This window comes from Bacilliculturomica massiliensis (genome assembly GCF_900605495.1).
Lineage (GTDB): Bacteria > Bacillota > Clostridia > Peptostreptococcales > Anaerovoracaceae > Bacilliculturomica > Bacilliculturomica massiliensis.
Map to the genome: position 1 here is coordinate 959366 of NZ_LR027603.1, position 461373 is coordinate 1420738.

Consider the following 461373-nt stretch of genomic DNA (forward strand, 5'->3'; position numbering starts at 1 on the left):
GAGGTCAGTATGAGTTCATCGTCACCGACAATGGGATCGGAATGTCCGCTGATTTTGTTCCCCACATTTTTGAGCCGTTCTCCCGGGCGGAGGACTCCAAGACCAATCAGGTGCAGGGCACGGGACTGGGCATGACGATTACGCAGAATATCGTCAATATGATGAACGGCACCATCGAGGTCAAGAGCGCTCCAGGTCAGGGAAGCAGGTTCATCGTCGCCGTCTCCTTCGAACTGTGCGGGGGAGCGGAGGAGAACGACGGGGAACTTTCCGGACTGCCGGTGCTGGTGGTGGACGACGATCAGATCATCTGCGAAAGCGCGGCTGAAATCCTGGATGAACTGGGCATGCGGAGCAGCTGGGCGTTGTCGGGAAGGGAAGCAGTGGGCCGCGTTGTGGCCGCCCATGAGGCGAAGGACGATTTTTTCTCGGTGATCCTGGATTGGAAGATGCCGGAAATGGACGGGCTGGAAACGCTGAAGGTGATCCGAAAAAAATTGGGAATGGACGTGCCGATCATCATCATTTCTGCCTACGACTATTCCGAGATCGAGGAAAAATTCCGGATGGCCGGGGCGGACGCCTTTATCACAAAACCGCTGTTCAAGTCCAAAATGGCCCATACGTTCCACCAGCTCTGCCGGAGCGGGCGTTCGTCAGACGCCGTGTCCTTTCCTGTTCAAGAGATATCTTCCAGTCTGGAGGGCAGACGGATCCTGCTGGTGGAGGATAACCAGCTCAACAGGGAGATCGCGGCCGAATTGCTGCAGATGCATGGCTTTGTCGTGGACGAGTCGGCCAACGGCCGGCTTGCAGTGGAAAAATTTTCGGTCTCCGCATTGGGAGAATACGACTGTATTCTGATGGACATCCAGATGCCGGTGATGGACGGCTATCAGGCGGCAGAGGCCATACGGGCGCTGGACCGGGCCGACGCGCAGACCGTTCCCATCCTCGCCCTGACAGCCAACGCTTTTGCGACGGACATTGGAAAAGCTCACAGCGCCGGTATGAATGACCATGTGGCAAAACCCATCGACGTGGACAGGCTCATGGAGACGCTGCAAAGATGGATCAGATAACGGAATCACCAGAAGGAGAAGTACGGGCTGCCGGCGGGAGCCTCAGGCTTCGGGATCGTGAGGAGATAAACGTGAAAAGACTGATGAAAGGGCTCAGCCCGGAAGGGGAGGCCCTCCTGAATCTTATCCCCGGCGGGGTCATGCAATGCAGAAATGACGGCGATTTCACCATCATTGAGGTCAGCGAAGGCTTTCTTGCCATGTTCGGATTTGCCAGAGAAGAGTTGGACGCGCAGTTTCAGGGCCGGTTCCTCGACCTGATCCATCCGTCGGACCGGCAGAATTTCCTCATCGAAGTCGACCGGCAGCTGAGCAAAGGGGACCGGATTTCCCTCAGCTACCGGGTACTATGCAAGGATGGCGGCTATAAATGGACCGCCAGCAGCGCTCAATTGTTCGGCGATGAACAGGAAGAACGATTTTTCTGTATTTTTCTGGATCTCACTGAGGTGAGGGACGCGCAGGAAAAGCTGCGTCTGTCTCTGGAACATCTGGAGATCATCATGAATCAGTCCTCCGATATCATTTTCGAATGGGATTTCGACGCGGACGCCATATCCTTTTCTCCAAATTGGCTGGAGAAGTTCGGATATGCGCCCCACTATGACGGCAGCCTGCAGAAGAAAGATATCTTTCGCCATTTCCATCCCGACGACGTGGAGCCCATGGCTGAATTAATGAAAGAAGCCAGAATCGGAATACAGAATTCGGTCGTGGACGTCCGCATATGCAATTCAAAGGAGCAGTACATCTGGTGCCGGATCAGGACAGCCACCCAATACAGCGCGGAGCATAAGCCGCTTCGAGCGGTGGGAACGATCTCGGATATCGACGAAGAGAAGCGGTTGATGGAGGATCTGCGCCGGCGGGCAGAGCTGGACGCTCTGACCGGGCTCTACAATCACGCCGAAATGGAGCGGAGGTCGGAACTGTATCTGGAAGGCATGCCGGAGACGATCTGCGCCATGTTTATCATCGACGTGGACAATTTCAAGCGAGTCAACGACGGGCAGGGACATCTGTTTGGGGACGCAGTGCTGGCCGAGCTGGCTGCGGGAATGAAAAAGCTGACGCGAAAGTCAGACGTGATCGGCCGGATCGGCGGCGACGAGTTCGCCATATTTCTGAAGGACATCCCCTCCTCGCAGATGGCCGAGGAGAAAGCGCGTAAGCTGCTGGATATCTTCCGGCACCTGTTTCAGGGGGAGAAGCAGTCCGTGGGGGTGACCTGCAGTATCGGCCTTGCCATCTATCCGTGGGACGGTCTGGATTACCAGAGCCTGTACCACTGCGCAGACCTGGCGCTGTATCAGGCCAAAAGCCAGGGAAAAAACCGGTACGCCCGGTTTGATGCAAAGAGTATGGAGACGGTGGACCGGATCGGGTATTCTTCTCTGGGCGCGGCTATCGATTCCGATCAGAATACCAGCGGCAGCGGAGGAAATCTGGTCAACTATGTATTCCAGATCCTGTATGACGCCGACGATATCGACGCCGCTGTGGAAGCGATCCTGGAGATCGTGGGCCGGCGATTCGACGTGAGCCGGGCCTATGTATTTGAAAACAGTGCAGGCGGGCAATACGCCAATAATACCTACGAGTGGTGCAATGAGGGAATCACGGCTCAGAAAGAGTTTTTGCAGCAGTTTCCCTATGAAAATGTGAAGGGCTATCAGGAACTGTTCGACAATAACGCCGTTTTTTACTGCCGTGATATTCACGCGCTCACCCCCGCTCAGACCGCGCTTTTTGAGAGTCAGGGCATCTGTTCCACGCTCCAGTGCGCGCTTTATGACGGGAAAGAATTCCGTGGTTTCATCGGGTTCGACGAATGCACCGGCCTGCGCATGTGGAATAAAGATGAGATCGGGATGCTGTCCCTGGTGGCTCAGCTTCTGACCACGTTTCTCCTGAAAAAGCGCGAGGTGGACCGCAATCAGCAGATGATGGTCCAGCTCAACACGATCCTGAATATGCAGGACGCTTACATCTACGCCATCGGGACGGACAATTATGAGCTGCTGTATCTGAATCAGAAAACGTTTGAACTGGATCCTTCCGCCAGAGTCGGCATGACCTGTCATCAGGCATTTTTCAGGCGCAGCACTCCCTGCGAGACCTGTCCGCTGTCCGGGGCCTCGGAGGTCTTTAATCCTCAATACGGCGTCTGGACCAGAGTCCGATACTCCACGATGAAGTGGGGGGACAGGGACGCATATCTGATCAACTGCACCGACATAACGGAATATAAGCGGCTGCAGAGCCCGGCGGCAACATACGGCATGGAAGAAGAAAAACAAACGAAGCGATAGATGGGGCCGGAAGAGTCCGGGCCTGCATAGAAGAGTGAAAGCCCTGTGGATCTTCCACAGGGCTTTTGTCGCGTCAGCTTATGCTTTGGTCAGGAATGAGAATGTTTTCCGCGTCGGAGATACCCAGCTGCGACAGGGTATTCAAGGTGCTGCGAAGTTCGGCGATGATCAGCTCCTCCAGTTTGGCAGAAAACTGTGGAAGATCCGCTTTCCTCAGCGAGTCGATCAGGACGTCGAAATAAGGATCGTACATGGCGTTGATGGTCTTCTGGCTTCCTTTTGTGCCGCGGAGCGCATAAGCCCAGAAAAACTGCCGCAGAAGCTCGGAGTAAACGGTACGCAGCGCCTGATACGGAGCGTGTACTGTGATCTGATCCAGCAGGAAATAGGATAAGACCTCGCCTCGCCGCCGTTGTCTGTTCGTCTCCAGTTCATCGCACAGCTGCCCGATCGTATGGGTATCGAGAGAAGAAAGCGTCGTCAGGGATACTTCCCGGCAGGACAGGGCCAGTATCTGAAGGCTTCTTGCCATATCCAAAAGCCGCCGTCGGAGGACTGGTCTGGAAAAATCGCTGTTCTCTGTGGTTTTTTCAAAGGGAAGAACCTTAGTGCCCGCATATTTGGCGGATTTTATAGCGCCTACGCTGTCCAGAAGCTCAAGGGTCCTGCGGACAGTGCTGACGGATACGCCCCTTTGAGCAGCCAGCTCCTTCTGAGAGGGGAGCTGGCTTCCGACAGGATGAACTCCGCGGCTGATGGAGATGAGAAGCTCCATGGCAAAGGAATAGCAGAGCTGCCTGCTTTTTTCATAGGAACTCCAGAAAAAAGTAATTTCGTTTTCAGGGGATAGAAGGGTGATCCTGGACGCATAGAACCGGTTAAGGGCCAAAGACATCCTGGCGATAGACCGGTCCACTGCGATCCGCAGAGCGGCCCAGTCTTTTTTCCGGCAAAGGGTCAGAATATCCGGCAGATAATCTGTGGATCGTTCAAAGTACTGCAGATTCTCTTCCAGACTGAAAAAGGGATCGTGCAGAAACATGAAAGTCTGCCAGACCAGGCGCATGAGAAGGGGGTTATTGAGAGCGCTGTATTTCTGGTTTAGGTGCTCCAGCATGGCGTAAGGGGCCGCCGCGCGATCTTCCCCCAAAAGGGATTCCATGGCCTGCAGCGTGTCCTGCCCGGCGTTTTTCAGTCCGATCCACTGAGCGTTGCCAAACAGAGGCCCCATGGAATTTCCCAGGTCGATCATTGCGTTTTTGCGCATTGCAAAAAATGCCTGGATCAGCTGCTCCGTTTCCCGGCTGTCATAGTTTGTTTTTACTGTGGCCCCAATATTTTTTGACAGAGAGATATATCCATTTTCTTTGAGCTTCAGATACGCAATGCGGACAGTGTCAACGGATACGCAAAGCCGCGCGGCGGTCTCCTCCATGGTGGGGAGCCTTTCCCCACAACGGTAGGCGCCGAATTGTATCTGAGTAAGCAAAACATTGTAGACAACTTTGCGTAATTCTGTACTGGTTTCCAAAACAGGGTCCTCCATTTTCTACAAGAATCGAACTTACAGGATCAGTATATCATTTTTGAAACGTGGTTTCTATAAACTTATACCTTTCAGGCCTTTCGACAGAAGGTTGCTATTTTCGCTTCTGTTTGCTATACTTTAAATAAATATGTATATGAACAATTGTAATTTACTGCTGGCGGGATAAATGAGGTGTAAAAGCACAATGGCTGCAAAAAGGAACATTCTGGTAGTGGAAGACAACGAGATCAACCGCAGTCTTCTGTGTGAGATACTGAAGCCTGAGTACGATACTGTAGAGGCGGAAAACGGCCGGGAGGCGCTTTCTCTTTTAGGGCAGTACGCGGGCGATTTTTCCCTTATCCTGCTGGATATTGTCATGCCTGTTATGAACGGGTATGAATTTCTTACCGCGGTGAAGGAAGATCCGAAATTTTGCTCCATTCCAGTCATCGTCACCACGCAGAACGATGGAGAATCAGAGGAGGTGGCGGCGCTGTCCTGCGGCGCCGCCGATTTTGTGGCCAAACCGTATAAGCCGCAGATCATCCTGCACAGAGTGGCCAATATCATTCATCTAAGGGAGACTGCCGCTCTTGTAAACGAGTTCCAGTACGATAAGCTTACCGGCCTTTACAGCAAGGCCTTTTTTTGCCTGAAAGCGAAAGAGTTTCTCCTGCAGAATCCAGACAAAGAATACGATATCATCTGTTCCGACGTGGTCAATTTCAAGCTGGTGAACGATGTCTTGGGCATATCCGCGGGAGACCGGCTTTTGAAGATGATCGCGCAGAACTACACGGAGGATACCCGGGGAAAAGGGATCAGCAGTCGCTTCCACGCGGACCAGTTCGCCTGCATCATTGAACATAAGTGGGAATATGATGAAAATATGTTTCAGGAGGCCTGCGCCCGGATCAACGCTCTTTGTCAGAAGCAGAATATCGTTATGAAATGGGGGATCTATCACGTGGAGGACCGGGACGTTCCGGTGGAGCAGATGTGCGACCGCGCGCTTCTGGCCGCCCGGGGCATCAAGGGGCAGTATAAGAAGTATTTCGCGTATTATGACGATGTGCTCCGCAGCAAGCTTCTGCAGGAACAGGAGATCGTGAACAGCATGGAGCCCGCTCTGGCGGACGGACAGTTTGAGATCTATCTGCAGCCGAAATACAGGATCGAGGGCAGAAGGCTGGTCGGCGCTGAAGCGCTGGTCCGCTGGAATCATCCGGAATGGGGGCTGCAGTCTCCCGCAGCATTTATCCCGCTGTTTGAGCGGAACGGTTTTATAACCAGACTGGACCAGTATGTCTGGGACAAAGTCTGCGGCGTTTTGCATGACTGGAGTGAAAGAGGTCTGCCGCCGCTGCCCATCTCGGTGAACGTGTCCCGGGCGGATATCTATAATGCGGACCTGGCCGGTATTCTGGAAGATCTTCTGCAAAGGTACGGCCTGCCGCCGTCCTGCCTTCATCTGGAGATCACGGAAAGCGCCTATACCGAAAATCCTCAGCAGATCATCGACACGGTAAGCCGTCTGCGGGAGCTGGGTTTTGTCATTGAGATGGACGACTTCGGCAGCGGTTATTCATCGCTGCACATGCTCCACAAAATGCCGGTGGACGTCTTAAAGCTGGACATGAAATTCATCCAGAGCGAGCCGGCGACACCGATCAATCAGGAGATCATGCGTTTTATCATCAACCTTGCACACCTGATGTCTCTCAGTGTGGTGGCGGAGGGCGTGGAGACGGCGCAGCAGCTGGAGCGTCTGCGCGAGATCGGCTGTGAATGTGTGCAGGGATACTATTTCGCCAGACCGATGCCGGTGGAAGAGTTTGAACAGCTTGTGAATGAAAATAACGAAGGGATCGCCTGCTTTGCGGGCAATTGAAAGAGGACGGGGAATCATGGAAGAAAACAGGCTTTCTCTGGAACAGCTGACCGCCGTACTGGACAATGTGCCCGCCGCGGTTTTCGTGAGCGCGGTGAATGACCGGCGGCTGCTCTATGTCAATCGGCTGGCGAGGGAATTGTTTCCGAAGGCGGATATGGCCGGGGCCGCCTGCCACACAGTGGCCGGCTTTGACAGGGTCTGTCCGTTCTGCCGCACCGGGAAAATGAGCCGGTCAGAGCTTCTGGTCCGGGAATACAGGCATCCCGTCGATCACCGCGTCTACCAGCTCAGCGGGAAACTCATCGACTGGGCGGGAGAAGAAGCACACATTGAATATATTCTGGATATCACCGACAGGAAGCTGGAGGAGGAACGGCTGAAAAAATCAGAGCAGGAGATGGCTGCCACCTTCGACAATATCGCCTGTGGGCTCTGTATTTACCAGATCGAGGGAAACAGCGTGATCCCGCGTTTCCACAATCAGGCTTTCTTTGAGATCATGGGCATATCTGAAGAGTATATCCGGAGGGTGGAACGGGAAAACAAGTATCTCAACGTTCATCCGGAGGATCTGGATCTTCTGAAGCAAAAAATGGACGCCGTGTTTCAAAAGGGCGGCACGATGCGGTATACCTGCCGCCTGTGGAATGATAAACGGAAAGATTACCGATGGATCCATCTGGAGGGAACGATTCGGACCCATGAGGACGGCAGAAAGCTCTTTTATGTGATCTACAGCGACGTGAGCGAGCAGGAGCGGCTGAAAAAAGAGTTGACCAGCGCCAATGAGAAGATGGAAGACATCGTCAACGCCATCCCGGGAGGGGTGGCGATCTACAGAGTCTCAGATATTTTTGAGACGGTCTACTTCTCGGACGGGGTGGCGGAGCTTTCCGGGTATACCGCGGAAGAGTACCGCGGGCTCATCAAAGGAGACGCTGTGAAGCTGACGTACCCTGAGGACAGCGTCATGGTGGCGGAAAAACTTCGGAAGGCCATCAGGGACCATTCGGCGGCGGACTTTAAATTCCGTAAACAGCACCGGGACGGGCATGTGGTCTGGGTTCACATACAGGCGCGGCAGATCGGGGAGGAGAACGGGCTTCCCCTGCTTCAGTGCGTCTTCCACAATATCTCCGCGCTGGAGGAGACCAGGCGTGAACTGGATCACCTGATCAACTCCATCCCGGGCGGAATCGTCAGTTATCGGGTGGAGAACGGGCAGTTTATCCCCACTTTTTTCACCGACAGCACGGCAGAGCTTTCCGGATTTACGCGGGAGGAGTATGAGAAAATGCTCCCAAGCGACGCGCTGCAGTTCGTATACGAACAGGACCAGCCGCGGGTAAGGGCGGCGGCCCTGGCCGCGGTGGAAAGCGGGGAGGTCCTGGACATCTCTTACCGGACGCGTCACAGGAACGGCAATCTGGTCTGGATCCATCTCAACGGCAGACGTATGGGCCCGCGGTCGGAGCCCTCCCGGTTCTATGCGGTCCTGACCAATATGCTTGCGGACGTGAGCACGCTTGCCGGCGAGAAGGCGGACAGCGTCTTCGTCATCGACAAAGACACCTTTGAGCTGCTGTATGTCAATGAATCCAAGCAGCTTAACGTATATGAAGAGATCTGTGCGGGAAAGACCTGCTATGGGGCGATCCACGGACTTGAGGCCGCCTGCAGCTTCTGCCCGCTGAAAACCTTCGGACCGGATGAGCAGGAACATGAGATCACAGTGGAAAAAACGGGTCTTGTCTATACCACGCGAGTCAAAGAGAGCGTCTGGAACGGCATCCCGGCTTATATCATGTATCTCCGGGATGTGACGGCAGAGGTGCGCGCCCGCCGGGAAAAGGAGCGTCTGGAACTGTATTTTCAGACGCTGATAAAAAACCTGCCCGGGGGGATCGCAGTGATCCGCTGTACGACCCAGGGCGGTATGACGCCTGAATATATTTCAGAGGGACTCGCCGCAATGCTTGGCATGACAGTGGAAGAGACAGAGGAACGATACAGGGGAGATGTCTTTGCAGGACTCCATCCGGAGGACGCGGAAGCGAACCGGATCCAGTTTGAGGATTTTATACGCAGCGGGGAGGAGCACTGCGAGATGACCGCACGGTTCAGGCGGGGCGACGGGAGCTATGTGTGGATCAGGGATCACATCTCTCTGCTGAAGGGAGCCGATGGGACGCGCCGGCTCTACTGCGTCTACACGGACGTCGGCCAGCTGGTAGCTGAAAAGGAACAGATGGGCAGGCAGTATGAGGAAATGATCCTCCAGCATTACCGGACGCCTGGACCGGATACGCTGATACTGGGACACTGCAACATCACGCGGAATCAGATCCTGGATGTCCGGGATTTTGTTGATTCCGGTCTTTCGCGTGTGTGCAGAGGGGACCGGGAAGAGTTTTTTACCGGTCTCGCCGGCCTGATCACGGACGAAGAGGAGAGACGGACCTTTCTGGAAACTTATCTGAACGCGCCGTCTATGGAGTCCTTTGAACGGGGAAACACGGAGCAGATACAGACCTGCTTTATCCGGCTGCCCGGGGAAGACCGGGGCCGCTATGTGACGATCCAGATCAATATGGTACAGGCGCCGGATACCGGCGATATCACGGGGATCCTGTCGGTGAGCGATGTGACCGATCAGGTCATTTCCGAGCAGATTCTCCGGCGGCTGTCGGTCACCAGCCACGACTATGTGGTCGATCTTGATCTGGGTCAGGATTCTTATACCCTCCTGACCCGCAGAGACAATGCCAGCCAGGTACCGCCGTCCAGAGGACGTTATTCCGAGAGGGTGGCGTTCATGGTAGAATCAGTGGTGGTGCCCAGGGACAGAGAGGCGTACGCCAGAGCGCTGGCGCCTGAGGAAATGGAACGGCGTCTGCGGAAAAACGGTCTTTATACCTTTGGATATTCCATAGAGGATGAAAGAGGGGAGATTCGGGCGAAAAATATAACTGTGTCGGCCATCGACCTGCGGATCGGACGGGCCTCTTTGGTGTGTACCGATATCACCGGGTCCGTGCGGGAGCAGCAAAACCTCCTCAGTATGCTGGCTTATACCTTTGAACTGGCGGGTATCATCGATATCCGCAGCGGCAGATTTGTCATGTATACCCGTCAGATGATCCTGGAAAATCTGCCGCCGTACATCAGCTACGACTATCAGGAGACGCAGAAGCGTTTTGCAGAGTCTTACGTCCAGGAGAGCCGGAAAGAAGCGCGCATACAGTTCTGCCTGGAAACCATGATCCACAGGCTGGGCGAGACGCCCGCCGGTTATGAATTTGTTTTGCCGTTTCAGGGTGAAGGCGAGGACGGACTGCGGTATAAGCAGATCAATGTGCTGTGGGGAGACCGGAGCCGTGAGACGATCTGTATGGTGCGGGCGGATGTGACGGAAGTTCTGGCTGCGGAGCGGCAGGCAAAGAGCGCGCTGGAGAAGGCCCTGGCCTCCGCCAGGGAGGCGAACCGTGCGAAAAGCGATTTTCTATCCGCCATGAGCCACGATATCCGCACGCCCATGAACGCCATTATGGGCATGACGACGCTGGCGCCGGCTCATCTGGACGACCGGGTCTGGATGGAAGACTGTCTCCGGAAAATTTCGATCTCCTCAAAACATCTGCTCAGCCTGGTCAACGATGTACTGGATATGAGCCGGATCGAGCGGGGACAGCTAACGCTGAACCCGGTACCGCTTTCGATCACTGAACTGACCGCTCATCTGTCCGTCATGATGGAGCCCCAGGTGAAAGCGGCCGAGATCACATTCGCCGTCCGCACTGAGGGCGTATGCCATCAGTGGTTTTACGGAGATTCTCTCCGCATAGATCAGACCCTTATCAACCTCTTGGGCAATGCGGTCAAGTTTACGCCCGAGGGCGGCCGGGTGGACTTTATCGTGGAGGAGCTTCCGCCGGCCGATGGCCCGGACCGGGTCCGCTATCGCTTCACGGTCAGCGATACGGGGATCGGAATGTCGGAAGAATTTCTCAAGATGGCCTTCGAGCCATTTGCCCGGGACGACGGCACAGCGCGGATCGAGGGAACCGGACTTGGCCTCAGCATCGTTCGCGGGCTGGTGGAGTTGATGGGCGGCCTGCTCTCTGTGGAAAGCCGCCGGGGCAGCGGCTCCGTTTTCAGGGTGGAACTGGAATTTCCGGCGGCGCCGGAAAAAAACGCGCCTTCTGCGGACGCTCTCCGCACGCTGAAGACGGGCGGCGGCGAGCCCTTTTCCGGTCTGCGGTTTCTGGTGGCGGAGGACAACGATCTCAACGCGGAGATCCTGTGTGAGATCCTTCAGAGACTCGGGGCCCGGATCGTGGTGAAGCCGGACGGCGTACAGGCCGTGCGGGCCTTTCAGGAGGCGGATCCGGGGACCTACGCAGCCGTCCTCATGGATATACAGATGCCGAATATGAACGGATATCAGGCCTCCCGTGCGATCCGCTCCATGGAGCGGCCCGACGCCGGGGAGATCCCCATTGTAGCCCTGACTGCAGACGCCTTTGCCGAGGACGTCCGGGCCGCCGCAGAGGCGGGTATGACCGCCCACGTGTCAAAGCCTGTGGACGTGGCTGTGCTGCAGGCGACCCTCAGCAGGATCCTGGGACGATAGGCCCGGTAAGAAAATAAATGGCAGGGCGGCAGATTTCCGGATGCGGGAAGTATGCGTCCGGAAACAAGGAGTTAAGATCAATGCGGAAAACTGTGGAACCAAAAGAGAGGTCTGTGGTCCGAAGCCAGCGGATGAGCACCGTCAGTACGGTGATCCTCATCCTGCTGATGCTTTGCTACCTGGTCATGAACATCAACAACTCCGCCAGACTGGCCGCTCAGACGGAGATCATCTCAAGCCACCCCTTCGAGGTGGTGATCTCCGCTGGGGACGTAAAGCTCTATGTGTCGGAGATGAGCCTGCGGACCGGGCGGCTGGAGCGGCATTTCAGCACGGAGGACGTAGAGTATGCCAGGGCCAGCCTGGATGATCTTGACGATTCGCTGGAGAAACCGATAGCCCGGATCGAGGAGCTGTATCTGGGCGATCCGGAGGATGTGCAGGCGCTGAAGGATACTCTGATGCTTCTGCGTACAGAACGGAGGGGATATCTGGAGTTCTGCGCCCGGGCCGATACCACGGCGGCGCAGATCGAAGCGTATTCCCAGGAACATCTCCAGCCCCTCTACGACCAGGCGTTTTGGCAGACAGAAGAGATCGTTTCTACGGCTCAGGCGAAAAAAGTGGGATACGGCCAGACCGCGGAGATCCTGCGTCGGACCGATCTGATCGCTTCTGTCATACTCATGGGACTGATGGTAGTGGTGCTTCTGGTCTCCCAGTACGTCCTTCACCGTCAGAGGAAAGAGCTGGTCTACCGAAGCAGGCTGTTTGACAACCTTTCGCTGAGCATCGACGACGCGTTCATCATCCGTGACGCCAATACCGGAGTCATCAGCTACCGCGGGCTCAACCTGGAACGGATATTGGGGATCCACATGGAGGAAGTGGAAAACCTTTATCAGGGGCTGAGCAAAGAAGACGCCCAGGCTCTGCGGGACGGGATAAGCGATCCCCGGTTTCCATCGCCCTTTGAAAAGCAGGTGGAATATACCAAGCCAAATAAGGAAAAACGATGGATGCTGATCCGCATCTACCGGGTAGAAGACCTGAATACTCCTCAGCTCATCACCGTGTTTTCCGACCGCACTGATGAAGTCAGGTCTCGTCAAGTGCTGCAGGAAGCCATGATGACCGCGGAGCGAGCCAACAGGGCCAAGAGCGAGTTTCTCTCCCGGATGAGCCATGAGATCCGCACCCCCTTAAACGCCATCATCGGCATGACCACCATAGCGGCGGCTTCCGTGGAAGATCCGGCCAGGGTGGAGGACTGTCTCTCAAAGATCACTTTCTCATCTAAGCATCTGCTGATGCTGATCAACGACGTGCTGGACATGTCCAAGATCGAGAGCAGCAAAATGGCGCTGCAGAACGAGCCTTTTGACATTTTCGAGATCATCAACGGATTTGTATCCACCGTTTACGCTCAGGCAAAGGGAAAGGGGATCCAGTTCAGCGAGACCATGGAGGGCTTTGGGGAAGACACCGTATTTATCGGCGATTCCCTGCGGCTCAACCAGATCCTTCTGAACCTCAGTTCCAACGCGGTGAAGTTCACCGCGCCGGGCGGTTCCATCCGTCTGGATGTTTCCAGGCATAAGATCGGAAATACCACCGACGTCCTTCGCTTTATTCTCTCAGACACCGGGATCGGCATGACGAAGGAGGCTGTGGAGCGTATCTTCCAGCCCTTTGAACAGGCCGACGCCTCCATCGCAAAACGATTTGGGGGTACGGGACTGGGCATGTCGATCACGAAAAATCTGATCGCCCTGATGGGCGGCCAGATCCAGGTGGAGAGCGAACCAGGCGTGGGGACCACCTGCATTGTGGATCTGCCCTTTGAAAAAGGGCAGGAGACAGGCATAGCGGAGCCGGATTTTGAACAGCAGGGGCTGCGGGCGCTGATCGTAGACGACGAGCGACAGGTATGCGAGCAGACCGCCGTCCTTTTGGGAAAGATCAAGATCGGCGCGGAATGGCGCCTGTCCGGCGCCGAGGGCGTGGAGCGGGTGAAGGAAGCACATCGGGAGGGGCGGGATATCGATCTGTGTCTCATTGACTGGAAGATGCCGGATATGGACGGCGTCGAGGTGACGCGGCGCATCCGCCGGGAGGTTGGATACGACGTTCCCATCGTTATGATCTCAGCCTATGATGTCTCAGAAGTGGAAGAAGAAGCGCGGGCTGCAGGCGTCAACGGCTTTCTTCCCAAGCCCCTCTACCGTTCCTCTGTCTACGCTGTCATCAAGGCGGCGCTGGAACACAAGGGGCAGTTCTTCAATACAGGGGCGCCAAAACCGGCAGGCAGGCCGCTGGATGGTCTTCGTCTGCTGATGGCGGAGGATAACGCCCTCAATCAGGAGATCGCGGCGACGCTGCTGCGCATGAGCGGAGCTGTGGTAGACTGTGCAGAGGACGGCAGGCAGGCGCTGCAGGCCTTTCTGGCGTCAAAGCCCGGTGACTACGACGCCATTCTGATGGATATACAGATGCCGGTCATGGATGGGCATGAGGCCGCGAGGAATATCCGGGCTTCCGGTCATCCGCAGGCGCTGACGATCCCCATCATCGCCACGACGGCCAACGCATTCAGCGACGATATCTCCGCCGCCCTTGCGGCCGGAATGGACGCTCATGTCAGCAAGCCGCTGGATATGGCGCAGCTCTGCAAGACCCTTGCGGATTGTATGAGCAGGGCGGATGGGTGAAAGACAGACGGAGAATAATGGGAGCCGCATCTTGACATGGGATGGCAGCTTCTGTTAAAATATAGGCAACATTTTGAATAAGAGAAAGCGATTTACGTTCCGCCTGTTTCCGATTAGGAGAAGGGCGGCTAAGAGGGAATCCGGTGAGAGGCCGGAACGGACCCGCCACTGTAAGTGAGCGGCTTCTCTTCATAGCGCGCGGCGTCAGCCGCGGGCAGTCACTGGACCGCAGGGTCCGGGAAGGCGAAGAAAAGCGGAGCGCCACGAGTCAGGAGACCTGCGCAGATCGAAGGAAAGGCTGTCACGGGAAATTGACGATTGCTTTTTATATTTTAGCATTCATTGCGATGCCAGTATGTCATTGGCATTTGTTAAATATCAACGTGGCGATACGATTGTCTTTCACTTAACAGCAGAAGCAGAAAAAACGGACTGCGGCGCACGCCGCAGTCCTTGTATTTTTTGCGTAGAGAGAACCACTGATTTATGGAAGAAATTCACCTGTCTATCGGCTGGCTGAACAGGTGAAGAAGAAAAAATCTAACCATGGCAGCCGGCCCGCAAACGATACGGAGAAGCTGATTTTTTCATTCATAGGTGAAGCTGTCTGCGGGGACACTAACAGTAAATTATTTCTGGAGGTGTGTAAGATGATGTACGGCTACATCAGAGTTTCATCAAAAGATCAGAACGAAGATCGTCAGGTAATCGCCATGAAGGATTTTGGCATTACGGAGGACCTTCTTTTTGTTGACAAACAAAGCGGAAAGGATTTTAACAGGCCGGAATACCGGAGGATGCTGGGCACCCTGAGGAAAGAAGACGTTGTGGTGATAAAATCTATAGACCGTCTGGGACGCAACTATGACGAGATCTTAGAGCAGTGGAGACAGATCACCAGGGAGATCGGCGCGGATATCGTTGTTCTGGACATGGCTCTTCTGGACACGAGAAACGGAAGAGACCTGATCGGGACACTGATCTCCGATATCGTGCTGCAGCTGTTGTCCTACGTGGCACAGACGGAGAGAGAAAACATCCGGCAGCGGCAAAAGGAAGGGATCGAGGCGGCGAAGGCGCGGGGCGTTCATCTGGGCCGGTTTCCAAAAGAGACGCCGGTTCCATTTGAGGTAGTGGCTCTGCGCTGGAAACGGGGTGAAATTCCCATACGGGAAGCGCTGCGGCTGCTGGAGATCAGCGAGAGCTGTTTTTACAAGAGACTAAAAAAAGTCTCCCTAACAGAGGAAGACTCCTATGCATTACTGTACGAAAGTACACCTTAATACATATTCATCATACTTATCTTTTTTGTTGTCGTCAAGGTAAAATTTTTATCTTATGTTGTCTTTCTCATACTTTTTTTCAATATGCCGGCTATGAGCAGGGGCTGTACAAAGGTGTACCTTGGTACAGTAGAAAAATGTAAAAAAAGATCGCAGCCAGTTTTTCTGTTCAGGCAGGAGTTGATAACTTGTCCCCAAAAGAAACAGAACGGAAAGAGCGGGTCCTGGAGCTGTATTATTTAGATCCGGGAGAATTGGATATGGCAGTCCGCGCCGCTAAGGCGGCGGCTGCGGTCAGGATCTACAAACAGGATCCTGATGAGAAGCTTCTCAGACGTGTATGCGACCTGACAAATGCGTTGGGGCGGATTCCAAAGGTGTGTGAGATGGCGGGGTCGCCTTACATCAAGAGCCGCTTGGGCGGCTGGAATCGGGTGCTGGAAAAGGCCGGACTGAAAACCGTGTCTCCAAAGCGCGCGGCCTGCCCGAGCAAAAAGAAATGAACACTCAGATAGAAAAATAAATACATGATGCGCAGAGAGAGAAATTGGAAGTCCGTGAGAATCGGGCACTGTCTCAGCAACCGTGATGTCTACGAACGTACCACGCAGCAGCGATGCCACTGGGGGAATGGTTCCTTTGGGAAGGCGGTACCAGTAGGTTTGATGACTAAGTCGGTAGACGATCTTTCGCGCGGGTTTGACTTCCTCTGAGCAAGGAACGGACAGGCTAGTCGTTTTAGCGTTGTTTTTGTATGGACTTAAAACAGCGCGTTCGGGACGATTTATTCAGCAACCGTCTTCTCTGAGGGAGGACGGTTTTTTTCGTGCAGGCGATGCCTGACAGCCCTTTCTTCAGGCTGTGTGTGGTTTCTGTATCGTATAGAATTCGCCGGAAAGGAGGGTTTCAGCTCTGCGCAAGCAGAGAGTGAAAAAACGTATTGTTACATATGAAAAAGGAGGAAGAACGAATGTTGAAAAAGCACATCAAAAAAGCTTTGGCAGCAGTACTGTCACTGTCCATGGTGCTCAGTATGAGCGGAGCGGCCTTTGCCGCCGCCGACTGGCCCACGTACCAGGGAAATGAGATTCACAATGGGATCGTGACAGACGCTGTGCCGACAACTGCACTCATCGACGAGGTGAAGCTGACGCTTCCCAACAACGGGTCCGGCTGGGACGGAGTGGATTCCGCGCCGGTGATGGAGACCAGAAACGGCGTTACATACGCCTATGTGCTGTACGATGGTTATACGGTCAGCAACGACGCCGGCGGCGGTCGGCTGGCTAAGGTAAACTGCAATACCGGCGGGCTGGAATGGAGCAAGCAGATCAGTCAGACCAGCGGATTCCAGTTGTCTTCGCCGTATCTGGACACGGCCGCCAGAGCTATTTATGTGGGAACCACCGGGTTCAATCAGAAAACGGGCAACGACAGCCTTACCGTGTCGGGCGGCGTCATCACTGACTGGACATTCAGCGGCGGAACGGCCGGCGCTGAAAGCGGAATCGTGGTTTCCGGGGACAGCACAGTGACGTTGAATCAGAGTGAAGTGACTCTGACATCCGGAAAGACACATCGCTCCGCCACCGGCATCAGACTGAACAGCGCTGCAGCGGCGCCTAATGTGACCATCACCGCGATTCTCAATGGCACGGTCGTAGGCCAGAAATATCTGACGTCTGCCGACGTCATCAACAACGAAGCCAGCGGAAATGTACCGCATTACTATCTGAATCAGAACTTCGGAGAATACTCCTCCACAGCGGAGAATGCAGTGCAGGGAGACGGGACAACTCCGGCAGACGCGCTGACCTTCACCTATGAGTTCAGCGGCAACACGGCGGGGGCCGTCATCGAATACGGGCGCATTTACGAGCAAGCCAGCTCCATCACGAAGGTGAAGGGAATCGACGGCACGCCGACCAACGAGTGGTCCTACAGTTTGCCCAACAACAACCAGATCAATACGCCCATCGTAAAGAGCGGTGATTATCTGTTCTTTGGGACATGGTCCGGAAATACGGGCACATATTATCAGGCGCATCTTAACGCCAGAACGGGAAAGATCGACGGTTTGAAGGATTACAACCCGGGCAACGGGGGATTCTACTGGGCCGGAGCTGTGGTGGACGGCGGATACGTCTACTTTGGGGGGGACAAGGGATATCTGTACGCGCAGCCGGTAGGTAGCAGCTTCGGTTCAGGAACCACTGCACCGATCAATCTAAGCACAGTAGATGGAAGTATCAGTGCTGGAAACGTCCGCAGCACCATTGCGCTGGTGGACGGAGCGTTGTACTTTACCAGTCAGGGCGGCTATCTGTGGTGCTTCAATCCCAATGGCGGCAATCCGACATTTGGCTGGAAGGCACAATTGGCAGGCACGTCGACCTCCACACCCACAGTCACCGCAACAGATCTTTATGTAGGCTACTACAGCGGGTTTAACGCGGGAGGCATTCAGAAGGTCAGCAGAGCCGATGGCCACACGGTGAGCACTGTGGCCACGCCGGGACCGGTGCAGGGATCCGTATTGGTATACCAGACCGGCGGCACGGACTATCTGTATGTGAACACGAATTCGGCCAGCGGGGCGGGCTATTGCTATGACGCGTCGGGAAATCTGAAGTGGAAAACCACTTCCGGTACCTACGCGCTGCAGGGCATGGCAACCAGCAATGGCTATATTGTGTTCGGAAACGACTATGATCAGTTCTATGTAATCAGTGCACAATAATATTGGTCTGAACGTTTGAAAATCAGGGGGCATTTCAGCGGCGAAGGCGGCTGGAATGCCCTTTTAAAAGAGGAGATGTGTACATGGGAAAGATGAAAAAGAGTAAAATTGCTCTGAGTCTGATCCTTTCTTTGGCCCTGCTTGTGGGGCAGGCTGCGTCGATCACGGCTTTCAGCTATGCGCAGGATACGGTTTCTGAACAGGAAAATGACGGAGGGGGACTGGGAGCGGGAAGCGACGATCCGAGCGTAGACTCAAACAATGGGGCGAGCAGACCGGAGGAAAACGGCGAACAGTTGGAGGAGGAAGAGACGGAGGGCGATGGGAATAACCAGCCGGAGGGAAATACGGAAGGAACAGAACAGGGGGAAGAAGAAAAAGACGAAATAGTGAATGACAACGAAAAAGATGAGGCGCCCGGCACAACGGAACAGCCGTCCGTCTCAGGCAATGGGAACGAAGAAGAAACCGCCGGAGGCGAAGCGCCGGAGCCGCCGGAAAATCTGCTTCCACCAATATTGGAAGATATGATGGAACTGGAGCCTTATCAGGAGCTGATCGAGCTGCTGCGGACGGCGAATGACGGCACGCCGGTGGACATTAAGTTCTACGAGGAATACACTTCATCTCCCGCGTTTTACGTGGAAGATGCGGAGGGTTTGAAAAAAGTAGCCGCCTTAGTAAACGAGGGCAGGGAAAATTTTGATGGGAAAACAATCACGATCAGCGGATCGGGAATAGATTTGAGCACGGAGAAAAACTGGATTCCAATCGGGAGCGGAAGTGACTTCCCTCAATTTTGTGGAATATTTGATGGAAATGGAAAGACAATTAGAAATTTAACAATTGAATGTACAGAAGACACAGCGAATATTTACGAGTATGGGGCTGGTCTTTTTGGAGATATCAGCAACGCTGAGATCAGGAATTTAGAGTTGAAAGATGTCGATATCATATTTGGACAGAATGCACTAGAGGCGGAATACAGAGCAAAGGGTGCACTTGTTTCGTATGCCTATAATACATGTGTGATAGAAAATGTAATAGTTTCGGGGAGGATAAAGGACGATCGAGCTGCATCTCTTGAAAATGATTCATCGGCACCCGGTGAGGATATGGTTACGGGAGGGATCGTTGGAGGGGCTGCAGTCGATAGCAAGCTTACCATAGCCAACTGTGAGAGCAATGTAAAAATTTACTCTGCGACTAATTATACGGGGGGTATACTGGGAGCATTTTTAGGAAGCGACCTTGAGATTGAAAACTGTGCCAATAAAGGGAATGTCGGGGATCCTCTCTTTAAAGATGGGGGGGACGCGACCGGACATTATATGGCATCAGCATATGGCGGAATTCTCGGTTATAGTTCTGGAAGAACAAAAATAAGTAAATGTGAAAATAGTGGAGCGGTTTCAACAGGATTTGGTTACGGCGGCGGTATATTAGGTCAATTTAATAACGATATAGAAATTTCGTACTGCTATAATCAGGGGGACGTTTATGCTTATCAGTATGCGGGCGGCGTCACGGGGGGGAAAGATTCGAGTGGCTCTGGCTGCAGTGTAAACATATCATTCAGCCAAAATACAGGCGGCGTCACTGTGGATGACAGTGGTAATCTTGTAGGAGGAGCCGGGGGCATAGCGGGGCTGCTTTATGATTGCCGGGGGAGTTTAAATAACTGTTTTTCAACGGGAACTATTGTTGGTACTGAATTTGGAAGCTCTCCCCCAAGGATTTCTGGGATAGGAAACCTTCCGTATGTGGATAAAAACTTTGACGTTCAAAATTGTTTTAACGGCGGAAGCTTGCAGAGTGAGTCCGATGGAAGTTTGTCTGCAATTGCTTACGGAGTATCATGCGTTAGTTGTTATTATGTTGATACCATAACAGGACCGCTTACTGACAATTTATCTGCTGTTGCAAAAAGCACAGAGACCTTCGCAAGCGGCGAGGTGGCCTGGCTGCTCAACAGTGCAGGCGGTACGGCAGTCAACTCCGGAAACTGGGGTCAGGATGGAGCCGCTCCTGTTTTTGCGGACGGAGCGCACCCCGCCGTGTGTCGTGTCAGCTTGGAGAAGGACGGTGAAGGCACGCTCAAATTCAACGGTTCTGAGGATTCATTTCATTATATAACCGAGTCGGAAGGAAAGGATTTGACGGTGACCGCCGATCCGGGAGAGGGTTTCATCCTTAAATTACTCACATTAAAAGAGCTTGTTTCAGGAGCTGAGATCGAGTCGGAGAGGTCCGGGAACAGCTTTTCGTTTCGACATCAACGCAAGGATATAGTGGCTTCGGCTGCTTTCGAGCGCAGGCCTGATGACGCGGGAGAACTGAATATCATCTGGGACCTCGGCGGAGGGACGCTCTCCGATTCCGCGGTCACTCCTGCGACTGTTCCGTATGGCAAGACGCTGGCGGAGCCGGAGATCACCAAAGAGGGGTTTGTGCTGCGGGGATGGTATGCGGTGACGGAAAACGAAGACGGAACGGAAACGGAAGCTCGATACAACTTTAAAGCCGCGGTGACAACGGACATTATGCTGCGGGCAAAGTGGGTAAAGGACAGTCTCACTGTGACCTTCGACTTTGACGACGCGCAGGGCGACGTTCCCGCGCGCCAGACAACTACCACCTTTGCCATCGGAGGCAGCTTTGCCGCACCCCAGGCCACGCGCAGCGCAGTGGACTGTATGGAATATCAGTTCAAGGGCTGGTTTACAGAGAAAAACGGCGGCGGAACACAGTGGGAAGACGGCAGAAAAATAGGAGAAGCCGACAGGGGTGAAATCGTACTGTACGCCGATTGGGATTCATTCGATCTCTTTGACAGCGGAACGCTTGGCAATCCCCCTTTCGTCATTGAGGATGCCGATACGCTGGCCCTGCTGGCGCAGAGAGTAAACACAGGCGGCGGAAAAAATCAGAATGGATATAAGGCTTGTCGTTTTAAGCTGGGCAGAGATATCGACCTTTCCGAATACGAAAGCTGGACGCCCATCGGAACAGCGGCACATCCCTTCCGGGGAGGGCTGGACGGCGATTATCACACGATCTCCAATTTGAAGATCAATGCGCCGGAGTCGGATTATCAGGGGCTGTTCGGTTATGTTACGGCCGCCAACGGCAATGCGGTAAACAATATCTATTTGGAAAAGGTGGATATAACCGGAAGGAAGTACGTGGGTGCAGTGATGGGGTATGGTGAGAATTTGGGCCAAAGCATCGGCGCCAATCAACGACTGGGCGTTCTTTCCGGAAGCGTAAAGGGAACGGAATGTGTGGGCGGCGTAGCGGGAGCAATCGCAACAACCTCCGACTATAGTGGCCTATCATACACATACGCATTCTGGCTGAACGGTGCGGCTGTGACAGCCATAGAGGGAACGGCCGGCGGCGGCGCGGGGAGTTTAGCCGCGTCTTCGCGCTTGACGGACAGCTGTAATACAGGCACGGTCGCCGGCGCGGCCGGTTCGGGGGCGATCGCGGGAAGCGGAACGGTCAGCGGCTGCTGGTATCTGGAAAACAGCGTGACAGATCCCGCAGATGCAAAGGGTCTGACTGCTCTCAACCAGGTGGACGTTGCTTCCAACCGGGCGGCCTGGCTGATGGACCAGGGCGACAAGCAGAGCAGAAGCGCCAACTGGAGCGCAAAAAACGGAAGGATACTCTTTGCCGGAGGAGACCGGGGCGCGGTCTATCGGATGAATCTTGCAGCCGCGGATCACGGTTCGGTCCGGCTCATTGACGATGAAGAGGGGCAGTCTCTGTTTCGCGCCGCGGGAAGCAAGGTGGCGGTCGAAGCGACGCCTGAGCAGGGATATTTGTTGAAGACCCTGGGCGTCACCGCCCTGCGGAGCGGCGGAACCGTGGCCGTAGACGGTATGCAGAGCAGCGGCGGCGCTATGAGCTTTATCATGCCGAAGGACGACGTACTGGTAAGTCCGCAGTTTACAGCGGAAGGCGCCGGTCAGATCGAGGTCGTTTACAAACTTGACGGGGGAAGGTGGCCTTCTGGATTTGATGCGCCTGCCAATCATGCGAATTTCGGCGAGGTACTGTCGCGGCCGGAGCAGGATCCGGAGCGGACCGGCTATGTGTTTGCAGGCTGGTACAGCGAAAGCGGGGAAGTCTACACCTTCTCTGAGGCGGTTACAGAAGCGCTGACTCTCACCGCAAAGTGGAAGCGGGAAGGAAACTATCTGGTTACCTTTAATCTGAATCTGGACGCCGCATCGCGGGATATTCTGATGGGGCAGATGTCAGCAGAAGAAAAACTGGCGCTGGAACAGGAGGTGGTCTCCGCCGGAGCTGTGACTATGCCTGTCAGGCCGGCAGCGGGTCAGTGGGTCCAGGGGGAGGAAACGGCATACAGCTTCCTGTACTGGTCTACGGAACCTGTGGGCGGAAGTCAGTGGAACACCCGCACAGAGTTGACTCAGGATACGGTATTGTACGCTCAGTGGAAGGAGATCGACGCCATGTCCGCGGGGACTCGGGAACAGCCCTATGAGATCGCATCGCTGGACATCCTGAAGCTCCTGGCTTCGAAGGTCAATGAGGGAAGCGCCTACAGCGGGTGCTGGTTCCGGCTGGCTGTCTCTCTGGAACTTGGGGGAGAGAACTGGACGCCCATCGGAACTGCCGGAAGCCCATTCAGCGGGACCTTCCTCGGAAATGACGAGACGATCTCGGGCCTGACCATCGATACGGGCGAAAACTATGTCGGTCTGTTTGGGTGCACCAGCAATGCCGTCGTTCAGGATCTGAAGCTGACAGGAATCAGCGTGAACGGCGGTCAATATACCGGAGGCCTGACCGGAAAAGCGACAGCGACGACGATCGAGAATGTTTCGATATCCGGGACCGTCGAGGGTGCAGATTACACAGGCGGTCTGGTTGGCTGTGCTGATGGCAGCAATGTCGGCGCAAGCAGCAGAACCAGCAGTATCAGAAACAGTTCGATGTCCGGCAGCGTTTCAGGCGGAACCAATACAGGCGGCCTGATCGGAAGTCTGCAGGGCGGAAGTCTGACTGACTGTGTGAATGATGCGGAGGTTAGTGGCGAGCGCTCCAACACAGGCGGTATCGCTGGGGCGGTCAGGTACCACGAGTATAAGGATACATCCGGGAACCTATGCGCCGCGAAATTTACCTTAAGCAGGTGCACGAACAACGGAAACGTAACAGGGTCAGGAGACTGCGCCGGCGGGATCGCGGGAGAGATCTGCCATGGAACTACGATCGACAAGTGTGTGAACACAGCGAATATCCAGAGCGGCAATTATGTGGGAGGCCTGTTCGGGCGGGTCAGCACAAAAGAGGATGACAGTAACAAATTTCAACAAACGGCTCTCACCATTCGTTCCGGCTATAACACAGGTTCGGTATCGGGAACCGACTACGTAGGCGGGCTGGTGGGAGCTCAGGAGAGCAGGAAAGGCAGCGGACAGAATTCGGCGGCGGATGGAACGACCATTGAAAACTGCTTCAGCAGCGGTACGGCCAGCGGCAATGGGCCCAGGGTGGGAGCTCTTTCCGGCCATGGATTCGGGAAAGACACAACGACAAAAGAATGCTGCGCGCGAAATGATGGAACGGTCTATGTGGATGCAGACAGCGCAGCGCTGCTGCTGGCGGAGGACTTTCGAAGCGGAAGAGCGGCGTATCTGCTGGACGGCGGCAGCGGAAGCCGCAAAGCCCTCTGGGCGCAGGGAGTGTCCGGTCCGGTCTTTGCCGACGGTGACAACCGGCCGGTCTATGAGATTCAGTTGGCGCAGTCGGGAGCGGGAACCGTTTCCGGAGCCGGCATACAAACCGGATATAATTATCTGAGCCTGACGACAAATACGGGCATCGAAGCCGTTCCGGAGGAAGGGTCCGTGGTCAGTCTCTTTGAGGTGGCCGACGCCGCGGGGACCGTAGTGAATACACAGACCGGAAATCGGATCGAGTATACCATCGAACCGGAGAAATCACTGTACATCCGCGTGAACTTTGCGGAGACGCAGACGGGGAACTGTACTGTCCGTTTTCACACCAACGGCGGAACCATCGCTATGGGCGGTACAGATTATCCGGAGCTATATTCGACCACTGCGGCCTTTGGCACAAAGGGGACAGCCGTCCTGCCTGCAGACCCGCAGAAAGCCGGCTCTACCTTTAAGGGCTGGTATGAGGACAAAGAACTGACCGTGGCCTTCAATGCAAAGGCGCTCATCACAGCCGATCTGGATCTGTATGCCAGATATTCGGGGAATGTGGCAGTTCAGTTTGATCTGAACGGTGCCCCGGCAGAGCTGGCGACGAACGCGGCCATCGCTGCGATGCGACCTTCTGTTTCCGTTTCGCCGACCCCAGGTACGATCCCGGATCCCGGTACGCCGGTGTGGCCGGATGAAACATCAAGCGGAAGAAAAGTGGTACATACATTTTTGGGATGGTACAGCGGAAATAGCAAATGGGATTTTTCGACGAAACTTTCCGCCGGCTACGAGGGGCAGACATTAGTGCTGACAGCAAAGTGGCGAACTGAAATCGTACTGAATGAGGAGGATTTTGAAAATATTACGGATCAGAGCGTGCTGGAAATACTGGCGAAAAACATGGAAGAGGGCGTTTCTTATATAGGAAAGACTCTGACGCTGGCTGAGTCTTTTGAGGTCACAGACTGGTCGAAACCGATCGGAGGAAAGACCCCCTTTGAAGGAACGCTGGACGGTCAGGGAAAGACGATAACAATGGGAAGCGGCTGCACTGCCCCGCTGTTTGCCAGGATCGATGGAACACTGAAAAATGTCAGCCTTTCGGGGACCATTCAGGCCGCCGGCGCCGCCGAATATTTTGGCGGTCTGGCCCAGGAGGTAAACGGTCAGCTGATCGAGTGTTCCCTTAAAGGAATGGAGATCATCGGCGGAAACGCGGGCAGCGTAGGCGGTCTGGCAGGCTATGTGACAGGCAGACTGAAAGGATGCAGTACGGACAGCGCCTCCAGCGTATCCGGAAGCAGCGCGGCGGGCGGAATCGCAGGAACAGTGAGCCTTCTCACTGCGCAGATTTCTGACTGTGAAAATAACGCGGAGGTATGCGGAGGGACATACGCCGGGGGGATCGCGGGCCAGAGCGCCGGAAGCGTAAGCTCAGGCTCCTGGCAGACGATTTCCGGCTGCGCCAACAGCGGCGCTATTATGGCAGAAAATGGAGCGGCGGGAGGGCTGTTCGGCAGTATCGGCTGGAGAGTCGTCCTTGAAGACGGAGCCAATGAGGGCGCAATAACCGGTCAAACCGCCGGTGGGGTCATAGGGGTCTGGAGCTTCACTTTTGCTTCCGGAAGTGCGCGGATGGAGAATTGCATCAACAGCGGAATGGTGACGGGAAGAGAGAACGCCGGCGGTCTGGCGGGTCACGGGGTCTCTGGCGGAACGGTTATTGAGAAATGCGGCAACACCGCGGATGTGACGGTGAACGGCGGCGCGGGTCGTTATGCCGGAGGCCTGGTTGGAAGTACGAGAGCGCCCAGCTGCAGCTTTATCCATTCCTATAATGCAGGAAAGATATCCGGGCCCAACACCAGTGGAATGACCACGGGTTTAAACTCAGACGCAAACATCAGCGTGGAAAGCTGCTATACGTACCATACGGAGAATCCTGGTATGACGATGGCTTCTTCTTATGGAACCTGTACGGTAGAAAAGAGCTACTATCTCAAGCCTGATCCGACTGCGCTCAGTCGTATGGCTTCCTTCTTCGGCCTTGACAGCGGGGGAGAAGAAAGCACGGAGGTCACCACACCGGAGCAGCCGGCGGAGGCTTTTGCCAGCGGCAGAGTGGCTTATCTGCTGGACGGCGGGGACGATGAGCACGAAAGGGTGTGGACACAGGGACGCGATCATCCGGAGCTGTTGGCAGATCATTCGGTCTATCGGATCTCCACAGACAGTCATACCAGGGTCGCCGGAGAAGATATCGCATACAGAGTGATCGGGACCAATGTGGACGTCAGCGTAAGCGTGCCGTCTTCGGATAAGGACGGAGTGAAAATGGTTCTGAAAAGTCTTGTGGTGAAACATAAGACCAAAGGTGAGGAGGACATTACCGAAACGAGAAGTTTTACGGTAAGGGAGTCTAACGCCAGTGTGAAAGCGACCTTCGGAGAGGAGGAAGAGGAACCGCCGGCAGAGAAGCCAAACGACCCTGACAAGGACCATGGCGGCTCCGGAAGCGGCGGTGGAAACGGCAATGGCAGCGGAACCGGCGTCGGAGACGGCAACGGGGCCGGCAGCGACGATCACGGCGATGCAGGCCAAGGCGGCGGCACAGGCACAGGAACGGGAACAGGAGCCGGAGGCGGCGAAAATCAGGGCTCCGCTGGCGCTGACGATCAGACGACGGTGACAGATCCCACTTATACATCCACACAATCCACGGGCGATCCCGCGGAAAATCTGCTGGCGGCAGAACAGGCGGAAGAAAATCAGACGGAAAGCGACGACGAGGCGGCTATGGAAGCATCCGGAGGAGCCACGGAAGGCGGCTCCGGTTCGGGAGAAGAGGAACAGAAGGAGGAACAGAAGCTCAGCGTTTTCGCCATCGTCAAGCAGACGGTGGTGGAAAATCCTCTGATCAGCCTTGTGCTGGCTTTGGTCGTGATCGGACTGCTCCTCGCAGCCGGTCTGCGCAGATATCGGAGAAATAAGGGCGGCAACTAAGAAAAAGAAGGAGAGATGAAAAGGCATGAAGAAGGAGAGAAGAAGAGGGATCAGGAGAATGGCGGCGTTTCTTGCCGCCGCGCTCCTCACAGGACTGACGCCGGTTTCGGCGTTGGACGCAGACAGCGCAGGCAGCACCGCTATGGGAGGGCTGAAGGGGCTGAAATATCTGACTGCGGAAGGTTCCGGAGCAGCTTACGGTGTTTTTACCTCAGATACGGGGCCGGATGGAAACGTGTCCGCCGCGTTTTTGGACGAGAGCACAGGAGAACTGGAGCTGTTCATGGGCGGCAGCGGCGGTGTCAACCGTCTGGGCGCAGGCGGAACAGGCGGCAGGGAAATGGGACGTATGGAGGGACTCGTCGGAAATGTGTTTGCTCTGGGCGGAGAGGATGCGGAGCATCTGGCAGCGCTGGTAAAGACAACGATCGCATCTTCTGACGGAGTATCGTCACAGAATAACTATTTCGTTTATCTCTTCGACGGGGCCGCCGGGAGCTGGAAGCGGGCGGAGAATTCGGAGCTGGGTACGCCCACAAGTACAGATCCCAACGGAAATACGAGCTATGACAGCCGTCTCCTCTTCGGTCTGGTGATGGCGCAGGACGACATCTGGGCGTCGGCGAAGCACTGGGACGGAAAGGAATGGAAGGAGAACGCGCTGACCTTCAACAGCTTTTACAAGCTGGATCAGGACACGGCCTATGGGGCGGCGGAGGACGGAAACCTATACCGTTACAGCGTTTCTTCCGGAAAGTGGAACCGTGTGCCGCTTGGAGATATAGGTAAACTGGTCTCCATCACAGGCGGCTGTTCCGACCAACTGGTCCTCTGCGAGAGATCGCCGATTTCCATCTTTCAGACATCAGGTCCGAAAACCTACCGGCTGGTCAACACGGAGACAGGAGCCGTCAGCAGGCTCCCGGAGCTGCCGGATACCACAGGCACAGTCTACAATGTGGGCCTGGCAGCGGACGGCAGCGTGTACGCGCTGCTGGAAGGACAGCACTATATAAAGGAAGGCAGCGCGGGATACATCGGAACAGACGTGTACCAGCTGCAGTCCGGTCAATGGACGAAGCTGACGATTCCAGTTTTTCAGGACCCGGCGGAGGACGACGATCCGGACACCAAAATCCGCCCCGACGGTGTGCGGCGGATAGAGGTTCCCGCGGCGGGCGTCACCATGTTTCTGGGGCAGGCCGGAGCGAATTATGTTTTATATTCCGGCGCTGCAGAGGCGTCCAGCCTTGGGCTGAGCAGCACAGATCCTCTCTATGAGGATAAATCCAAAGCGATAGCTACTCTGAAGACAGCCTGCTCCAAGTATGAACAGACCGACTACTCTGCGGAAAACTGGACCGCTCTCACCGCGGAGCGCGACAAGGGCCTGCAGGCCATCCGTGAGGCCACAGCGTCACGCTCGGTATACGACAGACTGAACGCGGCCATCGACGCCATGGGAGCGGTCACCGCCCAGCGTGCAGGAACTGTGACGATAGCGGTTTCTATGGACAGAAATACCCTTGGTCAGGGCTTTCTCATCGAGCCCGAGCTGGTGGAGGTGACGAAGGGGACGAAGGCGTCCACGGTGATCACGGAACTGTTGTCGGACAAATACAGCGGCGTTTCCGGCGCTCCTGCACAGCCCTGGAAGATGACGGGAAGTGTGGACGACAGTTTCTATCTGGCTTCTGTGTACGATCCCAACCACGGGGAGCCGAGCTTTCCGCAGTTTATCCTCACGGCCGTGGGCGGAATGGAAAAGATCGGCGAGGGGACGGCGGACTGGTTGGGTGAGTTTGATTATTACCAGCAGAGCGGCTGGATGTATTCGGTGGGAGAGAAGGATAACTCGGGAAATCAGTTTCCCGGCATGGGGGCCTCCGGGTGGCGTCTCTCCGACGGAGAGGTCATGCGGTGGCAGTTCACCGTGTACGGATACGGCGCGGATCTGAATCAGGACAACACCGCCTGGGGACAGGGAAGCATCGTATCACTGGGCAACAAGGACGCGCTGACCTGGGCCGTGGCGGTTCTGAACAGCATGTACAAAAAAGAAAAACTGACGGGGGAAGCGGCCTACGCCGAAGCCGTGAGTATTCTGACCAATCCGGAAGCGCCGCAGACGGCCATCGACGCGGCGATGCAGAAGCTGAAAGCGGCTTATCCCGGCGTGCAGCTTGACGGAAACGGCGTGCCTCAAACCTCGCTGTCCGCCAGAAGCGGTTTTCCGGACGTGAAGGCCGGCGACTGGTTTTACGAATGCGTCACAGGGCTGGCAAAGGATGGCCTGATCAAGGGGAACGCGGCGGGGAGCTTCCTGCCGCAGTCGCCGATCAGCCGGGCGGAGTTCGTGCAGCTGCTGTACAATCTCAGCAAAGCCGGCGGTGTGCAAACAGGCAATGCGGACGGGCAAACGGCAGACGCCGGCCCGTCCTCGTCCTCGTCCTCGTCCTCATCCACATCCTTCCGGGACGTGGCGGCGGGGAGCTGGTACGGAGACGCGGTGACATGGGCAGCCGGCTCCGGCGTCGCCGCGGGAGAAAAAGCGGCGGACGGGACGCTGCTCTTCCGACCCGACGATCCAATCTCCAGACAGGATATGGCGGTCATGATAGCGGCTTATCTGGACAAGGCAGGAGTCCATGGTTCTTCCGCCGGACAAAGCCAGGCAGCGGCGGACGCATTTGCGGACGCCGCAGCAGCAGCGGACTACGCTGCGGCCGCCGTGGACAAAATGCAGGCCGCAGGCATCATCAGCGGTCAGAAGGGGGAAGGCGGACAGTCTTACTTCCTCCCACAGGCCCAGGCCGCCAGAGCCGAGGCGGCTTCCATGCTGTGGAAGCTGTATCAGAAATAGAATATTGGCAAGTAAATACGCACATTTTGCTCAAAAGGTAGATGTGCGTATTGTTTCATTTCCGAAGAAACGGCGAAACGCCGGGAGAAAAACATGAAAAAATCAAAGCCCATGGCGACCATACGGGACACGAACGGATTGCAGTACAGCTCGTCCAGAGCGGCGGAAGCTTCCCCCGCTTTCGGGGGTAATTCGGAAGTGGAGAAGGACAGACGGTACCGCGGCAACAAGGATTTGAAGCGGGGAGAAGGCTATCTGCGGAAAGTGGTTCTGGACGTGGCCAAGCAGCTGGACAACGGTGCCACCAATGAGAACCTGGAGGAGAAAAAGTACCTTACTTACGACGCGGTGACAGGTACTGCTACGGTCAAGTTGTTGGAAAAAACAATTAAATACAGCATTGCCAACGGCAACGCCCGGATTGAGAACAGCAGGATGATCGTGGATAAGACGGCGGTCTATCGGGATCTGTATATAGGCCAGCACGGAATCTATTCCCCTGTGGTGCCCGCAGCGAAGGAAGTGGGAGCCAGCGCCAGACTGGCCAGCGCGAGAACGAATTATTTGTATAATGAAGCGAATATCAGTATTCCGAAGGATGGAAGCAGCGAAAAAGACTTTGAAGGCTATATAAATGGACAGAGTGCGAAGGGCGCAGCGGTTTATCATATGCGTTACGGAAGTCGGGAGATGTATTATAATGGATGTATGTAAATTTTCGGTATAACGGTATATATATGCAGGCGCGCTATGGAAATCTTACCAGTATTCCCGATCTTCAGGCTGGCAGGCAGATCACCCGGGGCGACATTATAGGAATGATGGGGAAAGACACTGAACCGGAGAGTTCCGGAAACGGCGGCGTTGTGGCTCTGGCGATCGGAAGATCCACGGACGGACGTCTCTGTTCCATCGATGGAAGCAACGTGGAATTTACTGACCCGTATGGATATCTGGAACGTCCGGTACAGGAGGAAGATCACACTGATTACCTGACGAAACCCATGGCCACGATTCGAGATACCACAGGGCTGGATCTCCAGAAGACGGAGGAAAACGCAGATTACTGATATAAGATCAAAGGGAGCGGTCGGCTGTGGAAAGGAAACAGCGGTCCTTCTGGCGGTACTTCTGGCCGCCCTGCAGGTCTCCGTCGCGGGGGCCGCGAAGCAAGAGCCCCGGGTGCTCAGGGCGTTCTCCGAGATCCGGCCGGGCGCGTTCCAGGTAATTCTCATGGACATTCAGATGCCTGAGATGAATGGACTGGAAGCCGTCCGCGCCATCCGGGCTCTGGAGCGCCCGGACGCCGCCATGGATGCAGGCATGAGCGGCTTTGTCTCCAAGCCGCTGGACGTGGACTATCTTTACCATATGCTGCGAGATCTGCTTGACGGCTTTTCTCAATAGCGTACGCTGAGACTAGGCCATTTGGCTGACCGCTACATAGACGTTGGAGATCTCATACCAGGTGGCAAAATCCACCGTTCCCGACTGGGGCAGGTAAAAGATTTTCTGAAATTCTTTGACGGCCTGCAGCGTGGTATCGCCGTATACGCCGTCCACACGCTGTTTTGGTATGGCCGGATAGTTGTCGGAGATCTTGTTGAGCTGCTGCTGGATCGTCCGGACGTCTTCCCCGCGGCTGCCGGGCTGCAGCACGACGCCGCTGTAAGAGCGGGGAACGCCTTCTACTTTTTCAGCCTGGGCCAGATAGATATCCGAACCGTAATAGGTGCGCAGTATGCTCACAGCGTCCATGCCCTGTTCTCCGAGAGCCTGAGAGCCCCATTGGGAAAGTCCGCCGCACTGGACGCGACGGCCGTCGCAGTATTGAGTGAACAGCGGCTGACGTATGGTTTCTCTGGTGATGTAGGTGGTGAACAGCTCGTCTGTTACCGTGGAGATCTCTTCAAAAATATTTCTTCCATGGCTGTAGGCCTGGTCGTATGCGGTTGAATTGGTGATAGTAAAATTCTTTCCTTTTCCCCGGTACCACTCCGTATAGACGCGGTTCAGCGTGAAGGAGAGGATCGCAAGGACATTTGCTTTGATGGTCTCCACAGGCCAGGTGGAATAGATCTCACAGCTGGCTACATTTTTTATGTAATCCTTGAACGGCACCCAGACGTCGCTGGCCGAATCGTCCTGGGGAGTGCCCAGGTGGACGATCATATATTCCGGTACGACCGGTTCAGGCAGCACGATAAAGCCGCCGGGGCCGGGCAGCGGTTTGACCTCATCCTCAGGGATCTTCGGCGGATAATCGCTCCACAAAACATGAGGATCGATGAGGATGTTGCGGACGTTAAAGCCGTCGGGTACCGCAGGCCGCACAGCGGCGTTCTGTATGGCCAGGCAGTCAGGCAGAATTTGTACGCCTGCAAAGTTCAGTGTTTCCCACTGACCGGCGCTGACCGTCACGTTATAAGACGCATAGGGTCTTGCGGCGTTTCTGCCACGGGAAAGATCCGGCGGCGGAGCGGGCAGTTCTATCTCGGCCGTCTGGCCGGAATCATCGGTCTGAAGCACCTCCAACACAGATCCGTCGGCCGGATCTGTGATCCGGACCGTGGCGCCGGCTACCGGCATACTGTTTCTTTCACTGCAGACGGACACCTGCAGCCGGCCTTTCTCGTTATCATTCATATTCATAATCTCCCCCTTTACTCATACTATTTATAATGGAAATCCAGCTCGATATGATAGATTTTTGGAGGAGAGCGATGGAGTATATTGTAAAGTATCACGGAGACATCCGATTTATGAGCGTTCAGATCGAGATCCTGAGCAGCAGTTACGCCATTGCGGAATTGAGCGCCGGCGAGGCTGAGGAGCTGCTGTCTTTCAGGGAGATCGAGTATCTGGAACCGGCGAAAAAACTGCTGCTGTCTGAGGATCGGGGGATGGACGTTTCCTGTATCACGCCGGTCCATCAGGAAAACGGATACCACCTCACCGGCGCCGGCGTGGCTGTTGGGATCATCGACTCCGGGATCGATCTGTCTCACCCCGAATTTCGAAATCCGGACGGGAGCACAAGAATACTATCCCTGTGGGATATGACGGCTGACGGAACGCCGCCCCCGGGATTTTATAAAGGCGCGGAGTTTCAGGGAAGCGACATTGACGCCGGCGCTGCGGAAAGCCGGGACAGCGTGGGCCACGGCACAGCGGTGGCGGGGGTCGCGGTGGGAAGGAGCGGCGCTGCGCCTCAGGCTTCCATCGTGGCGGTCAAGCTGGGCGATGCGGATTCCCGGACCACCGATATGATGCGGGGGATCAAATATGTTATCCACAGGGCGCAGCAGCTGGGCATGCCCTGCGTCATCAATCTGAGTTATGGATCCAACAACGGTTCTCACCGGGGCCAGTCTCTGTTTGAGACGTTTATAGACGAAATGTCGCGCTGCTGGAAGACAGTGATCGTGTGCGCGGCGGGCAATGAAGGATTCGGTGGCCACCATTTCAGCGGCAGACTCACCTCTGGCGGTACGGTGAATGCGGAGTTTACGGTAGCTTATCACAGAAACGATCTGTATCTGACCTTGTGGAAAAATTTCGCGGATATTACCGCCTATGAGCTGTTTCTGCCCGGCGGTCAGTCCACCGGCAGGATAATACCGGCAAACCGGCGGGCTGAGATCTCGCTAGGCGGAGTGAACATTACGGTGGAATACGACGAACCCAGCCACTACACCACGGCGCAGGAGATCTACATCACTTTGGAAGAGGCGGGGGGACATATGGAGGGACTGTGGACGCTATCCTGCTACGGCGATCAGGTGGTAGACGGGCGTTTTGATATCTGGCTGCCAACCATAGAAGAAGTGACGGAGCGGACGTCGTTTCTACTCCCGTGCATCGATATGACCATGACGCTGCCCGCGTCCGCAGTCACGCCCATATCGGTGGGCGGTTACCGCCCCGATACGGACGCCGTATGCCCCTTTTCCGGAAGAGGAGGATCCGTCTTTGAGAGCGGCGTGCCGCAGCTGGATCTGACGGCGCCCGCAGAGAACATCTATTCGGCCAGATCCGGCGGCGGTTACGATGTGTTTACCGGCACCAGCATGGCGGCGCCCTTTGTCACCGGCGCGGCGGCGCTTCTGATGGAGTGGGGCGTGGTCAGGGGGAACGATCCGTTTCTTTACGGTCAGCGGATCAAGGCTTTCTTGTGCAAAAACGCGGGACGGAACTCCTATCTGGCCTATCCCAACCCACTTTGGGGATATGGCAAGCTCAACTTGTGCGCCGCGCTGGACGATCTGATGAATTACAGGAGGAGCTGATATGACGCCTTCAGAAGAGATCCGGTCCTTTATACAGTCCCCGGATACCATCGACTTTATTGCCAGGGATCCTGACTACCTCGAAGATTTTGTCAAAGAATATCCGAATATTCTTTTCACCCAGACACTCTCAGGGAGATACGCGGTGGGCTATATCGACAAAGCTCATTACAGTCAGATGACAGCGTCGCTGGGCACGGGATTCATCAGCAACGCTCCTGTTCTTCTTGGGATCCTGGACCGGCCGCCGCTGGACGCCGCCGGCATTATTCCGGTCCACAACCAGCCCTATCTGGATCTGAAGGGGGGAGGCGTGCTCCTGGGTTTTGTGGACACGGGGATCGATTATACTCAGGAAGTCTTTCGCTACGAGGATGGCAGCAGCAAGATCTGCTCGATCTATGATCAGACTGCGGAGGGAGATCCGCCGGAAGATTTTTATTTTGGACGGGAATACACCAATGAGCAGATCAATGAAGCGCTGGGAAAAGAGGATCCCTACACCATCGTACCGCAGCGCGATCAGGCGGGACACGGCACATTTTTGGCCTCCGTTGCGGCTGGGCGGGAGAACGGAGATTTTGTCGGGGCCGCGCCGGATGCGGAGATCATAGCTGTCAAACTGAAAAAGGCCGGGCCCTTTTATCGGGAAAAATATTGCGTTCCGCCGGAACAGGAAAACGTATTTGAATCCAGCGCGGTGATGATCGGAATCGAGTACATTCTGAGAAAGGCCCGGGAGCTGGGGCGGCCGGTGGTCATCTGCATTGGTCTGGGAACCAATTTCGGCAGTCACGACGGATTCAGTATATTTGAAGAATATCTGAGCGGCATATCCAATCGAAAGGGAGTATGCGTGTGTGTAGCCGCAGGGAATGAAAGCCAGGAGCGCCATCACACGGAGGGAAAGATCACGACGGAAGGCGGGGCGCGGAATATCGACCTGAGAGTGGGGGAGCGCGCGGGAAATATCTGCGTTTCTCTGTGGAATACGGTAGCCGACCGGTTGTCCGTGTCCATCCGTTCCCCTTCGGGAGAGCTGGTGGGACGCGTTCCAGCCAAGACAGGCCCCGGCACCGAGGTAAAGCTGATCCTGGAGAATACCCGGGTGAACGTGGAGTATCACTTCCCTTTGGAGGGAAGCGGCGGTCAGCTGACAGTGATCCGCATATTGGATGCGACTCCAGGCATCTGGACCATCACCGTACACGGCGATATTCTGCTGAACGGCCAGTATCACGCCTGGCTGCCCATGTTCGGTTTCGTATCGCCCGATGTGGAATTCCTGTCCGCGTCGCCTTACTGTACCGTGACCATCCCGTCCACGGCTGCAGGCGTCATCAGCTGCGGCGCGTATAACAGCCTCAATCAGAGCCTGTATATCCAATCCTCCTGGGGGCCTTCCCGGGAGAACGCCATGCTGCCTGATCTGGTGGCGCCGGGGATGAACATCGGCGGATATTTTCCTTACGGTTTTGGAGCCATGAGCGGAACCAGCGGCGCCGCCGCCATTGCGGCCGGCGCATGCGCGCTTCTGATGCAGTGGGGCGTGGTAGATGGAAACGATATGGCGCTGAGCACCTATCAGATCCGCGCCTATCTGATCAGAGGCTGTGTAAAGAGCGCGGCCATGAATTATCCCAACGAGAAATGGGGCTACGGCGCATTGAATCTGATGCAGACCTTTCACCTGATGCGGGAATTGTAAGAGAAAGAATGTTGGGCATCATCACTTACGGCGGCCCGCAGAAAGATTCTGTGGAAAAGATGATCAGGGAATCGGAGGAGAGCGTGCGGGAAGAAGAACAGTGGCTTGAAAACGCAAAGAAAAAGATAGAAGCCGGATACGCAAAGATCAGCATGGAGGAACGGCAAATCATAAATGCATAAAAGCAAAAGCTGGCGAAAGATGATCCGCCAGCTTTTGTTTTGAAGCCAAGCGGCGCTCTTGTGAAAGGAATAATAGTTATTTGAAAAATCAGGGGACTGAGTTATAATAAATAGGGCGGCAGTCGCCTGTCTTCTGAAGTAAATGCCGCTGTTAAGGAGTATGATCCATGTCTGATGAAAACCTGGTCAATTTGCTGGACGCGCTGAGTGAGATCAGCATATATGTTATCGAGGAAGAAACTCACCGTCTTCTTTATATGAATGAGCGCTGCCGCAGTACGGGACGGGGGAACGCCGTAATCGGGGCCATATGTCATGAGGTCTGGCCTGAGGTGTGCGCCAACTGCCCGCTCTGCGCTATGGGGGACAAGGGCTCCGGTCACATTGTCTGCTATGATCCGCTGCTGAAGACCACGGTGGACGTCACCGCTGACCGGATCCTGTGGGACGGCTGCGTTAAGGCCGTTGTGGTGACGGCGTCTCCCCATCGGCTGAGCTTTGAGGAAGAGCAGGGACTGCAAAAGATCCAACGAATGTACGCCCAGAGTCTAGTGACGGTATTCGATGAATGTATCATCGCCAATCTGACCGCTGATTATTATGTCAATTGTCAGAAGGACGCGCTGTGGTCCGATATACCGGAGCGTGGAAATTTTGGAGCCGAAAACCGGAAATACGCGGAGCGGGCTGTGCACCCGGACGATCTGGAGCTCTTCAACGCGACCTTTTCCCGGGAGGCCATGCTTCAGCAGTTCCATGAGGGGAAAAAACAGATCTCCAGACGTCTGCGACGGCTGCGCGGCGACGGCGCTTATCACATGGTGGAGTTTACCGCAGCCCGCGTCCAGCTGTCGGGAGAGAAAGATTGCTGGTGCGTTTTGGTATACCGTGATATGCAGGAGGAATACGCGCTGGAGCAGGAGCGCAATGTGGAGATCAGCCAGCTGGCCACGGCGGCCCGGATCGCGTATCAGATGCTCATCGCGGTCAATCTGACGCAGAACACCTACCGCATGCTTGAATACGAGCGCTATCCCGTTAAAAAGCCCCCGGAGTCGGGCTGTTTTGAAGAACTGCTGGAATTTGAGTGCGCCGCCGTCCACCCGGACTACAGGCAGGAATTTATGCGGAAATTTTCCCGGAGATCCCTGATGGATCTCTATTCCAATGGAGGGTGCATCGTTTCCATGGAGGTGCCCCACGTGGGAGAGGACGGGGTCTATCATTGGAATTTCACCCAGGTAGTGCGGGTCGAAAGCCCTTACACGGACGATATGATCGAGCTCACCCTTTCGCGCAATATTGATGAAGAACGCCGGATGCAGGCGGAGGCGCTGGAAAAGGAGCGTCAGGCCAAGCAGCTCCTTGAAGAAGCCCTGCAGAAGGCGGAGAAGGCCAGCAGCGCCAAGAGCGACTTTCTCTCAAAGATGAGCCACGACATCCGCACGCCCATGAACGCTATCATTGGAATGACGGAGCTGGCGCAGCTTCATATCGGCGAAGAGGAAAAGCTGGGAGATTATCTGAAAAAAATCAAGGCCTCTGGTTCGCATCTTCTGGGATTGATCAATGAAGTGCTGGACGTCAGCAAGATCGAAAGCGGCACGGCTCAGCTGGCGGAGATGGAATTCAGCCTTCTCGATCTGGTCCGCGATACGGTGGAGATCGTCCGGATCTCGATGGAAAACAGGAGGCAGGAGCTGACTGTGCGGATCGATGAAGGACTTCACGCTCAGGTACATGGCGACGCGGGGAGGCTGCAGCAGGTCCTGGTCAATATACTGGAAAACGCATCGAAATATACGGAAGAGGAGGGAAGGATCACCTTCACTCTGGAGGAGCTCAAAAAAGAAGAAGAGGCGCGCGTGGGCACTTATCGCTTTGCCGTTGAGGACACGGGGATCGGCATGGAGCCCGCATATCTGGGGCACATCTTCGAGCCCTTCAGCAGGGCGGACGACAGCCGGATCAGCAAGGTGGCGGGAACGGGGCTGGGAATGACCATCGTAAAAAATCTCGTGACGATGATGGGCGGTGATATTCAGGTGGAGAGTGAGTACGGAAAAGGGTCCAGGTTTGTCGTCACCCTCTGTCTGAACAAATGCGACGCTCACCCATCCGCGGGGCAGGATGCGGATGCGGGGCCGGGGCCCTCCCTGGTCGGTCTTCGCGTTCTTCTGGTGGAGGATAACGAGCTCAACCGCCAGATCGCGGTGGAAATGCTTCAGATCCTGGGGGCGGAGATCGAGATCGCCGAGGACGGGCGGCAGGCTGTGGACGCTGTCCGCGCCCATCCGCCGCTTTACTATGATATCGTGTTCATGGATGTTCAGATGCCGATTCTGAACGGTTACGAAGCCACCAGAGAAATCCGCGGCTCCGGCATGGAGCGGATCGACGAACTGCCTATCATAGCCATGACGGCGGACGCGTTCACAGAGGACGCCAAACGGGCCCGTCTGGCGGGGATGAACGGACATCTGGCAAAACCGATCTCTATCAGTCAGTTGAGGGACGCTTTGTCAAAGTGCGGCGCCTGGAAAGAAAGAAATAAAACATATCCTCCGGAGTGATTCCTCACAATAGCTGGACTTCCGATCTCGGCGCGGCAGGATCCCGCTTTGACAGTTTAAATGGGACGTCCGGCGTGAAGAGCTCACTGGTTCTGCAGCATAAAAGATGAAGCGCCACTGACCGATATGGTACGGCGGAATACATAGTTAGGAGAAATAGAAACAATGGAAATCTATCTGATGCGTCACGGGGAAACGGATTGGAACAAGGCGGGGAAGATCCAGGGCAGCGCGGACATACCGCTGAATGAATACGGAAGGCAGCTGGCGAAAATGACGGCGGAAGGTCTCAGCGATACCTATTTCGATCTTGCCTATACAAGCCCGCTGATCCGCGCTGCGGAGACTGCGCAGATCGTGGCGGGGAGCAGGGGAATACCGGTCATCGCGGACCGCCGTCTGCAGGAAATGGATTTCGGAAGCAGCGAGGGCTCGGAGATCTCCCGCTGCGCCGCTGATGAGAACTCCGTTCTCTATACCTTTTTAAAGAAGCCGGAGCTGTATGTGCCTGCGGACGGCGAAGCTTTCTCCGACGTGGAGGCGAGGAGCAGAAGTTTTATCCGTCAGGTGCTGGTGCCCAATGAAGAAAAATGGACACGGATCCTTATCACTGCTCACGGAGCGTTCATCCGCTGCTTCCTGAATTGCATCGAACATCGTCCTCTGGCGGAGTTCTGGGAGGGGATACCCCAGAGAAACTGTGCCGTCAATATACTGGAATGCCAGCAGGGAAAGCTGAGCATTCTGGAAGAAGGTAAATTGTATTATCAGGTCTGATCAACTTTCTGTTTTCGAAGCCAATCGGTCTGCGCGTTCTGCCAAAAGGCTGCCGTAGTCTGGCAGCTCTCTGACATACTCCTCCTTCAGCAGGGGGGAGGTGAGCAGAAAGTTGGCCGTGGACTGGTTGTTGGCCGCCGGAATATCGTAGACTACAGCGATCCGCAGCAGCGCTTTTACATCGGGGTCGTGGGGCTGGGCTTCCAGGGGGTCCCAGAAGAAGATGAGCATGTCGATGCCGCCTTCCGCGATCCTGGCTCCTATCTGCTGATCGCCGCCCAGAGGACCGCTTTTGTATGCGGTCACCGGAAGGCCCGTGGCTCTGGCGATCAGTGCGGCGGTGGTCCCGGTGCCGCAGAGCTGGTGTTCCTCCAGAACAGTCCTGTTTTTCTGGCACCATTCGATGAGTTCGTCCTTGCGGTGGTCGTGGGCCACCAGGGCGATCCTTTTTTTTGCGGGTACGGTGTTTTTTACTTTGTCGGATTCCATCATATGTCTCTCCTTTTCCTATTCATTTTCTGACTCTTTCGCGATACAAATATTATACACAAAAAAAACCGTTGTCTATTCTTTTTTGCTTTTGTCAATATGGGAAAAAACCGCTCCGGCGATGTGATATAATAACCGCAGAGCAGTTATTATGTAGGTTCTGTGCGCGGCAGACGCCATGCGCGGAGTATACCATGAAGTTGTTATATGGATCCTGTGGGCGGCGGCCCCATGGGCGGATCCCATCGTGACCGGCCGCCGGCCGGTCACGGCAGAAAGCGCCGTTTTTTATTAGACGAGATGAAGGGGGAATAAAAAATGAGACGGATCTGTTGCATTCTTTTGGTTATGGTGCTTGTCCTGCAGGCGGTTCCGGCCGTGGGATCTGCAGCGCAGCCCCAGGCAGGGGCGGAGTCTCCTTCGGACTGGGCTTCAGCCTATATCGCTCAGGCCAGAGAAGCGGGACTGGTCCCACAGGCCCTTGAGGGGAAATGGAGCTCGCCGATCACGAGAGAAGAATTCTGTACGCTGGCCGTGAGGCTGCTTGCCATAAGAAATCAGGATTTTACAGGCTGGGAGACAGTCCGATTTGCGGACACGGACAGCGAAGCGGTGAAAAAGGCGGCGGTGACCGGGGTGGTCCACGGTACGCGGCAGGATCAGAGCGGAACGTATTTCAGCCCGGACAGATCCATCTCCAGGCAGGAAGCCGCCGTCATGCTGTATCAGATGACCAATACGGAAGCGATCCCCGCGGCCAAACGTCTGCAGCTGACGCCCAGAGTGTGGGCGGACAGAAACCAGACAGCAGGCTATACGTCGGACGGAACGGAGCGATCCTATTTTTATCCCTGGGCCAGGGATGCGGTGGCTTTCTGCTACAATGCAGATATCATGAACGGCGTGTCGTCGGACCGGTTCGGGCCTAACGAGACGTACACGGTGGAGCAGTCAGTGGTGACGATGCTGAAGCTGAAGAAATGGTCGGAGGGCAATGGGCAGGAAAATAAAGCGGCGGGAAAAACAGTGCTGACAGTGGACACGGCGAAGGACGTCTATCGTTACGAAAGTCTGGATGGGGCCAGACAATTGCCCATTGAATTTCCCTGTGAAGGCGAGGCAAATCCCCAGACCGGCGAGAACATGTATCGGTGGATCGACGATATGCAGATGCTTGGCGGACATGCGGTGGTGAAAAGCTGGGGAACCGTAAAGCCTGCTTATGCGATGGAAAATCAGGTGACAGAGACTTATTTCGAGAATTACTCGCTGATCAGCGAAGACGGAACGCAGATCGCCAGAGATAACAGGTGGGATGGAACGTTTGCCATGCTGAGCGTTTTATCTGACAAGCTGGCCTGGGTGGGCGGGGATGGAGCGGATGGGCTGATCTCTCTGCCGGAGGGAAAGGTGTTGCTGGAATCCGTACAGGTGGAATGGACGGACGAAAAACATCCGGAAGCCTGGGTGTTTACAGACGAGACCACGGGCTTGTGCGGTCTCTTTGATGAGAATGGCAGCGTTACGGTAAGCCCGCAGTATGAGTATCTGGGCCGGCCTGCGGAAGGAGTCCTCTGCGCGTGGAGGAAGGGCGAGGATACGCCGGTGCTGATCGACACTCAGGGCAGGATCCTCAGTGAAAACTGCGGGATCGACTGGGAGGCGGTGAAGGGGATGACGGCCGAGGTCGGCCTGGACAAAGGCGCCGCCTTCGGAAAATATGTGGTGACAGGCTCCTATAACGGCGGAGCGCTCTATACTTTCGAGGGACAGGAGATCATTCCGTTCACAGGCTTTAGCGGAACGCCCGTTCAGATCGCCCGCATGCAGGACGGAACGTTCATGGCAAATAAGGACGGGCTGCGTTATCTTTACAATGGTCAGGGCGTATGTATGACGCCAAAAGGATTTGATCCAAACAATTATTCGGAGATCCTTTTCGGCAGATATGTCCTCTGCATGAACAAAACCACAGCGGACGGCGGTATGTGGAGCGATTTTACCGATCCGTTGGTATGCGGACTCTTTGACGCCGGCGGCAGGAAGCTCAGCAGCGACGATATGGCCTTGGGGACCGGCGCCTGCGGAGACGGCGGAAATACGCTGGCCTTCAGCAGTTATATCAGGCCGCAGAAAAGCTCGTCCGGCGCGGGCGGCGACAGCGGGCTGGCTGCAGATGAGGACATGTGGGCTATCGTTATGGACGACCGGGGGACAGAGCTGTGCCGCATACCCGACGCGCCGTACGTCTGTTTTGCCGACGGTATGGTCTGTGTGCGTCACGCCGACAGGTCGCTGAGCTATTATACCACCACAGGGCATCCGCTGATGCTTTGATCTGATCCGGCGCCTGATGCGTGGATTTGAGATTTTCGAAATTTCGCCCATATTGACAACCCCACGCGCCTGTTGTAGAATAAATATGTCTGTTCAAGGGACGGAATTTAAGGAAAAGGAGCAAGTCGACATGAAGAGAATTCAGACTCTGAATACCCGTGATCTGGCCGGCAGCGTCAGAAACGGCGGCTGCGGCGAATGCCAGACTTCCTGCCAGTCTGCCTGCAAGACCTCCTGCGGTGTTGCAAATCAGCAGTGCGAGAAGCGCAGCAAGAACTAGAACAACCGGAAACGGGAAGACAGCCGCCTGGCCGCGTATCGCGGTTAAGCGGCGTTTTTCTGTCCGCGGTACGACGGGGAGATACGGCGGCGCGTCTTGGCGGCGCGGACGCAGAAGAGATTGGAAAACGCCGGAAGGCGGTGCATAGATAACGGAGGAAAACAATGATTCACGCGTATCAGCTGAACGGATACAATATTATTTTAGATGTGAACAGCGGTTCTGTCCACGTGGTGGACGAGGTGGCCTACGATCTGATCCGAATGTATGAAAATACTCCGGCTTCTCAGGTGATCGAAAAGCTTTTGGAAAAATACGGCGACAGACCCGATGTGACGCGTCAGGAGCTGGAGGAATGTCTGGAGGACGCGGAGGAGCTGAAACGGTGTGGAAAGTTATACGCAGAAGATGATTACATGCCCCGGGCCGAAGAGTTTAAACGGCAGAATACAGTGGTGAAAGCGCTGTGCCTGCACGTGGCCCACACCTGCAATCTCAGCTGCGATTACTGTTTCGCCAGTCAGGGAAAATATCACGGGGACCGGGCTCTCATGAGCTTCGAGGTGGGAAAGCAGGCGTTGGATTTCCTGATCTCCCACTCGGGAAGCCGGGTCAATCTGGAAGTGGATTTCTTCGGTGGAGAGCCACTGATGAACTGGGACGTGGTGAAGCGGCTGGTTGCTTACGCCCGCTCCCGGGAGGAATCCTGCAACAAGAAGTTCCGCTTTACGCTGACCACCAACGGCGTGCTGGTGGACGATGAGGTGATCGATTTCTGCAACAGGGAGATGCACAACGTGGTGCTGAGCCTGGACGGCCGCAGAGAGGTCCACGACCGGCTGCGGCGCACGGTGAACGGCGGCGGAAGCTACGATCTGATCGTGCCTAAATTTCAGGAATTCGTCCGCCGCAGGGGGGACAGGGATTACTACGTGAGAGGGACCTTCACCCGCGGCAACACGGATTTTACAGAGGACATTTTCCACATGGCGGATCTGGGCTTTACGGAGCTCTCCATGGAGCCGGTGGTCTGCGCGCCGGAGGACCCGTATGCGCTGAGACCGGAGGACCTCCCCGTACTGTTTGACCAGTATGAGATCCTGGCGAAGGAGATGCTGCGCAGGGAGGAGGAGGGAAAGGGCTTTACCTTCTATCACTATATGATCGATCTGGAAGGGGGCCCGTGTATCTACAAGAGGATGTCCGGCTGCGGCTCCGGCACGGAATATCTGGCTGTGACGCCCTGGGGCGAGCTGTACCCCTGTCATCAGTTTGTGGGCGATCCCAAATACAGCATGGGAAATGTGTGGGACGGCGTCACCGATCAGAAACTGGTGGAAGAATTCCAGTCCTGCAGCGTCGACGCCCGGCCAGACTGTAAAGATTGCTGGGCCAGGCTTTACTGCAGCGGGGGCTGCGCTGCCAACGCGTACCACGCCACAGGCTCTGTCCGGGGCACGTACGAGTACGGCTGCCAGCTTTTCCGCAAGAGAATGGAATGCGCGATCATGATCAAAGCGGCTCAGGCCGGAAGGCGTGAGAGCTGAGTTGTCCCGGGGACGAAAATGAGGCCCCTGAGGTCCTCTGTTAAAAATGTCTGAAAAGCAGCTGCAACAGCTGCTTTTTTTTGTGCGAAAGTAATAATGTGAATGTTCGGATAATTTGATATCCTGACAGTGTCGACAAAAGGTGTCTCTGCCGGCGGAGGCGCGGATGTGCACGGAGCTGGAATCTAAGACGGGATCACAATCAGGAGGTTTGTCATGAAAAAGGTCACATTTCGTTATTTATCGCAGGAAGAGGTCATTAAGACCCACGTGCCTTATGAGAGAGTCATCGAGCTGATCGAATCGGCTATGGCGTCCAAGGGCAGAGACATGGTGGAATGTCCGCCCAAGCCCGGCGTCCACACGAGAAAGAATACCTTTCTGCACGCCATGCCGGCCTATATCGTTGATAAAGATGTCTGCGGCATGAAATGGGTGAGCGGTTATCCGGAGAACTATAAACACGATCTGCCGCAGATCGCAGGTCTGATCATCTACAACAGTGAGGAGACGGGGATGCCCCTGGCGGTGATGGACTGCCGGTGGATCACAGGCGTCAGAACGGCAGCCGTCAGCGCGGTGACGGCGAAGTACTGCAAGCCGGAGAAGGCGGAGACCCTGTCTATCATCGGAACGGGGATCCAGGGCAGGATGCACGCTCTCATGCTGAAGATCGTGGCGCCGGAGATCAGGCGCATCAATATCTGCGACGTGAGAGAGGAAGCGGTGCAAAGCTTCATCGCAGACATGAAGGATAAGATCGACGCGGAGATCGTGATCGCGGAGGACGCGGAGACGGCGGTGCGTCAGGCAGATATTCTGGTGACGGCGACCCAGCGTCTGGATAAGCCCATCGTCATGAGAGAATGGCTGAAAAAAGGAATGCTGGGCATCGGCCTGGAGGCCAGCCGGGCCTGGGACGGAAAGGCGATCCTGAACACGGACCGTTACATCACGGATGACTGGGAGCTGACCAAGTCTTATCAGGCCCAGGGGGCGTTCCCGGACGGTCTGCCTGAGGCGCACAGCACGCTGGGCAAGATCGTCATCGGCCAGGAGCCCGGAAGGGAGAGGGCGGAGGATATCATTCTGGCCATCAACGAGGGAATGGCCATATCGGACGTCATCCTGGCGAAAGAAGTATTTGAGAGAGCGGAAAAGCAGGGGATCGGAACGATCCTGCCCCTGATGGAATCAGAAAATATATTGCTGTAATGCGGTTCCCGCACCGTCCGGCGGGCGCCGGGAGAAGGAGATCACATATGGAAAGAAGAAAACCCACATACGGAGAGTCCATCGCCTCCCTGCTGGTCATGGTCCTCTTCATCTTCGTCGGATTCATGCTCTTTAAACTGAGGGTCGAACTGCTGATGATTGCCTCTGCTGCCGCTGCAGGTTTTCTGGCCTGGAGACTGGGCTATACCTGGGAGGATATGGAGACGGCGATCTGTCACAGAATTATGCGGGCGACGCCCGCCATCCTGATCATCTGGGTGATCGGCATCGTTATATCTACGCTGATGTTCTCCGGATCTATTCCCATGCTCATATACTACGGGATCAAGATCGTGGATCCCCAGTACGTCATCATCGCCGCATTTTTTACTTGTATGGTGTTTTCCACAGTGACGGGGACTTCGTGGGGCTCCGCCGGCACAGCCGGCGTGGCGTTCATGGGCGTGGCGGCGGGGCTGGACGTGCCGCTGTCCGTCACGGCTGCGGCGCCACCTTCGGCGACAAGCTGTCTCCCCTTTCGGAGACCACCAATCTGGCGCCTGCCTGCGTGGGGATCAATCTGTACGATCACATCAAAGCGATGATGTGGACCACGCTCCCGGCCACGGCCGTGGCCTTCGTCGTCTTTTTCCTGGCTGGAAACAGCCTGACGATCACGGCCACGGAGCTGCCCCCGGAAGCGCTGGAACTCACGGATACACTGGAGCAGATGTTTCGCTGGAGTCCGCTGCTGCTGGTACCCTTCCTGTTTATTCTGGGCGGAGCGATCATGAAGAAACCTCCGGTTCCCACCATGCTGCTGGGCAGCCTGGCCGCCATCATCATCGGCATGGCGTATCAGGGATTTTCCGTACAGAACGGAGTGCTGGCGGCTCTCAACGGATTCGACATTTCCATGGTCACTGCAGACGGCTTCGATCCGGCGGCGGCGCCGGCTTCCATCGCCACCCTCATGAACCGCGGCGGCATGAAGTCCATGGTGGGCGTGGTCATCATCATCTACTGCGGGTACGCTTACGCCGCGATCATCAGCAAGGCCGGTTTTCTGGAGACGGCCATCCGGCCGCTGGCGGAGAGGGTCAAAAGCAGGGGAGCCGTTATGGCGGCGACGCTGTTTACGGAGCTGCTTCTGCTGGTGTTTTCGGGCAACTCCTACACCGGCGCGATCATGGTGCCGGAAATGTTCAAGCGCTCTTTTCTTGAAAGCGGCATGGGCCTGAAAGCGCTGTCCCGCACCATCGAGGACATCGGTACCATCGTGGCGCCGCTGGTGCCCTGGGGGAGCTCCGGAGCATTTTACGCGGGCGCTCTGGGGGTGTCCATCTTCGGCTCCGGCGGTTACGCGCCCTGGTGCGTGACCTGTTACGTGACGCCGGTCATCGCACTGCTCCTGGCAGTGACAGGCGTCGGCGTCTACCGGATGAACGCCGAGGAAAAAGATTCCGCTCTGAAAAAATACGAGTTGGAACAGGCGGCCCTGTGATGCGGGCTTTGAAAACGATAAACTGACAATGCTGTGACAAGCTTCCCGATATCTGCTAGAATGGTCGTAAGACCTGGGCGGACGGGAAGCTTTTCGCGCGCGGTAAAATAAAACCGCCTGAGTAATGGCCGGCGGCGTTGGCCGCAGCCTCCAACGGCGGCGTGAAAGGAGAGTGTCGGATCATGCTGAAGCAAATTGCACAGGAGCTGGCCGAGTCGGTGAGCAGGGCGATCGACTGTGAGGTGGCGATCTTCGACCGGGATTCCATAATCGTGGGAGCCAGCGACCTGTCGCGGCTGGGACGTTTCAATCAGGGTTCGGTGGAGGTGATCCGTACGGGAAAGCCGCTGCTTCACAAGCCAGGATATATTGAGCATATGGAAAACACCAAGCCCGGCCACTGCTTTCCGCTGCTTCTCAGCGGCGAGGTGATCGGCGCCGTGGGGATCGTGGGAGTGAAAGACGAGGTGAAGCGATACGCCCAGCTGGTCCAGAGCCTTTCGGAGATCGTTATGAAGGAAGCGATGAACCAGATGACGCGGATCTCCGCCGATTACGCTCACCAGGAACTGGTACGCAATATCGTAAACCTGGAGCCCACGTCCATGAATCAGGAGATCCTGCTGAGAAAAGGCTTTGAGATCGGAGTGGATCTGAGGTATGCCCACATACCCGTGGCGGTGGACCTGCTCAATCTTCCCCAGACTTCGGAAGTACGGGAGAACGGAGAGGAGAGCGCGGATCTGGTCCGCCGGCTGAAGAACGGAAATCTGCTGCGCAGGATAGATCAGATCTTTTCCGATGTGAACGATCTGTGCGCGTCCACTGCGGGGGACAAGATCCTGATCCTATATGCCTTTGGCAGCAGCGCGGAAGAGGAAAACGCGCTGGCCAGGGTAAAGGAGAAATGCCTGCGGCTGAGGGAGCTCTTTCTGGAGGACGGCATAGAGATCATGTGCGGCGTGGGCGCCGTCGCCGGGCGGCTGGCGGAACTGCGGGACAGCTGCCGCAGCGCCTGGCTGGTGGGACAGCTGCCGCAGCGCCTGGCTGGTGCTGTCCACGGCGGCGCGGCTGAAAAAGGCCGACAGCAAAATGCTGCAGGATCAGTGGATATTCTGCATGCAGGACTTTTTTATCGAGACGGTGATGGCAGACAGCCGGGACAACTGCATGGACTGGTATCAGAAACGCCATCTGTGCCGGATCTTTCGCCAGCCCGACGCGGCGGAGCTGATCCGCACCATCCGCTGCTGGTGTGAGAGCGGCTTCAAATATACAAAGGCCTCCGAGATGCTTTTCATCCACAGAAATACACTGATGTACCGGCTGAAAAAGATCGAAAACATCTGCCGTGTCTCATCGGAGGAGCCCAGGGAGATGATCGCGCTGCATCTGGCGATCCTCCGCGCGATCCTGGCGGCTCCCCCGGGAAGGGATCCACAAAACAGGGAAAAACCTGCTGAAAATGGGTGAACACGAAAATAAAATATGATATAATAACCGCAGGGCGGTTATTATATAGATTCTGTGCGCGGCGGACGCCATGCACGGATTCTATCATGATGGCCTGCAGCCAGTCATGATAGAATAACCGCAGAGCGGTTATTCTATGGATTCTGTGCGCGGATGACGTCCTATTATTTGAGACGGAGAGGTACAAAAGAAAATGGAGCCGAAATATAAACGAGTTTTGTTAAAGATCAGCGGGGAAGCGCTGGCAGGAGAGAAAAAGGTAGGCCTTGACGACGATATGCTGAATCAGGTGGCGCTGCAGGTAAAGAGCCTGACAGAGCTGGGGGTCCAGGTGGCTGTCGTCGTGGGCGGCGGAAACTTCTGGCGGGGCAGGACCAGCAAGAGCATGGACCGGGCCACGGCAGATTATATGGGCATGCTGGCCACCGTCATCAATTCTCTGGCGCTGCAGTCCGCCTTCGAGACCGTGGGCGTACCCACCAGAGTGCAGACGGCCATCGAGATGCGGGAGGTGGCTGAGCCGTATATCAGAAGAAGAGCCATGCGCCATCTGGAGAAAAACATCGTGGTGATCTTCGGGGCGGGCACGGGAAATCCCTTCTTCTCCACAGACACGACGGCGGCGCTGCGGGCGGCGGAGATCGAGGCGGACGTCATCCTTCTGGCCAAAAAGGTGGACGCGGTCTACGATTCCGATCCGGAGAAAAATCCCCGGGCCAAACGGTTCGACCGGCTGACTCACAAGGATCTGCTGGAAAAAGAACTGGGCGTCATGGATTCCACGGCGGCGTCCCTGTGCATGGACAATCACATTCCCATCCACGTATTCGGACTTTCGTCGCCTGACAATGTGTTAAAAGCCGTATATGGGGAAAAAATAGGTACGATCATCGAGTAGACGAGTGTCCGCTGCCGGAAGCTGGCGTGGGAAAACTTGGAATTTTATTACATCATCATGCAGGAGGTTATGAAAATGAGTACTACCCAAGAAGTCCTGAAAGACAAAATGAGCAAAACCATTTCTATCCTTAAAGAAGAGCTGAATACCGTCCGTGCTGGGAGAGCCAACGCGGCGCTGCTGGATCAGATCGTGGTGGATTATTACGGTTCGCCCACACCGCTGAAAAATCTGGCCAATATTTCCGTGCCGGATCCCAGAACACTGCTGATCGCGCCCTTTGATCCCAAGGTGGTGCACGACGTGGAAAAGGCCATCAATATGTCGAACATCGGGATCAATCCCAGCAACGACGGAAAGAATATCCGTCTGGTGATCCCCCAGGTGACGGAGGAGAGAAGAAAAGAGCTGACCAAAGTCATCAAAAAAATGGGCGAGGACGCCAAAGTGGCGGTGAGAAACCAGCGCCGCGACGCCAACGATCATCTGAAGAAGGCGGAAAAAGCCGGAGAGATCACGGAGGACGATCTGAAGGATGAGCTGGATCAGGTCCAGAAGCTCACGGACAAGTGCATGAAGGATATCGACGTTATCGTGACTGAAAAAGAGAAAGAATTGCTGGAAATATAGGAGAGCGTATTTGAGAGAGTTTCCCGATGTGCTGGGAATGGATCTTTCCGATGCCATTGCCCGGATGAAAGAGAAGGGACAGAATGTCTCCGTTCGGATCACAAAGCCGGACCGGGGAGATCCCGTGGAAGGTTACGATCGAGTGATCAGGCAGGAAGAGGAAGCCGAAGGCTGGATTCTGACGGTATGCAGAGTACCGGACGCTTATCGGTAGACAGGCAGGCCGGGCGCAGCCCGGCCTGCTTTTGATGAGAAGAGGACGCGGCGCAATGCGCCTGCGATAGGATAAATTTTATGATCAAAGATACAATATTGGATAAAGAAAGCATTCCCGCGCATGTGGCCATCGTCATGGACGGGAACGGCAGGTGGGCAAAAAAGCGCGGACTGCCCAGAGTGGCGGGACATAACGCCGGCATGATGGCGCTGAAGGAGATCGTAAAGCGCTCGTCGGTCCTGGGAGTGAAATACCTCACGGTCTACGCCTTTTCTACAGAGAACTGGAAAAGGCCGGAGGACGAGGTGAAAGGGATCTTCAAGCTGCTGATCATTTATATGCAGAAGGAGCTGGAAGAACTGCACGCCAACAACGTCAAGGTACATATTCTGGGCGATTACCGGAAATTGCCGAAAGACGCGGTGGACAGTCTGGAATATTCTCTGGAAAAAACAAAAAACAATACGGGGCTCCACTTCAATATCGCTCTGAATTACGGCGGCAGGGATGAGATCCTGCGCAGCGTGAGGAAGATCGCCGGCGAAGTGGCGGCCGGCGCCATGGCTCCCGAGGATATTACCGGGGAAATACTTGGGAAATATCTCTATACGGCGGGTATGCCGGATCCGGATGTGATCATCCGCACCAGCGGCGAAGAGCGTCTGAGCAACTATCTGCTCTGGCAGAGCGCTTACAGTGAACTGGTGTTCACCGATGTGCTCTGGCCGGACTTCACGCCGGAGGAATATGAGAGGACTCTGGCGGTATATCAGGGCCGGAAACGGCGCTACGGAGGAGTATAATGAAGACACGCATTATTTCCGGACTCATCATGCTGCCGCTGCTGGCGGTGGTGTATTTCGGAGGTTATCTGCTGACGGCTGCCTGCTTTCTGGTGGGACTGCTGGGGATCGGAGAATTTTACAGGGGGTTTGAGAGCCTGAAGGTGCATCCCAGCCACACGGCGGGATACGCCATGCTGGCCGCGCTGTACGCGCTGCACCTGCTGTCAGGCTACGGCGGCGTATTTTACGGCAGCAGGGAGACGCTGACCATGCTCTGGTTTTTCCTGAGCGTGCTGTTCAGTCTGCTCTATCTGTTCCGGATCGAGGAACGCAGTCTGGAGGACGGCCTGGCCACGGTGACGGGAATTTTTTACGTGATCTTTTTCTCTTATCACGTGGTGCTGATCGACGAATTACGCACGGGTCAGAACGACTATCACCTGCTGGTGTGGCTGGTGTTTCTCACCGCTTTCGGCACTGACATCATGGCGTATTTCTCCGGTTACTTTTTCGGAAAGCATAAGCTCTGTCCGAAGATCAGTCCCAAGAAGACCGTCGAGGGCTCTGTGGGGGGCGTGCTGGGCAGCGTGATCCTCTGCGGTGTGTTCGGATGGTTTGTGGTCCCGCAGCTCCTGATCCACTGCATGGTCATCGGCGTGCTGGGCGGCGTGGTCTCTCAGTTCGGAGATCTGACCGCCTCTATCTTCAAAAGAAAGATGGGCATCAAGGATTACGGAAATCTGATACCGGGTCACGGAGGGATCCTGGACCGGTTTGACAGCGTGCTGTTCACGGCGCCCCTGGTATATTATTATATCGCGCTGGTGCTGATGCGGTAGCGAAAAGAGGTAATTTAAAATGAAGAACATAGCAGTTCTCGGCTCCACGGGATCCATCGGCACGCAGGCGCTGGATGTGGCGGAGCAAAACAGAGAACGGTTTCGGATCACGGCGCTTACCTGCGGGCGGAACATTGAATTGTTCCGGCGGCAGCTGGCGCGTTTTTCTCCCAGGCTGGCGGTGACGGCGCGCAGGGAGGATGCGGAACGGCTGTCCGCGGAATTTCCCGGCGTGGAATTCTCCTGGGGAATGGAAGGGCTCATTCAGGCCGCCGCGGAGAGCGACAGCGAGCTGGTGCTCAACGCGCTGATGGGCATGATGGGGCTTACACCCACATATCATGCTATAAAGGCGGGGAAGGATATCGCCCTGGCCAACAAGGAGACTCTGGTGGCGGGGGGGCAGGTGATCCTCTCCGCGGTGAGGAAAGCCGGCGTCAGACTGCTTCCCGTGGACAGCGAGCACAGCGCCATATTCCAGTGCGTACAGGGAAATGAACAAAATCCGGTGGAACGAATTCTGCTCACCGCCTCCGGCGGACCTTTTCGGGGCTGGACCCGGAGTCAGCTGGAGAACGTGACGCTCAGCCAGGCGCTGAAGCATCCCAACTGGGTTATGGGCCGCAAGATCACCATCGATTCCGCTACGCTGATGAACAAAGGTCTGGAGGTCATCGAGGCCAAGTGGCTCTTCGACATTGACGCGAAAAATATTCAGGTCCACGTTCACCCGCAGAGCATCGTTCATTCCATGGTGGAATTCGCGGACCATTCCGTGATGGCGCAGCTGGGAGCGCCGGATATGAGGATCCCTATCGCCTACGCTTTTTCGTATCCGGAGAGGCTGACAAACGATATACCGGGCGTCGACTTTTTCCAGGTAGGGGCGCTGACCTTCGAGCCGGCGGACATGAAGACGTTTCGCTGTCTGGCTATGGCTTACGAGGCCGTTCTAGCGGGTGGAAGCTGTCCGGTGGTGCTGAACGCGGCCAACGAGGTGCTGGTAGACGATTTTTTAAAGGGGAAGATCTCGTTTTTGGATATCCAGGAAGGAGTGGAGCGGGCGCTGCAGGCGCACAAGCCTGTGGGGGAACTGACTCTGGAGGGCATTCTGGAAATAGACGAAGAAACAAGACGCGCTGTCTCAGGGGGATCTGCGCGCTGATTGCAGGGAAAGCGCAGTCTGACAGGCTGCGTAAATAACAGAGAAATCGAGGGAAGAGAGTATGGGATTAACAACAATTATTTTTGCAGTCATCATCTTTTGTCTGCTGATACTGGTCCACGAATTAGGCCATTTTGCAGTGGCCAAGTCGGTGGGGGTCCGGGTCAACGAATTTTCGCTGGGCATGGGACCGCTGCTGTTTCAATTTACCAGAGGGGACACGGAATACTCGCTGCGGGCGCTGCCCATCGGCGGCTTCTGCCGCATGGAAGGTGAAGACGAGGACTCGGCGGACCCCCGCGCGTTCAATAACCGCCCCATCTGGGCCAGAGCGCTGGTGGTAGTAGCCGGATCCTTCATGAATCTGGTGACGGCCATTCTGATCATCACCTGTATCGCCATGGCTATCGGCGTGGCCACAAACGGCGTCGCTGCTGTGGAGGGCGGTTCTCCCGCCGCGGAAGCAGGCGTTCTGCCGGGAGACAAGATCCTCTCCGTGGACGGGGAGAAGGTCAGCAGCTTCAGCGACGTTATCAGTGCGGTGGGAGGCAGCGAGGGGGCCACGGTTTCACTGGAGATCCTGCGCAGCGGTCAGAAGATGACTATTGAGAGCGGCGTGACGGTGAACGATTCCGGCCGGCGTGTCATCGGTGTGACGTCGGAGATCAGGAAGTCGCCGGGAGTGGCGCTGACCACAGGCGTTTCCAGCACCTTTGCCATGGGCGGTCAGATGTTGGATTATCTGGGGCAGCTCTTTACGGGAAGGGGATCTATGGACGATCTGGTCGGACCCGTGGGCATCGTGTCCATGATCGGTGATCAGGCCAAGCTGGGATTGATCAATCTGGCAAACTTAACGGCATTATTAAGCCTTAATTTAGCGATCGTGAACATGCTTCCGTTTCCGGCTCTGGACGGAGGACGGCTGTTATTTCTCATCATCCGGCTGTTTACGGGCAAGGCGGTCAGCGATGAGACCGAGGGCAAGATCCATTTCGCGGGCATGATGATCCTGTTTGCGTTTATGGCCTATATTCTGGTCAAGGATGTGGACCGGTTTATCTTCTGATGAGATCCTTTGGGAGCGGCAGCAGAACGGCAGCGGAACGGCGGCGGGACCGCCGGACAGCGCCGCGATAACAGCGCCTGAACACGGTGAGGGCAATGGCGGCGGACAGGGTCGCCCCAGTATGGCCGTGAGAACCGCCGCTGTGCGGCAAAACAGCCTGGGGGCAGAGAGGGAAACAGCATGATAAAGCGCAGAGCATCGAGACAGACCATGGTGGGAGGAGTGGCCGTAGGCGGCGGAGCTCCGGTCTCCATCCAGTCTATGACAAATACGGATACGCGGGATATCAGGGCAACGGTCGCGCAGATCGGCCGTCTGGCAGACGCGGGCTGTCAGATCATCCGGCTGGCCGTGCCCGATATGGAGGCGGCGGAGGCTTTTGGACAGATCAAAAAACAGGTGAAGCTGCCCATGGTGGCGGATATTCATTTCGACTACCGGCTGGCCATAGCCGCTATTGAAAACGGAGCGGACAAGGTGCGCATCAATCCCGGCAACATCGGCTCCCGGGACCGAGTGGAGGCAGTTCTGAAAAAAGCTGCGGAGCGCGGCATCCCCATTCGCGTAGGAGTCAATTCCGGATCGCTGGAAAAGGGGCTGCTGGAGAAATACGGCGGCGTCACGGCGGAGGCTCTTTGCGAGAGCGCCCTGAACACGGTCCGCTTCGTGGAAGACATGGGCTTTGACAACATCGTGGTATCGCTGAAGGCTTCAGATGTGGCTTTGAACGACGGGGCCCACAAGCTCATTGCAGATCGGATGGATCATCCGCTGCATATCGGCATTACGGAGTCCGGCACCGTGGAGAGCGGAAAGGTGAAGTCGGCCGTGGGGATCGGTTCCCTTCTGCTGTCGGGCATCGGCGATACGCTGCGTGTTTCGCTCACTGGAGACCCGGTGGAGGAGGTGCTCTTTGCCAAACAGATCCTGAAAGCCGTGGGGCTGAGGCGGACGGGGGTGAACCTGATCTCCTGTCCCACCTGCGGGAGGACCAGAGTGGATCTGCCGTCCATCGCGGCCCGGATCGAACAGGCGCTTCCCATTCTGGAAGCGGAGATGGAGGCCCGGGAGCTTCCGGGGATCACGGTGGCCGTCATGGGCTGCGAGGTAAACGGACCCGGAGAGGCCTCAGGGGCTGATTTCGGCGTAGCCTGCGGCAAAGGCCGCGGCGCTCTGTTCTGCAGGGGCCAGGTGATCAAGACCGTAGACGAAGAAGAGATCTGCAGTGAATTGATCGGATATATCAGAGAGCGGGTCCTCCGGCATACGGAGACCAGATAAACGATTGCGGTGCGCGGTTCCATTTTTCCCAACGGTCAGAGATCAATGGATCGTGGGAAAGATTTTTTTGTCTCGGGGGAAATTTTCAGCCATGGGCCCGCTTCGCAGACCGGCGGTCCGATCAGAAGCAGGCGTGGAGGGAGAAAGAAGGGCGCCGGCCCAGGAGCCGAACCGGAATCCAAAGGAAGCATGAGCCGGGACGTCCAATGCCGCCTGGAAGGCGGCTGCAAAGCATGGAGGGAGAAAGAAGATGAGCAGGAAAAAAATCGATATGATCGTAAAGGCGCCGCACTTTTATACGATGGAGGGAGACGGCGTAGGCCATCGCCAGGGCGTCTCCATGGCGGTGGACGGCGGCGGTATCCTGGAGATCCAGGAGTCGGCGGTGATCGAAGAGAAGTATCAGGCTGAGGAGAGGGTGGAGCTTTCTCATCACGCGGTCTTCCCGGGCTTCATCGACGCTCACATGCATACATCCTACAATATTTTGCGGGGGCTGGCTCAGGATACGGGCAATTGGATGATGTATGGTCTCCAGCCCTTCGACAACGCGGCTACCGATGAGGCGCGGGACGCGGGCAGCTGCGTGGCGATCATAGAAGCTCTGCGGGCCGGCACCACCACGCTGGGAGACTTCGATACTCATATGGAGAACGTTTGCCGGTTTATCGAAAAAGTGGGAGCCAGAGGGAATATTACGCAGACTGTGCGGGCGGCCAAATTCAGGGTCTACGATCCCGGAGAACTGTATGAATTCGACGACGTTCAGGGAGAGGAGAGTCTGGCCCGCAATATTGCGCTGTACGACAGATGGCACGGCAGGGCAGGCGGGCGGATCAGGATCCTCTTTGGCCCTCAGGGCGTGGATTTTCTCAGCATACAGATGCTGCAGAAGGTCCGTAAGATCGCAAAAGAACGCGGTACGAAAATACATATGCACGTCCAGCAGGGGGATCGGGAGACCTACCAGATCGTGAAACGTTACGGCAAGCGGCCAGTGGAGCTGCTTGACGATCTGGATTTTCTGGACGGGGATCTGATCGCCGTTCACCTGACGGACTGCACCGACGAGGAAGCGGCTCTGGTGGCGCGCCGGGGCGCGTCCATGATCGTAAATCCGGGTTCTATCGCCATCATCGACGGGATCGTGTGTCCCAGCGTGGCTTTTCAGAATGCGGGAGGAAACGTAGCTCTGGGGTCCGATCAGGCGCCGGGCAACAACTGCCACAACATCATCAACGAGATGAAAAACGTGGCGCTGTTCAATAAGATCAAGTTTGGAGATCCGGAGATCATGCCTGCCTGGAGGGCGCTGCGCATGGCCACCATCGAGGGCGCCAGAGCCGTGGGACTGGGGGATCTGGTGGGATCCCTGGAGCAGGGAAAGCGCGCAGATTTTATAGCGGTGGATCTCTCAGCGCCTTCTATGCTCCCCGTTTACACTTATCCCATGCGCAATATCGTTCCCAATCTGGTCTACAGCGCCAGAGGGCCGGAAGTGGTCCTCTCCGCGGTGGAGGGAAAGATCATCATGCGGGACGGAAAAATACTGGCCATCGATGAGCGGGACTATCTGGAGGCGGCTGCAAAATACCCGGAGGAACTGGGACGGCGCGCCGCGGATGAATTTTTTGCAATCGACGGGACCAACGCTCATTTCATGAGAGAGGGAAAGCTGTAGGCCTTATCCGGATTGTGCCCGGGAAGGGGACCTGATATAATGACGGTAAGACCTGCGCCGTGCGGCCCCCGGCGGAGACTGTTTTTACCACATTGTGAGTGCGGAGAGCTGCGGTCCGGCAGCCATACAGAGGGATGACAGGAGGTAATATCTCATGGCGGAACAAATCAAGTATTACAAGGCGAAGCAGATCGTCGTGTGGGATAAGGGAGAGCACCGGATCCTTGAAAACGGCTATCTCGGCGTTAAGGGAACACAAATTGAAGGATTTCACCGGTCGATCCCGGAGGGCGCGCCCTGCGAGGATCTGGGGAACGCGGCGATCACGCCGGGATTCATCAACCTGCACAGTCACCCTTCAGAAGTTTACACCATCAAAAGCTATCTTGAGGACACCGGAAACGTGTGCTTCTATGAGTCCGGGCTTTACGATACGCTGGGTGCGGTGGGACTGGGTGAGAACGCGCCGTATCTCCAGACAAAGATCAATCTGGCCGAGATGCTGAAAAGCGGCTGTACGACGATCACGATCTTCGGCGGTCCTTATTCCAGGCTGGAGGCTCAAACGGCGGGCGATATGGGGATCCGCGCTTATGTGGGCGCCGGCATCCGGGCGGGGGACGCCATGGAGGAAAAAAATATCTGGTATTCGCCCGACGGTCATTCTCTGGTCTACGATCTGGATGAAAAGGAAGGCATGGAGAGGATACGGGAAGCGGAAGATTTTGTGCGGGACTTTGAAGGTTCCTACGAGGGGCGGATCCGCACGCTGCTTGGCCCTACGCAGTCCATGACCTGTACGCCGGCCATGCTCACGCGGACCAGAGAGACGGCAGACCGTCTGGGAGTGGGCGTCAGCATCCACATCGCGGAAGCGGCCATGGAATTTGAGAGCTGCATGCGCATGTACGGCAAAACGCCGGTTCAGATGGTGGCGGACACCGGCCTTCTGGGAGAAGATGTGATCATCGCTCACTGTGTATACGTCACCGGCCACAGCAAGATCAACATGCACGGGGACGGCGACCTTAAGATCCTGGGCGGCAAAAAGGTCACGGTGGCTCACAGCCCCACTCCTTTTATCCGCAAGGGCGAGGTATTTGAGTCCTTTGAGAAATATGGAAACTACGGTGTCAATGTGGGGATCGGTACCGACGCCTTCCCCTCGGATATCATTCAGGAGATGCGTCTGGCAGCCATTGTGGGGAAGACCGCGGAGCAGACCACATTCACCGCTACGGCCAAGGATATGTTCAACGCGGTGACGGTCAACGGGGCGAAAGCCTTTGGAAGAACAGATATAGGGCGTCTGGCTCCGGGAGCGAAAGCGGACTTTGTGGTCTTTGATCTGGAAAATATTGAGATGACACCCATACGGGATCTGATCAAAAATATCGTATACAGCTCAACCAGACATTCCGTAGACCGGGTCTATGTGGATGGAAGGTGTCTGGTGAAGGGCGGCCAGGTAGAAGGCTTCGACGAGAAGGCGCTCTGCAGGGAACTGCAGGAGAGCGCGGAGCGCGCCTGGGCGGAGGCCAGCGAATTCGGGGATGTGGAAGCGAATTTCCCCAGATCTTTTTCACTGCTGGAAGAATAGGACCTGTCCGTTCAAAGGGACAGCAATAAAAGAAACCAGCCGTCAGAGGTATGATATCCCAGTATCATATCACTTTGACGGCTGGCTTTTTTATGGTGACTTACTTTTGTCGATCGCTGTTAGAGGTCGTTCTGGCTTCCGTTGTCGGAAGCGGAGTCGGAACCGGCGCTCTCTTTGTTGTCGGAAGCGGAGTCAGAACCGGCGCTTTCCTTGTTGTCGGAAGCGGAGTCGGAACCGGCGCTCTCTTTGTTGTCGGAAGCGGAGTCAGAACCGGCGCTTTCCTTGTTGTCGGAAGCGGAGTCGGAACCAGTGCTTTCCTTGTTGTCGGAAGCGGAGTCGGAACCGGCGCTTTCCTTGTTGTCGGAAGCGGAGTCGGAACCGGTGCTTTCCTTGTTGTCGGAAGCGGAGTCGGAATCTGCGCTTTCTTTGTTGTCGGAAGCGGAGTCGGAATCTGCGCTTTCCTTGTTGTCGGAAGCGGAGTCGGAACCGGGCTGACCCTGGTCCGTATCCGTATCGCCGATGCCGGTATCTGTGTTTTTGTCTGCCTGATCATCTGCTTCGTCGTCTGCTTCATCGTCCCCGTCCGGAAGGACGGGAACCACAGCTGCAGGGTCTTCCTCTCCGTCGTCTTCTTTGATAGCCGGTTCTTCGGTGATCTCGGGCAGCGGCGCAGGTGCCGCTTCTTCATTGATCAGAGGAAGTTCTTCGATCAGATCCATCAGATTGATGTTGAAGAACTCTTCGGGCGAGAAGGCGCCGGTCTCAAAACTTGCGATGTCCATGATCAGGTAATCTTTTTCGTCTACGATCTCGGATGTTACAAAGAGCCATCCGCTTTCAAAGGCCACGGGGTTTTCGCTGTTCCAGCGAACCACGGAAGACAGTACATTCAGGACTGGATCAGAGGTCTCGGTGGAGAAGTAGATCGTCCATTCGTCATTGTTTCTGTCGATGCACCAGGTCATCTCGGTGTCCTCGTCCAGCCAGAAGTAATCCGTCAGTTCCTTTGTGATAGGAACTCCAAAGTTTTTGCCGTTGGAGTTGAGCGCCGCGACTTTCCGGTTGGAGAAGTATGAAGCGGCTTTGCCGTTGTCTGCGGTTGCCCGCTCGTAGAGGAACCGGATCGCGTTCTTTGCGTTAAAATCAGTGTGAATGCCGAAGCTGCCGGAGTCGATGATCAGATATCTGCTGCCTTCCTTAGTCTCGGATACGGCATAGGCGCGTCCTTCCTCAAACGTGTCGGAACCGCTGTCCCAGCGGGTGACGGACTGCAGGGCGCTTCCCTCGTTCGGGTCCTCCGCCGCGAAGAAGATCGTCCAGCTGTCTCCGCTGCGGTCGATGCGCCAGATCATTTCCTCGTCGTCTGCCAGACCAAAATGTTCGATCAATTCTTCCGTCACATATTCGCCGAAGTTTTTGCCATTGGAGTTCAGGCTGTCATTGTCTCTTGTGGAGAAGTAAACGGCGGCTTTGCCATCATCCTCTGCGGTCGCCCGCTGGTAGAGGAAACGGATGGCGGATTCCACGCTGAATTTCGGGTAAAGGGGCTTCGGAACGCCCAGCGGCCACCATGTGTCGGTATCCGCCACGGCTGCAGCGATCTCTTCCACGGTTTTTGCCTGATTGTACAGGGCGGCCAGTGCAGCGCTCTGCTGTACGCCGCCGGCGTTTGTGATCTGATATTCGTACCATACTCCGTCGATATAGCGCAGACGGGAGGCCCAGTCTTTTTCGCGGGCCGAATCCGTAGCGTATAAGAGGGGAGTCACATGATCGTTGATATTTTTAAAATAAAGGTGGATGTACAGCGTTTTGCCTTTTACCAGCGGTCCCTGGTCGACGATCTCCTGTTCCAGCGTGAACAGTCCGTTGTTCAGATCGAAGTCGGGGAACAGTTCGAACGCAGCGCCGGGGATCAGATGGAGAAAGTTGTCGTTGCTCATGTTATTGTTGGTAATGCCCAGAAATGCCTTGCGCTCCTCAGGAGTGGTCAGCTCATTGAAGCGATCGGCGATGAGAGTGGCCACAGCCATGGCCCGTTCCGTATTGTTGTTGTAGATCACTTCAGGATCGGAGGGATCAGACGGATCGGACGGATCTGCGGGATCGGACGGATCTGCAGGGGGCTGGGGATCCCCCGGCTGTCCGGGGTCTCCCGATCCCGGAGCATTGCCGGAACCGCCGCCGTTGCCGCCGCTGGGTCTGCTCTCGTTTCCGGGAGCGGAGGGCCGCACAGGGGAAGAAGGGAGAGTCTCGCCGTCTTCGCCGGGCATGGCGCCTCCGGGCAGAAGCTCGTCGTCGATAATGAATTCCTCCGCTTCAGTCTCATCGGTAGCGGCCGGAGCCGTGCTGCCGGTGAGGACCGGCTCTGCGGTGCGCTGCGCGCCGGTATATCCCGTGCGGGAGACCACTGCCGCTGTCGTGGGAACAGAGGTGTAGTCCGCCGCCTGCTGAGGATCGTCCGCGGTCTTCGATTCTGCTCCGCTTTGCGCCTGTTCGGAACGCTGGCCGACGGAAGCGCCGTCCCGTCCGGATACGGTCTGGGTCCCGGTAGGACGCATTCCAAAGTAAGCGCCGAAAAGCAAGAGGAGCAGCAGCACCGCGATGATGCTGTTTCTTTTTTTATTGTCTGATTGAGCTGTCGTATCTTTCTTCATCATATCCATTACCTGCCTCACCATTTAATTGCTCTTTATGTATTCAATTTATCATCCGTCAGTTAGAAACCGGTCACAGATAAGAGAAAACAAAATAATATTTTGTGACTTTTGTTACCGAACGGCGGTCCATTCTGTTACCGGGCGGGGTGGATGCGCCGCGTTGACAGAACCGCCCCAAAGCCGAGCCGCGGAAAAACGCGGCCAAAAAATCGTACCTCTGAGTCCTGCCATATGCTATAATAGAACCGTCGGTTGGGGGAGACTTACGGAGTATGTCTCCCCCAACCGACGGTATTGTTATGGGAGGGACTTGATTGAAGACATTATTGGAGAGTTGTATCAGCTGGAGCAGGATCGGCAAACACTCAAAGGAAAGCTATCGCTGTGAGATCTGCGGCGCTGTACTGAAGAAGGAGACTATGACCTTCGAGGTGGAAATACGGGTGAACTTTGTCGTTCCTTACTCCGATGTCATAAAAATGGAACAGGTTATGCGAAAAGAATTCCCGGAGATCGCAGGGATCGCCTTTCGCTTTCTCTACGAAGATGTGATCCTCAGCGAGGATGAGATCGTCGGCCATTACATAGAACACATGATCGCAGAGATCAACGGCGAGTACGCCCATCTCACGAAAACGATCTTTCCGGAGCAGTTTACCTTTAAAGAGGGCGTGCTGACCATAAAAGCGCTGGGAGCGGCGGCGGTCCGGCAGCTCAACGAGAAAACGGCGCGGCTGTTTTCCAGGCTGCTGGAACGGGATTTTGGCATTCACGCTCAGGTGGTATTTGAGAACAATGTGGATACGTATCAGGAAAAAGCCAGAGAAAAGGCGCAGCTGGACGCTATCGAACTGGAAGCGGTGAAAAACGCCATCCAATCGGCGGGAAGTCAGGCGGCGTCCCGTCCCGCAGCAGCGTCACAGCAGGGGGGAGCAGGCGCAAAAGGCGGAGGCAGTACCTGGGGCGGTGGAAACGGCGGGGGATGGAAGAACGGCGGCAGCCGTCAGCCCAAGTACACGCCGGTGGCAGGAAACCGCATTATGGGAAAGCCCATCAGCGGCGAAGTGACAAAGATCAGGGATCTGGAGCGGGAAAGCGGCACCGTGGTGCTTGAGGGCACGGTATTCCGGCTGGAGGAACGGGAACTGCGCAACAGCAAGATCCTGGTGAGTCTTCTCATGACCGACAGGACCAGCTCGATCTGCGTCAAGATCTTTGCTGTGGCGGAAAAGGCGGCGGATATCAAGGAACACATCAAAGCGGGGACCGATGTGCGCGTTCGCGGCAATATTGAGTACGATACCTATGAAAATATGATCGTGCTCATGGGACGCGATCTGGAGAAGATACACAGAGAACCGAAAAAGGATACGGCGGAAGAAAAGCGTGTGGAACTGCACTGCCATACAAAGATAAGCGCCATGGACGGCCTCATGGAGATCGAGGACGTGGTGAAGACGGCGGGGGCCTGGGGGCACCGGGCGCTGGCGATCACCGACCACGGCGTGGTCCAGGGCTTCCCCGAGGCGGCAAAAGCTCTGAAGAAGCATAAGCTGGATATGAAACTTATCTTCGGCGTCGAGGGTTATCTGATGGACGACAGCGACGCCAACGCCAATATGCCTGCGGGCCTTTTCACCGACGGGGAATACGTGGTCTTTGATCTTGAGACCACGGGCCTGTCTCCGACCAAATGCGAGATCATCGAGATCGGCGCGGTGAAGGTGAAAAACAAAGAGGTAGTGGATGAGTACGCTACCTTCGTGAGACCGCTGGACGGACCGATCCCTGAAAAGATCACGGAGCTCACGGGGATCGACAATTCCATGGTGGCCGGCGCGCCTGCCATGGACGACATCTTCGAGGATTTTATGGACTTTATCGGAGATCTTCCGCTGGTAGCCCACAACGCGGATTTCGATACGGGCTTCATCCGGGTAGCCTGCGGTAAGAGGGGACGAAAGCTGGAAAATCCCAAGGTAGATACGCTCTACATGGCGAGAACGCTGCTGCCGGAACTGAAGCGCCACAAGCTGAATATCGTGGCGGACGCTCTGGGCGTTTCACTGGAGAACCATCACCGGGCCGTGGACGACGCCCGATGCGCCGCGGACATCATGGTAAAGCTTTTTGAAAAGATGGAAGAAGCGGGGGTCACGGAACTTTCCAAAATCGAAAAAGTGAACGGAAAGGACGCCGGTTCCATCGATTATAAAAGCAAGGAAACAAATCATATTATCCTGCTGGCACAGAATCAGGTGGGCATGAAAAATCTGTACCGGCTGGTCACCATGTCGCATCTGGACTATTTCTATAAAAAGCCGAGGATCCCCAAGTCTGTTCTGGAGGAATACAGGGAAGGCATCATCATCGGATCCGCCTGCGAGGCGGGGCAGGTATACCGGGCGCTTCTGGATAAGAAGACGCCGGGCGAACTGGAAGAGATCCTGAAGCTGTACGATTATCTGGAGATCCAGCCTCTGTGCAATAACCGCTTTCTCATCGACAAAGGCAAGGTGTCCGACGAGGAAGAACTGAAGCAGCTGAATCGGGAGATCATCGCGCTGGGAGAAAAATACGGCAAGCCGGTGGTGGCCACCTGCGACGCTCACTATCTGGATCAGGAAGACGCCCTGTACAGGAAGATCCTCATGGCGGGAATGGGCTTCAAGGACGCCGAGGACAGCGGAGACGGGCTTTATTTCCGCACCACTGACGAGATGTTGGCCGAATTCGCCTATCTGGGTGAAGAGACGGCGCGGAGAGTAGTGGTCGAGGCTCCGAATTTTATCGCAGACTGTATCGAGGACGTGTTCCCCGTGCCGGGAGGCAAGTTTCCGCCTAAGATCGACGGTGCGGAGGACCGGCTGAGAAACCGCTGTATGGAGACCGCCGCCGCCATCTACGGCACGCCGCTGCCTGAGATCGTCTCTGAACGTCTGGAAAAGGAACTGAATTCCATCATCGGAAACGGATACGCGGTCATGTACGTATCGGCGGAACTTCTGGTGCAAAAATCGTTGTCCGACGGTTATCTGGTAGGTTCCCGGGGATCGGTAGGATCTTCCTTTGCCGCTACCATGGGAGGGATAACGGAGGTAAATCCTCTGCCGCCCCACTATATATGTAAGAATCCGGACTGCAAATACCATGAGTTCATGGACGAGAGGGACGGAAGATACGACTGCGGCGTGGACATGCCGGATAAGATCTGTCCCAACTGCGGGCAGCCGCTGAAGAAGGACGGCTATCTGATCCCCTTTGAGACATTTCTGGGGTTTGAGGGCGACAAAGAGCCTGATATCGACCTCAACTTCGCCGGGGAGTACCAGCCGAGAGCGCACAAGTTCGTAGAAGAGATATTCGGCGCTGAAAACGTGTACCGGGCAGGGACCATCGGCACGGTGGCCACCAAGACGGCCTATGGATTCGTGCTGAAATATTACGAGGAAAGAGGCCAGAACGTCAACAAATGGGAAAAGGAGAGGCTGGCGGAGGGCTGCACCGGGGTGCGACGCACCACAGGCCAGCATCCCGGCGGCATCATCATCGTGCCCAGAGGCCACACCATTTACGAGTTCTGTCCGGTACAGCACCCGGCCAACGACATGACCACGGATATCGTGACTACTCATTACGATTATCACAGCATCGACCAGAACCTGCTGAAACTGGACATACTGGGCCACGACGTTCCGTCCATGATCCGTCAGATCCAGGATATTACGGGAAAAGACCCCATGGAAGTGCCTCTGGATGACCAGAAGACCATGGGTATCTTCAACGGGATAGACGGACTGGACATTAAAATACCTGATTACAAATTTGTGCACGGCACTTATGGCATCCCTGAGTTTGGAACGAAATTCACGAGACAGATGCTGGACGACATCGGGCCGAAGCGTTTCGCCGATCTGGTTCGCATCTCCGGCTTTTCCCATGGAACGGACGTGTGGATCAATAACGCCCAGGAGTTCATCCGTGAGAAAAAGGCCACGATCAAGGAAGCCATCTCCACCCGGGACGACATCATGAACTACCTGATCCAGAAGGGGGTTCCCAAGAAGACCTCGTTCAAGATCATGGAGTGCGTCCGTAAGGGAAAGGGACTGACGGAAGATCAGGAGCAGGTAATGAAGGAAAACGACGTGCCGGAATGGTATATCGAATCCTGTAAGCGGATCAAGTACATGTTCCCCCGGGCCCATGCGGTGGCCTACGTCATGATGTCCTTCCGTATCGCATATTACAAAGTGTATTATCCCACGGCATTTTACGCGGTGTTCTTTACGACCAAGATCGCCGATTTCAACGCCGACGTGATCCTGGCCGGCATACCGGCCATCCTGGCCCGCATGCAGGAGATCGAAGATAAGGGACGAGAAGCTACCAAAAAGGAAGAAGACGAAGTGGTGGTCCTGGAAGTGGCCTACGAGATGTACGCCAGAGGCTACGAGTTTTTGCCGGCTCGTCTTGGCATATCCGACGCCGTTAAGTTCGACGTGAAGGACGGCAAGGTGCTGCTTCCTTATCTGGCGCTGGAGGGCGTGGGAGAAAGCGCGGCCAGAAAGCTTGCGGAGGAAGAACGGAAGGGAGAATTTTTCTCCATCGACGACGCGAAAAACCGGGCAAAGCTGAACAAGACCGCGGTGGAAGCCCTGAGGAATCACGGTGTATTCCAGGGACTGCCGGAATCGGATCAGCTGAGCTTCTTCTAAAAGCCGGACTTCCTCATCCTGTCTCCATTTATCCTCAGTATTTTACCGATGAGTTGTTTCGGAGCCCCGTCATCCCTGCCGCATGATGAGAAAAAGAGCGGAAATGGCAAAAAACAGAGGTTTCAGCCAATTTATTTTTAAAATTTCTTGCTATCAGAAGGAAATCTGTGGTATACTATACGCGTACGTAACGCAGTAGATATTTCTTAGTAAAAGAGTGGGCAATCCCACTCTTTCGTTTTGTATGGATTTGCAGGGAGTGGATACGTGAATGGCAAAGAAAAAGATCGCGGAAATCGTTTCGGAGGTGCTGTCGCCGTTTCTTAATGAGAACGGTTACGAGCTTTTCAATGTGGAGTTTCTCAAGGAAGGCAGAGACTGGTTTCTGAGAGTGTACATCGAAAAGACGGAGAATGGTGAATACGTCTCTGTGGGCACGGACGACTGCGAGGCCGTGAGTCGATTTCTCAGCGCTGAGCTGGATCGGTTGGACCCGATCGAACAGAACTACTATCTCGAAGTATCTTCGCCGGGAATGGACCGGCCGCTGCTCAGAGAAAAGGATTTTATCCGCTTTGGCGGCGAGATCGTGGATGTCAGCCTTTACAAGGCGCTCGACGGCAGAAAAACGCTTTCCGGGACCCTGGTCGGCCGCGCCGGCGGGTGCATTATCATAAAAGATGAAAAAGGAAACGAAGTAAAAATACCCGAAGAGCAGGTTTCCAAGACGAGACTTGCGGTGGTTTTCTAAGCGATATTCGAAGGAGGAGAGAATCAAAGATGAACAGGGAATTTATCAAGGCGGTAGAAGATCTGGAAAAGGAAAAATCCATTTCCAAAGATCTTCTGATCGACGCCATTGAATCTGCGCTGGTGTCCGCATATAAGAAGAATTACGGAACGTCGCAGAATGTTCGCGTCAATATCGACAGAGATACAGGCGATATCGACGTGTTTATGCGCAAGGATGTGGTGGATGAGGTCTACGATCCCTTTGTGGAAGTGGATATAGAAGAAGCCAAAGAGATCGACCCGGCCTACGAGGTGGGGGATATTCTTGAGTATCAGGTGACTCCCCGGGATTTCGGGCGGATCGCGGCGCAGACTGCCAAGCAGGTAGTCGTACAGCGGATCCGCGAAGCGGAACGGGGCATGATCTACGATGATTACATCAACCGCCAGGGAGAGATCATTACAGGTGTGATCTCCAGGATCAGCAACGACACGATCTTCATCAATATGGGCCGGGCGGAGGGAATTCTGGCCGCCACGGAACAGGTGAGGGGCGAAGTGTACGAGATGAACGAGCGGCTGAAAGTCTACATCATGGATGTAAAAAAGACCACAAAGGGTCCTCAGGTATATCTCTCAAGATCTCATCCCGGGCTGGTAAAACGCCTGTTTGAACTGGAGGTCCCGGAGATCCAGGAAGGCGTGGTAGAGATCAAGAGCATTTCCAGAGAAGCGGGCTCAAGGACGAAGATGGCGGTCTACACAGCTGACGAAAATGTGGATCCCGTAGGCGCCTGCGTGGGCAACCGGGGATCCCGGGTCCAGGCGGTGGTGGATGAACTGTTCGGAGAGAAGATCGACATCATCAATTGGAGCGAGGACCCCGCCAAGCTGATCAACAGCGCGCTGTCCCCGGCCAAGGTGGAGCAGGTCATCATCGGAGGAGAGGAAAAATCCGCTACGGTAGTGGTGCCTGACTACCAGCTGTCGCTGGCCATCGGAAAAGAAGGGCAGAATGTCCGTCTTGCGGCTAAGCTCTGCGGTTGGAAGATCGATATCAAGAGCCATACTCAGTATGTCCCCACGGCGGAGGACGATGCCGGACTTACCGGGGACGTTTTCGAGGAAGAAGCTGTCGCAGATCATGAAAGCCCGGCGGATACTTTCGCTGACACAGAGACGGAGGAGAACGCTTTCGCGCAGGACGGGGAAGAAGATCTCGGCTTTACCGTAGTGGAAGAGGAAGACGGCTCCGGGGAAGCGTAAGTAAGGAGGCGCCGTCATGAAAGTCAGAAAAGTGCCCATGCGGCGGTGCGTCGGCTGCATGGAGTCCAAGCCGAAAAAGGAATTGATCCGCCTGGTGGCGGACGAGGGGGGCTCGCTCCACGTGGATCCTACGGGAAAAGCCAATGGACGAGGCGTGTATCTGTGTCCCAGCAGCAGTTGTTTTGCGCTGGCAAGAAAGCGAAAAGCCATCGGAAGAAGCCTGGAGATGTCATTCAGCGAAGAAGAGCTTGACCGGGTCTTCGGGGAGTTGGTCCAATATGAAAAACAAGATTCATAGCTATCTGGGATTTGCGAAGAAATCCCGGAATCTGGTAACAGGGTACAATACCTGCATATACGGATTGCAGAAACGCCGGATCCGGCTGCTGATCGTGGCGGAGGATACGGCTGATAATACAAAGAAGAAGTTTCAGAATCTAACAGAGGCTGCAGGAGTACCTTTCCGGATCTACGGAGTGAAGGAGGAACTGTCGGCATCCACCGGAGAACAGGATAAGGGAGTCTACGGCGTGACCGACGCCCAGTTCGCAGCTGTTATACAAAAGGAGATAGACGCTATGGAATAAGAAGGAGAGGTGTTCTTATATGTCAATGAAAGTAAAAGATTTAGCCAGAGAACTCAAGGTATCCGACAACGATCTGCTGGACCGGATCAAAGGAATGGGGATCAGTGCGGAGAGCGGAGCAAGCGTACTGGAGGATATAGACGTCGTCGCGGTCAGAAATACAGTTCTGAACAGCAAAAAACGTTCGGAGACGAAGATCGTGAAAGTGGCGGCGAAGAAAACGGAAAAAAAAGAAGAAGGCGAAGTGAAAGTGACCATCAAACCGGCAGCCAGGTCGGTGATCGAGGCCCAGGAAAAGGCGCACGCGCCGAAATCGCAGTCGCAGCACGCGGCGGCCAGAGACGCGGACCGTCCTTACCGCACGCCGCCTCAGGGCAAGCCCATGCCGAAGACGGTGATGGCTCCTAACGGCAAGATCCTGCCTCAGGGCCGGCCTATGCCAAAGAACGCCGTGCCGCAGACGAAACCCGTTCAGGACGAGGAAACTTCTGCTATAAATGAGACGGCCGCACACACGGCCGCCCCTCAGGCGCCGGAGCAGGAAAACGCCAGACCGCAGGCGGCGCCCGCGGAACTGAAGGAGACGGCGGCAGCGGCGGCTGTGAGAACGGCAGAGACGCCGGCTGCAGAGAAAGCGGCTCCCGCGGCGGCACAGGCCGCGGAGCGGCCGGAAAAGCCGGAGAGCGAGGCGACGGTGAAAAGAGAAACAGAGACAGCAAATGGGGACGGCAAGACGCCTGCTGGTCAGACGGCACAGGCAGTCCAGAGCAATGCAGGAGTGCAGAGAAACGATCAGACGCCGCGCAGAGACAGCGGCTACGCGCCGCAGGGCCAGAATCAGAGCAGTGCACCGAGAAGAGACGGGGCCCAGAGCGGCGGTCCGAGAAGAGACGGAGCCCAAAGCGGCGGCCCGAGGAGAGACGGAGCCCAGAGCAGCGGCCCGAGAAGAGACGGAGCCCAGAGCGGCGGCCCGAGGAGAGACGGAGCCCAGAACGGCGGTCCGAGAAGAGACGGAGCCCAGAGCAGCGGCCCGAGAAGAGACGGAGCCCAGAGCAGCGGTCCGAGAAGAGACGGAGCCCAGAACGGCGGTCCGAGAAGAGACGGAGCCCAGAACGGCGGTCCGAGAAGAGACGGAGCCCAGAGCAGCGGCCCGAGAAGAGACGGGGCCCAGAGCGGCGGTCCGAGAAGGGACGGCGGTCAGTACAGCGGCCCGAGAAAGGACGGAGCGCAGAAGAAAGACTTCTCCAAACCGGCGCCGGTGGTCGATGGGATCAGCAAACCGACCAGTCATAAAAAACAGAATGAGAAGAAGGATCGGGATAAGCGGGATAAACAGTATTCCAGACCCATGGATCTGTCCAAGGCCGCTCCGAAGAAACACAGAAAGAATAGAGAAAAGGTAGACCAAGTGCAGGAAAATAATATTGAGCTGGAAGCGCTGCCCTCAGGGACGAAAATTATCACTGTTCCGATCACTGTGAAGGGCTTGTCCGAACAAATTGAGAAGACGACCTCTCAGATCATCATGGCGCTCATGCGTCTGGGGATCATGGCCAATATCAACCAGAATCTGGACGAAGAGACGGCGGTGCTTCTTGGCGAGGAGCTGGGCGTCAATATAGTCGTGGATAAAGTGGAAGAAGAGATCGTGGAGGAAGGACTGGAGCTCTTTGAAGACAAGGAATCCGACCTGAAGCCCAGACCGCCGATCATAACGGTAATGGGACACGTCGACCACGGCAAGACGTCCCTTTTGGACGCTATCCGCAAGACCAACGTGACGGACAGAGAAGCCGGCGGGATCACCCAGCATATCGGCGCGTCTGAAGTCGTTCTCAACGGACAGAAGATCGTTTTCCTGGATACGCCGGGACACGAAGCGTTTACCGCTATGCGTGCCAGAGGCGCTCACGCCACGGACATCGCCGTACTGGTAGTTGCCGCTGACGACAGCGTGAAGCCGCAGACGGTGGAATCCATCAGTCACGCCAAGGCTGCAGGCGTTCCCATCATCGTGGCTATCAATAAAATGGATAAACCGGGAGCAAACCCCGATCGCGTCAAGCAGGACCTCACAGAACACGGCATCGTCGTGGAAGATTGGGGCGGAGATACCATCGCTGTTCCGGTTTCCGCAAAGAGCGGCGAAGGCATCGTAAATCTCCTTGAGATGATCCTTCTGCAGGCTGAGGTGCTGGAGCTGAAAGCGAACCCCAATCGTCTGGCTATAGGAACTGTCATCGAAGCCAGGCTGGATAAGGCAAAGGGACCTGTGGCCACCCTTCTGGTGCTCAACGGCACCCTTCAGGCAGGCATGTCCGTAGTCGCCGGAACGAGCAGCGGCAGGATCCGTGCCATGACCAACTATAAGGGGGATGCCATCCGCAAGGCCGGACCGGCCACGGCGGTGGAGATCCTGGGTCTCACGGAGGTTCCGGAAGCCGGCGACCAGTTCAACGCTGTGCGCGAGGACAAAGTGGCCAGAGAGATCGCAGAAAACAGGAAAACAAAGCTGAGAGAAGAAGTGATGAAGAAGAATTCCAGCGTTACGCTGGAACAGCTCTTCAGCCAGATCGAAGAGGGCGAGGTAAAAGAGCTGAACCTGATCATCAAGGCCGACGTTCAGGGCTCCGTAGGCGCGCTGACCACTTCTCTGGAGAAGTTGAAAAATGAAAATGTAAAGGTGAGAGTGATCCACTCCGGTGTAGGCGCCATCACAGAATCCGACGTCATGCTGGCCAACACATCCAACGCCATCATCATCGCTTTCAACGTGCGGCCCAGCACGGCCGTCACGACCATGGCAGACAGAGAAGGTGTGGAGATCAGGACCTACCGCATCATCTACGAGGCCATCGAGGATATCGAGGCAGCCATGAAGGGTATGCTCGACCCCGTATTTAAAGAAGTCGTCATGGGCAAACTGGAGATCAGGACCACATTTAAGGTCCCCGGCGTGGGAACCGTGGGCGGAGCTTATGTACTGGAAGGCAAGGTACAGAGAAACGCGCAGGTCCGTCTGGTCCGCGACGGTATTGTAATACACGAAGGAAAGATCTCTTCGCTGAAGCGTTTCAAAGACGACGCGAAAGAAGTCAATTCCGGATACGAGTGCGGAATCGGCATTGAGAACTACAACGACGTCAAGGAAGGCGATATCGTCGAAGCCTTCAAGATGGAGGAGATCGAACGGAAATAACGGAGGCGTAAATGGGAAAAGGATACAGACCGGGCAGACTGGGCGAAGAGATCCGCAGGATCGTCAGCGACATGCTGCTTCGGGAGCTGAAAGATCCCCGTTTTAAGGGAATGGTGAGCATTTCCGCCGTCGAGGTCACAGATGACAGCAGCTATGCTACGCTGTATGTGACCGCGCTGGGACTGACTCCCGGCGGAGAGCTCACGCAGGAAGAAAAGGATGGAATTCTGGCGGCTTTCAAGAGCGCCAAAGGGGTGATCCGCAGCGAGATCGGCAGGCAGGTGAAGCTGCGCCATGTGCCGGACCTGTTATTCAAGATGGATACTTCCATGGAATACGGCAGGCATATGGAAGACGTGCTCAGCAAGCTGGACATCAAAAGTGAACAAGACAAAACTGCTGCAGAAGATGAATCAGAGGATACAAAAGAGTAAACAGGAGCAAATTATGAAAAATAACACCCTGGCGGAGATCGCCGCCCGGCTCCTCTCGGCGGAACGGATCCTGTTGTTTCCCCACGTGCGGGCCGACGGCGACGCCCTCGGCTCCGCTGTGTCGCTCTGTGCGGCGCTGCGGGAGAAAAGACGACAGGCTTATGTGCTGTTGGAGGATGAGATCGCGGAGAATCTGCGCTTTCTCATGGGAGATTACTGCACGACGGACTGTTCGGCGGTAGGTAAGCCGGATGTCTGTGTGTCGGTAGACTGCAGCGATGTAGACCGTTTCGAAAAACGGAGGGATGTGTTTTTCTCGGCAGACTGCAAGATCTGCATCGATCATCACGTTACGACCGGCTCCTTCGGAGATATGAATTACATCGATCCGGAGGCGGCGGCCACCGGAGAGCTGATCTATGAACTGCTCGTCCAAATGTCCGCGGAGATCACACCCTTTATGGCGGACGCGCTCTACGCCGCCATAGAGACGGATACCGGGGGATTCCGGTATTCCAATACCACCAGACGCAGTCATCTGATCACAGCGGCTTTATTTGACAGCGGGCTGGACAGCTGCCGCGTGTGCAATGAGATCTATGACAGCATGAGGGGAGAACAGCTGACGCTTCACGCGGAAGCCCTGTCGGGCATGCGTACCTTTGCCGGCGGCCAGGCCAACCTGGCCTGCGTCACCCGGGAAATGCTGCAAAACACAGGCGCGGATATGTCGGAGTCGGAAGGTATCGTTGAGAAACTCAGAAGCATAAGGGGAATCGAGATCTCCGTTCTTCTCAAAGAGGAGGATGAAAATGTGATCAAAGTCAGCATGCGGGCCAAAAGCCGCGGGGATGTGGCGGTGATCTCTCAGAAGTTTGGGGGAGGCGGCCATAAAAAAGCGGCGGGCTGTACCATACGGCTGCCCATGGAAGAGGCGTGCAGGCAGATCATAGATGCGGTGGAAGAGGAACTGGAGAAGGAGTGTAGCCAGTGCGCGAAGGAATGATCAATGTGCTCAAGCCGGCGGGAATGACCTCCCACAATGCGGTGTCTTTTCTGCGGCGGCTCACAGGCGTTAAGCGCATCGGACATACGGGCACGCTGGATCCCATGGCCGCAGGGGTCCTCACATTAGGTATCGGCACCGCTGCGCGGGCGGCCGAATATCTGGATCTGGATGAGAAAAAGTATCGCTGCGAATTGATGCTGGGGATCAGTACGGACACGCTGGATATCTGGGGCGCCGTCACTGTGGACAGACGAGATCGGCTGAAGGGCATCTCGGAGCGGGATGTACTCTCATCTTTTGAGCCGCTGCGCGGAAATATCATGCAGCTTCCGCCCCAGTATTCGGCGCTGAAGGTAAACGGAAAACGATTATACGAGTATGCCCGCAAAGGTCAGACCGTAGAGATCAGCCGGCGGCCCGTTGCCATCACTGATCTGGAGATCGTCGATATGGATCTGACGACAGGACGGGTCTGTTTTGACGTATCCTGTTCAAAGGGAACGTATGTGAGAAGTCTGTGCCAGGAGGTGGGTGAGTACCTGGGCTGCGGCGCGGCTATGAGTTTTCTGCTGCGCACGGCCAGCGGCGCGGCCGCATTAGAAAATTCGGTCACACTGGAAGAGCTTGCGGATAAGGGCGACCAAATATGGGATTATGTAAAGGACATTGATTTCTATTTGCCTTCGCTGGGAAGGCTGGTGCTTCGAAGAGGCCGTGAAGCCTGGTTTTCCAACGGCGGTTATCTGACTGCAGCCGACGCTGCGGTGGACAAGCTTCCGTTTTCAGAAGAATTGAAACGGGACGAACACGGCTTTCAGAAGAGAGCGTCGCATATTGGCGGTATGGGCAAGCTGGCGGACTGTTATCTTGTATACGGGGCCGATCTCAATTTCATGGGAACGGCTGTCTGGAATGAGGAGCAGAAAAAATATAACTGCGATAAGGTGTTTAACAGATGAAAGTATTCAGAAGTCTCTCGGAAATCGAAAATATAGATCCCACTTCGGTGGCTCTGGGAAATTTTGACGGCATTCACCGCGGTCATCAGGAACTGATCCGGCATGCGGGCAGCTGCGCCAGGGAGAAAGGGCTCAAAAGCGCCGTTTTTACCTTTACGAATCATCCGAAAAACGTATTGTCAGGCAAGTCGCTGATCAAAAATATTTTATACCCCGACGAGAAAGCGGCGATCCTGGAGCTGCTGGGTGTGGACTATCTCTTTTCGCTGGACTTTACAGAGGAGATCATGACCCTGCCCCCCATAGATTTTCTGGAGAAGCTGCTGATCGGCCGGTTCCGCATGAAAGAAGCATTCTGCGGTTTCAATTTTCACTTCGGCTATAAGGCGGAGGGAAATCCGGAATTTCTGCGCGCCAACGCCAGGCGGCTGGGATACGGACTGACTGTGCTGGCGCCCTTCACCATCGACGGCAACGTGGTCAGCAGCACGCTGATCCGCAATCTCATCGCGGTGGGCGAAGTGGAAGCCTGTCCTAAATACCTGGGCCGGTACTATTCCATCGGCGGGCGGGTGGTGGTGGGGAACAAGATCGGCAGGACCATCGGTTTTCCCACGCTGAACTGCACGATCGATGAGACGATGGTATCGCCGTCCAACGGCGTATACATCACGTACTGCATGTACGACGGCATCCGGTATGAGAGCGTGACCAACGTGGGCAATAAGCCCACCATCGGCAAGTATAAAAAAAACATAGAGACGCACATCTTTGATTTTGACGAGGAAATATACGGCGAGGAGATCCGCGTGGAATTTGTGAAGAAGATCCGGGACGAGTATAAGTTCGACAGCGTGGACGCGCTGTCGGTCCAGATCGGCAAAGACTGCAATACCGCCAGAGAGTTTCATCAGCAGAGAAGAGAGAATATAAAAAAGGCTTTACAAAATTGTATGGAATATGGTAATATAAATCGTTAGCATTGCTGGCAAGAGTACCTGCGGCTCTGTTCTGCGACTCTCCGACGCGTTACATGGCTGAAGGTGAATGAAGAAAAGGAGATAAAAATGATCACGAAAGAAGCAAAAGCTCAAATCATTGAAGAGTACAAGACTCACGAGGGAGATACCGGTTCGCCGGAAGTACAGGTCGCTGTTCTGACCTACAGGATCAACGATCTGAACGAGCATCTGAAGGTGCACAAGAAGGACCACCATTCCAGAAGAGGCCTTCTGAAGATGGTAGGTCAGAGAAGAAACCTTCTCAACTACTTAAAGGCAAAAGATCTGGAACGTTACAGAGCTGTGATCGCTCGTCTTGGTCTGAGAAAATAGGTTAAGAAAAAAGGCGGGGACATCCTCGCCTTATTTTTTCATAGGAAATATTAATTATTTCCCGCTTAAATAACATCAATCGGGTGCGGGTCAGGCTTGAGAACTTAACTTATCGCCATTGCAAGTATGGTGGGTAGGTTAACTTGTCAAGCCGGACCTGATTACGAAAGGTAAGGTTAAACATGAGATTTGAAGACTACAGAACATTTAAGTACGCGCTGGGGGGCAGACTCCTTCAGCTGGAGATCGGAAAGGTCTGCGAGATGGCCAGCGGACAGGTGATGATGCGCTACGGCGACACCGTGGTCAACGTGACGGCCTGCTGCTCTGCACAGCCCAGACAGGACATCGACTTTTTCCCGCTGTCCTGCGAATACGAAGAAAGAATGTACGCCGCCGGCAAGATCCCCGGCGGATTCATCAAGAGAGAGGGCCGTCCCTCCGAGAAGGCGATCTTAAACTGCAGACTGATGGACAGACCCATGCGTCCGCTGTTTCCCAAGGGATTCTACAATGACGTGCAGGTGGTAGCAACCGTAATGTGCGTGGATTCGGACTGCCCGCCTGAGATCGTAGCCATGATCGGTTCCTCTGTGGCGCTGTCCATTTCGGACATTCCCTGGGACGGGCCCACAGCTTCTCTGCTGATCGGGAGAGTGGACGGCAAGTTCGTCATCAATCCCACGCAGGCGGAGAGAGAGGTCAGCGATCTGCATCTGGTGGTTTCCGGTACGAAAGAAGCGGTCATGATGGTGGAAGCCGGAGCGCAGGAGGTTCCGGAGGACGTCATTTTGGAAGCGATCATGTTCGGACACGAGGAGATCAAGAAGCTGGTAGCCTTTATTGAGGAGATCGTCGCCGAGGTAGGCAAACCCAAGCGTGAAGTGGAGATCCACACTGCGCCCGCCGATATCGACCAGGCGGTGAGAGAATACGCGGAAGCGAAAATGAGAGTGGCGATCCAGACCTACGACAAGCAGGAGCGTCTGGACAAAATGGACGCGGTGGAGACGGAAACGAAGGAGCATTTCGCGGAGATCTATCCGGAGAATCCTAAAGATGTGGACGCCGTGCTCTACAATATAACCAAAGAACAGGTGAGACGGATGATCCTGGACGAGGGTGTTCGTCCCGACAACAGAAAGCTCGACGAGATCCGTCCGATCTGGTGTGAGACGGGTCTTCTGCCCAGAACTCACGGTTCTGCGCTGTTCAAGAGAGGGCAGACTCAGGCCATGTCCGTCTGCACCCTGGGACCCATGGGCGATGCGCAGACCATCGACGGCATCGGAGATGAAGTACAGAAGCGTTACATGCATCACTACAACTTCCCGCCGTACAGCGTGGGCGAAGCCCGTCCCATGAGAAGCCCCGGCCGCCGCGAGATCGGTCACGGAGCCCTGGCAGAGCGCGCGCTGCTGCCTGTGCTGCCCACTGAGGAAGAATTCCCTTATGCCATCCGCGTGGTGTCGGATATCCTGTCCTCCAACGGCAGTACGTCCCAGGCTTCCGTCTGCGGAAGCTGCATGGCTCTCATGGACGCCGGCGTACCCATCAAGGCTCCCGTGGCCGGTATTGCCATGGGTCTGATCGAGAGAGTGGAGGAGGACGGCAGCAGCAAGATGGCCATCCTTTCCGATATTCAGGGCATGGAAGATTTTCTGGGAGACATGGACTTTAAGGTAGCCGGCACCGCAAAGGGCGTTACCGCTATTCAGATGGATATCAAAGTACACGGCCTGTCCAGACAGGTTCTGCAGGATGCGCTGAAGCAGGCGAAGGAAGGCAGAATGCACATCATGAATCAGATGCTGGAAGAGATTCCGGAGCCCAGAAAAGAGCTGTCGCCCTACGCTCCGAGGATCATCTCCATGCAGATCGATCCGGACAAGATCAGAACAGTCATCGGACCGGGAGGCAAGACCATCAATCGCATCATCGCAGATACCGGCGTAAAGATCGACATCAACGATGAAGGTCTCATCTACATTGCCGCTCCCGATATGGAAGCAGCCGACGCAGCGGTAAAAGAAGTGGAACTGCTGGTCAAGGATGTGGAGATCGGCGAGACCTACGAAGGAAAAGTAATGAGGATCATGAATTTCGGAGCCTTTATCGAGGTCCTTCCCGGCAAGGAAGGATTGCTGCACATTTCCAAAATGGAAAAGCACAGAGTGGAGAAGGTTGAGGACGTCATGAATATCGGAGACAAGGTCACGGTCAAGGTCTCCGAGATCGATAACCAGAACCGCATCAACCTGACGAGAAAAGGACTGGAAGACATTCCTGTGGTAAAGGCGGAGTAATCTGCCGGATCCCCTGTCAGAGAATTTATAAGAATAGGAAGACGCCCCGGGCCATATGATGTTCCGAGGCGTCTTTTGTTGTGGAGAATACCGCCTGTATCAGCTCCTCGTAAAGGGTGAATAAATTAGGAAGGAAGCTTTTTATGATCAGGAAAAAGAAAAAGGCCGGAAGAGTTCTCCTTCTGCTGCTTCTCATAGCTGCGGCAGGACTAACCGGCTTTGAAGTGATCTCAGTGCTCTGGGAGTTCTTCCACATTCCGGCGTGGATCGGATCCTGAGGATCAGCGGAACTGGATAAATAAGGATCAAATTGCACAAAAGAGTAAAACAAGGTACTTGACAAAACAGATAAGCTGGAATAAAATGAAGCTAGCCAAGAAAGCAGTTATGTCCATCATAACACAAAACCCCATGTACTTGCGATACATGGGGTTTTTATTTGGCTAGCTGTCTTTATTCTTCCGGTCCAGCCATTTGCAGATGCAGCAGCCTGCCACATTTGCCGCGGCCGAAAATTAAGTGGGAAATAACTGAGGTTTTATGCTATACTGTTATTTGTGCGGCACAGGCTGCCTTGCCTGCGGCGTACAGGTGACCGATAAAACAAAGGAAGAAAGTGGTATGTCAAATGCTGATCAATAAAAGATTGAACTGCGGTATCCGCATGGTAATGGAAGAGATCCCATATGTACAGTCCGCTGCAGTCGGCGTCTGGGTGCGGGCCGGTTCCGTGGATGAGACGGAACGTATTTCAGGTATTTCTCATTTCATCGAACATATGCTGTTTAAAGGGACCGACCTGCGCAGCGCCCGGCAGATCGCGGAAGATGTGGACAAGATCGGAGGCAATATCAACGCCTTCACGGGAAAAGAAGCTACCTGTTACTATATTAAAACGCTGGGCAGCAACCTGGAAAAGGCCTGCGATATTCTGGCGGACATGTTTTTGAATTCCCGTTTTGACCCGGAAGAGATGCAGAAAGAAAAAAGCGTCATTCTGGAGGAGATGAAGATGATAGAAGATACGCCTGACGAATTCGCACAGGACCTTCTGTCGGAGAACGTATATCGGGGGACGCCGCTGGAACGTCCGATCATCGGTACGAGAGAGTCGCTTCTGGGGATCAGCCGCAGCGACATTCTGGATTACAGGAATAGGGAGTACACCAGGGACAACATCGTGGTATCTCTGGCGGGAAGTTTTGATCCGGAACGCATGTGTGAGTATTTTGAAGGAAAGCTGGCGGGTCTTGCTCCGGACAAGGAGGAAAAACAGGAGACGGAACATTCTTTCGCACCTTCACGGCTGGTGAGGATCAAAGACGTGGAGCAGGCGCATATCTGTCTTGGCGTGCGGGGAGTTCCCATGGATCATGAGCTGTACTATGCGCTGGCGCTTCTGAACAATATTATGGGAGGCAGCATGAGTTCCAGGCTCTTCCAGAATATCCGCGAGCAGAAGGGACTTGCCTATTCGGTGTATTCTTCTTCGTCCTCTTACGTGAAGCACGGTATGTACAGCATCTACGCAGGCGTTGCCAGCAACAAGACGGAGGACGCGGTCCGCGGGATCGCGGAGGAGCTGCGCCGGCTTGCGGCGGATGGTGTCACCGATGAAGAATTGGACATGGCCAAGGAGCAGATCAAGAGCAACTATATCTTCGGACAGGAGAACGTGAACAGCCGGATGTTTTCTAACGGAAAGAACATTTTGCTGCTGGGCCGGGTAAAACCGCCGGAAGAGGTCATCGCTAATGTGGATCGGGTGACGATGGACGAGATCGGCCGCGCCGCGGAGCTCATCACGGACATCACAAAATACTGCGGCGTAGTCGTGGCGCGCGATGGACTTGAACTGGACAGCATTCTGAAAAACTGCTGATTGGGAGGGATCGTATGAAGATTAAAATCAGAACAATGAGCGGCGATCTGCCGGCCTATGAGACTGCCGGATCCGCGGGAATGGATCTGCGCGCCGTGTTGGACGGAGAGGCGGTTCTGAAGCCCGGAGAGCGGATGCTGGTGCCTACCGGTCTTTTTATCCAGCTTCCTCAGGGGTTTGAGGCACAGGTGCGCGCCAGAAGCGGACTGGCGATCAAATACGGGATCGGTCTGGTAAACGGAGTGGGTACCATCGACAGCGATTACCGCGGCGAGATCAAGGTACCGCTGATCAACTGGGGCGGAGAACCCTTTGTGATCCAAAATGGAGACCGCATCGCCCAGATGGTGATCGCATCATATGAGAGAGTCCACTGGGAGGCTGCGGAAGAGTTGGAGGAGACCGATCGCGGGACCGGCGGCTTCGGTCACACCGGAAAGTAAGATCCATCGAGAGAAAAAGAAAATGAAATGGGACAGTGAATTTTTCGCTGTCCTTTTTTTTCGGCTCAATACGCGAAGGGGTTCCGCCAATCCCGAAATCATGCCCTCCCGCATATACTGAAAGTACCCGCGGTCTTCGTCCGAGACGCGACAGCAGACCGCGGGCATCGAAAGCGGGGGTAAAAGAAATATGATTGAAGCATTGAAAGAGCGAAGACTGTTAAAAAAACTGGCAGCAATAAACGGAGAAACCGTCACCCGGCGCTTTGCTTTTGCAAAGGGCGCGGGCGCCCGCGGAACTTTTCAGCCGTACATGTCTCTGAGAGACTGGACTTCTGCGGATTTTCTCTCTGACCCGGAAAAAGAGACTCCTGTCTTTGTGCGTTTTTCCAAAGCGTTGGAACAGGGGGGCGAAACGGGCAGGGATGTGAGAGGGTTTGCAGTTCGATTTTATACAGAAGAGGGAAATTACGATCTCCTGTCCCTGAATCTGCCGGTGTTCTGCATCGGAGAACCTGCAAAGCTGCCGAAGCTGGCCGAGGCGGTGAAGCGTGATCGGGAGAGCAATCTCAGATGCCCGGAGAGGTTTTGGGCTTTCGCCGCCTCAAATCCGGAAAGCATTCTCATGCTGCTGCACCTCTTCGGAGACGGCGGGACCATTAAAAGCTACCGTCACATGCCCGGATACGGCGTCAATACATATCGCTGGAAGGGAAGGGACGGAAAGCGCCGTCTGGTTCGCTGCAGCTGGCGTCCCATGGCGGGTGAGCGGACGGTCACACGTCAGGAAGCAGAATTCCTGGCCGGATTCGACAGTGACGCCGCGTCCAGAGATCTCTATGAAACGCTGAAAGAGGGAACGCCGGCGGAATACGAGCTTTTTGTTCAGATGGTTCCGGAGGAGAGCGCTTGTGACTTGCCATTCTGCCTGACCGACGCGTCAAAGATCTGGCCGGCCCAACTGATCCCGCCTGTCCGTATTGGAAAAATGAGCTTAACAGATCCTGTAAATGATTATTTAAACGAAGTGGAGAAGGCGGCCTTCAATCCGGGAAATCTGGTGAAGGGTATTGAATTTTCAGGGGATCCGCTGCTTGCTGTCATGGCTCTCGCCATGGAGGACGGGCAGCGGCACAGGCTTGGACCGGATTATGAATCGCTTCCGGTCAACAGGAGCCGCAGCGTTCCGGCGCAGTGGGACGAAGACGACGAGACTGATGACGGGACCGGCAGGGACGCCGGGGTGAAAAAGAGGTCTGCGGGCAAAAACACAGGCGAGACACACTATCTTCAGGCCGGGGCCTATTACAGAGGCCTGGGCGAGGAAGCCCGGCGCCGTCTGGAGGATAACGTGATCGACAGTATGATGTTTCTGCGGGACGATCTGCAGAGAGAATTGATACGGCATTTTCTTCAAGCGGATCAGGAACTTGGAAAACAAATTGCAAAAGGTCTGGCCATTTGATAAAATGAATCATCAGGAGGACGGAAAGATGATTCTGAGAACACAGCTAGAAGAACGGGAATTTCAGATCTTATCACCTTACGCCGCCAAAGCGGCACAGTCAAGGGGACGTGTGATTCCGGAGCCGCAGTGCGATCTGCGTACCGATTTTCAGCGGGACCGGGACAGGATCGTTCACTCCAAGTCTCTTCGGAGACTGATGCACAAAACGCAGGTTTTTCTGGCGCCGGAGGGAGATCACTTCCGGACCCGTCTGACGCATACCCTGGAGGTTTCCCAGATCGCCAGGACCATCGCCAGAGGATTGGCGCTGAACGAGGATCTGACGGAAGCCATCGCCATGGGCCACGATCTGGGGCATACGCCCTTCGGTCACAACGGTGAAAACTTTCTCAGCGAGAGGCACCCGGGCGGTTTCCGGCACAATGAACAGAGTCTGAGAGTGGTGGACTGCCTGGAGAAAAACAGCAGAGGACGCAGTATGAATCTCACTCGGGAAGTGCGGGACGGTATTCTCAATCACACCGGTCCCGCGATCCCTTTCACGCTGGAAGGCCAGGTAGTGAAAACCAGCGACCGTATCGCTTATATCAATCACGATATCGACGATGCCATCCGCGGCGGCATCATATCGGAAAAGGAGCTGCCGCGGGACTGCATCGAGTATCTGGGCGCCACCCATGGGGAGCGGATCAATAAGCTGGTCATGGATATGATCGAACAGAGCGACGGAAGAGATCGGATCGCTATGAGCAGCGACGCGCTGGAGGCCATGGAACGGCTGCGCGGGTTTATGTTTGAACGCGTTTATTACAGCAAAGTGGTGAAGAAAGATGAGGAGTTGGATAAGATACGGAATATGATCTTTTTCCTCTACGACTACTTCCGCGCCAATCCCGACCGGCTGCCGGAAGAACGCCGGGTGATGATCGGCGAATGCGGGCTGGACGAAGTGGTAAAGGACCACATCGCGGGGATGACCGACCGATATGCAGTCAGCATGTTCAGTGAAATTTTTGTTCCCAAAGGGTGGAGATAGGGCGCGCGCAATGTTTTCGCCGGCCTTAAGCAGAAAGAAGGAATTTTTTTCGTAAAAAAAAAGGAACTGCCCATGTTTTGTCGAATAAAGAAGCGTACCTTCTCTTAACAAGAGCGCATACCGCTCTCCGGGACAGCGGTTCGCTCCCGGAGGGTCCGCTTGTCAGGGGAAGGGAATCTAGGGGGTATGCAGAACGTGGGAGTCGGGAAAAACGAATCCATAGTAGAAGAAATCAAAAGTAGGTGTAACATTGTCGATGTAATTGGCCGAAACGTTGTACTGAAGAAAGCCGGAAGCAATTACAAAGGAGTCTGTCCCTTTCACAATGAAAAGACACCTTCTTTTGTTGTCTCTGAAACGAAGCAGATATTCACGTGCTTCGGATGCGGAGCCACCGGCGACGTCATCGAGTTTATAAAGCGCTACTACAGCCTTGACTTTCAGGAAGCGATCGAAAAGCTGGCGGGAGAGTACGGCATTGAAGTCAAAAGATCCACACGGCCGGGGGACGGCAAGAGAGACTTGTATTATGAGATCAACCGCCAGGCGGCAAACTTCTTTTACAGGGCTTTTACCACCCAGGCAAATCCAGGCTACGCATATATGAAGCGCAGAGGGATGGATCCGGCCACGCTGCAGAAATTCGGCATCGGCTACGCCGATGGGGGCTGGGATACGCTCTATCGCTATTTTATGAAACTGGGCGTGGATGTAAAGCTTCTGCTGGAGCTGGGGCTGGTGTCCGAGTCAAAGGGAAAATACTTCGATAAATTCAGAAACAGGGTCATGTTCCCCATCGTCAATACCCGTGGAAAGGTCATCGGATTCGGCGGCCGGGCCATCGGCGACGGAACGCCCAAATACCTGAATTCACCGGAATCAGAGGTTTTTTTGAAGAAAAATAACCTCTATGGATTAAATCTGACAAGACAGGATATAAATAAAGAGAACTGTGCAATTCTGGTAGAAGGTTACATGGATGTGATCTCTCTCTACAAGAGCGGGGTCAAAAATGTGTCCGCCTCTCTGGGAACGGCCCTGACGGAAAATCAGGCCGCCTTGCTGAAGCGCTATACAGAAAATATCGTGTTGTCCTACGACGCCGATGCGGCGGGTCAGGCTGCGGCACTTCGCGGCCTGGATATTCTCAGAGCTGCGGGCTGCCGGGTAAAGGTGCTGCACGTCACCGACGGCAAAGACCCGGACGAGTTCGTAAAGAAAAACGGAAAAGAGGCTTTTTTGGCGCTGACGAAGCAGGCCAAGCCCTTTGCCGATTATAAGATAGATATTCTCCGCAGAAAGTTCGATCTGGAGAGCACCGAGGGAAGGATCGCCTTTCTTCAGGAAGCGGCCAGAGTGCTGCGGGAGCTGAGCCCGGTGGAAGCGGATGTGTACGTCGGGCAGATCGCCAGGGAGACGGGGATCTCCGAGGGAGCGATCCGGCGGGAGGTCGGAGGTTTCCGGGAAGAGCCCGAAAAAAAGAGAGAGGTTCCTGCGCGGGCCGGCGAGCCGGAGGAACCCAAACAGAAGCACGACAGACGGGTATTGAATCTGGAGATGAACCTGATCCGTCTGATGCTGTTCAAAAGTTCTTATATTCCGCGGATCAGATCCATCGAAAACGCCTTCAGCGACGAGAGCTGCAGACGGATCTACGACGGGATCCTGGGGCTGTACGACGAGGATTCCGAGATCGATCTGGACAGACTGCGGGACGGGCTGGAGGACGAAGAGAACAGTATGCTGGCCTACATCATGGAAAACATACAGCTGGCGGATGTGGACGAGGCGGTCTTTGCGGATTGCGCGGCGCGTATCCGCGACCGCGCGAGGAAGAAACGGGAAAAAGAAATACTGCAGATACTTTCTCTGGCCGATGAAAATGTGGAATCGGAAGTGATCGAGGCATTGACGAGAGAATTGATGGATATACAACGCGAAATGAAAAGGTAGGGAGTGACATCAAATGGGATTTGAAGAAAACAACGATGATAAAAAGTTCGAGTACGTCAACAACGTGATCGAGAAGGCGAAGAGGAAGGGTTCCATCACGTTCCAGGAGATCTCCGATCAGCTGGGAGATGTGGAACTGGACAAAAATCAGATGGACGATCTATACGATTCGCTGGCCTCCATGGGGATCGAGATCGTATCCGAGACAGAGCCGGATGATTTTGACATCATCGCGCTGGAACAGGAAGAAGACCCGGAGCTGGAGCTGGTAGCGGAAAACGGAGAAGTTGACATTGAATCCTCGCTGCCCAAAGGGGTGGCCGTTGATGATCCCGTGCGTATGTATCTGAAGGAGATCGGAAAGGTCCCGCTGCTCAGCGCGGAGGAAGAAATCGAACTTGCCAGAAAAATGGAGCAGGGCGACGAGGAAGCGAAGAAACGGCTGTGCGAGGCCAATCTTCGTCTGGTAGTCAGCATCGCCAAACGATACGTGGGCAGAGGAATGTTGTTTCTCGACCTCATTCAGGAGGGCAATCTGGGTCTGATCAAGGCCGTGGACAAGTTTGACTGGAGGAAGGGCTATAAATTCAGTACCTATGCCACCTGGTGGATCAGGCAGGCGATCACCCGCTCCATCGCAGATCAGGCGAGAACGATCCGTATTCCCGTGCACATGGTGGAGACCATAAACAAGCTGATCCGTATCTCCAGACAGCTGCTCCAGGAATACGGGAGAGAACCGTCTCCGGAGGAGATCGCCAAAGAGATGGATATTTCCGAGGAAAAGGTGAGGGAGATCCTGAAGATCGCCCAGGAGCCGGTATCTCTTGAAACTCCTATCGGCGAGGAGGAAGACAGCCATCTGGGCGATTTTATTCCCGACGACGACGTTCCCGCTCCTGCGGAAGCGGCGGCGTTTTCCATGCTGAAAGAACAGCTTGTGGAGGTTTTGGACACGCTTACGGAACGGGAGCAGAATGTTCTGAAGCTGCGTTTTGGGCTGGATGACGGCCGCGCCAGGACGCTGGAAGAGGTAGGGCGGAAATTCGATGTCACCAGAGAGCGGATCCGTCAGATCGAAGCCAAGGCGCTGAGGAAACTGCGCCATCCCAGCAGAAGCAAGAAACTGAAGGATTATCTGGAGTAAACAGCGGAAATGGTGAAACTATCTGACCGGCTGCAGAGACTGGCAGACGAGGTACAAGCAGGTGAAACAGTCGCAGATATAGGCACAGATCACGGTCTGCTGCCTATTTTTCTGTATGAAAATCATATAGCTGCAAAGGTGATCCTCTGTGATATCAATGAAGGACCGCTGCTGAAGGCGAAACAGAATATCGAGGCGTACGGGGCCTTCGGTCTCACCGATCTTCGGCTGGGGGACGGTCTGGGTCCCCTTGAACCGGCGGAAGTGGATACGGTGATCATCGCCGGGATGGGCGGATTGCTCATGGCGGAGATCCTGGGGGCGGATCTGCCTAAATCGAAGAGTTTTGCAAAGCTGGTGCTTCAGCCCCGGAACGCGCCGGAACGGCTGCGGCGGTGGCTTTGCGGCAACGGATGGCAGATCCGAAACGAATCTCTGGTGAGGGAAGGACGTTATATCTGTGAGATCATCACGGCGGCGCCGGGTGCAGAAGAACAAAGGGAAGCAGGACAGGAAGCAGCCGGCGGTCTGGATTATGAGATCAGCCCGCTGCTTTTCAGGAAGAGGGATACGCTGTTGATTCCTTTTATTGAAAAGAAGATCAAAACAGAGCATGAGATCATAAAAAACATTGAAGCAGGATCAGGCAAGGCGGATCATGGGAGGATCAGGCTGGCGGAAGAACGGCTGGAAGCTTTAAACGGACTGCTGAAGAAAGCGAGGGAGACAGTATGAGCATCGAAACGAAAGAACTGATAAGAATTCTGGACGAAATAGCGCCTCTTTCCGATCAGGAAGAGTGGGACAATTCCGGAATTCAGATCGACATGGGCCGGATGGAAGTGAACCGGATCCTGGTCTGCCTGGAGATCACCAAGGAGGTGGTTGAAGAAGCGATCTCTGAGGATGTAGATTTTATCGTGACGCATCATCCGCTCATCTTTCACGGACTGCGGAAGATCGACAAGAACGATGTGACCGGAAGCAATCTGCTGGACCTGATTTTTACTGGAATATCCGTTTATTCCTCCCACACTTGCTTTGATTCCACGCGGGGAGGAAACAACGACGACCTGGCCACCAGACTTCAGCTTCACCGCATTTCCCGTCTGGCGATCCCCGGCCAGGTCTACAAGGCCCAGAGCATGGCCACCCAGGGGTATCTTGATACGCCCATGCGTCTGGCCGATTTTGCCATCTATCTGGACGATGTGCTGGAACATCCGGGAGGGATCAAGGTGTCCGGAGATCCTGACAGAGTGATCAAAAAGGTGGGGCTGTGCACCGGCGCCGGAGGAGAGTTTGCCTATGCCGCCGCGGCTGCCGGCTGTGACGTGTTTATCAGCGGCGATGTAAAACACCACGAGGCCCAGGCAGCAAAAGAACAGGGAATGTGCATGATCGACGCCGGTCATTTCGGCACAGAGTTTATTTTCACCGAGAACATGGCGAAGAAACTGAGAAATCGTTCAGGGGGAGCGGTGGAGATCCTGCAGTCCCAGGTGAACGTCAATCCCTATGATTTCGTGCTGTAAATAACGGAAATGAGTATTATGTTATCCGCGATCCGGACGTGATCAGCTTCTGTCGATGAAATAGTGAAAAGCGCGCGGCATCGCGGTATGCAGTTGGTTATGAGTTGAAAGGTACAAGCAAGAGTTGGAACAATGACAGAAAAAGTGAGAAGCAAGATGAAGGGATCCTATCAAAGACCATTGGTGATCTTATGCGCCGCTGCGCTTTGTTTTGCGTCGGCAGCGCCTGTTTTTGCGGAGGGGGACGAGCCGCAGATCGTATCGTCCCAAATAGAAGAAGACCTGTTGTCTGACGAAAAAACTGCTGGAGAAGAGAAAGGACCTTTTCCCAGAGACCTGCAGTTTCACTGGGCGGGGACTGCGGTCAATTCTCTGATGGAAGCTGGCATCATCGAAAATGAGGATGGGCGTTTTAAGCCGGACCGGCCCGCCACCCGCGGCGAGGCGGCGGATCTGCTTGCCGCTTTTCTCAGATACAGCCGTCCGCAGCAGCTCTCCCAGGGAGCGGTAAGCGTAACGTTTACAGATGTGACTTTGGGATCAAAGAGCGCAGGGAGCATTGGAACGCTGGCTGAGAACCATATTTTCTCTGGCTATCCGGATGGGACGTTCCATCCGGAGGAAACACTGTCCAGGGAGGCTTTCGCCTCTATGATCTACCAGACCCAGTTTTTCCTGGAGCAGACGGCGGGAGAGTCCGTGCCGTCCACGGAGGCAGGGATCACAGGATCGGAAATGCCCGATGGAAAATCCGCGGATCCGGCGGCCGGGGCTGCGGTCACAGGACCGGCGGTGACGGGATCGGGGATCGCCGGCACAGGGCCAGCGGCCACGGGTTCAGCGATCACAGGCTCAGCAGTCACGGGTTCAGCGGTCACGGGGCCGGGTATGACAGGGCCGACGGCTTCAAACGGCGGGACCGGACAGCCTGATACCACCGGCGGCTCAACGGAAGAGGCCGTTTTCCCCGATATCAGGGCAAGTTATGCGGCCGAGGCCATCCGCTCTTTGGCGGAACAGAATATTTTCCACGGTTACCCGGACGGAACCTTTCGTCCTCAGGACAGCGTGACCCGTGGGGAAGCCTCCGCGGTACTGTTTGCCCTCTCTGGACTTGCGTCCGTTCCGCCGAAGGTCGACCTGCCGGATGTAAATGTGATCGAAGTGCCTTATATCAGTCAGATCGAGCCGTATGAGGCCTGGGTGGGCTGCGAGGCCACATCGCTGCTCATGGGCCTGAAAGGCAAGGGGTACGCCGCCGCCACGACGCTTCCTGAATTTCTGGATGGAATGCCGAAGACAGAAAGCGACCCGGCGAAGGGATTCGTGGGATCGCCATACAAGCCCGACAAGGAGAAGAAAACGCGCACCACGATCTATCCGCCGGTGCTGGCGGAATATGCGTCGCGGTTTGGGAAGGTTTCCGATTTTTCCGGAAGTTCTGTGGAGGAGCTGCAGGCGGAATTGCTGGCAGGAAACCCCGTGGTCGCCTATGTGACACTGTTTTGGGAGAAACCCAATTACCGGATCTATGATATCGAGGGAGCGCAGCAGCGCCTGCTCAGCAACAATCACGCGGTGCTGGTCTGCGGCTATGATCGGTCGACCATGCGGTACTATATCTCCGACCCCTACAATGTGGAAGATAGGAAAAGTGAGTACAAATACTGGATACCCGCATCCATTTTCGATCCTCTCTACAATGAAAGAAAACACGCGCTTGTGGTAGAATAAAGATTTTTCAGATGACAAGCTGTGGATGATTGTGATATAATCAATATTCGGATATAAGTAAGCCAGGCAGCCGCGTGGGCGGAAGGGATTCCGCATCATGAGGAAAGTCCGGGCTCCGCAGGGCAAGGGTGCCGGATAACGTCCGGTGAAGGTGACTTTAAGGAAAGTGCAACAGAAAACAACCGCCGCGTTTACGCGGTAAGGGTGAAAAGGCGAGGTAAGAGCTCACCGGCGGGCTGGTAACAGTCCTGCGTCAATGTAAACCCCACCCGGAGCAAGACCAAGCAGGGAGGTAATTGCAGGTTCGCCTGCACAATGCCTGAAAGGCGGCTGCCCGTCGCTTCCCGGAAGGTAGGTCGCTGGAGCCTGTCAGCAATGGCAGGTCGAGATAGATGGTTGCCAAATACAGAACCCGGCTTACAGACTTGCTTATATCCATCTTTGATATTAAAAGATCCGGCGAATGTTGTTCTTTCGCCGGATTTTTTATGATATGACATGGGAGATCCTCGATTTTTTCTTTTTGCCGGCAGAATTGGTTCAAAAACGAAAAGAAAATGGGTATAAATTATTATTTATAAAAAATATGGAAAATATTTTTTCTTATCTTTACGAAATTTCTCTCAAAAAGAAAAAAGCGTCATAGTTCGACAAGAAAAACGATAGAAGTTCCTATTGTGTACTCTGTTTTTTTCTGTTTTGGGTGTTTATAGAAGACAAAAAGAAAAAAACAGATCTTCTCATGTTTTCGATGAACTGCTGAGCTGCACTGCGAAAGGAAATGGGGCCCGGCGATGCTGGTGAAAACTTTTTTTCGCCGCGTTCCGTTTAAAACCGGCGTGCAGCGGATATATAAGTTCTCAGAGAATGACTGTGGATATGGATCCGGGCGTTCCCCGGAATGGAGGTATAGGCGGATGAAGTTAATAACGTGGAATGTAAACGGGCTGCGGGCCTGTCTTGGAAAGGGGTTTCTCGATTTCGTGCAGGCCGAGGATCCAGATATGATCTGCATTCAGGAAACGAAGATGCAGGAGGGTCAGGCGGAGATCCCTCTGGAAGAATACTATCAGTACTGGAACAGCGCGGAAAAGAAGGGCTATTCGGGAACCGCCATTTTCACCAAATACGAACCTCTCTCCGTGAACCGAGACATTGAGACGGAGGGACACGACAGAGAGGGGCGCTCCATCACGCTGGAGTATGATAATTTTTATCTGGTGACGGAATACACCCCCAACGCCCAGGACAAGCTGGCGAGAATCGATTACCGCATGGAGTGGGAGGACGCCAGAAGGTCGTATCTTACCAGGCTGGCGGAAAAAAAACCGGTGATCCTGTGCGGGGACCTGAACGTGGCGCATCAGGAGATCGATCTGAAAAATCCCAGGAGCAACCGGGGCAACGCGGGATTCTCCGATCAGGAGCGGGGGAAATTCGGAGAACTGTTGGAGGCCGGCTTCGTGGACTCTTACCGTTATCTCTATCCGGATGTGGAGGGGACCTATACCTGGTGGTCCTACCGCTTTAACGCCAGGGCCAACAACGCCGGATGGCGCATCGATTATTTTCTCGTATCGGAGTCCGTCAGGGACAGGATCAGAGAGGTGACGCTCCGCGACGACGTGTTCGGCAGCGACCATTGTCCCGTGGTGCTGGATATCGACCTTTAGCGCGGGGGATGAACGGCGGATTGGGAGACCGGGTCCATATAGACGGGGGCAGCCCCACAGAAAGACAGATCGCCGGCAGTGTGAAACATGATTTTGTTTCCCTGCCGGTTTTTTTATGGTATACTGTTCCAGGTTACAGGAAGCGGACGGCTGTTCCCAGGGGCGTGAACGACCCGGCGCAAAAGGGGATAAGGTCTGATTTGAAGAAAAAATACCGGGTATCAGTTACCTGGAAAGGGGCGGTATACATATGCTGGAGCTGAAAAACATATCGTTCGGCGTGACGGAAGACGCCGATGAGAAGGAGATACTGAAGGACATCAGCCTCGTTCTCGAAGACAACAGATTTATTGCGATCACAGGGCCTAACGGGGGCGGGAAGTCTACGCTGGCCAAAGTGATCGCCGGAATTAAAAGACCCACGGAAGGCCGCATTCTGTGGGACGGGCAGGATATTACCGACCTGTCCATCACGGAGCGGGCGAAACTGGGGATCAGTTATGCGTTTCAGCAGCCGGTGCGGTTTAAGGGAGTCACAGTGTCCGATCTGATCCGGCTGGCCACGGGAAACAGCATTACCACGGCGGACGCCTGCGAATATCTTTCCGAGGTCGGGCTGTGCGCCAGAGATTATATCAACAGAGAGGTGAACGCCAGCCTGTCGGGAGGCGAATTGAAGCGTATCGAGATCGCGACCATCATCGCCAGAAAGACGAAGCTGTCGGTTTTCGACGAGCCGGAGGCGGGAATCGACCTCTGGAGCTTCAGCAATCTCATCAGCGTCTTTGAGAAAATGCACAGTCAGATCAAGGGATCCATCCTGATCATTTCCCATCAGGAGCGGATCTTGAATATTGCGGACGAGATCATTCTCATCGCGGATGGAAGGGTCGTGAAACACGGCGCAAAAGAAGATATTCTGCCGGCTCTGCTGGGGACCCCGGATATGATGCAGTGCAGATTTGGATGTCAGGAGGAGTGTTAAATGGATTCGATACAGTGGGACCTGCTGCGCGAGATCGCCGGATTTCACGAGATACCGGAGGGAGCTTACAACATCAGGGCGAACGGAACGAGCGTGGAGCGAAATACCACGGAGGAAGTGGACATCGTTTCCAAGAAGGATGGCAGCGGTATTGATATCATCGTAAAGCCCGGAACAAAAAACAGGAGTGTACATATCCCGGTAGTGCTCAGCCAGGCCGGACTCTCCGAAGTGGTCTACAATGATTTCTTTATCGGGGAGGACTGCGACGTGACCATCATCGCGGGATGCGGCATTCACAACAGCGGAGATCAGGACAGCCGGCACGACGGCATCCACCGCTTCTTCATCGGGAAGAACGCGAGAGTGAAATACGTGGAGAAGCACTACGGCAGCGGGGAGGGGACCGGCGAGCGGATCATGAACCCCAAAACCGTTGTGGAGATCGCGGAAAACGGATATATGGAAATGGACACGGTTCAGATCAAAGGCGTGGATTCCACGGATCGCCTGACGGAGGCGAAGTTGGCGGAAGGCGCGTCTCTGGTGGTCATGGAGCGTCTGATGACCCATGGAGATCAGGACGCCAGAAGTGAATTTGCAGTGGAACTGGACGGGGAAGGCTCTTCCGCGAATATCGTTTCGCGCTCTGTGGCCAGAGACCGTTCGCGGCAGCTGTTCGTGTCGAAGATCAACGGAAACGCAGCCTGTTCGGGCCACTCCGAATGCGACGCCATCATCATGGACGACGCGAAGATCAGCGCGGTGCCGGAGATTTCCGCTAACGACCCGAACGCAGCCCTCATCCACGAGGCCGCTATCGGAAAGATCGCAGGAGAACAGATCATCAAGCTGATGACCCTTGGATTGACAGAGCAGGAGGCCGAAGAGCAGATCGTCAACGGATTCCTCAAGTAGTAAAAACAGACGGCAAGGGATAGAAAGAGAAAGCAAAGAAGGAGACGGAAGGCAGAAAGAAAGCGCCGGCGGTTCATACGCACAGAACCGCCGGCGCTTTTTAATGCTGTTCTACACAGCCGGGCTTATGATCGGGAATCCTCCAGAGGCTGGATCTCCTTGCGGTAGATGTTTCTGCAGAAGATGATACTGGCGATCAGGGCGAAGATCTCTGCCAGCGGGAAAGCGTACCATACGGATTCCACCCCGCCCACGCGGGACAGCACATAAGCCATGGGCAGGATCAGGATCAGCTGGCGCAGCAGAGATACCAGCAGACTGAGCATGCCGTGTCCCACCGCCTGAAAGAGGGTGGAGCAGATGATACCCACAGCCGCAGGAAGGAAGCATAGACTGATCAGACGCAGGGCTCTCACTCCGATGGACATCATCTCCTGAGAGGCGTTGAACATCATCATGAACTGAGTGGGGAAGATCTGGAATAGCGCCATGCCCAGCCCCATGATGACCAGAGCTGTGATGAGAGCCAGCCAGAACGCCCGCATGAGCCGCTCTTTGTTGCGGGCGCCGTAATTGTAGCCCATGATGGGCATGGTGCCCTGATTCAGGCCGAATACCGGCATGAAGACGAAGGACTGCAGCTTATAGTAGATGCCCAGTACCGCCACGGCGGCTTCGGAGAAGGCGATGAGAATACTGTTGAGCCCCACCAGCATCACAGACCCGATGGCCTGCATGATAATGGAGGGAAGGCCCACCGAGTAGATGTTCTTCACGGTGGAAGCGTTGAAGCGGAATTTGCTCAGGCTGATGTGCACGTGGTGCTTGAAAGCCAGCAGGAAAAAGAGATTCAGCGCCATGCCGAAGACCTGTCCGATCACGGTGGCGACGGCGGCTCCGGCCACTTCCATCCGGGGCAGCCCGAAAAGCCCGAAAATCAGGATCGGGTCCAATACGATGTTGGTGATGGCTCCCGTGAGGTTGGCGATCATGGGAAGCATCATATTTCCCGTGCCCTGCATGATCTTTTCGCCTGCCACGGAGAGGAACAGGAAGACGGAAAAGACGGTGACGATGAAGCAGTAGGAAGTTCCGTAATCCGCCACCACGGGATTGGCTGTAAACGCGTTCATAAAGGCTCTGGAAAAGAACAGGCCGAATACGGTGAAGACCATGGCGGAGATCACGAAAAGGATCAGGCCGTGGTCCGCCGCGCTGTCCGCTTCCGCCTGCTTCTTTTCCCCCAAACGGCGGGAGATCAGTGAACTGAGACCCACTCCCGTACCCACCGCCACAGAGATCATCAGCATCTGCACGGGAAATACCAGTGAGACGGCGGTCAGAGCCGGCTCTCCGATCATGCCCACAAAGACGCTGTCTACAATATTATAGAGAGCGTTGATCAGCATGGAAAACATGGCGGGCACAGACATGGAGAACAACAGCTTGCCCACCGGCATCGTCCCCATTTTATTCAGTTCGGCGGGGATCTGTCCGCCATTTTCTTTTAATAATTCTGTTTCTTTCATCTTTCGTTTCTTCCTCACTTCCCCGTTCTTCTTCAACGGTTTTTTCTTTTATATTTTCAATCATGCTATCTTACCATGATTAAAATTTATTTGCAAGACAGGATATTATAAAAAAAGCAGGCGGCTTCCCCCCTGTGAAAAAGCGTTCTGTCTCTGATCATTTCAGAAAATTTTTCATTATTTCCGGAACTTTTATCTGAAGAATCCGTCTAATCAATAAGTGTTGATTCAGAGAAAAAAGGAGTGTGTTAAAAGATGAAGCGTTTCATATGCACGGCATTGTCGCTGGTTATGGTTCTTGCAGCGGTGTTTCCGGTCTTTGGAGAAAGCGGCGGCCAGGATCTGGAAAAGGCGATCCGCATCGTAAAAAACGCCGCGGCCATACCGGCTGATTTTTCCGAGTTCAATTATTCCACATATGAGGAGAACGGCGCCGAGGGAAAAAAGGTGACGGTCTGGAATCTGGAGTGGAGCAGGGAGGACGGAAGCGGAGGGATCAGCGCTTCCGTGGACAGTCAGGGAAATCTGAACAGCTATTATAAGTACGTTGACAGAGAGGAGAGCGGGCTGGCGAAGGTGGAGCGGGAAGCCGGAAGAAAGCAGGCCGATGCGTTCCTGAAGGGAGCTATGCCGTCTCTGGCCGGACAGATGAGGGCGGTCAGGGAGAAAGAAAACGCCTCCTCCACCGGCGATCTGTGCTACACGTATCAGCTGTATGTCAACGATGTGCCGGTCTCCTTTATTCTGGCCGAGGTATATGTAGACAAGTACAGCGGCGGGGTGCGGCAGTTCAGCGGACTTTCCGCAGGACAGAGCGTGCCGGAGTTCCCGGCGGCAAAACCCGCTTTCCCGGCGGGAGAAGCCGTCCAGCGCTATGCGGAGACAGCCGGCGCGGAGCTGAATTATTACACGTACTATGACAGTCGGGAAAAAAAGCTGACCGTCTTTCTGGGGTACAATATGGATCAGAGCAGCGGCAAAGCTCTGAACGCGGAGACGGGGGAGATGGTGAGCGTCTACAATGATTATCACTGGAGGTACGGAAGCACTGCCAACGCCAAAGACATGGGCGCCGGCGGCGCTTCGGAAGAAGCCGCGCTGACGCCGGAAGAACAGTCGGCCGTTGAAAATGTGGCGGGTCTGATCAGCCGGGAAAAAGCGGAAAGTCTGCTGCGGGCGGCGGCCGGTCTCAAGAGCGGTGCGAAACTGCAGAGCACTTATCTGGGCAAAGAGTACACCCAGCCTGATGAGTACCGCTACCGGCTCAGCTTTGACGGAGCCTACGGCGTCGTGGACGCCAAGACCGGGGAGGTCCTTTCCTTCAGTATCTATGACAGCGGCGACAAAAAGGGGAGCGCAACGCTGAACGAGGAGCAGGCCGGAGCAAAGGCCGAAGCTTTCGCAAAGAAAATGGCGCCGGAGAAATTCGCGCAGACCGTGCTTAAGGAAAGCGCTCCGGATGTGTCCGTTTACAAGAACAGCGGGCCGGAGGAAAAAGAAGCTTACACGTTCTTCTTTCGCAGATCGGAAAACGGCATCGGCGTGGCCGGCAGCGGGCTGACTGTGACTGTGGATGCCAGGGACGGAGCGGTCACTTCTTACGAGAATGCCTGGCCCAAGGTCTCATTCCCGGACGCTTCCGGCGCGATCACCAGCGCCGCAGCCTTCGAAAAGTTTAATGAGAAAGGAAATCTGCAGCTGACCTATGTGAAGACCGCGGCGGATCAGGTATCTCTGGTCTACACTTTTGAGAACAGCGTCACATCCTACCTCATCGATCCCTTCAAGGGAACGCAGATCGATCGGAGAGGAAAGGCCTATCAGGACGGACTGATGCCCGAGTACGGAGATATCGCAGGCCATTGGGCGGAGTCCACCATCCGGGCGCTGCTGAACAACGGCTATTATTTGAGCGGGGACCGGTTCCTGCCGGAGACCGCCATCACGCAGGAGGATTTTCTCCGTTACCTGTACGCTCCCGGCTGGGCCGGTGCGGATCAGGATGAGCTGTATCAGATGCTGGAACGGAGAAAGATCGTTCTCACAGGGGAAAAAGCGCCGGAACGCGCCGTGACGCGGCAGGAAGCAGCCAAATTCATGGTCCGTTATCTGGGCTTCGATAAGCTGGCTCAGAAGAACAGCATCTTCAAAGACCTGTTCGCGGATAAAGTGGAGGACAGCTACAGGGGATATGCCGCCGTGTGCTATGGGCTGGGCGTTATGACAGGGGACGAAAAGGGACGCTTTAACGGCGGCGCGCAGATGACCAGAGCGGAAGCCGCGTCGGCGCTGTATCAGCTTTTAAACGTGGAATAACGGCATACAACAAAAGTCAGAAGGACGGCTCTAAACAGAGGACCGATTCAAAAGGGGTCTGAAAATACAAAAAGACCGCGGCCTTGCTCCGGAAAACGGGAGCGGGGCCGCGGATTTTTTTGTTCAGCGTCCGGGCGGACTTCTGCGCGCTAAAAATATGGATAGACCACGTCTGCGTCCCCATCCTCCCGGAACGAGGAATCGTAGACCACCAGGTCGAAGATCAGCGGATCGCGGATCAGATGAGTCCATACGGTGTAAGTAGCCTTTATAAAGGAAGGAGTCAGCTCCATCCGGTCCCGGATCAGCGGACAGACATAAGGCAGCTCCAGATCGGAACGTATGAGGACCAGTCTGCCATCCGCCGTGAAATGAGGCGCCAGAGGAAAGAAACGGCATTGCAGCGGCCGCATCTCTCTGGGACAATGAGGCGCGCAGCTGCAGCGGACAAAATAGATCTTGCCGTGCCAGGAATCCGGAAAGTCGAAATCCTCTGCGTCTTCCACGGTCCAATGGAGCCAGTTCTCCTTTCTCGTGAACAGTTTTTCTTCTCCGGGAAGCAGATAGATCCCCATCTCCGTTTCCGAGCCGTATTCCCCCGTCAGCTTTTCATCTCCCGTCAGATCCGCCGGTTCTGAACAGCAGGCGGCTCCGCACAGCAGGCCGCAGTCTCCGGGCAGGGGGCTTACCCGATCCAGCAGGCGATAGATCGCCTGATATGTTCTCTTTCTGATTATACTTTTCATAATAAGGGTATTGTATCATAGAATGACCAAAAGCAGAACAGCAGGAGTCTTTTCTTTTTGGAGGGGCTATGATATAATTTTACAGTTAAAGGAGAAGTGCAATATGAAACTGGGAATCGACATCGGCTCAACGACTGTAAAGGTCGTACTGCTCGATGAAAAAAATAATATATTATTCAGCAGATACGAGAGACATATGTCCAACGTGTTTGATAAGGTGAAGGAACTGCTGGAAGTTCTGAACGACCAGATGCCGGGCGTGTCGGCAACCATGTGTATCACCGGCTCCGGGGGACTGTCCCTGTCCTCGCTGGTCCGGGTGCCGTTTGAGCAGGAAGTCATCACCTGCAGCCGGGCTGTAGAAACGTTTATACCGGATACGGACGTGGCCATCGAGCTGGGCGGAGAGGACGCAAAGATCACATTTTACGGTTCCGCCATCGAGCAGAGGATGAATGGGACCTGCGCCGGCGGCACAGGGGCTTTCATCGATCAGATGGCGGTGCTTTTGAATACGGATGCCGGCGGTCTCAACGAGGCGGCCAAACATCACAAGATGATCTATCCCATCGCCGCCCGCTGCGGCGTGTTCGCCAAGACGGATATCCAGCCGCTGATCAACGAGGGAGCCGGCACGGAAGATCTGGCGGCTTCCATTTTTCAGGCGGTGGTGAATCAGACCATCAGCGGTCTGGCCTGCGGCCGGACCATCACAGGCAACGTGGCATTTCTGGGAGGGCCGCTGTCTTTCCTGTCGGAACTGCGCCAGCGGTTTATCGAGACTCTGGAACTGACGCCGGAGCACATCATTTTTCCTGAGGATTCTAAATTCTACGTGGCCATCGGCGCAGCGCTGCTCTCTGAGAAACATCCCTGTCTCTCTGTAGAGGAAATTCTGTACCGTCTGAACAATGCGGAGCCCTCCGCCATGTCGGAGACTAAGCATCTGGACCCGCTGTTCCGGGATTTTCAGGAGTACAGAGAATTCAAAGAACGCCACGACAGGGATAAGATCAAACGGAAAGACATACGGAAAGCCAGGGGAAAAGTCTATCTGGGCATCGACGCCGGGTCTACCACCACCAAGGCCGCCCTCATCGACGAGGATAAATATCTGCTCTATTCTTTTTATAAGAGCAACGAAGGAAAACCGCTGGAGGCCACGCTGACCATGCTGCGTGAGCTGTATGACCTGCTGCCGGAGAACGCGGTCATCGCCAACGCGGCGGTCACCGGCTACGGCGAAGGGCTGATCAAAGCCGCCTTCGGCGTGGATATGGGCGAGATCGAGACCATGGCCCACTATAAGGCGGCGGAGGAATTTCTTCCGGGAGTGGAGTTTATACTCGACATCGGCGGGCAGGATATGAAGTGTATGAAGATCCGCGACAACGCCATCTATAATATCATGCTCAACGAGGCCTGCTCCTCCGGGTGCGGTTCCTTCATCGAGACCTATTCCAAGTCCGTGAACATGGGCGTAGAAGCCTTTGCCAACGAAGCGCTGTTCGCCAAGGCGCCGGTAGATCTGGGAACCAGATGCACCGTGTTCATGAATTCCAAAGTAAAGCAGGCCCAGAAGGAAGGCGCCACCATCGGCGACATTTCCGCCGGACTTTCCTATTCGGTGATCAAGAACGCGCTGTACAAGGTGATCAAGCTGAGGGATCCTGAGGAAGCCGGCAGCCGGATCGTGGTGCAGGGGGGAACGTTCCTGAACAACGCGATCCTGCGGAGCATCGAAAAGATCATGGGAAAAGACGTGATCCGTCCGGACATCGCCGGGATCATGGGCGCTTTTGGCGCGGCTCTCATCGCCAGGGACAATTACATCGAGGGCACCGAGTCCACGCTGATCCGTCTGGAGCAGATGAACTGTTTCACGGTAACGAACAGTCATACCCGCTGCAAGGGCTGTGAGAACAACTGCCTGCTTACGATCAACAAATTCAGCGACGGCAAGAAATTTATCACTGGCAACCGCTGCGAGCGGGGAGCGGGCAGGGAGGCGGAGGACAAGGCGCTGCCCAACCTGTTTGAATACAAGTACAAGAGGCTGTTTTCCTATACGCCGCTGGCGGAGGAATTTGCCAAACGGGGAACGATCGGCATTCCGCGGGTCCTCAACATGCACGAAAACTACCCCTTCTGGTTCACGTTTTTTACTGAACTGGGTTTTCGGGTCGTGCTCTCGCCGGTATCTTCCAAATCCATCTATGAGCTGGGAATGGAGACGATCTCTTCCGATACGGTGTGCTATCCTGCCAAACTGGTCCACGGTCATGTAAAATGGCTGGTGGAGCAGGGGATCAAATGGATCTTCTATCCCAATATCAATTTTGAGCGCGAGGAGGATCCCGCCGCGCCCAATCACTACAACTGTCCCATCGTGGGTACGTATCCGGAAGTGATCGCCCACAATATGGACGATATTTTCGCGGAAAAAGGCGTTGAGTTCTCTCACCCATTCCTGCCCTATGACAACGACGAGCGGCTGGTCCGGCGCCTTTACGCGCTGCTGCGGGACAGAAACATCGGCATGTCGGAGATCAACCGGGCGGTGAAAGAGGGGAGAAAAGAGGATAAGCGTTTTAAGAGCGATATTAAGCGTCAGGGCGCTTATGCGATCAAGTATATCAAGTCCAACAATAAAAAAGGCATCATTCTGGCGGGCAGGCCTTATCATCTGGATCCGGAGATCAACCACGGCATGGATAAGGTGATCACATCCTTCGGTATGGCGGTGCTCACGGAGGATTCTGTGGCTCACTTCACAGATCTGCTGCGTCCCATCCGCATTCTGGATCAGTGGATGTATCACTCCCGGCTGTATAAGGCGGCGGAGGTGGCCGGCAGAAACGACGATATCGAGCTGGTGCAGCTGAATTCCTTCGGCTGCGGTCTGGACGCCGTTACCACGGATCAGGTAGAGGAGCTCTTAAAAGAGAAGAATAAACTGTATACCGTGCTCAAAATAGACGAGGGCTCCAATCTGGGAGCGGCAAAGATCCGCATCCGTTCCCTGAAAGCCGCTATGGAAGAACGGGAGAAGAATCACATCCGCCACAGCATGGAGGATAAACCCTTTGAGCGCAGGGAATTCACCCGGGCCATGAAGAAGGATTTCACGATCCTGGTGCCGCAGATGTCGCCAATTCACTTCCAGTTCCTGGAGGAAGCGCTGGCTCACGGCGGATACAAAGTGGAGCTGCTGCCCTCCGTGGATAAACACGCGGTGGAGGAAGGGCTGAAGTACATCAACAACGACGCCTGTTATCCCACCATCGTTGCGTTGGGGCAGATCATCGGCGCGCTGAAATCAGGCAGGTACGATCTGAACAAGACCGCGGTGATCCTCTCGCAGACAGGCGGACAGTGCCGGGCCAGCAATTACATCGCGCTGCTGAGGAAAGCGCTGGCAGACCTGCGGATGGAGCAGGTCCCTGTCATCTCGGCCAATTATGCGGGGCTGGAGAGCAACCCGGGCTTTAAATTCACGCCGGGCATCATCAAACGCGCGGGAATGGGCATGGTGTATGGAGACGTGCTCATGCGGGTGCTCTACGCCACGCGTCCCTATGAAAAAGAAGCCGGTTCGGCCAACGCGCTCTACGATAAGTGGGTGGCGGCGGCCAGAGAAAATATCTCAAAGGGAAGTTTCTCGAAGTTCAACAAGAATTTGAAGGCCATCGTGGAGGAGTTTGACCGGCTGCCGGTACTGGACGTCAAAAAGCCGAAAGTCGGCGTGGTGGGCGAGATCCTGGTCAAGTATCACCCCACAGCCAACAATGATATCGTGGGCATCATCGAGAGAGAGGGCGGAGAAGCCGTGGTATTGGATCTCATCGACTTCTTCCTCTACGGAATGTACAGCAAGGAATTCAATTTCAAATATCTCTCAGGCACCTATAAGGCCATGCTGACCAACAGCGCGGCGATCCACGTCGTGGAGGGCCTGCGGGCCGGCGCGGTGAAGGCCCTCAATGAGAGCCGCAGGTTCCACGGCCCGATCCCCATACAGGAGATGGCAAAGAAAGCCGAAAAGATCACCTCTCTGGGAAACCAGTGCGGCGAGGGATGGCTTCTGACGGGAGAGATGGTAGAGCTGCTGGACAGCGGGGTGGAGAATATCGTGTGTCTGCAGCCCTTCGCCTGCCTGCCCAACCATGTGACAGGAAAAGGTATGCTGAAGGCCCTGAGAAAATACAATCCCATGGCCAATATAGCGGCCATCGACTACGACCCGGGCGCCAGCGACGTCAATCAGCTGAACCGTATCAAGCTGATGATGGCCACGGCTTTCAGAAACCTCCAGCGCTCGCAAAATGAGGGCGCGGAAGAAGAAACCGTTGAAATCGGACAGCTTTAGTGGTATACTACTAACGCTTAGACAAGAATTAGGAGGAATATTTATGGGTAGACATGGTACAATTGCCGGAAGAAAGGCAGCGCAGGATTCAAAGCGGGCTGCCGTATTCACGAAGTATGCCAGGGCGATCATCGTCGCGGCGAAGGCCGGAGGCGACCCCAACTACAATGCTTCCCTGAGAACCGCCATAGATAAAGCCAAGGGCATCGGCATGCCCAATGACAATATAAACCGCGCCATCAAAAAAGGAACCGGAGAGCTGGGAGGAGAGAGCTATGAGAGCGGCAGCTTCGAGGGTTACGGCGCAGGCGGCGTGGCCGTCATCGTAGACGTGCTGACGGACAATAAAAACCGGACCACGGCGTCGGTGAAGCACGCTTTCGACAAATTTGGGGGAAACCTGGGCGTTCCGGGATGCGTATCCTACATGTTTGACAGAAAGGGCGTGATCGTCATCGAAAAGACGGATTCCGTCGACGAGGACGCCTTGCTGGAAGCGGCTCTGGAAGCGGGCGCAGACGACATGGTCACCTATGAGGACAGCTTCGAGATCCTGACTACGCCCGATGTATTCAACGACGTCTGCGACGGACTCAAAGCCGGGGGCTACGAGTTTGTGGAAGCGGATATCGACTATGTGCCGTCCATGGAATCCACGCCGGCCGAGAGCGATCTGAAAAATCTCAGAAAGATGATCGAGACGCTGGAAGATGACGACGACGTTCAGAAAGTCTACACCAACAGCACCGTCGATCTGTACGAGTAATATTACAAAAAAATCATTTTTCCGTCTACATAAACGACGGGAAATGATGTATAATAAATCTATAATCCTGGAGTGCTCGTTAAGGTTATGTAATTTAACCTACAGAGAGTTCACGGGACCTCGGGTTTCCGTCGCCTATGTCAGGCCGCCTTCGCAGCGGAAGACAGAAGCAGGAACAGAGGACCCACCTATCAAGAGATAGGGTGTGAATTCGTAACCTGACGGCACATTCGGGATTTTTTTTATAACACGGGAAATATCGTCCGCTGACATTTCCGCGTGTTTCAAAAAAGTTACCTTATGAAAGTGAGCCCACAGGGCGGATCGCGTTTCTGAAGGAAGCTTTTTTATTATGCAGGAAATATCGCGAAGCGATATTGACGGAATAACAAAAAAGTTTTCTCTGTGAAAGTGAGCCCGCAGGGCGAATCACGTTTTCAATGGGGACTTTTTTATTTTCCGGAAATTTATATTATTCGGTCTGTGTTCTTGTCAACATGGGGTATTTTAGGATAGAATAAGTATGTCTGTGCGCAGCGGACGACGGATAGGCGCTGAAAGCGCGGGAAACTGCGGCAGAGGGAGAAGAAATCAGACAGAGTGAGAGCGGGAGGAAGGGCGAATGTTACATAAAAGCTGTGAAGAGTGGATTGCCGAACTGGCTTCAGGGGCTCCGACGCCGGGAGGCGGAGGCGCGTCCGCGCTGGTGGGCGCTGTGGGAATCGCCCTCGGAAGTATGGTCGGAAACCTGACGGTAGGGAAGAAAAAATATGCCGACGTGGAAACGGAGATGCAGGAGCTTTTGAAAAAGTCGGACGAGCTGATGAAAAAACTGGAGGATCTGGTGGAACAGGACGCGCTGGCTTTCGCTCCTCTGGCGGCGGCATACAGGCTTCCGGCAGGAACCGCCGAAGAAAAGCGCGCGAAGGAAGACGCGGTCCAGGAAGCGCTGATAGGAGCTACCGCATGCCCCATGAGCATCGCGAAATGCTGCTACGACGCCCTTGAACTGCTGGAAGAGTACGCCCACAAGGGAAGCGTCATGGCCGTCAGCGACGCAGGCGTGGGAGCGGCGTGCTGCCGGGCGGCACTGGAGGGAGCGCGTCTGAACATACTGATCAATCTGAAGCTGATGAAGGATGAGGACAAAAAGCAGTTTTTTAAAGGAAGGCTGATCTTGGTGGTGGACGAGGGGATCGCGCTGGCGGACCGGATCTACCAGTATGTGAGAGAGCAGCTCACCGTATAATAATTGGATTCTCTGAGATGATTTAAGGAGACGGATGAAGTGGCCGATTTACAGGAAAGGGAGCTGATCACGCGGGCGAAAGCCGGCGATGAGCCCAGTTTTGAGCAGCTGATTGTCCGCTGCAAGACGAGGGCTTATAATATCGCACTGCGCTATATGCGCAATGAGGATGACGCTCTCGACGTCCTGCAGGAGAGCTTCATCAAAGTGTTCCGTCATCTGCCCTCGTTTAAAGAGGAGAGCAGTTTCGACACCTGGGTGTACCGGATCGTGGTCAACACCTGCAACGACATGCTGCGAAAGAACAGCGGCGCGAAAAAGATCGACAGCGTGTACGCGGGGGATGGGGAGGACGAGGAGAAGATCGTTCAGATACCCGACCGCTCGCCCACGCCGGAGGAAGCGCTGGAGCGCAGGGAGAAAGCGGAAATGATCTTGAGATCACTGGAACTCCTCAGCCCGGAACAAAAGGAGATCGTCATACTGAGGGATGTTCAGGGATTTTCATATGAGGAGATCAGCAGTATGCTGGATTGTTCCCTGGGCACGGTGAAATCCCGCATCAACAGAGCGAGACTGAAATTGCGTGAGATTCTTCTGGAACAAAATCAAAACTTTTTCGTCTAATTTATGAATGAAGAAAAAATGAAAGGGAAAGGAGGGGGAGCAAATGAGAAACACAGACTGTGAGAAGACAAGAGAACGGCTGTCCGATTATCTGGACGGATCGCTTTTGCCGCAGGATAGAAACGCTGTGGAGGAGCACTTAGGTCAGTGCGGGAGATGCAGAGAAGAAGCGGAACAGCTGAGAGAGATCATGAGTCTGCTTTCTGAAATTCCTGCGGCTCCCGTTCCGGACCGTTTTGATCTGGATCTCAGAAGGGCGCTGCGCCGGGAGATCGAAGCGCAGAAGGAGACAGAGAAGATCTCTGGGGAGAAAGATGCCGCGGTCGTTTTGCCTGCGGAAGATAAAGCAGTTCGAAAAGAGAGGAAAAGACCCCGTTGGAAAATAGCCGGCGCGGCGGCAGCCGTATTTATGGTAGGGATCCTGTCTGTGGCGATGATGCAGGACGGCGTGGGAATTCCGCTCAGGGATCTGGCTATAGACAAAAACAGAACGGCGGAGGAGACGGAATCGGCCGCTGATTCAGGCGGAGGAGCCGGGCAGGATCAGGGCTGTCAATACAGTATCGTTGCAAAGCAGCAGGCGGAGGAAGACGGGGACGAAGTGCTGCGCGGCGCAGCCGGGCCCGCCGGATCTGACGCCGAAGTTGAAGCTGCTTCGCCCGCTCCGCAAAACAGCGGCGGAAATATAGTCATGTATCGCAGCGCTATTACAGAGGACGCCGTCTCCCCGACCGGCAGCGGGTCTGCCGGCGGCGAAGCGGCCGGAGGGGCAGCGCAGGACCAGGACGCGTCCACACCGGCGCTGATGGCCACAGGGGGACTGGAGACGAACACGGTCCTGCCGGGACAGGGAGAGACCTCCGAGATCACGGATTCCGGTCTGTCCAGAGGCGCGGGCTTTTCCAGTCAGGATGAATACAGTCGGGCGTGCGCGGAATGGATGGGCGAATACGTGGAAGCCCTCAATACAAAAGATGCGGCCTTATTTTCAGATACCGTTGCAACAGCCGGCATAAATGGGTATACTACAGATGCAGCCTCGTTCACGATGAAGCTCTACGAGGATTATCTGGGAACGGGCGAGTTGACCTTCCGTCAGCTGCACAGCAGTTCGATCAAGCTGGAGAGCAGCTTCCTGATCGAGGGCAGCCGCAGGCAGGTCCGCATGGACATGACAGGCACTTCTTCCGGGCTTTCCGCCAGCGAGATCTTATTGGATCTGGGTCCATGGCTTTCCGGCCAGATCTCAGAAACTGATTTTACGCTGGAAGGCTACGACGTGAAAAACGGAGGAAGCGAAGTCGTATTCCGTATTGAAACGGCCGTCTCAGCCGATGAGTCCGGTTCCGACGGCGCAGAAGACAAGTACGGGGCGGCCGATGAAAGCGAAGGAAATGAGACGAAACATCAGGTAAAGGAAATCGTATGGAAAAAAACAGAATAGTGATAATTGATGGCAACAGCCTGATCAACCGGGCGTACTATGCCATTCAAAGACCCATGATAACAAAAGAAGGACTGTACACCCACGCGGTGTACGGTTTTCTTAATATGCTGAGCAAAATACGAACGGACTACGAGCCGGAATATTTGATGGTGACTTTTGATAGAAAAGCGCCTACATTCCGCCATGAACAATATGAGGAATACAAGGCCGGCAGAAAAAAGATGCCGCCTGAGCTGGCCATGCAGCTGCCTCTGCTGAAAGAGGTGCTGGGAGCTATGAAGATCCCCATGCTGGAGATCGACGGATTTGAGGCGGACGATATAATCGGCACGGTAGCCAGGCGGGCTGAGGAAGAGGGCCTGTCCCCGCTGATCATCACGGGAGATAAGGACGAGCTGCAGCTGGCCACCGATGTGACCAGGGTGCTGATCACCAAAAAGGGTATATCGGAATTTGAGATGTTCGACCGTCAGGCCATGATCGACAAGTACGGCTTTACACCGGATCAGTTCATTGATTACAAGGGACTGATGGGCGATCAGTCGGACAATATTCCCGGCATCCCGGGAGTGGGTGAGAAGACCGCGCAGAAGCTGATCCTGCAGTTTGGCACGGTGGCCAATCTTCTGGCGCACACGGAGGAGATCAGCAACGCCAAGCTGAGAGAAAAAGTAGAGAATAACGCGGAGCTGGCGGCCATGAGCCGCAGGCTCGCCACCATCTATACGGACGTGCCCATTGAGATCGATCTGGAGGCGGCCAGAATCGACACTCCGGATTACGAGACGCTGATCGCCCTTTACAGGAAGCTGGAATTCAACAGCCTGCTCAAGAAGCTGAGCGCTTCCGGCGAGGTAAAAGAGAGCGGAGGACCGGCTGCGTCTGAAAAAAAATGGAAGAGACCAGAATACAGGATCCAGGTGATCGAGGATGAAGCGTCAGCGGAAACGGCCGCCCGCGCCGTAGCGGAGCAGGACGGAGCGGTGCTCAAGGTCTGGTCCGATGCAAATCACAGGAAAACCCCTGAGATCACCGGGATCAGCGTTCTGTGCGATTCTGTGTGCTATTATTTTAATACGGATGATCAATCTGTGCTTAACGCATTGAGCCGTGTCTGGACGCAGCGTATGCCATCTTTCTGCGGTCACAACCTTCAGTGGGACATCTATGCCCTGGCCGCCGGAGCCGGCATGGACGCCCACAGTTTCCGTCCGGCATTCGACACGGCCATCGCACAGTATCTTCTGGAACCTACCAGAAGCAATTATGAGCTGCCGACCATGGTCCTGGAATATCTGGAAGAGAGTTTTCAGCCGGAGAAGGAATTCCTGGCGGACAACGGCCAGACCGACATGTTCTCCGATCCAGGACAAAAGATGGCTGATTATGGCGCCAGGTGGTGCGCTTATGTTTACGCGCTGAAGGGGATCCTGGAAGAAAAGATGAAGGAGAAGGAGCTGGAGGAGGTTTTCTACCAGGTGGAACTGCCTCTGATCAGAGTGCTTGCGGGCATGGAAGTCCAGGGCTTTGCCGTGGACAGGGAAGAGCTGCTGAGCCTGGGCGAACTGCTGAACAGCCGGATAGCTACTGCGGAGAGCAGGATCTACGAGCTGGCCGGCGAAAGTTTCAACATCAATTCTCCCAAACAGCTGGGCGTGATCCTCTTTGAAAAGCTCAAGCTCCCGGGGGCGAAGAAGACCAAGACCGGCTACGCCACCGGCGCGGAGATCCTGGAACGGCTGCAGGACGAATTTGAGATCGTGGCGCAGATCCTGGAATACCGCATGCTGACCAAGCTTTCCAGCACTTATGTGGAAGGGCTGCTCCCTCTGATCGACGACAATGGAAAGATCCACGCGCATTTTCAGCAGACGGTGACGGCCACAGGGCGCATCAGCTGTACGGAACCCAATCTGCAGAACATTCCCGTGCGCCAGGAATTGGGAAGACAGCTGAGGAAAGCGTTCGTCCCTGAATCCGATGAATATACTCTGGTAGGCGCCGACTATTCGCAGATCGAACTGCGGGTGCTGGCCCATCTCTCTCAGGACCCTCAGCTCATCGAAGCGTTCAACGAGGGGCAGGACATCCACCGCATCACGGCTTCTAAGGTCTTCGGCGTGCCCGAGGATGAGGTGACCAGCCTGCAGCGGAGCAACGCCAAGGCAGTCAATTTCGGCGTCATCTACGGCATGAGCGGATTCGGCCTTTCCAATGAACTGAATATTACCAGAAAAGAGGCGGAGAACTATATCAGCGAGTACTTCAAAAAGTATACGCAGGTCAAGGAATACATGGACCGGCAGGTGGAACACTGCAGGGAGAAGGGGTATGTGACCACGCTGATGAACCGGCGCAGGGACATTCACGAGATAACAGCGGGCAACTATATGGTGCGTCAGGCGGGAGAGCGTCTGGCGATGAACACTCCCATCCAGGGCAGCGCGGCGGATATTATCAAGCTGGCGATGATCAAGGTCAACGATGCGCTGTACAGCCGGTGCGCCAGGTCCCGCCTGCTTCTGCAGGTCCACGACGAGCTTATCATCCAGGCGCACAGAGACGAGCTGGAAACGGTGAAGAAGCTGCTTGAGGAGAACATGGAAAATGCGGTGAAGCTCAGCGTCTTCCTTGCTGTGGATCTAAATACGGGAGAAAGCTGGTACGATCTGAAATGATGGTGATCGGACTGACAGGAGGCATCGGAAGCGGAAAATCCACCGTCTCCGACTACCTCGCGCGGAAAGGCTGCGCCATCGTGGACGCCGATGGGATCGCCAGAGAGATAACGGAGCCGGATTCACCGGTGCTGGAGAAGCTGAGCAGGACTTTCGGAGCGGAGATCATCAATCCGGACGGAAGTCTTGACCGAAAAAAGCTGGGGCGGATGGCCTTTGCGGATGAGGAGAAAAAGAAAAAACTGGATGAGATCACTCACGGTGAGATCCTCAGACGAATCGAAGAGCGGGTGGCTGCGTTTCAGGGGGACGTGATCTTTCTGGACGTTCCGCTGCTCTTTGAGACCGGTCTTGAGCGCCTGACCGATCAGGTCTGGGTGGTGGACGCGGAGGACGAGGAGCGCATCCGCAGGGTCAGACAGCGGGACGGGCTCAGCGAGGAGGAGATCAGAGACCGCATCCGGCGTCAGATGCCCAGAGAAGAAAAGTGCGCCAGAGCGGACCGGATCCTGTGCAATTCCGGCGCTCCGGAAGAACTGTATCTGCAGATCGATCGTTTACTTGGAGAGATAGAATGAAAAAACGTTGTTCCATATTTTTGGCCATTCTCACCGCGGCGTCTCTGCTGCTTTCCGGCTGTGAGAGCGGCGTGGATTTTCTCATGAACAATACGGAGGAAACCGAGACGACCACCACTTCCACGGATATATATATGCCCATCGAAAACGTACGCACCCTGAATCCGGTGGTCAGCAAGGACGAGGACACATACTATATCGACAAATTGATCTACGAGGGCCTGTTCGCTCTGGATGAGACGCTGCAGGCGCAGCCTTTGCTGGCCCAGTCCTATTCCTATGAGGATGACGGATACTCTGTTCTCATCACCCTGAAGCAGGGAGTTTACTGGCACGACGGGGAAGCCTTCCAGGCGGACGACGTCAAGTTCAGCATAGACAGTTATCTCAGCGTGCTGTATTCCAATCTCTCCCTCTACAACAGCTATGTGGACAATATAAAATCCGCCCGGGTCCGGGATGATCATACGATCCAGATCTATTTTAAAAACAACAGTGACGTGGCGGTGGAAAAGCTCACTTTTCCCATTATCCCGAAGCATAAATTTAAAAACGTGAACGCGGTCAAAAACAGTACGGAGAAATTCGTGCCTGTTGGAACGGGACCGTACAAAGCGGAGTCTGTGGATGTGAACAAAGAGATCGTACTCACGGCGAACCAGTCGTATCACGGGGATGTAAAGGCCCAGAACAGGGTCTGTTTCCGCGTGCTTCCCGATCGTCTGGACGCGGTCAACCTTTTCGACATTAACGATCTGACCACCACATTCTCTAAGAATATCGACAGAGACACGCTGGTGAACAATAAAGACGTGCAGTTGGTATCGTTTCCCTCCAACGAAGTGGAAATGATCGGCTTCAACTGTCAGAGAACTGCGCTGGCCGATCCGCTGGTGCGGAAAGCGCTGGCGTGCACCGTGAACGTGGACGAGATCCTGGAGACGGGGTATTACAACAGCGGCGTCAGAAGCGACAATCTGTATTATCCCGGTTATCTGGGCGTTGACAGCACAGAAAAGCTGCTGTCCGTCGATATCGGCGAAGCAAAAAAGCTGCTGGAGCAGGCAGGCTATCTGGATCGGGATGGAAACGGCTTTGTGGAGAGCGCAGCCGGCGATGAAATCTCCATTGAGATACTGGTCAATCAGGAGGACGGGTCGCGAACGGCTGCGGCGCAGATCATCCGCGACGGATTTTCCAAGCTGCCCATCCACGTGACCGTGGAGCAGACAGACTGGGATTCTTACTCCGCGAAGGTGGCCTCGAAAAATTATGACGTTTATATCGGAGGTTACCGCATACAGGACAACTTCGATCTGAGATTTTTGCTCCATTCCGCCGGCGGCAACCCGGCGGGGTATGTGAATCCCGAACTGGACCAGCTGCTGGACACCATGGAATCCGGAGTGACCGCGGCAGAAAAACGCAGCGCTTTTAAAAGCGTAAGAAATATTTTGACGGAAGAGACCCCTTATTACTGTATGTTTTACAAGACATACGGTCTGATATCAGCCAAAGGGCTCACCGGTACCATCAGACCATATTTCGTGGATCCCTACAACGGCTGTGAGGACTGGACCGTTACTTACAAACTCAAAAATCAGATCCTGGACAGTCAGGATCAGGAACAGGAACCGAAGCCCCAGGAATAGAGGAGCCGTCTCATGGCCGGCGCAAAAAGCCGGCGATCTTTCCTCAGAACATTTCCTCAAAACAGTTGAATTTTTTCTTTACAAACGACCCGCGCTATGGTAATATATTATTCGCGGGTCAGTATTCGCGGTCGTGGCGGAATCGGCAGACGCGCACGGTTGAGGGCCGTGTGGGTAACACCGTATGGGTTCAAGTCCCATCGACCGCACCAAAATATGGAAAAATCCCTGGAATGATAGCGTTCCAGGGATTTTTCTTTTTATCCCGTCATTCACGGTTATGAGGGGATTTTGAAGTACTGTGTGAAAGGGCAGATAAAAGAACTGGCCGCCCCATGCCGGACATCGTCCGGTGGAACAGGGAATGGGCCGGTCAATGGCAGTTCCGCTGTGACGCGCGGCGTTTTTTTCCGCATAAATTCCGGTATAGAAGCATAGTCATAAAAAAGATCGTGGAAAATTGCGACAAATGGAGAAAATTGTCGAACTAAATTGTCGAAATATGTATAGACAGGTCGGAAAATTTGGAGTAGAATACACAACTGAGGGATACGGCGCGGCTGTCTGCAGGACCAGACAGCGGGAAGCCGCAGGCAAAAGGAGAACTCATATGAACGGAATACTGTTTGCAGTGCTGGCATGCATTATATTGATGCCATTTTTGTTCAAGCGAGTGGAAGAAAACCTGGAGATATTTCTGTTCACTATGGGCGTGATCGCCACCGGCGCGACGGGAACATTGACATGGCAGCTGGCAAGAGAGATCGCGGCGTATCGGATGCTCTATATGATAACTGCAGCGGTATTTCTGGCGGGTCTGATCTTTAAATTCGGACTGTACTATCTGCGCAAGGCAATACGACGGACGGTGATCTGGGTCCCGCTGCCCATATTCTGCGCCATCATCGTCATGTTTCTGGGGATCATATCCAGCTTTATCACCGCGATCATCGCGGCGCTGATCCTGGTGGAGATCGTTGAATGTCTTCCTGTGGCGAAGGAGGATAAGATCAATCTCTGTGTTCTGGCATGCTTTGCCATCGGCATGGGAGCGGCGCTGACGCCGCTTGGCGAACCGCTGGCCACCATCGTGGTGGGGATATTGGATGAAGATTTTCACTATCTCATCTCTCTGCTGGGAAGATATATCTTTCCGGGGATCTTTGCGCTGAGCTGCATGGCGGGAGTCGCCATGGTCGGAGCCGACCGGCCGCTGAGCGAGAACCCGGAGGAAAGAAGGAATCTGACAAAGAGTATTCACACGAAAAAGGCGGAACATGAGGAGACTTACGCTGATATCGTCTTTCGCGCGGCCAAGATCTTTCTGTTCGTGGTGGCCCTTGAGCTTCTGGGAACGGGCTTCAAGCCGCTGATCGACACTTATGTCATACACCTGGACGGAATGCTTCTCTACTGGATCAATATCATTTCCGCAGTTTTGGACAACGCCACCATCGCGGCGGCGGAAGTGAGTCCTCTGATGTCGCAGCTGCAGCTGAAGGGCGTGCTCATGGGGCTGCTGATCAGCGGGGGTATTCTGATTCCGGGAAATATACCCAACATCATCTGCGCGGGCAAGCTCAGGATCGGAAGCAAGGAATGGGCGCGCAAGGGGCTCCCCATCGGGATCTTCATGCTGTCCGTCTATTCTGTGGTGCTGTTTATTTTATAGTGACCGCTGGACAGAAGGATACAAGGCGCGGATCACGGTTCTGGTGAAAATTTGTAATGAAAAAGGGGATAAGAAAATGATATGCAGCAATTGCGGGGGACAGATCCCCGATGGTTCAAAGGTCTGCAGCTTCTGCGAGACGGAGGTCTGCAAAGAGGCGGGGAACGGGAAAGGCGGCCTGACGGATATGGAAAAACGGATGGCCGAGATCCTCATGGGTTCAGGGGGATGTCCCGGCTGCGCCGGCACCGCTTCCGGGAGCGCGGAAAAGGATCCGGACGTGAAGGAAGCGCACTGGTGGAAAGACGGGGAAGAGTGCGGCAGCTGCGGGGGCGGCATTACCGGCCCTGACAAAGATCTGAAGTACGCCCTCACCATCGTGGGTCTCATCGCCGGCGTTATCGTATTTGCACTGGCCGTAAAGTTCTTATTCGGTTTTTAATCAGGACCGCCGTTCACAGCCGATTTCTGTGAAGGGCGGTCTTTTTTATGCTATAATTGGTTCACTCAATTGAATTGTATTTTGGGAAAAATCGAAATTCATGTCTGAAAGATCCGCGGGGCTGTGTCTAATACAGGAAAGGGGGCGCTCATGGAAAAGAATCAGCTGATAAAAAACCGGGAAGCCATGATAGAAGACCTGTTTTCACAGCATGCGGATCCGCTTTTGCGCATGTGTTTTCTCTATCTGAAAGATATGCAGGCGGCGGAGGACGCGGTGCAGGAAACATTTATAAAGGCCTTTCGGTACTGTCATGAATTCAGGGGCGATTCGTCGCCGAAGACATGGCTGGTCCGGATCGCTGTCAACACCTGCAAAAATATGCTGCGAAGTGAAAAAGAGCTGCTGAGCATGGAGCATGCAGATATGGAGGGGCTTTTGCCGTCCCGGGAGGAAGACCAGGCGGTGCGGCTCACTGTGGCCGGGGAGATCGGGAAGCTCCCGCTGAAATACAGGGAGATCATCCTTCTGTATTATTATCAGGAGCTGGACGCGAAAGGGATCGCGGACATCCTCGGACTGCCGCGGACCACGGTGGAATATCGCCTGCGCCGGGCAAAGGCGCTGCTGAAGCCGGGGTTAAAGGAGATGTATTTCGATGAATAAAATAAGAGAACAGATCGACAGGGAATTGAGAGAGGTAAAGGTTTCGCCCGGAATGCTGGAAGAGGCGCGCCGGGCAGCGTTCGGGGATCAGGAGACGGATCAGGGACGCAGGGGGCATATGACATTTGGAACCGGCAGGGCCTGGAAAAGAAAGGGAAGACGGACGGCTGTAATGGCCGCAGTGCTGGTGCTGGCCTGCATCACAGCCGGAGCGGCGGGGATCTTCGGTAATTTCGGCGCCTATTTCTACGGGGACACAGAGCCGTATCAGGACCGCATTCTTCAGTCCGCCCAGCACGAGGAAAACGACAGATTTGCCATGGCTGTGGACGGAGCCGTCTCCGACGGCCGGCAGTGTATGTTCGTCTTCAGTCTGCAGGCGCTGGACAGCGCAGGGCGAAAAGAGCTGGCGTCATACCTGGGAAAGAAGGGAACGGCGGAATTGAGCGGAGACGTGGCCCTCTACGCCTGCTTTGAGGACGGCGTCAGAGAGCCTGTGGGCGGCTTGTCCGTATTCTCCTGGAGCGACCTTCAGTCCAGGGATTTTCAATCCTACGTGCTGACTGTTTCCGCGGAGAACGTGCCGGGGGGAAGCCTCGATGGGGTGACGCGGATTGACGTTGAATACGACGGAATGGTCCTGACCGTCGATCCGGGACGGTCGGTCCACGGGGTAGAATTGATGCCGGAATATGCCGGATCCTCCCTGTTTTCAGAAAACGATCCGTCGGATCACAGGGGAGTCCAGACGCCGCAATACGGCAATGGGGTGGAAATGCCCGACGCGTCTGCGGAGTCGGGCATGGGCGTGACCATGCCTGGGGTTTCCGGCGGCTCGGAAAAGGATCCGGGGATGGCGGTGTCTGATGAAAAGGCGGCCGGGGGCCTTGTGAAGGATGTTTTTCTGTCTCCCATCGGTTTTTCTTTCCGGGGAACAGGCGAGGACTTCAGCGTCTGGCTGATCCGCAGCGACGGTACGCTGGCAGACGGAGAAAACGATATGGCTTACAGCTATGGGTTCTCCAGAAACACGGAAGACAACGAGGTCACGGTATACGGAGATTTCCGATATGAGATCATCGATCTGGAGGAATACTCGGGACTGTGTATCAACGGCGTAAATTATTATAAGACAGAATAGCTGAGGAAGAAAAACAGCAGCTCCGGAGTCATGCTCCGGAGCTGCTTTCTGTTTAAAAGATAATTTGATGGGATCGTTAAATATTTTCTACGATCAGATCGCCCATCTGGGAACAGGTGACCTGTTTCGTCCCTTCCGTGTAGATGTCGGCGGTGCGGTAGCCCTGATCCAGTACTTTGTTCACGGCGGCTTCCACAGCGTCGCTTTCCGCGTCCATATCGAAGGAGTACTTCATCATCATGGCTGCGGAGAGGATCGTGCCTACGGGGTTGGCCGCGCCGGTGCCGGCGATATCGGGCGCAGATCCGTGGATTGGTTCATACATGCCTCTGGTTCCTTCTCCCAGACTGGAGGAGGGGATCATGCCGATGGAACCGGTGATCATGCTGGCCTCGTCGGAGAGGATGTCGCCGAACATGTTTTCCGTTACTACTACGTCAAACTGGGAGGGACGTTTCACGATCTGCATGGCCGTGTTGTCCACCAGCATGTGGGAAAGCTCTACCTGGGGATATTCGGATGCGATCCGCTCCACGGTCTTTCTCCAGAGTCTGGAGGTATCCAGAACGTTGGCTTTGTCCACAGAGATCAATTTTTTGCCGCGCTTCATGGCGGTGTTGAAGGCCACCCGGGCGATACGCTCGATCTCGTGTTCGCTGTAGCTCATCTCATCGGTAGCTTTCAGCTCTCCGTCCACTTCTTTGGTCTCTCTCTTTCCGAAATAGACTCCGCCGATCAATTCGCGGACAACGAGAAAATCGATCCCTTCGTCCACGATGCTCTGCTTCAGCGGAGATGCGGAGGCCAGCTGGGGAAAGAGCTTTGCGGGACGCAGATTTGCGTAAAGCCCCATTTCCTTGCGGATGGTGAGCAGCGCTTTTTCCGGACGGATGGCCGGATCCACATTGTCCCACTTGGGGCCGCCCACCGCGCCCAGCAGGACGCTGTCGCAGTTCAGACACTTCTCCAGACTCTCCGCCGGGAGGGAGGTGCCGTATTGGTCGATGGCGCAGCCGCCGGCTGCTGCCTCCTGATAGGTGAACGTATGGCCGAATTTTTCCGCCACCCGGTCCATTACTCTCATGGCCTCTTTCACGATCTCAGGACCGATGCCGTCTCCTTTGATTACTGTTATGGTTTTTTTCATGTTTCTGCTCCTGTGCGATGATGGATCTACTTTTGGATAGAATTCAGCAGACCGCCCTTGGTGATGATGTCTTTGATGAAATCGGGGAAGGGCTGCGCCTGATAGGTCTTATTCTTTGTCTCGTTGGTAATGACGCCCGTATCGAAATTGACGGAGACCTGATCGCCGTCGCTGATGTCGCTGCTGGCTTCTTCACACTCCAGAATGGCCAGTCCGATGTTGATGGCGTTGCGGTAGAAGATGCGGGCGAAGGTCTTCGCGATGACGCAGGAGATACCGGATTCCTTGATGGCGATCGGGGCGTGTTCTCTGGATGAACCGCAGCCGAAGTTAAAACCGGCCACCATGATATCTCCCTCTTTGACTTTATCTTTGAAGCCGGCGTCGATATCCTCCATGCAGTGGGAGGCCAGCTCCTTGTGGTCCGCCGTGTTCAGGTGGCGGGCGGGGATGATGACGTCTGTGTCTACATTGTCTCCGTATTTATGTGCAAAGCCCTGTGCGTTCATTACAATACCTCCTTCGGACTGCTGATCTTTCCGGTGACGGCGGACGCCGCCGCCACGGCGGGACCGGCAAGATATACCTCGGACGCGGTGTGGCCCATGCGTCCCACAAAGTTGCGGTTGGTGGTCGCCACGCAGCGCTCTCCCTCGGCCAGAATTCCCATATAGCCGCCCAGACAGGGACCGCAGGTGGGAGTGGAGACGATACAGCCGGCGTCAATGAAAATATCCAGATAGCCCAGTCTCATGGACTCTTTGTACACGGCCTGAGTGGCGGGGATGATGATCGCTCTCACATCCCGGTGTACTTTTTTGCCTTTGAGGATCTCGGCTGCAGCTTTCATATCGGAAAGCCGGCCGTTGGTACAGGAACCGATCACCACCTGATCGATCTTCACATCGCCCACCTGATCGATGGTCCGGGTGTTTTCCGGCAGGTGGGGGAACGAGACGGTGGGGAGGATGGAGGACAGATCGATGTCGATGACCTGATCGTATTCCGCGTCCGCATCTGCCTCATATACAACGTAGGGCCGGTCTACACGTCCTTTCATGTATTCTTCCGTCACCTCGTCCACGGGGAAAATACCGTTCTTTGCTCCGGCTTCGATGGCCATGTTGGCAATGCAGAGACGGTCGTCCATGGTGAGATTTTTCACTCCTTCGCCCCGGAATTCCATGGATCTATAGAGAGCTCCGTCCACGCCGATCTTGCCGATGATGTGCAGGATGACGTCCTTGCCGCTCACATATTCGGAGAGGGTTCCGGTCAGATTGAAGCAGATGGCGGAAGGAACTTTGAACCAGGCCTGACCCGTGGCCATGCCGCAGGCCATATCGGTGCTGCCTACGCCGGTGGAGAAGGCGCCCAGAGCGCCGTAGGTGCAGGTATGGGAGTCGGCGCCGATGATCAGCTCGCCGGCGGCTACCAGTCCCTTTTCCGGGAGCAGGGCATGCTCGATGCCCATTTCTCCCACATCGTAATAGTTTTTGATGTCAAATTTTCTCGCGAAGGTGCGGCACTGTTTGCATTGCTGCGCCGCCTTGATGTCCTTATTGGGGGCGAAGTGATCCATGACCATGGAGATCTTTTCGCGGTCGAAGACCTTTTCAAAGCCGGCCTTCTCGAACTCGTTGATAGCCACGGGGGAGGTGATGTCGTTGCCCAGCACCATATCCAAGTCGGCCCGGATCAGCTGGCCGGCGGTCACGCTTTCCAACCCGGCGTGAGCGGCCAGTATTTTTTGTGTCATTGTCATGCCCATAGTGATCGTATCCTTTCTCACTTTTCTCTCTGCGCCGCATCCCGGATACTGATCGGTCCGCAGCGAAACTTCCTTATTTATATAACGTGGTATCATCCGCGCATGGCGTCCGCCGCGCACAGAATCTGTATAATAACCGCGATGCTCTGCGGTTATTATATCATAGCCTGCTTCGCTTTCAAAGCGCGGTTCACTGCGCTGACGAAGGCGTTGACAGAGGCGGAGATGATGTCCGGATGGATCCCCGTGCCCCAGGTCACGTGACCGTTGTGGTCCTTGATCGCTACGTAGGCGCAGGCTCTGGATGAGGAGCCGTTTTCCAGCGCGTGCTCCGTGTAGGCCGCCACGTCGAAATCCACGCCCAGCTGTTCGTATTTCTTCAGGGCGTTGCTGACGGCGTCCAGACGGCCGTTTCCGTTGGCTGTAAACTCGTAGCTTTCCTTGCCGATGCTCACGTTGATGGTTGCGATGATACCGTCGATCTGCTGGAATTTCACCTTCGTTATGTCGATGGGCTCAAAGAAATTGACGTATTCGGAGGTAAAGACCTTGCAGATCTCATCCGGCGACAGCTCCTGATGGAGGTTGTCGGAAATATCTTTTATGTAATATCCGAATTCTTCCTTCATGGCGGGAGGCAGGATGTATCCGTAGTTTTGTTCCAGAATGTAGCCGATGCCGCCCTTGCCGGACTGGCTGTTGATGCGGATCACGTCCGTCTCGTATTCCCGGCCCACATCCTTGGGGTCGATGGGCAGATAGGGAACGGTCCAGGTGTTCAGATCGTTTTCTTCCCTGTACTTCATGCCCTTGGCGATAGCGTCCTGATGAGATCCGGAGAAGGCGGCGAATACCAGCTTGCCGCCGTAGGGCTGACGCTCGGGAACCCGCATCCTCGTGTTTTTCTCGTAGATCTCCACCACAGAAGGCATGTCGGAGAAGTCCAGCCCGGGATCCACGCCCTGACAGTACATGTTCATGGCCAGCGTTACGATATCCACGTTTCCTGTGCGTTCACCGTTTCCGAAGAGGGTGCCTTCCACGCGGTCCGCTCCGGCCAGCATGCCCATCTCCGCGTCGGCCACGCCGGTTCCCCGGTCGTTGTGGGGATGGATGGAGACGATGACGTTTTCCCTGTCGTGAAGGTTGTCGCTCATGTACTCGATCTGATTGGCGTAGACGTGGGGCATGGACATGGAGACTGTGGCCGGCAGATTGATGATGACCTTTTTCTCCGGCGTGGGTTTCCATATGTCGATGACTTCGTTGCAGATATCCAGAGCGAATTCCATCTCCGTGCCGGTAAAGCTTTCCGGAGAGTATTCAAACCGGAAATCCGTCTCCGGATATTTGGCGGCGTATTCGTTGAACAGCTCCGCTCCGGCCTTGGCGATGGCGATGATCTCTTCCTTGGGCTTGCGGAAGACCTGCTCGCGCTGGGCCACGGAGGTGGAGTTATACAGATGTACGATCGCTTTTTTTATGCCTGCCAGAGACTCGAAGGTCTTCCGGATGATGTGCTCCCTGGATTGGGTCAGCACCTGGATCGTCACGTCATCGGGGATCATATTCTGTTCGATGAGCGTTCTCAGGAGCTCGTATTCTGTCTCTGATGCGGCGGGGAAACCAACTTCGATCTCCTTAAAACCGATCTTTATGAGAAACTGAAAGAATTCCAGTTTCTCTTCCAGGCTCATGGGCACCACCAGCGCCTGATTGCCGTCGCGGAGGTCTACGCTGCACCAGACGGGCGGCTTCTCGATGTGATTTTTTTTGGTCCACGCCATGCGGCAGGAGGGGGGCATAAAATAGCCGATCTTGTACTTGCTGCTGTTTTTCATGTTCTCGTTTCCCTTTCTCTCGATTGATTTCCTTACAGTAAAAAAGCCAACGGCTCAACGCACGTTTCCGTGCGAGAGACGAAGGCTGTCAATTGGCTTCCGTGGTACCACTCTCATTGGTTTAATAAAACCCGCTTTGACGTATCGGCGGAGATCCCGCGAATACTTCTCGTTGATAACGGTGAGAAACCCGGTCGCACCTAAGACGGCGGTCTTTGACCTGATCCGCTGTCTTTCAGCTGACTGCTCAGGGGTGAGTCGATATGTTCCGCGTACTGCCTTACACCGGCCGGCAGCTCTCTGTGACGCAGGAAGATCATATCTTGATCCCCGTCTTGGCATTTGATACTATAAACTTGTTATTTATCTTACTCGAAACCCTAAGGTGTGTCAACCGTTTTTTTATCAAATTTGTTTATATTAACGAAAAAACATAGAATTTATTGTGGAAAATCAAAAAAACACGTTGACAGCATAAAAGGTAAAGGATTACTATCTAACTGATGAATTCTTTCAAGAGAGAAAAGGATGTGAATAAAATGCAAGAGATCAGAGTGGAACTGACTAAAAATCCAAAGGCAAAACCGCAGGATGAGAACAATCTGACGTTCGGAACGACGTTCTCCGATCACATGTTTGTTATGGACTATAAAGAAGGCAGGGGCTGGTACGATCCGCGCATTGTGCCGTATGCTCCCGTGGCGCTGGATCCCGCGGCCGTGTGCCTGCATTACGGTCAGACTACCTTTGAGGGTATGAAGGCCTACCGCGCGGCGGACGGCGCCATCAACCTGTTCCGACCCGACGAAAACTACAAGAGACTGAACGTATCCGATGATCGTCTCTGTATTCCGGAGCTGGATGTGGATTTCTGCATCGAAGCGACGAAAAAGCTGGTGGAGATCGACAGGGATTGGGTGCCCAGCGCTCCCAATACGTCCCTCTATATCCGGCCGTTCGTCTTCGCGACCAATCCCGATCTGGCGACCAACGCGGGAACGGAGTATACATTTATGATCATAACGGGACCTACCGGGCCGTACTATCCGGAAGGCCTGAACCCGGTGAAGATCTACGTGGAGAGCAAATACGTGAGAGCGGTCAAGGGCGGAACCGGGATGGCAAAGACGGGAGGAAACTACGCCGCTTCTATGAAATCCGGTCAGGAGGCCCACGATCAGGGCTACAGCCAGGTGCTGTGGCTGGACGGCGTGGAGAATAAGTATATTGAGGAAGTCGGCGCTATGAACATCATGTTTGTCATCGGCGACGAGGTGGTGACGCCTGAGCTGTCCGGCAGTATTCTTTCCGGCATTACGCGGAAGAGTATTCTGGAGCTTCTGAAGGCGGAGGGCAGAAAGGTCAGCGAGCGCAGGATCAGCATCGAAGAACTGGAGGAAGCCTACGACAAGGGGCTTCTGAGGGAAGCCTTCGGAACGGGAACGGCTGCCGTCATCAGTCCCGTAGGCGTTCTCAAATACAAGGATAAGGTAATGACCATCAACGACGGCCGGATCGGTGAGATCAGTCAGCATCTCTACGATTCACTGACGGATATTCAGTGGGGCAGAGCACAGGGCCCGGATGGCTGGATCGTCAAAGTCTGTTAGACACCGGCCACGTGACGGGGAGAGAGAAAAGCGGCGATGCGCCGCTTTTTTCGTTTTTGCAGGGTCTGCCAAATGAGTACACCTATGTGGTTGCTTTTCAGATCGTTTGGTTATAAAATCATTGTGTATGCGTTTTGAAAAGCAAGTGACTGAATCGTCGTTGAAAGGGGTGTCGTGCTGAAGACTTTTGCAAAATTTATATTTGCAGTGCTGTTAGTCGTTGTCAGCATCGGCCTGATCGTGGAGATGAAATACAGCATTCTTTTGACGGAATATCTGGCATATTCGGTACCCCTGACAAGAGAAGAAAAACAGTATCTGAAGGAAAAAGAAGTTTTAATATACGGCGTCGACGGGGAAGCTGCGCCTTTTTCTTTTGTAAACGAGGAGACCGGTCAGTGCGAAGGACTGATCGTGGATTATATATCCGCGCTTTCCCTTGAGCTTGGCACGGAGATACAGTGCAGGACCGTTTCGCAGTCGGGAATATTGGATGATCTGGCGGAGAGAGAGATCGACCTGACAGACCTTTTTGAAGATTCGGGAGGAGCGCACAAATACGTTTCGACACAGACTCTCTATAAGCTGGAGGGCGTTCTTGTGACGAAGTACGCAGACGGAATCACGAAATACAGAGATCTGCAGGATAAGACCCTGGCCCTCGTGGAAGGGGATTTTTTAGAAGATCAGATCTTGAAGATATTTCCGAAAGGCCAGTCTGTAGGTATCCGATATGTAGAAAGTGTGGAAGAAGGACTGGAACTTTTAATGGACGGCCGGGTGGACGCTCTGGCGGCCAATGAAATGGTCATCGATTATTACGCTAAAGAAATGCAGATCGAAAATGATCTGAAGCAGGTCGAAGGCAAGATATACAAAGAGAACGTCACGCTGGCAGTGAACATCTACGATACAAGACTGTACAATATATTGAACAAAGCAGTGCTGAGACTGAAAAAAAAGAGTATCTTTGGCGAAGCGCAGGAAAAATGGCTCGGCACGTCGGCGCCGATGGTAACCGGCTCCACCAGTGTGAAATGGGCGCAGTGGATCATCCTGTTTTGCGTCGGCACAGTGGTGATCCTCATGGTCTGGGAGAGCGTGCTGAACCGGCGAATAGACCAGAAGACCAGAGAGATAAAAATCGAAAAAAACAATCTGCAGACGATCATTGACAACATCAGCGCGCTGGTGGCGGTGATCAACGGCAGCGATGAGATCACGCAGTGCAATGATTACGGTAAAGTTCTTCTAAACGATACGCAGGGATCTTTTATCGGGTGCGGTATCGGCACGGTTGCGATGTTGAAGGACTTGTACGATATGTACCGGAAGGATCCGGACGAACCGTATTATTGTTATGAGGGACGATATTACAGTATCTCCGTCAGCGCGCTGAGTTCCGTCAAAGCAAACAGACTCCTCATGATGGAAGACTGCACGGAAAAGACCATAGCGGAAAGAAAGCTCCGGCAGGAGAGCAAGATGATCGCCGTAGGACAGCTGTCTGCGGGGCTGGCCCATGAGATACGCAATCCGTTAGGGCTGATCAAAAATTATTCTTATATCCTCAGGGATTATGCCACCGACGACATGGCGGGACATTCTCTGGATGTGATCAAGGACTCCGCAAATCGAATCGACAGTCTGATCGAAAATCTTTTGAGCTTCTCCCGGCTGAGCAACGTCACGCCGGTGGTTTTAAGCGTAGAAAAGCTGCTTCGGAATATCATCGAACTGGAGAAGAAAAAACTGGAAAAACAGCAGGTCGCCATCTCGCTGGCCTGTCCGAAAAACCTGATCCTTTCTCTGAGGGAAGAGACGATCAAGATCGTCTCGTTCAATCTGATCGATAATGCCATTGAGGCATTCAGAGAAGCAGACCGGTTCGATGGAAAACTGAACTTCAGCGCAAAGCTGGAAGAAGGCATGCTTCGGCTGGATGTGGAGGATAATGGTCCGGGAATACCAGAAGAACTGATAGAAAATATATTCAACCCGTTCTTTACCACCAAGGATACGGGTACGGGCCTGGGGCTCTATATCGTAAATTCTGAGCTGGAAAAGGTAAACGGACAGATCTCTGTGAAGAGCAGTCTGGGAATCGGCAGCGTATTTACAGTCAAAATTCCGGTTAAAGCATAGGAGACAAGGGGATGGATAAGAAAAATTACCGAATATTGATCGTTGACGATGAGATCGAGTATCAGAGGGTATTCGCCTATCTGCTGCAGAAAAACGGATACAGTGTGCTGACCTGTTCCGGCGGAAAAGAAGCGTTGGAATTGCTTTTGAAGAATGAGATCGATCTGATCATGACTGATCTGAAGATGCCGGATATGGACGGAATTGAACTGATCAGACAGGTGAAGGCCGCATATGAGGAAATTGATATTATGGTGATCACCGCCTTCGGCAGCATAGAAAGCGCGGTGGATGCCATGAAGTACGGAGCCACAGGCTACTCGATCAAAAACAGTGAACCGGAGGCTCTGCTCCTGGATATTGACAGAATGGCGAAGATCAGAATTCTGGAAAGAGAAAACAGAATTTTACAGCAGCAGACGAATCCTGACGGCGATCAGTTTTTGCAGAGTGAGAATCCAGAATTCAGAGAACTGCTTGAGACGTGTAAACAGGTGGCCGCTTCCGACATCAATATCCTGATCCTGGGAGAGTCCGGGGCGGGCAAGGAAGTCATTGCAAGATATATCCACAAACTGAGCGCGAGAAGCGAAAAACACTTTATTCCCGTGAACTGTCAAGTCTTCGCGGAAGGGACGCTGGAATCCGAGCTCTTCGGCCATGAAAAGGGCGCGTTTACCGGAGCCACGGAAAAGAGGATCGGCCGGTTCGAAGCGGCCAATCAGGGCACGTTGTTTTTAGATGAGATCGGAGATATTCCTCTGAGCCTTCAGGGCAAGCTTCTGCGGGTGCTGGAGGGCAAGGAAATTGAACGGGTAGGCAGCAATAAGCCCATTGAACTGGATATCCGCCTGATATCGGCCACCAATAAGGATCTGGCCAGGGCGATCGGACAGGGAGTCTTCCGGGAAGATCTGCTGTACCGTATCAACACTTTGACCATTACAGTACCCCCGCTGCGTGAACGGAAAGAAGATCTGCCCATGTTTGTGGAATATTTTGTGCGGAGGATCGGAAAAGAACAGAAGAAAAAAATTCGTCAGATAGATCCCGGTACGCTGGAATTTCTATACAATTATGACTATCCCGGAAATGTGAGAGAACTGAAGAATCTTCTGGAGCGCATGGTAGTGCTCAGCGAGGACGGCGTCCTGCGAAGCAGGGGATTCGCTCTTCCTAAGCTGGAACAGCCGGCGTGCAGAGAAGAAAAGCCCTGCGGCACGGTCCTGCCCCTGCGTAAAGCCCGCGGCATTTTTGAAAAGGAACACATTGAAAGAGCGCTGGAAATAACCGAAGGCAATGTGGCCGCGGCTGCAGTCTTGCTGGAGATCACAAAGCGGCAGCTCTGGAACAAGATCGCTGAATACAACATTCAGCGTTAAAAGCGAGAGTGAAAAAAATTTCACTGCTGGCGGTGAAAAATAATTCATCCGGCGAAATATTTTTCGCCGTTTTTTATGTCATTTTCATGGATAGGGGAGACATATGCGCCGTATTTTCGGTGGCACGATTTTTGCTGTTAATGGTCAGTGACGTTTAAGAAAGGAGAGAAGGGTGAACACGAAGACGAAGAAGACGCCCGCTCTATGGTTATCACTGGTTCCGTTTGTGTGTCTGATCCTGATCATGCTTCCAAGTGTGATCATTCTGGGCGCCGATCCGCAGATCCCGCTGGTGATCTGCACGGCAATCACCACTCTGATCGGTATATGCGGACTGGGTTATTCCTGGGACGACATCGAAAAGTCGATGATCGAGACCAACGCGGCCGCCATGCAGGCGAACTTCATCATTATGATCGTAGGCTGTCTGGTGGGAGTATGGATGGCGGGCGGTATTGTGCCCGGACTTATTTATTACGGCCTGCAATTATTTACCCCCAGCGTGTTCCTGGCGGTGCTGCCGGTCATGTGCGCGATCATCGCCGTTTCCACAGGTTCTGCGTGGACTACTGCGGGCACCCTGGGCGTTTCCGCCATGGGCGTGGCGGCGGGACTGGGAATTCCGTTTCCCATTGCCGCCGGTGCGATCATTACAGGCGCCCAGTTCGGAGATAAGCTGTCGCCGCTTTCTGACAGCACGAACCTGGCTGCGGGCATAACCGGGACCAATCTCTTTGCCCACGTGAAGCATATGCTGTGGACGACGATACCCAGCTTTCTTCTGGCTACAGGTATCTTCGCTGTGATCGGTTCCAGATACAGCGCGGAGGACATCGATATCAGCCAGATCCAGATGATCTGCGACACGCTGCAGGCGAATTTCAACATAACGCCGTGGATCCTGCTGGCGCCGGCTTCTGTGGTCCTCATGATGATACTGAAAGTTCCCGCGATCCCCGGAATGGTCATAGGAACTGCCGTAGGAGCGGTTTTCGCCTTCCTGCAGGGAAATGACCTGGGCAGTGTGATCAGTCAGCTGGTCTACGGGTTTGAGGTCGTTTCCGGCAATGATATGGTGGATCAGCTTCTCAACAGGGGCGGTATGCAGTCCATGATGTATACCATTTCTCTGGTCATCTGCGCTCTGGCTTTCGGCGGGGCGGTGAAGAGCATCGGCTGCCTGGATGTCATCATTGAAGCGGTTCTGCTCAGATGCAGGACGAGGGGATCTATCATGACGGCCAATATCTTCACCTGTATCGCAATGAATTACATGGCGGCGGACCAGTATATGTCCATCGTGATCCCCGGCCAAATGTACAAGGGCGTTTACAAAAAGATGAATCTGGCGCCCAAAAACCTTTCCCGCGTGCTGGAAGACGCCGGAACGATGACTTCCGGAATCGTGCCGTGGTCTACCTGCGGAGCGCTCTATTACTCTGTCTTAGACGTCAGCGCATTTGTCTACTTCCCGTTTTGCTTTATGGCGTTTATCAATCCGCTTCTTTCGGCAGTCTATGCATACACCGGCTTCAGTATTGAACCGCTGGATCCGTCGGCTCCGATCAAGAACAGACTGGACGACATAGAGGAACTGTAGCAAATGGATAAAGTTATCATTTTATTAATTTTACCAGGAGGCAATACGAATGGAAGAACAAAAAAGAAGCGTGCCGCGATTACCCAATAAGGTGGAGGCACTGATCCCTATCGTCTTTTTGCTGGCAATTATGATTTCTAACTATGTCTTAGGATGGGGGCAGGATCCGCACATTCCGGTGACCATGGCCTGCGGAGTGGCTATGATCGTCGGAAAGGTATGCGGCTACAGCTATGCGGAAATGCTGGCGGGGGCTCTGAACGCGGTCAGCCAGTCTCTTGAGGCTATTATCATCATCCTCTGCGTGGGATGTCTGATCGGTTCCTTTGAGTGGGCCGGAACGATCCCTTCCGTGGTATATTACGGGCTTCAGTGCATATCGCCGGCCATGTTTCTGCCTCTGGCGTGCATTCTGTGCGCCATTGTGGGCATCGCTCTGGGATCGGCCTGGACCGTAACGGCGACGCTGGGCATTGCATTCATGGCCATCGGCACCACAATGGGATTCCATCCCGGGCTGGTGGCCGGAATGGCGATCTCCGGCGCGTGCTGCGGAGATAAGTTCTCACCGCTGTCCGATTCGACCAATCTCGCGGCGGGATCCGCCCAGACTGGTCTCTTTGACCATGTCAGAGCCATGATCACCACCACGTTCCCCAGTCTGGTCATCGCCGTGGTCATCTATGCTGTTTTATCCATTCGGGCTTCAGGGAATTACGATCCGCAGATCGCCAACGATCTGTCACAGGCTATTACAGACCATTACGCTTATATGAGCCCGGTCTTGCTGATCCCCGTGGTCTTGATCGTGGTGGTAGCCATCCTCAAGATTCCGGCCATTCCCAGCGTGCTGCTGATATCTCTGGTGGGCTGCGTTTTTGCGGTCATCTTTCAGGGAGCAAATTTTTCGGACTGCATCACCATGCTCCATTATGGATACAGCGGCGAGACCGGAAACGCGCTCTGCGATACGCTGATCAATCGCGGAGGCATGGACAGCATGCTCTGGACCAACAATCTGGTGATCGTTGCAGTGGGATTTGGCGGTATTTTACAGAAGATCGGCGCCGTAGAATCCCTGCTGGGCCACATGATCAAAAAAGTGAAGACTCCCTTCCAGCTCATTGTGGTGACGATCCTCACTTCCATGTTCTGCATCACCACAATGTGCGATCAGTATTTAGGTCTGATCATTCCCAGCAGCATGTATAAGGATAAATACGATGAACTGGGTCTGGGCAGAAATATGCTCTCCAGATCCCTTGAGGACGGCGGAACGCTCTGGTCTCCGCTCATTCCCTGGTCCTCCTGCGGCGCTTATCACGCCAGCATTTTAGGAGTGCCTACCCTGACCTACCTCCCGTATTGCTTCATGAACATCATCAATCCAATTTATGCGATCATCACTGCAAGCTGGGGCGGAAATATTCTCTTCGCGGACGGTTCACGCACAAACCTGTTGGGGAAACTGAAGCAGGGGAGCGTTGCAGGAGCGCCGGAAGAAGCCCATCGGAAGGCTCTCGCGGCGCTGGCGGACATCAGAAGGAAGAGTGCGTAAGCCTATGGAAAGATGTATTGGCATGAAATACAAAGGAATTCTTCCCGAACGAAAAACCTGGATCAAAGCCGCGATCTTTATCATTGCCGGTTATATGCTGGCTGTTGAAATACTGGCCGGGCGCTGGGCTTATGTCCCCATTACGATCCTGGTCATGCCGGCATGCTTTTTTAAAAAAGAGCAGATCATCTCAGAAGATGGCGTCGATATTCAGTATATGCTTTTCGGACGGATCATGCACAACTATTGGAGCTGGGATGAGATCACGACCCTCCATGTGGATCATAGAAGAGCCAGACCCAATGTTATGCTGCATATCGGAAAGGGCGTGGTCACGCGCTCCTATATCATGGATCCCGCCGACTGCAGAGCAGTGCTGAAACTTGCGGCGCACATGAATCCGGCCGTCTATATCGAGGATCTCACTGAAGAACAAGTGCTGCATAGGGAAGAAGTGCGAAAAGCACAGAGAGCCGCAAAAAAACAAAAGAAGTAATAGTCGTTCACAAGAGCTGAGGATCGGCGCACTTTTGAAGAATCGTGCGCCGATCTTTTTTGCGAAAATTGACGGAAAGAATTTGTGTTTGTAATTCCCAGGCCTTGCGTTTTACTTCATTTTTTGATATCATATAAAAATTAAGGCCGATTATTTGCAGCCGCCTCTATCCCGTCGCGCAGGAAAAAGGGGTATCTATGATCGTCAGTCAGGTAAAAAAATAAATTTAAAATATAGAGAGGAAAGTGCGATGAAAAAATTTAAGCGTATCCTGGTCGCAAACCGCGGGGAAATCGCGATCAGAGTCTTCCGGGCCTGCAGTGAGCTGGGCATCCGGTCCGTCGCCATTTATTCGGAAGAGGACAAAAATTCTCTGTTCCGGACGAAGGCGGACGAATCCTATCAGGTGGGAAAAGGAAAATCACCCGTTGACGCGTATCTGAGCATCAGCGAGATCATTGAGCTGGCCAAAGCAAAAGGCGTGGACGCCATCCACCCCGGATATGGTTTCCTGTCCGAAAATGTGGATTTTGCCAGAGAGTGCGAGGAAGCAGGCATCGAGTTCATCGGACCGGACTACAAGATGATGGATCGCCTGGGAGATAAGATCAAATCAAAGATCGTCGCTCACGAAGTGGGCGTGCCTACGATACCCGGCGTGGACGAGGCCATCAAGAGTGAGGAAGACGCGGTCAAGTTCGCTGATTTCTGCGGATATCCCGTTATACTGAAGGCGGCGGCGGGCGGCGGCGGCCGCGGCATGCGTATCGTCCGCGACAAGAAAGACCTGATCCCTGAGTTTAATCAGGCTCAGAGCGAAGCCAGGAAAGCCTTTGGAATCGACGACATCTTCATCGAAAAATATCTGGAACGGCCCAAGCACATCGAGGTACAGGTGCTGGGCGACAAGTGCGGAAATATCGTTCATCTCCACGAAAGAGACTGTTCGATCCAGAGACGGCATCAGAAGGTCATCGAGTTTACGCCGGCTCTGTGCATCTCGGAGGAACAGCGTCAGGCCATCTGCAGCGACGCGCTGAAGATCGCCAGGTCCGTCAATTACAGAAGCGCAGGCACGGTGGAATTCCTGCTGGACAGCACCGGCAAGCACTATTTTATCGAGATGAATCCCAGGATCCAGGTGGAGCACACCGTGACGGAAATGGTGACGGGCATCGATATCGTTCAGGCCCAGATCCTGGTGGCGGAGGGATACTCTCTGGATTCCGACCAGATCGGGATCAGAAGTCAGGAAGACGTACGTCCCAGAGGCTATGCGATCCAGTGCCGTGTGACCACGGAGGACCCCAGCAATCATTTCGCACCGGATACGGGCAAGATCGATATCTACCGGACCGGTTCCGGCTTCGGCATCCGTCTGGACGGAGGAAACGGGTTCACCGGTTCTGTCATCTCCCCGTACTACGACAGCCTTCTGGTAAAGATCACATCTCTGGGAAGGACATTCCGGGATGCCATCAACAAATCCAACCGGGCCCTGGACGAACTGAAGATCAAGGGCGTGAAGACCAATATCTCCTTCCTGCAGAATGTGCTGCACAGTGAAGACTTCCAGAACGGCACCTGCGATACCGGGTTTATCGCCGATCATCCGGAGCTTTTGGATATCAAGGCCGGCGCGGACAGAGAACTGAGACTTCTGCGGTTCCTGGGCAATAAATCCGTCAATGAGAGAAAAGGACCGAAACCGCAGTTTGACGTGCCGGTGTTCCCCAAAAATCTGCCGGCGCCCAAAGACGGTACCAAACAGATCCTGGATAAAGAGGGACCGGAGAAGCTCTCCAAGTGGATCCTGGATCAGAAGCGCCTGCTCCTGACCGATACCACCATGCGCGACGCCCATCAGTCGCTGATGGCGACCCGGGTCCGCACCATCGACATGACGAAGATCGCTCCTGCGGTGGCCACCTACGGCGCAGATCTGTTCTCGCTGGAGATGTGGGGCGGAGCTACCTTCGACGTGGCTTATCGGTACCTGAACGAAGATCCCTGGGAGAGACTGGCCACGCTGCGGAAGCTGATCCCCAACGTTCTCTTCCAGATGCTGATCCGCGGCGCCAACGCCGTGGGCTATAAAAATTACCCTGATAACGTGATCAGGAGATTCGTCAAAGAGTCGGCGGCGGCCGGGATCGACGTGTTCCGCGTGTTCGACTCGCTGAACTGGATCCAGGGCATGGAGGTCGCCATGGACGAGGCCGGAAATCAGGGCAAGGTGGTGGAAGCCGCCATCTGCTATACCGGCGATATCCTGGATGAAACGAGAGATAAATACAGCCTGAATTATTATCTGAAGATGGCGAAAGAGCTGGAAAAACGCGGCGCGCACATCCTGGCCATCAAGGATATGTCCGGCCTGCTGAAGCCCATGGCAGCCCATAAGCTGGTCACGGCGCTGAAAAACGAACTGACGATCCCTGTGCATCTGCATACCCACGACACCAGCGGCAACGGCGGAGCCACCAACCTGATGGCAGCCATGGCCGGAGTAGACATCGTGGATGCGGCGATCAACAGCCTGGCAGGGCTGACAAGCCAGCCGGCGCTGAACTCCATCGTGGCTGCCATGGAAAACACCGACCGCGCCACCGGATTGCCGCTGGACGGTCTGCAGGAGATATCATCTTACTGGGCTGCGGTCCGCCCCGTGTACGCGCAGTTTGAATCCGAACTGAAGAGCGGAACGGCGGAGATATACAAATACGAGATGCCCGGAGGCCAGTATTCCAATTTCCGCGCTCAGGTACAGAGTTTCGGACTGGAACACCGCTTCCAGGAGGTCAAGGAAATGTACAAGAGCGTCAACGCCATGCTGGGCGATATCGTGAAGGTCACGCCGTCCTCCAAGATGGTGGGCGACATGGCGATCTTCATGGTGCAGAACGACCTGACGCCGGAGAACATCTGCGAGAAGGCGAAGAGCATGGACTTCCCGGATTCTGTCGTATCCTACTTTGAGGGCATGATGGGACAGCCGGAGGGCGGTTTCCCCAAGGATCTGCAGAAGATCGTCCTGAAGGACAAAAAGCCGATCACCTGCCGTCCGGGCGAGCTGCTGCCCGACGAGGATTTCGACGGCATCCGTGCGCATCTGAACGAAAAGTTCGGAATAGAGGCCACGGAGCGGGACGTTCTGGCCTACGCGCTGTATCCCAAGGTGTTTGAAGATTATCTGACCATGCAGAAAAAGGAAGGCAATTTCCGTCTTATGGGCAGCGATATCTTCTTCCACGGCATCGAGGAGGGGGAGACCTGCGAGGTCAAGATCGAGGAGGGCAAGGAGCTGATCGTCAAACTGCTTGAGATCAAATCTCCAGACGCGGACGGAAACCGCGAAGTAGTCTTCCAGGTCAACGGCTCTACCAGATCCGTGGTCGTGAACGACAAGTCGGCTCACACCAAGGCCAGCAAGCAGTCTATCATCATCGCAGATCCGGACGACGATTATGAGATCGGCGCAAATATTCCCGGAAACATCCTCAAAGTTCTGGTCAAGGAGGGTGAGGACGTGAAGGCCGGCCAGCCGATCGCGGTCATCGAGGCCATGAAGATGGAGACCAACATCATCGCCACCATCGACGGGACGATCGACAAGATCTACGTCAAGGAGACGCAGCAGGTGATCGCAGGCGAGCTGATCGCAAAGCTGAAAAAGGAATAAGAGTACCATAAGGAAAATCGAACAGGACTGAATGAATCCATCAGGCAGAGTCCGGTTCCGGGAAGATCCGGAGCCGCTCTGCCTTTTTTCGTGAAACCGGCAATTTGTCTTGTATCTTTTCGCGGCGGATTGTAAAATTATAGAACAGAAGGAGGGACAGAGATGAAGAATTACCTGAGTGAAATAGAAAAAATCATCAATGCCAACACCGGAGAGTTTGATACCATTGCAGTGGTCAACAAGGACGGCATTATCGAATACACCAAGACTCTGCGCCCTCTGCCGCCGGATATGGATATCGCTCTTTTTTCCAGGAACGTCATTGGGAAACACATTCTTACAGCGTATTCCACGCTGAAAGAAGAAGAGAGCACGGTGATGCGCACCCTGAAGACCGGCAAGATCACCTCTATAGACCGGCAGATCCTGTGTACTGGAGACAAGACCGTCGTCATATCCGCCATCACGTACCCGATCTTTGATGAATTCGGAGAGATACAGGGTGTTGTGGACGCCACCCGGCTGTTGGAATACATCGATGATTCCAGACGGGAAAATGTTGAGGAACGCACGGTTTTGGACAGTATTATCACCTGCAATGCCGAGATGATGAAAATTAAAGAGACCGTGGCGGAGGTGGCAAAAACCGACTCGCCGGTTTTTCTGTACGGTGAGACAGGAACCGGAAAAGAGCTGGTGGCCCGGGCTCTTCACCGTCTCAGCCGCCGGAAGAACCGTCCCTTTATATCCCAGAACTGCGCCGCGATCCCTCCCAATCTGCTGGAAAGCACGTTCTTTGGAACGGAAAAGGGCGGATTTACCGGAGCGGAGTCGAAGCAGGGATTGTTTGAACTGGCCGACGGCGGCACGTTATTTCTCGATGAGATCAATTCCATGGAAGTCATGATGCAGACGAAGCTGCTGAAAGCCCTGGAGGAACAGCAGGTCAGAAAGATCGGCGGGGAGAAAGATGTTTTCTTCGACGTGCGTATCATCTGCGCAGCCAACGAATATCCCGCGGACTTGATCCGGGCAGGCAGGATACGGGAGGATTTTTACTATCGGGTCAGCGTAGTAAAGATCAATCTGCCGCCTCTGCGGTACAGAAGAGACGACATCATGCTTTTGACGGACTTTTTTATCCGATTCTACAATGAAAAGATGTCGAAAAATATCCAGGGCGTCAGTTCTATGGTCGCCGATCTGTTTCTCAGGTGGAAGTGGCCGGGAAATATCCGCGAACTGCGCAGTACCATCGAGAGCGCCTTTAACCGGGAGTCGGGAAGTATCATCACGCTGTATGCCGTCATGGACCTGCTGAGCCGCATGGGAGAGGAAGGGCAGCAGCGGCCTGACTCAGAAAAAATGCCGTCTGCAGGGACTGCGCTGCCGGGAGCCGCAGAGGAGGAAACGCTTTTCATGCCGCTGCAGACCATCCGAGAAAAGCTGCAGGTGGGTAAGATCGACCTGCAGAAGCTGCTGGAGGACTACGAGAGATCTATTATCTCCGAGGCTATGCGGCAGAATCCCCGCCTGACAGCGGTGGCCGAAAAATTGTCCATGTCTCCGCAGAAGCTGAATTACAGGATAAGTAAGCTGCGTTTAAAATAAATTTAAAAGATAAAAAATTTTTTAAGAGAAATAAAAATTTTTTTATAACTGCTTGTATGAAACCCGCCAAACGGCGGGTTTTTTGCGTCTGAGAACCCTGGTATGGATTTTGCAAATATTTAAATATATCTGACACATCAGTTTGAGCCTTGTAAGAGGACGCGGTGTTCTGCCAGTTAAAAACCGGTTAACGTTGCACGCGGAAAAGCATGACATGGAAAGAAGCTGGACCGCGCAGTGGTGAAAGGAGAGTAAAACGTATGAGTACTAAGAAAAGTACGGCTTATGTCAACGGAAAGATCTTTACATCGGACGACAGCAATCTTTACGCGGAAGCGATGATCGTTGAAGGCGGAAGGGTACAGTGGATCGGACAGAAGGCGGATATGCCAGCGGGAGATCATGAAACGGTAGATCTGGCAGGAAAGCGGGTCGTGCCGGGCTTCATTGACGGACACATGCACCCGATCATGCTGGCGGACTTCAGCAAAAAGATCTCCGCACTGCCTCCGGCAGTCAACTCTCTGGAAGACCTGGCAAAAGCCATCCGTGAGGTCAGGGAACGGCAGGAGGCCGGTCAGTGGATCCAGGGCTGGGGATATGACGAAGGGAAACTGGCGGAGAAGCGGTCGCCGAACCGCTACGACCTGGATAAGGGCTGCGATGATTCTCCTGTGATCATTTTCCGGACCTGCGGCCATGTAAACTGTGTAAACAGCAAAGCTCTGGAACTGGCCGGCATCACCAGAGATACGCCGGACCCTCAGGGCGGCGAGATCGACAGGGACGAAAAGGGCGAGCCCACAGGCATTCTCCGCGAAAATGCAAGAACTCTGGTCATGCCGCTGCTTCCCGCGTCCTCAGAAGAAGAAAAGATCGATGAACTGGTAGATCTGAGCGGGCTTTTGGCTTCCCAGGGCGTTACCGGCGCGGCGGATATCGGACAGCTCGGCGCCGGCGATATTTACGGGTATTACACCGCTGCGGCAAAAAAAGGCTTTAAGCAGAGGATTGGTATCTATTATATGTGGGATTATTATTGGAAAGATCCGGACTTTTCCATTCCGAAGGAGCAGAGAGACGGAGACCAGCAGATCCATGTTTCCGGCTTAAAGACCGTAGGCGACGGCAGTTTCTCCGGAAGGACGGCCTGGGTCAGCCAGCCGTATTTCGGCAGCACCGATGAATACGGTATCCCGGTATGCTCCGATGAGCTGATGGAGAGCGCCATCGACTTCTGCAAGAAGAATCACTGCCAGTACTCCATGCACGCTATGGGCGGTCAGGCCATCGACCGGATCATCGACAGGGTAGCGAAGGAAGATAAATGGATGGAAGGGGATACCCCCCATCTGCGTCTCGAACACGTGACGGAGCCGTCGGAGAACGCCATTCAGAAGGCTGCGGAACACGGATTCGCCTTTGCGCTTCAGCCGATCTTCATCTATTCGGAGATCGAGAGTTACCTGAGAAATCTGGGGCCGGAGAGAACAAAACACGCCTATCCGATCCGGACTCTGCTTCAGAGAGGCGTCAACGTCTCTATTTCTACCGACGCGCCGGCAACCTCCTGGGCGACGCCCTCGGATCCGCTGCCGAACATCAAGTGCGCGGTGACCCGCTATGCTTACGACGGCACAGACTGCGGGCAGGAGGAGGCCGTTGACGTAGAGACAGCCATCAAGCTCTACACAAGAGATTCGGCCTTCGCAACGGAGCTGAAAAATGCAGGACAGCTGAAGCCGGGCTTCCACGCGGATTTCGTGGTACTCAGCGACGATATTCTGACGGTCGCTCCGGAGGATATCGACAAGATCAAGATCGATGCGACGTACATAGACGGCGAAAAGGTATTTGAAAGAAAATAAGTGTAAGTCCTTTTTTCATACGGCCCATATGAAAAAAGAGATGCCATATCTGAAGTAAAGTCCCCCGGGCGGAGCGGATCCGTCCGGGGGCAATAGGGAGAGTAATATGATCAACGACAAAAAAACAGTGTTAAAAGACAGTCTTGTCATTGGGTTTGCCATGTTTGCCGTTTTCTTCGGCGCAGGCAATCTGGTGTTTCCGCCGCAGATCGGTCTGGTATCGGGAGCGCAAGTTATACCCGCTATCATTGGATTGGCTCTTTCCGGAATTTTATTTCCGATGCTGGCCGTGGCGGCGGTGGGAAACATGGGAAGCACCCTGCAGGAAATGACCAGACACGTCCATCCGAAGCTCCATGTGGCGTTTATGGCTGTGGGAATTCTGGGAGTCTGTTTCGGAACCATTCCCCGCTGCGGAGGCGTAGCTTACGAGGTGGGGCTGCTGGGGATCTTTCCTGAACTTCCGGCCGTTTCCAAGTGGATCTTCCTGCTGCTCTTCTTCGGCCTGTCCTTTATCCTGGCCAGCAGTAAGTCCACGGTTATGGACAATATCGGTAAATTCATCACCCCGGTCCTGCTGATCTGCCTGCTGGCTATCGTGGTCCTGACCATCGTCAACCCGCTGGGCAAGCCTACAGGAGGAGTGGTGGACAACGCGTTCACCAACGCCTTTACCACGGCGATCAATACAGGAGACGTGGCTACTGGCATCGTCTGCGCCGGTATCTTCATCGCCACGCTCAACGGCAAGGGCTATAAGCCGGGCAGGGCGCAGAAAATGATGCTGGTAAATATCATCGTGGTGGCGTTTGTCATCCTGTTTATCGTCTACGGCGGACTTTGCTGGCTGGGCTCCACGGGAACGGAGCTCTTTGCGCCGGACACGGACAACACCGTGCTTCTGGTGGGTCTGGTCCGCAATCTGGCGGGTTATACGGGCATTGTAGTCCTGTCCCTGGCAATTCTGTTTGCCACTTTCACCACGGCCGCAGGCATGATCGCCACGGCGGCGGACTGGGTGGTACAGCTGTCTCACGGAAAAGTACCTCATAAACTGGCGGCGCTGGTGCTGGCCATCGTGATCATGCTGGTGGCATCCACTGGGGTGAGCTTCGTCATCAGGCTTTCCGGACCGCTCTTTATGCTGCTGTTCGCACTGTGCGTCGTCCTCACCATATTGGGACTGTTCAAGAAGTTTTTGAACGACGGCGTATGGAAGGGCGCCTGTCTGATGGCGATCATCGTGGGCTTTTACCAGGCCTACGCGGTGGCAGTGGCCAACGCGCTGATCCCGCAGGTTCCCTTTATCGATTCCATCTTCAACGCCGTACCTCTGGCGGCCATGGGATTCCCCTGGCTGGTACCCTCGGCAGTGGGCGGTATCGTAGGCGGCATCATCTGGAAGGTCATGAAGAAAGAGAGCATCGCTGATGAGATCGATCAGCTGATCGCCCAGGGGGACGGTCCCCAGAGTGCCGCGTAAGGTCGCGGTTCGATTCAGCCTTCCCTTTTCCCTTTGCGATCTGTTTTTGAATCAGTTCAGATGGAATTAATTCGGGACTGAATCAAAGTTTTCCTGTACCGGTTCCTGCTGCACGTCCTCTGGACGCGGGAACCGGTTTTTCTATTTACGCAGAAATGAGAGTTTCCAGTCTTTGAGACATTTCTTTGCTGTTATCTTCAGATCGGTCTTCCGCTCTCCCCTTTGTTGGCACGTAATTTGCGATAATATCAGGACAGAATAGGCGTAATTCTGTTTTCTGCCGGCATTCCGGACGGGGCTTGCGAAAGCCCGGCGAAAAGGGATGGATAAGCCGGTAGAGAAGAAACGGCGGCGCAGAGCAAAGCGCACAGGAGGGAAAAATGGAATATAAGAATATTAAATTGGAACTGGAAGACGGGATCGCCGTGGTGACCATCGCCAGGCCCAAGGCGCTGAACGCGCTGAATACCCACGTGATCAACGAGCTGATCCATGCGTTTGAGTGGATCGACAAGGCCGCGGAAGCGAAGGCGGCCATTCTCACGGGAGAGGGCCGCGCCTTTGTGGCCGGCGCGGATATCTCACAGATGAAGGATCTGGATATCAGAGACGGCAGAGACATGACGCTGCTGGGCCAGGGGCTCATGGAGCTGATCGAGACCATCGACAAGCCCGTCATCGCCGCAGTGAACGGATTCGCGCTGGGCGGAGGCTGTGAGATCTCCATGGCCTGCGATATCCGTATCTGCTCAGAAAAGGCCAGGTTCGGTCAGCCTGAAGTCAATCTGGGCATTATTCCAGGCTACGGCGGAACTCAGCGTCTGCCCCGGCTGGTGGGAAAGGGCATGGCTAAATATCTGATCATGACAGGGGAGCAGATCGACGCGCAGGAGGCTTACCGGATCGGTCTGGTGCAGAAGGTGGTCCCCGCGGAGGAACTGATGGATCAGGCGAAGGCCATCGCTGAAACGATCATGGCAAAGGCGCCCGTGGCCATCAAGATGGCAAAACACGCGGTGAACAACGGCATGAACGTAGATCTCAGATCCGGCGTGGCCTACGAGGCGGAAGCCTATACTACGACTTTTTCCACGAAAGACCGGACGGAAGGAATGACAGCCTTTGTGGAAAAGCGGACTCCATCCTTCGAGAACAGATAAAGCCGCGGCGCTCTCTCTAACTTCAGTTGAGAAGGCGTGTGTGCTCTTGTCAATTGAAGCTATCATTGATACATACAAGAAAAAGTCCTTCCTATCCCGCTGTTTTGGGGATGGGAAGGACTTTTTCTCTTTTGCGGGCAGAAGATCTTTATATCGCGCCGGGCGGCCGGCGCTGCCGGAAGCGCCGTCGGTCCGGCCTGTCCGCTGGCCTTCATCCGCAGGCCTGTGCGCAGCGGTCTACGATCTCACAGGCGGCGTTCAGGTCTCCAGTGTTGATCAGGGCGGCAGGGCAGGGATAAGTCCCGGTAAGGAGACATTCCGAACGGCAGCCGTTGATGAGCAGAATAAAATCACAGCCCGTATCTTCATTGAATACAGAGAAAGAGATCTCCGGAAAACGTTCACACAGGCGCTGGTAGAGCTGCAGCCTGTCGAATCTGGGATTGCAGCCGCCGCAGAAAAGCACGCCGGCTTTAATACCTGTTTTCATCGCCCTCATCCTCCCCGGTCTTGCAATATTCTTTGTACTTGCGGAAGAGCGTAGGCTGGCTGACTCCCAACAGCGCCGCGGCCTTGTAGGTGGTTTTCACCCGGCGCATCGCCCGGGTGATGAGTATGGTCTCCACTTCGCGGACCGCGTCGTTTAAGGGCATGATCCCGTCCACCGTTATTTTGGCAGGGGAACTGCCTGAGGACTGCGCCGATGACTGATAATTGAGCAGAAAGCTGTCGATGACGTCCTCATCGCTCATGACGAACTGTTTTTCGATAAAGTTGCCCATCTCACGGATGTTTCCCGGCCATTCATAATCCATGAGCTGATTGATGAAGTTGGAAGTGATGATCTTGTTCTCGTTGTATTTCTCATTCAGATCCCGGATAAAATGTTCCGCCAGCCCGGGGATCTCGTCCAGTCGTTCGCGCAGAGGCGGAATGGTGATGGAAAATACATTCAGGCGATAGAATAGGTCGCTGCGGAAGGTCCCCCGGGCGATCATCTCCTCCAGATTGCGATTGGTGGCCGCGATGATCCTCACGTCTACTTTTTTGCTTTTCGTGTCGCCGACTCTCGTCACCTCGCCGTCCTGAAGCACACGCAGCAGGGTGGACTGCAATCCCAGGGGCATTTCGCCGATCTCATCCAGAAACAGGGTGCCCCTGTCCGCCAGTTCAAACAGACCTACCTTGCCCTTGGAGCTGGCGTTGGTAAAGGCCCCCGGGGCGTAGCCGAAGAGTTCTGATTCCAGCAGATTGGCGGGGATCGCCGCGCAGTTGATCTTGATATAGTTATTGTCCTTCCTCAGACTGTTCATGTGTATGTAGCGGGCGATGATCTCTTTGCCCACGCCAGTTTCCCCCAGGATGAGCACGGTGGAGGCCTTGGAAGAGACCTTTTTGGCCAGCTTCAGGACCTCCTTCGTCTGCTTGCTGTCACAGACGATGCGCTCTGAGGAGATATCGCGGAACAGTTCTTCCTGATAGAGACTGGACGCCATTTTGGAGAGCTGCAGTTCCTTTTCCAGCGTCACCAGTTCAGTAATGTCGCGCACATTGGTTATGACCTGCTTCACCTCTCCGTTTTCGTCGAAGATGGGACTGCCCGTAATGATGAGATTTTTCTTGTTGGGAGCCGTCTGGGTGCGGGTCACGGGCTTTTTCTGTTTGACTACCTCGTCGGTCACATAGACGGGGAGGACGCCTTCCCTGACCAGATCCTTCATGTAACGTCCCACGATGGTTTCTTTTGGGATACCCGTTATCCTGTTGTAGGATCTGTTTACCTTGAGCGTCAGGCCCTCCGCATTCGTTATGTAGATCCCGTCGTAGGAGTTTTCGATGATGGCTTCCAGATTCTTTTCACTCTCTCTGATCAGCGCAAGCTCCCGCTGAGTTTTTTCGGAATCGGTCACATCCTGAAATACGCTGATAGCGCCGACGCTTCGCCCGTGTATTTTCAGGATCGTGCGGTTTGCTTCAATGATCTTGTCGTTTAAAGCGCTCTTGTGATTGATCTGGGGATCTCCCTGGAATAGAAAATCGCTGAGGGAACAGGCGGGGATGGCCTCCGGCAGGGGGCGGCCCACCACCTTGGCTGCGTCCACATCACAGATTTCCGCGGCCGTTTTGTTGATGCAGACGATATTCTTCTGTTCATCCATGGCGATGATACCGTTGTGACAGGAATCCAGAATCGAATCGATGATGGTCAGCGTATTGTCCATGGTGTGCTGATGGAGCAGATCATTGGCTTTTCTGTCGATAATGCCCACGCATTCCTGCCCGTCATATAAAAGCAGATATTGGTTGGTCAGATTCTGTTTGCTGAAGGAAGAAAACTGGGCGATGTCGATGGGCCGCACATCGGTCTCCACAAATTCCTCCCAGGTCAATACCGCCAGGCGGTCCGCCTGCATGAGCAGGGACTGGATGCGGATCACACCGGCGACGGCGCCGTGTTCCATCAGGAGCAGATAATCGATGTCGCCGGACGCTGCTTTCATGATCGTTGGAACGACGGGGGAGGTCGCGCATATTTCTAAAACCGGTGAGACCGTTGGCTGAAGCTGTGCGTGAAAAAACGATGAATTGAGCAATTTTATGACCTCCTTTGATTTTGAGGAAGATCGAACCATGTAAAAAAGTCCGTCTACAGGCAATTTGTTTCATTAGAATCAGTGTACAATATGGAACAGAAAAAGACAATTCATTTAATTCAAAATTGGATTTTTTATTTAAAGCTAAATTAAATGAGGAGGAAATTCAAGGGCTGATCCAGGAGAAAAAAGCGCAGAGCCCTTCATTTTATCAGCTTTTATAGAATTTCATGGATCTTATCCCGCTTGGCACGGGGCTTGCTTTAGTATATAGTCATAATACCTTCAGTTGGCAAGAGCGCGTCAGCGGAAGGTAAATGAGATCAATGAAATGAGGACGATGGAGGAAAGGAGGGACATGAGTGCTGCGTCCCCGTCGTGTCTGTTTGATGCATCTATATATTCTTTAAGTTGGAGAAGAGAAATGAAAGAATTTGAAACGGGAAAATCGAAGGCGTTATTTGAAGAGACGAAAAAGTATCTGGTGGACGGAGCCGGGAGTTCTTTCCACAAGGCTGCTGTGGAGGAATATCCTATCTGCATGACTCATGGCAGGGGGAGCAAGCTCTATGATGTGGACGGAAACGAATACATCGATTACGTTGCAGGCTTCGGTCCGATGATCCTGGGGTACAGCCCCGACTGTGTGAACGAGGCGGTAAAGGAGCAGATCGGCAGGGGATCTCAGTTTTCCGCCACGACGCCGCAGCTGTGCCGGCTGTCGAAAAAGCTGACGGAGATCATTCCTTCAGCGGAGATGGTCAGCTTTCAGAGCTCCGGAACAGAGGCGAACATGCATGCCTTTCGCGTTGCGAGAGCTTACACGGGAAGGAACAAGATCGTGAAGTTTGAGGGGCAGTACCACGGATGGTCCGATGAACAAAAAATTACCATCGGCGCCAGTGATGTGGGATGTCTGGGTCCCAGAAATCAGCCGTGGAAGCTGTTGGGATCGGCGGGTCAGCGTGCTGCGGCGGGAGACGATCTGATCATCGCTCCGTGGAACGATCTGGAGATCCTTGAAAACATCTTTATACGGGACGGTCAGGATATCGCGGCGGTCATCACCGAGCCGTACATGTGCGACGAGGGACCGATCATGCCCCGGGAGGGCTATCTGAATGGACTTCGCCAGCTCACAAAGAAGTATAACATTCTGCTGATCTTCGACGAGGTCATTACCGGTTTTCGGATGGCCCTGGGCGGCGCCCAGCAGTATTTCGGCGTTACTCCCGACATGAGCGTATTCGGAAAAGCTATCGCGGCGGGATATTCTCTGTCCATGGTCTGCGGCAGCAGAGAGATCATGAGCTGCGGCGTTCATCCATCCGGAACATTCAACGCCAACCCCATCGCCGTGGCGGCTTCGCTGGCCGCCATCGAAGCGCTCTCAGAGCCGGGCTTTTACCAGCGCCTGGAGCGCCTGGGGCTGATGCTGGCCGAGGGGATCGTGGAGACAGGCAAAAAGCATGGATTAAAAATATATGCTGCAGCTCACGGCGGGATCGTGCAGATGCAGATGGGCATCGACCGCGCCCCTCTCGATTTCCGGGATGTGCTGCAGAATGTAGATTCCAGGACCTACAATCAGGTTTTCCTGAAGACCGCCCGCTACGGCGTCAGGATCACCTCCAGCAGAGGACGCATTTACATCTCCGCCGCACACACAGAGGAGGATATCCAAAAGACCCTCGCCGTGTTCGATCAGGTTTTTTCCGAATTAAACTGAGAGCAGACGTCCAGCTCCGGCGCGGCCCCGCCGGTAAAGCGGGCAACAGCGACTGCCCGACGGCGTGGACGGAGTTGGAGAAAAGAGAGAGAAAAGAGTACGCGCTGCAGAAAGATTCAGAAATGAATAAAATCATACGATTCAATATTGAATCAATAATACAAACCTTGATCAATGCAGTAAGAAAAAATGGACGGAAAACGGTCAAAACGTGGAAATATGGCGATTCTTCCCGTTGGCACGGGTCTTGCTTAATATAATGAGTATCTGATTAAACGAAGCTGGAGGAACGGATGAAATGACTTATGGAAAACGACCGCTGGAAGGGGTCAGAGTTCTGGATTTTACACGGGTGTATTCCGGCCCTTACTGCACGATGATGCTGGCGGACCTGGGCGCCGAAGTGATCAAGGTGGAAAAGAACGGAACCGGGGACGACACCAGGGCATTCATGCCCATGAAAGACGGGGAGAGCGGGTATTACCTATATCTCAACCGAAATAAAAAAAGCATTGCGCTGGATATGAAAAAAAAGGAATCTGTGGAGATCGTCTATCGACTGGCAGAATGGGCCGATGTGGCGGTAGAAAATTTTTCACCGGGAGTAGCGGAACGTCTGGGGATCGGATACGACGACCTGAAAAAGAAGAATCCCGCTATCATTTACGGTTCGATCTCCGGATTCGGACAGAACGGTCCTTACCGGTGCAAGCCCGCCTACGACGTGGTATGTCAGGCCATGGGCGGATTTATGAGTTTGACGGGAGAGGCGGGCGGCAAGCCCTATAAGCTGGGACCCTCCATCGTGGACGCCTCCGCCGGTATTCACATGGCCTTTGCTATCGTCAGCGCGCTGTTCTACAGGGAAAAGACGGGAGTGGGCCAGTTTATTGACATAGGCATGATGGATACCGCTTTCTCCACGCTGGAAAACTTCGTGGTGACGAAGACGTTGACGGGGGTCACGCCAACCAGAAACGGCAATGCGAATCTGGGTTCGGCGCCGTTCAATTCTTACCGCACCAGGGACGGGTACGTTACCATCGCCGTGGCCAACAACAGCCTGTTCGATAAGCTGACCACGGTCATGGACCGCAGAGATCTGCTGCAGGATGAGCGGCTGGATCAGAATTATAAGAGAAAAATGAACGAAGATATCCTGGATGTGATCATTGAGGAGTGGACTCAGAACTATACCACGAAGGAGATCTGCGACATGCTGGACGCGGCCGGAGTGCCGGTGGGACCGATCCTTGGCATCGACGAGCTGATCTCAGATCCCCACCTGAAAGAACGGGAAATGCTGGTGGAGATCGACAGCCCTGTAGTGGGGAAGGTGATCTATCCGGGAAATCCCATCAAGTATTCGGAGACAAAGGTCGACCGCTTTGAATCCGCTCCCGGTCTGGGTGAAAACACGAAGGAGATTCTCGCCGTCTGCGGCTACGAAAACAGGGAGATCGAGGAGCTGATGAGCAAAGGTATTATATAGACAAGGATATGGTTTTGAAGGTATCAGCAGGATTTGTACATAGACAAAGGAGGATCGAAATGGAATTGTTTTCTCTGAAAGGGAAGACCGCCATCGTGGTCGGTGGAAGTAAAGGGCTGGGATACGGCATGGCCGGCGGGCTGGCGTCCGCGGGAGCGGACGTGGTCATCAGCAGCAGGAAGCAGGCGGACCTGGACCGCGCCGCCGCCCAACTCTCGGAACAGACCGGCGGCAGCGTGACAGGCATAGCGGCGGACGTGTCCGTCAAGGCCGGCGTGGACGCGCTGGTGTCCGCGGTGGCTGGGCGGTATGGTCACATCGACGTGCTCATCAACGGAGCCGGTCTCAATATCCGGAAAAACATTCTTGAATGTTCGGAAGAGGACTGGGACGCAGTGCAGGATGTTCAGATCAAATCTGTATTTCTCATGTGCCAGGCGGTGGCGAAGCATATGGTGGAAAAGGGCATCCACGGCAGACTGATCAACATCGCTTCGCTGGCCAGTACGCTGGGACTTCCCAACATGGTCTCCTATTGCAGCGCCAAGGGCGCGGTGGTCCAGCTGACCAAGGCTCTGGCCAACGAGCTGGCGCCGTACGGCATCAACGCCAACGCCATCGGACCGGGATACTATGAGACGGAGATGACGAAGCCCATATTTGAGGACCCGGAGAGACGGGCGGAGCTTTATTCCAGGATCCCCCAAAAATGCTTCGGAAAGCCGGAGGACCTGGCTGGAACAGCGGTATTTCTGGCGTCTGACGCCTCAAAGTATATTACAGGCCAGGTGATCTATGTGGACGGAGGCTTCCTCAGCTGCTAGAAATGCGGTACAGATAGATACGTAGAATAGACCGGCCGGCCGGCGTTTTCCCGCCGCCGGCCGGTCATAAGCCGGAACGCCGCCGACCGGCGGCAGCCCCCAGGGATCCGGAGTCTGGGCGGGCCCTGCTGAAATTTGATATGGAAATTAAATTAAAATATTCAAATATAAGAAAGGAATGTGGACATTATGATGAATGGAAAACAGTACAGGGAAAGTTTGAAGAAGCTGAAACCGATCATTTACTGCAACGGAGAAAAGATCGAGGATGTGACCACTCATCCCATGATCAGGCCCCACGTAAATTCCGCTGCTATGACCTATGAGCTGGCGTCGGATCCGCTGTATCAGAATCTGATGACGGCAAGATCTCACCTGACGGGCAAGACGATCAACCGCTTTACACATATCCACCAGAGCAAAGAAGACCTGGTAAGCAAGGTAAAGATGCTTCGTATGATCGCCAATAAGACCGGTACCTGCTTCCAGCGGTGCGTGGGACTGGACGCCATGAACGCCACCTTCATGACTACCTATGATATCGACAAGAAGTGCGGCACAGAGTACCACAAGCGGTTTGTGAAATGGCTGGAATACGTGCAGGAAAACGATCTGATGATCGCAGGCTCCATGACCGACCCTAAGGGAAACCGCAGCCTGAAGCCCTCCGCGCAGGCTGATCCGGACCTGTTTACCCGGGTAGTGGAAAAGAGAGACGACGGCGTGGTACTCTGCGGAGCGAAGGCTCATCAGACCGGTATGGCCAATTCTCACGAGATGCTGATCCTGCCTACGACCAATCTGCTGCCGGGAGATGAAGCCTGGGCCATCGCCTGCGCCGTTCCCGTGGACGCGGAAGGCGTGACCCACATATTCGGCAGACAGACCAACGACCAGAGAAGGCTGCAGGGTCACATTGATACAGGGAATGCGGAGTATGCCATCGTCGGCGGCGAGACGCTGACGGTCCTCGACCACGTCTTTGTTCCATGGGACAGAGTGTTCATGTGCGGCGAGATCGAGTTCGCTCAGGATTATGTGACGCGTTTCGCTTCCTATCACAGGCAGAACTACGGCGGATGTAAGGTGGGGAATTCCGACGTGCTCATCGGAGCTACCGCTCTGATGGCCGACATGAACGGCACGGCCAGAGCTTCCCACGTGAAGGATAAACTCATCGAGATGACCCATCTGGCTGAGACCATGTACTGCTGTTCGCTTGCATGTTCCTATGAAGGGCACAGGACCGAGGCCGGAAACTACTATGTGGATACGCTTCTGGCCAACGAAGTGAAACTGAACTGCACCAGAAATATTTATGAGATCGCCAGACTGGCCCACGATATCGCTGGGGGCTTTATCGCCACGCTGCCGTATGAGAAGGACCTGATGGCGCCGGAGACCGGCGATCTGATCCGCAAATTCCTGGCCGCCAACGCAGAATTCGATGCTGTCGACAGAATCAAGCTGGCGCGGCTCATCGAGAATATGTCCGGCGGAACAGCGCTGGCTGAGTCCATGCACGGGGCGGGCTCGCCTCAGGCCATGAAGGTCATGATCCTCAGGGAATCCAACATGGACAGGAAGAAGGAGCTGGCCGCAGATCTGGCAGATCTGTTCTGTGAAAAAGAAGCCTAACAGTTGATGAGACCCGGCCGGAGCCGCGGGGAGCGGCCCTGGCCGGCAGTGACGGAGGGAGTTATGAGAGACGTTGTTATTGTAGAAGCGGCGAGAACAGCCACAGGAAAATTCGGCGGGTCCCTTTCCAGGATCCCGGCGCCGGTGCACGGAGCCGAGTGTGTAAAAGCTGTGGTGGAACGCAGCGGGATCGATCCGCAGCAGATCGACGAAGTGATCATCGGAACCCATTTTCAGGCGGGCACGAAAGCAAACCCGGCCAGACAATGCGCCATTTACGCGGGACTGCCGGATACGATCCCGGCTTTTACTCCCAATAAAAACTGCGCCACCGCCATGAAGGCCATGCAGCTGGCTGCGCAGTCCATCCAGGTAGGCGACAACGACGTGGTCATCGCAGGCGGCTGCGAGACCATGAGCGATATTCCCTACATACTGAAAAAAGCCCGCTTCGGCTATCGCATGGGCCCGGGAAAGATCGAGGACAGCATGCTCCACGACGGCCTGGTGGATCCGTTCATGAACTATCACATGGGCATTACAGCCGAGAATGTGGCGAAGAAATGCGGTATCACGAGGGAGATGCAGGATCAGTTTGCAGTGGAAAGCCACCGCAAGGCGGAAAAAGCCTGGGCGGAAGGCAAGTATGACGCAGACATCGTTCCGGTGACCATCAAGAGCAAAAAAGGAGACGTGGTGTTCGACCATGACGAGACATACATCAAGGACGCGCGGTTGGAGAGCTTCGCCAAGCTTCCGGCCATCTTTCAGGAGGGCGGTACCGTTACGGCGGGAAATGCTTCCCCCATCAACGACGGATCTGCGGTGGTGCTCATGATGAGCGCGGAGAAAGCCAAGGAGCTGGGTCTGAAGCCCATCGTCCGATACGTGGCCGCCGTATCCACGGCGCTGCATCCTTCCATCATGGGATACGCGCCGGTGAGCGCTGTAGAAAAACTGGAAAAGAAAACGGGGATCCACCGCAGTGACGTGGGACTGTTCGAGCTGAATGAAGCTTTCGCGGCGCAGGCCGCGGCCTGCGTGCAGGACCTGAATCTGGATCCTTCCATCGTCAACGTGAACGGCGGAGCCGTGGCGCTGGGACACGCGGTGGGCTGTACCGGCTGCCGGATCAGCATTACGCTGATGCGGGAAATGCAGAGAAGACAGGTGAAATACGGCGTCGCTTCTCTCTGCATCGGCGGCGGCCAGGCCATGGCCATGATGTTTGAGCTCTGTGAATAAGCGGATCATCGTACAGAACAGGAGAGATAAGATGGCAGTAAAAGAATTATTCGTAGTGGGCGCGGGCCAGATGGGTTCGGGGATCGCTCAGACCGCGGCGTCAAACGGCATCAAGGTGATCATGCATGACATCAAAGAGGAATTTGCCGCCGCAGGATATCAGAAAATAGAAAAGAATCTGACCAAACTGGCCGCAAAAGGCAAGCTCTCAGAAGAAGAAAAGACAGCTGTTTTAGCAAATCTGTCCACCACCACAGATCTGGAGGACGCGAAGAATGCCGACTTCGTCATCGAAGCGGCATCAGAGAATACGGAGATCAAGCTGGAGGTCTTCCGCAGGCTGGATCAGATCTGCAGACCGGAGGCGGTGCTCGCCTCCAACACTTCATCTATTCCCATCACTGAGATCGGCAGTGTGACCAAAAGACCGGAGAAGGTCATCGGTACACATTTCTTCAATCCCGTTCCGGTAATGAAGCTTCTGGAGATCGTCACCGGATACGTTACCTCGGATGAGACGCTGCAGATCACGCTGGAACTGGGCGAACAGCTGAAAAAGGTTACCATCAAATCTATCGACAAAGGCGGTTTCATCGTAAACCGGTTGGTGGATCCATTTATCAACGAGGCGATCTTCATGGCTGAGGAGGGGATCGGAACGCCGGAGGATATCGACAAGGGCGTCAGAAATGGCCTGAACCATCCCATGGGTCCCCTCGAACTGGCCGACATGATCGGTCTGGACGTCATGCTGGCCGTGATGGAAGTTCTCTACTTTGAATACGGCGACACCAAATACCGTCCCGCACCGCTGCTGCGCCGCATGGTACGAGCCGGGCATCTGGGCCGAAAGACGGGAAAGGGCTTCTACGACTACAGCAAGTAGGACATGGATCGTTTATGTCGAACTCCCGATGCATATTTCAGTAAACGGCCAAAATTTAAAGAAAATAGCAGAAACGCTGCGAATGATGTTATGATAGATGTCATCAGGGGCGTTTCTGCTATTTTGTTAAAGGGAGATGAATTATGACAAATCGAGAGTATTTATTAGAAGTGATCAAGCCGCAGATCATGCAGTATCTGTCGTGTTTGAAGGAGAAACGTGAAAAGGATGCGCCGGTGCGATAAGAGAATAAAAATATGAAAAAACGACAGCCTTTCGTCATCGACGAAGCTGTCGTTTTTTTCTGGTGCCGGCGATCGGGGTCGAACCGATACGGTGTTGCCACCACGGGATTTTGAGTCCCGCACGTCTGCCAATTCCATCACGCCGGCGCAACACTAGTATAATAGCATAGATTTCAGTGGAAATCAAGATGTAGTTTTCGCGAACGTCCTTGAGGGGAGCAGGGCGATATGATATGATTGTTTTAAGAGTTTTGCCGCCCCCAGACCGGCTGCGAAGGGATAAGGGGCGGACATGCGGGGATAATTCTAATGAAGAAATGCGTTCGCCGCGATCAAGAGACGGCGGAGAGCTTTGAAGATACTTCGGAGAGAAAATACATAGGGGAAATCTGCTATGACTGATGTGGAACAAGAAAGAGCCGTCCAAAAAGAAAACCCGCTGGGCCTGCTTCCGGTGGGGGAACTGCTGAGGAAATTCGCGGTCCCCAGCATCATCGCCATGCTGGTGTCCGCGCTGTATAATATCGTGGATCAGTTTTTTATCGGTCACAGCGTGGGAGAGCTGGGCAATGCAGCCACCAACGTGGCGTTTCCGCTGAGCACGTCCTGCGTGTCTCTGGCGCTGCTGTTTGGGATCGGCGGGGCCTCCATGTTCAATCTGACCATGGGACGGGGAGACCGGGAGAAGGCGGTGTATTACCTGGGAAATGCCGCCGTGCTGCTCTTTGGCTGCGGCACGCTTCTCAGCGTGGGCGTTCTGTTGTTTCTCGATCCCCTGCTGACCTTTTTCGGATCCCCCGGCAATGTGCTGGCGTACGCCCGCACTTACACCGGCATCACGGCTTTTGGATTTCCTTTTCTGATCCTGTCAAACGGCGGCGGACATCTGATCCGTGCGGACGGCAGCCCTAACTATGCCATGGTGTGCAATATTTCCGGCGCTCTGATCAACACGATCCTGGACCCGATCCTGATATTCGGGTTTGGGATGGGCATGGCGGGAGCCGCCCTGGCCACCGTGGCGGGACAGGTGTTTGCCGGTTTTCTGGCCTTTCGGTATCTGAGGAACTGCAAAACGGTGAAGCTTCGGAGGGAACATCTGGTCCTGCGCCGGCAGTACGCCGGCCGTATCATGTCCCTGGGAGCGGCGTCCTTTTTTAACCAGATCGCCATGATGGTCGTTCAGATCGTCATGAATAAATCGCTGACTTATTACGGGGCGCTGTCCGTATACGGCGAGGCCATACCTCTTGCATGCGCCGGTATCGTGTCGAAGGTGGGAATGGTCTTTTTCTCGGTAGTCATCGGGATATCCCAGGGGCTGCAGCCCATCGTCAGCTTCAATTACGGGGCGGGAAACTGCGCAAGGGTGAAGCAGGCGTACTCGCTGGCTATCCGGGCGGGACTTTTTATCTCCATCGTGGCCTTTTTGATGTTTCAGATCTTTCCCAGGCAGATCATTTCGCTGTTTGGGTCGGGTTCAGAGGAATACATACAGTTTGCAGTCTCCTATTTCAGAGTGTTTCTGTTCTTCACATTTCTGAACTGCATCCAGCCCATCAGTTCCAATCTCTTCACGTCCATCGGAAAGCCGAAAAAGGGGATCTTCCTCTCTCTGACACGGCAGATCCTCTTTCTGCTGCCGCTGATATTGGTGCTGCCGCTGTTCATCGGGATCGACGGTATTCTTTACGCCGGGCCTGCCGCGGACTTCATATCGGTGGCGGTGACCGTCGCCATGGTCTGGTCGGAGCTTCGGCGGATGGGAGCGGGACAGGAGCCGGCAATGCGCTGACTGCAGATTATCTGCCAAAAGGGGCCGGGAAAAGCGGGAAATCATGAAATAAGCGGCGAAACGCGAAAAAAGGCTTTTCATTTTGGTATTCATAGGGTATAATCTTTGTTGTAGGTAAAAAAGGAGGAAGAGTTATGAGTCCAATGGCAATGCAGCTTATTATGATTGTTGGTTTGTTCGCAATCATGTATTTCCTGCTGATCAGACCGCAGAAGAAACGTGAAAAACAGGTCGCCGATATGAGAAACAGTATCAAGGTCGGCGATGACGTTGTTACCATCGGCGGTATTTACGGCAAGATCGTAAAAGTCAAGGAAGACAGACTGACCATCCAGGTCGGGGCGGACAAGACAAAATTCGATATCGCCAAGTGGTCCATCTCCAAGGTCGAGAATGCGGCTCCTGAGACGAAGAAGAAGGTTGTCGAAGAGGTGGAAGAGGAAGAAAAGCCGAAGAAGGTCTCTCCCAAAAAGCTGAAGAAGCTCGGCGCGGAAGAAAAAGCGGAAGCTGTTCCGGCGGCGGAGTCTGTGGATCCCATTGCGGAAAGCCCCGCGGAAACACCTGTGGAAACTCCTGCGGATGCTGCGGCGGAGCCGGTTTCGCTGGAAAAATAGCTGCTCGTTAGACCGACAAATCCATATGAATAAAAAAACAAGGCTGCGTCCTTGTTTTTTTTATGGACGGGCGGTGGGGCGGGAGATCGCTGTATTTTTTCGCCTTTTCGCGCCGTTTTTTTCGCTGTGAATTCTAAATTTTATTTCTTTCCGTATAATGTAGAAGCGGAACATGGAAACTGATAACAGTACGGAAAGGAAGTTTGGATATGGGTAAAAAATCACAGTTGGAAATCTTGCGGAAAAGCGCCAGGGCTTACGGGATCAGCGCTCTGTTTTTCCTGATCGTCGTGGGGATCATGGGGCTGCTGCTCTGTTTTGGACCGCTGCCCGAAAAGGGCATGCCGTATTATGTGCTGGGAGCTCTGACCGCATCCTGTTTTCTGCTTGGGCTTATGGCCGGCGCTGCGCTGAAAAAGCGGGGATTGATCTACGGCGCGGGCTACGCCGCCGTGTTCGTGCTGGCGGTGATCCTGATTTTGTTCGCGGTTTTGGGAGCGCAGAACCCCATCGCCCTGTTGAACATCCGTTATCTGCTCTGCCTGGTTTTCGGCGGAATCGGCGGTATTTTGGGTGTGAATCAGAAAAATTAGGGAAGACGGCGGAAAAACAGTGATTTTACTTGCTGTAAAGGGCAAAAAGTAGTAAAATATTCTGTAGCATTCCATTTGCTCTCAGCGGAAAGAGACCTGCAGGTCTTCTCAGCAGAGGGTGATGAAGATTCAACAGACCACACCGCAGGGCCCCGCTGCCGGACGGCAGCGGTCGGTGTGGTCTGCTAATGAACCGCCGGAAGGCGAATACGAAAGAGAAAGGGTAAAAGGTAAAATGAAAAAGACAGCAGCAATCGTTCTTGCTATTCTCATTGCCTGCGGCTGGTACGTTTCCCTGTGCGGAGCGGGTCCGATCAAACCGCTCAAGGACCAGATGCATCTGGGGCTTGATATGGTCGGCGGCGTTTCCGTCGTCATGGAAGCCCAGACCGAAGCCACGGGCAGCGAGCTGAAGCAGTTGATGAACCAGACACAGGCGGTCATCGAAAACCGTGTCAACGAGATGGGACTCTCTGAACCGGTGGTGACCATCGAAGGGGAGGACCGCATCCGTGTGGAGCTTCCGGGAGCAGAGGACGCCGACGCGGCCATCGAGGCCATCGGAAAGACGGCGCAGCTCCAGTTCGCTACAGCTGATGGACATGTCATCCTGGACGGAAACAGCGTAAAAGACGCCAAAGGGGAGGCTTACAGAGGAAACGACCCCAGCCTTTTGGGAACGTATGTGGTATCTCTGACTTTTGATTCCGCAGGGGCCACGGCTTTTGAAAACGCCACCAGAAAGATCATGAACGGGGAGATCACCTCAGCCGTTGAGGGGATGAATTCCAACATCATCATGATCATGCTGGACGATCAGATCATCTCCAGTCCCGGAGTTCATGAAGTTATCGCCAGCACTACCTGTCAGATCACAGGAAACTTTACGAGAGAAGAAGCATCCAACACGGCGGCTCTGATCCGCGGTGGAGCCCTTCCCGTCGGTCTGCAGGAGATCGAGACACAGGTGGAAGGACCGACTTTGGGACTGAATGCGGCGAAGACCAGTCTCATCGCGGGAGCCGTAGGCATCGGCCTGATCCTCCTTCTCATGCTGTTTATGTATCATGTTATGGGACTGTGCGCCGATATCGCGCTGCTGCTTTACGTGCTCATCGTGTTTTGGGTGCTGGTGGCGCTGCAGGGCGTGCTCACGCTTCCCGGCATCGCCGGCATGATCCTTTCCGTAGGTATGGCAGTGGACGCAAACGTCATCATCTTCTCCAGAGTCAAGGAAGAAGTGGCTGACGGAAAGAGCATCCGCGTGGCGGTGGATTCGGGCTTCAAGAGAGCCATGTCAACGGTCGTGGACTCTCAGGTCACGACCATTATCGCGGCGGTCATCCTGTATCAGCTGGGCACCGGTCCGGTGAGAGGCTTCGCCATGACTCTGATGATCGGTATTTTTGCAAGTCTTCTGACCGCTGTTGTGGTAACACAGCTGTATCTGACCCTCCTTGCTGACAGCAAACTTGCGACGAAGAAATTCTTCGGGATAAAGGAGGTAAAATAAAATGCTGAATGTGAACACAAATATTCCTTTTATTAAATACAGAAAGTATTTTTACCTGATCTCCATCGCTTTGATCATCATCGGGATCGGAGTGGGATTGATCCGGGGCTTTAATTTCGGTATCGATTTTACAGGCGGCACCAAGATCCAGTTTAATATGGGACAGCAGGTAGAACTGGACGACGTGAAGGCCGTTCTGAAAGACAACGACATACAGGCCGATGTGATCTATGCGGGAGAGAATCACGAAAAGGTGATCATCAAGACGACTGCGGCGCTGGATAACGACGCCAGAAACGCGTTCTACGCTTCCATGGAAAAAAAGTTTGATCCCAAGCTGCCCGAGGGGGATGTCTTTGTGGAATCCTCCAATCTGATCGGACCTTCCGTGGGCGAGATGCTGAAGAGCAACGCCATCAAGGCGGTCCTTCTGGCGGCAGTGGCCATGCTGATCTACATCGCCATCCGTTTCGAATGGAAATTCGGCGTTGCGGCTATTCTGGACCTGCTGCACGACGTGCTTCTGCTGATGGCCTTTTATGGACTTTTCCACGTGCAGATCAACAGTCCCTTTATCGCGGGCATGCTGATCGTTGTGGGATATTCCATCAACGACACGATCGTAGTTTTCGACCGTATCCGTGAAAATCTGAAGTTCATGAAGAAAAACAAGATGGACGAGCTGATCGACAAGAGCATCAATCAGACCATCGGCCGTTCGATCATGACGTCGGTGACCACCATCATAGCCATCGTCCCTCTGTTCGTTCTGGGCGGAGACAGTATCCGCGAGTTTACGCTGCCGCTGCTGGTAGGCGTGACGGCGGGAACCGTTTCTTCCATTACGATGGCAAGTCCGATCTATTATGATTTGTGCAATCTGCTGAATAAGCCGAAATATAAGGGTAAGTAGAGACAAAAAGACTGAAGGAAAAGGTAGTTCTGTTATGATGGAGCAATTTTTAGAATATCTGCTTTCCGTAAACCCCAACTACGATATAGAACTGGTCGAGCGGGCGTATAAGAAAGCGGAACAAATGCATGAGGGACAGCTTCGAAAATCGGGGGAACCGTATCTGATCCATCCGGTGGAGGTAGCGAAGATCCTGGCGGATCTGGGCATGGACGAAAACACCATCGTCGCAGGCCTGCTTCATGATGCCGTTGAAGATACTCCATACACGCAGGAAGACCTGAGAAACGATTTTGGGGAGGAGGTCGCGCTTCTGGTGGACGGCGTGACCAAACTGGGTTCGCTGGTCTACGAGAGCAAGGAGGAGCGTCAGGCGGAAAATCTGCGCAAGATGTTTCTCGCCATGTCCAAGGATATCCGTGTGCTCATCATCAAGCTGTCGGACCGTCTCCACAATCTGCGGACCATCAACTATATGACAGAGTCCAAGATCCGGGAGAAGTGCAACGAAACTCTGGAGATCTACGCGCCTCTGGCAAGCCGTCTCGGAATGTACGCCATGAAGTTCGAGATGGAAGACATCGCTTTGAAAATGCTGGACCCGGACGCGTACTACGAGCTGGTAAAGGCCGTGAAGAGCAAGAAACAGCAGCGTGAAGAGGTCATCAACCGCGTGATCACGGAGATCCGTGAGAATCTGGACCGCCTGGGGATCCCCTACGATATCATGGGACGTTCCAAGCACTTCTACAGCATTTACAGAAAGATGAAGTACCAGCACAAACAGCTGGACGAGATATTTGACCTGACGGCAGTCCGCGTGATCGTGGACTCCGTCAAGGACTGTTACGCGGTGCTGGGCGTGGTACATACCATGTGGAAGCCGCTGCCCGGCCGTTTTAAGGACTATATCGCCATGCCCAAGCCCAACCGGTATCAGTCGCTGCACACTACGGTCATCGGCGACAACGGCGATCCCTTTGAGATCCAGATCCGCACATGGGAAATGCACCGGGTGGCGGAGTTCGGTATCGCGGCTCACTGGAAATACAAAGAAGGGAAGACGGACGGAAAGAATGCCGACGGCGAGGAAGTAAAGCTGGCCTGGCTGCGCCAGACGCTGGAATGGCAGAAAGATTTCAACGATCCCAAAGAGTTCATGGAAACGCTGAAGGTGGATCTGTTTTCCAACCAGGTATTCGTCTTTACGCCTAAGGGCGACGTCATCGAGCTTCCCGCAGGTTCCACGCCGCTGGATTTTGCTTTCAAGATCCATTCCGCGGTGGGCGCCAAGTGCATCGGCGCAAAGGTGAACGGAAAGATGGTCCCCATCGACTACACGCTGCAGAACGGGCAGATCGTGGATATCGTCACCTCGGCCAACAGCAAAGGACCCAGCATCGACTGGCTGAAGATCGCCAAGACCAACACGGCCCGGACCAAGATCCGCGCCTGGCTGAAGCGGGAAAACAAGTCGGAAAACGCCGACAAGGGCAAGGAAATGCTGGAAAAGTATGCCCGGCGCAAAGGATACGATCTGCAGCAGGTCCTGAAAAATCAGTACGTCCTGCGGGCGGCCAAGACGCTGAACTACGCCACGGCGGAAGACCTGTACACCGCCATCAGCTACGGCGGCGTGATCCTCAACAAGGTCATGATCATGCTGGTGGGTTACTTCCACGAAGAAAAGCAGGCGGAGCTCAAACGCAGGGAAAAAGAAGCGGCGAAGCAGGAACACAAGAAGAAAAAACGCAGCGAAAATACCACCGGCGTTACGGTGGAGGGGATGGACAATATGCTGGTCCGATTCTCCAAGTGCTGCAATCCCGTTCCGGGGGACGAGATCGTGGGGTTTATCACCAAAGGCAGAGGGATCTCTGTTCACCGCAAAGACTGTATCAATATCCTGTCTCTGCCGGAATCGGAACGACAGCGTTTTATCGATGTGAATTGGGATCACGAGAAAGAAAATCTATCCTTTGACGCAGATATCATCATTCTGGCCGAGGACAGAAAAGGGCTCTTTTCCGATCTTTCCAGAGTGTGCGAGGACATGGACGTGCACATCAACGGCGTGAACGCCAAGAGCGCCAGAGACAAAGTGGTCAACATCACCATGACGCTGTCCATTTCCAATACAGGGCAGATGGAACGCGTTCTGCGGCAGCTGCGCACCATTCCGGGCGTGGCCGACGTGTACCGGTCGATCATGTAGCCCGTGCAGCCTGCAGCCTGCTGCCGACGGAGGCCGGTGCCCCCGGACTTTACGGCTGCGTTAACTTGTCAGAGAAACAGGGAGGTTTGTTTGAGAGCAGTAGTACAGAGAGTGAACCGGTCCGCAGTGACCGTGGAGGGAAGCGTTACGGGCGCCATCCAGAAGGGGCTCATGGTCCTGCTGGGCGTTTCCGAGGACGACACCGATCAGGACGCCGCTTATATGGCGGATAAGATCACCGGTCTTCGCATCTTTGAAGACGATGAGGAAAAAATGAATCTTTCCGTAATGGACGTAGAAGGAGATATCTTAGCGGTATCTCAGTTTACGCTTTTTGGAGACTGCAGAAAAGGCAAGCGGCCCAGCTTTGTGAAAGCGGCGCGTCCGGAGCCTGCAAACCGGCTTTACAGGGCCTTCGTGGAGGCCTGTAAGGCAAAAGGCGTGCGTGTGGAGGAAGGAGTCTTCCAGACGCACATGATCGTTGAAATCGAAAACGACGGTCCGGTGACCGTTTTGATAGACAGTAAAAAAGAATTTTAGAGAGGTAAGACCCTATGCGCAGTATAAAAGTAGAACTATATCCCAGCGGAAGCCTGCAGGTAAACAGTTATCTGGTTTACGACGAGGAGAGCAGGAAGGCATTTGTAGTAGATCCGGGCGGCGTAAACGCCGGGCTGCTCCAGAAGGTGAAGGAGCGGGAACTCAATGTGGAATATTTTATTCTCACCCACGGGCACGGAGATCATATGGGCGGAATTCCCGGCTACATGGAATCTTTTCCGCAGGCCCGGCTGGTGGCGGCGAAAGCGGAGGAAGAGCTGCTCGCCGATCCTTATATGAACGCCTCCAGGGAGATCGTGGGCAGGGAGATGAAGCTGACTGCGGACGTCTGGGTGGAGGACGGTGAGACCCTTGAGGCGGCCGGCGCCGAGCTGACGTTTTTGATGACGCCGGGCCACACGCCGGGCGGCATGTGTATCCTCATGGGAGACATTCTGTTCAGCGGCGATACGCTGTTCTGCCAGTCCATCGGCCGCACGGACTTTCCGGGCGGTTCCTTTGACGCGCTGAAGACCGCCGTGCACGAAAAGCTGTTCGTGCTGCCCGATGAGACGAGAGTTCTGCCGGGACATATGGGTCCCACCACCATCGGACAGGAAAAGAGGTCAAATCCCTTTGTATAAATTTTATCTGAGAGACGATAAACTTAAATATGAACTGAACGAGCTGATCAAGATGTTTCTGAAGCCATCGGAATACCAGGTGCTGAATCCGGAGGACCCCTTGGAACCTGGGGACTTTTCCGTTTCAGGGGCAGGCGAGGCGGCTGATACCGCAGCTGAGGGGGATGATCTGCCGGACATGGTCTTTCGCATGTCCCCGGATGTGACGGAAAAGAATGAAGCCAAGCGCCGGCTTTACGACTGGCTGGCCCAGAGGACGGGAGAGCGTCCGGACTGGGGAACGCTGACCGGAGTGCGTCCGGCCAAGCTGGCCGGAGATTACCTGAACCGGGGAGCAGATTTTGAGGATCTGCGCCGTATCTTATCGGAGACGTACTACCTGAGTCAGGAGAAGATCGATCTGGTGTCGGAGGTGTGCCGCGTTCAGCGGGAGACCGTGGGTCCGGCGCCGGAACGCTCTGCGGGCGTGTACATCGGAATTCCATTTTGTCCCACCCGCTGTCTTTACTGCTCTTTTACCTCCAATCAGGCGCCGCCGGAAAAGATCGGCGGCTATCTGGAAGCGCTGCACCATGAGATCTCCTACACGGCAGATCTCATGAAGCGGAGAGATATGCGGCCGGAGTCCATATACATCGGAGGAGGCACGCCTACCACTCTGTCTCCGCAGCAGCTTTCCGAACTGCTGGATCACGTAAACCGGGCCTTTGACATGAGCGGAGTCCGGGAATTTACGGTGGAGGCCGGAAGGCCGGATACCATCACCCGGGATAAGCTCCTGGCCATACGGGACAGCGGGGCGCAGCGCATCAGCATCAATCCCCAGACCATGAAGGGCTCCACTCTGGAGCTCATCGGCCGTTCTCACAGCCCGGAGCAGATCGTCGAGGCTTTTTCGCTGGCCAAAGACGTGGGGATCCCTATCATCAACGCGGATCTGATCACCGGACTTCCGGGAGAGGATACGGAGGATTTCCGGCGCACTCTTGACACGATCATCGGGCTTTCGCCGGAGAATATCACAGTCCATACGCTGGCCGTCAAGCGGGCGTCAAAGCTCATCGAGCTGGACGCAGATTACCATTACAATCAGGGACCGGTGGTGCGTGAAATGCTCGCCGTCAGCCGTGAGATGATGGACAGGCACGGCTATCGCCCCTATTACATGTACCGGCAGAAGCACATGGCGGGAAATTTTGAGAATGTAGGCTATGCCAGACCGGGCACGGAGAGCATCTATAATGTGAGGATCATGGACGAGAACCAGAGCATCGTGGCGCTGGGAGCGGGCGGCATCAGCAAAATGTATTTTGGGCGGGAAAACAGGCTGGAGCGGATACCCAACGTATCCAATTATGAAATATACATGGAACGGATCGAAGAAATGCTTGAGAGAAAGGAAAAGGGTTTTATATGATTACGAACATCCCAAGGGGGACGAAAGACGTACTGCCGTCCCAGATCAATAAATGGCGCTATGTGGAAAACACCTTTCGCAGTCTCTGCGCCAGATACGGATTCGGAGAGATCCGCACGCCGGTCTTTGAGCACACGGAACTGTTTGCCAGAGGCGTGGGGGATACCACGGACATCGTGGAAAAGCAGATGTATTCTTTCAAGGATTACGGCCAGCGGGATATTACGCTGAAACCGGAAGGCACGTCTCCGGTGGTCCGCTCCTTTGTGGAAAACAAGCTGTTCGCAGACGTCATGCCTGCAAAGTATTATTATATCACTCCCTGTTTCCGCTACGAAAAGCCCCAGTCGGGCCGGCTGCGGGAATTTCATCAGTGCGGCATCGAGGTCTTCGGATCGAAGGATATGATGGCGGACGCGGAGGTGATCGCGCTGGCTAAGGATTTCCTGGAGCTGCTGGGCATCCGGGATCTGGAGCTTCGGATCAACAGCATCGGCTGTCCGAACTGCCGGGCGAAGTACAGAGAGGCGCTGCAGGACTTTCTGCGTCCCAGCTACGATCAGTTCTGCGATACGTGCAAGGGCCGGTTCGAGAGAAACCCCATGCGCATTCTGGACTGTAAATCGCCGGTCTGTCAGGAGCTTGCCCAGGGGGCGCCGCACATGCTGGACTATCTGTGCGAAGACTGCGCGGCGGCCTTTGAAGATCTGAAAGCGAATCTGACTGCAATGGAACTGGATTTTACTGTGGATCCCGGCATCGTGAGAGGACTGGATTACTACACGAAAACAGCTTTCGAATTCGTCTCCAATACCATCGGAGCCCAGGGCACCGTGTGCGGCGGCGGGCGGTACGACCACCTGATCGAGGAGGTGGGAGGCCCCTCCACGCCGGGAGTGGGATTTGGTCTGGGCATCGAGCGTCTGCTTCTGGTGATGGAGTCAAACGGCATCGAGATCCCGGCCGACGAACCGGCGGACGTGCTGGTGGCCGTGATGGGCGATCGGGCCAGGGCCTTCGGGCAGAAGCTGGTGCACGATCTGAGAAAGGCGGGAAAGAAGGCGGCGCTGGACCTGATGGCCAGAAACCTGAAAGGACAGCTCAAATACGCGGACCGTATCCATGCAAAATATACCATCGTCATCGGCGACAACGAACTGGACGCGGGAAAGGTGGCGCTGAAAACCATGGCGGTCTCCCAGCAGAGAGAAATACCCATTGAAGACATTTTGAAAGAGATAGAAAATTAGGAGGGCGGAGGGCCATGTCTACATTAATGAAAAGAACCCACATGTGCGGTGTGCTGAGAAGTGAAAACATCGGCGGGAAAGTGACGCTCAACGGGTGGATCCAGAAGAGGAGAAACCTGGGAGGGCTGATCTTCTGCGATCTGAGAGATAAGACGGGGATCGTCCAGATCGTTTTCAACAACGAACCCGCCGACCTGTTCGAGCGGGCGGACAGCCTGAGAAGCGAATACGTGGTGGGAGTCAGAGGGACAGTGAGAGAACGGGAATCAAAGAACAGGGATCTCCCCACCGGCGACATCGAGATCATCGCTGAGGAGCTGGTCATTTACTCGGAAGCGGACACGCCTCCCATCTACGTAAAGGACGACGACAACGTGTCGGAGGATCTGCGCCTGAGATACCGTTATCTGGATCTGAGAAAGCTGAAAATGCAGAGAAATCTCACCTTCCGTCACAAGATCGCCCAGTGCGCCAGAGAGTATTTCAGCGCCGAGGGCTTCACGGAGGTAGAGACACCCGTACTGGTCAATCCTACGCCGGAGGGCGCCCGGGATTATCTGGTGCCCAGCCGCGTCAATCCCGGCAAGTTCTTTGCGCTTCCGCAGTCGCCGCAGCAGTTTAAACAGATGCTCATGCTGTCCGGCACCGACCGGTATTTTCAGATCGCCAGGTGTTTCCGGGACGAGGACCTGCGGGCCGACCGTCAGCCGGAATTCACCCAGATCGACCTGGAGATGTCGTTCGTGGATCAGGAGGACGTGATCGACGTCAACGAGCGTTTCCTTCAGAAGGTATTCCGGGACGTCATGGACATTGAGATCCCCGTGCCGTTTCCCCGGGTCCCCTACGATGAAGCCATGGAGCGCTTTGGAAGCGATAAGCCCGATACCCGGTTCGGCTTCGAACTGAAATGCTTAAACGACGTTGTGAAGGACTGCGGCTTCAAGGTATTTACCGACGCGCTGGCCGCCGGCGGCGACGTGCGCGGCATCAATATCAGCGGGTATTCCGACAAGTTCAGCCGCAAGGATGTGGACAAGATGACGGAGTCCATCAAAACCTTCGGAGCGAAGGGACTGGTCTGGATCCGCGTAAACGACAGCGAGATCACATCTTCCGTAAATAAATTCTTCGATCAGGATCAGCTGAAACAGATTACAGAAGTATTTTCCGGTAAACCAAATGATCTGATCCTCATTGTGGCCGACAGGAAGTCCGTGGTATTCGACAGTCTTGGATTCCTGAGAAGAGATCTGGCGGACAAGCTGGGACTGCTCAACGACAGTCAATATAATCTGCTTTGGGTTGTGGATTTCCCGCTTTATGAATACAATGAAGAAGAAGGTCGTTATTACGCCATGCATCACCCGTTCACCGCGCCCAAGCCGGAGGACGTTCCTCTGATGGACACGGATCCCGGAAAGGTGAAGGCCAATGCCTACGATATCGTGCTGAACGGCGTGGAGCTGGGAGGCGGAAGCATCCGGATCCACGACAGCGCGCTGCAGCAGAAGATGTTCGAGGTTCTGGGACTCTCTCCGGAGGAGGTGCAGCAGAAGTTCGGATTTATGCTGGAAGCATTCCGCTATGGAACGCCGCCCCACGGAGGTCTGGCCTACGGCCTGGATCGTCTGGTCATGCTTCTGGCGGGAGAGAAGAGCATCCGGGAGGTCATCGCATTCCCGAAGAATCAGAATGCGGCCTGCATGCTGACAGGGGCCCCCACGGAGGCCGCAGAACAGCAGCTTGAAGAACTTTCTATCCGCATTGCAGAAGAAGAGAAATAGAAGCGGCTTTGGCGCCGGACGCAGCGGACGGGCGATTGGGTAAAATGAAAAAAATCGGTATTATCGGGGGCAGTTTTGACCCCATACATTACGGCCATCTGATCCTGGCGGAGCAGGTGAGGGTGGAATCGGAGCTGTCGCAGGTGGTGTTCATGCCTGCCTACATCTCCCCGTTTAAACAGAATACAAAGGCCGCGGAGGCGGCGGACCGGCTGGAGATGGTCCGCCGCGCCACGGAGGGAAACCCCTATTTTACCGTGTCGGACATGGAGATCGGCAGGCAGTGCGTCTCCTACACGGCGGAGACACTGCGGAAATTCCAGGATAAGGCCGGGGAGGAAGCGGAGATCTACTTTATAACGGGGACCGACGCTTTTATGAGCATAGAAGAGTGGCGGGACGCAGAGTTTCTGCTCTGCTATTTCTCCTTTATCATCGGCCTGCGGCCTGGAGTTTCCGAGGAGAAGCTGGACCGGCTCATCGGCAGACTGCGCAAGCAGTACGGTACACGGGTGATCAAAGTATGGTCGCCGAAAGTAGATATATCGTCCAGCCATATCCGGGAGCTGATATCAGAGGGGAAATCCGCCCGCTATCTGCTGCCGGATCCGGTACTGGAGTATATTGAGACCGAGGGACTGTACCGGCTGGATCTCAGCACGGAGGCGGGAGCGGGACGGGCCGCGGAGATCCGCAGGCGCATTACGGACTATATCCGCGCCGCACTGAAGCCGTCCCGGCTGCTCCACACGGAAGGCGTTGTGAAAACTGCCTCGGCTCTGGCGGTCCGGTACGGAGTGGACCCCGAAAAAGCGGAGCTCTGCGCTCTGTTTCACGATTCATGCCGCAGCGCAGGAAATCTGGAACACGGACGCATTGCCGCGGAAATGATGAAAAAGGACTATAATATCCTGGATGAGGATATGATAAATGCAGTGAAATATCACACGACGGGACGGGAGGGCATGTCTCAGCTGGAGAAGATCCTCTATCTGGCCGATGCCATAGAACCTTCCAGAGCGTACCCCGGCGTGGAGGAGCTGCGCAGGCTGGCGGAAAAAGATCTGAACGGTGCATGTCTGGCAGTTATGGAGCACTCGATCCGATATGTGCGGGAGAGAGGGCTTGCCTTAGACGAGAACACCGTAAGAGCACGAGATTATTTATTAAAAAGGAGAGAGCATGAATAACAGAGAAATGGCACTTTCAGCGGCCGCGGTGCTGGATGAAAAGAAAGCGCTCGATGTGGTGATCATCGACATCGGAGCGAAATCCTCCTTCGCCGATTACTTCGTCATCGCCTCCGGCGCGTCCGAACGGCAGGTGGGAACCCTGGCCGAGGAGGTGGAGGACCGCTTCGCGAAAGAAGGCGTCCATGCAAAAAGCATCGAGGGAAAACAGAATTCCGGCTGGATACTTATGGATTTCGGCGATGTGATCGTCAATCTGTTCTCCGTGTCACAGCGGGAGCATTACAACATTGAAAAAATATGGAGCGACTGTCCCTTCATCGATCCGGAAAGGGAAGCAAATCAGGAGGATTAGAACATGTTACAGCAATACGATTTTAAAGCGATTGAAGAAAAATGGGAAAAATACTGGGCGGATGAAGATATGTTCCGCACAGTGGAAGATGAGAGCAAGGAAAAGTTTTATCTCCTGGAAATGTTTCCCTATCCCTCCGGAAAACTGCACATGGGCCATGTGAGGAATTACTCCATCGGAGACGTTCTGGCCCGCTACCTGAAGATGAACGGGTATAACGTGCTGCATCCCATGGGCTGGGACTCTTTCGGGCTGCCCGCGGAGAACGCCGCAATCAAGCACGGTATCCATCCCGCCGTCTGGACGAAAGACAATATCGGGGAGATGAGAAATCAGCTGAAACGGCTGGGCTTCAGCTACGATTGGGACAGAGAAGTAGCCACCTGCACGCCGGAATATTACAGATGGATGCAGTGGATCTTCATCCAGTTCTTCAATAAAGGACTGGCCTACAAGAAAAAGAACGCCGTCAACTGGTGTCCTTCCTGCCAGACGGTACTTGCAAACGAGCAGGTCGTGGAAGGCTGCTGCGAGCGCTGTGGGACTGCTGTGGGAAAGAAAGAGCTCTCTCAGTGGTACCTGAAGATCACCGATTACGCCGACCGTCTTCTGTCCAATCTGGATAAATTGCCGGGCTGGCCTTCCAAGGTCAAGACCATGCAGAAAAACTGGATCGGAAAGAGCACGGGCGCGGAGGTGGATTTCGCCGTGGAGGGCTTTGACAAGCCCATGACTGTTTTTACCACCCGTGTCGATACGCTGTTTGGCGTTACCTTTATGGTCATGGCTCCCGAACATCCCTTTGTAAAGGAAATGGTGGCGGGAACCGGTCAGGAAAAAGCTGTGGAAGAGTTCCTGGAAAAGCTGCAGCACCTGAGCGATATCGACCGTACCTCCACCACGCTGGAGAAGGAGGGCGTCTTCACAGGAAGATACGCCGTCAACCCCGTGAACGGAAAGAAGATCCCCATCTATCTGGCCAATTACGTTCTCATAAATTATGGAACGGGTATGGTCATGGGTGTTCCCGCTCACGATGAACGAGACTTCGATTTTGCCACGAAGTACGGCTTCGACATTATTCCGGTTGTCGAGCCGCCTGAAGGCTCCGATATAGATGTGAACGATCTGAAAGAGGCCTTTGTGGCCGAGGGAAGGCTGATCAACTCCGGCGAATTTGACGGTATGGACAACATGCCGGCCCAGGAGAAGATCATCGCCATGCTGGAGGAGAAGGGGATCGGAAAGAGATCCGTGAACTTCCGGCTGAGAGACTGGCTGATCTCCAGACAGAGATACTGGGGCACGCCCATTCCCATGGTCTACTGCGAGCACTGCGGATGGGTCCCTGAAAAAGAGGAGAATCTGCCCATCGAGCTGCCCACAGACGTGGTCTTCAGCGGAAAGGGCGAGTCGCCCCTGACCACCAGCAAGACCTTTATGCAGACCACCTGCCCCAAGTGCGGCGCGCCGGCCACCAGAGAGACGGATACCATGGATACCTTCCTGGACTCCTCCTGGTATTTCCTGCGCTACTGCGACGCCAGAAACGACAGGGAGGCCTTTGCGAAAGACAAGGCCAAATACTGGATGGGAGTCGATCAGTACATCGGCGGCGTGGAGCACGCGATCCTGCATCTGATGTACGCCCGGTTCTTCACCATGGTGCTCTACGATCTGGGTTACTCGCCGGTGGAAGAGCCCTTTACCAATCTGCTGACCCAGGGCATGGTGCTGAAGGACGGCAGCAAGATGTCCAAATCTCTGGGCAATGTTGTGAGCCCTGAGGAGATCATCGCGAAATACGGGGCGGATACGGCCAGGCTGTTCATCCTCTTCGCCGCGCCTCCTGAAAAGGAACTGGAGTGGTCCGATACGGGCGTGGAGGGAAGCTACCGTTTCCTGAACCGCGTATATCGTCTGGTCGCTGAGCTGGCTGAGCTGACAGAAGGGATCCCCGCAGTCTATACGCCGGAGGGCAAAGATGACAAGCAGCTGGCTTATGCGCTGAACAGCGCCGTCAAGAAGGTGTCTGAGGACGTTCAGAAGCGATTCAACTTCAATACTGCTATCAGCGCCATTATGGAGCTGGTCAACGAGATGTATCGCTACAAGGAACTGGAAGACATCAACCTGGGTCTGCTGGCGGACTGCGCCGACAAGCTGGTGCTGCTGCTGGCTCCCTTCGTGCCGCATATCTGTGAGGAAATGTGGCAGGGTCTGGGTCATGAAGGTTCCGTCTATGAAGCGGAGTGGCCGAAGTACAATGAGTCCGCCCTGGTAAAAGATTCGGTGGAGATCGTCGTTCAGATCAACGGCAAGGTAAAAGAGCGCGTGGAAACGCCGGCCGGTCTGGACAAAGACGCTTTCGCCCAGATCGTGATGGAAAATGAAAAAGTGAAAGCGTTATTAGATGGGAAAGAAGTGGTTAAAATAATACCGGTACCCGGTAAGCTTCTGAACCTGGTAGTGAAGTAAAAAAGAAAACCTGCGGAACCGGAAAGGCGGGTTATCTGCCGCGCAGCCGGGCGCCGCGCCGGGGAAAGTCTCCATACAGACTGTCCCGGGCGGGGCGGCCCGGCGGCCGCGGCTGAAGAAAGGAATGTTAATTTGAGAACGAACAACAGAAACAGAGGAGGGGGCAGCCTGAGGTTGATTCCTCTGGGCGGTCTGAGCGAGATCGGAAAGAATATGACTGTCCTGGAGTACAAGAACGACCTGATCATCATCGACTGCGGCATGTCCTTCCCGGATGACGAGATGTACGGAATTGATATCGTCATCCCAGATTTCTCTTATCTGGACAAAAACAGAGACAAGATCCGCGGAATGATCCTGACGCATGGTCACGAGGACCACATCGGAGCCATTCCCTATCTGCTGAAAGAGTTTTCTCTGCCGATCTACGGAACGAGATTTACCCTGGGCCTTGTGGAGAACAAACTGAAGGAGCACGGAATCAAGGGTAAACTGAATGTGATCAAGGCGGGGGACACGGTAAAGATGGGCTGCTTCAGCGTAGAGACGCTGCGCACCACCCATTCCATCGCGGACTCGATCTGCCTGGCCATCGACACGCCGGTGGGCAAAGTGTTCCACACGGGAGACTTCAAGATCGACTACACGCCGCTGGACGGAGAACCCATCGACTTCCACCGGCTGGCGGAGATCGGCAACAAAGGAGTGCTGCTGCTTCTGGCGGACAGCACCAACGCAGAAAGAAAGGGCTACACGCCCTCTGAACGGATCATCGGCGTAACGCTGGAGAACATTTTCCGCAAATACAATTCAAGAATACTGGTAGCCACCTTCTCGTCCAACGTAAACCGCGTGCAGAAGATCGTCGACACGGCGGTGCAGTTCAAGAGAAAAGTAGCGATCTCCGGCCGCAGTATGGTCAACGTGGTAAACGTCGCCATGGAGCTGGGGTATCTGAATATTCCTCAGGGCGTTCTGGTAGATATCAATAAGATCCGGCACGTGAAAGATTCGGAGCTGGTCATTATCACCACGGGAAGTCAGGGCGAGCCCATGTCGGCGTTGGCCCGCATGTCTACCAACGACCACAAGGCTGTGCAGATCAAGAAAGGGGACGTGGTGGTCCTCTCGTCCAGCCCTGTGCCCGGAAACGAGAAGAGCATATCCAACGTGATCAATAAACTGTTCGAGAAAGGCGCGGAGGTCATTTACAACGACATCGCCGACATTCACGTGTCAGGCCACGCCTGTTCCGAGGAGCTGAAACTGATCCACACGCTGATCAAGCCCAAATACTTCGTCCCGGTCCACGGCGAATACCGTCATCTGAGACAGCACGCCATGATCGCCGAGAGCCTGGGCATGCCCAAGAAAAACATCAATATCATGGGGAACGGCGAGGTCCTGAGCCTGAGCAAAAACCGCTGTGAAAAGCTGAAGGAGGAGATACCCTGCTCCCCCGTCATGGTAGACGGTCTGGGCGTAGGCGATGTGGGAAACATCGTGCTGCGTGACAGAAAACTGCTCTCCGAGGCAGGACTGATCATCGTGGTGGCCGGCATAGAGAAGGGATCGGGAATGGTCCTTTCCGGTCCGGACATCATTTCCAGAGGATTCGTCTACGTGAGAGAATCCGAAGATCTGATCGATTCCGCCCGCCGGGTGGTGAGGGACCGTCTGCAAAAGTGCCAGGACGAGGGCATCAAGGACTGGTCCGCCATGAAAAACGCGGTCAGAGACGATCTGCGCAACTTCATTTATCAGAAGACGAAGCGCAGTCCCGTGATCCTGCCCGTTTTCATGGAAGTTTAAAGCCCGGATCCCAGGCGGGAACGCGGGGATCCGAAAAAGAGCGTCCGAATCATGAATGGAAAGGAACGTGCGCCCGGCCCTTCCAGAGAGCGGGAGGACCGGGAGCTGTTTCTGCGAGGTAAATTATGAGCGTAAATGTGCACGACAAGGCCCATGAGCTGGCCAGAGCGCTGAAAGAGAGCGCGGAATACAAGCATTACATGGAGATCAAGGCGGAGGTATCGCAGAATCCGGAGCTTTCACAGATGATCAACGATTTTCAGGAAAAGAACATGGCCATGCAGACCCAGCAGATGCTGACCGGACAGCCTCCGGAGGATATGCTTTCACAGGTACAGTCCCTGTATCAGATCCTTATGGCAGACCCTGCGGCAGCCCGTTATCTGCAGGCGGAGATCGCCTTCACACAGATAGTAGCCGACGTCTACGGCATATTAGGGGAAGTGATCCGAGTTGACAAATAATACGGAAAATCGCATCAGCAGGGTCAGGGAACGATTTGCAGGTCTGGGCGTAGACGGTCTGCTCATCACGAAGCAGGAGAATCAGGCTTACGTGACGGGCTTTTCTTCCGACGATCTCTTTGTGATCCTGACGGAGAAAGAGCAGTACATCATGACGGACTCCCGTTACACGGAAACGGTGGCGGATCACTGTCCGGACTTCCGCCTGGTGGAGTCAAAGAAAGATTATGGTCTGTCCGACTTTCTGGCGGAGCTGGCTCTGCCCGTGCTGGGCTATGAACAGGAGGCCATGACCGTAGGAGAGTACAGACGCCTTGCGGATAAGCTGGGGGAGAAGCGTCTTTCAGGCACGTCCGGACTGGTGGAGAGCGTCCGCGTCATCAAAGACGAGCGGGAGATCGAGACCATCGGCAGGGCCGCGGCTCTGGGAGACCGCTGTTTCAGCCACATGCTCTCCTGGTTCAGGGAAGGCGTTACCGAGAGAGAAGCGGCGCTGGAGATCGAAATGTTCTTCAAGAGCAATGGAGCGTCCCGGCTGTCCTTCGACACCATCTGCATTTTCGGGCCGCACACCTCGCTGCCTCACGGAGTGCCGGGGGAAACGCCGTTAAAAAAAGGCGATCTGATCACTATGGATTTCGGCTGTGTGGTGGACGATTACTGTTCCGACATGACCCGCACCATCGCGTTCGGGTCTGCTACGGAGGAACAGAAGGAGGTCTATCAGATCGTACTGGAAGCGCAGCTTGCCGGTGTGAATGGGCTGAAAGCGGGGATGACCTGCCGGGAGGGCGACCGCCTCTGCCGGGACGTCATCGAGGCCGCCGGCTACGGCGCGTATTTTGGTCATGGAACCGGCCACGGCGTAGGCCTTGAGATCCATGAAGCGCCCACTTTGGGACCCCGAAGCGACGAAACGCTCCAGGAAAATATGACAGTCACCATCGAGCCGGGGATCTATCTCCCAAAAAAATTCGGCGTTCGAATTGAAGACTTGGCAATCGTGACTTCTTTTGGTATAATGAACAAGGTCTGTTCTGCAAAAGAACTCATTATTCTCTAGTTTTCGCGGAATAACACGGGAATAAGGCGGGGCGAAGCGGTCCATAAGCACGTTACAGCGATCGATTCCATTCGATTTCAGCATAGCAGCATACTGGAGGGAAATTATGATTTATGCAAGCGATTTCAGAAAAGGCGTAACCTTTGAAATTAACGGCGAACCCCATGTGGTTCTGGATTTCCAGCACGTGAAGCCGGGCAAGGGAGCCGCGTTCGTGAGAACGAAGTACAGAAACATTTTGACAGGAGCCACCAGAGAAGAGGCGTTCAACCCGAACGACAAATTCCCTAAGGCTCACATCGACACGAAGCAGATGCAGTATCTCTATAACGACGGAGAGCTGTATTACTTCATGGATCAGGAGAGCTTCGATCAGGTTCCTCTGACTGCGGATCAGGTGGAGGACGCGATCAAATACCTGAGAGAAAACGACACCGCTACCATCAAGTTCTACAAGGGCAACGCCTTCCTCGTGGAAGCGCCGAACTTCGTAAACCTGAAGATCATTGAGACGGAGCCGGGCGTGAAGGGCGACACCGCCACCAACGTGACCAAGTCCGCCACGGTGGAGACCGGCGCTGTCATCCAGGTGCCTATTTTCATCGAAGAGGGCGAGCTGGTCCAGATCGACACCAGAACTGGCGAATATCTGGGAAGAGCAAAATAGTTTTCCAGAGAAAAAGAGAAGAAAATTTCGCAGGGATCTCTCTGCGAAATTTTTTCTATGCACCGGCGTAGGGCGCCGGCCGTGATTCAGAAAAAGGGTGACATATATGGGAAGAAGACACAGAAAGAAGAAGAAGATACTGCCGATCATCGTGGGAATCGCAGCTGTCTTTGTCATCGCTTTCGCAGGCTTTACGGTGTGGATGAATTCCGCGGCTAAACCCGTGGACGAAGGGAACACGGAGCAGGTCTCCGTCACGATCCCATCCGGTACCGGGACGGGAGGCATTGCGCAGATACTCGAGGAAAAGGGGTTGATCAGCAGCGCCGCCGTCTTTAAATTTCAGTCGCGGTCTAAGGGATACGACGGCAAATACAAGGCCGGGGAATATTCGCTGACCGCCTCCATGTCCATGACGGAGATCATGGACGCGCTGGTGTCGGGAAACGTGAATACCATGCGGTTCACCATTCCTGAGGGTTATACGGTGAAACAGACGCGGGACAAGCTGGCCGCCGAGGGACTGGTCAACGGGGACCTTTTCGATCAGGAAGTGGCATCCGGGCAGTTTGATTATCGGTTTCTGGACGGAGCTCCTTCGGGAGAAAACAGACTGGAGGGCTATCTGTATCCGGAGACCTACGACGTATTTACCACAGCCAACGAACACGACATCATCAACCGAATGCTTGCCCAGTTCGATAAGATCTTTACAGATGAATTTTACAGCCGGGCCAGGGAACGGAATCTTTCGGTCAACGAGGTCCTGACCATCGCGTCTATGATCGAGAGGGAGACGCGGGTAGACAGCGAGCGCGCCAAGGTGGCCAGCGTTATCTACAACCGCCTGGAGCAAGGCAGAAAGCTGCAGATCGACGCCACCGTGCAGTATGCGCTGGGCGAGCAGAAGGAGCGGCTGCTCTACAAGGACCTGGAGATCGACTCTCCTTACAATACATACAAAATAGAAGGACTGCCTCCCGGACCGATCTGTTCTCCCGGAGTTGCGTCCATCAAAGCAGCTCTCTATCCGGAGGACACAGATTATCTGTTTTACGTTTTAAAGCCCGAACTCAACGGAGAACACAATTTCGCCGAAACGGAAAAGCAGTTCCAAAACTACAAAAATCAGTACATCAATGCCATCAAATAGGAGTGTTATGAACATTGTCACAGAACCGGTAACCGAATATCTGGACAGTCTGTACAGGCCCGCAAATGATTTCCTGGCGGAACTTCGCAGGACCTGCGAGGAACAGATGATACCCATCGTCCTCCGGGACGCGGAGAGTCTGATCCTCCAGCTGCTGCGGCTGCAGCGTCCAGAACGGATACTGGAGATCGGCACGGCGGCGGGGTATTCCGCCATCGCCTTTGCCTTGGAATGTCCGGAGGCGAAGATCGTCACGCTGGAGCTCTCGGAGAGATCCGCGGACACGGCCCGGGAAAATATTGAACGGGCGGGCTGCTCCGATTCCATCTGGGTCCTTGGGGGAGACGCCAGAGAAAGTCTGGCCCGGCTGGCCGCCGCATATGAAGCCGAGGGGAAAGAGACGGGCCAGCCGCCGGAGCTTTTCGACTTCGTCTTCATCGACGCGGCCAAGGGACACTATCAGGAGTTCTGGGACGGCGCGGCGCCCCTGATGAAAGAAGGGTGCCTGGTGGTTTCGGACAACGTTCTTTTTAAAGGAATGACGGCATCCGATCAGTTCATACCGGAGCGCCGCCAGAAAACCATAACAAACCGCATGCGGAGTTTCCTGCGATTTCTCACGCAGACGGAGGGCATCCGGACCGCCGTTCTGCCCGTGGGCGACGGCGTGGCCGTGAGCATCGTCGGCAAAGCGCCGTCAGCGCGGTGAATTGATCGAAGTGAAAAATTGAATACAGGCAGGAAAAAGCCGCGCGTCAGCGCGGCTTTTTTTATGATCTGAACAGGGTGTGGAAGAAACATGCCGCAACAGCAAAATTCTATACATGTTCGGATCGTCGGATGAGCGGTAAAATGATAAAAGCATACGAAATGCGACAAGGTAGAGGGGGAATGTCAATATTACACAAAGTAAAGGGGGAAAGATGAGAAATCGCATTCGGGAAATTATGCAGGCTCAGGGAATGACGATACAGACTTTGGCCAATAAATCCGACGTCAGCAGAAGAACCGTACAGAACATTGTAAACGGAATGGAATCCTGCCACATGGAGACCATGGTCAAAATTGCCGAGGCGCTCGGGGTATCTCTGGCGGAAATATTTTTAGAACCTTATGAAACGATTGTGCGCTATGGAGAAAGATCGGAAGAAGCCGACAAGGCGGCGGTTCCCAGCACCATGGAAATAGCAGAAGAACACGGCGCATATTCCGTTCCGGCAGCCGGAGAAAACAGTGAAGGACTCGCAGAAGCTGTCTATCACTGTTTCGCGTATCTGCCGCAGGAGGTTCAGAGGGAATTTTTCCAGCTCTGCTATTGCAACGGGAAACGTAAATAGAAGAAAAAGAACCGGCATCCAGGGAGAGTATCCGCCCGCCTGCCGGTTCTTCTTTTTCGGGGAAACTCCACAGGACCAATGCAGGAAGAATACCGCAGTGCGTTTCGTGCAGTCTCGTGATATGCATACTATATGTGAACAAATGCTCCCGGATCTGGTATACTTAGATAAAGAACAGGAGGACGACGGCGATGGAACAATATAAGATCGTATACGACGCCCTGGATCAGATGGGCGTCGCTTATCAGGTGGCGGAGCATCCGCCGGTCATGACTGCGGAAGAAGCGGACCGCTATATCGAGGGAATGCCCGGCGTGCGCACCAAGACGCTGTTTCTGTGCAACAAAAAAGGTACGGAACATTATCTGGTGGTCCTGGACGACAGCAAACGCGTGGATATGAAACAGCTGGCGGAGCTTTTGGGAGAGAAAGGACTGCGTTTCGCTTCGTCCCAGAGACTCATGGATAAACTGTCCCTCTATCCGGGGGCGGTCTCTCTCTTCGGGCTGATCAACAACAGAGAGAAGGATGTGAAAGTCTGTTTAGATCGGGAAATGCTCTCGGAAGATCAGGTCACCTTTCACCCCAACGACAATACCAGGACGCTGTTTCTTTCCACGGAGGACATGCTGCGGTTTCTGAGGGAAAGCGGTTACGAATACCGGCTCGTCGATCTGTAGAAGGATGAGCTTTCCGGAGGCGGACGGCGTTCCGTCTCCGTCCGTTCTTGTAAAACTCTGCCGGAAATGGTATACTATAAGAGACAGAAAAGGAGATCGAACATAGATGAAGAAAATAGAACTGCTGGCGCCGGCCGGCGATCTGGAGAAACTGAAAATAGCGGTGGATTACGGGGCAGACGCCGTCTATCTGGGAGGCGAGATGTTCGGACTGCGGGCCGGGGCCCGCAATTTTTCGCTGGAGGATATGCGGGCGGGGGTAGAATACGCCCACGGAAAAGGCCGAAAAGTGCACCTTACCGTGAACATTTTTGCTCACAATGAAGATATGAACAGTCTGGATGATTATCTGCGCCAGGTGGGAGAAATTCCTTTTGACGCGTTTATCGTGTCTGATCCGGGCGTCATCTGCGCGCTGAAAGAAGCCGTGCCCGGGGCGGAGATCCATCTCTCCACTCAGGCCAATACGACGAATTACAGGTCCGCCGCCTTCTGGCACAGTCAGGGCGTGAAGCGAGTGGTTCTGGCCAGAGAGCTTTCTCTGGCGGAGATCAGGGAGATCAGGGAGAAGACGCCGGGGTCACTGGAGCTGGAGGCCTTCATCCACGGGGCCATGTGCATTTCCTATTCCGGACGCTGCCTGCTCAGCAATTTTATGACGGAGCGCGACGCCAACCGGGGTCTCTGCGCCCATCCCTGCCGGTACAAATACCAGCTGGTGGAGGAGAAGAGGCCCGGGGAGTATTATCCCATTGAGGAAGACGGACGGGGAAGCTATATTTTCAACTCAAAAGATCTCTGCATGATCGCGCACATTCCCGATCTCATCGGAGCGGGACTGGCTTCCGTCAAGATCGAAGGGCGGATGAAGAGCATTTTTTACGTGGCGGCTGTAGTGGGCGCTTACCGCCGCGCTATCGACGCATGGTATGCCGATCCGGAGCATTACCGGGAGGATCCCGCCTGGTTTGGGGAACTGGCAAAGGTGAGCAACCGAAGGTTCACCACAGGATTCTACTACGGCAGACCGGATCACACGGACCAGAATTATGAGACCAGTTCCTATTACCGGGATTACGATTTCATCGGCCTGATAAAGGACTACGATCCTGCTTCGGGGCTGGCTCTGGTGGAGCAGAGAAACAAGATCTGCCTGGGAGACCAGGTGGAGGTCTTCGGACCGGGAACCGATTTCTTCACTCAGTCCGTGGGCGTCCTTTTAAACCAGGATCGGGAGCCGATCTCTTCAGCGCCTCATCCGCAGCAGATGGTCTATATCAAGATGGAACAGCCTGTTTCGGAAAATTTTATGGTGCGGAGAAGAAAATGATGATATAATAGCCGCAAGCGGCGCAGGCATGCGCTGATTTTATCATGATGGCCGGCGGCCGGGAAGGGGCGCCGGAAAAATGACCGTCAAAAGAAAGTGATATTATACTGGATACGGCGCGGCGGAACAGCGCGCCGCAAACAAGGAGGAATCAAGAATGTCGGACCCTAGTCCCGAACCCGCTATAGCTATGGAGATCGCGCTGACGCTGATCGTACTGCTGACGCTGATCGACGCTTTTTTCTCTTCCGCAGAGACGGCTTTCGCCGCGCTCAACAAGAACCGGCTGAAACAGCTGACGGCGGAGGGAAACAGGAGAGCGGAGCTGCTGCTGGGTGTGGCTGAGGAGCCAAATAAATTTTTATCTGTGAACCGCATGTTTATCACGCTGGCCGGTCTGTTCGCCAGCGCCGTGGCGGCCGCGGGAATGACGGGACCGCTCAGCGGATTTCTGAAAAGCTGCGGCGTGCCCTGGGAACGGGAGATCGCCCTGGTGCTCATAACGCTGGCGCTGGCCTACGTCGTACTGGTGTTTGGGATCATGTTTCCCAAGAGACTGGCGTTCCGCAATGTTGAAAAGACGGCGCTGTTCTGCGTGGGACCAGTGCTGTTTCTCAAAAAGTTGTTCGCGCCGTTTCACGCGCTGCTCTCGGCCACAGTGTCCCTGCTCATGAGACTGACCGGGACCGATCAGTTTTCCCAGCACGAAGAGTATTCTGTGGATGAGATCAAATCCATGCTGGAAGTAGGGCAGGAGGCGGGACATCTGAATCCCACCGGACGGGAGATGATCTACAGCGTTTTTGAGTTCGCGGATAAAGTGGCCTATGAGATCATGACGCCGCGGACGGACGTATATTCCATCGATATCAACGACGATCTCAGCCAATATATCGACGAACTGCTGGAAGAGCGTTATTCCCGTATTCCTGTCTACGACAAAGACGGAGACGATATCATAGGCGTGCTGTACATGAAGGATTTCTTTCTGGAAGCCAGAAAGGTGGGCTTTGAGAAAGTGGATATCCGTCCTCTGCTGCAGAAGCCGTTCTTCGTTCCGGAGAGCAAAAAGATCAACGATCTGTTTTCCACCCTTCAGAAAGAGCGGATGCACATCGCGGTGCTCATCGACGAATACGGCGGTTTTTCCGGCATCGTGACCATGGAGGATATCGTGGAAGAGATCGTGGGCAACATCGACGACGAGTATGACGATGACGAGCCCAAGCTGGAACAGCTGGACGAATCCACCTGGCTGGCGGACGGTCAATACTATCTGGACGATCTCAGCGAAGCGCTGGGCTACCAGTTTGAATCGGAAAACAACGAGACCATCGGCGGTCTGGTCATCGACCTCATCGGAGAGATACCCGACGAGGACGAACCGGAGGACCGCATCGTGGAGTATGAAGGCTGTATCTTCAAAGTGGAATCGGTAAAAGACAGGCGGATCGACAAGGTGAGGATCACCATACCGCCGTCGCCGGAAGAACCTTCCGGAAGCGCGGAGGAGCAGGCAGAACCTGCTGGAAACGCAGCGGCGGCAGAGAGAACAGAAAAATAATAAAAAAGAAACATAACCCCCTTATCCTGTGAATACAATGAGAGTAAACAGGACAAGGGGGTTTTTCTATTCTGTTATACCGTCCCGCAGCCCGGTCCGCAAGACGCGGCGGGACCCATCGGGACGTAAAGAGGGAACAGATGAAAAGGAACGATACGAGAGGGGAAAAGGAGATCGGGGAATGCAAAGGATGGAAGAACTGATCCCGGGCCTTCCGGGAGAGTGGTACGATGAAATGCGGGATCTGCCGCAGGAGGCCGCCGGATCCATTGAAGAGATCCGGGTAAAGACGGGCCGGCCTGTGTACGTGTACTGCGGATCCGGGGAATACATACTGGGATCTACAAGGACACGGCCCGTAGACAAAAAAATGCTGAATAATATATGTAACTCATTATTTAACCATTCGGTCTATGCCTATCAGGAGGAATTGGCCAACGGTTATATCACGCTGGATTCCGGTTTTCGCATCGGTTTTTGCGGACGAGCGGTGGTGGAAGGAGACCGGGTGAAGACGCTGCGTGACATCACCTCGCTGAACATCCGACGTGCCAGGGAGATAAAAGGGATCTCCGAACGCTGTTTTCCGTATACGCTGGACAGCGACGGCCGTTTTTACAACACGCTGATCATCTCGCCTCCCAAATGCGGCAAGACCACGCTGCTGCGGGACTTTATCCGCAGCCTGTCTGACCGGGGATTTCGGGTAGGCGTCTGCGATGAGAGAAACGAGATCGCCGGAGCGGGCCACACGGGCTTCTGCTACGACCTGGGCGACAGGACGGACGTGCTGTCCGGATGCCCCAAGGAAAAGGGCATGATGATGCTGATCCGCTCCATGGCGCCGGATATTCTCGCCACAGACGAGATCGGCAGGGAGGAAGACTGCGGCGCCATCTCGTCGGCGGTCACAGCCGGCATCGGTCTTCTGACCACCATCCACGGGGGCAGTTATGAGGATGTGCTGCGGTCCGGCGTGGGGCCGATGGTGGGGAAAGGGGTGTTTCAGCGCCTGATCTTCCTGACGAACCGGCCGCGGACAGGCACTGTGTCCGAGATATGCAACTGGAAAAATGAAAGGGTGGCGGGGCGGTTATGATAAAAATTCTTCTCTGCCTGGTAGTCGTGATTTTTTCCGGATTGGCGGGCTGGTCGAAGGCTTCCGTCTATACCCGGCGGGTGAGAGCGCTCACCGACCTGACGGCCAACCTGAAATATCTGGAATCGGAGATGGGATACCGCATGGAAGCGCTTCCGGTGCTGTTTGCCCGCATCGGGGAAAACAGGAGGGAATCCGGCGGGGCCTTTTTCACTGAGACCGCCCGCCTTCTGGAGACCAGAGAGGCGGATACGCTTTGGAGCGCCTGGGTCCAGAGCGTGGATCAGGTATACGGAGCCGATGTTCTGCTGCCGGAGGACAGGCGGATCATCGAGGAGCTGGGGTACGAGCTGGGACGAACGGATATGGAAACCCAGCGCCGTCTCTTTTCTCACTGCTACGAGGGGCTGGCGCGGCAGGCGGACGCGGCCAGGGAACAGGCAAGAGTTCGGGGCAGAATGTACCGGACGCTGGGGATCTCAGCGGGGATCCTCACCGCCATACTGTTTATTTAAGAATGCAACACAGGAGGAATGTTATGAATATTGACGTGGATATCATTTTTAAGATCGCCGCCATCGGAATTATCGTGGCCGTGCTCAATCAGGTCCTCATCCGTGCGGGCCGGGAGGATCAGGCGATGATGACCACTCTGGCGGGCATCATCGTGGTGCTGCTTCTCATCGTACAGATGATCAATCAATTTTTCGACACAGTGAAAACGATGTTTCAGCTGTAGGAGATGATCATGGATATTTTTAAGATCGCCGTCATCGGTATCTGCGGCGTGGTGCTGTCCTCGATGGTGAAAGGGTACAAGCCGGAAATGGCCATTTACATCGTCATCAGCACGGTGCTGCTTCTGTTTGGATACATTCTGTACCACCTGACCGCGGTGTTTGACCTGTTTTCCGGCGTATACGGGCAGATCCGCTACGGAAAAGCTTTTTTTCCCGTGGTCGTCAAGGTGCTGGTAGTCGGCTACATCGCGGATTTCACAGCGCAGCTTTGCCGCGACGCCGGAGAGGGCGCCATCGCCGGCAAAGTGGAGCTGGCGGGAAAGGTAATGATCTTTTACCTGGCCGTTCCCATCATGATGTCGCTTCTGGAGATCGTTACCAAACTGCTGCCCTCCTAGAAAGGACGGCCGGGAGACAGAGAAAGGGGGGCTTATGGAGCTTGAAAATATTATAAATGAACAGCTGTCATCCATGGATCTCTCTCAGCTGCAGGAGCTTCTTGGAGCGGTGCAGCAGAACGGAAGCCTCTTTCACGGCATGGGGCTGGGGGATGTGCTGAGTTCGCTGATCAGGGGAGAGACCGTTTTCAGCTGGGATGAGGTATTGTCCGGACTGGCGTCTTTTTTCTTCGCCCAGGTCCAGAGCAGTCTGACGCTGGCAGTGGAAGTGTTCGCCGTATGCATCCTCATCGGCATGCTGGAGAGCGTCTCGTCGTCATTCTCGGACAACGCCTCGTCAAAACTGGGTGTGCTGGTCTGCACGCTGATCATCGTAGTGCTGTGCGTCAGGGATTTTCTCAATATATACAATATGTGCGCCGATTCCGCCGCCTTGATGGTGCGGACCATGCAGGTGCTGCTGCCCATTCTGGTCCCGCTGCTGATTGCCATGGGCGGAGTGACGGCGGGAAGCATTCTGAATCCTGTGATCATGGGGGCTATCACCATACTGTCCACTGTCATTCTCAGCTGTATTATGCCTGCGGTGTTCATCTCCTGTGTGTTTCTTCTGGTGAATTCGCTGTCGGGAAAGGACTATATCAAAAAGCTGGCCAAGTTTCTCAGGGCCGCCGCCATCTTTCTCATGGGGCTGACGGTGACAGTGTTCTCCGCCCTCACGTCCATACAGGGCGTCATCTCCAAATCGGCGGACGGCATGCTCATGAAGACGGCGCAGTTTTCCATCGACAATTTTATCCCCATCATCGGCGGATTTGCAGCCGATTCCGTCGACCTGATCCTGAGCTGCACGCAGATGATCAAAAACGGAGTAGGAGTGGTGGGATTGCTGATCATCGTGTCTCTTATGCTGATCCCCCTGATCAAGCTGCTGGCCTCCGCTCTGATCTACAAAGTCCTGGCTATCGTGCTGGAGCCTATATCAGGAAAACGCATCTCGGACTGCGTGGACGACATCGGAAACTCGGTGATCACGCTCTCCGTGATCCTGATCCTGACGGGAATTCTGTTTTTCATTTTCCTGGCGGTGCTGATCTCAGTGGGAAGGACGGTGTAAACGGTGAGTGCTGTGTGGGAATGGGTGAGAAACCTCACCGTGATCGTGATCCTCTTCTCCTTTGTGGAGATCCTGCTGCCCGGCAGCGGCATGAAGCGATGTATGAAGTTCATTTTTTCTCTGGCCATGCTGGCCATGGTCCTGTCGCCCATCTCCGATCTGATGCAGGAAGATGTGAGCGTGCTGGGAAATGTCCCCGTATCGGAGGAACTGCGGGAACTGGCGGCCAGAGGGGACTCCGGGGAGGGGGATGACAGCGCTATTTCCAGAGTGCAGACCAAACAGATCGAGACAGTGTACGTGGAAAAGCTGAAAGCCCGGCTGGAAGAGGACCTGAAAGAAAAATTTTCTGGTATAACTGTCACGTCGGTTGAAATATATATAAATAATGAAGTGCGCAGCAGCGGGTTCGGCAAGCCGGAAAAGGCTTCAGTGACCATCAGCGACCCGGAGTTTGAAAAAGCCGTCCGGGACTTCACGGCGGACCGGCTGCAGATAGAAAAAAGGAGCGTCACCATAGCGCTTGCGGAGGAATAATATGCTGACACGGGAAAAAAACGAAAAGGAGACCACAGGCAGAAAGAAGGGAAAGGACCTTTGCTTTCAGTTCATCACTGTGGTGGTGCTGGCGGCTCTGGCCCTGCTTCTGCTGAATGTTCTGTCCCTGGATAAAGACGGCAGACGGCAGATCGTGGATAACGACGGGCCGGAAGAATACATCGGCAGCGGCTCGGATCACATACAGACGGCGGAGGAAAAGCGGCTGGCCGGCATCCTGACCCAGATAAAAGGCGTGGGGGCGGCGTCGGTCATGATAACCTGGCACGATGAAGAAAAAACCGCCTCAGTCTTTTCGTCGGATCAGAATACGGAACAAACCAGGGTGAAGGGAGTGATTGTCACAGCGGAGGGCGCGGGAGACGCGGTCACCAAAAACAACATCGTCAAAGCGGTGTCGGCAGTGTTCAACATACCGGCCGCCAACGTCATGGTATTTGAAAGCGAAACAGGGGGGAATTGAAAAGTGAAATACGATAAAAAGAAATTGTTTGTACTGACAGGAATGCTGGCGCTGCTGCTGTGTGTCAGCGTGATCAACAATAGGCTCTCGGTGGACGAGGGGCTTTCCGCCTCCGCAGGGTATGCGGATCACGAGGCCCAGGAAATGCAGGAACACGACGGCGAAGTGCTGGTGGACAGCATCAACGTGACGGAGCTTCCCGGCACCTCGCAGCCCGGAGCGCAAAACGCCAGCGGAAGCGCCGTGGCAGGCGTCTCCGGTTCCGCGCTGGTGACTTCGGACGATGTGGAGGAGCTTGCGAACACCGATACATATTTTGAAGAAGTACGGGCCACCATCAATATGGACAGAAATGAGATCCTCTCCATGCTGACCGACGTGATAAACGAGACGCCGGACGGAGCGGAGAAAAACAACGCCACGGAGCAGAAGCTGAAGATCATCGACTACATGAACAAGGAAAAGGTGATCGAGAATCTCATTGAAAACAAAGGTTTTTCCGACGCACTGGTGCTGATCACGGACAGTTCTGTGAACGTAACGGTGAACAAGCAGGATCTGGCCCAGACCGACATCGCCAAGATCAGCGATATCGTAATGCGTGAGACCGGCAAAAAAGCAGATCAGATCGTCATACAGAGCAAATTTTAAGGAACAGAAAACGTTGTTTCCGGACTCATAATCTGGTATAATAACCGCAGAGCGGCTATTATACAGATTCTGTGCGCGGCAGACGCCATGCGCGGATTATACCATGATGGCCTGCGGCCAGTCATGGTATAATAACCGCAGAGCGGCTATTATACCAGTTTGAGAAATAGTAGAGAATACGGACGCGGGCGGCGTCCGGTCTCTTTTTTCCAGTATAGTCCGGAAGCGGAGAAACCATGGAAATTTCAGATGAAGTCATCGCCGTATGCGCCACCAATGCGGCGCTTAGGACAGCCGGCGTAGCGGATCTCTCAGGAGGGATCCGGGAGAGCCTGTCCAGAAATATACTCCGAAAAGAGCTCATGTCCCGCGGCGTAAAAGTCAGTCAGAGCGAAGAAGGAGTCCAGGCAGATATTTATGTCATCGTCCGTTACGGAGTAAAGATTCCGGAGGTGGCGTGGGATCTGCAGGAAAATGTGAAGAAGGAAGTGGAGCATATGACGGAGCTGCCTGTCAAGGCGGTGAACATCCACGTTCTGGGAGTTGAATGCACAGCGCGGAGATAGACCGCGGGCGGGCTCCGGCGGCAGAACCGCCGGAGGTCTCATAAATACAAAAGATAAAATACACGGAGGATGAGAATGCGCAGAACTGAAGCCAGAGAGCTTTTTATGCAGCTGCTTTTCCAGATGGAGATGCAGAACGATTACGGCCCGTCCCAGAAGGAACGTTTTATGGAAGAACACATGAAGGATAAGGATCAGTCCGATTATTTCAACAAGATGTACGAACTGACCGCCAAACATCTTTCTGAGATCGACGCCCTGCTGGAGGAGTGCTGCGACCGCTGGAAAAAAGAACGGCTGGCCAAGGTAGATCTGGCAGTGCTTCGGCTTTCCATCTGCGAGATCCGCTATATGGACGATATTCCGAATTCTGCTTCCATCAACGAGGCGGTGGACCTGGCCAAACGATTCGGCGGCGAGGAATCCGGAAAATTTGTCAACGGCGTTCTCGGCCGTGTTGTGAGAGGCAAAAATGGAGAACACTAACCTGGTACTCGGTCTGGATACCAGCAACTATACGACCTCCGCTGCCGTCACGGACGCGGAGGGCAATATCATCAGGGACCTGCGAAGACCGTTGCGGGTAAAACAGGGCGAGCGGGGACTGAGACAGTCCGACGCCCTTTTTCAGCATATGGAGAATCTGCCCGAACTGCTGGCGGAGATCCTGGATTCACCCCTCAGGGAAGGGATAAAAGCGGTCTGCGCAAGCGAAAAGCCCCGTCCCGTAGAGGGGTCTTATATGCCGGTGTTTCTCGCCGGGCTGCGATTCGGCACCGTGGTGGCAAAGAGCCTTCAGGCGCCTTTTTTCCTTTTTTCCCATCAGGAGGGCCATCTGGCCGCGGCCGTTCACGGCACGGATCTGACAGGCGTTTCCGAGTATCTGGCCTGGCATCTCTCCGGGGGCACCTGCGAACTGCTCTCCGTGGCGGAGGGAGGACGCAGGATCTCTATCATCGGCGGTTCCAAAGATATATCCTTCGGTCAGCTGATCGACCGGGTGGGAGTCTCCATGGGGATGGCTTTTCCCTGCGGCAGGGCGATGGATGAGGAGGCGATGAGCGGAGAGGGCGGGAACGGAGAGACCTGTGCTCCGCCCGTTGAGCGGACTTCGGTAAAAAACAATCCGCTGAAGCCCATCCCCACAGACGGACTTTACTTCAATGTCTCCGGGATGGAGACTCAGGCCCAGCGCCTGTTTTCCCGGCAGGGAGGCGAAGGTCTCTCCCGTTTCCTTTTCCAGCGGATCGTCCAGTGCCTGGCCGAGGTGACTGTGAAAGCCGCTGAACACGCGAAAAAACAGGGGGAAGAACGGGCGGAGGGACCGCGGCGGGTGCTGTTTACCGGCGGCGTAGCCGCCAGTGCATTTTTGCGGGAGAATCTGCGTCATGCTCTTTCAGGGACCGGGGCGGTCCCTGTCTTCGGCGCTCCCGCCCTCTCATCGGACAACGCGGTGGGGATCTCATTGTTAGGAGGACAGGCATTATGGCGCTGAAACCGGTCAGCGTATCACAGCTGAACAGTTACATCAAACGGATCCTGCAGACCGACCCCATACTGGGAAACGTCTCCGTCATGGGCGAGATCTCCAATTTAAAGTTTCACAGCAGCGGTCACGTCTATTTTTCACTGAAGGATGCTAACAGCAGGATCAATTGCTTCCTGCCGTCGGATCAGCGCAGATATCTGCGGTTCGAGCTGGCCGACGGCATGCAGGTCACAGCTTCCGGCTTTGTCTATCTCTACGAGCGGGGCGGCACCTATTCTCTCAACGTCCGGGAGATCAGCGTGAACGGCAGGGGAAATCTCAGCATAGCCTTTGAAGAACTGAAAAAACGGCTGGATCAGGAAGGTCTCTTTGATGCCAAATACAAAAAAGAGCTGCCGGTCTTTCCGAAAAAGGTAGCGGTGATCACTTCGCCTACCGGAGCCGCCGTGCGCGATATCATTAAGATCATCAAAAGCAGAAACGACTATGCGGATGTTCTGATATTTCCCTGTCTGGTCCAGGGACCGGGCGCGGCGCCTGACATTTCCCGGTGTATCCAGACGGTCAACCGTCTCTATCCAGAGGTGGATGTGATGATCGTGGGACGGGGCGGCGGATCCATGGAGGAACTCTGGGCCTTCAATGAAGAGATCGTGGCCAGAAGTATTTTCCTCTCAGAGATCCCCGTCATATCGGCGGTGGGCCATGAGACGGATTTCACCATAGCGGATTTCGTGGCGGATCTGAGGGCGGAGACGCCCACGGCGGCGGCTCAGGCCGCGGTGCCGGATCTGAGAAAGCTGCGGGAATACTCCCGTCAGCTGCTGGCAGATCTGTCCCGCGCTCAGGGGCAGAAGCTGCAGTACTACGCAATGCGTCTCTCAAAGAACAGCGCGGAACAGATGCTGGCGCTGCTCTTAAGGAAGGCGAAGCTGTCGGAAATGCGGACCAATCAGGCGCTGGAAAACCTGCGCTACCGGATGGACGGCAAAATACGGGATGCGGAGCATCGGCTGGCTCAGGCTCAGCTGCGGCTTGAGGGACTGAACCCTTACGGACCCCTCGAACGGGGCTACGGCATGGTATTTCGCCGGCCCGGCGAACCGCTGTCGTCAGTGGAAAAAGTCAGAGAAGGAGACCGGCTGCGCGTGGCTCTGTCCGACGGCGCGCTGGACTGCGTTGTAGATAAAGTATTTCCCGGATTGCTCCCCGGAGAAGTGGAAGGAGGAACGGCCCATGGCGAAAGCTGAATTGGAAACGGACGAAAAAAAGCTGAGCTTTGAGGATGCGCTCCGCGGGTTGGAGAAGGCCGCGGAGGCGCTGAAAAGCGAGGAGACTACTCTGGAGGACGCCATCCGCCATTACGAGGAAGGCGTGAGATTTTATGAGTGCTGCAGTGAGATCCTGAATGCGGCGAAGCAGAAGATCCAGGTATTTGAAGAGTCGTCGGAGACGCTGGCGGATTTCTGACAATATGCTTCACAACGGAAGGTAAGATCGCAAACTGGAAATTTCCCCGCATTAAAATTCCGGGGAATCGCAGTAAAAGGAGATGAAGAGAATGGAATACAGAGAGTATAACCGCTTGAAGGCTATCATTGACGAGCACATTCTGGACTTCCTCCCGGAGGTTGACCATAAAAGTATTACGTTATACGAGGCGATGAAATACAGTCTCACTGCCGGAGGCAAACGGCTGCGGCCGGTACTGGTGCTGGCGGCCTGCGATTTCTGCGGCAGCGATATGAAAGAGGCGCTGCCCTTTGCCTGCGCTGTGGAGTATATTCACACCTATTCGCTGATCCACGATGATCTGCCGGCCATGGACGACGACGATCTGCGCCGGGGCGTTCCCACCAATCACAAGGTGTACGGCGAAGCCATGGCGCTTCTGGCCGGCGACGGCCTGCTGAATTCCGCTTTTGAGGTCATGCAGAAGGATATGCTCCTGTATTTTGACGATGTGGATAAGCTGAAATGCCGACTGAAGGCCTGTTACGAGGTGGCGCGCTGCGCCGGGATCCGGGGAATGGTGGCCGGACAGGTGGCGGACATGGAGGCGGAAAACAAGCAGTGCTCCAAGGAAATGCTGGACTACATCCACATCAACAAGACGGCTGCGCTGATCACGGCGGCGGTGCTGGCGGGCGCGCATCTGGGCTGCGCCGACGAGCAGAAGCGTCAGCTTCTGGCCAGCTGGGGCGAGGATATGGGCCTGGCGTTTCAGATCGTGGACGATATTCTGGATGTCTGCGGCGACGAGCAGGAGATCGGAAAGAAGACCGGCGTGGATCTCAAACAGAATAAATCCACCTACCCGAGTATTTACGGCCTGGAGGAATCGAAGGCCAGAGTCTTCGAACTTCTGGATGAAGCCGACGAGCTCATGGCGCCTTATTACGACGAAGCTGAGGTGTTCAACGAACTGACAGCGGATCTGAGAGACAAAATCAAATAGAACGGAGAACCAATCATTATGAAACAGTCGCTGTTGGATCACGAGTTTCCGCAGGATCTGAAAAATATGTCGGAGCGGGAGCTTGAACTCCTGTGCTACGAGATCCGGGAGTTTTTGCTGGATCACGTGTCAAAGACAGGGGGACATCTGGCCTCGAATCTGGGCGTGGTAGAGCTGACTATCGCACTGCACACCGTCTTCAGCAGTCCCCAGGATAAAATCATCTGGGATGTGGGACACCAGTCTTACGTCCACAAAATCCTTACCGGGCGGGCCGGTGAATTTTCCACTCTGCGCCAGACTGGAGGTCTCAGCGGCTTTCCCAAACGGTCGGAGAGCGTGCACGATACCTACGATTCCGGTCACAGCAGCACTTCGCTGTCGGCGGCCATGGGCTACGCCATCGCCAGAGATCTGAAAGGCGAGGACTACTCTGTGGTGTCCGTTATCGGCGACGGCGCGCTGACCGGCGGGGTCGCCTACGAGGCGTTAAACTGCGCGGGCAACGCCAGAACACGCATGATCGTGATCTTAAACGACAACGAGATGTCCATCGGAAAGAACGTGGGAGGAATGTCTCAGCACCTGAGAAAGCTGCGCACTTCCCACGCTTACCTGGACTTTAAGAAAAAAGTGAAAAGCGCGCTGAAAGGAATTCCCCGCATCGGCGAGGGAATCTATTCCGGAATGGAATCGCTGCGGGATTCTCTCAAATACGCGCTGGTGCCAGGGGCCATCTTTGAAGAACTGGGATTTAAATACTTCGGACCTGTGGATGGCCACAGCCTTCACGATCTGACTGAGATCCTGACGCTGGCCAGGACCATGGACCGTCCCGTGCTGCTCCACATCGTGACAAAGAAGGGCAAGGGATACCGCAATGCGGAGAACAACCCCGGAAAATTTCACGGAGTGGGTCCCTTCGACCTGAATACGGGAAATCCTCTGGCGGGCAGCGGCAACGTGAGTTATTCCCAGGTGTTCGGAAACAAGATCGCGCAGCTGGCAGCCAGGGATGAAAACATCGTGGCGGTCAGCGCCGCCATGATCGAGGCGACAGGTCTGGCAAAAATGAAGGAGAAATTTCCTTCCCGTACTTTTGACGCGGGAATTGCGGAACAGCACGCGGTGGCCTTCGCCGCCGGGCTGGCGCTGGCGGGCAAGCGTCCTGTGGTGGCCATCTATTCCACCTTCCTGCAGCGGGCGTACGATGAGATCCTCATCGACGTCTGCATGCAGAATCTGCCCGTCATCTTCGCCGTGGACCGGGCGGGCAACGTGGGCAACGATGGAGAGACACATCACGGCGTGTTCGATCTGTCCTATTTGACCGCTATGCCCAATATGACGGTGATGGCCCCCGGCGACGGCCGGGAGCTTTCCGAAATGCTGGAATATGCCATGACGCTGTCCGGACCCTGCGCCATCCGCTATCCACGGGGGGACGCCGCGGATCTGAGTCTGGAAAAAGAGAGACGGACTCCGCTGGACGGACGGATGGAGGTCATCCGCGAAGGCGGGGAAGTCTGTCTGCTGGCCGTGGGCCGGATGACGGCCGCAGGGGCTGAGGTCTGCCGGCTGCTGGAGGCCAGGGGGATCCGGGCAGGACTGGTAAACGTCAGGTTTGTCAAACCTCTGGACAGGGAAGGGATACTGACTCTCACAGAACAGTATCCACATATAGTGACCATGGAAGACAATGTGCTGGCAGGCGGCTTTTACTCTCAGGTCTCCTGTCTGTTTGCGGAGCGCGGGATCTCGGGCGCATCGCTTCACGGGATCGGTTGGCCCGACGAGTTTATCCCTCAGGGGTCTGTGTCCGATCTGATGAAACAGTATGGTTTAGACGCGGAGAGTATTGCGGAAAGGGTGGCTGGATTCGTTGAAGGAAAGGCTTGATATCTTACTGGTAAACAGAGGGTTTTTCCCCTCCAGAGAAAAGGCGAAAGCGGCTGTCATGGCACGCCAGGTGACCGTGGACGGCGTCATGGTGGACAAGGCGGGCACCGGCGTATCGGAGGATTCGGTGCTGGCCGTTAAAGAAAATACCTGTCCCTATGTCAGCAGAGGCGGACTGAAGCTTGCAAAGGCTTTGTCTGCTTTTTCCTTTTCGCTGACGGACGCTGTGTGTATGGATATCGGAGCCTCCACCGGCGGCTTCACGGACTGCATGCTGCAAAACGGCGCGTCGAAAGTCTACGCCGTGGACGTGGGCTACGGACAGCTGGACTGGAAGCTGAGAAACGACAGCCGCGTGGTCAATATGGAGAAGGTGAATATCCGCTATCTGGACCGTGATAAGATCCGGGAGGAGTTGGATTTTATCAGTATCGACGTGTCGTTCATCTCCCTGAAACTGGTGTTTCCCGTGGCAGCGGCGCTGCTTCGCCGGGGCGGAGAACTGATCTGCCTGGTCAAGCCCCAGTTTGAGGCTGGACGGGAACAGGTGGGAAAAAACGGTATCGTGCGGGACAAAAATATACACGGCCAGGTCCTGCTTCACGTGCGGGAATACGCGGAAGAGAACGGGCTGGCCGTGAAAGGGATCACCTGGTCGCCGGTAAAAGGAGCGAAGGGAAACATCGAATATCTGATGTATCTGAAGAAGACCCCCGGCGCGCAGGTGGGGCCGGGGGCGGCGGACGAGACGGAGAACGGAATAGAAACAGAAGAAGCTGAAGCGGCGCGCGGGAAAGAAGCGGTCACAGACCGGGAGCAGATCGACAGCCTGATCGGCCGGGTCGTGGCGGAATCTCACGCTGAGCTGGACAAGTAACACAAATCATAGAAAGAGGACGAAAGAATATGGCATTGACACCGATGATGCGGCAGTATATGGAGATCAAGGAAAGCTACAGGGACTGCATTTTGTTTTTCCGGCTGGGCGATTTCTACGAAATGTTCTTCGACGACGCCATCGTGGCTTCCAAGGCCATGGAGGTGACGCTGACGGGAAAAAGCTGCGGAGAGGCGGAGAGAGCGCCCATGTGCGGCGTACCGTATCATGCGGCGGACACGTATATCGCGCGGCTGGTGGATAAAGGGTTTAAGGTGGCCATCTGCGAGCAGACGGAAGATCCGGCTCAGGCGAAGGGGATCGTAAAACGCGAGGTCATCCAGGTGATCACGCCCGGCACGGTCATCAGTCAGACTATGCTCAACGAGAAGGAGAACAATTATCTGGCTTCCGTCTATCTGACGGAAAACAGCGCCGGCGTGGCCTACTGCGATATTTCCACGGGGGAGATCAGCGCCACGGAGATCGAGGGAACGGATTTCTGGGAACGGCTGCTGAACGAGCTGGTCAAGATCCGTCCCCGGGAGATCATTGGAAACGATGTGCTCGATGCGCCAAAGACCGCGGAAGAGATCAAGGCGGCCACCGACGCTTATATCAGCGTTCTCAATGAAGGATATTTCAACAGAGACACCGGGCGGCAGCGGATCCTCTCTCAGTTTCATATCGGTTCGCTGACGGGGCTGGGGCTCTCCGACAGCCAGAACGCCTTCTACGCGCTGGGGGCGCTGCTGTCCTACCTCTTTGAAACGCAGAAGCAGGGGCTTTCTCACCTGTCCAATCTGAACCTCTACGACACGGGAAAGCACATGTCACTGGACAAGGCGACCATAAAGAATCTGGAGCTGACAGAAACGCTGTTCGAAAAACACGTGCAGGGATCGCTGCTGGGAGTGCTTGACAAGACCCACACGGCCATGGGTTCCCGCAAAATGAAGCAGTGGATCAGAGAACCGCTGAACACGCTGGAGGAGATCTCTGCCAGACTGGATGCGGTGGAAGCGCTGTGCGACGACGTGCTGACGAGAAACAATCTGAAGGAAGGCCTGAAGAAGATCTACGATCTGGAACGTCTGGCCGGGCGCGTGGCCTGCGGAAACGCCAACGGCAGGGATCTGAACGCCCTGAAGACTTCCGTCTTCGTCCTGCCGGAGATCAAAAGCGAGCTCAGCGACTTGAACAGCCGGCTGCTGAATTCGCTCAACGAGGAGATCCATCCGCTGACCGAGATCCAGGAACTCATCGAAAAAGCCATCGTGGACGATCCGCCCTTTACCATAAAAGAAGGGGGACTGATCCGGGAAGGTTATTCTCAGGAGCTGGACGACATGAAGCATTCCATCCGGGACGGACAAGCCTGGATCGCCGGGCTGGAAGGAACAGAGCGGGAGAGGACCGGCATCAAGACCCTGAAAGTGGGTTTCAATAAGGTCTTTGGATATTACATAGAAGTGACCAAGGCCAATATGGAGCTGGTCCCGGAGAATTATATCAGAAAGCAGACGCTGGTCAACTGCGAGCGCTACATCACCCCTGAACTGAAAGAAGTGGAGTCGGTGGTGCTCAACGCGGAGACCAAGATCAATCAGCTGGAATACGAGCTGTTTTCAGAGCTGCGCAAAACTGTGGAGAGCTATATCGGGCTGATCCAGCAGACCTCCGCAGCCGTGGCCGCCCTGGACGTTCTGACCTCTTTCGCGGAAGTGAGCGGCAAGCTGTCCTACGTAAAGCCCCAGGTATACGAGGGCGACGAGATCCGCATCGACAAAGGCCGCCATCCGGTCATCGAATCCATGATCAAAGACGGCATATTCGTCTCCAACGATACGTATCTGGACCGGGACAGGGAGAGCATGCTGCTGATCACCGGCCCCAATATGGCTGGAAAGTCAACCTACATGCGGCAGACAGCTCTGATCGTACTCATGGCTCAGGCGGGCTGCTTCGTGCCCGCGGACTATGCGAAGATCGGCGTGGTGGACCGGATCTACACCCGGATCGGCGCATCGGACAATCTGGCGCAGGGGCAGAGCACGTTTTTCGTGGAGATGAGCGAACTGGCCTACATCCTGAACACTGCTACTCCCCGCAGTCTGGTCATCCTTGACGAGATCGGCCGGGGCACCAGTACGTACGACGGACTGTCCATCGCCTGGGCGGTGGTGGAATACCTCTGTAAGGACAAGAAACAGGTGCGCACGCTCTTTGCCACGCACTATCACGAACTGACCGCGCTGGAGGGACACATCAAAGGCCTGCGCAACCTGAACGTGGATGTGAAGGAGCAGAACGGGAATATCGTTTTCCTGCACAAGATCGTAGAGGGAAGCGCCAGCAGAAGCTACGGGATCCACGTGGCAAAGCTGGCCGGGGTGCCGGACCGTCTGCTTGAGGCGGCGGAGGAAAAGCTTCGGGAGCTGGAGGATACCAGCGCTTCCATCGACCTGGACCGCTATATCAGCGCCTCTTACGGCGATATGGGAGACAGCGCCGGTTCCGCCGGAAGTTCTGAAGTCCTCTGCGAAGGGGGCGGCGAGTCCCACAGCGCCGGCAGGCCCGGGGCTGAGCGGGATGGCGCCGCGGGATCAGAGAAGGCGGATGCCGCGGGAAGCCCCTCCGGCGAAATGCAGCTGTCCTTCTTCCAATTCGCGCCCAACCCCGTAGTGGAGCGGCTGAAGGCGCTGGATCTCATGAACATCACGCCTTCCATGGCGTTTTCCGTATTGGAAGAGTTGAAAGCGGCGGCGGAAAAGAGTTAAGGATGATGGGTGATCGGTTTATTACAGGATTGAAGATCAACTGGGACGGGATCAGCAGGGATTCCTACCTGCGCCGGATCCCGGCCCTGCAGGACCCGGAGGAACTGTGGTTCGACGAAAGCGTCACCTTCTTTGTGGGAGAAAACGGAGCCGGAAAATCCACGCTGCTTGAGGCGGCGGCTGTCGCGTACGGGTTCAACCCTGAAGGGGGAAGCCGGAACTTCAGCTTTTCCACCAGGGACAGCCACTCGGAGCTCTGCCGCAGCATTACGCTGTACAAGGGCTGGAAAATGCCGTCGGATGATTTTTTTCTGCGGGCGGAAAGTTTTTACAATGTAGCGACGAAAGTGGACGAATATGACGACGGTACGGATTTTCTCGCGAAGAATTACGGGGGGAGATCCCTGCACAGTCAATCTCACGGAGAGAGTTTTCTGGCTCTGATCCAAAACCACTTCAGACCCCGTGGGCTGTATCTTCTGGACGAGCCGGAAGCGGCGCTGTCGCCTCAGCGTCAGCTGTCGCTTTTGCTGCGCGTCTTTGAGTTGTCCCGGCAGGGATCGCAGTTTATCATCGCCACCCATTCGCCGATCCTTCTGGGTCTGCCCGGCGCCGCGATCCTGTCCTTTGACGGCGGCCGGATCAGAGAGATCGACTATGAGGAGACGGACAGCTATCGGACCACGGAATTGTTTATCAATCACCGCGGTTCGATGCTGAAGCAGTTATTGGATTATGATCTGGAACAGGAGGAGAGGTAGAGGATGGACAGTGTGATCGGTCCGTATAATTTGACCACGGAACGGCTTTTTCTGAGGCCGGTTAGGGAATCTGACGCCGAAGCGCTCTACGCCTGCTGCCGTGAGCCGGAGGTGGGTCTCAGCGCAGGCTGGAAGCCCCACGAGTCTTTGACTGAGACCCGGGGTCTCATGAAACAGGTTTTTCTGGATCAGGAATCCGTGTGGGCCATCCTGCTGTCGGACAGCGGCACGCTCATCGGCACCGGAGGGCTGATCCCCGACCCGAAGAGAGAAAACAGCAGGGCCAGGATGCTGGGATATTCCCTGGGAAAAGAATACTGGGGCCGCGGCTACATGACGGAAGCTGTGCGGGCCATGCTGCGCTGCGGTTTTGAGGATATGGACCTGGAGTTGATCTCCGCCTACTGTTACCCGGGAAATGAGCGCTCCAGACGCGTGATCTCCAAGTGCGGGTTTCAGTATGAAGGGACTTTGACCCGGGCGGAGGAACGCTTTGACGGAGCAGTGATGGACAATGAATGTTATGTGCTGCTGCGGGAACAGTATGCCGGAAGGGAGGCATAATGGAAATTACACCGAGACGACAGATCCGCGAGCTGCCCAGACAGGTAGCAGATAAGATCGCCGCAGGCGAGGTGGTGGACCGGCCGGTCTCCATCGTCAAGGAACTGGTGGAAAACTCCATCGACGCAGGGGCCACTTCCATCACCGTGGAGATAAAAAACGGAGGAAAGACGTATCTGCGGGTGACGGACAACGGCTGCGGCATCGAGAGCGGTCAGGCAGAGCTGGCTTTTAAGCGGCACGCCACAAGCAAGATCGAGGAAGCGGAGGATCTGAACCGCATCGAAACGCTGGGATTCCGCGGAGAAGCGCTGGCCAGCATCGCCGCCGTATCCAGAGCGGAACTCATCACCAAAACGAGGGAAGCGGACAGCGGCTATAAGCTGCGCATCGAGGGCGGAGAATTTGTGGAGAAGTCCGATACCGGCTGCCCTGACGGCACAACGCTGGTGATCTCCGACCTGTTTTACAATACCCCGGCCAGAATGAAATTTCTCAAACCGGACAATACGGAGAGCACCCTGATCATCGACTTTATGTCGAAGATGGCGCTGGCTTATCCTTCTGTTAAGATACGGCTGATCAACAACTGCTCCGTGCTCTTTTCCACCACGGGAAAAGGAGAGATCTACACCAATATCCTGACCATCTACAGCCGGGAGATCGGAGAAAAGCTGATCCGCGTGGATGCGGAGGAGGAAGGACTGCGCCTGATCGCCTTCGTCTCTCCGCCGTCGCAGAGCAGAACCAACCGCAGGAACCAGATCTTTTTCGTCAACGGCAGATCGGTGGGCAGTAAAGTTCTGGAACGGGCCGTGGCGGACGCCTACACGGAAAAGCTGTTCGAGGGCCGCTATCCTATCGCGTTCCTGTTTCTCTCCGTATCACCGGAGCGGCTGGACGTCAACATCCACCCCAACAAAAAAGAAGTGCGGTTTGACGATGAGAAGGCTGTGCGGGACTTTGTGGGAGCCGCTATCCGCAGAGGGCTTTCCACCAGAGAAGCGGTACCGGAGATCCGTCGGGAAAATGTGTTCAAAAATAACGACTGGCGGGGAAATGGACCGGGAACGGGGAAGGAGGACCAGATCTCCATTCATTCCCGCGCCCGCTCCGCGGAGGCGCCTGGATCCCATGGGATGGGTCAAGATGCCGGATCCAGGATATCTCAGCCGGAGAAGGAAGCGGACATAAAATCGTTTCTGTCAACCAGGCCCAGGCCCGACAATGGGAGAAGCGAGGGCACAGCCTGGAAACAGAAAGAAGAAGAGCGGGGAAATCTCCAGATCTCCGACTGCGGGACGTCTTGCGCTTCCTACCAAGCACCGGCGCCGCAGGGAAACGGAGCGCCTGAGATTCCCGGCGCTGAGGAAGCAAAGGGCGGCCGCGCCCTGGAGCCCTTTCTCGATTCTCTCGGCCAGGAGACCGGGGAGAAGACGCAGGAGCGGCAGCAGCGGTCGGAGCAGAGGGAACAGCGGCGGCAGCAGATGCAGGAGCCGGATCCGCCGAAGATGCCCGTACCGGAACCGCCGGTCAAAAAGCCCTTCGACATCAATACTCTGCGTCCCACAGGCGCCATCTTCAACACGTATATCACAGCCATTGACGACGAGTATTTTTACCTGATCGACCAGCATGCGGCACACGAACGTATCTTTTATGAACAGCTGCTGGCCGCGTACAACAGGGAGGAGCGCCATTCCCAGATGCTGCTGACCTCCTTTGTGGTGGATCTTCCTTTTGCCGTCAAAAACAACGCCGCGGATTTTCTCGTCTATCTGGAACGGATCGGATATCGCATGGAGGAATTCGGCGTCAAGGCCTATATCGTGAAGGAAATTCCGGCCATGATGGAACTGTCGGAGGCGGAAAGTTTCCTGGAGTATTTCCTGGACAATATTTCCGCTGATTTTTCCCTGCAGGATCCGGCTAAAGTAGATAAGATTATAATGAAGGCGTGCAAATCCGCCGTGAAGGCCCATGACCATCTGGCGGCGGAGGAAATACAGGCGCTGATCCGGGATCTGGCGAAGACGAACAATCCCTTCAGCTGTCCCCACGGCAGGCCGACCTTCATCAAGCTCTCCAAATATGAGATCGAAAAATTGTTTAAACGGGTATAGGACCATTCCGGTGACCGGCGCGGCGCGGCGGACCGGAATACCGGGGGATCAGAGATGAACAGGAAGATATTGATCGTTGCAGGCCCCACGGCGGTGGGAAAAACAGAATATGCCATCAAGCTGGCTCAGCGGCTGGGCGGGGAGATCGTCTCCGCAGATTCCATGCAGCTCTATCGCTTTATGGATATCGGGAGCGCCAAGCCCACGACGGAGGAACAGGCCCAGGTGAAACACTATCTGGTGGATGAGATCGATCCCAGAGAACCTTTTTCCGCCGCTCTGTATCAGCGCAGGGCCAAAGCGGCCATCGAGGACATCTTTTCAAAGGGCAGACTGCCGGTGATCTCCGGCGGAACGGGGCTCTATGTGAATTCGATCCTCTACGATATGGATTTTACGGTATCCTCGGGAGACGGAGACAGGCGAAAGCTCCTGGAACAGGAAGCGCAGCAGTTTGGAAATGAGTACGTTCACGAAAAGCTCCGCCTTCTGGATCCGGAAGCCGCCGCCCGCATTCATCCAAACAACCTGAAAAAGGTGATCCGCGCTCTGGAAGCCGCAGAGAGCGGAGTAAAAATTCCTTCCTTCGAGCGTTCCTTTGTAAAAACGGCGGATTACGACAGCATCCTCATCGGTCTCTGCCGGGACAGAGAAGAACTTTACCGCCGCATCGACAGACGGGTGGATCTGCTCATGGAAGCCGGGCTGGTGGAGGAGATCCGCGGCCTGCTGGCCATGGGGCTGACGGAAGAAAACATCTCGATGAAGGGCATCGGCTACAAAGAGATCATCGGATATCTTCGGGGCGAATATCCGCAGGAAGAGGCGGTCCGTCTGGTAAAGCGCAACACCAGACATTACGCAAAGCGCCAGATGACCTGGTTTCGAAGGCTGCCGGGCATGAAATGGTTTACGCTGTCGGAAGAGCAGAGTGCGGAAGAAGCCCTGGACGCCATGACCGCGTACGCCGAAGCCGCTCTCGCCGGCGAGATCTTAGGCGATGAACGATAATTAACATAATATTTTTTCGGTCAATGAATTAGAGGCGAAACGTATGATCGATCGGGAATCCAAGGATAAAAACAAAAAAGAGCTGAGAGTCCACAATAAAAGCGACAAGCCGGACAATATCGTGGAAAAGGAAAGTCACATTGTCGAGCAGTGTGAAGCCATTGAAAAGGAACTGCCGCGGTGGCTCCGGGGATACTTTATGTATCTGAAGGGCCATCTGCTGCCCATGTCCCGTCTTGCTTATCTGCGGGATGTGCGTTTCTTCTGTCAGTATCTGATCGAAAGTACGGATCTGACGGAGGCGGAGACGATCAAAGATTTAAAAGTGGAAGAATTCAACGAGATCCGCGCCGTTGATATAAATATATTTATCGACTACTGCAGACGCTATAAAGTAGAGACGGACAAGGCGATCTACGTCTATGAGAATGATAAAAAATCTCTGGCCAGAAAGAAATCGGCGCTGTCCGTCCTCTTTAAATATCTGTATCGGGACGAGCTGATCAGCCGCAATATAACCGACGGATTCGATCCCATCAAGCTGCCGCGGCCGGGAGAGCGGGAGATCAAGGCGCTGCAGGACAACGAAGTCATGGTGATGCTGGACGCCGTCTCAACGGGAGAGGGACTGACGTCCCACGAAAAGGCCTATTGGGAGAAGACCAAACACAGGGATAAATGCATTTTGATCCTGTTTCTCACTTATGGGCTGCGATTGTCTGAGCTTCAGCAGCTCAATGTGTCCTCCTTCAATTTCAGCCGGGGCGAATTCAAGATCTACCGCAAGAGGGGCAAGGAATCCATGATGCCGCTGAACAGATCGGTGATCAAAGCCCTGGAGGATTACATGAATATGGAGAGACCGGCGGAGGATACGCTGTCCGATGAAAACAAGGACGCGCTGTTTCTCTCGCTGCAGGGTAAACGCATGACGGAACGGCAGATACGCCAGCTGGTGAAGAAGTACACGTCCATCTGCATGGGCACCAGCAGACAGAAGGGCTACAGCCCTCACAAGCTCCGGGCCACGGCGGCCACGTCGCTCATCGGCCGGGGCAATTCCATCTACGACGTACAGGCGCTTCTTGATCACGATAACGTGACCACCACACAGCTTTACGCCGCACATAAAATGAATGTAAAACGCGATCTCATCAAGAGCTTTGAATGGGATGAGGAGTACGAAGAATAGCGTATGAGAATCATAACTGAGGAATAACAGTAGAACATCAATACATAAAAGGAGAATCAGACCAATGCAGAAAAATACCTGGAGCCTGCTGAAAGAATCCATGGGGATTCACGAGGACGTGCTGCGCATCGTTTCCGAAGCAGAAGAAGGAACGAAAGAGATCTTCGAGGAACTGGACGATATCATGGCCTTTAACCAGTACAAAGTGCTGGATGTATTTCAGAAGTGCCGGATCAGCGATATGCATTTTGCCTGGAATACGGGCTACGGTTACGACGACCCGGGCAGAGCGGCCCTGGAAAAGGCTTACGCCATGCTGTTTCGGACGGAAGCCGCGCTGGTACGGCCTATCATCGTAAACGGAACACACGCGCTGACTCTGACGCTGACCGGGATCCTGCGCCCCGGCGACGAGCTGATCTATTGCACAGGCAAACCCTACGATACGCTGGAGGAGGTCATCGGACTGCGGGGAAAAGGCCGCGGATCCCTGGCCGATTTCGGTATTTCCTACAATCAGGTGGAACTGAGACCGGACGGGACCATCGATCTGGAAGCGCTGGGCAGAGCGATCACGCCGAAGACCCGGGTAGTCACCGTTCAGCGGGCCACCGGCTACGGTTGGAGAAAGGCGATCACTATTCCGCAGATCGAGGAATGGGCATCTTTTGTCAAGTCTGTCAATCCGGATATCGTCTGCATGGTAGACAATTGCTACGGCGAATTTCTGGATACCAAAGAGCCCACGGAGGCAGGAGCTGACGTGGCCGCAGGGTCTCTGATCAAAAATCCCGGGGGCGGTCTGGCTCTGACGGGAGGCTATATCGTCGGCCGGGAAGACCTGATCGAAAACATCTCTTACCGCATGACCTCGCCGGGCATCGGCGGTGAATGCGGACTGACCTTCGGTCAGACACGAACTATGTTTCAGGGGCTGTTCATTGCTCCTAAGGTGGTGAACGGTGCGGTGAAAGGCGCCGTGCTCTGCGCCAAGGCCTTTGAAAATCTGGGATACGAGGTCTGTCCCAAGCCAGGAGACAAGCGCAGCGACATTATCGAGGCGGTCAAGCTGGGATCTCCGGAAAAGCTGACTGCTTTCTGCGAGGGGATCCAGGCGGCGGCTCCCATCGATTCCCACGTGAAGCCAATCGCCTGGGATATGCCCGGATACGACGATCAGGTCATCATGGCCGCAGGCGCTTTCGTGCAGGGATCCTCCATTGAACTCTCCGCCGACGCGCCCATGAGGGAACCCTACGCCGTGTATTTTCAGGGCGGCCTGACCTATGAACACTCCAAGTTCGGCGTCATCAAAGCGCTGCAGGCGCTGTATGATAAAGATCTGCTCAAAAAATAGACTGCAGCGCCGCCCAGACCGCCGCCCGGCTGGAAGGTATATCCCATCCGGGCTGAATGTCTTCGATGACGGCAGAGCCGTTTCTCTGCGGGAGTGATCGGAAACCAGGCGGAGAGTACTGGAGGGGCTTGTCCCCACGGGACCCTGAAATAGTGGAAACGGGCCGGGACTGCGGGACGGACTGGAAATGATGGACTGCGGCTTCGCGGCGGTGCGTCGGTCAGGACGCGCACGGAAAGAAGCCCTGCGGCAGTCGGAAAGAAGTCTCTATGAACGAAATGAAGAAACAAAGATGGAAACGTGCGTTCTCTATCCTGAAGCTGCTTGTGTTGATCGGCATTGTCGCCGGCATTCCAGCGCTGCTCTATCAGGCGGACCCGGATTTTATCCGGCAGTTTAAGGATCTGGATGCGGTCAACGCATATCTGGACAAATACGAGACGGCCAGCTGGTTCGTTTACATCGGCCTGCAGATCCTGCAGATCATCGTGTCCGTCATACCGGGCCAGATGATCCAGTTTGCCGCCGGCTATGCCTACGTATTCTGGATCGCTTATCTGCTCTCCATCGCGGGGATCGCCCTTGGGACTATAGCCACTTTTTACCTTGCCAGGCTCTTGGGAAAGGACGCCATGCACGTCATCTTCGGAGAGGAAAAGATCACGTATTTTGTGAACCACCTGAACAGTAAAAAGGCGTATATCACGCTTTTTATTCTGTTTCTGATACCTGGATTTCCCAAGGATCTGATCACGTACGCCGCCGGCGTTTCCGAGATCAAGATCACGCCGTTTCTCATCCTGAATCTGATCGGAAGGTCTCCGGCGCTGCTGGCTACCATTCTGATGGGTTCCATGACGCGGACGGGAAGCTACATCGGAATGGTGATCCTCACCGCCGCCGTCACTGTGGTCTTCATCCTCTGCTTTATCAAACGAAAAAAACTCATCGAAATGTCCGATGTGATCTACGCCAGACTGTTGCGTACGAAATAAGGCGGAAAGAAGAAAAATGACATGAGATGACATGGAAACAGAAACGAGAAACAGCGCGCAGCGTATTGTGAACAGGCCAGAGAATCAGCGTGCAGGGAAAAATATTGACGGAAACAACGGGCGGGAAACATTGTGCAGAAATCGATGCACCGGAAACAAACGCGTGAGAATGATAAATAACGAGAGAGCCTGAAAAAGGGGCGGAAAAAGGGATTAAGGAGAACGAATCTGATGAGAAACGAAAAACACAACAGACGAACGCTGCGGAGAACATTTCTCTGCGTGATCTTAACTATGCTGCTGGCGTTTGCCGGAACAGCCGGCGCCTTCGCGTCCACGTCGGACAGCGTCGGAACCGGTCTGGCCCCGGACAGCCGTATCGCCGGAGCCGTTGAAAAAGCCGTGGCCTCCACAAAGCAGGAAGGGAATCCCATCTTTGTGGAGGTGCCGGTACTCATGTTTCACCACATTGACCCCGGTGAGAAATCGCCACTGACGCCGGACAGCTTCCGGGGCTACATGGAAGACCTGAAAGAAGCCGGATATGAGACTGTCTTTCTGGACGATCTGATCTCTTTTGTGGATGGAAAAGGAACGCTGCCGGAAAAACCTGTGGTGGTGACCTTTGACGACGGATATGAGAGCAACTATATCTACGCGTACCCGGTGCTTAAGGAAATGGGCATGAAGGCGGACATCTCCGTCATCGGGTACACGGTGGGCCGCGATACCATGCCGGGTACCGGACAGCCTATCACGCCGCACTTCACCTGGGCTCAGGCCAAAGAAATGTACGAGGCGGGAGTCGTGCGCATCCATTCCCATACTTACCAGCTTCACCAGCACAAATCCACAGGCGACGTTACCAGAAAAGGCGTTCTGAAGAATCCGGGGGAAGACTTTGCCGCTTATGTGGATCTGCTGCGGGGGGATGCCAACCAGCTGAACCGCATGATCACCGACAATCTGCGATATATCAATAAGGTATACACCTACCCGTACGGTCTCAACGATAAGCTGACTGAATCCCTGCTGGACAATATGGGTTTTCGGATCACCATTACCATCGATCCCGGCGTCAATGTGATCGAAGCGGGAAACAGCGATTCTCTGAAGCTGCTGAAACGGATCTCCTGTGATAAAAACGGTCTCGATATCGTGGAACTGATCCGGGAGCAGAGCCTGCTCTAAACGCAGTACAACGGGCGGGATTCAATGATCGTGTTGTGATCCTCGCAGATCCATTTCGCCAGTACGCCGGCGTTTGTCTGTCTGCGGCCGCGGCACGAAGGAAGTCCGATAGCGTTCGACAGCCATGGCAGGCGGCGAACGGTCAGCGATGGCCGCCGGAGACAAACAGAGGGCAGAAGAGAGCAACAGAGAGCAGTGATAGGTGAGAACTTCGCAAAACAATGATTTTCGCCTATATCCACGTGGAAATCGACGAGAACAGCGATGGCTTTTAAAGAAAATAGGTGAAGAACAGCGATCCATTCGTTTTTCACCTATTTTTTTGTTCCGTTTAGACGAAATGATGAAAGATTAATAAATTTCACCTATTTGATCTGGCGAGGTCTGCGGTCCAGCGCATGCTGATGGTCAGCAGACAGCGGCAGCTGTAAAAGATCGCCCACAAAAAAGAACATATATTCGATTTTGCTTTACAAAGAACATTTGTTCTGGTATTATAATATCAAACAGATGTTCTTTTTTTATATTGCCCGTATGCTCGGTTCAGCATGTTCGGCGCTGAAGCTGACGGATCAAAGCTGTATGTTTCGGGACAGGACCATTAAATACTTGAATCTTGAATACACAAACACGGAGGCGGAAAAAATGAAGACAAAAAAATATCGGATTAAATCAAAATTCAGATTCACGATCTTTATCGCACTTATGGTCGTATTCACCGCATTTGTGACCGGCACGGTCCTCGGACTGGACGATGCATCCAGTTTGTCTGAAGAGCCTTCCTACATGCAGGTCGAGATCCAGGCCGGAGATACCCTCTGGAATATCGCAGGACAATACGGTCCTGCAAATATGGATCGCCGCCAACTCGTATTTGAGATCTGCCGTGTCAATGATATCAATGCAGATACCATACAGCCCGGACAAACGATCCTGGTTCCGGAAAAGATCTGAAGTACGGCACGCAGTCAGGCCGTATACCATATCAAATACCTTCAGCGTTCCATATGATAAATCCATATAAATATAGAACGCTGCGTCAACTGTGATATATGTGGTAATGGTACGTATGTTCCGTTTCTCCAGCCGGGACACCCATACCGGCCGGAGAAACCATGCTGTCATTCCTATTTCGTGCTGATAACGTGATCAAGGACCTGATCGGAAGGTATCATTGATCCAACATCACAGAAAAAGTCGCTTAAATCTAAAAATAGAGCCTCGTCACGTGGAAACGTTGCAATTACAGGGATCCGTCTGTTTTCTCCCCGAAAACTGAGTTTTGAGATACGGATCCGCGTAAAACTGTCAGGACCGGAGAGACGGAAAGACAGTTATACGTGACTGCAATACAGGCAAAGATGAATGGAGAACGATTAACGGAAGATCCTGTGGGATACGCAGAGCATTGCAGAAAAAATTCCGAATGCATCTGGATTGAGAAACGCTGGGAACAGCGGACGCAAAGATGAAGATGTACATATTAAGTAAAAAGCAACTATAAATCAGAGATGAACATAGAATGACCATAAAAATATTATGAAAACATATTGGAATTTGAACGCATGCAGGCGTTACATCAGATGTTATAAGCAGAATAAATGCAGATGGACTGAAATACATGGTGCAAAGTCCAGAAAAGTATTAAGCGGGTTTTTACTTAATTATTATTCCGAAAACATATATTTTAGGAATAGTTATGCCTGCGCCCTTTCCCAATTATTTCAGGATATCCATAGTAACTTAAGTAACTTAACGACCTGATATGCCGCCGCGCCGACGCCTGCAGTCACATGCATCCTCGCGGACGGCGGTTTTTTATTTCTCTCTTATGAATTGCTTTTTATAAACAAGATCGGGCCCGCAGATCGTGTACCCCTTGGTTGTGTGTATGGCCATGGCTCACTGGTTGGCGATAAGTCCCATATTGATCTTCAGCTCCAAAATTCGGAGCACGGATTCATCGATCCGTTCCTGGCTGATCTGTCCGCTGTGGACTGCGGCGATCACCGCCGGGATCTGGACCTCAAAATCCGTACAGCACAGCAGATCATTCCCTGCCAGCACGGCCAGCACGGCGGCCGCCTCATCTCCGGCAAATTCTCTGATGGCGTCCATATAGAGATCATCGGTGATGATGACTCCCGGATAGCCCAGATCAGATCTGAGGATATGGTGGACCTTTTTCGATAAGGACGCGGGAAAATCCGGGTCCATACACTCCACGATGTTGTGGGAGATCAGGATGATATCGGCCCCTGCGTCGATTCCCGCCTGAAATGGGAGAAAATCGGAAGAAATGAATTGTGCGTAGGGCCGGCTGTCGTGGGCGACGCCTGTATGAGTGTCGATGTTGTTTCCGTAGCCCGGAAAATGCTTCAATACCGGAGCCACACCGTTTTCTTTCATGGTCTCAGTCACTGTTGCTGCATAGACGGCCGTCTGTTTTGCGTTTTGCCCGAAGCTTCGCTGGTATATATAATCTTCAGGGTCTTCAGAGACGTCGCATACCGGGGCAAAGTTCACATTGATCCCAAGTTCTTTCAGCAGATCACACTTTTCTTTTGTATCGCTGATGATCAGGGGCCAACCGCCTTCCTGATAAAGTGACTGGGGCGAGTGAAACGGCACAGCGCGGAAAGCTGGAAACAGACTGATCCGGTTCACGCTCCCACCCTCCTCGTCCACGCCTATGAAAAGAGGGATCTCAGCTGAATCCTGATAACTCTGCACTGTGCGGGCCGCTTCGGCTTTACTCTTATCCCTGAAATCCCGGGAAAACAGCAGGTACCCGCCGATGTGCAGAGAAGATATCTTCGATACCGCATCCTCCTTCGGACATCTCACAAGAAACATCTGCCCTACTTTTTCTTCCAGACTCATCTGTTCCAGCAATTGTTCCGCCTGACTTTTTGTTTCTTCATGGGGAAGCGGGCCGCCTGTCAGATTCTCCCCGTTGGCTTCCTGGTCTCCCCTGCTGTCCTGGGTATCGCTCCTATCCCAGATGCGGCCGGTCACGTCGCTGAAGAGCAAAATACCCAAAAAAACAGCGGCGGCCGCCCCAAAACAGACCGCGGCAATTCGTAATTTGTTAATGGACGCCGCCTCCCTTCATGATCGATACATCCCATCGTTTCTTCGCCATTGATCCATCGCCGTTCTTTGCCGCTTACAGGTTCCGTTTTTCGCCGAAGGGTTGTTCCAGCGGGTGTACCTGACTAATTGGCCGGGACTTCTCCAGACCCCAGCCCCCAAGTGCAAGATCAGGCCAAGTGCAAGATCAGGCATCGTCTTCCTGCGCCGCTTCTTTTTCCGCCGCCTTTTTCAGATTGTGATACCGATCCAGAAAGCTCTGGAGAATGATGACGGCCGCCTGTTTATCGATCACATCTTTCCTTTTTTTTCGGCTGACGTCTGCCTGGATCAGCACGTTTTCCGCAATTTTTGTGGTGAAGCGTTCATCCTGCCATTCCAGCGTCAGATCTTTTATGCCGCTGCTGCGGATCTTGTTTTCCAGCATCGTGCGGAAATCGCGGACCTTTTCTGTCTGAATACTGTCGGAGCCGTCCAGATTCCGCGGCAGCCCGATGACGATGGTATCGGCGCCGTGCTCCTTTGCCAGTGCGAGGACCTTATCTGCGTCCTTTCTAATCCCCACCCGCTCGATTGTCATCAGTCCCTGGGCGGTGAGCAGCAGTCCGTCGCTGACTGCCACTCCAATGGTCTTATCACCTACATCCAATGAAATACATTTCATATTTACCTTTACCCTCCATTTACTTTCGCATGCGTTTGCATTTCGTTCCGAAGCCCCCATGACTTTATTCGGCCCAGTTGCTGCCGAGCGGTTTCGGGCCGCCTGGAGTCTATTTTTCGGCCCACTTTCTGCACTGCTCCAGCCGCACCGCCGGGTCAAAGCCCATTTCCACGCCCATATTGGCCTCCATCTGGCAGGGAAAATCGGGACATTCTCCGCAGTGATCCCAGCCTTTTTCTTCACAGCAGGTTTTCACGCCGCAGTCTCCGCCCCAAAAAGGCTTTTCCATGATAGTACATCCCAGGCATTTTACTTTCTCTTTTCTCTCGCAGCTGCCGCAGCAGACTCCGCATCTCGACTCAAACATCCCTTGCCCTCCTCTTCTGGTGTTTTCATATGGGACACTGGTCCGGTGGTTGTCATCGGTGTTAAACAAACTGAACCGGACTTTGAGACTGGAAATATGTAAAAACAGATCCGGCCATCTCCGCAATTCCTAGGATACCGCGGAGATTTCCTGTGAAATTACAAAAACAGCGGACGTGGTAAACGTCCGCTGTGTCCGGTCCTTTATTTTCTCAAGAAAGCTCTCAACAGCTCTTCGACCAAATCGTCTCTCTCTATGTGACGAATCAGGTTTCTGGCGTTATTATGTCCGGTGATGTAAGAAGGATCCCCGGAGAGAATATAGCCGACCATCTGGTCGATGGCGTTATATCCCTTTTCTTCAAGAGCGTTATATACTGTTCTCAAGATTTCTTCCGTTGTCTGCTGGGTCGCTTTATCTGGACTGTTAAACAGTATCGTATTTCTATCCACGCCTTCACCTTCCTTTGCCTTTACTCTCGATAATTCATTATACAAATGATCGGTAGAAGAAACAAGGGCGTTGCCATATTTTTAATATTGTTGTAATATTCCTCCGCGGCCCGGACAGACCGCCAGTGGTTTTCAGCTCTACAGCAGCGAGTAAGCCAGCTCGAAAGCCTCAGGAAGCCTGCTCTTATCCTTGGCTCCGGCCTGAGCCATGTCGGCTTTGCCGCCGCCTCCGCCTCCTGCGGCCGCGGCGATCTGTTTGATCATGCTGCCTGCGTGGTAGCCTTTCTCCAACAGATCGTCAGAGACGGATACCATCAGGGTTACCTTTTCGCCGTTCACCGCTGCGAAGACCATGATCACGCCCTTGTGTTCGGCTTTGATCTCGTCGGAGAGCTTTCTCAGATCGTTGATCGCTGTGTCTTCAAATACTCTGGTGATCAGTTTGACGCCGTTCTTCTCCCTGGCGCTTTCTATCATCTGATCCATCTGGCCGCCCATGGCCTGCATCTTCATTTCTTCCAGTTCCTTTTTGCAGGCTTTCGCCTCCTCGGAAACGGCTTCGATCTTGGAGAGCAGTCCGCTGGGATTGGTCTTCAGAATTTCCGCCGCTCTGCCGACCAGAGACTCGTATTCATTGAGCTTGGCGATCAGCTCTGTGCCGGTCACGGCCTCGATCCTGCGGACGCCTGCGGCAACGCCGCTCTCCGACAAGATCCGGAGGGCGCCGATCTGGCCGGAATTGCTCACATGGGTGCCGCCGCAGAACTCGATGCTGTAGTCTCCGATGGAGACGACCCGCACGAGTTTTCCGTATTTCTCACCGAACAGGGACGTTGCTCCTGTTTTTTCTGCTTCCTCGATGGGCATCTCCACGCTGGTTACAGGGATGAACTGCAGGATTTTTTCGTTGACGATATTCTCGATCTCCGCCAGCGTCTCCTTGGGCACCGCCTCAAAATGGGTAAAGTCAAAGCGCAGTCCGTGCTCTGTCACGCTGGATCCGGCCTGTTCCACGTGATTTCCAAGCACCTCCCGCAGCGTCTTGTGCAGCAGATGGGTCGCTGTGTGATTGCGGGCGATCTGATTTCTTTTGACGGCGATCACGATGGAGCTCACCTTGTCGTCCACGCGCAGTTCACCGGAGCGCACCGTTACGTGGTGCACATAGACGTTGCGGAATTTGGTGGTAGCCGTCACCTCCGCCTGGCAGCCGGAATCCCCGTAGATGAGTCCCACGTCTCCGGCCTGTCCGCCGCCCTCTCCGTAGAAAGGCGTGCGGTCTAAAATGACCTTTGCAGTCTCCCCTTCTGAGACGACGTCCGCTGCGTCTCTTCCTTTGAAGATGCCTTTGACCGTTCCGTCGGCGGTCAGCGTGTCATAACCCAGAAATTCAGTGGCGTCGAAGGCTGCGTAGAGAATGGATTCGTCCGCCCAGCCGGCGTCGGTATCGGACTTCCTGGCGGCCCGGGCCATCTCCTTCTGACGCTGCATGTTGGCGTTGAAGCTGTCCACGTCCACGTCCACGTCCTGTTCGCCGGCGATCTCCTGAGTCAGTTCCAGAGGGAAACCGAACGTGTCGTACAGCTTAAAGGCCTGTTCTCCGGAAATGGTCTTTTCTCCCGACTTTTTCAATGTCTCCAGATATTCCTCCAAAATATTGGTGCCCTGGTCGATGGTCTCGCTGAATTTTTCTTCTTCCACGGACAGGATCCGATGGATATACTCCCGTTTTTCTTCCAGCTCCGGATATGCCACGCCTGAGACCTCGATGACCTTCTCGGAAAGAGACGCCAGGAACGCGCCCTGGATACCCAGAAGCTTCCCATGGCGGGCCGCCCGGCGAAGAAGACGCCGCAGCACGTAGCCCCGTCCCTCGTTGCTGGGCAGAACTCCGTCCCCCACCATAAATGTGATAGAGCGGATGTGGTCCGTGATGATGCGGATGGAGGTATCCGTCTTTTCCGCTCCATCGTGATAAGGCACGCCGGAGATGCGGACCACTTCGTCCAGGATCGTTCGGATGGTGTCCACGTCAAAGATGGAGGTCACGTCCTGCATGATGCAGGCCAGCCGTTCCAGTCCCATGCCGGTGTCGATGTTGGGATGCTCCAGCGGTACGTAGCTTCCGTCCTCCTGCCGGTCAAACTGTGTAAATACGTGATTCCAGAACTCAATGTAACGGTCGCAGTCGCAGCCGGGCTTGCATTCCGGATTGCCGCAGCCGTACTCCGGACCGCGGTCGAAATAGATCTCGGAACAGGGTCCGCAGGGTCCGGTGCCGATCTCCCAGAAATTATCTTCCTTGCCCAGACGCACGATGTGCTCCTCCGGCATGCCGATCACATCCCGCCAGATATTGTAGGCCTCGTCGTCGTCCAGATAGATGGTCGCCCAGATTTTGTCCTCTGGCATCTCCAGCACCTGAGTGATGAATTCCCAGCCCCATTTGATCGACTGCTCTTTGAAATATTCCCCGAAGGAGAAGCTTCCCATCATCTCAAAGAAGGTGCCGTGGCGGTCGGTCTGCCCCACGATGTCGATATCGCCGGTACGGATACATTTCTGACATGTGGTCACGCGCTTGCTGGGCGGCGTTTCAATGCCGGCAAAGAAAGGCTTCATGGGAGCCATGCCGGAATTGATGAGCAGCAGGCTCTTGTCTTTATTGGGTACCAGCGAAAAGCTTTTCATCGGGTAATGGCCTTTTGATTCGTAAAACTTGCGAAACATCGTCCGCAGTTCATTCAGCCCTGTGTTTTTCATACGTCTTCCTCCATTTCTTACTGATCCTTTTGACTTGCAAAAAAAGAAAAAGCCCCGTCCCCGGTTAGGGACGAGACGAACTCGCGGTACCACCCTAATTACCCTGCAGAAACAGGATCTCTTCATTCAAGCTGGAACTCCAAGGCAGCTTCCCTCACCCGCCCACGGAAGGCTCCCACCGTCCCTTCCTCTCTTCGCTGCGCTGCGATAAGGTACTAATCCTCTTCATCATTCCGGTATTCAGTTTGATACGTCTGGGACAAGGCATTCACGATGCGTCCAAACTAAACTTAATTATATAATACAGATCTTTTGGTTGTCAACAGAATCAGCCGATCAGTGAAACTATTTATTTGTTTTACGCAAAAGACGCGCCGAAACGCGTCCTCTGCGGTCTTGCCTGTCCTATCTGTCCGTAAAATCGTGCAGGCTGTCGCCCAGGTCGGAAACCAGATCGTTCAGATCATCAGTGGCCTTGCGGAAGCTGCGCTGGATCTCCCGGCGGTATTTCGGCTTGCTCATGCTGCCGAGGTACATTCCGACCAGAGTTCCGGCCAGTCCCATACCAACAGCCATTCCTAATCCATTGTTTCTCATTCAAACACCCTTCCTTTCCGTTATCCCTGCTGCTTTTGTCTCCCGCCGTTTCGCAGTCTTTGCTGACGGCTGTGAAACGCACGGACGGAAGATGCGGATCACGCAAATTTTCTTCCGCACTATTTAGAATAACCGGAAGAAGTATTTCTATTCCCTGTGGGCGGTGGATGGGTTTTCCTTTTTTGCGGTGATAAATCCGCCCCCCAACAGCCGGTCGCCGTCGTAAAATACCAGGGATTGTCCCGGAGTGGGCGCTCTCTGAGGCTGGGAAAACTCTACGCGCACGCCGTCGCCGCCGTCCCTGTACAGCTCCGCCTCAGAAGGCTGTGCGGCGTAACGGATCTTGGCATAGACTTTTTTCCCTTCCCAGGCGTCCGGCAGCGGTCCTGTCCCGTCCTCATAGCAGTTCAGACGTATGTCTTTTGCAAAAACCGTGGTTTTGAACAGATCCTCATTATCTCCCAGGATCACCTGGTTTTTCAGTGGATCAAGGCCGACTACGAATGTGGGTTTTCCGAATGTGATCCCCAGCCCCTTCCGCTGTCCCACCGTGTAGTGCAGGAGTCCTTGATGGCGGCCTAAGATCTGTCCCTGAAGAGAAGCAAAGTCGCCCGGCGGACTGACGGCGCCCTGCTTTTCAATATAGTCCACATAGCTGCCTTCCCTGATAAAGCAGATCTCCTGGCTGTCCTTTTTGTCAGCGTTGTGGATGCCGTTTTCACGGACCAGCCGGCGGGTGGTTTCTTTTTCCTCCGTATCGCCCAGAGGCAGCAGCAGACGGCTCAGTATGCTCTGGTCCAGACGGTAAAGCATGTAGGACTGATCCTTTTTCAGGCTTGCGCCCCTCCGGATAAACCAGCGATCTTCCTCTCTGCTGTAGCCCACCCTGGCGTAATGGCCGGTGGCGAGATAGTACGCGCCTGTCTCGTCGGCAGCCTCACGCATGACGCGGAATTTGACCGTAGGATTGCAGAGAACGCAGGGATTTGGGGTCTCTCCGCTCAGGTAAGAACGGCAGAAGTATGAGATGACCTGATCGCGGAACTGATCCTTTACATTTCTATAAAGGAAAGGGATCTCCAGTTCCTTTGCCGTCCGTTCCGCAGCTTCCCGCTCCGCCTGCTGATCGCCCAGCACGTCGAAAAAAAGTCCGGTGACTTCAAAGCCTTTTTCTCTTAACAACAAAGCAGCGGCAGTGCTGTCCACACCGCCGCTTAAGCCGAGCAATACCCTGTTGTTTTCCGGTATTGTTCTATCCATCATCTGTTCCTCTCCGGTCCGCATTTCAGCGCGCTTCTTAACGCGTCTGACCGGGCCTTCCTGTTGCTTATTCCTCGTCCTCCCCATGGTCGTCGTGATCGTGGGGATCTTCCTCAGCGTTGGGATCGAAGTCTTTCAATTCCTCGTACTCCAGTCCGTTCTTCTGAGCGTAATCGTAAATGGCCGCCTTGATCGCCTGCTCGGAAAGCACGGAACAGTGGATCTTTGGTCCGGGAAGTCCGCCCAGCTTGTCCAGAACATCCTTGTTGGTCAGGGCCAGAGCCTCTTCGACTGTCTTTCCGATCAGCATGTCCGTGGCCATACTGGAGGACGCGATGGCTGAGCCGCAGCCGAAGGTCTTGAACTTGGCGTCGGTTATCACGTTATCTTCCACCTTGATGGTGATCTTCATCATATCTCCGCAGACCGGACTCCCGTAGGTCCCCACGCCGTCCGCGTTCTCAATTTCCCCCACATTGTGCGGGTTCATGAAATGGTCCATTACCGTATCATTATACATTGCCATAGTATTACCAGCCTTTCTCACCTGAAACAGATGAAATCTCTCTCAATGTTGCTACAACCTTTACCAGACACTCTACTGTGTAATCGATATCCTCTTTGGTGGTAAAATCTCCGATGGAAAACCGGAGCGATCCATGGATCCGTTCCACCGGTATGCCCAGAGCCGCAAGGACGTGGGACGGTACCAGGGATTTGGATGAACAGGCGGAACCCGTAGATACGGAGATCCCGTTCAGATTCAGATACAAAAGCAGAGCTTCCCCCTCGATAAAATCGAAGGTGAGATTGGCATTTCCGGGATGACGGTGCTCCATTCCGCCGTTGATATAGACGTTGGAGATTTTTTCCGTCACTTCTTGAATGAAGTAATCCCGCAGAGATGTAAGCCGTTCTATGTGATCCGTGAGCTGCTCCATGGCCAGCTCCGCGGCCTTGCCGAAGCCTACCATGTTGGGAACGCTCTCCGTTCCGGCCCGTTTGCCGAATTCCTGGGCGCCTCCGTGGATAAAGCCAGGCAGGACCACGCCTTTTCTGATGTACAGCGCGCCGATCCCTTTGGGACCGTATATTTTGTGAGCCGACATGGACATCATGTCGATCCCAAGCTCTTTCACATCGATGGGAACGTTGCCCAGCGCCTGCACCGCGTCCGTATGGAACAGGATGTCCCGTTCCCTGGCGATGGCCGCAGCCTCTCTGATCGGCTGGATCGCGCCCATCTCATTGTTTACGAACATGACGCTGATCAGGATGGTCTTGTCGGTTATGGCCTGTTTCAACTCTTCCGGATCGATGCGGCCGTCAGGCTTTACGCCCAGGTAAGTAACCTCAAAGCCTTCCTTTTCAAGGGCCTTGCAGGTATGCAGGATCGCGTGATGCTCGATCTGTGTAGTGATGATATGGTTGCCTCTGCCTTTTTTCCTCAGGGAATGTGCCGTACCGATCAGCGCCCAGTTGTCCGCCTCGGAACCGCAGGAAGTGAAAATGACTTCTCTGTCGCCGGCGCCGATCAGCCGGGCCACCTGATTTCTGGCCTTATTGATAGCTGCCGCCGCATCCTCCCCATACTGATATAAGCTGGATGGATTCCCAAACTTCTCACAGAAATAGGGAATCATCTCGTCAAGCACTTCTCTTTTTACAGGCGTGGTAGCTGAGTAATCCAGATAAACCTGCCGCATTGCCACCTCTCCTTTCGATTTATATGTTTAAGTTTATATTACCCTCAAACGGCGAAAACACACGTATTTCTGGGTATCATGCAATACTCATATATTATACCAGCTTTTCGCCAAAGATAAACAAAATTTTTAGGAGATTGATCCGCGGAATGAGGCGGAAGACAAGCGGCCAAAGGCGCCTATTGCAGGTCCACAGGTTCAAACTGGCTGAGCTTCCATTGCCCGCCTGTTGATCTGAGAAGAATGAAGTAATCCGAATCGGAGATGTAGTCTCCGGACAGTCCTTTCATATACCAGGTCAGATGTCCCTGAAAGCTGATGTTGTCAAACATGGTCATCTTCTGCTTCAGTCCCTTTACCTCCAGCCGATCGATCAGATCCAGATCAGTGTAGTCCGATGAGCGCAGAAGCGTGATGTCTTCCTTCAGCAGCGGCTGTGTCTCTACTTCGTACAGCTGTTTTTCAGCCTCCGCCGGGGTGATCTCGCCGTAATACGCCCGCTGGAGGATAAAGGCCCGGTCCGTCAGCAGTCCCGTCACAATATCCTGTTTCTCTTGTACCCCAAAACCGGTGAAAATACTCACGGCAATTACAATAATACAGGGCAGCATCAATTTTTTGCAGTTCAATGACAATCTGTCCACCTCTTTCTGGCCGGAGACAAGGCGGCGCGGCAGCTCCGCCTGGACCCGGTCCCTGATTTTTTTTATCGGTTCTCCCTTCTTTGAGCTTTGGGCCCAGCGGCGGAACGGCTTGTCCCGCGCCGGATGCCTGCGCTCTGAGAGTCCTATATCATCATACGAAAAAAGCAGCGGGAAAATTGTTCCTTCCCGCTGCTGAATCCGCAGTGTTTTCTTGCTTTTTAATTCTTAAGTTTTGGTATTTCGACGGCTTTAGCCGGCGGCTGATCTTCTACGAATTCAATGTTGTCGAGCTGTGCCCGAAAACGCTCCCGGAAGTCCGCCAGAAATTCCTGGCGCAGCACTTTCTGCTCTTCCGTTTCCTCAGGGGTGAGTCCTGTGGCTTTCTTCTTTCTCGCCAGCTCATTGATCCTGTCAATTTTGCTCTGCGGCAGCATATCAATTCCTCTTTTCCTCTCAAGTTTGCGAGATGCGCACCATCTCTTTTCGCATCTTCAGCTGAAAGTATCGTACCATAATCCCCGAAAGCCTGCAAGAGGCATGTGGGGGACGGCGCCGCGCTTAGCAGAAAAGAAAACGCCGCCTGATATCCCCTGACCTTAGGCGGCGTCTTAATTTTTCTATTTTAAGTCGAGCGAAGGCCTTTACCGCCTTGGGGACCTGGCTGTCAGCTCACTTTTCTTTCCAGCCGCAGCTTATCGGCGATAATGGCGATGAACTCTGAATTGGTAGGTTTGCCCTTGTCATTATGTACAGTATAGCCAAAGAGACTGTTGAGCGTTTCTAATTTTCCCCTGTTCCACGCGACTTCGATGGCGTGGCGGATCGCTCGCTCTACTCTGCTGGGCGTGGTGTTGTTCATTTTCGCGATGGCCGGATACAGTTCCTTCGTGACGGCGCTGAGCAGATCCATGTCCTCCACCACCATGGTGATCGCATCCCGCAGATATTGATAACCTTTGATGTGAGCCGGCACGCCCACTTCGTGGATCATATTGGTGATATCCATTTCCAGATCGCTCACTCTCGGTTCGTCGGCGCTGATGACAGCTCTGACGGTGTTGGTGCGGTTCCCCTGACTTCCCGCATTCTTTTCCGGATCCATGAGCTGTATGATACGTTTGGCCAGAATGTTCAGATCAAAAGGCTTTACCACATAATATTCGGCGCCCAGGTTGATCGCTTTCTGTGTGATGGATTCCTGACCCACCGCGGAAAGCATGATGACCTTCGGGAACTTTTCAAGCTCCATTCCGTTGAGTCTTTCCAGAACGCCAAGCCCGTCCAGATACGGCATGATCATGTCAAGGATCAGCACGTCCGGCTTGTCCTTCAGAACAGCGTCCACGGTCTGCATCCCGTCGTGGACCGCGAATACGATCTCGATCCCCTGCTGGGCTTCGAAGAAGTCCGTCAAAATCTCGCAGAAATCCTTATTGTCGTCTGCGATACCTACTCTAACCTTTGTCATTAAAATTTCCCCCTTAAAACTACTTTTTCTTTGGCTTTTCTTTTCTGCTGAACATTTTATCCTAATAAATTATAAAAAAGATTCGACAAATTTGCAAGAAGGACGGCGGTATAAGTATGAAACAAAAACGTCACACTTTCGACATTATTCGACATGAATGAGTCAAAAAGGGTCCCCATGGCCGGCGGAAAGGTCTTCCGCCGGCAGGGATCTCACTGTCAGACGCTATAAATGCTTGTTTTCTTCGCTGAGCATCCACTCAATAAAAATTCCGTAACCCTTTTCCGGATCATTGACGAATACGTGCGTCACCGCCCCGATTATTTTATCATTCTGAACGATGGGGCTGCCGCTCATCCCCTGCACGATCCCTCCGCTTTTTTCAAGCAGGCGTTTATCCGTCACGCGGATGACCATGCTTTTGGTGTCCGGTTTTGTCTGATGGTTGATCTTTTCGATGGAGATCGAATACTTCTCCACTGTGTTCCCGTCAAGGGTGGTCAGGATGTAAGCGGGACCTTTTTTTATCTCATTCTGATAGCCGATAGCCAGCGGTTCCGGATAGATGGGATTGCTGATCTCGTCGTAGGCAGAGCCGAAAATACCGTAACTGGAATTTCCTTTCAGCAATCCTAAGGGAGCGTCGGCTTCGTAGAAGATCCCGCGTATCTCCCCGGGATCTCCGGCTTTGCCCTGCTTTACCGATTCTACCTTGGCGTTCAGCAGCTCGCCGTCGGCCACCGGCAGGATAGTGCTGGTGTCGGGGTCCGTTATGGCGTGTCCCAGGGCTCCGAAGGCTTTGTTCAGTGGGTCATAATAGGTGAGCGTCCCAATTCCCGCCGTCCTGTCTCTGACCCAGACTCCCATTTTGTATCTGCCGTCGTCAGCGGAACGGACCGGGGACAGGGTCACGTTCATGATCTTATCTTTGCGCTTGATCTTCAGTTTGACTTCATCCCTGACCTTGTTGATCTTTTCGCTGACCGCGGCGGCGTTATCCACCTTGTCTCCGTCGATGGTCAGGATGCTGTCTCCGATCTGCAGGCCCGCTTCCAGCCCCGGATTTACTCTGGTCCCGTCCTCACCCTCGATCTCCTCGAGGCCGACTACCAGCACGCCTTTAACATCCATACGCACACCCACGGACTGACCGCCGACTACCAGCGTTTTCTGGGGAAGAACGCTGACTGTGATGTCTTTTAAGGGCAGGCTGAGTACTTTCGTCTCATTGGTAAATACTTTGATCTCGCTGGGTATCTGCCAAAGAACTGCGCCTGACACCAGCGCTGTGCAGGCGATCAGCGACAGCAAGAAGAGACACGATTTTTTTACTACTGCTTTATTCATCATTTCCTCCGTCAGCTTTCAAAATCCTGAAGCAGGTCCGACAGCTCGTCCTGTGTTTCTTTTACTATGCCTTTTTGGAACAGCTCCTGATCGCTCTCTGAGAGCAGGGAAAAGGAAATGTCGGTGGTGCGCACCAGCTGCCGGGCGCCTGTCTGATCGACGGAATAGATCTTGATGTAGCCGCCGTCTTCCTTTACGAGATAGCAGGGACCTTCTATTTCAGAGTCCCGCCCGTCTCCCTGACCGCCGCCGTCGTAACTGTCCGCTCCGTAGCGGCCGGAAGCCTGGGAACTATCAGGATCGCCGTATTGACCGTATGCGGGATCCGATTCATATGCTCCGGTTCCCGGTTCTCCCTCTGTCCGGCCCTCTGTGTCATAAGGACTATAACCGCTGCCGCTGTGCCCGGTATACGGATCGGAACTGCTGTCTGCCGGCAGCCGGCTGCCGGCGCCGCTGTTGGTTCCGGGAATATTCTCCCCTGTGCTGACCACCGGACCGTTCTGCTCCCCTTCGCTCTGCCGGTCTGCCGGGTCCTGATTGACCCAGAAACCGAAGGCAAGCAAAAGAGCAAGTATAATTCCATAAAATGATTTACGCTGATAAAAGCGTTTTCTCTGACTAAACATTGCCATCACCTCATGGTTATTGTGGGCAGCAGCGGAAAAGTTTATACATTATGTGACAGAAATGCTTTCTTTCAGCTTTTGAAAGGTTTTATCGCCGATCCCTTTCACATTCTTGAGCTCATCGATCGCCCGGAAGCGGCCGTTTTCCCTGCGATAATCGAGGATGCGCCGGGCGGTGGAGGGACCGACGCCATTCAGCGTCTGCAGTTCAGAGGAATCCGCCGTGTTGATGTTGATTTTTTTTGCATCGGATCCGGCTCTGCAGCCGGTCTCCTTCACGTCGCCGCCGGCGGAGCGCCCTTCTGTCTCTGCGCTCTGCGCGTAATCCCCACGGGAAGGGATATAGAGCTTTTCACCGTCCAGAAGCTCCGCCGCCAGGTTGATCTCCCGGAGGTCGCTTTCTTCAGTCAGGCCGCCGGCCTGGTCCACAGCCTCGTAGACTCTGCTCCCCTGGGGCAGGATGTAGATACCCGGAGAACTGACGGCTCCGGCCACGTCTACCACCATGCGGGGTACGCCGCTGCCGGCTTCTTCATGGGTTCCGCCGCTGGCCTCTCCGTTGATCTGGCCTGAGGAGGCGGAGCGTCCCTCTCCCTGGTCGCCCGACGCGGTTTCTGATCCCGACGTCTCACACTCGCCCGACTCCGTTATGATCTCCTCTTTTTCCTGAAACAACACGCCTCCTTTCAGGATGGTGAGAACGAGAACAACTGCGATAAAGCAACAGCCCGCCATCATCTTCTTCTTTTTCATGGCGGCAAACATCTGACTCTCTCTTGTCATGGCAGCCCTCCCTGCGTCTGTGCCGTGCCTGCCGGAAAATATCCGGAGACACGATTGAAATACAACGACGTTCCCTATATGGGATTATTATACATTTTGTGAGTGCAAATGTCAATTAATTATTATTCAGGATTATTATGGATACCTGTAGACGAATGTCAGTACGGCGGCAGCTGCCCGGTCACTGTGGCCTTCCTGCACAAAAAAACAGGAGGACCTTTCCACAAAGTCCTCCCGTCATATTCACATGGCTGTTCCGCCTGCCGGCGGTCTAATGATTCTGAGGCGTGTATTCCATAACGGACACCAGTCCGTCCCGGCCGTTCTGACCGCCGCAGTACAGCTCCTTTCGCCGGATCGAAGCGGTCTCCGCGGCGTAGGAAAGGCCGCAGAAGCTGCAGAACGCCGACAGAAGCGTCTCTGGATTGAGATTTCGATTGCTGCCCGCGCAGGTCAGCAAGGTTAACGAAATATATTTATCGTTATTTTTGCTGCGCTCCAGCGGTTCGACCTTGAGGATCATAGGGCGAATATCCTGCTCCACCAGCTTTCCCGTTTTTTTCTGCTTTTTTTCAACCAGGATCTGTTCCTGAGCCAGGAATTCCTCCAGCTTTTCCCGCCACGGGATGGGTTCTGAAAGTTCGAAGGACGCTTCATAGACTGCGTACTCCACCAGAGCGGCCAGAGTCCTCTTGGTTGGGGGGAGCTCCCGGCAGCCGATTATACCCACGCCGGCGGGCATAGCCCCGTTCAGGCGGGAGATGATCTCGCGGCAGTCCAGCTGCTCTGTCGTCTCGAAATCCAGGTATTCTTTATCGCTGGCATATCCAAGGGATAAGGGCTGTACAAAGCTCATCCGGGGATGGGGATTGAAGCCCTGGGAATAGATGAGCCGGATCCCTGTGCGCTTGAAGGTCCGTTTGAACAGACGCAGCAGATCAAGGTGGGAAATGTATCTCATGTTTCCATCCTTGTAGAACTGTATCACATATCGGCTCATAATGTGCCCTCCCTCTGACATTTCGTCCTGCTGTTGACGCCGCAGCCCACGCAGCCGTGCCGGCAGTCGTGGGTGGTCTCTTCCTTCTGCGCGCGGTCCCATTCCATCTGGAAGAATTTCTTGCTCACGCTGCAGCTCAGGTGATCCCAGGGCAGCGGCGCCGCGGGGTCTATGGTGCGCAGAGCGTATTCGTCGCTGCTGATCCCGGTCAGGCGGAAGGCCTCCTGCCAGAGCTGATAGTTGAAATACTCAGACCAGCCGTCGAATTTACAGCCCAGCTCCCATGCCTTGAGCAGTACCTGACAGACGCGCCTGTCGCCTCTGGCGAAGACCGCTTCCAGATGACTGGTGTGGGTCCCGTGGTAATGGAAAGATACGCCCTTGATCTTTTTCAGCTTGTCCTTCAGATAAAGATGCTTCTCCTCAAAGCTCTCTTCCGTGTCCTGGGCGCACCACTGAAAGGGCGTGTGAGCCTTGGGAACAAAATTGGAAACGCTTACCGTCACATTGAAGCGTCCCCGTTTTCCGCCGCCCGCCCGGCGGGCGATCTCCATGATGCCCCCTGCGATCTCCACGATGCCGTCCAGATCCTCAAAGGTCTCCGTGGGAAGGCCCACCATAAAATACAGCTTCACGCCTGTCCATCCCAGTTCGATGGCCTGCTCCATGGCGCTGTATATATCTTTTTCCGTGATATTTTTGTTGATCACATCCCGCAGCCGCTGAGACCCGGCTTCCGGAGCGAAGGTCAGCCCCGATTTCTTGTAGCCCTGGATCTCCTGAAGCACCTTGAAGGAAAAGGAATCCAGTCTCAGAGACGGGAGCGACAGCGCTACATTGTTGGATCTGCACATCTCCATCAGTTCCGTGACCAGAGGCTCGATCTCCGAGTGGTCGCTGGTGGACAGGGAAAGGATGGACATTTCGTCGTAACCTGTGGCTTCGATCTGGCTCTTGGCCAGTTCCTTGATCCGCTCCTTTGAACGTTCCCGCACGGGGCGGTAGATCATGCCGGCCTGACAGAAACGGCATCCTCTCGTACAGCCGCGAAAGATCTCCACCACGGCTCTGTCGTGGACCACGTCGATCAGAGGAACGATGTTTTTTTCCGGAAAATCCGCCGCGTTCAGATCTTCAACGATACGCTTCTCCACCGTGTCCGGCGCGGCGTCAAAAAGCTTGTTCATATGTGAAAAGCTGCCCTCTTCGTCGTAGACAGGCTCGTAAAACGCGGGGACATAGATGCCCGGGATCCGGCAGATCGTCTCTAAAAACGCAGTTCTGGGCGCTCCGGAGGCCTTCCACTCCTCATGAGCGGCGCATACCTCCCGCAGAGAATCCTCACCGTCGCCCAGCATGACGAAATCCAGCACAGGAGCCAGCGGCTCCGGGTTGTAGGCGCAGGGTCCGCCGGCGGCCACAAAGGGGTCGCCCTCTTTTCTGTCGCTGCTCAGGATGGGGATCCCCGCCAGATCCAGCATATTGACGATATTCGTAAAAGACAGCTCGTACTGCAGCGTAAAGCCTACGATATCCATTTCAGTGAGAGGCGTCTTTGTCTCCAAGGTGAAAAGCGGCATATTTTCCGCCCGCATCAGAGCCTCCATGTCCTGAGCGGGAGCGAACACCCGCTCGCAGTAGACGCTTTCCATGCCGTTCAGCACGTGATAGATGATCTGCAGCCCCAGATAAGACATCCCGATCTCATAGGTATCCGGAAATGCAAAGCCAAACCGCGTGGCCACGGATCCAGGGTCCTTCTCCACGGAGTAGAGCTCTCCGCCGATATACCGCGCGGGCTTTTCCACTCTGCGCAGTAACTTGTCCAGTTGTTCATTCCATGTCATATTATTCGACCTTCCTGTTTCTGTTTCTTTTCCAATGCAAAAGTCTGTCGAAATCGGCGTAGATCCCGCAGTCGTAGATTCCCGAGAGCACATCTTCCTCCGTCAGCTGTCCTTTGTAGCTCCCTTTATAGTTCACTACGGTGAACAGCCGATTTTCCTGAGGCTTGTAAGACTCCAGGATCTTCAGCGCGGACTCGTCATTTCTGCAGACCCTTATCTTGGGCTCCCTCCCTGCGGACCCCACTTCGATATTCTTTGTCAGCTTGTAAAACAAAAAGCTGTTGTCGTCCCGTTCTGCAATAGCGAGATTGATTCCCAGGGCCGATACCAGCAGATTCGCCAAATTATATTTTACCAAGTAAATCCCCAAAAGGAAAAGGAAAAGTGAAAATAAACGGGAAAAAATTTTGGAGACCTGTTCCGCCCGCCGAAAACCGAAAAAGAAAGCCAGATAGAGATTCATCAGTTTTCCCCCGTCCAGCGGGTAAAAAGGCATGAGATTGAACAGTCCCAGGATCAGATTGGCCATGGTCAGCTCCATGATCCAAGGCTGCGGAAAGAACATGGAAAGACTGTACAGACCCGTGGCGCAGACAATATTGAACAGCGGACCGGCCAGATGGATGATCAGCTGATCCTTTGGTTTGATGACACTTTCTCTCAAATGCAGGACCCCCCCGAACAGTCCGGCAGATATTTTTTCGGGAGTGTAACCGAGCTTCTTTGCGGCGGCGGCGTGGGCCAGCTCGTGAAGGAAAGAAAAGCCGGTGGAAGCGACGGCCAGAATACAGTGGCCAAAAATACAGATCACTGCCACCAGCAGAAAATACGAAAGATGAAACTCGGTTTTTATACCAGAGACGCGGCACGAGATCATATAAGGATCAGAACGCGATGTAATCCGCCGGATTGACCGCGTCTCCGCCCTTCCACATGGAGAACGTCAGGCAGCTCTGATCCCCGGGGGTAACGGAGGCGATCAGCTGACCCTTTCTCACTTTTTCCAGAGGCTTGACATAGACCGCCGTACAGCCGGCATACTGGGTCTCCAGCTCGCCGCCGTGGCTGATGCGGACCCTCTGATTTCCTTCCTCTCCTTCTACCGCGATCACGGTTCCGCCGGAGGAGGCGTAGACCTGCAGTTCCTGTTCAGAGCTGTACTTCATACCCGCGTAGGAGCGTTCGCTCCCGTCGGTGTTTCCCTGTCCGCCGAAGGTCATGATGAGAGCTTCCGCGTTGCAGGGCTCGATGAACGCCAGCTGGCGGCGTCCGTCAGCCATGGCCGTCTCCACGGCTTCCGGAAGGCTGCCGAGATGCGAAAACACAGTTTTGGCTGAATCCACGATGGCCATACCTGAATAATCCTTCTGCATGAAGGTCTGCACAGTGTCCAGCGCCCTGTTTGTCATAGCGTGATCCATTTTTTTTACGGCGATGGCGAACAGAACGATCACGATACATATGATGATCTGACGGACCAGTGTTTTTCCGGCTTTGGCGCCCATTGCACCGCGGGTCCCGGCCGTCCCGCTGCGGCGTCCCATCCTGCTTCCAAACCGTCTTCTTCCCATAAAAAAACCCCCTTTGTCTCTATGTTAAAACATATGACAAAGGGAGCTTATTCAGAACCCAGCAAATCGTCCAGACCGACTCCGATGATCCCTTCGATCCGCTGTTTCAAAGCGCGGATCTCGCGGAATGAGGCGCGGATGTTTTCCTCAGCTCCGGGAAAATCCTTCGCTTTTTCGATGATATAATCCATTCGTTCATCGGGGCCCACATAGCGATTTTCTTTCACCATGCGGTCTGCCATACAGACCAGATCCGTTTCGGTGATCTCTTCTTTTTTACTGTCGATGAGATAGCTCATGTGACTCCGGATGATATCAGCCACATCGGAGTATCCCAGACGTTCCGCCAGATCCGCTCCCCGGTCCCAGTGGTAGTCGTCTGCTCTGGCGATATCGTGCAGCCAGCCTGCAGCTTCCGTCAAGGGAACATTCAGTCTGAAGCCTTTCTCATTCAGGCGCCGGGCCATGGCGCCTGCCGCCGCGGAAACGGCTTTGCAGTGCCCGATCACGCGGTCCGGCGTGCCGTACTCCCGCCATAGCGTCTCGCATTCCGCCAGGCCGGGATATTGATTCTCCTGTGTTTGTCTCTCTGCGGTCATCTTCAGGCTCCTTCCCATGTCTCTACTATTATATTGCTCCGGCCCCTGTTCTGTCAAACAAAAAGCGGAATCCTTATTTAGTAGTTTTTACTGCATGTGAGCAGAATTCTCCCCAATATCTTGTAAATGATTTGACATAGTTCGACGAAAAAGGTATAGTTAAATATAGATTTAACAGCAATATCTTTCGACAAATCGGGCTTGCAAGGAGGCCGCTACCATGAAGTATGCACAGATGCTGGATCGGATGATCTCCGACAGTGAGCTTTCCCTCAGACAGATTTCCAAGAGATGCGCCGATCTGGATCTGAATATCACACCATCCTATATCTCACAGCTGAAAAATGGGAAGCTGCCGCCTCCGTCGGAGGAAGTTTCCCTGGTCCTCGCCAAGGTCTGCGGCGGAAAGGATCAGTCCAGGCTGGTCTTTCAGGGCTATCTGGAAAAAGCGCCCGAGCTGGTCCGCGAATACATGCTGGCTTCCTCCGCGCTGAATAAGATCATGCTTGAGACGCTCTGCCGCTACGACAACAACGGCGAAGTCTCTAAGGAGTTCCGAAAGCAGATCGAGAGTCTGGATGTGCTCTCCACGCTGGAAGTCTCTTCTAAATACGTCAGTTCGGACGACACGACCCGAGCCAAGGATCTGATCCGTGAGATCACGCTGGCCAGCGGCGAGGCGGTCAAAGCCGACGTCCAGGGCGAACTGATCAATTTTTTTCTGGCGGACAGCTCCATGGCCCCATTCATTCCCAGCCACGCATATCTGTACATCATGCCTACGAAAATGGACCTGCTGAAGGACCGCGACATTATCGCTTTTTATCCGGAGGGCCGGCGTATTCCCACCCTGCGGCGCCTGTTCTTCATGAGGGGGGAACGCTATCTCCTGGTGCCCGACGACAAATCCCAGCAGATCTATCTCTACGAGGAGTGGGACCGGATCAACTACATCGGAAAGGTCGTGTCCTTCAAGGTCGATCTGTAAAATGACAGAATAAAAACAGGTGAACAACCGTCTGAGTGAGTTGTTCACCTGTTTTTGTTTTCTATCACTCCTGATGCATCAGGTCTCCTGCTTATTCGTCGAAATACTCCATCTCATAATCGATGATACGGATGATATCGCCGTCCTTCAGGCCCATCTCCTTCAGGCGTTCGATGGCGCCTTTCTTTTCGATGTAGCGGTACAGATATCTGGTGGAACCGGTATCGTTAAAGTTGGTGGAATTGAAGATCTTTTCCAGCTGCCTGCCCTTGAGCACGAAGACAGGACCTTCCTTTGAGACGTAGATCTCTCTGTAATCCTCGTCCTCATCCTCCTTACTGAAATCGAACCACTGGTAGTCTTCCTCTTCTTCCGGCATTTCTCTCAGCTCTTCCAGCTGGCGGAGAACCGCCTGCAGAAGCTCCTTGACGCCGTGATTGATGGGCGCGGAGAGTGGAAAGACCTGATAGCCCTTTCCTTCTACATGGTTCTTGAAGATCTCGTACTGTTCGTCCGTGGCCATGTCGATCTTGTTGGCCGCCACGATCTGAGGTTTCGCCGGCAGCTTCTTTCCGTAGGATGTGAGCTCCCGGTTGATCTTTTCAAAATCCTCCACAGGATCTCTGCCCTCGGAACCGGACACGTCCACCACGTGGATCAGCATCTTCGTCCGCTCGATGTGCTTCAGAAAATCCAGTCCCAGGCCGGCTCCAGTGTGCGCTCCTTCGATGAGTCCGGGTATATCCGCCATGACGAAGCTGGTGTCGTACATCTGCACCACGCCCAGATTCGGCGTGATGGTAGTAAAATGATAATCGGCGATCTTAGGCGACGCGCTGGTGCACACGGAAAGCAAAGTAGATTTTCCTACATTGGGAAATCCAACCAATCCCACGTCGGCGATGAGCTTCAGCACCAGCGTAATGGATCTCTCCTGGGCAAAGCCCCCCGCTTCGGCGAAATTGGGAGCCTGCCGCACCGAATTCATAAAATTAGGATTGCCCTTTCCCCCTTTTCCGCCTCTGGCCGCCACGACGGAATCTCCATCGTGGACCAGATCTTTCATCACCAGCCCTGTGGCCTGATCGATGACCACCGTGCCGGGCGGAACGCTGATGACCAGATCTTCGCCCTTTTTGCCGAACTGCTTTTTCTTTCTGCCGTCCTCGCCGGACTGCGCCTCGTATTTTCTTTTGTAGCGGAAATCCATCAGCGTGCGCAGACTGGCGTTGGCGCGGATAATAACGTCTCCGCCTTTTCCGCCGTCGCCGCCGTCAGGTCCTCCCTGAGGCACAAAGGGTTCTCTGCGAAAAGATACGCAGCCGTTCCCGCCTTTTCCTGATTTAATTGTGATTCTGGCTCTATCTACAAACATGGGCCACCTCTGTTTCTCTCATCTGTTTTCCCGCCGGATGATGCGCGGTGGGAAAGCTGTCATTAGCCGTCATTAGTTTATCCGTTTTTATCTTCCTTCATGTGAACGGCAGCTATTTTCCGAAGGATGTTCAGCGGCTTTTAGCCGTATTTTTCCATGTGGAGAAAGAAAAAATAAGCCCCTATGAAAACATAGGGGCTCCGTCTTAAGCTTCCTTCGGATAAACGCTTACTTTCTTTCTGGTTTTGTCATATCTTTCGAACTTGACAACACCGGACTCTTTCGCAAACAGAGTATCGTCTCCGCCAATGCCTACATTATTTCCGGGATGGAACTTCGTTCCTCTCTGACGAACCAAAATGCTTCCGGCGCTGACGAACTGACCGTCGGCTCTCTTCACTCCTAACCGTTTCGACTCACTGTCTCTACCGTTTTTCGAGCTGCCTACACCCTTCTTACTTGCCATGGATCGTTCACCTCCTCACTGTATAGGAAAAAAATCTGAAATACTATTTCAAAGCTGCTTCGATAGCAGCGATCATATCTGCGTTCTTTGCCTTCTCATCGATCTCGATGTTGTGCTCTTTTGCAAATGCGATCAATTCAGCCTTCTTCATGGACTTCAGGGAAACCTTTTCCGCCTTGGCGTCAACGGCTTCTTCCTTTTCCGTGTTCAGTTCGGCTGCTTTCGGGGCTTCCGGAGCCTTCGTCACTTTTCCGTCAACGGAGAATTCGTCGATCCTGATCATGGTGTAAGGCTGTCTGTGGCCCTGCTTCTTTCTGTAGTCCTTCTTGGATTTGTACTTGAAGATGATGACCTTCTTTCCTTTTCCGTTCTCGACTACGCTTCCGGACACGGTCGCTCCGTCCACCGCAGGGGTGCCTACTTTGAGTTCCGTTCCGTCGTTCACTGCCAGCACCTTATCAAAGGTCACTCTGTCACCCGCTTCTACTTTGAGCTTCTCAACGCTGATGACGTCGCCCTGCTGAACGCGGTACTGCTTTCCGCCGGTTTCAATTACTGCATACATACTTTCTTTACCTCCTCTATCCAGTCTCGCCAGTGTGGGCAAGCGCCGGAGACGCTTTTCCAAAAGCCCAGTTTGAGCGGCTTACAGTCAAATATAATATCACACAGGACAGCCTGTGTCAATGAATTCCACGCAAAAAAACGTTGAAATCGGTGAAATTCGTGCGCTGACGGCCTCGGGCGGCAAAATTCCCTCCGTTCCGCTCAGATGATCGAGGAAAACGCTGTTATTTTCTTCTCGGAGCCGGTCCTCCGGCTTATTCCTCGATGATAACGCCGTCCTCGTCCACAAGGAGACCCGATGCTCCGCCGGCAGCCTGAGCGCCGTTTTTTCCGCCTCTTCCGGCTTTTGTATCAGCCTTGGTCCCATTATCCTTATCTTTGTCCTTGTCTTTGGCGTCGTCTTTATTTTCCGCCTTGATGGACTGCTTGATCTTGGCGTAGAGCTCCTCCAGAATATCCGGATGTTCGGACAGGTAGACTTTGACGTTCTCACGGCCCTGTCCGATGCGGTCTCCGTTGTAACTGTACCAGGCGCCGGCTTTTTCCACCAGCTTATGCTCCACAGCGCAGTCCAGAACGTCGCCCTCCCGGGAGATGCCCCTGCCGTACATGATATCGAATTCAGCCTGCTTGAACGGCGGAGCCACTTTATTTTTGACCAGCTTGACTCTGGTTCTGTTTCCGATCAGCTGATCGCCCATCTTGATGGATTCCACACGCCGGACGTCCATTCGCATGGAGGCGTAAAATTTCAGCGCCCTTCCGCCGGTGGTGACTTCCGGATTGCCGAACATGATGCCCACCTTCTCACGGAGCTGGTTGATGAAAACTACGGCGCAGTTTGATTTGTTGATGGCGCCCGCCAGCTTTCGCAGGGCCTGGGACATGAGTCTGGCCTGCAGGCCCACGTGGGAATCACCCATCTCCCCCTGTATCTCCGCCTTCGGGACCAGGGCCGCCACGGAGTCCACCACGATGATGTCGATGGCGTTGCTTCTGACCAGCATCTCGCAGATCTCCAGCGCCTGCTCTCCCGTATCCGGCTGGGAGACCAGCAGCTCGTCGATATCCACGCCCAGATTGGACGCGTATTCGGGATCCAGGGCGTGCTCCGCGTCGATGAAGGCGGCTTTTCCTCCGGATTTCTGGGCTTCGGCGATGATATGTAGGGTGAGCGTCGTCTTTCCGGAAGACTCCGGTCCGTAGATCTCAATGATCCTGCCCTTGGGAACGCCTCCGATGCCGGTGGCCACGTCCAGGCTCACCGATCCTGTAGAGATCGCGTCGATGCCCATATTGCGGCTGTCGCTGCCCAGCTTCATGATCGAGCCTTTTCCAAACTGCTTTTCAATTTGAAGCATGGCTGCTTCTAATGCTTTTTCTTTTTCGTCCTTGCTAACTGCCACGTTATCCTCCGTTTCTGCCTTGCGGCAATCCCTTTCCCTGTCTCTGTCCGGCTGCGGGCAAAATGTACTGTCCGCCGAAACCCCCGCCGGCGGGAAGTCTGATCGTCCCAAAAAAGAACATTTGTTCTTAGTTCATCTTATACGATTCTTTCTCCTGCGTCAAGGGCTTTTTATGTCGTTATCCATAATATAACATAAATTAAATCAAATGTAAAGTTATTCTTCGATCGCCCGGTTGACAGCGTCCAGCATGAGAAGCAGAGTGTAATTTCGGTTCCAGGCCCGGCCCACGTTTCGCATCTGGTGCCGTTCGCAGCGGACCTTCCCATCAAAAGCCACGCCGATATAGACCAGACCCACGGGTTTTTCAGGAGTGCCGCCATCCGGCCCCGCCACACCGGTGACCGAGACGCAGAGCCTGCTTCCGGTAACGCGGGCAAGCCCCGCGGCCATCTCGCCAGCCGTCTCCTCGCTGACCGCGCCGAAACGCTCCAGCGTTTCTCCCTTCACGCCCAGCTCCTCCATTTTGGCCTGGTTGCTGTAGGTGACGATCCCCCGGTCAAAGACGGCGGAGATCCCCGGAATATCCGTCATAGTCTTCGCGAACAGACCGCCGGTGCAGGATTCGGCGCTGGAAATGGTGATGCCCCGCTCCATCAGCTTTCGGCCCACCACCTGATAGTATTCCTCATCGTTTTCACTGTAAATGAATTCGCCGATCACTTCCCGGACTTTCACCAGCATCTCGTCAACCGCCGCTTTCGCCTCTTCTCTGGTAGCCCGCTTGGACGCGATGCGCAGCGTGCATTCTCCCTCTTTGGCGTAGGTGGCCAGCGTAGGGTCTGTCTGAGCGTTGATCAGATCTAAGAGTTTCGTCTCCATGAGCGATTCGCCCAGGCCGAATGTGCGGATCATACGGTAGTAGATCGTGCTGTCCGTCTGTTTTTCCAGATAAGGCTTTACCTGTTTTTCAAACATCGCCTTCATTTCTCTGGGAGGCCCAGGCATGCAGATGATCGTCTTTCCGTTTTCGGATAAGGCAAATCCCGGAGCCGTCCCCTCGTCGTTGTCGAAGACCACGGCTCTCGAGGGAAACCAGGCCTGCTTCAGGTTGTTTTCCGTCATCTGTCTGTGCATCTGTCCATATCTGGATTTCAGTCGTTCCAGCGAACGGGGATGCAGCACGACTTCGTCGTGGAGGACCTGAGCGGCCGTTTCCTTTGTCAGATCGTCCTGCGTAGGTCCCAGACCTCCCGTAGCCACGATCAGATCGCAGTCAAGAAACGCGTGTTCGATAAGAGCGGCCAGTCTCTGCGGATTGTCTCCCACCGTGTAGTGATACATGACGTCGATCCCCATGAGATTCATCTGCTGGGACAGAAAGACCGTATTTGTATTGACGATCTGTCCGAAAAGAATCTCTGTTCCTACTGATAGTAATGCACATTTCATTGCCGTAAACCTCCTGGCTTTCGTAATATCTGATGATATCTTCCGTTACATGGAGAAGACGCTGCGATTCTGAAGCACGTATTCGATCCCCGAGTACACGGTCATGATGACCGACGCCCAGAGAAAGCCGTATGCCAAATAGAAAAGACCGTGATAAAGCCCTGCGGCGTATGTGGCGGCGATGGGAAGCAGCAGCAGCGCCGGCACCGCGATCATCTGCAGCACCGTCTTGATCTTTCCGCTCATGCCGGCGGCGATGACGATGCCCTCCGAGGCTGCTACGGTCCGCATACCGGCGATGACGAATTCTCTGGCCAGGATGACGATGAGCATCCAGCCCGGCACGGTCCCGTCCTCCACCATGAGGCAGAAGGCGGAATAGACCAGGATCTTGTCCGCCAGAGGGTCCATGATCTTGCCGAAGTTCGTCACGAGATTGTATTTTCGGGCGATCTTTCCGTCCAGCATATCAGTAAAAGAAGCGGCGATAAAAAGGACGAAAGCGGCCGCGTTATATCCCAGAACATAAGCCGCAATGAAAAACGGCACGGAGACCACACGGGCCACCGTCAGTTTGTTGGGCAGATTCATATTTGTTCTCCTTTAATCTATGGATCGATCCGGTTTATATCAGCTCTCCCGCAAGATCGTAATCGAAGGCGTCCGTGACGCGGATGTTAACGAACTCACCGGGCTGCAGTTCTCTGCGGGCGGTAAAGATCACGGAATTATCAATTTCAGGCGCGTCGTAACGGCTGCGGCCGATGTAGCTGTTCTCCCCGTCCCGCTCCTCCACCAGCACTTCGATGGTCTTGCCGATCATCTCTCTGTTCTTCTCCAGCGAGATCCCGCACTGCATGGCCATGATGGTTTCCCTGCGCTTCTGCTTCGTCTGTTCCCGGACCTGCCCCTTCATGGCGGCGGCCGGCGTGCCCTCTTCCCTGGAGTATGCGAAGACCCCCAGTCTCTCAAAGCGCATTTGTTCCACAAAATCGCAGAGGATCTCAAAGTCTTCCGCGGTCTCGCCGGGAAGACCGGCGATCAGCGTGGTCCTTATGTGGATGTCGGGCATGGCTTTCCTGAGCCGGGCCACTGTATCCGTGACAGAAGCCCGGGTAGAGTGGCGGTTCATGGCGGAAAGCACGCGGTCGCTGGCGTGCTGTATCGGTATATCGATATAGTGGCAGATCTTTTCCTGAGAGGCCATGACGCTGATCAGATCATCGGTGATCTTGTCTTCATAGCAGTACATGAGCCGGATCCAGCGGATCTCCTCCACCGCGCACAGATCGCGGAGCAGTTCCGGCAGACAGAGCCTTCCGTAAAGATCCAGTCCGTAGGCAGAGGTATCCTGGGCGATCACTATCAGTTCGCGGCAGCCCTCCGCCGCCAGCTGCTTCGCCTCGGCCACGATATCTTCTCTCCGGCGGCTTCTATAGGGCCCCCGGATGGCCGGGATGACGCAGTAAGAACACACGTTGTCGCAGCCCTCGGCGATCTTGATGGAGGCTGTGTAGTTCTGGCCGCCTGTTCTTCTGCGAAGACCCGTCTCGATGTAGGTCTTGTCGTAAGCGCTCAGGTACTTCTCCCGCTTTCCCATCTGGTGCTTCGCCAGGATCTCCGGAAGCCGGGGATAATCGTTGACTCCCAGAAAAATATCTACTTCAGGCATCTCCTTGAACAGCGCCTCGCCGTACCGCTGGGCAAGACAGCCGGAGACGATCAGCAGCGCATCTTCTTTCTTGCGCTGGACCATATCAAAGATGCGGTCGATGGATTCCTCCTTCGCGTCGTTGATGAAGCCGCAGGTGTTTACCATCACCGCGTCCGCTTCCTCCGGCGCGGATACCAGTTCATGACCGCCGCGGCTGAGGATCCCCGCCGCGCTCTCGGAATCTGCCGTGTTCTTTTCACAGCCCAGGGTCTCGATAAAAATTTTCAATCCGTACTCCCGTCCTTTTCTGCTTATTTGGAACAGCGCCGCCTAATCACTATTTTTTTGCCCCGAAGGCAAAACTATGCGGCGATTTTCCATATTCGTATAGCGGGCCTTTCGTTGGCCCTTACTCTGTTTCTCTGTCTCAGTCTGTTTTTTTCCGGGGATCAGCCGTCCCTTTCCGGACTGTCTTCCCTGTCGATCCGGCCGGATGAGGACTCCGCGGGATCGGCGACGTCCGCTCCTGCGTTCAGAGCTTCCAGTTCCTCCATGCTCATGAGCACTTTCCTGGGCCGGCTTCCGTCGGCCGGGCCGATGATGCCTCTGGCCTCCATCATATCCACCAGACGGGCCGCGCGGTTATATCCGATGCGGAAGCGCCGCTGCAGCATGGAGACGGAGATCTTTTCCGTCTGGACCGCAGTTTCGATGGCCTCGGCCAGCAGTTCGTCCTCATCGTCGTCCACACCGCTGCCGCCGCTGCCCGACTGCGCTTTATCGATGCTGTTGATCACCTCGGAAGAGTATTCTGTCTCCGGTCCGTTGTCTTTCAGGTACTCGATCACTTTATGCACCTCGCTGTCGGAGATAAAGCATCCCTGTACGCGCAGAGGTTTTCCCATGCCCATGGGATGGAACAGCATATCGCCCTTCCCCACCAGTTTTTCCGCCCCCGCCATGTCGAGTATGGTTCGGGAGTCGAACTGTGAGGATACGGCGAAGGCGATCCTCGACGGAATGTTGGCCTTGATCACGCCGGTGATAATATCCACCGAGGGCCGCTGAGTGGCCACGATCAGATGCATGCCGGCCGCACGGGCTTTCTGGGCCAGACGGCAGATCGACTCCTCCACCTGGGAGGGAGCCGACATCATCAGATCCGCCAGCTCGTCGATGATGATGACCACCTGAGGCAGCGTGGGCTCGTCTCCGCCCTTCGCCCGGATCGCGTCGTTGTAGCTGGCCAGATCGCGCACCCGTTCTTCGGCGAATTTGTTGTAACGGTCGTCCATTTCAGCCACCGCCCAGTTCAGGGCCGCCGCGGCTTTGGAGGGATCGGTGACCACCGGGATCAGCAGATGGGGGATCCCATTGTAATTGCTCAGCTCTACCACTTTGGGGTCGATGAGCACCAGCTTGACCTCGTCTGGCCGCGCCTTATATAAAATACTGATGATCAGGCTGTTGATGCACACGCTCTTTCCGGAACCGGTGGAGCCTGCGATCAGCAGATGGGGCATGCCTTTCAGGTCTGCCACGATGGCGTTTCCCGCGATATCTTTTCCCACAGCGAAGGATATCTTCGACTTTGCAGCCTTGAACTCGGCGGAGTCCACGATCTCACGGATGCTGACCATATTCACCCGGTCGTTTTCGACCTCGATGCCCACAGCTGCTTTTCCGGGTATGGGCGCTTCCATGCGGATGCTCTTGGCTTCCAGATTCAGGGCGATGTCGTCGGACAGACGCACGATGCTGCTGACCTTCACTCCGGTGTTGGGCTGGATCTCGTATCTGGTTACGGCCGGCCCTTTCGTCACCTGGATGACTTTGGCGTTGACGCCAAAGTTGTGGAGCGTCTCCTCCAGCTTCATGGCCTTGGCCTGCAGAGCTACCTGCTCTCCTATATCTTTCTCTGACGTTACTTTGTTCAGCAGATCCACCGGCGGCATCTTATAGGCCGCCAGAGGTTTGCCGCTGCTGACGATCTTCAGCTCGGGGATGGGAGCGTCGTCCTTTTTCCCGGAATGCGCCGGGCCGGCAAAAGACTCTCTGCGTTCCCCGCCGCTTTCCGTATCGCCGGCAGGAACCGCGGTCTCCCGCTGACGGGAGGGGAACTGCAGCAGCGTGTGTTCCTCGTTGTTTCTGCCCCAACTGTCGCTCTCCGAACTGCCGCTCCCGGACCCTTCTTCCGCAGGATCCAGCTGGCTGGCTGAGGATCGGAAGCTGCCCGGATCCTCTGGTTTCACCAGACGAAGGCCGGGTTCTTCCGGGAGTTCCACCGGCGCGTTCCAGTTGAATTCGCTTTCGTCGCCGTCCTCCTGGTCGATCAGCTCGGCGATGCGGCTTTCCGGTCCATCCTCCGGTATATCGAAGCGTTCTTCCACCCTGTGTCCGGCGTCCTGATGGGAGGAAGCGGCGTATGCAGCGTCCGCTGCGCCGGCTCCCGGGTCTATCCCGCCTGCGCCTGCAGAACTGGCTGCGGCGTACGGCGGCTCCTCAGGAGGAAGACCGGTTTTTTCGGGAATGACGCCCTCCGGCCTGCTCTCCCACAGTCCCATACCTGGCGTGGATATGACCGGATCTTCCAGACCCAGACCTGTCCCGCGGGTCTCCGCCCCGTCAAACAGACTGTCGTCCTGCATATAATCCAATATTTTTCGCTGACCCGGACTGAGATTCGGGGGCAGATTCCTGCCGGTATCCGACGGCTTCGAGCCGAAGAGCCCCAGACCTCCGAAAAAACTGCCTCCCGTTCCGCCGCTGCGGACGGGGGCTGCAGGAGGCGCCTGCCTCCTGACGGTCTCCGGTTCTTTTGCAGAGGCTGCGGCAGGCCCCCGGCCGGAAATGCCCGATGAAGGCCCGTCCATGCCCAGCGCCTCCGCCGCGGCGTCCTCTTCCTCTCTTCTCGCCAGCGCCGCCAGCCGCTTTTCCTTCCAGCCGTCCAGGAACTGTGAGATCGGAGTGTTGATCACCAGCATACCGCAGACAGCGATGACCAGGAGCGAAAAGATATAGAGACCCATTTTCCCCACGGCTTTTACCAGCAGCAGGCCGACGAACATGCCGAAGACGCCTCCGCTCTCCAGGGTCGTTCCGCTGTCAAAGACTTCTTTAAAGAAACCAAAGGTGATTTTCTCTGTTCCGGCGTCGGTTAAAAAATGCCCGGAATTCACGATGGTGACCATGAGAAATACGAGCAGCAGACACACGGCGGAACGAGTCCCGATATGCGTCATGTGCTTAGTGAACAGTAAAATACCGTACAGGATCAGATAGTACGGCAGTATGTACGCCACGAACCCAAAACACCCCTTCAGCATAAGCTGGATCGCGTGGCCGAACTGACCGGCGGCTTCCGTCTGCAGGGATACCACAAGAAAAGCGCCCAGAGCGATGAGAACGATGGACCAGATCTCGTCTCGGAGCCGTTTTTTTGCCGCGAGCTTTTCCAGTTCCTCCTTGTTCTTTGCGCCGCGGGAGCTTTTTGCTCTGCTGGAGCCCGCGCTTCTGGAACCGCTTCTTGCGGTGCTTTTATTCGATGAACCGGACGACCTGCCCGTTGTCTTCTTTTGTTCTGCCATTCCTTCCTCCAATTATCGTTTTGACGCGCCGCGTCTCATTTACCTTCAGTCCAGTCATTTCACAGCGTCTGCATTCCAAAGGTAACAACACTGCATTATATCATAATTTTGTTTTGAAGAAAAGAAGAGCACTTATTTTGCGCAAAAATATATATATAATAGTATAAAAAATAATTAACATTTTCGGAGAAATGAAGTATAATAGTTTCTAATTATTTGTTAAAACCATTCGCATCCAATGTACTAATTGAATATATATAACAGGAGGATAGGAAAATGAACAGAAAACCAAACGTTGCAGTAGTAGGTGCTACCGGAGTGGTTGGAAGTACCTTCTTGAAGGTGCTCGAAGACAGGGATTTCCCTTTCGAGAACATCTATATGATGGCTTCCGCCAAATCCGCGGGCAGTACCGTGACTTTCAAGGGCAAGGAGTATGTAGTGGAAGAGCTGACAGAGCACTCTTTCGACAAACCCATCGACATCGCCCTGTTTTCTGCAGGCGGTTCCACCAGTGAAAAATACGCGCCCATCGCGGCGGCTCACGGCGTTACCGTAGTTGACAACAGCAGCCAGTGGAGAATGGACCCGGAGGTCCCCCTTGTGGTCCCCGAAGTCAATCCCGCCGATATCCAGTGGAACAAAGGGATCATCGCAAATCCCAACTGTTCTACCATTCAGGCGATGGTAGTGCTGAAGCCCCTCCACGAAAAGTATAAGATCAAGAGAGTCATCTACTCCACCTATCAGGCGGTCTCCGGTTCCGGCGTAAAGGGAATCAACGACCTGAAGGAGGGTCTCAAAGGCAACGATCTGTGTCAGGCTTATCCTCATCCCATCGCGGGCAACTGTCTGCCCCACATCGATTCCTTCCTCGACAATGGATATACAAAGGAAGAAATGAAGATGATCAACGAGACTCACAAGATCCTGGGGGACGACACGATCAAAGTGACAGCCACCACCGTTCGCGTACCGGTGTTCGACTCCCACAGCGAGAGCATCAACATCGAGTTTGAAACGCCCTTTGAATTGGAGGACGTGAGAAAGGCGCTGGCCGATTTCCCGGGCATCGTGGTCGTGGATGATCCAAAGAACAACGTATACCCTCTCGCAAGAGAAGCGGCAGGAAAAGACGAAGTCTTCGTAGGACGGATCCGCAGAGACTTCAGTGTGGAAAACGGAATCAACCTCTGGGTTGTAGCGGATAATATCAGAAAGGGCGCGGCGACCAACGCCGTTCAGATCGCCGAATTATTAATCAAATAAATTCGGAAAGAAGGGATGTCTGAATGACATTTACAGGTGCCGGCGTTGCTCTGGTGACGCCGTTTGCAGACGGAAAAGTGGATTTTCCGGCCCTGGAAGCACTGATCGACTGGCAGATCGAAAACGAGATCGACGCTATCATCAGCTGCGGAACCACGGGAGAGGCATCTACATTAAGCGACAAAGAACATATTGATGTTGTAAAATTTACGATAGATAAGGTGCGTGGCCGGGTCCCCGTCATAGCGGGAGCAGGCAGCAACGATACAAAACACGCCGTCGAGATGAGCAAAGCCCTGATCGACGCCGGTGCAGACGGACTGCTGATGGTCACCCCTTATTACAACAAATGTACTCAAAAAGGACTGATCGAACATTACCTGGCCATCGCAGACGAGATAACCGTTCCCATGATTATCTATTCCGTACAGGGCCGGACTGGTGTGAACATCAGTCCTTTTGCTGTATCCAGACTCTGCCGCCATCCCAACATCTGCGGCATCAAAGAAGCCAGCGGAAACATTTCACAGGTAGTGGATATCGCCAAATACTGCTCCGATCAGTTCGCCCTCTACTCGGGCAACGACGATTCCACAGTGCCCTTCATGGCCCTGGGAGGCAAAGGCGTGATCTCCACGGCGGCAAACATCATTCCCCGTCAGATGCACCGCATGGTACAGGACTACATAGCTGGAGATACGGTGGGCGCGGCCAAGCAGCAGATCGAGCTGAAACCGCTCATCGACGCTCTGTTTGCAGAGGTCAATCCCATTCCCGTCAAAGCCGCGCTGGCCATGATGGGCAAGATCCGTCAGGAATACCGTCTGCCCCTGTGCGCGCCGTCGGAGGAAACGCTGGCGCTGCTGCAGAAGGAATTGAAAAATCATGGGCTTGTTGAGTAATATCTCCGGGAGGACTTATGTTACAGATTATCGTTCACGGCTGCGAAGGGAAAATGGGAAAAATTCTCACACAGACCGCCCAGGACTGCGGATCTGTCCAGGTGGCGGCCGGTATCGACGCCCGCTGTCAGGAGGGCTACAGCCTCTCCAATCCTGTATCCTTTCCCTGTTACAGCGAATTCAGTCACTGCAGGACAGAAGCGGACGTGGTGGTCGATTTTTCAAATCCGGCCTGTCTCGCCCCGCTTCTGGCCTTCTGTACAGAGAGAAAACTGCCGCTGGTCATCGCCACCACCGGCTTTCAGCCGGAAGAACTCTCCGCCATCGAAAAAGCGGCGGAGACCATTCCCATCTTTCGCTCCGCCAATATGTCCCTTGGCATCAACGTCATGGCGAGGATGCTGAGACTGGCCGCCGCAAATCTTGAAAAAGACTTCAACATAGAAATCATTGAAAAACACCATAATAAAAAAGTAGATTCGCCCAGCGGCACGGCCTTCCTGCTGGCGGACGCCGTAAACCAGGGATGTCAGGTCAAAAAGGATCTGGTTTTCGGGCGCCACGGCAGAGCTGACGAGTGCAGGATAACGGATATGGGCATCCATGCAGTCCGCGGCGGCTCCATTCCAGGCGACCACACCGTTCTATTCGCCGGACCGGGAGAGACGATCGAGATCACACACCGCGCCCTGTCAAAGGATATCTTCGCCGCAGGCGCGCTTCAGGCGGCCGCCTGGCTGGCAGACAGGGAGCCCGGTCTTTATTCCATGGAAGATATGCTGAGCTGAAGACGCGCGTCCATGGACATAAGCTAAAATCTGCCGCCGGGCTGGCGCCGGCGGCAGACAAAATTAAAAAGTGACAGAGAGGAATCAAGATGGACACTAACCTTTTTCAGCTGACCGACCCCCATGAGATCGCAAAGGCGATCAAGGCCCTGCCGAAAAAAACACCTGTGAAAGCTTACGTACAGGGCGACCTGTCCCGCGTTCAGTTTTCCAAGGGAAAACAATTCGGCGCCGAGGGCTTTTACGTGTTGTTCGGGGACTGGAAGGACGTATCTGATTTCCTCGATTTTTACTGCGACCGCATCAACGCATATGAGATCGAATGGGACCGCAGAAATTCTGCGATCCCTCTGCTGGATACGAAAGAAACCAGCGCCCGGGTGGAACCCGGCGCAGTCGTGCGCCAGGGCGCCGCGCTGGGTGAAAACTGCATCGTCATGATGGGCGCGGTGGTAAACATCGGCGCCAAGATCGGCGACAGCTCCATGGTGGACATGAACGCCGTCATCGGAGCCCGCGCCGTGGTGGGCAGCCACGTGCACGTGGGCGCCGGCGCTGTGATCGCCGGAGTTCTGGAGCCGCCCAGCTCTGAGCCTGTCAGGATCGGCGACTACGTGATGATCGGCGCCAACGCCGTGATCTTAGAGGGCGTCGCCGTGGGCGACCACGCTGTGGTGGCCGCCGGGTCTGTGGTGACAAAAGACGTGGCTCCAGGCACGGTGGTGGCCGGTATGCCCGCGCGGCTGGTGAAGGAGCGGGATGAAAAGACCGATGAAAAGACACAGTTTCTGGAGGATCTGCGGTAGTGCAAAGCGCTGGTCAAAAGTCAGAGCCCCGGCTCCTCTATTTTCCGGTATCGATCAAGCATGGATAAATACCAGAAATATTCGTCGTTCTCATTCTCGTAGTCATCAGGCTCAATTCCAATTTCAATAAATAGTTCCAATGTGAGCAGCGAACTGTTAGAGACAATCTGATTGGAATTTTTTTCGATCAAGACGACGAGCCGCTCATCTCTTTCCGAAGAATTATCATCTCGGCACATTGGCACAAAATCCTTAAAATAACGTTCACTTTCCGCATTTCTTTCAATTTCAATTACGTGCAATTCCAAAGTGTCGGCGCACAAATTGAATCGTTCACCCTTTTGGCTGTTCACAAAATTTTCAATTTGGATCTTCAAATACAGCGTAGGAATATCGTCCTTTTCTATTTCTCTAATTAAAAACTTCTTTGAAAGAAATTGAATGATCTGGTCGCTGTTTTTATGATGAGGAACAAAAGTCCCTTTATAGTTTTGCTGTAAGTATTGATAATAGTTTTTTTGATCGTCTGTCTTTTTTGTTTCCATTTTACACCCACCTGTCTCAGAACACCTATAAATCCCATCGAATCTTTGCCCGCTTATATAAATCCTGAATTTCATTCTCATACTTATCAATTACAGGCTGCATATATGGGTCCAATGCAGTCTATTTTTACTTTATCATATTTACTGGAATATTTGTGTATTTTTTTGTCTGAAAAACAAGAAAAAGCTGATCCGGTTTATCGGATCAGCTCAACTGATACAATCCTTATTTTGATCTCTGCGGTCCCATTCATCGCTCCGCTCTTCGGTAGCCCTCCGTCAGGTCCACCACACTTTTCAGCGGCTCGCCGCAGAGATGACGACGAAGATTTTCCGCTGCGATCTCCGCCAGGAGATCCAAGGTCTTTGGCAGGTTGAAGTCCCCGGAGACGTGCGGCGTCAAAATGGCGTTGGGCAGGTCCCAGAAGGGATGCTCAGGGGGCAGCGGCTCCGGGTCCGTAACGTCCAGGATCGCTCCGGCCAGATGTCCGTCCTTCATCACCTCGCAGAGGGCGTCGAGATCCACTGCCGACCCGCGGCCATTGTTCAGCAGAAAGGCGTCTTTTTTCATGGAAAGCAGCTGCGGGCGGCCGATCAGGCCGCAGGTGCGCGCCGTGCCGGGCAGCGTCAGCGCCACGATATCCGCTCTGGCCAGTTCATCGTCCAGAGTCTCCATGGTGTGCATTTCATCGGCAAACTCAGAGGGAAGTCCCGGCGTGCGGCGGATCCCCACAACGTAGCTTCCCATGGCTCTCATGCGCCGTGCGAATTCAGAGCCCAGGTTTCCAAAACCGATCACCAGCGTCCTGGTCCCGTAAATGCCGCTTACGGCGCCTTCATCTCTCCACAGATGTTTCTTCTGGTTATCATAGTAGCGGTACAGGTTTTTCTTCATGGCCAGCAGCGCTCCCAGCATATGCTCTGCGATGGCCAGGCCGTAAGCGCCTGTGGCGCAGGTCAGCTCTGCGCCGGCCGGCAGAACGCCGGGCGCAGTGTAAGCGTCCGCCCCGGCGGAATGAAGCTGCAGCAGCTCCAGATGTCCGCAGCCTTTCAAAAGATCCGGATCGATATTTCCTATAATAATATCCGCCTTCGCGGCCATCTCACCCGTCTCCTGACCTTGTGGGCAATAGGTAAAACAGCAGCCGGGAGCCTGACGCTCCAGCAGCGTCTTCTGCTCCGGTGAAAAAGGCGTCAGTACCAATATCTGTTTCATAGTGAATCCCCCTTCTTTTCGCTCTTTTCTGCTATTCGCTCGTTTCTATCATTATACATGTCTCCGGTTGTCACCACAAGAGAAAGAGCGTTGTGGTTCCGGCGCCGGAACGAAAGGAAATGGCTGACCAGAGCAAGTCCCCCCAAAGAGAAGCCGCAGAGAGATACCATCATCCCCAGAGTTTTTCCCGGAGGTCGGTATGTCACAACGATCTCATGGAGACCTTTTTCGATGGGAAATCCCAGAAACGCGCAGTTCACCCGATGGTATTCCCGGGCGTCGCCGTCCACGGTCACGGTAAATCCGCGGTCGTAGGGAATGGATGTGGCAACCCAGCCGTTTTCCGACACGTGGATCCTTCCGGAGATCCGGTTCGCCCCCCATTGTTCCCGCCGGACTTCAAAGGGGTCCGGCTTATCTGTGGCCGCCCAAAGCCGCCGCTCATCCATGACGGCCATCTTCAGGCCGGAAATATCATAGCGTCCTTCTCCAAATTTCACGGTCAGTCCATCCAAAGGTGCGCCGGAGGACAACACGTAGCAGAAATGTGTGTTTCCATTGGGATAGAGGGCGTTTTTTTTGGACAGTTTATTGGTGATCCCGTTGATCGTAATGGAGATGTCCTGATTTTTCGGCGTACCCTTATCTTCTACGTCGAATTCCACCAGCAAGATCGTTTCGCGCAGCGGTTTTTGGAAAGGCGCCGTCACAGTCTCGCCGCAGCGGACCGCGGGAAATCCCTCCGCTCCCAGAAGCTCTTTCTGTTCGGCGGCCGTCATCTGATGAAACCACTCTTCCTCCCCCTGTTCCTCCGGAAGGTTCTCCGCACCGTCCCCAGTTTCTGTTATGATGCGCTGAAACAGAGTCTGGAGCCGTTGGGGAAGTTCCATCTTTTCAATTTCCTCTCTGTCTGCCGTTTCAGCCATGGCCCAGCCCAGAGGCAATACGCGGCGATTCTCGTACAGTGACAGCTCCTCCCGCTCCGCGATCTTCTCATATCCTGCGGGGACGTCTCCTGCGGAGATCAGATAGCGCACGCCCATGAAAGCCTGAAAGAAGAGATTCTCCGTGCTCACATTCATCATGGCGTTGCGGACAGGTACGGCGTTCTGGCAGAGTTCTCCGCAGAACCGGCTGTAATCCTGATTGTACACCGAAGAATAAACGGAGGTGCGCAGGGCCGATCTGCCAAAAGTCTGATTGACCGCAGCCGATCCGCCGGAAAGATCGTCGCATCTGGCCTGCAGATCGTCCGTTCGACTTTCAAGCAGCGACTCCTTCGCCTGCAGCCTGAGCCTGTCCCACCTGTCTGCGCTCACCCAGTCTTCTCCCTGATTTGCCGCGTCGCATTTGACCGGCGGCGGTATCACCACAGTCAGAAAAAGCAGCAGCGCACACGCCTTTTGAGCGGCTGCCCTTCCGACGCCTTCCGTCTTCCCCCTCTTCCGCAGCCAACATGCCGTTCTCTGCAGCAGCTCCGCTGTCATCAAGCAATACAGCGGGAGAAAGGGGATCAGAGCTTTCGGTCTCGTATAAAGGGTCCCGTTCAGCAGCCACACCAGCCCCGGTACTGTCACCAGCAGGATCAGACCGGCCGGAAGCAGTTTTTTTCGTCCCGTCCGAAACCACAGCCCTGCCAGAAGCGCCGGCAGAGCGATCCAGGTGAGCCCCAGCGTATAGGAGCCGCCCAGCAGCCACTGAGGCTCGGGGGCAGGTAAAAATCGTTTTGCCGTCTCCAGGATCGACGAAAGGATATCCCCCGTCTCCATGACAGGTATGTTCCCGCTCCGCCCGGACAACAGCGCCAGCCCCGCGGGGACCCAGAGGATGCCGGCCATCAGCACAGCGATACAGGCGCTGACCAGCAGACCCATACATTTTTTTAGCCGGTTTTTGCAGGGCGTGTTTTCTGTTTCCGACACAGTGTAAAGGGCCAGAGCCGCCAGACATCCCACGCTGAAAAAATAACTGGTCAGGATACAGCCCAGCACCGAAGCGCAGAATACCGCGTGCCAGCCAGCCTTGGGACAGCGGTCTGCAGCGATGAACGCCAGTATCAGAAAGGGCATGTAGCTGACGAACATGATCTGCCGGTGGGCGTGAAAGATCAGCGGTGCGGCGCACAGGAAACAGAGCGACGAGGCGAACGCCGCCCATGGCGCGGCGGACCTGCCCCGCATCCAGAGGAAAAAGAGTCCCGCGCTGATGACCGTTCCCCCTGCGGAGACCGCCTCCAGCCATTGTTCCATGGGGATCTGCGGAAACAGATACGAACACAGAACAAAGGGACTGAACAGCCCGTAATACGCGAAATTATAAATGTTCTGTCCCCCGCCCAGTTCCGCTGCGAAATCGGGGAACAATGAGCCTGTCTGCAGAAATTGCTGCCGGAAATACTCGGGAAACACAGCGTGCTGGCTGAGCCAGTCGGTGGCGGAGCCAAACAGCGTCTGATCCGGACGCACCGACCGCATCAAAAGCAGCGCGGCGGCGCACAGCAGAGCGCAGAGGATCACATCTCCCTGCGCCGGCCCGCCGCCTGCTTCCCGCTCTCCCTGAATTTTTCCTGTCTCTCTTTTACTCATTCTTCTCAGACCTCCCCCCTTTTGACTATTGCAGAATACACGGCAATTCTTAAGAAATGGCTTAAGTCCTTTCTTAAGAATTCTTAAACCGCTGCGCAGACAACGGGCTTTCGTGTATAATAAGGGATAATAAACGGAAAACAGATGGAGGATTTTATGGAACCGGAAACGATCCTGGTGGCGGACGATAACGAAGAGATTCTTGAAATTATACAGGTTTTGCTGGAGAGTGAAGGCTACAGAGTTCTTCTGGCCTCTGACGGCAGAGAAGCGCTGGAGATGCTCACGCAGGAGACGGATCTGGTGATCCTCGATGTTATGATGCCCGAAATGTCCGGTCTGAAGGCCTGTGTGGAAATGAGAAAATCTACCAACGCGCCCATCCTGTTTCTCACCGCCAAGTCTAAGGACAGCGACAAGGCGTTAGGGTTTTCCTCGGGAGGAGACGATTATCTGGCCAAACCATTTTCCGCCAGCGAGCTGCTCTGCCGCGTGAAGGCGCTGCTGCGGCGCTACAGGGTCTACCGGGGAAAGCCATCCCCCTGCGAGACCGGCGTCGCAGAGCCGCGGAGCGGTATTCTTTCCTACCATGAGTGGACGCTGGACCCTCTTACCGGCATCCTGTCCCGGGGAACGTCGGAGGTACCTCTGACCGCCCTTGAGTTTCGCATTTTATTTCTGCTGGCTTCTAACCGCGGAAAGATCTTCACCCCGCAGAACCTCTACGAAAGCGTGTGGGAAGAGCCCTACTTCTATACGGCCAACAACACGCTGATGGTGCACATCCGCAACATCCGCAAAAAAATTGAAGAGGATCCCGGAAATCCGGTCTATCTTGTCACCGTGTGGGGAAAGGGGTATCGCTGTGTTTAAATGCCGTGACCTGAAAGTAAAAATGATCTTCGCCATGATCGTCTCGCTCACGATGGCGCTGGCCGTCTTCTGGGCGGCCAGATACTGCGGCGATCTGGTGATCGAATCCCGCTATAACGACTTTTATGAAGAAGAATCCAAATGGATCCGCGGCACCCTGGTGTCTGAAGAACATAACGGCGAACTGGACCTGAACGATGAAAAAGAGCGGCAGAAATGGCTGGATGAACACAGCGAGAATGTTGGGATCGCCCTCTACGACGAATACGGCTGGTATGTAGCCAGCACATCCCTTGAGCAGATGGAAAAGTTATATTCCGATCTGAACGGGCGTTCCTCGATAGAGAACGTTTACAGCAGCCAGCTGGTCAAAGAGTATCCCCTTCCTACAGACGACGGGATCTGGATCCTCGTGCTGTACGGCTATGTCTCAAAGACGGTGGTCCGCGCCGCCGCGCTTATCGAACTGCTTATCGCCGTAGCAGTCTTTTTCCTGGTTTTTCACCTCTGTACCCGAAAGAAGATGAAGGACTTCTTTCTTCTGGAAAAAGAAATACGCCGCATGCAGAGCGGCGATCTGGAGCACGCCATATCCCTCTCCGGCGACGATCAGCTGAGCAGTCTGGCGGAAAATCTGGACCAACTGAGGCTGGCTCTGTCAGAACAGATCGAAAGCGAGCAGGAAGCCAGGAAAGCGAACAGCGAACTGATCACCGCCATGTCCCACGATCTGAGAACGCCGCTGACCGTTCTCATCGGCTACCTGCAGATCATCAACACGCACAGATATAAAACTCCGGAACAGAGGGAAAAATACCTGTTGCTGGCCGAAAAAAAAGCCTGTCAGATCCGCCAGCTCTCTGATAGACTCTTTGAATATTCCCTTGTCTTTGGAACGGACGAACTCCTGCAGCTGGAAGAGACGGACGGCAGAGCTTATCTGGACCGCGTTTTAGAAGAACGGACGCCGGAACTCTCATCGGGGGGATTTTGCGTGATATACGACCGGGACAGCCTTCCCCCATCCCCCTGGTTTCTGACGCTCAACTCTCAGGCTATGGTCCGGGTGTGGGACAATCTTTTTTCCAATGTCCTGCGGCACGGCGACCCGTCCCGGCCGCTGCATCTGGCTTTTTCCTGCTCGGAGACGCAGCTGCGCATCCGCATCAGCAACGCGGTGAGAAAAGAACATGTCCCGGAGTCCGGCAGCGGTGTGGGACTGAAAAGCTGCCGCCGCCTGCTGGAAAAACAACAGGGGGAATTTTCCACAGAGACTTCAGACGGCGACTTCACCGCCGAATTGGGTCTGCCCTACCGGCGCCCCTGAGTTGACCGGTCCCCGCCCCAAATATGCCGCCCGATACAGAAAAAAAAGAACTGTTCTGAATTCATCAGAACAGTTCTTTGATTTTTTGCGTCTTCTGGTTGTTTACCCGAAATCCGGTTTATGCCTCGGATGCAACGATTTCCTTACCGTCATAGTAATTGCAGTTCGGGCAAACTCTATGTGGAAGCTTAGGCTCGTGGCACTGTGGGCATATGGACAACGCAGGTGCAGACATCCTCATCTTGGCGGTTCTTCTCTTATCTCTTCTCGCCTTGGATGTTTTCCTCTTTGGTACTGCCATTCTCGACACCTCCTTTGCTTGTCAAATGCGCGCGTAGTGTTTCAGAGAATGCTCCCCGAAACTAACTATTAAATTATATCTGCATGACAGATGCTTGTCAATAGATTTCCGGAAGAAAATTGACAGATCCACAGGCTGATCTACTTTAATCCGGCCAGCTCCACGGTGTCTCTGGCGATCATCAGCTCTTCGTTGGTGGGGATCAGCAGGATCTTCACCTTGGAATCGTCTGAACTGATCACGGTCTCTTTGCCTCTCACCTTGTTTCTGATCAGATCCATTTTGATGCCCAGGTTGGACAGATCCTGACAGATGATGTCTCTCATACCGATATCATTTTCTCCCACTCCGGCGGTGAAGACGATGGCGTCAACGCCGTTCATCTCAGCCATGTATGCGCCAATGTAGAAGCGGACCTTGTGGGCGAACACTCTCTGAGCCAGCTGTGCTCTCTCGTTTCCATCCTCAGCAGCCTGCTCGATGTCTCTGAAATCGCTGCTGATGCCGGAGATCCCCAGTACGCCGGATTTCTTGTTCAGGATGTTGTTCATCTCGCCCTGGGGCAGATTTTCCTTCTGTCTGATGTAGGTGACGATGGCGGGGTCGATGTCGCCGCTTCTCGTTCCCATGACCAGACCTTCCAGCGGCGTGAAGCCCATGCTGGTATCGATGCATTTGCCGTACCGAATAGCGGATACGCTGGCGCCGTTGCCCAGATGGCAGGTGATGATCTTCAGATCTTCGATCGGTCTGCCCAGCATGGCGGCTGCTCTCTCGGAAACGTACTTATGGCTGGTTCCGTGGAAGCCGTATCTTCTCACCTTGTATTTTTCATAGTATTCGTAGGGAATCGCGTAAATGTAGGATTCCGCAGGCATGGTCTGATGGAACGCCGTATCGAACACGCCGACCATCGGGGTGTTCGGCATCAGTTCCTGGCAGGCGCGGATACCCAGAATGTTGGGCGGATTGTGCAGCGGCGCCAGATCGGTACACTCTTCCAGAGCATCCATGACGCTCTCCGTGATCTTCACGGAGCTGGCATACTTCTCTCCCGCGTGGACGACACGGTGTCCCACCGCGCTGATCTCGCTCATGTCCTTCGCCACCCCGTGGACCGGATCCACGATGGTGTTGAGCACGTGGCCGATGGCGTCCTTGTGATCGTCCATGGGGACCTGAAGAACGTATTTATCCTCCCCCGCCTTCTCATGCTTCAGAACAGAACCCTCGATCCCGATGCGTTCTACGAGTCCTTTGCACAGCAGACTTTCGTCTTCCATCTCTAAGACCTGATATTTCAGAGATGAACTGCCGCAGTTGATGACCAGTACCTTCATTTTCATACTCTCCTTTAAATTGTTAAATTATTCTCAATCCCCATAACGCACAGAATGCCCTCGCCGAAACGGCGCGGGCATTCATTGCATCCGGGATCCACCTATTAACATCTATCCAGATTATATATCGAACCGCACAAAAAATCCAGTATTTTTTCAGTTTCACCTTCCGCCGGCTGCATGTCCGACTGTCTGCGCCGGCAGGAGACCGATCCCCTTCAGACGCCGGCGCCTACGCCCCGTCACACGCGGCAGGGAGAGAGCACAAGATCCGAAGTTTCATAAATCGTTTTCCCCTGCAGCAGATGATAGAGATCGGCGGCCAGCAGATCGTATTTGAGCATGATCTGTTCCCGCTGATCTGTCCTTGTCTCCCTGCTGAGATTGCTGTAGACCGGCATGCGGGCGCAGCCGCTCTGCCGGATCTGCCTGAGCAGCGCGGCGCCCTTTTGACTGAAGGCCAGCAAGTGGCCATAGCGGATCTCCTCGCTGCACACAGTATCAAAGTCGTCTCTTGTGAGCCCCATCAGGATCTGGACCAGGGCCCGCTGCAGCCTGGTTCGGGCGTAGCGCTTTGTCTTGAGGCCCTCCAGCAGGCTTTCCATGCTGTCCGCGCGGATCACCGATTTTTTCAGCAGGTTCTCCATCCCCTCCGTGACAGCCAGAATACGGGCCAGATCTTCCTCAGAAGCGCTTCGGATGCGCATGGCCGCGGGCAGGAACAGATCCTCCGCCGATACCTGCTCCTCCGGAGAGATCTTCCGCAGTACTTCCAGCGTCGCTTCCGGCACATAATCAGCCGCGGATTCCAGAGAACCGGTCCGCGCAAGTTCCCGCCGGATGGCCGTGGCGCTGGCCTGTGTTTTCGTTCCCTCCGGGAGCTCTGTGCTGTGGTACCCGGCGTCCGCCCGCCGGATCCCGTGGGGCCGCATGGTGCTGCCGGTGAGGATGCACTGCTTTAAATACTCAGCCGCCAGTATATTGTTGGGCTTTGAGAGCAGCTCCCCTGCTCGCTCAAAGCCGCGGGCCGCCAGCGCTTCCGTGCGGGCCGCCGCGTAGGATAGTCCCCGGTCCAGCGCTTCCGCCAGCGCCAGCCGGAACCCTGCGTCTTCGCTTGCCAGAATGCGTGCCGCATCCATAAGCTCATGGGTTTCATCCTCGCATCCGAAGGCCAGGTCTGTGACGCAGCCCAGTCCGTTCAGGATCGATACGCCTCCGCGGGCAAACTGCTCCGCGTTGTTGCAGGCGAAGACAAAGGGCAGCTCCAGGACAAGATCCACGCCGTTTTTTACCGCCATCTCCGCACGGACGCGCTTGTCCCACATGGCCGGTTCGCCGCGCTGGAGAAAGCAGCCGCTCATAACGCAGACGGAGCAGTCTGCACCGCTTCGGGCCATGGCCTGCTCCAAATGATATTTATGTCCGTTGTGAAACGGATTGTACTCCGCGATGATTCCCAAAACTTTCACGACTATTTCCTCTTCTTTTTCGTATTTCCGCCGCCGGGGCCGGCGGTATTCCCGGGGTCCTGACCTTCCTTCCGGCGCGTTTTTCCCTTTTTTCTTCCGGCTCGTTTTCCCTCGGCCCTTTTTCCCTCGGTCTGTCTGCGTTCCTTTTTATTCTCAGCTTCCTGCTGACGGCGCGCCTTCTCGCTTTCCCGCTGACGGCGCCGCAGTTCCTTTTCGCGGACCCGCGTCTGCCGCTGCAGCTCTTTGTCCCGGGCCTGCTCCTGACGCAGATGTTCACGCTGCCTGGCAGCTTCTTCACGGCGGATTTTATTCTCCTCCCGTTTCATCACTCTGCGTCTGTGGCTGCGGATCGTAAGATCCACTGCGTTTTGGACGGCGCATGTGAGAGCGAATAAAATTACGATCATTATAACCATTTTCACGGAAAATAACAAACTGTAAAAACTGCCCAGCGCTTTCACGGTCTGGGGTCCGCCGAAATTTCCTGTGGTCACGGCCTCCCCAAGCAGACGGGGACCCAGCGCCAGCGCCAGGAAAAAGGCGATCATACCGTGAGCGATCTTCACTCTCAGATAATACAGGATGCCCACGTCAAAGCCTGACAGCATCGAGATGGACTGCGCCGTGATGGAAATACCGCCAAAGGAAATGAGCATGGAGCACAGAGCACACTTCATTACCATGGAAATGCCCTGGCTGGCTGCAATGCTGCCCGCTCCCACCGTCATTTCCAGCAGTCCTTTGGCTACGCCCTTCTGCCAGGCTGCGCCAAACACGTTCAGGGCGCCGGAGAACTGCAGAAAATCCGTCAGCAGCGTGAACAGTACAATATATCCGCAGATCACGCCAAGGGTCTGAAAGGAGGAAAGGATACAGCGGGTAAACTCTTCCAGCAGCCCTCGTTCTTCGCTGCTGTTTTTCCCGGGAAATCTCTGTGTACTGATCTGGCCGCCGCTCTGTGGCAGACGCTGGGGTCCGGAGCCCAGAAGGATCCGAAACAGCAGACCGTTGAGCAGAGCCGCCCCGTAGTGAGACAGCGCGATGACCAGTCCGGCAGCGCTTTGTCCCAGCATGCTGGCGCCCACGGTGCCCAGCATGAACAGAGGACCCGAAGTCGTGCAGAAAGCCAGCATCCGCCGGCCGTCCATGACGCTGATCTCCCCCCGCCTGCCCATGTCGCCGATGAGCTTTGCGCCCATGGGATAACCCGAAGTTATGCTGATCACAAAGACGAAGGCGCTGGAGCCCGGCGCGCGGAATACCTTCCGGAACAGCCCTTCAAAGTACCGGCCGATCACTGCGGGCACGCCCAGAGCGATCATAAAATTGGCGCAGATAAAAAAGGGCAGCAGCGAAGGCAGCACCGACCCCAGAAACAGCGACAATCCTCTGTCAGCCGCGGAAAGCGCCAGCTCCGGAAAGACCACCATAAGAATACAGCCGACGCCTGAAAAGACGCCGGCCAAAATATACATCGTTCTGTTTTTCTTTTTGCTTTGCTTTCTTTTCATACCAAAGCATATGCGCGGGAAACAGAGGTTATTCGTTGCTTTCCATCTGCGCCCGATAAATCATATCCTTGATCTCGCCGCGGTTGTCCGCGATGGTGGCGTTCACCTTGTCGAAGGTATTTTGCAGGTTGTTGTACATATCTGTAAAATACACGGCGTTCAGCTCGTCCATCTTGTTTTGGAAATTGAACAGGATGCTGTCGATATAGTCGAAGGTCCCCATCTTCAGCGCGCGGACATTGCTCTCCGCCACTCTCATGATCTCGTCGGCCCTCATCTTTGCCTTGACGGTAATGTCGTCGTTTTCGATCAGCGCCTCCGCCTGAGCTTTTGCATCCTTAAGGATCGATTCGTATTCATTCTTCGCCTCGTCCAGAATACGCTGCCGTTCGTCTTTGATCCACTGAGCCTGCTGGATCTCATCGGGAAGCTCCACGCGTATCTCTTTCACGATCTCCAGTATTTCATCCGCGTCTACCAATATTTTCCCCGTAAGCGGAAAGCCTGAGCTGGTGTCTACGATTTCTTCGATCTCATCTAATAGCTCCAATACTTTCATTATTTAATCCCTCCCGTTTTATTCAGACGCTTCTGTTCCATACAGCGAAGGACCTCGTCCGGCACAAGCCCCTTGATCTCGCCGTTCAGCGAAAATACTTCCTTCATCATGCTGGAACTTATGAAGGAATAATCCGGACTGGTCATGAGAAAAATCGTCTCTACGTCTTTATTATACAACCTGGCGTTCATTTGCGCCATCTGTATTTCGTACTCGAAATCGGCGGAAGCCCGCAGACCCCGGACGACCGCCTGAATATTGTTGTTTTTTACGTAATGAGCCAGCAGACCGTCGAAGCAGTCTACGGTGATATTGTGCAGATGAGACGTCACATTGCGGATCATTTCCATACGTTCCGCCGGCGTAAACGTGGCCACCTTGGATTTATTTTCGATCACGCCGACCACCAGCTGATCGCACAGTCTGGACGCCCTCTCGATGAGGTCCAGATGCCCGTTGGTGATGGGATCGAAGGACCCCGCGTAAAGCATTTTCATCATCTATCAGCCCCTTCGTATACGGAAACGCCGATGCTTCCGTACTTTTTATCCTTGATTTTTCTGAGTCCCGGAAGTTCGTCCGGCATCTGATCCTTCGCGTCGTGCTCCGCCACGATGATGCCTTCCTCCGACAACAGTCCGCGCTGAGCGATAATGTCCATGCAGTTGAGCAGAAGTCCGTCCCCGTAAGGAGGATCCAGGAAAAAAATATCCACCTTTTCCCGGAGCCTGGACAGCATGTGGGTGTATTCGCCGGGAATGACCACAGCCTGATCCTCCGCCCGGCAGTGAGTGATATTCTCTCTGGTCAGAGCGATGCTTTCCCTCGATCTGTCTCCGAAATAAACGGTCCCGGCGCCGCGGCTGATGGCTTCCAGTCCCAGATTTCCCGTACCGGAAAACACGTCGGCGCAGACGGTGTCCTCGCCCATATATTCCGCGATCATGCTGAAGATCGCTTCTTTTACCTTGTCCGACGTAGGTCGGACGCTGCGGTCAGCCGGCGGAGCCAGCCGCCGTCCTTTCAGCTTTCCTGATATGATTCGCAATCCTTCTCCCCTTTTCTATCCCTTCATTCCCGCGCCTTTTTCTCTCCGGCCGGGCCGGATCTCTCACCGGGCGCGGTACAGTCTGGTTTTTTTCTTTATGCACAAAATATCGCCTCAGATCTGGGCGATAAATTTCTTTTTTATTGTATCATAATAATTATGTGATGAAAACAAAAAAATAAATATCCACCAGCGCGAGGCTCGTGGATATTTATCTGTTTCACATGGTTTGGCTTATTTGCCAGCCAGCTGCTGTTCAGCCATCTCGACTAATCTCTTAGTCATGTAGCCGCCAACGTAACCATTCTGTCTCGCTGTCAGGTTTCCCTTGTCCATGTTCTGGTAGTTAGCCAGTCCAAGTTCGGTAGCGATCTCAGTTTTCATGTTGTTTAATGCGGGCTTTGCCTCGCTCATCATGATGTTGTTGCTGTTTGAATTAGACATTTTTATCACCTCCTGTTTACGTACTTATGATGACCTTTTCAGGGGGATTGTATGTCTTGTAATGTTTTCCAACCTCGTCAGTTCAAGATCCCATCTAAAGCATTGGATTTTCAACGTTTTCAAAAGTTTTCTCGATCTTCTGACGAAGCAGTTCATTCTTTTTTTCACTCAAAGTCGGATCTTCTGACAGAATGATTTCCGCTTCCGCTTTCACTTTCTGCAGTATTTTTACGTGTTTCACCAGATCGGCGATGCGAAGTTCAGGCACTCCGTGCTGTCTCATTCCGAAGAATTCTCCCGGCCCCCGCAGTTCCAGATCCTTCTCTGCGATGACAAAGCCGTCGTTGGACTGTTTCATGATCTCCGCCCGCTTTTTCGCCACCTCCGTCTGCCCTTCGGTGATGAGGATGCAGTAAGACTGCTCTTTTCCCCGTCCCACGCGCCCGCGGAGCTGGTGCAGCTGGGCAAGACCAAAGCGCTCGGCGTTCTCGATCAGTATCACGGTGGCGTTGGGCACGTTGATCCCCACCTCGATGACCACCGTGGACACGAGGATCGAGGTCTTTCCCTCGTAAAACTCTTCCATGATCCGGTCTTTATCCTTTTGCTTCATGGCCCCGTGCAGCAGCGCGCTTCGCTGATCGGGGAATTTGGCCGTAAGCTCTTCATAGACGCCCTGCGCTGATCTGGCGGACAGCTCCATGGATTCCTCGATGAGCGGCGCTACGATGTATGCCTGCCGTCCCTCCTGTACCTGACGCAGAATAAACTGATAGGCCGATTCTCTGCCGGAGGCGTTCACTGCCCGCGTGATGATCTGCTGTCTGCCCGGCGGCATCTCATCTATGATGGAAATATCCAGATCGCCGTACAGGGTCATGGCCAGTGTTCTGGGAATGGGCGTTGCGGTCATGACCAGCACGTCCGGATTCTCCCCTTTCTCCGTGAGGATCCCGCGCTGCTTCACGCCGAAGCGATGCTGCTCGTCGGTGATGACCAATCCCAGTCTGGCGAACACCACATCCTCCTGGATGACGGCGTGGGTACCCACCAGTACGTCGATCTCGCCCTTCGCCAGCTGTTCCAGCGTAAGCCGCTTTTCTTTTGCGGGCAGCGATCCGGAGAGAAAGCCTGTGCGCAGTCCAAAGGGCGCGAACTGCTCCGACAGTCCTGTGAAATGCTGGCGGGCAAGTATCTCCGTAGGCGCCATGAGTACGGCCTGATAGCCGGATCTCGCGGCTTTATAGAGCGCGGCGGCGGCCACCGCCGTCTTTCCGGAACCCACATCCCCCTGTACCAGGCGGTTCATGACTTTCGGAGACTCCATATCGGCCCTGATCTCTTCCAGCACACGCTTCTGCGCTCCAGTCAGCGGATAGGGAAAGGAATCGGTGAAATCTTTCATGTCCGCTTTCGCTGAAAAAGAAATACCGTTCTCGCTGCTGTTCACGCGATTTTTCATCATCAGCAGTCCGGTCTGCAGAAGAAACAATTCTTCGAACACAAAGCGAAACCGGGCCTCCTTCACTTTCTGCGGATCGTCGGGATAGTGAATGTTCTGCAGAGCGTAGTGAAGACCGCAGAGCCTGTTCCTGCCCAGCGTTTCTTCCGGAATATATTCGTTGAGCCGTTTTACCTGCAGCAGGACGCGGGCCGTCCATTTTCTCAGATCCTTCTGAGAAAGTCCTTTGACCAGCGGATAGACCGGAAGGATCTTCTCCTGGCTCTCGTCCCCCGTCCACTTTTCAAAATCCGGATGAAGCATTTGCTTTTTTCCGTTTTTGCACTGGGCCTTTCCGAAGAAGGAATAGTATTCTCCCTGCTGAAACGCCCGCTCCAGATAGGCGCTGTGAAAGAAAAGTACCTCCATGGATCCGCTTTCGTCCTGCACCAGCAGCTTCAGGTTCCGTTTTCTACCGAAGCCGCCGCCTTTCGCTATGAGGACGACCTGTGCCCTGACCAGAGCGCATTCTTCGTTCCACAGATTTTCAATTTGTATTACGTTTCGCCTGTCCTCGTAGGTGCGCGGAAACAGATACAGCAGATCGCCGATCTCGCGCACGGAAAGACGGACCAGCGCATGGGCTTTCTTCGGTCCTACCCCGGCCATGGTTTTTATTTCTTCGTACAGTTCCATTCTCGTTTCCCCCTGTGAAAGCCGGCCTGTTTCCGGCTCAGACACAGTTTACCCCTTGATCTCAATATTTCTGCGCGCCAGCTGTCTGGAAAGCGTGCCCGTGACCACGATAGCCACCTCCGCCACCGGGATCTCTCCGTATTCCGTAAGGGAACGGCGTATATCCGCGATCAGCCGGTCGGTGACCATGCGGATGCTGACTCCGAATCGGATCGCCAGGTAAATGCGGACTGTCACTCCTGCCTCTGTCACGTCGATATCCAGTTCGTCCAGCTCGCTTCTGCCGCTGATGCGGTTCATAAAGCCTCCCATAACGCCTTTGGAATTTGTGATCCATACCTTGCCGCGGAACTGGCGGATCTGTTCCTCCACAAGCTGGGCGATCACCATGTGATCCAGCAGGATCTGTCCTTCTTTCGTTTCCTTTTTATAGAGCATATCGCACCCCGTTCCGACAATGATCCGGCAACTTCTGCTATTCCATAAACACTAAGCTCTGCCTTCACCTTCGGTTTGGCAGTCGCTAAGTGTTCTGGGCACCTGTCATACCGCCGCTCTGTCTTCGCCTTTGGCTCGCCAGTCGCGGGGTATGGACATTGTACCATAAACACTAAGCTCTGCCTTCACCTTCGGCTTGGCAATCGCTAAGTGTTCTGGGCACCTGTCATACCGCCGCTCTGTCTTCGCCTTCGGCTCGCCAGTCGCGGGGTATGGACATTGTACCATAAATTCTCTGTGAGTGCCAACTGGCGGATGAAAACAGCAGAGTCTCGAAAATACTATGATTCCTCCCGATGGGACTAAAAAACAGAAATCAGGAAAAAATAATAAAAAAATGTTTGTCAACTGTTACCCGTTGTGCTATAATAGCACTTGTTCAATGTGCAAATGAATGCATATGCATTTGATAAGTGAAATGATACATCCCTCTGGGATTGACAAAGGAGGTGCAGCAGATGTCCAGAAAATGCGAAATTTGTGGTAAGGGACAGGTTTCCGGAAATAACGTATCCCATTCCAACAGACATACGAGAAGAAAATGGAACGCCAACATTCAGACCGTTAAGGTAAATGAGAACGGCACCGTGAGAAGAGCTAACGTATGCACAAGATGCATCCGCTCCAACAAGATCACCAGAGCGATCTAAGAACAAAACCTGCAGCTGAGCGCCGCAGGTTTTATTTTTTTCTGTTCTGCGGCCTGTGCGCCTTCTCTTCCCTGCCCGGCAGCCCGTCCTTTGGGATCCCGCGCCCGCTGTACAAATGTCTTCAAAGAATATACGAGTGACAAAACTCAGCAAAAAAGCGTGCGGAAAGTTGAACCTCCTGCACGCTTTTGATTTTCTTTCTCGTTTGACCCGTCGGGATCATTTATCCTCTTCCGCTGCGGGATCGAAGACCATCTCGGCCTCCACTTCCTCCAGATTTTCAGAAAAGTCATCGCTGTCCTGCTTTTCTTCCGCTTCTGCTTCGTCGAAAGCTCCCGGTTCGCTCTTGTCCAAAGTCTCTTTTTCAGCTTTGGGCTCTCTGTTCTTTTTGATGTAGATCAGCAGCGCTTTGATCCCCAGAATCCCTCCGATGATGCCGATGATCAGCACGGCGAACGTCAACACGATGTTAGCCAGCTGCAGATACGTCAAAAATACGTAAAACGGACTGTATCCTGCCATAATGTTTTCTTCCTTTCGTGTAAATAATCTCTCGTCTTTTTCTGCGTTCTCTGTGATCCTGAAGCGTCCGCAGCGCCCGGATGGGCTTATAAAGTGACTTTTTTATTATAGCCCTTCTCCGTGTGTCTGTCCATTGTGAAACATGAATTTCACAAAATCTTCACCAATTTCAACCAAATTCAGAGCGACCTGCCTTTGCAGGACCGGCGCTCTAACTGGTAAACAGCTTATAGCCGCAGTAGATCATTAAAAGGCCCAGTACGATCAGCCATATTTTCGAGGGCAGCAGAAAGGCGCAGATCGTCACGGAACCAATGATGAGGAGTATCAGTCCGAACAGCTCCGCTTCCCCTCTCTTACAGCCGCAGCACTTTTTTCTGTGTCCCAATGCTCATCTCTCCTTTATCCCATAAAAACGATCAGGGCCAGCGCGGTCAGAAGCCCCAACAGCAATAGATACCATATGAAAAGCGGCGTGGCATGAATGACAAGCGCCGCGCCGGCCGCCGCCATCAGCAGTCCCGGCAATTTTAATCTTTTCTTTTTTCTATTCAAAAAAACCACCTGCAATAGTATATGCAGGCGGTTTCCTTCACGTGTCATATTTTTTCTCCCACCATGTAGACTGCCACTCCGCTGTGAGGCCCCAACACCAGCGTATCTTTCCCCTCAAAGGCGATATGCCCGCAGTTCACCAGATCCAGCGCTCTCCGGACCTCCTTTCCACGGGATGTCAGACGCCGTTCCTCCGCCCCCTGGTTCAGAAACACATAGAGGCTTCCGCCTGCGCCGTCTCTGAAGAAGGAAAAGCAGCCCGTCTCCGAGGGTCCGGGAACATAAGTCATACGGCCAAGTCCGTCGACGCCGCTGCGGAAGCGGAGCAGACGACGGTAAAAGTCCGCGATATCCGTTTTCATTTTATCCTGTTCAAAACAGCAGCGGTTCATCGGGTCTCTTCCACCCTCCATTCCCAGTTCGTCTCCGTAGTAGATACAGGGAATACCGGGCAGAAACGCCCATGCCAGCAGCGCCAGAAACAGCTTTTGCCTGGCTTCCTCATAGGATGGCTCCCTGTTTCGGAAAACCGTCAGGATCCGTTCCGTGTCATGGGTACCGAGAATATTCATCAGCGAGCGGGCGCACATCTGCGGATAATGTTCCAGAAGCGTCGTGATACGATCCTGGAGCAGCGCTCCATCTCCGGCTTCCGGCCCCCCTCCGCCTGCGTCTCCGTTCCCTGATAGAAAAGCGATCAGCCAGTCCTTCAGCGGATAGTTCATCACGCTGTCCAGCTGCGCTCCCTGAAAGTACCGGCGGCGTACGCCGTAGGCGATCTTGTTTGACGCGTCCTCCCAGACTTCGCCGATCAGCGCCCCCCGGGGATTTTCCTCTTTCAGCGTTTGACGCACCTCTTCGATAAACATGTCCGGCAGCTCGTCCGCCACATCCAGACGAAATCCCCAGGATCCCAGCCGCATCCAGTGCCGGATGACAGAATCCTCTCCCCGGATAATATAATCGCGGTAGCTTTCTTCCATCTCATTGACTGCGGGCAGCGTGTCGATCCCCCACCAGGAATCGTATTTGCCGGGATATTCCTGAAAGGTGTACCATGGATAGTAGGGAGATTCCCGGCTCTGACAGGCGCCCTGGGAATCGAAGGAGCCGTCTTTGTTAAAATAGATACTGTGGCTGCCCGTGTGATTGAATACGCCGTCCAGAATGATCCGGATCCCGCGTTCCGCCGCTGCACGGCAGAGAGAAGCGAAATCCTCCTCCGTCCCCAGCATGGGATCGATCTCCATGTAGTTGGCCGTGTCGTACCGGTGGTTGGAAAACGCCCGAAATATGGGGTTCAGATAGATCACCGTCACGCCCAGATCCGACAGATAAGGCAGTTTCTCCTGAATCCCCCGCAGATTGCCGCCAAAAAAATCATTATTCCAAACGACGCCGTTTTCATCCGGCCCGCAGTCGGGAAGTTCCCCCCAGGTCTCGTGCATGCGGTACCGCTTGTTCTGCGCCGGAGGCGTGTACGAATCGCTTTTCGCAAAACGGTCGGGAAAGATCTGATACATCAGGCCTCCGGCCAGCCAGTCCGGCGTCTGAAAATCCGGGCTGTATACGGTGAGCTGGTATTCTGCCGTCTCCGCCGTTTCCACCGTATCATGGATCTGCGCATTTTTCTCCGTCCGGGCTGCTTCCTGCGGGATCTCCGCGCCAAAAGACCCGATGGCAAAGCGGTAAAAGTACAGCCCCGGGGCCGGAGGCCGCCAGGTAAGCCGAAAGGACATGCTTCCGCAGTCCTCACGGCATTTCCCACTCTCCGGGAAGTCTTCCGGTTCCATGTCCAGCCATTGTTCCGCGTTTCCGTCTTCTCTGACTGCAAAACGGACCTGAGACAATCCTGCCGGAAAGGCGTCCCCCTTTCCACTGTCCCATTTCACCGCAGTGCGAAAAGCGATGGCCGTCCCGGCGGCCACCGCTCCAAATGGATCTTTATAATAGATGTCTTTTGAATCAAATACCAGTCTCATTCACTTCTTCTTTCATCCTGTTTCGGCCTATTTCAACGGTTCGATGTGCCAGATGCGGTCCGCATACTCCTGCACTGCCCGGTCTGCAGAAAAGATGCCGGCTTTGGCGATGTTGATCAGAGACATGCGGTTCCAGCGGTCCCTGTCCCGGTAAGCCGCAGCCGCCCTGGCCTGGGCGTCGCGGTAAGCGCCGAAGTCTCCCAGAACGAAATACGGATCCGCGCAGCCGTTGTATCCTGTGGTCAGCGCGTTCAGGATATTTGAAAAGTACTGCCCGTTGACGCCCTGGGACAGGAACTGGACCACCTCGTTCACGTCGCCGTCGGTCTGACAGAGCCGGAAAGGACTGTAGGATCCCTCTCTCCGTATCCGTTCCACATCCTCCACCCGCAGGCCGAAGATAAAGATGTTCTCATCGCCTACGGCCCGGTGGATCTCCACGTTGGCGCCGTCCTCCGTCCCCAGCGTCACGGCGCCGTTGATCATCAGCTTCATGTTTCCTGTTCCTGAGGCTTCTTTTCCCGCAAGGGAGATCTGCTCGGAGATCTCCGCCGCCGGCATGATGAGCTCGGACAGGGATACAGAATAGTTTTCCAGGAATACGATCTTGATGCGGCCGTTCACCTGGCTGTCATTGTTGATCACCTGGGCCAGATGATAGGCCAGCTTGATGATCTGCTTCGCCATATAATAGCCTGCCGCAGCCTTGGCGGCGAAGATGAAAGTACGCGGCTGAATGTCCGCGCCGGGGTCCCTCTTGATCTCCGCGTAGAGATGAATGATGTGCAGCAGGTTCAGAAGCTGCCGCTTATACTCGTGGAGCCGCTTCACCTGTACGTCAAAGATGGAATCCGGATCTACCATAATATTATTATGTTCTTTTATATAATCCGCCAGCCGTTCTTTATTTCGCCGTTTGATCTGTTCCAGCCTTGTGAAAACGCCGCGGTCTTCAGTGAACGCCATCAGCCGCTCAAGCTCCATGGCGTCCTTTTTGAATCCCGGTCCGATGAGACTGACGATCAGCTCCGACAGCTCAGGGTTGGCCTGACACAGCCATCTGCGGTAAGCGATGCCGTTGGTCACGTTGGTGAACTTTTCTGGATGGATGGCGGAAAAACCGGCAAAGAGCTGATCACGGATGATGCCGCTGTGCAGCGAGGAGACGCCGTTTACCGTGTGGGACGCTTCCACGCACAGATTGGCCATACGCAGCTCTCCGTTGTTGATCACCGCCATATCCCGGCGCAGCGCCTCGTTATCCGGATAGGTCTTCATCAGATCCACGGACTGCCTGCGGTTGATCTCTGAAACGATGGAGTGGAGCCGCGGCAGCGTTTCCTTGAACAGGCTCTCCGGCCACTTCTCCAGCGCTTCGGGCATGACTGTGTGATTGGTATAGGAAACGGTCTGCCGGACGATGTCCCACGCCTGGTCCCATTCATAGCCGTATTCATCCATAAAGATCCGCATCAGCTCGGGGATCGCCATGGTGGGATGGGTGTCGTTGATGTGCACCGCAACTTTATCGCTGAAATTATCCAGGGTACCGTATTTCATCATGTGGCGCTTGACCAGAGATTTCATGGAAGCGGCGATGAAGAAATACTGCTGCTTCATGCGAAGCAGTTTTCCCTCTGTGTGCGCGTCCTCCGGATAGAGGATCTTGGAGATCACCTCGGCCATGTGTTTCTCTTCCATGGACTGCAGGTATTTTCCCTCGGCAAAAAGTTTCATGTCGATAGTAATGGGCGATTTTGCCTGCCACAGCCGCAGGGTGTTCACCACGTCGCTGTCGTAGCCGGTGATCAGCATATCCCGGGGGACCGCAAGGACCGTAGTGTAATCCTTGTGGATCAGTCTGAGCCTGCCGTTCGCGTCCCAGATCTCCTCCAGCTTTCCGCCGAAATGAACTTCTTCTGTCTGATCTTCTTTCGTGATCAGCCAGACGTCGCCCATGTTCAGCCATTCGTCGGGAAGTTCGGTCTGTTCCCCGTCTTCGATCTTCTGACGGAAAATACCGTATTCATAGCAGATGGACATGCCGTGTCCGGCCATACCTTTGGCGGCGATGGCGTCCAGATAGCAGGAAGCCAGTCTCCCCAATCCGCCGTTTCCCAGCCCCGCGTCCGGCTCCATGGCCGTGATGCGGGCGAAGTCCTGTCCTATGGAAGCCAGAGCCTGACGAAAAGCATCCTCAAGATGGAGATTGAAGGCGTTATTTTTCAGAGAAGGTCCGGGCAGAAATTCCATGGACAGATAATAGACCTGTTTGTTTCTGTGAGAGTCCGCTATATTGTGATTGACCAGCCAAAGCTCCGACATAATGTCGCGAAGCACATAGCAGACCGCTTTGTAGATCTGTTTTGGCGTGGCGGTCTGGGGATCGGTTCCGAAATTCTCCAGAAGTTTTTCCTCCAGCCACCGGGCGATCTGCGTCGGTTCATATTGTTGCAGCATACATACCTCCAAAATTGATTGTTTTATCTTTTCGCTGACGCGTCGGGCAGGCCGGGCTGCCCAGCCTAAAACGCCAGGCTGTCGTACAGCTCTGCATATCGCTCTGCGGATTCCTTCCACGAAAAATCGGATTTCATGGCGTTGCCCACCAGCTTTTTCCAGTGCGTCTTGTCTCCGTACAGCTCCAGCGCTCTTTCCACGGCGTTTAACATATCGTGGGCGTTGACGCTGGCGAAAGTCACCCCGTTTCCTTTTCCCGTCTTTGGATTGTAGGGATCCACGCTGTCCTTCAGGCCGCCGGTCTCGCGGACCACCGGAATGGTACCGTAGCGCATGGCGATCATCTGCGACAGCCCGCAGGGCTCGCTGATGGAAGGCATGAGAAACAGGTCGGATCCCGCGTAGATCAAATTGGCCAGATCTGTGGAGAACGCGGTGACAGCGGCGGCTCTGTCGCCGTAGTCGTACGCCTTCATATTGAAGAAGTCCTCGTATCTTTTCTCACCGGTCCCCAGAAGTACAAACTGGACCTGATTTCGCATCAGGTCGTCAAAGGTGCGGATCACCAGATCGATGCCTTTGTGTTCCGCCAGCCTGCCCACCATGGCGATGATGGGCGTCTCCTCACAGACGGCCAGCCCCAGCCGTTCCTGGAGCGCCTGTTTATTCTGTTTTTTCTTTGCGATGGTCTTAAACGTATAATTGACCGGGATCAATTTGTCCTTCGCCGGGTTGAACAGCACGGTATCGATGCCGTTTCGTATGCCGCTCAGCTTATAGTCGTTTTCTCTGATGATGTCCTCCAGTCCCCTGCCGTAGAAGGGATATCGGATCTCTTCCGCGTAGGTGGGACTCACCGTGGTCAGCTTATCACAGGCCACCACGGCGCCTTTCATTACATTGACGTCCTTTCTCCAGGTCACCAGTCCGGCGTCCCGCTTATCCAGACCGAAGAGATCGGAGAGGGTCTCCGGACCGAACACCCCCTGATATTCGATGTTATGGATGGTGAAAACGGTCCGCAGCCTGTCGTACCCCGGCGCGCTGCGGTAGAGCGTCTTCAGATAGACAGGCGTCATCGCCGTCTGCCACTCGCTGCAGTGCAGGATATCCGGATCAAAGGAAATGTGTTTCAGCGTTTCCAGGCAGGCCTTGGAAAACCACGCGAAGCGTTCGCCGTCGTCATAATATCCATAGTATCCGTCGCGTTTAAAATAATACTCGTTATCGATGAAATAAAATGTCACGCCGCCGTATTCCATCTGGAACAGGCCGCAGTACTGCCTGCGCCACGACAGAGCCACCTCATAATTGGTCACGTAGGTCATCTGGCTCATGTATTTGTCGTGGATGCTTTTATATAAAGGCAGCATGACCCGCACTTCTGCGCCCTGTCTCATAAGTTCCGCTGGCAGCGCGCCGATCACATCTCCCAGTCCGCCGCTTTTCGCGAAAGGCGCGGCCTCCGTGCTGATAAATAATACGTTCATACTGCCTCCTTTCTCGTCCCGTCAGTCGTTTGATCTACACGATGCTCAGCTTTTCGATCACCACCGGATAGGTGACGTGGCCGGCCAGCTGACGGTTCTCCCGAACGATCACATCTTTATCCAGGATCACGTGATTCAGTGAAACGTTCTGCATGATCTCCGTGTTCTGCATCACGATACTGTTTCGCACCACCGACCCTTTACCCACCCGCACTCCTCTGGAGAGCACTGAATTTTCAACGACTCCCTCGATTCGACAACCGTCGGAGATCAAGGAGTTCTTTACATAACACTCATTTCCGTAATACACCGGTACGCTGTCTTTGATCTTCGTGTAGATGGGCTGGGCGAAGACTCTGTCATACACGCTCTTGTGGAGCAGATTCATGTTCGCCTCCATGTAATTTGTGACGCTGCTGATCTCCAGCACGTAGTCTTCATAGCGGTATCCCCGGATGTAGAGCGTGGGCGCCAGACGCTTGATGATGTCCATTTCAAAATCGTACCGCTGATAAGACATGGCGTCCGCCACCAGCGACTCCAGCAGGGACTTTCTCAGCACAAAGATAAACATGCCCCAGGGCACGTCGTCCTTCAGCCCTTCCTCCGTGTTCACAGTCAGATCGCAGATCCGCTCCTGATCGTCCATGTGATAGATCGGGACCCCCACCGGTACGCTTCTGCATGTCCTGCTGGGTTCCGCGTAGACCGCTGTGATATCGGCGCCCGTGGAGATATGAGTATCCAGCAGCCGTTCAAAATCCATGTTGTACAGCATAGAAGAACCGGACATGATCACGTAGTCTTCCATCGAGCGGCGCAGCGAATGCATGTTGCCGGCCAGCGCCTCGATACTGCCCTGAAAGAAACCGCCGGGGTGATCGCCCGTTCCGGGAGACGCAAAGGGCGTGAGCACCCGCAGGCCGCCCCGCTTCCGCGTCAGATCCCATTCCTTTCCGGAGCCCAGATGGTCTATGAGCGAATGGTAATTGTTCTGCGTAATGATCGACACGTCGGTCACACCGGAATTGACATAGTTGGAGAGAAGCAGGTCGATGATGCGGTACTTTCCGCCGATGGGCAGCGAAGCCAGCGTGCGGATCTTTGTCAGTTCCCGGAGATTTTCCCGTTTTGCATAGGAAAAAATAATACCTAAAACATTCATGTCTACACCTCCCCGTAAACGTCTTCTTCCAGCATGGCTCCCGCTGCGATGATGACGCCGCAGCCGATCTGAAGCCGCTGGCGCAGCACCGTTATAGGCCGGTGACCGCCGCCGGCGCATTCGGTCTTTTCCGTATAGCCGATCCTGGCTCTTTCTCCCACGTTAACCGCAGTGGCCAGGATCGAGTATTCCACCACGGCGTCCGCTCCGATGCGGCATCCCGGCATGATCACCGAGCTGCGCACGACAGCTCCTTTCTCAATGGTAACGCCCGGAAAGACAATGCTGTTTTCCACATAACCGTTGATGATACAGCCCTCTGAAATATTTGAATTGCGGATGGCCGCGTGATTTCCCACATACTGAGGGGGCAGATTTCCGTTTCTGGAATAGATCTTCCAGGGCGGATCGTCCAGATTCAGCGGCACATTGGGATCGAGAATATCCATATTGGCTTCCCAGAGGGACTCCACGGTACCCACGTCCTTCCAGTACCCCTTGAATTCATAGGCGTACATCCGTTCGCCGCAGCGGAGCATTTCCGGGATGACGTCCTTTCCGAAATCATTGGTGGAGTCCGGGTCGGCCTCGTCCTTCACCAGGTATTCTCTCAGTTTGGACCAGTTGAAAATGTAAACGCCCATGGACGCCAGATTGCTCTTGGGCACCGGGGGCTTTTCCTCGAACTCGTTGATGCGCAGGTCCTGATCCGCGTTCATGACGCCGAATCGGGACGCTTCTTCCATGGGGACCCGCAGTACGGCGATGGTGCAGTCCGCGTTTTTTTCCTCGTGGTAATCCAGCATCATCTGATAGTTCATCTTATATATGTGGTCTCCGGAAAGGATCAGCACGTATTCCGGATTGTACATCTCGATGAACTGCATATTCTGATAGATGGCGTTGGCCGTGCCTTTATACCACTCCCCCGCCTTGCCTCTCACGAAGGGCGGCAGAATGCTGACGCCGCCGTAGAGCCGGTCCAGATCCCATGGCTGTCCGTTTCCGATGTAGGCGTTCAGCTCCAGCGGCTGATACTGCGTCAGAACGCCGATGGTATCGATACCGGAGTTTACGCAGTTGGAGAGCGGAAAATCAATGATACGGTATTTTCCGCCATAGGGTACCGCCGGCTTTGCCACGTAGTTGGTCAGTACTCCCAGACGGCTTCCCTGACCGCCGGCCAGCAGCATGGCGATCATCTCTTTCTTTTTTGTGTAGCCCATCTCCTCACCTCCGCAGTGTTTTCGGAACTATTTGACTGTTTTTGCTTTCGCGGTCTTCCGGACGGCCGCTTTCCGTTTCAGTATGATCATAGACAGCGGCGGAAGCTCCACAGACAGAGAATGCGTACATCCCTGGTGCGCTGTTTTGTCCGCTTTTTTCGCTCCCATATGCCGGCCTGTGCCCCCGTATTTTATATCGTTGGAATGGAAGACCGCCTCATACGTCCCCGCGGCCGGCACCCCCACCCGGTAACGGGTATGCTTTGCCGCGGCGAAATTCAGAATGACGATGAGAGGGTCGCCCTTCAAGCCTATGCGCCGGTAACAGTAAATATTCCTGGACGCGTCGTCTGCGTCGTTCCAGAGAAAACCTTCCCAGCTGTCGTCCAGCTCCCACAGCTGCCGGTTTTCCCTGTAGAACAGATTCAGATCTTTTACGTAGTCCCTGAATTTCCTGTGCATGTCGAATTCCAGCAGATTCCAGTCCAGCTGGTCTTCAAAATGCCATTCGTTGAACTGCGCCAGCTCGCCCCCCATAAAAAGAAGTTTCTTTCCGGGATGCGTCATCATATATCCGTAGTAAGTTTTCAGGTTGGAAAATTTATCTTCATATTCGCCCGGCATCTTATTGATGAGGGAGCCTTTCATATGCACCACTTCGTCGTGGGAAAGAGGAAGGATGAAACGCTCTGAAAATGCGTAGGTCATGGCAAAGGTCATGGCGTTGTGCCGCCCCTGGCGAAACAGGGGGTCGGTCTTCATATATTCCAGGGTGTCGTTCATCCAGCCCATATTCCACTTGAAGTTGAATCCCAGTCCGCCCTCCTCCACAGGTCTTGTGACCATGGGCCACGCGGTGGATTCCTCGGCGATCATCATTACGTTGGGATGGTTCCTGGCCACAGTCTGATTGAGCTGATGCAGAAAGTCGATGGCCTCCAGGTTTTCCTTGCCCCCGTACCGGTTGGGCCGCCATTCGCCGCCCTGCCTGTTGTAGTCCAGGTAGAGCATGGACGCCACCGCGTCCACCCGCAGCCCGTCGATGTGATACTGTTCGATCCAGTAGAGCGCGTTGGAGATCAGAAAGCTCCGGACTTCCCCCCGCCCCCAGTCGAAGACCATGGTGCCCCATTCACGGTGTTCCCGTTTGAGCTCGTCCTCATATTCGTAGCAGCTGCCGCCGTCAAAGCAGAAGAGTCCCGCCGCATCTTTGGGAAAATGACCGGGGACCCAGTCCAGGATCACGCCGATCCCGTTTTGATGGCAGGCGTCCACAAAGGACATAAAGCCCTCCGGCGTACCGTAACGGGAGGTGGGCGCGTAGTATCCGATGATCTGATATCCCCAGGACGCGTCGAAGGGATATTCCGCCACCGGCATCAGTTCGATATGGGTGTAGCCCATCTCCTTCACGTATGGGATCAGCTCCTCCGCCAGCTTTTCATAGCTGTAAAAGTTTCCGTCCGGATAGCGCTTCCACGAGCCTGGATGCACCTCGTAGATATTTACCGGAACGCCGCTGAGACCGCGCTCCTTCCACTGCTTATCCTTCCATTTATATTGCGAAATATCATAGGTTTTTGACGCGGTCCCCGGCCTGGTCTCCATATGAAAGCCGTAAGGATCGGCCTTCATCCGGCGCTTGCCGTCCCGTCCGTCCACCGCATATTTGTACGCTTCATAGGTGCCGATCCCGGGAACGAACACTTCCCAGATCCCCTGCTCGTTCAGCTTTTTCATGGGATGGCTGTCCGTCCAGCCGTTGAAGTCGCCCTGCAGAAAAACGGCTTCCGCGTTGGGCGCCCAGACGCGGAAGATATATCCCTCTTCGCTCCGGCTGACGCAGGGATGAGAGCCCAGCAATTCGTACGCTCTCTCCGCCGTTCCCTGGTGAAACAGATAGACGGGCAGTTCCAGATTTTTTTTCATAATTCCCTCCCGAGCGATGTATTGTCACACGGAGATGCCTGGCGTCCGCGCACATGTCAATAGTATGACTGATTTGATTAATTTATTATACCATATAAATCATTTCGAACATACGGGAGCAGTGTAAAAAAAGACAGATTCCACCAATAAGTGAAATCTGCCTTAAAATATTGTTTTATTTTCTGAATTTACTGACAAGTATTTAAAGCGATCTTTGCCTTGAAGAGATCGCCGTCGATGATGATATCGAACCGGCCGCGCTGAATATTCATCAGATCTCTTGCGATGGATAGCCCCAGACCGCTGCCCTCCGTGCTTCTGGCCTCATCGCCGCGCTTGAACCGCTCCATTAGCTCGTCCGCCGGAATGTTCAGCGGATTTCTGGATACGTTTTTCATTTCCAGAACAGCCACCGAACTGTTTTCGGATATGGCTTCTTCCCTGATATCGATATACACTCTGGAATGATCCAGCGCGTATTTGATCACATTTCCGAAGAGGTTTTCCAGGACCCGCCACATGAGCTGCCCGTCCGCCTCAACATAATAACGCTCTTGTTCCGCTTTGACGATGACCTCCAGCCCTCTGTCCGTCAGCCTGTCGTCCATCTCGCCCAGCGTCTGGGACAGCAGGGAGAGCAGCTCCACCCGCTCCAGATTCACGGGGATGTCGCCGCTGGACACCTTGGCTGCCTCAAACAGATCCTCCGTCAGCTTCTTCAGCCGGATGCTCTTCTGATCCAGTACATCCAGATACTTGGGCGCGTCCTCGCAGTCCAGACCTTCCTTTTTCAGGAGATCCACATAAGTGATGATAGAAGTCAGCGGCGTCTTGATATCGTGGGACACATTGGAGATCAGCTCCGTTTTCATGCGCTGGTTCTTCAGCTCCTGCTTCACAGCCAGATCAAATCCCTCTGAGATCGCGTTGATATCGCCTGCCAGCTGCTGCAGCTCGCCGTCCGGTTCTCCCTCGATGGGGATCTTGTAGGCGGGGTTGCCGTTTTTCACCTCGCGCACACCGGTCTTGATCGCCTCGTACTGCTTCACCCATCTGGCCGCGAAGACCAGCGAGATCACCAGCACCACGGGAAAGAAGACCACCGTTGCGGAGCCCAGACTGATCAGCGCCACCATGATGACGACCTTTTTCATAACGCTGCTTCCGTAGTAGATGTCGCGCAGTCCGGTCCACAGCCAGGTGAAGAAGCGCACGATGAGAAAATCTTTGATAAAACGGCCGGCCTTGCTCTTTTTTACCAGAGCCATCATAAACAGCAGTCCCACCGCCGAAGTGACCCACAGCCCCGCCGCCATAATGACCGTCTCCACGCTGTCCGCCGCAGAGCTGCCGTAATAGAGGTCGTAGCTGTCGTAATATCCGTAGACATCGTACTGATAACTGTAGTAAGCCTCCGAGGCTCCCACGCAGACCAGACAGCTCATCACGATGGAGAAGATGACGCCGCCGATGAGAAGTTCGCTGAACCAGCGATCGATGCCTGTGAGCACCGGGGTCCCGTCTTCCTTTTGCTTGCCGCACAGCACGCAGAGCGCGATGAAGAAGATCAGGCTGACGAGAGCGCAGATCAGAGAGATGATCGCTCCGATCTTGACCTCCGCCCGCACGCTCTCATACGCGATTTTGGCGTTGCTCACATAATCCTGAGTGAAAGCCAGATAGACCGTGAGCTCCCCGTCGGTCCCGCTGCCCAGCAGATTTTCCGATCCATAGCTCATGATCTGGTTGACCAGCCGCCGATCTTCGTAGACCGTGCCCTGATTTACCTGCGGAACGCCTGTCAGCCTGCTGCCGGAAAAGATGCGGTACGCTCCTTCGCTCTTGCCCAGCACTTCAAGTTCTCCTGCGGTGAGGATGCCTCCCTCCGCTCCACGCAGGTACTCGGGAAGCGCCTCAGCGGGACCGCGGACCACCTTTCCACCCTCGGTGAGATTCGTGAGGGCCTCTGATCCGTTGGTCACGTAGAAGCGAAATCCTTTTTCCCACATGCTTGCCGCCAGGCCGTCGTCGCCGCTGTCCTCGTTCTCCGGGCTGACGATCCCCCAGTGCAGCATATTCAGCTGATTGACAAAATCCGCCTGAAGTTCATTGCTCTGTTCGTAGGTTTTCGAAGTGATCATCCGAAAAGGATCGCCCACGTCCACCGCCTTGAATAGTTCGGTCAGCCCGATGGCCACCGAAGCGGAAAAACTGGTGACGCAAAGGAAGAACAATACGATCACAGCCACCAGCTTTTTATTTGATTTTTTCAATTTTATATCCAATTCCCCATACCACCTTTAAGTATCTCGGCTCCTTCGGGTTGATCTCGATCTTTTCCCGAATGCGCCGGATGTGCACGGCCACGGTGTTTTCCGGATTGTAGGCCGTCTCGTTCCAGACCGCCTCGTAGATCTGTTCCATGGAAAACACCTTGCCGGCGTTCTGCGTTAAATATTTCAGTATCCCGTACTCGATGGGAGTAACCGGTATCTGTTCTCCGTCCACGGTGACGGACTTTGATTCATCGTCCACCACCAATCCCCCCGATTGATAAGTCCCCGTTTTCTTTTCCATACTCCCCAGATTCACGTACCGCCGCAGCTGCGATCTGACCCGCGCGATCAGCTCCAGCGGATTAAAAGGCTTGCAGATATAATCGTCTGCGCCTACGTTCAGCCCCGTGATCTTGTCGTAATCCTCTGTCTTGGCGGAAAGCATGATGATCGGAATGTTTTTTTCTTCGCGGATTTTCATAGTCGCCCTCATGCCGTCCATCCGCGGCATCATCACGTCCATGAGAATCAGGTGGATATCCTCTCTGTCCAGGATATCCAGCGCTTCGATCCCGTCGTACGCCTTGAATATCTCATATCCCTCGTTCTTCAGGTAAACTTCGATCGCCCCTACGATCTCTCTGTCATCGTCGCAAACCAAAATGTTCATGATTCATTCCTTTCTCAAATAAAACAGGTACCCCCTTTCCATGATGCAGAGCATTCCGCTGTGTGGCGGATCTGCTCTTCATAATTGAGGATACCTTATAATTCTTACTAATCGCTGCACCGATTTCTTAACAAACTATTAAGAACCCCAGTCGGAATTCTTTAGGTCCACAGACGTTCTCCCGGCGCTTCGTTTTTATTTTTTCAGGTATCTGCGGAAATATACGCGCCGGACGCCGGCGCGGAGAGTCCGGACAGCGCTACATCCGTTCATCCCTGAGGTTGGCGTAATATTCGGAGCGGAGCATGGACATGAGCATCAGATCTACATACACTCCGTCCTTGTTTCCCGCGTGGCGCATGCAGCCTTCATACTGGAAACCCAGCTTCTGATAGAGACTGGCCGCCCGCTTGTTTTCCGGCATATGATCCAGCGTGACCCGCTCCATATGCAGGCTGATAAAACAGTATTCCAGCAGCAGCCGCAGCGATTCTTCGCCCAGCCCCCTGCCCCGGAATTCTTTATTGCCGATATAAATACGCGTAATATCCAGCGAGTTGGCGTGAGTGTCGATCCGGCTGATCCAGATGCGTCCGATGGGTTCCTCCGCTTCCTTGCTGACGATGGTCAGCTGCAGCATGGTTTTGTCCAGCGTCCGGACCACGAATTCCTCTGCGATCTCGTTGAAATCCCGTCCCTGATCCATGGTGAAAAACTGTGATACCTCGGGATCCGCTTCCATCCACTGCGCGAAATACCTGCAGTCGTCAAAAACTGTCGGCCGTATGAGCAGGCTGTTCGATTCCATTGTTGTATTCGTCATGATTCACCTCCCGGGTCCAACCCCTGATCTCCTCTTGAATGATCCCCCAAAGCCGATGAGCCGGACTTCGGAGCCCCATGTCTATACTGTATCATATTTTGTTGAAATTTGCACAAAAAAAGAAAAACAAAAGCTGAAATTTATTCCTTTGATTTTATCCGGCGCAGGTGATACAATACTTTCGGTATTCGACACAAAAAGGAGAGTTTTTTTATGGCAGAACAGGAAATGAGAAAAAAAATAATCGTTGCAGATATACAGCTTTTTTTGCTGGCCATCATCTGGGGAGCGGGCTTTGTGGCGGGAAAGATCGCGCTGGAGACCACCACGCCCTTTTATCAGGTCGCCTACCGCTACCTGGGCGCGGCGCTGTTCATGCTGCCTCTGGCCCTGCCTCGTCTGCGGTCCGTCCATAAAAAAACGCTGCTTGCCGGCATGGCTGTCGGCGCGCTCATGTTCGTGGGAAATTGCTTTCAGACCATAGGTCTGCTGTACACCACTCCCGCCAAGCAGAGCTTTATCGTGCCATCCTACACCGTGATCGTCCCCCTGCTTTCCTTCTTATTCTTCAGGGAAAAGCCCGGAAAACGCCTTATTCTCGCGGCGTTCCTGGCCATGGCCGGCATCGGGATCCTGACCCTGAACAGCGATCTTTCCATGGAGTACGGCGATCTTTTGACCCTGATCTTTGCGTTCATTTTCTCACTGCAGGTCATTATCACCGGCAGGCTGGTGAATCATATCGACATTACCGTATATACCCTGGTGACCATGGTCACCGCAGCTGTCCTTGCATTCGCCGGAGCTTTCTTTATGGAAACGCCCCTGCCCCCTTCCCACATCTCGCTGCGCAGCTGGATGGGGATCGCCTATCTGGGCATCCTCAACACAGCGCTGGCCTATCTGCTGCAGAATATGGCCCAGCGCTACGCGCCGGCCAGTCATACAGCGCTGATCATGTCTCTTGAGACGGTGTTCGGAACGCTGTTTGCCGTTCTTTTAGTGGGTGAGACCTTCACTCTGCGCAAGACCATCGGATGCGTGGTCATGTTCTGCGCCATCCTCCTGCCAAAGCTGCCCCTTCCCTTTCACAGGCGGTCCAGACATGGGGACGCTGTGGATGAGCCGGCCGATTCGATCACGACCGAAGATCTGAGCCGCCCGGGCTGCCGCGCCACAGATCGTCCGCCAGTCTGAGAATATCCGCCGGCTCTGACGCCAGATGGCGCGCCCCGGCTCCCAGCAGCTCTTCTCTGTCCCGAAAGCCCCACAGCACCCCCACGGATATCAGGCCGGCGTTCTTCGCCGTCTCCATGTCCACGTCGGAATCCCCCGCATACAGCGCCCGCTCCGGAGGCACGCCCAGCCGGAGCAGCGCCTCAAATACGTTGTCCGGAGCCGGTTTCTTCCGGCTGCCCGGGTGGTCGCCTACGGTCACTTCCACCAGTCCGCCAAAAAATCTTCCGCACAGGGCCTTCACCGCCGCGTCGTACTTGTTGGACACTACGGCCACGCGCACGCCCCGTTCCATCAGGCCGCTGAGCATCTGCGGTATTCCTGCGTAAGGCCGCGTCTTATCCGCCATGTGTTCTTCGTAGTACTCCCGAAACAACCCAAGGCAGGCCGCTGTCTTCTCCGCCGATGTCCCTTCCGGCACCGCCCGGCCCACCATCCTGCCGATCCCGTTTCCCACAAACCGCCGCATTTCCTCCGTGCTTCGCTGAGGAAAGCCCATCTGTTTCATGGCGAAATTGACGCCGTCCCGCAGATCTTCAAGTGAATTCAACAGCGTACCGTCCAGGTCAAAGACCGCTGCAGCAGCCGGGTTCTGATCTCTTTGCATGTTCTTCTTCTCCATTCATGTCCCGCCTTTATCTGTTTATCCCACCGCTGAACGCTTCTGCTCTGCTGATCAGTTTGCGGTAAACAGGTTTCATCTCCCGTTCCCGCACCACCTCTGTCAGGTCTTCCAGCGGAAACCACCGCACCCCCGAATTCTCGTCGGGTTTGACCCGCAGCGGCGCGTTCTCATCCGCTTCCAGCAGGAAAGCCAGATTCAGATGCAGATGGGAGGCCACGTAAACGCCGCGCTTTACGTGGCCCCAGACCGGCAGAATGTCCAGGGACAGTATTTCCGGGGAAATCGGTCTTACTTCCGCTCCCGTTTCTTCCTGCGCTTCGCGCAGGGCTACCGCCAGCAGGTCGGTCTCGCCGTCGGCGTGACCGCCTGTCCAGCTCCAGGAATCATAGAGATTGTGATACACCAGCAGCGTGCGGTCCCTTCTCTCGTTCAGGATAAGGGCTGACGCCGTGAAATGGGCCGTCTCGTTGCTTCTCTCCGGAAGATCGCTGAAACGGTCCATATAGGAGAGCATCGTCTGCCGTTCCCGTTCCTCCTGCGCGCCAAAAGGCCTGTAGTTCTCGATCCTGCGTCTCAGACCTGTCTGATCCATGCTGTTCTGCTCCATACTGCTTTCACTTCTCTCTTTTTTCTATTTTTCCCAGTCCACCTTGTCCGGAGTAATGTCAGACAAAACAGCGCAGCCGGTCATTTTCATGGTATCTGCAAGCTCGCCGATGATCTTGTTCGTATACAGAGCGACGCCTTCTTCGCCGCCGCCGTGAGCCGCGGTCACATAGGGTCTGCCGATGAGCGCGCCGTCGGCTCCCAGCGCCAGCACCTTGAAGACGTCCACTCCAGTGCGGATCGCTCCGTCGATGAGGATCGTCATCTGATCTCCCACCGCTTTCCTGATGGAGGGCAGCACCTCTACCGGCGCTCTTGAGTGATCCAGGACCCGTCCGCCGTGATTGGAAACGATGATGGCGTCAGCTCCTGCTTCCAGCGCTTTTTTCGCTCCCTCCGCCGTCATGATGCCCTTGAGGATAAAGGGTACCTTCACCCCGCGGCGGATCTCCGCCAGCTCTTCCACGCTTTTGGCTGCCCCCGGTCTGCCTGCGAGAGCCAGAATGGGAAGCCCGGCGGAATCGATATCCATCGCCACAGCGAAAGCGCCTGCTTCCTGCGCTTTTTGGACCTTCTCCAGCACCGTGTCCCTGTCCCAGGGCTTGATGGTGGGGATCGCCATGCCCCCAGCCTTCTTCACCACCGACAGAGGACCCTCGAAAAAGTCCGCACTTACGCCGTCCCCCGTAAAGGCCGAGCACCCCGCTTTTCGCGTGCCGCCGACCACGCATTCGTTGTAGGCGGTCTCTGTAAAATATCCGGTGTAATTGCTGGACATGCCGCTGATGGGCGCCGCAAAGACAGGGGCGGCAAAAGTATGGCCGAACAGCCGCGCCGTTGTATCCTGACCTCTGTTTTCGTAGATCGTATCCATATTGATCTTTACTTCGGAAAGTTTCTCGTACGCTCTCACGAAGCTCTCGCCTGTTCCCTTGCCTCCGGAACCGGGCAGCTCTCCGCGGCACGCCGCGCCGTTGCAGACCCTGCACACGCGACATTTCGGCGCCAGGGCCTTTCGGGCGTTTTCCAATAATTCTTTGTAATCCATATACGTTACCTCTTCTCTTGTATCCTTATACAGCCGCTTCCGGCGGCTGTTCCTGAATCATTATAGTATAGATCCGCTGAGACTTCCAGAGCTTCCTTGTCTTTTCCTTACCCGTTCCCCATTTTTTGCAGAGATAAGTTTACAGAAATATATTATTGTGATTCGGTTATTGAGCCTGGTCTTTCCGGTTTCCCGAAAAAATTTTCGCCGTGTGATTCAACCGCGTCCATCCCAGGTATAATAACATCATCGATCAGAAAACAGCCGGGGATCGCCGGAATATAAAAGGAGGTATCGTATGAATATTGTTATCACCGAACCGCTGAAGAAAGAAATGCAGAAAAAGGATGTGGGAGATCTGGTTATTTATCCTGTCGTCCGCAGATGCTGAAGCAGTTCCTATCAGGAGATGACGGTAAGGTTTGCCGCCGAAGCAGAAGCGCAGTCCCTTCTTGAAAAGGACTACACTCGTTATCCCACAGAACTGGGAAATCTCTATATCGCTCCGGGAGCGGTGATCGAGAAGGATACGATCACATTGGGGCTGCAGCGCATGTTCCTGAGTACGCTGATCACACTCTCCGGCGTGGAGAAGATTTCCCGAACACGTCCTTCGCTGTAAAGCCCTTGTAAACAGAAGCCAGCCGATTCCAGAATTCTTTTTCGATCATGCCGTTTTCCGTCATGCCGAAGATACTTTGAAGTTTTCTGACCGCCGACACACTGGGTCCGTCGTGGATCCCGGTGACCCGCACGACGGGCAGATTGGCAAAACGGAGAGACAGGGCCAGAAGCATGGCCTGTATGACAAAAAGATGAACGCTGCCCTCGCCCGGGAGAATGGTAAATTGAGGCCCCGGATAGATGACGGCTGGGTCCGGTTCATCCATATAGCGCCCCACATCGTCGTGAACCAGTCTGATCTTATCCCAGGTCTCATTGTCCACGCGGCCGTTTTCCGGCAGTCCGAACTTTCGCTGAAAGGCGCGGACTGCCGTTTCTGTCTGCTCCCCGAATTGACCGTCCGGGATCACCGGCGGGATATCCTCGTATACCCTTGATATCTTTCTCAGCGCGGTCTGTATGCTCCTGACGGGCTGCCCCACAAAGGGATCAAACCGACTTGAATTATTCATGATCCGACCTCCCTTCCTCTTCCGTGGGATCCGCGGGCTGCGCGGGCGTTTTTCCGGCGCCGTTCTCGTCCGAATCTCCTTTTTTCAATTCTCTGCCCGGATACTGGATCGGCCTGGAAGTCACTGCCGACAACACATCTTTATAGCTGTTGATGATGGCGTTCCATACGGTGCGGTCTACTTCCCCCGTCTCAGGCAGTCCCATCAGACGCTGATACTGTTTCACAGAATTCTCCGTAGATTCATCGAATACTCCGGTGACAGCGACCGGGTCGATGTCGAGGAAAGCGAAGGCCAGCGCGTTGATGTATTCCTGCAGCGCCGTCACATCCTCCCCTGCCGAACCCAGCTTGAGCACCGTTCCCCCATAGGGCCTGACCTGAATGGCAAAGATCTCGTCCTCCGTAAACACGGTGACCGCAATGCCCCTGAAGGCGTCGTACATCACATTCCAGGTCTTGGCGTCCACCACGCCGGTGAGCGGCAGACCGTATTCCCCCTGAAAACCAAGTACGGAACTTTTCGTCTCAGGACCGAACACTCCAGTGATCGCCACCGGCGGCACCGTCAGATAAAATTCAGAAAACAGCGACAGGAAATACTGCAGGATCTCTACCTTCTCCCCGCTGTTTCCCTCCGAGATCGCATCGGGGTATTCCAGAGATGTCTCAAAGAGTTTCACACCTTCCGAGTTCAGCTCTGACAGCCGCGCGATCCCTACGTACAGGTTGACCAGCTTATACCATGTGGCTTTTCCCACGATACCATCCTGAGTCAGATTGAAGATACCCTGAAAGACCTTGACCGCGTTTTCCGTCTCAGGACCGAATATTCCGTCCACACTGCTGATCTTGGGGATCAGCGGATAATTCTGGGAGATGCGGTTCAGCTCCGACTGAATGATCGTCACCGGCTCTCCCCGGCTCCCCAGTCTCTGGGCCGTTCCGGGATAAGACTCCCTGATATTCCGGATCGGCGCGTCTGTCACCAGATCGATATCGTCCCCGTAATAGTACTGGAGGATGGGAAACGCCGTGTAGCCCTGCTGCGCCAATTCTTCGCTGCCCCACTGGGAAAGGCCGTCGCAGGTAGAGGTGGTCCCGTTGCAGAATTTTGCAGCCAACGGCTCCACATTGCCGATCCTGCTGATATAAATGTTGAATATCTCACTCACCAGCCTGTCGATATTGTCGAAGATATTGCGCCCGTTGATAAACTTCTGATCCACGCTGGTGGAATTCGTAATATCGAAATCATAACCCTGGCTGCGGTAAAATTCTGTGTACACCCTGTTCACCGCATAGGAGATCTGGGCATAGATATTAGCTTTCAGCGCTTCTTCATTCCAGGTGGGATAGATCTCGCTGGAAGCCACGTTTTTGATGTAATCCGCAAAGGAAACCGTTACATTCTGAGCGTACTGACCAGGCGTGCCCAGGTGTACGGTGATGTACTGCGGAATATATGGTATTGATGTAATGGCCATTGCCGCCTCCTTCTTCTTCATTTTTCTGCCTCACAGGTCCTGAGGCGTGATCGCATAGATCCTGCTCCAGTCTTCCGGCTCCACGAATTCCGCCGCCGGCACCATTTCCATCTGCTGTATGCTCTCCACCCCGGAAAAGATCTGCACGTGTTCCACCAGAACGCTGTAATATCCCGTGTGTTCCAGCTGGATATTGCAGGTGGAAAATCCTCTCTCAGAGGACGGCTCCAGCGTGGCGTCCACCGGCGGCGTGGGGATCTCCACCGGCTCTGTTTTCCCGTTTCTGTCTGTTTTCCGAAACGCGATCAGTTCCGGATCTTCATCATCGTCCGTCAGTATGCTCACCGACACCCCTTCGATGGGGATCGCCATGCGCGCCGTAAATACCTGGGCGATCAAATATCCCTTTTCTTCCATTGTCAGACTCCCTCCAAGCGAATTGTGATCTGTATCTGAGCCGGGATCGGCCCGGACTCACATTAAGTATATTTTACGCCCTTTCGATTCATGCCGGAAAACGGCGTAGGCGCGGCATTCCTGTTAAAAAAGAAAATGAGGACCTGCTCTCAGGCATAAGATAGTTTTAGACAATATGGGACCGACGCCGCAGGCTGCCGGTCCGACGGCCTGCGGCGGGGCGGAAAGGGAGTGAGACGCCATGGTGATACAGAAGCGGAAAGAAAATCAAAAGCCGGGCCGTCAGGATGACTGCCCGGCTGACACGACCACTCAGACGGCCGGCTCCATTTCGGCGCCGGCCGGTCTGCCGTCTGAGAATTCGGCGGGCATTCCAGCAGGAGCTAACGCCTCCGCTGGTGTAGGGAATCAGCTGGAAAAACAGCTCCGTCTCATTCGTGATTCCCAGAAGTATCTTTTATTTTTCATCGCAGCGCTCTTCCTTTCCTATTACGTGACTGCCGTTCAGGAGGAGCAGCTGCTGTATCTGTTGGCGGAGGCGTCCCAGCCCCCGGGCGCAGCGGCAGATCCCGCTGGAGATGGCGGCGGGGGCAACGCAGAGGGAGCCTGTCCCGGCGAGAAAAAGGCCGGTCCGGCGTGGCCTGATACCTGCCCTCCGCGTATCGCCGCCGCGCTGCTGTCCTTCTGGGCCCTGATCTACTTCTTCGGAGTTTCCGGCGATACGCTGCGCCGGTGCGGCCCGGACCCGGGGGTGCAGCTTCGAAACGGCGTCGGCTTCGCCGCCGCTCTGCTCTCGCTTGCGGCCGGCGGACTGAGACTCTGGGCTGTGATGGACGAATGCGCTTTCTCCGGCATCGACCAAAATGCCGCTGGTGAAACACAAAAAGAACAAGGGGAACAGACGGACTGAAAATAGTTCCGCATCGGCACTTTGACTTCCGCGGTCATATAATGTACTGATCACGCCCATACCAAGATCAGGGCAGTGATCAGAAAGGAATGAAACCAGCATGATTAAGATGCGAAAAATATTGGGAACCGCCCTCTGCGCGCTCCTGCTTATTTCTGCGCCGGCTCCGGCTTTTGCCGCGGCAGTTCCCACCTCAGATGGGGAAAGACCTGCCCTCCGCGGGATCGATGTGAGTCAATGGCAGGGAGACATCGATTTTAATAAAGTGGCGGCAGCAGGCGTGGAAGTCGTATATATTCAATCCGGCGCCGGTTCTGATTACACGGACGCCAATTTCCAGGCAAACGATACGAAGGCCCGTGAGGCCGGACTGAAGATCGGTTTCTATCACTACGTGACCGCTCAGACTGCCGGCGAGGCTGCGGCGCAGGCCGAGTTCTTCTATTCTCTGATCAGGGATAAAACGGCGGATTGCAGACCCGCGGTGGATTTTGAACAATTTGGAGATCTTAGCCGAGAAGAGATCAATCAGATCGCCTCCGTCTTCTCCGCCAGACTGGAGCAGCTTATCGGCTATGCTCCGGCGTTTTACAGCGACGCTTACAATGCAGAGAATATCTGGGATGCCCGTCTGTCCCGCTATCCGCTGTGGATCGCCGACTACAGTGCGACCCGTCCTGAATCTTCCGGCCCGTGGGACACGTGGAGCGGATTTCAGTATTCAGACACAGGAGCTATTCCCGGTATCTCCGGAGACGTGGATCTGGACTATTTCAGAGGATCCATTTTCGTAGACGGCCTCCTTCCTCCCGACGTCTCCGGCGGAAGCGGAAACAACAGCGGAGATGGAAACAGCGGCGGTCAGGGAACGAAGACCTTCCGCTATACCGTGCAGCGCGGCGATACGCTCTGGGACATCGCGGTCAGATACGGCACTACTGTGGCCGAACTGGTCTCTCTCAACCATATCGAAAATCCCAGGCTGATCTATCCCGGTCAGATTCTTCTCGTTCCCACTCGAGGAGATTCCGGCACAGGTCAGTCCGGATCCGGTGCGGGAAATGGAAACGCCGGCGGATCCAACAGCCCGGAGGATCAGACTCCGGCTTTCGTGACCGTCCGCTCCGGAGATACGCTGTGGGCCATCGCCCGCCGGTATGGCACCACTGTCAATGCCCTTGTTTCTCTGAACCACATCAAGACCCCCAGCCTGATCTATCCGGGTCAGGTGCTCCTCCTCCCGAAAGGAACTGCGCCGGGCGGGAACCTTTCCGGCTCAACGCATTATCGCCGCTATCTGATCCGCTCCGGCGACACGCTTTCTGCCATCGCCCGCCGGTTCGGCATAACGGTGAAGACTCTGGCTCAGCTGAATCACATCTCCGATCCGGATCTGATCTACGCCGGACGCACGCTGATCATCCCCGATTGATGGCCGGAGATATTCCTACTCCCCGTCTTGGGACTGGGCCACCGTACAGGCAGGCGCTGGGAGCTGGACAGTCTCACGTTTTGTCATGAAAAAACCGACCCCCGATCCTTCGACCTTTCGTCTGACTTCCGGGGGTCGGTACATAGTTTATTCTTCTCCGGAGATCAGATCCTCAAGACTCTGTCTCCGCTTGATCAGCTTCACGTCCCCGGACTCTGTGATCATCACCGCCGCGGCCGTGGGTCTGCCGTTATAATTGTTCATCAGCGAGGTGGTGTACGCCCCGGTATCGAGAAACGCCAGGATATCGTTTTCCTTCAGGACGCACATTCGGCGTCCCCGGGCCAGAACGTCCCCCTCGTAACACAGAGGGCCGACCAGATCGCAGATCTCCTCCTCCGGCTGATCCATCTTATTGGCGCAGAGAGCCCGGTACGTGTACCACCCCTGGGTGGCCCGAAGCAGTGTGTCGCCTCCGCCGTCCAAGGCCGCCAGTTTTTTCCCCTCCCTCTGCTTGACGGTCCCCACCTTCATGAGAGTCACCGCGCAGGTTCCCGCCAGGGACGCTCCCGGTTCGATCATCAATACCGGCGTCTTCAGGCCGTATTCCTTCACCTTTGACTGAATGATGGAGTGGATGGACGAGGCGAACGCCTCCAGACCGTCAGGCTGGGTCAGGTAGTCAAAGGGAATGCCAAATCCGCCTCCCATGTTGACATAGGTCAGCTCGATCCCCAGTTCTTTCTTCAGCACTCCCACAAAATCCATGATCCGCTCCCCGGCGTGCCTGTAGTACCGGCTGTCTTCTATCTGGGATCCAATGTGGCTGTGAATGCCCAAAACTTCCATATGGGGGGACTGGGAAGCGTACCGGTAAGCGGAAAAAGCCTCCCCGTCCAGATCCACGCCGAATTTACTGCCTTTCTGAGCGGTGGCGAACTCGGCGATGATATCGGGGGAAATGTCCCCGTTGACCCGGATGCTGATCTTGGCCTTTGTGCCAAGACCTTCGGCCGCTTCGTGAACCATGTAAAGCTCCGCTATGGAATCCACGTTAATGAGGGACCCGTTTTCGATGGCCTGCTTCAATTCCTCTCTTTTCTTGTTGTTTCCATTGAATACGATGCGCTCTCCCGGCACGCCGGCCTTCAGGGCCTTGTAGTATTCTCCGCCGGAAACAACGTCTGCCCAGGCTCCTTCCTCCCTCAGAGTGCGCAGCACCGCCAGCAGAGAGTTGGATTTGCAGGCAAAGCAGATCTCCAGCTTTTCAAAGTACCGGCTGAAGATCCTTCGCATATCCCGGTAGTTTGCCCGCAGACTTCTCTCGCTGAATACGAACAGCGGCGTGCCGTACTGACGGGCAAGTTCGGGGAGATCCACGCCGTCCATGTGCAGGTTTCCTGATCCATCTGCCTCCAGCCTTCCCCGGCGGGCTTTAAAAGGTATGGCGTTGACGGCCTCCTCATATATACTGTTCATCGTAACCTCCCGTCAGCTTCCCATTGATCATGATCCGCTCTCCGTCCATTTCCACAGTGGGATGCCAGTACACCATGTCCAGATGGATAGGCGCGGGATTCACGCCTCCAAAATGCACGTTGTTTCCAAAGGCAAAATGACCGGTGCCGTATACCCCCTCGTCCTCTATAATATTTCCCGTCACCTTCGCCTTATCGTTGAGTCCCAGGGCAAACTCGGCGATCACCAGACAGGCCGGGTCGTCGGGGGCTTTCAACAGGTCCAGCAGCCTTCGGGCCTCTTCTCCGCCCTCCACGCTCACAAGCCTTCCCTCCTTCAGCTGAATGACAACGGGTTCCTTGACCCCTCCCACTCCGGCAATACACGCGTCTACCACCAGCGTTCCGTTCACGCTGTCCTCCAGAGGGGCGGCAAAGACCTCCAGCTCCGGTATTCCCATTCGCTGTCCCTTTTCGTGACAGAGCCCGCTGCACCAATGGGCGTCCCTGCCCGTGATATCCAGTGTCAGGTCCGTGCCGTTATCAGCTGTGACCCGGACCTTTCCGCCTCTGTCAAACCGCTCCGCCAGGCGGCGTACCCGAGGCTGGAGAGCCGCAAAGTCCGCGTCGATGCCGCCGGACAGCAGAGTCTGCTCCGTTATCTCCGTCAGGCTTAACAGTCTGGCTCCTGCCTGAAGTGCTTCAGCGGCGGCCCGGGAATGAAAGATCGTGCGGGAGGTTGGAGAAAGGATCACATCTGCTCCCATCATCGCCTGGGCCACCAGCGCGGAAGGTTCCTCCCCCGGCTTTTTCCCCGGCGGAGTCGCGATAACGGCCGCTTCCCCTCCGGCCTCCAGGGCGCTCTCATAGAGCGCTTCCACAATGCTCTGCGCTATGCCTGAATCCGTTACGATGAGTACTTTTTCTCCCGGTCTTACGTTGGCGCAGACTCCGACGATCTTTCTGGCCCCCTTAAGCAGCTTTTCCATTGCCATGTTCCATCACTCCTTCTAAATATACAGTTTATTCACCCAGGGGGACATGGACGCATACAGCAGCCCCTGGTAGGTCAAGCCGAAATCCATGGTGCCCCCCAGCTCATAGAGATGGCTGCAGTCTTCTATATCAACGATGAGATGATCTCCGCTGGCCCCCAGAACAAAGGTCTGACCGTCCCGGGGAATGAGAGCGTTTTTCGCATCGCCCAGATCCTGATTTCCCAGAGCCAGTATGGCTCGCCTTCTGATTCCCCGGTCTTCATAGGTCCGGGCTTTGCCAAAGGCCGCCACTCCCCGCTGGCCTATGGGAAAGGTGGGCTTTTCATTGAGCTCGATAATCTCGGCCCTGATCGTAAACGCCCGGCGGTCCATCCCCTCCACATCCTGCTCCCAGGACAGAGGCCTGGTAAACAGACACTCTCCCAATCGGAGATGATTAATCCTCTCCGGCATGTCCCCGGTCATCATGAGGGGAACGGCCGTGGTAGCGCCTCCCGAGATCACTTCAAGTCTCCGGCCTATGCGCGTCTCGATCTCCTCCGCCGCTTCGGCCAATTCGCCCAGATTTTCCACGGTAGGCACGATGGAGCCGTAGCAGCTCAGATTCGTTCCGATCCCGTACAGCTCCACGTTGGAAAGCCCTTCCTCCACCGTCAATGCGGCTTCCAGCAGATCCTGTCTCCGGAACCATCCTTCCCGAAGATCTCCCAGATCAGCCATCAGAATGACCCGGTGTGTCTTCCCCTGGGCCGACGCTTCCTCGTTTATGCGCCGGAGTGTTTTCATCTCGCTGACAAGGGAGCTGTCCGCAAAGCAGACCAGATCAGAAACTTCCGACAGCATGGGAATGCGGATCAGCATGGTGGGCAGACCAGCCCCCAGTTCCTTAATCCGTCGAAGCTGTTCCAGCCGGGAACTGGCCAGGGCGGTAAAACCGCAGCGGCTCAGTATGTCGCAGCACTGGGGCAGACTGTTTACGCCCTTCACCACCGCGCAGGCGGAGATGCCTCTGTCCCTGCAGAGCTCTGCCATTCGCCGGCCGTTGTTCTCCAGTGCTTTTCGGTCAATGCGCAAAATCGGATATTGAGAATGTCCCATCCTGTCTCTCCTTATTTCTGATGCTTGCCGTATAAAGCTTTGCAGAGCTTCATACCCATCTCTGTCATGGCCGTTTTCGCGAAATCTCCCATAAAGCGGATGGACTCGTCGGCGTCATGGCCGCAGACGCCGCTTCCCAGAGGCACCTCAAAGCCCTCCATGGCCAGCATGGCCCCCTCGATGGCGATGCCGGCGGCGGAGGAGAGCTTCAGGGCGCAGGCCGGGCGGGGCCCGTCGCAGACCACGCCGAAGACATTGATGATCGTATTGTTGATGGCCATATGTATTTCCCTGATACCGCCCCCCAGCAGCAGGGCGGTTCCCGCAGCCACTCCCTCGGAGGCCGCCACCACGCAGGCGCACATGACGGAATGACGCCCGATGCGCTGTTTTCCCAGGATGGTGACCAGATAAGAAAGGGCTGTGGCCCGGAGAAGAAGCTCTTCATCCGCTCCCATATCCTCCGCCAGACTGAGAAGAGGCATGGAGCCCGTGACTCCCGCGTTTCCGCTGGTGGCGCAGGCCATCGCCGGCATGCCGCAGCCGCACATGCGGGCCTCGGAACCTGCCGCTGTGATGGCTCTGGCTTTCCGGATCCTATCTCCCCCGCTCCGCTTCAGAAGATTTTGCCCCAGCCCGATGCCGGTCTTTCCATCCAGAGCGGCCTGGGCCAGAGCCCGGTTTTTTTCCAGCGCCTCTTTTATCAGTCCCAGACTTTCGACCGGCGCCTCTGTTGCGAAGCTGTACAGATCCTCCAGCGTATACCGGCTGATGGGGTCGTTGGTCTCGTCAATGTCCTTCTCTCTCTGAAAGTGCGCGTCATAAAGCACCCTTCCATCTGCTTCCTTCAGCACCAGATTGTTGTGAGCCTTGGCGATGATGGCTCTGCCCACGCCTTTTTCCGTCTCCACGATGGCCTCCGCGTACAGACCCACGGGAGCCGTGTCCCAGTCGGGTTCCACGCTGCAGGCGTCGGTCAGGGAGAAGGCGCAGGCCCGTTCCTCGTCCTCGGGCGCGACGCTGCGCAGCACCTCCAGTTTTTTTGATGGATCTCCCGCGAAGGCTCCCAGAGCAGCGGCCATTCTGAGCCCCAGGACCTTTGTGCCGGGAATACCCACATCCTCGTTTCTGGCCGCCAGCTCCTTGTCGCAGATCACCCGGATCCTTACGGGAGTTCCGCCCACCGCGTCTCTGGCTTCAGCCGCGGCGTAGGCCACTCCAACGGGGCCCGTACAGCCCAGCGCCGGTTTTATTTCTGCCTGCAATATTTCTTCCAGTTCTTTGTACATTTTCACCTTTTACCTCCTGTTCATTTTGCTTTTCAGAGTGATCGACCTGTTCCGCTGTTCTGTTTCAATGTCTGGCTCAATGGCTCACTTCATAAATATCTTGGGCAGCCACTCCGACAATCCCGGGACAAAGCTGGTCAGCAGCAACACGGGCAGCGCGCCGAAGACCAGAAAAGGAAGCAGCGGCTTTACCATTTTGGGAACGGTGGTGTCGCAGAGCCGGGCCGCGGTGAACAGCAGCATGGACATAGGCGGCGTACAGGCGCCGATGCCGATGGAGACGAACAGAATGACCCCAAGCTGTATCTGGGAGATTCCCACCGCCGTGGCCGTGGGAATGAGCAGAGGACCCATGACGAGAGTCATGACCGTGGGATTCAGAAAGAACCCCGCGATCACCAGAATTGCGTCGATCACCAGAATGATCACGTATTTGTTGGCGGAGACTCCTGTGATAAATGCAGCTATGGCCGTGGGCACATCATTGGTCACCAGAATACGGGTAAAGATCATGGTCATGGGCAGTACGGCCAGAAGAGTCCCCACCGAGTGCGCCGTCTCTGTCAGGCTGTCCTTCAGCTTTCCGAAATTGAGCATGCGGTAGACGATGCAGCCCACCAGCACAGCGTAGACACAGCCCACGGCGCCGGCCTCCGTGGCCGTAAAGATGCCGCCGTAGATCCCTCCCAGCACGATGACCGGAAACAGAACGGCCGGGAGTATTTCTTTTGCCCGGACAAATTTTTGCTGAAAGGCCGGTAAGCTCTCAGTCGTCCCGACTTCCGACGGCTCCTCCCCCGCTTCCTCTTTCCCCACGGGGGAATACCATTTTTCATAGGTGAGCCTGTTGATCAGCAGATACAGAGCACACATGATGATCGCCGGAAACACCGTGGCCAGAAACAGAGAGCTCACCGACGCGGAGGAGACCTTGGAAAATACGATGGCGTTTACATTGGGAGGGATCAAAAATCCCAGGGGACCCGAGGCCGCGATAAAGGCGGCTACATACCGGATATCCCAGCCCTTGGCCTTTAACCGGGGCGCCAGCATGGTGCTCATCACAGTGGCCGTGGCCACCCCGGATCCGGACAGAGCGCCGAAGAAGCAGGATACCACGGGAATGGTGGCTCCCATTCCCCCCTTGACTCCCTTCAGCAGCCGTTCCCCCGCATCCACCAGCACCCTGGCAATACCGCATTTATCGATCAGCACCCCCGCCAGCGTAAAGAGAGGTATGGCCAGAAGAGAGTTGGAATCCAGGGAATAGAAAGCCTGTCCCATGAAGAAATTAAAGGAGGAACCGCTCAGCACGCAGTATAAAACAGACCCCAGAAGAAAGCATACAGGAATGCTCATGCCCGCAAAGATCAGTACAAGGACAGCGGCTGTGGCGATCAGTACAATATTCATTTGTTCCACCTCCTCCCTTCTTCAATGATGTGAAGGATAAAAAAGTAAGCGGATGCAAGGGAGCTCACAAAGATCACTCCGTGAATATACCACAGGGGAAACTGCAGAGCCGCCGATGTGGTCTTACGGACAAAGCTGACCTCCATATATCGAAAGGCAAGGTATGTAAAAAGCACATAGCCCGCGGCGGTGAGGATAAATACCAACAGGCGGACCAGCTGTTTTATCCGGGCGCTTTTCACGAACTCCTGTACCAGATCCACCTTCACGTGCTTGTCGTACTTGGAGGCGATGGAACTGCCAAGCCAGGCGGTGACCATCATCAGGTAGACCGGAAGCTCTTCCAGCCCTCCCAGATTCTTGTGAAGTACATAACGGCCGATCACCATCATAAAACAGATCGCGGTCAGGGCGAAGACGCTGGCCATGGACATCCAATGGATCACCCTCTCATAGCAGTCGCCGATTTTCTTGAACACTTGCATGATGGCTCCATCTCCTTTCCAGGTCAATTGCGCTTTTCGTTGGACTCATCCACGATCTTCATGGCCTTGTCAAAGGTTTCCCCTCCCACGATCTCGCGGATCTTCGGGGCCACGGAATGGGCGTAGTCGATCCATGTCTGCATTTCTTCCTCAGTGGGTATGTAGACTTCCACATTCCGTTCTTCCAGCATCCGGTGAGCTTCTTCTCTATATTTTTCTTCCATCTCATTCTCATATTGTCCGGCTTCCCAGGAGCACTCCACCACGATCTCCTTCAAGTCGTCGGGAAGAGCGTTGAAGGCGTCCGCGTTGATGATGGTAAAAGAACCCACCCACTGCCACTGGATCTCGCTGAAATACTTCACCACCTCGTCGTTTTTGCTGGAAATGACAATATTGCTGGCCATCTCGGCGCCGTCCACCACCCCGGTCTGAAGGGCCGTGTACAGGTCGTTCCACGGAAGAGGCTGAGCATTGCACAGGGGCGTCCAGAACGCGTTGACCGTGGGATCCTCATAGATGCGGATCGTCAGATCCTTTACGTCATCCACTGTTTTGACGGGATGCTTGGTATTGACCAGGCCCCGGAAGGTTCCGTGACCCATCCCCACCAGCTCGCAGTTATGATCTTTCAGAATCTCTTTCATCATCAGGAAGAGCCCGCCGTCAGGGCTGCACATCAGCTCTTCGACCTGATCGTAATCACTGAACAGATAAGGCATGGCTTTGAAGCCAAAGCGCGAATCGATGCCGGACAGAGGATTGCCCCGGTAGACCTCCAGATTTCCATCCCTGCAATCGTTCATCATCTGAACGTCGCCTCCTAAAATCGAATTGTAGTAAGGGGTAATGACCAGACGGCCGTCGCTCCTCTCATTGACCAATTCCACAAATTTGGTCATGAATTCACTGTAAGAACTCAGCAGGGACATGGCCGGATCCGCCCCCGCGCTGCCCATTTTCCACTCGATCACAGCCTCCTTATCCCCGGCCGAGCCGCCCTGATCCCCACAGGCAGCCATACAGAAACACATTGCTAAAACTAGTAAGATCGCCAACAGTCTTTTCATAATTTACCTCCTGATTTCGATACACAGCTCATCACCAGAGTTATAATTTTGATTATTATAACAATTTAGAAAACTGCATGTCAATATGATTTTATGTTTTTGATTATTTAGTTTTATATATCGTTATTTAATTTTATTTTTTAAAATCTAATTTTCAAACATATGTTTTTTTAGATTGACAATGCCCCATTCCTTACTGTAATATGAGACTATAAGCAGAATATTGGAATTTTATATAAGAATCAAACAGGAAGTAACTTATGAAAACAAAAAAAACTGCTGTGAACGCCAACGAGAAGGCTTCCAGCCAATCATCAGATAAGCTGCTGCAGATATTGGAGGCTATCGCTCACTACCGCATGCCCGTCCGGCTGCAGGATCTGGCCGAACTGGTAGGGATGACTCAGCCCACGGTACTGCGCTACCTGAACGCTCTGCAAAACGCGAATTACGTGTATCAGGAGGAGGCCACTTCCCGTTACGCCCTGACCTGGAAAGTCTGCCGGCTCAGCGAAAACCTGAATTCATATCTGAGTCTCCGCAATATCACCTCCCCTTTTATCAGCCAGCTGGCCGGCGACCTGGACCTGGGCGTCTGCCTGACTATGGATCAGGATTATGAATGCGTCTACCTGGACTGCATCGATAATTCCGCCGGCAGGAGCAATACCCTTCAGCGCATCGGAAGGCGTTCGCCTCTTCACGCTACAGCTTCGGGAAAAATTATGCTCTCCAGCTATTCCGAATCCCAGATCGACGCCTATATTTCCATCATTGGATTGAAGAAAATGACGGACCATACCATTGGCACAAAGGAAGAACTTCTACACCATCTCGATCAGGTCCGCGAAAAAGGCTTTGCTATGGATGAGGAAGAATGTGAATTGGGACTGCGCTGCATCGCCTTCCCCCTCATCGATTTTTCCGGAAGAATCATAGCGGCCATGAGCGTGTTCGGAAAGACTTCCAGCCTGACTCAGGAGCGCATCGACGAAGACATCTACAGCAGAATGAAGTCTGTCACCGGGATCATCTCCTCCCGCCTGGGTTATTCCGAAAAAAAATAGAACGTGCCCCATTACAAAATGGATAAACTCAAAACGTTAGACTTATATTGCGCAGCAGATTTGCAAATCTGCTGCGCATTTTTTATAGCATAGGAAATATTGTCCACTGATATATTGTCCACTGATATTTCCGTATGTTTCAAAAAAGTCCACTTTGTCAAAGTGAGCCCGCAGGGCGAATATGTTTCTTTGTGGGATCGGTTCTCAAATAAAAAAGAGCGGTCGCACAAAGCGATCCGCCCTTTTTCAGACCTCATCAAATCAGCATGGACTCCAGCGCCGCCGCTCCGCAGCTTATACGGATGCGATAGATCCTCAGACCTTTAAAACTGTTGGACCGGCGGCAATTATTAAATGAAGCTGCTTACGCTGTAGTCACGGTAATAGGAACTGTAGTACCGTCATTTAACGTTATGCTTCCGCCGGTGACCGCTCCTCCAGTATCTACCGTCAGATTAAGCGCGGTAACTCTTGAACCGGAGGGGCCGGTGGGACCGGTTGCTCCATCCACACCGTTGCGGCCGGTGGGTCCTGTGGGTCCTGTTGGGCCTGTGGCTCCCGTAGGACCTGCAGGGCCGGTGGCCCCGTTCGCTCCCGTGGGACCTGTCGGGCCGGTGGCCCCGTTCGCTCCCGTAGGACCTGTCGGGCCGGTGGCTCCGCCTGCTCCCGTAGGACCTGCAGGGCCAGTGGCCCCGTTCGCTCCCGTGGGACCTGTCGGGCCAGTGGCCCCGTTCGCTCCCGTAGGACCTGTCGGGCCGGTGACTCCGTCCGCTCCATCCGCTCCGGTATTTCCCGTGGCTCCTGTGGGACCGGTGGCCCCATCGGCTCCGGTGGCTCCTGTAGGACCGGTGGGACCGGTTGCTCCGTCTGCTCCTGTTGCTCCAGTGGGACCAGCAGGGCCTGTGGCTCCGTCCGCTCCATCTGCCCCGGTGTTTCCAGTTGCTCCTGTGGGACCGGTTGCTCCATCGGCTCCGGTGGGTCCCGTGGGACCAGTGGGACCGGTTGCTCCGTCTGCTCCTGTTGCCCCCGCAGTTCCCGTGGGACCGGTTGCTCCATCCGCACCGTCGGGGCCTGTGGCTCCGGTGGGACCCGTGGGACCGGTTGCTCCTGTTGGACCTGTGGGGCCGGTTGCACCTGTACCCGCAGCACCCGTGGCGCCAGTCGCACCTCTGGTTCCTGTTGGACCAGTGGGGCCAGTGGGGCCAGTGACTCCTGCACCAGTAGCACCTGTCGCTCCGGTGGGACCCATGGGTCCCGTCTCTCCTTTGGGTCCTGTGGGACCAGTGGGGCCAGTGACTCCTGCACCAGTAGCACCTGTCGCTCCGGTGGGACCCGTGGCTCCCGTCTCTCCTTTGGGTCCTGTTGGGCCAGTGGGGCCGGTGACTCCTGCACCAGTAGCACCTGTCGCTCCGGTGGGACCCGTGGCTCCCGTCTCTCCTTTGGGTCCTGTGGGACCAGTGGGGCCGGTGACTCCTGTACCAGTAGCGCCTGTGGCTCCAGTGGCTCCCGCAGCTCCTGTCGCACCTCTGGTTCCTGTGGCTCCTGTGGGGCCGGTAGGACCGGCAGGGATCGTGAACAGAAGCTGTGCGCCGCTGGGAGAAAAGGTTTCGTCAACGCTGGCTTCCGTGCCGGGATCTCCCGTCACTGTCCCAGCCACAGTGATGACAGGCGTCGTACCGTTGGCGCCTGTTGCACCTGTCGCACCGGTGGCGCCTGTAGCGCCATTTATGCCGGAAGCTCCCGTTGCGCCTGTGGCGCCCGTGGCACCGGTCATACCCGCCGGACCGGCAGTACCTGCAGGGCCGGTAGGCCCTGTGGGACCAGTGGGACCCGGCCAGCCTCTGGGTCCTATGGGGCACCTGCACCCGCTGAGATAAGAACTATAGGGATAGCCGCAGCAATACCCATTTATATTATAATTCATTGAATTTCACATCCTTTTCAATTAACAGCCGAAGCTGCTTATATAATATATGTGAAATTCAAAAAGGGTTTCATCCTTCTACCTATTCTTTTTAATTTTATCGAAATATGCTTTGTTGTACAGATACGCCGGTGAAGTCGGTTTGAATGTTCCTGCCAGTTCATTGTATTTTTCTGCGTCTTCATGCCGGCCCAGTTTATCGCAGCAGACGCATAATTGCAGCGCGGGCGTGTAGCCGTAGCAGTCGGTAATGATAAACCCGCCGCTGGCAAAGTTCATCCGGCAGGCCAGAGCCGTCTCAAACCAGAATACCGCCGTTTCATATTGTCCGTTCCCCATGAAATGATTGCCGATCTCACAGCAGACTTCCGCTCTGGGAACGTCGAATTCCAGGCTTTTCAGCAGCGCCCCCAGGGCTGCGGGGACAGCGCCGGTCTCACGATAACACTTTGCGGTCATGATACAGGCTTCGATCTTGTTCTCCAGCCATCCTTCATCCATGGTCAAAAATCGCTGAAAGACCTCAAGCGCTTCCTCGTACAGCCCGTGATAATACAGTTCGCGGGCATAATAATAGTGCTCCCGCGCGTTCAATTTCTTTCCCTCCGAGAGGATTTTTTTATAGATATTCAGATTTCGGTCAGGATCGCCGGCGTGGATTTTTCTGTGTGAGACCGCGGCGTCTGAATATATGATATTGCCGCTGGGTGTGATCGCCTCGTGCACGGCGCCCGTCCACAGGTACTCCCTGTTATTGCGGATCAATCTCTCCCTATAATACCAGAAGGAAGGCTTCCCCGCCTCGTCAAAAGCCGTGTTGTACCGCATCATTACGATATCCGTGTCAGACGTGAGAGTGTGTTTCAGAGCCAGAAGTTCCAGTCTGTCTTTCTCCTCCATCACATCATCGGCGTCCAGCCACATACAGTAGTCCTTGGTGGCTTTTGAAAATGCAAAATTTCTGGCCGCGGCAAAATCGTCGATCCATTGAAATGAATACAATTTATCGGTAAAAGTCAACGCGATCTCTCGTGTTCTGTCCGTTGATCCGGTGTCTGCGATTACGATCTCATCCACTAGATCTCTGACAGATGACAGGCAGCGTTCTAAAACGTCTTCCTCATTTTTTACGATCATGCAAAGACTTATTGTGATCATCAGTTACATCCTCTTTCCTATGCTGTATAGCCCTGAAGGGCTATCATTTACACCATATGAGCGGAAAGACAAAATGTGCGCTGCGGGGCGGTCCGAGTCCCGATCTTCGAATAAATCATTATCGTCTCCCGGTATTTTACGCAGAAAAAAAGACATGAAAGCCGCACTGCGACGGACATTCATGTCTGGTTTCGGAGTCCATTATCCGTCCTTCTGCAGCAGAACGATGGACTCGATATGCTTTGTGTGAGGAAAGTTATCAAATACTTTCAGAATTTTGACCGCGTAGCCTGCAAGCCTTACCATTTCCAGGTTTTCAGCCAGCGTCTTCGGATTGCAGGAAATGTATACGATCTGATTGACCCCATAGTTTAATATTTTCTGAAGGGCTTTCGGATGAATGCCCATACGGGGCGGGTCTACCACGATCACATCTGGTTTTTCCTCCAGATCGCTCAGCGCCTTCAGCACGTCTCCCTCTATGAAACGACAGTTGTCAAGACCGTTGAGACGGGCGTTTTCTCTGGCAGCCTCCACCGCCTCGGGAACGATCTCCACCCCGATGGCTTCCTTCGCCTGCTGTGCCAGGGCCTGCGTGATGGTTCCCGTTCCGCAGTACAGATCGAAGACCGTTTTTCCCTCCACGCCGTCGATCAGTGCGATGGCTTCCGTGTAAAGCTTTTCCACCGCCATGACGTTGGTCTGAAAAAAGGAGAAGGCGCTGACTTTGAATTTCAGACCCATGATCTCTTCCATATAGTGATCACGTCCGAACAGGATCTCCAGGCGGTCGCAGCCCACCGCGTCGGCAAGCCCGTCGTTATACGTATGAAGGACTCCCACAAGGCTGTCTGACAGATCCAGTTCCTGCAGGCGCGCCACATAACCTTCTCCGTCGAAGGCGGCCTCCGATGACGTCACAATATTGACCAGCAGCTCCCCCGTGTGAACTCCCCGGCGCAGGATCAGGTTTCGCATGAGCCCCCGATGCGCCTTCTTGTGGTAAAAGTCATATCCTCTGTCTGTACAGAAATCCAGGGTGGCCCGAAGGACTTTGTTAAAGTCTTCCGCAACCAGCTGACACTGATCGACTGTGACGATGGACATAAAACGGCCTCTCTTGTGCATGCCCAGGGTCATCTCCCCATCTTTTACCTCGTCGCCGAAGGTATATTCCATTTTATTTCGATAGCCGTACTGCAGCGGACTGCCCTCCACACCGAGAAACCGCTCCGGCCGCACGCCTTTGTTTTCCAGCAGGCGCACAACTTCCCGGGCCTTCATGGTCATCTGCTCTTCATACGGTATCTCCTGATAGATGCAGCCTCCGCACACGTCGTTGTGCTTACAAATTTCCAAATCTCAATCTCCTTCTCAATAACTCTTCTGTCAGCCAAATGACTATTTCATTTTGTCCAGTTTATTCAGATCGTATGGAGTCTCCTGATATATGTAATTCAGCCAATTGGCGAAGAACAGATTGGCATGACCCGTCCATCTGATAATGACCTTTTTTCTGGGATCGTCGTCTTTGAAATAGTTGGCCGGCACTTTTGGTTTCAGCCCCTTGGCCACGTCGCGCTGGTATTCCAGCTTCAGTGTGTCACGCTCGTACTCCGCGTGGCCCTGAATGAAAATTTTTCGCTTGTTTCTCGTGGAGATCAGGTGAGGTCCTGCTTCTTCAGACTCCGCCAGGATCTTCAGTTCCGGCACTGCCAGGATATCTTCTTTTCTGATCTGCGTGTGTCTCGAATGAGGTGCATAAAAAATTTCGTCAAATCCACGTGTCAGTTCGGATTTTTTTTCTTTAACGAAATGTGGAAACACCCCGAATAACTTTTCAGGCAGAACGTATTTCTGAATGCCGTAGTGATGATAAAGACCGGCCTGCGCCCCCCAGCAGATGTGCATGGTGCTGAACACATTGTCGTCCGTGTAATCCATGATCTCCGACAGTTCCTTCCAGTAATCCACCTCTTCATAGGGAAGGAACTCCACAGGAGCCCCGGTGATGATCATACCGTCAAAACGCTGATTTTTGATTTCTTCATAAGTCTTATAAAAGTTTTCCATATGCGCGCGGTCCACATGGGTGGATTCGTGGGAGTCCATGGTCAGCAGCTGCATATCCACCTGAAGAGGCGTGTTGGCCAGCATGCGGATCAGCTGCGTCTCGGTGACTTCCTTTGTAGGCATCAGATTGACGATAGCGATACGCAGCGGCCGGATATCCTGCTTCTGCGCCCGGGCGTCGGTCATGACGAATACATTCTCATCTCTCAGCGTTTTATATGCGGGCAAGCCCTTCGGTACCAATATCGGCATATTCCTCAGTCCTTTCTTCTGTTGTTTCCTCTGTTATAAGATCGATCCACCCTCGACCTTAAAATTTACCGTAGCTGTCGAAAAACTCTTTTTTGTATTCTGTAAAGCGATCTTCCTCGATAGACCGGCGGATCTTCTCCATCGTGTTTACCAGGAAATACAGGTTGTGATTAGTCAGCAGCATGGAAGACAATATCTCATCCGCTTTGTAGAGATGCCGGAGATATGCCTTGGAGTAATTTCGGCATGTATAACAATCGCAATTTGGATCCAGGGGTTCGAATGCGCGTTCATACTGAGCATTTTTTATGTTTACTCTGCCCAGCGAAGTCATTGCAAGACCGTGACGGGCGATCCTGGTCGGCAGGACGCAGTCAAACATGTCGATGCCCCGTTCCACCCCCTCAAAGAGACAGTCCGGGCTTCCTACCCCCATCAGGTACCGCGGTTTTTCTACGGGGATATACTCCACGCAGTCATCCAGTATATCGTACATCAACTCCTTTGGCTCTCCCACAGAGAGGCCGCCGATCGAATAACCAGGCAGATCCATCTCCACGATCTGCATGGCGCTCTCATAGCGGAGATCCTTGTACATACCTCCCTGCATGATGCCGAACAGCGATTGGCGTTCCACATCTTTATGAGCCTGCACGCACCGGGCCAGCCAGCGAGTGGTCCGTTCCAGGGAATCCTTAACATACTTTCGGTCGGCCGGATAAGGGGCGCATTCGTCAAAGGCCATGATGATGTCGGAACCCAGCGCGTTCTGCACTTCAATTGATCGTTCCGGTGAGAAAAAGTGCTTTGACCCGTCGATATGGGAACGGAAGGTCACGCCCTCCTCCTTAATCTTACGCAGATCTCCCAGGCTAAATACCTGAAATCCTCCGCTGTCTGTGAGGATGGCACGGTCCCAGTTCATAAAACGGTGGAGTCCCCCCGCCTCTTTCACGATCTCGTGACCGGGGCGAAGGTAAAGGTGATATGTGTTGGAGAGTATGATCTGCGCGCCCATCTCTGCTACCTGTTCGGGACGCATGGCCTTTACGGTGGCCGCGGTGCCCACCGGCATGAACACCGGGGTCTCTATGGCGCCGTGAGGCGTGTGCACTCTGCCCCTTCTGGCCCTGGTCCGCGGATCGTTCTTTATCAGTTCATAAGTCACTGCATGCTGCATATGGCTTTTCCTTTCTATAATAGAAGATAAAATTTTGATCAAACATCACGACACAGAATATCAAAATATCGAAGTTCTGTCAATCCGGAAAGGCGCTGCTTCCTGAATGGTCCGGATCCAGAAGATCTGCTCCGGAATAGAAAACTGCCCGGACTTACGTCTCGTTCTGCGGGTTCAGGAGTCTGCACAGCGTGGAGCACAGGATCTCCGGGTCCACAGGCTTGGCAATGTGCGCGTCCATGCCGGCCCGCAGCGCATCCTGCACGTCCTCGTCAAAGGCGTTGGCTGTCATGGCGACGATGGGGACTGCTCTGACGGCGCCTGAATCCTCTAATTTCCGGATCGCCCGGGTAGCTTCGTATCCATCCATATTTGGCATTCGAACATCCATCAGGATCAGATCGTAGATCCCGCCTCCTGACTTTACCTTCTCCACTGCTTCCGCTCCGTCGCATGCCTCGTCTGCCAGGATCCCCATGGCCTCCAGCATCATGCCGGCGATCTCTCTGTTCAGCTCATTATCCTCCGCCAGAAGGACCCTGCAGCCTGCGAAGCTGACCGGACTGATGGGGCCGTCACAACTGTTCCAATTTTGTTCTCCGCCCAATCCCCTGAGCAGAGAGCAGATCTTGGAACGATAAAAAGGTTTGGAGAGAAACGCCGTCACGCCGGCCTCTCTGGCCTCTCCTTCCGACTCGGCCCAGTCGCTGTCAGTCAGCAGGACGATGGGACATTCCGGTCCGATTTCCTTCCGAATGCACTGCAGCGTCTCCATTCCTTCCACGCAGATCTTCCAGTCCACCAGCACGATCCGGAACGGATCTGTTCCGGCATTCTCCCCCGCGGCGGCGGCAGCGCCGCTGCCGGCTGCATACTGCGTGCGAAGTCCCAGATCGCGAAACAGTTCGGCGGCCTCTTCACATGTCTTTTCCTCACTGTATGCGATCAGACAGCGGGCCCCGATCCATTCCTGAGGCGCTTCTTCCCGCGGTGCATCCTGCAGCCGCAGCGGCAGCCGGACAGTAAATACGGACCCCTCGTTGGGGCTGCTCTCCACCTGGATCTCGCCGTTGAGCAGATCCACGATATTTTTTGTGATGGCCATTCCCAGACCGGTTCCAGTGATCCTGCTGCCGGTGGAATCATGGGCCCGCTCGAAGGGCTGAAACAGTTTTTCCAGGAATTCTGCGCTCATGCCCACTCCTGTGTCGGAGCATCGGAACAGATAAACTGCGTATTCCCTGCGGCTGCTTTCCTCCTGGTCGATGTCGATCCTGATGCTGCCGCCCTCCGGCGTGTACTTTACCGCGTTGCTCAGAATATTGATATAGATCTGCCGGATGCGCAGTGGATCGCCCAGCACGCTTTCGTTTTTCAGCATGGCCAGCCGCAGATCGAGCCGCTGCTTTCTGGCTTCTGCCTGAGAACGTACCAGCTCGACCGTTTCCACGGTCAGTTCGGCAAAGTTGAAAGCTTCGTCCCGGAGGGAGAGCTTTCCGCTTTCGATCTTCGACATATCCAGCACGTCGTTGATCAGGCTGAGCAGATGATTTCCGGAAAGTCTGATTTTTCTCAGACATTCCAGCACCCGCTGCCGGTCTTCCAGATGCGCTTCTGCGATGGCGGTCATCCCGATGACCGCGTTCATCGGCGTGCGGATATCATGGCTCATATTGGACAGGAAGCGGCTTTTGGCATCGTTGGCCTCCCTGGCGTTATCCAGCGCGCTCTGCAGGACCTGCCGCCGCTGTTCCTCCTCATAGCGCTGCTCGTCCACACGGCGGGATATGAGGACTGCCAGCCGGTCGTCTGAATAGGGATTGTCAACGTAAATGATCTGTGTTGATGTCCAGTGATAACTGCCGTCTGTGAGCCGCTGTCTGGCCTCCAGAAAAACCTCGTTCTTTTCACGGCCCAGCGTACCGCGGAGGTTCTCGGGCGTGAAGAACTCTTTAAACTTTTCCAGGTTCTCCGGATGCACGGTCTTCGTCATATCTTCAAATAATTTACTGTAAGTTTTCTGGTCGCCCAGGCCGAGCATCAGACCGGATTTTATATAGATGAAGTTAAGCGTGTCCTGGGTAAGATTCATGCTGATGATCACAGGATAGGCGTTTGACAGCGCGCCCACCAGCGTGAGACGCTCCTGAAGTTTCTCGCGTTCCGCATCTTCCTCTGCCAGTTTCTCTCTGGTGATATCGTGGAATGCGGCGATGAAAACGTCGATCCCGTTTTCATCGGGAGTCATTTCGATAATCCCGGATGCCCAGAAGTAATCGCCGTTCCCTTTGGACAGACGGTTCTCAAAAATACTTTTGCGGCGGCCTGCCGCAGCGTCGCGGAAAAGCTGCTCGATCCGATCGTAGTCTTCCGGATAGACCACATCACGGAGAGATCTGCCGCTCAGCGCGTCGTTGGGGGAGTCCGCCGGATAATCCAGCAGGCGAAGTCCCTCATCGTTGAGCTGAAGGATGCGATAGGGAGGTTCCACATTCAGCACCGCGATACCCTCCGGCAGCGCGTTGTACAGATGGCCGATATAGTTAGCCTGATTGGTCAGCTTCCGGTTGGTCCGATTCACATATCTGATGTAGAAGGCAGCCAGCAGAAGAATACTGAACAGAACGCTGCCCACCAATGCCAGCGAGCGCAGCAGAATGCTGTTCGTCTGGGCTTCCACCACATCTTTGGGAATGATCGAGACCAAATACCAGTCAGACTGCAGCACAAGGGGCGTGTAGCAGAACACATTTTCTTCTCCCTGATAGGTGAAAACTGCCCATCCTGTCCGAAACTGTTCCAGCGACTGCGCAAATTCCTTCAGACTCTCCCCGTCGTTTTCCGAGACCGGCAGCATGTCAAATAAATTTTGGACCGTCTTATTGCTCTTGGGATGAGTGGCGCGGATCAGAATATCTCCCTTCGTGTTTACCACGTAGGAAAAGCCCGCGTTGTTGTAAAAAGATAGGCTGAAGGTATCCACGATGCTTCCCACTTCAAACTCTTTCAGAAGCCAGGCCTCCGTCCCGTCCCTCAGAGTGATTTTTGAGAACAGATCAAAGACATTGACTCCAGTCACGCTGCTGATATGAGGATCGATGATCCCATTTTCCGTTTCTTCTTCCGACAAAGCCTCCGCCGCTTTTTCGTCGATCTCTATATCGGAAGGCAGGCTTGTTCCCTCCGGCAGGTACAGACTGATCCCCCCTGCCCGGGCGTAGAATGACAGCAGCTGTTCCAGCCCCTCATCTTTCGGCGTATATTTCTTCACGTAGGGAGCCAGACTTTCCATGAATTCATATTCATCCTGAAGCTGGATCCTCAGGGCGCCGCAGCCCTGACTGGTGCTCTCCATGATCGTGTTGACAGACTGCTCCCACAACTCTGTTTTCACGCCCTGTACGAACAGCAGGGTCAGAATGCAGAGAATGACGCCGACTGCGGCGGCCAGCAATGCTATTTTTTTCCTGATATCCCTGCTTTCCTTTTTTGCAGCCACCGCTCTCACCATCCTTTCACGGACTGTTCGTCCATCCACGCCAGAGCCGTTTCCAGCTGCTCTCCTGAGAGCAGACGCTTTGACACTTCTGCGGTCAGATTCCAGATCGGCAGGTCCAGCAGACTGTCCGTTCCGATGACTGTCCGGCCCGCTTCATAGCATGGGATCAAAGGCCGTATCTCTTTCAGGGCAGAAGGCGTTCCGCCGTTCAGCGGGCTGAAGGAAGACTGCTCATCTGCAAACTTCTGAATATTTTCCCGCTGAGTAAAAAATTCCACAAATCTGACGGCGGCGTCTGTGTGTTCGCTGCCTGCGTTCACGCTCAGCCGGGTATCTGCGTTTATGACCAGATAAGAGCCGTCCTTCAGCGCCGGATAAGGGACCACTTCAAAGGCGAAATCCGGCTGCATTCCGGCTACCCGGCCGGCGGCCCAGGCGCCGGTCAGCATAAACGGAGAACCTCCGTCCATAAATTCGTTCAGATCATCTGAAGTTTTATTCGTGTTCAGCGCTTTATCAGCGTCGATATAGCCTCTGTCGATCAGTTCCTTCGCCACTTCAAACCCCGGGCGCAGATATTGGCTCAACTTCTCACTTCCGCCGTTGAGCCGTTCAAATGCATCTCTCTGAAGCTGGTCCCGGTATGCGGGAAAAAATCCTGTGCCTATGGCCAGTGTTTTCAGCGAGATATCGTTGTTGGCGATGATGGGAACGATACCCTGTTCTTTGAAATATCCGCAGACGCTTTCCCACTGATCCAGATTCTGCGGCACTTCCTGGCCGTGCTCTTTCAAAAGGTCCAGATTGCAATAGAGACCGAAGACAGAGACAGTGGTGGGGACCCAGTAGATAGATCCGTCGCTCTCTTCTATCTGACTGAGGATGCTGTCCATATAAGCTGGGATCGTTTTCATGCCGGACAAGTCCGCCAGCATCCCCTCGCCCATCAGTTTCAGTGTGATGTCGTGGTTCACCATGAACACATCATCCCCCCGGCCGGCGGCCATCCGCTTGTCCAGAGCTTCAAAATATTCGTTTCCCTTCAGACTTTCGTAGGACACACGGATATCCGGGTTTTCTTCCATGAAATCTGAGATGATATCTTCGATGACGGCGACATTTTCAGGCTCGTATTTATTTCCGAAAAAAGTGATCGACGTGATATTTTTATTGGATTCGGGATAATTCACCACCGGATTCTTGTGGCCGCAGCCTGTCAGCACAAGGATCGCGGCCAAAGCTGCCGCGCACATCCGTCCTGTTTTCGATTTTCCTTTCAGCACACCAGCCCTCCCTGTCGGATCCAGCGATCGATTATTTGTCCGCACCGGTCAGCACCTGGTTCAAAGTGTTTCTCAGGATCACCATGTCGATGGGTTTGGACACGTGAGCGTTCATTCCGGCTTCCAGCGCCGCCCGGATGTCCTCCGAGAAGGCGTTGGCTGTCATGGCGATGATCGGGACGGCGGCGGCATCGTCCCTCTGGGCCGACCGTATCGCCCGGGCTGCCTCGTAACCGTTCATCACCGGCATCTGGATATCCATCAAGACAGCGTCGTAAGTGCCCGGCGCCGCGTCCAGAAACGCCCGGACCGCCTGAGCGCCGTCTGTCCTGACGACGGTCCGCGCACCGTGCATCATAAGCAGCTCGCTGAGGATCTCCGCGTTCAGCGGGTTATCCTCGGCGGCCAGAAAACATCGGCCCGACAGGATGTTGTCTCCTTCGGAGGCGGCCAGCTTCGAACAGCCTTCCGCGTCCTCACCCTTCGGCACCGCCTCGCATTCCAGCTCCACCCGGAAAGTGGTGCCCCGGTGGATATGGCTTTCCACCGTCACCCTGCCGCCCATCAGATCTACCAGCCCTTTCATGATGCTCAGCCCCAGACCGGTCCCTTCCACCCAAGAAGTATTTTTGTCACGGGTGAATGGATCAAAGATGTGGGCCAGGAATTCCTCCTGCATTCCCACTCCGGTATCGCTGACTGTAAAACGGTAGCGGACCCGCCCCTGGCCGTTGAGCGGCGGCAGTTCTTCCGTGAGAAAATCCACCCTGCCGCCCTCCGGCGTAAACTTCACCGCGTTGCTCAGTATATTGATGAGGATCTGGCTGATCCGCAGCGGATCTCCATAGAAACACCTGTGGCTGATGTCCGTGGTCCGGGCGGAGAAGATCAGTCCCTGATCTCCGGCCTGAGGCGCGATGATGGCGGAAAGCTGCTCAAGCAGCTCCGGCAGGAACACTTTTATGTGGTTCAGCGCGATCTGAGAACGCTCGATCTTGTTCATATCGAGAATATCGTTGATGAGACTCAGGAGATGTCTGGAAGATATGTTGATCTTTTTCAGGCAGTCTTTTACCCGATCCCGCTGATCCAGATGCGCCTCCGCCAGCGTCGTCATGCCCACGATGGCGTTCATCGGCGTACGGATATCGTGGCTCATGGACGCCAGGAAATCGCCTTTTGCCCGGCTGGCTTCCTCGGCCAGAGCCAGGGCGTCCTCCAGCGCCTTCTTTGTGCGCCGTTCAGATGAGATCATGTCGGTCACATCCGCCCGCACCAGACAGATGGTTCTGTGATTTTCATCGCCCCAGAGCACGTTCACCTGTTTGTATCTGGGCTGATCTTCCGAACAATAGGGGAATACAAAGTCATAGCCGGACGGCCTTTCTTTGAGCCGCCGCATCATGGTCTCCAGCCGGAAACTTTCCTCCACGCCGGCGGCCTGATCATCCAGTTTGTAATAACCTGCAAGTCTTGCCACAGAGGCGTCGTAATTTTTCATCGTATAGGGAGGCAGATTTTCCAGTACTGTCTGCCGGGTATACATGGTGAGCCGGCCGCTGCGGATATCCACAAATCCCATCAATTCAAAGGTATATGCCATCATATTCAGCAGGGACTGCTGTTCTCTCAGGGAATTTGTGATGTCGGTTCTCGCCAGACAGACGCGGCCCAGCCGCAGATCGGCGGCGTAGATCGTCAGATTTTTCGTGAGCACGTCCCCTTTTTCACTGACGATCGAATAGGAGAAGGAATAAGAACCTTCGCGGGTGAGCCGATCAAGCATGTAATCCTGATTTAACATCTTGGCCGTATTTTTTTTATCCTTTGGGACCACCTGCTCCCGGAGCATGTAATCTACTGCTTCCGAGTGAGACCCGCAGCGCTTTGCCGGCACGTCGCCCGCGGACCTGGCGCTGGACAGAACTGTAGTACGGTCCCGCTGCAGATCCACGTCCACCACCAGATCGCAGCTGGCAAGAGACAACTGATGCAGGATGCGATCTGATATGATCTGCTCAGTGACGTCCGTCACTTTCAAAATGCCGGTGATATCTCCCGTATCGGGCGTTTCCACCAGATTCACATTAAACTGAACATAACGGCCCCGCTCCTCCTGGGGCAGCTTGATATAGCACCGCTGGATCAGTTCCGTGTCGTTTCTCTCAAAAGCGGCCATAGTCGGGGCGTTTAGATAAGTATTCAGAAAGCTTCGACGTTCCGCTTCGTCGACCACAAGACTGCCGATCCCGGCGAAGAAATCCTCGCGAACCGATCCGAAGGTCTGCAGAAGACCGGAATTGGTACGGTCCACGATCTCCAGGATCCGATTCTGCGTAATATTGCAGTGTCCGATGATCAGCGCGTCGGGATCAGGCGACTGATAATGCCGCCGGATCAGCTCCCGGTACTGTCTGCGCAGTTCTTCTTTTTCTTCCCGTTCTCCGGTCATGTCGTGATACACAGCGTAGATCCGCATCTCTCCGCCCTCGTTCTGGATCAGCGACAGCGTGTTCTTCACCCACAGATAATCGTCCCTGCCCTTTTTCAGCCGGTATACGATCTCGCAGTGGCTGTCTCCGCTCTCCAGATAAGCGGCCATCCGCCGGCTCACCTCATCCCGGTCGTCCGGATGGACGCCGTTCATCGCATTGTCCCTGTACAGTTCCCATGCCTCTTCCAGCGTCATGCCGGTCATGGCTGCGAACCCGTCGGACAAAAATTCAGGACGCATGCTGCCGTCTCTCTCATAACTGATAACGCCTACCCCTCCGGGCAGATTTTTCACCAGCGTCTGAAAATACCGCTCCAAGCGCTCTATCTCTTTGCGGGCGCTCACTTCGTCGGTAACGTCACGGACATATTTTATATAGGCGGGAATACCGTTCCAGTCCGTCTCCCTAAAACGGGTGCTGAAAAACCGGTCCGACTCTTTGACCGCCATCATGTGTTCTTCCCCGTTTGGCTCGTTGCCGGTCAGAGTGCAGAATTCGCAGGGCCGGTCCCTGCCATGCAGCGCGGCGTAGCATTTCTGTCCCACGCAATTGGCGTCCTTCAGAAAGAGACATTTTGACTCATTTACATAGAGCAGATCGTAATTCTCTCGGTCGATCACGTAAATGCCGTCCGCCGTTTCATTTGCGATGCTCTGAAAGAGCCGCGTCTCAGCGGACATCCCGGTGTAGACCACGTACAGCTTCGCATTTTCGCTTTTCGGGCCGATGCGTCGGCTGTTCAGATGGACCCAGATCAGGCCGCCGTTCTTGTGGTGGATGCGGCAAGCCACATCCCTGGCGTCTCCGTTCTCCATCACCGCTCTCAGCGTCACAAAAACGCGCTGGCGATCCGCTTCATAGACCAGATCCAGCGAGTTTTCCCGGATCATTTCTTCATATTCCTCACGGGTATAACCGGTCAGCTCGATCACTCCGTCCGATAAAAAATCAGCCTTCAGCCCGGTTCCCGCAAAGCGATAACTGGCGATCCCTCCCGGTATGGAGTTGACTAGATGCTCCATTTCCAGCTGTGATTCTTTCAGAGCGGAAATATTGTGGAACACGCAATGGAGCAGCGGACAGCCGTCTTCTTCGCCGATCCATTTGATCTGTACACGGACCCAGACGATGTGCCCGTCCCGATGCTGTTTGCGGAATTCAAATTCGGAGCTTCCCCTGCTTTGGATCACTTCCGCCGCTTTTTCCAGAACCATGGGCGTGTCTTCCCGGTAAGTCATCTCCGCCGCGTCTTTTTTTACCAGACTTCTGTATTCCTCTGTGGTATATCCCGACAGTTCCGGCACGCCGTCTGAGAAGTAAACGGTCTCAAAGATGTCCGTCACCTTGTAGATCGCCACCCCTCCCGGTATGGCGTTGATGATATCCTGCATCTTCTCATTGGCGTTTGCCAGCTCTTTCTCCAGCTCTTTCTGTTCGGTCACATCGCTGAATACCACATAGATCAAGACTACGCCGTCCTTCTGACGTTTTACCGAGCCCTCCGCGTGGATCCACCGGTATTCGCCCCGTTTATCGTTGAAGATCCGACAGGTATGCTGCAGAGCGGTACAGTCTGCCGACAGGGTCCTCAGCTTTTCCTTCAGCCCCGGCACGTCCTCCTGGTGTACGCCCAGGAGCTCCGTTTCCCTCTGGACCTGAGAAATATGCTCGTCGGAATATCCTAATATCTCATAAAAAGCCGGATTGTGAAAAACCGGAAGGATCCGGCCCTCATCCAGACGGTATACGCAAAGACCGCTGGGGATGCTGCTCAGAATCCTTTCCATCGCCTCGCTGTCCGACGAATACTGCCGATCTTGTCCGCCCCCTGCAGCGTCCCCGCGCTCAACTCCCATTCGTTCACCAGAGACAGGTCTTTCCCACATACCTGTTCTTCCTCCTTTACCATTTACAGCACTTACCTTTTTGATAAGGCATCGGTGCACGAAAGGCTGTCCCACAGTGCTCCGAATGCTTGAGCCTTTCTCCGGCGGCTCTGGCCATATATTATTTAAGTTTAGCATACAACGAGAAGCGGTGCAATCTTTTGCCAACGATCGGATGCGGCGGTCATTTCAGCGTCGCTTCTGTTGAATGATCAAAGCAAAAACAGCAGCAGCATCTGCTTGGATGCCGCTGCCGCTGCTGTGTTCAGCATATTGCGGTTGAGATTGTCGGGTTTTATACGATCAGCATGCCGTCCCCATAGCTGAAAAAACGGTAACGCATGGAAACTGCTTCCCCATAGATCTTCAGGATTTTTTCTCTGTCGTAGAGAGCGGAGATGAGCATGAGCAGCGTGGATTTTGGCAGATGAAAATTGGTGATCAGCGCGTCCACCACCTTGAACCGGTAACCCGGGTAGATGAAAATACCGGTGCTTCCGCTTCCCGCGCGTACCCATCCTTCTTCGTCAGCGGCGCTCTCCAGCGTCCGCGTTGAGGTAGTGCCCACTGAGATGATGCGTCCTCCCGCCGCTTTCGTCTCGTTGATGATCCCCGCGTTTTCTTCGTCGATGTAATACTCTTCAAAGTGCATCCGGTGTTCTTCCACCGTCTCGCACTTGACCGGACGGAAGGTGCCGATCCCCACGTGCAGCGTGACGAAAGCTGTCCTCACGCCCTTTTCTCTCACCTTCTGCAGCAGTTCTTCCGTAAAATGCAGACCCGCCGTGGGCGCGGCCACAGATCCTTCGTCCCGGCAGTAGACCGTCTGATAGCGCTCCCGGTCTTCCTGATCGCTCTCCCTGTCGATATAAGGCGGAAGAGGGATCTTTCCGATCTCCGAGAGCAGCTGGCTGAAGTCTCCCTCGTACAGAAAACGTACCATGCGCGTGCCGTCCTCGCCGTAGCCTGTGATCTCCGCCCGCAGCCTGCCCGCTTCATCGAAGGATACCACATCGCCGGGATGGAGCTTCTTTCCCGGCTTTACCATGGACTCCCACACGTCACCCTCCCTGCGTTTGATCAGCAGGAACTCGACCTTCGCTCCCGTCTGCTCCTTCACGCCGAACAGACGCGCGGGGATCACCTTGGAATTGTTCATCACCAGGCAGTCTCCCGGTTCCAGATAATCCAGGATATCGTAAAAATGCCTGTGCTCCACTGTGTCTGTGTCCCTGTGGACCACCAGGAGTCTCGACTCATCTCTTTTATCCGCAGGATGCTGAGCGATCAGCTCCGGCGGCAGATCATAATCAAATTCCGATATATTCATATATTGCCGCTCTTTCTATTCTTCAGATTTTGTTTTTTGTCCGGGACGCTGCGGCTGGCCGCAGCAGATCGTCCTGTCACCGGGACGAATCTTTCCGGCAAATCTCCGTGGCTGTCAGCTAAACGGCGCCTTCAGCGGATCTGGATATCCGTAAAGAAATATTCCAGGATCTCCTCGTAATCCATCCCCTCCTGCGCCATTTTAATGGCGCTGTCCTGAGGCATGCCGATGCCGTGGCCGTAGCCTTTCCCCTCGAACACCACCTTGCCGTCGGTGACGATGCTGACTGTTTCTCCGGATTTTCCGGCGCCGTCTGCCGATGCCGTACTGCTGCCGTCGGTGATGCAGATGTCCTCTATCTCTGTCTTTTTCGCGCTGCCTGAGGAAGACAGCACATACAGGGTAGACCCCGTCTTCTTTGTAGAAGAACCGTTGGTGGCGTAGATCTCATCCGGTGTCTGCGCCATACTTCCGCCGGCGCTGCCGTTTTTCAAAACGAACATCGTGGATTTGATATCCGAGCCGCCCAGCACTGTTCTCACGCTTTCCTTTTTCAGAGTCACGGTGCCCCCGCTGCCTTTGACAGTCAGCTCTGAGACAGCGCCTGCGCTGTTGTGCCCCGTTATGGCAACGGACTCTACAGTACCCGGACTGTAATTCGCCGCCTCCAGTCTGCTTTTGATCTGTTCAAAAGTCATGGTCGCGCTCCAGGAATAATCCGGGCTGTATTCGTCCTTGACGCCGCGCAGATACGGTTCTTTTGCGCTCCATACATCCTCAGAATTCTGGGTGTGACCGCCGCTGTTTTTGAAGTAAAAAGCCTGGACGATCTCGCCTTCCGAGTACATCATCTCTCCCGCAGTCTCATCGACCGCCTGAGTGGTCTTCGGATATTCGCCGGCAAAGCCTTTGTAGACCTGACAGTGAGTCGTGGAACAGACGTTAAAACCGTCCTTTGCGTGGGTCCGGTTCTGCCCCGCGAAGCTGCGCGCCACCACCGCCTGCGCCTTCAGCGCTTCCAGCGGATAAGACTGACTCATTTCCCCGTGGATCACACCGTACAGATAGTGGTCCATGGTAATGTAGTTGATCACATTCATGGCCGACCCCTTGTACACCGTCAGACGGATGCCGTCCCGGTACTCCGTTCCGGAATAGACAACGGTACCGTCTCCGTCCTCGTAATCCAAGGGCATCAGAGCGCCGGTGGTGCCCATGTCCGACACCAGCATGGTACCATCCGGATCGCGGATCACGATCGTTCCGTTTTCAACGGAAGCCACGATCTCGCGGTAAGCAGGCAGAGGAAGGGTGTCCTCCGGGCCGTCCTCTGTAATATTGACTACCTGAAACCCGTCATCGCTTTTCAGCACACATTCGTTCACCGCAGAACTTCCGTATTTCAGGCCTACCTGAATATATTCCTCCTGTCTGCTCTTCGCCTCGGCTCCGGCCGGGAAGGAGAAAAACAGTGTCAACGTCAGAAACGCCGCTGTGAAACGGCGCAGTTTGCATTTTCTCTGGCGGGGCTCACTGCCCGCGGCACGTTTTCTTATCATAAGCTCATCTGCTCCTCCCCCTGCGGATCCAGGCCCAGATGACGGTAGGCTTCCTGAGATACCATGCGTCCTTTCTGTGTCCGATGCAGAAGACCTGCCTGGATCAGATAGGGCTCGTACACATCTTCTATGGTGACTCGCTCCTCGCCGATGGCCGCCGCTATGGTGTCGATGCCCACCGGTCCGCCCTTGAAACGATCGATGATAAGGCGCAGGATCTCCCGGTCCAGTCCCTCCAGCCCCAGTTCGTCGATGCCCAGAGATTTCAGCGTCTTTCCTGTAATATCCAGATCGATGGCCCCCGTCCCCTTCACCTGACTGAAATCCCGCACGCGCTTCAGCAGTCGGTTGGCCACCCGGGGCGTTCCCCTGGAACGGCGGGCCAGCGCGCGCAGCGATTCGTCGTCGATCTGCACATTTAGAATGCTGGCGGACCGGCGGATGATCTCCATCAGCTCGTCTTCTTTGTACATCTCAAACTTGCATACTACGCCGAAGCGGTCCCGCAGAGGCGCGGACAGGCTCCCCGCCCGGGTAGTAGCGCCGATCAGCGTAAATCTGGCCAGATCCAGACGAATGGATCTGGCCGACGGTCCCTTTCCTATGATAATATCCAGAGCGTAATCCTCCATGGCCGAATAAAGGACTTCCTCCACTGAACGGTTCAGTCGGTGGATCTCGTCGATAAACAGCACGTCTCCTTCGTTCAGGTTGGTCAATATGGCCGCCAGATCGCCCGCCCGCTCGATGGCCGGACCGGAGGTGATCCGCAGCTCCACTCCCAGCTCATTGGCGATGATCCCGGCCAGCGTCGTCTTTCCCAGGCCGGGAGGACCGTAGAAAAGCACGTGGTCCAGAGGTTCGTTTCTCATCTGCGCGGCGTCGATGAACACCTTGAGATTTTCCGCCACGGTCTTCTGGCCGATATAATCTGCCAGACGTTTTGGCCTGAGAGAAAGCTCCATGACCTCCTCTTCCACGTTCATCGCGCTGGCGGCGGTGATGCGTTCTTCATATTCCATCATAATTACTTTTTCTCGCTTCTTCCTAATTTATTTTTCATTTTCGTTCAGGCTAAAACAGATTTTTCAGCGCCTTTTTGATGTATTCCTCTGTGGACAGATCCTCCTCGCCGATGGACGCCAGCGCGCCCACAGCCTCGCTTTTGCTGTAGCCCAGACTGATCAGCGCGTTGATGGCCTCGGATTTGCCGGACACCGCCGCCACGCTTTCCAGCTGAACGCCGCCGGCATCGCTGATCGCCCCCAGCTTGTCCTTCAAATCCAGCACGATGCGCTGGGCGGTCTTCTTGCCGATCCCGTTGGCCCTGGTCAGCGAGACCGAATCCTCGAAAACGATAGCCTTCTTAAGATCGCCTGTCGGCATGCAGGACAGCAGCGCCAGAGCGCCTTTCGCTCCCACGCCGCTCACTGTGATCAGCCGCCGGAACAGTTCAAGTGAATCCTTGTCTGTGAAACCGTACAGTGTGATGTCGTCCTCCCGGACGATCATAGCGGTGTAGACCTGTACGGTATCTCCCGGAGCCGCCAGATAGACGCCGGAATTCTCCGGCACGAAGACTTCATATCCGATGCCGTTGTTTTCCACCACTACTCCGCCCTCGAATTTCATGGTGATCTTTCCTTTTATGTAATGAAGCATAATGATCTCAAATCCTTCCGCAGTATTTCTTTTTCCGCCTCGCTTCGCCCCCGGAGGCCAGGATGTCCCTTCATTCAGATCCCTCCGGCGCGGATCTTTTTCAATCTCTGACCATAACCCATGGAATGGCCGTGGCAGATAGCCGCGGCCAACGCGTCCGCCGTGTCGTCGGGCTTTGGCACTTCCTTCAGATTTAGAATGGTCTTCACCATAAGCTGGATCTGTTTCTTTTCTGCCCGGCCATATCCGATCAATCCCTGTTTGATCTGCAGCGGCGTGTATTCCGCGATGTCCAGTCCGGAATTGGCGCAGGCCAGAATGGCCACGCCCCGAGCCTGTCCCACCAGAATAGCCGTGGTGGTGTTGGTATTAAAAAACAGCTGTTCGATGGACACGGTCTCCGGCTCATACTCCTGAATAACATCCATCAATCCCGTATAAAGGTGTTTCAGCCGGTCCGGCATAGGCATGTCCTTATCCGTGGTAACGGCTCCGTACCCCACCGGCGAAAAATGATTTCCTTTCATCTCGACGACGCCGTAGCCCATGATCGCATAGCCGGGATCAATTCCCAGAATTCGCATCTCTAACTCTCCCCTTTTAAATGATCTGGTATAATCCGCGCATGGCGTCCGCCGCGCACAGAATCTATAATAGCAGCTCTAGCCGCTCTGCGGCTATTATATCATAAAACCGGAGGAAGATAAACATCCTTTCCCCATGCCTGCAGCGTCCGCATCAGGGCGGCCAGACCTCCCATCTGATGTTTTAAATGGGTGTTTATGTTTACAATAGGCTCAAATATGATATAATTTAATTGTATGAATATTTATAAGATAGAGTCCGCGCACATTTTATTCAATAACGGAGGGGATCATGCGTTATTCCAGACAGAACAAAATTTTGGATATTATCAGCACTCAGGAAGTGGAAACTCAGGAAAAGCTGGTGGAGCTGCTGAATGAAGCGGGATACAAAGTCACTCAGGCCACCATATCCAGGGACATCAAGGATCTGCAGCTGGTGAAGACCCTGTCTTCCGGCGGACGTTACAAATATACCGCCGGGACCGGTACGGATCAGCCTGTCAGCGACCGTTTCATCAAAATATTCCGCGAGACGATCCAGAGCATTTCTTCCGCGGGAAATATCATTGTGATCAAGACCCTCAGCGGCTGCGCCAACGCCGCGGCGGAGGCCATCGACACCTCGAATCTCCCCACTGTGGTCGGCTCCATCGCCGGCGACAACACTATATTCCTTCTGGTAGACAGCCCGGAGAATGTACCGCCGCTGCTCACGCGTTTCAACGATATGATAAAGTAACAGTAAAGAGGTCAATTGTATGATTTCACATATCAGCATCCGGGATTTTGCTATCATCGACGAATTGGAGCTGGACCTGTATCCCGGCCTGAACATCATCACCGGTGAGACGGGCGCGGGAAAATCCATCGTGATCGAAGCCGTCAGCGTGGCCCTTGGCAGCCGCGCCGATACGGCTTTTGTGCGTTCCGGCAAAGAAAAGGCCTATATTACTCTGGTAGTGGATACGGAGGACTGCGATGTGTCGGGCCTTCTGGAGGAAAACGACATTCCCTGCGAAGACCAGCTGATCATCAGACGGGAGATCAGCAGCACGGGCAAGAGCCTGTGCCGGGTCAACGGCGTGGTGGTCAATCTCTCCGTCTTATCCCGGCTCTGCAAGAAGATCGCGGACATCCACGGCCAGTACGATCACCAGTCTCTTCTGAACCCGGAATATCACATCCGTCTGCTGGACCTGTACGACGAAGAGCGCATCGCTCCCGCAAAAGAGCGTACCGCCCTCCTCTACCGCCGATTCAGCCAGGCAAAAAAGGCACTGGACGACCTTAAACGCGATTTGTCCGACTCGGCAAGAAAGCGGGATTTTATGGCCTACGAGCTGCAGGAGATCGAAAAGGCTTCTCCTCTGCCCGGCGAGGATGAGTCCCTGGAAGAACAGATCCGGCTCATGCAGAACAGCGAACAGATCTACCGAAACCTGTCGGAGACATACGAAATGCTCTTTTCCGGCTCCCCCTCCGCCACGGAGGGGTTGGGAAAAGCCATGCATCTGCTGGGAGAGATCTCCCATATTTCCGCTGACATCGCCTCCTTCTCCGAGGGAGTCGCCGACTGCTATTACAAGCTGGAGGATCTGGGCACGGAACTGCGCCGGTACCGGGACAGCGTGTCCTTCTCCCCGGAAGAACTGGACGGAGCCATCAGCAGACTGGATCTGATCGACGGGCTGAAACGAAAATTCGGTGGTTCCCTGGAGCAGGTTTTCCGGTATCGGGATCAGCTCTCCGAATCTCTGGCCAACATAGAAAACGCGGACGCCCGGCTTACGGAATTGACCGCCCACGCGGAAGAATGCCGCAGGCAGCTGGACGAGAGCAGCCGGACCCTTTCCGGTCTTCGGCGGGATGCGGCGCAGCGCATGACCGCTCAGATCTCCGCTGAGCTGGCAGAGCTGAATTTTAACGACGCTGCCCTGACGGTGGATTTTAAGGAATACGGAAAAGAACCGCTCTATACGGAAAACGGCGTCGACACGGCTGAGATCCTGATCTCAGCCAACCGGGGCGAACAGCCCAAGCCGCTGGCCCGCATCGCCTCCGGCGGCGAGATCTCTCGGATCATGCTGGCCTTTAAACGCATCATCGGAGATCTGGACCGCATCCCGACCATGATCTTCGACGAGATCGACACCGGGATCAGCGGGATCACCGCAAGTATCGTAGGCAGGAAGCTGCTGCAGATATCCGGCAGCCGTCAGGTCATCTGCATCACACATCTTCCCCAGATCGCTGCTTTCGGCGACCACCATTATAAGATCCTGAAGCAGACTGACGCGGATTCCGTCCACACTACCGTCGTGCCTCTGATGGAAGAAGAAAAAGTGGACGAGATCGCCCGTCTGCTGGGCGGGCTCAATATAACCGAAACCACCAAAAGAAGCGCTGAAGAGCTGCTGACGCTGTCCAGGGGAGAAAAACGACCGGACTGACCGTCAGAGAATGATAACGGGCTGAGACAGGCGGCGCCGGCGGAGAGAGACCTCCGCCGGCGCCGCTTTTTTATCTTCGCTACTATTCTATTCCCTCACACCCAATACAAAAAGCCGAACATCCTTTTTCACCTGCGCTTCCGTTGCGATGCGCAGCACGATTCCGTCGCATGGCGAAAGGATGCGGTGCTCATAGTTCTGGCCGGATCCCCGTCTAAAACGCTCTGTCGATCCTCTCCTGCAGATCCTGGAAGAACATGCTGGTGTGATACCCGTCCGCCGCGGCGTGAGAGATGGTCACCGTCAGCGGAAGACGCAGACGGCCGTTCTCTTCCTCGTACTTTCCGAAGGTGATGACGGGAAACAGCGCGGGCCGGCCGCCGGCACAGTAGGCGGAATAGCCTTCATAGTGCAGCCAGGGGGTGCAGGAGACGCAGAAAAAATTCGGCGGCTGTCCTGGTTTGACCTTCGCGCCTTTTTTGTCCCCATATTCCCGGATATCCCTCTCCAGGCTTTCTCTGAACACGCTGAAATCCTCGTGATAGTTCGTCCAGATATCGGAAAAAGTCTTGTCGTCTTCGTGGAAAACAGTGTGCACCAGGTGCATCTCGTCCCAGAAACCCGGCCGGCCTTCCCCGTCCACTCCCATGCAAAACTCCCTGGTTCCGTTGACTGTGGACGCGATGAGGTAGAGCATGGCTGGATAGAATCGGACGCCCTGTTCCCTGAGTCTGCCCAAAAGTCCCGTGACGTCCAGCTTTGCCGTCAGACTGTAACCGCAGGGAAGCGTATCCATATAATATTTGAAATGTTCTCTGCGCTCCCACTGTTCCATTTCGATCAAACGAAACATAGTTCCTCCAATCCGGCGATGATCCGTTCCACCGTCTGCTCCACTGTAAGCCCCAGGGTTTCGATCTTCAGATCCGCATACTTTTCGTAGAGCGGTACGCGTTTCTCATACAGATCCGCGATGGTCTCCCCCGGAGCCATGGTGATGCCACGGGTGCTGATATTGTCCAGACGCGCTACGATCTCAGAAAGCGGCAGCGCCAGATAGACGATCTTTCCCGTTTCTCCCAGATGTTTCATCGCTTTATCATAATAAACGGCGCTTCCTCCCGTAGAGATCACCGCTCCCGCCGCAGTTACGCCGGCGAGCACTTCTTCCTCGATCTTCTGGAAGTAATCGTTTCCTCTGCCGTCGATGATATTCTGCAGCAGGTCGCCCTCCCGCTCCTGTATCAACAGGTCCGTGTCCATAAACGATTTTCCGGTACTCTTTGCCAGAATGACTCCCACGGTGCTCTTGCCGCAGGCCGGCATTCCGATCATAACGATATTTTCTCTGTTCATAGAAGTTCTTTCTGCCCTTTCTTCCCGCCGGATCCTGACGAAATTTCCGCCGTACGTCCGTAAACAAAAAGCAGAGCCTGACGGCTCTGCTGGATGCTTTTCGCGAATTATTCTTCTGCAGCGGTCTCCGCAGCCTCGTCGGCAGCCGGAGATTCATCGTAAGCAGCCTCATCGGCGTACTCTTCGGAAGCATCTTCATCTCTGTAGATGGAATTGTCCAGAGTTTCTTTGATACTCAGGCTGATCCGCTTTCTGTCTCTGTCTATCTCGAGGATCTTCGCATCCACTTCCTGACCAACGGAGATCTCATCTGCGATGTTGGTCACTCTCTTGTACGCAACTTCGGAGATATGCACCAGTCCGTCCAGACCCGGCTCCAGCTCAACGAATGCACCGTAATCTTTGATCTGAACAACTCTGCCCTTGATCACCTGGCCTACCTGATATTTGTCATCGATAATAGACCACGGTTCGGGCTGATTCTGTTTCAGACCCAGAGAAATCTTTCCTTTCTCTGCGTTCATGGAGAGGATCTTGACATTGATCTTCTGTCCGATTTCCAGCGCTTCCTGAGGGTGCTTCAATTTGCCCCAGGAGATCTCGGAAATATGAAGAAGTCCATCCAGTCCGCCGATGTCTACGAATGCACCGTAATCAGTGAAACGCATAACCGTACCTTCCACAACGTCACCTACGTGCAGGTTGTCCCAGATTTCAGCGATCTTCTTCTGCTTCTCCTCGTTCAGATACGCCTTGTGAGAGAACACAGCTTTGTTTCTCTTCTGATCCACGCGGCTGACCTTCACGGGAAGAACTTTGCCGATAAATTCGTCGGCTTTCTCCACATAATGATCGGAGAGCTGAGACATCGGAATAAATCCGGAAACCTCTTTGTAAACAGCGATGACACCGCCCTTTACTTCCTTGACCACCTTGGCGTTCACGACCTCTTTGTTGTCAAGGGCTGCGTTGATTTCGTCCCAGTGTTCATTCACCTGGAGCTTCTTCTTGGACAGCAGAATGCTTCCGTCCCCGTCAGCGGTTTTGACGACCTTAGCCTGAATTTCATCTCCCGGCTTGTAAAGATCGGCCAATTCCTGATCTCCTTCCAGAGACAGTTCCTCAATGGGAATGATACCGTCTTTCTTGCAGCCGAGATTTACAACGATGTAATCCTTGCTTACCTGGATAATTTCGCCTGTAACGATTTCTCCTCTGCCCGGAAGTCTAAGAGATTTTTCGATCTCATCCATCAGGGCTTCCATCCCGCCTTCTTCCACCTGCTCCTGCAGATCCTTGTTTTCAGTGATAGCTTCACTCATAGCAGCAATAACCTCCTTAATAATGCGTTCAGGAGTTGATGCTCCCGCCGCAATCCCTATTTTATTACATTTTGCGACTTCTTTCAATGGTAAATCGCTTAATATTTCAACAAAATGCGTATTTTCGCAATTTTTTTTTGATAACTCATAGAGTTTTTTTGAATTTGAGCTGTTTTTTCCCCCAATAACCACCATTAGGTCAGACCTCAGCGCCAGGTCAGCGCAGCTTTTTTGTCTTTCTTCTGTGGCGCTGCATATGGTGTGAAAGACTTCGACGTCTGTTTTATTCCGTCTCAAGATGGAAATTACTTCCTCAAACATGGCTTCCGTGATGGTCGTCTGCGCCACCACGGTCAGATGATCGCCGGCGATCTGTTCGGCTTCCTCTCCGCTGGCCGCCACCGCCGCACTGTCTCCGGTCCATCCGCTGATGCCGATGACCTCCGGATGGGTCCGGTCTCCCACGATGACTACCTGCCGTCCTTTTTCGCAGGCCTCGCTTGCCAGCTTCTGGATCCTCTTTACGTAGGGACAGGTGGCGTCCACGATCTCCAAATGCCGTTCCTCCGCCTTCTCATAAAAGCGCTTCGGCTCTCCGTGCGCTCTGACGATGACGACGGAACCTTCTTCCGCCTCCTCCGGTCCCCGGATCACGGAAAGCCCTCTCTCCTGCAGCTCATCCGTGACCAGCTTATTGTGGATCAGCAGGCCGCAGGTGTAGATCCGTTTCTCACCGCCGCCTCTGGTACTGAGTATGTGTTCCGCTTTTTCCAGCGCCTGACCGACGCCGAAGCAGAAACCTGCATGCTCCGCTACTTCAATGGTCATGATTTGCGTCTCAGGCCTTCCAGATACGCCTTGAAAGCCCCTTCCTTTCCGTTTGTTGTAGGATGGTAATACCTGGTCCCCTCTCTGTGCAGATCGTCGGGCAGATACTGCTGTTTTACATAGCCGCCGTAATCGTGGGGGTATTTGTATCCTTTCCCCAGTCCTCTGGATCTGGCGCCGGCGTAGTGACTGTCCTTCAGATGGTCCGGCACGTCGTCGATCTTCCTCTTTTTCAGGTCCTCCGTGGCTGCCATGACAGCCGTAATAGCGGAATTTGACTTGGGACAGGAAGCCAGCAGGAGCACGGCCTGGGACAAGATTATTTTCGCCTCTGGAAACCCCACCATCTGGCTGGCCTGCACGCAGGAGGTAACGATAGATATGGCGTGGGGAAAAGCCATGCCGATATCTTCGCTGGCGATCACCATGAGCCTGCGGCCGATCATGAGGATGTCCGCATCCGCCTCCACCAGACGGGCCAGATAGTGGACCGCCGCGTCCGGATCGCTTCCGCGGATGGATTTCTGCAGTGCGGAGAGCAGATTGTACTTGTCCTCGCTCTTGTCATAGAACGCGGTCTGACGCTGCATGGCCTCACCTGCCAGTTCCAGGCTGATCCGGCCCTTTTCGGGCAGGTTTTCCGCAATAAAGCCCAGGGTGTCCAGCGCCACTCTGGCGTCCCCCGATGCCCGGTCCGCGATCATCCAGAGAGCCTCTTTGTCGTAGGGAATATTCCTGTTTCCCAACCCTCTTTCCGTATCGGAGAGCGTCTTTTCCAGCATGGCGAAAAGATCCGCCGATTCCAGACGGTGAAATTCATAGACAGAGCGCACGCGGGAGAGCACCGCGTTATTCACGGCAAAATACGGGTTCTCCGTGGTGCTGCCGATAAAGCGGATAGCGCCTTCCTCCAGAGCGGCAAGCAGAGAATCCTGCTGCAGCTTGTTCCAGCGGTGAAACTCGTCTATGTATACGTAGGTAGTTTCTTTTTGAAGGCCAAAAAACTTCAGCTTGGCTTTATCGATAATTTCTTTCAGTTCTTTGATGCCCGCCGTGGTGGCGTTGAGCTCATAAAAATCCGCGTCCATCTCTTTGGCAATGATCCGCGCCAGAGTGGTCTTTCCCGTGCCGGAGGGACCGAAGAAGATCGCCGAATCGAAGGTTTTTTTCTTGATGGCATTATAAAGAAGCGAGCCCTCATACATGAAATGGGCTTGCCCGAAAAAATCCTCCAGCCTGTCCGGCCGCATCCTCGTGGAAAGTGGGATCATATTGTTACCTTCCTGGTTCCTAAATTTTTATATAAAAGTCCGCTCCATCCGCGGGATCTCACCGCATTCTACAGAGCCGTGACAAAGGCGTCCTCCGCTATAGCCTTCAGGCGCTCCGCCTCCGCTTTCGCTTTTTCCTTTGTGTCAAACACAGTGCCTACGACCTTGAAGGCGCCGTTTCTCTCGACCACGGAAGCCGTGATACTCTTTGCCGCCAGTTCCGATACCGCCTGCTGCGCGGATTCCTTTGCCGAGAAGCTGCCAAACTGCACCGCATATCCTCCGGAGCCCGCCGGAGCGGCCGATGAAGCGACAGCTGTCTGTGCTCCGGATTGAGTCTGCGCCGCTCCGCCGGACGTGGCCTGGGGCGCTGCTGCCGGCGGCTGCGCGGCCTGGGGCGCTGCTGCCGGCGGCTGCGCCGCTCCGCCTGTGACGCCTCCCGGAGCCACAGCCGCGTCCGTAGTCATTTCCTTCGCGTCTTTGATATCCTGCTGTCCCGATACCACCCCGGAACCGGCGGTGGCCGATCCATTCTCCGGGACGTCCCCCGCAGGATCCCCCGCCGCTGTCCAAAGCCTGCCTTCCAATATATAGGGTGCAATGACGTACTTTGTCCCCGCGTAACCCGCCGCCACGGCCAGAATCAAAATTCCGATCAAAAGCAGGCTTCCGCTTCCGCCGTTTCTGCGCTGTCCGTATCTGTGTCTTCTCATCTCTCCGCCTCCTTTATGGTTCAATCCATTTTATGAGACGAAGATCCAAAGTATGCGGACATCCTGTTTTCACCGGCTTATTATTTTTGTAAGCGGCCGGCGGACCTGCAATCAGCAAGATTTATTATACCTGCTTTTCGCGCATTTATCAAGAGAATGAAAAACAGGAAAAAGTCCCATACTAGACATAAGCTGACGAAATACGGCGGCGCGCCTGCAGCCCCATGAAATACAGGAAAAACAGAAAGGATTTGCTATGGAGCCTCAGAAAATAAAAAGGCGGCGGCTGACCGCCGGTCTGGATGAAAATATCGCCCTGCTGAAGGAGATCTTCGGTCAAGATACCACCATAAAAATACGGGTCTTTGAAAATCAGAAAAATCCCCGCGTCCGGTGCTGCATCGTCTTTGTAGACGGAATGATCAACAATGTGCTGATCAACGAGCATATCATCGAGCCTATCATGCTGAATAAATTTCTGCACAAGACCGATCATCTGCTCACTGATCTGAGAGAAAAGGTGCTCTTTACCAACGATATTTTTCCCCTGCGTGAGATCGACGCCATGATGTCGGAGCTGCTCTCCGGAAATACTCTGCTGTTGGCCGACGGTTTTTCCGAGGTCCTGGTTCTCTCCACCAGAGGCTGGTCCATCCGCTCCATATCAGAGCCCGCGGCGGAAAAAGTACTGCAGGGGCCCCGGGAAGGATTCACCGAAGCGCTTATCATCAATCTGTCTCTGCTGCGCCGAAAGATATGCAGCCCGGACCTGCAGTATGAATTTATGACCGTGGGCAGGCAGTCAGGGACAAAGATCGCGCTGGCCTATATCAAAGGCATCGCCAATGAGAGGATCGTCAAAGAGATGAAACGGCGCCTGAAGCGCGTCGATATCGACAGCATCCTCGACACGAACTACATCGAGGAGATCATCAAGGACGCGCCCAATTCGCCCTTCAAGACCACAGGCTCCACCGAGCGGCCCGATATCGTTGCCGCAAAGCTCTTTGAAGGCCGGGTGGCAGTTCTCGTGGACGGAACGCCGGTGGTGCTCACCGCGCCCTTCTTCTTCATCGAATACTTTCAGTCCAACGACGACTATTACAGCAACTTTTACGTGGGTACCTTCGGGCGGTGGCTGCGTATCCTGGGCTTCTGCATGACTCTGAGCCTGCCCGCCGTCTATCTGGCGCTGGTCACCTTCCATCAGGACCTGCTTCCCACCCGATTCCTTCTGAATCTCTCAGAAGCGCGGCTGGGTCTGCCCTTTCCGACGCTGTTCGAGATGATACTGCTCATCCTCGTCTTCGAACTCATCCGGGAAGGCGGATCAAAGGTGCCTGCCAATTTCGGTCAGACGCTCTCCATCGTAGGCGGCCTGGTCCTTGGACAGGCGGCGGTGGAGGCCAAACTGGTCAGCATACCGGTGGTCATCATCATTGCATTCACCGGCGTGACGGGCCTCATGATCCCCCAGCTCAAAAGCCCCATCATCTTCATGCGGCTGGCCTGGCTGATCCTGGCCTCTGTTCTGGGTTTTCCGGGATTTATGCTGGGCGTCATCGCCCTTCTCATCCACCTGTCGTCCCTGAAAACCTTCGGCATTCCCTACACGTCAAGTCTTTCAAAGACATTCGCGGAGGAATGTCAGGACACCTTTATCAGGTCTCCCTGGCGCAGAATGCTGGTTCGGCCCTCTTATATTTCGCCATATAACCATACCCGTCAGGTCCCGCAGGAAAAATCTCAGGGCAATGTGAAAGAAAAGGCCGAAGCAAAAGAACGTTAAAGACGCGAGAGGAGGAATCGATCGATGAAATCATATGCTATGCCGTTTCCGGAGGCAGAAAAGTCTTCGCCGGGACGGCTTTTCCGACGTTTGACCGCTGTTTTGATCCTGATCTCCATTCCCGCTGTCTTCTCCGGATGCGCGGAGGTCAAGGAGATCAACGACATGGCTATCCTGTCCGGCATGTCCGTGGATGTGGACGCCTCCGGACGCTGGGAGATCACGGCGGAAGTGGTCAATAAGACCGCTGACGCCTCTCCCGAGGAGACGCGCCGGGTCATCAGATCCAACGGCTCCACTCTGGGCGACGCCCTGGAAAATCTAAATTTCCAGGACAGCCGTCAGATCTATTTCAGTCACGCCAAAACGCTGGTGCTGAGCCGGTATCTGGCGGAGACCCAGGGCGTGGGACCGGTGGCGGATTATGTGATGAGAAACTACAAGACCCGCCTGTCCATGGATCTGCTCGTATCAGATCTGCCTGACGCCTCTGCTGTGGCGGATCTGTCCTCTTCTTCTTCCGGTCTCATCTATTATGATCTGGAGGAACTGGTCAAGACAGACCGGCAATACGGCGCCTGTTCGCCCACTAAGGTCTACCAGGCGGTCAATCTACTGAAAGAAAGCGGTGCGGATCTGACCATTCCGCTGATCTCCCAGCGGGATGACCGAGCCTGTCTGGCGGGCACCGCCGTATTCAGCGGCGACCGCATGACGGGAAGTCTGGACCAGGATGAGACCCTGTACCTGCAGCTGCTGCAGGATCATCTGGAAAATGCTCATCTGGTCCTTCCGGAGGAAAATATGACCTTCCAGGTCATGGATGCCGACGCTTCTTTCCGGCCTGTGGTCTCCGGCGGAAAACCGGCGCTGAACGTAGATCTGAAGCTGTCCTGTACCCTGTCGCAGGCAGGCAGGACCGTGACGCGGGAAGATACGGAGACCCTGTCCGAAAAGCTCTCGCAGCTTGTTCGATCCCGCTGCAGCGCGCTGATCACAAAAGCGCAGCTCTGGGATGCGGATATTTTCGGTTTCGGAAAATCCATGGGCGGTCTCACTTATGACTTTTCTGCTCTGCCCGTGACGGTAAACTGTGAAATCAATCTGAAATTGGGGGAGGTACACCGATGAACGATGAACAATTTGAAGCTGCCATAGAAGAGCAGCAGCCCAAGTATCAGGAATACCTGGCATTTGTGTATTTTCTCAGCTCGGTCTTTTTTTTGGGAGCTCTGATCCCGTTTCACCGCATGATCTGGGCGGGGATCCTTCTGGGCGCGTTTCTGGCTCTGCCTTTCCTCTACGGCGTTCACAAACTGATCGCGCGGTACGGAACGGGAAAAAGCCTGCTGCTTCTGGCCGGACTCCTTTCCTGCGGCCTGTGTGCGGTGACGCTGTACTGTCTGTCTGATTTTCTGGCCTTCTGCGCACTGCAGGAACTGCCCGTCTGGTTCTTTCCGGCGGCGTTTCTCCTCTGCTGTGTCTACGGGGCGGTGCGGGACATTTATGTGCTGGAACGTTTCTCCAAGCTCTGCGGTCCGGTGGTTCTGGCGCTGCTTTTTCTGGCTGTGTGCTCCGGCATATCGAAGGTGCGCCTGTCTCTCTCCTACGGATTTTTCGCCTGGAGAGATTTTCTGGCGCCTTCGTTTTCGGCCTTTCTGGCCGGGACAGTCTTTTTCGCAGTCCTCTTCTTCGCAGAGGGGCTGGTGCTCCTGACTATCATGAACGCCAAAAGAAAAACCCCCGCCGTATTCAAAGATACGGTCAGAGGCTTTTTGCTCAGCGCATTTTTCCTGGCGGCTGCTTATCTGGTCACGGTGCTGGCGCTGGGACCGGACGTATTTGAAATGCTTACCTATCCCATATATTATCCGCCCGGGCTCACCGGGACCGCTGAATATCTGGAACGCATCGAGGTGATCCTGCTGGCGGTGTTCATTCTCTCCGAGTTCGTAAAGACCGCGGTCTGTCTGCTCACGATCAAGGAGAGCCTGCTGGCTATAAGTCGCCGAACCAGCATGCAGACGCAATGATCATCCCTCCGCCTGCGATCAGATAGATGCCCGCCAGCATGATCAGCATGGATGTTCCCACAAAGGGCATGCCGATCATCGCCACCGCAAAAGCCAGATGGACCAGCCCGAAGCCCGCAGCGGATCCCGCCGGCAGTCCGGCCGCCCTGCGGGCTTTTGCCGCGGAGAATCGATCCAGAGCAAAGAGCAGCGCAAACAGCCCGATAACAACGGAGATAAAGCTGATGGTGATCCGCGTGTTAAAGAGAATGTAGACTCCGCATACCAGCAGGAGCGCGGAAGATGCGATCCTGAAAGCAGCGTGAGGTCCCTCGTTTCTGTTGACCACCGCAGCGATGGTCTTAAATCCGCCCCAGGCCGTCACCAGAGCTCCGATGATGGAAGCCAGAATGTTGACGATGAGGCCGGGAAAGATCAGGAGCACGGCTCCCACGGCGATCATCGCGATCCCCAGTGTGATCCCCAAATTTTTCAATTGCTTAAAACCGTCCATAATTCTCCTTTCCCCGCCGCGCTCCGCGGCGGGCGTTCGGCGGCCGGACCTGCCGCCTCCTCACCGATACCCTTCATGCGATGGCGAATGCGATCATCCGATACGGAATAAAACAGCCACTGATGAAACAGGCGTTTTTTCAGTGGCTGTTTGTCATTCATTTAAAATACAGGTACGACAGCGCCCTTATAGGTATCTTCTATGAACGCCTTTACCTTGTCTGTCTTCAGCGCGTTGATCAGAGCCTGAACGCCCGGGTTATCCTCGTTTCCGGCCTTCACGCAGATAATGTTGGCATAAGTTTCCGCACCCAGCGAATCGGCGCCCTCGCTGGCGATGGAATCTTCGGCTACATTCAGACCGGCCTGCAGCGCATTGTTGCCGTTGATAACGCCGAATGCCACATCGGGCAGATTCTTGGCGATCATCTCGGCTGCCAGCTCGACGATATCCAGATTCTTGGGATTTTCCACGATATCGTTCTTCGTGGCGGTGAGTCCCGCTCCTTCTCTCAGCTTGATCAGTCCCTGATCCTCCAGCAGCAGAAGCGCTCTGGCTTCGTTGGAGGTATCGTTGGGTACGGCGATGGCGTCTCCATCTTCCAGCTGATCCAGAGTCTCTCTGGTTCCCGGATAGATGCCGAAGGGTTCATAGTGAATGTAGGCCAGCGCCACCAGATCCGTTCCCTGCTCCGCGTTGAACTGATTCATGTAGGGTTCGTGCTGGAAGTAGTTGGCGTCCAGGGAGCCGTCGTTCACTTCCTGGTTGGGCAGCACATAATCGCTGAATTCCTTGATCTGCAGATCAAAACCCTGAGCCTTCATGTCATCCTTTACCGCGTTGAGTATCTCGGCGTGAGGTGTGACCGACGCGCCTACCGTGACCTTTGTCAGATCAGCGGACTGACCGTCTCCGCCGTCATTTCCGCTGTCCCCGCCGCATCCTGCCAGCAGAGCTGCGGACAAGAGCAGTACGGACGCCGTGGCCGCGGCTAAAATCTTTTTCGTCTTCATAATGCTTCCTCCTGTTTTTTCATTAATATATGAATAAAAGGTTCGATCATCCGATGTTCCTTTTATCGACGCGTTTCGTCAGGCGGTTTCCGACCTCCTGCATGATCTGTACGATGATGACCAGAAGGATCACGGAGACTACCAGCACGGGGAAGATCCACCTGTTGTACCCATACTTTACAGCAATGTCGCCCAGACCGCCGCTGGCCATAAATCCGGCCATAGCCGAGTAGCCCAGAATGGTAGTGCTGGCGATGGTACAGCCGTTGACCAGAGACGGAAGCGCCTCCGGAAGCATGACCTTCCAAAGCACGGTCCCCGGAGAAGCGCCCATGCTGAAGGCCGCCTCGATCACTCCTCCGTCCACTTCCTGAAGCGACTGTTCCACCAGCCGTGCCACAAAGGGCGCTGCTGCGATCAGCAGAGCCACCATGGCCGCCGTGGGGCCGTACGCCTTGCCGACGATGATGCGGATCGTCGGCATCAGGATGATAAATAAGATCAAAAACGGCACGGAACGCAGGATGTTCACGACAAAGTTCAGCGCACCGTTCAGTTTGGGCATGGGATGCATGCCCTTTCTGTCAGTCATGATCAGCAGCATTCCCGTAGGAAGCCCGATCACATAGGCCAGCACTGTCGATCCGATGACCATGTAAAAGGTCTCAAGAATGCCCCAGCCGATCATTTTTATGACCGTCTCGTTAAACGGGACGAGAAAGTTTTCAATCATCTGCGCTCACCTCCTCCACAGAAACGTTTTGGCCGCTCAGGTATTCCAGCATTTTGCCGGCGGTGCTCTCATCCTCAGGAAGCTGAATGATCATCTGCCCGTAAGCTCTGCCTTCTATATTCTTTGTGTCGGCGAACATGATATTAACAGGCGCCTTACAGTGGAGCACCATACTTCCGATCACCGGCTCATAGGATGAGTTTCCGTCGAAGACGATGCGGATACTCTTGCCCGGCCGGCCGCCGAAATCGATCTTATTTCCTTCCGGATTGACGAGCCGCTGAGCGGAGGCCGTCTTGGGATGGGCGAATATTTCCGCTACCCTGCCTGATTCCGCGATCTGGCTGTTATCTATGATCGCCACCTGAGAGCATACTTCCTCGATGACGCTCATCTCATGGGTGATGATCACAATGGTGATACCCAGCTTCCGATTGATATCTTTCAGCAGTGTCAGGATCGCTCTGGTCGTCTTGGGATCCAGGGCGCTGGTGGCCTCGTCGCAGAGCAGAACGCTGGGACTTGTAGCCAGCGCTCTGGCGATAGCCACGCGCTGTTTCTGACCGCCGGACAGCTGCGACGGATAGACGTCGCGCTTGTCGGAAAGGTCCACGATCTCCAGCAGCTCGTCCACCCGTTTTTTCTGACTCGCTTTATCCACGCCTGCGATCTCCATGGGAAAGCAGATATTCTTCTCTACGGTGCGCTGCATCATCAGATTGAACTGCTGAAATATCATCCCGATATTCTGCCGCGCTTTGCCCAGTTCTCTGGTGTTCAAAGTGCCTAGATCCACACCGTCCACAAAGACATGGCCGGCGGTGGGCCGTTCCAAAAAATTCATACAGCGGACCAGAGTACTCTTACCCGCTCCGCTCAGACCGATGATCCCATATATCTCGCCTTTGTCTATCGTGAGATTGATATCGCGCAGAGCCTGAACTTCAGCATTTTTCGTCTTGTAGATCTTGTCCAGACCGCGTATCTCAATGATCGGCTGATTCTCCAAAAGTATTCTCCCTCTTTTCTGTGCCAGGTCTCGGCTGCATTTTGCCTGCATTAGTTAAATATTATACCCTTTTTAAGGTATTTCGTCAATGTAAATGCAGGCTTTCCCGAGTTTTGCAAAGAACCCCGGCCCAGTCCCGGCCTCGGAGCGCTATATCTCCCGCTCCCAGCGGCTGAACAGGCGGAGCAGGGCCCCGGTGCCCATGGCTTTTTTCTCCAGCTCCTGAGCGAGCTTCTGGGCAAATCGGTCCGCTCCCAATCCGGGAAAGGCTTCATCCAGCTCATTCATAAGCCCCTGTATCCGCAGCGAAAAAGGCATGTGGGCTGGGGAGCCATGGGGAATATATGCCAGCGCCGGCCGCCCTGCAGCCGACAGGAAAATATTTTCGCAGCCATACCGAATGCCGTCCGTATTCAGGAGAAAATCCTGAGCCTCCTCTTCTCCTTCCGCCAGCTGCCTTGCCAGCGATACCGAGGCCCACAGCAGCGAGCCGCCCCGGCGCGCCTTTTCTTCAAAACAGCCAAGCAGTGAACGATGATCCGTGTCGTCGTAGTATGCTGTGAGCTTATCGCCATGCCGTAAAAACCGGGTGGGCAGGAAAAAAGAACACCTGCCCGCTTCCAGCGCTTCCCGGACATAACCGCCCTCATCTTCCCATCTCAAAGCAAAAAAACTCCGTCCGCCCTGTTCAAATCTCGTACCTTCACAGATCAACCCGCTTCTCCTCCCTCCGTTTGCATGCCCTTTGGCCCTTTGCCGCGGGCGGCCCTCAATAACCGCCGCATCTGGCGCAGGGCAGATACCCCCGGTCTTCCGCCTCGTCCCGCTCCATGATCACGAAGTAACGATCCACCGCCCGGCAGGTCCTCCTGTGATAGACCCTCCCAGTCTCCGAAAAACAATAGGCGCTGCCGCCGCTTTTCAGCTCCGACGCGCGGCACATCCCGCAGGGTCCATACTGCTTCCTCAGTCTGTCTGTAACGATCCTCCGCACAGGCGACGGCGTTACGATGGGACAGGATTCCTTATCCTCCTCCATGTCTTCCCGGGAGGCCGGCGGCGTCTCCCGCCGATCCCCGGCTCCGGCAAAGGCCCTCCAGACCAGATGTTCCCTGCCCGTCAGCTCTTTCCGCGCCGCCCTCGGCAGGGGCACGGCCCCACGGTACCTAACCGTGGCGGCGATCAAATGATCCCGCCCGTCAGCCTCGTAGAGATATCGAAAATTCTCCAGTTCGATCTCATCTTCTTTCATGTCCAGCTCCCGGGCCAGTTGTGTCTGTACGCCGGCTCGGTAGAGCTGCCGGGACGCCAGCCCTGCCAGCGCGCCATAGCCTTCCCACAGCTCATTCTCTGCCGCCGGGCTATCCGCACCTTCCAGTCCGGCTCCGTTGTCGCCCGGTTTTCCCGCCTGTCCGGCTCCCGGACTGTTCTGAAGGGCGCTGTACGCCGCCACGGAAGTCAGCCTGCCCTGATTCAGCATGGCGTGCAGGACCGTCTCCTCTGTACCTGCATGCCGGATCAGCAGTCCCAGCGTCAGCACTGCGATGAGAAACACCGGCAGGAAAACGGCTGCTTCCACCATCAGCGATCCCCGCTTTTCAGTAGCTCTGATTCTTCTCAATGGCATACCCTCCTGAGATCAGCCGCGGCGCCAGCAGCCCAGTCCTGCGCACGAACACGGTCCTGCAGTAAAAGCCTCCGCAATAATTTTCCAGGCGAAACTCTCTGTCGCAGCGCAGGCGCATATTGAGCTGGATCAGATCCATCAGCCGCACCAGCCGCGCTTCCCGGCTCTGGATCATCAGAAATAGTTGCAGATAATCCCGGTAGCTTCCCCTTCCTTTGCCTGCCTGGTTACCCGCACCTTCTGCGCTTTCCCCTTTTTCCCCTATGTCCGGCTTGCCCGCCGCCCCCGCGGCTGCATCGATTCCCTCATCACTTGCCGTCAGCAGAGAATCCAGGCTCAGTTTCCAATCCTCCGGCTTTTTGATGAAAGGCACCGCCCGTCCTGCCAGCAGATCGTTTACATCCGTCACGGTCTCCGCTCCCGCCCATACCGCGGCGATCAGCAGCTGGACAAAGGGGGCGCCTGGCCCCGGCGCCACGGCCAGGGCCATATCCATCGTCATCCGACGCTTTGCAGGATCCTGATAGATATGAGCTAAATTCAGACTTTCCCGCAGACTGTAGAGATAGAGCCTGATCTGCTTCAGATTTTTCCCGTCCCCCAGGTGCCCGCAGAGAATGTATTCTATCTCGTTGCGAAAAAAAGTTTCCCTGGCCGGGCCGTTCACATAATCTGCGCAGTGCTCACTTATGTATCCGTTGAGATACACGCTGTTTCTCCCTTCCGCCAGGATCTCTCCCATACTTCCTTTCAAAACAGAGGTCAGATCAGCCGTCTTTCTGTAATCAACCAGTGAAGAAGGCAGCGCCGCTATCTCCTGCGCATTTTGAAGCTCCCGCTGGGGAGGACCGCCGGCGGCCGTTGGAGTCCAGCCGTCGCGGTCTTTGCGCTGGAGACCGATGAGATCGGAGAGACGCCGTCCGGCCTGTTCCCTCTTTCTGCGCGCCGCTCTGTCCTCATCGGATTCTTCCTCGTCCTCCCGGCTTTCTCTGTCCGCCTGCTCCTGTTCTTCCCGCGCCCGGCGCGCTTCCTCATTCCTGCGGCGCTCCAGTTCCGCCGCCTCCGCGCTTCCGCTCAGCCCGGAACGCATCTCCTCCTCTTCGCCTGCCAGATCAAGGCCGGAAAACAGCGCCCTGTATTTCATATAGTCCAAGATCTGGCCCTCCAGCACGTCCGGCCGGATCAGCAGATATTCCGAGGCGTCCGTCTGCAGTTCGGAAAGGGAGAGACTCACCAGTTCCAGAGGCGCTTCCCCGCCGCCATGCCCCGCAGCCTTTCCCGGGTCATGGCGGAGAGATTCTTCGATGAAATATCTCAGATCGTCCTCGATGTTCTCCTCATACGCCTCCAGTCCAAACAGCCCGTATTCTTCTTTCAGTTCCCGATGGTAGGCGGACAGCGCGGACCTTCCGGCCAGATCCGCCAGCCCTTCGCTCATGCTCCGCGCAGCAGATGAACAGGCCCCCTCGAATAGGACCGCCGTAACCCCCAATACTGCAGTCAGGATCAATGTGAGGAAAACGGCCGACGCCCCTCTCTTTCTTTTCATTCTTCCCCCTTCTCCGTCTTCAGTTCCCGCAGCCAGTCATCGTTTCGCACCCACTGCGCCTCATCCACCCCAAAATACCAGCAGGCCCGCTCGGTCCTGATCTCTCCCCGGTACAGTCCCCATCTGCCATAGTCCCTGCAGAATCTAAGTTTCAGGGACGGCGGAATACTCAGACCGTTATAGCTGCCCTCAAACTGCGGATCATCCGGATGGCCGGCGACGTCCCCCCGCCCTTTTTCTCTGTCCTCTGAAGCCCCGAACTTGAGAACCTGTTCCGCCTCTTCTTCCAGCATTGAGCCGATCTCCCCCTGGCGCAGCACAGTATCGTAAAGTCCGTCGAAGCCGTTCTCTCCCGGACGGAGCACCGTGGCGCTGAGGATCCCCGCGCTGTTTCTCAGAGCCCGGTGAGCGGCGCTTCGGGCCGCCGTCTGTCCATAAAATACAGTCAGAAGCCATATCGCCGTGAGCACGGCCAAAATGACCAGCGGCAGAACCAGAGCCGCCTCCACCAGCGCGCTTCCTCTCCGATTCCTGCCGGACCGGGTCTTAAAAACCACTGTTGGTCAGGCCGTCGAACGTGTTCGTCACAAATTCGCCGATCCTGTCCTTGAAGATCAGCCCCAGTCCCACGGCGATAGCCACCAGTATAGCCACCTGTACCATCTCCATCCCCTTTTTATTGCCGATGTGCAGTCTGTTCCGTGCGTATCTCATATCTTTTCCTCCTCGGATCCCTCTGTTTCTCTGATCCCGCGATCTGCCGCCGCAGGATACTGCAAGCGTTATACTTCAAACATGACCGGGGCCACCGCGATGAGGATCAGGATGAGCAGGAGGATCATCAGCGGGAAGCTGAGTTTAGTATCCGCCAGCCGTCCCAGTTCCTCCGCCCGTTTCCTCTGTCCGCTTCTCAGCAGGCATGCCTCCCGCTCCAGCTTTTCCGCCAGGCTGCTGCCCTTGTCCACGTTGTCTGCAACGATAGACGCAAAGCGGATCAACTCCCTGATTCCGGTCCCCTGCGCAAATATCATGAGTTCGCCCGTGAAAGAAGCATTGGTCCTTCTCACCCGATCTGCGATGCGGGAAAGTTCGCTGAAAAGCGGACTGTCTTCGCCGGATGAGCCATCCCCGGCGGACTCCGCAGCTTCTGCCAGCGCTGCGCTGACCACCATCCCGGCGTTCAGCAAAAGCACCATCTGATCGACCAGATCAGGAAATTCTCTGCGCATAGTCTCCCGCCGGCCTCTGCTCTCTTTTTCCAAAGCCGCGTAGCGGCGCCGATACAGGATCAGGCAGGCGGCGATCCCCAGTACTGGGACCGCGCCTGTATTTCTATTTTTCTTTTCCGGCATCCACCGCACCGTCGCTCCGTCGCCCAGTGAGGAAGGCAGCTTCAGCGATTCCTCGTTTCTCTGTCCGGCGGCCAGTGTCAGCGCCTGATCCATCCTGTGGATCAAACTCTCTCTGCAGGACGCTTCTTCAGCAGGCGGCTGCAGCCGTACATTCAGGCAGACCTGGCGCCTGGCTTCCCCAAGCTGAAGCTCCGCCTTCAGCGCCACATCCTCCGGACCCTTCAATCCGATGGGGTCCACGGAACCGTCGCTGTCCACACGCTTGGGATCCGCAGAAAACCAGCGCAGCGCCGCCCCGGTGTCCGGGTCCCTTCGGATCAGATCCAGCGAGCTGTTTACATAATCAAGACTTTCGTTTTCTTTTCTGATCATATGAGGAAGTCTGTCCTCCAGCTCCGCCAGGGCCCGCTCTTTTTCTACCGCGTCAGGCTCCCTTGCGGCCACGCGCACCGCGGTCTTTTCAGTAAAGATCTTGCCGCTCCAACGCAGCTCCGCTTTCAGCGGCAGCGTGTATGCCTTTTCCCCCGGAGAGGGTCTGTCTATAGTCCCGTAAAAAGGTTCCGCCGGATCAGCCGTCAGAGCCGCAAGACACAGTGTCAGACAGACCGCGCTCACCGTCAGATACGAGGCAAAAAGCTTTTTTCGCTCCCTCTGTATCCGTTCCTCTTCCAGACCGGGAAAGAAGGAGTTCCCAAACCAGCATCGAAATCGAGCCGTCCATTCTTCATGCTTCCCCAGAAGCCAGTCGGGGGCCCGGCTGTACCAATAATAAAATATTCGCTTAGGTATATCGTTTTGTTTTTTCTTCATTTTCCTGCAGACCTCCTACACACTGATCTCCGTGATCTTTCTGCTGATGTGGTACGACAGTGCGATCCCGGACAGGGCCGCCGTCATCACCGCCCTGCCGGCCATGCCGCCATACAGCACCGCCAGATAATCCGGCGACAGCAGATTCAGGATCAACACCATTCCCACCGGCATGAGAGCGAGAATGTTCGCCTCCAGTCTCTTCTGCGCCGTCACCATCCGTATCTCCTGTCTGACGGCTATCTTCTCCATGAGCAGCGTCGAGGTCTTTCCGATGATCCTCTCCATGTCGCCCCCGCTCCTCCTGCAGATACAGCAGATCCGCACGAATTGACTGACTTCGGGGATGTGGCTGCGAAGGGCGAAATCCCGCAGAAGCTCTTCCGGCGGCTGACGGCTCTCCCGTATGCCGCGGACCATTCCGTCCACTTCCCGGTAGATCAGTGAGTCCGTTCCGTAACTTACTTCCAACTGTTCCCTCGCATCTTCAAAAGCTTCCTGCAGCTGTCTCCCCGCAGAGACGGAAGCCGAGAGAGCGTAGAGCAGATCCCGGAACTGTGCGGTCAGCGCTTCCCTGCGTTTTTCCGCCAGATGCGACTGCCAGCGGCGCCGCAGAGGGATCGAAAGAAAAGCCAGACATGCAGATAAGATCAAATTTTTATAAAACAGGATTCCTATCAAAAATAAGGAAATCATTGATGCAAAAAAATACCGGCGTTTTTCCCTGGCGTTCAGCGTGTACGTATTATAATCCGGCTTCCCCGGGTTTCCCGGTTTCTTTAGGTCTTCCGGCTTTTCCTCCGCTCCATTTTCCCGGATCCCTCCGATCCGGCTTTCCTGCCGATGAGCCCGGAAAACTTTGCGGCTGCTTTTGAATATACTCACAGCGTTATCCCCCTCATCCTCAGCTTTTCCGTATTGGTCAGAACGTTTTCCGCCGCCTCCAGCCCTTTTCCGGGAGCGTAGCGGTAAAGAGATCTGGCGACGATCTTTCCGCCCTCGTATCCCGTGATCTCGCTGATCTCCAGCACGCGCCGGCTGCTGTCGGGCAGCCGGCCCATATGTACGATCACATCTACCGCCTCGGCGATCTGTGAGCGGATGGCGTCCACCGGAAAGTCCGCTGCGGAGAGAAACATGGCTTCCATTCGCCGCAGCATACCTTCCGGCGAATTTCCGTGTCCGGTGGAAAGCGAACCGTCGTGTCCCGTGTTCATGGCCTGAAGCATATCCACCACTTCCTCTCCTCTGACTTCCCCCACGATAATGCGGTCCGGTCTCATACGCAGCGACGCGCGGATCAGCTGGCGGATACTGACTTTTCCTTTCCCCTGAACGTTGGCGCTCCGCGTTTCCATCCTTACGATATTTTCGATGTTGCCGATCTGCAGTTCCGCTGAATCTTCTATGACCACCACCCGTTCTTCCCTGGGGATGAAATCGGACAGAACATTTAAAAAGGTCGTTTTTCCGGAACTTGTTCCTCCGCTGATAAAAATATTGTAGCCGCCCACCACCAGCTTCTCCAGAAACTGAGCCGCCTCCTGTGTAATGGATCCCATGCGTATCAGTTCCTCCATGGTGATCCGCTTTTCAGGGAACTTTCTGATCGTGAGGATGGGCCCGTTCAGCGCGATGTTTTTATAGACTGCATTGACTCTGGAGCCATCTGAAAGTCTGGCGTCCACCACCGGTGAAAGCTCGTTGATCTCCCTGTGTACCCCGGCGGCGATCCGGCGGATCAGTTCTTCCAGCTCTTCCGTGCTCTCGAAGTGCTCAGGCACTCTCTCGATCCGTCCGCCCCGTTCGATAAAAATGTGATCCGGACCGTTGACCATGATCTCGCTCACCCGGCCGTCCTCCGCGTAAGGCTGAAGCAGATCGAGCTCGCAGCGCAGTGAGTGGAAAATGCGGTCCACCGTCTGCCGTTTCGCCCGAAAGCTCAGATCCCGGGTACTTTCGTCCATCAGGACTCTCCTCTCGATCTCCAGGTAGACCTCCCCGTCGCTCACGCTCTCTGCAGAACTGTTGATCATGTTTCTGACTTCCTCCAGTATTTTCAGGTTCTTTCCGCCTTCATTCCCCCATGCGCTCCGCAAGGTCCTTCACCTCCCTTCCAATTTGATGGTGGATGTCGATCTCCACCCCGCCTTTTCCGTCCGGCAGAAAACTTTCCTCATCCGTCTCAGGCCGGAGCGAAAATACGGCTTCTTCTCCTATGTTCAGTTCATCGGTCAGCCAGCGTTCCAGCAGCCCAGCCCGAAAGACCGAATAAGGCCGGCTGTCGCTGACCAGGACCAGCGAGACACAGCTGCGGATAAGAAAGACTGCTTCCTCCCCCGTCACGGCAGAAGGAAGGTCTAAAACGACGCGGTCAAACCGTCCTCCGCAGATCAGCTCCTGAAACAGAATAACGAGTTCCTTCTCCGAGAGCGCAGCCAGATCGTTGAGGCCGGAGGACGGAAAGAATCCGCACACGCCCCAGGGGTCCTCATACAGATAGGTCTCCGGCCCCGGGGGAGCATAATGACCCACATCAGGCCGCGGCATGTCCATACCTTCCCGGCGGGAAAAGAGGTAGTACAGAAACTCTTCCAGCCTGTGCTCCTCAGACCTCTTTCCTCCGGCGTAGAAAGCGGAAGAGTCCCACTCCTCAAAGCTGAGAAATAATACGCGCTTGCCGTACTCCCGGGACAGCACGCGGGCATAGGCTATGGCTGATACCGTTTTTCCCGTCCCTCCGCTTCCGCTCAGAAAACCGGTCATCCGTACCCCGGTGTCCGGGCCGAATAGAAGGATGCCCTCCCGGTCTCCTTTTCTCTTTCCGCAGACGGAGCGGATGAGAGAGGCCAGCTCAGATACCCGGCCGTATCGGAAGTGAGCGGGCATCTGCGGCAATTCTGTTTCTCTGCCGGTAAGAACGATACAGCGTCCCCGCTCACTAAAGTCCCTTGCCGCAGCGCCTGATCGCACCCCTCCCTCTATTTCCCCGAGGATCAGCACGTCGATCTCCTTCGCATCCGGCGGGCCTGCCGGATGCGATCCCGGCTCATACAGCGCCACTTGGAAATCGGCGTTTTTCAGCGCCAGCTGGCGCGTAAGCGCCGCTCCGTACTCCACATCCTGATCGAATACACCTACTCTCAATTTGGACATAATCCCCCGCCTGTCTTCTGGTTTTCCATTTATTTGATTTTCTTAATATTATTATATTTTACTTATTATGTCAATCATATCTTTTCGACAACTGATTCCCGTTGACACGGCGCAGGAACGCTTTCGCAAAGGAAATTTTTTAAAACATATGGAAATAGCAGCGGACGATATTTTCCATGTATAAAAAACGCGGCTTGAACCGTTTTTCTGCATTGGTCTGCATTGCCGGTTTCAAGCCGCGTTTCTGGCAGGATCAGTTCATGGGAAACTGCTCCCCCGCTTATCTCAGCGAGCCGTTTCCTGACCATCCGCCTCTGCGATCATGCTTTTCAGTTTGCGCAAAGCGTCGTTGAGCCCGCCCACCTCATCGATCAGACCCAAGTCCACCGCTTCCTTTCCATAGAGGATGGTACCCACGTCGTTTGCCATATCGTCAGTGTTGTTCATCAGCTTTATCACCTCGGCCCTGCGGGCGTGGGAGGTCCTCACGATGAAATCTACGATGCGGTCCTGCATTCTGCGGAAGTATTCGTATGTCTGCTCCGCGCCGATCACCATACCGGTGAGACGGATGGGATGCAGCGTCATGGTGGCGCTCTTTGCAATAAACGAATAGCTGCTGGAGGTAGCAAGGGGCACGCCGATACTGTGGCCTCCTCCCAGCACCAGTGAAACCGTGGGCTTTGTCAGCGTGGAGATCAGCTCAGAAATAGCCAGGCCCGCTTCCACATCGCCGCCTACCGTGTTCAGAATGGTCAGCAGCCCTTTGATATTTTTGTTTTCTTCCACGGCCACCAGCTGAGGAATGATATTTTCATACTTCGTGGTCTTATTCTGGGGAGGGAGCACCATATGTCCCTCGATATTTCCGATGATCGTGAGGTATTGAATGTCGCTGTCAAAATTGAAAGCGTTATTGATCACGCCAAAATCATCGATGGTCTGCTTGACCTGATTTTCTTTCTCCGCTTCTCTGTCCAGATTCTCGTCGTCGCGGTCCGGATCGCCGTTTTTATAATCGCTCATCTGCATTCTCCTTTTTTCCATGGTCATAAGGATAGTGTATCCAAAATATATTTGTTAATGTGACGCGGCGTCGAAAACTCCGCCGCTTTTCGCAAGAAAACCTTCCCTGAAAAAAATATGGCCCAAAACGTCCGGCCTGAAGCGAACCGCGCGTCTGCTGACGCCGGCCCGCGTTTTGCAGACATGAATGGAAAGGTAAGAAAAGGAGTGAAAATCATGCGTTTAAGCGATCTTGGCTATAAAGAAATCGTCAATCTGTCAAACGGCTGCCGATACGGCCAGCTGGCCGACTCGGAGCTTCTATTCGATCCCCGACAGGGAAAGATCAAGGCGCTGCTGGTCCCGGAATTCACCGGGCGTTTCCATTTCGGCGGCAGCGAGTTTCTTCAGCTCCCCTGGAACTGCATAAAAAAAATCGGCGAAGACATCATCATCGTCGACGCCGATATTTGATCCTACAGGGAATAACGACCTTTTATTCTGCGGTCTCTACGGCCGGACGGCCGCTGCCGTCCTTCCATCCCGGCTCTCGATCAGGTCCCTCACTACCTTGGAAGCCAGAAGCATGCCCGCCGCCGCCGGCACGAAAGACACGCTGGCCGGCGCGCCGCCTTCCTCCGGGTATTCCGCCCGGCCGGGCTCTTCATCTGAGAAGACCACGCTTACTCCCCTGATCCCCAGCAGACGGAGTTCTTTTCTGATCCGCCTGGCCAGCGGGCAGGTGTGAGTCTTTTCGATGGGCGCGATCCTCAGTCTCTGAGGGTCCAGCTTATTGCCCGTGCCCATGCAGCAGACCACCGGCTTTCCCAGACGGTGCGCCTCCGCGATGAGGACAAGTTTCGCAGGAACGTCGTCGATGGCGTCCACCACATAATCGTAATCTTCCAGATGGAAGGAAGCGATGTTTTCCGCTGTCAGGCGGCAGGGATAGCTGTGCACGGCGGTGGCGGGATTGATCGCTGCGATCCGTTCCTCCATGACTTCGGTCTTCAGACGGCCCACCGTGTTCTGCAGCGCGATGATCTGTCGGTTGATGTTGGTCACATCCACCCGGTCGGAATCCACGATACCGATGGTGCCCACGCCTGTGCGGGCCAGAGCCTCCACGGCAAATCCGCCCACGCCGCCGATCCCGAAGATGACGACGGATGACTGCCGCAGCGTTTCCAGCGCGTCCTCGCCGATGAGCATGCGCGTTCGGTCGTAAACTGTCTTCATTCCGCTCCGCCCTTCCCCCGGGCGTCGGTCTTCTCTCCGGATCTGCCATACTTGAGCAGCGTACGTCCTCCCGCCTTACCATCCGGCATGCCCAGCTGGCCAGCTTCACCTGCGGTGGCGCCGTCGGTGAAGCCCGATCCCGAACTATCCGCAAGGCCCCCGCTCTCCCCGGTCTTGGCCACGATGTTCAAAAACGTCTGTATACGGGAATGCTTCGGATTCACAAAAATATCCTCCGGCGAACCCTCGGCCAGCACCACGCCCTGATCCATAAACAGCACCCGGTCTGAGATCTCTCTGGCGAAATTCATCTCATGAGTGACGATGACCATAGTCATGTGTTCGCTGGCCAGCTGCTTGATCACCTGCAGCACTTCCCCGATCAGCTCCGGATCCAGAGCGGAAGTAGGCTCGTCGAAGAGCATGATCTCCGGCTCCATGGCCAGCGCCCTGGCGATGGCGACCCTCTGCTTCTGTCCCCCCGAAAGCTCGAAAGGATAAGCCGTCTCTTTCTGCGAGAGTCCCACTTTTCTGAGCAGATCCCGGGCGATGACGCAGGCCTCTTCTCTTTTCATCCCTTTTACCGTCATCGGCGCTTCTATAATGTTCTCCAGTACAGACTTGTGCGGAAACAGATTGAAATTCTGAAATACCATTCCCAGCCTGCTGCACACGGACAGGATCTCCTTGTTGGGCAGATAGACCGCCCGGCCCGTGGTCTCGTGCGCCCGGGCGATATGGGTCCCGTCCACTACGATGCTGCCGCTGTCCGCGATCTCCAGATGGTTCATGCAGCGCAGAAGCGTGCTCTTGCCCGATCCGGAGGGCCCGATGATGGAAACGATCTCCCCCTGTTCCACGGAGAGATTGATCCCCTTCAGCACCTCCAGCCTGCCAAACCGTTTACAGAGATTTTCTATCCTGATAACTTCCATTCTACTTCTCCTCCTAGCGGTAATAGGCAAACTTCTTCTCGATCTGCCGGAACACGTTGATGATGACAAAGGTGATCGCCAGATAGATCAGCGCGGCCACCACATAAGATGTAATATCAAAATCCCGGGCAGCGACCACCTTGGCGTTCTTTGTGATGTCCGCAAGCGAGATAACGGAGATCAGCGCCGTATCCTTGATCAGCGTGATGGCTTCATTGCCCAGAGGCGGGATGACCACCTTGACCCCCTGAGGGATGACGATCCGCTTCATGGTCTGACCATAAGTCATTCCCAGCGCCTTTGCAGCCTCATACTGGCCCTTATCGATGGACTGGATGCCGGCCCGGAATATCTCCGTAAAGTACGCGGTATAGTTGATGACAAACGTGACGCAGGCCGCCGTCAGGGCCGGCATGGGATATACGTTCATCAGGCCGAAATAGAAGAAAAAGAGCTGCAGCATCAGCGGCGTGCCCCGAAACAGCCATGTGTACATGTCGATGAGCAGCGACAGCGGTTTGAATTTTGACAGCCGCCCCATGGCGCAGATAATGCCCAGCGGAATCGCGCAGACGATGGTTACGCCGTATACCTTAAACGCGTTGGCCGCGCCTCCCCATATGTAAGGAAGTATTTCCAGAATATAATCCATTTTTCTCTCTCTTTCGTCCGTTATTTCCCGTGGTCCCGCCCGCCGCCCAAAAGCTTCAGACAGGCAGGAAAAAGGCCTCTCGCGAAGCCTTTTCCATCATGCCATAAATTAAGTTCTGTTTCAAGATATTTATCCGCCGGCCGTTACTCGACGACGGTGATCTCATCATTCTCCAGCTTATCCACGTCGCGGATCACCACGTTGGTTCCGAACCACTCGTTGGAGAGCGCCTCGATGCTGCCGTCCTCATAGAGTTCATCCAGAGCATTGTCGATGGCCTCTCTCAGAGCGACCGCACCCTTTCTGCAGCCGATCCCGTAGAGCTCGTCTCCCAGGGTCTCGTCCAGCAGACGATATACGCCGGGGCTCTGTTTGATCATATAGTTGGCTACCACTTTGTCGATAGCCACAGCGTCCACACGCACGGACTGCAGATCCAGCATAGCCTCCGTGAAGTTGTTGAATTCTCTGATCTCAGCCACATTTTCCTGCAGGAATTCGTTCTTGCTGATCGCCGCCAGACCGGAGCTGTCCGTCTGAGACGCAATGATCTTGCCCTTCATATCTTCGATGGTCTGGATATCGGAATCCGCTTTTACCGCGATGACCACCGCGTTATTCAGATAAGGCTTCGTGTATTCGACTTTCTTGTCACGCTTCTGGGTGATCGTGTAGCCGTTCCAGATCACGTCGATGCTGCCGCCTTCCAGCTGCGCTTCCTTGGTGGACCAGTCGATGGGCGTGGCTTCCAGCTCAACGCCGATCTTATCGCACACCAGTCTTGCAAGTTCAATATCAAAACCGGTCAGTTTGCCGTCTTCGTCCACAAAACCCATGGGCGGAAATTCATCGTCGCAGCCCAGCACCAGGGTGCCCTTGGCCTTGATATCCGTCAGGGACGTGTCTTCCGATACGGCATCGCCGCCGCCATTGTCGTCTCCGCTGCCGCAGCCCATGGCGAAAGCGCCCACGATCATGATCAATGCCAGAAGCAAACACAATTTCTTTTTCATTTCAGTCTCTCCTCCTCAAACGTTTCCTGCTGTATTATCTGTGTTCAATCGTTTTCTCTTTGAACCGATATTGCCATTATACTTTAGCACGCTAAATTTGTAAAGTAGTAACTCAAAAAAAACACGGCGCCGCCGTGTTTTCTGTCCGCGCAGCTTTTACAGCTGCTGATCGTCTCTCGTATAGCTGATCAGATCTTCCGCGATCTCATTGGCCGCGATGGATACGGGCTTCGCCACGTCTTCTTCCGTCAGCTTGGGTTTTCCTTCGATAATATCCCTTGCTCTCTTGGCCGCCAGGATCACCAGCGTATAGCGGCTGTCCGCCTTGGTCTTCAGCAGATTTATAGATGGGTAAAGCATTCTTACATCTCCTCCTTATACTTCTCGATCAGAGCGTAAACGTCTTCGGACACGCGGGAGTGCTCGGCCTTCATGATCGCGGCCACGCGGCTCACCGCCTCGTCCACTTCGCCGTTTACGACACAGTAATCATATTTATCTATGTAGGAAACTTCCTTCAGCGTTTCTCCCAGACGCATATTGATGGCGTCCTCGGTCTCCGATCCCCTTCCGGTGATCCTTTTGCGCAGTTCCGCCATAGATGGAGGCAGGATAAAGATAAAAATACCCTTGGGATAAGACTCCCGTATCTTCAGGGCTCCCTGAATGTCGATCTCCAGGACTACATCCCTGCCCGACTCCAGTTTATCCAGCACCATCTGTCTGGGTGTTCCGTAATAATTGCCGTAAACAAAAGCATGCTCCAGCAGGCCGCCTTCATCCCGCGTGCGCAGGAATTCTTCCTGAGATACGAAGTAATAGTTTTTGCCGTGCACCTCGCCTGGCCTGGGAGATCTGGTTGTCATTGAAATAGATAGATCCACATCGATCTGATTCAGCAGTTCCCTGCAGATCGTACCTTTACCCGCTCCTGACGGACCGGAAACCACAAACAGCAGCCCTTTGTTCATTTATTTTCCTTTCTGAAACGCATGTACTTTTTTCTTCCGTATGAATATATAGAATACCTCATTTTCCCGCGAATTTCAAGGGGGATCCTTCGATTTTATTCGATATTTTGCACCTGTTCCCGTATTTTTTCGATCTCACTCTTCATATCCAGCACCAGATTGGTGATCTCGATATCATTGGCCTTCGATCCTATGGTATTGGCCTCCCGGTTCATCTCCTGCACCAGGAAATCCAGTTTCTTTCCATCGGGCTGGTTGCTCTTTGTGATAATGCTCTCAAGCTGAGAAATATGGCTGTCCAGACGGACCAGTTCCTCCGTCACGCTGCATTTGTCCGCGAAAATAGCCGCCTCCACTAAAATGCGGTCCTCCGGCACTGCCACCGTGTCTCCGATCAGCTCCCTGATCCGGTTCCGCAGCTTCTCGGTATAGGACACGGTGACCTGCGGCGAACGCTTCTCCACTTTATCTACCATATCGTGGATGAGACGGCCGCGCATGATAATGTCCTCCGCCAACTTTTTGCCCTCTGTCACGCGCATCTCGTTAAGCTTTTCCGCCGCTGCGGCCACAGGAGCGGCCAGGCTCTGATAGATCGCCTCTTCGTCCTCCAGATCCGGAACGGCCTTCATGACGTCCGGCAGGGACGCCAGATACTGAAGGGATATCTCCTCCGGCAGCCCGAAGGTATTTGCCAGTTCCTTCATGTTGTCATAGTACTGCCGCGCCACCATAGTGTTGAGTCTGACGGTGGTGTCGTCCTCCGTTATATTCTCCACATTGATGGAAACGTCGATCTTTCCCCGTCTGGCCACGCCTTTCACCAGCGCCTTCAGCTTCTCCTCCGCAAAGGAATACCGCCTGGGCATCTTTACGGTTATATCGCTGTACCTGTGGTTCACCGCACGTATCTCCACGACTACGTTTCTCTTGCCGTCGCTCATCTCGCTTCTTCCGAAGCCTGTCATACTCTTGATCATCTTTCCTCCCCGTCCGGCCGCCGCCGGCACTCTCTCGCCATTCACTCTGATCAACACGCAATATATTTTTTGCTTTTTCACTTTTATTCGTGTTAATATAGACATTGTACCATAAACACTAAGCTCTGTCTTCACCTTCGGTTCGCCAGTCGCTAAGTGTTCTGGGCACCTGTCATACCGCCGCTCTGGCTTCGCCTTTGGCTTGCCAATCGCGGGGTATGGACATTGTACCATAAACACTAAGCTCTGTCTTCGCCTTAGGCTTGCCAGTCGCTAAGTGTTCTGGGCACCTGTCATACCGCCGCTCTGTCTTCGCCTTCGGCTCGCCAATCGCGGGGTATGGACATTGTACCATAAACACTAAGCTCTGTCTTCAACGTTCGGTTTTATATCGCCGGCGATCGGAGATGATAAAATAAAGAAATCTTAAAGGAGTATGACCATGAGTTTCGACGGCCTTGTAACAGGAGCCGTGGCCCGGCAGCTGAACAGTCTGCTGGCCGGCGGAAAAATAGAAAAAATATACCAGCCGGAGCCGGATGAGATCACCCTTCAGATCCACGCCGGCAAGGAACGGCATAAGCTGTACATCTCTACAAACAGCAGCCACGCCCGTATCCACCTGACTCAGTCGGAGGCACGGAATCCTTCCAGTCCCCCAGCCTTCTGCATGCTGCTGCGCAAGCACATTCAGGGCGGACGCATCCATTCCGTTACCCAGAAAGAGTCGGAACGCATCGTGGAGATCCGTGTAGACACAGTTAACGAAATGGGGTTTTCGGTAAATAAATGTCTGACTGCGGAAATCATGGGCAAGCACAGCAATCTGATCCTGATCGATCTGTCCTCCAACAAGATCATCGACAGCATCAAACGGATCTCGATCGACGTAAACCGCTACCGTCAGATCCTTCCGGGACAGACCTATGTCTATCCGCCCTCCCAGGGCAAGACCTGTTTTTACGATCTGGATCTGCCCCGTCTCGCTGAAATAACGGAGGGACGCTGCGCCGCTCAGGCGAAGGCCCTGATGGGCGGACTTCAGGGCGTCAGTCCTGTGATCGCAGGAGAAATGGTATATCTGGCCTCCCTTTTGACCCACAGACCGCAGGAGGAGCTGACTGCGGAGGATCTGCTGCCCGTACTGCAGAATCACGCGAATGCCATACTGGAAAATCGCCTGCAGCCCTCTGTCTACATGGATCCGGAAAAAGGTCCTGTAGACTTTCACATCTTTCCCCTTTCGGAGCTGGAGGACTGCTGTGAGCGGAAGCTCTTTGACGACGTGAGTCAGGCGGCGGACTTTTTCTATACCCACAAAGCCTCATCCAACCGCATTCGCCAGAAATCCTCGGATCTGATCCGGGCGGTGAACGCCCAGCTGGATAAGCAGCTTTTGAAAAAACAGCGTCTGTCAGAGGATCTGCTGGCGGCGGAAAACTCCGACATCTACCGGCTGTACGGCGAACTGCTCACCGCCAATCTGCACGCGGTGGACCCCGGGGCGAAAAGCGTGGACGTCCACAACTACTACGACGATTCCCAGCTGACGATCCCGCTGGACGAGCGGTTCTCCCCTGCAAAAAACGCGCAGCGCTACTTCAAGAAATACGGCAAGGCCAAGACCGCCATAAAGGAAAAGAAGATACAGCTGCTGGATACCGAGGCCGATATCCAGTACCTGGAGTCGGTGCTGGCCTTCGCGGGCAGCGCGGAAAGCTACGGGGAGATCGAAGCGCTCCGGGAAGAGCTGTGCGACCTGGGCTACCTGCGGCGGCGAAAAATTGCGGGAAAACCTGTGAAGCATAAGGCAGATCCCTGGCAGTACGCCACTTCCGACGGTTTTCGCGTGCTCGCCGGACGCAACAACAGGGAAAACGATTATCTCACGTTTAAGACGGCGGGAAAACAGGATCTCTGGTTTCACACCAAGGATATCCCCGGCTCCCATATTATCCTCTTCACGGAGGGCAGGGAACCCGGCGAGACCGCCATCTTTGAAGCGGCGGCCATCGCCGCCTGGCACAGCAAGGGCCGGGATTCCGAAAACGTCCCTGTGGACTATACCCGGGCGCGCTTTGTAAAAAAGCCCGCGGGGGCCAAACCGGGCATGGTCATCTTCACCGATAACCGCACGGTCTATGTGGACCCGAAGCTGCCCTCCGGTTCAGATCGCTGACCGTTCAATTTTTAGGCGATCGGAAAATTTCGTTTAAATAGATCAAATTCTGCAAAAATATGAGCGGAAAGAAGGACAAAATGTCCTTCTTTTTTTTACCTTATTACATAATTCGTGTTATTTATTACATTTAATTATTTTTATGTTGAAAATTATACAAATATTTGCTACGCTTACATTGTGAATACAGGATAAAAAAGTTATCCATTCCAATACGCATGATTATATGGTAAAAGAAAGGAAAAATGCTATGAAGAAACGAGCCAATGAGATTGATCGCAAGAATCATTTTAATCACTCCTGCGTGCTGTGTGACGGCAGATCTCCTTCCGTCACCTTCTATGGAAAGGCAGTCTGTGAAGAATGTCTCCACTTTGTCAAAGAAAACTTTCAGGATTTGTAAAGGAACTTTCCCTTTCCTTCGTCCGCAGAAAAACGCATCATGAAGTAATTGGAGGACATGTTCCGGACTGAATTAACTGGTGGACACCTCCTCTAAGTCCGCTTCCTGTATTCCGCCGAGTATAAAAAAGTTTCCTTTGGAAACATGATTCGCCCTACGGGCTTACTTTCCTAAGGAGACTTTTTTGAAACATACGGAAATATCAGCAAACGATATTTCCCATGTTATAAAAAAGAGCTCTGCATTTGATCCTGCAGCGCTCTTTTTTATCTTCTGATGGTCGTGGGACGATCTCCGCCGTCTCATTTTCTGCCGTCTTTCTGCTCTTTCTTTCTGTATTTCTGCCTGCGCTCGCCGGCGATGCGCTTCTTTGTCTTCGGCTTCATGACGGAGTAGCCGAATCGGCCCAGCGGCCGTTTCTGAAGACCGAAATACTCGCCGTGGCTGTAAGCTACCAGGCCCGCCCTTTCCAGCTCCAGCCTGCCGTTTTCGTCCATGAGAGAGGTGTCTACGTGAACGGAGATGATCTCCGCCAGAAACATGTCGTGGGTGGGAAAGGCTTTCATCTCCAGGACTCTGCACTCCAGATTGACAGGAGATTCTGCGATCATAGGACACTTTACCAGATCCGCCTTCTCCTTCGTCAGAGAAAGTTCGGCAAACTTATCTACATTTCTCCCCGAGCGCACGCCGCAGAAATCCGCGGCTCTGGTCAGAGCTTCCGTGGTCAGGTTGATCACAAATTCCCCCTCCCTCTCGATCACATCGTGGGAAAAGCGGGATCTTTGAACGGATACATAGGTGATGGGCGGCTCTGAGTTGACGATACCGGTCCAGGCGATGGTTATAATATTTTCTTCTCCCGGTTTCGACCCGCAGGAGACCATCACCGCCGGTACGGGATTCAGCATGGTGCCGGGCTTAAACGTAGTTTTACTCATATTTTGCCTCCAGTTTGTTCAGTATTGATTGAAACTCCTGTGGTAAAGGACTTTTAAATTCCATGTATTCTCCGGTGCGGGGATGGATGAAGCCCAAAAGCCAGGCGTGCAGTACCTGTCCCTCGGCGCCGAAGGCCGTCTTCCTGGGACCGTAGAGGGGGTCGCCCAGCAGCGGATGGTGAATATGGGCCATGTGAACGCGAATCTGGTGCGTCCTGCCTGTCTCCAGACGCGCCTCGATATGCGTGTAAGCTCCGCCGAAACGCTTCAGGACCCTGTAATGTGTCACAGCCCGTTTTCCGCCCTGCTCTGTCACCGCCCTGCGCAGACGGTTTTTCGGATCGCGGCCGATGGGCGCGTTCACTGTTCCCCGCTCCTCCTTTATATTGTACAGGGTCACGGCCTGATAGGCCCGGGTAATGCTGTGAGCTTCCAGCTGCTTTGCCAGCCCGCTGTGTGTGAAGTCGTTTTTGGCCGCCATGAGAAGGCCGCTGGTATCCTTATCGATGCGGTGCACGATCCCCGGCCGGATCACCCCGTTGATGGAAGACAGATTTCCGCAGTGATACAGCAAGGCGTTGACCAGCGTACCGTCCGGATTGCCCGGAGCCGGATGGACCACCATTCCTTTGGCTTTGTCCACCACCACCAGATCATCGTCCTCATATACGATGTTCAGGGGCAGATCCTGGGGTTCTGCGGGAAGTTCTCTGGCTTCCGGCAGAAAAAGTTCGATCACGTCTCCCCGGCGCGCCTTATACTTTTTGGAACTCTCGTCCTTTCCGTTCACCCTCACATTGCCTGAGGCGATCAGTTTCTGGATATAACTCCGCGAGGTTTCCTCCATGAAAGCCGAAAGAAGAGCATCCAAACGCTGCCCTTCTCTTTCACTTTCCTCTATCTGAAATGTATAAGTCTCTCCCCGGTCCATATCAGTCACCTTTTCTCTCCCGTTCCTCAGACCTGCGCTCCACATGTCTCTCCCAGAAAAGAACGTAAAAGATCAACAGAGCGCAGCCGCAGCAGACGGCGATATCGGCCACGTTGAAGATCGGCCACACGCGAAAGTCGAAAAAATCGACCACATATCCTTTTGTCAGCCGGTCGATGAGATTTCCCACTCCGCCGGCGATGATGAAGGCGAAGGACAGACCGGCCATCCGGTGCAGAGTCTTCCCTTTCAGGATCAGATAACCCAGCAGAGCCGCTATGGCCGCTCCGCTGATGATCAGCAGAAGCGTCTGACGGTTCTGCAGGATGCTGAAGGCCGCGCCGAAATTCTGGATATAGGTGATGTGAAAAATACCGTCGACCACGGGTATGCTCTCATTCAGCGCGACTCCGGACTGTATGAGATATTTTGTGAACTGATCGGCTGCAATCAGCACTGCGATGATTAGATAATACAATTAGTATTCCTCTCCGGTTCTCAAATTTGTGATCGTCTTGAACATGTCGTCCGGCGCGTCGCGGAAACTCTGCGCGGAAGGGATCTCCGCCGTACCTGCGGCGGGAGTCTCCTCGCGGATCACGGTGTCGGAACCGCCGGCGCCCAGCTCTCCCAGTCTGTCCCGTTCCATCTCGGAGAACAGTTCCGCCGTCAGCGTATCGAACTTCTCAAGCTCAGACTCCAGCAGACTCCTGTATCTGGTGCGGAAAGAACTGACTCGATTGTGCAGGGACAGCGCTTCTTCCTTCAGGCGTTCCACAGAATCCCTGGCCTCCCGCTGGATCAGTTCCGCGTCGAGAGAGGCGTTTTTCAGGAGAATGGACGCCCTCTTCTCCGCGCTGGCGGAAATATCGCTCATCAGCGCTTTGGCCGCTTCCAGCGTGTCGATGACAGCGCCCTCGGAGCCTTTGTAGCGCTCCACTTCCGAACTCAGGCTTTTCACCTGCATTTTCAGCTTCTGGTTCTCGTCGATGAGTTTTTCCAGATCCAGAGTGACCAGATCGAGAAATCCGTCCACATCCTCTTCCTTGTAGCCCCGGACCCCTTTGGCAAAGACCTTGTTCTGAATATCCAATGGAGTAATCATGCAAAACCTCCTAATATATAATGATAAGCAGCACTCTCACAATGAGAGTGTTCAGAATTTCCAGCGCAAGTATGGCGATAACCGGCGCGAAATCCAGTCCGATCCGGTAAGCCAGCCCCTGGGTCAGACGGCGCCAGGGAGCGATGAACGGCTCCACCAGCTCGCCCATCCTGGTGTAGAGACCATACAGCCTGCTGTTTGGCGGACAAAACCACGAGAGCAGACAGTACAGCACGATCAGACTCGACATCACCTGAAAAAATAAGTTAACGGCAGTTATCAGTATTCCCATTGATTCACCAATTATTTCCATGGGCTTTTGATATTGTCGCCAAAGCCCACGCCTTTCTGATCCACAGTGGATGATACATCCACATTCTCGGGAGCAAACACGAAAATATTGTTCGCGATCTTCTGTACGTTTCCGTTGAGCGCATAGGTCGCTCCGCTGAGAAAGTCAAAGATTTTCCGCGCCGTGTCGGATTCCAGCTTTTCCAGATTAATGATGACCGGCTTCTTCGCCTTCAGGTTGTCCACCAGCTTCGGGCTCTCGTCGAACCCCTTAGGCTCGATCACTACCATTTTAAACTGACTCGTAATTCTGCCTGTCGGCAACATATTATTCTGCATCGGCACCACCCTGTTATCCTTACTGCTGTCTTTCAGCTCCGCCCGCGGCGGCTGACTGTAGGAGTTCGGTCTCACGTCCACCGATCTCCGTTCGGCTGCCCCCGTCACAGGTTCATCGTCATCGTAATAATCGTCATCGTCGTCGATCTCTTCGATCCCCACAAGTACTTTCAGCTTGTTGAAAAATCCGTCACCCATTCTTTTCTTCCTCGTTTCTTCGTAAATTATCCGCCAATTGCTTCGCAATTATTGTTTTTTGCTGTAATCCCGCTCGCCAAATATGGAGGTGCCCACCCTGATCAGATTGGAGCCCTCTTCGATCGCCACGCCGAAATCGTGGGACATCCCCATGGACAGATATTTAAAATCCAGCCTTTCGTGGGAGATCTGCGCAAACTTATCGTAGAGCTCTTTCACCTGGCGGAAATAGATCCGCACGTCCTCCGGATTTTCCGCATAGGGCGCGATATGCATGAGACCCCGTATGCGTACGTTGGGACAGGTCTCCAGCACATCCCGGATCAGCTGATCCGTCTCCTCCGTGGAAATGCCGAACTTGCTCTCCTCCTGAGCCGCATTGATCTGGATCAGGATATCCATGGTCAGGCCGTGACCGGATGCACGCTTGTTGATCTCCTGGGCCAGATGGAGAGAATCCACCGAATGGATCATTGCTACTTTGTCGATGATGTATTTGACTTTGTTGGTCTGCAGATGTCCGATGAGATGCCAGCGCACCGGTTTGACGCTGTCAAACTTGTCCACTACTTCCTGGACTTTGTTCTCTCCGATGTCGGTAATGCCCGCCTCGATGGCTTCATTGATCTCTTCCGGCGTTCTGGTCTTTGTCACGGCCACCAGCAAAACGTCTTCGCCCCGTCTGCCGCAGCTCTCTGCGATCCGTTCCTTTTCCGCGTTGATCGCCGCGATGTTATCACGAATCTTTCCCATCTTCCTGACCTCCTTTAAAACTCTTCCCGTTTTTCAGTATCTCATCATAGATGCCTATGGTATCTTCTTTTTTCGTCTTCCCATCCTCCAGCTTGCGGTAGAAATAGGTATCGCTTACCAGAGAATTCTCGCCGTCGGTGGTGATGACGTTCACCGGAAGGAATTTGTATTCTCCGCTGATGGTCTTGACGTAGACTCCCAGGACGCCGTCCACCGTTATCATGCTCTCGTTGGGGATCAGAAGCCCCTTGTAATCCTCGGTGATCACAGTGGCTTCCACCGACCGGACCTTGGGCATGTCTTCATAATATTTGTTGAATTTCAGGATGATCAGCCATTTATCACCGTTGTTCACAATATCGCTGATGGTGCCCTGCACCGAACCCATGGGCAGCTCCAGCGTCACAGAGCTGTCTTTTTTATACTTGGCAATGCCGGACTGGTCCACCCAGTAGACTGCATACCAGACGGAATTGTCCACCAGCTTGTACAGCGGTTCACCGGCCAGCGCCGACTGCCGCATGGTGTTTTCCGGATTTTTATCCCTCTGCTTTACGTCCTCCTCAGTCAGCTTGCTCATGATCTCCGGCGTAAAATACCCTTCGTATCCGTCTATATAATAGCTGACCACGCCGTTTTCCGCACAGGGATAAGCCTTGATGGCCCCGCCGCTGGCCGGATTCACGTCCAGTACCTTGGTGCCCTTGCGTGTCATGGTGCCTTCCGGTATGTAGTAATTAACTGCGCCGCCCTTTTCCGCGCTGACTACGGTCTCGCTGCGGACAAACCAGCAGATGACCTGATCCCACACCTTCAGTTCGTCGTAGGACACGATCATCGTCGGGGTCAGCGCTCCCGTCACTTTGGGATAGGCGTAGATCACAAGATAGAGCAGGACAAGAGCCGCAAAATAGAAAAAGGTCCACGTCTTTAAGTGTTTTCTCTTTTTTTTCTTCTCCTCCCCCATGCTTCCCCCTGAAAGATTTCTTTTCTTGTGCAATTTACCCAAATATTATACACGATATAACAGTTTTATTCAAGGGCTTGCCCCTTTCCGCGTCAGACAAATTTCTTCCTTATTCGTCTTCCCCGCTCAGAACGCGGGCCAATACTTTTTTTTCTTCTTTATCCAGTGTTTCAGCGCTGTCCAGATAGGTCTGCCACAGGTCCGGTCTCCGTTCCTTTGTCAGACGCATGGACTGCTCCAGCTGCCACAGATGGATCATCCTGTGATGTCCTGACAGCAGGATCTCCGGCACTTCCATGCCCCGAAACTCCCGGGGCTTTGTATACTGAGGGTATTCCAGCAGGCCGGAATACACCGACTCCTCGAGATGTGCCAGACTGTTTCCCAGTACCTCGGGGATCAGCCGGGCCACGGCGTCGATGAGCACCATGGCCGGAAGTTCGCCTCCCGTCAGCACATAGTCTCCGATGGAGACCTCCTCCATATTCCAGTGATCCAGCGCCCGCTGGTCCACTCCCTCGTAATGGCCGCACAGGATCACCAGCGAATCCTCCCGGGACAATTCTTCTATCATCTGCTGATCCAGCATTTTGCCTCTGGGCGACATATACAGCACACGCTTTCCCTCCGCGCCGACAGCCTCCAGGCTGCGAAAGATCGGTTCCGCGTACATTACCATGCCCGCGCCGCCTCCGAAAGGATAATCGTCTGTCTTATTGTGTTTGTCCAGCGTGTAGTCCCTGATGTTGGTCAGGCGGATATCCAGTATACCGTTTTCCGCAGCCCGGCCCAGAATGCTCTCCTCCGTCACCGGACGGAACATATTGGGAAACAGCGTCAGTACATCGATCCTCATCGTCGTTCCTCCCGTTCTCCACGTCTTTGCAGGCGGCGTCCATCAGATCTCGGTCAGACCTTCGATCAGCTTTACTGTCATGCGCTTTTCCGCCGTATTCACATCCAGAATAAATTCCTTCACCGCCGGAAGCAGAAACCGTTTCCCCGACTCCTGCTGGATCTCGTAGAGATCCTGGCTGCTGTTCTGGACCACGTTCACCAGACGGCCCACGGCCTCTCCGTCCTCCGAAAATACCGCCGTGCCGATCAGGTCGCCGATCAGATAGCTGTCGTCCTCCATCTCCCACATCTCTTCTCTGTCGAGAAACAGATCCTTGCCTTTCATGGCTTCCGCGTCATTTCGCGTATCCACGCCTGCAAGGCGCAGCACCACCATATTTTTCATAAAGCGAACGCCGGTCACAGTCCGCCGCTCCATTTCCACGTAAAGTTCTTCTATCTCTGAAAAGCGCCGCGGATCGCTTACATAGGGGTATACTCTCAGCTCTCCCTTGATGCCCACGGCGTTTGTTATCTGCCCGATTTTGATTCGTTCCATCTTTTCTCCCATATCCGGCGGCTCTCGCGCCGCCGCAGCTTGACGGTCCTTTCTGCAGCCGGTCCGACGCGTCTCCGGCGGACGATCCCTTCATAATAGCAGTAAGGCACATATACTTTCATATATGTGCCGCTTGTGTCGGTTGGCGTCACGGCCGCGCAGCGGTTACTGCACGATTTCCACGACTACCTTCTTATTCGCTTTTGTTGCTGCGGCCTTTACAACAGTACGAAGCGCTTTTGCGATTCTTCCCTGTTTGCCGATCACCTTACCCATATCATCAGGGGCAACCCTAAGCTCGATGACAATCGCCTGATTCTTTTCCACTTCTGTGACATGGACTTCATCCGGCTTGTCGACAAGTGATTTTGCAATCGCTTCTACCAGTTCTACCATTTCTTTCACCGCTTTCTTACTCCAAGATGCCGGATTTCTTCAGAAGATCCTTCACCGTGTCGGTGGGCTGTGCGCCGGTTCCGAGCCATTTCTTTGCTTTCTCATCGTCGATCTTGATCTCTGCGGGGTCTACCAGCGGGTTATAGTAACCGATCTCTTCGATGAACTTGCCGTCTCTGGGAGCACGGGAATCAGCAACAACAACTCTGTAAAAAGGTTTTTTGTGTGCACCCATTCTCTTCAATCTGATTTTAACTGCCATACGTTACACCTCCTTTATCCTGTTTTCTGTATACCAATCCGCCTTCCGGCAGGAATTATGGCCGTGTGTTTTTTAAAATCCGCGGAACATGCGTTTTCTTTTGTGCTTTGGGCCGCCGGTAAACTGCTTCATCATCTTTTTGGCTTCTTCATAGCGTTTGATGAGATTGTTCACTTTATTCACCGTCACCCCGGCTCCGGCGGCAATGCGCCTGCGCCTGCTGGCGTTGAGAACGGAAGGATCTTTTCTTTCCTGTCTGGTCATGGACTGGATGATGGCCTCCATGGACTTGAATTCCTTCTCGCCCTGATCCAGTTCCGTGTCGCTGACCTTGCCCCCCATACCGGGCAGCATATCCAGGATCTTTCCCAATCCTCCCATGTTTCTGATCTGACCGAACTGCTCCAGAAAATCTTCCAGAGTGAATTCGTTCTTCTTCATCTTCTTTTCCAGCTCGGCGGCTTTCTGTTCGTCGAAATTCTCCTGCGCCTTCTCGATGAGGGTCATCATGTCCCCCATGCCCAGGATCCTCGACGCCATCCGCTCCGGGTGGAACGGTTCCAGCGCGTCCAGCTTTTCGCCCATACCGATGAATTTAATGGGCTTGCCTGTGACTGATTTTACGGAAAGCGCCGCTCCTCCTCTGGAGTCGCCGTCCAGCTTCGTCATAACGATGCCGTCGATCCCCAGCGTGTCGTTGAAACTCTGCGCCGCGTTGACAGCGTCCTGACCGGTCATGGCGTCCACCACCAGCAGGATCTCGTGGGGCTTGATCCGCTGCTTGATCCGGACCAGCTCTTCCATGAGTTCTTCATCTATGTGCAGACGGCCGGCCGTGTCTACGATGAGCACGTCGTGGCCTTTGTACTCCGCCTCTTTCATGGCCGCTTCCGCGATGACGTCCGCCTGCCTGCAGTCGCGCATGGTAAAGACGGGCACGTCCACGGATCTTCCCACGATCTCCAGCTGGTCGATCGCCGCCGGCCGGTAAATATCGCAGGCCGCCATCATGGGCTTTTTCCCGTTCTTTTTCAGATACGCCGCCAGCTTTCCGCAGGTGGTGGTTTTGCCGGTGCCCTGCAGACCTACCATCAGCAGGACGGTAAAGCCTTTCGGCGAATAAGTCAGACGGCTGTTGGTGCCGCCCATGAGGGCGACCAGCTCGTCGTTTACGATCTTGATGACCTGCTGCGCCGGTGTCAGGCTCTCCAGCACGTCCTGTCCCAGAGACTTCTCCTTCACGTCCGCCACAAATTCCTTGACGACCTTGAAGTTGACGTCCGCTTCCAAAAGGGCCAGCTTGACTTCGCGCATGGCCTCGTTGATGTCGGCCTCCGTGAGTACGCCCTTGCCCTTCAGCTTTTTAAAGACACCCTGTAACTTTTCCGAAAGTCCTTCAAATGCCATATGATCCTTCTCCCATATCTTCGTATCTGACCGTCCCTGCGTTCCCGCGGCCGCGCCGCTAATCCCCCAGCCGGTCGATGGTCCTTCTGACCTCCGCCAGACGTTCTGTCAGCGCCGGATCTTCTCTATATTCTTCGATCAGCCCGTCGATGATGCCGTCGATCTTTTTCAGCGCCGCCGCCGTCTCAGTAAATTTCTTCACCAGTCCCAGCTTTTCCTCCAGATCGAAAAGCGTTTTTTCCGCTTTCTTCACACCGTCGTGGACGCCCTGCCGGCTGATCTCAAACTCCTCCGCAATTTCGGACAGAGAGTAATTTTCCTCGTGATACAGTTGAAAAAAGGCTTTCTGTTTCTGCGGAAGCAGCTGACCGTAAAAATCGTACAGCATGCTGATCTCCGCGATCTTGTCTACCATTTTCCCTCTCCTTCTTTCACACAGGTATTAGATTAACACACTCAGATAGGGCTGTCAAGTTTTTTTGCTTAACAGCCGTGTTGTTTTCCGGACCGCAGTACATCATAATCTTTTCAGAAAAAAAACGTATAAAAAGGTTGACTCTCACCCATCGTGATAGTTTAGAGTAGAACTCGAAGACAAGGTCCTCCGGCAGTCGCCGGCCGGCACAGCCTGCTGCAGAAGATGAAAGTTCACAGATGCACAGCGTTGCAGACGATCGGAGGAAATTGGGAAGGATGGTGAATGAATATGATGACTGTAAAACAAGTCTCTTTACTGACAGGCGTCAGTGTGCGGACTCTTCAGTTTTATGATGAGATCGGCTTATTTAAGCCAACGCAGATCACCGGCGCCGGCTATCGGATGTATGATGAGAACGCGCTGGAAGAACTGCAGCAGATCCTGTTCTTCAAGGAACTGGATTTTACGCTGAAAGAGATCCGGGCGATCATGGATGATCCGGAATTTGATAAAACAGCTGCCTTTGAAAAACAGCGCGAGCTGATCCGTATGAAACGAGATCGCCTGGACTCGCTGCTGAGGCTGCTGGAAAAACTGATAAAAGGAGAAAAATGTATGGATTTTAAAGAATTTGATATGAGCGACTATTTCCGCATTCTGGCTGAATTCAAGATGGAGCACACATCCGCGGTAACAGAGCGGTTCGGAAGCCTGGAACGCTATGATGAAATGATAGCAGAATTGAAGTCCCATGAGGACGAGATCGCTGAAATGGCAGTCAGACACTATGGCGATCCTGCGCATTTCACGAAGGCCATGGAAGACAGCTTACTGGATTTCCTGATCAAGGGTCCGGCTATCTCCCCGGAAAAAGCAGGCGAACTCACGGAACAGACAGATGCGATCACCAAAAAACTGACCGCTGATCTGAGCAGAGACGCCGCGTCTCCCCAGGTCCAGGCCCTCGTGCGGGAGTTGATCTCCGCAGGCGGCCAGTGGGATGAAGGGAGCCAAAGCGGTAAAGGCTACTGGTCGTCCATGGCCGGTCTTTATGAGACAAACGCCGCCATGATCCAGGCTGTGGACAGGAAGTACGGAGACGGAGCGGCTCAGTTTCTCAGTCTTGCTCTGAAGACCTTTCTGATGGATCTAAATTAACGTGAAAGAGCAGACCGGGCCCGCAGGGCAACATGCCAGGCCCGGTCTGCTCTTTTTAATATTAAGAGTGGACCGCCGGCAAAATAAGCTGTGATCGCGGCCAGCGCTACGCGTCCCCGCCGCAGCGGAAGCCGCCCCCGGCGCCGGAATCGTACGCCGACGGGCAGGCAGCCCGCAGTTCACAGTAATCGCACGGTATCATCTCCCGCTGCTCCTTCTCCGCAATGCCGAACAGACCGGTGACCGACTTGGCCGGAATCATCAGCATGCTCTCCGTCAGCGTCAGTCCGATCTCTTCAGGCCGAAGAAGTTCGAAAGCGGTCTGCTGATTGTGGATATCGAATCCATGCTGGCCCGGCTCCCACGCTGAAGTAAAACAGAGCCCTTCTTTATTCAGAAGCTCCCGCGCGTAGTCTGACGTGAACGCAGCCGCTCTGGAAGCAAAGGCGCTGCCCCACGCTTCCAGGAAAAACTGCTCCATCAGATCGCCGCTGGCTTCCAGCAGCTCTCTGAATCCGTTCAGCGTGGCGGCGAACCACACCGCCTCGAAACAGTCCCGCATGAGCTCGGTAATAAACGTGCTCCTGACCTCTTCTGTCCTGCCGCCGTCACCCTCCAGAAGGATGCTCTCCTCCCTTATCTCTCTGATTTTTACGGAACGGACCACTCCCGCAGGCTTCACCGCCTTCATACACGCTTCCCTGGTCTTTTCTACCAGCCCTGCATAGGCTTTCGGCAGTTTATCCATGTTCACCTGAGCGTGCCTGGCAAACGCCCGGTCCACATCCGTTAATTCCTCCATGGATATCTCAATGATCTTTCTCTGTATGATCGCCATCTTTCCCTCCTTTTCACCCTTGACCCACATCATCGGATCGCCCGGCGGTCCCGCCCAGACTTTCGCGGACGCCGCCGCCGTCTCTTACCGTTTTCCCGCGTGTCAGCACGTATCAGCATGTGTCAGTAGCAGCACCTCAATTCTGCTTCGCGTCGGTCCCCCCGTCAAAAAAGATGACTGAGACGGTAAATTCAGGGCTCATGAATCCACTGTCCGACAACTCCACGCCGATGTCGTCAAATACATTGCCGATGGTCCTGAATAAAAAGCGATTTTCTCTGACCGGAATTTTGTCCGGTATGCCGGGTCTGAGCCACCGGGGATGGAGATAATTCCATTCTCTGCGCAGAAAATCACAGATCGCGTTCTCCGCTCCCCGCAGCGTGGCGGATTTCAGCGTCCAGAATATCTTCTCCGACGTGATGGCGCCCACATAATCAATTTCATCGCCGGCGGTAATGATGCCGAGAACGATCTCTCCGCAGCGCGTCAGCGGCCGCAGCATTTCAGTCAGTTCACCGCTCTCCGGAGACTTGCCGGCCACCAGCAGACCGCAGTCCTTTTCTGCAATGGAGCATCTGCGGATCACAGCCCGCGGCCTGACGCATCTTTCTGCCAGGGCCAGGGCCATCATCAGCTCGCCGTACTCCTTTGTTCCTTCCAGAATGCCGCTCTCCGCCGAAAGTTTTGCCGGATCATAGCCGATCTCTATTTTGCTGAATATTTTTCGGTCCATCCGCTTCACCCCTCTGTCATCCTTCTGCTTCTTCCTGTTCCTCCTTCGTCCGGTCTGCGGCGATGATCAGCAGCACCGCGATCATCAGCGCGCTTCCCGTCAGCCCAAGCACCGTTATCCCTTCTCTCAGAATAAAAAGACTGCAGAGCATCGCCGTCACCGGCTCAAAGATGCTCAGCATGGCCGCGTAGGACGGTCCGATCATGCGGATCGCCAGAGTCATGAAACCGATGCCCACGATGGACAGCAGCGCGATGACGAACACATACCCGTATGCCTGCCACGGCAGAGAATACAGCTTGAATTGACCGGACGCCGTCCCCTGCACGCCGAACACCGCCACGATCACCACCGACAGATATACCATCAGATTACAGGCGTCCAGCTCACGCATGCTGCTGCGGTCTACGCTGACCATATAGACCGCGAAGGCTGCGCCGGACAGAAACGCGATGACGGCGCCGAAGGGGTCCAGTTTCGCTGAATCGGGCACATCCATAAGAAACAGGATGCTGGCACAGGTCAGCAGCAGCGCGGCCGCCTTCCTTCCCGTGAGTTTTTCTCTGAAAAATACGATCATATAAAATACGACGATCACCGGATACACACAGTGGATCATGGTAGCCTGTCCCGTGGGCAGAAACCGGTAGGACTCCGTCAGAAGAAAGATGGCCACTCCGTAGCCTCCCGCCCCGAATAAAAGCAAAGCCAAGAGCTGACGCCTTGAGGGAGCGCGGAGTTTTCTGACCGCCGCCAGATATCCTCCCATGATGACCAGTACGAAAATGAAACGATACACCAGCAGCGTATTGCTGTTCATCTCATGGATCATTGCCAGACGTGTAAAAAGAGACTGAAGCCCATAGGCCGAAGCTCCGGTCACAGCCAGCGCGATCCCCTTTGTTTTCTCATTCATGTTCTCATTCCTCCGGCCCTGACTGGGCGGTGGGAGGGCGGCCGCTCACAGATGCGCAGAAGCAGGTACGGCTTCACAGACCGTAGATCTTAATGCGGTAGTAGAGCTTCTGCCGGGACATTCCAAGTTCCCGCGCCGTCCTGGCCACGTTCCCGCCGTTTCGCTTCAGCGCGCCGACAATCTTGTCTTTTTCCTCTTCCCTGATCTGCTCCAGCAGACCCGGTCCTCCGCTCTCCTCCTGGTTTATGATCCGGTCAGACTCCACGTCCCCGCTCTCCTCACCGGTGTGGAAGAAATATTCCGGAAGGTGGCGCTGTGCGACGCAGTCTTCATCGCGCCCCACCATATTCATCGCCGCCTCAAGCACATGGCTCAGCTGTCTCACATTACCCGGCCAGTCCGACTCTACGAAAAGCCTGACCACGTCCGCGTCCAGAGCTCTGACGTTCTTCCCCATCTTTTCGTTGTAGCGGGCGATGTAGTACTCCGCCAGTACCGGTATGTCGTCCCTGCGCATTCTCAGAGACGGGATCACAATGTAATGGACGGCCAGACGATAAAACAGATCCTGACGAATGCGGTTTTCTCTCACCGCGTACACCGGATTTTCATTACAGGACGATATGATGCGGATATCGATGCGAATGGTGTGATTCGAACCGATACGGGTCACCATGCGCTCTTCCAGTACGCGCAGCAGCTTGGACTGGAGGAGAATGGACATGGAATTGATCTCATCGAGAAAAACGGTTCCCCCGTCGGCCTCCTCGAAGAGCCCGGCCTTATCCATGGCTCCCGTAAAAGACCCCTTAGTCGTTCCGAACAGAAGGCTTTCCAGCAGCGTTTCAGGGATCGCGGCACAGTTGATGGCCAGGAACGGCTTCTCTCTGCGGGAACTGAAATTGTGGATGCTCTGAGCAAACATCTCCTTTCCTGTTCCCGTCTCGCCGATGATCAGAATATTAGAATCATTCTGCGCCGCCATTTTCGCCGTCTGAATACACTTTTCCATATCCGGATTCACATAAATGATATCCGCGAATGTATATCTGGCGTTTTTCTTCTCATAGTTTGGATCCGCCGCCAGCCTGCGCGCTTTGCCTCCGCTTCCATAATCCTCCTTCAGCAGGTGGAGCACCGCGTTGTAGTCGCGTACGATGGCGAAGGATCCGAATATTTTGCCGTGATAGAAAAGCGGCACCACGGAGGTGACGCAGTCCACCAGCGTCCCCTTTCTCGTATAATATACCTGGCGCACATTTTCGATGGGTTCTCTGGTCTTCAGCACGCGAAGCAGCAGGCTGGAGTTTTCATCCAGTGAATAGACATCCTTCGTATGCCGTCCGATCACAGCCTTCGGCTCGTAGTGATCGATCTTGCCCTGAGCGTCGTTATAGATGATGAGATTTCCGTTCTGATCCACCGCGTGAATGCCGTCCTGACAGTACTGCACCACGTTCTCCAGGATTTTTTTGCGCATGGTCTCCATGCCCAGCACCTCAAAGATCCACGCTTTCAGCACCGGCCCCCCTTCCGCATCGAGCTTCTGATATTTTACGTTGATCTGATGATTGTGGACGTCGTAAAAAAACTCCGTGTCCTCGGTGACGCCGTACTGCGCAAATACTTCCCGCAGCTGCTCCGCCACATTCCCCTGGGGATCCAGGTCAAAGATCTCCAGGACCCGGGAGTTCGCTTCCATGAGCCGGTCCTTTTCATCCAGCAGGATCAGGCCCTTGTGCCGAAGATCAATAAAATCGACCAGCTGTCTTATCAGTCTGTATACCATCTCGTTGTCGCTCATTCGCTGCTCCTTCCCAAATACCATGTTCATTTCTACGTTTGCCCTCCCCCGGCACGCTGCGCGCTTCCTCAGGGGAGGGTATATTCCTATGATAGGCAACGATCGCTGCGGACACAAGACTTGACAGCCGCAAATTTTTCCTACTCGGCGGCTTTGAGAGGAGCCTGATCCGCCTCAGAGCCTTCCACCGCCTTGATCTGATCGGGCTTCCTGTCGTAGACAGAGAGATCGCCCCCGCTGTACAGGTCGTATATATCCAGATGCTTCATGGCTTTGAAATGCGCCGCCATCTGGAAACAGCACACGATGCCGATGGGAAGTCCGCAGACGATGCAGGAGGTCTGCAGCGCCGAGGTCGCGTCCTCTCCTCCTGTGATCAGGAGTATGTAGGCGGCAAGGGCCATCATCACGCCCCAGAATATGCTGACGATCCGCGGAGGCTTTGCCTCGCCCGTCTCATCTTCAAATTCTTTCAGGGACATGGCCGCGATGGACATCGTCATGGACTCCGCCAGAGTCACGAATGACAGAATGACGATGACCAGCGCGATGATCTTCATGATCGCACTGAACGGCAGCTGTTCAAAGAAGGAGTACAGCGCCATGGCCGAGCCCACGTCGACGATATCCTGATAGATCGTGGATCTTCCCAGCATTTCCAGAATGATGCTGCCGTTTCCGAAGATTCCGAACCATGCAAAGATGAAAATGGACGGCGCGATCAGGTTGACCATGACAAACTCTCTGATGGTCCGTCCGTAAGCCAGCTTTACGAAGAACAGGCCGCACAGCGGGGCGAAGACAAAGAACCACGTATTGAAAAACACATTGTTCAGACCGATCCACCCCGTCTTCTCGATGGGATCGAGGAACAGAGACAGATTGACGAAATTCTGAGCGTACCTCCCTATGTTGGTGACCGTGAACTCCAGAACGTTAAAGGGATCGATGGCCAGGAAGGAAAAGATCAGAACGAAGAAATAAAGCGCGGTATTCAGGTTGCTGACGTAGGTTATTCCTTTGTGCAGGCCGGTTATGCTGGAGATCGTATAAAATGCCGTCATGATCGCCACGATGATCAGCCAGTTGACCGCGTTGCTGGGGAAGCCCACGATGATATCCAGCCCCTGGGCGATCTGCAGCGTTGCAAAGCCCAGAGACGTGGCGATTCCGCCGATGATGACGAAGATCGAAAGAGAGTCCACCAGATTGCCGATCCAGCCATAGGTCTTTTCTCCCAGCAGCGGATACAGCGACGACGCGATGCGATACTTTTTCTTGCTGTTGTAGATCAGAAATACCAGACACACGCCCACGGCGGTATAGATCGCATAAGGATGAAGCGCCCAGTGCAGAAGCGTATAATCCATGGATGACAGGATCGCTTCCGGCGACATGGCTTCATAATGGAGAAACGGCGCGGGATTGTGCGCCAGCCACACTGGCTCGTACACGCCGTAATAATTGATCCCCACCGCAATGCCTGAAGTCAGGGTAATGGCGAACCACACGGCCGTTTTCATCTTCGGCTTGGCGTCAGGTCCTCCCAGACGGATCTTTCCGTACTTGCTGAACGCCGCCCATAGACAGAAGATAACGGTGAAAAAGGCAAGCGGTGTGATAAACCAGCTGAAGTATTTCGTTACGAAATTCAGCGCGGCGTTGGCACCGGCTGCAAATTTCTGTGGGAGTATCGCGCCGATCGCTACGAAGATCACCAGCACGATCCCCGAGGGGAAAAGCACCCACTTATTGACGATATCGAAGAAACCTTTATTTGTATTGGATAATGTCGGCTGCTGTTTGTTCATTTCTTTCCTCACTTTCCTACAATGATACGGGTTCTGCCTGTTAGAAATGAAAACCAGAATGGATCAATCAGGAAGGCTACCGCCTTCCTGATTGAAAGTGAAGATGTCATTGTATACCGATAGTACCGTGGTCACCTTCGGCGTCTGCGGCGTCTCAGTATTTTGCGATCAGGTCCTTCAAAATATTGTCGCATTCCCGGACCACATCGTCGGCCAGCTTCTTGGGTTCGTGGGTCTCCAGGATCTTTTTGACCTTGGCGCTGGCCAGATCCTTCAGTTCCGGCTTGCCGCTGGCTTCCCAATTCGTGTAAACGCTGCGGCTGAACAGTTTGGGCAGCCACCACTCCGTCTTGAACTTTTCAAACGTCTGACGCTCGGCCAGGAAATTGCCTCCCGGTCCCACGCTCTTGATCACGTCCACGGCCAGAGATTCTTCCGTCACCTCGATGCCGCGGATGATCCGCTTGGTCTGACCGATCAGCTCGTCGGCCACCACCAGGGCCTCCAGCGACGTCAGCAGGCCGGATTCCATGTATCCCACGTCATGGATCAGATTTCCGCCGTAGAGCGCCGACATCAAAACGCTGGTAGCCATGTCGATCCCGTGCTGCTGATCCAGACACTTGGAATCGGAACAGCCTGCGGTAGTGAATACCGGCAGATTATAGTACTGCGACATTTTGCTCAGACCGCCCTGCAGCAGGTTGAACTCAGGAGAACCGTATGTGATCTGCATGGTCGCCATATCCACGCAGGTACAGACGCCGCCCATGATGTAAGGCGCGCCCTCTCTGATCAGCTGGTTTACCACCAGTCCCGACAGGGATTCGGCCAGCTCCACGACCATGGTGCCCGCCAGGGTGACCGGGGCCGTCATGCCGGCCTGCGCCGCCGAGGTGTAGACTGCAGGCAGACCGTGCTCCGCCATGGTCATCATGACGTCAAGGCCTTCGTTCTCGTGGACCAGCGGAGTGATCGGTTCAGAGTACAGGGAGAAGAACGGCAGTTTCTGCAGTTCCTCCAGACTTCCTCTCACCTTTACGCCCATGGCTATCATGGCTTCTACGTTTTCGCGGTTGTACGCCCAGTGGAGGATGGGCTTCGGCGAATTCTCCATCATGGCTTTGAAGCAGTAAACGTCAAGTACCTGAGTCTCCACGCCGTCGATCGTGCCGAAATCCATCAGATAATCGATATTGGGCAGCGCGTCCATCACTTTTACCGCCCGGCAGGTGTCGTCATAGGAAGGAATTTTTCTCTCGCCGGTGTAGGGATCCATGGTATTGATGACGGTGGGGCCCGGGCCGTAATAGAAGCGCTTTCCTCCCAGGATCATCTTGCTCTCCATATCCTGAGAATACAGCGTCACCTGGGACGGCGCCGACTTCAGCGCTTTTTCCACCATAGCCGCGGGGAAACGGACCCGTCTGCCGTCAACAAAGGCTCCGCCCTTTTTCAAAATCTCCAGGGCCTTGTCGTTGTAGACATCCACGCCCACTTCTTTCAGGACCTCAAGAATGGCCTGATGAATCATCGCACACTGTGCGTCATTAAACACTTCGATTCCCAACTGCTGTCTGCTGGTGTAATTACTCAAATTATCCATCGTACTCTCCTTTTCATTCTACTTCACTCTGCGACTGACGCCAATGAACCGCATAAACCTTTACTCCGAATTTATCGCAATTTTCATGCCATTCTGACGAACCTTAGGATTCTGAATATCGATGAAGGCGCGGATTCCTCAAAACTGGGCGTTCCTGTCTTACACGCCAGGTCTTCACCGGTCTTTCACCAGAAGATCGCTGCAAGCCGCGCCGCAGCAGGACGGTGTAAAAAATGTCTGATATTTTTATTTTTCCTACACTTTTTGTCTTTTTGTACAGTGCTCCCATCGAGACGCGCCCGCCGATCATCTGGAAAAACGGCGGCATTTCATCCTATTAAATGAAGGGAAAATACTTTTGTCTCACAGCTGCGTTCTGGCATGGGAATTGCTTTATCTTAGTGGCAAGCATAAACCTTAGATCCAACGCGGTATTGTCAGTATGGAAATCGGGAGGAAAAATATATGAATTATGATCACGCTTATTTTGAAAAAGACAGAGAACATTTCGCTGAAAAGCTGAACGTGGGAAAGGAGATCCTGTACATCACCCGTGAAGAATGTGAGAACATCGGCATTACCCGGGACGACGCCCTGAATATCACAAAAAATACGCTGATATCCCACGGCAAAAAAGAGTACGAGATGCCCGCGAAGATAGGGATCCATCCCTGGACAGAAGTGTTCTTCCACGCGATGCCTGCCTACGTGCCGGAGCAGCGGGCCCTCGGGTGTAAGTGGATCGAATGTTTTCCCAACAATCCGAAAAAGTACGATCTTCCTCAGACTACAGGACTGCTTATTCTGAACGACGTTCTCAGCGGTGTTCCTGTGGCCGTTATGGATTGTACCTGGCTGACAGCTATGCGGACTCCTGCGGTCACCGTTCTCGCCGCCGCCGCTCTCCATCCAGACGCGGAGAACTTCGGCATGTTCGGCTGCGGCGTCCAGGGTATGGAGCACGTTCGCTTCGTACCGAAGACCTTAAAGCATCTGAAAAAGATCTACGTATATGACGTAGTGGAAGCGGCCGCCGACAATCTCATCAAAACCGTTCAGCCGGAGATCGATGTAGAGATCATAAAAGCCGCGTCGCCTCAGGAGATCGCTGAAAAATGCGAGGTCATGAGTTCCGCTACCATCATTCTGAAGGAGCCGCTGTGCGCGGTTAAGGATGAGTGGATCTCCGCGGGTCAGACCATCGTCCCCTGTGATATGAACACCTTCTTCGACCTTAAGACACAGTATCGGGCGGACAAATACATCGTGGACAGCGTGGATGAGCATGAACTCTTTGCACAGATGGGCTACTTCCCCGCCGACAAAGGACTTCCTGAAGTATATTGCCAGACCGGAGAGATCCTGGCGGGTCTCAAGGAAGGCCGCACTTCAAAGGACGAACTGATCGTCTGCAGCAATATCGGCATGTCCGTCTGCGACGTCACCATGGCAAAAGCGATCTTTGACGCCGCCATCGAGAAAGGCGTCGGACAGAAACTGAAGTTATAGCCGTAAACGTTACATAGTATTCCGGGAATTTGACGTTTAAAAAAGAGAGGGAAAAATTATGAGTAATTACGCAATTCTTAGCGAGCATGTAGTCAACGGTAATGAGGCCGGCGTCGTCAGCGAAGTAAACGCTGCGCTGGCAAATAACGCGTCTCCTCTGGAAATCATCAATTCCGGCCTTCTGGCCGGTATGGATGTGGTCAGCGAACAATTTGCAAACGGCGATATGTTCGTACCCGAAGTTTTGATGTCGGCGAAGGCGATGTACGCCGGCATGGACATCGTAAAACCACTGCTGGGCGAAGGCGACATAGCGTCCCAGGGCACCGTGGTCATCGGCACAGTCAAAGGCGACCTGCACGACATCGGCAAAAACCTGGTGGTCATGATGATGGAGAGCTCCGGCTTTAAAGTCATCAACCTGGGGACCGATACAAAGAAGGAGGATTTCGTGAAGGCTGCCAAGGAGCATAACGCCGATATCGTCGCCATGTCCGCCATGCTGACGACTACCATGGCTTACATGGACGAGATCATCAAGGCCTGTCAGGAAGCCGGAATCAGCGCGAAATACATGATCGGCGGCGCTCCTGTCACCCCGGCCTATGCGGAGAAGATCGGAGCGGTCTATACTGCCGATGCGGCCGCCGCCGCCGACAGAGCGAAGATCCTGGCCGGTTAGCGCTCTTCAAAAACTCAACGAGCCATTTTGTCACTCTAATGTAAATTCCACCAGAGAGACCCCGCGGAATATTCCGCGGGGTCTCTCTGGTTTCTGCCCTTTCAGCTTTTTCTATTTTAATGCTGCGCTTTCATTCTTCAGATGACCAGCACCGTCTCAAGGGAGAGGTCGGAGGGTCCGTGGAAATGCCGGCCTCCCCTCCTGTAGGTCTCGATGAACGCCCATACCTCCGGGCTGATCCGTTCCCCGGGATAGATCACGGGTATGCCCGGCGGATAGGGCGCGATCATTTCACCGGCCACCAGTCCTTCCGCCGCGCTCCAGCTCACGCGTTTCTTTTCCGAGAAATACGCCTCCCTGGGAGAAAGCACATACTCCGGCTGAGACGGCAGCGGCGGGATCTGTTCCTTCTCTCCGGCGCGTCCGGCCGTCTCCCTTCTGCCTGCGCAGTCCGCTGCGATCCGCCGCAGAGCCCCCACCAGTCTGTCCGCATCTTCCCTGTCGTTTGCAAAGGTAAAGATAGCCAGCACGTTTTTATAGTCCGCCAGCTCCGTATCGCATCCGCCCTGCTCCCACAGCAGCTGCTTCAGATCAAACCCCGTAAGACCCAGCTCCCACGCGCCGAAGGTCAGCCGCGAGGAGTCGAAGCCGCTCACTCCCGCCTGTCCCACTACCTCTCTGCCCATGCAGCTCATTCCGGGTATTTTCCGGATCTCCTCCCTGGCATACTCCGCCAGCGAGACCGCCTTTTCCGCCATGGCCGCTCCGGAGAGAGCCAGATCCTGTCTGGCCGCGTCCAGAGAGGTCATAAGAAGATAGGATGGACTGGTGCTCTGTACGAGATGGAGATTGGCTCTCATCCGGTCCCGATCCACCCGGTCTCCCCTCACGTGGAGCATGGAGCTCTGAGTCAGAGATCCCGCCACCTTGTGGATGCTCTGCGAGCACATATCCGCTCCCTGAGCCAGCGCCCCCGCCGGAAGCAGATCGGAGAAATAGCAGTGAGCGCCGTGGGCCTCGTCCACCAGCAGAAGAGCCCCTCTGTCGTGACAGATCCGCCCGATCTCACGGAGGTCGCTGCACAGTCCATAATAAGTAGGACTCACCGCGATCACCGCCCGACAATCCGGATTTTCCCGAAACATGGCCTCCACCGCTGCCGGCGTAATGCCGCCGTGCAGCCCGCTGCCCGGCAGCAGCTCCGGCATGAAATACACCGGTCTGGCCCCTCCCATGATCAGCCCCATCAGCATGGATTTATGGGCGTTTCGCGGCACGGCGATCTTCTGCCCTTCAAAAGCTGCGGTCAGTACCATGATCTGATTTCCGCAGGTAGTTCCGTTGACCAGAAAATGTGTTTCGTCGGCTCCGAATAACCGGGCCGCCAGGCTCTCCGCCTCCCGGATCGCACCTTCCGCGCTGTGCAGATCGTCTGTCAGCGGCGTCTCCGTCAGATCGAAACGAAAGATAGCGTCGCCCACCAGCTCCCGCCATCTCCCGTTGATCCCTTTCTCATACCTGTGTCCCGGTATGCAGAAATAAGCCGGCCTGATCCGGTTGTATTCTTCGATGGCCTCCAGCAGAGGCATCTTTTCCTGTAAATATTTCCCGTCTTTCATCCCCGGCCATACCTCCCGCTTCTGCCTTTACTGCCGCAACGATACATAGAGACCGGCGGCAGTTCAGTTGTTCAGCCACTGGCACATGTAGCTGACCGGCATCTGATTTTCCGGTTTGATGAGAGACAGGACCGCCGCGGCCTCCGAACTGCCCTGCATCTGTCCCGCATGGGCGATGCCGCTGAGGATGCTGCTCCAGAAAGAGTTATTCTGGTATACGATGTCCACCACTTCGCAGTCTCTCAGCTTATACCGCATTTTCATATCCTTCGCCGCCTGATCGAACGTGCCCACAGCGTCCACCAATCCCAGTTCCAGCGCCTGATTCGCACTGTAGATCCGTCCGTCCGCGATCTCCCTGACCCGCTCGATGGGCATATTTCGTCCCTCAGCCACAATACCGGCAAACTGTTCGTAGGCTTCGTCCACCAGCGACTGCCAGATCGCCCGCTGCTGATCGGTCATGGGATCTACAGAACTGCCCATTGCCTTGTTGACGCCGGACGTGATCGTCTCCGTCCTGATGCCGAAGCGCTCCAGAAAACCGGAAAAATCGTAGACTGTGCCGATGGTAACGCCGATGGAACCCGTCCAGGCGTTGCGGTTGGCATAGATCCTGTCCGCCGGCGCGGAAATATAATACCCTCCCGAAGCCGCCATGGAACCCATGTAAGCGTAAACGGGATTGCCCGTTACCTTCTGATATTCTTTGATCTTCATATACAGTTCGTCGCTGTCATATACCGTCCCGCCCGGGGAATCCACAAAGATGATCAATCCCCTGTTGTCAGTATCGTACATCATGTAGTCGATCTGGCTCAGCGTCCACTGATGCTGATAACCGTAGGCCAGCCCGAAAGAATCCACATTGCCGGACTGGATCGTCCCCTCCACATAAAGGGTCCCGATGTAGGGGCCGTCGGCGCTGTAGCCGTAATCGTCGCCGCCGTCGCAGCTGACCAGAGAAATGACCGCCAGAAGCAGGCAGAGCCCCAATATGATCAAAAATATCTTCAGGCCCGACTTCTTTTTAGGCGGTATTCCCTGCTGCATTCCGGTCATTCCCTGCGCGGCCGGCCGTTTCCGCGTCTCCTCCATGAAAACGGTCCTCCGGTTGTCCTGACGGCTATCCGCCACGTCCTGTCCGGCGTTCGGTTCAGGCCGTTCCCCCATACCCTGACCGTCCTTAAATTCATCCATAAACGCTGCCCCTTTCCCTTTTCTTCGATACACCCCAACGGGCAATTTACCTCTATTCTCTCATTTTCTACTTTTTCCTGCAGGCTGTCAACACAATTCTGGGCCCGGCCGGACCCCGCCCAGCAAAAACGAGCCTCCGCCCCAGCGTTACAGATCCACTGGCGCGAAGGCTCGCCGCTCCTGGCCCGGGAGACCCCCGATGTTAAACGTACCAGGCCCGCCTATCTCTCATTTTCCAGCGTCCACTGAGTGAAGTCGGTGTGAAGCAGAGAATGGGCCCGCTTTGAGAGAGGCTCGCTCAGAAATTCCTCATAAGTCCTGCGCACGGCTGGATTCTCGTGGGAAAACCTGCACTCCGACGACCGGTCCAGACCGTAGAGTACAGTTCCGCGGTCCTCCGCCCGCTCCTCTCCGTCGTGGATAGGCTGGCCGCCGCCCCCGGCGCAGCCGCCGGGACACGCCATGATCTCCACAAAATCATACGCAACAGAGCCGGACAGGATGGCATCCATCAGCTTCCTGGCGTTGCCCAGACCGCTGGCCACGGCCACGCGCACGGGAACGCCTTCTATCTCAAAGGAGGCTTCTTTCCATCCGTCCATTCCTCTGACTCGTCGGAAGCTGTCGGGATCGGGATTCTTTTTCGTCAACAGGTAATACGCGCTGCGCAGAGCGGCTTCCATGACCCCTCCGGTGGCGCCGAAGATGACTCCCGCGCCCGTTCCTGTTCCGAAGGTATCGTCAAAGGGTTCATCCTTCAGATCCTCCGCCCGGATGTGATCGGCCCGGATCATGCGGTCGATCTCTCTTGTCGTCAGTACCAGATCCACGTCCTGTCCGTACTGCGTGCTGGCCATGACCGGCACGCCGGCCTCAAACTTCTTGGACAGACAGGGCATGATGGACACGGAGAAGATCTTCTCCGGCGCGATGCCCAGAGTCTGCGCGATATAAGTCTTCGTCATGGCGCCGAACATCTGCTGCGGCGACTTGGCCGTGGACAGATTGGGCAGCATATCCGGATACTGAGTCTTCGCAAACCTCACCCACCCAGGACAGCAGGATGTGAACATGGGCCACTTGTATTGTTTCTTATTTTTGAAACGCTCCAGAAACTCGCTTCCCTCTTCCATGATGGTAAGGTCGGCGGAGTACGTGGTGTCGAATATGTAGTCGAAGCCCATGCGCCGCAGGGCGCTGACCAGCCGCCCCATAGTGGCCTCTTCCTTAAACAGGCCGATCCCCTCCCCCCAGGCAGCCCGCACCGCCGGAGCCACCTGGACCACGGTGATCTTGTCCGGGTCCGCCAGAGCGGCGAACATTTTATCCGTATCGTCCCGTTCCCGCAGCGCTCCCACGGGGCAGTGCGTGATGCACTGGCCGCAGAGAGAGCAGCTTGCATCCTCGATCTTCCGGTTTTCCGAAACGCCCACAGTGGTCCGGTAGCCGCTTCCGGATACGTTCCAGACGTTGAGGTTCTGTACCTTGTCGCAGATCTGGATGCAGCGCATGCACTTGATGCATTTGGAAGCGTCCCTGATCAGCGGAAAACTCTTGTCCCAGCGATTTTTTTCCGCTATGGGCCGATAAGGCACGCTGAGTATTCCCAGATCGTTGGCGATGGTCTGCAGACTGCAGTTGCCGCTTCGCATACAGGTCGCACACTTGCAGTCATGGTCGGAAAGGATCAGTTCCACGTTGGTTTTTCGGGTAGAGCGCACTTTCGCGCTGTTTGTGAAGACCTCCATGCCGGACTCCACCATATTGTTGCAGGCGGTCACCAGCTTGTTCATCCCCTTCAGTTCCACGATGCAGACCCGGCAGGCGCCGATCTCGTTGATACCCTTCAGAAAACAGAGATGAGGAATGTCGATCCCCGCTTCCTTGGCCGCCTCCAGTATGGTCGTGCCTTCTTTTACAGCCACCTTCTGGCCGTCGATCGTCAGTTTTACCATTGCTCCACTCTGCCTCCCTTAAATACTCCCAGTCCGAAGTGATCGCACCGCAGACAGCGGAGAGCCTCCTGACTGGCTTCCTCCTCCGTCATACCCTTCTCGATCTCTCCGAAATCGCCGCCGCGCTCTCCGGCCTGCCGCTCCTTCAGCTCGACCCGGCCGCAGGGCAGATGGTCGCTGTAGCGCGGCGCGGGGATCTCCACGTCTTTCTCGATGGCGTGATGGAAGCCCAGATAAGTGTCGATGTTGGCGGCCGCCACCTTGCCCGCCGCCACAGCGTTGATCACTGTGGAAGGACCGCTGACGCAGTCTCCCCCTGCGAAGACGCCGGGGATGTTGGCCACGTCGCTGGAGCTGCTGGCCACAATGCTTCCCCGATTGATGGGAATGCCGTACTTTTCAAAATCCTGCGTGTCGGTAGCCTGACCGATGGCTGAAATGATGATCTCGCAGGGGAAATTCTCCTCCGGCTCCGTGGAATCCACCGGCTTGGGTCTCCCCGACCTGTCCGTGGTGCCCGCGATCTGAGGTCTGACCCACAGGCTTTTTACATCTCCTTCCGGCGTACATTCGATGCGCGCCGGCGCTTTCAGCGTCTGCAGCTCGCATCCCTCGGCCACGGCGCCCTCCACCTCTTCGGGCAGAGCCGTCATATCGTCCCGTCTCCTTCGGTAAACGATGCTCACCTTGGCCGCTCCCAGCCGCTTGGCTGTTCGGGCCACGTCCATGGCCACGTTTCCGCCTCCGATGACCACCACGTTCTTGCCGCGAAAGTCCGGCATGGTGTCGTCGCCGATACTGCGCAGCATTTCAACGGCGGAGATCACCCCTCTGGCGTATTCGTTGGGAATGCCGATCTCTTTGTGCGTATGTGCTCCGATGGAAATATAGACGGCGTCGTACTCATCCCTCAGATCCTGTATGGAATTCTCGCCTCCGATATTGAAATCGTTTTTCACCTCTACGCCCACGGACAGGATCGCGTCGATATCCTCCTGAAGTCTCTTTCTGGGAAGACGATAGCTGGGAATTCCGTAACGCAGCATTCCTCCCAGGTGAGACCGTTTTTCAAAGACCACGGCTCTGTGTCCCATCAGCGACAGATAGTAAGCCGCCGTCAGGCCGCTGGGCCCTCCGCCGATGATAGCCACTTTCTTCCCGGTCTCATCCATGGGCCGGGGCACGGGCACTTTCCCGCAGTGATCCACAGCGTAGCGTTTCAGCCCGCGGATGTTTACCGGCGCGTCGATGAGGTTTCTTCGGCATCTGGCCTCGCAGGGATGCTCGCAGATCAGCGCGCACACCGTGGGGAAAGGATTGTCCATGCGGATCAGCCGCACCGCGTCGGCACAGCGTCCCTCCAGCACCAGCGCCGTATAGCCGGGCACGTCCACCCCCGCCGGACAGAGGGCCACACAGGGCACCGGCTGCTTGAGCCTCTGGATGCTCTCCGTGCAGCGGTGGTTCGTCACGTGTTCTATGTAGTCCTCACGGAAGCCGGCCAGTCCGCGCAGGACCATGTTGGCCGCTTCCGTTCCGATAGCGCAGTCAGCCGAATCGCGGATAGCCATCGCCGTCCGCTCGATCAGAGGGATGATATCCAGCGATACGTCCTCGCTGAGATCCAGCACATCCTCGATCAGATGATGAAGCTGCCCCAGTCCCACGCGGCAGGGCACGCATTTTCCGCAGGTCTGGGCGTGGCACATCTTCAGAAAGGAAGAAGCCATATCCACCGGACAGAGCCCCGGCGGGCTGGCGATGATCCGCCGCTCCAGATCTTTATACAGTCCCTCCACCACCATCTGCGCGGTGTCTCGGGTTTTTACGTCAAGTCTGCTCATAAACATACCTCCCGGCTTTTCAGAAATTTTCCCATGGTTGTTATTTTACTCTGATCACCGTATATATTCAAGTTAATTTTTAAAACAATCTAATTATTTTGGAATACTATTCGTTTATTCAATCAATTTCGGAATTATTTCTTTTTTCTCTTTCTGAGTTGACGGTGTACTATTTCCTATAGTACAGTATGAAGTACCATATGAGAAAGAGGGATTTTACATGTTCCAACTGGATCTGAAAAGCCGGAAATCGATCTATGAACAGATCATAGACAATATAAAGGAACTGATCATTACCGGGATACTGCAGACGGAGGAAAAACTCCCCTCTGTCCGCGAGCTTTCCCGCATGCTGACGGTGAACCCCAACACGATCCAGAAGGCCTACCGGGAGCTGGAACGTCAGGGCTTTGTGTACACGGTCTCCGGGCTGGGCTGCTTCGTCAGCCCTCCGGACAACCGGCTCGTCGACCAGCGTCAGATAAATGAAGTCAGAGAACGGCTCCGCGGGGATATCATGGAGCTTTTTTATCTGGGCTTCAATGAAGAAGATATACGCTCTCTTCTTCAGGAAATGTTTGAAGAAAGAGGTGAATGCAAATGATAACTGTGACCGGACTCACAAAGAACTTTGACGGCTTCCGCGCTCTGAACGATCTGGATCTGCATGTGGACAAGGGTTCCATCTACGGCCTCATCGGCGTAAACGGCTCAGGCAAAACTACCTTGATCAAGCATCTGACCGGAATTCTCCGCCCTGACTTCGGCCAGGTCCTGATGGACGGATGTCCCGTATATGAAAACCGGCAGCTGAAGCAGAGGACCGGGTATATACCCGACGATCTCTACTTTTTTTCGTCCACCAATCTGAACGAAGCCGCGCGGTTTTACCGCTCTCTTTACCCAAACTGGAATGAAAAACGATACGTGGAGATGACGGAAAACTTTCATCTCAACAAAAAGATCCGCATGAGCAGGTTCTCCAAGGGGATGCAGAAGCAGGCTGCTTTTCTGCTGACCATCTGCGCCATGCCGGATTATCTTATTTTGGACGAACCCATCGACGGACTGGATCCCATCGTACGCCGTCAAGTCTGGAATTATATCGTGGAAGACGTGGCGGAACGGGAAATGACTGTGCTGGTCTCCTCCCACAACCTCCGCGAAATGGAAGGGATCTGCGATTCCGTGGGCATCCTCAGCCACGGCAGCATGCTGATCGAGCGGGATCTGGACGAACTGAAGACCGATATCCACAAGATCCAGGTCGCCTACCGCAGCGCTCCGGAAAATCCCTATGAGGGACTCAACGTCCTGCGGCGGGAGCTCCGGGGCAGCGTGGAACTTCTCGTGGTGCGCAGCAGCCGGGAAGCGGCGGAAGAGATCATCCGCCGGCATCAGCCCATTCTGTTCGACATTCTGCCCCTTTCCCTGGAGGAAATTTTTATCTGTGAATTAGGAGGTGAAACCAGTGAGCTTCAAAACATCCTGTTTTAATGTCTGCGGCCCCATGATCAGGGAAAATCTGCGTCGCTTCTGGCCCATCCCCGTCATCGGATTTCTCGTTTACTTTCTGTCCGGCATCTTCCCGGTGCTCATGAACTACAAGGACCTGCGCCCCATCGCCGACTATATCGAGCTTACCTTTCAGGGCCGCCAGCCTTTTTTTGCGGCGGCTCACCTGTGGCTGCCCATCATTTCCGCAGTTCTGGTGTTTCGTTATCTTCACAGTTCCAGTTCTGTGTCCGTCATGCACGCCATGCCCTTTACACGGCGCTGTCTGTACGGGAGCAACGTGCTCTCCGGCCTGATCCTGTCCGCTTCTCCAGCCATCCTGACCGGACTGTTGTTCCTGTGCCTGGCCAGGCCTGTTTATCAAAAGCACTGGATCTACGATGAGGTGACGGGAAAAAGTACAGCTGAGCTGGTCAATGTGTTCAGCCGTCAGGCCGTCTGCGGCTGGATCTGGCAGTCCCTGGTGGTGATCCTGTTCATCTTTGCCGCTGCCACCCTGGCCGGGATCCTCACAGGCAACGGTCTCATGCATTTTCTGGCGGCCGTCGCCCTGCCGTTTCTCGCTCCTCTTCTGTACTCGGTCTTCATTGAATATTTCAGCGAATTTCTGCTGGGTTTCACCACCCAGGGTTCCTCCACGGATTATTTCCTCTCCCTCAGTCCCTGGCTGGAGATGCTGGGCACGGAAGACGGCGGCTTCTCCCCCGTCCTCACCGCGGTCTACCTCTGCGCGGCGGCGGTCTGTCTGGCGCTGGGGCTGATCCTCTATCACAAAAGTGAACTGGAACGCGCGGGGGATTCTCTGGTTTTCCGCTTCACCGAGCCCATCGTCTGCGGCCTGATCACGTTCTTTTCCATGACGATCTTCGGCCTTTACTTCTCCATGCTTAAGGAGAGCGATCTCTATCGGTACGCCGGCTACGTTGCGGGGACTCTGGTGGGTTTTCTCGTCGCTCAGATGATCGTCAGCAAAACGGTGCGCGTCTTCAACCTGAAAAGCGCCAGGCGTTTTGCCGCCTACTGCTTTCTGGCCTTCCTGTTTCTCATCTGCCTGAAAACAGACGTCGTCGGCTTCGAACAGCGCGTTCCGGAAGCGTCCCGGGTGGCCTCTGTCGCCGTGGATCAGGACTATCTCAATCTGCCCTATTACCATTATAAGGACGAGAAACCCTCCGATGAACAGAATACGTTCAGAGAGCAGGAGAATATCCGACTCGTAACGGAATTTCACCGCAGACTGATCGACGACAGAGCGCTGTATGAAAAACCGGAAGACGGCCCCCGCTGTACCTACCTGACGTTCCGTTATACGCTGAACGACGGATCACGCCTCACCCGGCGGTACAGCGTTCCCCTTACCCTGCTGCGAAGCTACACGCAGCTCTCCGCGCTGTATGAGTCGTCGGAGTTCCTGCGTCCTCCCGCCATCGCGTCCCTGCCGGCGGGCGACTTCAATTATCTGAATATCACTTCGGATACGTCCAACACATTCAAATATGGAAATACCTATGAGAACGTGGGCGATCAGCAAAAAATACACGAGCTGGCGCAGGCGCTGTCCGCCGATCTGACCGGTCTCAGCTATGAGGACATGACGTTCAGCCCGATCCCTCTGTGCTATCTGGAGTTCGGATATGCGGACCGCACCAAGAATAAAGAAAAAGTGGACCGTCTCCGGGACAGCGCAACGATCCGCCGCTCATTCCTGGCCAAAGGCAAGAGTGAATCCTTCACCGTATATCCCAATTACACCCATACCATCGGCTGGCTTGAGAAAAACGGCTACGGCGATTTCGCAAAACCGGCCGGCGAATTCGCTCTGTATATGGCTGTGGAACACGCGGATGACGGGGCGGCGGAAGCGGACGCGGCCGCCTCCACCGAGACCACCGAGAGCCGGACGCCCTACTGGGACAGATCCGCAGCTCTGCAGGCCGACCCGCCTGTTTCGGATGCCGTCACGCTGATCATCTCGGACAGAGAAGCCATGCTCCAGCTGCTGGACCGCTGTGAGACGACCATACTGGATTATAATGATTATTACCCCGTCACGGTGGTCTGCCCTCCTCCTAACGGCGCGCAGCCCTACGGAGACGGCAGTTTCCGCCAGTTCAACTTTTTCCTCAATTCCGCCTATGCGCCGGATGAGATCAAGGAGTATTTCAAATGATATTTGATACCGCAGTTATCGGAGCCGGAGCCGCCGGTCTCTTCGCCGGGGCCTGCCTGGCGGAGTCCTCCGCCGCTTCCGGCAAAACGATCATTCTGGAAAAGGGAACCCGGCCGGGCAGGAAACTTCTCATGGCCGGCTCCGGCCAGTGCAACCTCACCCACAGCGGCGACATGAAAGACTTTGTGTCACACTACGGTCCCAACGGCAAAAAAATACGGTCCGTCCTCTATCAGTTCAGCAACGAGCGCGTGATCTCCTTCTTTGAAGAGCGGGGATGTCCGCTGACAGTCCGCTCCGACGGCAAAGTGTTTCCCCGGTCTTTTCAAGGTTCACAGGTGCTTAATCTACTTGTTCAGTCTTGTTTGAACGGCGGTGTGGAACTGCGCTGTCAGTGCCCTGTCCTTTCTCTGGAAAAGCTGGGGAGAGAGCAGGCGGGAAGCCCGGAAAGCTGTTTTCGGATTACCTGCGGAGATGGATCGGCGGTATTTGCCCGCCGCGTTCTGGCGGCTTCAGGAGGCTGCTCCTATCCCTCCACCGGTTCCGACGGTTCCCTTTTTCCGCTTCTGAGAGATCTGGGGCTGGAGATCGTTTTGCCCCGTCCCGCTCTGGTCCCTCTCTATGTGGAGCGCTACCCCTACGGGGAGCTTTCCGGCATCTCCTTTTCCCCCGCCGCCGTCATTCTCTCTGACGGAAAGACAGGTAAGAAAATGGCGGAAAATCAGGACGACCTTCTGTTTACTCACCGATGCCTGTCCGGGCCGGCGATCCTGAACCTGTCCCGGCACGCCCGGCCGGGACAGCGGATCACCGTGTGTTACCTGCCCGGACTGTCCCGCGGAGACGTGGAACGAATGCTGCGGGAAGCCGCCCTGGGAAGCGAACGCCAGCGTCAGCTCCTGTCCATGCTGTGCGGTCTGTTTCCCGTTCTGCCCCGCCGGTTTCTGGAACTGCTCTGCACCCGTGCGGAAGCCGCTGCCGACCGCAGAGCCGCGGAAACGCCCGGCGCCGCTTTCAGGAGGCTTGCGGCCCTGCTGACGGAAGATTCCTTCACCGTCAGCGGCCCGGGAAGGTTTTCCGAAGCCATGGTCACCTCGGGAGGCGTGGCTCTCTCTGCGGTGGATCTGAAGACCATGGAATCCAAGGCCTGTCCCGGGCTGTATCTGGCCGGCGAAGTCCTGGACGTGGACGGCGATACCGGCGGATACAACCTGCAGTTCGCTTTCTCCTCCGCCTGGCTGGCAGTTCGATCTCTGGCCGCCGCCCTGCCCGACGAGGCCGTCAGATGATCCCATCTGCATCAGGAGACGGCAGGGACCGGCTCTCCGGCTCATAATATGTAAGCATTTTTTATCCTGGATCTGCAGAAGAAAAAACTGACGGAGATCCGGGATTTTTTTTATCCTGTCTATTGACAAAGTGTGTATGTCAGTTTATATTGTGTATATCGTATATATACACTTTTTCGAATTGAGGTAACCAATGGATATTATAATCAGCAACGCCAGCGGCAAGCCGATTTACGAACAGATCACATCGCAGATCAAGGCGATGATCCTGAACGGAACGCTGGCGGAGGGTGAAGCGCTCCCCTCCATGAGGATCCTGGCAAAGGAACTGCGCATCAGCGTGATCACCACCAAACGGGCCTACGAGGAACTGGAACGCGACGGCTTCATCGAGACCGTCACGGGCAAAGGCAGCTTTGTCGCGGGAAAAAATCTGGAATTCATCCGGGAGGAACATCTGCGCATGACAGAAGACTTGCTGGCCAAGGCTGTGGAGACAGCAAAAGCCGGAGATATCTCGCTGGATGAAATGACGGAAATGCTCAATACTCTGTACGAGGACTGATGAGACAAAAGGAGGAAAAGCAGATGAGCTATGAAAATGCACTGGAAATAAGGGGTTTAAATAAAGAATTTAAAAATTTTAGACTGAACGGCGTGGATCTTATCCTGCCCGCGGGAAGTATCATGGGCTTCATAGGGGAAAACGGCGCAGGAAAGACCACCACCATCAAGCTGATCCTGAATCAGATCAAAAAAGACGGCGGCGAGATACGGATCATGGGAAAGGATCACCTCGAACACGAAATGGAGCTGAAAAAAGAGATCGGCGTAGTTCTCGATCAGGGCTTTTTCTACGAGGGACTCTCCCCTCTTCAGATCGGAAACATACTCTCCTCCCTCTATGAGAGATGGGACGACCGGCTCTACCGGGATTATCTGAAGCGCTTTCAGATCCCTGAAAAGCAGGCGATGAAAGAATTCTCCAAAGGAATGCGCATGAAACTGTGCATCATAGCGGCGCTGTCCCATCATCCCAAGCTGCTGCTGCTGGACGAACCCACGGGCGGACTGGACCCGGTGGTGAGAAACGAGATCCTGGATCTCTTCCTCGACTTTATTCAGGATGAGGAACATTCCATCCTCTTTTCCACTCACATCACCACGGATCTGGAGAAAATCGCGGACTATATCACATTCATCCACGAGGGATCCATCCTCTTCACAGACGCAAAGGATTCGGTCATGGAGGACTACGGCCTTCTGAAATGTTCCGCCGGCGATTTTGAAAAGGTGTGGGCGGAAGACCACCTGGGCAGCCGCAGGACCTCCTTCGGCTGTCAGGCGCTGGTCCGCGGCAGAGAGGCCATGGCGAAAAAATATCCCTTCGCCGTGGTAGATCCAGTATCGCTGGAAGATATCATGCTGTTTTACATTCAGAGATAACGGCACCTCATCGCTTGTTTGAAAACACAGGACGGCCGGCAGAAGACCGGCCGCCGGAACGGAGGATACAATGAAAGGTTTGATGTTAAAAGACTATTACAATCTCCGCAAGTCGGGGAAAACGATCATTGCGATCATGCTGATCTATGCGGTGTTCGGCGCAGTCAGCGGCCAGATCAGTTTCATGTCCGCCATCGTGGCCATTCTCTGCGCCACGCTGCCCATTTCCACCTTTTCCTACGATGATTTCAGCAAATGGGACAGCTACGCCTTATCCATGCCGGTCACCCGCCGCCAGATCATACTGGCCAAATATCTGCTGAGCCTGATCATGATCCTTCTGGGATGTCTGGTCTCTCTGCTGAGCAGCTTCGCCGCCCTGGCCTTCGCAGAAGACGCCGACGCCGGGCCGCTGGAGGTCTTTTCCGCCACGGGCGCCGTGGCCCTGGTCTGCTTGCTGATGCTTTCCATCATCTTCCCGGTCATCGTAAAATACGGCGTGGAGAAGGGACGGATCGCCATGATCGCCGTTTTCCTTGTCCCCACTCTGCTGGGCCTTCTGGCCGCGCGCATGGGCCTGCTGGATAATCTGCCTTCCGCCGACCTGAAGGCAATGCTGATCCCCGCCCTCATCGCCGCTCCCATCGCCGTCGTTCTCCTATTTGTGCTGTCCTTCGCGCTGTCCCTGCACCTCTACTCAAAGAAGGAATTCTAATCCTTCATTTCTTCAGATCCTGATCGCTTTCGACGGCTTTTCATCTTTCTGTACATGAAGATACCCCCAAACAGGTTTTTCTATTTCTGTTTGGGGGTATCGTATCATCTCATATCCTCCGCTCTTCCGCGGCGCTTTCGTTTATTCGTCTGTCAACACTTTAATCTACTGCTCAGCCCTCTTCCTGACCTGGGCCGGCCCCTGCTCCGTCATCCTCTTCAACTGACCGGGAGCCGTCCTCCTGTGCCTGGTCAAATTCCTCTTCTGTCAGCGGCACCGGCACGATGATGTTTTTCGCATCCTCCAGACAGTCCTCCGGTACGTACAGCTCGATGGGGAACGCTACATTTTTTCCCATGAAGATCTCCATGTAGTTTCCAGATCCCTCATATCTGCGCTCCGCCGGTATCCCCTCGCTCCTCAGCTTTGATTCCAGGATGTCCGCCTGAAGCGTATTTTCCACTGTGGTCAGGTAAACGCCGTCCCGCCACAGTTCCTTCTCTTTTCCGTCTTTCCTGCCGAACATGACACACCTCCGTCCCGGCCCTTCCGGCCGTAACACAGCACCAGGCCGCGCTGTCTGCAGCGATCCCTAACAAGCTTTGGAATCGATCTCGTCTCTGAGCTTTTTGATGAACTCATCCACCGACATCTGGCCCAGTTCGCCTGCTTTGCTGGAGCGGACGGGCAGCATACCGGTCTCCTCTTCCTTCTCTCCGATCACGACGATATAGGAATCTCTGGCGTTTCTAGCCTCACGGATCTTATAGCCGATCTTTTCATTTCTCAGATCGCTCTCCGCCCGCAGTCCCGCAGCCTTGAACTTCTTTTCCAGTTCCAGCGCGTAATCGTTATTTTTGTCGGTGACCGTCAGGATCTTCACCTGTACGGGAGCCAGCCACAGCGGGAATTTCCCGGCAAAATGTTCCGTCAGTATGCCGATGAACCGCTCGATGGATCCGAAGATAACGCGGTGGATCATGACGGGTCTGTGCCGCTCTCCGTCACTGCCCACATAAGTCAGATCAAACCGCTGGGGCATCTGCATATCCAGCTGAATCGTGCCGCACTGCCATGTCCTTCCGATGGAATCCTCCAGATGGAAGTCCAGTTTCGGGCCGTAGAACGCGCCGTCGCCCTCGTTGATCACATAGGGCACTGCCACTCTCTCCATGGCGGCCCGCAGGGCGTTTTCCGCCATTTCCCACTCCTCGTCGCTTCCCATAGAATTCTCCGGTCTGGTGGAAAGCTCGATGTGATATTTGAACCCGAACAGATTGTAAACGTAGTCGATAAACTCCGCCACGCCCACGATCTCGTCCTCGATCTGCTCCGGCAGCATGAAGATGTGCGCGTCGTCCTGCGTAAAGGTGCGCACGCGCATCAGTCCGTGCAGCGCGCCCGACAGTTCGTGGCGGTGGACCTGACCCAGCTCGCCCATCCGGATGGGGAAATCGCGGTAGCTCCACATTTTTCTCTTGTAGACCAGCATGGATCCCGGACAGTTCATGGGCTTGATGGCAAAATCGTCTTCGTCGATCTTTGTGAAATACATATTGTCCTTATAGTGGTCCCAGTGACCGGAGGTGCGCCACAGCTGCTCGTTGAGGATCAGCGGCGTCTTGATCTCCTGATATCCTCTCTCCGCATGAGCCTTCCGCCAGAAGGTCTCCAGCTCATTTCTGATCACCATGCCGTTGGGCATGAAAAACGGGAAGCCCGGCCCCTCCTCATAGAGGGCGAACAGGTCCATCTCCCTGCCGATCTTTCTGTGATCTCTCTTTTTCGCTTCCTCCAGCCGCACCAGATATTCGTCCAGCATTTTCTGCTTGGGGAACGTAATGCCGTAAATACGCTGCAGCATCTTGTTCTTCTCGCTGCCTCTCCAGTAAGCGCCAGCCACGCTCATAAGCTTGACCGCTTTTACCGGCCCCGTGGAGGACAGGTGCGGTCCCGCGCACAGGTCCGTAAAATCTCCCTGCTCGTAGAAGGAGATCACAGCGTCTTCCGGCAGATCGTTGATCAGCTCCACCTTGTAGATCTCGTTCTTGTCCCCCATGTATTTGAGCGCTTCCTCCCGGGGCATCTCAAAGCGGCGCAGGGGCTGGTCGGCCTCGACGATCTTTTTCATTTCCTTTTCCAGGGCGGCCAGATCCTCATCGGTGAGCTTGTGCTCCATGTCGATATCATAGTAGAATCCATTGTCGATGGACGGACCGATCCCGAACTTGGCCTCCGGGAACAGCCTGGTGATGGCGTTGGCCATGATGTGAGAGCTGGTGTGCCAGAAGGTCTTTTTCCCTTCCTCGTCTTCAAATTTCAGGATCTCCAGCTGACAGTCCTTCTCCAGCGGAAAATCCATTCCCTGGATCTGGCCGTCCACTTTGCCGGCTACGGCCTCCTTGGCCAATCCCTGTGACAGGGATCTGGCCACATCTTTAATGGAAGCGCCCTGTTCCACTTCTTTTACGCTTCCATCCTTCAACGTTACTTTGATCATTCTTTCCCCCTCCCCCTGCACGGCGCCGGAGCGCCAAATTCTTTCCCAATATCTGAAGCTATGTCCGACCCCTTCCCCGCCCCGCCCCTTTCGCGGCGGCCGGACGAAAAAACCCCAAATACTGCAGCTGCAGTATTTGGGGCATTGCATGCGGTTCCACCCAAATAGAATACTTCATTCCGGGACGAACGGATAACGGCGGTCGTACGCCGGCGGCCCCCGTCGGGGGCAGCTCCGAGGCGGTAACTGATCCCTGCGGCGCCGGAACGCTCTCAGCCCGTCTGTTTAAACGGCGTTCCTCTCTGTGGCACGCATCCGGCGGTCAGCCTTCTCTTCCACGCTTTTCAAATAGTTTACACTAATGAATACTATTATATACGCTGCGGGCCGTTTGTCAAGGGTTTCCCATACGGCGGCGCTGCATACGCCTCTCTGCGCCGCCCGCCGTGCCCTTCATTTTCCGCCGGAGTTCCCCAGCCAGCCCAGCCGGTTTTCCCACTGATAGACCGCGCTGCGCTTTACGGACGTCACCCTGAGAAAAGGCAGACGGAAAAGATCCCGGCACTTTATGTTCACAGACACCAAAACAGCGGGCAGCCCCTGGGTAAGACCGTACTTTTCACATCCGCCGTATCCCTTCTCATCGTCGAAGATCTCCACCTTCCATTCCGCCGATCCACCGATACTCTCCTGCAGTTCCTTTTCCGCCCCCTCGATGATAAACGCCGCATAACGCCGGGCGTCATCCTCTCTGACAGCCAGCAGGCCGCTGCCAAAGGCTTCCTCATCCCGGCACAGCGCGCCGCCGGCGGCCGCTTCCTCCGCCGCCGCTTTCAGATACACCTGCAGCTTCTGATAGCGGTCCATGTCTGTGTGGAAAGACAGAAAACTCACATTTAGCAGCATCAAAGCCAGAAACACCACAAACGTCTTCATGCGCTCCTCCTTTCCCGTCAGGGCAGCCGCTCGCTGGCAGTCCAGCTCTCGATGGTGTAAAGCCCCCTGTTTTCCTCCTCACGGATCCCGAAAAGCCTGGGACCGGCCATGATCTTATCCAGAGGCACCGACACTCTGTAGCGGATCAGCCCTCTGGCATCCTCCTTGCCGGAGAAGGTGTTCACCCGGTATTGCGGCGTTTGGGTGGCCTCGATCTGCACCTCCGCCTCGGAAATACCGAAAGCCCGGGCCACGTTTTTTCTCAGCTCCTCTGTGATACTGTCAGTGAAGCAGCCCTCCTGTTTTGCCTGTTCTTTCGCCGTGTAGACATATTCCTGAAAGCGCCCCACATTGGCGCTGTTTTTCTGGTCCAGAGTAAACTGCAGGAGAAAGACAAGCAGCAGCGGCAGCACCGCTGCCAGTACGATAAAATTTTTCATGTTCGCCGTTCACCATCCATTTCATCAGGGTTCCCGGGTACGGGCCTGGATCTCGCAGTCCCATACCGTCTTCACTGTGCTCATGACGCTTCCCGGCTGATCCCCGCAGACCAGATCGAACAGGAACAGCCCCAGTATCACAGTGGCCAGCATGACCAGTATCTGCTTCATAACTATTTCCCCGCTTTGTTCATCGCGTCGTCGGAGACGGCGCTCTCGATGCCGTTCACCGCCGCGTCTGTGATCTGCTGCGCGGGCGCTTTAAAGGAGAACACCATGCCGGCTATGGCGATCCCCAGGATAACCATCGATACAAGTACGATAATCTGTTTCATTATATTTGACCCCCTTTGTCTTTACCTTTGTCTTTGCACTACGCGGTTGTTATGTCAGCTATGTCGCCGCCGCGTGGCTGCTGCGCCGCTCCGGACGGCAGTATTCTTCCTTCCGGCCGTCCGCGCCTCTGGCTCATCCAAACATGTTCAGCAGCGCTTCTCTCTGGTCGATAAAATAAGCCACGTAAATAAAATTGATCAGAACCAGCATCACATTCATGATCACCGGCAGGTAGATCAGGTCGCTGACTGTCTCATCCCGCTTTTTCTGTCTGGTCAGTCTCACTTCCCTGATATTTTTCTGGTAGGATTCCAGCGATTCCACCAGCAAAACAGGCTGGATCTCCTCCCATTGAAGCAGCAGCCGGGCAAAGTCAGCGGCCAGCCGGCTTCCTGCCGCTTCCTCAAACACGCTGATCACCTTCTCCTTTTCATTGAGCCGCAGATAATGCAGCATTTTCAGATAGACCGGCGACAGCCCTCCCTGCAGCTCCGCCAATTCCTCCAGTATGAGGCCGGTGCTCATTGATTCTCCCCGGCCCATTGCGGCGGCGTTCCGCAGGTAAGAGACAGCCTGTCCGATCTCCCCCTCCGCCTTTCTCCTCTGATCTTCCATCAGCAGTTCCGCCAGATACTTTCCCGGCCCCCGCTTCTTCCATTCTCCGCCTCGAAAAAACGCGCTCCATTCCCGGCGGGTCAGCGCAGCTTTTTTGCGGAATGTGTACAGACCCGGAGCCGGAAAACTCAGAAACGCTCCGGCGGAGGCCGCTGTCAGGCAGCAGCCGTAAATGATCCAGTCCATTTTATCCTCCCATCAATAATCCAATTTCTGATTGTTGACCGCCTCGATGAGCGCCAGATTCAGCACGAATAGAAAACATATGAACAAGAGCAGAAGCATGCCCTCCGGCGTGCCGATCTGGTTTTGGATAAATTTTGGAAAGGGCACTTCGAGATAGTAAACGGAAAGTCCCGCCGTAGACACATACAGCAGCGGCACCATGAAAAGCGTCAGCCGCATGGCTTCGCTGTTCAGCCTTTTCCGTTCCTCCATCCGTCCTCTCGCCTGCCCCATCTGGATCAGAATATCCTCCAGCCCCAGCGAAACGTCCCGGCCCTTCTCCGCCGCTAGGCGAATGCATCCTGCCATCATATAGCTCCAGTTGGTGCCTACCGCGTAGGAAAACACGCCGGCGGCCTCCCGGATCTCCAGAGCGCTTCCGGTGCTCCGCAGCCGCAGCAGCATGCGGTGCAGCAGACGGCAGCATATGCTGCAATCCCTGATCTGCGGGATCGTCCGCTCCAGCGCCTCATAAACATTTCTGCCGCAGATCCGATACTGGCGCAGAAACTCTGAAATGACCTTCTCGCCCTCCGCGCTGCCCCGCCGGCGCCGCGTCTCAAGACGAAGGCGCAGAAAAAGATAGGGCGCCGCCCCGCCGCTTCCTCCGATGAGAAGCGCCGTCAGCGGGTGAAAACTGCGTGCAGCCGTCAGCGTCAGAAAGCACATAAGCGCTGAACAGCCCGCAAGAAACGTCCCCGGACTGCAGGGCCTTTCCATCGTGGCTCCCAGCAGAAAATGGAGATGCCGCTTCATCGGGTCCATGGACTGGGCGTGCTCCGCGCCCGCCGCCAGCCTGTGCCGCGCCGCGAAACCGCGCTGCAGTCTGAACATATCCTCCCGGAACAGCAGGAGCATTCCCACGTAAAACATCGCGTACAACGAGCCTGTTACCATTCTGTCAGTCACTGTATCCCTCCCCTATCCGCGCCTTCTCCGCGCTCCCGGCGACCCGCGTCCTCTCCCAGTTCTCCACCCTCAGGGCGGCTCCCGTTCGCCAGTTCCCACAGGACCCGCTGCATCTGCCTGAACTGTTCAGGCGCTTCTTCCCTCCCGTAGCGCTCCTTGTCCTCGCCGATGTGATCCCGCCAGCTCCATCTGTCCTTCTCATAATCGTAGGTACAGATCGGAACGGTTCGGGGCCTTCCCGCCGTTCGGTCATAGCTCAGCTCAAAGATCCCCCGCAGGCGTTTCTGGCTCTTATCCGCTAACTGGACAAAGTGAAACAGATAATCAAAACTCTCCGCGGCTTTACGTTCAGTCATGGCAAAATCTCCCCCTGAGGACTTGACGATCTCCGCAGCCATCTCAGCCGGAAAGTCCCTGGGATTTCGCGTGTGAAAGGTGATCTTCATCCGTTTCGTACCCTTGCAGGCAATGCGCAGCGCCGTGTCCAGCGCGTTCCCGTCCCGGGCTTCTGCCAGCACGAAATAATCCGCGTCGCTTCGAAGCAAATGTTTGGATATATTCCGGAGCTTCTCATTGTCGGCCAATAACTGCACCACCGGAGCCTCCGGCATGAGCTCATGAAGTGGGATCTCCGGGTCCGTCTCCACCATCACGCCTTCCAGCGATGGGTCTTCACAGCTCTGCCAGGTACAGAGAAAGGTACTTTTCGCCGTGCGCACCGCCCCCAGAAAAGCTACGGAAAATCCGATCCTCACCATAGCCTTGAACAACGGGATGGCCTCCCTGGGAATCGTCCCTCTGTCCGCCTGCTCCTCAAAGGTATAATTGGGCACCACGTAGCGGCGGAAAATGATCGTGTCCTGACCTGTTTTCGCCATACCGCCGCAGAAGATGGTCACCCGCGTCCCGTCCAGCAGATAGATCTCATGTACCTCCCTGTCCAGCCGCTCCTCCGGCGTCAGCAACAGAAACGCCCGGATCAGCTGCTCCCTGCGGTTCTTTTCTATGGACTGCGGCTTCCGCATCATCTTTCCATTCTCCAGGAAATAGATCCTGTCTCCGATGATCTTTGCTGAACTGCTCTGTGCATATTCTGGACCAAACCACTGTGCAACGCCCGCAAGTCCCCAGTTTTCATGATACACAGCCTCTGTCAGCCCTTCATACCAGGGCGGAAATGCCGTATCGGCAGCGCCGTATTCCCGGATGAGCGATCGCACCCGGTCCTTGAAATAGTCTGTCTCGTTCTTGTAGCCGATGATCGCTTTCTTCTGTATTTCCATGGAGGATTTCAGGTTTTCCTCTCTCTCCCACTGCTGAAAAAACGCTTCCTTGATCCGGGTGCAGATCTTCCGAAACTCCCCGTACGTCTCTCCCTGGCGGGCGCGGGCATCTGCAGTTCCCTCCGCCGGACCCTGGTCCTCCTGATTTCTCAGATATTCGCTCAGATAAAACTTTTCCATCTCTTTTTCCTCTGCTTTTCTATGGGTCCCTCACCCGCACGGCGCAGGATCTCATTGGACAGATTCAGCAGATCCGCCTCGTAAGCCCGGCTGCGGTACGCCAGCAGCGTTCTGGCCTCCGCTTCGGCCCGCCTTCCCTCCTGTGTCTCCGCCGCGGTGAACAGCGATTCCTGCGGTATATTCAGCCTCCGGCAAAGGTATTCTCTCGAGTAGGGATCCCCTTCTTCAAATCGGTTGCACACCCAGAGCGTAAAGGCCAGATCCAGTTTTCGGTAAAGGGGCGTCAGCTTTTCCAGCCGCTTCAGCACGCCTTCCTGCTGGGTCAGCGTCAGTATGAGCTCGTCTCCCATGATCAGAGAACCCAGCGCCAGTCCATTGTCGATCTCGCTGCCGCTGTCCGCCAGGATCAGATCGAATTCGTCCCTCAGTTCGGAAAGCAGATAAGAGGACATCTCCGGCTGATAATACCGCTCCTCGCCGATGGTCGCCACGCCCCCGATCACATAGAGATTTTCCGTACAGCGGCAGCCCGCCAGCACTTCCTCCCTGTTCAGCAGGCGATTATCCAGATAGTGCCTGAGCCCCTCCACATTTTCTCCCACAAAACCGGTGTAGGCCGCTCCGTAGCGCCCCTGCAGATTGACAAGAAGCACTCTTTTTTCTCTCTTTTCCCCTGCGATCAGTTCTGCCGCAGACTGAGCCAGCATGGAAACGCCCGTCTTACTGTCCGCGCCGTGAAAAACAAACAATTTACTCACCTTCCGCCTCCTCCGATCCGACGGACTCGTCTCCGGCAGTGTTTTCCGGCGGTTCGACCTCTCCCGTTCCCCCGTCTTCCGCCTCGTTTTTTTTATGCGCCCCGGCTCTCACTGCCCCTTTGCCTCCTTTGGACAGCGCGGCGCTGGACGCAGTCAGTTGCGGCTCCTGAACCACGAGGATCCCTCCCTCGGAGACCACAGCCTGTCGGATGCGCCCGTACTCGGAAAGAGTGGTCACCAGCTCCAGATGACTGATCTCCGAGGTGCTCATGGTCCGATCCAACGCTTCCGGCTTCTTTCCGCCGCCGGGATCGGTGACCTCCTGTTCACTCTGGTCTTTCACGAAGGCCACCCGGTACTCGCCGACCTTCTGCAGCGAGACTCCGCCGTAAAGGGATACCAGATCTCCTTTCCGCAAAGAACTGCTTCGCATAGCGATCCAGTCCTGCGGAAGAACGTAAAAGGACTGGCCGCTTTCCGGCAGATCCCCGTCCTCTGCGAAATAAGCGGAAGCGATCTGCTGATTTTTCAGGAGCACCGCTCTTGTGCGGCGTCCTGTCAGGGAGCTCCCATTCTCCGGCTTCAGCGCTCCGCTCACGACGCTGTCCTTCTGCACCCGCGATGTGATAAAGGCTCCCGACGTGATCACCGTCCCCGCCGGTATTTCCGCGGCGGCCACCAGTACCGCCTCTGTCATAAACTGCTCCCGCCCCTGCACCTCCCAGAAGATCAGCCCTGCGGCAGACAGTGCGATCAGGACAACCCCGATCCACGTTTTCCATTTCCCCAAACTTATTCCCGCCTTTCAAATTACATACGTTTTATCAAATTACATATTTTGTATTTTTATCTTAATTCAGCTTTTGAGTTTTGTCAACCATTATTTGTAATTAATATCAAATATTATTCTCGATCTCTCTTTTTATCCTTTTGCCGTGTACTGCGGGCGTCCGGCTTCACCATACCCTGATGGCGCACGCCAGCTGCAGGGCTCCGCATGTGCGGCAGATGACCCTGAAATGAGGTCACGCCGTAAGCTGCATGTCCTTTTTACCAACATAAAAATACCAGCTGAAATAATAGATCTCAGCTGGTATTCCTGTCCGTATATGTTCCGACGCCTGCGCTGGAGAGCATACGGTTCTGTTCTCTTGTTGAACTAAGAAATAGGGGAAAACGGCCAAAAAAAATGAATATCACCGAAAAACACGGGTCGATCAGTAAAAATATCTCAATATCAGGTGTGAAATAGGCGAAAGAATAAAAAAATGTTTATTCTAACCTATCTGGCAGCTCTTTTTCGGTGAATCTGAAATAAAAATCTAAAGTTCACCTATTTACCCCGTCGCACACCGCTGATCGGGACCTGCCGCCTGCCGGAGGTCTGTATTTCCCAGCAGGACCGCAGGACTGCACCTTCATCACCAAGTTACCGGACCCCGCCCAACCGGCGATCCGCCGCTGATCGGGACCTGCCGCCTGCCGTGAGTCTGCGTCTGGCCTGCCGGAGCTGACAGACCGGCTCAGCACAGCCCCAAAACCGCGCAGCGCAGAATTGTAAAAGCGCAGCCCCAAAACCCGCTGAAGCGCAGGCGCGCTGCAGAATCGCCCGCAGAAAAGCAGATCACAAAAAACAACGTCCGTTCCGGCGCTCTCAGGCCGGAACGGACGCTTTATACTGTTTGCCGACGCAGACCCAGCCTGCGGCTCCTGCACCTTTTCTTATCTGAATTACAAAGTCGCAGGATCTGTTTTATTTCTCTTTTTTCTGCTCGCCGTCGTCCACGTTTTTGAAGCGTTTGATCTTCTGCGTGGTGGTCTTTACGAATTCATCGGTCCGGATCGAGAAGTCGCGCACGCGCTTATATACGGGGAGCTTTTCGTTGATATCCTTTATGGTCTCCCTGATGAGCGTGTAAATGTCGTCTTCCTTGTAGTCCTTGCCGAATTCTTCGTAGATCACATCGTAGGCCGGGCGGATCTGCGCGCTGACCAGCGTGTCGTCGTCCTTTTCCACGCCGTGGACCAGCGATTCCTGTATATATTTGTTTCGGTTGATGTACATCTCCACTTCTTCCGGATAGATGTTTTTCCCCGTCTTCGTGACGATGACGTTCTTCCTTCTTCCCGTGATGTAGAGCCAGCCGTCCTTATCCAGGAAACCCAGATCTCCCGTGTGGAACCAGCCGTCTTTCTCCAGCACAGCCGCCGTTTTTTCCGGCATCTTGTAATATCCCAGCATGACGTTGGGCCCCCGGTATACGATCTCGCCGATCCCATCCTCGTCGGGCTGATCGATGCGGAACTCGCCGCATTTTACCGCCGGCCCCACTGAACCTGCTTTTCCGTACCGCGGACAGAAATCCGGCGTTCCGGAAACCAGAGGCGAACACTCTGTCAGCCCGTAGCCCTGCAAAACAGTAAAACCCAGATCCTCAAAACCGCGGAACACATTGGGATCGATCCCTGCAGCCCCTGTGATGATCATTCTGAGCCTGCCGCCAAATTTCTCATACACGCTCTTGAAAATCTTGCGGTGAACGTGGATCCCCATAGCCGACAGCGTCCGGTTCAGCTTAATGCCTTTTTTCAGCATGCCTGCCTGTCCGGATTTTTCCGCCTGTTTCCAGATCTTCTCGTACATGGACTCAAAGATCAGCGGAACGCCCACCAAAACAGTGGCCTGCGCTTCTCCCAGATTTTTTACCACGTAGCGCAGCCCTTCGTAAAAGGCCGTGGAAGCTCCCCTATAAAGGACCAGCGACATTCCCATCGTTGACTCAAAGGTATGGTGGATCGGCAGGATGGACAGCGTCCGGTCCTCCGGCGTCACGTAAGCGATCCGGCAGGTGTCCATGATATTAGTCGCCAGATTCCTGTGTGACAGCATGACGCCCTTTGCCGCCTCCGTTGTACCAGATGTAAACAGAAGAACGTGCATCTCGTCGGGATCGATCTCAGCGTCCAGAAAATCTCTGCGGCCTTCAGCCAGCAGCTTCTCGCCCTCGCCCACCAGATGCTCCCAGGTGGTGTCCTCTCCAGGCTGGCGCTGCGGAAGCGTCTCCGACATATCCGTGCGGTCGCCGTAGACCTTCATCTCGATCTTAAATGGAATATCGTAATTTTCAAAATACTTTGCGTAAGTCTTTGTGTAGAAGATGGCCTTGCAGTCTGCAATGCCCAGCAAGGTGTAGATCTCCTCCTGAGAAAGTTCCTTGTCCAGAGGGACCACAACGCCGGTTCCATTGACCGCCGCATAATAAGAAACCACCCACTCGTAACAGTTTTCTCCGATGACGGCGATCTTCTGTCCTTTGAGGCCCATATCCAGAAGCCTGGTGCCCAGAGCGTCGATATCGTGTTTCAGCTGCCGGTACGTGATCTCGCTGTAAGGCGCGCCTTTTTCTTTTTTGATCAGAAAAGCAGGTCTCTCCGCAAACATCTCCGCGCTTTCGGAAAGCATCTGTTTCAGTGTGGTAATCTCCCTCACCTCATGGTATGGATAATGTTGTTGGTGGCTCATAGTCACGTCTCCTTTTTTCTCCTGTAATTAATATATTACCCTACTTTTCTCAGTATGTAAAGAAATCCGGCATTATTATTCCCCGTTCAGCGCAACAAAAAACTGCCTTCCGGGCATATTCGTGATACAATTTAAGACAAAGAGATCCGAAAAAAATGTCATGGAGGTCAGCGTATGAAAACAGATCAGATCAAAGTGGTCACCTGCGCGGAGATGAAGGCCATCGAGCGTGCGGCCAACGAGGGCAGTCTGTCCTATTATCAGATGATGGAAAACGCCGGCACAGCCGCCGCAGGGGTCATCGCAGCCGGCTGCCCGGAATGTCCGGGATCTGCGGAGCCGGAGGAACGGGACGGGATGCCCCACGTCTCCGGAACGCAGATCGTCATTTTCTGCGGCAAGGGCAACAACGGCGGAGACGGCTACGTGGCCGCGCGCAGACTGTATCAAGCCGGCGCGGAGGTCACGGTCCTGACGGCGGAGGGACCCGCCGGGACAGAAGACGCCATGAAAAACGCAGAGCTGGTCCGGGCCCTGAATATTTCCGTATTCGATCCCGCCGCCTGCCCTGAGCCGCTTTCCCATCTTCTCTCCCAGGCCGACATTATCGTGGATGCCATCTACGGCACCGGCTTCCATGGGGAGCTTGCCGGATCGGTCCGCCGGTTCACCGAGGAGATAAACAGACAAAAATCCAGAGCACTCATCTATGCTCTGGATATTCCCTCCGGATTGTCCGGCGATTCCGGGCAGGCCGCCGAGGGCGCTGTGCGGGCACACCGCACCATCGTCTTCCACCGGCTGAAGCCGGTCCACGTAAAGCCGGAAGCCGGGGAATACTGCGGCGAGATCACCACTGTGGGGATCGGGATCGACTGATCCCTCCCCCTCCGGTCGTGCACGGTCTGTGCACTGCGCGATCGTTGCACGATCGTCGGCCCGTCTCCGCCCGGCTGCGACCGTCCCGCGGCGGTCGGAACGTCCCAAGGCGGCAGGCGATCCAATGGACGGGCCTTCCCCTCTTGCGGCCTAAAAGTAATCCGCTATAATGCGGCAGGCGTCTTCGATGCAGCCGTCGCAGGTCCGCAGCACCGGGTCTCCGGTCAGTCCCTTGATCACCTTGCAGATCGATGAGGTATTCATCTCTTCAAACTTCGCAGTCAGCTCTTTTGCCACCTTGTAAGTCGCCGCTTTCGTGGGCTTTTCCAAAAGCTCTCCGCCGCTGTTTTTCGCCCCGTTCAATATGAGCATGCCGGATACGGCTCCGCAGGTGCTCTGCATGCCTCCCATACCCGCTCCAAAACTCTCTGATACGATAAAGGCCGTCTTCTCGTCCAGCCCAAACAGGTCCGCGTACGCGCAGACCACCGCCTGCGAACAGTTGTACCCCTTGTGATGCAGTTCTACCGCCTTCTCGCTTCTGTTTTCCATCTGTATCTTCTCCTTGCGTTTCAATTGGTTTTTCATATATTATACTTCCTTTCACAAGGTTGTGCAAGGCCGCCGGGAGTCCATACTTCAGGACTGAAAAATCGGGGGAGGATGAGGCGCGGGACAGGCCCCATTCTTCCCCCGATCAATTATTAGAGCGGCTAGTCCTTCCGTCTATTTCGCTCCGTTGTCCCCGTATTTCTTGTTGAAATAGAAATACAGCGGAATACCTGTGATCGGCACGATCAGCCCCATGACGGAACCGGATGGATCTTCGATCAGCGAATTGATCAGCAGCCAGGTCGCCCAGAGGAGAGTCAGACCGGGAAGCACCGGGTAGCCCAGGACCTTATACGGTCTCTTCATATCCGGGCATCTCTTTCTCAGAATGAACAGCGCTAAGATCGCCATGGTATAAAATATGGTCTGAGTAAATACGACCAGAACGGTGATCTGTTCAAAGGAACCGATAAAAATAACCGCTATGCTGACGATCATCATGGCAAACTGCGCTACCACAGGCGTGTGAAATTTAGGATGGATCGTAGCGAAAACGGCGAAAAACCTCTTATCCCTTGCCATGGCATAGGTCTCTCTGGGGAAGGCGAGAATGGACCCGTTGGTGGCGCCCAGGATCGAGATCAATATGGCCACGGTGATAAAAGCGGCTCCCACCTTTCCAAACAGCAAAACGGACACGCTCGAACCCGGATTTGGATCTGCGGCCATCTCGGACAACGGCAGCAGCTTCATCAGCACAAAGTTGAACAGAGTGTATATGATGGTTACGCCGCCGATAGCCAGGAACATTGCCTTTGGCAGGTTCCTCTCCGGATCTTTGATCTCTTCCGTGACGAGGGTCACAGAGCTCCACCCGTCGTACGCCCAAAGCGCGGCCATGACAGCCAGTGCAAAGGTGCTGAAAAAGCTTCTGTCCCCTGCCGCTTCAAAGGTAACCGGATTAGCGGCTCCTCCTCCCAGGTGAGAGAGACCAAACACAATGATGACGAAAATCGGCACTAATTTCATCACCATCAGCAGCGACTGAAGCCTGCCGCTGTTTTTAACGCCCAGCATATTCACCACCGATAACAAAACGATCAGCGCCACGGCCGCCAGCTTGACCCCCATAGCGCTGAGGGGGACAAACACGCTCAAATACGTGGCAAAGCCCAACGCCAAAGCCGAAATGCTGGCAGAACAGCTGATCCAAAAGTCCGTCCAGCCCATCATAAACGCGACCAGGGGGCCGTACGTTCTTTTCAGATAGACGTAGGCGCCGCCTGCTTCCGGCATGGCCGCTCCCAGTTCCGCGTAGCACAACCCGGCCATCAGGGCGTAGCAGCCGGCAAAGATCCAGGCGGCCGTGGCGATTCCGATGGAAAATCCCGCCCTTTCAATTACAAAAGAACCTACATAAAATACTCCCGATCCGATCACAATGCCTCCAATGATCGACATTGCTCCGAACACTCCGATTTCTTTTTTCAAACCGCTGCCATCCATCTTTTTTCCTCCATTTCTTCCTCAGTGATAACCCTGTGACAATTCGATCCACACAAGCGGGCTAACAGCCGCCGTACACGATCTTCCCATCCACGATGGTCTTCAGCACCCTTGTGTCTGGAAGCGTCTCCGGATCTGCGTTGAAAATATCCTGGGAGAGCACGACCATATCCGCATACTTCCCGATCTCCAGCGTTCCCTTCACCGTCTCCTCAAAAGTAGCGTAGGCGGAGCCCGAGGTGAACATCCTCACAGCCTCCTTCACAGTGAGCTTCTGCTCCGGCAGCCACCCCTCTTCCGGCAGACCGTCCCAGTTTTTTCTGGTCACGGCCGCGTAGATCCCGTGAATTGGCTCAAAGGGTTCTACCGGATTGTCAGAGCCCGCCGCGCAGTGGATCCCTCTTTCGAGAAAAGACTTCCAGTTATACGCGTACTGTCCTCTGTCCCGACCTACTCTTTCCTCTACGATATCGATATCGGACATAACGAAGCCCAGTTCCAGTCCCGCCACCAGATCGTATGCCTGAAAACGCTCCAGAATCTCTGGATTCGTGATCTGGCAATGATCGATCCCAAACCTGTATTGATTCCCCCTGTCTTCCTTCAATACCTCCTCGTAGGCGTCGATCACCATGTTCAGTGCTCTGTCCCCAATGGCGTCGCACACAAACTGACACTTGTTTTCATAAGCCAGACGGACCATCTTTTTCAGCTCCTCTGCGGAAAAATAGATCTCCCCCCGATTCCCAGCCTCATCGCTGTAATCTTCGTCCATGGCCGCCGTCCTTCCACCGAGAGAACCGTCGGTATCCGTCTTGCACGGACCGATGCGGAAGAAAGGACTCCCATATCCGGTTCTGTAGCCCTGATCCAGGATCTTCTGGATATCCCCGGCAGTAGGCAGATACATCATCAGACTGACCCGAACAGGCAGCTCTTTTTCGCTGTCCAGCTGAAAATACGCCTCCAGCACATCCTCCGGCGTTCCGGCTCTCTTGAGTTCAAAATCGTCGGTCTGAACGGAAGTGATCCCCGCCGCCACGTATGCGCTGCAGGCGCTTAGGATCGATTCCCTGATTTTTTTCACCCCCAGCTTTGGCAGCTTCCCATAGATCAGGTTGATCGCCTCCCCGGTAAAAATTCCTGTGGGGATTCCGTGTTCATCCGCGATCGCCGTGCCATGTTCCATTTCAGGCTGCGGCTGAAGCAGATCCAGGAGCTCCAACGCCTTTGTATTGGCAATGCACATCTGCCCGCAGGTTCTCCCCAGCACGATGGGAATTTCTGAAGATATCTGATCCAGCTGCGACCGCTGCGGTATCTCTTTCACATCGAACAGATTCTGATCCCATCCCCGGCCTTCTACCCACTGACCGTTATCAATGTGTTCCTTTTTTATGTACAGCTTCACCCTGTCCACCAGCTCCTTCAGACTTTTGCATCCGTCCAGATTCACCATCCGCTGACTGTAGCCGTAAGACAAAAGATGCATATGGCTGTCGTTGAAGCCGGGTATCACCGTTGCGCCTTTCAGATCTATGATCCTCGTGTCGTCCGTCCGCATATCGAGAATGTTGTCGGTGGTGTCCAGGGCTCGTATGATACCGCCGTCAACAGCCACCGCTTCATAGACGTCCTCCGCCTGGTTCATGGCGTATACTCTGCCGTTTATCAACATCATGTCCATAATCGTTTCTCCTTTCACTTTCTGGTCCCTGTCTTTTCTGCCTTTAGTCATTCGCAACTTCCATGCCAACTTCAAATATGTTGGAAAATGAGCATTTCCGGCACCTCCCGGCTGCATCCGTCGTCATCATTGCCAATTTTTATTCTTTTTTATATGACTTTTCGTCCTTTTTGCAAAAAATATAGGCATTTTTGATAAAACGCCAACTTTTATTGACTTTTTTTCTTTCATGGACTACCCTGATATCATCGAGAAAGTTAGGATGATTCACAGACAGAGGAGGCATCACAACATGCAGTTTCAGATTGCGGATTTTCTGGGCGAGATAGACAGCGTGATGATTATCGACGAAAACTTTATCATACTGCACGCCATGCGGATCAATAACCGCATAAAAAACGGCGCCGCGTACACCAGCAACAGCCACGACCGTTACATCAATCAAAGCATATTTGACATTTTCCCGTCGATCCCCATCGGCGAAAGCTCCTACTCGGAAGCCAGGATCACAAAAAAACCCGTGCTGCGTTACAATCAGCAATACACGGACTGCTACGGCATGGTGTGCAGAACCAATAATATTACCATACCCTTGCTCCGACAGGGCAAGGTCTGCGGATACGTGGGGCTCTCCAAGGATATCACTAAAGTGGAGACCATTCTGCAGAAGGAAGACGGCAAAAACTTTTCAGCGGGAAGAAACTTTCACAGACATGAAACGTCGACGACTTTTGAAGATATCATTACCAATAACAAGGATATGCGGAAAGCCATCTCACTGGCTCAAAAACTGGCGGCCAAGGATACGCCAATCCTTATCTATGGGGAAACGGGAACGGGAAAAGAGCTGTTCGTACAGGCGATCATCAATTACAGCAACGTCCCACGCTCAAAAGTGATCACGCAGAACTGCGCGGCCATCCCCGACAGCCTGATCGAATCTGTACTTTTCGGAACGACAAAGGGCTCCTTCACCGGAGCGGAAACAAAAGAAGGCCTGCTGGAACTGGCGTCGGATGGGATTTTATTTCTCGATGAATTGAATTCCCTTCCCTATCACGTGCAGGGCAACCTCCTGCGCGTTCTTCAGGAGGGAACCTTTCGGCCCGTAGGCGCGCAGAATGAAAAAAAATCCACGGCCAGGATCATAGCCGCCATGAACATCAACCCCAGAGAGGCCATTGAAAAAAGATATTTGAGAGAAGATCTGTTCTACAGGTTCAGCAACAGTCTGGTGAGCCTGACGCCGCTGAAAAACCGTACAGAAGATATCGATCTGTACCTGGAATACTTTCTGGAAGAGTACAGACAAAAGAACCAGAGGTTCATTTCGGGCTTTTCCGATCAGCTGCGAATGGTGCTCAATGAATATTCCTGGCCTGGAAACGTCAGAGAACTCAGTCACCTGGTTGAATTTATGGTAACAAACACAGAGGGACAGATCCTGAACGTCTCTGATCTTCCCGCCTATATGACGGACGCGGTGGAGCATTCTGCGGAACACTCTGCGGGACGCTCCTATGAGAGCCGCAAAATGTCCCGGGACGGCCTTCGTGAGACCTGGAGCAGGCGGGAAGCGGACAATCGGGACAGGATCGAAGAAATAGGGCTGGACAGGTATATGGAGGAAATGGAAAAAGAGATCATTTCAAACGCTCTTTACGAATACCACGGGAGTATCGTAAATGCCGGAGAATACCTGCGTGTCCCCCGGCAGACGCTTACCTACAAAATGAAAAAATACGATCTTGACCGGGCCTCATTCAAGCATCCGAAACGATAGGCTGAAGCTCAGCAGCCTGCCCGGTCATACTCCGACTCGATCTCCCGGATCCTCTGATACAGAAAATCGTTGACCGGCGTGGGCACGCCGTACTGCCTGCCGAGCCTGCGAATGGTACCGGAAAACAACTCTACCTCCGTCATCCGATGCGCCTTCGTATCCTGCCGCAGAGAGGGCATGCTCTCCGGCGCCAGAGCGTCCAGCACGTTCAGCCATTGGGTTATCTCCTCTTCGGTGAGCGTCACGCCCTCGAAGGCGGCTACATCCCGCACTTCGCGCATGGCTTCTTTCATCAGTTCCCGCTCTTTTCCGGGATGCTGGATCCCTCCGTAATTGGTCTCAAAGACGGCCACTACCTGGTTGACGCCTACGTTCAGCATCAGCTTGTTCCACAGCTGGTGCATGATATCCTCCGGGACCAGATATGGAATTCTCGTCCTGTCAAACAGATCCGTCACCGCTTTCAGCCGCTCGTCGCGCTCCCCCGTCCCGGTCCCCACCTGCAAGACCCCTTCGTTTTGATAATAAAAACGATTGCCCTCTTTCATGGCGTCTGTAGCCTGTGCGATGCAGTAAAGAACCTTTTCGCTGCCGTAGACCGCTGCGATATCCCGCTCGCTTACAATGCCGTTCAGCACGGATATGATCAGCGTATGATCCCCTACTACGTGCTTTACGCTGTCGATCGCTTCCTCTAAGGCTGTGTATTTTACAGCAAAGACGACCAGATCCGCCTTCTCCGCCCCGCAGTCGTCCTTATCCACATAACGGAAATCGCATTTCACGTCGTTGCAAAAGACCTCATCCTTTTCATAGCGGCGGATCCGATCCCGGTCCGCCACGAAAAACACATTCTCTCTGCCTAACCTTTCCGTAAACTTTTGTCCGTACACCACGCCCAGCGCCCCCAGACCGATAATGGCCACCTTCTCTATTCTTCTCATTGTTCCTCTCCCTATCTGTGAAATTGCCGTACTTCCGTTCCTCTGAGAATTATATTTTACTATCTGCGGGAGCGATTGTCAAAAATGCCCTGCAGCCCGCAAGCGGGCTTTCGATATTTATCTTGTGTTTTTGAACTCGTGTGGTAAGATGAAAAGGACAAGAAATAAATGTAAGATCAACTTGTTTACACGTTTAAAAGGAGGGATTGAGATGAAATATTCAATTGAAGGGACGCCGCTTCCCGTGGTGATCTGCGATATGGATCCGGGCGAAGTGATGATCACAGAGCGGGGCTCCATGAGCTGGATGACCCCCAACATGAAGATGGAGACCACCAGCAACGGGGGCGTGGGAAAAGCCCTGGGCCGCATGTTCGCCGGCGAAGCGCTGTTCCAGAACCGTTATACCGCCCAGGGCGGCCCCGGAAAGATCGCATTCGCGTCCAGCTTTCCCGGTTCGATCCTGGATTTCGAGATCTCGCCGGGAAACAGCGTCATCGTTCAGAAATCAGGATTCCTCGCGGCGGAATCCACGGTGGAGCTCTCCGTCTTCTTCCAGAAGAAGCTGGGAGCCGGTCTCTTCGGCGGGGAAGGCTTTATCATGCAGAAACTTTCCGGCAGCGGCATCGCCTTCGTTGAGATCGACGGCTATGCCATCGACTACGATCTGGAAGCCGGCGAGTCCATGGTCATCGACACCGGCTATCTGGCCGCCATGACCGAAAGCTGTTCCATGGAGATCGTCACCGTTCCCGGGGTAAAGAATATGCTCTTCGGCGGCGAAGGCGTTTTCAATACCGTGGTCAAGGGACCCGGAAAAATCATACTGCAGACACTTCCCATCAACGCGGTGGCCGGCTCTCTCCGCCCCTTCTTCCCATCTGCAAAATAACCGGAGGAATCAATTCTCATATTTCCTGACCACGATATAAAACGGGATGCCCTGGACAGTTTCACTGTCCGGCGGCATCCCGTCTTTTCCTGTCATCCAGCGACGGCCCGTTCTTTTATCCCCATCGCCTTTCCCGGCCGTCATGAGAAAGCTCACGGCCGGTCTCCGACTCTGGTCACAGCCGCTTCGCTTTTTTTGCCTTTGGGATCGGGAGCTCCTCCCAGGTCAGTTCCGTGAGTCGGGCCAAATACTCCGCATCATCCAGTTCCGTGATCAAAAAATACGGTTTAGCTCCCTCATAAGGCGGCGCGTATACCGGATCTCCCAGAAATGCCGCCCCCTTTTCCGTCGGTTTCACATAGAATTGATTGTCGCATACCAGCGCGAATATTTTTCCCCTGCAGTAAACGCCGTACTCCCCGAACATCTTCCGATAACTGACGCCTTCCACTTCTCTCAGCTGTTCGCAGAGATATTCCATAAAATCCGGATTTGTTGACATATGTGTCCTCCCGTCTCTTCCTCATCCATTACTGCCGTGCTATGCCGTTATTTTAACAGTAAAAACAGGACAACAGTATGTCATGTTACTTTTTATATTTTTGAAGGATCCCCTGCGCCTCGATCCTGATCCGCGCTGCCAGCTCCGCAGGCTGCAAAACCTCCGCACTGCTCCCGAAGGACAGGATCCACCGCACCATTTCGTCTTCGTTTCCATATGAAAAATCAAATTTCAGTTTCCCGTCGCTGCGCTCAGCAAAGGAATCCGGACCGTATTCTTCAACCAGGCGGTATTTTACTTCCGGTTCAAAGAGCACGGTCATCGGCTTTTCTTCCTCGGTATACGCCTGTGATGCCGGTTTCAGCTCCGGCGCTTCCCGGCCGGAAAATCTCTCATCCTCCAGCCTGAGCTCTGTGAGCCGGTTCAGCTTAAACATCCGAAAATCGCTGCGCCGCAGGCAATATCCCAGGACGTACCAGGAAGCCCACTGAAACAGCAGACGATAAGGTTCTATAGTCCGATCCGATTCTCCTTTTGCATAATAATATCGGAAGGAGACCAGCCGTTTTTCCTCGATGGCAGCCTGAAGCATTTCGATCTTGGGAACCAGAGACGCTTTGTAATAAGTGGAGAGATCGATCCTCATGCGGTCGGCCGCGTGCGAAGCCGCCGCTGCGTCCGCCGCCAGCTTTTCGGATATCCGGTCCGTACAGGAAACGCCGGAAACACTCTCCACGCTTTTCAGCCCGATGAGGATCGCGCGCAGCTCCGGCTCGGTCAGGACCCGATGGTCGATCTTGTATCCTTTTGCTATGGAAATACCGCCCTCAAAGCCCGGTCGTGTTACCACGGGAATTCCCGCACGGCAGATATCCTCGATGTCGCGGTTGATCGTGCGGCGGGAAACCTCAAACCGTTCCGCCAGATACGGAGCCGTAACTTTTTCATTTCGCAGCAGCTCCATGATGATCCCGATCAATCTGTCGATCTTCACGACTTCCTTCCCCCTTTCGCTTCCTCCCCATTCGCCGGCTCTCCGCTTTCCTTTCATCCCCCATTCCAGCAGTGGACAGGCGCAGCCGGCGCGGCATTTTAGTACTGAGAAAAAAGCGCCGGCCTGCAATGGGATGCAGACCGGCGCCTTCCAGTCATCTCCGCTGTTCTCAAAGCGGACAAACCATATGTAATTCAGTTTGATCTGCGGCCCTATCCGGGCCGTAGGGACCGGGTCCTACAGCTGGCATTCTACAACGTATGAATCGCCCTTGAACTCGTCGTCCCAGACTTCCGCGTAGGAAATACCGAAATCGTTAACGTCGGCGGGAACTTCAAAGACCAGTTTGCCGCTGAGCGTCTTGTCCGGCTCCAGCTCCACGTCGTCCGGATACATGCCGTCGGTGAACTCGGTGTAAGCCCACGTATCTTCATCGGCCAGTTCCTCTTCAGAATCCCACAGGATCGTGAAGTCATAGTTGCCCACAGGAATATTTTCTTTATCGCCGTTGTTGTTCACGAAAATGTTCTTTACGGTGATATCGGCGATGATGAACTTATTTCCCTCTGTCTGAGGGGTATATCCGTCCAGCTCCTCAGCCGCTTCAACGCTGTTCACAGTGAATTCAAAGAATGAATTGGTGAGCGTGTCCCCCACGCTGCCGGTGACCAGCTCGTCGTAGCTTCTTCCCTGCGCGTTCAGCATTTTGTCCACGCGGCTCACGATACCGCCGTCTCCACCGCTTCCTCCGTCACCGCCGCTGCCGCCGCAGGCCGCCATGCCGAATACAAGACATAAAACCAACAGAACCGTTAAAATTTTTTTCATCTTTCTCTCCTTCCCTATCCTTTTGATAGTTTGAGTACATAAATCGACATTATATTACCATAACTCACTGCAAAAATCTACACAATTTCTTCACTAATTTCACACATATCTTTGACATAAATATCTTTTTTTGGCCTGGATCATGCATGATCCCACATATGCATCTCCATTTCCCATTGACTTTTTGGGGGCAGATATGGTAATGTATATTACGTTGTGGAGAGTTGTCAGAGTGGTCGATCGTGCGGCACTCGAAATGCCGTGTCCTTAACGGGACCCAGGGTTCGAATCCCTGACTCTCCGCCATAGACTGTCCGAAAAGACAGGAAAAAACACTGTAAATCCAAGATTTACAGTGTTTTTTTACGTTGAAACGAGGGAAATGGGCAAAAAAACAGAAAAATGAGAGGTTAAATCCCCCTCGTTGCCTCCACAAGGGCCGGAACCCCCTTCATATTGATGGCTCTCTTCATATTGCAGGCAGCGGCTTCGCCTCCGACTCGCTTCGCTCCCTGCTGTCCTTTTTTCCATTGCGGCTGAAGCCGCGGAAAAAAGCAAGAAAACTAAGCCCCGCTTCCGCCGAGGTTTTTTGGATCCCCTTTGATCCTGCTTGACCTTCTGGGAGAAGGCAGAAAGCACCTGCTGGTCGTTGGCATGGTTGGTCACCTCGAAGGCGGCGATCAGATGCGTCTTCGCGTCCACTGCCGTCTGCACATTGCAACAGCAGTGAAAGCCGTTTTTGCTGTTCATCATGCGGGCCTGGGGATCTGAGAAGTATGGAGATCAACGCTGGGGACCGTTTTGATACGCGGAAAGACGGGACGTCTCCTGGATTTTTTCTTTTTGCCACGCCAAATGACGCAAAAACGAAAAAAGAATGATTGAAATATACTTATTGTGAAATATATGGAAGTTATTTTTTCTTGTTTAGTGCAAAAGTGCTTTCAAAAAGAAAAATGCGACATAAATCGACAAGGGAGATAATAGAAATGTCTGCTGCGTCCTCTGTTTTTTTCTTTTTTGATGTTGAATACAAGGCAAAAAGAAAAAATGGATCCTCTCGTGTTTTCGATCAACTGCTGATCTGCATTTTTTTATATAGTATAGATTGGATTGGACATGAACAAGGATCGGAAGTTGTGAATGGAGCGTTTATGAATAATGAGGATCAATTCGTTACGATATGGATGTTTGCAGGGATGCTGCTTGGACTGGCCATCGGCTGTGTTATTGGGATTTTCGCCCCTGGCCTTTTACTGTTGCATGCGGTTGGTTTTCAGACAGCCTGGCCAAAAAACCTGTTTACGGACTGCCGTAAGCAGGTTTTTCTTTACTTTTTGCATGCCCTGTGCAGCATTTTCTTATCCCTCAGGCCCTTCATACGCTTATTCTTCCGGCTTCAATGGGCCGATCAACTCCCTTCAAAACAGGTCCTTAACGAGAAACCAGATCACCGGGATCAAAAGCGAGGGCAGCATGTTCAGCGTCCTGGCGTCCTTTATTTTCAGTATGGACAGGCCCGAAGCGGCGATCAGAATACCGCCCACGATGGAGACTTCCGTCAGCAGTTCCGGCGTCAGAAACGAGCTGAGAAAACCGGCGCACAGATAGATGCCGCCCTGCCAGCAGAAAAGCACCGCCGCCGCAAAGGCCATACCGATCCCGTAAGTGGACGCCAGCACCATAGATGTGACAAAGTCCAGCGTCGCATTGGTGAACAAAAAAGTGTTGTCGCCGTGGACGGCGCTCTCGATAGGCCCCAGTATGGATAGCGTGCCCACGCAGAACAGCAGTATGCCGGTGGAAAGCCCCTGCCCCAGATCCGGACCGGATCCGGGCTTCGAAAAGCGGTCGGTCAGACGGCTGAACCGCCCGTCCAGGTCCGCCATGGTCCCCGCCAGACTGCCCACGGCCAGGCTCAAAATGAACAGCACGGGAAACTGGCTGTTCGGCATGTTCTTCACCACTGCGTTGATGCCCAGCGCCACCGCCGCAAATCCCATGGCATTGAACATGGTCTCCTGGTACTGTTCCCTGATCCCTTTTTTCAGCACGCTTCCAATGATGGAGCCCGCCAGGATCGTCCCTGTGTTTACGATCGTTCCCAGCATTCTTTCTCTTCCTCCTGCTATATTTTCTTTTGTTTCTGGTCAAAAAAAATTATAGACTCTCAAGTAACTTGAGAGTCAACAGGAATCTGTATTTCTGTAATAAACTTTTGCGGGTCGTTTGTCAGTCCGTAGTCGATGAGAGTGATCTCCACAGAATGTCCTCTGACCCGGTATCCTTGCGCCAGGATCTCTTTCATCAGCCGCGCATACTGGCCCGCTGCGTCCCCATGGGTGCCGTGAAAGCGCAGAACGGCGTAGGTCCCGCCTTCCAGGCTGCGCATCATTCTGGGATTGCAGGTCTCATTTTCCACCAGCAGAAACATGGATCGATAGCGGCCGTATCTTCCTGCCAGAAGATCTTCCTCCGCCACGGAAAGTCCCACCTTGCCCAGAAACACCGCGGATTCCATGTCGGAGCTGTTTTCCAGTATGCGGATCTGCATTTCAAGATCCGAACCGGCCTCGATGGAGCGATCCAGGCTCACCGCTGTCCGCGGAGGCAGATGGACGATGCGGATCTGATCCAACAGTTCTTCTCTGGAAGCATCCCCGATCTGTTCGATCCGAGCCGCCAATTTTTCCTGGATCTCCGTCAGTTCCCGTATTTTGTCCGCCGTCTTCTCTTTCTGCTTCTCCAAAAGGGCTACGAAATTTTCTACTCTGCGGTTTTCCAGCAGCACGCGGATATCCGCCAGCGGCATGCCCAGCGCCTGCAGGTATTTTATGGTGTTGAGCAGCTCGAACTGTTCGGTGGAAAAATAGCGGTAGCCTGTTTTCGCGTCCACCCGCGCCGGCGTCACCAGGCCGATATCACAGTAATAACGGATCGTGCTCACAGGCAGATGAAACAATCTGGATATTTCTCCGATCGCAAACAGTTCCCTCATTTCTCTCACCTTATCGGCTCCGCCCCTTCCGGTATGGAAAAACGGACCGCCTCCGGGATCAGTTCCACTGTGATGGAATCATAGGCGCCCACATCGCCATCCACAGACACGGAGAGCCGTTCCCCCTCTCTCTCAGGGAGTATGGTCATGCGCTTGCACTGTTTATAGATCACGTGTCTGCGGCATTCCTCGTCCTCCAGATGCAGCCCCGACCGGTATTTCCGCAGCAGCGGCAGGATGCGTCTGCGGTCCAGCTGTTTCACGATGCACACGTCAAAAAAACCGTCCTGCAGCTTCGCTCTGGGCGCAGCCTGAAAACCGCCGCCGCAGAATCCTCCGTTTCCCATGGCAAGGAGCAGAAAATCGTCCTGGAGCACCTCCCCGCCTTCAAATTCCATGTGCAGCGGGAAATGCGCCCCCTCCATCAGCGCCTTTGCAGCGCCGCCCATATAGGCCCCTCCCCGTCCAAAGATCAAGGTCCTTTTCAAGTCCGCCGCCTTGCTGACCACCGTACAGTCCAGTCCGATATTCAGCATGTTCAGCGCGTATCTGTCATTGTATCTCAGAACATCCACAGGCACAGCTTTTCCATTGAGCTGCCGCTCGATATTCAGGAAATGTTTTTTATTCTTAAAGTTGCGGACAAAATCGTTTCCGCTGCCCACGGGCACGCAGGCCAGCTCCGCGTTGGAAAAGCCGTAGACGCCGGACAGCAGCCCGTTCAGCGTGCCGTCGCCGCCGCAGGCGTAAAAGCGCACCGGCTGCCCCGACTCGCAGCGTGACCTCACAAATCCCCGTCCCGATTCCAGCGTCATCGCCCGGTGGATCTCATAGTCCAGTCCCTTCCCCTTGACCGCCCTCAAAATCTTCGGCAGAAGTTCTTTTTCCGCCTTGCCCCGGCCCGCGTCCGGATTGATCAAAAATATATGTTTCATCTCTCTCTTCCCCCATGACAAACGTTCATTCATCTGTTTCAGCATACCACAATTCTGCCCCGTCCACAATACGCCGTATATTACTGGTATCTTTTATCATATCTTGCGGAAGTGAAGATATGCCGCCGGATCTGTGTTTTTTACGCGGAACCTTTGATTTTTTCAGGATTTGGGTATAATATATTCAGTGATAAACTGGAAGATCATTCCGCCGGACTGCAGAATGGCCGCCGGGCTTTTCCGGTCCGGGACAGCACAAAAAATAAGAAAAGAGGTACAATACCCATGGATCAGAGAATTGTAAAACTGGCGCAGGGACTGGTCAATTACTCCTGTTCAGTCAAAAAAGGTGAAAAAGTCCTGGTTTCCTACGAGGGCGACAGCGTAAAGCCCCTGGCCAAGCAGATCATCAAAGAGGTTTATAAAGCAGGCGGCTTTCCCTATCTGGAGATCCGCGATTCTTCCGTTCAGCGGGAGATCCTGCTGGGATGCAGCCAGGATCAGATCGAATTTATGAACGAATACCAGCTTCTGCAGATGAAAGGCATGGACGCCTATATCGCCGTTCGCGGAGCGGACAATACGGCGGAGTACTCCGATGTTCCCTCCGATAAAATGAATATGTACAATAAAATTCTCCGGCCGGTGCTGGACTATCGCGTAAACCACACGAAATGGGTCGTTCTCCGCTATCCCAACAATTCTATGGCCCAGCTGGCCCACACCAGTCTGGAAGCCTTCGAGGATTTCTATTTCGACGTGTGCAATCTGGATTATGCGAAAATGTCCAAGGCTATGGACCCGCTGGTGGAGCTGATGAATAAGACCGATAAAGTCCATTTGGTCGGTCCCGGCACCGACCTGACCTTCTCCATCAAGGGCATCGGCGCCATCAAGTGCGCCGGCCAGTGCAACATCCCCGACGGAGAAGTATACACAGCGCCGGTCAAGGAGTCTATGAACGGAACGATCTCCTACAACACGCCCTCTGAGGAACAGGGTTTCACGTATACGGACATCAAGTTTGAGATCAAAGACGGAAAGATCGTCGGCGCCTCCGCCAACAACGATAAGCGCATCAATGAGCTTTTGGACACCGACGAGGGCGCCCGCTATTTCGGCGAATTTGCCATCGGCGTAAATCCCTATGTGCTCCAGCCCATGATGGACACCCTTTTCGACGAGAAAATCGCAGGCAGCTTCCATCTGACTCCGGGCTGTGCCTATGAGGACGCCTTCAACGGCAACAAATCCGCTGTTCACTGGGATCTTGTCATGATCCAGCGCCCGGAATACGGCGGCGGAGAGATCTGGTTCGACGACAAACTCATCCGCAAGGACGGACTCTTCGTCATCCCGGAACTGGAATGCCTGAATCCGGAAAACCTGAAATAAGACACGCAAAAACACCCGGCGGCCGCCGCTTTGCAGCGATTTCCGGGTGTTTTTTTATAACGTAGGAAAGATGGCCGGGCGATGTTTCCGAAACGGCACTTGGCGAGCGTGCCCCAGGGCCGTTCCTTCCTACTGCATCATTTCCAGAAACGCGCTCAGCCTGGTGTCGATCTGCCCGGAATCCGCCTGGGAATAATCTGTTTCCAGATAGAGATACGGGAGTTTCTTCTCCTTGGTGATGAAGCGCTTTACTTCCGCGGCCTCGATGGCGAACGTGTGGCATGCCTGCAGGACCACCTCGATCACGCCGTCGATGCGGTAGTCTGCGATCATCTCATCCAGAGCGTCCAGCCTTCCGGGATTGGGACTCATGACCGCGCAGTTGATGTTGAGATATTTTTTCGCCAGAGCCAGATAAGGATCGCCGCTCTCGGAAACCGCCTCCTTCTGCGCCCTGGGTCCGGAACAGCTGTCGAAGGCCACTACGCTGGCGCCCAGCAGCTCCGCCTGTTTGATGATCTTGTCGCGGACGCCGATGGTAGGACATCCGGTGATCATGATGCGCGGCTTTCTCCTGCCCTTTCCGTCTTCCGCCGCCCGGGCCAGGAATTCATTCCGCTTCTCTTCAAGGAGTTTTATTTTTTCCTCCGAAGTAAACATAAACTGAAGGGAGTCCATGATGGTGGAGATCTCGTAGCCGGATACGGGACATGGCTCCATCCGCCCTACTTCGTAGAGTTCTACCATAGCGCGGCGTTCCCTGTTTTTCTGTACGATAGCCCGGTGCAGCGCTTCTTCCGTGATCTCTTTGCCCAGCTGTTCCCCGATAGCCAGAGCCGCCCGCCGGATCTCCTGTTCCCAGAAATCCAGGGCGCCGGTCCCCTCCCGTCCCGGCGGCAGCTGCATCACGTGGACGGGCTTCAGCTTTTTCATCAGCTCAAACATCTTTTTCTTGCCGTCGCAGGTAGTCTCGGCAAGGATCATATCGGAAAAGTAAAAATACGGGCAGGCGTCGCTGGCCGCCAGACCGTAACTGCATTTGATCAGCGGACACATATTCTTTGGCAGCGTTTTCTCCGCAAAAGCAATGCCGTCCTCGCTGGATCCGCAGAGCCCCACGCAGACGCCGTCCGCCGCCATCACCAGTTCCGAGGGGGTATAGGAACAGAACGTCCCCACCACTTTCTTGCCTTCCTCTTTCAGTTTCATCACGCGGAGAAAACCGTTTTTCTTCGCGTCGGTATAATCCTCAAAATTTGCGGGCAGTTTTAATTCACTCGTCATATTCTTACCTCATATCCATACATAAAAGCGCGGCGCCTATGGCTCCCGCGTATTTACCGTCTTTCAGACCTCTCACAGGCCGGCCCAGTTTTCCGGACAGGATCTCCGCAAAATACGCCTGCTCCGACAATCCCCCTGTGAGCACGCAGGGTCCGTCCCCTCCGTGACGCATGCACAGCTGTGCCACCTTGGCCGCCACGGAATCTACCACACCGGCGGCGATATCCTCCCGGGGCGCGCCGCTTCCGATGTGACTGATCACCTCCGACTCCGCAAATACAGTGCACATGGCGCTGATAGCCAGAGGCTTTCCCCCCTCCGCCAGCTCAAACAGTCCGCTGATGTGGCTTCCCAGCCGATTCGCCATGATCTCAAGAAATTTTCCTGTGCCGGCGGAGCATTTGTCGTTCATGAGAAAATCCGTGACCACGCCGTCTTCCAGCGTGATGACTTTGGTGTCCTGTCCGCCCACGTCTATGATCGTGCAGTCTCCGCTTCCGGAGAGATATGCGCCTCCCCTGCCGTGACAGGTGATCTCTGTGATGCAGCGGTCCGCGTAGGGTACGGAGATCCGGCCGTAACCGGTGGCCAATACTTTCGTCTCCTCCGTCTCCACGGGTATCTCTTCCTCTGCCAGCCGCCTGCGGATCGTCTCAGCTGTCTCCCTGCTGCTCCAACCTGTGGGCAGAACGAAACAGCGCGGCTCCTGCCCCTCTTTGATCACCGCGGTTTTCGCCGCCGTTGAACCAATATCTATACCGATAAAATACATATGCACCTCTGCTTTTACATTTTGATCTGTCCTTATCAGACTATTGCGGCCGGACATAAAAGTCAAGTTTGTTGACGCATCGGGGCCGCCGTATCAAAAAAATCTATTGTTCTCTTATTTTATATATACAGATCAAATAGCTGGGAGGTGACAAAAACGGAGACCGGCCGCCATATTTCAGGCGGCCGGCCTCCGTTTCTTTGACATCTACTGTGATCCTGTCGTCCTGTGATCAGGAGATCATTCGATAATACGCTTTCCCGTCTTCCTGTTCGACCCGGTATACGCCCCGGTTGTCGATAAAGCTGTCTTCCAGATAGGCCACCAGACTGTCAATGTCGTTCGTCCTCAGAAACAGTGCGTAGCCGCAGCTTTTCATCAGCCCGGGCGGCGTCTTTTTCAGCGTTGCCCGTATCTTCTTTTCCTGAACCTTTTCCTGCGCGTAGACCGCTTTATAAAAAGAAGAAAAGGCGATCATATATTCGTTCAAATTTATCCCTCTTTTCTAATGGGGCGGATCCTTCACCCTGCCGTCATTCGATCAGGGTTTTCAGCATTCGTATATACATTTCTGCAATTCCCGCTTTTTTCACATCGCTCTCCGCCACCAGCGGATGGCGTTCCAGTTCCTTTCCGTCCTTCATTACGATAAGCTCTCCGATCTCATCCCCCTGTTTGACGGGAGCGGTCAGGAGCTTCTTCGTCTCTACCTTCGTCGTCACGCTGTCCTTCTCGCCTTTTTTAACAAGAATGCTGACGTCTGACGAAGTGACGGCGTTGACGGTCTGCGGGCTTCCCTTATCCACGCCAACCGCGCCCATGACCTGTCCTTTCTGCGCTGCGTTCACGCTGTCATAGGTGGCAAAGCCGTAATCGAGAAGCCTTCCTGCTTCCGCAAAGCGGATCTTGGAAGTTTTGGCTCCCATGATCACGGCGATCAGCGTCAGATCGCCCTTTGTGGCAGACCCGGAGAGACAGTACCCCGCTTCCTGAGTAAATCCGGTCTTGATGCCGTTGGCGCCGGGATACTGTTTGATGAGTTTATTGGTGTTGGTGAGCCCCAGCTCCGTCTGTTTCTTGCCCGGCAGCCCAACTGTAATATTGGTCTGCCACGTGTTGAACCACTCTTTTGTCTGCGGATGCTTGATGAGCTCACGGGACATCAATGCTATATCATATGCGCTGGTACGGTGGTCTGCTACCGGCAGCCCGTTGGTGTTCACAAAATTCGTGTCCTTCATTCCCAGCTCCTGGGCCCTCTTGTTCATATTTTCCACGAAAATTTCTTCTGTGCCGCCCACGTACTCGGCGATGGCCACGCAGGCGTCATTGGCGCTGCAGATCGCCATGCCTTTCAGCAGTGTCTCCACAGTCTGCGTTTCGCCCGCCTCCATGAACATCTGACTTCCGCCCATGCTGGCCGCCCGCTGGCTGATGGTCACCGCATCGTTCATGCTGATCTGTCCCCTGTCCACCGCCTCCAGCGCCAGAAGCATGGTCATGACCTTTGTCACGCTGGCCGGCGGCAGCGATTCATGACTGTTCTGCTCGTAGAGCACCTGACCGCTCCCCACGTCGATGAGCGCGGCTGATTTGGCGTCGATCTTCAGACTGCCCTCGGCCGCCGCGATGGTACCGGGCTGCTGTTCAGCTTCAGCCGCGGTCTTTTCCTTATCCTTTGAGCCTGCCGCCGTCTCTTCTGCTCTCTGATCCTGCTGCGCGTCTTCCGCCAGGCAAAACGCCGGAATGCAGCTCAGACACAAAAGCAGCGCAAGCAGCGCCGCCGCACATCTGCCTATCCCTTTCTTCATATAAAAAACCCCCTTGCACGCAATTCATTCTTTTACAGAGTATTTTGCCGCAGGGGGGTTTAGAACTATTTACTGATCTCTATTTGCTTATCTCCCGTTACAGGACTTCGGCTCCGATCACCTGCCGGATCAGCGGCTCCGTCTCCGGCCTGGTCCGGGAGATGGAAAAGGCAGCCGCGCCTTCCGCCGCGCCTTTTTTTACTTTCTCCGGATCATTCCCGAAAAATGTGGCCAGAAGTTCGCCCTTTTTCACGGGGTCTCCCTTTTTTTTGTTCAGCAGGATCCCGGCCGCCAGATCCACGCCGTCCTCTTTCTTTTCTCTTCCGGCGCCCGTATGCTGGGAGGCCAGGCCGATCCGCCTGGCTTCCACGCCTCCGATAAATCCATCCTTCTCCGCGTAGATCTCCCGGGCGTATTCCGCCTGAGGCAGCAGGCTGTAATCCGACGCCGCTCTGCTGTCGCCGCCCTGCGCTCCGATAAATTCGCAGAACTTTCCAAAGCCTGCGCCGCTTTCCAGCGCCCTGACCGCCATCCTCTCGCCTTCCTCCGCAGTTCCCGCCAGGCCGCCGGCAAAGATCATCAACCCGGCCAGCTTCAGCGACAGCTCTGTGATATCCGCAGGTCCGCATCCCTTCAGCGTGTCCGCGGCTTCCATTACCTCCAGACTGTTTCCCACCGCCCGTCCCAGCGGCTGATCCATGTCTGTGACGGCGGCAATCGTCTTTCTCCCGGCCTTGGTGCCCAGCTCCACCATCCACTGCGCCAGCTCCGCCGCGCTCTCTGGTTCTTCCATAAAGGCGCCTTTGCCGCATTTCACATCCAGCACGATGGCGTCGCTGCCCGAGGCCAGTTTTTTGCTCATGATACTGGATGTGATCAGCGACAGATTTTCCACCGTGGCCGTCACGTCCCGCAGAGCATATATCTTTTTGTCCGCGGCCGCGATATGCGCCGTCTGCCCGATGACCGCCATGCCCACGCGGCGCACCTGCTCCAGAAAGTCCTCCGGTTCCATGGCGGTGCGGAAGCCCGGAATCGATTCCAGCTTATCCACCGTGCCGCCTGTGAATCCCAGGCCGCGTCCCGACATCTTCGCCACCGGCACGCCGCAGGACGCCGCCAGCGGCGCTGCGATCAGCGTGGTCTTGTCTCCCACGCCACCCGTGCTGTGTTTATCCACCTTGACTCCCGGTACGGAAGACAGATCCACCAGGTCGCCGGAGCGCATCATGGCGTCTGTGAGCCAGAAGGTCTCCTCTTTGCTCATTTTCTGTAAAAAGATCGCCATCAGCAGCGCGGAAGCCTGATAATCCGGGATCGAGCCCTCCGTGTAGCCTTTTACGAAATATTCGATTTCCTCGCGGGAGAGCGCGCCGCCCTCCCGCTTTGTATAAATGATGTCGTACATATTCATATGGCTTCTACGCGTCCTTTCTGCTTCAACGCCTCTATTTCAGGATCATCTCCAGGAAACTGCTTCCGATCTGCGTGGATCCGGCGCCCAGATATTCGGAAACGGTGGCTCCAATATCCGCGAAACTGCCGCGCGTGCCCAGATCGACGCCTGCTTTTACATTCTCGCCGGACAGGAGAGCCGGAATGTACTCCCGCGTGTGGTCCCACCCGGAATGAACGGGATCGTTTCCGTGGTCGGCGCAGAGGATGAGGATATCCTCCGGACCCATTGCTGCTCTGATCTCAGGCAGCCTGGCGTCAAATTCCTCGATGGCCCGCCCGTAACCCTCCGGATCTCTGCGATGTCCAAATTTAGAGTCAAAGTCCACCAGATTGGTAAAGATCAGACCGTCAAAGGACTGCTTCAGCGCATCGATGGTCTTATCCACGCCGTCCATATTGCTTTCCGTGTGCACCGAATGTGTGACGCCCCTGCCGTTAAAAATATCGCTGATCTTTCCCACGGTATAGACGGTCTTCCCAGCTTCCCCCACCAGATCCAGAAGGGTCTTTTCCGGGGGCGATACGGCGTAATCTCTGCGGTCCGCCGTCCTGATATACTCGCCGTCTTTCACCACATACGGTCTGGCGATCACCCGGCCCACCTGCAGATCTCCCTTCAGCATTTCCCGGGCAACTTCACAGCAGTGGTAAAGTTCTTCCAAGGGCACCACATCCATGTCCGCTGCGATCTGAAAAACGCTGTCCGCCGACGTATAGACGATCAGCTTCCCCGTCTTTCTGTGCTCCTCGCCCAGCTCTCTGATGATCTCTGTGCCGGAAGCCGCGCAGTTTCCCAGGGTTCCCCTGCCCACGGCCTTCTCGTAGGCCTTCATGAAATCCTCCGGGAAATGTGGAAACGTCTTGAAGGGCACCTCTGTCAGAAGTCCCGCGATCTCCCAGTGACCGGTGATGGTATCCTTTCCCTTCGAAGCCTCCGCAAAACGGCCGAAGGCGCCTGCCGGCTCCGCCGTCTTTTCGATGCGGCCCTTATCCCTCACGCCTTCCAGGCATCCCAGCCCCAGTTTCACCAGATTGGGGATCTTAAATCCCGGCATGTGCTCCGCGATATGACCCAGAGTGTCTGCGCCCCTGTCTCCGTACTTCTCCGCGTCGGGAAGCTCGCCCACGCCCAGACTGTCCATCACGATGATCGTTGCTCTCTTCATCCAAATCGCCTCTTTTCTCTATTTCTCTCTATTTATATCATTTTAGAAGCAAAGGGTATTGCGTTCTCTGTTCCCGGACATTTTCTTTCACGGCCGGCGGCCGGCCTTTCTGCGTCCATTGCACAGGTCCCATTCTCCGCTGCCCGTTCCTGCTTCTTCCATACCTTTTTTATACCCTCGATCCGCGCTTCTAATCCAACAGCAGGACTGGACGGCAGGCCAGCTTATCGCAGGACGTCAGCAGATATTCAATATTTCCTTTTCTCCCCTGCAAGCCGTTTTTAAACGCATCTGTACCGTGGAGATGACCGTAGATCACCTTCGATGCGCCGTACTCCTCAAAGAGCTCCGTGAAGCCTGAACTCTCAAACTTTTCATTAGTCGGCGGAAAATGCAGCGCGCCGATCAGCGGCAGTTCCCGGCCCTCCTCCGCAGCCCGCCGCCTGAGTTTTTTCCCATCCTCCAGAGACAGCCTCAGACGCAGGAGCTCCCGATCGTACAGTTTTCGGTCCCGCTGCGTAAAATCAGAATTCCCCGGACAGATCCAGCCCCGGCTTCCGCACACCACCACACTGTCGTCCGCATAACAATTATTTTGGACAAAATACAGTTTTTCGTCAAGTTTAGACAGCTTCGAAATAGAACTCCACCACAGATCGTGGTTCCCTTTCAGCAAAACTTTCTTTCCCGGCAGCGCGCTGATCCACCGAAGATCCGGCAGCGCCTCTTCAAACCGCAGTCCCCAGGAGATGTCTCCCGGTATGATGACGGTATCTTCTTCTTTCACCAGCTGTTCCCAGTTCTCTTTCACACGTTCCGCATGGCCGATCCACTGCCCGCCGTATATATCCATGGGCTTTTCCACCAGCTCCCCAAAGGACAGATGCAGGTCTCCTATGGCGTATACGCTCATTCGTTTCATCCTCCGTGTTTCTATGGTATCTGCTCCGGCTCACAGGAGCCGGCGGCGCCCTCTTCTCCGGACCCTTCCCCGGGCAGGCCCAGAACTTCTCTGCTGTCGGCCTCCGGCAGCCCCGTCACATTTTTCAGCCTGCTCCGGATCATTCTGGTCCTGGTTCCCACCAGTCTGTCCAGATCATCGTTGGCCTGAGACAGCTTTTTCTGAGTAGAGGCCAGCACAGAACCGAATTTTTCAAACTCTGTTTTCACCGCCCCCAGCACATTCCAGACCTCTCCCGAATACTTCTGGATGGCCAGCGTGCGAAAGCCCATCTGAAGGCTGTTGAGCAGCGCCGCCATGGTGGTAGGGCCGGCTATATTGATCTTATAATCCCGCTGCAGCGATTCTACCAGTCCCCGCCTGACTACCTCGGCGTAGAGCCCTTCAAAGGGCAGAAACATAATGGCAAAATCCGTGGTGTAAGGCGGCTCCACATACTTGTCGCGGATATCTTTGGCCTCTCTGCGTATGGCCCGCTCCAGAGCCTTCCCGGCCTCCTCGATCTCCGCCGCGTCGCCGCTGTCGTAAGCGTCCGCCAGTCTGGCGTAGGTATCTCCGGGAAACTTTGCGTCGATGGGCAGATAGACCGTCCCTTCCCCGTCTCCCGGCAGACGGACGGCGAATTCCACCCGCTCGCCGCCGCTGCGCTTCGTATTGATGTTTTCCTCGTATTGATCCGGGGATAAGATCTGCGTCAGTATGGCGCTCAGCTGGATCTCGCCGAGAATTCCCCTTGTCTTTACGTTTGAGAGGACCTTTTTCAGATCTCCCACGCCGCTGGCCAGAGTCTGCATTTCTCCCAGGCCCTTGTACACCTGCTCCAGCCTCTCGCTGACCACCCGGAAGGACTGACTGATGCGGTCCTCCAGCGTCTTCTGCAGCTTTTCGTCCACCGTGGCCCGCATTTCCGACAGCTTTCTTCCGTTGTCTTCCTGCATGCGGACCAGCTGAGTCTCCACCGACGTGCGGATCTGCTCCAGCTTCTGCTCGCTTTGGATAGCGCCGGACTGCAGACGTTCGTCCATCTGCGCCAGCATGGCGTTCACCGTGCGCTGGAGGATCTCTGTCCGCTGAGAGAGCTGCGCCGTCAGTTCCGCGATCCGCCTGTCCTGCATCTGCGACGCCTGATTCTGGGATGACGTCAGCAGCTCCCCCAGACTCTGAAAACTGGTCTGGACGTACTGCGTTGTCTCCTGTCTGGCTGCCCGTATTTCCCCGATCATCTCCTGTCTCACGCGATCCAGCTGTTCCAAAAGTTCACTGTTGTCATTTTTCCTCTCAAGCTGTTTTTTCATACCGGACAGCATGATAAGAACTGCGGTTCCAAAAAAAATGACCAGCGTCATGACAAGATACAACTCCATAAATGATCTCCTTTAACCCAAGTCTTCCCATTCCATTGTCTGCGGCAGGCTCTAAAATCATGGGGCCGCGCATACAATTAAGTATAGCACAAAGAAAGGCGGTTTTCCATGAGACTTTCCGACGCAGCCAAAGGCTCCTTCCTGTTCGTCGTGGCCCTTCCCCCTGGAGAAATCAAAAGCCAGGGCATCCGGCTGGGCCTGCTGCCCGGCGCTCCCATCCGCTGCCTCTCCGTTCTCCCCGGCGGCCCGGTGGTCCTGCTTTTGGGAAACCAGGAGATCGCCGTAGGGCGAAAACTGGCCAGCAGGATCCAGGTCCGGCGCTGGGGCGGCGAAAGGTCCAAAGACAGATGACGTTCTCCCGCGCAGCCAGTACAAAATACAGCAACATATAAAGGAAAAGGAGGCTTCCAAAGAAATGAACATTTCCGTCAAAGAGAAAGCGGGCGTCGGACACGAATGTAAGGCGGCTCCCCGAAAGCTGGCTCTGGCCGGCAATCCAAACGTGGGAAAATCCGTGGTCTTTCAGGCGCTCACCGGCATGTACGCCGAAGTGTCCAATTACCCCGGTACTACAGTAGATGTGACCACCGGCAGCTTCGGCCCCTTTACCCTCATCGACACGCCGGGCGTGTTCAGCCTCTCCGGTTTCAACGATGAGGAACAAGTGACCCTGTCGGCGGTGACGGACTGCGACTGTATTCTCAACGTGGTCGACGGTACCCATCTGGAACGTGACCTATTTCTCACCCTGCAGCTCCTTTCTCTGGGAAAACCCATGCTGGTGGCTGTCAATCTGATGGATCAGGTTGAAAAAAACCGCATTCGGCTGGATCTCTCCGGTCTTTCCGCCGCCCTTGGCGTGGAGATCTTTCCCGTGTCCGCAAAAAAAGGAACGGGCATAAAAGCGCTCCGATCCGCTCTGTCGGCGGACTCCCTCCGGACTCCCGCCCGGGGCCGGTCCCGCGGGGAAGCCCCGGGAATTTCAGACGACGGCGCTTCCGCCCGCACCCGCCTTGAAGCCGACCGGCTGGCCGAACGTTTTGTCAGATACAGCGGGCAAAAGACGGTCTTTTCTCAAAAACTGGGACGCGCCGTGCTGAATCCTGTGCTGGGAGTCCCCCTCATGGCCGGACTTCTCTGTCTCATTTTTCTGTTCATCGGAAAATTCCTCTCGCAGACAGTGGTGGATTTTACAGAGGGCTATCTGATGAGCGAATGCTATTATAACTTTATTTTCGGACTGATCTCCCGGATCCTGGATCCAGACAGCTTTGCAGGCGTTCTTCTCATCGGCGAATACGGCGTGCTTACCATGGTCCCCATCTACCTGCTGGGCCTGCTGCTTCCCCTGATCGTCGGCTTTTATCTCTGTCTGGCGCTTCTGGAAGACTCTGGCCTTCTGCCCCGGATCGCCGTGCTCTGCGACCGGCTCTTTACGCGGTTCGGGCTGAACGGCAAGGCGGTCATTCCCATGCTGCTGGGCTTTGGCTGCGTTACCATGGCGCTCATCACCACCCGCATTCTGGGTACAAAAAGAGAACGGCTCATCGCGACCGTTCTCCTGTGTATCGCCGTACCCTGCTCTGCTCAGTTTGCTATCATCATGGCGGTGGCTTCCATCCTGCCGCCCTTTTACTTTTTCATATACGGCGGCTCCATACTGATGCTGTTTTTCCTGTTGGGCAGCCTGCTGGCCCGGTTTCTTCCCGGCAGCTCCAGCGACCTGTTTCTGGTGCTTCCCCCGCTGCGGCTTCCCGGGGCGAAAAATGTGCTGCGAAAGACTGCTATGAAGTCGAAGCACTTTCTGCGGGACGCCGGTCCCATGTTTCTCGCCGGCAGCCTGCTGATCTCCACGCTCACCTATACCGGCGGCTTCGCCGCCATTCATCAGGCCCTGATCCCGCTGACCGAGGGCTTTCTCAAGCTGCCCGGTGAAACTGCGGCGCTGTTTCTCATGAGTATCATCAAACGCGATCTGGGAGCCGCCTGCCTCTACTCCATGGTGTCTCAGGATCTTCTCAGCTTTCCTCAGATGACCGTGGCGCTGACCGTGATCACCCTTTTCGTGCCCTGCTTCGCCTCCGTTGCCATTCTGTTCAAAGAACAGGGCCCTCTGGCAGCCGCCGCTATCTGGCTGGGCAGCTTTGCCGCGGCCTTCCTCCTGGGCGGCCTCCTGGCTGCCTGGCTCGTCTGATCTGATCCATGTACAGATCAGTCAGAAACAAGATCAGAGATACTGTTTCACATAATCGTATCCGCAGTAGACTCTGGCCGCTTCCATATAATCATCCAGGTTGCCTGCCGGTGTGGCAGGTGAGACCTGGCAGCCCGGAGCCAGTATAAAACCGCCGGGACTTCCCGCGCAGAGATCCACGCAGCCCTTCACCGCCTGAAAAATATCTTCCCGCTTCCCGTTGAGCAGCACCTCCACCGGCGGAACATTTCCGGCGATCTTCATGGCGCCGCCCAGAAAACTTCTGGCCCCGGCAAGATCGATTCGCTCGTCTACGCTGAAGCGTTCCATCTTCAGCTTCAGCAGATCAGGCCAGATGCGCTCCGTCTTCCCGCACAGATGGAAAGTGACTTTCTTCCCCGTCTGCCGGAAAGCGTAGTCCATCACCTCTTTCAGACAGGGAAAAACAAATTCGCGGAATGCCTGCGGCGAGATCATATTCCCGGAGGCCACCGGATCAGCCATGGCGATCCGCACGTTCCACGGCGCAAATGCGTCGACGCATCGTTTCATGGACTGGGTGACCAATTTCAGAAGCCGGCGTACCTCTGCGGGATGCCTGCGCACATCTCTCATGAGATTTTCTGTTCCTCTCAAATAGGAAGCGATCGTAAAAGGGCCTCCCACGCTGGAGTGCAGCTCAACGATCCCTTCCGCTCTCTCCGCCAGCGCTTTACAGGCTTTCATGTACAGGCTCACTCTGCCGTCCTTCTTCGGCTCCATGGGCCGCATATCATCCAGCATGCTGTAATCAGTCAGCACCGGCGCTGCAATATAGGGCAGTTTGTTTTCCGGATAACACACATTTGCTCCCATCGCCTCCGCGATCCCGTAAGAATTAGCCCCCATGGAGATGCTGTCCGCGCCGAACCGGTTGAAAGCGTGGATCTCCGCTCTGACCATCGTCTCCTCGTCTCTCACCAGATCGGAAAAATTTACTCCCAGCAGCGGCGCTTTGAATTCTCCCAGCGACAGCGTACAGGGCAGCCTGTCAAAAGCCTCCCCCGCCGCCAGCGCCCGTTCTCTCTCGGCCGGAACCATTCGGTCCCCCGGATGCTTTCTCAATTCCCACATAGAATAACCTCCTCAGCCAGGCCCGCAGCTAGGCCTTCAGCCCCGAACTGACTACGCCCTGAATGAAATACTTTTGCAGCAGCAGATATACGATAAAGGGCGGCAGAAAGTTGATCACCGCTCCCGCCATGGAAAGTCCGTAATTCACCACATACAGATCCTGCATGGCCGCCAGCCCCACAGGCAGCGTCCGGTTGTAATCCCCGCCCGCCATGATCATGGGCCAGAGCAGGCTGTTCCAGCTTCTGGCAAAATAGATAATGGCCACGGACATGACGGTGGAGCGCACCAGCGGCAGGACCACGGCGGCAAAGGTCTGAAAATCCGTGCAGCCGTCGATCTTCGCGCTCTCTATCATGTCGCCCGGGATGGAGAGAAATGCCTGTCGAAAGAGTATGACTCCCAGGAAGGTCGGCACCGGCAGGATCAGGGAGGCCATAGTCGAGGCGATACCGACCTTCCCCATGATGATCCACAGCGGCACTACCGTGGCCGGAAACGGGATGGCCATGGCGGCAAACAGAAAGAAAAAGATCCTGTCGTTTCCGGGGAATCTCAGCTTTGCAAATGCGTATCCGGCCGTGCTGCAGATCGCCAGCGTGAGCAGGACCCCGGAAATGGATACCAGGAAGCTGTTTCTCACCCACAGAAAAAATCCGCTTCTCTGAAAGAGCAGAAAATAGTTGTCCAGAGAATAGTCGGCCGGATCAAAGCTGAGCAGATACGGCGAGTACGTTTCCTGAAAGGATACGACCAGCATATAGAGAAATGGGAATACCATGATAAACGCCAGCGTCAGGAAGAACAGATCCAGCATTACACCGCAAACTTTTTTCATTGTTCCCCTCCTCAGTAAAGACTGTTTTCTTTGTTTTTCAGCAGTCTGCGCTGCAGGAACGTCAACAGCGCCACGATGACCACCAGTATGTTTCCGATGGCCATGGCGTATCCGATCTGTGAAAATTTAAAGTTCTGCATGTACAGATAGACCACTGCGGTCATGCTGGCCTGACCTGGCCCGCCGCCGGTAGTCGTATAGACCAGATCGAAGGTGCGAAAGCCCTGTATCAAGCCCAGAAAGATGATCATGATAAACACGGGCTTCAGCAGCGGGATCTGGATCTGCGTACAGATCCGAAAAGCGCCGGCCCCGTCCATACGCGCCGCTTCATAGTAGCTCTCCGGGATCTCCATGAGGCTGGTCAGAAAAAAGATCATGTAATAACCGGTGTTGACCAGCACCTCGATGAGCATCAGAGTGGGAAGGGCCGTGGTCTCAGAACCCAGCAGATTTGACGCGCTTCCCCCAAAGATCCCCAGCAGGGCGTTGACCGGCGACTGCGGGCTGTTCAGCATGAGGCGGCAGACGATGCCGATCACCGTCACTGAGGCCACGCTGGGAATGAACATGACTTTTCTCACCAGAGAAGCGAGAAAACTGCTTTTTTTTCCAGCGATCCAGCAGGCGGAAAAAAAGGCCAGCACCGTCTGCGCCGGCACCACGCCCAGAACCCAGATAAAGGTGTTGCTCAGAGCCCGTATAAAATACTTGTCGGAAAACAGAGCGGTATAATTGCCCATTCCTGTAAATTGAAACGGCTTCAGAGCGCTGTAGCTGCCCAGGCTGAATACGGCGGACAAAAGTACAGGTCCGTACCAGAAAAACAGCACGGAGAGACACATGGGCAGAATGTAGAGATACCCGTTCCATTTGTATTTATGCTTTCTATTCATGTTCCCTTCTCCGCTGTCACGGAAGAAAAACGACCGCCGGAAAAGCTCCGGCGATCTTCTTTCTTCCGTGATTTTTTCCTCTGACAAGCCGGTCTACTCTGAGTCGGACTGACGTTCGTACGGCAGGCTGTTGCCGTATTCCGTCACATCCTTCATCGTTTCCTCCGGCGTGGAGTTTCCGTTCATCATCTCCTGAAGGGCTTTCCAGAGATACTCATAGACCTGCGGCGCCCGCAGAGCCGGCTTCAGCGGTCTTACGATATCCTCGTTGCCCTCCAGAGCCTCTTTCAGCATGGGGAACGCATGATTCTCCTCGCTTCTGGATACGGGAGCCCCCTGGGTCACCTGATGCCACTGCCCATTGCCCACAGGGCCGGTCATATACTTGATCAGCTTCGCCGCCAGCTCTTTGTCCGGAGCGGCCGACATGACTACCATCTGGTCCAGTCCGCAGCGGGTAGATTCGATCTTGTTTTTCAGCTTGAGAGTGAAACCATACTCAAAATCGCTGTCCTTCCCCTCCAACAGCTGAGCGTTGGCCAGATTGACGCCGCCAAAACTCATGGCCGCTTTTCCTGTGATGAAATAATTGGCAAACATCTCGGAATTGGTCTGCGCCATACAGTCTTCCGGCAGCGCGTGGTCCGTGTTTTTCAGGTCATACAGGAAAGTGGCTGCTTCGACGGCAGGCTCCTGATCCATGATCACCCTGCCCTTTTCGTCGAAGAGATCTCCACCGGCCTGAAATACAAAACTGTACCAGTTCCAGTTCAGATCCTGGCTGAAAGACTGGCCCCAACCCTGCGCCAGTCCCCACTGATCGATCTTGCCATCGCCGTCTGTATCCGCTGTGGCCTTCTGCGCGATACGCCGCACATCCTCCCAGGTCTCCGGCGCAGACTCCCCGATGGAATCCAGAATATCCTGATTGTAGAAGAGCGCCACAGGGTTTCCGATGCTCAGGGGCAATCCATATACTCTGTCCCAGATCTTTCCCGCCTCCAGGTAGAGATAATCATCCCGGTCTTCCTGGGTCAGATAATCTTCGATGGGCTCCACCAGACCGGCGTCTATGTAATCCGGAAACATTTCCACGTACAGATAGCCTACGTCAGGTCCGTTTCCCATCTGAATACCAGAAGCGTATTTCGCCTCATAGTCCTTCCATGAGATGAACTCAAAATTGACCTTTACGTTGTTTTCTTCCTCGAAAGGCTTCACGATCTCTCCCCAGACTTCTTTATCGTTGCCGTCAGGCGCTAAAGACGGCATCCATACCAGGATCTCCTGATCCTCCGCCGTCTGCTGACCTCCGTCCCCCGCGCAGGCCGCCGTCATGATCATCATGAGCACGGCCAGAGACAGTGCAAGAATTCTTTTCCACATAATCTGCTCCTCCTATCGTACTGAAATGTTTACTCCGGTCCTCCACTCATTCTATAAAAAAAAGGACGGGATTACCAATTGCGTTTTTCTATGGCATCCCGTTCCTTGATTGCGTTGCTCTATGAAATTTTCAGCAGGCTAAAAGTTCAGACACTGTACGAACAGATCCGAATAACCTTCCAGCTCCGACAGTTCAATGTACTTCATCTGTCCCGCCAGCCGCTCCGCGTTGCCCCGCTCCTCTGAGGAAAGAAGGCACATACGCGCGCCTGACTTGGAAGTATTGCCCACGTATTCGATGCGGTCCGTCCAGCATTCCGGCAGGATGCCGGAGCCGGTGAGACTTTCCGGCTTCAAATGAGCGCCAAACTGTCCTGCCACCAGCACCCGGTCCAGATCTTCTTCCCGGATCTGCGCTGCGGCAAGAAGCGTCTTGATGCCGGAGAGAATGGCCCCCTTGGCCAGCTGGATCTGACGCACATCCTGCTGCGTCAGGGCGATCCCCGCCGTACCGTCGATCTCCACGCCCCGTTTTTCATCAATTTCCTTCACCAGGGGTCCCAGCTTGATCCGTCCGCTTTTTCCGATGACGCCGATCCTTCTCAGTTCCGCCACCGCTGCCAAAATACCGCTGCCGCACATGCCCGCCGCAGGTTTTCCTCCGATAGTCTGATAGGTGAGACTCCCGTCCGCCTCAGCCTTCACGTCCTCGACGGCTCCTTCCGCCGCCCGCATGCCGCAGCTGATATTCATGCCTTCCAGCGCCGGTCCTGCTGCGCAGGAACAGCAGAATAATTCCCCGTCCTTCTTCAGCACCAATTCTCCGTTGGTGCCGATGTCCAGAAACAAGAGACTTCCGCTCCGCTCTTTCAGCCCGCATGCCAGAACTCCGGCCGTGATATCGCCGCCCACGAAGGCCGAGACCGCTGGAATACAGTATACCTCAGCCTCCGGCGCCGCAATGAGCGAAAGCTCCGACGCTGTTTTCCGCAGCGGTCCGGTAAAAGCCGGCGTATAAGGCGACCGCCCCATGGAACTGGCGTCTATTCCCGCAAAGAGATGTACCATTGTGGTATTGGCGCCGATCACGATGCGCCTGATGTCCTCCGCCTGTCTGCCTGTTTTTTGTAAAAGTCCCTCGGTGAGAGTGCGGATATCGCTTCCGATCCGTTCCTGCATCATCGCTTGCGCTTTTCCGTGTTCGGAAGCGTAGTGGATGCGGGAGATCACGTCCTGCCCGAAAATTTTCTGAGAGTTGAGACAGGACAGTACGCCTAACTCCTCCCCTGTGTGCAGATCCACCAGCGCCGCCACCACTGTTGTGGTGCCGATGTCCACCGCCAGTCCGCAGACGCCTTCCGGTTCCGGATCGAGACTGAACTCCCGGGAAAACCCTTCCGCTACGATATCTCCGGTCTCCGCCTTGGCCGGAAGCTCTACCTGCACATCCTGACGCAGAATGTATTCGCAGGAAAGCACAGGTTCGCCGTCCGCTATCACGCCGCACTTTCCACAGATCCCTTTCCCGCCGCAGGGTCCCTCCATCAGCCCGTTGTCCGCCAGGACCCGATACAGACTTTCGCCCTCCTCCGCTTCCAGCACATACTCCCGCTCTCCGCCATCCACAAAAATTTTGACCATGTCCACATCCTTTCTCCCGCCGCTTCCGGCTGTTGGGTCCCTGCTTTAATTTCTTTCCATCCTCTTTACGCCTGACCGGAGTCCACCCGCCCGGCCGCAGCTACCAGTGCCTGTATGTTTGCCAGCGGCGTAGAGACCGGCAGACCGCATGCCGGCGCCAGCAGGTCCACGCCTTTGCTCAGAGCATTCTCCGCCAGCGTGCCGACCTTGTCCGCGCTCATGGTCCCGATGGCGTGAGTGTTCACATTGCCCATCACCGCTTTGCCCTCCAGAAACGGCTTGATCTCGGATATATTAACGATGGAATCAAAGCTGAACACATGGCAGTGGAGTCCTGCCAGCTGCCGGTAGACCGATCTCAGATCGCCGCAGATGTGTACGATCTTCACCGGGACCTCCAGAGCGTCCAGCACACGGTTCACGTATTTTACGGAGTAAGCCTCAAAGAACCTGGGTCCCAGGATCTCCCCCGTTCCGCTGGGCTCCGAGATGCACACAGCGTCCGCTCCCGCCCGAATCTGCTCTCTGCCGAAGGCGATGAGGTTTTCCGCCACAAAATCCATCAGTCTTTCCGCTTTTTCCGGTTCCTTGCGAAAAGTCCGGAGCAGCACCCCCATGTCCGTCACCGTCCCTGCCAGGCTCACGGGACCGCAGAGATTACCGATGATCGGGACTCCGCTGCTCTCCTGTTCCTTTTTCAGCAGCCGGATCGCCGCCAGCACCGCCGCCGGTCTGCCCGCGCTCAGATCCATGGGCTTCAGCTTCTCCAGTTCTCCAGGCCCCCGGATCGGAGACTCCGTCACGTGGGGCTCCGCCAGGGAATTCCCCATATTCACCTGAGCCCCCATGGCTTCCGCCTCCACGGTCATGCAGAACGGCACGCCGTAATTCTCAAATCCTCCCGCCCGATTCAGCGCTACAGCCAATCCCGCCATCTTTTCCGGATCGCTGTGGGCCTCGGGCCAGAAACACCCCGACAGTTCCATACTTTCCTTAGAGATCATATTCATCATGCCGCCGGGACAGATACAGGGCGGCCTGTCCGTTCCGGTTCTGTGCGCGGCAGAATACAGCCGTTCTTTCTGGCTGGACCGGCCCTGGGCGCAAGAGTTTTTTTCTTCCATATATTATGCCTCCATCAGGCGGTCGATCAGTTTTACCGCCTCCACTGCATTTTCCGAGTAACCGTCCGCGCCGATCTTTTCTGCAAAGAGCTGCGACACAGGTGCTCCTCCCACCACCACCTTTACCTGATCTCTGATGCCTTCCGCATCCAGCATTCGTATGATCTTTTCCATATTCCCCATGGTGGTGGACATCAGCGTGGACAGCGCCAGCACTGACGCGCCCGTTTCCTTCGCCTTCTCCACAAAGGACTTGGGAGGCACGTCGCGCCCCAGATCCACCATCTCGTAGCCTGCCGCCTCCAGCATGATCTTAACAATATTTTTGCCAATATCGTGAGTATCGCCCTCCACAACGCCGATCACTACCTGGCGTTTTTTTTCTCCCTCCGATCTGGGCAGATGGGGCCGAAGCACATCGAGTCCGTTGTACATGGCGTCGGAGCAGATCAGAAGCTCCGGGATAAAATACTCCTCCCTTTCATACAGCTCCGCCGCCTGATTCATTCCTACCACCAGGCCGGACAAAATCCCCTCCTGGGCCGGATAACCTTCCTCTATATATTCTTCCGCAATACCAGCGGCTTCTTCATCTTCCATATTGAGAACACAATCCGCAAGCTGCGTGAGCAGCGTTTCTTTTTCCTTCATCTTTATCCTCCGTCAATCTCCCTGAGGCGCCGTAAAAGGACGCCTCAAAAACAATAGTACCCAAAAGATTTCGTCTATAAACGCCCCGCCGCCGAAACGCGCGGCATCTGACCGCGTTGTCGCCGTCCCCGGCGGTTTCATTCGTATATGTCATCCCTGCACTTTCTGATGTCGGTACCGTCTCTGATCCCTACCCTTCCAGCGTTTTTATTTTAACACCAATCGGCTCCGATGCCTACATAATTCCGTCCGGATCCACCGTTCGGATCTGCGCCATAAAAAAACCGGTCATGGGAATGACCGGCATTTTTTTATTCCGTTCGATCTGATTATTTATTGGCCAGCGCCCGGGCCCGCTGCTCGTCCAGATATTCGTCATAGGTGCAGAGTCTGTCGATCATGCCCTCCGGCGCGAACTCGATGATGCGGTTGGCGATGGTCTGGATAAACTCATGGTCGTGGGATGCAAACAGCAGATTTCCCTTAAAATCGATCAGTCCGTTGTTCACCGCCGTGATGGACTCCAGGTCCAGATGATTGGTGGGCTGATCCAGAACCAGCACATTGGAGCCGTACAGCATCATGCGCGACAGCATGCAGCGCACCTTCTCGCCTCCGGAGAGTACCTTAACAGGCTTGAATACGTCGTCGCCCGAGAACAGCATACGGCCCAGAAAGCCCCTCATAAAGGTCTCTGTTGTCTCCGTGGTGAACTGTCCCAGCCACTGCACCAGATTCAGATCGCAGCCGTTGAAGAACGCCGAGTTGTCCATGGGAAAATAGGAAGTCGTGATGGTCGTTCCCCACTTGTAGCTGCCTGCGTCCGGCTCGATCTCTCCCATGAGTATACGGAACAGTGTAGTGTTCGCGATCTCATTCTCCCCCACAAACGCGATCTTATCGCCTTTGTTCACGCGGAAGGAAACATTATCCAGGATCTTTACCCCGTCGATGGACTTGCTGATCCCTTCCACGGTGAGTATCTCCTTGCCCGCCTCCCTGTCCATGTTAAAGCCCACAAAAGGATATCTCCGGGAAGAAGAAGGCAGCTCTTCCACGGTCAGCTTGTCGATAAGCTTTTTTCTCGCCGTAGCCTGCTTGGATTTGGATTTATTGGCGGAGAACCGCTGAATAAAACTCTGCAGTTCCTTGATCTTATCCTCATTCTTTTTGTTCTGATCCCGCACCATCTTCTGGATCATCTGACTGGATTCATACCAGAACTCGTAGTTTCCGACGTACATTTTGATCTTTCCGTAGTCCACATCCACGATACTGGTACAGACCGTATTCAGGAAATGTCTGTCGTGAGATACCACGATCACCGTTCCCTCGTACTCCATCAGGAAGTCCTCCAGCCAGTCGATGGCCTGGATATCCAGGCCGTTGGTGGGCTCGTCCAGCAAAATGATATCCGGTTTGCCAAACAGCGCCTGGGCCAGCAGTACCTTGACCTTTTCCTTCTCCATCAGGCCTTCCATCTGGCTGTACAGGATGTCTCCGGAAAGTCCCAGACCCTGGATCAGACGGCTGGCGTCAGATTCCGCCTCCCAGCCGTTCATCTCAGCGAATTCACCCTCCAGCTCGGAAGCCTTGATCCCGTCCTCGTCGGTAAAATCTTCCTTCGCGTAGAGAGCGTCCTTCTCCTTCATAATATCGTACAGTCTCTGATTTCCCATGATGACCGTGTCCAGCACTGTGTACGCGTCATAGGCAAAGTGATCCTGCTTCAGCACGGACATGCGCATGGCCGGCGGCACGGAAATACTTCCCGTACTGGGTTCCAGGTCTCCTGACAGGATGCGCAGGAACGTTGATTTTCCCGCTCCGTTGGCCCCGATAATGCCGTAGCAGTTTCCCGCCGTGAACTTCAGGTCCACATCCTTAAAGAGCGGAGTCCCGCTGAAGTTAAGGCTCACATTTGTAACAGTTATCATTCTTTTTCTTCCTCCCAATCTCCGGCTGTCCGGCCGCCTGCCGGAAGCGTTTCGTCTTTCTATATTTTTAAAACCGGCAGAACCGGCCGTATTCCGACCCTGTGTGCATTCGGTCCCTCAGCCGCCGCGGACTCCGCTGCAGGACAAAAGCATATCTCTTATAATACCATAGGTATCATAGGTGACGCAAGTTCAACCGTTGTCTTTCCTGTTAAAATCAGCCTTCTTCTTTTTCTCCACATATCAATGAGTCTCCTTTAGTCGCCGGCTTTGCCATATTTCCCACATACAGAACGGAGAAAGAGCCGGCCTTCAAAGGCCGGCTCTTTCTCCGTCACGTTTTATCACTAAAATCAGTTGTAAGCAGTCTATACCCAGAGAGGATCGTCCCACAGCGTCAGCTTCGTGCCCAGCCCCTTCTCTCTGGCGCTGAGATACATCTTGTAGGCGATGGCCACGTCCACGGAACCCATGCCCGCCGTTCCGCAGAAGACAAATTCATCGTCGTTTTCTCTCCCCTTGCGCTGACCAGTAGCCAGCTCCTGGACCTGAATGATCTGTTCTCTAGTAAGCTTTCCGCTTTCACGCAGACCTTTCAGCAGGTGGCCGTCCAGATGGGTCATCTGTTCCCAGCTGTCCAAAACGATCTTGTCGGCTGTCAGGAGAACCTCCTCCTCAAAAGCGTGAGCCTCCATCTGAATGACTGTAGCGTTTTTCAAAAGCCACGCCTTGGGAATGAAATCCTTTCTGGAAGTCGTCTCTGTGACGACTACGTCGGCGTCCTCTATGGCTTTCTTCGCGTCGCTGCAGGGCGTCACATTATATTTTCCCTCGAATTCCTTTGCAAGGTCTTCCGCCTTCTTGATGTCCAGATCCACGATGCGGATCTCTTCCAGACTGGGCACCGACTCCGCAATGGCCATGATCATGGTCCTGCCGATAACGCCCGCTCCGATCAGCGCTGCAACTCTGGAATTTTTTCTTGCGTTGTATTTAGCGCACACCCCTGCCGCTGCCGATGTTCTCATGGCTGTAGTGATGGTCCCGTCCAGGATCGCTTTCGGATACATGGTCTTCGGATCGCTCAGGATCACTACGTCGATCCCGTAGGGCATCCCGGGCTGCGTTGCGTTATAGACTGATTCAGCCGCCCACTTAAAGCCCGCGATATCGTATTCGCCGCCCACATAGGAAGGCATAGACATACCATAGGAGGTCCAGTTTTCACTGTCCGGCATACCCATGAAGATCTTCGTGGGCTGGAGGACCTTGCCCTCGCCCAGCATTTTAAAAGTATATTCCGTAACCTCCAGAATATTTTTCATATCCAGAAGCCCTGCTGCAATCACATCTTCCTGTTTCAGAAATAAAATCTCCGGTTTTATCATATTATTTCCTCCTTATTGATCGCTTCTCCTGAGATCGGATCGCCCTTTTGCGCCATGGGCACAGCTTCCCCCGCGTCCCGCTGTGTTCCCGGCCTGTTGGGACGAACCGGACCTCTCTTGTTTTTCTTTATCATAGCATTATTTTATAATTTGTCAATCGCAAAATCTAAAATAACTGAAAATTTATTTAATAATAATTTTATGAAACATAAATCAACAAATAGTTATTGAATTTTTCTCCCCTGTGTGTTACAACTTGGCTTAAGGAGTTAAGGAGGTTTTTACATGAATCACACCGAAAAGGAACATCGAAAAGGACTGTATCTGGTTCTGCTGTCCAGCAGCTGCTACGGTTTTATGCCGGTGTTCACCCAACTGGCCTTCCGCAGCGGGATGCCCACCCTGACCGTAGTTTTCAGCCGCTACGGACTGGCAGCCGTTTTGTATCTGCTCCATCTGAAAAATCGAAAAATCGGCCTGAAGATTTCAAAGAACCAATTCGTGTTCCTCATGGTTCTGGGATTCCTGGGGGCCGCCTCCACCTACGGAATGAATGAGAGTTATCGCTATCTGCCCAGCGGTATCGCTACGGTCATGACCATGACTTATATCGTTATTATCGTTCTGTGTGAGATCCTCCTTGGCCGTGAACGGGCCGCGCCCTTCCGTCTGGCCTGCCTGGCGCTGGCTTTTTCCGGGATCCTGCTGATCCTGCTGACTCCCGGCGAGACCGGCGGAGTCAGCGCCCGCGGTATTTTTCTCGGTTTGCTGGGCGCGGTGTTTTATGCTTTTCAGGTCATGGCGGTCAACACCGGTATCATCCGCGATCTGGACCCGGAGGTCATATTTCTCTACGAGTCCATACCCCTACTCGGCTGTTGTGTCCTGATCGCGTTCTCCGCAGGCGGTCAGCTGCTTCCCGCCGATCTCCCGCAGTTTGGTCATGTCCTGCTGCTGGCCGTGGTCAATTCCTTTATCGCGATGCTGTCTTTTTACAAGGCCGTCCGGCTGATCGGCGCCAGCAACGCGTCTCTGTTCGGTACCGCGGAGCCGCTTGTCTCCTGCATCGCCGGAGCTGTCATCATGGGCGACGCCCTGTCTTTCGGCAATTTTTCCGGCGGCGTGATGATCGTCGGCTCCATCCTCATTTTAGAGCTCATTGATAAAAAAAATGAAACCCATCGTTCCCGAAAGGATAGTGAGTCAAACAATGAATAAAAAAAAGCTGCAGGCAAATCTGATCCTGTTATTCACCGCAGTGATCTGGGGCTCCGGTTTTATTCCGGCCCGCGTATGTATGGAATATGTATCGCCCACGTTTTATACCACGCTGCGTTTTCTTGTGGCGTCCATCGCTCTGCTCCCCCTCATCGGCCGTCAAAAAGAATGGAAGCCCTATATTCTGGGCGGCGCCGCCTGTGGAGCGGCTCTGATGACCGCTTCCCTCGTACAGCAGTACGGCCTCATTTTCACCTCGGCCAGCAAAGGCGGATTTATCACGGCCATGTATGTAGTTATGGTCCCCGTTCTCAGTATTTTTCTGAAAAAGAAAGCAGCCAGGCAGGTATGGTTCGGCGTGGTCCTGGCGGTAGCAGGGCTGTATCTGCTCTGCATCACCAGTTCATTTTCAGTGGCCCCAAGCGATATTCTGGTCTTTATCAGTGCGTTCTTCTTCGCCGTCCACTTTCTGGTCATCGACCACTGCCTCAAACATGCTGAAAACCCCTTCCGGCTGGCCTTCTTTCAGGCGGTCACCTGCGCGCTCATCGGCGCCGCTCTGCTGCCCGTCTCCGGCGTTCCTGACAAAGCGGCCTTTCTGACCATCCTTCCCTGGTTCGTATATTCCGGTGCGATCCCCACAGGCCTTGGCTTCGCCCTGATGATCGTAGGGCAGCGCAACACCGGCGCCACCATCTCCTCCATTATACTCAGTTTGGAATCCGTATCCGCCGTGGTATTCGGCGTTCTGCTTCTGGATGAACACCTGGGCCCCCGGGAGCTGGCCGGATGCGTCCTGATGTTCGCCGCCATCGTTATCGCTCAGCTGCCTTCCCCACAGAAGAAGTCCAGTGCCGAAGAAGTCCAGTGCGACGGATAGGAAGATAAAAAAGGAACTGCATCACAGGCAGTCCCTTTTTGTTTGGTTTCGTTTAGTATTCAAAGTAATCGATGAGACTCTCCTGCACCTTGTAGAAAGAGTCCTTGATCAGCTTGTAGTACACGAATTTCTTGACCTTATTCGTCTCGACCAACTGCGCCTCCTTAAGGATCTTCAAATGCAGGGAGATCGTACTGGGCGACAGCTCCAGCAGTTCGGACATCTCCTTTGTCGTGGCGTCGCCGTTCCACAGGATCTTCATCATGCGGATCCGCGTCTCGTCGCTGACCGCAGTCAGCAGACTGAACATATCCTTCGGCACCGGCGCACGAAGCTTCACGGAATGGAAATTCAGGTTCATGGTTATATTCACCTTGCCGCCCACGATATTTCCATACAGATGCGGCGCACTGAACACCGACAGAAAGATGATGAGTTCTCTGATCTTGCTGACCGCAATGCTGTAATCCGGGTTTTTCTGGAAGATCAGACGGCCGTCCTCCACCTTGACGCCCGGATGGAGCGTTTTCATGTACTCGATGGGATCGGTGCGGTCGAAGAATATCCGCTCTTTTTTCAGCACGGATTCCTCGTAGTCGCGGATCGCGTCCCACTCGCGGCTGAAGCACTCTTCCCAGTAATTCTCCAATACCCAGATCAGCCGCTGCTTGATCTCTTCCATGTTTTTGAGGAAGTAAATCACATCTTTGATCTCAAAAAAACCGGCCTGCTCTCTAAGGGCCGGCTTCGTCACGGCATCCGGCCACTCGATCCATTTTCTGAGCTCTTCCCGATCAAACTCGAAAGCCGGCAGTCCGAGAAACAGATAGGCGAATTCCTCCTGCTCCATTTTCCTGATGCTGTCCACCAGTATCTCCACGGTTCCCTCTTCAGAAGATACGTCGCTGGTCACGTCCGCCGCGATATCCATGATAAAGTACCACTTGGCGTAGACGCTGCCGAAAAAATCGATCTCCTCTTTCAGCTTTGGGCTGAGCAGCGAATATTTCCGTTTTGCCCAGTCAGAACATGCGGGATGATGGTCGGGATCCGCCATGACGTGCAGGCTGGCAAGCATTTCTATGGCTTCATTGCAGACAAATGAACACTTCAGATTAGTCCGGTCTTCACTTCGCTGTATTACTCTCATCTTCTTTCTCCATTTCAGATACAGGCGGCCTCCTGTATGATCAAAATCAGGTTTCAGTATAAACCAAATCGTTATACTTGTAAACATTTTCTTGCCGCCTCTGTCCAGTGAGCGGCTGCCGTTCCCACATAGGAAAGCCTCACTTGTCTAATTATTTAGTATATTTCGATTTTATAATTGACAAATTAATCAATCTTTTGTATTATGATGTTACTTTCAGTTACATAAACTTTGCCCCGCGGTTTTCGTTGACGCGTTCCCCCGCGATTGATGAAAAGGAGATCTGCAAATGGACTACAATGCTAACTCTGCTCCTGAACGGGAAAAGTTTAATTCGGGCCAGATTTTACGCTGTATACTCCCTTCTTTAGTCGGTGGGTTTGCTTTCCTCTGCCCCGTTATGTATGATGGAAATCTCGTCATTCCCATCACGATTGCAATCAAGACGGTCAACGCCTTTATCGGCGGCGGTCTCGTCTATTCCGCTTTCGCTATCATTGTATTATCCGGTGTCTTCACCCTGATCGGCACGTACCTGAAACCCGGCTTTATCGTCAACAATCCCGTGCTGAACAATATATTCAACACGAAATGGTACTGGGTCATTCTGCGGGTCATCGGTGTGGTATTCTGCGGCATGGCGCTCTTTGGCGTCGGTCCGGAATTCATCATCTCGCCGGATACCGGATCCTTTGTGCTCTATGAACTGATCTCCGGCATACTGACCATCGGCGTGATCGCCGGTGCAATGATGCCGCTGCTTGTGGAATTCGGTCTCATGGAATTTGTAGGAACCTTTTTCGGACGTTTTTTCAAGAAGTTGTTCCGGATCCCCGGGAGAGCCGCAGTGGACTGCGTAGCGTCCTGGCTGGGCGACACCTCCGTGGCGGTCCTGCTCACGAACCAGCAGTATGAATCGGGGTATTACAACGCCCGGGAGGCCTGTACCATCGCCACCACCTTCTCCGCAGTGTCCATCACCTTCGCCCTCGTGGTCATTGAACAGGTGGGCTTCCTGGATATGTTCTTCCCATTCTACGGCACCGTCTGTCTGGTAGGCGTGGCCTGCGCCATCATTCTTCCGCGCATACCGCCTCTTTCCAGAAAAAAAGATGAATATTTTGTAGCCTCCACCTACGAGGGCGAAGTCTATACCGCACCGGGCTACAATCTGCCCCAGTGGGCCTTTCATCAGGCTGTCGTAAAGGCTAACAACAATGGTTACACGCTGAAGAAATACTGTAAAGACTGGGCTGCAAACAGCCTGACCATGCTGTGCGTCCTCTCCCCCATCATCATGGCGGTGGGAACCACGGCGCTGATCGTCGCTTACTATACGCCCATCCTGGAATGGCTGGGGCTTCCCTTTATGCCGCTGCTTCAGCTCCTGCAGATCCCGGAGGCGAAAGCCGCGTCCACGACTATGGTGGCGGGATTTGCCGACATGTTTATCCCGTCCGTGATCGCTTCGGGTACCATCAGTTCGCCGTTTACCAGATTCCTGGTGGCTGTCATCTCCATCACACAGCTCATCTTTATCTCTGAAAACGGCTCCATGATCCTGAGCACCAAGATCCCGGTCAATCTGACCGACCTGTTTGTCATTTTCCTGGAGCGGACCATCGTCAGCGTGGTGATCGCCAGTATCTTCATCCGGTTCGTTCTGCAGATCCCCTTGGTCTGACAGAATCCACAGGTAAAAATGCCGGCGGAATAGACAGATCCGCCGGCATTTCTTCTTTTTCTTCCTGTTTCCGGCGCCGTTGCGCCCGCTGTACGCCGGCTTTATCTGCGCCCAGCAGTTCTGTCGTCGTCCTCACACACGGCAGCGAACGCCGCCAGAGCCAGCAGCGCGGCCAGCACCCATCTGAAATGTTTCATCTTCAATCCCTCCCTTGTCCTTATCTTACGACAGGCAGAAAAAAAATGCAAACGAAATGGGGCAACTCCGCGCAAAAAACACCGACGGCCCAGGGGCGGTCCGCCGCGATGTCCTCGCCGGGTCGGGCCGCCAGGCGATCGCGGCATGGATGCAATGGACGAGAAAAAATCTTTGTGGTAATATCTAAGCAGTTATTTATAAAGTCTCCAATATGACAAGAGCCACAGGAGCTGCTTTTTATCCTGGGACGATCAGGTCAGATATTTTGCCGGACGTAATAGAAAAAGGTGAAAAATCATCTGTGATGATTTTTCACCTTTTTTCCGTTTTGATGGAATGTACGGCACTTCCTACTTCGTCATCAGCGAACAGATGGCGTTGGAGAAGGACACCGGATCCTCCACCGGGAAGCCTTCGATGAGCAGCGCCTGATTGTACAGCAGTTCCGCATACTCCTTGACTCTATCTTTCTCATCCGCCCCATACGCCTCTTTCAGCGCCTCCAAAATAGCGTGATCCGCGTTGATCTCCAGCACCTTCTGCGCCTTGATCTTCTGATCCACCGGCATGGAATTGAGTACCTTTTCCATTTCCAGAGAAAGGCCCTCGCCGCTGGTCAGGCAGACTGGATGTGTTTTCAGCCGCTGGGACAGCCGCACCTCGCTGACCTTGTCCCCAAGGCTTTCCTTCATGAAGGTCAGCAAGTCCTTATTTTCCTCAGTCTTCTTCTCGATCTTTTCTTTCTCTTCCTTCGTCTCCTCCAGATCGAGATCGCCGCTGGCCGCAGATTTGAATTCCTTTTCCTTATATTCTCTCATCATCTGCAGCGCAAACTCGTCGATGTCGTCTGTCAGATACAGGACCTCATATCCCTTGTCCTTCAGCAGTTCGATCTGCGGCAGCTTGTCGATACGTTCCACTGAATCGCCGCAGGCGTAGTAGATGAACTTCTGCTCTGTCTTCATGCGGGAAACGTATTCGGACAGAGTCACCATCTTCTTTTCTGATGAGGAATAGTAGAGAACCAGATCCTCCAGCATTTCCTTGTTTCTGCCATAACCGTCATACAGTCCGTATTTCAGCTGCAGGCCAAAGTTTTTGAAAAACTCCTCGTATTTTTCTCTCTCTGTGTTCAGCATGGTCAGCAGCTCGCCCTTGATCTTCTTTTCCAGTCTGCTGGCGATGGCCTTAAGCTGTCTGTCGTGCTGCAGCATCTCCCGGGAAATATTCAGGCTCAGATCCTGAGAATCCACCAGACCCCTCACAAAACTGAAGTGATCCGGCAGCAGGTCCGCGCACTTATCCATGATCATTACGCCGCTGGAATACAGCTGCAGCCCTTTTTCAAAATCCTTCGTATAATAATTGAAAGGGGCTTTGGAGGGGATAAACAGAAGCGCGTTGTATGTGACCACCCCTTCCACGCTGGTATGGATCACCTTGGCGGGATCTGCAAAATCAAAGAACTTCTCTTTATAGAAACTATTGTAATCCTCATCCGAGATCTCGCTCTTGTTCTTCTTCCAGATGGGCACCATACTGTTCAGCGTTTCCAGCTCTCTGTACGATTCGTACTCTGTGGGCGCATCCTCCGGCGCGTCCTCCGCCTTCTCTTTGGGCCTGCTTTTCTCCACCATCATGCGGATAGGATAACGAATATAATCGGAATACCGCTTGATCAATCCTCTTAAGCGATATTCTTCCAGAAACTCATCGTAGTTCTCATCTTCTGTGTTTTCTTTGATGTGGAGGATGATATCCGTTCCCGTCCCACTCTTCTCACATTCTGATATCGAATAGCCGTCTGCGCCCTCCGACTCCCATTTCCAGGCCTGATCCCCGCCGAAGGCCCGACTGATCACGGTCACCTTCTGCGCTACCATAAAGGCGGAATAAAAACCCACGCCAAACTGTCCGATGATGTCGATGTCTTCCTTCGTTTCATTCTCTTTTTTGAAGGCCAGCGAACCGCTTTTAGCGATGGTGCCCAGGTTGCTCTCCAGCTCTTCCTTCGTCATGCCCGCTCCGTTATCGGATACTGTCAGCGTGCGCTCGTCCTTATTGACCTCCAGCAGTATCGCAAAATCATCGCGATTCAGACCGGTGTTATTCTCAGTCAGCGCCCGATAATACAGTTTGTCGATGGCGTCGCTGGCGTTGGAGATCAGCTCTCTGAGGAAAATTTCCTTGTGCGTGTATATGGAGTTGATCATCAGATCCAGCAGTCTTTTTGATTCTGCTTTAAATTGTTTCTTTGCCATAGTGACATTCCCCCTCATTTTTCTGTATGTTCTCAGTTATCCATCGCCTCCTGCCCATCGGGATCAATGACCCGGACGCTGAGGATAATTTATACCGGTGATCCGGTGACCGTTATAACCGGCCCCGCGCGTTAGCACTCATCACACACGAGTGCTAACAATACTATAGAACATTCCTGCAGAAAAATCAACCCCGTTTTTTCCTCTTTATTTTAAAATCACCACCGTGACACCGGGATTTCCTTCGATCCTTCGCTGATACTGCGCAAGCTCGCCGCAGAGACCGATCATCTCCCACTTCCGGTGGATCCAATTCTCTCCCCCGCACCAATCCCTAACAAGCCCGCGGAGGCTGCTCTCCCGCAGCTTTTCCCGCACCGCCGCGCGGATGCTCCCTCCCGTGCCTGAGGACCCGTAGCCGTGGATCAGGATCACCGCCCGCAGTCCCTGCCGTTTTCCAGTCCCCAGCTGTCCTACCATATCCCGGACAGCTGTCTCCGCAGCAGGCCGGCCTCTCTCCAGATTGATCTCTCTTACCTTCATCCGTCTTCCTTCTCCTGTCCGCCCTCCGTGTCCTGACAGGCTGCGCGCTCCCGGCCCTGTCAACACGTGTCTCATAGACGGCGCCAAGTACTGTCAGCACCCCGCCCGCCGCACAGAATACCGAGATGACAATCATGATTCCGCTCATTCAGATCACACCTTTCCTTCAGAAAACCCATGTGTACCGGCTGTTTCCAGCCCCGTTTTTTTCTAAACTGTGATATGATCATAAAGCATATTGCGGAATTATATTGTCAGAAATATAATTTATTCTGAATCGACTCGTCCGGCTCCGGCCGCCCTCATTCCCTGGGCATAAAGACCAAAAGAGGCCGATGTCTCCTTCACCGGCCTCTTTTGTTTCTGATTATGCGCTCTCGTATTTCGCTTTCATCTTCGCGATCTCGCTCTCCACAACGTTCATCCGGATCTCCAGCATCTCCCTCTCGCTCATTCCATTCCTCCTTGATCCACTTCCCCCTCTTCCCTGCTTCCGCAAAACACTTCATGAGCATTTGGAATACCTCTCGGAGCATACATGTACCAAATGAAGAACATTTCCCTGCTTTTATTCTAACATAGCGGCCCGCGCAGCGCCACATCCTTTTCTGCCGGCGGGACAGGAACATCTCTCCACATTCCTGAATAATATGGTGATCAGTCAGCTATTCCACTGTCTCCTCCGCCGGTGTCCGCCCTTACTGTCAAAGCGCGGTAAAGTCAGTCCGAGGTCAGCACTGCAGACATAACTGCAAATATGGCCCTGTTATACTTTTTTCACAACGGGAAAGGCAGAATCCGTAACACATATTTTTAAAATGAATATACTGTCTGTGAAACCAAATACTTTTGACCGATAAAGGAGGTAAATAATATATGAGCTGTTTCGGTGGTGACAGAGTTTCGCCGGACCTCTTTCAGAACTGCTGCAACGCAAACGATCTTTGCGAATTCGACGGCAATTTGAACAACGTCGTATCTGAGCCGATCTACGTGCAGAAGGTCTTCGACGCGGTCCTGTTCAATCTTCAGGGCCTGAAGACGGTGAGCAACCAGTGCTTCACACCTGCGATCCCCAGAGGGCACAGATTAAAAAGAGTTGTTGATATACGCTGCAAGAGGTTCTTCAATCCGCAGAATGTAGACGATCCGCAGAACCTGAAGCTTGGTATCAATACCACAGTGTCAGGCGCGACCTTCATACAGAATGCAAACGGCGAGGACATTACAGTTGTAGGTCCCGACGGTACTTACTCAGAAAAAATCGTGTACGCAGATACACATGACTGCGACAGCAAGGGCCGGGGGACCCCGATCTTTGGTACACAGAGCATCTCCGTGACCGGTGATGTTCAAATTTACTTAGACTTGCTGCTTTGTGACCGCTACGATCACGAAGTCATCTACACCGTATGCACGAAGGTGAACATCGCTCAGCAAAATTCGCCGCTTCTTCTCACCAATTTCTTTGAGCTTTGCATCCCTTCCACGGAAAACAGCGCCTTCCTGCCCAGGTTTACCGAGTTCTGCAACCCGGCCTGCGAAACCAGGCTGGCGACCAACAACATGGGCAGAGACGTGACGATCTGTCCCGACGGCACAGTAAAGGCCAATCTGATCGTGGCCCTGTGCGTGACATGTGAAAAGAAGATCGTTGTACCTGTACAGCTCTGCGTACTGTCCACAGGATATGTACAGCTGGCTCCTCAGACGGCGGCGGCCTGCGAAAGCTTCCCGCAGCTCTTCCCGAACCAGACGCAGAGCAAATACAATCCCGAGGTCGAACCCGACAGAGACGACTGCTGCGATCCCTGCTGCGACCCTTGCTGTGATCCCTGCTGCGATCCCTGTTACGATCCCTGTGACGACGACTACGACCCCTGCGACGACGAATGCCGTCCTCCCAGGCCGCCCCGTCCGCCTCACAGACCCCAGAGACCTCAGCCCAGAAGATAAGACTTTTACTTAACCATTTAAATTTCTCCTTTTAACAAAGGTCCCGGGTACATATTTCTGCACCCGGGACCTTTTCTGCCTGTTATTCAATCATCTTCACGCAGGAACCTGCAAAATCTTCACGCCCTTTTCTACAAGTCCGTAGATAAACTCATCGACGCGGCGCAGTCCTTCTTCAAGCTGTTCGGAAATGGACAGATTTACTCTGAAGGTATGGGGCACATTGAAGCAGTCTCCATGGCAGACAAGCACGCCGGTATCCTCCATAAGCTGTTCGCAGAAGGATACGGAATCCATATCCAGGTCATAATGGACCAGATACGTGGTACCGTGGGCGTCTGCATATTGATGGAGGTATTGATTTCCCTCGATCCACCTGTCAATGACCGGTTTGTTCTGCCTGACCAGATCCCGGCTCCTCTCAAACAGTTTTTCCACGCGCTCGATGGCGATGGCAAAGAGCCACTCGTCGAAGGTGCCGCCGCAGATACTGTCATATGAGCGGTAATTCATCAGGTGCCAGACCATATCCGGGTCGTGACAGACGATCCAGCCCACTCTGGTTCCCGCCATGGAATAGATCTTCGATGAGCTGCAGGTTACGATGGCTTTATCGTACAGATCAGCGAAGGACGGCGCGTATTCATCGTCCAGGCCGCGGTACATTTCATCGCACACGATCCAGGCGTCAACGGATTTGGCGATATCGATCAGTTCGTTCATTTCCTCCAGCGTAAACGTCGCTCCCGTAGGATTGTTTGGATTGGTAAAGAAGATCCCCTTCGTATTTTGATCTGCCGCTTTTCTCACTTCAGCCATATCGAGCTTATATCCGTTTTCAGGCAGGAGATATACCCTGCGGACCTCCGCGCCCATCGCGTCCGGCGTCGAATCAAACTGCTGATAATTCGGTACGATGGAAATGATATTGTCTGTCGGTTCAACAAGGGTCATTACAACTGTGTTGTTTGCTCCCGCTCCGCCATGAACGGGAATCACTTCTTCCGGTTTCACATTGCGGTATAGCTTTTCCGCCAGAGCCTTGCGCAGTCTCGGGGTGCCGTCAAACTTTCCGTAACCGAGATTCATCTTTTTTACTTCCTTCAGAAACGCGTCGGCGTCTTGTCCGATCAGATCAAACAGTTCTTCCAACGTGAGCGGCGCCACGCAGCTGCCTCCCAAATATATTTCATTCTTTTCACTTTCACACAGTGGGTTCAGCCATTTTTCCAATATGAATTCATCTAATTTCATTTTTCCCTCCTTGTCGACGGCGGGTGAAATAAATTCATCCCTGCCGCCACAAACAAACAGCGCCCTTTTCACTCGTTGCGCTGCGATCTGATCGTACGTGGACAAGGTTGAAAATGGTTCTCCAACTTCATCTTCTCCTATACATCAGTCCAGTAAACATTTTGACGGTCTTTTGTAATTCCGTACTTTTTCATTTTATATTGCAGCGTCTGCCGTTTGACTCCAAGTAATTGGGCGGCGTCGGTCACGCATCCCCTGCTTTGCATTAAAGCCTGCAGGATCTTTTCTTTTTCTACCGAAGCGGTGATCTTGTGAAGCGAATCGGCCAAAGCCGCTCCCTTCTCCATATGGCTCTGAACATGCCCCGTTTCCAGTCTGCTCAGTTCGTTCATTCGAAAGGGACTGACGGGATGACCATCAACGATTCGCTTTCCTGAATCCCTCCGAATGCCGGAAGGCAAATGTTCTGCCCTGATCACGTCTTCATTTTCGATCATATTCATGGCCCCCTCTATGCAATGCTTCAATTCCCTCACATTGCCCGGCCAATAGTACTGTGAAAACAGATCCTCTACCTCCCTGGAAAAGCCCTTCACGGATTTGTGGAAAGCCCCGTTGAACATATCCAGAAAGAAATTCGCAAGGTAGATAATGTCCTCTCCCCGTTCCCGCAGCGGCGGAATATCAATATTGACTACGCTCAGCCTGTAAAACAGGTCCCTCCGGAAAGTCCCTTTTTCCATCGCCTTCATCAAATTGGAGTTGGCGGCGGAAATGATGCGGACATTTAATTTGATATCCTTACCGCCGCCGACCCTGCGGACAGTGCCCTCCTGCAAGACCCTGAGCAATTTTGCCTGAAGGATAATATCCATGGAGTCGATTTCATCTAAAAGGAGCGTCCCTCCTTCCGCTTCTTCAAACAGACCTGCCCGATCCGTGGAACCGGTAAAGCCGCCTCTTACGGTGCCGAACAGAATTCCCTCCAGTAATTCGCCGGGGAGCGCCGCGCAATTTACCGCCACGAAAGGTTTTTCACAGCGTGCGCCGCTATTGTGGATGCTCTGGGCGAATATCTCTTTCCCCGTTCCCGTTTCTCCCTGGATCAGTACCATGGAATCCGTCTTCGCCGCCTGTCTGGCGTATTTCAGCGTCTGTTTTATCGAATGGCTCTCTCCTACGATATCATGGAAGGAATAGATCGTATTCGGATTTTTATGTTTCTTTCCGGTATTCTCTGATGCGTTCAACGTGTTCTGCATGTCGATCAGGTTGCTCATCAGTTTTCTTTGACTCGTTATATCCTTATTGATCTCGACTGCGCCGATGATTTCTCCGTCCACTCTGATCGGAATGCTGGAAATGACCGTCGAAACGTTCTTTCCCCTGCCTGTGACATAGTTTTGAACGATATCCACAGAAGCTTTGCCCTCCCGGATCGCTTTTACGATCGTGCTCTTCTCTTCCGTCTGAAGGGGGTAGACCTCCCGAATATCTTTATTGATCACATCTTCCCGCTCATAATCTTCAATCTTTCCCATGGCCTCATTGTAATACACGATTTTCAGATTCTTGTCGATCAGCATCACGCCTTCATGCATCGCGTCAAGAATGGCAATGAAACTGGCCCTGTCTAATTGCTCCATCATGGTTTTCTCCTTAAATCTATCCACAGAATCGCCAATTACAATTAGTTTATCATGTATTTTTCAGAAAAAGATTGTTTTTGCAGGAAATCCGGCATATCGCCTCCTCCTTTTTTCACATCTTACCGATCATCGATCTACGCTTTCAGCGCGTTCAATGCGTCTGTCTTTTCTTTTTCGCGTTGTTCTAAGACCTTCTGGTACTCTTCCTCCGTCATTTTCTCCATCGAAATACCTGTAAATCCGTAAAAGATGGAGATGATCGGATTGAACAGACTCAGGAAGGCGTAGGGTCCGTATCCGCCGGCGCCCCACTGCGGTACGCCCATAAAGCTCCGCATCGTCGCGCCGCAGGTATTCCATGGAACCAGATTGGAGGTTACGGTGGCCGAATCCTCCAGACATCTGGACAAATTCTTCGGCCTGAGCCGCCTGTCTTCATATGCTTCTTTGTACATTCTTCCAGTGATCACAATGGACAGGATCTGGTCCCCGGCCACAACATTGACCATAATTGCGGTAAACACCGTTACGGTAACCAGCATTCCCGTATTCTTGGCCAATTTCAGCAGTCTCTCCGTAAACTGAACCAACATGCCCGAAGCATCCATAACGCCGCCGTAACACATGGCGCAGATCACTAGGCTGACGGTCCAGAGCATGGAATCCAGGCCGCCTTTCCCGTCGATCAGGTTGACGACGTTGTACTCTGCGATCACCGAGGACGGAAGGTTCTGTGCGGCCGCAAGCGCGGAAAATTCCCCGTTATCCATACCTAAAAGATCATTCAGGCTCATGCCCATGGAAGTGGCCGTCTGCTGAATGCCGTCGCTGAATGCTCCCACATTGTAACCGTAATGCAGAATGGACGGCAGATCACCCATGCTCATCCCATTAAAAACCATGCCAAATATGCATCCTATGATTGCGCCTCCCATAAGACCGGGAAGGGCCGGCAGCTTGAAGGCCACGATGAGGATGACGATCACCGGCGGGATCAGGAGGATCGGCGTCATATTGAAGTTCAGCGTCAGCGCTTTTTGCATCTCTCTGATCACTTCGCCGTTGTAATCTCCCGCAGCCCGTAAGCCCAGAATCGTGTAGAGAATCAGGGCGATCCCCATCGAAGGGATCACCGTCCACATCATGTGTCTGATATGTTCAAAAATATTCGCGCCTGCCATGGCAGGCGCCAGGTTTGTGGTATCCGACAGCGGAGACATCTTATCGCCGCAGTAAGCGCCGGAAACGATGGCGCCCGCCGTCATCGCGCTGGGAAATCCCAGGCCGCTTCCTATTCCGATCAGCGCGATGCCGATGGTTCCCACTGTGGACCAGGAGGAACCGGTGGACAGGGCGACGATAAAGCACAGAATCGCCGACGCCGACAGAAAAATAGTCGGCTTAAGGATCATCAGCCCATAATAGATCATGCTCGGCACCACCCCTGCCGCCACCCAGGCGGCGATCAAAATGCCGGTGGTCATCAGGATCAGGTTAGCCTGCATGGACCTGTGGATCGCCGCTAAAATGCCAGCTTGGATAAAAGACCATTTATAGCCGTTCAAAATTGCCACGACCGTGGCGAAAACACAGGAAGCAATCAGAGGAATATGAGCCTCGCCGTAATCACAGGCAAAGGCGTCCCCGAAAATCATGCCCAGAATACCCAGGGCATACATGAGGGCAACTGCGGTGAACCCAAGGGTCAGCGCGCATTGCCAAAACGGAATTTTTCTCCCCATACCTTACCTCGTACATCCTCGTCGCGACGATGCACCTACCTTTCTTTTCTACAGGCCGGCCTGACTCCTCAGTTTCAACAGCCGGCCTGATTCTTGGTTAAAACGGTACTCACACCTTCAATAATCTGGCGCCCACGATCAGGTCTTCGATAGCCATTCCAGTAGCATCAAATACCGTGATCTCCTCCGCGTTTCGGCGGCCTTCGGCCTTTCCGGCCAGGACGTCGCCGATCTCGTTCACGTCAGATTCGGCGATCGATCCCATTTCATAAGCAAGCTCTGATTCTCCCAGACGCAGCACCTGTTTTCTTGAATCTGCGAAAATATGCGCCTCCTGCATGATCTCCGGGTCCAATTCCTGCTTGCCCTTCATGTCTGCGCCGATGGCGTTGATGTGCAATCCTGGCCGGATCCATTCTTTTTTGATAAAAGGTCTGGCTGAGGGCGTACAGGTGGTGAGAATGTCTGCCGTCCGCAGCAGCTCCGGAAGTTTATCGTTTCCTGCATGGCAAAGGCGAATATGCGGGTATTTCTCTTTTTCCCGCTGTACAGCCGCTGCCGCCCGTCCTTCATCCAGATCCACGATCGTCACTTTTTCCAGCGCGGGGACCGCTTCAACCAGACCTTCGTACTGCACGCCTCCCTGATAACCGGCGCCCACGATCACCGCATGCTTCGAATCCTTTCTTGCAAACAGCTTTGCCGCCGCTCCGCCGCAGGCGCCTGTCCTGATATTGGTCACGCTTAATCCATCAACGATGCCTTCCAACTGTCCTGTCTTGGAATTTACGATGACCACCAGACCATTCAGCGCCTGAAGGCCGCGCTTTTCCGGATTATCCATGACTCGTACGAGAAGTTTAAGGCCCAGGACGTCCGCGCCGTCCAGATGGCCGGACTTAATGTCCATATTTCTGAATTTCCCCTCAAAGTCGTGAGTGATGATCGGAAAGACGTCAGCCTCGCCTTTTGAAAACAACACGAACGCTTCTTCCATCCACTCGATGGCCTTTTTCATGGACAGCCGCTTTCTGACTTCGTCTCCATTCATAAATACAACTGAATTCATCTGCGTTTCCTCTCCTATTTCAGGCCGTCTCTTTTGCGCAGCGCAAGCCCGCCCAGGAATTCGGCGGCGATCCGTGCGCAGAACTGCGCGCCCATTCCGTTTACGTCATAATCCGGCGTATATTCGTTTATATCCAGACCGATCACCTTCTCACGAGAGATTCTTCTTACCGCATGGAACATTTCATCCATCGTCATACCCCAGAATTCAGGCGCTTTCTGAGACACCACCTGACTCGGGTCCATCACGTCGATATCCAGCGACATGTAAATACCGTCTGTTCCATCTGTGGCGATCCGAATGGCTTCATCCATCACATCCTTAATGCCGCGATCCTTCATCTCGTCGATGGTGATGACGCGGTGACCTAACTCTTTTGCCACATTTTTTTCGAAGATAGAATTTCTGACGCCCCGGATCCCGATGACGACGAAATTATCCGGACTGATCTTGCCCAGCTCTAGTACCTGATTCCATTCGGTGGATGCCCAATTCTTCGGCTCGCAGGAAAGATCCATATGAGAGTCGAAAACGATCAGACCAGCCTTTTTCTCTCTGGGCTTCAGAATTGCCCTTAAGGTGGGCGTGGGAACGGTGTGGTCCCCTCCAAAAATAATTGGCATCGCCCCTGCCGCTACGACCTCGGCGACCCGCTTTTCGGCACGTTCCAGATTTCCTTCGATATCATCCGGCGTGTAAGGCACATCCCCGTAGTCTCTGACCTGGATGTAGTCCTCCATGACCATTTCCTTATCGATCTCCGGAAAATAGCCTCTGTTATGCTTTACCGAGTAGTAAATAGAATATTTTCTGATGTTGTCGAGACCTACGTCCGCTCCCATTCTCCAGTAAACGGAGCCTGGTTCCGGGCGCCCGCAGGTCGGCGGAGCCATGATGGACGGCGTCTGAATGGTGAGACCCTCAAAGGGAATGCCGACGATGGCTGCATCCACGCCCTTTAAGTCCTCCGGTTTGGCGGCGAGAGGATATTCCATAAAGGTGGGCGTGTCCCCTCTTAAAATATTCAGTTCGATTCTTTCTCCTCTTGCTTTCTGGTTTTTCAAAAGCTCTGTGGCGTTATCAAACGCGAAGTTGATCTTTGCTTCATCTGCGGCGCTTATGACTTTTTTGCTCATTTTCTTACCTCTTCTTTCTCGATTGCGCGCACATTCTTCTATGCCCACAATTATCCAGTGGTGAAATGCTTGTGATTATATTAAGTAGCAATTGTCGTGCCAAGTCTTCATGAAAGCAGAATTACGTGAAATTCAGCCCTTTCACCGCTGATCGGACAAAAGCAGCTTGCAGATTTTTTTGCTTTCACATAGTTTTTTTGCGAATCGCAAAATTTTCAGCAATTTCAGTCTGAATTTTTCGACTTCTCTGGTCAAAAAATAAAAAAGTTTCCTTCGATAACTTATTTGCCCTACGGGCTCATTTTCACAGGGTAAACTTTTTTGTTATTTCGTCAATATCGCTTCGCGGTATTTCCTGCATAATGAAAAACTGCGGCATCTCTGCCGCAGTCCAGTTTTATGACATATCGATCCAAGTGAACTCCCGCCGTCTATTTTTCCAGAATAGCGCAGGGTCCCGCCACACATTTTCCACACACATCCGTCATATCCAGCTCCGGGAAAAGGCGGTCCACCTCCAGCAAATGATCGTGGCACAAATGCTTGTCCAGGCTCCCGTCCTCCCCCAGCGCGCCTGTGGGGCACATACTGGTACAGTAACGGCATGTGCCCTCCCGGTAATAGTAACAGTTTTCTTCCTCGTAGGGTCTCCCCGGCGTCAGCGGCGCGGAGGTGATCACCGTCCCGAAACGGCCCGCGCAGCCCTTCGGCGTGATCAGCAGGCGGTGCAGTCCAAAACTGCCCATTCCTGCGATAAAAGCTGCGCTCCTGTGAGACCAAAAGGACTGGAGATCCCTGGGGTCGTAGGTATGCGTCGCCTGGATCACTCCGGCTTCCCATCCCCCGGCTCTGAGAAACACCGCCAGTTCCTCCGATATGCGGCCGATCAGGTCATTGCAGAACAGATAGGCCCTGGCCCACTCTTCCGCCACCTGCTTTCCCCTGCGGTTTCGAACCACCACAAACTCTTCAAACGGAATGAAAAAAGAGATCACCGATCCAGCTGAGGGCAGGATCTCCGTGGGATGCAGATGATGGGCGCCCACGATCTCCTTCAGCTTGTCATATCGCGGGTCTGCCGCCGATGAAAAACCGACCAGCGGTTCGCGGAACCATCCGCTGTTTTCATCTGTCCTGACCTTATTCTTAATAAATTCAATCAGTTGTTTCTCCAGTTGTACCTGTCCGTCCATACTGCCTCCTCCTTCTATTTGCGTTCCGGCGGCCGCACACCGGTGCGGCGGAATCCCGACGATATGAGATCTCCCGTCTGCAATCTCATTGGAACCGGCGGCCCCAGGAACTCTTCAGATCATCCGCAAACTCCCGTTCCACCAGACGAATGGTGGCGTTCATATTGATGGTGAAGGCCGGCAGCGGCTGTTCCCTGCGGTCCTCGCCTCTGCTCATCCAGAATTCTTCCACACAGCGCTCCAGAACCTGTTCTTCCGTTAGCCCATCCCTGAGACAGTTGAGCACGAAGTCCCTCACATGATAAGCTTCTCTCTCCGCCAGATCAAAGTACTCCTCCGGGGAAATATCTCTGACCAGCCCGTAATGAGGCGACACTACCCTCAGCGGTTTTACGGCACGGCACTTCTCAATGGAATCGATGGTATCCTGAAAACCGGTCAGAAAAGGCGAATTCATATAGTCCCGGTGCTTATAGCATCCCACGCTCTCGCTTGGAAACAGCAGGCCGCGTTCCGGTATATAAAAAGAAAGCGAGCAGTTGGTATGCCCCGGCGTGTCCAGCACGCGGACGGACAGATCTCCCAGCCATACGGCGTCTCCTTCGCCGATCACACGGTCCACCTGCATTTCATCCTTGCTGTAATTCATAAAGGTCTCCGCCCGTCCTCTCCATTCCGGGCTGTCTTCTCCCAGATAGTCGGACGCCGCAGATTCCGTCAGCCGGCGTATGGCTGCCTGAGCGCCGTCTCTGCGAAATATCTCCCGCGCATGCAGCGAGCCGAGCACTTCCAGCTCCGGCCATCTTTGACGTAGTCCGGGTACGCCTCCCACGTGATCGTAGTGCGAATGGCTGAGCAGCACGTAGTCCAGCGGCCGGCCGCCGAGCTCCTCTGAGAGCATTTCCACAAGCTCCCTGACGCAGTAAGTCATCGCTGTGTCGATCACAGCTGTCTTCTCTGTTCCCACGATCAGCGTACAGTCGCCGCCGTGACCCGGCACGAAGCGCTTTACGCCCTCCGCCAGTGATTGATTGTTGCCGTTCCGATCCATTTATTTCCCTCCGGTTCTCTTATTTTCATCCGTGCCCTCCTGGGCCCCCTCAGCGTCTGCCTGTGCCTGCGACGTCTGTCTCAGAGGCGCGGTGTCCGGCAGCCGGCGCTTCCCTTTTTTCAGAAGCGCAAAGTTGACGATCATGGAGATCAGAAATATCAGGCTGAAATATCCTCCGATGGGATAGACCACCGCCACCAGATTGGAAAAGCCAAATAAACTCAGCCCATAGCCCGCCAACGCCACTGCCCAGATAACAAAGAGCCGGTAATTCCTGTCCGGCAGCTTCGTGGTAAAACCGTAAAAACAGCTGGTGCACGTAGCGAAGATGGCGATCAGCAGAAACATGGCGTAAACAGTCCGCAGCACAGGCGAAATGTCGTTGCAGAAACGGATCATGGGGAGATCCGCCGCCGCTGCGGCCTCCGGCGCGGACAGCGTGGCCAGATACAGGATCAGGCAGCATACGCCCAGCGCCGCTCCTCCCAGTACAGCGCCATTGCGCGCTGTCTTTTCTCCCCGGGCGCTGATCGAACAGTTGCCCAGCATGGGTATGGCCGCAGTGAGATTGTAAGCCACGAAAGCGATCGCCGCCGTCATCCAGTTGGAGGCCAGCGGACTGGCGTCGGCCACATAGGTCTGCCCTGCATGCTCTGCGATCAGGCTGTGATCCCTGACGATCATGTACAGCCCGATGATCAGCGTACCTCCCACCAGGACCGGCGTCACCTTACTGATCCGCGAAGAAACGCTCTGAAATCCCCTGATGGCGGTGAGAACAGCCATCAGCATGTAGATCAGGCTCCCCGCCGCATGGGGCAATCCGAACTGCGTTTCCAGAAGCGCTCCCCCCGCGGCGAGCATGGAAAAATACGCCATCAGCAAAAACAGGCACATGACCGTGCCCACAAAATTCTCGATCCCCCGATGTTCCACCGGAGAAACCATTTTGCTCAGATCGCTGGTTCCCAGCATTCTGGCGTTGGAGACGCTGAGGTAACCGAACCCCACAAAGATCACCGTGGCCAGCAGGATCCCCAAAAATCCTTTCCCGCCGAACACACCAAAGAACTGCCACATTTCCTTCCCGGAGGCAAAGCCCGCTCCCATAAGGCATCCGATGTACAGCAGCGCTATCTGTGCGGCCCGAAGGCCGTCCTGTTTCTTTTCACTCATATTACTGTCCTTTCCACGTTCCCCCGCTTCCTTTTCGCAGCGAACTCTGTTCATTTTGCGATCCCCCGCTCTCCCGGCTCCGGGACGGACGCGGTCTCCACATGGTCCGCATGATCCGTATAACTTCCTCCGCCGCTTCCCCGGATCCCGCCCACAGTGAAGATCACCAGTGCGATCCATATAAATACAAAGGAGATGAACTGGACCCTGTCAAAGGGTTCATGATAAAGAAAGATCCCCAACAGCAGACCGATAGACGGCGATATGTACTCTGTCACTCCCAGCGTGATCATGTCGATGCGGTTGGCCGCCATAGAAAACAGTATCAGCGGCACAGCCGTCATCAACCCGCACAGAAAAAGCAGCGCGATCTCTCCCGGCGCGGCCGTGGTAAAGGCTCCCTGTCCCGTGAATTCCATGTAAAAGATCACTGCCAGGGCGATGGGTACGAGAAACATCGTCTCATAGAGAAGCGCCAGCATGGATTCAGCCTGGACCTTCTTCTTGATAGCCCCGTACGTGGCGAAGGTTCCCGCAAGTCCCAGGGCGACGGCGGGGAGCTGCCCGTAACAGATCACCATGAACGCCACGCCGCACAGAGCCAGCACAAAGGCGCCGATCTTAAACTTATCCAGCTTCTCATGAAAAAATAAGACGCCGAAACAGCACACTGCCAGCGGTTCGATATAGTAGCCGATACTGGTCTGAATGATACGGCCGCTGTTGATCGCCCAGATATAGATCCCCCAATTAGCGGAGATCAGCACGCCGGCTGTGAAAAAGGTCAGCTTCGCCCCTTTTTTGCGCAGCGGCTCCAGCACCCCCTCTTTTTTGTAGATGATGAGATCCACAATGACGATGAGCACAAAGACCATGACGATCCGATAAAATATAATGAGCAGCGAATTGACGCTCTCGATCATCTTCCAATAGACCGGCAGGATCCCCCAGATAAATGCGCAGGCCAACGCGCAGATCACACCGGTTTTATATTCCTTTGACACCCTGTTCTGATCCAAGAATTTCAGACTCCCTTTCATCCATAAAAAAGACTGCGTTCCACAGTCTCATTCTATCTTAACGCAAGCGCCTGTGAAGCGCAAGATAAAAGCCTTACGCCCAGCTGGTCTTTTTGATTCAAACGTACATACAAAAAGCGGGCAGTGCATTTCACTGTCCGCCTCCGGTCAGGGCCGCCTCCGGCCAAGACTGTCTCTGTTATGTAAGCTGCATACCTGATCGTCCGTGCCTGTCTTTTGCTGCAGACCGTTTGCCGGCCCCGCTAGAACAACCCGCCCAGGAATCCGCCTCTCCCTCCGTCCTCGCGATTGCTGCAGAACAGGAAGATAATGACGAGAATGATGATCCAGCTGGAGCTGCCGCCCCCAAAGCCAAAACCGCCGCCGAAACCGCCGCCGTCGCAGCACTCGTCTCTGCCTCCGCCGCCGAAGAAGCCGCCTCCGCCGCACAGCAGAAGGATGATCAGGATAATGGGAAGCCAGCTGCCCCAATCCCAGCCATCTTCCCGGCAGGGATCGCAGGGATCCTTCGGCCGGCAGGGATCGCAGGGATCACACGGATCGCACGGATCACAGGGGCCGCAGGGATCGCAGCATTCCTTCGCCGGTCCTTTCCCTCTGCTTCCCACCTCTTTTCTGGGCGCTTCGCCGTACGGCTCGCCGCCGTCATTTCCCGGGAAAGGTCTGCGGTCACGATCGAAACTCTGTTTTGTGTATTCTTCACCCACCGTATAAACACCTCCATATTTGAAAAATCAGCACGCCGAAGACTGTTTTTGTCCAGTCCCCGCCCTTGCTCTTCTGACTCTTCCATCATATGCAGGTCCGTTCACTTTGGTGCGGATGGTTCCGTTATTTTCCCGATCTCCGCGCCCGCAGCTTTTCGATCAGGCAGATCATGTCTTCGGGCAGAGGCGCTTCCACCGTCAGAGGACTGCGCGTCACCGGATGCAGCAGGGAAAGGCTTTTCGCATGGAGCGCCTGACGGTCGATGAGCAGATCTTCCTGCTTGCCGTACAGTATGTCGCCCACCACCGGATGCCCGATGTGGGCCATGTGAACGCGGATCTGATGGGTCCTGCCCGTCTCCAGCAGCAGCTCCACCAGCGTATATCCCAAATAGCGCTCAAGTACGCGGTAATGCGTTACCGAGGGATAACCGTCCTGGCGCACCGCCCTGCGCACGTGGTCCTCCTGCTCCAGGGCGATGGGAAGATCCACAGTTCCCTCCTCTTCCTCCATCACGCCGCGCACCACGGCCGTGTATTTTTTTTCCACGCGATTTTCCGCCGCCTGTTTGGCGAAATCATCCTGGCAATGAGAATTTTTCCCGATGAGAAGCACCCCGGAAGTGTCCATGTCCAGGCGGTTGATAAAACGGATCTTAAAGCTCTGATCCGTGTCCAGCATATACTGCATCAGGCCGTTGGCGATGGTATGATCCACGTGTCCTTTTGTGGGGTGCACCACCATTCCGGGCTGTTTGTTGATGAAAAGCAGGTCGTCGTCCTCATACAGCACATTGATCCTGATATTTTCCGGTTCAAACTGGCTCCGTTCCTCCGGCATGGTCACAGTAAGCAGATCCCCCGGTCTTCCTTTTTCATAAAGTCTGACGAAGCAGCCGTTCAGCTCCACGCCGCCCTGCACCTTCAGCTTACGCATAAGACGGGAAGAAAAGCCCAGTCTCCGGCGCAGCAATTCTTTGACCTTCAGACCCTCGTCGCCCTCTTTTATGGTGTATACAAACGTTCTCTCGCTCATAACATCTCCTATGCCGTACGCGCTGCCTTTCCCGCAGGCAGCGGATCCCACCGGTCGCCGCTGTCGGCGTACCGGATCGTTTAGACGACTCTATAAAAACTTACTCTTTACTTTTGTCCAGAAATCATAGTTCTCCATCCGCAGCAGCCGCACGATATTGGGTCCGATATCCACCGTCACCTTATCGATGGAGGAAAAACGCTGCTCCATTCCGTCTACCACTACCAGCATCCCTCTGTCGTCCTCATTTTCCGGATAGATATTCACCGTGAGGCCCGAAGGAAGCAGCACGCTGGACGTAAAGGAACGATAAGCTGTGGTATTCATGGGACTGATGGGGGTGATCTGCAGCAGATTGAGACGGGGGTCCACGATACTGCCGCCCAGCGCGTAATTGTACGCCGTACTTCCCGCCGATGTGGCCACCAGAATCCCGTCGCCGCTGAAGCGTTCAATAAAACTGTCTCCGATGGACATGTTCAGATGTACCAGCTGAGACCTGGCTCCCTTGATAACGATCTCATTCAGTCCGACCTTGGCGCATTCCTTTTCGCCCACGGTCACGGAAGCTTCAACAGTCTTCAGATCCTGGACCTCATATTCTCCCTGTTTGTATTTGAAAATGAACTCATCCAGCTGATCTGGATAAAGCTCCTGAAAGAATCCCAGATGGCCTGTATTCACACCCACGAATGGAATATCGGGGAACTCGTATCGATGCAGCGTTTTCAAAAAGGACCCGTCGCCCCCCACGCAGACGATGAGCTCCGCCGCCGGATCGAAGTGACGGGGCACCACAAAACCGCATTTCTCCAGCTTCTGCTTGAGTACATTGCGCGTCTCCTTCGATATACTGCTGCTGTTGGAAAATATATTGATGATCCGCTTCTCTTCCATCTGCCCTTTCCCCTTCCTCCGGCTCCCCCGATTTCAGCCGGGGGCGCGCATAAAAACAGGCCGCAGGCACCGGCCTGCAGCCTGTTCTTATATTTTACACCAGTTCTTCCAACTGTTCAACGAGGTTTTTGAACGCTTCCATGGCCTGACGTATAGGCTCCGGCCGGCTCATATCCACGCCCGCGATTTTCAGCAGCTCCACAGGGTAGTCGGAATCGCCGCTCTTGAGGAAACGGATATAATTTTCCCTGGCCTGTTCCCCTTCATCCAGGATCTTCTGAGAAATGGCCGTAGCCGCGGAATAACCCGTAGCGTACTTATATACGTAGAATGCGTTGTAGAAGTGGGGGATCCGCGCCCACTCCATGGAGATCTGCGGATCGGAGACCACCGCGTCCCCGAAATATTTTCTGTTCAGCTTTCCGTACTCCTCGCTGAGCCATTCTGCTGTCAGCACCTCGCCCTTTTCCACCGCAGCGTGGGTGATCTGCTCAAACTCCGCAAACATGGTCTGGCGGAACAGCGTAGTGCGGAACTCCTCGATGTAAAGGTTCAGAAGATACATCTTTTCCTTCTTATCCTTGGCGTTCTTCAGCAGATGCTTCATCAGCAGAGACTCGTTCACCGTGGAAGCCACCTCCGCCGTAAAGATCGAATGTCCTCCGTAGATAAAGGGCTGTTCCTCTCTCGTATAACTTGAATGCATGGAATGTCCCATCTCGTGGATCACCGTGAACACATCCTGCAGCCGGCCTGTATAGTTCAGCAGCATATAAGGCATGCTGTCGTAGCTCCCGAAGGAGTAAGCCCCGCTGGTCTTGCCCTCGTTTTCGTAGACATCCACCCAGCCGGATTCAAAGCCTTTGTTCATGCGCTGAATATACTCGCCGCCCAGAGGCGCCACACCCTCTCTGACCATCTCCAGCGCCTTTTCATAGGGGATGTTCTCCTTTGGCATCTCCACCAGCGGAACGTACACATCGTACATGTGGAGCTGATCCACACCCAGCATCTTTCTGCGGATCTCCATATAGCGGTAGATGAGATCCAGATTTTCATTGACCACACTGATCAGGTTATCATAAACAGCAAGATCGATGTTGTCACCCATGAGAGCCGCCTGGATCGCCGAGGGATACTTGCGGATCCTGGCGCTCACCACATCCACTTTTGTGTTGTAATTGTACGTGGCGGCAAGGGTATTCTTCTGCTTCTCGTAAGCCTCATACATGTGCTCGAAGGCTTCCTTTCTCACTTCTCTGTCATGAGACTGGAGAAGCCCGATGTAATTGCCATGGGTCACCTCCACCTGGTCGCCGTCCTCATCCACGATCTTGCCGAATCGAATATCGGCGTCGTTGATCATGGAGAAAATGTCGTTGGTGGCCGAGGTCACCTCGCTGATCTGAGCAAGGATATTTTCCTCTTCCGCGGACAGAATGTGCGCCTTCTCCCGCAGGATCTCATCGAACATGTGCCGGTAGATCTGCAGCCCTTCCTCCTGGTCAATGAATTGGAACAGCTTTTCTTCCGGGATCTCCAGGATCTCCGGCGTGAAGAAAGACATCTCCGTGGAGATCTTCGCCATCAGGCTCTGAGCCTTGTCGCACATGGCCTGATATTTGCTGACCCGGTTGTCTTCATCCCGCTTCATCCGCGAGTAAACGAAGGCCCGCTCCGCCGTCTGCCAGATCTCATCCCGCTCCTTCATCGCCGACAGCAGCGTGGCCGCGCTCTCTCCCAGCCTGCCGGAAAAACGGCCGAAATCCTTTGCCAGTTCCTGCACCTTTGCGCAGTCCTTTTCCCACTCCTCATCGCCGGCGTACATATCCTCGATCTTCCATTTATATTCCTTCGGAATCTCATTTCTCTGCCTGGTCTTTTTTTCGTCTCCCATTTTGCTCCCTTTCTTTCATTGATTTATTTTCACCGCCGCCTGACAGAAAAAACACTGTCATACCGATACAGTTTTTTCCGTACATTGGTATTATATATTATACAACCAAACGGCGAACTTATACAAGTGCCCGGCGCTTACGCCCGCAAAATTTCAGTTCTCCGCAAAGGCATGCCGTGTAACGCCGTCAAAGTGTTCCGCGCTATGGACAAACAAAATACAATCTGATAAAATAAGGCGGATAAAATTACATTTGTCTATCCGGACCAGTTTATTATATCAATATGGAAGGAATTTATCATATGGACAACAGACCCATCGGTTTTTTTGATTCCGGACTGGGCGGGCTCACCTGCATTGCGCCGCTGACCCGCGCCCTGCCCCGGGAGCGCATCATATATTTCGGAGATACGGCCCGAACGCCCTACGGCTCCAAGAGCCCGGATACGATCCGGGGCTTTGCCCGTCAGATCGCAGACTTTCTGGTTCAGCAGGACGTGAAGATGATCGCCATCCCCTGCAACACCGTCAGCGCCACCTGTCTCGCCGACCTGCAGGAGCGGTTTTCGGATCTGCCCCTCGTGGGCATCATCCACCCTGCAGCCGAAACGGTGGCAAAAACATGTACGGAGAGCAATTCCATCGGCGTTATCGGCACGAAGGTGACCATACGCAGCCGGACATACGATGAGTACATACACCGGCTGGCTCCCTCCCTGTCTATCCATTCCGCCGCCTGCCCTGCCTTCGTCCCTCTGATCGAGGAAGGCATTATCGAAAACGAGATCATGGATCTGACCATCCGTTATTATATGGACTCCTTTATCTCCTATCACAAGATCGATACGCTGGTGCTGGGCTGCACCCATTATCCGCTGATCCTGGAAAATCTCCGCCATCTGTATCCGAAACTGCGCATCATCAATCCTTCGGAGGAGATCGTAGGATGTATTAAAAATCGTCTGGATGAGCAGAATCTCTTTGCAGAACGGGAAACCAGCGCGGAAAACATCTTTTACGCCAGCGATCTCTCCGAAAACTTCGTCAATATGATCAACCGGATCTTTAAAAACACCGGATTTACGGTGGCTTTTAAAAATTTCGATATGGAAGCGAATAAGTGCGGCTGACGCAGCGCTGTCAGCAAAAGAATCAAAAGAAAAAGAGGATAAAAATATGGATATTGAAGAACTTCTGAACTATCTGGAGCTGGATTCCCCGGAAGAATTCGAGTATTTTGAGCATCTGGCGGATCTTCTGGAACTGGAGCGGGAGGTCTCCCCGGAAGCCTGCCACGCACTGTTTTCAGGCGTATCCGAGCGCACGCTCACCGAACTGATCGCCAGCTACTTCGAGGAGATCATGGAAAATCTCCCCGACGATACGGTAGACATCTATACCCTGCTCACCACGATCCGTCAGAATCTGCTGGGACTGGCCAGAAACGTGGAAGATCCCGACGGTCTCCGGCTCTTTTCCGATGAGTTTCAGAAATTCCGCAGCTGGTATTCGATGGATTCCCACGTCCGCTGCAAGCGTATGTCGGACGGTTCCCCGGCGGATGTGTCTGTCTGCGAAGCTCTGGCGCTCTGTCGCCTGGAAAAGCTCAACGAGGACGAATACGACTATGACTTCTCCGACTGCCTGGATTATGAGATCGACGAGTACCGCGTAGATCTCTCCGAGCTCATGGGAGGTCATGGAAACAGTATCCACAGCGATTACGAAGGCCTGGAGGAGGAAGAGGATCCGGCAGGCGATGAGGCGGAAGACAGTTTCGACGTGTTCACAGACGGTCTGGTAGACCGCAGCAATCCGGTGATCGACGGAGAATTTGAGGACGAATAAACAAAGAACCCCACTGGGCGGCAGCGGGGGATCATGCACATCACGACACAATACAGCGCAACAGAGTGGAGCCGGCTGTTTCGATCAAAATGAAACAGCCGGCTCTTATTTTTCCGGAAGCCGCAGCTTATCCAGCGTGCTGCGGGCCAGAGACAGGTCGATGGCAGCATAATCCTTTTTCTGCCGTTCATTCAGCCTGTCCAGGCGATCTCTGTTCTGTTCAAAGATAGAGAGCAGCTGTTCCACCCGCAGGATCTCGCCGCCGTCCCCGCCGACGCCGCCCACCAGGCCCACGCCGGCTCTCTCGGAACCGTCCTTCTCGAAGGAAGCTTCCCCCGGGGGCTTCTCCTGCGTCTCCGCTTTTTCCAGTATCACCGTGAGATAGGGATTGGCCCGTTCTCTGCGTCCCGCAAGTGGGTCGGCTGTCAGCCGCCATCCGTTCATGAGCAGATCTCTGGCTCGAAAAACCACCTGGCACACATTCTCCTTGGTAAAATCCAGCACAAACTTTCTGCGGTCCTGTCCGGCGTATTCCGCCGTTCTCTCGTTGTTCGTCACAATGCATACCGACTTCATATGTTCCCGCCTCCCTGTTTCCCGTTCAGCTTCCCACGCGGATATTGAGCCGCTTGATTTTATAATTCAGCGTCTGTCTTGTCAGGCTCAGCATATTGCCCGCCCGGGTCCTGTTCCCTCCGGTTTTCCGCAGCGCCTGTTCGATGAGTCTTCTCTCGATCTCGTCGATGACGGCTGTGAGGCAGATGCAGTTTTCTTCCATCGCCGTGTCTGCCGCCACAGGATCCATCCACACGTTTTCAGACAGTTGTTCCATCTCTCCGTCCTCCCCTTCCGTCTGTCCATCCCGGCCTGCATCACGTGGACAGTGTTCCAAAGCAGCCGGGCAGCCGATCTCCTGCTTCACAGGACGCGGCCGCGGGGCCAGCCGCCGGCAAAGCCCCGCGCCGCTCGTCTTACGATTTTTCTAAAGCTTCACTACAGCGCCTTTTCCTGCGCGTCCAATTTCTCCAGTTCTTCCTTCTGCTTTTCCGGGGTCATCTTGTACATCCCGATGCCCACCGCCGCCACGATCAGCGCGAAGACCGGATTCAGATAGGTATTGGGGCTCCAGATACCAAAGCCCTCCATGCCGAAGATCCCCACGCCCAGAGTTCCGATGTAGAAGGCGCCGGAGGTGCCCCAGGGGATCCAGGGCGCCATCATGGTCCCCACGTCTTCCAGTGTTCTGGACAGCACTCTGGGATCCAGATTCTGCTCTATGTAAGCCCTCTTGTACATTTCAGCCGTCATAATGTGCGCCGGATAAGAGGAGCCCGCGCAGGCCATGATGATGAAATCGGTGATCAGCGTGGCGCCGATGAGGGTGACGCGGTTCTTCGCTCTGCTCACAACGGGTTCCAGCGCCGTCTTCAGGAATCCCGCCTTGCTGATGATGGCCGCATAGCCGTAGCCGCAGTAGATCACGATCACGATGCCGACCATGGACTTCATGCCGCCGCGGTTCAGAAGCGACGCCACGTCGGGAGCTACCTCGCCGTCAAAGATCATATTGGTGGTAAAGCCGTTGACGCTGGCCGCAAATCCCTGCACCACGTCAAATCCCTGATACGCACAGCCGATAATGATGGCCAGCAGGGACGCGCCGATCATGGTGGGCACCGGCGGCTGCTTTGTAAAGGCGCATACCAGTATCACCAGGAACGGCAGCAGAAGCAGCAGATTCCAGTGATAGATCTCGTCCAGGGACGCCATGGTGTCAATGGCCTCCTGAGGCAGACCTGTTCCGGTCACTTCGATCTGCGTGCCGCAGATGAAAAAGACCACAGCGGATATGATCGAAGACGGTATGGTGGTCCACATCATGGAAGCGATGTGGTCGTAGATATTGCAGCCGGCGCAGAGAGGCGCCAGATTCGTGGTCTCCGACAGCGGAGACAGTTTGTCGCCGAAGATAACGCCGCTGACCACGGCCGCCGCCGTGATGTGCAGGGGCACGCCCAGCCCGGCCGCAACGCCCATCATGGCCACTCCCATGGTTCCCGCGGAGCCCCAGGATGTGCCTGTGACCACAGACAGCACACAGCACACGATGAAGGTACACAGATACATATACTGCGGATTGATCAGCTTCAGTCCATAATAGATGATCATGGGGATGGAGCCGCTGAATATAAAAGTAGCGATCACGATACCGATGGTCCACATGATCAGGATCGCCGGCGTGGCCTGGACGATCTTCTGGCAGATGCCGTTCTCCAGATCAGCCCACCGGTAGCCGCACCGTCTGGCTACCAGGGCGGCTACGATGGCGGAGATGATCATGAGCATTTCTACTCTGACTCCAAATCCCGCATAGCCGACGGCGATGATGACGACCATAGATAAAATGGAAAATACCGATTCTCCGAATGTTGGGGCCCTTTTCGTCATAGCTTACATTCCTCCTAAATCTGTTTTTCGCGGTGCGGATCACCGCGTCTCTTTGTTCTCGATCATCACGTTTGTATCACTCATCACATTTGTCTGTCTTTCAGCCGACGCGCCGTCTCCCCCCGCCTCCGCGGAGGGAGACGCAATATCATTCTCTATTTAAACACAGTAGGTTCCGTTACCTCTTCCGTCAGCGCCTTCAACGCCTTTTTCGTCAGTTCCAGTCTGGCTTCCTTCTCCTCCTCCGGCGTCAGGTCAGGATAACCTGTGGGATGGGGGATCGCCACAGCCGGATAGATCCGGTTCGCCCCCACGGTCTTGGAGATCGGTACGATGGTGCACAGGTGTACAATGGGAATGCCCGCATCGTCGATAGCTTTTACGATCGTTGCGCCGCAACGAGTACAGCTGCCTCAGGCCGAGGTGAGGATCGCCCCCTCCACCCCGCTGTCCTTCAGGGACCGGGCGATCTCCTCGCCAAACTTCGCCGCCCGGGCCACAGGCATGGAGTTTCCCACAGTCACATAAATGTCTTTATTGAACGTTCCGATAAAGCCCTGTTTTTCCAGTTCCACCATGGCGTCCACGGGCATCATGCGGTTTCCGTTATGATAGCCGAAGGTCGGCGTGCAGCCCCCGTGAGCGACGATGGAATGCAGCATTTCCGGGCCCTGATAGTCTTCCACGTGGTAGACAGCCCAGCGAGTGGCCGCATGGGACTCGATCTTGTCCGGGTTGCCTTCCGGAACTGCGCCGCAGGTGGAGATCAGCGCGATCTTCGCCCTGGACAGGTCCTTCACCGCAGCGCTGGGCGTCACCCTTGAAAAAGAAGTCATTTCCAGCTCTGTCTCAAAAGGTCTGCCGGCGATCTTGTCCAGGAGCATGTCCACCGCCCGGTGAGCGCCCACGTGCTCCCGCCAGATATTCTTGCGGATGCCGCGCCTGAAATAGCCCTGCTTTTTGTAGTCGTATATCTCCTCTCCGCCCTGGGCGTAACGGTTTACAAAAGCGGTCATCGCCTGAGCCGCCTTCTTCATGCCTCTGGCGTTGTTGTCCGTGGGGAAGATGAAGCCATATTTCTGATAAAGCTCTCTTCCCGGATTTTCCTCATACATGCCGGATACCGCCGGAATGCCCATATCCCATGCGATCTTGCACACTCCGCCGCAGGCCATACCGTATCTCCCCGCGAAAAAGGCCGGCCCCGCGATGATCAGTTCCGCGCCGCAGTCTTTGATGATCTCCTCCAATTGCCTGGAGACCTGGTCCGTGTGATCCACAAAGTAATTGTCTCCGCAGATCACGGTGGCTACGATCTCGTTTCCCTCCTCCAGAAGGGCCTGCATGGCCAGTCCCGGTCCTACGACGCCTTCCCGGACTGTCATGGGAACATCGGCCATTTCCTCGCCGCCGATATTGGCGAAGAATTGATTGATATAGTGTAAAATTTTCATGACAATCGATCCCCCTTAGTATGTAGTCGCTGAAATTCTGGTGATGCCCAGATTGCTGGAAGCGTCCATGATCACGGCAAGCCGCACGTTGACGCTGCCGTCGGGACGCAGAGCGTTGCTGACGCCGCCGGCCAGAACATCCACCGCCTCCAGATGTCCGATCACCTTATCCATGGGCGGAAGCAGGATAAACTCGTTATTGTTGCCCGCCGTCATCACGGCGTCCGCTACCGGGTTTGTGTTGGCCAGCGACTCGGAAGCGCCGTCGTCTCCGGCGTTTTCGTGGAGACCCATCACCACCTTTATGCCAGCTTTTTCCGCCTTCTCTGCGATGAGCATCAGATCTGCTTCGGGGTTTCCGCCGCCCTCCTCCGTCACCACCAGACCATCTGCGGAAAGCAGCCGGGCCAGCGTTACGATGGCCATAACGCCCCGCTCCTTCTCTGCCAGCATGGTGCTGATAGGAGACGAGATAACGCCCATGAACTCCAGATCTACGCCGTGCCGTGCGTACATATCCTCCACCACCGGATTATTCTCATGATCGTAGGTGGTATTCTTGTCGCAGGCCGTCACACAGTTGCCGGAGACGATCGCTCCGTCCATCATCTCGTTGGGATGCATCAGCATGGTCTGCAGCTTCTTGCAGTCTGAGCCGTAAATATAGTTGTCGTGAAGCAGGCCCTGAGCCAGCACCAGGTTGACGTAAAGCAGCCTGGGCAGCTTCTTTTCCGCTGGGACGGGCGGGAGCGTATAAGTCTTTCTTTCATCCACCTCCGCATCCACAGAGGCCTTTGCCAGATAATGAGCCATGCGGATCCCTGCCATCCGAACGGCTTCCTCATGATGCTCCGGAGAGATGCCTTCCACCGGCTCCGCCACCAGTACTACATTGTTCATCTTTGAGTAGATGCAGTATTCCTCGCAGGGGCCGGTCATATCGATCAGACCTTCCTGGAAACACACGATCTGACCGGTGGTAATGACGCAGCAGCCCTTCAGAACTCTGGTCCTGCCCTCGCCGACCCCGTCGAAGCCGCCCAGCAGTCCCGGGAAAAAATCGCCGCTGTCCGGTTTAATTCTGGGCTCGATGGCGTCCTTCACCGGTATGATGCGCACCGACTCCCCGGGGCGGGCCAATTCCACCTCCACAGAATCAAAGGCTTTATCGCGGATCACTTCCAGCAGCTCTTCCCTGTTGATGTACAACACATGATCCCTGACCTTGGTTTCCGATCCGAACTGGACGTCCCTGATATAGACCAGCTCCAGATCCAGACTCATTTGTTTCACTGTAATCACCTTCCATATCCATAAAACAACAATTGCAAATAACGGATGAGCGCGCCGCTGTCATTAGATAACGCAAATTGCATGCCAACTTTTTATCAATCTTTTTTTTCTATACATTTTCTGCTGTACACGGGTATTTTCAATAGCTCCCGTCCCCTTTGCGCGCCGTAGCCCCATAAAAAAAGCGGGAGCATCTATGCACCCGCGCATAACCGCTCCCGCTTTTCTATTTATTTTTACATAGGCCGTACTTGGCCAGCTTGCGCACGATAGTGGACTGATTGACTCCCAGGACCTCCGCCGCCCGGGTGGTGCTCCCGTACTTTCCATAGACCTCCGCAAGCACCTGCTTTTCCACCCGATCCAGGACCTCCTGCAGCTTCATGCCGTCCTCATAGATCATCTCTCCGTGGCGCGCCTTTTCCCGTGAGGCCAGATAGGGCGGCAGGTCGTTGGGATAGATGGTGTCGTCATGGCTCACGACTACCAGCCGTTCAATGATGTTTTCCAGCTCCCGCACATTGCCCGGCCACTCGTAGTTGATGAGCCGTTTCATGGTCATGGAGGATACCTGTTTGTTTCGGCCGTGCTTTTTGTTGAAGGCATCCAGAAATGTCATCACAAGCTCCGGGATATCCTCTTTCCGTTCCCGCAGAGGCGGGATCAGGATCGGAATGACGTTCAGTCTGTAATAGAGATCCTCCCGGAAAAGGTTCTTCTTCACCATCTCCTCCAGATCCTTGTTGGTTGCGGAAATGATACGGATATCCACTTTCACCGGTCTCAGGCCGCCGATCCTCATGAAGCTTCTGTCCTGGATCGCCTGCAGCAGCTTGACCTGCAGGTTCATGGGCATTTCTCCGATCTCATTGAGAAATACGGTGCCTCCGTCGGCAATCTCCAGAAGTCCCCGCTTTCCGTTCTTCTGGGCCCCGGTAAACGCCCCCTCCTCATATCCGAACAGCTCTGATTCCAGTATTTTTTCCGGAATAGCGCCGCAGTTGATCTTTACAAAGGGGTTCTTCCTCCTGTGGCTGATATTGTGGATCATCCCCGCCGCCAGATCCTTGCCCACCCCCGATTCTCCAAGAATGAGCACATTGCTGTCCACCGGCCCCACTTTTTTGATAACGTCCAGTACCTCCTGCATCTCTCTGTTGTGGGTGTTGATCTTTTTTTCCTCTATCTGCTCTGTACGCAGCTGCCGCAGCTCTGCGAAGTACAGATCCGCCAGCTTTTCATTACTGCGCAGGCGCTCGTACAGCTCCAGAAGTTCTCCCGAATTCACAAAATCCTCGATCTGATCGATGAGAAGCTCCGCGTCCCTTGTGATGGATATGATGCGGTAAAGATTCCCCTTTTCATCGAACACCGGCACGCCCGTGACCACCGCCTGATTGTTGTCTTTCACATTCTGCAGGATGGTCACCGTCTTCTTCTGCTTCAGCACCGCATTGACAACGGAGGGGAAATAGATCCTGCGGTCCTCGATCTCCCGGATATTCTTGCCCTCCACCTCGGAGGGCTCCCTGCCGGTGATACGCTTAGTGGCTGCGTTGGCCATAAGGACCACTCCCTCGGCGTCGATCTCGTAGATGGAATCGTAACAATGGTTGAAGATCATCTCGTATTCCAGACATTTCTTCTCAAATTTCTGGTACAGCCGGGCGCTCCACCGGCAGAAATTGATCAGTCCCGAGGCCGTGATGACGCCCCGCAGCCTTCCCTGCTCACAGACATACATAAAGCGGAAAATGCCCTCCGTCTCATCGATGGTGATGACGTCGGACGTATCCAGTATCTTTACGTTTTTCTTTATGAGCCGGGTCACAGGCTCCTCCATGCCGCCCTCCCGATAGATCCATTCAAACAATCTGGCGGAGGTCACTACCCCCATAAAACGGCCCTCCCTGTCGGTGACGGGGATCTCCCGCAGCTCCCTGCAGGAAAAAGCGGATACCGCGTCATATACCGTGTCTTCCGGATGCAGTACCGCCATAGGCTTTTCCATTATCATCTTTACCGCAGTTTTCTCTCTTTTCATGTCCGCTCCCAAGTATGCCAGTTCAACGAAAAAGATAATGCCATTCATATTTCAATACAATTTATTTTTCAATACTATATCACCGCCGCCTTTTATTTGTCAATCTTTTAACATGCAATTTTACATAGTCAATGCCGAACTGCATAGACCGCTCCCTGCGGCACACGGGAAAGATCCTTAATTTATAACGGTATTTCAAGTATGATCGGAAGCTGACAGAACAAAAATGAAAAACAGACTGCGGATCGCCGCAGTCTGTTTTTCATGAGACTGTAAGTAAGAATTGAGATATTAGCTTGCTCGGCGATGCAAATTTCCCCTGTCTTGCCGCGGCGTCCGTATGGGACTCCGTTTTTTCGCCGTCTTCGCTACGCAACTATTTCGGTCGCGCAGCATTTCGTTCCACAATACGGAATTGCAAATTCCATATCGTTGAATAAATTATATTGACAAGCAGTCAAAAAGTCAATACTTTTACAGAAATTTTTACTAAACAAAATTCGACTCCCCTGCAGGAGCACGTTCGCCGGAGGATCGCCGCGGCGGACCACCGGGCCGGCGCGCCGTTCGCTATGTCTTGGGTCAGATCGGCGCCCGGTTTCGGATCGTAAATTCTACAGTAAATATTTCTCCACGAGATCCACGTCGGAGGGGCAGTCCACATACGCTGTTCCCCGTTTCTGTCTGGTCTCTCTTCCCTTTCCCGTGAGCAGGATCACCGTGTTTTCCGGCGCCTGGGCGATCGCCGCACGGATGGCCTCTTCCCTGTCGTCGATGAGCTCGCACGGACAGCCCTGCGCCTTCACATAACCTGCGATCTGACGTGAGATCTCCCCCACGGGCTCCTCCCCCGCGTCCTCCTCTGTCAGAAATACCTTTTTTGCATAGCGGCCGGCGATCTCCCCCAGCTCCTGTCTCCGGTCAAAGGCTTTCCCCCCGGGGCAGCCGAAGACGGCATAGATCCCGCACTGGGGATATTCCCGCATAGTAGAATCAAAGAGCGTGTCAAAGCTCATGCGATTGTGGGCGTAGTCCACGATCACAGTCACTTTCCGCCGGGTATTTTCGAAAACTTCCATGCGACCGCTGACTCTGGCGTTCAGCAGTCCTTCCCGCATATCTTCCGCTGGGATCCCCAGCGCAGAACAGATGGCGATCGCCCCCAGCGCGTTGTCCACGTTAAAGAGTCCCGGTATGGTCAGACGGAATTCCTGCTCAAACTCCGGCGTCCTCACCGTAAAGCATGTACATCCGTCTTTTTTCACGATGTGATGGCCGTAGATTTCCGCTTCTTCCCGCTTTCCAAAGGTGATGATCCTCCCGCAGCTTTCCGCCGAGAGCAGGATCTCCTCCAGATGGTTGGAATCCAAATTCACACAGGCTGTCGCGCACTGGGAAAACAGCATGAGTTTCGACTCGAAGTAATCGTCAAAATCAGGATGCTCAACAGCGCTGATATGATCCTCGCCGATATTTAAAAAACATCCCACATCGAACAACACATCCTTGACTCTGTGATATTTCAGAGCCTGGCTGGAAACCTCCATGACGGCATAGCCGATGCCGCTCTCCACCGCGTTGGCGAAATGACGCTGAAGCATCATGGCTTCCGGCGTGGTAAGGTGAGATTCAAAATTCAAGACGCCGTCGTAGGTGTCGATGCTGGATATGACCGCAGAGAGGGGTCTGCCCATCCGCTGCAGGTAATGATCCAGCACAGCTCTCACCATATATGCGGTGGTGGATTTCCCCTTCGTTCCGGTGATCCCCACCAGATTCAGATTCTTCCAGGGCTCATGGTAAAACATGTTGGCCAGGATCGCCATAGCCAGACGGATATCCTTCACGATGACAGCGGACGCAGCCGTCTCGTACCTCTGTTCACTGACATAGCAGAAAGCCCCCGCCTCCGCCGCCTCCCACAGGTATTTCTCAGAGAAATGGGCGCCTTTGCACACGAAAAGCGTATTTTCCCTGATATCTTTTGAATCATAGGAAAGCCAGCAGACTTCCCGTTTCAGATCCGCCGGGCCGATCTGGTAATCCAGAAGCAGCATCTCCTCACGCAGCCTGTCCAGATACTCTCCCAACGTATAATTCTTCTCCATGGACGCACCCGCCTCCCGTTTCTACTTCCCCAGATATTTCCTGAATTTCACGTAGTGTCCCAATTGATTCTTCTGCAGCTTCAGCCAGCGGGAAAACCCGCCGTCCGCCTTGTAAAACAGCGGATTGACCGCCTTGCCGGCTCTGGAGAGCTCCCGCATCTTCGCCCGATATTTTTCCGGACGAACGTACCGGAACGCCACTCCTCTGGGCACCACCTGCCACAGAGACTCCTCTTTTACGATGCGAAAATCGATAGGATGATCGTAGATCCAGTCCTCCACCACGTACTGCGCAATGTTGGCGCCAGCCGCCGTCACATAAAAATTGCTCCTTCCCTGCCGGGTGTTGATCTCAAATACCTTGTACTTTCCGTCCCTCTCATCGTACTTAATATCAAAATTGGAAAATCCCACGTAGTTCATATCCTCCAGGAGCTTTTTGAACCTCATGCACAGGTCTTCGTCGTACTCCGTCACGATCACCGCGTGGTTGCCGATGCCGTGAGGCGTGTGTTCTTCCAGCAGCACGTGTCCCAGACACATGAGCTTTACGCGGCCCTCCTTATCGGAGTAGCTGGTCAGTACCCGCATATAGGTGTCGTCCCCGGGAATAAAATTCTGAATGATCACCGAATCCCGGTACCCCGACCCGTAAATATCTTCGAGGATACGGTCCACTTCCGCTCTGGTGTCCGCCTTGTACACCTTTTTCTGCGTCGCGTACGGATGTCTCCAGTATTCGATCCCATTGGAGGGTTTGACAATGAAAGGGCCGTCAAAAGGCAGTTCAAATTCCCTGGGATCTTCCGGATGATGCACAAAGGTATCCGGATAATCCACCCCCGCTTTTTCGCACATTGCGTAGAATTTTTCTTTGTGGATCAGATCATTCATCATATCCGCGCCGATGTACGGCGCTGTCACATTCTCCGCAAAACGTTCTCTGTTTTCGCTGATGAGCTGAACGTAGCTGTCCCCGCAGCCCAGAAGCAGCACCTTTTCCCCGTGATGCGCCGCCGCGAAATCCTCCACCAGCTTCAAAAAAGTCTCCTGCTCGTCCGCCTTTTCGTTGGCCTGGTAGTTCAGGATCGCACTCTGCCAGCAGGGACCGGTAGGGTACTTCCCATAGGCGAAACTCTTGATTCCATACGCTTCGTGAAACGCCCTGGCCACGCTGTATACATTAATATCCCCCGCAAAGAGCAGCGGAATAAATCTGATCTCTTCCATCTTATTCGCCTCTTCTTCCATTTTTACACTGAAACAAGGTTTATTATACCCTTTTTACACCATCCTATCAAGTGAAGGATTCACGCGCCCGGACTGCCGCAGAAAAAACAGAAAAAGGCGAAGCCTGCCGCTCGCCTGACGAGCGGTGTCCCGCCTTTTCATTTCCGTTTCCTGTCTGCCTCAAAAAAATACGTTATTTATGCCGGTGCATTCGCTCTCATCCGCTGCGATGATCCGCGTCATGCTCTGCGAATTGCCGCCGCTATCTCTTTTCTCAGATTCTCGATCTTCGCAAAATCCATGTTGGGGATATAATTTTCCTCCAGATGATCGTGTTCGGCTTTCGCTTCCTTCAGGCAGTCGATGCCTTTCTTAAACAGCTCTTCCATCTT

The 461373-nt window shown here is 54.5% G+C and carries 388 protein-coding genes, 3 tRNA genes, 2 other RNA genes, 3 pseudogenes and 2 riboswitches (2 of these 398 only partly in view); of the genes and pseudogenes, 187 read left to right on the forward strand and 209 right to left on the reverse strand.

Annotated elements, in window-relative coordinates; translation table 11 throughout:
- Together E0E37_RS13800 and E0E37_RS13805 are read left to right on the forward strand one after the other, a co-directional pair.
- A protein-coding gene (locus E0E37_RS13800; protein ID WP_130863581.1) for a response regulator crosses the window boundary here: on the forward strand, positions 1-1082 show its 3' portion. Its footprint begins 1702 nt before the window's first position; only the last 1082 of its 2784 coding nucleotides appear in the window; the start codon falls outside the window, past its left edge; it ends in the stop codon at positions 1080-1082.
- Between the two features lie 71 nt (positions 1083-1153).
- The gene (locus E0E37_RS13805; protein WP_246019735.1) at positions 1154-3394 is read left to right on the forward strand and encodes a sensor domain-containing diguanylate cyclase; all 2241 of its coding nucleotides are present in this window, start codon (positions 1154-1156) and stop codon (positions 3392-3394) included.
- 73 nt (positions 3395-3467) lie between these two features.
- Here the strand turns inward: E0E37_RS13805 and E0E37_RS13810 are convergent, their stop codons facing one another.
- On the reverse strand, positions 3468-4925 hold the full coding sequence (locus E0E37_RS13810) for a GntR family transcriptional regulator (RefSeq protein WP_130863583.1): 1458 nt from the start codon (positions 4923-4925) through the stop codon (positions 3468-3470).
- A gap of 202 nt (positions 4926-5127) precedes the next feature.
- On the opposite strand from E0E37_RS13810, the gene E0E37_RS13815 reads away from it, so the two are divergent.
- The 11 genes from E0E37_RS13815 (at position 5128) to E0E37_RS18745 (ending at position 31167) form a co-directional block, all read left to right on the forward strand.
- Positions 5128-6816, forward strand: coding sequence for a two-component system response regulator (locus E0E37_RS13815; RefSeq protein ID WP_130863584.1), 1689 nt, complete (start codon positions 5128-5130; stop codon positions 6814-6816).
- A 16-nt stretch (positions 6817-6832) separates the two neighbouring features.
- A complete protein-coding gene (locus E0E37_RS13820; RefSeq protein WP_130863585.1) occupies positions 6833-11452 on the forward strand; it encodes a hybrid sensor histidine kinase/response regulator in 4620 nt (1539 codons plus the stop codon).
- A gap of 80 nt (positions 11453-11532) precedes the next feature.
- Complete coding sequence (locus E0E37_RS13825) at positions 11533-14163, forward strand: hybrid sensor histidine kinase/response regulator (RefSeq protein ID WP_130863586.1); 2631 nt, start codon at positions 11533-11535, stop codon at positions 14161-14163.
- Between the two features lie 77 nt (positions 14164-14240).
- Positions 14241-14462, forward strand: a riboswitch (cobalamin riboswitch).
- Between the two features lie 351 nt (positions 14463-14813).
- Positions 14814-15446: a recombinase family protein gene (locus E0E37_RS13830; RefSeq protein ID WP_130863587.1), complete on the forward strand. Its 633-nt coding sequence runs from the start codon at positions 14814-14816 to the stop codon at positions 15444-15446.
- A 188-nt stretch (positions 15447-15634) separates the two neighbouring features.
- On the forward strand, positions 15635-15949 hold the full coding sequence (locus tag E0E37_RS13835) for a homing endonuclease associated repeat-containing protein (RefSeq protein ID WP_130863588.1): 315 nt from the start codon (positions 15635-15637) through the stop codon (positions 15947-15949).
- A 46-nt stretch (positions 15950-15995) separates the two neighbouring features.
- Positions 15996-16129: riboswitch (cobalamin riboswitch) on the forward strand.
- Positions 16130-16416: 287 nt separating this feature from the next.
- Positions 16417-18186 (forward strand): PQQ-binding-like beta-propeller repeat protein, encoded by a 1770-nt coding sequence (locus E0E37_RS13840; protein WP_130863589.1) that lies wholly within the window; start codon positions 16417-16419, stop codon positions 18184-18186.
- An 83-nt stretch (positions 18187-18269) separates the two neighbouring features.
- On the forward strand, positions 18270-26897 hold the full coding sequence (locus tag E0E37_RS13845; protein ID WP_130863590.1) for an InlB B-repeat-containing protein: 8628 nt from the start codon (positions 18270-18272) through the stop codon (positions 26895-26897).
- 25 nt (positions 26898-26922) lie between these two features.
- On the forward strand, positions 26923-29760 hold the full coding sequence (locus E0E37_RS13850) for an S-layer homology domain-containing protein (RefSeq protein ID WP_130863591.1): 2838 nt from the start codon (positions 26923-26925) through the stop codon (positions 29758-29760).
- Between the two features lie 93 nt (positions 29761-29853).
- Positions 29854-30474, forward strand: coding sequence for a hypothetical protein (locus E0E37_RS13855; protein ID WP_130863592.1), 621 nt, complete (start codon positions 29854-29856; stop codon positions 30472-30474).
- Entirely contained in the window at positions 30465-30830 is a 366-nt protein-coding gene (locus E0E37_RS13860) for a Rossmann-fold NAD(P)-binding domain-containing protein (RefSeq protein WP_130863593.1), read from the forward strand. Before E0E37_RS13855 ends, E0E37_RS13860 begins: the two co-directional genes overlap by 10 nt.
- A 61-nt stretch (positions 30831-30891) precedes the next feature.
- Positions 30892-31167: a response regulator gene (locus E0E37_RS18745; RefSeq protein ID WP_281275538.1), complete on the forward strand. Its 276-nt coding sequence runs from the start codon at positions 30892-30894 to the stop codon at positions 31165-31167.
- Between the two features lie 12 nt (positions 31168-31179).
- Here the strand turns inward: E0E37_RS18745 and E0E37_RS13870 are convergent, their stop codons facing one another.
- Positions 31180-32412, reverse strand: coding sequence for a peptidoglycan-binding protein (locus E0E37_RS13870; RefSeq protein ID WP_130863595.1), 1233 nt, complete (start codon positions 32410-32412; stop codon positions 31180-31182).
- Between the two features lie 71 nt (positions 32413-32483).
- Between E0E37_RS13870 and E0E37_RS13875 the strand changes: the two genes are divergently transcribed.
- From E0E37_RS13875 to E0E37_RS13890, 5 genes are all read left to right on the forward strand, one after another.
- Positions 32484-34049: a S8 family serine peptidase gene (locus E0E37_RS13875; protein WP_165445365.1), complete on the forward strand. Its 1566-nt coding sequence runs from the start codon at positions 32484-32486 to the stop codon at positions 34047-34049.
- A 1-nt stretch (position 34050) separates the two neighbouring features.
- Complete coding sequence (locus E0E37_RS13880) at positions 34051-35757, forward strand: S8 family peptidase (protein WP_130863597.1); 1707 nt, start codon at positions 34051-34053, stop codon at positions 35755-35757.
- Positions 35758-35765: 8 nt separating this feature from the next.
- The gene (locus tag E0E37_RS18590) at positions 35766-35939 is read left to right on the forward strand and encodes a hypothetical protein (RefSeq protein ID WP_165445366.1); all 174 of its coding nucleotides are present in this window, start codon (positions 35766-35768) and stop codon (positions 35937-35939) included.
- A 167-nt stretch (positions 35940-36106) separates the two neighbouring features.
- A complete protein-coding gene (locus E0E37_RS13885; RefSeq protein ID WP_130863598.1) occupies positions 36107-38512 on the forward strand; it encodes an ATP-binding protein in 2406 nt (801 codons plus the stop codon).
- 165 nt (positions 38513-38677) lie between these two features.
- Positions 38678-39289: a histidine phosphatase family protein gene (locus E0E37_RS13890; RefSeq protein ID WP_130863599.1), complete on the forward strand. Its 612-nt coding sequence runs from the start codon at positions 38678-38680 to the stop codon at positions 39287-39289.
- Here E0E37_RS13890 and E0E37_RS13895 read toward each other — a convergent pair whose 3' ends face one another.
- Positions 39290-39781 carry a methylglyoxal synthase gene (locus E0E37_RS13895; RefSeq protein ID WP_130863600.1) on the reverse strand — a complete coding sequence of 164 codons (492 nt, stop codon included), beginning with the start codon at positions 39779-39781 and terminating at the stop codon, positions 39290-39292.
- 315 nt (positions 39782-40096) lie between these two features.
- Here E0E37_RS13895 and E0E37_RS13900 point away from each other — a divergent pair, with 315 nt between their 5' ends.
- The 18 genes from E0E37_RS13900 to E0E37_RS13980 all read left to right on the forward strand — a co-directional run bounded on the left by E0E37_RS13900 (position 40097) and on the right by E0E37_RS13980 (position 58299).
- Complete coding sequence (locus E0E37_RS13900) at positions 40097-42115, forward strand: S-layer homology domain-containing protein (protein WP_130863601.1); 2019 nt, start codon at positions 40097-40099, stop codon at positions 42113-42115.
- 130 nt (positions 42116-42245) lie between these two features.
- Positions 42246-42395, forward strand: a complete 150-nt coding sequence (gene scfA / locus E0E37_RS13905; protein ID WP_130863602.1) for a six-cysteine ranthipeptide SCIFF — start codon at positions 42246-42248, stop codon at positions 42393-42395.
- A 164-nt stretch (positions 42396-42559) separates the two neighbouring features.
- The gene (gene scfB / locus E0E37_RS13910; RefSeq protein ID WP_130863603.1) at positions 42560-43942 is read left to right on the forward strand and encodes a thioether cross-link-forming SCIFF peptide maturase; all 1383 of its coding nucleotides are present in this window, start codon (positions 42560-42562) and stop codon (positions 43940-43942) included.
- Between the two features lie 216 nt (positions 43943-44158).
- Positions 44159-45157 (forward strand): ornithine cyclodeaminase family protein, encoded by a 999-nt coding sequence (locus E0E37_RS13915; protein ID WP_130863604.1) that lies wholly within the window; start codon positions 44159-44161, stop codon positions 45155-45157.
- A 47-nt stretch (positions 45158-45204) separates the two neighbouring features.
- A complete protein-coding gene (locus E0E37_RS18920; protein ID WP_246019737.1) occupies positions 45205-45762 on the forward strand; it encodes a Na+/H+ antiporter NhaC family protein in 558 nt (185 codons plus the stop codon).
- Complete coding sequence (locus E0E37_RS13920; RefSeq protein WP_246019787.1) at positions 45711-46661, forward strand: Na+/H+ antiporter NhaC family protein; 951 nt, start codon at positions 45711-45713, stop codon at positions 46659-46661. Before E0E37_RS18920 ends, E0E37_RS13920 begins: the two co-directional genes overlap by 52 nt.
- 182 nt (positions 46662-46843) lie before the next feature.
- Positions 46844-47920 carry a sugar diacid recognition domain-containing protein gene (locus E0E37_RS13925; RefSeq protein WP_130863606.1) on the forward strand — a complete coding sequence of 359 codons (1077 nt, stop codon included), beginning with the start codon at positions 46844-46846 and terminating at the stop codon, positions 47918-47920.
- Positions 47921-47951: 31 nt separating this feature from the next.
- Entirely contained in the window at positions 47952-48134 is a 183-nt protein-coding gene (locus E0E37_RS18925) for a helix-turn-helix domain-containing protein (RefSeq protein WP_246019738.1), read from the forward strand.
- A gap of 193 nt (positions 48135-48327) precedes the next feature.
- The gene (pyrH, locus tag E0E37_RS13935) at positions 48328-49032 is read left to right on the forward strand and encodes a UMP kinase (protein WP_130863608.1); all 705 of its coding nucleotides are present in this window, start codon (positions 48328-48330) and stop codon (positions 49030-49032) included.
- 69 nt (positions 49033-49101) lie between these two features.
- On the forward strand, positions 49102-49662 hold the full coding sequence (gene frr, locus E0E37_RS13940; RefSeq protein WP_334295423.1) for a ribosome recycling factor: 561 nt from the start codon (positions 49102-49104) through the stop codon (positions 49660-49662).
- Positions 49663-49672: 10 nt separating this feature from the next.
- Positions 49673-49876 carry a PASTA domain-containing protein gene (locus E0E37_RS13945; RefSeq protein ID WP_130863610.1) on the forward strand — a complete coding sequence of 68 codons (204 nt, stop codon included), beginning with the start codon at positions 49673-49675 and terminating at the stop codon, positions 49874-49876.
- An 80-nt stretch (positions 49877-49956) separates the two neighbouring features.
- Positions 49957-50682: an isoprenyl transferase gene (locus E0E37_RS13950; protein WP_130863611.1), complete on the forward strand. Its 726-nt coding sequence runs from the start codon at positions 49957-49959 to the stop codon at positions 50680-50682.
- Positions 50682-51503, forward strand: a complete 822-nt coding sequence (locus E0E37_RS13955; protein ID WP_130863612.1) for a phosphatidate cytidylyltransferase — start codon at positions 50682-50684, stop codon at positions 51501-51503. Before E0E37_RS13950 ends, E0E37_RS13955 begins: the two co-directional genes overlap by 1 nt.
- 19 nt (positions 51504-51522) lie before the next feature.
- A complete protein-coding gene (locus tag E0E37_RS13960) occupies positions 51523-52668 on the forward strand; it encodes a 1-deoxy-D-xylulose-5-phosphate reductoisomerase (RefSeq protein ID WP_130863613.1) in 1146 nt (381 codons plus the stop codon).
- 61 nt (positions 52669-52729) lie between these two features.
- Positions 52730-53737 (forward strand): RIP metalloprotease RseP, encoded by a 1008-nt coding sequence (rseP, locus tag E0E37_RS13965; RefSeq protein WP_130863614.1) that lies wholly within the window; start codon positions 52730-52732, stop codon positions 53735-53737.
- 180 nt (positions 53738-53917) lie between these two features.
- Positions 53918-55018 (forward strand): flavodoxin-dependent (E)-4-hydroxy-3-methylbut-2-enyl-diphosphate synthase, encoded by a 1101-nt coding sequence (ispG, locus tag E0E37_RS13970; protein ID WP_130863615.1) that lies wholly within the window; start codon positions 53918-53920, stop codon positions 55016-55018.
- Positions 55019-55268: 250 nt separating this feature from the next.
- The gene (locus E0E37_RS13975; RefSeq protein ID WP_130863616.1) at positions 55269-56699 is read left to right on the forward strand and encodes an amidohydrolase family protein; all 1431 of its coding nucleotides are present in this window, start codon (positions 55269-55271) and stop codon (positions 56697-56699) included.
- 154 nt (positions 56700-56853) lie between these two features.
- Positions 56854-58299 (forward strand): amidohydrolase family protein, encoded by a 1446-nt coding sequence (locus tag E0E37_RS13980; protein ID WP_130863617.1) that lies wholly within the window; start codon positions 56854-56856, stop codon positions 58297-58299.
- Between the two features lie 119 nt (positions 58300-58418).
- Here the strand turns inward: E0E37_RS13980 and E0E37_RS13985 are convergent, their stop codons facing one another.
- Positions 58419-60965, reverse strand: coding sequence for a hypothetical protein (locus E0E37_RS13985; RefSeq protein ID WP_130863618.1), 2547 nt, complete (start codon positions 60963-60965; stop codon positions 58419-58421).
- A 308-nt stretch (positions 60966-61273) separates the two neighbouring features.
- Here E0E37_RS13985 and E0E37_RS13990 point away from each other — a divergent pair, with 308 nt between their 5' ends.
- From E0E37_RS13990 to E0E37_RS14110, 26 genes are all read left to right on the forward strand, one after another.
- Positions 61274-65677, forward strand: a complete 4404-nt coding sequence (locus E0E37_RS13990; protein WP_130863619.1) for a PolC-type DNA polymerase III — start codon at positions 61274-61276, stop codon at positions 65675-65677.
- Positions 65678-65948: 271 nt separating this feature from the next.
- The gene (locus E0E37_RS13995) at positions 65949-66428 is read left to right on the forward strand and encodes a ribosome maturation factor RimP (RefSeq protein WP_130863620.1); all 480 of its coding nucleotides are present in this window, start codon (positions 65949-65951) and stop codon (positions 66426-66428) included.
- 29 nt (positions 66429-66457) lie between these two features.
- Complete coding sequence (gene nusA, locus E0E37_RS14000; protein ID WP_130863621.1) at positions 66458-67675, forward strand: transcription termination factor NusA; 1218 nt, start codon at positions 66458-66460, stop codon at positions 67673-67675.
- Between the two features lie 16 nt (positions 67676-67691).
- A complete protein-coding gene (rnpM, locus tag E0E37_RS14005; RefSeq protein WP_130863622.1) occupies positions 67692-67973 on the forward strand; it encodes an RNase P modulator RnpM in 282 nt (93 codons plus the stop codon).
- Positions 67954-68262, forward strand: coding sequence for a L7Ae/L30e/S12e/Gadd45 family ribosomal protein (locus E0E37_RS14010; protein WP_165445369.1), 309 nt, complete (start codon positions 67954-67956; stop codon positions 68260-68262). Before rnpM ends, E0E37_RS14010 begins: the two co-directional genes overlap by 20 nt.
- Before the next feature lie 19 nt (positions 68263-68281).
- Positions 68282-71461: a translation initiation factor IF-2 gene (gene infB / locus E0E37_RS19310; protein WP_246019739.1), complete on the forward strand. Its 3180-nt coding sequence runs from the start codon at positions 68282-68284 to the stop codon at positions 71459-71461.
- Positions 71462-71472: 11 nt separating this feature from the next.
- Positions 71473-71895 carry a 30S ribosome-binding factor RbfA gene (gene rbfA / locus E0E37_RS14020; RefSeq protein ID WP_130863624.1) on the forward strand — a complete coding sequence of 141 codons (423 nt, stop codon included), beginning with the start codon at positions 71473-71475 and terminating at the stop codon, positions 71893-71895.
- 13 nt (positions 71896-71908) lie between these two features.
- Positions 71909-72901, forward strand: coding sequence for a DHH family phosphoesterase (locus E0E37_RS14025; protein WP_154937493.1), 993 nt, complete (start codon positions 71909-71911; stop codon positions 72899-72901).
- The gene (gene truB, locus E0E37_RS14030; RefSeq protein ID WP_130863626.1) at positions 72886-73863 is read left to right on the forward strand and encodes a tRNA pseudouridine(55) synthase TruB; all 978 of its coding nucleotides are present in this window, start codon (positions 72886-72888) and stop codon (positions 73861-73863) included. Before E0E37_RS14025 ends, truB begins: the two co-directional genes overlap by 16 nt.
- Complete coding sequence (locus E0E37_RS14035; RefSeq protein WP_130863627.1) at positions 73860-74843, forward strand: bifunctional riboflavin kinase/FAD synthetase; 984 nt, start codon at positions 73860-73862, stop codon at positions 74841-74843. Before truB ends, E0E37_RS14035 begins: the two co-directional genes overlap by 4 nt.
- 87 nt (positions 74844-74930) lie before the next feature.
- A complete protein-coding gene (rpsO, locus tag E0E37_RS14040; RefSeq protein WP_130863628.1) occupies positions 74931-75197 on the forward strand; it encodes a 30S ribosomal protein S15 in 267 nt (88 codons plus the stop codon).
- A gap of 182 nt (positions 75198-75379) precedes the next feature.
- Positions 75380-77503 carry a polyribonucleotide nucleotidyltransferase gene (locus tag E0E37_RS14045; RefSeq protein WP_130863629.1) on the forward strand — a complete coding sequence of 708 codons (2124 nt, stop codon included), beginning with the start codon at positions 75380-75382 and terminating at the stop codon, positions 77501-77503.
- Between the two features lie 143 nt (positions 77504-77646).
- On the forward strand, positions 77647-77781 hold the full coding sequence (locus tag E0E37_RS19025) for a hypothetical protein (protein WP_281275531.1): 135 nt from the start codon (positions 77647-77649) through the stop codon (positions 77779-77781).
- 350 nt (positions 77782-78131) lie between these two features.
- Positions 78132-79385 (forward strand): M16 family metallopeptidase, encoded by a 1254-nt coding sequence (locus E0E37_RS14050; RefSeq protein ID WP_130863630.1) that lies wholly within the window; start codon positions 78132-78134, stop codon positions 79383-79385.
- Between the two features lie 14 nt (positions 79386-79399).
- Positions 79400-79828, forward strand: a complete 429-nt coding sequence (gene dut, locus E0E37_RS14055; protein WP_130863631.1) for a dUTP diphosphatase — start codon at positions 79400-79402, stop codon at positions 79826-79828.
- A 190-nt stretch (positions 79829-80018) separates the two neighbouring features.
- Complete coding sequence (locus E0E37_RS14060) at positions 80019-81293, forward strand: catalase (RefSeq protein ID WP_130863632.1); 1275 nt, start codon at positions 80019-80021, stop codon at positions 81291-81293.
- 28 nt (positions 81294-81321) lie between these two features.
- Positions 81322-82332 (forward strand): deoxyguanosinetriphosphate triphosphohydrolase, encoded by a 1011-nt coding sequence (locus E0E37_RS14065; RefSeq protein WP_130863633.1) that lies wholly within the window; start codon positions 81322-81324, stop codon positions 82330-82332.
- 195 nt (positions 82333-82527) lie between these two features.
- Positions 82528-84285 (forward strand): DNA primase, encoded by a 1758-nt coding sequence (dnaG, locus tag E0E37_RS14070; RefSeq protein ID WP_165445370.1) that lies wholly within the window; start codon positions 82528-82530, stop codon positions 84283-84285.
- Positions 84286-84298: 13 nt separating this feature from the next.
- Positions 84299-85432: an RNA polymerase sigma factor RpoD gene (gene rpoD, locus E0E37_RS14075; protein ID WP_130863635.1), complete on the forward strand. Its 1134-nt coding sequence runs from the start codon at positions 84299-84301 to the stop codon at positions 85430-85432.
- Between the two features lie 9 nt (positions 85433-85441).
- A complete protein-coding gene (locus tag E0E37_RS14080; RefSeq protein ID WP_130863636.1) occupies positions 85442-86167 on the forward strand; it encodes a tRNA (adenine(22)-N(1))-methyltransferase in 726 nt (241 codons plus the stop codon).
- The gene (locus E0E37_RS14085) at positions 86164-86967 is read left to right on the forward strand and encodes a Nif3-like dinuclear metal center hexameric protein (protein WP_130863637.1); all 804 of its coding nucleotides are present in this window, start codon (positions 86164-86166) and stop codon (positions 86965-86967) included. Before E0E37_RS14080 ends, E0E37_RS14085 begins: the two co-directional genes overlap by 4 nt.
- Before the next feature lie 132 nt (positions 86968-87099).
- The gene (locus E0E37_RS14090) at positions 87100-88701 is read left to right on the forward strand and encodes an S-layer homology domain-containing protein (RefSeq protein WP_130863638.1); all 1602 of its coding nucleotides are present in this window, start codon (positions 87100-87102) and stop codon (positions 88699-88701) included.
- A gap of 54 nt (positions 88702-88755) precedes the next feature.
- Positions 88756-89137: RNase P RNA component class A (gene rnpB, locus E0E37_RS14095), an RNA gene on the forward strand.
- 481 nt (positions 89138-89618) lie between these two features.
- Positions 89619-90374 carry an exodeoxyribonuclease III gene (locus E0E37_RS14100; RefSeq protein WP_130863639.1) on the forward strand — a complete coding sequence of 252 codons (756 nt, stop codon included), beginning with the start codon at positions 89619-89621 and terminating at the stop codon, positions 90372-90374.
- A 250-nt stretch (positions 90375-90624) separates the two neighbouring features.
- Complete coding sequence (locus tag E0E37_RS14105) at positions 90625-91359, forward strand: ABC transporter ATP-binding protein (protein ID WP_130863640.1); 735 nt, start codon at positions 90625-90627, stop codon at positions 91357-91359.
- On the forward strand, positions 91360-92277 hold the full coding sequence (locus E0E37_RS14110) for a SufB/SufD family protein (protein WP_130863641.1): 918 nt from the start codon (positions 91360-91362) through the stop codon (positions 92275-92277).
- 125 nt (positions 92278-92402) lie between these two features.
- Here E0E37_RS14110 and E0E37_RS14115 read toward each other — a convergent pair whose 3' ends face one another.
- Positions 92403-93806: an MATE family efflux transporter gene (locus tag E0E37_RS14115; protein ID WP_130863642.1), complete on the reverse strand. Its 1404-nt coding sequence runs from the start codon at positions 93804-93806 to the stop codon at positions 92403-92405.
- Between the two features lie 255 nt (positions 93807-94061).
- Here E0E37_RS14115 and E0E37_RS14120 point away from each other — a divergent pair, with 255 nt between their 5' ends.
- Positions 94062-96122 carry an S-layer homology domain-containing protein gene (locus E0E37_RS14120; RefSeq protein ID WP_130863643.1) on the forward strand — a complete coding sequence of 687 codons (2061 nt, stop codon included), beginning with the start codon at positions 94062-94064 and terminating at the stop codon, positions 96120-96122.
- 149 nt (positions 96123-96271) lie between these two features.
- Here the strand turns inward: E0E37_RS14120 and E0E37_RS14125 are convergent, their stop codons facing one another.
- A complete protein-coding gene (locus tag E0E37_RS14125) occupies positions 96272-96868 on the reverse strand; it encodes a hypothetical protein (RefSeq protein WP_130863644.1) in 597 nt (198 codons plus the stop codon).
- A 103-nt stretch (positions 96869-96971) separates the two neighbouring features.
- Here E0E37_RS14125 and E0E37_RS14130 point away from each other — a divergent pair, with 103 nt between their 5' ends.
- The 14 genes from E0E37_RS14130 (at position 96972) to E0E37_RS14195 (ending at position 114155) form a co-directional block, all read left to right on the forward strand.
- Entirely contained in the window at positions 96972-101237 is a 4266-nt protein-coding gene (locus E0E37_RS14130; RefSeq protein WP_130863645.1) for a 2-hydroxyacyl-CoA dehydratase, read from the forward strand.
- Between the two features lie 43 nt (positions 101238-101280).
- Complete coding sequence (locus E0E37_RS14135) at positions 101281-102003, forward strand: YebC/PmpR family DNA-binding transcriptional regulator (RefSeq protein ID WP_130863646.1); 723 nt, start codon at positions 101281-101283, stop codon at positions 102001-102003.
- Between the two features lie 61 nt (positions 102004-102064).
- Positions 102065-102244, forward strand: a non-coding RNA gene (gene ssrS / locus E0E37_RS14140) — 6S RNA.
- Positions 102245-102625: 381 nt separating this feature from the next.
- On the forward strand, positions 102626-103252 hold the full coding sequence (locus E0E37_RS14145; protein ID WP_130863647.1) for a cyclodeaminase/cyclohydrolase family protein: 627 nt from the start codon (positions 102626-102628) through the stop codon (positions 103250-103252).
- 39 nt (positions 103253-103291) lie between these two features.
- Positions 103292-103879: an RNA polymerase sigma factor gene (locus E0E37_RS14150; protein ID WP_130863648.1), complete on the forward strand. Its 588-nt coding sequence runs from the start codon at positions 103292-103294 to the stop codon at positions 103877-103879.
- Between the two features lie 43 nt (positions 103880-103922).
- Complete coding sequence (locus tag E0E37_RS14155) at positions 103923-105323, forward strand: anti-sigma factor (protein ID WP_130863649.1); 1401 nt, start codon at positions 103923-103925, stop codon at positions 105321-105323.
- Complete coding sequence (gene polA / locus E0E37_RS14160; RefSeq protein ID WP_130863650.1) at positions 105305-108004, forward strand: DNA polymerase I; 2700 nt, start codon at positions 105305-105307, stop codon at positions 108002-108004. The genes E0E37_RS14155 and polA overlap by 19 nt, the downstream gene beginning before the upstream one ends.
- The gene (gene coaE / locus E0E37_RS14165) at positions 108001-108582 is read left to right on the forward strand and encodes a dephospho-CoA kinase (RefSeq protein WP_207302969.1); all 582 of its coding nucleotides are present in this window, start codon (positions 108001-108003) and stop codon (positions 108580-108582) included. The genes polA and coaE overlap by 4 nt, the downstream gene beginning before the upstream one ends.
- The gene (locus tag E0E37_RS14170; protein ID WP_130863651.1) at positions 108579-110234 is read left to right on the forward strand and encodes an ABC transporter substrate-binding protein; all 1656 of its coding nucleotides are present in this window, start codon (positions 108579-108581) and stop codon (positions 110232-110234) included. Before coaE ends, E0E37_RS14170 begins: the two co-directional genes overlap by 4 nt.
- Positions 110235-110361: 127 nt before the next feature.
- Positions 110362-110446 (forward strand) — tRNA-Leu (locus E0E37_RS14175).
- A 398-nt stretch (positions 110447-110844) separates the two neighbouring features.
- The gene (locus tag E0E37_RS14180) at positions 110845-111906 is read left to right on the forward strand and encodes a DUF1646 family protein (RefSeq protein WP_130863652.1); all 1062 of its coding nucleotides are present in this window, start codon (positions 110845-110847) and stop codon (positions 111904-111906) included.
- A gap of 76 nt (positions 111907-111982) precedes the next feature.
- Positions 111983-112348, forward strand: a complete 366-nt coding sequence (locus E0E37_RS14185; protein WP_130863653.1) for a hypothetical protein — start codon at positions 111983-111985, stop codon at positions 112346-112348.
- A gap of 150 nt (positions 112349-112498) precedes the next feature.
- Positions 112499-113014, forward strand: a complete 516-nt coding sequence (locus E0E37_RS14190; protein ID WP_130863654.1) for a sigma-70 family RNA polymerase sigma factor — start codon at positions 112499-112501, stop codon at positions 113012-113014.
- Positions 113007-114155 (forward strand): hypothetical protein, encoded by a 1149-nt coding sequence (locus E0E37_RS14195; protein WP_130863655.1) that lies wholly within the window; start codon positions 113007-113009, stop codon positions 114153-114155. Before E0E37_RS14190 ends, E0E37_RS14195 begins: the two co-directional genes overlap by 8 nt.
- Before the next feature lie 76 nt (positions 114156-114231).
- Here the strand turns inward: E0E37_RS14195 and leuB are convergent, their stop codons facing one another.
- The 4 genes from leuB to E0E37_RS14215 form a co-directional block, all read right to left on the reverse strand.
- On the reverse strand, positions 114232-115302 hold the full coding sequence (gene leuB / locus E0E37_RS14200; protein WP_130863656.1) for a 3-isopropylmalate dehydrogenase: 1071 nt from the start codon (positions 115300-115302) through the stop codon (positions 114232-114234).
- A gap of 26 nt (positions 115303-115328) precedes the next feature.
- Complete coding sequence (gene leuD / locus E0E37_RS14205; RefSeq protein ID WP_130863657.1) at positions 115329-115811, reverse strand: 3-isopropylmalate dehydratase small subunit; 483 nt, start codon at positions 115809-115811, stop codon at positions 115329-115331.
- Positions 115811-117073 (reverse strand): 3-isopropylmalate dehydratase large subunit, encoded by a 1263-nt coding sequence (leuC, locus tag E0E37_RS14210; protein ID WP_130863658.1) that lies wholly within the window; start codon positions 117071-117073, stop codon positions 115811-115813. Before leuC ends, leuD begins: the two co-directional genes overlap by 1 nt.
- Before the next feature lie 155 nt (positions 117074-117228).
- Positions 117229-118914, reverse strand: a complete 1686-nt coding sequence (locus tag E0E37_RS14215; RefSeq protein ID WP_130863659.1) for a 2-isopropylmalate synthase — start codon at positions 118912-118914, stop codon at positions 117229-117231.
- Between the two features lie 539 nt (positions 118915-119453).
- Between E0E37_RS14215 and E0E37_RS14220 the strand changes: the two genes are divergently transcribed.
- The 11 genes from E0E37_RS14220 (at position 119454) to E0E37_RS14270 (ending at position 137509) form a co-directional block, all read left to right on the forward strand.
- Entirely contained in the window at positions 119454-120524 is a 1071-nt protein-coding gene (locus E0E37_RS14220) for a branched-chain amino acid aminotransferase (protein ID WP_130863660.1), read from the forward strand.
- 174 nt (positions 120525-120698) lie between these two features.
- Positions 120699-122669 (forward strand): ATP-binding protein, encoded by a 1971-nt coding sequence (locus tag E0E37_RS14225; protein ID WP_130863661.1) that lies wholly within the window; start codon positions 120699-120701, stop codon positions 122667-122669.
- A gap of 11 nt (positions 122670-122680) precedes the next feature.
- A complete protein-coding gene (locus tag E0E37_RS14230; protein ID WP_130863662.1) occupies positions 122681-124051 on the forward strand; it encodes a sigma-54-dependent transcriptional regulator in 1371 nt (456 codons plus the stop codon).
- A gap of 172 nt (positions 124052-124223) precedes the next feature.
- Positions 124224-125651 carry a Na+/H+ antiporter NhaC gene (gene nhaC / locus E0E37_RS14235; protein ID WP_130863663.1) on the forward strand — a complete coding sequence of 476 codons (1428 nt, stop codon included), beginning with the start codon at positions 124224-124226 and terminating at the stop codon, positions 125649-125651.
- 49 nt (positions 125652-125700) lie between these two features.
- On the forward strand, positions 125701-127209 hold the full coding sequence (gene nhaC, locus E0E37_RS14240; protein WP_130863664.1) for a Na+/H+ antiporter NhaC: 1509 nt from the start codon (positions 125701-125703) through the stop codon (positions 127207-127209).
- Positions 127210-127231: 22 nt separating this feature from the next.
- A complete protein-coding gene (locus tag E0E37_RS14245; protein ID WP_130863665.1) occupies positions 127232-127705 on the forward strand; it encodes a hypothetical protein in 474 nt (157 codons plus the stop codon).
- 250 nt (positions 127706-127955) lie between these two features.
- On the forward strand, positions 127956-131387 hold the full coding sequence (locus tag E0E37_RS14250) for a pyruvate carboxylase (protein ID WP_130863666.1): 3432 nt from the start codon (positions 127956-127958) through the stop codon (positions 131385-131387).
- A gap of 162 nt (positions 131388-131549) precedes the next feature.
- Positions 131550-132998, forward strand: a complete 1449-nt coding sequence (locus E0E37_RS14255) for a sigma-54 interaction domain-containing protein (protein WP_130863667.1) — start codon at positions 131550-131552, stop codon at positions 132996-132998.
- 260 nt (positions 132999-133258) lie between these two features.
- Positions 133259-134866: an amidohydrolase gene (locus tag E0E37_RS14260; protein ID WP_130863668.1), complete on the forward strand. Its 1608-nt coding sequence runs from the start codon at positions 133259-133261 to the stop codon at positions 134864-134866.
- A gap of 106 nt (positions 134867-134972) precedes the next feature.
- A complete protein-coding gene (locus E0E37_RS14265) occupies positions 134973-136349 on the forward strand; it encodes a branched-chain amino acid transport system II carrier protein (RefSeq protein WP_130863669.1) in 1377 nt (458 codons plus the stop codon).
- 380 nt (positions 136350-136729) lie between these two features.
- Positions 136730-137509, forward strand: coding sequence for an enoyl-CoA hydratase-related protein (locus E0E37_RS14270; RefSeq protein ID WP_130863670.1), 780 nt, complete (start codon positions 136730-136732; stop codon positions 137507-137509).
- A 211-nt stretch (positions 137510-137720) separates the two neighbouring features.
- Here E0E37_RS14270 and E0E37_RS14275 read toward each other — a convergent pair whose 3' ends face one another.
- Together E0E37_RS14275 and E0E37_RS14280 are read right to left on the reverse strand one after the other, a co-directional pair.
- Positions 137721-137999, reverse strand: a complete 279-nt coding sequence (locus E0E37_RS14275; protein ID WP_130863671.1) for a SelT/SelW/SelH family protein — start codon at positions 137997-137999, stop codon at positions 137721-137723.
- Complete coding sequence (locus tag E0E37_RS14280; protein WP_165445371.1) at positions 137983-140103, reverse strand: sigma 54-interacting transcriptional regulator; 2121 nt, start codon at positions 140101-140103, stop codon at positions 137983-137985. The genes E0E37_RS14275 and E0E37_RS14280 overlap by 17 nt, the downstream gene beginning before the upstream one ends.
- Before the next feature lie 424 nt (positions 140104-140527).
- On the opposite strand from E0E37_RS14280, the gene E0E37_RS14285 reads away from it, so the two are divergent.
- From E0E37_RS14285 to E0E37_RS14310, 6 genes are all read left to right on the forward strand, one after another.
- Positions 140528-141832 (forward strand): aspartate aminotransferase family protein, encoded by a 1305-nt coding sequence (locus tag E0E37_RS14285; RefSeq protein WP_130863673.1) that lies wholly within the window; start codon positions 140528-140530, stop codon positions 141830-141832.
- A gap of 298 nt (positions 141833-142130) precedes the next feature.
- Positions 142131-143324 (forward strand): CaiB/BaiF CoA transferase family protein, encoded by a 1194-nt coding sequence (locus E0E37_RS14290; RefSeq protein WP_130863674.1) that lies wholly within the window; start codon positions 142131-142133, stop codon positions 143322-143324.
- Between the two features lie 59 nt (positions 143325-143383).
- On the forward strand, positions 143384-144148 hold the full coding sequence (locus E0E37_RS14295; RefSeq protein WP_130863675.1) for an SDR family NAD(P)-dependent oxidoreductase: 765 nt from the start codon (positions 143384-143386) through the stop codon (positions 144146-144148).
- 189 nt (positions 144149-144337) lie between these two features.
- Positions 144338-145786, forward strand: a complete 1449-nt coding sequence (locus tag E0E37_RS14300; protein ID WP_130863676.1) for a 4-hydroxyphenylacetate 3-hydroxylase family protein — start codon at positions 144338-144340, stop codon at positions 145784-145786.
- Between the two features lie 63 nt (positions 145787-145849).
- Complete coding sequence (locus E0E37_RS14305; protein WP_130863677.1) at positions 145850-147031, forward strand: thiolase family protein; 1182 nt, start codon at positions 145850-145852, stop codon at positions 147029-147031.
- Positions 147032-147062: 31 nt separating this feature from the next.
- Complete coding sequence (locus tag E0E37_RS14310) at positions 147063-147917, forward strand: 3-hydroxyacyl-CoA dehydrogenase family protein (protein WP_130863678.1); 855 nt, start codon at positions 147063-147065, stop codon at positions 147915-147917.
- A gap of 305 nt (positions 147918-148222) precedes the next feature.
- Here E0E37_RS14310 and E0E37_RS14315 read toward each other — a convergent pair.
- Positions 148223-148309 (reverse strand) — tRNA-Leu (locus E0E37_RS14315).
- A 247-nt stretch (positions 148310-148556) separates the two neighbouring features.
- On the opposite strand from E0E37_RS14315, the gene E0E37_RS14320 reads away from it, so the two are divergent.
- From E0E37_RS14320 to yneA, 50 genes are all read left to right on the forward strand, one after another.
- On the forward strand, positions 148557-149957 hold the full coding sequence (locus E0E37_RS14320; RefSeq protein WP_130863679.1) for an MATE family efflux transporter: 1401 nt from the start codon (positions 148557-148559) through the stop codon (positions 149955-149957).
- A 134-nt stretch (positions 149958-150091) separates the two neighbouring features.
- The gene (yajC, locus tag E0E37_RS14325) at positions 150092-150571 is read left to right on the forward strand and encodes a preprotein translocase subunit YajC (RefSeq protein ID WP_246019740.1); all 480 of its coding nucleotides are present in this window, start codon (positions 150092-150094) and stop codon (positions 150569-150571) included.
- 209 nt (positions 150572-150780) lie between these two features.
- The gene (locus E0E37_RS14330) at positions 150781-151164 is read left to right on the forward strand and encodes a TIGR04086 family membrane protein (RefSeq protein ID WP_130863680.1); all 384 of its coding nucleotides are present in this window, start codon (positions 150781-150783) and stop codon (positions 151162-151164) included.
- Between the two features lie 235 nt (positions 151165-151399).
- Positions 151400-152677 (forward strand): protein translocase subunit SecD, encoded by a 1278-nt coding sequence (gene secD / locus E0E37_RS14335; RefSeq protein ID WP_130863681.1) that lies wholly within the window; start codon positions 151400-151402, stop codon positions 152675-152677.
- 1 nt (position 152678) lies between these two features.
- Complete coding sequence (gene secF, locus E0E37_RS14340; protein ID WP_130863682.1) at positions 152679-153590, forward strand: protein translocase subunit SecF; 912 nt, start codon at positions 152679-152681, stop codon at positions 153588-153590.
- A 34-nt stretch (positions 153591-153624) separates the two neighbouring features.
- Positions 153625-155805 carry a RelA/SpoT family protein gene (locus tag E0E37_RS14345; protein ID WP_165445372.1) on the forward strand — a complete coding sequence of 727 codons (2181 nt, stop codon included), beginning with the start codon at positions 153625-153627 and terminating at the stop codon, positions 155803-155805.
- Positions 155806-155895: 90 nt separating this feature from the next.
- Positions 155896-156345, forward strand: coding sequence for a D-aminoacyl-tRNA deacylase (dtd, locus tag E0E37_RS14350; protein WP_130863683.1), 450 nt, complete (start codon positions 155896-155898; stop codon positions 156343-156345).
- Between the two features lie 14 nt (positions 156346-156359).
- Positions 156360-156989: an MBL fold metallo-hydrolase gene (locus E0E37_RS14355; protein ID WP_130863684.1), complete on the forward strand. Its 630-nt coding sequence runs from the start codon at positions 156360-156362 to the stop codon at positions 156987-156989.
- Positions 156982-158406 (forward strand): coproporphyrinogen dehydrogenase HemZ, encoded by a 1425-nt coding sequence (gene hemZ / locus E0E37_RS14360; RefSeq protein WP_165445373.1) that lies wholly within the window; start codon positions 156982-156984, stop codon positions 158404-158406. Before E0E37_RS14355 ends, hemZ begins: the two co-directional genes overlap by 8 nt.
- Positions 158403-159656, forward strand: a complete 1254-nt coding sequence (gene hisS / locus E0E37_RS14365; RefSeq protein WP_130863686.1) for a histidine--tRNA ligase — start codon at positions 158403-158405, stop codon at positions 159654-159656. Before hemZ ends, hisS begins: the two co-directional genes overlap by 4 nt.
- 14 nt (positions 159657-159670) lie before the next feature.
- On the forward strand, positions 159671-161443 hold the full coding sequence (aspS, locus tag E0E37_RS14370; protein ID WP_130863687.1) for an aspartate--tRNA ligase: 1773 nt from the start codon (positions 159671-159673) through the stop codon (positions 161441-161443).
- Between the two features lie 44 nt (positions 161444-161487).
- Positions 161488-162633 (forward strand): nicotinate-nucleotide adenylyltransferase, encoded by a 1146-nt coding sequence (nadD, locus tag E0E37_RS14375; protein WP_130863688.1) that lies wholly within the window; start codon positions 161488-161490, stop codon positions 162631-162633.
- Positions 162626-162988, forward strand: coding sequence for a ribosome silencing factor (rsfS, locus tag E0E37_RS14380; protein ID WP_130863689.1), 363 nt, complete (start codon positions 162626-162628; stop codon positions 162986-162988). The genes nadD and rsfS overlap by 8 nt, the downstream gene beginning before the upstream one ends.
- 3 nt (positions 162989-162991) lie before the next feature.
- Positions 162992-165466: a leucine--tRNA ligase gene (gene leuS, locus E0E37_RS14385; RefSeq protein ID WP_130863690.1), complete on the forward strand. Its 2475-nt coding sequence runs from the start codon at positions 162992-162994 to the stop codon at positions 165464-165466.
- 132 nt (positions 165467-165598) lie between these two features.
- Positions 165599-167278: a ribonuclease J gene (locus tag E0E37_RS14390; protein WP_246019741.1), complete on the forward strand. Its 1680-nt coding sequence runs from the start codon at positions 165599-165601 to the stop codon at positions 167276-167278.
- Between the two features lie 125 nt (positions 167279-167403).
- Positions 167404-167742 (forward strand): YlbF family regulator, encoded by a 339-nt coding sequence (locus E0E37_RS14395; protein WP_130863691.1) that lies wholly within the window; start codon positions 167404-167406, stop codon positions 167740-167742.
- On the forward strand, positions 167732-168805 hold the full coding sequence (locus E0E37_RS14400) for a M24 family metallopeptidase (protein ID WP_130863692.1): 1074 nt from the start codon (positions 167732-167734) through the stop codon (positions 168803-168805). Before E0E37_RS14395 ends, E0E37_RS14400 begins: the two co-directional genes overlap by 11 nt.
- A 106-nt stretch (positions 168806-168911) precedes the next feature.
- Entirely contained in the window at positions 168912-169472 is a 561-nt protein-coding gene (efp, locus tag E0E37_RS14405) for an elongation factor P (RefSeq protein WP_130863693.1), read from the forward strand.
- A 106-nt stretch (positions 169473-169578) separates the two neighbouring features.
- Positions 169579-170625 carry an endolytic transglycosylase MltG gene (gene mltG, locus E0E37_RS14410; protein WP_130863694.1) on the forward strand — a complete coding sequence of 349 codons (1047 nt, stop codon included), beginning with the start codon at positions 169579-169581 and terminating at the stop codon, positions 170623-170625.
- Between the two features lie 7 nt (positions 170626-170632).
- Positions 170633-171334, forward strand: a complete 702-nt coding sequence (locus tag E0E37_RS14415) for an O-methyltransferase (protein WP_165445374.1) — start codon at positions 170633-170635, stop codon at positions 171332-171334.
- A 214-nt stretch (positions 171335-171548) separates the two neighbouring features.
- The gene (locus E0E37_RS14420) at positions 171549-171962 is read left to right on the forward strand and encodes a helix-turn-helix transcriptional regulator (RefSeq protein WP_130863696.1); all 414 of its coding nucleotides are present in this window, start codon (positions 171549-171551) and stop codon (positions 171960-171962) included.
- Between the two features lie 191 nt (positions 171963-172153).
- Entirely contained in the window at positions 172154-172642 is a 489-nt protein-coding gene (locus E0E37_RS14425; protein WP_130863697.1) for a prolyl-tRNA synthetase associated domain-containing protein, read from the forward strand.
- A 106-nt stretch (positions 172643-172748) separates the two neighbouring features.
- Entirely contained in the window at positions 172749-173972 is a 1224-nt protein-coding gene (locus E0E37_RS14430; protein ID WP_130863698.1) for a peptidase U32 family protein, read from the forward strand.
- Between the two features lie 157 nt (positions 173973-174129).
- On the forward strand, positions 174130-175536 hold the full coding sequence (locus tag E0E37_RS14435) for a hemolysin family protein (RefSeq protein ID WP_130863699.1): 1407 nt from the start codon (positions 174130-174132) through the stop codon (positions 175534-175536).
- Positions 175537-175717: 181 nt separating this feature from the next.
- Positions 175718-176635: a stage III sporulation protein AA gene (locus E0E37_RS14440; protein ID WP_130863700.1), complete on the forward strand. Its 918-nt coding sequence runs from the start codon at positions 175718-175720 to the stop codon at positions 176633-176635.
- Positions 176632-177150, forward strand: a complete 519-nt coding sequence (locus E0E37_RS14445) for a stage III sporulation protein AB (RefSeq protein ID WP_130863701.1) — start codon at positions 176632-176634, stop codon at positions 177148-177150. Before E0E37_RS14440 ends, E0E37_RS14445 begins: the two co-directional genes overlap by 4 nt.
- A 23-nt stretch (positions 177151-177173) precedes the next feature.
- Entirely contained in the window at positions 177174-177374 is a 201-nt protein-coding gene (gene spoIIIAC, locus E0E37_RS14450) for a stage III sporulation protein AC (protein ID WP_330548586.1), read from the forward strand.
- Between the two features lie 9 nt (positions 177375-177383).
- Positions 177384-177773, forward strand: coding sequence for a SpoIIIAC/SpoIIIAD family protein (locus E0E37_RS14455; protein WP_154937590.1), 390 nt, complete (start codon positions 177384-177386; stop codon positions 177771-177773).
- Positions 177774-177807: 34 nt separating this feature from the next.
- A complete protein-coding gene (locus tag E0E37_RS14460) occupies positions 177808-178890 on the forward strand; it encodes a stage III sporulation protein AE (RefSeq protein ID WP_130863703.1) in 1083 nt (360 codons plus the stop codon).
- 3 nt (positions 178891-178893) lie between these two features.
- Positions 178894-179427 carry a stage III sporulation protein AF gene (locus E0E37_RS14465; protein WP_130863704.1) on the forward strand — a complete coding sequence of 178 codons (534 nt, stop codon included), beginning with the start codon at positions 178894-178896 and terminating at the stop codon, positions 179425-179427.
- Between the two features lies 1 nt (position 179428).
- A complete protein-coding gene (locus tag E0E37_RS14470; protein ID WP_130863705.1) occupies positions 179429-179911 on the forward strand; it encodes a hypothetical protein in 483 nt (160 codons plus the stop codon).
- A gap of 3 nt (positions 179912-179914) precedes the next feature.
- Complete coding sequence (locus E0E37_RS14475) at positions 179915-180562, forward strand: SpoIIIAH-like family protein (protein ID WP_130863706.1); 648 nt, start codon at positions 179915-179917, stop codon at positions 180560-180562.
- Positions 180563-180798: 236 nt separating this feature from the next.
- Positions 180799-181128 (forward strand): Asp23/Gls24 family envelope stress response protein, encoded by a 330-nt coding sequence (locus E0E37_RS14480; RefSeq protein ID WP_130863707.1) that lies wholly within the window; start codon positions 180799-180801, stop codon positions 181126-181128.
- Positions 181129-181203: 75 nt separating this feature from the next.
- Positions 181204-181614: a transcription antitermination factor NusB gene (gene nusB / locus E0E37_RS14485; RefSeq protein ID WP_165445375.1), complete on the forward strand. Its 411-nt coding sequence runs from the start codon at positions 181204-181206 to the stop codon at positions 181612-181614.
- The gene (locus tag E0E37_RS14490) at positions 181601-182623 is read left to right on the forward strand and encodes a hypothetical protein (RefSeq protein ID WP_130863709.1); all 1023 of its coding nucleotides are present in this window, start codon (positions 181601-181603) and stop codon (positions 182621-182623) included. The genes nusB and E0E37_RS14490 overlap by 14 nt, the downstream gene beginning before the upstream one ends.
- The gene (gene xseA / locus E0E37_RS14495) at positions 182614-183867 is read left to right on the forward strand and encodes an exodeoxyribonuclease VII large subunit (protein ID WP_130863710.1); all 1254 of its coding nucleotides are present in this window, start codon (positions 182614-182616) and stop codon (positions 183865-183867) included. The genes E0E37_RS14490 and xseA overlap by 10 nt, the downstream gene beginning before the upstream one ends.
- Entirely contained in the window at positions 183854-184087 is a 234-nt protein-coding gene (gene xseB, locus E0E37_RS14500) for an exodeoxyribonuclease VII small subunit (protein ID WP_130863711.1), read from the forward strand. The genes xseA and xseB overlap by 14 nt, the downstream gene beginning before the upstream one ends.
- A 91-nt stretch (positions 184088-184178) precedes the next feature.
- Complete coding sequence (locus E0E37_RS14505) at positions 184179-185075, forward strand: polyprenyl synthetase family protein (RefSeq protein WP_130863712.1); 897 nt, start codon at positions 184179-184181, stop codon at positions 185073-185075.
- 18 nt (positions 185076-185093) lie between these two features.
- Positions 185094-186974 (forward strand): 1-deoxy-D-xylulose-5-phosphate synthase, encoded by a 1881-nt coding sequence (dxs, locus tag E0E37_RS14510; protein WP_130863713.1) that lies wholly within the window; start codon positions 185094-185096, stop codon positions 186972-186974.
- Entirely contained in the window at positions 186958-187851 is an 894-nt protein-coding gene (locus E0E37_RS14515; RefSeq protein WP_130863714.1) for a TlyA family RNA methyltransferase, read from the forward strand. The genes dxs and E0E37_RS14515 overlap by 17 nt, the downstream gene beginning before the upstream one ends.
- A 29-nt stretch (positions 187852-187880) precedes the next feature.
- Complete coding sequence (gene mutS / locus E0E37_RS14520) at positions 187881-190631, forward strand: DNA mismatch repair protein MutS (protein ID WP_130863715.1); 2751 nt, start codon at positions 187881-187883, stop codon at positions 190629-190631.
- Between the two features lie 2 nt (positions 190632-190633).
- Positions 190634-191392: an AAA family ATPase gene (locus tag E0E37_RS14525; protein WP_330548587.1), complete on the forward strand. Its 759-nt coding sequence runs from the start codon at positions 190634-190636 to the stop codon at positions 191390-191392.
- 3 nt (positions 191393-191395) lie between these two features.
- Positions 191396-191956 carry a GNAT family N-acetyltransferase gene (locus E0E37_RS14530; protein ID WP_130863716.1) on the forward strand — a complete coding sequence of 187 codons (561 nt, stop codon included), beginning with the start codon at positions 191396-191398 and terminating at the stop codon, positions 191954-191956.
- Positions 191956-194079, forward strand: coding sequence for a DNA mismatch repair endonuclease MutL (mutL, locus tag E0E37_RS14535; protein ID WP_165445376.1), 2124 nt, complete (start codon positions 191956-191958; stop codon positions 194077-194079). Before E0E37_RS14530 ends, mutL begins: the two co-directional genes overlap by 1 nt.
- A gap of 54 nt (positions 194080-194133) precedes the next feature.
- The gene (miaA, locus tag E0E37_RS14540) at positions 194134-195090 is read left to right on the forward strand and encodes a tRNA (adenosine(37)-N6)-dimethylallyltransferase MiaA (RefSeq protein ID WP_130863718.1); all 957 of its coding nucleotides are present in this window, start codon (positions 194134-194136) and stop codon (positions 195088-195090) included.
- A 43-nt stretch (positions 195091-195133) separates the two neighbouring features.
- A complete protein-coding gene (locus E0E37_RS14545) occupies positions 195134-196282 on the forward strand; it encodes a tyrosine-type recombinase/integrase (RefSeq protein ID WP_130863719.1) in 1149 nt (382 codons plus the stop codon).
- Between the two features lie 64 nt (positions 196283-196346).
- Positions 196347-197639 carry a methionine gamma-lyase family protein gene (locus E0E37_RS14550; RefSeq protein ID WP_130863720.1) on the forward strand — a complete coding sequence of 431 codons (1293 nt, stop codon included), beginning with the start codon at positions 196347-196349 and terminating at the stop codon, positions 197637-197639.
- A 269-nt stretch (positions 197640-197908) separates the two neighbouring features.
- The gene (locus E0E37_RS14555; RefSeq protein WP_130863721.1) at positions 197909-198634 is read left to right on the forward strand and encodes a TVP38/TMEM64 family protein; all 726 of its coding nucleotides are present in this window, start codon (positions 197909-197911) and stop codon (positions 198632-198634) included.
- Between the two features lie 519 nt (positions 198635-199153).
- Positions 199154-199825, forward strand: a complete 672-nt coding sequence (locus tag E0E37_RS14560) for a polysaccharide deacetylase family protein (protein WP_408608663.1) — start codon at positions 199154-199156, stop codon at positions 199823-199825.
- A 645-nt stretch (positions 199826-200470) separates the two neighbouring features.
- The gene (gene yneA, locus E0E37_RS18595; RefSeq protein WP_165445377.1) at positions 200471-200779 is read left to right on the forward strand and encodes a cell division suppressor protein YneA; all 309 of its coding nucleotides are present in this window, start codon (positions 200471-200473) and stop codon (positions 200777-200779) included.
- A gap of 948 nt (positions 200780-201727) precedes the next feature.
- On the opposite strand, the gene E0E37_RS14570 is transcribed toward yneA, so the two are convergent.
- The 20 genes from E0E37_RS14570 to E0E37_RS14665 all read right to left on the reverse strand — a co-directional run bounded on the left by E0E37_RS14570 (position 201728) and on the right by E0E37_RS14665 (position 220615).
- Entirely contained in the window at positions 201728-202867 is a 1140-nt protein-coding gene (locus tag E0E37_RS14570; protein ID WP_246019743.1) for a glycoside hydrolase family 3 protein, read from the reverse strand.
- 238 nt (positions 202868-203105) lie between these two features.
- The gene (gene ruvX / locus E0E37_RS14575) at positions 203106-203582 is read right to left on the reverse strand and encodes a Holliday junction resolvase RuvX (RefSeq protein ID WP_130863724.1); all 477 of its coding nucleotides are present in this window, start codon (positions 203580-203582) and stop codon (positions 203106-203108) included.
- A 109-nt stretch (positions 203583-203691) separates the two neighbouring features.
- Positions 203692-203949: a DUF3795 domain-containing protein gene (locus E0E37_RS14580; RefSeq protein ID WP_130863725.1), complete on the reverse strand. Its 258-nt coding sequence runs from the start codon at positions 203947-203949 to the stop codon at positions 203692-203694.
- 203 nt (positions 203950-204152) lie between these two features.
- The gene (locus tag E0E37_RS14585) at positions 204153-204401 is read right to left on the reverse strand and encodes an IreB family regulatory phosphoprotein (RefSeq protein WP_130863726.1); all 249 of its coding nucleotides are present in this window, start codon (positions 204399-204401) and stop codon (positions 204153-204155) included.
- 138 nt (positions 204402-204539) lie between these two features.
- Complete coding sequence (alaS, locus tag E0E37_RS14590) at positions 204540-207164, reverse strand: alanine--tRNA ligase (RefSeq protein WP_130863727.1); 2625 nt, start codon at positions 207162-207164, stop codon at positions 204540-204542.
- A gap of 405 nt (positions 207165-207569) precedes the next feature.
- The gene (locus E0E37_RS14595) at positions 207570-207761 is read right to left on the reverse strand and encodes a YtxH domain-containing protein (protein WP_130863728.1); all 192 of its coding nucleotides are present in this window, start codon (positions 207759-207761) and stop codon (positions 207570-207572) included.
- Between the two features lie 147 nt (positions 207762-207908).
- On the reverse strand, positions 207909-209024 hold the full coding sequence (gene mnmA, locus E0E37_RS14600; protein WP_246019744.1) for a tRNA 2-thiouridine(34) synthase MnmA: 1116 nt from the start codon (positions 209022-209024) through the stop codon (positions 207909-207911).
- Between the two features lie 64 nt (positions 209025-209088).
- Entirely contained in the window at positions 209089-209547 is a 459-nt protein-coding gene (gene nifU, locus E0E37_RS14605; protein WP_281275532.1) for a Fe-S cluster assembly scaffold protein NifU, read from the reverse strand.
- Between the two features lie 4 nt (positions 209548-209551).
- Positions 209552-210727, reverse strand: coding sequence for a cysteine desulfurase NifS (gene nifS, locus E0E37_RS14610; RefSeq protein ID WP_130863729.1), 1176 nt, complete (start codon positions 210725-210727; stop codon positions 209552-209554).
- A 179-nt stretch (positions 210728-210906) separates the two neighbouring features.
- Positions 210907-211362: a hypothetical protein gene (locus E0E37_RS14615; protein WP_130863730.1), complete on the reverse strand. Its 456-nt coding sequence runs from the start codon at positions 211360-211362 to the stop codon at positions 210907-210909.
- Between the two features lie 227 nt (positions 211363-211589).
- Positions 211590-211805 (reverse strand): DUF896 domain-containing protein, encoded by a 216-nt coding sequence (locus E0E37_RS14620; protein WP_130863731.1) that lies wholly within the window; start codon positions 211803-211805, stop codon positions 211590-211592.
- 230 nt (positions 211806-212035) lie between these two features.
- Entirely contained in the window at positions 212036-212839 is an 804-nt protein-coding gene (gene spo0A, locus E0E37_RS14625) for a sporulation transcription factor Spo0A (protein ID WP_330548588.1), read from the reverse strand.
- A 225-nt stretch (positions 212840-213064) separates the two neighbouring features.
- Positions 213065-214186: a SpoIVB peptidase gene (gene spoIVB, locus E0E37_RS14630; protein WP_130863733.1), complete on the reverse strand. Its 1122-nt coding sequence runs from the start codon at positions 214184-214186 to the stop codon at positions 213065-213067.
- Positions 214187-214197: 11 nt separating this feature from the next.
- A complete protein-coding gene (locus tag E0E37_RS14635; RefSeq protein WP_130863734.1) occupies positions 214198-214815 on the reverse strand; it encodes a hypothetical protein in 618 nt (205 codons plus the stop codon).
- Between the two features lie 48 nt (positions 214816-214863).
- Positions 214864-215598, reverse strand: coding sequence for a helix-hairpin-helix domain-containing protein (locus E0E37_RS14640; RefSeq protein ID WP_130863735.1), 735 nt, complete (start codon positions 215596-215598; stop codon positions 214864-214866).
- 271 nt (positions 215599-215869) lie between these two features.
- On the reverse strand, positions 215870-216598 hold the full coding sequence (locus E0E37_RS14645; RefSeq protein WP_165445378.1) for a TIGR03936 family radical SAM-associated protein: 729 nt from the start codon (positions 216596-216598) through the stop codon (positions 215870-215872).
- Positions 216595-218445: a TIGR03960 family B12-binding radical SAM protein gene (locus tag E0E37_RS14650; protein WP_130863737.1), complete on the reverse strand. Its 1851-nt coding sequence runs from the start codon at positions 218443-218445 to the stop codon at positions 216595-216597. Before E0E37_RS14650 ends, E0E37_RS14645 begins: the two co-directional genes overlap by 4 nt.
- Position 218446: 1 nt before the next feature.
- A complete protein-coding gene (locus E0E37_RS14655; RefSeq protein WP_330548589.1) occupies positions 218447-219322 on the reverse strand; it encodes a site-2 protease family protein in 876 nt (291 codons plus the stop codon).
- Between the two features lie 7 nt (positions 219323-219329).
- Positions 219330-220016 carry a M23 family metallopeptidase gene (locus E0E37_RS14660; protein ID WP_130863739.1) on the reverse strand — a complete coding sequence of 229 codons (687 nt, stop codon included), beginning with the start codon at positions 220014-220016 and terminating at the stop codon, positions 219330-219332.
- Positions 220017-220063: 47 nt separating this feature from the next.
- Positions 220064-220615, reverse strand: coding sequence for an HD domain-containing protein (locus tag E0E37_RS14665; RefSeq protein ID WP_165445379.1), 552 nt, complete (start codon positions 220613-220615; stop codon positions 220064-220066).
- Positions 220616-220835: 220 nt separating this feature from the next.
- On the opposite strand from E0E37_RS14665, the gene E0E37_RS14670 reads away from it, so the two are divergent.
- On the forward strand, positions 220836-221603 hold the full coding sequence (locus tag E0E37_RS14670; protein ID WP_130863741.1) for a S24/S26 family peptidase: 768 nt from the start codon (positions 220836-220838) through the stop codon (positions 221601-221603).
- A 91-nt stretch (positions 221604-221694) separates the two neighbouring features.
- On the opposite strand, the gene obgE is transcribed toward E0E37_RS14670, so the two are convergent.
- The 8 genes and pseudogenes from obgE to E0E37_RS14710 all read right to left on the reverse strand — a co-directional run bounded on the left by obgE (position 221695) and on the right by E0E37_RS14710 (position 232110).
- The gene (gene obgE, locus E0E37_RS14675) at positions 221695-222978 is read right to left on the reverse strand and encodes a GTPase ObgE (RefSeq protein ID WP_130863742.1); all 1284 of its coding nucleotides are present in this window, start codon (positions 222976-222978) and stop codon (positions 221695-221697) included.
- 205 nt (positions 222979-223183) lie between these two features.
- Positions 223184-223444 carry a 50S ribosomal protein L27 gene (gene rpmA, locus E0E37_RS14680; RefSeq protein WP_130863743.1) on the reverse strand — a complete coding sequence of 87 codons (261 nt, stop codon included), beginning with the start codon at positions 223442-223444 and terminating at the stop codon, positions 223184-223186.
- Between the two features lie 259 nt (positions 223445-223703).
- Positions 223704-224009: pseudogene (rplU, locus tag E0E37_RS18930) on the reverse strand (50S ribosomal protein L21); the annotation flags it as partial.
- 256 nt (positions 224010-224265) lie between these two features.
- Complete coding sequence (gene recA, locus E0E37_RS14690) at positions 224266-225372, reverse strand: recombinase RecA (protein ID WP_130864491.1); 1107 nt, start codon at positions 225370-225372, stop codon at positions 224266-224268.
- Between the two features lie 261 nt (positions 225373-225633).
- On the reverse strand, positions 225634-226869 hold the full coding sequence (locus E0E37_RS14695; RefSeq protein WP_130863745.1) for a competence/damage-inducible protein A: 1236 nt from the start codon (positions 226867-226869) through the stop codon (positions 225634-225636).
- 45 nt (positions 226870-226914) lie between these two features.
- Entirely contained in the window at positions 226915-227460 is a 546-nt protein-coding gene (gene pgsA, locus E0E37_RS14700) for a CDP-diacylglycerol--glycerol-3-phosphate 3-phosphatidyltransferase (protein ID WP_130863746.1), read from the reverse strand.
- A 34-nt stretch (positions 227461-227494) separates the two neighbouring features.
- Entirely contained in the window at positions 227495-228811 is a 1317-nt protein-coding gene (rimO, locus tag E0E37_RS14705; protein ID WP_130863747.1) for a 30S ribosomal protein S12 methylthiotransferase RimO, read from the reverse strand.
- A gap of 161 nt (positions 228812-228972) precedes the next feature.
- Entirely contained in the window at positions 228973-232110 is a 3138-nt protein-coding gene (locus tag E0E37_RS14710; RefSeq protein ID WP_246019745.1) for an FtsK/SpoIIIE family DNA translocase, read from the reverse strand.
- Between the two features lie 276 nt (positions 232111-232386).
- Between E0E37_RS14710 and E0E37_RS14715 the strand changes: the two genes are divergently transcribed.
- From E0E37_RS14715 to dapD, 4 genes are all read left to right on the forward strand, one after another.
- Complete coding sequence (locus tag E0E37_RS14715) at positions 232387-233379, forward strand: aspartate-semialdehyde dehydrogenase (RefSeq protein ID WP_130863748.1); 993 nt, start codon at positions 232387-232389, stop codon at positions 233377-233379.
- A gap of 23 nt (positions 233380-233402) precedes the next feature.
- On the forward strand, positions 233403-234281 hold the full coding sequence (dapA, locus tag E0E37_RS14720; protein ID WP_130863749.1) for a 4-hydroxy-tetrahydrodipicolinate synthase: 879 nt from the start codon (positions 233403-233405) through the stop codon (positions 234279-234281).
- A gap of 17 nt (positions 234282-234298) precedes the next feature.
- Positions 234299-235069 carry a 4-hydroxy-tetrahydrodipicolinate reductase gene (gene dapB / locus E0E37_RS14725; protein WP_130863750.1) on the forward strand — a complete coding sequence of 257 codons (771 nt, stop codon included), beginning with the start codon at positions 234299-234301 and terminating at the stop codon, positions 235067-235069.
- An 89-nt stretch (positions 235070-235158) separates the two neighbouring features.
- A complete protein-coding gene (gene dapD, locus E0E37_RS14730; protein WP_130863751.1) occupies positions 235159-235875 on the forward strand; it encodes a 2,3,4,5-tetrahydropyridine-2,6-dicarboxylate N-acetyltransferase in 717 nt (238 codons plus the stop codon).
- A 20-nt stretch (positions 235876-235895) separates the two neighbouring features.
- Here the strand turns inward: dapD and E0E37_RS14735 are convergent, their stop codons facing one another.
- The 3 genes from E0E37_RS14735 to E0E37_RS14745 form a co-directional block, all read right to left on the reverse strand.
- Positions 235896-236420 carry a hypothetical protein gene (locus E0E37_RS14735; RefSeq protein WP_130863752.1) on the reverse strand — a complete coding sequence of 175 codons (525 nt, stop codon included), beginning with the start codon at positions 236418-236420 and terminating at the stop codon, positions 235896-235898.
- 250 nt (positions 236421-236670) lie between these two features.
- Positions 236671-237636, reverse strand: coding sequence for a D-2-hydroxyacid dehydrogenase (locus E0E37_RS14740; protein ID WP_130863753.1), 966 nt, complete (start codon positions 237634-237636; stop codon positions 236671-236673).
- Positions 237633-240221, reverse strand: a complete 2589-nt coding sequence (locus E0E37_RS14745; RefSeq protein ID WP_130863754.1) for a YfhO family protein — start codon at positions 240219-240221, stop codon at positions 237633-237635. The genes E0E37_RS14740 and E0E37_RS14745 overlap by 4 nt, the downstream gene beginning before the upstream one ends.
- Positions 240222-240377: 156 nt before the next feature.
- Here E0E37_RS14745 and E0E37_RS14750 point away from each other — a divergent pair, with 156 nt between their 5' ends.
- A complete protein-coding gene (locus E0E37_RS14750) occupies positions 240378-241094 on the forward strand; it encodes a response regulator transcription factor (RefSeq protein ID WP_207302972.1) in 717 nt (238 codons plus the stop codon).
- On the forward strand, positions 241087-242421 hold the full coding sequence (locus E0E37_RS14755; RefSeq protein WP_130863756.1) for a HAMP domain-containing sensor histidine kinase: 1335 nt from the start codon (positions 241087-241089) through the stop codon (positions 242419-242421). Before E0E37_RS14750 ends, E0E37_RS14755 begins: the two co-directional genes overlap by 8 nt.
- A 118-nt stretch (positions 242422-242539) precedes the next feature.
- Here E0E37_RS14755 and rpmF read toward each other — a convergent pair whose 3' ends face one another.
- The 10 genes from rpmF to E0E37_RS14805 form a co-directional block, all read right to left on the reverse strand.
- A complete protein-coding gene (gene rpmF, locus E0E37_RS14760; RefSeq protein ID WP_130863757.1) occupies positions 242540-242722 on the reverse strand; it encodes a 50S ribosomal protein L32 in 183 nt (60 codons plus the stop codon).
- 140 nt (positions 242723-242862) lie between these two features.
- Positions 242863-244062 (reverse strand): acetate/propionate family kinase, encoded by a 1200-nt coding sequence (locus E0E37_RS14765; protein WP_130864493.1) that lies wholly within the window; start codon positions 244060-244062, stop codon positions 242863-242865.
- 242 nt (positions 244063-244304) lie between these two features.
- Positions 244305-245531 carry a nucleotidyltransferase gene (locus E0E37_RS14770; protein ID WP_165445380.1) on the reverse strand — a complete coding sequence of 409 codons (1227 nt, stop codon included), beginning with the start codon at positions 245529-245531 and terminating at the stop codon, positions 244305-244307.
- Between the two features lie 2 nt (positions 245532-245533).
- Positions 245534-247006: a hypothetical protein gene (locus E0E37_RS14775; RefSeq protein ID WP_130863759.1), complete on the reverse strand. Its 1473-nt coding sequence runs from the start codon at positions 247004-247006 to the stop codon at positions 245534-245536.
- A 64-nt stretch (positions 247007-247070) separates the two neighbouring features.
- On the reverse strand, positions 247071-247601 hold the full coding sequence (locus tag E0E37_RS14780) for an ATP synthase subunit B family protein (protein ID WP_130863760.1): 531 nt from the start codon (positions 247599-247601) through the stop codon (positions 247071-247073).
- Positions 247601-248101, reverse strand: coding sequence for a pantetheine-phosphate adenylyltransferase (coaD, locus tag E0E37_RS14785; protein ID WP_130863761.1), 501 nt, complete (start codon positions 248099-248101; stop codon positions 247601-247603). The genes E0E37_RS14780 and coaD overlap by 1 nt, the downstream gene beginning before the upstream one ends.
- The gene (gene rsmD, locus E0E37_RS14790; protein ID WP_130863762.1) at positions 248098-248649 is read right to left on the reverse strand and encodes a 16S rRNA (guanine(966)-N(2))-methyltransferase RsmD; all 552 of its coding nucleotides are present in this window, start codon (positions 248647-248649) and stop codon (positions 248098-248100) included. Before rsmD ends, coaD begins: the two co-directional genes overlap by 4 nt.
- A gap of 234 nt (positions 248650-248883) precedes the next feature.
- Positions 248884-249093: an alpha/beta-type small acid-soluble spore protein gene (locus E0E37_RS14795; RefSeq protein ID WP_130863763.1), complete on the reverse strand. Its 210-nt coding sequence runs from the start codon at positions 249091-249093 to the stop codon at positions 248884-248886.
- Positions 249094-249187: 94 nt separating this feature from the next.
- Positions 249188-251230 (reverse strand): ATP-dependent DNA helicase RecG, encoded by a 2043-nt coding sequence (gene recG, locus E0E37_RS14800; RefSeq protein WP_130863764.1) that lies wholly within the window; start codon positions 251228-251230, stop codon positions 249188-249190.
- Positions 251231-251278: 48 nt separating this feature from the next.
- Positions 251279-251668, reverse strand: coding sequence for an Asp23/Gls24 family envelope stress response protein (locus E0E37_RS14805; protein WP_130863765.1), 390 nt, complete (start codon positions 251666-251668; stop codon positions 251279-251281).
- Positions 251669-252186: 518 nt separating this feature from the next.
- On the opposite strand from E0E37_RS14805, the gene rpmB reads away from it, so the two are divergent.
- Complete coding sequence (rpmB, locus tag E0E37_RS14810) at positions 252187-252378, forward strand: 50S ribosomal protein L28 (RefSeq protein WP_130863766.1); 192 nt, start codon at positions 252187-252189, stop codon at positions 252376-252378.
- Between the two features lie 219 nt (positions 252379-252597).
- Here rpmB and E0E37_RS14815 read toward each other — a convergent pair whose 3' ends face one another.
- From E0E37_RS14815 to E0E37_RS14860, 12 genes are all read right to left on the reverse strand, one after another.
- Positions 252598-252900 (reverse strand): hypothetical protein, encoded by a 303-nt coding sequence (locus E0E37_RS14815; RefSeq protein WP_130863767.1) that lies wholly within the window; start codon positions 252898-252900, stop codon positions 252598-252600.
- Between the two features lie 211 nt (positions 252901-253111).
- Positions 253112-253288, reverse strand: coding sequence for a hypothetical protein (locus tag E0E37_RS18600; protein WP_165445381.1), 177 nt, complete (start codon positions 253286-253288; stop codon positions 253112-253114).
- A gap of 14 nt (positions 253289-253302) precedes the next feature.
- Positions 253303-253455 carry a hypothetical protein gene (locus E0E37_RS18605; protein WP_165445382.1) on the reverse strand — a complete coding sequence of 51 codons (153 nt, stop codon included), beginning with the start codon at positions 253453-253455 and terminating at the stop codon, positions 253303-253305.
- Between the two features lie 44 nt (positions 253456-253499).
- Positions 253500-255437, reverse strand: a complete 1938-nt coding sequence (locus E0E37_RS14820) for a glycoside hydrolase family 13 protein (protein WP_130863768.1) — start codon at positions 255435-255437, stop codon at positions 253500-253502.
- A 27-nt stretch (positions 255438-255464) separates the two neighbouring features.
- Entirely contained in the window at positions 255465-257897 is a 2433-nt protein-coding gene (locus tag E0E37_RS14825) for a glycogen/starch/alpha-glucan phosphorylase (protein ID WP_130863769.1), read from the reverse strand.
- A gap of 65 nt (positions 257898-257962) precedes the next feature.
- Positions 257963-259387, reverse strand: a complete 1425-nt coding sequence (glgA, locus tag E0E37_RS14830; RefSeq protein WP_130863770.1) for a glycogen synthase GlgA — start codon at positions 259385-259387, stop codon at positions 257963-257965.
- Positions 259388-259421: 34 nt separating this feature from the next.
- The gene (glgD, locus tag E0E37_RS14835) at positions 259422-260552 is read right to left on the reverse strand and encodes a glucose-1-phosphate adenylyltransferase subunit GlgD (RefSeq protein WP_165445383.1); all 1131 of its coding nucleotides are present in this window, start codon (positions 260550-260552) and stop codon (positions 259422-259424) included.
- 2 nt (positions 260553-260554) lie between these two features.
- Positions 260555-261778, reverse strand: a complete 1224-nt coding sequence (locus E0E37_RS14840; protein WP_130863772.1) for a glucose-1-phosphate adenylyltransferase — start codon at positions 261776-261778, stop codon at positions 260555-260557.
- Positions 261779-261805: 27 nt separating this feature from the next.
- Positions 261806-263707 (reverse strand): 1,4-alpha-glucan branching protein GlgB, encoded by a 1902-nt coding sequence (glgB, locus tag E0E37_RS14845; RefSeq protein WP_130863773.1) that lies wholly within the window; start codon positions 263705-263707, stop codon positions 261806-261808.
- A 188-nt stretch (positions 263708-263895) separates the two neighbouring features.
- Positions 263896-265992 carry a sensor histidine kinase gene (locus E0E37_RS14850; RefSeq protein ID WP_154937676.1) on the reverse strand — a complete coding sequence of 699 codons (2097 nt, stop codon included), beginning with the start codon at positions 265990-265992 and terminating at the stop codon, positions 263896-263898.
- Entirely contained in the window at positions 265964-266653 is a 690-nt protein-coding gene (locus tag E0E37_RS14855) for a response regulator transcription factor (RefSeq protein ID WP_130863775.1), read from the reverse strand. Before E0E37_RS14855 ends, E0E37_RS14850 begins: the two co-directional genes overlap by 29 nt.
- A 259-nt stretch (positions 266654-266912) precedes the next feature.
- Positions 266913-267476: a GNAT family N-acetyltransferase gene (locus tag E0E37_RS14860; protein ID WP_130863776.1), complete on the reverse strand. Its 564-nt coding sequence runs from the start codon at positions 267474-267476 to the stop codon at positions 266913-266915.
- A 213-nt stretch (positions 267477-267689) separates the two neighbouring features.
- On the opposite strand from E0E37_RS14860, the gene E0E37_RS14865 reads away from it, so the two are divergent.
- Entirely contained in the window at positions 267690-268673 is a 984-nt protein-coding gene (locus tag E0E37_RS14865; RefSeq protein ID WP_130863777.1) for a DMT family transporter, read from the forward strand.
- On the opposite strand, the gene E0E37_RS14870 is transcribed toward E0E37_RS14865, so the two are convergent.
- The 3 genes from E0E37_RS14870 to E0E37_RS14880 are packed head-to-tail and all read right to left on the reverse strand — an operon-like array spanning position 268615 to position 270991.
- Positions 268615-269334 carry an HAD family hydrolase gene (locus E0E37_RS14870; RefSeq protein WP_246019746.1) on the reverse strand — a complete coding sequence of 240 codons (720 nt, stop codon included), beginning with the start codon at positions 269332-269334 and terminating at the stop codon, positions 268615-268617. The two genes, E0E37_RS14865 and E0E37_RS14870, sit on opposite strands and share 59 nt — an antisense overlap.
- Before the next feature lie 13 nt (positions 269335-269347).
- Entirely contained in the window at positions 269348-269944 is a 597-nt protein-coding gene (locus E0E37_RS14875; protein ID WP_246019747.1) for an NUDIX hydrolase, read from the reverse strand.
- Positions 269945-269968: 24 nt separating this feature from the next.
- Positions 269969-270991, reverse strand: coding sequence for an alpha-hydroxy-acid oxidizing protein (locus tag E0E37_RS14880; protein ID WP_130863778.1), 1023 nt, complete (start codon positions 270989-270991; stop codon positions 269969-269971).
- Positions 270992-271400: 409 nt separating this feature from the next.
- On the opposite strand from E0E37_RS14880, the gene E0E37_RS14885 reads away from it, so the two are divergent.
- The gene (locus E0E37_RS14885) at positions 271401-271613 is read left to right on the forward strand and encodes a hypothetical protein (protein ID WP_130863779.1); all 213 of its coding nucleotides are present in this window, start codon (positions 271401-271403) and stop codon (positions 271611-271613) included.
- On the opposite strand, the gene E0E37_RS14890 is transcribed toward E0E37_RS14885, so the two are convergent.
- From E0E37_RS14890 to E0E37_RS14900, 3 genes are read right to left on the reverse strand one after another with little or no spacing between them, the layout of a single operon-like run.
- Positions 271564-272127: a peptidoglycan-binding domain-containing protein gene (locus E0E37_RS14890; RefSeq protein WP_130863780.1), complete on the reverse strand. Its 564-nt coding sequence runs from the start codon at positions 272125-272127 to the stop codon at positions 271564-271566. The genes E0E37_RS14885 and E0E37_RS14890 overlap by 50 nt on opposite strands.
- On the reverse strand, positions 272120-273613 hold the full coding sequence (locus E0E37_RS14895) for a peptidoglycan-binding domain-containing protein (protein ID WP_165445384.1): 1494 nt from the start codon (positions 273611-273613) through the stop codon (positions 272120-272122). Before E0E37_RS14895 ends, E0E37_RS14890 begins: the two co-directional genes overlap by 8 nt.
- 30 nt (positions 273614-273643) lie before the next feature.
- Positions 273644-274030: a hypothetical protein gene (locus tag E0E37_RS14900; protein WP_130863782.1), complete on the reverse strand. Its 387-nt coding sequence runs from the start codon at positions 274028-274030 to the stop codon at positions 273644-273646.
- A 241-nt stretch (positions 274031-274271) separates the two neighbouring features.
- Between E0E37_RS14900 and E0E37_RS14905 the strand changes: the two genes are divergently transcribed.
- Positions 274272-274940, forward strand: coding sequence for a hypothetical protein (locus E0E37_RS14905; RefSeq protein WP_130863783.1), 669 nt, complete (start codon positions 274272-274274; stop codon positions 274938-274940).
- A 100-nt stretch (positions 274941-275040) separates the two neighbouring features.
- Positions 275041-276372 carry a LysM peptidoglycan-binding domain-containing protein gene (locus tag E0E37_RS14910; protein WP_130863784.1) on the forward strand — a complete coding sequence of 444 codons (1332 nt, stop codon included), beginning with the start codon at positions 275041-275043 and terminating at the stop codon, positions 276370-276372.
- A gap of 147 nt (positions 276373-276519) precedes the next feature.
- On the opposite strand, the gene lysA is transcribed toward E0E37_RS14910, so the two are convergent.
- From lysA to E0E37_RS14945, 7 genes are all read right to left on the reverse strand, one after another.
- Complete coding sequence (gene lysA / locus E0E37_RS14915) at positions 276520-277851, reverse strand: diaminopimelate decarboxylase (protein ID WP_130863785.1); 1332 nt, start codon at positions 277849-277851, stop codon at positions 276520-276522.
- Positions 277835-278824 (reverse strand): aminopeptidase, encoded by a 990-nt coding sequence (locus tag E0E37_RS14920; RefSeq protein ID WP_130863786.1) that lies wholly within the window; start codon positions 278822-278824, stop codon positions 277835-277837. Before E0E37_RS14920 ends, lysA begins: the two co-directional genes overlap by 17 nt.
- Positions 278825-278839: 15 nt before the next feature.
- Positions 278840-279925: an alanine racemase gene (locus E0E37_RS14925; RefSeq protein WP_130863787.1), complete on the reverse strand. Its 1086-nt coding sequence runs from the start codon at positions 279923-279925 to the stop codon at positions 278840-278842.
- 11 nt (positions 279926-279936) lie between these two features.
- Positions 279937-281214: an L-cysteine desulfidase family protein gene (locus E0E37_RS14930; protein ID WP_246019789.1), complete on the reverse strand. Its 1278-nt coding sequence runs from the start codon at positions 281212-281214 to the stop codon at positions 279937-279939.
- Between the two features lie 84 nt (positions 281215-281298).
- Positions 281299-282627 (reverse strand): TRAP transporter large permease, encoded by a 1329-nt coding sequence (locus E0E37_RS14935; RefSeq protein ID WP_130863789.1) that lies wholly within the window; start codon positions 282625-282627, stop codon positions 281299-281301.
- Complete coding sequence (locus E0E37_RS14940; protein ID WP_130863790.1) at positions 282624-283112, reverse strand: TRAP transporter small permease; 489 nt, start codon at positions 283110-283112, stop codon at positions 282624-282626. The genes E0E37_RS14935 and E0E37_RS14940 overlap by 4 nt, the downstream gene beginning before the upstream one ends.
- Positions 283113-283135: 23 nt before the next feature.
- Positions 283136-284182 carry a TRAP transporter substrate-binding protein gene (locus tag E0E37_RS14945; protein ID WP_130863791.1) on the reverse strand — a complete coding sequence of 349 codons (1047 nt, stop codon included), beginning with the start codon at positions 284180-284182 and terminating at the stop codon, positions 283136-283138.
- A 260-nt stretch (positions 284183-284442) separates the two neighbouring features.
- On the opposite strand from E0E37_RS14945, the gene E0E37_RS14950 reads away from it, so the two are divergent.
- Positions 284443-285249, forward strand: a complete 807-nt coding sequence (locus E0E37_RS14950) for an IclR family transcriptional regulator (protein ID WP_130863792.1) — start codon at positions 284443-284445, stop codon at positions 285247-285249.
- Between the two features lie 475 nt (positions 285250-285724).
- Here the strand turns inward: E0E37_RS14950 and E0E37_RS18935 are convergent.
- The 13 genes and pseudogenes from E0E37_RS18935 to ruvC all read right to left on the reverse strand — a co-directional run.
- A pseudogene (locus E0E37_RS18935) lies at positions 285725-287023 on the reverse strand (hypothetical protein); the annotation flags it as partial.
- A gap of 228 nt (positions 287024-287251) precedes the next feature.
- A complete protein-coding gene (locus E0E37_RS14960; RefSeq protein ID WP_130863794.1) occupies positions 287252-288331 on the reverse strand; it encodes a glycosyltransferase family 2 protein in 1080 nt (359 codons plus the stop codon).
- Between the two features lie 201 nt (positions 288332-288532).
- Positions 288533-289690, reverse strand: a complete 1158-nt coding sequence (gene rlmD / locus E0E37_RS14965) for a 23S rRNA (uracil(1939)-C(5))-methyltransferase RlmD (protein WP_130863795.1) — start codon at positions 289688-289690, stop codon at positions 288533-288535.
- A 42-nt stretch (positions 289691-289732) separates the two neighbouring features.
- Positions 289733-290656, reverse strand: coding sequence for a homoserine O-acetyltransferase MetA (metA, locus tag E0E37_RS14970; RefSeq protein WP_130863796.1), 924 nt, complete (start codon positions 290654-290656; stop codon positions 289733-289735).
- A 58-nt stretch (positions 290657-290714) separates the two neighbouring features.
- Positions 290715-291836 carry a tRNA guanosine(34) transglycosylase Tgt gene (gene tgt, locus E0E37_RS14975; RefSeq protein ID WP_130863797.1) on the reverse strand — a complete coding sequence of 374 codons (1122 nt, stop codon included), beginning with the start codon at positions 291834-291836 and terminating at the stop codon, positions 290715-290717.
- A gap of 154 nt (positions 291837-291990) precedes the next feature.
- Positions 291991-295335: a response regulator gene (locus tag E0E37_RS14980; protein WP_246019748.1), complete on the reverse strand. Its 3345-nt coding sequence runs from the start codon at positions 295333-295335 to the stop codon at positions 291991-291993.
- A gap of 5 nt (positions 295336-295340) precedes the next feature.
- Entirely contained in the window at positions 295341-296618 is a 1278-nt protein-coding gene (locus tag E0E37_RS14985; protein ID WP_330548590.1) for an ABC transporter substrate-binding protein, read from the reverse strand.
- Positions 296619-296649: 31 nt separating this feature from the next.
- Positions 296650-300999 (reverse strand): PAS domain-containing protein, encoded by a 4350-nt coding sequence (locus E0E37_RS14990; protein ID WP_246019749.1) that lies wholly within the window; start codon positions 300997-300999, stop codon positions 296650-296652.
- A 295-nt stretch (positions 301000-301294) separates the two neighbouring features.
- Positions 301295-302329 carry a tRNA preQ1(34) S-adenosylmethionine ribosyltransferase-isomerase QueA gene (gene queA, locus E0E37_RS14995; protein WP_130863798.1) on the reverse strand — a complete coding sequence of 345 codons (1035 nt, stop codon included), beginning with the start codon at positions 302327-302329 and terminating at the stop codon, positions 301295-301297.
- Between the two features lie 131 nt (positions 302330-302460).
- A complete protein-coding gene (locus E0E37_RS15000; RefSeq protein ID WP_130863799.1) occupies positions 302461-303888 on the reverse strand; it encodes a SpoIID/LytB domain-containing protein in 1428 nt (475 codons plus the stop codon).
- A complete protein-coding gene (gene ruvB / locus E0E37_RS15005; protein WP_207302973.1) occupies positions 303885-304913 on the reverse strand; it encodes a Holliday junction branch migration DNA helicase RuvB in 1029 nt (342 codons plus the stop codon). The genes E0E37_RS15000 and ruvB overlap by 4 nt, the downstream gene beginning before the upstream one ends.
- A gap of 49 nt (positions 304914-304962) precedes the next feature.
- Positions 304963-305550 (reverse strand): Holliday junction branch migration protein RuvA, encoded by a 588-nt coding sequence (ruvA, locus tag E0E37_RS15010; RefSeq protein WP_130863800.1) that lies wholly within the window; start codon positions 305548-305550, stop codon positions 304963-304965.
- A gap of 74 nt (positions 305551-305624) precedes the next feature.
- Entirely contained in the window at positions 305625-306134 is a 510-nt protein-coding gene (gene ruvC / locus E0E37_RS15015; RefSeq protein ID WP_130863801.1) for a crossover junction endodeoxyribonuclease RuvC, read from the reverse strand.
- Between the two features lie 292 nt (positions 306135-306426).
- Between ruvC and E0E37_RS15020 the strand changes: the two genes are divergently transcribed.
- On the forward strand, positions 306427-306876 hold the full coding sequence (locus tag E0E37_RS15020) for an arginine repressor (RefSeq protein WP_207302974.1): 450 nt from the start codon (positions 306427-306429) through the stop codon (positions 306874-306876).
- A gap of 19 nt (positions 306877-306895) precedes the next feature.
- Positions 306896-308587 (forward strand): DNA repair protein RecN, encoded by a 1692-nt coding sequence (gene recN, locus E0E37_RS15025; RefSeq protein ID WP_130863803.1) that lies wholly within the window; start codon positions 306896-306898, stop codon positions 308585-308587.
- 214 nt (positions 308588-308801) lie between these two features.
- Here the strand turns inward: recN and E0E37_RS15030 are convergent, their stop codons facing one another.
- The 5 genes from E0E37_RS15030 to E0E37_RS15050 all read right to left on the reverse strand — a co-directional run bounded on the left by E0E37_RS15030 (position 308802) and on the right by E0E37_RS15050 (position 314077).
- Positions 308802-309440, reverse strand: coding sequence for a chloramphenicol acetyltransferase (locus E0E37_RS15030; RefSeq protein ID WP_130863804.1), 639 nt, complete (start codon positions 309438-309440; stop codon positions 308802-308804).
- A complete protein-coding gene (locus E0E37_RS15035; protein WP_130863805.1) occupies positions 309428-309943 on the reverse strand; it encodes a shikimate kinase in 516 nt (171 codons plus the stop codon). Before E0E37_RS15035 ends, E0E37_RS15030 begins: the two co-directional genes overlap by 13 nt.
- Positions 309944-310050: 107 nt before the next feature.
- Positions 310051-312093 carry a bifunctional 4-hydroxy-3-methylbut-2-enyl diphosphate reductase/30S ribosomal protein S1 gene (locus E0E37_RS15040; RefSeq protein WP_130863806.1) on the reverse strand — a complete coding sequence of 681 codons (2043 nt, stop codon included), beginning with the start codon at positions 312091-312093 and terminating at the stop codon, positions 310051-310053.
- Positions 312090-313364 carry a replication-associated recombination protein A gene (locus E0E37_RS15045; RefSeq protein ID WP_130863807.1) on the reverse strand — a complete coding sequence of 425 codons (1275 nt, stop codon included), beginning with the start codon at positions 313362-313364 and terminating at the stop codon, positions 312090-312092. The genes E0E37_RS15040 and E0E37_RS15045 overlap by 4 nt, the downstream gene beginning before the upstream one ends.
- A 68-nt stretch (positions 313365-313432) precedes the next feature.
- Entirely contained in the window at positions 313433-314077 is a 645-nt protein-coding gene (locus tag E0E37_RS15050) for an SPOR domain-containing protein (protein WP_130863808.1), read from the reverse strand.
- A gap of 256 nt (positions 314078-314333) precedes the next feature.
- Between E0E37_RS15050 and E0E37_RS15055 the strand changes: the two genes are divergently transcribed.
- The 3 genes from E0E37_RS15055 to E0E37_RS15065 are packed head-to-tail and all read left to right on the forward strand — an operon-like array spanning position 314334 to position 317899.
- The gene (locus E0E37_RS15055) at positions 314334-315866 is read left to right on the forward strand and encodes a spore germination protein (RefSeq protein ID WP_130863809.1); all 1533 of its coding nucleotides are present in this window, start codon (positions 314334-314336) and stop codon (positions 315864-315866) included.
- A gap of 24 nt (positions 315867-315890) precedes the next feature.
- Complete coding sequence (locus E0E37_RS15060) at positions 315891-316997, forward strand: Ger(x)C family spore germination protein (RefSeq protein WP_130863810.1); 1107 nt, start codon at positions 315891-315893, stop codon at positions 316995-316997.
- The gene (locus tag E0E37_RS15065; RefSeq protein WP_130863811.1) at positions 316994-317899 is read left to right on the forward strand and encodes a GerAB/ArcD/ProY family transporter; all 906 of its coding nucleotides are present in this window, start codon (positions 316994-316996) and stop codon (positions 317897-317899) included. The genes E0E37_RS15060 and E0E37_RS15065 overlap by 4 nt, the downstream gene beginning before the upstream one ends.
- Here E0E37_RS15065 and E0E37_RS15070 read toward each other — a convergent pair.
- The 14 genes from E0E37_RS15070 to E0E37_RS15135 form a co-directional block, all read right to left on the reverse strand.
- Complete coding sequence (locus E0E37_RS15070; RefSeq protein WP_130863812.1) at positions 317865-318392, reverse strand: HdeD family acid-resistance protein; 528 nt, start codon at positions 318390-318392, stop codon at positions 317865-317867. The genes E0E37_RS15065 and E0E37_RS15070 overlap by 35 nt on opposite strands.
- Positions 318393-318553: 161 nt before the next feature.
- Positions 318554-319405 carry a MetQ/NlpA family ABC transporter substrate-binding protein gene (locus E0E37_RS15075; RefSeq protein WP_130863813.1) on the reverse strand — a complete coding sequence of 284 codons (852 nt, stop codon included), beginning with the start codon at positions 319403-319405 and terminating at the stop codon, positions 318554-318556.
- A 46-nt stretch (positions 319406-319451) separates the two neighbouring features.
- A complete protein-coding gene (locus tag E0E37_RS15080) occupies positions 319452-320138 on the reverse strand; it encodes a methionine ABC transporter permease (RefSeq protein WP_130863814.1) in 687 nt (228 codons plus the stop codon).
- Positions 320131-321147: a methionine ABC transporter ATP-binding protein gene (locus E0E37_RS15085; protein WP_246019750.1), complete on the reverse strand. Its 1017-nt coding sequence runs from the start codon at positions 321145-321147 to the stop codon at positions 320131-320133. The genes E0E37_RS15080 and E0E37_RS15085 overlap by 8 nt, the downstream gene beginning before the upstream one ends.
- Positions 321148-321297: 150 nt before the next feature.
- The gene (locus E0E37_RS15090; protein WP_130863816.1) at positions 321298-321810 is read right to left on the reverse strand and encodes a DUF6382 domain-containing protein; all 513 of its coding nucleotides are present in this window, start codon (positions 321808-321810) and stop codon (positions 321298-321300) included.
- 106 nt (positions 321811-321916) lie between these two features.
- The gene (locus tag E0E37_RS15095; protein ID WP_130863817.1) at positions 321917-322768 is read right to left on the reverse strand and encodes a hypothetical protein; all 852 of its coding nucleotides are present in this window, start codon (positions 322766-322768) and stop codon (positions 321917-321919) included.
- Positions 322746-324323: a DUF5702 domain-containing protein gene (locus E0E37_RS15100; RefSeq protein WP_130863818.1), complete on the reverse strand. Its 1578-nt coding sequence runs from the start codon at positions 324321-324323 to the stop codon at positions 322746-322748. The genes E0E37_RS15095 and E0E37_RS15100 overlap by 23 nt, the downstream gene beginning before the upstream one ends.
- Entirely contained in the window at positions 324320-324832 is a 513-nt protein-coding gene (locus E0E37_RS15105; RefSeq protein ID WP_165445385.1) for a TadE family protein, read from the reverse strand. The genes E0E37_RS15100 and E0E37_RS15105 overlap by 4 nt, the downstream gene beginning before the upstream one ends.
- Before the next feature lie 37 nt (positions 324833-324869).
- Complete coding sequence (locus E0E37_RS15110) at positions 324870-325037, reverse strand: Flp1 family type IVb pilin (RefSeq protein ID WP_130863820.1); 168 nt, start codon at positions 325035-325037, stop codon at positions 324870-324872.
- A 68-nt stretch (positions 325038-325105) separates the two neighbouring features.
- Positions 325106-326485 (reverse strand): type II secretion system F family protein, encoded by a 1380-nt coding sequence (locus E0E37_RS15115; RefSeq protein WP_130863821.1) that lies wholly within the window; start codon positions 326483-326485, stop codon positions 325106-325108.
- 15 nt (positions 326486-326500) lie between these two features.
- Entirely contained in the window at positions 326501-327370 is an 870-nt protein-coding gene (locus tag E0E37_RS15120; protein WP_130863822.1) for a type II secretion system F family protein, read from the reverse strand.
- Positions 327367-328584 carry a CpaF family protein gene (locus E0E37_RS15125; protein ID WP_330548591.1) on the reverse strand — a complete coding sequence of 406 codons (1218 nt, stop codon included), beginning with the start codon at positions 328582-328584 and terminating at the stop codon, positions 327367-327369. Before E0E37_RS15125 ends, E0E37_RS15120 begins: the two co-directional genes overlap by 4 nt.
- The gene (locus E0E37_RS15130; RefSeq protein ID WP_130863823.1) at positions 328562-329641 is read right to left on the reverse strand and encodes a P-loop NTPase family protein; all 1080 of its coding nucleotides are present in this window, start codon (positions 329639-329641) and stop codon (positions 328562-328564) included. Before E0E37_RS15130 ends, E0E37_RS15125 begins: the two co-directional genes overlap by 23 nt.
- 285 nt (positions 329642-329926) lie before the next feature.
- Entirely contained in the window at positions 329927-330667 is a 741-nt protein-coding gene (locus E0E37_RS15135) for a ClpP family protease (protein ID WP_207302975.1), read from the reverse strand.
- A gap of 216 nt (positions 330668-330883) precedes the next feature.
- Here E0E37_RS15135 and E0E37_RS15140 point away from each other — a divergent pair, with 216 nt between their 5' ends.
- Entirely contained in the window at positions 330884-331120 is a 237-nt protein-coding gene (locus tag E0E37_RS15140) for a YlmC/YmxH family sporulation protein (protein WP_130863824.1), read from the forward strand.
- A 36-nt stretch (positions 331121-331156) separates the two neighbouring features.
- Here E0E37_RS15140 and E0E37_RS15145 read toward each other — a convergent pair whose 3' ends face one another.
- The 7 genes and pseudogenes from E0E37_RS15145 to E0E37_RS15175 form a co-directional block, all read right to left on the reverse strand.
- Positions 331157-331885, reverse strand: a complete 729-nt coding sequence (locus tag E0E37_RS15145) for a tRNA threonylcarbamoyladenosine dehydratase (RefSeq protein ID WP_130863825.1) — start codon at positions 331883-331885, stop codon at positions 331157-331159.
- A 185-nt stretch (positions 331886-332070) separates the two neighbouring features.
- Positions 332071-332820, reverse strand: a pseudogene (locus tag E0E37_RS15150) (amino acid ABC transporter ATP-binding protein); the annotation flags it as partial.
- Positions 332821-332833: 13 nt separating this feature from the next.
- Complete coding sequence (locus E0E37_RS15155; protein ID WP_130863827.1) at positions 332834-333472, reverse strand: amino acid ABC transporter permease; 639 nt, start codon at positions 333470-333472, stop codon at positions 332834-332836.
- Between the two features lie 143 nt (positions 333473-333615).
- A complete protein-coding gene (locus E0E37_RS15160) occupies positions 333616-334485 on the reverse strand; it encodes an amino acid ABC transporter substrate-binding protein (protein ID WP_130863828.1) in 870 nt (289 codons plus the stop codon).
- Positions 334486-334641: 156 nt separating this feature from the next.
- Entirely contained in the window at positions 334642-334845 is a 204-nt protein-coding gene (gene rpoZ / locus E0E37_RS15165) for a DNA-directed RNA polymerase subunit omega (protein WP_130863829.1), read from the reverse strand.
- A 2-nt stretch (positions 334846-334847) separates the two neighbouring features.
- Positions 334848-335456 carry a guanylate kinase gene (gene gmk, locus E0E37_RS15170; protein ID WP_130863830.1) on the reverse strand — a complete coding sequence of 203 codons (609 nt, stop codon included), beginning with the start codon at positions 335454-335456 and terminating at the stop codon, positions 334848-334850.
- 95 nt (positions 335457-335551) lie between these two features.
- On the reverse strand, positions 335552-336436 hold the full coding sequence (locus E0E37_RS15175) for a YicC/YloC family endoribonuclease (protein WP_130863831.1): 885 nt from the start codon (positions 336434-336436) through the stop codon (positions 335552-335554).
- Between the two features lie 442 nt (positions 336437-336878).
- Here E0E37_RS15175 and E0E37_RS15180 point away from each other — a divergent pair, with 442 nt between their 5' ends.
- Positions 336879-338615 carry an Rqc2 family fibronectin-binding protein gene (locus tag E0E37_RS15180; protein WP_165445386.1) on the forward strand — a complete coding sequence of 579 codons (1737 nt, stop codon included), beginning with the start codon at positions 336879-336881 and terminating at the stop codon, positions 338613-338615.
- Positions 338616-339320: 705 nt separating this feature from the next.
- On the opposite strand, the gene E0E37_RS15185 is transcribed toward E0E37_RS15180, so the two are convergent.
- The 14 genes from E0E37_RS15185 to ylxM all read right to left on the reverse strand — a co-directional run bounded on the left by E0E37_RS15185 (position 339321) and on the right by ylxM (position 348419).
- Positions 339321-339959, reverse strand: coding sequence for a flavin reductase family protein (locus E0E37_RS15185; protein WP_130863833.1), 639 nt, complete (start codon positions 339957-339959; stop codon positions 339321-339323).
- Entirely contained in the window at positions 339952-340890 is a 939-nt protein-coding gene (locus tag E0E37_RS15190; RefSeq protein WP_130864502.1) for an RluA family pseudouridine synthase, read from the reverse strand. Before E0E37_RS15190 ends, E0E37_RS15185 begins: the two co-directional genes overlap by 8 nt.
- 1 nt (position 340891) lies before the next feature.
- A complete protein-coding gene (gene lspA / locus E0E37_RS15195) occupies positions 340892-341368 on the reverse strand; it encodes a signal peptidase II (RefSeq protein ID WP_130863834.1) in 477 nt (158 codons plus the stop codon).
- Positions 341369-341995 carry a DivIVA domain-containing protein gene (locus tag E0E37_RS15200; RefSeq protein WP_130863835.1) on the reverse strand — a complete coding sequence of 209 codons (627 nt, stop codon included), beginning with the start codon at positions 341993-341995 and terminating at the stop codon, positions 341369-341371.
- A 10-nt stretch (positions 341996-342005) separates the two neighbouring features.
- A complete protein-coding gene (locus E0E37_RS15205; protein ID WP_165445387.1) occupies positions 342006-342287 on the reverse strand; it encodes a YggT family protein in 282 nt (93 codons plus the stop codon).
- 11 nt (positions 342288-342298) lie between these two features.
- Positions 342299-342823, reverse strand: a complete 525-nt coding sequence (locus E0E37_RS18940) for a cell division protein SepF (RefSeq protein WP_246019751.1) — start codon at positions 342821-342823, stop codon at positions 342299-342301.
- Positions 342824-342871: 48 nt separating this feature from the next.
- A complete protein-coding gene (locus E0E37_RS15215; RefSeq protein WP_130863837.1) occupies positions 342872-343576 on the reverse strand; it encodes a YggS family pyridoxal phosphate-dependent enzyme in 705 nt (234 codons plus the stop codon).
- Complete coding sequence (locus E0E37_RS15220) at positions 343560-344543, reverse strand: HlyD family efflux transporter periplasmic adaptor subunit (protein ID WP_130863838.1); 984 nt, start codon at positions 344541-344543, stop codon at positions 343560-343562. The genes E0E37_RS15215 and E0E37_RS15220 overlap by 17 nt, the downstream gene beginning before the upstream one ends.
- 109 nt (positions 344544-344652) lie before the next feature.
- Entirely contained in the window at positions 344653-345399 is a 747-nt protein-coding gene (gene trmD, locus E0E37_RS15225) for a tRNA (guanosine(37)-N1)-methyltransferase TrmD (protein ID WP_130863839.1), read from the reverse strand.
- A gap of 42 nt (positions 345400-345441) precedes the next feature.
- Positions 345442-345939: a ribosome maturation factor RimM gene (gene rimM, locus E0E37_RS15230; RefSeq protein ID WP_165445388.1), complete on the reverse strand. Its 498-nt coding sequence runs from the start codon at positions 345937-345939 to the stop codon at positions 345442-345444.
- A 165-nt stretch (positions 345940-346104) separates the two neighbouring features.
- Positions 346105-346335, reverse strand: coding sequence for a KH domain-containing protein (locus E0E37_RS15235; protein ID WP_130864504.1), 231 nt, complete (start codon positions 346333-346335; stop codon positions 346105-346107).
- A 16-nt stretch (positions 346336-346351) separates the two neighbouring features.
- Positions 346352-346597, reverse strand: coding sequence for a 30S ribosomal protein S16 (rpsP, locus tag E0E37_RS15240; protein ID WP_130863841.1), 246 nt, complete (start codon positions 346595-346597; stop codon positions 346352-346354).
- Positions 346598-346669: 72 nt separating this feature from the next.
- Positions 346670-348004: a signal recognition particle protein gene (gene ffh / locus E0E37_RS15245; RefSeq protein ID WP_130863842.1), complete on the reverse strand. Its 1335-nt coding sequence runs from the start codon at positions 348002-348004 to the stop codon at positions 346670-346672.
- 58 nt (positions 348005-348062) lie between these two features.
- The gene (ylxM, locus tag E0E37_RS15250; protein WP_130863843.1) at positions 348063-348419 is read right to left on the reverse strand and encodes a YlxM family DNA-binding protein; all 357 of its coding nucleotides are present in this window, start codon (positions 348417-348419) and stop codon (positions 348063-348065) included.
- Positions 348420-348704: 285 nt separating this feature from the next.
- Between ylxM and E0E37_RS15255 the strand changes: the two genes are divergently transcribed.
- A complete protein-coding gene (locus tag E0E37_RS15255; protein WP_246019752.1) occupies positions 348705-349580 on the forward strand; it encodes a MerR family transcriptional regulator in 876 nt (291 codons plus the stop codon).
- A gap of 106 nt (positions 349581-349686) precedes the next feature.
- Here the strand turns inward: E0E37_RS15255 and E0E37_RS15260 are convergent, their stop codons facing one another.
- From E0E37_RS15260 to E0E37_RS15285, 6 genes are all read right to left on the reverse strand, one after another.
- Positions 349687-350418, reverse strand: a complete 732-nt coding sequence (locus E0E37_RS15260) for a vitamin B12 dependent-methionine synthase activation domain-containing protein (protein WP_165445389.1) — start codon at positions 350416-350418, stop codon at positions 349687-349689.
- Between the two features lie 136 nt (positions 350419-350554).
- Entirely contained in the window at positions 350555-351154 is a 600-nt protein-coding gene (locus tag E0E37_RS15265) for a hypothetical protein (RefSeq protein ID WP_130863845.1), read from the reverse strand.
- A 16-nt stretch (positions 351155-351170) separates the two neighbouring features.
- On the reverse strand, positions 351171-352070 hold the full coding sequence (locus E0E37_RS15270; RefSeq protein WP_130863846.1) for a DMT family transporter: 900 nt from the start codon (positions 352068-352070) through the stop codon (positions 351171-351173).
- A gap of 73 nt (positions 352071-352143) precedes the next feature.
- Complete coding sequence (locus E0E37_RS15275) at positions 352144-353904, reverse strand: sigma-54 interaction domain-containing protein (protein WP_130863847.1); 1761 nt, start codon at positions 353902-353904, stop codon at positions 352144-352146.
- A 110-nt stretch (positions 353905-354014) separates the two neighbouring features.
- Complete coding sequence (locus tag E0E37_RS15280) at positions 354015-355685, reverse strand: BCCT family transporter (RefSeq protein ID WP_130863848.1); 1671 nt, start codon at positions 355683-355685, stop codon at positions 354015-354017.
- Between the two features lie 154 nt (positions 355686-355839).
- Entirely contained in the window at positions 355840-357291 is a 1452-nt protein-coding gene (locus E0E37_RS15285; protein ID WP_130863849.1) for a trimethylamine methyltransferase family protein, read from the reverse strand.
- A gap of 465 nt (positions 357292-357756) precedes the next feature.
- Here E0E37_RS15285 and E0E37_RS15290 point away from each other — a divergent pair, with 465 nt between their 5' ends.
- Both E0E37_RS15290 and E0E37_RS15295 read left to right on the forward strand, forming a co-directional pair.
- Positions 357757-358800 (forward strand): ornithine cyclodeaminase family protein, encoded by a 1044-nt coding sequence (locus tag E0E37_RS15290; RefSeq protein WP_130863850.1) that lies wholly within the window; start codon positions 357757-357759, stop codon positions 358798-358800.
- A gap of 58 nt (positions 358801-358858) precedes the next feature.
- Complete coding sequence (locus tag E0E37_RS15295) at positions 358859-359482, forward strand: corrinoid protein (protein WP_130863851.1); 624 nt, start codon at positions 358859-358861, stop codon at positions 359480-359482.
- A gap of 137 nt (positions 359483-359619) precedes the next feature.
- Here E0E37_RS15295 and E0E37_RS15300 read toward each other — a convergent pair whose 3' ends face one another.
- The 4 genes from E0E37_RS15300 to E0E37_RS15315 form a co-directional block, all read right to left on the reverse strand.
- A complete protein-coding gene (locus E0E37_RS15300; protein ID WP_130863852.1) occupies positions 359620-361101 on the reverse strand; it encodes an aminotransferase class I/II-fold pyridoxal phosphate-dependent enzyme in 1482 nt (493 codons plus the stop codon).
- A 63-nt stretch (positions 361102-361164) separates the two neighbouring features.
- Complete coding sequence (gene sppA, locus E0E37_RS15305) at positions 361165-362301, reverse strand: signal peptide peptidase SppA (RefSeq protein WP_246019753.1); 1137 nt, start codon at positions 362299-362301, stop codon at positions 361165-361167.
- Between the two features lie 221 nt (positions 362302-362522).
- Complete coding sequence (locus E0E37_RS15310) at positions 362523-364256, reverse strand: NADH-dependent [FeFe] hydrogenase, group A6 (protein ID WP_130863853.1); 1734 nt, start codon at positions 364254-364256, stop codon at positions 362523-362525.
- Positions 364250-366100 (reverse strand): NAD(P)-binding protein, encoded by a 1851-nt coding sequence (locus tag E0E37_RS15315; protein WP_130863854.1) that lies wholly within the window; start codon positions 366098-366100, stop codon positions 364250-364252. The genes E0E37_RS15310 and E0E37_RS15315 overlap by 7 nt, the downstream gene beginning before the upstream one ends.
- Positions 366101-366320: 220 nt before the next feature.
- On the opposite strand from E0E37_RS15315, the gene E0E37_RS15320 reads away from it, so the two are divergent.
- The 7 genes from E0E37_RS15320 (at position 366321) to E0E37_RS15350 (ending at position 373235) form a co-directional block, all read left to right on the forward strand.
- Positions 366321-366704: a GntR family transcriptional regulator gene (locus E0E37_RS15320; protein ID WP_130863855.1), complete on the forward strand. Its 384-nt coding sequence runs from the start codon at positions 366321-366323 to the stop codon at positions 366702-366704.
- Positions 366701-367597: an ABC transporter ATP-binding protein gene (locus E0E37_RS15325; RefSeq protein ID WP_130863856.1), complete on the forward strand. Its 897-nt coding sequence runs from the start codon at positions 366701-366703 to the stop codon at positions 367595-367597. The genes E0E37_RS15320 and E0E37_RS15325 overlap by 4 nt, the downstream gene beginning before the upstream one ends.
- Positions 367572-369785, forward strand: coding sequence for a DUF6449 domain-containing protein (locus E0E37_RS15330; RefSeq protein WP_130863857.1), 2214 nt, complete (start codon positions 367572-367574; stop codon positions 369783-369785). Before E0E37_RS15325 ends, E0E37_RS15330 begins: the two co-directional genes overlap by 26 nt.
- Positions 369782-371074 (forward strand): BaiN/RdsA family NAD(P)/FAD-dependent oxidoreductase, encoded by a 1293-nt coding sequence (locus tag E0E37_RS15335; RefSeq protein ID WP_130863858.1) that lies wholly within the window; start codon positions 369782-369784, stop codon positions 371072-371074. The genes E0E37_RS15330 and E0E37_RS15335 overlap by 4 nt, the downstream gene beginning before the upstream one ends.
- Positions 371075-371267: 193 nt before the next feature.
- Positions 371268-371639 carry a GntR family transcriptional regulator gene (locus E0E37_RS15340; protein WP_130863859.1) on the forward strand — a complete coding sequence of 124 codons (372 nt, stop codon included), beginning with the start codon at positions 371268-371270 and terminating at the stop codon, positions 371637-371639.
- A 23-nt stretch (positions 371640-371662) separates the two neighbouring features.
- Positions 371663-372520, forward strand: a complete 858-nt coding sequence (locus E0E37_RS15345) for an ABC transporter ATP-binding protein (RefSeq protein ID WP_130863860.1) — start codon at positions 371663-371665, stop codon at positions 372518-372520.
- 70 nt (positions 372521-372590) lie between these two features.
- Positions 372591-373235, forward strand: coding sequence for an ABC-2 transporter permease (locus E0E37_RS15350; RefSeq protein WP_130863861.1), 645 nt, complete (start codon positions 372591-372593; stop codon positions 373233-373235).
- A 172-nt stretch (positions 373236-373407) separates the two neighbouring features.
- Here E0E37_RS15350 and E0E37_RS15355 read toward each other — a convergent pair whose 3' ends face one another.
- The 12 genes from E0E37_RS15355 to E0E37_RS15400 form a co-directional block, all read right to left on the reverse strand.
- Positions 373408-373761, reverse strand: coding sequence for a putative signal transducing protein (locus E0E37_RS15355; RefSeq protein ID WP_130863862.1), 354 nt, complete (start codon positions 373759-373761; stop codon positions 373408-373410).
- Between the two features lie 66 nt (positions 373762-373827).
- A complete protein-coding gene (gene thrS / locus E0E37_RS15360; protein ID WP_130863863.1) occupies positions 373828-375735 on the reverse strand; it encodes a threonine--tRNA ligase in 1908 nt (635 codons plus the stop codon).
- Between the two features lie 453 nt (positions 375736-376188).
- Positions 376189-376671, reverse strand: coding sequence for a hypothetical protein (locus E0E37_RS15365; protein WP_130863864.1), 483 nt, complete (start codon positions 376669-376671; stop codon positions 376189-376191).
- Positions 376672-376688: 17 nt separating this feature from the next.
- Entirely contained in the window at positions 376689-377111 is a 423-nt protein-coding gene (locus E0E37_RS15370) for a hypothetical protein (protein WP_130863865.1), read from the reverse strand.
- A gap of 24 nt (positions 377112-377135) precedes the next feature.
- Positions 377136-377282, reverse strand: a complete 147-nt coding sequence (locus tag E0E37_RS18610) for a hypothetical protein (protein ID WP_165445390.1) — start codon at positions 377280-377282, stop codon at positions 377136-377138.
- Between the two features lie 2 nt (positions 377283-377284).
- Positions 377285-377446, reverse strand: a complete 162-nt coding sequence (locus E0E37_RS18615) for a hypothetical protein (RefSeq protein WP_165445391.1) — start codon at positions 377444-377446, stop codon at positions 377285-377287.
- A 133-nt stretch (positions 377447-377579) separates the two neighbouring features.
- A complete protein-coding gene (locus tag E0E37_RS15375) occupies positions 377580-378248 on the reverse strand; it encodes a hypothetical protein (protein WP_130863866.1) in 669 nt (222 codons plus the stop codon).
- A gap of 12 nt (positions 378249-378260) precedes the next feature.
- Positions 378261-379196: a hypothetical protein gene (locus E0E37_RS15380; protein WP_130863867.1), complete on the reverse strand. Its 936-nt coding sequence runs from the start codon at positions 379194-379196 to the stop codon at positions 378261-378263.
- The gene (locus E0E37_RS15385) at positions 379193-380659 is read right to left on the reverse strand and encodes an ATPase (RefSeq protein ID WP_130863868.1); all 1467 of its coding nucleotides are present in this window, start codon (positions 380657-380659) and stop codon (positions 379193-379195) included. Before E0E37_RS15385 ends, E0E37_RS15380 begins: the two co-directional genes overlap by 4 nt.
- Positions 380641-381417 (reverse strand): P-loop NTPase family protein, encoded by a 777-nt coding sequence (locus tag E0E37_RS15390; RefSeq protein ID WP_130863869.1) that lies wholly within the window; start codon positions 381415-381417, stop codon positions 380641-380643. Before E0E37_RS15390 ends, E0E37_RS15385 begins: the two co-directional genes overlap by 19 nt.
- Positions 381410-382207, reverse strand: coding sequence for a CpaB family protein (locus E0E37_RS15395; RefSeq protein WP_130863870.1), 798 nt, complete (start codon positions 382205-382207; stop codon positions 381410-381412). Before E0E37_RS15395 ends, E0E37_RS15390 begins: the two co-directional genes overlap by 8 nt.
- A 963-nt stretch (positions 382208-383170) precedes the next feature.
- Positions 383171-384940 (reverse strand): AMP-dependent synthetase/ligase, encoded by a 1770-nt coding sequence (locus tag E0E37_RS15400; protein ID WP_130863871.1) that lies wholly within the window; start codon positions 384938-384940, stop codon positions 383171-383173.
- Positions 384941-385114: 174 nt separating this feature from the next.
- Between E0E37_RS15400 and E0E37_RS15405 the strand changes: the two genes are divergently transcribed.
- Positions 385115-385819 carry an NAD(P)H-hydrate epimerase gene (locus E0E37_RS15405; RefSeq protein WP_130863872.1) on the forward strand — a complete coding sequence of 235 codons (705 nt, stop codon included), beginning with the start codon at positions 385115-385117 and terminating at the stop codon, positions 385817-385819.
- A 150-nt stretch (positions 385820-385969) separates the two neighbouring features.
- On the opposite strand, the gene E0E37_RS15410 is transcribed toward E0E37_RS15405, so the two are convergent.
- The 3 genes from E0E37_RS15410 to E0E37_RS15420 all read right to left on the reverse strand — a co-directional run bounded on the left by E0E37_RS15410 (position 385970) and on the right by E0E37_RS15420 (position 389564).
- Complete coding sequence (locus E0E37_RS15410) at positions 385970-386407, reverse strand: C-GCAxxG-C-C family protein (RefSeq protein WP_246019754.1); 438 nt, start codon at positions 386405-386407, stop codon at positions 385970-385972.
- Positions 386408-386545: 138 nt separating this feature from the next.
- Positions 386546-387877: an APC family permease gene (locus tag E0E37_RS15415; protein ID WP_130863873.1), complete on the reverse strand. Its 1332-nt coding sequence runs from the start codon at positions 387875-387877 to the stop codon at positions 386546-386548.
- A 61-nt stretch (positions 387878-387938) separates the two neighbouring features.
- A complete protein-coding gene (locus tag E0E37_RS15420; protein WP_165445392.1) occupies positions 387939-389564 on the reverse strand; it encodes an amidohydrolase in 1626 nt (541 codons plus the stop codon).
- 292 nt (positions 389565-389856) lie between these two features.
- On the opposite strand from E0E37_RS15420, the gene E0E37_RS15425 reads away from it, so the two are divergent.
- On the forward strand, positions 389857-391347 hold the full coding sequence (locus E0E37_RS15425; protein WP_165445393.1) for a sigma-54 interaction domain-containing protein: 1491 nt from the start codon (positions 389857-389859) through the stop codon (positions 391345-391347).
- An 8-nt stretch (positions 391348-391355) separates the two neighbouring features.
- Here E0E37_RS15425 and E0E37_RS15430 read toward each other — a convergent pair whose 3' ends face one another.
- Positions 391356-392291: a ketopantoate reductase family protein gene (locus E0E37_RS15430; protein WP_130863876.1), complete on the reverse strand. Its 936-nt coding sequence runs from the start codon at positions 392289-392291 to the stop codon at positions 391356-391358.
- 211 nt (positions 392292-392502) lie between these two features.
- On the opposite strand from E0E37_RS15430, the gene E0E37_RS15435 reads away from it, so the two are divergent.
- Positions 392503-393183 carry a TIGR00266 family protein gene (locus tag E0E37_RS15435; protein ID WP_130863877.1) on the forward strand — a complete coding sequence of 227 codons (681 nt, stop codon included), beginning with the start codon at positions 392503-392505 and terminating at the stop codon, positions 393181-393183.
- A 175-nt stretch (positions 393184-393358) separates the two neighbouring features.
- Here the strand turns inward: E0E37_RS15435 and E0E37_RS15440 are convergent, their stop codons facing one another.
- The 3 genes from E0E37_RS15440 to E0E37_RS15450 all read right to left on the reverse strand — a co-directional run bounded on the left by E0E37_RS15440 (position 393359) and on the right by E0E37_RS15450 (position 395507).
- Positions 393359-393685 carry a TfoX/Sxy family protein gene (locus tag E0E37_RS15440; protein WP_130863878.1) on the reverse strand — a complete coding sequence of 109 codons (327 nt, stop codon included), beginning with the start codon at positions 393683-393685 and terminating at the stop codon, positions 393359-393361.
- A gap of 85 nt (positions 393686-393770) precedes the next feature.
- Positions 393771-394736: a helix-turn-helix transcriptional regulator gene (locus E0E37_RS15445; RefSeq protein WP_246019755.1), complete on the reverse strand. Its 966-nt coding sequence runs from the start codon at positions 394734-394736 to the stop codon at positions 393771-393773.
- A gap of 180 nt (positions 394737-394916) precedes the next feature.
- Entirely contained in the window at positions 394917-395507 is a 591-nt protein-coding gene (locus E0E37_RS15450; protein WP_130863879.1) for a DUF4352 domain-containing protein, read from the reverse strand.
- A gap of 218 nt (positions 395508-395725) precedes the next feature.
- On the opposite strand from E0E37_RS15450, the gene E0E37_RS15455 reads away from it, so the two are divergent.
- A tRNA-Ser gene (locus tag E0E37_RS15455) sits at positions 395726-395813 on the forward strand.
- Positions 395814-395870: 57 nt separating this feature from the next.
- Here E0E37_RS15455 and E0E37_RS15460 read toward each other — a convergent pair.
- From E0E37_RS15460 to E0E37_RS15475, 4 genes are all read right to left on the reverse strand, one after another.
- Entirely contained in the window at positions 395871-396260 is a 390-nt protein-coding gene (locus E0E37_RS15460; protein WP_130863880.1) for a hypothetical protein, read from the reverse strand.
- A gap of 668 nt (positions 396261-396928) precedes the next feature.
- Positions 396929-397618, reverse strand: a complete 690-nt coding sequence (locus E0E37_RS15465) for a DUF554 domain-containing protein (RefSeq protein ID WP_130863881.1) — start codon at positions 397616-397618, stop codon at positions 396929-396931.
- Between the two features lie 59 nt (positions 397619-397677).
- Positions 397678-398505: a MerR family transcriptional regulator gene (locus E0E37_RS15470; protein ID WP_246019790.1), complete on the reverse strand. Its 828-nt coding sequence runs from the start codon at positions 398503-398505 to the stop codon at positions 397678-397680.
- Positions 398506-398510: 5 nt separating this feature from the next.
- On the reverse strand, positions 398511-399440 hold the full coding sequence (locus E0E37_RS15475) for a diacylglycerol/lipid kinase family protein (RefSeq protein WP_165445394.1): 930 nt from the start codon (positions 399438-399440) through the stop codon (positions 398511-398513).
- Between the two features lie 285 nt (positions 399441-399725).
- On the opposite strand from E0E37_RS15475, the gene E0E37_RS15480 reads away from it, so the two are divergent.
- Positions 399726-400835: an aminopeptidase gene (locus E0E37_RS15480; protein WP_130863884.1), complete on the forward strand. Its 1110-nt coding sequence runs from the start codon at positions 399726-399728 to the stop codon at positions 400833-400835.
- A gap of 129 nt (positions 400836-400964) precedes the next feature.
- Here E0E37_RS15480 and E0E37_RS15485 read toward each other — a convergent pair whose 3' ends face one another.
- From E0E37_RS15485 to rmuC, 8 genes are all read right to left on the reverse strand, one after another.
- The gene (locus E0E37_RS15485) at positions 400965-402119 is read right to left on the reverse strand and encodes a double-cubane-cluster-containing anaerobic reductase (protein ID WP_130863885.1); all 1155 of its coding nucleotides are present in this window, start codon (positions 402117-402119) and stop codon (positions 400965-400967) included.
- Between the two features lie 4 nt (positions 402120-402123).
- Positions 402124-402891, reverse strand: a complete 768-nt coding sequence (locus tag E0E37_RS15490; RefSeq protein WP_130863886.1) for an acyl-CoA dehydratase activase — start codon at positions 402889-402891, stop codon at positions 402124-402126.
- Positions 402892-403123: 232 nt separating this feature from the next.
- Complete coding sequence (locus E0E37_RS15495; RefSeq protein ID WP_130863887.1) at positions 403124-403381, reverse strand: DUF3343 domain-containing protein; 258 nt, start codon at positions 403379-403381, stop codon at positions 403124-403126.
- Positions 403382-403424: 43 nt separating this feature from the next.
- Complete coding sequence (locus E0E37_RS15500) at positions 403425-404702, reverse strand: D-alanyl-D-alanine carboxypeptidase family protein (RefSeq protein WP_130863888.1); 1278 nt, start codon at positions 404700-404702, stop codon at positions 403425-403427.
- Positions 404703-404799: 97 nt separating this feature from the next.
- Complete coding sequence (locus tag E0E37_RS15505; RefSeq protein WP_330548592.1) at positions 404800-406110, reverse strand: thymidine phosphorylase; 1311 nt, start codon at positions 406108-406110, stop codon at positions 404800-404802.
- 40 nt (positions 406111-406150) lie between these two features.
- Entirely contained in the window at positions 406151-407326 is a 1176-nt protein-coding gene (locus tag E0E37_RS15510; protein ID WP_130863890.1) for a phosphopentomutase, read from the reverse strand.
- Positions 407327-407516: 190 nt separating this feature from the next.
- Positions 407517-408239, reverse strand: coding sequence for a metallophosphoesterase (locus E0E37_RS15515; RefSeq protein ID WP_130863891.1), 723 nt, complete (start codon positions 408237-408239; stop codon positions 407517-407519).
- A gap of 20 nt (positions 408240-408259) precedes the next feature.
- Positions 408260-409651, reverse strand: a complete 1392-nt coding sequence (gene rmuC / locus E0E37_RS15520) for a DNA recombination protein RmuC (RefSeq protein WP_246019756.1) — start codon at positions 409649-409651, stop codon at positions 408260-408262.
- Positions 409652-409759: 108 nt separating this feature from the next.
- Between rmuC and E0E37_RS15525 the strand changes: the two genes are divergently transcribed.
- Positions 409760-410002 carry a FeoA family protein gene (locus tag E0E37_RS15525; RefSeq protein ID WP_130863892.1) on the forward strand — a complete coding sequence of 81 codons (243 nt, stop codon included), beginning with the start codon at positions 409760-409762 and terminating at the stop codon, positions 410000-410002.
- Positions 410003-410066: 64 nt separating this feature from the next.
- Positions 410067-411845, forward strand: coding sequence for a ferrous iron transporter B (locus tag E0E37_RS15530; RefSeq protein ID WP_130863893.1), 1779 nt, complete (start codon positions 410067-410069; stop codon positions 411843-411845).
- 33 nt (positions 411846-411878) lie between these two features.
- On the opposite strand, the gene E0E37_RS15535 is transcribed toward E0E37_RS15530, so the two are convergent.
- The 10 genes from E0E37_RS15535 to E0E37_RS18620 form a co-directional block, all read right to left on the reverse strand.
- On the reverse strand, positions 411879-412958 hold the full coding sequence (locus E0E37_RS15535; RefSeq protein ID WP_130863894.1) for a uroporphyrinogen decarboxylase family protein: 1080 nt from the start codon (positions 412956-412958) through the stop codon (positions 411879-411881).
- A gap of 28 nt (positions 412959-412986) precedes the next feature.
- Positions 412987-413796: a carbohydrate ABC transporter permease gene (locus tag E0E37_RS15540; protein WP_130863895.1), complete on the reverse strand. Its 810-nt coding sequence runs from the start codon at positions 413794-413796 to the stop codon at positions 412987-412989.
- A gap of 11 nt (positions 413797-413807) precedes the next feature.
- Positions 413808-414692: a carbohydrate ABC transporter permease gene (locus tag E0E37_RS15545; RefSeq protein ID WP_130863896.1), complete on the reverse strand. Its 885-nt coding sequence runs from the start codon at positions 414690-414692 to the stop codon at positions 413808-413810.
- 93 nt (positions 414693-414785) lie between these two features.
- Complete coding sequence (locus tag E0E37_RS15550) at positions 414786-416078, reverse strand: ABC transporter substrate-binding protein (RefSeq protein ID WP_130863897.1); 1293 nt, start codon at positions 416076-416078, stop codon at positions 414786-414788.
- 138 nt (positions 416079-416216) lie between these two features.
- Entirely contained in the window at positions 416217-417719 is a 1503-nt protein-coding gene (locus E0E37_RS15555) for an ASKHA domain-containing protein (RefSeq protein WP_154937801.1), read from the reverse strand.
- Positions 417720-417784: 65 nt separating this feature from the next.
- Positions 417785-418843 (reverse strand): uroporphyrinogen decarboxylase family protein, encoded by a 1059-nt coding sequence (locus E0E37_RS15560; RefSeq protein ID WP_130863899.1) that lies wholly within the window; start codon positions 418841-418843, stop codon positions 417785-417787.
- A 3-nt stretch (positions 418844-418846) separates the two neighbouring features.
- Complete coding sequence (locus tag E0E37_RS15565) at positions 418847-419494, reverse strand: corrinoid protein (protein ID WP_130863900.1); 648 nt, start codon at positions 419492-419494, stop codon at positions 418847-418849.
- A 329-nt stretch (positions 419495-419823) separates the two neighbouring features.
- Positions 419824-421431, reverse strand: coding sequence for an ABC-F family ATP-binding cassette domain-containing protein (locus tag E0E37_RS15570; protein WP_130863901.1), 1608 nt, complete (start codon positions 421429-421431; stop codon positions 419824-419826).
- Between the two features lie 368 nt (positions 421432-421799).
- Positions 421800-422819: an ornithine cyclodeaminase family protein gene (locus E0E37_RS15575; RefSeq protein ID WP_130863902.1), complete on the reverse strand. Its 1020-nt coding sequence runs from the start codon at positions 422817-422819 to the stop codon at positions 421800-421802.
- Entirely contained in the window at positions 422816-422953 is a 138-nt protein-coding gene (locus E0E37_RS18620) for a hypothetical protein (protein WP_165445395.1), read from the reverse strand. Before E0E37_RS18620 ends, E0E37_RS15575 begins: the two co-directional genes overlap by 4 nt.
- 151 nt (positions 422954-423104) lie before the next feature.
- Between E0E37_RS18620 and E0E37_RS15580 the strand changes: the two genes are divergently transcribed.
- Positions 423105-424037, forward strand: coding sequence for a DMT family transporter (locus E0E37_RS15580; RefSeq protein WP_130863903.1), 933 nt, complete (start codon positions 423105-423107; stop codon positions 424035-424037).
- The gene (locus E0E37_RS15585; protein WP_165445396.1) at positions 424030-424917 is read left to right on the forward strand and encodes a DMT family transporter; all 888 of its coding nucleotides are present in this window, start codon (positions 424030-424032) and stop codon (positions 424915-424917) included. The genes E0E37_RS15580 and E0E37_RS15585 overlap by 8 nt, the downstream gene beginning before the upstream one ends.
- Before the next feature lie 52 nt (positions 424918-424969).
- Here the strand turns inward: E0E37_RS15585 and E0E37_RS15590 are convergent, their stop codons facing one another.
- The gene (locus tag E0E37_RS15590) at positions 424970-426067 is read right to left on the reverse strand and encodes an ArsR/SmtB family transcription factor (RefSeq protein ID WP_165445397.1); all 1098 of its coding nucleotides are present in this window, start codon (positions 426065-426067) and stop codon (positions 424970-424972) included.
- 289 nt (positions 426068-426356) lie between these two features.
- Here E0E37_RS15590 and E0E37_RS15595 point away from each other — a divergent pair, with 289 nt between their 5' ends.
- On the forward strand, positions 426357-427751 hold the full coding sequence (locus E0E37_RS15595; RefSeq protein ID WP_130863906.1) for a YjiH family protein: 1395 nt from the start codon (positions 426357-426359) through the stop codon (positions 427749-427751).
- 548 nt (positions 427752-428299) lie between these two features.
- Here the strand turns inward: E0E37_RS15595 and htpG are convergent.
- The 3 genes from htpG to E0E37_RS19030 all read right to left on the reverse strand — a co-directional run bounded on the left by htpG (position 428300) and on the right by E0E37_RS19030 (position 431252).
- On the reverse strand, positions 428300-430210 hold the full coding sequence (gene htpG, locus E0E37_RS15600) for a molecular chaperone HtpG (RefSeq protein ID WP_130863907.1): 1911 nt from the start codon (positions 430208-430210) through the stop codon (positions 428300-428302).
- A 207-nt stretch (positions 430211-430417) separates the two neighbouring features.
- Complete coding sequence (locus tag E0E37_RS15605; protein WP_130863908.1) at positions 430418-430753, reverse strand: hypothetical protein; 336 nt, start codon at positions 430751-430753, stop codon at positions 430418-430420.
- Between the two features lie 367 nt (positions 430754-431120).
- Positions 431121-431252, reverse strand: a complete 132-nt coding sequence (locus tag E0E37_RS19030; protein WP_281275533.1) for a hypothetical protein — start codon at positions 431250-431252, stop codon at positions 431121-431123.
- A gap of 377 nt (positions 431253-431629) precedes the next feature.
- Here E0E37_RS19030 and E0E37_RS15610 point away from each other — a divergent pair, with 377 nt between their 5' ends.
- Complete coding sequence (locus tag E0E37_RS15610; RefSeq protein WP_130863909.1) at positions 431630-432709, forward strand: hypothetical protein; 1080 nt, start codon at positions 431630-431632, stop codon at positions 432707-432709.
- A 96-nt stretch (positions 432710-432805) separates the two neighbouring features.
- Here E0E37_RS15610 and E0E37_RS15615 read toward each other — a convergent pair whose 3' ends face one another.
- The 13 genes from E0E37_RS15615 to pepF form a co-directional block, all read right to left on the reverse strand.
- Positions 432806-433963, reverse strand: a complete 1158-nt coding sequence (locus E0E37_RS15615; RefSeq protein ID WP_130863910.1) for an aminotransferase class I/II-fold pyridoxal phosphate-dependent enzyme — start codon at positions 433961-433963, stop codon at positions 432806-432808.
- A 137-nt stretch (positions 433964-434100) separates the two neighbouring features.
- Positions 434101-435612 carry a sigma-54 interaction domain-containing protein gene (locus E0E37_RS15620; protein WP_130863911.1) on the reverse strand — a complete coding sequence of 504 codons (1512 nt, stop codon included), beginning with the start codon at positions 435610-435612 and terminating at the stop codon, positions 434101-434103.
- Between the two features lie 134 nt (positions 435613-435746).
- On the reverse strand, positions 435747-437354 hold the full coding sequence (gene nhaC, locus E0E37_RS15625; RefSeq protein ID WP_130863912.1) for a Na+/H+ antiporter NhaC: 1608 nt from the start codon (positions 437352-437354) through the stop codon (positions 435747-435749).
- Between the two features lie 109 nt (positions 437355-437463).
- Positions 437464-438423, reverse strand: a complete 960-nt coding sequence (locus tag E0E37_RS15630) for an ornithine cyclodeaminase family protein (RefSeq protein WP_130863913.1) — start codon at positions 438421-438423, stop codon at positions 437464-437466.
- A gap of 14 nt (positions 438424-438437) precedes the next feature.
- On the reverse strand, positions 438438-439559 hold the full coding sequence (locus E0E37_RS15635) for an agmatinase family protein (RefSeq protein ID WP_130863914.1): 1122 nt from the start codon (positions 439557-439559) through the stop codon (positions 438438-438440).
- A 431-nt stretch (positions 439560-439990) separates the two neighbouring features.
- On the reverse strand, positions 439991-440752 hold the full coding sequence (locus tag E0E37_RS15640) for an epoxyqueuosine reductase (RefSeq protein ID WP_130863915.1): 762 nt from the start codon (positions 440750-440752) through the stop codon (positions 439991-439993).
- An 85-nt stretch (positions 440753-440837) separates the two neighbouring features.
- The gene (locus E0E37_RS15645; RefSeq protein ID WP_130863916.1) at positions 440838-441803 is read right to left on the reverse strand and encodes an MBL fold metallo-hydrolase; all 966 of its coding nucleotides are present in this window, start codon (positions 441801-441803) and stop codon (positions 440838-440840) included.
- Positions 441804-443033 (reverse strand): YkvI family membrane protein, encoded by a 1230-nt coding sequence (locus tag E0E37_RS15650; protein ID WP_130863917.1) that lies wholly within the window; start codon positions 443031-443033, stop codon positions 441804-441806.
- Complete coding sequence (gene rarD, locus E0E37_RS15655) at positions 443030-443998, reverse strand: EamA family transporter RarD (RefSeq protein ID WP_165445398.1); 969 nt, start codon at positions 443996-443998, stop codon at positions 443030-443032. The genes E0E37_RS15650 and rarD overlap by 4 nt, the downstream gene beginning before the upstream one ends.
- 263 nt (positions 443999-444261) lie before the next feature.
- Positions 444262-444726 carry a hypothetical protein gene (locus E0E37_RS18625; RefSeq protein ID WP_165445399.1) on the reverse strand — a complete coding sequence of 155 codons (465 nt, stop codon included), beginning with the start codon at positions 444724-444726 and terminating at the stop codon, positions 444262-444264.
- A gap of 124 nt (positions 444727-444850) precedes the next feature.
- A complete protein-coding gene (locus tag E0E37_RS15665) occupies positions 444851-445762 on the reverse strand; it encodes an RluA family pseudouridine synthase (RefSeq protein WP_130863919.1) in 912 nt (303 codons plus the stop codon).
- A gap of 90 nt (positions 445763-445852) precedes the next feature.
- Positions 445853-446659 (reverse strand): NAD(+)/NADH kinase, encoded by an 807-nt coding sequence (locus E0E37_RS15670; RefSeq protein ID WP_130863920.1) that lies wholly within the window; start codon positions 446657-446659, stop codon positions 445853-445855.
- 94 nt (positions 446660-446753) lie between these two features.
- A complete protein-coding gene (gene pepF / locus E0E37_RS15675) occupies positions 446754-448556 on the reverse strand; it encodes an oligoendopeptidase F (RefSeq protein ID WP_130863921.1) in 1803 nt (600 codons plus the stop codon).
- Positions 448557-448858: 302 nt separating this feature from the next.
- Between pepF and murI the strand changes: the two genes are divergently transcribed.
- Together murI and E0E37_RS15685 are read left to right on the forward strand one after the other, a co-directional pair.
- A complete protein-coding gene (murI, locus tag E0E37_RS15680) occupies positions 448859-449686 on the forward strand; it encodes a glutamate racemase (protein WP_130863922.1) in 828 nt (275 codons plus the stop codon).
- Positions 449687-449732: 46 nt separating this feature from the next.
- Complete coding sequence (locus E0E37_RS15685) at positions 449733-450404, forward strand: hypothetical protein (protein WP_130863923.1); 672 nt, start codon at positions 449733-449735, stop codon at positions 450402-450404.
- A gap of 105 nt (positions 450405-450509) precedes the next feature.
- Here E0E37_RS15685 and E0E37_RS15690 read toward each other — a convergent pair whose 3' ends face one another.
- The 9 genes from E0E37_RS15690 to E0E37_RS15730 form a co-directional block, all read right to left on the reverse strand.
- Positions 450510-450980, reverse strand: coding sequence for a hypothetical protein (locus tag E0E37_RS15690; protein WP_130863924.1), 471 nt, complete (start codon positions 450978-450980; stop codon positions 450510-450512).
- 25 nt (positions 450981-451005) lie between these two features.
- Positions 451006-451236, reverse strand: a complete 231-nt coding sequence (locus tag E0E37_RS15695) for a helix-turn-helix domain-containing protein (RefSeq protein WP_130863925.1) — start codon at positions 451234-451236, stop codon at positions 451006-451008.
- Positions 451237-451397: 161 nt separating this feature from the next.
- Positions 451398-452852: a Na+/H+ antiporter NhaC gene (gene nhaC, locus E0E37_RS15700; protein WP_130863926.1), complete on the reverse strand. Its 1455-nt coding sequence runs from the start codon at positions 452850-452852 to the stop codon at positions 451398-451400.
- 155 nt (positions 452853-453007) lie between these two features.
- Positions 453008-454306 carry a glycine/betaine/sarcosine/D-proline family reductase selenoprotein B gene (locus E0E37_RS15705; RefSeq protein WP_281275534.1) on the reverse strand — a complete coding sequence of 433 codons (1299 nt, stop codon included), beginning with the start codon at positions 454304-454306 and terminating at the stop codon, positions 453008-453010.
- A gap of 15 nt (positions 454307-454321) precedes the next feature.
- Positions 454322-455590: a glycine/sarcosine/betaine reductase component B subunit gene (locus tag E0E37_RS15710; protein ID WP_130864510.1), complete on the reverse strand. Its 1269-nt coding sequence runs from the start codon at positions 455588-455590 to the stop codon at positions 454322-454324.
- A gap of 235 nt (positions 455591-455825) precedes the next feature.
- Positions 455826-457643 (reverse strand): sigma 54-interacting transcriptional regulator, encoded by a 1818-nt coding sequence (locus tag E0E37_RS15715; RefSeq protein WP_165445400.1) that lies wholly within the window; start codon positions 457641-457643, stop codon positions 455826-455828.
- Positions 457644-458257: 614 nt separating this feature from the next.
- Positions 458258-459751, reverse strand: a complete 1494-nt coding sequence (locus tag E0E37_RS15720; RefSeq protein WP_130863929.1) for a Mur ligase family protein — start codon at positions 459749-459751, stop codon at positions 458258-458260.
- Between the two features lie 21 nt (positions 459752-459772).
- Positions 459773-460981: a carboxylate--amine ligase gene (locus E0E37_RS15725; RefSeq protein ID WP_130863930.1), complete on the reverse strand. Its 1209-nt coding sequence runs from the start codon at positions 460979-460981 to the stop codon at positions 459773-459775.
- 239 nt (positions 460982-461220) lie between these two features.
- Positions 461221-461373 carry the end of an ATPase gene (locus E0E37_RS15730; RefSeq protein WP_130863931.1) on the reverse strand. The gene runs 948 nt beyond the window's last position, so the window shows 153 of its 1101 coding nt (coding positions 949-1101); its start codon lies beyond the right edge, outside the window — the gene reads right to left on this strand; it ends in the stop codon at positions 461221-461223.

Excerpts from the sequence above, each read along its gene's own strand:
- E0E37_RS15345 (WP_130863860.1), top strand. The coding sequence starts at position 371,663 with ATGAGCTATGAAAATGCACTGGAAATAAGGGGTTTAAATAAAGAATTT.
- nhaC (WP_130863926.1), bottom strand. The coding sequence starts at position 452,852 with ATGACGAAAAGGGCCCCAACATTCGGAGAATCGGTATTTTCCATTTTA.
- E0E37_RS15500 (WP_130863888.1), bottom strand. The coding sequence starts at position 404,702 with ATGAAGAAAGGGATAGGCAGATGTGCGGCGGCGCTGCTTGCGCTGCTT.
- rseP (WP_130863614.1), top strand. The coding sequence starts at position 52,730 with ATGGGATTAACAACAATTATTTTTGCAGTCATCATCTTTTGTCTGCTG.
- E0E37_RS15385 (WP_130863868.1), bottom strand. The coding sequence starts at position 380,659 with ATGGAAAAGTTTTATCTGAGCGAATATCTGAGAAATCAGGAGGACCAG.
- E0E37_RS15070 (WP_130863812.1), bottom strand. The coding sequence starts at position 318,392 with ATGGACGGTTTTAAGCAATTGAAAAATTTGGGGATCACACTGGGGATC.
- ruvB (WP_207302973.1), bottom strand. The coding sequence starts at position 304,913 with ATGATGGAATATGAAGAACGCATCACCGCCGCCAGCGCGATGAACGTG.
- E0E37_RS14525 (WP_330548587.1), top strand. The coding sequence starts at position 190,634 with ATGATGGGTGATCGGTTTATTACAGGATTGAAGATCAACTGGGACGGG.
- E0E37_RS15465 (WP_130863881.1), bottom strand. The coding sequence starts at position 397,618 with ATGCTGGGAACGATCGTAAACACAGGGACGATCCTGGCGGGCTCCATC.
- E0E37_RS15440 (WP_130863878.1), bottom strand. The coding sequence starts at position 393,685 with ATGTCAACAAATCCGGATTTTATGGAATATCTCTGCGAACAGCTGAGA.
- secD (WP_130863681.1), top strand. The coding sequence starts at position 151,400 with ATGAAAAAGACAGCAGCAATCGTTCTTGCTATTCTCATTGCCTGCGGC.
- E0E37_RS14190 (WP_130863654.1), top strand. The coding sequence starts at position 112,499 with ATGGAAAAGAATCAGCTGATAAAAAACCGGGAAGCCATGATAGAAGAC.
- spo0A (WP_330548588.1), bottom strand. The coding sequence starts at position 212,839 with ATGACAAAGGTTAGAGTAGGTATCGCAGACGACAATAAGGATTTCTGC.
- E0E37_RS15160 (WP_130863828.1), bottom strand. The coding sequence starts at position 334,485 with ATGAAAAAGAAATTGTGTTTGCTTCTGGCATTGATCATGATCGTGGGC.
- E0E37_RS14220 (WP_130863660.1), top strand. The coding sequence starts at position 119,454 with ATGCAAGAGATCAGAGTGGAACTGACTAAAAATCCAAAGGCAAAACCG.
- E0E37_RS15615 (WP_130863910.1), bottom strand. The coding sequence starts at position 433,963 with ATGAAATTAGATGAATTCATATTGGAAAAATGGCTGAACCCACTGTGT.
- E0E37_RS14130 (WP_130863645.1), top strand. The coding sequence starts at position 96,972 with ATGAAACTGGGAATCGACATCGGCTCAACGACTGTAAAGGTCGTACTG.
- E0E37_RS18615 (WP_165445391.1), bottom strand. The coding sequence starts at position 377,446 with ATGAAACAGATTATCGTACTTGTATCGATGGTTATCCTGGGGATCGCC.
- E0E37_RS15190 (WP_130864502.1), bottom strand. The coding sequence starts at position 340,890 with ATGGACCGGGGAGAGACTTATACATTTCAGATAGAGGAAAGTGAAAGA.
- nadD (WP_130863688.1), top strand. The coding sequence starts at position 161,488 with ATGAAAAAAATCGGTATTATCGGGGGCAGTTTTGACCCCATACATTAC.
- coaD (WP_130863761.1), bottom strand. The coding sequence starts at position 248,101 with ATGATGAAAATGCTTTACGCGGGGTCCTTCGATCCCATCACCAACGGG.
- E0E37_RS15300 (WP_130863852.1), bottom strand. The coding sequence starts at position 361,101 with ATGAAAGACGGGAAATATTTACAGGAAAAGATGCCTCTGCTGGAGGCC.
- E0E37_RS15270 (WP_130863846.1), bottom strand. The coding sequence starts at position 352,070 with ATGAATGAGAAAACAAAGGGGATCGCGCTGGCTGTGACCGGAGCTTCG.
- rbfA (WP_130863624.1), top strand. The coding sequence starts at position 71,473 with ATGGGAAAAGGATACAGACCGGGCAGACTGGGCGAAGAGATCCGCAGG.
- htpG (WP_130863907.1), bottom strand. The coding sequence starts at position 430,210 with ATGGCAAAGAAACAATTTAAAGCAGAATCAAAAAGACTGCTGGATCTG.
- E0E37_RS14195 (WP_130863655.1), top strand. The coding sequence starts at position 113,007 with ATGAATAAAATAAGAGAACAGATCGACAGGGAATTGAGAGAGGTAAAG.
- E0E37_RS14145 (WP_130863647.1), top strand. The coding sequence starts at position 102,626 with ATGTTACATAAAAGCTGTGAAGAGTGGATTGCCGAACTGGCTTCAGGG.
- E0E37_RS14945 (WP_130863791.1), bottom strand. The coding sequence starts at position 284,182 with ATGAAAAGACTGTTGGCGATCTTACTAGTTTTAGCAATGTGTTTCTGT.
- E0E37_RS15650 (WP_130863917.1), bottom strand. The coding sequence starts at position 443,033 with ATGAACAGAGTTCGCTGCGAAAAGGAAGCGGGGGAACGTGGAAAGGAC.
- E0E37_RS15355 (WP_130863862.1), bottom strand. The coding sequence starts at position 373,761 with ATGTTCGGCAGGAAAGACGGAAAAGAGAAGGAACTGTGGCGGGACGGC.
- E0E37_RS14775 (WP_130863759.1), bottom strand. The coding sequence starts at position 247,006 with ATGTATATTTTGGCCGGCGTCTTTTCAGGCGTCGGCTGTATTCTTATG.
- E0E37_RS14090 (WP_130863638.1), top strand. The coding sequence starts at position 87,100 with ATGACAGAAAAAGTGAGAAGCAAGATGAAGGGATCCTATCAAAGACCA.
- E0E37_RS15075 (WP_130863813.1), bottom strand. The coding sequence starts at position 319,405 with ATGAAGACGAAAAAGATTTTAGCCGCGGCCACGGCGTCCGTACTGCTC.
- E0E37_RS14085 (WP_130863637.1), top strand. The coding sequence starts at position 86,164 with ATGAGCATCGAAACGAAAGAACTGATAAGAATTCTGGACGAAATAGCG.
- E0E37_RS14670 (WP_130863741.1), top strand. The coding sequence starts at position 220,836 with ATGAAGTATGCACAGATGCTGGATCGGATGATCTCCGACAGTGAGCTT.
- yneA (WP_165445377.1), top strand. The coding sequence starts at position 200,471 with ATGAAGACAAAAAAATATCGGATTAAATCAAAATTCAGATTCACGATC.
- E0E37_RS14990 (WP_246019749.1), bottom strand. The coding sequence starts at position 300,999 with ATGTGGGAAAGACCTGTCTCTGGTGAACGAATGGGAGTTGAGCGCGGG.
- dapB (WP_130863750.1), top strand. The coding sequence starts at position 234,299 with ATGTTACAGATTATCGTTCACGGCTGCGAAGGGAAAATGGGAAAAATT.
- E0E37_RS13875 (WP_165445365.1), top strand. The coding sequence starts at position 32,484 with ATGGAGTATATTGTAAAGTATCACGGAGACATCCGATTTATGAGCGTT.
- E0E37_RS14080 (WP_130863636.1), top strand. The coding sequence starts at position 85,442 with ATGGTGAAACTATCTGACCGGCTGCAGAGACTGGCAGACGAGGTACAA.
- infB (WP_246019739.1), top strand. The coding sequence starts at position 68,282 with ATGTCAATGAAAGTAAAAGATTTAGCCAGAGAACTCAAGGTATCCGAC.
- E0E37_RS15545 (WP_130863896.1), bottom strand. The coding sequence starts at position 414,692 with ATGAATAGAAAGCATAAATACAAATGGAACGGGTATCTCTACATTCTG.
- E0E37_RS14620 (WP_130863731.1), bottom strand. The coding sequence starts at position 211,805 with ATGCTGCCGCAGAGCAAAATTGACAGGATCAATGAGCTGGCGAGAAAG.
- E0E37_RS14595 (WP_130863728.1), bottom strand. The coding sequence starts at position 207,761 with ATGAGAAACAATGGATTAGGAATGGCTGTTGGTATGGGACTGGCCGGA.
- rimM (WP_165445388.1), bottom strand. The coding sequence starts at position 345,939 with ATGGAACGAATCAAAATCGGGCAGATAACAAACGCCGTGGGCATCAAG.
- E0E37_RS15030 (WP_130863804.1), bottom strand. The coding sequence starts at position 309,440 with ATGTTTCGTTTGATCGAAATGGAACAGTGGGAGCGCAGAGAACATTTC.
- E0E37_RS13890 (WP_130863599.1), top strand. The coding sequence starts at position 38,678 with ATGGAAATCTATCTGATGCGTCACGGGGAAACGGATTGGAACAAGGCG.
- E0E37_RS14415 (WP_165445374.1), top strand. The coding sequence starts at position 170,633 with ATGAACATTGTCACAGAACCGGTAACCGAATATCTGGACAGTCTGTAC.
- E0E37_RS15695 (WP_130863925.1), bottom strand. The coding sequence starts at position 451,236 with ATGGAACAACTGTCTGAAAACGTGTGGATGGATCCTGTGGCGGCAGAC.
- E0E37_RS15340 (WP_130863859.1), top strand. The coding sequence starts at position 371,268 with ATGGATATTATAATCAGCAACGCCAGCGGCAAGCCGATTTACGAACAG.
- rmuC (WP_246019756.1), bottom strand. The coding sequence starts at position 409,651 with ATGGAGTTGTATCTTGTCATGACGCTGGTCATTTTTTTTGGAACCGCA.
- E0E37_RS14505 (WP_130863712.1), top strand. The coding sequence starts at position 184,179 with ATGGAATACAGAGAGTATAACCGCTTGAAGGCTATCATTGACGAGCAC.
- E0E37_RS15415 (WP_130863873.1), bottom strand. The coding sequence starts at position 387,877 with ATGGATGGCAGCGGTTTGAAAAAAGAAATCGGAGTGTTCGGAGCAATG.
- lysA (WP_130863785.1), bottom strand. The coding sequence starts at position 277,851 with ATGAACAGTATATATGAGGAGGCCGTCAACGCCATACCTTTTAAAGCC.
- hisS (WP_130863686.1), top strand. The coding sequence starts at position 158,403 with ATGATTACGAACATCCCAAGGGGGACGAAAGACGTACTGCCGTCCCAG.
- xseB (WP_130863711.1), top strand. The coding sequence starts at position 183,854 with ATGGCGAAAGCTGAATTGGAAACGGACGAAAAAAAGCTGAGCTTTGAG.
- E0E37_RS14290 (WP_130863674.1), top strand. The coding sequence starts at position 142,131 with ATGACTTATGGAAAACGACCGCTGGAAGGGGTCAGAGTTCTGGATTTT.
- leuS (WP_130863690.1), top strand. The coding sequence starts at position 162,992 with ATGTTACAGCAATACGATTTTAAAGCGATTGAAGAAAAATGGGAAAAA.
- E0E37_RS15255 (WP_246019752.1), top strand. The coding sequence starts at position 348,705 with ATGAATATGATGACTGTAAAACAAGTCTCTTTACTGACAGGCGTCAGT.
- E0E37_RS13985 (WP_130863618.1), bottom strand. The coding sequence starts at position 60,965 with ATGGATATGATGAAGAAAGATACGACAGCTCAATCAGACAATAAAAAA.
- pgsA (WP_130863746.1), bottom strand. The coding sequence starts at position 227,460 with ATGAATCTGCCCAACAAACTGACGGTGGCCCGTGTGGTCTCCGTGCCG.
- E0E37_RS14795 (WP_130863763.1), bottom strand. The coding sequence starts at position 249,093 with ATGTCTAATTCAAACAGCAACAACATCATGATGAGCGAGGCAAAGCCC.
- leuC (WP_130863658.1), bottom strand. The coding sequence starts at position 117,073 with ATGGGCATGACAATGACACAAAAAATACTGGCCGCTCACGCCGGGTTG.
- E0E37_RS14180 (WP_130863652.1), top strand. The coding sequence starts at position 110,845 with ATGAACGGAATACTGTTTGCAGTGCTGGCATGCATTATATTGATGCCA.
- mutS (WP_130863715.1), top strand. The coding sequence starts at position 187,881 with ATGGCATTGACACCGATGATGCGGCAGTATATGGAGATCAAGGAAAGC.
- E0E37_RS14865 (WP_130863777.1), top strand. The coding sequence starts at position 267,690 with ATGGCAGAACAGGAAATGAGAAAAAAAATAATCGTTGCAGATATACAG.
- E0E37_RS15260 (WP_165445389.1), bottom strand. The coding sequence starts at position 350,418 with ATGGCGATCATACAGAGAAAGATCATTGAGATATCCATGGAGGAATTA.
- rpsP (WP_130863841.1), bottom strand. The coding sequence starts at position 346,597 with ATGGCAGTTAAAATCAGATTGAAGAGAATGGGTGCACACAAAAAACCT.
- E0E37_RS14345 (WP_165445372.1), top strand. The coding sequence starts at position 153,625 with ATGATGGAGCAATTTTTAGAATATCTGCTTTCCGTAAACCCCAACTAC.
- E0E37_RS15510 (WP_130863890.1), bottom strand. The coding sequence starts at position 407,326 with ATGAAGAGAGCAACGATCATCGTGATGGACAGTCTGGGCGTGGGCGAG.
- E0E37_RS14660 (WP_130863739.1), bottom strand. The coding sequence starts at position 220,016 with ATGGGAAGAAGACGGTTTGGAAGCAGGATGGGACGCCGCAGCGGGACG.
- E0E37_RS13860 (WP_130863593.1), top strand. The coding sequence starts at position 30,465 with ATGTATGTAAATTTTCGGTATAACGGTATATATATGCAGGCGCGCTAT.
- E0E37_RS14745 (WP_130863754.1), bottom strand. The coding sequence starts at position 240,221 with ATGAGTAAAAGAGAGACAGGAAAAATTCAGGGAGAGCGGGAAGCAGGC.
- E0E37_RS15235 (WP_130864504.1), bottom strand. The coding sequence starts at position 346,335 with ATGGTAGAACTGGTAGAAGCGATTGCAAAATCACTTGTCGACAAGCCG.
- E0E37_RS15370 (WP_130863865.1), bottom strand. The coding sequence starts at position 377,111 with ATGAAAAATTTTATCGTACTGGCAGCGGTGCTGCCGCTGCTGCTTGTC.
- E0E37_RS13855 (WP_130863592.1), top strand. The coding sequence starts at position 29,854 with ATGAAAAAATCAAAGCCCATGGCGACCATACGGGACACGAACGGATTG.
- E0E37_RS15720 (WP_130863929.1), bottom strand. The coding sequence starts at position 459,751 with ATGGAGAAGAATTATACGTTGGGAGAGTATCTGGACAGGCTGCGTGAG.
- E0E37_RS14875 (WP_246019747.1), bottom strand. The coding sequence starts at position 269,944 with ATGGAGCAGAACAGCATGGATCAGACAGGTCTGAGACGCAGGATCGAG.
- spoIVB (WP_130863733.1), bottom strand. The coding sequence starts at position 214,186 with ATGAATAAAGCAGTAGTAAAAAAATCGTGTCTCTTCTTGCTGTCGCTG.
- E0E37_RS14045 (WP_130863629.1), top strand. The coding sequence starts at position 75,380 with ATGAGATTTGAAGACTACAGAACATTTAAGTACGCGCTGGGGGGCAGA.
- E0E37_RS15080 (WP_130863814.1), bottom strand. The coding sequence starts at position 320,138 with ATGATTGAAAACTTTCTCGTCCCGTTTAACGAGACGGTCATAAAAATG.
- E0E37_RS15115 (WP_130863821.1), bottom strand. The coding sequence starts at position 326,485 with ATGAAGAAAAAACAAAACGATATACCTAAGCGAATATTTTATTATTGG.
- E0E37_RS15630 (WP_130863913.1), bottom strand. The coding sequence starts at position 438,423 with ATGAATTCAGTTGTATTTATGAATGGAGACGAAGTCAGAAAGCGGCTG.
- E0E37_RS14545 (WP_130863719.1), top strand. The coding sequence starts at position 195,134 with ATGATCGATCGGGAATCCAAGGATAAAAACAAAAAAGAGCTGAGAGTC.
- E0E37_RS14435 (WP_130863699.1), top strand. The coding sequence starts at position 174,130 with ATGTCGGACCCTAGTCCCGAACCCGCTATAGCTATGGAGATCGCGCTG.
- E0E37_RS15645 (WP_130863916.1), bottom strand. The coding sequence starts at position 441,803 with ATGGATCGGAACGGCAACAATCAATCACTGGCGGAGGGCGTAAAGCGC.
- E0E37_RS15185 (WP_130863833.1), bottom strand. The coding sequence starts at position 339,959 with ATGAGTAAAACTACGTTTAAGCCCGGCACCATGCTGAATCCCGTACCG.
- E0E37_RS14285 (WP_130863673.1), top strand. The coding sequence starts at position 140,528 with ATGAAAGAATTTGAAACGGGAAAATCGAAGGCGTTATTTGAAGAGACG.
- ispG (WP_130863615.1), top strand. The coding sequence starts at position 53,918 with ATGATAAAGCGCAGAGCATCGAGACAGACCATGGTGGGAGGAGTGGCC.
- E0E37_RS15620 (WP_130863911.1), bottom strand. The coding sequence starts at position 435,612 with ATGATGGAGCAATTAGACAGGGCCAGTTTCATTGCCATTCTTGACGCG.
- nhaC (WP_130863912.1), bottom strand. The coding sequence starts at position 437,354 with ATGGGGAGAAAAATTCCGTTTTGGCAATGCGCGCTGACCCTTGGGTTC.
- E0E37_RS14740 (WP_130863753.1), bottom strand. The coding sequence starts at position 237,636 with ATGAAACAGATATTGGTACTGACGCCTTTTTCACCGGAGCAGAAGACG.
- E0E37_RS14445 (WP_130863701.1), top strand. The coding sequence starts at position 176,632 with ATGATAAAAATTCTTCTCTGCCTGGTAGTCGTGATTTTTTCCGGATTG.
- E0E37_RS14780 (WP_130863760.1), bottom strand. The coding sequence starts at position 247,601 with ATGAAAGTATTGGAGCTATTAGATGAGATCGAAGAAATCGTAGACACC.
- ylxM (WP_130863843.1), bottom strand. The coding sequence starts at position 348,419 with ATGGTAGACAAGATCGCGGAGATCAGCATGCTGTACGATTTTTACGGT.
- E0E37_RS14050 (WP_130863630.1), top strand. The coding sequence starts at position 78,132 with ATGCTGATCAATAAAAGATTGAACTGCGGTATCCGCATGGTAATGGAA.
- E0E37_RS15635 (WP_130863914.1), bottom strand. The coding sequence starts at position 439,559 with ATGAGCAAAAAAGTCATAAGCGCCGCAGATGAAGCAAAGATCAACTTC.
- E0E37_RS14430 (WP_130863698.1), top strand. The coding sequence starts at position 172,749 with ATGAAGAAAATAGAACTGCTGGCGCCGGCCGGCGATCTGGAGAAACTG.
- E0E37_RS15060 (WP_130863810.1), top strand. The coding sequence starts at position 315,891 with ATGAAATCATATGCTATGCCGTTTCCGGAGGCAGAAAAGTCTTCGCCG.
- E0E37_RS14115 (WP_130863642.1), bottom strand. The coding sequence starts at position 93,806 with ATGAAAGAAACAGAATTATTAAAAGAAAATGGCGGACAGATCCCCGCC.
- E0E37_RS15215 (WP_130863837.1), bottom strand. The coding sequence starts at position 343,576 with ATGGGAAAGATTCGTGATAACATCGCGGCGATCAACGCGGAAAAGGAA.
- E0E37_RS14860 (WP_130863776.1), bottom strand. The coding sequence starts at position 267,476 with ATGACGAATACAACAATGGAATCGAACAGCCTGCTCATACGGCCGACA.
- E0E37_RS15205 (WP_165445387.1), bottom strand. The coding sequence starts at position 342,287 with ATGGGAATACTGATAACTGCCGTTAACTTATTTTTTCAGGTGATGTCG.
- E0E37_RS13980 (WP_130863617.1), top strand. The coding sequence starts at position 56,854 with ATGGCGGAACAAATCAAGTATTACAAGGCGAAGCAGATCGTCGTGTGG.
- E0E37_RS15400 (WP_130863871.1), bottom strand. The coding sequence starts at position 384,940 with ATGAGCCACCAACAACATTATCCATACCATGAGGTGAGGGAGATTACC.
- E0E37_RS14650 (WP_130863737.1), bottom strand. The coding sequence starts at position 218,445 with ATGACATGGAATGAACAACTGGACAAGTTACTGCGCAGAGTGGAAAAG.
- E0E37_RS13830 (WP_130863587.1), top strand. The coding sequence starts at position 14,814 with ATGATGTACGGCTACATCAGAGTTTCATCAAAAGATCAGAACGAAGAT.
- E0E37_RS14645 (WP_165445378.1), bottom strand. The coding sequence starts at position 216,598 with ATGAGCCGATATGTGATACAGTTCTACAAGGATGGAAACATGAGATAC.
- E0E37_RS14300 (WP_130863676.1), top strand. The coding sequence starts at position 144,338 with ATGATGAATGGAAAACAGTACAGGGAAAGTTTGAAGAAGCTGAAACCG.
- mltG (WP_130863694.1), top strand. The coding sequence starts at position 169,579 with ATGGGAAGAAGACACAGAAAGAAGAAGAAGATACTGCCGATCATCGTG.
- E0E37_RS14920 (WP_130863786.1), bottom strand. The coding sequence starts at position 278,824 with ATGGCAATGGAAAAGCTGCTTAAGGGGGCCAGAAAGATCGTCGGAGTC.
- E0E37_RS15430 (WP_130863876.1), bottom strand. The coding sequence starts at position 392,291 with ATGAGAAGAATAGAGAAGGTGGCCATTATCGGTCTGGGGGCGCTGGGC.
- E0E37_RS14815 (WP_130863767.1), bottom strand. The coding sequence starts at position 252,900 with ATGGCAGGATACAGTCCGTTTTACGTATTTTTGACGTATCTGCAGCTG.
- E0E37_RS15475 (WP_165445394.1), bottom strand. The coding sequence starts at position 399,440 with ATGAAACATATATTTTTGATCAATCCGGACGCGGGCCGGGGCAAGGCG.
- scfB (WP_130863603.1), top strand. The coding sequence starts at position 42,560 with ATGATTCACGCGTATCAGCTGAACGGATACAATATTATTTTAGATGTG.
- E0E37_RS15585 (WP_165445396.1), top strand. The coding sequence starts at position 424,030 with ATGAATAAAAAAAAGCTGCAGGCAAATCTGATCCTGTTATTCACCGCA.
- ffh (WP_130863842.1), bottom strand. The coding sequence starts at position 348,004 with ATGGCATTTGAAGGACTTTCGGAAAAGTTACAGGGTGTCTTTAAAAAG.
- E0E37_RS14900 (WP_130863782.1), bottom strand. The coding sequence starts at position 274,030 with ATGGAAGAAAAGGGATATTTGATCGCCCAGGTATTTACGGCGCGCATG.
- E0E37_RS14710 (WP_246019745.1), bottom strand. The coding sequence starts at position 232,110 with ATGGCAGAACAAAAGAAGACAACGGGCAGGTCGTCCGGTTCATCGAAT.
- E0E37_RS15605 (WP_130863908.1), bottom strand. The coding sequence starts at position 430,753 with ATGAAGGTAAGAGAGATCAATCTGGAGAGAGGCCGGCCTGCTGCGGAG.
- E0E37_RS15140 (WP_130863824.1), top strand. The coding sequence starts at position 330,884 with ATGCGTTTAAGCGATCTTGGCTATAAAGAAATCGTCAATCTGTCAAAC.
- E0E37_RS15365 (WP_130863864.1), bottom strand. The coding sequence starts at position 376,671 with ATGAAGACGTTTGTGGTGTTTCTGGCTTTGATGCTGCTAAATGTGAGT.
- E0E37_RS15155 (WP_130863827.1), bottom strand. The coding sequence starts at position 333,472 with ATGGATTATATTCTGGAAATACTTCCTTACATATGGGGAGGCGCGGCC.
- E0E37_RS15450 (WP_130863879.1), bottom strand. The coding sequence starts at position 395,507 with ATGAAAAAAATTTTAACGGTTCTGTTGGTTTTATGTCTTGTATTCGGC.
- E0E37_RS14840 (WP_130863772.1), bottom strand. The coding sequence starts at position 261,778 with ATGGGCTACACAAAAAAGAAAGAGATGATCGCCATGCTGCTGGCCGGC.
- E0E37_RS14820 (WP_130863768.1), bottom strand. The coding sequence starts at position 255,437 with ATGAGACTGGTATTTGATTCAAAAGACATCTATTATAAAGATCCATTT.
- E0E37_RS15535 (WP_130863894.1), bottom strand. The coding sequence starts at position 412,958 with ATGTGGGAATTGAGAAAGCATCCGGGGGACCGAATGGTTCCGGCCGAG.
- E0E37_RS13960 (WP_130863613.1), top strand. The coding sequence starts at position 51,523 with ATGAAGAACATAGCAGTTCTCGGCTCCACGGGATCCATCGGCACGCAG.
- E0E37_RS15540 (WP_130863895.1), bottom strand. The coding sequence starts at position 413,796 with ATGAAAAAAGTTTGCGGTGTAATGCTGGATCTGTTCTTCCTGACGCTG.
- E0E37_RS14100 (WP_130863639.1), top strand. The coding sequence starts at position 89,619 with ATGAAGTTAATAACGTGGAATGTAAACGGGCTGCGGGCCTGTCTTGGA.
- E0E37_RS14110 (WP_130863641.1), top strand. The coding sequence starts at position 91,360 with ATGGATTCGATACAGTGGGACCTGCTGCGCGAGATCGCCGGATTTCAC.
- E0E37_RS15145 (WP_130863825.1), bottom strand. The coding sequence starts at position 331,885 with ATGAAGACAGTTTACGACCGAACGCGCATGCTCATCGGCGAGGACGCG.
- E0E37_RS14925 (WP_130863787.1), bottom strand. The coding sequence starts at position 279,925 with ATGGGACATTCTCAATATCCGATTTTGCGCATTGACCGAAAAGCACTG.
- E0E37_RS13975 (WP_130863616.1), top strand. The coding sequence starts at position 55,269 with ATGAGCAGGAAAAAAATCGATATGATCGTAAAGGCGCCGCACTTTTAT.
- E0E37_RS14655 (WP_330548589.1), bottom strand. The coding sequence starts at position 219,322 with ATGATCTCGTGCCGCGTCTCTGGTATAAAAACCGAGTTTCATCTTTCG.
- E0E37_RS14125 (WP_130863644.1), bottom strand. The coding sequence starts at position 96,868 with ATGAAAAGTATAATCAGAAAGAGAACATATCAGGCGATCTATCGCCTG.
- ruvC (WP_130863801.1), bottom strand. The coding sequence starts at position 306,134 with ATGCGAATTCTGGGAATTGATCCCGGCTATGCGATCATGGGCTACGGC.
- E0E37_RS14695 (WP_130863745.1), bottom strand. The coding sequence starts at position 226,869 with ATGAAATGTGCATTACTATCAGTAGGAACAGAGATTCTTTTCGGACAG.
- E0E37_RS14530 (WP_130863716.1), top strand. The coding sequence starts at position 191,396 with ATGGACAGTGTGATCGGTCCGTATAATTTGACCACGGAACGGCTTTTT.
- xseA (WP_130863710.1), top strand. The coding sequence starts at position 182,614 with ATGGCGCTGAAACCGGTCAGCGTATCACAGCTGAACAGTTACATCAAA.
- glgB (WP_130863773.1), bottom strand. The coding sequence starts at position 263,707 with ATGAAAAAAAATCTGGAACTGCCCGTCTATCTGTTTCACCAGGGAACG.
- E0E37_RS14120 (WP_130863643.1), top strand. The coding sequence starts at position 94,062 with ATGAAGCGTTTCATATGCACGGCATTGTCGCTGGTTATGGTTCTTGCA.
- E0E37_RS15690 (WP_130863924.1), bottom strand. The coding sequence starts at position 450,980 with ATGAAGTCGGTATGCATTGTGACGAACAACGAGAGAACGGCGGAATAC.
- E0E37_RS15280 (WP_130863848.1), bottom strand. The coding sequence starts at position 355,685 with ATGAACAAACAGCAGCCGACATTATCCAATACAAATAAAGGTTTCTTC.
- queA (WP_130863798.1), bottom strand. The coding sequence starts at position 302,329 with ATGAATATATCGGAATTTGATTATGATCTGCCGCCGGAGCTGATCGCT.
- E0E37_RS15565 (WP_130863900.1), bottom strand. The coding sequence starts at position 419,494 with ATGAAGGAAAAAGAAACGCTGCTCACGCAGCTTGCGGATTGTGTTCTC.
- E0E37_RS18940 (WP_246019751.1), bottom strand. The coding sequence starts at position 342,823 with ATGGGTGACGGATTTTTCAACAAGCTGAAAGTACTTGTGGGGATCGAA.
- ruvA (WP_130863800.1), bottom strand. The coding sequence starts at position 305,550 with ATGCTTCATTACATAAAAGGAAAGATCACCATGAAATTCGAGGGCGGA.
- E0E37_RS14490 (WP_130863709.1), top strand. The coding sequence starts at position 181,601 with ATGGAGAACACTAACCTGGTACTCGGTCTGGATACCAGCAACTATACG.
- E0E37_RS15460 (WP_130863880.1), bottom strand. The coding sequence starts at position 396,260 with ATGATGAACAGCAAAAACGGCTTTCACTGCTGTTGCAATGTGCAGACG.
- E0E37_RS15410 (WP_246019754.1), bottom strand. The coding sequence starts at position 386,407 with ATGAAAAACCAATTGAAACGCAAGGAGAAGATACAGATGGAAAACAGA.
- nusA (WP_130863621.1), top strand. The coding sequence starts at position 66,458 with ATGAACAGGGAATTTATCAAGGCGGTAGAAGATCTGGAAAAGGAAAAA.
- E0E37_RS18920 (WP_246019737.1), top strand. The coding sequence starts at position 45,205 with ATGGAAAGAAGAAAACCCACATACGGAGAGTCCATCGCCTCCCTGCTG.
- E0E37_RS15055 (WP_130863809.1), top strand. The coding sequence starts at position 314,334 with ATGGAGCCTCAGAAAATAAAAAGGCGGCGGCTGACCGCCGGTCTGGAT.
- E0E37_RS14455 (WP_154937590.1), top strand. The coding sequence starts at position 177,384 with ATGGATATTTTTAAGATCGCCGTCATCGGTATCTGCGGCGTGGTGCTG.
- E0E37_RS14765 (WP_130864493.1), bottom strand. The coding sequence starts at position 244,062 with ATGAAGGTACTGGTCATCAACTGCGGCAGTTCATCTCTGAAATATCAG.
- E0E37_RS15275 (WP_130863847.1), bottom strand. The coding sequence starts at position 353,904 with ATGAACATGGTATTTGGGAAGGAGCAGCGAATGAGCGACAACGAGATG.
- E0E37_RS14935 (WP_130863789.1), bottom strand. The coding sequence starts at position 282,627 with ATGAATATTGTACTGATCGCCACAGCCGCTGTCCTTGTACTGATCTTT.
- rpmA (WP_130863743.1), bottom strand. The coding sequence starts at position 223,444 with ATGGCAAGTAAGAAGGGTGTAGGCAGCTCGAAAAACGGTAGAGACAGT.
- glgD (WP_165445383.1), bottom strand. The coding sequence starts at position 260,552 with ATGAATGTTTTAGGTATTATTTTTTCCTATGCAAAACGGGAAAATCTC.
- polA (WP_130863650.1), top strand. The coding sequence starts at position 105,305 with ATGGAAAAAAACAGAATAGTGATAATTGATGGCAACAGCCTGATCAAC.
- metA (WP_130863796.1), bottom strand. The coding sequence starts at position 290,656 with ATGCCGATATTGGTACCGAAGGGCTTGCCCGCATATAAAACGCTGAGA.
- E0E37_RS14470 (WP_130863705.1), top strand. The coding sequence starts at position 179,429 with ATGCTGACACGGGAAAAAAACGAAAAGGAGACCACAGGCAGAAAGAAG.
- E0E37_RS14735 (WP_130863752.1), bottom strand. The coding sequence starts at position 236,420 with ATGGAAACAAAAAAGACAGACGATCAAAAAAACTATTATCAATACTTA.
- E0E37_RS18610 (WP_165445390.1), bottom strand. The coding sequence starts at position 377,282 with ATGAAGCAGATACTGGTCATGCTGGCCACTGTGATACTGGGGCTGTTC.
- E0E37_RS15435 (WP_130863877.1), top strand. The coding sequence starts at position 392,503 with ATGAAATATTCAATTGAAGGGACGCCGCTTCCCGTGGTGATCTGCGAT.
- E0E37_RS14155 (WP_130863649.1), top strand. The coding sequence starts at position 103,923 with ATGAGAAACACAGACTGTGAGAAGACAAGAGAACGGCTGTCCGATTAT.
- E0E37_RS13915 (WP_130863604.1), top strand. The coding sequence starts at position 44,159 with ATGAAAAAGGTCACATTTCGTTATTTATCGCAGGAAGAGGTCATTAAG.
- E0E37_RS14310 (WP_130863678.1), top strand. The coding sequence starts at position 147,063 with ATGGCAGTAAAAGAATTATTCGTAGTGGGCGCGGGCCAGATGGGTTCG.
- pepF (WP_130863921.1), bottom strand. The coding sequence starts at position 448,556 with ATGGGAGACGAAAAAAAGACCAGGCAGAGAAATGAGATTCCGAAGGAA.
- rpmB (WP_130863766.1), top strand. The coding sequence starts at position 252,187 with ATGTCCAGAAAATGCGAAATTTGTGGTAAGGGACAGGTTTCCGGAAAT.
- leuB (WP_130863656.1), bottom strand. The coding sequence starts at position 115,302 with ATGAAAAAAACCATAACAGTAATCAAAGGAGACGGCATCGGTCCTGAG.
- E0E37_RS13850 (WP_130863591.1), top strand. The coding sequence starts at position 26,923 with ATGAAGAAGGAGAGAAGAAGAGGGATCAGGAGAATGGCGGCGTTTCTT.
- sppA (WP_246019753.1), bottom strand. The coding sequence starts at position 362,301 with ATGGATGAATTTAAGGACGGTCAGGGTATGGGGGAACGGCCTGAACCG.
- E0E37_RS15065 (WP_130863811.1), top strand. The coding sequence starts at position 316,994 with ATGAACGATGAACAATTTGAAGCTGCCATAGAAGAGCAGCAGCCCAAG.
- E0E37_RS14320 (WP_130863679.1), top strand. The coding sequence starts at position 148,557 with ATGACTGATGTGGAACAAGAAAGAGCCGTCCAAAAAGAAAACCCGCTG.
- mutL (WP_165445376.1), top strand. The coding sequence starts at position 191,956 with ATGGAAATTACACCGAGACGACAGATCCGCGAGCTGCCCAGACAGGTA.
- E0E37_RS15325 (WP_130863856.1), top strand. The coding sequence starts at position 366,701 with ATGATAACTGTGACCGGACTCACAAAGAACTTTGACGGCTTCCGCGCT.
- E0E37_RS13845 (WP_130863590.1), top strand. The coding sequence starts at position 18,270 with ATGGGAAAGATGAAAAAGAGTAAAATTGCTCTGAGTCTGATCCTTTCT.
- rpoD (WP_130863635.1), top strand. The coding sequence starts at position 84,299 with ATGGGATTTGAAGAAAACAACGATGATAAAAAGTTCGAGTACGTCAAC.
- miaA (WP_130863718.1), top strand. The coding sequence starts at position 194,134 with ATGAACAGGAAGATATTGATCGTTGCAGGCCCCACGGCGGTGGGAAAA.
- E0E37_RS15550 (WP_130863897.1), bottom strand. The coding sequence starts at position 416,078 with ATGTGGAAAAGAATTCTTGCACTGTCTCTGGCCGTGCTCATGATGATC.
- gmk (WP_130863830.1), bottom strand. The coding sequence starts at position 335,456 with ATGAACAAAGGGCTGCTGTTTGTGGTTTCCGGTCCGTCAGGAGCGGGT.
- E0E37_RS13995 (WP_130863620.1), top strand. The coding sequence starts at position 65,949 with ATGGCAAAGAAAAAGATCGCGGAAATCGTTTCGGAGGTGCTGTCGCCG.
- E0E37_RS14580 (WP_130863725.1), bottom strand. The coding sequence starts at position 203,949 with ATGTTTGAGTCGAGATGCGGAGTCTGCTGCGGCAGCTGCGAGAGAAAA.
- E0E37_RS15220 (WP_130863838.1), bottom strand. The coding sequence starts at position 344,543 with ATGGGGGAGGAGAAGAAAAAAAAGAGAAAACACTTAAAGACGTGGACC.
- E0E37_RS13895 (WP_130863600.1), bottom strand. The coding sequence starts at position 39,781 with ATGATGGAATCCGACAAAGTAAAAAACACCGTACCCGCAAAAAAAAGG.
- ruvX (WP_130863724.1), bottom strand. The coding sequence starts at position 203,582 with ATGAAATGTATTTCATTGGATGTAGGTGATAAGACCATTGGAGTGGCA.
- E0E37_RS15045 (WP_130863807.1), bottom strand. The coding sequence starts at position 313,364 with ATGATCCCACTTTCCACGAGGATGCGGCCGGACAGGCTGGAGGATTTT.
- E0E37_RS15335 (WP_130863858.1), top strand. The coding sequence starts at position 369,782 with ATGATATTTGATACCGCAGTTATCGGAGCCGGAGCCGCCGGTCTCTTC.
- E0E37_RS14035 (WP_130863627.1), top strand. The coding sequence starts at position 73,860 with ATGAAAGTATTCAGAAGTCTCTCGGAAATCGAAAATATAGATCCCACT.
- alaS (WP_130863727.1), bottom strand. The coding sequence starts at position 207,164 with ATGAAAAACACAGGGCTGAATGAACTGCGGACGATGTTTCGCAAGTTT.
- rpsO (WP_130863628.1), top strand. The coding sequence starts at position 74,931 with ATGATCACGAAAGAAGCAAAAGCTCAAATCATTGAAGAGTACAAGACT.
- E0E37_RS13955 (WP_130863612.1), top strand. The coding sequence starts at position 50,682 with ATGAAGACACGCATTATTTCCGGACTCATCATGCTGCCGCTGCTGGCG.
- glgA (WP_130863770.1), bottom strand. The coding sequence starts at position 259,387 with ATGAACGTATTATTTATCAGCACGGAGGCCGCGCCTTTCGCGAAAAGC.
- mnmA (WP_246019744.1), bottom strand. The coding sequence starts at position 209,024 with ATGATGGATAGAACAATACCGGAAAACAACAGGGTATTGCTCGGCTTA.
- E0E37_RS14305 (WP_130863677.1), top strand. The coding sequence starts at position 145,850 with ATGAGAGACGTTGTTATTGTAGAAGCGGCGAGAACAGCCACAGGAAAA.
- E0E37_RS14555 (WP_130863721.1), top strand. The coding sequence starts at position 197,909 with ATGAACGAAATGAAGAAACAAAGATGGAAACGTGCGTTCTCTATCCTG.
- frr (WP_334295423.1), top strand. The coding sequence starts at position 49,102 with ATGAAAATGAGTACTACCCAAGAAGTCCTGAAAGACAAAATGAGCAAA.
- E0E37_RS14355 (WP_130863684.1), top strand. The coding sequence starts at position 156,360 with ATGCGCAGTATAAAAGTAGAACTATATCCCAGCGGAAGCCTGCAGGTA.
- dut (WP_130863631.1), top strand. The coding sequence starts at position 79,400 with ATGAAGATTAAAATCAGAACAATGAGCGGCGATCTGCCGGCCTATGAG.
- secF (WP_130863682.1), top strand. The coding sequence starts at position 152,679 with ATGCTGAATGTGAACACAAATATTCCTTTTATTAAATACAGAAAGTAT.
- pyrH (WP_130863608.1), top strand. The coding sequence starts at position 48,328 with ATGGAGCCGAAATATAAACGAGTTTTGTTAAAGATCAGCGGGGAAGCG.
- E0E37_RS13900 (WP_130863601.1), top strand. The coding sequence starts at position 40,097 with ATGAGACGGATCTGTTGCATTCTTTTGGTTATGGTGCTTGTCCTGCAG.
- E0E37_RS15050 (WP_130863808.1), bottom strand. The coding sequence starts at position 314,077 with ATGAGAAGACACAGATACGGACAGCGCAGAAACGGCGGAAGCGGAAGC.
- E0E37_RS18620 (WP_165445395.1), bottom strand. The coding sequence starts at position 422,953 with ATGATAAAGAAAAACAAGAGAGGTCCGGTTCGTCCCAACAGGCCGGGA.
- E0E37_RS14105 (WP_130863640.1), top strand. The coding sequence starts at position 90,625 with ATGCTGGAGCTGAAAAACATATCGTTCGGCGTGACGGAAGACGCCGAT.
- E0E37_RS15425 (WP_165445393.1), top strand. The coding sequence starts at position 389,857 with ATGCAGTTTCAGATTGCGGATTTTCTGGGCGAGATAGACAGCGTGATG.
- E0E37_RS14480 (WP_130863707.1), top strand. The coding sequence starts at position 180,799 with ATGGAAATTTCAGATGAAGTCATCGCCGTATGCGCCACCAATGCGGCG.
- E0E37_RS14330 (WP_130863680.1), top strand. The coding sequence starts at position 150,781 with ATGGGTAAAAAATCACAGTTGGAAATCTTGCGGAAAAGCGCCAGGGCT.
- E0E37_RS15035 (WP_130863805.1), bottom strand. The coding sequence starts at position 309,943 with ATGAACAGAGAAAATATCGTTATGATCGGAATGCCGGCCTGCGGCAAG.
- dxs (WP_130863713.1), top strand. The coding sequence starts at position 185,094 with ATGAAACAGTCGCTGTTGGATCACGAGTTTCCGCAGGATCTGAAAAAT.
- E0E37_RS15000 (WP_130863799.1), bottom strand. The coding sequence starts at position 303,888 with ATGATAAGAAAACGTGCCGCGGGCAGTGAGCCCCGCCAGAGAAAATGC.
- E0E37_RS13885 (WP_130863598.1), top strand. The coding sequence starts at position 36,107 with ATGTCTGATGAAAACCTGGTCAATTTGCTGGACGCGCTGAGTGAGATC.
- efp (WP_130863693.1), top strand. The coding sequence starts at position 168,912 with ATGATTTATGCAAGCGATTTCAGAAAAGGCGTAACCTTTGAAATTAAC.
- yajC (WP_246019740.1), top strand. The coding sequence starts at position 150,092 with ATGAGTCCAATGGCAATGCAGCTTATTATGATTGTTGGTTTGTTCGCA.
- dapA (WP_130863749.1), top strand. The coding sequence starts at position 233,403 with ATGACATTTACAGGTGCCGGCGTTGCTCTGGTGACGCCGTTTGCAGAC.
- recN (WP_130863803.1), top strand. The coding sequence starts at position 306,896 with ATGATTTCACATATCAGCATCCGGGATTTTGCTATCATCGACGAATTG.
- E0E37_RS14440 (WP_130863700.1), top strand. The coding sequence starts at position 175,718 with ATGCAAAGGATGGAAGAACTGATCCCGGGCCTTCCGGGAGAGTGGTAC.
- E0E37_RS14750 (WP_207302972.1), top strand. The coding sequence starts at position 240,378 with ATGGAACCGGAAACGATCCTGGTGGCGGACGATAACGAAGAGATTCTT.
- E0E37_RS15175 (WP_130863831.1), bottom strand. The coding sequence starts at position 336,436 with ATGATCAAGAGTATGACAGGCTTCGGAAGAAGCGAGATGAGCGACGGC.
- nhaC (WP_130863664.1), top strand. The coding sequence starts at position 125,701 with ATGGAAGAACAAAAAAGAAGCGTGCCGCGATTACCCAATAAGGTGGAG.
- E0E37_RS15420 (WP_165445392.1), bottom strand. The coding sequence starts at position 389,564 with ATGGACATGATGTTGATAAACGGCAGAGTATACGCCATGAACCAGGCG.
- E0E37_RS14250 (WP_130863666.1), top strand. The coding sequence starts at position 127,956 with ATGAAAAAATTTAAGCGTATCCTGGTCGCAAACCGCGGGGAAATCGCG.
- E0E37_RS15315 (WP_130863854.1), bottom strand. The coding sequence starts at position 366,100 with ATGAGCAGACTTGACGTAAAAACCCGAGACACCGCGCAGATGGTGGTG.
- nifS (WP_130863729.1), bottom strand. The coding sequence starts at position 210,727 with ATGCGGCAGGTTTATCTGGATTACTCAGCTACCACGCCTGTAAAAAGA.
- E0E37_RS15685 (WP_130863923.1), top strand. The coding sequence starts at position 449,733 with ATGGATATTGAAGAACTTCTGAACTATCTGGAGCTGGATTCCCCGGAA.
- spoIIIAC (WP_330548586.1), top strand. The coding sequence starts at position 177,174 with ATGAATATTGACGTGGATATCATTTTTAAGATCGCCGCCATCGGAATT.
- nifU (WP_281275532.1), bottom strand. The coding sequence starts at position 209,547 with ATGGCAATGTATAATGATACGGTAATGGACCATTTCATGAACCCGCAC.
- E0E37_RS14460 (WP_130863703.1), top strand. The coding sequence starts at position 177,808 with ATGGAGCTTGAAAATATTATAAATGAACAGCTGTCATCCATGGATCTC.
- E0E37_RS15310 (WP_130863853.1), bottom strand. The coding sequence starts at position 364,256 with ATGGTAAAACTGACGATCGACGGCCAGAAGGTGGCTGTAAAAGAAGGC.
- obgE (WP_130863742.1), bottom strand. The coding sequence starts at position 222,978 with ATGTTTGTAGATAGAGCCAGAATCACAATTAAATCAGGAAAAGGCGGG.
- E0E37_RS14135 (WP_130863646.1), top strand. The coding sequence starts at position 101,281 with ATGGGTAGACATGGTACAATTGCCGGAAGAAAGGCAGCGCAGGATTCA.
- E0E37_RS14060 (WP_130863632.1), top strand. The coding sequence starts at position 80,019 with ATGATTGAAGCATTGAAAGAGCGAAGACTGTTAAAAAAACTGGCAGCA.
- aspS (WP_130863687.1), top strand. The coding sequence starts at position 159,671 with ATGTCTACATTAATGAAAAGAACCCACATGTGCGGTGTGCTGAGAAGT.
- E0E37_RS15610 (WP_130863909.1), top strand. The coding sequence starts at position 431,630 with ATGAGCTGTTTCGGTGGTGACAGAGTTTCGCCGGACCTCTTTCAGAAC.
- E0E37_RS13815 (WP_130863584.1), top strand. The coding sequence starts at position 5,128 with ATGGCTGCAAAAAGGAACATTCTGGTAGTGGAAGACAACGAGATCAAC.
- E0E37_RS19025 (WP_281275531.1), top strand. The coding sequence starts at position 77,647 with ATGATCAGGAAAAAGAAAAAGGCCGGAAGAGTTCTCCTTCTGCTGCTT.
- E0E37_RS14270 (WP_130863670.1), top strand. The coding sequence starts at position 136,730 with ATGGAATATAAGAATATTAAATTGGAACTGGAAGACGGGATCGCCGTG.
- rpmF (WP_130863757.1), bottom strand. The coding sequence starts at position 242,722 with ATGGCAGTACCAAAGAGGAAAACATCCAAGGCGAGAAGAGATAAGAGA.
- E0E37_RS15405 (WP_130863872.1), top strand. The coding sequence starts at position 385,115 with ATGAAAACAGATCAGATCAAAGTGGTCACCTGCGCGGAGATGAAGGCC.
- E0E37_RS14425 (WP_130863697.1), top strand. The coding sequence starts at position 172,154 with ATGGAACAATATAAGATCGTATACGACGCCCTGGATCAGATGGGCGTC.
- E0E37_RS15290 (WP_130863850.1), top strand. The coding sequence starts at position 357,757 with ATGAATTATGATCACGCTTATTTTGAAAAAGACAGAGAACATTTCGCT.
- E0E37_RS15375 (WP_130863866.1), bottom strand. The coding sequence starts at position 378,248 with ATGGACTGGATCATTTACGGCTGCTGCCTGACAGCGGCCTCCGCCGGA.
- E0E37_RS15530 (WP_130863893.1), top strand. The coding sequence starts at position 410,067 with ATGAACATTTCCGTCAAAGAGAAAGCGGGCGTCGGACACGAATGTAAG.
- E0E37_RS15020 (WP_207302974.1), top strand. The coding sequence starts at position 306,427 with ATGCGTTATTCCAGACAGAACAAAATTTTGGATATTATCAGCACTCAG.
- E0E37_RS15485 (WP_130863885.1), bottom strand. The coding sequence starts at position 402,119 with ATGACGAGTGAATTAAAACTGCCCGCAAATTTTGAGGATTATACCGAC.
- E0E37_RS15490 (WP_130863886.1), bottom strand. The coding sequence starts at position 402,891 with ATGTATTTTATCGGTATAGATATTGGTTCAACGGCGGCGAAAACCGCG.
- E0E37_RS15350 (WP_130863861.1), top strand. The coding sequence starts at position 372,591 with ATGAAAGGTTTGATGTTAAAAGACTATTACAATCTCCGCAAGTCGGGG.
- rpoZ (WP_130863829.1), bottom strand. The coding sequence starts at position 334,845 with ATGCTTTACCCATCTATAAATCTGCTGAAGACCAAGGCGGACAGCCGC.
- E0E37_RS13820 (WP_130863585.1), top strand. The coding sequence starts at position 6,833 with ATGGAAGAAAACAGGCTTTCTCTGGAACAGCTGACCGCCGTACTGGAC.
- E0E37_RS15200 (WP_130863835.1), bottom strand. The coding sequence starts at position 341,995 with ATGATTACTCCATTGGATATTCAGAACAAGGTCTTTGCCAAAGGGGTC.
- E0E37_RS15295 (WP_130863851.1), top strand. The coding sequence starts at position 358,859 with ATGAGTAATTACGCAATTCTTAGCGAGCATGTAGTCAACGGTAATGAG.
- E0E37_RS15285 (WP_130863849.1), bottom strand. The coding sequence starts at position 357,291 with ATGGATAATTTGAGTAATTACACCAGCAGACAGCAGTTGGGAATCGAA.
- E0E37_RS14910 (WP_130863784.1), top strand. The coding sequence starts at position 275,041 with ATGATTAAGATGCGAAAAATATTGGGAACCGCCCTCTGCGCGCTCCTG.
- coaE (WP_207302969.1), top strand. The coding sequence starts at position 108,001 with ATGATGGTGATCGGACTGACAGGAGGCATCGGAAGCGGAAAATCCACC.
- leuD (WP_130863657.1), bottom strand. The coding sequence starts at position 115,811 with ATGAACGCACAGGGCTTTGCACATAAATACGGAGACAATGTAGACACA.
- E0E37_RS15265 (WP_130863845.1), bottom strand. The coding sequence starts at position 351,154 with ATGGACCGAAAAATATTCAGCAAAATAGAGATCGGCTATGATCCGGCA.
- E0E37_RS14260 (WP_130863668.1), top strand. The coding sequence starts at position 133,259 with ATGAGTACTAAGAAAAGTACGGCTTATGTCAACGGAAAGATCTTTACA.
- E0E37_RS15180 (WP_165445386.1), top strand. The coding sequence starts at position 336,879 with ATGAGTTTCGACGGCCTTGTAACAGGAGCCGTGGCCCGGCAGCTGAAC.
- E0E37_RS15480 (WP_130863884.1), top strand. The coding sequence starts at position 399,726 with ATGGATCAGAGAATTGTAAAACTGGCGCAGGGACTGGTCAATTACTCC.
- E0E37_RS14010 (WP_165445369.1), top strand. The coding sequence starts at position 67,954 with ATGAAAAACAAGATTCATAGCTATCTGGGATTTGCGAAGAAATCCCGG.
- E0E37_RS14255 (WP_130863667.1), top strand. The coding sequence starts at position 131,550 with ATGAAGAATTACCTGAGTGAAATAGAAAAAATCATCAATGCCAACACC.
- E0E37_RS15575 (WP_130863902.1), bottom strand. The coding sequence starts at position 422,819 with ATGATAAAACCGGAGATTTTATTTCTGAAACAGGAAGATGTGATTGCA.
- E0E37_RS14870 (WP_246019746.1), bottom strand. The coding sequence starts at position 269,334 with ATGGAGAAGAAGAACATGCAAAGAGATCAGAACCCGGCTGCTGCAGCG.
- E0E37_RS14185 (WP_130863653.1), top strand. The coding sequence starts at position 111,983 with ATGATATGCAGCAATTGCGGGGGACAGATCCCCGATGGTTCAAAGGTC.
- E0E37_RS14025 (WP_154937493.1), top strand. The coding sequence starts at position 71,909 with ATGAAAAATAACACCCTGGCGGAGATCGCCGCCCGGCTCCTCTCGGCG.
- nusB (WP_165445375.1), top strand. The coding sequence starts at position 181,204 with ATGCGCAGAACTGAAGCCAGAGAGCTTTTTATGCAGCTGCTTTTCCAG.
- recG (WP_130863764.1), bottom strand. The coding sequence starts at position 251,230 with ATGGAACTGTACGAAGAAATAAAAACCATGGCCGGGGTAGGACCGAAG.
- E0E37_RS14215 (WP_130863659.1), bottom strand. The coding sequence starts at position 118,914 with ATGAAAAACAGCAGCAAGTACAAGATCGGCTATTTTATGCCCCCCTCC.
- E0E37_RS14905 (WP_130863783.1), top strand. The coding sequence starts at position 274,272 with ATGGTGATACAGAAGCGGAAAGAAAATCAAAAGCCGGGCCGTCAGGAT.
- E0E37_RS15100 (WP_130863818.1), bottom strand. The coding sequence starts at position 324,323 with ATGAAAAGAAAGAGAGGGGCGTCGGCCGTTTTCCTCACATTGATCCTG.
- trmD (WP_130863839.1), bottom strand. The coding sequence starts at position 345,399 with ATGAGGATCGATGTACTGACGCTGTTTCCCAATATGTTCCGTCCGGTG.
- E0E37_RS14275 (WP_130863671.1), bottom strand. The coding sequence starts at position 137,999 with ATGAAAACAGGTATTAAAGCCGGCGTGCTTTTCTGCGGCGGCTGCAAT.
- E0E37_RS14230 (WP_130863662.1), top strand. The coding sequence starts at position 122,681 with ATGGATAAGAAAAATTACCGAATATTGATCGTTGACGATGAGATCGAG.
- E0E37_RS15445 (WP_246019755.1), bottom strand. The coding sequence starts at position 394,736 with ATGAAAGGAAAGCGGAGAGCCGGCGAATGGGGAGGAAGCGAAAGGGGG.
- dapD (WP_130863751.1), top strand. The coding sequence starts at position 235,159 with ATGGACACTAACCTTTTTCAGCTGACCGACCCCCATGAGATCGCAAAG.
- E0E37_RS13925 (WP_130863606.1), top strand. The coding sequence starts at position 46,844 with ATGCTGAAGCAAATTGCACAGGAGCTGGCCGAGTCGGTGAGCAGGGCG.
- recA (WP_130864491.1), bottom strand. The coding sequence starts at position 225,372 with ATGCTTCAAATTGAAAAGCAGTTTGGAAAAGGCTCGATCATGAAGCTG.
- E0E37_RS14635 (WP_130863734.1), bottom strand. The coding sequence starts at position 214,815 with ATGTTTAGTCAGAGAAAACGCTTTTATCAGCGTAAATCATTTTATGGA.
- E0E37_RS15110 (WP_130863820.1), bottom strand. The coding sequence starts at position 325,037 with ATGAGATACGCACGGAACAGACTGCACATCGGCAATAAAAAGGGGATG.
- E0E37_RS15040 (WP_130863806.1), bottom strand. The coding sequence starts at position 312,093 with ATGACCATTGAAGTAGCGGAGCATGCAGGTTTCTGCTTCGGCGTCGGT.
- E0E37_RS15525 (WP_130863892.1), top strand. The coding sequence starts at position 409,760 with ATGAGACTTTCCGACGCAGCCAAAGGCTCCTTCCTGTTCGTCGTGGCC.
- E0E37_RS14930 (WP_246019789.1), bottom strand. The coding sequence starts at position 281,214 with ATGTACAAAGAACTGGAAGAAATATTGCAGGCAGAAATAAAACCGGCG.
- E0E37_RS14895 (WP_165445384.1), bottom strand. The coding sequence starts at position 273,613 with ATGGCCATTACATCAATACCATATATTCCGCAGTACATCACCGTACAC.
- E0E37_RS14265 (WP_130863669.1), top strand. The coding sequence starts at position 134,973 with ATGATCAACGACAAAAAAACAGTGTTAAAAGACAGTCTTGTCATTGGG.
- E0E37_RS15640 (WP_130863915.1), bottom strand. The coding sequence starts at position 440,752 with ATGGACGGACAGGTACAACTGGAGAAACAACTGATTGAATTTATTAAG.
- E0E37_RS13880 (WP_130863597.1), top strand. The coding sequence starts at position 34,051 with ATGACGCCTTCAGAAGAGATCCGGTCCTTTATACAGTCCCCGGATACC.
- thrS (WP_130863863.1), bottom strand. The coding sequence starts at position 375,735 with ATGATCAAAGTAACGTTGAAGGATGGAAGCGTAAAAGAAGTGGAACAG.
- E0E37_RS15590 (WP_165445397.1), bottom strand. The coding sequence starts at position 426,067 with ATGAGAGTAATACAGCGAAGTGAAGACCGGACTAATCTGAAGTGTTCA.
- E0E37_RS14825 (WP_130863769.1), bottom strand. The coding sequence starts at position 257,897 with ATGCTGCAACAATATGAACCGACGCAGATCGCCCGGTGGCTGGAGGAA.
- E0E37_RS14855 (WP_130863775.1), bottom strand. The coding sequence starts at position 266,653 with ATGAACATTTTGGTTTGCGACGATGACAGAGAGATCGTAGGGGCGATC.
- E0E37_RS13825 (WP_130863586.1), top strand. The coding sequence starts at position 11,533 with ATGCGGAAAACTGTGGAACCAAAAGAGAGGTCTGTGGTCCGAAGCCAG.
- E0E37_RS14295 (WP_130863675.1), top strand. The coding sequence starts at position 143,384 with ATGGAATTGTTTTCTCTGAAAGGGAAGACCGCCATCGTGGTCGGTGGA.
- E0E37_RS14715 (WP_130863748.1), top strand. The coding sequence starts at position 232,387 with ATGAACAGAAAACCAAACGTTGCAGTAGTAGGTGCTACCGGAGTGGTT.
- E0E37_RS14245 (WP_130863665.1), top strand. The coding sequence starts at position 127,232 with ATGAAATACAAAGGAATTCTTCCCGAACGAAAAACCTGGATCAAAGCC.
- rsfS (WP_130863689.1), top strand. The coding sequence starts at position 162,626 with ATGAATAACAGAGAAATGGCACTTTCAGCGGCCGCGGTGCTGGATGAA.
- E0E37_RS15505 (WP_330548592.1), bottom strand. The coding sequence starts at position 406,110 with ATGTACGACATCATTTATACAAAGCGGGAGGGCGGCGCGCTCTCCCGC.
- E0E37_RS14065 (WP_130863633.1), top strand. The coding sequence starts at position 81,322 with ATGATTCTGAGAACACAGCTAGAAGAACGGGAATTTCAGATCTTATCA.
- E0E37_RS14880 (WP_130863778.1), bottom strand. The coding sequence starts at position 270,991 with ATGGATTACAAAGAATTATTGGAAAACGCCCGAAAGGCCCTGGCGCCG.
- E0E37_RS18590 (WP_165445366.1), top strand. The coding sequence starts at position 35,766 with ATGTTGGGCATCATCACTTACGGCGGCCCGCAGAAAGATTCTGTGGAA.
- E0E37_RS14665 (WP_165445379.1), bottom strand. The coding sequence starts at position 220,615 with ATGACCGCAGAGAGACAAACACAGGAGAATCAATATCCCGGCCTGGCG.
- E0E37_RS14950 (WP_130863792.1), top strand. The coding sequence starts at position 284,443 with ATGAAAACAAAAAAAACTGCTGTGAACGCCAACGAGAAGGCTTCCAGC.
- E0E37_RS14890 (WP_130863780.1), bottom strand. The coding sequence starts at position 272,127 with ATGAATAATTCAAGTCGGTTTGATCCCTTTGTGGGGCAGCCCGTCAGG.
- scfA (WP_130863602.1), top strand. The coding sequence starts at position 42,246 with ATGAAGAGAATTCAGACTCTGAATACCCGTGATCTGGCCGGCAGCGTC.
- E0E37_RS15670 (WP_130863920.1), bottom strand. The coding sequence starts at position 446,659 with ATGGAAGAGAAGCGGATCATCAATATATTTTCCAACAGCAGCAGTATA.
- E0E37_RS14560 (WP_408608663.1), top strand. The coding sequence starts at position 199,154 with ATGGAAGACCTGAAAGAAGCCGGATATGAGACTGTCTTTCTGGACGAT.
- E0E37_RS18925 (WP_246019738.1), top strand. The coding sequence starts at position 47,952 with ATGCTTTTCATCCACAGAAATACACTGATGTACCGGCTGAAAAAGATC.
- E0E37_RS15470 (WP_246019790.1), bottom strand. The coding sequence starts at position 398,505 with ATGAGGGAACTGTTTGCGATCGGAGAAATATCCAGATTGTTTCATCTG.
- E0E37_RS15580 (WP_130863903.1), top strand. The coding sequence starts at position 423,105 with ATGAATCACACCGAAAAGGAACATCGAAAAGGACTGTATCTGGTTCTG.
- E0E37_RS15560 (WP_130863899.1), bottom strand. The coding sequence starts at position 418,843 with ATGGAAGAAAAAAACTCTTGCGCCCAGGGCCGGTCCAGCCAGAAAGAA.
- E0E37_RS14420 (WP_130863696.1), top strand. The coding sequence starts at position 171,549 with ATGAGAAATCGCATTCGGGAAATTATGCAGGCTCAGGGAATGACGATA.
- E0E37_RS15320 (WP_130863855.1), top strand. The coding sequence starts at position 366,321 with ATGTTCCAACTGGATCTGAAAAGCCGGAAATCGATCTATGAACAGATC.
- E0E37_RS15595 (WP_130863906.1), top strand. The coding sequence starts at position 426,357 with ATGGACTACAATGCTAACTCTGCTCCTGAACGGGAAAAGTTTAATTCG.
- murI (WP_130863922.1), top strand. The coding sequence starts at position 448,859 with ATGGACAACAGACCCATCGGTTTTTTTGATTCCGGACTGGGCGGGCTC.
- E0E37_RS14940 (WP_130863790.1), bottom strand. The coding sequence starts at position 283,112 with ATGCAAGTGTTCAAGAAAATCGGCGACTGCTATGAGAGGGTGATCCAT.
- E0E37_RS14395 (WP_130863691.1), top strand. The coding sequence starts at position 167,404 with ATGAGCGTAAATGTGCACGACAAGGCCCATGAGCTGGCCAGAGCGCTG.
- E0E37_RS15665 (WP_130863919.1), bottom strand. The coding sequence starts at position 445,762 with ATGAGCGAGAGAACGTTTGTATACACCATAAAAGAGGGCGACGAGGGT.
- E0E37_RS14550 (WP_130863720.1), top strand. The coding sequence starts at position 196,347 with ATGCAGAAAAATACCTGGAGCCTGCTGAAAGAATCCATGGGGATTCAC.
- E0E37_RS15570 (WP_130863901.1), bottom strand. The coding sequence starts at position 421,431 with ATGATAACTGTTACAAATGTGAGCCTTAACTTCAGCGGGACTCCGCTC.
- E0E37_RS15710 (WP_130864510.1), bottom strand. The coding sequence starts at position 455,590 with ATGAGTCTGGATCTGGAGCTGGTCTATATCAGGGACGTCCAGTTCGGA.
- E0E37_RS15515 (WP_130863891.1), bottom strand. The coding sequence starts at position 408,239 with ATGAGCGTATACGCCATAGGAGACCTGCATCTGTCCTTTGGGGAGCTG.
- E0E37_RS14640 (WP_130863735.1), bottom strand. The coding sequence starts at position 215,598 with ATGACAAGAGAGAGTCAGATGTTTGCCGCCATGAAAAAGAAGAAGATG.
- E0E37_RS15725 (WP_130863930.1), bottom strand. The coding sequence starts at position 460,981 with ATGGAAGAGATCAGATTTATTCCGCTGCTCTTTGCGGGGGATATTAAT.
- E0E37_RS13950 (WP_130863611.1), top strand. The coding sequence starts at position 49,957 with ATGATCAAAGATACAATATTGGATAAAGAAAGCATTCCCGCGCATGTG.
- E0E37_RS14960 (WP_130863794.1), bottom strand. The coding sequence starts at position 288,331 with ATGATCACAATAAGTCTTTGCATGATCGTAAAAAATGAGGAAGACGTT.
- tgt (WP_130863797.1), bottom strand. The coding sequence starts at position 291,836 with ATGCAGCATGCAGTGACTTATGAACTGATAAAGAACGATCCGCGGACC.
- E0E37_RS13840 (WP_130863589.1), top strand. The coding sequence starts at position 16,417 with ATGTTGAAAAAGCACATCAAAAAAGCTTTGGCAGCAGTACTGTCACTG.
- E0E37_RS15555 (WP_154937801.1), bottom strand. The coding sequence starts at position 417,719 with ATGGTCAAAATTTTTGTGGATGGCGGAGAGCGGGAGTATGTGCTGGAA.
- E0E37_RS13870 (WP_130863595.1), bottom strand. The coding sequence starts at position 32,412 with ATGAATATGAATGATAACGAGAAAGGCCGGCTGCAGGTGTCCGTCTGC.
- E0E37_RS14805 (WP_130863765.1), bottom strand. The coding sequence starts at position 251,668 with ATGCTCTATAAAAAGGAAACGAAAGAAGGACAGATCCTGCTGGATCAC.
- E0E37_RS15130 (WP_130863823.1), bottom strand. The coding sequence starts at position 329,641 with ATGTCCAAATTGAGAGTAGGTGTATTCGATCAGGATGTGGAGTACGGA.
- E0E37_RS15715 (WP_165445400.1), bottom strand. The coding sequence starts at position 457,643 with ATGAAAAGAGAGAAAACTGCGGTAAAGATGATAATGGAAAAGCCTATG.
- E0E37_RS14170 (WP_130863651.1), top strand. The coding sequence starts at position 108,579 with ATGAAAAAACGTTGTTCCATATTTTTGGCCATTCTCACCGCGGCGTCT.
- E0E37_RS14885 (WP_130863779.1), top strand. The coding sequence starts at position 271,401 with ATGACGGTAAGGTTTGCCGCCGAAGCAGAAGCGCAGTCCCTTCTTGAA.
- rnpM (WP_130863622.1), top strand. The coding sequence starts at position 67,692 with ATGAAAGTCAGAAAAGTGCCCATGCGGCGGTGCGTCGGCTGCATGGAG.
- E0E37_RS15135 (WP_207302975.1), bottom strand. The coding sequence starts at position 330,667 with ATGAGCGATTATAAAAACGGCGATCCGGACCGCGACGACGAGAATCTG.